Here is a 411716-nt window from a genome sequence, read left to right as displayed (position 1 = left end):
AGTGCGCCATCTTTCACATTGGTGATCGTGGTACCTGCTGCTCCGCCACCTAAAGTGACTTTGTCTTTTGTCACCGCGTTGTCGTACTTCACTGCCGCATTATCTGTTGCAGTTTGTGCATCAATAACGGATTTTAACTGCCCACCATTTACAGCATCTTTTGAATTGGCTGCAACTGTACCATCAGCCACATTTGTTAGCTTAATTGGTGTCGTCGTTGAACCATTTGCATCTTGTAATCTTGTCGCAACGTTTGCCGCCAAAACTTCTGTAGGCGAACCAATAATATTACCACCCGCATCGACAGCAGTTGAAAGATACCATTTTCCATCATTTGCTTTGGTTAGTTTATTCCCTGTAGTATCTGTATAAACTACAGGTGATGCAGATTTAGTCGTTTGTATTTGACCAATTAAAGTATTGGTTACAGCATAAATTTGACTACCATTAATTGCATCGGTCGAAATTGCCGAAATTGCACCTGGTGCTACGTTTTTAATTTGACGCTCATTACCAATATTACCAACAGAAACTTGGCGACCTGCATCAGATGCTGTTCCAGCAAAGCCACTTGTACCGACGAATCCAGTAAAACCAAGCCCATTTACAGTGGCACTTTGTACTTTTGTTGCAGAACCATCTGTTCTACTACCCGCACCTAAAGCAACTCCACCATCTTTAGAGGCAATTGATCCTACACCTAAAGCAACTGAAGCAATAGCAGAAGCATTAGCACGTGTACCAAAAGCTGTTGCTAAATCACCTTTTGCTGTCGCTTGTACCCCTAAAGCAACTGCGCCATTACCTGCTTCTGTATTAATATACTGATGTCCAATCCCTGTAGCAGCATCATAAGCAGCAATTAAATCATCGCCTGTTAAATTCTTATACGTCTGAGCTGCTGCTGTATTATTATTTGTCCCTGCGACTTTATTTAAATCATCACCACCAATTGCAATAGACGAATTACCCTTTGCATAAGTATTTGCACCAACAGCAACTGATTGATCACCTGGTGCACAAGCATATTGCCCAACAGCAACACTCTGATTAGCTACAGTACCCGATCCATTACTATTTGTTGGGTTACAATTTAAGAAAACACTTCCATTATCTAATGCGCCAGCTAAGGTAACGGTTGGACTAAAAGTCACAACACCAACGACTGCCACGATTGCTCCTACTCTACGTGATCTTATATTATTTTTGCTTTTGCCCTTCGTTAATTCAGAAACTGCAACCCACGCCCCAATAGAAGCATTCCAAACAATCTTATAAATTTTATTCATTCCAATACCTTTTAGTGATGTATTTCTCTTTAATAATAAAAGAGCGTGATTTGTAGTTTTATTATGTATAAAAAAATGTGCAAATTAAACATTCAATAAGTATAAATGTACTTTTTGCACATTTTTAAATGTAACAAAAAGTTTCGATCCGTCTAATATTCTTGTATCTCGCCCTAGAAGCCAAATTTTGAAAATAAAAAAAGACCTCATAAAGAGGTCTCCAAAAAATCAATTTTCTAAAAAATTATTCAGATGATATTGAATCACAAGGTGAAGGATCACTCATGCCTGGAAAAATAATTATAGGTGGATCCCCCATCACGCCATCACTCTTCCTTTTTTCAACAGGCATATCAAATGATAAAGAAGGACATTGATTGATTTCAATATTATCAACACCTGTATATTTCGTATTGTAATTTAAGGTCCAATTCGAAACTTTTTGAGGCAAACTGAATTCATAACGAAAAATTCTACATTCCCCAGCAGCATAAAGATGAACACTTTCTCTGTCTGAACAATTGAAATTTGCACCTTGACCAACCACCGCATTTCCATCTTGGTCCAACAATTTTATTGGCGCTGTACATGCAGGAATATGCTCTAAAATCGGCTTATCTGTTAAATTACGGACAATAATTTTTACAGCTGCGTTATTTGGTTTTATCGTAGAAGTTTCAGCAAAAATAATATCAGTACCTTCAGGAATGAGCTTACCTGTATTTATATTTTCAAACTGAATCGTACGGCTCACACCTGAACAATCAGGATCTGTTGGGAATTGTTGTAACTTAATTATTGAATTGTCCAAATAAAATTCCCAGCCATTTGGATCTTCAACACCATCCTGAAGACCTCCAGGTACCGTATTCGTTTGAGGTCCCCCCAAACCAGTACCAGCCCCCCCTAGACTAACCCCCCCAACTGTAAAATTTTCACCACATCCAGTTAGAAACAACATGCAAAAAACAAAAGCACGGTTATTACACATTGATCTCACCTAAACGGAGGAATTCTCATCACTAAGTAATAAAGAAATAAGATAAAATTAAGGAATGTTCATTTTATACATTTTACCAAATAATATTTTTATGGGAAATATCAAATCTTCATCACGCACTGTTTTTTTATTAACTAAAGCGTTCGATTAGGGACAAAAAATTAGGCAAAAACCAATAAACACAAAAATAAGCCTAATGCTCTAATATTTTTGACTCATACATCTTTTTATTGAAAATAGCTACATGTGAACAAATTATAAAAAATGCTTATTTTTTTTCCTTCATATCATGTTGAAAAACACCCAATCTAAAGTTAAACACAGCATCTTGACGACCTTCATCCTGCTTACAATATTCTAAGGCTTCAGCAAGAACTTGTTTTGACATCTCATTCCATAACTTCATACTTGTCTTTTTCAATTGTTCTACTGATAGAGAGGTTAGCTCATTCGCAAAAAGTGCTTGTTCTAAAAATTTATTATCTTTTTCAATAACATTATGAATTCCTGCAGCTAAGTGGCTAATAATATTTGCAGTAAATAATTGTTTAATTTCATCCATTTCTGGTGATGGAGTAAAACTATTGGTTTGTAATATGACTTTTTCGTCATCTTCTACGACTAAGCCAATGCGTTTTAGTTCCAGTAAAATAGAGCGTGGATGCTTTTCGGTTGATATTTGCTTTACCAAAAATTCGAAACTATTTTCCTCTCCTGAAACTGGCAAAACATTGCCTAAATCTAAATGTATCCACAAAGCGATCACACGAGCAGGCACACTGCTTGATAATATATCCACATATGAGGCTGGAATGATTCGGTGATCACCACCATTTTCTGTACGCAAAGAACTTACATCACGTCTATTTAGACCTGACAGCAAACTAATTGATGAGTCTGTTTTTTTCTGTTTTAAATATTCAAGCTCTTGAATCGCTTCATTATAAAATAAAGGGCGTAAAGCAGCTGAAAATTCAGCATAACCGATCCCAGACTTCACCATCCAATGCACAAGCTGATTCATAACTTGAAGCGTATACTCCAAAGTTGATTCAGCATCTTGAGACAGATGTGTAGATAGCGTCGACTGATCTAAATTTGAGCTATGAATTAAAAGATTTTTCATATTTACTCTATAACTAAAATGAATAAAGGCTCATGATTTATTGATCATAACAAAACCAATTAGCTCAAAAAAATGTTTTTATTACTTTTATTTGTTAAAAATTTATTAAAATTACAATAAATTATTGACTCTATTACATAAATCATTAATTAATTTTTTTAGATTAATACCAAAACTAATAAAATTAAATTGTTCTAACAAAAAGAAATTTTTTGATTTACATAACTCTCTATTGTTATCCATCAATATCCAATAAATGAGTAGCCTCATTCCTGTATAGATATAAAGAATTTCAAATCATGTAATTCTAATTTTAGCTCAACATATTTTTACGTGTTTAAAAGCACAGATAAAAAATAAGCCCTTGTAAAAACAAGGGCTTATTTCAATATTTGGCGGAAGCGGTGTCCGTCTAACAATAGTCCTAAGCAGTCCAAAGTTATATTATAAAAATATACAATTCAAATACTTAACCATTATACCATCCTAAACCATCTTGTCTAATCCTACCATTTCCAGTATTTTATGAGGGGTAGGTTGTGGGGTAAATCAGGACATGCCAAAGAAATCTAAAGAGCTATCTGCTCTCAGTGTAGCAAAAATTAAGGCGACTGGACGACATTCTGTTGGCGGTGTTGATGGCCTCTGCCTGAACGTCGAAGGTAATTCCCGTGTTTGGATTTTGCGTGCTGTTGTTGGCAAACGGTTAGATAAAGAAGGAAAACTAAAACCTCATCGCCGTGATATTGGCATTGGTCCCTACCCCGAAGTTTCTTTAGCCGAAGCTCGTGCCAAAGCAACCGAATTCAGATTACAAATACGAAGTGGCATTGATCCTATTGCACACAAACAAGAACAGCTTGAAAAGCTTCATGTTCAGCAACTACGGAACAAAACATTCATGGAATGTGCAAAAGTTGTTATTGCCAATAAAACCCGTGAACTCAAAAATCAAAAGCATATTGGGCAATGGTCATCGACACTGGAAACTTATATCTATCCAACGCTAGGTAATCTCACAATTGGCATCATTACTAAGGTAGATATTGCAGAGGTTCTTAAACCAATCTGGATTGAAAAAAATGAAACAGCCAAACGTATTCGTGGTCGTATAGAAACAATTTTCGATTATGCCAAGGCTATGGGATATTTTGAGGGTGACAATCCTGCTGAATGGAAAGGCAGTCTTGAACCAATTTTAGGCAACTTAAAACAGGAATCACGTCCTCATCCATCTTTGCCTTATGAACAGGTTGTTGAGTTTATTCAGCACCTAAGACAGAAAAAAGGAATTTCACCTAAAGCTCTGGAATTTGCAATTTTAACTGCCTGCCGTTCTGGTGAGATTTTTGGGGCAAAATGGCAGGAAATTGATTTTAAGAATAAGGTCTGGATTATTCCAAAAGAGCGAATGAAAGCGGAAAAGGAACATCGTGTCCCCCTGTCTCAAGAAGCCATCACTTTGCTTGAATCAATCCAAGATCATACTCAAACACAAGATTTCATCTTCCCTGCGCCTCGTAGTAGTGAGATGCTATCGGATATGTCTTTGACTACACTAATCAAACGACTGCATGAACAGAAACTGAAAGAAAATGGCTTAGGCTATATTGATCCGAAACAAAATCGAGTAATCACAACACATGGTTTCCGTTCAACTTTCCGTGATTGGTCAGCCGATAAAACTGATTACTCACGTGAGGTTTGTGAGCATGTACTTGCTCACAAATTACCAGATGAAGTTGAAGCTGCGTATTTACGCGGAGCTTATCTTGAAAAACGTAAGAGTTTGATGACAGATTGGGCTAAATTCTGTAGTGGACACTTTAACTAGACAGTATAAAAAGAATGCTTCTGCCATCTAAGGCTGAAGCATTCTTTAAAAAGGGAATTACACAAAATAATTTACCGACTCGTTGAGTACCCACTCTTTATTTACTTTGACAGATAAAAAACAATTACTCTCGGATGAATAATTGATCGGGATTTTTACGAAATATTAGGGATTAAAGAGTGTTATTAAATTGGAACTATTTAGAAGGGTAATCACACACGCCATCATTGAAATGCAGTTGTATAACTTGGATATCAGCTTGGCTACGCTTATAAGATTCTAACTATCAATTTTTCTAAATGCTTTAGAAAGCTGACTAAGCGTTCTAATCTGTTTTCCATAACGACGGCATGAACGACAGACTAACAAATGTAGTTGTAGATCGCTCCGCTCTCTCCATAGAAGTGACCGATCTTGTTTTTCAGAAAGCAATTGTGTTGCTTGCCGGCAAGTTAGCATGAACAATCTCCCTTAAGTAGCCATTTATTTTCCAAACATTCTCGTAATCGTGTTCGACTTCGATACATCAGTACATTCAAATGAGAAACCGTGAGTTCTAGTTTTTCACAAATTTCATCAGAACTTAATTCAATCATTTCTCGTAGCATAAAGACTTGTGCATATTTAGCAGGTAAGTGGTTTAAACAGGCATCAAAAATATTCCAGAAATCTTGCTGCTCCATCATTTCTTCGGGGCTTTGCCATGCTTGGGGTGCTTCATATTTATGCCAATGTCCAGAAGCATCAAATAACTCATCGATACTTAACTCACTTTCTGCATCCTTAAACAATTCACTCATACACACCAAACGAGATTTTTGCCGAATCAGATCGATAATCTTATTTTTTAAAATCGCAAATACCCACGTTTTAAAGGCTGCTTTCCCTGTAAATGAATCAAGATGTTGAAATGCACTCACCAAAGCTTCTTGAACCACATCTTCTGCTTGCTGAAATGAAGAAAGTTGTAACACCGCAAATTTCACCATCTGTTGTCTCAAATCCATCAAAAACACAGGATTTTGAAGCTGATGAAATATCTCATCATTATCATTTAATGGAGCTTGCGGCATTGCCATTCCTTATTATGGTAATTCAAGGTTGTTTAATAATCGCAACTGAGTTAATAACATTATTAACTCATCGAGTTGCACATGTGTTTCTTGTTCAGATAAATCAGGAATGACCGATTGTATTAAGTCATAAAGCTCTATTTCTGAGTACGGTTTAAAACTGAGTTGCTCAATTAACATGGCAAATAAAGGCGATAAAGTTTCCACACAGACCTTATCCTGATCATCCCTCCAAACCATAATAGCACTTGGTATTGGTTCAATTTGGGCAAATGTGGTCGCGGTTGTCCAACGATAAACGGGATACTGATAAACTAATACCCAAACTTTCTGTGTTAGCTGCCATGTTGTACTTTGTGTCAATCTAATCTCTTCGATTTCCACCGTATCTAAATACAACTCAAGCCATTCAAACTGCAATAGCTCTTCTAACCAAGGATATTCTTGTAAAATAGGATGCTGATGATCTGCTAAATATTCTCTAAATTGCAGAGAAATATCATTATATAAAGGTGACTGACATTTTGCTTTTTGGAAAAACGCTTGCAATAACGATTGCCACTGAGCTTCGGGTAAAATAGAACGAGCCACTGGATAAACCAAATTTATAAATGAGCAAACATTATTGAAGAGCAAATCTCGATAGATCTGCATTCGTTCAAGAGGAAATGTTGGTATTTGCTCTATATCTGGCTCACGAATCCAACGACAAAACTGCTGCTGAGTCATTTGGAACGTGCTTTTCTTGACCGTCATAACCTCGCTCCTGTTCCTGCTGTTGAATTTTTTTGATAGTGGCAAGTTCATATTCTAACTGTTGCCATGATGGAATATTAAAATCCCTTTCAAGTAAAGTCGGCTTTACTCCGCAAATTTGATACGTGTATTGCAATAATTCCCAAACAGGATCACAGATTTCTGCTCCGTGGGTATCTATCAATAAGTTTTCACTTATTTGTTCATGACCCGCGATATGTAAATAACGAATCCGTTCTTTGGGCATAGCTTGAATAAATGCATATCCATCACTCCCATGATTCATACTATTCACATAGACATTATTTACATCGAGAAGTAATTCACAGTCTGCCTGTTCAATCACCTGCCGTACAAATTCAGCTTCCGTCATTTCTGCGTTTGGCATCAGATAAGTTGAAACATTCTCAATCACCAATCGCTGCCCTAAAATATCTTGAACACGCAAAATACGCTCAGCCACGTATTTGACAGCCTCTTCGGTCATTGGAATCGGAAGCAAATCATATAAGTAACCACCATCATGGGTATAACTTAAATGTTCTGAATAAATGGGAACTTGATATTGCTGTAAGAATATTTTGACCTGTTTGATAAATTCAATATTGAGTGGATGAGGACCACCAATAGACAAGGAAAGTCCATGGCATAATAAAGGGGCTTTCTCAACACATTGTGCTAATAACTTCGCATGTCGACCACCAAAGCTCATCCAGTTTTCGGGAGCAATCTCAATAAAATCAGGATGAGTTTCTGCTCTTAAAAACGTATCGATAAAGTCACGCCTTAAGCCTAGACCAACTCCAGCCAGTGGAACCATGTTGCTCTTCCTTATTGAAATGATGTCGACAAGTTAAGCTTGATCGACATCATTCATTACGATATTGATTACTTGGCGCCACATTTCCCATCAGCGACTTTTTTGTCTGCTCCACATTTTGCATCAGTCGCTTTTTTGGCGGCTCCACATTTACCCTCTGCTGTTTTTTTCTCAGCACCGCATTTTGCTTCTGCAGACTTCTGTTGTTTCTTAGCCTTATTTGCACCACACTTGGCTTCACCACATTTGCCATCTGTTGCTTTAGTGGCATGCGCTTCAGTTGTTGTTGTCGTAGCTGCGGCAGACACCTGCGTCGCACTTACTAAAGATAGAGCCAATAATGCTGCAACTGATGTCATTGAGTTTAACTTATTCATTTTTCTATTCCTTTAAGATCACTTCGAGATTTGTACTGAGGTACATACTGTTAGACGGACTAAATCACGATTTATTACAGTTCAGAAAAAAAATTATGTAAGAAACTGGACATTCACCCGACTAATAACTATTCAATAGCAACTCGCGTGAAATTATCATGAAGAAGATCATTTATTCCTTCGCACAACATTATCAAAAAATGTGTACAGCAATAAAACATTTCGATGGAATTGCTGCACTTGCGCTCAGACTCTTTTTAGTCCCTATATTCTGGATGGCTGGCACAAATAAGCTGATGCATTTTCAAGATACTGTAGCGTGGTTTGGCAATAGTGATTGGGGATTAGGCTTACCATTCCCAACGCTCATGGCTGCATTAGCAACATCAACTGAACTCGTTGGCGCAGTTTTATTAGGATTGGGGCTAATGACACGTCTGATCAGTATTCCACTCATCATGACCATGCTCGTTGCGATTGTAACAGTACACCTCCCCAATGGTTGGCAAGCAATTGCTGATTCAAATGCGCCTTTTGCAAATGTACAAGTACTTGCTTCTGCTGAAAAATTAGAAAAAGCACGTGAAATTTTAGAAAATTATGGAAACTACGAATGGCTGACCTCAAGCGGGTCATTTGTGATTCTAAATAATGGAATTGAATTTGCAGTGACCTATTTGGTGATGCTGTTGGCTTTGATTGTTCTAGGTAGTGGACGTTATATTAGTCTGGATTATTGGATAAGCTATTATTTATCGAAAAAGCACTAAAAAGAATGAGTATGTCAATAATTTAAAAATGGATCTGTCATCATGATGATGTCGGATCCATCACAAAAAATTCACCATTGAATAAGTATAACTATTAAGAGTCTTATATTGATCTAAATTCATATAAGGAAATTATAAGACGAATAACCATTAATCAAAAAAATATACCCAAGATCAGTATGGTCAAGGAGATACAAAATGGACTCTCGCCTACTTTTAGCAATTATGCTAAGTAGCCTTAGTGTGACATCATTCGCTTCAAGCCATCGCGAAGCTCCCTCAATCACTAAAATGCCCAAGGTGGATGCTACAGATTTTTATATGTTTAAAAGTTATGAATCTAGCCGCAGTAATTTTGTAACGCTACTTGCTAACTATCAACCTCTACAAGATGCTTATGGCGGTCCCAATTACTTTTCTCTAGATCCCAAAGCACTTTATGAAATCCACATCGATAATAATGGTGATGCGCAAGAAGATATTACCTTCCAGTTTAAATTTAATCAGGAGTTAAAGGATTTACAAGTCCCGGTTGGCGGAAAAAATATTTCTGTTCCCTTATCCAACATCGGTAAAATAACAAACGATAGTAGTTCAGCACAGAATACAGCTGAAACATTTACAGTTACCATGATTAAAGGTGATCGACGTAAAGGTGAGAGAAGTGTTCTAGGTACGTTTAAAAAACCCTTCGATAATGTTGGCAACAAATCTATTCCCAACTATCAATCATATGCTGATAGTTTTGTCCAAAATGTGAGTTTTGGCAGTTGTGGCATTGGTAAAGTTTTTGTGGGCCAGCGCCAAGATCCTTTCGCAGTCAATCTCGGTGAAGTATTTGATCTAGTGAATATTAAAATCCCTGCTACTCAACTTGCACCATCTGGAGTAAATGCTGAAGATCAAGGCTTAAATACAATTGCAGACAAAAATGTCACTACAATTGCTTTGGAAGTTCCCCAATCCTGTTTAGTGTCTACAAATGAAAATGTCATTGGTGGCTGGACAACAGCTAGCTTACCCCAAGCCACCTTACTCAATCCTAATCCTGATAGCAATTTAAACAGCACCACGAAAGTAGGAGGTGCTTGGACTCAAGTTTCACGTTTAGGTATGCCACTCGTTAATGAAGTCGTGATTGGTTTAAAAGATAAAGATAAATTCAATGCGAGCAAACCCTTAAATGATGGGCAATTTGCAGACTACGTCACCAACCCTGCCCTACCAACTCTCATCGAAGTTTTATTTAAAGATGCCACAGGTGGAGCCGTTGTTGCACCAACAAACTTTCCACGCACTGATTTAGTTAATGCTTTTCTGTTAGGTATTCCAGGATTGAATCAACCCAAAAGTGTCAAAGCATCTGAAATGCTCCGCTTAAATACGGCAATTGCTCCTGCAGCTAAAGACAAACAAAACCGTTTAGGTGTGATCGGTGGAGATACTGCTGGCTTTCCGAATGGACGTCGTCCCGGTGATGATGTCGTTGATATCGAACTCCGCGTTGCAATGGGCTTACTGTGTACGATTGATGGCGTAAATACTGCGGTTGGCTGTAAAGCGAGTGATGCGAAAGCAGGAGGAATAGGCTTTACTGATGGAGCTCTACAATCACCTCAACAATTCGGTACTGCTTTCCCATACTTAAACACTCCAGTAGCAGGCTCTCCATCTAATACAGCTAGCAAATAATTAGGAGTAGTCACCATGAGAAAATTTATTTTGCTGTTCATGGTTGGTATTGGATTAAGTGGATGCGGTGGTAATGACAATAATTCAAAACCGAATAATAACAACCAATCTCAAAATGATCCGGTTCTTAAAGAAACGTTGTCATTAACCAATCAACCTCAAAGTAACTACGAACAGTCTGAACCTAAAAGTCTTACTGAGATTTCAGAATCTACTATAGATAACAAATCAGAACCAGTTGCAGTGAAATTTTAAGAAAAAAGCTCTTAGTTTAATCATTTACTCTAAGAGCTTTTTGGGAGTTTTAAATGTTAATCCGCCAGTTAACCGTTTCAATTGTAGTATCACTCTACTTAAACACAGCTTCAGCTCACCCAAAACATCATCATGAAGAATCTTCATCGAGTTCTGAACATCCAAATTATTCAGCAATGTTAAAAAACAATCATAATGATGAACTTAGAAATCAAATCGTTAATGTCTTACTTGAAAAAGCTTATTCAAAAGGCGATGGTGCGTTTTTAGAACAAGCTGAAGATTTAATGAAATCAAGCTTCAATTCATCAGACACCGAAAATAAATTGTTAGAAACTCGACTCGCTCAAGCAAATCATAATTTCAGTAAAGCAGAAACAATACTTAATGACGTTTTAAAAAAAGACCCTAAAAATTATGATGCAATTTTACAACTAGCAAATATATATAGATTACAAGGTCAATTTAATCAATCACTTAAACTATGTTATCAATTAGATCAACAAAGTGTGAAACTTTATCAAGTTGGTTGTGTTTTGCAAGTGGATGCAATGACAAAAAATATTTCTGAAATAAAACCTAGAACAAATGAACTTCTTCAAATGGCCCCAAGGCTAAATAAAAATGATCAGCAATGGCTAGGTAATATTATGCTGGAAATAGCGACCAGATTTAATGATCCAACTCTTGCGAGCCAATCTATTCCATTACTTAATGTAGATAATTTACCCAACGCTCTTGCTAAATCCAATTGGTATATTTCTCAACAAGAATATTCAAATGCAATCAAAATTCTCACACCATATCGTTATCATGATGGCGCGTTATATCGAATTATTTTAAGCAAACAGAAACTAAACGATCCTCTTGCAGAAAAAGACCTAAATGAACTAACCCAAAGAGTACAAAACCTACTCGACCATAAAGATCACATCCATCTCAGAGAACAAGCTCAATTCCTATGGGTTTCAAAAAAATATGATGAAGGTTTACACATAGCTGCCAAAAATTGGAATATGCAAAGAGAAAATGATGATTTTGAGGTCTATGCTGCCCTTGCACTTGATAGTAAGAATCGTGAAAGCACAGAAAAATTATTAAATTGGAGTAATGAGACTGGCTATCAAAACCCGACCTACATTCAAAAATTAAAACAAATGTTGAAGCAACTCTAAATCTAAATTTGATAAACAACTGAAAACATGAAATTAGCAGTGATTTCATGTTTGCGAAATCAAGAAAATTTATAAAATTAATGGAATAAAAATGAAAAAAAGAATTTTGTATTGCTTGTTGATAGGAAGTAGTCATTTCTATTTAGGTCAGCTTACTCATGCCGGAGGCGAACTTACAACAACACTTCCTACAATTAAAATAACAGCATCATCAAATTCTGATAGTGCATTTGGAGTCGCATTTACTTCATCTCAAGGAACAATATCAAAAGAACAAATTGAAACTCGACCTTTATCACGTCCAGCAGAAGTTCTAGAGACTATTCCTGGGGTCATTGTGACTCAACACAGTGGTAGTGGTAAGGCAAATCAATATTTTCTGAGAGGTTTTAACTTAGATCATGGAACTGACTTTGCAACATCATTTGATGAACAACCAATTAACATGGTGAGTCATGCTCACGGTCAAGGTTACACAGACTTAAATTTTCTAATCCCCGAACTGATTGAATCGATTCAATATCACAAAGGAGCAGTATCGATTGATGATGGTGATTTTGCATCAGCAGGTACAGCAAAAATTTCGAGTATCCATTCTCTAGATAATCCTTACGCACAAATAACGTTAGGTAATCACAATTTACTTAGATTTTTAGCCGTTGGAAACGTAGTTCTTCGTGACGGGGAATTAATCGGTGCAGTTGAAAACATCAACAGTGACGGACCTTGGGTTAATCCTGAAAATCTTTCAAAACAAAATCTATTCTTAAAATATTTCACTGGTGACCATGATAAAAATCAAGCAATCAGCTTCCAACATTATCAAGCACGATGGGATGCCACTGATCAAATTCCAGAGCGACTGATTGAAAGCGGTGAACTTAATCGCTTTGATAGCTTAAATAACAGTGATGGTGGTAAGTCTGCTCGGACTGCTATTTGGTATAATGCTAAAAATTATGAGAAAACGAAATACTCAACAATCTCCTCTTATGCTGTATATAACAAACTTAATCTATTTTCTGACTTTAGTTATTTTTTAAATGATCCAGTCCATGGAGACCAGTTTGAGCAAGCTGAAGAACGGACAACACTTGGATTTAAATTTCAAAAAGGTTTATTAAGTGAATGGTCAAGCAAAGAGCTTTTAAACTCGTTTGGATCATCTCTTAGGTATGATTATATTAATAACTTAGGTCTTTACCAGACACAAAATCGGCAGCGTTTCAACACTATAAGAAATGATGATGTAAAGCAATTGTCTATCGGTCTATGGGGACAAAATCAAACGACATGGCAACCTTGGCTAAAAACTATTTTAGGCGTTCGTGGTGATTTTTATTCTTTTGATGTAAATTCTGATAAAGAAGAAAATAGTGGTCATAAAACTGATCATATTTTCAGCCCTAAAATGAGCATAATTTTAGGTCCGTGGGAGAATATTGAGTATTACATTAATTATGCATATGGCTTTCATAGCAATGATGCAAGAGGAACTACAACTCACTTAAACATTGACCCTCGTGATAGTAACTATTTAAAACCAACTCTCCCCGTTTCTCCATTGGTAAGAACAATAAATTCAGAACTGGGATTAAGAGCAAAACTTGTACCTGAACTCACATCAACAATAGCTCTATGGCAACTTGATTCAGATTCAGAACTGGTATTCATCGGCGATGCTGGTACGACAGAAGCAAGTAGACCAAGTAAAAGACAAGGTATCGAAATTTCACAATTCTATCAACCAACAGATGCTTGGATTATCGATCTAGATCTGGCTTGGTCAAAAGCAAGATTTAAAAATGAAAATTCGGAAGGAAATCATATTCCTGGGGCAATAGAAAAGACCATAGCTGCTGGATTTACTTATAAACTGAATGACCAAATTAATTTTGGAGGACGTTTACGCTACTTTGGTTCTCGCCCTTTGATTGAGGATAACTCAGTTCGTTCCGATTCATCAACTTTAGTTAACTTACAAGGCAGCTATCAATTTAATAAAAACTTTCTAGCACAAGTTGAACTCTTTAATGTGTTCGATCAAAAAACGAATGATATCGAATACTACTATGCATCATGCGCTCGTCAAGATCTCAGTGAGCCTACATGCTCACCTAACTCTTCAGAACGTGAAGGAATTTATGATAGGCATATCCATCCTACTGAGGGAAGAAACCTCAGAATGACCTTCCGCTATTTATTCTGACCTGAGCGATAAATGCTGAGGAGAAAAATATGTTGTCTCAAAATAAACTCAATATTTCACAGAGCGCATTTCTCTTTAGCATTATCATGCATGTTTTTATTGTAATCCTACTTTTAAATTTTGCAGTTGAAAAAAACGATCATATAACTTCAAATATAAAGATTACGTTAATTTCGGCATCAAGTGTAAATCATAAAGATGCAATGTTTTTGTCTTCAAAAGATTCCCAAACAACAGCAACAATCGATCAACCTCAACCTCAACCTCAACCTCAACCTCAACCTCAACCTCAACCTCAACCTCAACCTCAACCTCAACCTCAACCAATCAGTGAAACAATATTTAATAGTACAGTACCAGCAAATACATCAACAGAAAATCAAGTACCAGATTTCTTTAGTATCGATGAGCATTTAAATTCATCAAAAATTGAACATACTTATGACCCGCTCTTGGATGCACAAAATAGAGCAAAAAAAGCTATAAAAGAAGCAAAAGACGTATCAAATCTTTATCAGTCAAATATCAAACCGATGGAAACTGACTTCTTAGAAAAGAACCAATTATCTTCTTTAAAATTAGAAACTGACTCATTCAGTTTTTACAAAGTTGAAGTTATTGACACACCAAAGGATTTTGAACGTTATTCTTCTTTAATTCATGTCTCTAAAGCCCCCCGATCAAGTGAAGAAGAAATTAAAATTAATCAACTTACTGAACAACTTACAAAACTACTTCATAACAATAACGTAGGTGTAATCAATCAAACTATTGAATTTACTATAGATCCAGCTAATCGAGTAATTCTTATTAATCTTTCTTCAGATGCATTAAAAATGCATCATAATCTCAAATCATTATTAGCAAACATATCTTTTGATGCAATTCTAATGGATAGCAATCTGAATGAAGAACCTTATTCTTTTGTTGTTAAAGTTTAATTTTCAACATAAAAAAAGAGAGTTAAAAAAACTCTCTTTTATCTTTGGGCTATTTTGGATTCAATCCAGATATGATCTCTACAGCTAGCCAACCCACTCGATTTGAAGATAGCTTAATTTGTTTAGGAAACGTAGAATCATAACTAACATTTTTAGGATCGAGCATATTGTAAGTTGTTGCACGACCTAATCTTTTGATTTGCATGACATCTTTGAGATTCAATATTTGATTCATCTGAAAAGTTTGACCTGTGAACGCATTCATGATGATTTCTCCTAATCATTGATGCGAGCGGGGATTCGCTCAGATGATAGGTATTTCCAGTAAAATTTCACTGGGCTTCAGCTAATTCAAAGCCTGTACACTCCCCTGCAACCCTTTCTGAAGATCTTGAACATGAGTGAGATCATGCGTTTGCTGATGCTCTGTTTTAGATTCATCGCTGTAAAACTCATCAACAATATCCAAACCCTCTTCACCTCCCACCTCAAATCGTGCATTGCCATAACCCTGCCGTGCCACATGATCCAATGCCTCCTGATAAAATCCTGCTGCTTTGCTTTGTTCATCGATCTGCTTGGCTGAACTAATCGCATCTTTCAGGTTTGTGCCATCACGTAAAGTTAAATCCACGTAGTAGATCGGGGTACGGTAACTTTGTGTTGTACTTTTACCTCGTAAAGTGAGCTGCAATGGCAAACAAGAAAGTAAGTCACCCGATGCTGCGTGATAGTAACGAAGTCGAGCTGCCAAAGTGCGGATGCTGTTAAAACCTGTAGTTCTAAAGATGAATGTGCCAAACTCATCTGATTCATCTAAATTGACGTAGAGTCTGCCATAGGGTTTGCATAAGCCGCCTTGAGCCAATGGACATAAATCAGGGGATGGACATGGATGTTGTTCAATGCCATTTTGTCCAAGTCGCTGACAGCTTTCCCCATTTCCTGAACAAATTAATCGTCCTGTTTGTCGATCAAATAGACTGTACTCTGCCCGAAGATTCAGTTCAGGGTCATTGAAGATCATACGGACTGGAATGCTTCTGAGTTTTTGGTTTTGATTCGGTGCTTTAGCACGTAACTGTTCATCCAGTGGATGTTTAACCCAACCATCCTTGTTCTGGATTTGGCTAGTAATGGTAAATTGATCGTCCTTTTCAGGCAGTCGTTTGCCATTCTTTTCGATGATCTTACCAATGCTGATACGACCTAAAACGGGTGGTGTAATTGCTAAACCTTTAATCATGGTGGTGTCCTCTATATAGATAAATAAATAAGTATTGAATGGGTTCAATAAAATTTAGGGCATAAAAAATCCCATACCTGTTGAGGTATGGGATCTGTTGATTTGGGTAGTGGATTTCGGTATCTCTCTTATCCACCATTCGGATAAATCTGAAAGCGCCGTGTGCCTACTTTGGTTTGCGGAAACTGTTGCAGGTATTCAGGATGTTGTTTCAGTAAGGATTTGCTGTCTAGGCTGATGGAATCCTGTGATTTCTTCCAAGTGACAGAACCGCCCGTAAACACTGCTCGTTCTGCCTCTTTCATCATCATTTGTAATTGATGTTTGAGTTCATCGAAATACTGTTGGTGTTGTTCAACCTTCTGTCGTTCTTCTAACAACTGGTTAAATAGATAGTTGGCTTGTTCATTTTGAGTGAGATCTTCCACCAGTAATGGCGTTTGTGCTGGGTAAAGTTGCTGCAAGGCTTTAGCTGCTGAATCAGAGGCATCGACACTTGGCGGAATGCCTGTTTCGACACATTGCCAGAAGTGGCGTTCGGCATTAATGATGTGCTGAATCACGGTTTCGTTACGTGTCACCTTATAGATTTTAGTTTCATGTCCACAAATCAAGGCACAGATATGCGCTGCCTGTTTACCTGTCACCGCCAGTTGATGTTGGACTTGGCAGAGCACATATAAAGGCACACCATCTCGCCATAATTTTGCACCATATTCACCTACGGTTTTACATTCCAAGATTTGAACTTCATCATTGCCCACCACGGCATAATCCAAATTCGCCAACATAAAATATTTATCTTCATCGGGATGCTGTAGCACTGCATTGACTCGACGCACCTTATTATTCGTGTGCATGCTGTAGTATTCCGCCACCAAGGGTTCTAACTGCTTGCCCCAGTACAAAGGTGCGTAGCCTGCACTTTCATCCTCGATGTTCTGTTGCATCCGACCTGTTTTGATCATCCATAGTTCTAGCATCGACATATAAGGATTCAGTCCACATGCCGTAGCAGCATCACTACTGCCAATGCCCTGTTTTCGGACTTCTAACCATTGCTGGTAATTCATCTGTTTAGTATTAGCAAGACGTTTCGCTACAGGAGCTTTGGTTTTGCGTGGTTGCGTATTCGGTCGGTCACGTTTGTTTCGAGTTCCGACTTCAACCTGTTGAGTGGATTGATTTAAATTGGGTGAATAAGGTTGTAACGGTGGATGATTTAAAGTGTTTTGAATTTGAGTATTCATATTCATTAGAAATATTCCTGTATCAGTAAAATCGTAAAAGCTGAATTTTGGGCATAAAAAAAGCCACATTTGGGGAAATGTGGCAAAAAAGTGAATCTTGATTTTGAGGATGTATTTATCCTAAATACGTCCTCTCTCGGTTGAACATCTAACTTTTGGCGATATTATTGAGCAACTCGGGTTCTAACATAAAAAAGTCTTTGCCAAAGTGCTCTAAAGCCAAATCGGATACATTGATCTGATATTCAATATCTCTATTTAAAAAGCTTTGTGACTTTTGGATGGAGCGTTCCCAACCAAAGGTCTTGCCACACTGGGTGAGCAAGTATTGATAGACTTTTGCATCATTGATCCTTAATACGAATGCATCATCGGCTAACTGTTGAATTGAGACATTTTTAGAATATTGCACGTCAATCATGATCTACTCCCTAGAATAAATGACCAAGTGAATAACAGTTATCATTATAGAAAATTGATCCGATTTCAATCACAAATCTATATTTTTCTATAACTATGAAGAGCTTAGTACATATTTATGGCATAAAAAAACCACATCAGGGGAGATGTGGCAAAAAGTGTCACTGTGCTTCTACAGTGTTACCGTATGCTTAGGCTAATGGAAGCGGCTTAATTGAAACTGAATTTAGGCCATCATACGAAGTGCCTGTTCCAAGCCTCGCTGTTTGATTGCTGCTCCTGCTCCAAACCATGCTGAATCGAGTCGATGGTCAGTACTCATAGCACGACGCTCATGATCTGTGAATTCCGTAATGGCACACAGTAATCCATACGCCGTATCCTTAGCAGAACTCAGTTCAGCCCCTCGCCCATGTCCGTTAAACATGGTCATGACTTTCGACATGGCACGTCCATTCGGCTCGGTTTTATTGTCCGCTTTGGATGGCGCAGCTTGATTTGGCATGGCTGCATTGCGGTAGAACTGAATAATGCCTTCATCCTGTTCTGCTGTACTGAGACTAGTATTGTTAAATACCGCATCAAAGTAAGCTGCCGCTTCCTGTTGCGTCACTTTACGCTGACTCAGTTGTTTCATTTCATACATGTGTTCATCCCATGCACGAACTGAGATCCCCAGCTGCTGTTTAACTTTCTCCGCATCGAACTTGGTACTATGTGGGACTTTAACCACACCTGCACTATTATTCTGTCCCTTAAGTGCAATCGCTAATGTGTTGTTACACACCACGCGGATACTGGTGAATTGGGCTGTGGTAGCAAGTGTGCCATCACAGGCGGTAGCCAATAAAATGTAGCCATTACTGACATCTTTGCCCTTGAGGGCTGAAGTCTGTCCTGTTCGTGCCAATGCCCAGAATTTCTTGCCACCTTTGAGTACACCTGCGGTTTCCAGTTCAAAGCCTGACTGTTCAGTTAGGTCTTTGTAGAAATGTAGAATTTCCATCGGCTGCACTTCCTGAAAGCGTTGGCTCACCACCGACAAGGGTGCATGTGTATCGGAACGATAAAGTACGCGCTGTTCTTCAAAGGGCATAATAATGTTTTGCCCCCGATGGTTCTGAGCCATGTAACTGACATCTGAAGATTCAATCCGCCAATCCATGCCTGCCTGCTGTGCCCAAACTTCTAATGGTTGATTCGGTGTGAGTTGATTACCGAGTCCATGCCAAGGGGTTTGTCCAACGAATGCCATTGTTTCAACTAAATGTGCCATAAGATCTGTCCTTTAATGCTGCTGTAATTAATGTCTTGTTCAGTATTTATGCGTGCTGATGTTAGAACGGGTTTGATCCGCCAATACCAGAATCACCCCACCCAAGGCTGCGCCTGCCACACCACCGAGCATCGGTGAAAAGCCCATCGACTTGGCTAAGCTCATACCCAAAACTGCTAAAGTGGTGGGAGCACTAGCAAGACTGAGTTGCAAGGGTTGTGGTTCTCGAAAGCGAGGGCTATACGATTCTTCTTCTGTATCCAAATACGACATAGTCGTTCTCCAATATTTGAAATGATTGTTTAAAACGTTGTTGCAGGCATCACTAGGGCGCTGCTTGGCGTTAGTTCATTTCAGTAATATGTATTTGAAATATTTTGGAATCGTATGCTTGTTCATTTTTTACTGAGTTGTACAAAACAGCAGGACAAATCGAATTGACCTATGAAATCGTTATGATTATGATGAGCTTGCTGACCTACATCGTCAGTCGGTTTTAGCAGACCGTTCAGCCAAAGCACACTAAAAAGTCTAACTTTTTGGTGGGCGACCCTGCGTCTCCCCCTCTGCGGCGGAACGGGAGGGGGACACCTTCGGGTGTGCTGATCCTTTGGCTATCAGTCTGCTAACCCCTTTTCGTTTCGCCACCATTATTTAGCAGTGATGTGGTGAAACTTCTTTCGTAGCCAAAGGAGTCAATCATGACTGTTTCTTTTTTAGCATTTAGCTGTATTCCAATTCCCTCTCGTTCATTTAAGTCGTACGGCATTTCTTTGCTTCGGCTGTGAAGATTTTTGCGCGTCTGATTTTAATTATTGGTGTAACGATCTGGCTCGGCCCTGCTTTTCTCGGTTTTGTGGCCTTGGTGATCTTGTTCTATATCTTGATGGCATTAGCAGGTTGGAATAAACCACCCCAAGAGTAGATTCAATCTTCGGATCATATTACACCGATCTTATTTTCAGACATCGATCATCCTCTTTTAATGACGAGAATCATCATGTCTCTTTTTTATCATCTGCCCTTTATCGGCATTGCACTGCTGGCTGCTATTTCTATGGCTGGTTGTGAAAGTAAATCTAAACGTGACTTTAATGCAGGCTGTCAGTCTGGTGGAACTGATCGTTCAACCTGCTCCTGTGTCTATGACAAGTTGGAAGCACATTATTCACCGCAAATAATGGAAAAACTTGGTCAACAAAATGTGAGTCAACTCGATCTTCCTCAAGATTTTACTGAGCAAATGCTTCGTGCTGCTCAAGCCTGTCAGTCACGTTAGGAGTACAGCATGCAAATCAAACATTATCTGATCGGGATTTATATCGTGATTGCCCTGCTGTTCTCAGCCTACTTAAAAAGTTGCAGTGCCACAGCAGATCGTAGTTATGCCTATAACTTGGGTAAAGCCATTGTCTGGCCGATCTCAATGTTCAATTAACCGTAATAAACCAATAACTGATTCAACAACAATAATTAGGATTCTTTTTATGAACAAACATATCAATCATTTTTTACAAGCTGGGTCACTCATTATCGGACTGCTCGGAGCAACACTGGGTCATGCGGATGTAGGAAGCATGACTAAAGTCTACAGCAACCCTCAATCAGCACCACAAGTGCAACGCTGTAAAGGTAATAGCAAATGCAATGCCTTTTACGCCTTAGCCAAAGATTGGCAATCTATCCCGAACAACTTCAAGCTTGATGGCATCAATGTCAAATCTTATGCCAAAGATGGCGATGGTTATGGTCTCTGGAAAGGCTTCACTCTAAATTCTGATCGCGCGATTGCTTTAGCAAATGTAGGTGATGCTGTGTTTTTCAAAGGCGGGAGTAGTTCCAAGGCAGATGAGCGTATCTATGCACAAGGTATGGCTGTTCTGCTCTATCTTGAGAATAAGTCAACTCGATAGACATCAGATTCATTAGGTTTAACTTCTGCTCTTCGATCCATTTTCTTGGTCAACGCAAAATATCAAAGTCCTAGGGATTAAAGAGCAGAAAATATTTTAGGAGCTTGTCATGCCGAACATGAAGCCCATACTACTTTCAGCTTTGTTGCTATCTTTGCTGAGTGGATGTAGCCCTTCGCACAAAGCTGAACAGAATAAAGCTGGTCAACAAGATCAAATAGACGTTGACCCAGAAACCAAACGTATTCTTGAGACTGATCTAAGTGAGTTAGAAGTGAGTGTGCCTCAAGCGGATTCTGGCGAACAAGAATCTGTTGAACCCACTCAAGATCCGATTGCTGAGAATCGACCTGTACAAGAAGAGTTTGACATCAAAGTCTATCGTGCTGAATCTCAAGGCACAATGAATGGTTATATCGATAAGATCGATGTCATCTCACTCAATGATGCACCTACAACCATCACAGGCATTCAAGTCAATCGAGGTAATTGTGGGGTAACCAGAATGTACGACTATAGCAACATGCGTTATGGCTCAGTTGCGCTCGCCTATCCACGCTGCAAGGCTGAGTATATTCGTGAAGTCAGTGTCACTACCGCCAATGGTACTTATGCTTATCGTATTCAATAAAGCAGTACATAGGATGTGTAATTCAGTTTTTTAATTACACATCTTTTTTGCTATACACAATGCGATGAACTAGAGCCAAGAAAAAATACATGGCACCTATATTTTGAGCCTATATACCCCATGTGAAAGTTATCTCAACTATTCAGAAACAATGAATTTTTTCATGTGGTTGATATAGTTCACCCTAAAGCTAGCACCGTTGATCAACACCTCATCACTCCGTTTAAAAACCATCTTAAAAGTATCGATTTTACCTTCTTTATTCGTGCCGACAGGCAACCCTCTTCTGCAAAATTCCCTTTCTAAATATTTAAAAAAATCCACATATAAGTCATGTGCAGAAGCATCGGATGATTTTATTTTTTTTGAGGTTTCGTCTTCTGCTGTCATCGAGTGATTGTCAAAATTCAATTTGAAATTATGAAACATCAAACTGGTCATTGCAGATTTTGTAGAATTCTTCTTTTTAGCAAAACTATAAACCAACTTTTGATTGCGAGGTAATGCGGAAAACATAGCCTCTAAAATTTTAGCAATTTGCTCTAGCTGTTCACAATCTTCATTTTCTCTCAATCGAATCCGTTGCTGACGTTCTTCATCATTCATTTCATGATCAATATTTTCACCGAAATAATGCCACTTAATTAAATGCTGCGTATGCTGAAAAATAAATTGTAGAATCGAATCAATCAAAGCAATCGGCTTATGGTTCAAGTCTAGGTAAGCTGTTTCATAAGTTTGACCTTTTACAACTGGTGAATATCTTGCTGAAAAATGTCTTTTTTCTTGAACTGAATTTTTGTAACTTTCGAGTTCAGTAATCGAAGGAATGAAATAAGGTGAGTAATAGGGCAAAAGCTCAATCAATCCTATAAACTCATTTAGAAAATTGAATTCTTTGGGTGGATTTTTTAAAGCTTGATCAAGCTGATGATATTTAAAAAAAATCTCATCAAAATTGTTTTCAAATATTAGCGAATAAATATTATAACTTCTTCTGAATGCACTACGCCGACCTAATTCTATCTCACCAAACTGGTTAACTAAAATCCGATGTATGTCTTTGAATTGGTGACCTATGAGCTCAGGTTTTATTTTGAGTTCTTCAAAAAATAACCCGTCATTTGGTAAAAAATTAAATTGATAATAATTCCAATAATACTGCCGAAATTTATTTATACATTCTTGTATTTTTTGCTCTTTTTCATATTCATTTATATACCCAGATTTTACCCAATCATTCGCTTTCTCTTCTATGTTACTCAAATAATACTTATTTGTTCTCTCGACGATGATCCGATCAACTTCTTGAAAAAATTCACAGTCGTCAGAGCACTCATGCTTAATTTTTTCTCGCACAAATGAGTACATGACAACAAGCCTCATTACGTAGTCAAAGAGTTTTTTTATCTTTTCACGGTTTGAACTCATAGGTGTAACAAAGTAACTAATGGTCTTTACACCTTAGTTCCAGTTAAATCTAATTTCAACGATTTTTTAGACTAACTGGAGTAAAAACTCATGCAATATCAACAACCCGCTACAAATATCCGCAGCATTAAAATGCTCAAACTAAAAGAGGTCATCGCCAAGTGTCAGCTTAGTCGCTCAACCATTTACGCAAAACTTGATGTCAAATCGAAACGGTTTGACCCCGAGTTTCCTGTTCCACGAAAGCTTGGTTCACAAAGTGTGGCTTGGCTTGAGGATGAGATAGACCATTGGGTACTTACACGTCCTGGTACTCGTGCACTGACATAACTTTCATCGCACCTTAACCCGCACTTTTACCGTAATTACCGAGGGACAGTTTCAAAAATTGTCCCTTTAAATCGCTGCATGCCTAAAACGTGACTTTAGGTTTTTTAATTTAATTAAATCTCTATTTAATCAATTAATTAAAGAACTTATAAGTACTAAGCAAGTAGTTAGACAGCACTGCTGTCTATAACCAACCTAAGTGATTCAATATGAAAATTGATGATACCTATCCCAGAAACTATACCGAGCTCACTGTTGAGCAGTCCGAGAATAGTTTTACCATCGTTTCCAATCCAGAAATTGATCAGTGCTTCAGCGCTATCCCTATCTGTATCCATATCATCAATAACGACATTCACCAGCTTTATCAACTCAATGAGCTGAAACGTATTAAACGTGTTTGTGATAAAAAATTAGATGATCTGTTAAAAAGAATGGCACCCTTCATGGAGGTACAACAACCCCCAAGGTTTGATTGTGAACATCGCCAAGTTTTCTCGAAAGCATTCAAAGACGCTGTTGAACCTTACTTACAAGGTTACGATGAGTATGCCTTCTGGCAAAGACAGCCTCCATATACGTACTTCAAGCTAGATAAAGATGGAAATGTTGTTTCTCAAAAAGAGTGGGCTGAATTAGTTAACGATTTGGTCTATGCACTATCTAAATACTTGAATGATCCCTCGTTCAAGCAGAAACAAGCAGAGCGCCAAAGAAAAGCCAAACATCAGTATGAACGCGCTAAACGTTTGGTAGATGCACTTCGAGCTAAATACAGCAAATTGCTCATTTTACGTGTTGATCTTTGCTGGAAGAATCAGAATCTTGATGAACTGAACCTAAAGAAACTTAAGACCACATTAAGTGCTTTTTTGAAGCGATTTCATCATAACCCCGCTTTACCCCAAATTGTTGGCTATATCTGGAAGTTAGAGTTTGGTCAGCAGAAAGGTTATCACTACCACTGTCTGTTTTTCCTTAATGGTAACAAGTATCAAAACGATGCTTATTACGCTGAACAGATTGGATCTTATTGGTGCGAATTCACTCAGGAGCAAGGTTTTTATTTCAACTGTAACCGTAACAAATTGAACTACCGCAACCTCGCTATTGGCATGGCTAAGCATACCGATCAAGCCATGTTCGATAACCTAGATCAGGTCTTGGTTTACATCTGCAAACAAGACCAATTCATTATCGATAAACATTTATCTGAAATTGAAGTCCTTCGAGCATTCCAGACCAGTGCCATTCCAAGATCTAACGACAAGCCTATAGGCCGTCCTAGACACGACTCTCTTTATGAGATCGAAATATCTAAACACATTGAATCAACTACAACATCTTAATTCTTATTGTATGGAGTACAACCTATGTCAGAGATGCTGAATCAATTTGCGAAATACGATGCCTTAGAGCTCATCGGTGGGCGCGAAAACTTACAGTACTATGAGATCATTGAAAACTTGATGACCACAGTGCGAAAAATGGTATTAGCTAAGTCAAAGCCCTTTAAACATGGTAAACACTGTCTTGAGGCTACTGTTGATTACTACAATTTTTATGGGAGCTTATGCTTCCTTTTAGACAATCAGCATACTTTTGGATTGCTGAATGGCTTAAACACCTCACAAAGTATTTCACCGCTTATGAAGTCACTTATCAGCAATATCATGGAAGTAAAACAACTTCATCGTTTAATGCCTCCCACTTGCCTTAGGTCGCTTGATCCTCAACTTTCTCACTCATTCGATAATTATTACACAGGAATTTGGAATAGCCTTCGTGGTTTAGCAAACAGCAATGAATTTAAATCACAGGAGAAGAAAAGAAAGACATTGATTACTAAACAATGCCAAGAAAATACTCGTCATCTTGGTCGACTATTAAGACAGTACAATTCAGTACTAGTCTCACGCATTAGTTTTAAAATTTACCATGAGATTAATGCCCAAGGCTGTGACGTAAGACTACTAGATCAAACAGCGAAACGATTACATCAAAATTTCATCAATCACATTCGTCAAATTAATTTGGACCATATCTTATGCATTCAAAGCCGAATTCAGCGAACGATGACAGGTCAATGTTACGTCAATATTCTTGTTTACGCTAAACCAAATGCAGAAGCTAACTTCAATATTGATTTAGGTCAATTTCGCGATATATACGAAAAAGATTCAATTCAACTTATCACCTTTGCCAATAACTTGCTTAATAAACGCTTTGAACTATTCGCTAAAAGTAACAATTTTAATGAAGTCAATTTCGAGGAATGGAAAGTATTTTTTAAATATATGCTCTATCCTTTGAATCATTACTACTATGAATCAAAGTATATAAAACCATTATTTACCACGACTTTGCTATAAGCTGAAGACAGTTACTAAATCAAGTTTTTAGCCAACCACAGGAATTTCAAACTTGGGAATGTCAAATTCCCAAGTAGCCCTCTAGAGTCCTATCCAATGTAATTAAATCCAAAGTTTGATGAGGGGTAGGTTGAGGGGTAAATACACAGACAAAAAATAAGCCCTTGTAAAAACAAGGGCTTATTTAGATATTTGGCGGAAGCGGTGAGATTCGAACTCACGGAGGACTCACACCCTCGTCGGTTTTCAAGACCGGTGCATTAAACCGCTCTGCCACGCTTCCAATGGCGGCTATCATATAAATAAAAATTCGAATTGGCAAACTATTTATTTAAAATAATGAATCAAACGCTCAAAATAAAATCAACCCACCAAAATTTTAAGTATTTTGAGATTTTTCATAACAAATTAAAAAGAAATGACCAGACTTGTTCATATACTTAATTCCTTGCCCTCTAAGTTATTAGCTAAAAAGTGCTGCAAAATCATCAGTGCATGTTTTGACCATAATCACTGCATGCTCTCTTGAACCATCGGGGTTTGGATAATAATTTTTGCGTAAATCAATTTGATGAAAATCTGTCTTTTCATACAACCGAATAGCTGCTGTATTACTTTCACGTACTTCTAAAAAAATCTGTATTGGATTATTTTTTAATTGTTGGATTGAATGATCCAATAATATATATCCTAGCCCCTTCCCCTGTTGCTTTGGATGAATTGCCATCAATAATAAATTGGCTTCATCCAAAACAGGCTGCAAAATACAGAAACCAACCACCTGATTGGCTTGCTCATACACAGTGCATTGATACGAGGCTAAAGATTCTTGAAACTGTTGCTTCGACCAAGGATGTGTTTGCACTAAACGCTCAATTGCAACAATGCTATCTAAATCGCTTTCTTGCATCAATCGAATCACGGTCTACTACTCTTATAAAATATTGCTGTAGATTATCAGTAATTCGATACAAAATTTGAATAAGAAAATGGGAAATTCTGATTACCCATTTGAATTAACTAAGATTGAAGCCCAATTCGGCACGCCATTTATTCAATAATGCAGTTGTATCATCATCATTTGGATGAAATTTAGGTCTTAAAAATGCCAACAAGGTTGGAATCTGACGTGTCATAAAACCTTTATAACCATACATAAAACTGAGCATGTATTTGGTATCACGCCATGTCAATTTACCATCGGTTTTTAACAGGGTTGCGGTGAAATAGGACTGCGTAATAAAGATTAAGCCCATTGCAATGACTAAAGCTAATGAACGCATAAAATAGGCTTTAAGCCCTTGCCCATACATGGCTTCATACACATCAAAAGCCACTGCTTTATGCTCATTTTCTTCAACGGCATGCCACATCCATAAGTGATACATCGTCTCATCCATGAACATGGATTGAATATTAGGATTACTCAGCAATTCTTCAGCAATGGTTGAAGTAAAGTGTTCTAAAGCACAAGTTCCCGTTAAACCAATCATTTCTTTGGTAAAACCAAACGGCTTTAATAATCTAGCACTTACAGCAACACCATATTGAATGACTTTACCCGTTTGTGCTTCCAATTTACGCACATCATAACCATAAGCTTGAGCAGCTGCATTGAATGCCAAATGCTCTTTAGAATGCATCGCTTCCTGACCAATAAAAGCACTAATTTCTTTCTGTAACCGAGGATCAGTAAGTTTCGGATCATTACGAACTGCACGGGTACTATTCACAAAGAATTGCTCACCTTCTGGAAACAAAGCTGAAAGTGCGGTCATAAAATGTGTTAAAGCAGCATCACCATTTGCCCAATAGCGCGGCACTTCACCAAATTCAAAATCCATTCGGCGTACAGGAAAACTAGCACCAGCTCGATTTGAGATATTGACTTTCGCATTCATAGCTTGTTCTCCTTTATGGTGAATATGCTTCACTCATCATGATTTATTCTTTAGTTATACGCTCTTTTAAATGCATTCAATAAGTGCAGATAAGGTCAGAAAAGCATCATCTTAGGACATGTCATCCTCCTGAAAACATAGGGGTAAATCAGAGGTTAAAATAAAAAAAGGGCAACTTTTGTGCCCTTCTATAAAACGATATGATTAGAGATCTAAAGCAAAATTACAAACCTAATTTTGCTTTCCAATCCTTCAATAACTGTACTGTATCTAGATCATTTGGATGAAAACCTGGCTTAAAGTACGCCAACATTTCGCCCACCATTCCAGCGATAATTCCTTTAGATGGGCTATACGCATATTGATAAATCATACCTAACTCGGTGAAGTTTAATTTTCCATCATCTTTCAAAAGCTTTAAAACAAATGAAGACTGCGTAAGAAAAATTGCAACCATCGACACAACAAGTGCGGTATTACGTAGTGCGTATGCTTTTACTCCACGCCCAAAAATTTCTTCATAAACATCATAGGCAACCGCTTTATGTTCATTTTCTTCTACCGCATGCCATAACCACATATATTCCATTGTCTTGTCTTGCATTAATTCCTGAATATGCGGATTACGCAATAATTCTGAAGCAATGGTTGCAGTAAAATGTTCCAGTGCTGTAGTTGCCGTCAAATCCACCATTTCTTGTGTCATACCGAATGGCTTAACCAATTTAGCAAATAGTTTACGACCTGTTTGAATCACGACACCTGTTCTTCGTTCAAGTGTTTCAACATCATGCCCATATTTCTGAGCTGAAGCATTAAAGTTAACATGCTCTTGGGTATGCATGGCTTCTTGACCAATAAAAGCACTGATTTCTTTTTGTAGTTTTTCATTGTCTTTAATCGCTGGGTGATAACGGACAGCGCGTACTGAATCAATAAAGAGTTTTTCACCATCTGGAAACAATGCAGATAAACCTGTCATAAAGTGAGTTAAACCTGCAGAACCACTGACCCAATATTCAGGAACTTCATTAAAATCAAAATTCATACGACGTACTGGGAAACTTGCACCTGCACGATTTGAAATATTTACTTTAGCATTCATGCTGCTGACTCCTTTTAAATGGAATATTTCCACTTAGTACTTTTGTTCATTTTCTTATGTTTTATATTACGGTTTTATTGCAATGAATTAAGTGCAGTTTAGGACAGCAAGGTATCAGTTTAGGACACTATTACAGATAGATTGTCGAACAATAAACATAAAAAAACACCCCAATGGGGTGCTTTTTTATTACTCTAAGCGATTATGCAGTTACTTTAGCAACAACACCAGCGCCTACAGTACGACCACCTTCACGAATCGCAAAACGTAGACCTGGGTCCATTGCGATCGGGTGGATTAATTCTACTGACATTTCTACGTTGTCACCAGGCATTACCATTTCTACGCCATCTTGTAATTTGATCGCGCCAGTTACGTCAGTTGTACGGAAGTAGAACTGTGGACGGTAACCGTTAAGGAATGGAGTATGACGACCACCTTCTTCTTTAGAAAGCACGTATACTTCTGCATCGAATTTAGTGTGCGGCTTGATTGTACCCGGTTTAGCAAGTACTTGACCACGTTGTACGTCTTCACGCTTAGTACCACGAAGAAGAACACCACAGTTCTCGCCCGCACGACCTTCGTCAAGAAGTTTACGGAACATTTCTACGCCAGTTACAGTCGTTACAACTGTGTCACGGATACCAACGATTTCAACTGTTTCGCCAACTTTAACGATACCAGATTCAACACGACCTGTTACAACAGTACCACGACCAGAAATAGAGAATACGTCTTCGATTGGCATTAAGAATGCTTTGTCGATTGCACGTTCTGGTTCTGGGATGTAAGAGTCAAGCGCTTCAACAAGTGCAAGAACTGATGCTTCACCGTAAGGACCATCATTACCGTTTAATGCTTGAAGAGCTGAACCACGGATGATTGGAGTGTCATCACCTGGGAAGTCATAAGTAGAAAGAAGTTCACGAACTTCCATTTCTACTAATTCAAGTAATTCTTCATCATCAACAAGGTCACACTTGTTAAGGAATACAAGAATAAATGGTACACCAACCTGACGTGAAAGAAGGATGTGTTCACGAGTTTGTGGCATTGGACCATCAGTCGCAGCACACACAAGGATCGCACCATCCATCTGAGCAGCACCAGTAATCATGTTTTTAACATAATCGGCGTGACCAGGACAGTCTACGTGAGCGTAGTGACGGATTGGAGAATCGTATTCTACGTGTGAAGTATTAATTGTAATACCACGTGCTTTTTCTTCAGGAGCTGAGTCGATTTGTGAGTAATCTTTCGCTTCACCGCCGTAAGTTTTTGCACAAATAGTTGCAATCGCAGCAGTTAAAGTTGTTTTACCATGGTCAACGTGACCAATTGTACCCACGTTTACGTGTGGTTTATTACGTTCAAACTTAGCCTTAGCCATTTGATTTTCCTTTTTAAACTACTCATGCAGGGTCACTGCATGAGCAACTGGTTATTAACTAGAAATTAGTTTGGGCTTATAGTAATCGAAAGATTACTCGTCGTCACCTTTTTTACCGCCAGATTGGAATTTAGAAATGATGCCTTCAGCCACGTTACGTGGAGTTTCAGCATATTTAGCAAATTCCATAGAGTAAGTCGCACGACCTTGAGACATAGAACGCATTTGAGTCGCGTAACCAAACATCTCAGCAAGTGGTACTTCAGCCTTAATTGCTTTAGTTCCACCAGGAAGATCGTCCATACCTTGAACCATACCACGACGACGGTTTAAGTCACCCATGATATCGCCCATGTAGTCTTCTGGAGTTTCTACTTCAACTTTCATGATTGGTTCAAGCAAGATAGGATCTGCTTTCATGAAACCATCACGGAATGCGTAAGAACCCGCCATTTTGAACGACAATTCGTCAGAGTCGACATCGTGGTAAGAACCGTCGAATAATGTCGCTTTGATACCCACAACAGGGTAACCAGCCAATACACCATTCTTCATACGTTCTTGAATACCTTTGTCAACCGCACCAAAGAATTCTTTAGGTACAGTACCGCCAACAACTTCTTCAGCGAATTGGTATTCTTTACCAGCTTCTTCAACATCCATAGGCTCTAAACGAACATATACATGACCGAATTTACCTTTACCACCTGTTTGACGAACAAACTTACCTTCTTGCTCAACAGACTTTTTGATCGTTTCACGGTAAGCAACCATTGGTTTACCAATGTTCGCTTCAACACCGAATTCACGTTTCATACGGTCAACGATGATGTCAAGGTGAAGCTCACCCATACCAGCAATAATTGTTTGACCAGATTCTTCGTCTGTACGAACACGGAACGATGGATCTTCTTTCGCCAAACGACCTAAAGCGATTGACATTTTTTCTTGGTCAGCTTTAGTTTTTGGTTCAACAGCCAATGAAATTACTGGCTCTGGGAATTCCATACGTTCAAGAGTAATGATGTTCTTCTCATCACATAATGTATCACCCGTCGTAACGTCTTTAAGACCTACACACGCTGCGATATCACCTGCACGGATTTCTTCAAGATCTTGACGCTCGTTCGCGTGCATTTGTACGATACGACCGATACGCTCACGCTTAGATTTAACTGGGTTATAAACCGGATCACCTTGTTTAAGAACACCAGAGTAAACACGTACGAATGTTAAGTTACCTACGAACTTATCGTTCATGATTTTGAACGCAAGTGCAGAGAACGGTGCTTCGTCAGATGCTTCACGAGACGCTTTAGTTTCATCTTTGTCGTCAAGAATACCTTCAATCGCTTTAACTTCTGTAGGCGATGGTAAGAATTCAATCACAGCATCCAACATACGTTGAACACCTTTGTTCTTAAATGCAGAACCACAAAGCATAACTTGAATTTCAGATGCTAATGTACGAGCACGTAAACCTGCGATGATTTCTTCTTTAGAAAGATCACCTTCTTCTAGGTACTTGTCCATTAACTCTTCAGAAGCTTCAGCAGCAGCTTCAACCATCTTCGTACGCCATTCTTCAGCAGTATCAACGAGGTCAGCCGGAATATCACCGTATTCGAACTTCATACCCTGAGATGCTTCATCCCAGATAATCGCTTTCATTTCGATAAGGTCAACAACACCTGCAAACGTATCTTCTGCACCGATTGGTACAACGATAGGAACAGGATTACCGCCTAAACGAGTTTTAACTTGTTCAACAGCACGGAAGAAGTTTGCACCTGTACGGTCCATCTTGTTCACGAATGCTAAACGAGGCACTTTATATTTGTTCGCTTGACGCCATACAGTTTCAGACTGAGGTTGTACACCACCAACTGCACAGTAAACCATGCACGCACCATCAAGAACACGCATAGAACGTTCAACTTCGATTGTGAAGTCTACGTGTCCCGGTGTATCAATTACGTTGATACGGTGTTGTTGGAATTGGTTACCCATACCAGACCAGAAACAAGTCGTAGCAGCTGAGGTAATTGTAATACCACGCTCTTGCTCTTGTTCCATCCAGTCCATTGTTGCTGCACCGTCATGTACTTCACCAATTTTGTGAGATACACCTGTGTAGAACAAGATACGTTCAGTTGTAGTTGTTTTACCTGCGTCAATGTGCGCAGAGATACCGATATTACGGTAATTACTAATTGGGGTTTGGCGAGCCATGATGTCTATGCATTCCTAAATGTTATATTTAAAACAGGACGCATCAATTAAATTGATGCGTACAAATATTCAAGCAGGCAACTTAAATACCCGCAAAGCCCCCACTTTGATAAAGAGCGATGTTGAATCGAGCCGCTGTACGCATGAATATTCTCCTGATTAGGGACTGTTTTATCCGCTTAGAAACGGTAGTGAGAGAAGGCTTTGTTGGCTTCAGCCATACGATGCACGTCTTCACGTTTTTTGATCGCAGAACCTTTACCTTCAGCTGCATCAAGCAACTCACCAGCAAGACGTAAAGCCATCGTTTTTTCAGAACGCTTAGCAGCAGCATCTACTAACCAACGCATAGCTAAAGCAGTACGACGGGATGGGCGCACTTCCATAGGTACTTGATAAGTAGCACCACCAACACGGCGTGCTTTTACTTCGACCATAGGACGAACTTTTTCAAGAGTAGTCTCGAAAAATTCAACTGGGTCAACTTTGTTTTTTTCTTGAACGCGGTCTAAAGCACCGTAAACGATACTTTCAGCAATAGATTTTTTACCATCTTGCATTACGTGGTTCATGAATTTAGCGATTGTTTGGCTGCTAAATTTTGGATCTGGAAGGATCTCACGAGCAGCGACTACGCGACGTCTTGGCATTTTAATACACCTAATAATATGACACTTCAGGATAATCCAGCAGTTTGTACAAGTGTCATGTACGCTACGCTGGCCTTACTATACGTCGCTTGAATTACAAATCTATGAAGAATTCAAACAAGCGAAACGCTAAAGGGTTGCTTGGGCTAGTTTCCTAGAATTACTTCTTAGGACGCTTAGCACCGTATTTAGAACGTGACTGGTTACGATCTTTAACACCAGCACAGTCTAAAGAACCACGAACGGTATGGTAACGTACACCTGGTAAGTCTTTAACACGACCACCACGGATAAGCACAACACTGTGCTCTTGTAAGTTATGACCTTCACCACCGATATAGCTTGATACTTCAAAACCAGAAGTTAAGCGAACACGGCAAACCTTACGCATTGCTGAGTTAGGTTTTTTAGGAGTAGTCGTATATACACGTGTACATACACCACGACGTTGTGGACAAGCCTTCAACGCAGGAACTTTTGATTTTTCAATCAAAGTTGTACGACCCTTACGGATCAACTGATTTGTTGTTGCCATTTGGCAATTCTCCCGTTATTAAACAACCTTAAAAAGAAAAACACCTCTTTTTAAGGGCACACAATTGTAAGCTAAGAAGTAAAAATGGTCAACATTGCAAGATAAAGCAAGTGCTGACCATTTCTACAGTTTTGTTACTTTTTCGATGCTTCAAACACGCCGATAAACAAATTAACTATGTTTTGTGGATGCTGGTTCCATATCTATTGTTTTGGGTTCAGCAGCTATCTCAGATTCATTTGCACGAATTAATTCATCTTGTTGAACTTTTAAAGCAGGTTGCTGTTCAGAGTGTTGATGTTCAACTACATGTTGTGATGCAAGTTGTTGAATCCCCTGTTCTACTTTCTCGTCCATCTGCAATTCTTTGATCGCATCTTCTTTGGCTTGCACTGAGACATTGGTAATCACATCATTTTTGCTTTCATCAACAAGAGTTGCTGGATTTGTACTTTCTGTTGAATTGAGCAATCTTGGGCTTGGTTTTCTTAATAATGTTTCAGCTTTATAATAAGCGTCTAAAGGTGAAAGGTTTTCATTTGGATATTCATTTAAGTAGAAACGTGCTGCACCAAAAACAGATTGTGACTTATGCCCAACATCTTCGAGCAGTCGCCAGCTATAAAACCCACCTAAAGCAGCACCTGCAACTGGTGTTAATTTACCAATCACCGAGGCTTGAGGAATATGATTTAACCATCCCCATTTAAATTGTCCATCTTCATCAACCAACCATTTTTTTATAAGCTCAATATCATTACTTGACCCAAGCAACTGCTGAAACTGTTGCAAGTCATGTGTGCCCAGCATTGACTTAAATGCTTTTAAAGCAAGTAATAAGGTTTGCTTTTCTGCCACAATGCCTAAATCAATTTCTTTGAAAATAAAAGCAACAACTTCTTGATCAGCTTCATTTTCCAAATCAAACCCATGCGAGCGCCCTGTTTGATAAATTGTTCTTAGTGCTAAAACAATTGAGGCAGGAATATCAACCGCAGCACCCCAAACCCCTGTTGCACCTGTGATCATACCCTGAGCTGCAGCAAGCAATTTATTTTGCTCAATCAATGCCTGGCTTAAACGCTGAGAACGTCCTGTATCTTGAGTCAATTCTGCAATATCTTTGACACCAGCTTCTTCAAGAATTTTTTCTGTCAGTGACATGTTAGAACTAAACTCATTTAACCACTGGAATAGATAGTCAGAAACTTTCTCCCCCATATCTGGTGAAATGAAAGATGCAACATTATTCACTTTAGTATAGTGGCGGCCTAAAAGTTGATGAGACAATTTGGGTAGTTGTTTACGTAACATCTCTTGTGGACTTTCATATTGTTCTATTTCAAAAGGACTTTTAAAGCGTGCTTTTCCTTCAATCGTATGAGATGAATCTCCAAGCTCTGCTGCTAAAGTTTTAGGAGCAGTTTGAAGTTTTTGTAATTCGGAACTGAGCTTTTTAGCCACTCCAAAGGCTTGGGTAAATAAACCTGAAGATTGCTTGTTTTTAGATTTTGTCATCAAGTACCTCTGTTCTATAATCTGTGCATCTCTAGGTAAATACTAGGTTGAATGCAAATTTATCTCAACTTTTATCTGTGCACTTTCATTACCTTTTGTCTCAATACCACCTAGATTTACGAATATTTACACAACTAGAAATAGACATAAAATTTGCCATAAGAAATGAAAAACCTTTCTGCTATCATGGAGTCATTCACTCATAAGCCAATTAAATCGTTATTTTCTCCTGATTTGTACTGATAGCGATCTGCACAAGGCTTTGTATTACCATAAAAGGGATCTGTAAATGAAACGTGTTGTAATCACTGGTATGGGCATTAACTCATGTATCGGTAACTCTCTAGAAGAGGTCACTCATTCTTTAAAAAATGGAATCTCAGGAACACGTTTTAACCCAACTTATGCCGAATTAAATTTTAAAAGTCATGTCAGTGCTGCTGCTGAACAAGATTTTGATGGTATTGACCGTAAAATTAAGCGCTTTATGGGTGTATGTGCCATGTATGCCTATAATGCAGCGATTGCAGCAGTAGAACATGCAGGTCTTAAACAAGAAGATTTAGCCAATAATCCTCGTTATGGGATTGCAGGTGGCAGTGGCGGTAACTCAACAGCTTCTGTTACAGAAATGGTCAAGCTCCTAGAAGAAAAAGGCGCACGTAAAATTGGCCCTTTCTTTGTGCCTCGTAATATGAGTAACACCATTACTGCTAACGTTGGTGTTGCTTTAAAACTTCAAGGCGTTGCCCACTCAATTACCAGTGCATGTGCAACATCTGCGGATGCGATTGGCTATGCTTATAATTTGATCCAACTCGGTAAACAAGACCTGATGCTTGCTGGTGGCGGTGAAGAAGATCATTGGTCACAAAGCTTATTGTTTGATGCGATGGGTGCACTTTGTGCAAAGTACAACGACACACCTGAAACAGCTTCTCGCCCTTACTCAGCAGATCGTGATGGTTTTGTCATCGCTGGTGGTGGAGGTTTCGTCATACTCGAATCACTTGAACATGCGCAAGCACGTGGTGCAAACATCTTGGCTGAAATAGTTGCCTATGCAGCGAACAGTGATGGTGCTGATATGGTTGCACCAAGTGGCGAAGGTGCAACACGTTGTATCCTATTAGCACTTGAGGAAGCAAAACAACACGGCGTTGAGCATATCGATTATGTTAATACTCACGGGACTTCAACACCTGCTGGTGATGTCACTGAATTGAAAGCAATGGAGCGTGCATTTGGCGAAGGTCAAGTACCTGCATTAAGCTCAACCAAATCAATGACAGGTCATAGCTTAGGTGCTGCGGGTGTTCAAGAAGCGATTTACTCGGTATTGATGATGCAGAATGATTTTATTGCGCCCAATATTAATGTCACTGAATTGGATGAAGGTGCACAAGGTTTTGATATTGTACTTGAAAAACGAGATGCAAAACTGAATACTGTAATGAGTAACAGTTTCGGCTTTGGCGGTGTAAACGCCTGCCTTATTTTCAAGAAGTGGGATGCGTAGAGGGTCCGTTGACATTTCACAGATGCTTGCGACAGAGGATATTTTTAGCTAATACAAGGCATGACTTATGAAACTTAGTCATTCTAAGTGAATAAGACATAACGCAGTAGCAGCAAAAAATATCCCTGTCCCGAAGGGTTATGACTAAAACTTCCCTAAACTTCGTTATGAAACTTGGCAATGGAGTCACCATTGCCTACGTTCCATGCCTTGTTTAAGTCGTTTTAGCCTATAACGCAAGCATAGCTGAAATATCAACACACCCTCGCCCCCACTGAGGATTATCAATGGATGCACCTTCTGATGCTTTTTTGTGGGTAAAAGCATTACATATTATTGCTGTGGTTTGCTGGTTCGCTGCATTGTTCTACTTACCACGCCTGTATGTCTACCATGCAATGAGTGAAGATGCTGTGAGTCATCAACGCTTTGAAGTGATGGAACGTAAGTTGTATCGCGGTATTATGTGGCCATCTATGATTGCAACCTTAATTACCGCTCACTTTCTTGTTGATTGGGGCGATGCAACCCGACATTATCATGATGCTTTATGGTTTTATCTTAAAGTTGGTTTGGTTGGTTTATTGGTGATTTATCATTTTGTTTGCGGCTATTATCGTAAAAAATTGATTGGTCATGCCCATTATAAGTCACACAAGTTCTGGCGTTTTTTTAATGAGATGCCAACCCTGATCTTATTTGCAGTGGTTATTTTAGTTGTTGTAAAACCTCAGTTCTAACTGAGGTTTTTTTATTTTCTGAATAATCACAAAAACCATATCAATTTTTCCTTAAAATTCTAATCCAAATTATTTTTTAATTAAAAATCAATAACAAATAAATCAACATATTAAAAATCATCGACCACCACACACTTGATGACGACCATTAGATTTTGCTTGATAAAGTGCCATATCTGCTGCATTAATTAAATCTGTTGCTTGGATTGATTTAAGCGGAATACAACTTGCTACACCTATGCTGACAGAAATATTTTCTAAAATTAAAGAACCCTTATGCGGGATTTTGGCACGGTCGACAACAGATAGCATTTGTTCAGCAATATGGATTGCTCCTTCTAATTCAGTATTTGGTAGCAAAACGATAAACTCTTCACCACCATAACGAGCAATCAAATCTGCTGATCGAATCACAATTGAGCCTAATGCTGAACTCACTTTTTTGATACATTCATCCCCTGCAATATGCCCATAAGTATCGTTATATATTTTAAAGTAGTCGATATCGATGAAAATAATGGATAGCATCATTTTATCACGCAAACCTCGATTCCACTCAAGCTCCAATATTTCATCAAAATAACGGCGATTTGCTAACCCAGATAAGCCATCAATCTGAGAAAGTAGCGAAAGTTCATTATTAATATCCTCTTGCGCCTCAACTTGATGTAAAAGTACAATTTTATGTAAAAATAATAATTTATCTTGTCTTTCTACCAACAATGCAATTGCACCACAGATTGCAACTGTCGTAAAAAAATATAAAAGAATATAGAGGTCATAAGAATTTAAATTTTTATGCGCTGCAAACCACGCAAAAAAACCAGCAGTTAAACAAGAAAAGGTCGCTACGCTTGTCGTCAGACGTAAAGCTAGCATATCAATGACAACAATCATAATGGTTGCACCCATATGATATTGCACGAGTTGAATATTCTTCAGCGCTAAAGCGATATAAAGTTTATCCAGTAAAACAATAACGATTAACAACCCTAACCAGATCTGAAAACTTGATGCCATCTTAGGAATATGTGCAAATACAACTCCAACAAAAAGGACAACAGCACAAGTAAAAAAATGATTATCCCAAATAACATGATCTTGCCCTAATAAACTCCCACGATAAAACACATGAGCAATGGTAATTTCACCAACTAACATACACACAAGCAGTGGCCAACCCAGTTTTGCTATGGTTATAAATTGTTTTTGCCGTTCTTTTAAAAAGTGTGCTCTCAACTCTTTTGGTAAAAAAATCATACAAGGTGATTTCGTCAAAAGCAGATGTGCATCTGCTAATGTTTGTGGCATAAACTGACTATTAGTTGAATTTTGATTATTTTGAACTAAAACACCCATGATAACACCCTAACTTTATTGGCCTTAACCCAATCAAACACCAACACTTAGAATCATAAAATGAGGCTATAAAAAGGTTCATATTTTGAATTTTTCTCTCACCAACACTCGATCATATTGAAGTTTTTTTAAGTATTCCCCTAGATCACTATGCAAGCATTGCTATTCTATTTTTCTCATACTACTAAGCACTTTTTATAAATAAGTGTTAATTATTAGGCATTTTACACTAGGTTTCAATCAACAATCTCGATTCAGATAAAGAATCCGAAGGATGGAAATCATTACTCAAAATAATGTTTTATAAGAATATCTTCACAGAATGATTACTATTATTTTGATTATAAAGAAAAAAATGTAATATTTATAAAAATAAAATAGCTCAAAAGTTGAGCGCTAGCATATTCAATAAAACAAGTACAGTTCAAAAACTTAAGATTCGCTTGTCACTATTTGCTATTGTAGCAATCAAGCAAATGGTGAAATAAAATTTAATCAGATGAAGTTCATTAAGGCGATTCAAAATATTCCTTCACTTGCCATATCATTTTTGATTGTTTTTTTTAATATGCGTGAGTTTAGCTACCGAGGGCTGACATCTAACGAAATAACACTTGCTCAATCTGTGTTTGGTCATCTCATCAATTATCATGCAATAAAAATTTTCAATATCCCCTACCTACCTTGGCAGCCAATCAATATTTTTATTGCACCAAATGGCCATCTATTCGTACATCAACAATATTTTTATTTAGATTATTCGAAAGGGTCTATAGACTTACAAGGTATTTTTATTCATGAACTCGTACTTACAAGTAGCGATTAAATTGACAACAACTTTAAGTACATAGAAAATGGACAACCTAATTATTATTCAATACTCCAGTTGACGATAAGATATTTTGTTGTAATTTAAGAATAATTTATAAATTTCTGATTGGCTTCACTCATGATTAAAAAAGCAAAAAAAATTACCTTTTCTACATTTGTTCAGACCAAGGTTACAACCGCTGATACAGAGAGAGCCACTAAAGTCCAATCAGCTAACGGAATAGAATATTTTATTTCTGCTATTGAACAGCTAGATTTTAAATATGATGAAGTACTTGGGGCAACACAGATAGTTTCACCAGTTACTTTCAATTTGTATCCAGTAGTGATGGATTCAGAGAATATTCCCTGGGCTGAAGCTAACATATTTTTGCTTTCGAAAATAAAAAACAGTCTAAAAGTTGTTATGTCTACTTACGCAAGTCTTGCAAGTGATTTAGTAGCATTTCGTCAATTCTTAGATGATTCCCGAATTAATTGGATGGATTTCCCAAAAAACAAGTTGAATCGACCAACTTATCGCTATAGATCCTATCTAAAAATGCTTATTGATGCAGATGACGTTGCAGTAACAACTGCTCGAAGACGAATGAGTTCCATTATTGCATTTTATAGATGGCTCCATGCGGAAGGTGTTTTGATGCCAGAGTTTCCTATGTGGAAAGAGTCAGATCGGCTTATTGAATTAAGAAATCAATATGGGATAAGTTATAGTAAACAAGTAAAATCTACAGATATTTCAATTAAAGCAATCAACAATAATAATCCTTATTCTGATACTCTTGTCGATGGTGGACAATTGAGACCATTGCCAATAAAAGAGCAAGAGTGGGTGTTAGAAGCACTACTCACTTTAGCTAATACTGAGATGACTCTTATTCATTTGTGTAGTTTATTAACAGGCGCAAGAATACAAACAATTCTTACGTTACAGCTTCATCATGTCTTGACCGAAATTGATAAGCCTAATTTATTTGAAGTCAGAATCCCGGCTGGTCCAGGAACAGGGATAGATACAAAGAATAATAAAAAAATAGTTTTGCATGTCCCCCTCTGGTTTTATCAAAAGTTACATACATATGCACTGAGCCTAAGAGCTCAAAAAAGGCGGCAAAAAGCTGTAAATGGTAACACTGAGAATCAATATTTGTTTCTCAGCTCTAAAGGTACTCCTTTTTATCAGTCTAAAGCAGATTTACAACGTTTTAATAAAGACTTCTCTTTACATCATGCTAAAAATGGACAGGCTGTTCGCCAATTTATTACTGAAAAAGTAGTTCCATTAATTCGTCAGCGATTTGACACTCCGAACTTTAACTATAAGTTTCATGATCTTAGGGCTTCTTATGGAATGAATTTGACAGATACTCAATTGGAATTAGTTTCTAAAGGTGAAAGATCACTCAATGAAGCAAGGGAGTTTGTCAAAATTAGAATGTGCCATGAATCTTCAACTACCACAGATTTATATCTTCAATACAGAAGCAATTTAAAACTGCTGAGAAGAATTGCTACTGAGTATGACCAACATTTGGTCCGTTTAATTCAGGCAGAATTGGAGATGAATAAACTATGAGTTTAGAGTTAAGACCTACTATTATCATTGATGTACCATTAGTAATAAACGAAATTTTATTAAATCCTGAGCAGATAATTATAAAATTCCCTCATGGTGAAACAGCTGATATTGGATCACTATGCTATTTGAAAACTGCTAAAGATAAAAGACTAGGAATCAAGGATATACATTTTGGAAGATTAGTCGAACTTGAGTCATTTATTGATTCTAGGCGAAATCAAATTAGAAAGTTGATCAAAATCATCTCTGATCAACTTAATTTCGGTAGTGAAAAATCAGTAACTGTCAAAAATTTAGTTGATACTTTTATATCTTTTATTCGGTGGTCCGATCAAAATAAATTCAATAATATTTTGGAAGATTATAAAAATTCAATGAAAATTTTTATATCATATTCAGAATTTCTTAACAACAGATATTCTAAAGGTGATATTTCTTTAAAACATTTTAATACCCAACAAGCCAGAGTCTTGAAGTTTTTATTTATTTTTTTTGAACAAGACAAGTTTAATTATGGCATTAAAGACTTAAAAACAGCAGATTTTAGTAATCAGTTAAAACCTCAGATCGTTAAAAACAATACAAGGTCAATTAATTACCAGTTTAGATCAACTAAAATTATTAGCATGCCATTAGAAGAGAATGTTGCCCTTTTAAAACCTGAAGAAATTATAATAGTATTTCCTAATGGAGCATCACTTGATATCGGTTTCTTATGTTATCTACAAGCTGATCCTTTAAAATATAAAAATAAAAAGATTACAAACTATCAAAAACGTGGACGAAGAGTTCAATTGAAATCATTGAGTGAAACTCGTACGAGTCAAGTCAAAAAACTCATTTACCTTATTTCCAATCAACTTAAACTTAATAATCTAAGTGTTGAAACTATAAATAATAATTTCAGTCGGTTCATAAGTTTTATGAGATGGGCCGATGAAAATAAATTTCATAATGTACTGGCTTGTTCTGCAAGTGCAAATAGCACTTTGACTTTTTATTCAGAATATTTAACTAGTAGATTTTTGCATAAAGAGATTTCATTGAAACATACCACCTTACAACTATCATCTGTTATGAATATTTTATCTACTTTTTTTGATGATGATAGTTTTAGTCTCAAAAAAAATAGGTTAAAAGTTTCAGATCTAAGAAAAAAACTTAGTACAAAATCAATAAAAATAATTGAAAAATCAATTTCATATAATACAAGATCCACTAAAATAATTGATCTTCCATTGAACATGAATGAAGCTTTATTAAATCCAGAAGAAGTTATAATAAGGTTTTCAAATGGGAGATCTGTTGACATAGGTGCTTTGTGCTATTTAATAGCTAAGCCTCAAAAGGATTATAAACAAGGTACTGCAAGATATCATAAAAGTGGGCGACTAGTTCAGCTACAATCGTTAAGTCAAACTCGTAAGGATCAAGTTAAAAGACTGATTACTATTGTTTCTGATCAACTTAGCTACAGTGGTCTTAGAGTAGAAACTATTATAGATTCAGTTAGTCGATTTATAGCCTTTATGAGATGGGCTGATGAAAGTCATTTACATGATGTCTTAGATAGTTCGGATAGAGCATATAATAATTTAAAAGTATATTCACAGTTTCTTCGGGATAAATTTCTTCGAAACGAAATTTCGTTAAAACATGCAGAAAGACAACTTACATTAGCAATAAAATTTTTATCTAATTTTTTTGGTGAAGATAACTTTGGTCATGGATTGTTTGTATTTAAATCAAAGTCCAATATAAGTACAGCAACACAACCACCATGTGAGCAGGCTCAAACAAGACTATTAGCATTGTGCACAGCTTTATTCGATGGAATAGGTTCGCTAGTACTAGATCAAAAAAGTTATCCTTATAAGTTATATCTTCCTGAGTTTCTTAACCTTCCAAATAATTCTCTTTGGCTTTTTCCTGCTGAAACGTGGTTTAAGCATCCAGAAGATGCCTTTATTAAACGCAAAATATGTTTTGGTTTTAATTATCTTACTGGACAACTTAATACTATAGATGAAATCAAAATATTGAGAGGCCACTCTTTACGAGGCGATAAAAAAATCATTATAGATGCACAAAATAATATTGATGTTGCAAACTCTAATTATAAAGATAGTCAACGAATGCACGTTGCAACAGTCGCACAAAATGCATTTATTGTGCTTTTTTTAGCTGAAACAGGAATGAATTGGGCCCAGTTAGTCGATTTAACGTGGTCAAAAAATTACCGAATTAACAATGAAAGACAACTTTTTAGAACAATAAAATGGAGATCTGGCGGAAAAGAATGTTACTTTGAATTGTCTTCAGGTTTTATGCCAATCTTTAAAAGATATCTGAAATTAAGAGATTTTTTATTGGAAAATCAAACTTGTGAGTGGCTGTTTTTTAAGTTGGGGAAACGAGGTTTAGGTAGCCCCTCTCAAATTAGGGGCACATTACACTCTTTTTATAGATCATTAAGAAAGATAGATCCTTATTTAAAAGAAATTCACGCTAGACAATGGCGAGCTGCTAAGAGTGATTGGCTTATCCGTAATACTGATATCTCAACCACTGCATTGGTTTTGCAGAATTCTGAAAAAACAGTTTTGGCTTCTTATATTGCTGGGTCTGAAACGAAGCATTGGGAAGAAATGTCAAATTTCTTAAATCAAGTATCTAATGTTGTGCAAGATAAAAGAGAGAAAAATAAGAATATAACGTTAAGTGCTGTTGGAGGATGTTCATCCTTGGGGGAGCCGAGGTCTATTAGCAAAAAGATATCTATAACATCTAATTGTGTTGAGCCTGAGGGTTGTCTATTTTGTGATAAATTCAAAATTCATGTAGATGAAATTGATATTAGAAAATTATTAAGTTGTAGATATTGTGTAAGAAAAATAGCTCATCTTGCTAGAGATCAAGAGACACATGAAAATTTACTTCAGCCCATTCTTAAACGAATTGATGTTTTTGTCACTGAGATAGAGAAGCGCAATAAAGGTCTGTTAGAAAAAATACGATATGAGGTAGATGAAGAAGGAGAGCTAGAGACTTATTGGAGAAGAAAGCTAGAGATGCTCATCGAATTAGGAGTTGTTATATGAATTTTTTTGCTGAAGCCCAAATAGAGTTGCCTGCTAATTCCTATGCACCCGAAGCTTTTAATCTCGAAAATACTTGCCTTCCATCAAGCAATTTTGTTGTTAGCCGATTAAAAGATGGAACGGTCATATCCACCTATGGAGATTTAGTATGGGATTTCTCAGTTTATCATCCTGACAAAAAACTAGATCCCCTGATTTTTAAATATTGGGAACATGGTGAAGTAACTTATCAACGAGAACAATTAGTAGGTGAAATGAAGCATGTTTTTTTCTTAATTATTTGGATGCGGAATAAAGCCCCTTTAAGTAATGGAACATTAAGAAATTATTTGACAGTGATGAAAGCACTAGCTCAATATGCTGAGAATGAGTCTCTAACAATAAAAGCAATAATAGGCAATCAAGATTTATTATTGAGCTTTATTCGGAACAATTCTTCTGGATGGTTGATTGAAACGCTATCCTCTTTATTACGATTATTGGTGTTAGTTGACACTGGAGAAAGTCGATTAAATATTAGTGTGGTTGGTAAAGAAGTATTTAAATTACTATATCGAAATAACCAACAATATAGAAATACTTTAAAGCAGCATCCCCCAATTCCAACAAGAATTTATTCCAAGATAATAAGTAACCTACTTGAATACCTTGATAATTGGGAAAAAGTTGCAGATGAGCATCTTGACTTGGTTTTAGAATGCTATCACTTTAGACTGATGCGTAAAAATACATCTAATATTAAAGCTAAAGCATCAAAGGCTCTTGTAGCCTTTGTAGAACACCAAACTAAAAAATTTACTTTAAAGCAGTTGAGTGCTGCTCTTACAGATGTTCAGAGAATTTCAAAACTAATTATCCAAGTGTTTACAGGAATGCGTGATGAAGAAGCTCAAACTTTGCCCTTTAATTGCGTAGAGAAAATAGTTTCGAATGCTCAGGCTCATTATGTAATTAGGGGTAGAACGACAAAGTTTAATCGTGGGAAGGTTCATAGAACAAAGTGGGTAACTAACTATGATGGAGCTAGAGCAGTACAAATAGCTCAAAAAGTTGCAACAGCAATCTATCTTACACAAGGGATAACTATTAAGGATGATATATTGGATTTGTCTAATAATCATCCGCTATACATTTCTAGTAGTTATTTGGGGTTTACTACCAAACCTATAGTAAGCAAACATAACCAATTTTCAACCGCGTATTTATTATTAAATGGTTCTAGAAAATTTAAAGGAATTGTCCCGAATATTGAAGAAGAAGATCTATATGAGTTAGAACAGCTGGATCCACATAGGGCTTGGCGTGCAGAGGAAAAATTCCAAATAGGATTTCAATGGAGTCTTACGACACATCAGCTTAGACGTTCATTGGCTTTATATGCTCACCGTTCAGGATTAGTTTCCCTACCCTCTCTTCGAAGGCAGTTACAACACATAACCAATGAAATGACAAGTTATTATGCAAAAGGTTCTTCATTCGCAAAGGATTTTATAAATGATGATAAAAAGCACTTTGGGCTTGAATGGCAAGATGGTCAATTTGAATCTTCATCCCTAAGTTATATTTTTAATGTTCTATTATCGAAGGATGTTCTATATGGTGGACATGCTCATTGGGTCGAACATCGGCTTAAAGATAAGGATGGTGTACTACTTGTTGATCGTAAAGAAACAATAAATAGATTCAAAAAAGGGGAATTAGCCTATAAAGAGACTATTGTAGGTGGATGTACAAAGGTCGGATCATGTAATCAAATCGCTTTAAATTGGCTTCAAATAAATTGTTTAACAGAGAATTGTCGTCATTTGGTTGTCAACTTACCTAAATTAGAGCGTGTAATCAAAGCCCAACAGAAAATGATTAGTTTTCTAGATATTACATCCTTGGAGTACCGGACTGAGATCTCACATTTAGAGATATTGAATACCACAAAAAATAAAATTTTAAATATGCAAGGTGAGGAATCATGACAGACTCATTTTTAGACTATTACGAAGCACTGGAGCGTTTGAAAAAAGATAGCCCTTTGCGGGTTCCAAAAGGAACTAAGATCACGAATGATGCAGTTTCACTTGAAGCTGGTAGAGGTAAAGGGAGTATAAAAAGGTCTCGCCCAATATTTGCTGATTTAATAGTTGCTATTCAAATTGCTTCTGAGCAACAGATATTAGTTGTAAATGTTCAGGAAAATAAAATAGAGAAATTGAAATCACAATTAGATCAGTGTAGTAAAGAATTAGAAGCAGCATTAGTTCGTGAGGTTTCACTTTTATATGAGTTATACGAGTTAAAAAAAGAAATCAATCTTCTAACTGGTGCAAAAGTCATCCCGATAAGAAGAGGGAAAGATGATGGCTAATCAGGTATTAATTATAGCTTAATATCAGGTTTACAAATTATATTGGGTATTAGACCTGAACAAATATCTCGAGCGATATCCCCTTGTTGCTCAATGTTATAGGCATCAAAAGACTTGTCATGATGAAAAACATATTTGTACGGGTTGTATAACTTAAAACTCAAATAATAAGCGATTTGTAATATTGCTCCCTTTAGAAGCACATTAGTACCATTCTGATATTGCATGATATGAGCCATTTCATGTATGAAAAGACCTTGTATGGACTTCGACTCTAATGCGTAATTTTCACTGTAATCTGATGAATTTATATAAATGTTGCCATTGGGAGCCATGAACATACCTTTTAGCTGCCAAGGAAGAAATGTCCTAGGGATTATTCTAGGTATGTTGTAATTTATTTTATCGCCAAACACGGATTGAGCAAGTAATTTTTCTTGCAGTGTTAACTTTCTAGCTTGATAAGAAGGTTTCACATTCTTGTCCTTATGTAGCTAATGAAAATAATCAATCTATATAATAAGAATACCATAAGATTCGTAACAGACACCTAAAAATTATTAAGCTATATTTTCTCAAAACTAGCCCACCTATGCATTTTCTATTATACCTGCTAGGTTAAATGGAGGCGAAATCCTTCTAAAAGCAAATAAAATTTCTCCAACAAAAAAATATTTTCTATCGATCTTATTTATTTTATTTAATCTTTCAATGGCATCTTATTTATTTAATATTTCATCCATTAATTTAATATTTGAGTTAATATTCCTAATATCATTTTTTAATTTCTCTCTATAATTAATAAAATATTTTTCCAATGTTTTATCATCTAAAATCAGTGACTCAATAAATTTAATATTATTTTCTTTATCATCAATTTCATTTAGGAATTTAGCTCTTTTTATAGAGAATATCGGTTCAAGTTTTTTCTTTTTATATCTATCTCTGAGTTCATTTAAGCGAGGAGTCTCATTATAGCTAAAAGCTCTTTTTGAGGATTTATTAACATCGACTTCAAGATACTCACATTTAAGTAGAATTTTTAGTCCAACATACATTAAACGTTTATCTTCATTAGTCCTGTAATTTTGATTGAATTTAATTTTCTCCCAAAAATGTTTTGCTTGCCAATTAACTATTTCACACTCTACAAAGATTTTCAAAAAATCATTATACAACGGTAAGTTAACTGACTTTAACATGATAAAACTCCCAAAAACATAGCTAGGATAGCTAACCCTGTATGCAAATTCCCCCTGAAATTGAATGAAGGGTAAACATATAGCATGTATGCATCCTAAAATAGATATATTAATTTGATTTATATACTTAAATCTCTTGAATGCAAATGATTGAATAACGTCTGTTTCTAATACAAACATGTATACCAATTTTCTTTGCTATCCCAAATTACTCGTCCTGACTCAAGTGGTGTTTGCTTGTACATCACATTAACTCCTGAAGCGATACTATTATTACTACTTAGCCAACCTTTGATGGTGATTTTAAGGTTGTTGTTGCTAATAGCTTCCAGACTTGCAATCACTTTCGCACCATCTACAGTTTGAAATTGAGGCTGCCCAAGTACTACTAAACCTGTATATTCAGAAACTGAGGTATCTTTACAGATTGTACGACCAATATCATTTACTTTAGGCGCATTAGCAGCAACCATTTGTTGATATTTCTGTTGTTGATTTCTAACCTCTTGATTACGTTGTTGTATCTGAGCATCAATCTCTCGTTGTTTTTTGAGATCAAGTCTATAGTAAACATTTGACGCATTTAAAAGATCTGTAGGAGTAGCTAATTCAGTTTTTAATGTAAGAAAAGTGAGCTGGTATATTTGATTGTATCTATTTGCAATAGGTTCAATTCGTACACCCCAAGGTTGTGAAGCTGAGCAAGTAAACCCTCCAATATATTTTAGTGCAATATCTGTATAACCCTGAATAGGTGTTGTTAACCTAGAAAATTTAGATTGATATGTTTGAACAAAATGCCCGTTTTGTGATTCACAAAATGTTTTTAAATAAGTGAATGGAATTTTATGGTCAAGTAACTCAGAGGAAACCATGTACTCTTTTCCTGAGCCACTTTTCCCATTCAATTGTTTTGCAGCAATGACGTCATTAGGACTTTTAAAATTTGAGACATCAGACATTTTTATATGATTAGCGGTTGCACAACCAATCATACTTGTTATGAGCGAAAGCCCAGTAATTAATTTAATTGTATTCATTTATCCTCTCTTTAAGTTTCACTTACTTTGAACAGTTTTCCAATACATATAAGTGCTAGAACTTCTTTTTGCAAAATTTGAGCATTGATAAAAAACGAAGGAAATGGTTATGAATCTCTAACGTATCTAATTGATCAAGGCTAAGGATTCCTTAGTTTTGAAATACTAAGAAATCCTTAGTAAAAAATCAACTCAAAACTAAGAAAATCTTAGCTTTATGATCTATTACTAAGCTAATGGTACGAAATACTTCAAATATTTTTTCTCTGCGCTTAAGAACTGCCCGAACAGAAAAAAAGCTTTCTCAAGAGAGATTAGGAATCTTGGCAGGCATAGATGAATCCTCTGCGAGTGCGAGGATGAATCAATATGAAACAGGAAAACATTTACCAGATTTTCTTATGGCAACAAAAATTGCTGATGTTTTAGAAGTACCTGTTTCGTATTTTTATACTGAAGATAGCTTGATGGCTGAAATTATATTAAAATTGCATTTGCTATCAGAGTTACAGAAATTAGAAGTTTTAAAGTTTATTGAGGAGTTTAATTAAATTTTTTGTCGACTTTAGAAATTTAATTCTGATCACTCTTTTCCCTAATATCAAAAATATCTTTCAGATATAAAGCCGTACTTGCTTTACCACCAAAGTATGATGCCCCTATGATCAGAGCGACATACACTATACAGAAAAGAATTTTATAAAATGAATAGCCACTAATTTTGTAGACATCGTTAAGTTAGATAATATAGCTAATTAACAAGGTGTTTTATGAGTGGAAAACGATATACCGACGAGTTCAAGATTGAAGCTGTTCGGCAAGTAACAGAGAAAGGTTACAGCATTGCCGAGGTTGCAGATCGCCTTGGGACGACAACTCACAGTCTCTACGCTTGGATTAAGAAATACGATCCTAAATCCAGTCAAGCTGCATCAGCCCAGATTGATCAAGCCAAAGAGCTTGCTCGACTAAAGAATGAACTACAACGAGTCACCGAAGAGCGGGATATCTTAAAAAAGGCCGCGGCGTACTTCGCAAGCCAGTCCAAATGAGGTACGCATTTATCAAGGACAACCAGCAGTTTTGGTCTGTTCGACGAATGTGTTCTGCATTGGAAGTTCATCGCAGCGGCTTTTATGCCTGGTTAAAACAACCTTTGAGTGCTACAGCTAAACGTAGTGAACAGTTATCAGGGCTGATTAAACAGTTCTGGTTGGAATCAGGCGGTGTTTATGGCTACCGCAAGATTTTCTGTGACCTGCGTGACGTTGGTGAGTCATGTGGTATTAATCGGGTTCATCGCTTGATGCAACGTGAGGGTTTGAAATCCCAGCGAGGCTATCGTAAACCAAGATATTCCAAGGGCTTTCAACCTATTGTCCAATCCAATACTTTGGATCGGCAGTTTAATCCAACTGAACCAAATCAAGCTTGGGTGACTGATTTTACCTACATCCGCACGCATGAGGGATGGTTGTTCTTGGCTGTCGTTATTGATCTATTTTCACGATTAGTTGTCGGTTGGTCGATGAAACCAATGATGACTACAGCGTTAGTTTTAGATGCCTTACTCATGGCAATTTGGCGCAGATCACCAACAAATAAAGTATTGGTACACTCAGACCAAGGTAGTCAATATACCAGTTATGAATGGCAGGACCTTCTAAAGCAACATGGTTTGGAAAGCAGTATGAGCCGTCGTGGCAACTGTCACGACAATGCAGTAGCTGAGAGCTTTTTCCAGCTACTGAAACGAGAAAGAGTTAAACGGAAGATATATTCAACACGTGCTGAAGCTAGATCAGATATATTTGAGTATATTGAGATGTTCTACAACGTGAAGCGTCGCCATGGTGCTAACAACCAACAGTCACCGAAGGACTTTGAGACGTTTCATGAAATGAAGCTGGCGTGTGTCTAGGATATTAGTGGCTATTCAAAATGAATATGTATCCTTATCTATTATTTTACTTGAAGTAAGTTCTTCTAGGAAAAATACTTCAAATATTACTAAACCTAGATACACTAATGCAGCACAAATAAGTATTATTATTGCTATTGACTTGATATTATTAATTGTTTTTTCTTTAAAGATATATTCTAAATATGCTTGATTATTTTCTATGCCTTGTTTTAGGAAGAAATAACCATGATTTAAATCTGAAAAAATCTTGCTGAAATTCCATAAATTATTAATTCTTTTATTGAACAAACTATAGTGATATCTATTAGTCCCTAAAAAATTATTAGTCGCATATTGGAATTGTATAGGTTGTAATGAATTTTTATTTTGGTTAAATTTCTTACATGCTTCTAAGTAATTATCCAACTCTATCTTATCTTCTTTAAAATTTTTCTTTTTTAGTTCAAGACGAAATCTTGGTGAAAAAAACCATTTAATAACTGTTCCAAAAAAGCCAAGTCCTAATAAAGCCCCTACTATTAATTTAACCCACTCCATATCTAACATCCTGTGCATGAAAAGATCTTTTATCTAAACAAAAAATTTAACAAGTATATAGGTAGAAAATTAAGAATTGCGTCACAAATTGACGTATACCATTAAAATCTATAGCTTTACTTTTTTAAATCAAACACAATAGACCTCAAAGAAATTTGAGATTCATCTAAGTGATTAAAAGAAAAATTCACCAGATATGGATTCTAGTTTGAAGTGGAGTTTTATAGACCAACTAGTATCCGTGGTAGATGACCTATTAATTGGTTATTTCACAGCTCGATGAAATTGTTATTAATAGTTTTAAATTAAAAATATTTTAAGATTTTTTAAACAGGTATATTTATGGGTAATGCAGATTTAGTTAGAGCAAGTAGAGATGGCGATCAGTTTCATTATTTATGGGCTGCAAGAAAAGCTCTTCTACTTCTAAATCCCCTATCTGGATTACATACCTTGACTATTGAAGGTCCTAGTAAAACTGAATTTAATGAGGAGGTAGAAGAAGGCGAAGAAATCGTAGATGTGGGGGAATACTATACTAGTAATCATTTTTCTGATGCCTCTAAAATCATATACACCCAACTTAAACATTCCACATTACATACACAAACCCCATTTGAGCCTAGTAAATTACGCAATACCATCGAAGGTTTTTCGAAAAGATATCGTAGCTTGATAGATAAAGAATCTAAGGATGAGGTGTTAAAAAAAGTAGAATTTCATTTCGTTTCAAATAGAGCGATCAATGATGATTTCTATAAATCTATTAATGAGCTAAAGGAAACGGGTAAAGTTACTAAACCGGCTGATCTGCAAAAATTAGAAAAATTTACTACGTTAAAAGGTAATGATTTAGAGGACTTTATTAGGCTTGTAAAATTCCCATCACAAGAGCCTAACTATATAGCTCAACGTGAGATTCTTGCTCAAGACGTTGCTCACTATCTACCAGGGGATGATGTTAATGCTCCAAATGAGTTAAAGGAATTAATAACTCGTAAAGCACTTAGCGAAAACCAAAATACACCAGAAATTACACGATATGAAGTACTCCGTGCACTTAAAACAAACCCAGATGATCTGTTTCCAGTAAAAAACTTAATAAAACAGTTAGAAAATATTGTTGATAGACCTATCGTAAGAACACTAATTAATATTATTAATGAATCACATAGTCAAAAATTTATTATTCAGGCTGAAGGTGGTGTAGGTAAATCAATATTAAGTACACAATTACACAACTATATACCTTCTGGATCATTGACGATTGTCTATGACTGCTTTGGTAATGGTGACTACAGACAATCATCATCAGCAAGACATACACATAAAATAGCGTTAGTTCAAATTGCAAACGAATTAGCTGGATTAGGCTTATGTCATCCACTAATACCAACAGCCAGTGCCGGTCCTAGCGAGTATATAAAGGCATTTTTGTTTAGATTAAAGCAAGTTTCTGAAAGGTTCTCTAATAAGAGTAAGCAGCTATTTATAGTTATTGATGCTGCTGATAACTCACAAATGGCAGCAGATGAATTTAATTATGGTCGTTCTTTCATAACTGATCTTTTACAAGAAAATTTACCTGATAATATTAAAATAATTGCTTTAGCGAGACCTTATAGAGTTGAACTTCTAATGCCTAAACAAGATATTGAACTTCTTGATTTAGAACGCTTTAGTGAAAATGAAACAAAACAACATCTATTAAACTACTATCCTGATGTTTCGACACAAGACGTATTAGAATTTCATCGACTTACCAGTGGTAATCCACGAGTCCAAAGTATTGCTTTAGAACAAAATTTAACTTTGCATGAGATTCTTTCATTTTTTGGTGGAACTCCCAAAAGCGTAGAAGATACTATTAAAGATTTGTTAGATAAGGCAATTTCCACTTTCAAAGAACAAAACTACTCCGAATCAGAAGAAATTGATTTACTGCTGACTTCAATTGCTATTTTACGTCCATTAATTCCACTGCAAATTTTATCTGATTTAACTAATATCAGGGCTGATCAAATAAGAAGTATTATTTCTGATATAGGTGGTCATCCAATTCGTCTTAGCGACAATAATATTCAATTTGTTGATGAGCCAACAGAGTCTTGGTTCCGTGAAATTTATAAGCCAAAAGATACTAGCTTGCTCAATGATTTTATTCAGAAGCTTAAACCTCTCGCTGTAAATTCTGTATATGCCGCTTCTGTACTACCCCAAATCTTGATGGATGCAGGTAATTTTGAGGAGTTAGTTGAGTTATCTTTAAATTCTGAAATGTTACCAACGAATTCCACACTAGAAAGAAGAAAGGTTGAATTACAGCGTCTGCAATTTGCAATAAAAGCCGGACTCAAACTTGGTAAATATACAGAGGTTGCTAGGTTGTCATTAAAAGCTGGTGGAGAAGTTGCCGCAGAAGCTAGGCAGTACCAATTACTTGAAGAGAATATAGACCTAGTTGGTACAACCTTTAGTGATCATCAAATTTTAGATTTAATCTCTGAAAAAGTATTTAAAGGTGGTTCATGGCATGGCTCGAAATATATTGCTGAGGCTAAACTTCTATCATATCGAGAGGAGTTCCATGGGGAATCACGTAGTAAACTGCGTATTGCTAATGAGTGGCTAAGAAGTTTGTTTAAGCTTCCAAAAAAAAATAGACGCCATGAAAAAATCGAATTCAAAGAAATTAGTGATATTTTTATAACTCTTTTAAATATTAAAAGTACTGATGATGCTTTGGATTGGCTTAGAAGACATTGGAAAAAATTTGTAAGTTATGAAGTCACTAAGCTAGCTGTTCAAGATTTAATTAAAATTAATAAAATGGATGTTATACAAGAAATTTTAGATAAATCAGGAAATAATATATTTTTAACTTTAGGTATTATAGAGATACTTAAATTAAATCACTGTATTATCTATTCTGAAAATTTTTCACGAATTTTAAAACTACTGAGTTACGACAAAGTAAAACTTGATATTGGGATAACTCCCATTCTTTGTTTTTTAGAAGTAGCTTTTAAGCAACAACTTTGTTCAGCTACTGAGGCGTATCAAATTTTATCAAAATATTTGCCTTCTCAAATACCATATGAGATTACAGATCGTTTTGGAAACTCGGATAGAGTCAACTACATGAAGGCTTACGCTTTACATAAAGCATGGAATAATAAGACATTAGAACTACTTGATTTAGTACCAGAGAGATTAAAAGATGAGTTTATAAAGGACACGTATAGCTCATCAGAAGAAATAACCACGCTAAAACGAGATGTTGCAGCAGTTCTGCCATGGTACAAATTATATGCTCGGTCAATCACAGAGAAGATTTGCATTAAGGAACTCGATCTACTAATTGAACAAGCGAAATCAGATTCCCAGAAAGCTCAAGGATATTCTTATCGGAAATATGGCAATCATCTAGAAAATGAAATTGCAAAAATATGGTTTGATATTTTAATTTTAAATAATCATCTTAGCCAAGAAACTTATCCAGAGATAGAAAGTCATTTCAAAGAAAAAATTTATCTTAATACACGTAATCATTTCACTCTTATTTTAGCTTTGCAAAAACAATTTGAATTAGAAGATTATTGTTATGAAAATATATACAAAAACTTAAAAGCTCTTGAGAATAGTGATGATCGTGCAGAAACATTGGTGAGTGATTATATGTCTATTGCCCAATCAATTTTCCCTTTAGATCAAATAGAAGCTACTACGATATTAAATAAAGCCATTGAAGTAAGTAGTAAACTAGGTGAAGAAAATCTACAACGATGGAATGCATTACTTTGCTATGGTGTAAAAGCTGGGCAGGAGCAAAATAATAGAAAACCACAGCTATGCTATCGTTTTAGTCAATGTGCTGAATTGACATATAAATATGTACATAGAGATAAACATTTTCCATGGGATTATATAGTTGATGCAATTTATGATTTAGATCCTAATTCCGCATTTGCTATTGCTAGTCGTTGGCGTGATCGTAGATTTGGAGACGAAGATAGAATATTGGGCAATCTGGTGGATAAGTTACTTAAAGAACAATTTTTATCACCATTGATACCATTCGCTTTCAAAGCGATGGGAGCTACATATGACTTAGATAATCTATTAAGCTCTATTAAATCATTAGCTTTAAGTGATGAACTAAAAAGAAAGGTTTTACAAAGTTTCTATCTCTATATTGTTGTACCTAATCCTTCCGAAAAAAATATTAGTCGCCTTAGAGATTTGGTCGAGGCATTTAATATAACAGATCAAACTGTCCAAGATTTTTTCCTCTCACTCAGTAATTCAGAGGTTTATGTTCAAGTAGAAGAAGCATCTCACTCTTCAACCTTCGATCAAGAAAAGTTTGATTGGGATGTATTTTTTGAAAATTATACTGACTCAAATCGAAGTGTTGATTTTGTTGCAGCATTTATTGGTTTTCAGGAATTGAAAAATAAGCATTGGATTAAAAAAGCCTTTTATGTACAGCTTTTTCAAAAAATAAGTCCGTCACAAGCAATATTATTGATCAATTGGTGGTTCGATAATCCTAGAAATAGAATTCGTGACTTAGATGATCTTTTAATAGCTATCCCACTTCGATTTAAACGGAGAATGTCATTTTTAGACGTTTTAGATTCGAGAATAAAACAATTCCTGAAAATACATCATGCTGATTTTTATATAGATACTTATGGAAGTAATCTGAAATTACATATTTTAAGTGTGTTAACAGGGAAACCTAAAACTGATTATATTCAATCTCTCTTAGAAGGTATGAGTGAAAGTTCTATTACTTTAGAAAGTGAAAGTTTATTTAGGATAGCTCATTTACTTACACCTATGATTACACCAAATCAATCCTGTGAGGTTTTAGAGTATGGTCTAGGCTTACTGGAAAGTGATTTGGGATCGGATATCGCAGATGGGCAATGGCATGAGGAATTAGCACCACCAGAGAATACAATAGAATCTATATCAGGTTATATTTGGTCTAGCCTAGCATCTCCTTTCAATACTGTTAAATGGCAAGCTGCGCATACTGTTAAGTTACTTTGTGATTTTGAGCAAAGAGAACTATTTTCTTATTTAATTAATTTTATTAGTGATGAAAATTATCGAAGTTTTTATGATCAAAAATTTGAATTTTATCAATACTCGGCTATTCAATGGTTACTTAATGCTTTATTGAAAGTATCATATAGCCCAAATAACTTTTTGGCTGAATATGTTGAAACATTTAAGCAGTTAGTAGATCCAAATCGACCGCATTTGATGATTCGACAACTTGCTTCAAAAATTCTTCTAAATCTATTTAGATTAAAGCTTATAACCCTAAATGAAGAAGAAATTAAAGCCTATCTGGAAATCGGTAAATCTAATTTTAATAAAGTAGAACAGGAAGCTATAGATCTTTCCAAATATTCAGATATGAATCAAGATGAAATTGATTCATTTGGTATTGATTTCGGTCCTTACTGGCTTGATCCATTAGGCTCAATGTTTGGGTTACACCCTACACACATATACTTTGAAACAACTCAAATATTAAAGAATGAAATTGGATTTACGGATAAGCGTAAAGCCAATGATGCACGTCATAAAATGGAAATTTATGACTGGCAACAAGTAAGACATAGCCATGGTTCAAGTCCTAAAGTTGAAGATTTAGATTTCTATCTGTCTTACCACGCAATGATGATTACAGCAGATAAGCTATTGCAAACAATACCATTACTTGAAAGTGAATATTCATGGAGAGATTTTGATGACTGGATTAGACGATATGATTTATCCTCTATAGAACCTTATTGGCTAAGTGATTTTAGAGATCCATGTCCTCGAATAACGACAGAATGGCCTAAAGAAGATAGAAAAAATTCTTTAAACTGGTCTTATAGTTGTTCTTCTGTTGATTATGATGATTCGATTTATCATAGCGATTTAGAACTTTGTTTATGGGGGGGATGGTCAGAAGTAAATAACTATAATCAAGCGAAAGACATTCGTATCCGTTCAAGTTTGGTGAGTCCAGACACTTCTAATGCTCTTTGGAGAAGTCTACAAAGTGTCGAGTCAAGCTACTCTTATCATTTACCTAATGCTAATAACGAACAGTTTGAAATTGATGAAGATAATTTCAAATTAAAAGGATGGATTATTGAACAGGAAATTGATTTATCAAATTTTGATGATGATTTATGGGGAGCTGCATTAAGATATGAGATTACCCAACCATCAAGAGAGACTATTTCTTTAATGAATCTATCATCTGATTCATTAAAGAAAAATTGGTTTTACAAAAATGAAAGGGTTATAAATCTTTCTATTTGGGGTGAATATAAAAATGAAGATTATGAGTATTCAAATGGTTATAAGCTAAAAGTGAATAAAATTTTCATTCTCGACATGCTTAATAAAATAAATATGGACATGATTATTTCTGTAGATATCAATCGCAGACACAAATACGGCAGTTATGAATATAAACAAAATTCAGAAGGGCTTGATGAGTATTTACCTAGTAGTAAACGAGTTTATTTAATGAAAAAAAATGGAGATATGTATGTCTACTGAAAATCTTATCGAACTAGGGAAAAGGCTAGTACAAGAATTTAAGCTAGAAAATAAAAACGATATACTATCTCAATGGCTACTGCACTATCTAGCAGAATTATTTGAACAATATAATTTATCGGCTTCTCCTGAAAAAAAGCGTATAGCGGCTTTAGAGATTAAAGATACTATTTTTAAGTTATGGGAATTTCGCTATCAGCAGTCCCATTCCCAGAGTGGTTTCAAAAATATAGAATCTTTAATTTCAACTTTACAGAAATTAAATTTAGATAATGATGATGTGTTCTACAAAGGACTAAGTAATTTTAGAAATGCAGAACAAACTACAGATCAGACTAGTCCTAAATATTGGTACAACTATGCTCTTAAACTTGATAAAGCATCAAGGCTATTGATAAGGAATTGCATACTTAAAGGTTATGAACTTAATGAAACTGATAATCAAGAAATTGCTGAACTTATCGGGAAAATTGAGGGATTTGATGCTTATGAAAATTTGTTCAATAAATTTTATAGTGATCAATCTAGCCAAGATCAAGAACATGAGATCATCAAAAATAATATTTCAAAAATAAACGCACTAATTAATGCCTTAGCAGATTTAAAAAACACTTATGAGGAAAAACTAACCTCTTAGTCTTAAAGTGGCCAAGTATTCATATTAAAGATTGTAAAAGTATGATTATTCATAGCAAATCGTTAAATCATATTTATGCAACTAAATCTGAGTGGAATCAACGTGTTAAATACTATTCAAAGATATATTACAAATAGAATCTTAGGCTTTAAACTTGACTATTCATCAAAAAATACCTAGTATACTTCTAGGGAGTAATTTTTATAAAACTACCCCAATTCCGAGGCTCGACATTCATGTTCGAGCTTTCGTGTTTTTAAGTCATGTGTTTCTAATTTTCTGTACATTTCTTTCTTTTATTTAAAAAAAATTTATTAATTAATTGTTTATTGGTTTAAGGATCTATGGCTATACAAGACGAATACTATCTCACTCACCAAGAGATCAATAGCTTGAGGGCTGATGCTAAGCAAGCATCGGAATTGTGTCGTGCCTTGCTTATAAGAGATCAGTATCTAAAAATTTATCATTACTGTGTTGAATGGTCAGAAGAAAAACAGATATTTATTGGGCAATGTTCTGAATTTCCAAAGGTTTTATACTTAGATAATGATATTAAAATAGCTATCTTTGGAATTAAGAAACGGATTGAAAATATCACTAAAGACATGATTATTAATGCTAAGCCTATCCCCATCCCTTTTGGTAATCCTTCCATAAATAATCTAAGTTGAAAGTAGAGATTGAGCAGTAATATTTTTTAGTAGCAAATTTTTAAGTGAAATTAGTGGACTACCGATAAATGTAATATGTGAAACAAAATTACTGATCTAAACAAATTGATTATCTTGCATTGAAAAATCAAAATTATTGAATCAAAAGCGAAAAGAAAACTTAGAACAAACAATTGTAAATCTAGCGGGTTTTAAAGACCCTAAAATGTTATTGTGTGGGTAATAGCAGGCCATCAATTATCTTATGCTGAGGCTTTAAGGGTAAAGTCTAAAATAATTTTGAAAGAGGATGATACATATCAAGTATAATTTAACGAAATGATATATTAGATTACAAAAAAATTTAGGATTTAGGTTTCCAAACTATAAACCTAAATCCTTATGATTTAATTGCAATAAAATCAATTAATATCCATTTTTTCTTGATGTTTTATCTTATTTTTTTGATCCTCAAGACGAGATATTGTCTGATTCATTATGCCTGTTTTTTGAAAATTGTTTTCACCACTCATTGTAAAAGATATTTCAGCTAATATTAATTTTATCGCATTTGTAATTTCCTTTGATTTACTATTTTCAAAAAATTTGTGTAAATAAAATATATAAATAGCTTGCAAATAAAATGATTTTTTATTAAAAAATGGAAGGGATTTTTTTGTGACTTCTATTGATTTTTTAATATCAATATCAATATAACATAGGATAGCTAATGCTCTATGCCCACTATTTTTTGATTCAAAATATTTCTCAAAAAAAACTTTCATTTTAGGTGATGATGATTTTTCAACAATCACATAGGAATAAACAAAAGTAATCACAAGTGTAAAAAACTGCTTAATATCTTGTTCTTCTTCTGGGTTTATATCATCAGGTTTTATTACATCAAAATCATTCTTTACTATTGATAGGAGGAAACTAAAGACTTGATCCCAGTATGTGAATAAGTCTTCCAAACTATCTTCTTTTAATTTTTTTGGAACTAATTCGCTATTTCGCAATATGGCTGCAAAGGTTTTTAAAGCTACTAATGCATTAAAATGCTCTGAATCATTAGGTGTTTTAATTTTTTCTCGACTAACTGAATGATCAATAGATGCTCTGTTAGGAGTATCTAAAATTATTTCTTCATTTTGGTGCTCATTATGAGAGTCAATTTTTAAGGAGATATCACCAAATATAGATTCTGATAGCAATATACCTGTTTCATTTTCTAAAGAGAGTTCATTCGCATTAAAATTTACCGTACTAAATATTTTTTTGATTGCATTATGAAATTCAACAAGTAATCTTTCTTTATCTCTATATATTCCAGAATAGTATTCAAACTCAATAGAATAGTCTTGTATTTGATTGTTATTAATAATATTAAGCCAAAAATCTTCATTATTATTAAAATGTTCAGCTAAAAAGAAAGATCGAAAGCAATCAAATTTAAATCCAATCAAATTTGAATCACCATATAATAACCCTTTTTCAATTAATTCTGTTCTTAAGTTTTCTTTAGAGTGAAGACCTAGATCAGCAAAATACTGTATCTTGAACTTATCAAAATCTGCTATTGAAATATTGGTTAATTTTCTACTATCTAGATAATATGAAAATTGTTTTAGAAAGTGGCTAATATTTGTTGAGTCAAAATCCTCTCTTTTCTTTTCCTCACCAAATTTATTTAATAAACCCTCAATTAGTACTTGAACAACAGAAGCTTCATTGAAGAGATGTGAGTTATTTTTATTTTTTTCAACAACCCATAATAACATAGATATTAGGAATGGCGTTGATGGAACATTTAGTTGATCTATAAGTTTATTGACAAGTTTTATATTATTTTGGCTTGCTTCTAAGTCATCAATAAACCAGTTTTGAATTAGCTTCTCTGTATGATATTTCTTGAAAGAGTGAATGTGTATTTGATTCTTAAAAAAATCTTTATTATAGGTAAACTCACTAAGTTGCATTTCTGGTTCAGTCGCAGAAGCAATATATTTCGAAGAGCTAAACTCTGTGATGAATGAATTTATCGTCCGTTCATCATTTTTATTTTTAAGACTCAGATTGTCGAAAGCAACCAACATGGAACCCGAGGTTAATAATTCTATTAATTCCCTCTTATTTAAAATACCATCTAAAAAATTTATTGCTGCTGTCAAAATACTTGAACGAGTTATATTCTTGTCATTAATTCTTGCCTTTTCTAAATCAATTACGATTCCTAACTGAGCCTGAGGATATATTTTTTGGAACTCATTTGTTATAATAAAGTTTAATAAAGTACTTTTTCCAGATTCTCTTTTCCCAAAAAAAATGATATTCCCATCACTTTTATATAATTCATCTAAAGTCGTGAGTTTAGATTTTTCAGAGTTTCCAGCTAATGCATAGTACTCTTTTTCACTTGTATGTGATAAAGGTGGTTCCACAAAAATTGTAGATAATTCCTGTGGGGCAACACCTGAATTTGTTGATAATAACTTTTGGTTAGTTGTTAGATTAATATGCCGAATTATTTCGCCACTAATCAAACTAATTTCCTTTTTTTTTTCAAAACTAAAGAGTGTAGTAGAGTCAGAGCTAAACCTTATAGACTTATCGAACGTATTTCTTTGATCATAATATTCTCTAGCAATAGTTCGGATACTGCCTTCTTGGATTTCTATTATTGAATATCCATTAAAGTATTGCCTATTTTCATAAATACATCCAGTATTACTTACAAATAAGCTTCCCAAATTTGAAGCAATAGTCGAAGCACTATTGTTGTGCATATGTCCGCAAAGTAGTAAATCAAAATTATTTGTCAAAGTATTTTGTATATAAGTTTTTTCATCAGGTGATATCCAATCTAGTGGGTGATGTAAAACGGCAATTTTAAGTTCACAATCACGTATTTCATCAGCTGCTCGCTCAACTTGATGCTGTGCGATATATAAATTGCCATAATCATTTCTACCCCCACCTTTAGTAAACCAAGCACTGTTTAAAGACGCAATTCCAACTTTTTTCTGGCAAATATCAACTTCCTTGGTGAAAAATATCTTGTTTTCTAAATTCTCTAAAGTAATTTCAGATGCAATTTCATTATAGTCTTTTAGGTGTCCTAGTATGTTCGAATCAGGTTCATTATGGAGGTCATTAAAAAAAGTATTGGCTTTAGTATATGAAGTGACATTGTTGTACATCACATCATATATAGATTTTCTTTTTTTTAGATTTATGTCGTGATTACCAGGACATGTGACTATAGGAATTTTTTTTCCAACTATTTCTTTAATTTTTGAAAAAAAAGCTAAAATATTATCTTTTTGGAAGTTCCCGCGAGCTGCTATATCTCCAGAACAAACAACTAGATCGAAAGTACCATTAGATTGTATGTCTTTTAAGAAACTTTCTAAGACTTTTTCTTGATCATAGTTAGTGTGAAGATGAAGATCCGAAAAATGAAGAATTCTTATCATGAGTTACCGTCTTATTTGAAGTATGATTGTTGTTATAAATTATAAGCATATAAAGTTTAGTTTGCAGTAGTTTTAAAAACAAGTTTGAATCATACTGAGATTGTCGGAGAGCTATTTTCTTGAGAGAATACTTTAATCACAAAATTCAACTCCCCCTGAAATCAAAGAACGAGTATTACGCTTACTTCAGTTGAAACGGTGAATGGACCAAATGGAGGTAGTTGAATATCTGGAATCTGATTGAGCAGGTTTAGCTCTGACGTTGAACTTGCAACTTTGAACTAGGTAGATTGGATTAACAAGACACGATTGCATAGTGCGATTGGGTATGTTTCGCCATTTCAGTTTGAAGCAATGTACTATACCAAAGTAGATGTGTTAGATTTGGCAGCCTAACTTAAATAACCTGTCTCCGATAAAATCGGTATGATTCACTAAGATATCTTTTTAACAAGTCAAAGTGTCCGAGTTATAGAAAAATCATTGTTCTTATACTCATAATACTTATTGTTCATTTGTGTAGAAATATACAAACCACAACTTGATAGTATATTTTTTAATCAAAAAGAACAGTGCCAAAAATGGACTGAAATATCTAATTTTGTACATCCAAATAATTTTAAAAATGGACACATTTTTTGAACTTAATGCTTGTAACCTCTTAATTTATAATGTCCATCAACAATAAACTTGTAGGTAAATTAGCCCACATTTTACAATTCCAACAAGGAACACATGTCATTCTAAAAGGGATGTTTTTACAAGTAGGCTATTATCTCAGTTTTAAAAAATATAACCCGTATAAATATACATTTATACAAGGCAAAGCTTTTAGGAATTACAATATTGAACAGCAAGGTGACATTGCACGAGATATTTTTCTAAAGAAGATTTCAAATATTATTCTGAGCCCATAAAAAAGCCCTGTGATATAAATAACAGGGCTTTTAAGTTAAAAAATCGCAATCTGTTTTATGCAACAGAACTTTTGCGTACCTCAGATTTGAGTTCATGAGCGTCCACACCAGCAGTAAAATCCATATCTTTGCGTATATCATCCATAATAATTGTACCAATACGCCCCACACCAATTGCTAATCCAAATGCAATCACAGGAAATAAAATCGTTGAAATCACCATCATTTTTACCTCTTTAATATAAAAAAGTTTTAATTGACTGACCAAGTTTCAAACTTATTTGTCTTGCTCTTGGAACATTACTGTACCAATACGCCCCACAACCACAGCTAAACCAAATGCAACTACAGGAAATAATAAAACTGACATAATCTCTACCCCACGAATAACAATAAGTGTTTGCTTGTAATTAAGATTGTTTGTCTTGCTCTTGGAACATCACCGTACCAATACGACCAACGACAACAGCCAAACCAAATGCAACTACAGGAAATAATAAAACTGACATATCTACTACCTCGTTTTGTATGTTTCTCACATACCTGATTTAAATTACAGTGTACAAATGTTCACATTGATTAGGATAATAGCAGTGTACATGCGTACACTCAAGTGGTAGAAAAACTTTCCCGACAAATGGTATAAAAAGCAATCAATGAATTTAAAATATTGAATTAAAACAAAATAAAATTATATGAAAATCATAAATCAATTAAATTTTGGTCTTTTTTTATTTTTTATACTTTCCAGCAACATGTCTTTATCGTAATAAGTACGTCATTTAATTATGAAAAAATAAGATGAAAAAAATTTATTCTGTTATGTTAAAAATTTTTTTAAATCAAGTACCGTAACAACACAAACAACTAGAAAAGCTAAAATTTATCAACAGATCTTCGTATTTTATACAGAAAAACTTGTTATTTTTACGCAGAAAAATGCACATTTAGTATATATTAGTAAACTTGTCATTTTTCTTTAAGATACAGAATGTTTAGCACCATGATATACAATCGTTTTTAAAACTATACTTATATAAATCAAAATCTTGTATATCAGCACTTGTTAAGACTTAGGATTAGGTTTGAATGAAAAATTTTAAAATTGCCCTTGCTCAATTTTCTCCGCATATTGGCAATGTTGACGCAAACACTCAAAAGATGGTTGAGCAAGCAAATTTAGCGAAACAACAACAGGCTGATCTGATCATCTTCCCTGAACTCTCCACGCTAGGTTATCCTGCTGAAGACTTATTACTTCGCCCAAATTTACAAAAACGTACTCAAAAAGCGTTTGCTCAATTAAGTGAAGTGAAAGATATCGTTATGGTGTTTGGTTTTGTTCACCAAACAGAAGATGGTCATCGCTACAACTCAGCAGCAGTAATTAAAGATGGTCAGGTTTTAGGTGTTTATAACAAACAAAACTTACCTAATTATGGCGTGTTTGATGAAAAACGTTATTTCCAAGATGGTCATCAACATTTAGTTTTTGAATATCTAGGTCATAAGTTTGGTGTGCTGATTTGTGAAGATGTCTGGTCACTCAATACCGTCAAACAACTGAGCCAACTGAATGTTGAAACTGTTCTCGTTCTAAATGCATCTCCGTATGAAGTGGGCAAACCTCAGCATCGCATTCAGACATTAGGTGAACTTGCAAAACAACTAAGTTTGAATATTGTTTATGTCAACCAAGTCGGCGGACAAGACGATCTTATTTTTGATGGTTCAAGTTTTGTAACCAACAAAAATGGTCAACTCGCATTACAAGCACCAAGTTTTCAAGAATCTGTTTATGTGACTGAATATGATGCAGAGCAAAAACAATTCAAAACTGCAGATGCAATTCCAGCTGTAGAGACTTTTGCCGAAATCTATCAAGCATTGGTCATGGCGACACGTGACTACGTGCAACGTTCAGGTTTTCCTGGTGTGATCTTGGGCTTATCAGGTGGTATTGATTCGGCATTAACACTTGCAATTGCTGTTGATGCAATTGGTGCAGAGAAAGTACAGGCAGTGATGATGCCTTATACCTATACCTCTCAAATGAGTGTAGAAGATGCCACAGAGCAAGCACGTCGCATGGGCGTAACTTTTGGTATTGCTGAAATTCATCCAATCGTAAATAGCTTCATGCAAACCCTATTCCCATTCTTTGGAAATACACCTGCTGACGCAACTGAAGAAAATTTACAGGCGCGTACCCGTGGTACTTTACTCATGGGCTTGTCTAATAAATTTGGGAATCTTGTACTTTCAACAGGTAACAAGTCTGAAATTTCAGTCGGTTATTGCACACTCTATGGTGATATGGTCGGTGGCTTCTCTGTATTAAAAGACGTCTATAAAACCATCGTCTTTGAATTGGCAAAATATCGTAATACGCTAAGTGAAATACCTGTGATTCCTGAGCGTGTGATTACTCGCCCACCTTCAGCTGAATTGCGTCCTGATCAAACAGATCAAGACTCTTTACCAGCATATGACATACTTGATGCAATTCTATACGCTTATATCGAAGAAGATCTTAGCCAAGCAGATATTATTGCAAAAGGCTATGAAGCTGAAGTGGTCGAAAAAGTAATTCGCTTAGTCGATCGCAATGAATACAAGCGTCGTCAGGGTGCGATTGGACCACGTATTAGCTCACGTGCATTCAGTCGTGAACGACGCTACCCTATCGTCAATGGATGGACAGCGAATGACTGAAAAAATTGTTTCTGAAAAGTCACAATTACTTGCTCAAGCACTTATGCTTGAGCAAGTGGCATTTTATAAAAATCAGCTTACAACACAACTTTCTGCTGAATTCTTTCAGCAATTTATTCAATTATTTCTACAACATGCGCCTGAGATCAAGCTAAAGGAAGTGATTGAACTCGAACAAATTCAAGCTGTTGTAAAACGTTATGCGTTTGAAATGCAACTTGGTGCGGGGTTACTTGAATTCATTGGTGAAATTGCACAACGGCTGCATGTTTTTTCTTTACAATCCTCAGCGCAATTAGAAGACGTTTTTTCAGATCATCAATTTGAAATGTGGTTATCCAAATTTCTCGAATTAGAAAATATTCGACATTATTTAAACCATTTTTTAAAAGAAAGCCCTTCTATTCAACAGTTGTGCCAATATATTGCAACGACAGCGCTGCAAAATAAACTACCCAAATTATTTTCACAATCTGATGAAGAACAAGCCTCTGATAGTAAATATCAGTGGCAGCAGAAACTAAAAACCTTTTCACATCGTCAGCAACAGCGTATTGAACAGAAAATTGAAGAAAGTATTGCTCGCTTCATTCAAGAGCAACTTGTTGATTTAAGCTTACTTTCAAATGATGATCTAGAAAGCCTAGCGCGTAATCTTTGGGAAGACAACAAAGCTAAACCTTTATCTGAATATACCAAGCAAGTGACACCACTCGATGTTGAAGAGTTCTTTGTGATGATTTATGAGTATTGGAAAGAACTGCGTCAGTCTTCCTTTATTCAAGATCTGATCTTATACGGCGTAAAGGTCTTTTATGACTTTTATGAAGATGAAAGCTTAGAAGATGTGTTTGCTGCGATTGGTATTGAAGAATCTGATCTTCAAAATGAAGCTGTACGTTTCTATCCTAAAGTTGTTGTCGCTTTAGATGAACATGGTGTATTAGAACCGATTATCACCATGATTGTAAAACCTTTCTATGAAAGCCAGCAAACGTTAGCCACCATCGAAAAGCACCTCTAATCATTACAATTTATTCTGAGATATATTGAGACAGAATCAATATATCTCCTTAGCTACTTTTCATTTCCTTTTTGAATTACGCCCCAAAAATTCCTCAGAAAAAAAATAGATTTTTCTCGTAAATACATGCAAACATTGAATCTATTTAGAATAAAAAAATTGAAGATTTCTATTATTTTCTAACCAGTTGAATGTTCTTATAAAGAAAAGAATAGATAAAAAAAACCACGCAGGAGCGTGGTTTATAAAATGGTGGCTATGACGAGACTTGAACTTGTGACCCCCGCATTATGAGTGCGGTGCTCTAACCAACTGAGCTACATAGCCGTAAACTGTGTGCGCATTATCTAGTGTTCTATACAATAGGTCAAGTCTATGATATTGAAAATACGCAACATATGAACAGTTTTTGTGCTTTCAATTTCTATTTGATCGTTTTTCAACACGTCTAGCATTCGATGATTAAAAAATTAATTTTAATATCCAAATAAAAAAAAGACCACGCAGGAGCGTGGTCTATAAAATGGTGGCTATGACGAGACTTGAACTTGTGACCCCCGCATTATGAGTGCGGTGCTCTAACCAACTGAGCTACATAGCCGAAAACTGTGGGCGCATTATCTTAACTTTCAATACACACGTCAAGCACAATTTTAAAAAATTTGAGAAGTGGGCCTATAAGCCGGGTTCTGTCGAGGACGATCATTCCTCTAGGCGTACAATCACTCATACGCTCAAGCGACCTACCCGAATCCAGCACGGGCCGTGCCTCAGGATTCCTATTTGGTCTTGCTTCTGGTGGGGTTTACCTTGCCGTGAACTGTTACCAGACACGCGGTGCGCTCTTACCGCACCCTTTCACCCTTACCTATACCTCATATTCCCTCGCCCTCTGAGAGGGTTAGGGAGAGGAACAGGCGGTCTACTCTCTGCTGCACTTGCCGTCGGTTTACACCGCCCAGGCGTTACCTGGCACCCTGCCCTATGAAGCCCGGACTTTCCTCCCCTGCTTCAGTCACGGAGACTTCCACAGCGGCGACCGTCCAGCCCACTTCGTGGCGCATCTTATCAAAGTTCGAAATTAATTGCTCGCATTTTTTTGCGCAGTCAATTTTTTATATTTCTCCATCAACTCATCATGTGATTCGACATGCTGAGGATCAAGCGGAATACAATCAACTGGGCAAAATAGCTGGCACTGAGGCTGATCATGATGTCCTATACACTCTGTGCAGAGCGCAGGATCAATCTCATAAATCAGCTCACCCATATAAATTGCTTCATTGGGGCATACAGGCTCACAGACATCACAATTAATGCATTCATCTGTAATATATAAGGACATCTACCAACCTTGTTGATGCTTACGTTCAAATGCCTCAACCACAATAGCAGGCACAAACTTATTCACATCACCTTTTAATCGAGCAATTTCTCTTACCAATGTCGATGAAATAAATGAATATTGCTCAGATGGAGTTAAAAATACTGATTCAAAATGAGGATCAAGTTGACGGTTCATATTCGCCAATTGAAATTCATATTCAAAATCTGAAATCGCTCTTAAACCACGCAGTACCGCAGTTGCACGCTGTTCACGGAAGAAATTGACCAATAAACCATCAAAACCAACAAATTCTACATTAGACAAATGGCTTAATGAAGCTTTTGCTAATTCTACACGCTCTTCTAAACTAAACACTGGATTTTTATGATGACCAATTGCAATTGCAACAACCACTTCATCAAACATTTTTGATGCTCTTGCAACCAAATCAACGTGTCCGTTGGTAATTGGATCGAAAGTCCCCGGATAAATCACACGTGTTTTAGACATGCGTTGTACTCTAGTTAATGAGATAAGGTACATATTTTAACAAATTTAGCTCTAAACGCGAAATTGCTAAACGATGGAAAAAGATTGCATTTTACGGCACAATAGATGTAATTGTGGAAGTTTGAATTATGGCGCAAGCAACAGTAGTAAAAAATAATAATGGTTAATGTTTTTTATAATCCCTTACAGTTCTTTTTAAAATCATAAGTAGTTGAAATAAAATAAATACTATTCTTATTAGTTCTTTTTAGTGTCTTTTAATTCCTTATAAAAACGGGTAATAATACGGGTAACATTTCGTTCCAAATACTCTCAATGGCTACTACAAAACTTTCTGATGTCAAAATTAAGAGTCTGAAACCAAAAGATAAATTATATAGGCTACTAGACTCTGATCGACTATATATAGAGATTAGACCGACTGGTACTAAGGTATGGCGATTCAAATTTGTTTTTCAGGGCAAAGAATCATCAATGAGCTTAGGGGAATACCCTTCTATTAGTCTAGCAGAGGCTCGTTCTTTAAAAGAACAAATGAGAGCAAAGCTAGCAAAAGGCATACACCCTGTTGAAGATCGAAAAAATATCAAAGCCAAAGCATTAGCCGAAACAACCAATACTTTCGATTCAATTGCTGCTGAATTTAAACTGAAACGAATGTATTCAAAGTCTGAAACATATCAAGAGAAGTTTGATATTGCTTTAGAAAAAGATATTTCACCTGTGATTGGGAAGAAGAATATAAACGAGGTAACAGCAGCAGATGTGCTTAAAATACTTGATAATACTCTAGATCGAGTATTAAAAGAATCAAATGGAAGATTTACTGGTGCTTCTGCCGCACTTGAGAACAGAAGATTTGTTGGTAGTGTTATTCGATATGCTATAGCAACGCTTCGTGCTGAGAATGATCCTACTTATGCAGTACGTGATGTAATTAAACGTCCTCGTGTCAATCATGCAAGAGCATTAACGAAAGAAGAGCGATATAAAGCCAGAACAAGTCTACCTAAATACAATGGCACGCAAACTGTGAAAAATGCAGGCTTTATTCTCTTATATACAATGCTGCGCGCTGTAGAAATTAGGAAGATGCAATGGTCATGGGTAGACTTTGAATCAAAATTAATAACATTTCCAATAGAAGTGATGAAGAAGGCTAGAATCCATGTACTACCAATTTCAGATCAAGCATATAAGATTTTACGACAGCAGCACGAAATATCAGGTGATAGCATTCTGGTATTCCCTGCTATTTTCAGCAAAAATAGTAGCGGTATGCTTTCACCATCAACGTTAAATAGCATGCTGGAATATATCGGTCTTAAAGATGTAACTACTCATGATTTTAGAGCCACAGCCTCAACCTTACTGTATGAAAAGGATTATGAGGAAGCATGGATAGAGAAACAATTAGCACATGCCGAATCCAATAAAACTAAAGCCTCTTATGATCATTCTAAACATCTAAAACAAAGACGGAAAATGATGCAAGACTGGGCTGACATAGTTGACAGTTGGAAAAATGAAGAGAATATAAATGCGTATTGAGTTAGTATATTGGCTGACTGGAGATTATAAGTAATTTATGCTAGCTCAAACCTTAACTAACAGTTACCAATATTTCCTTTCGGATATGTATCTGATTACATTTATCAAATGCATGCATAAACAAAATGGCTTAGGCTATATTACCCCTAAACAAAACTGGGTAATTATAATCCATAGTTTCCGTTCCACATTCCGCGATTGGCCAGCCGACAAAACGGACTACCCACGTGAAGTCTGTGAGCATGTATTAGCACATAAGCTACCTGATGAAGTTGAAGCTGCTTATTTACGTGGAGCGTATCTTGAAAAACGTAAGGAACTTATGGAAGATTGGGCTGGATTCTGTAATACACATTTAAACTAGATAGCATAAAACGAATGCTCCAGCCCTAGATGGTTGGAGCATTCGTTTAAAAGGGAATTACACAAAATAATTTACAGGCTCATCTTTACATATTAAGAGAGTCCATTTGGACTCTCTTTAATCTCTATTAATTACTTTTAGGCGACCAATCTACATATTCCTCATCGAACGGTGTCCAAAGATCAAAGTCTTTCATGAAATCCCATGGCTCAGGATATTCATCCAATGATTGTATAGGTAACCATTCTTTCGGTATCCATGGGGTATCTATATCAAGCTGATAACCATTTCTCCAAGCCAATTTTGCATAAATTACCGCAAATGTGGAAATAAAATGCTCTGTAAAGGTAAAAGCAAATTCATGATTACGAATCTTTGATATTTTAGGGCTAGTTAATTCTGTTAATACGCTTTCCATTTCTGTTTTATCTCCATTTGCCAATGCAAGATAAAAACGATGGTCTATTAAGTATTTACGATCCTTTTTTAGCTCGGTGCTTAAAATTAATTCGCAACGCTCCCGTAAAAGTTCCCATTCATTATTAAGAGCCAAGATCAATTGATAACCATGAAAGTCTGGTTTCCGTGGATTATCACGGTCTTTAATTGAGCCTTGTCGATCATAAGATACTTTATGCTGACTATACCAAGAAATGATTTCTTCGTTATCTGATAATAAAGCATATAAATGTTTATAGGCAGGAAACCATTCTATAACATCAAACTGAAACACCATACGATTCAGTTTAGCTGCAATAAAACACCACTGTTTAAAAGCCACTAAATCACTATCCCGAAACCAAGATACCATTGCGTTCGCTTCAGCATAGTTCCCTAACATTCTAGTGCAAAATACTACATTACCCTTTTGATTTGTAACATAATCCACGAACTCAATAGTATCTTCATTAAATGCTGCATGCTGAATTACATGTGCTAAAGCTTTTTGATAGGCTTCAGAATGATTTACTTTTACACTATTCATAATTTATCTCTCAATTATTTTTTCGTCGTTGGATCAATTCGTACTAGCATCAGCTTTTCTGTACTTTTATCAACGTAGGCTGCACCCTTTACTAATGTTCCATTTTTTTGCGCAACTATAATCGCTTTGTATGCTTCACTATTTTTGTCTAATTTAGCAAGAACAGCAGCATCCCATTCACCTGACATCTGCATGTTACCACCAGCAGCCTTAGGATCTAACTTAATCCCTTTTTGACCTAACTGTTTACTATCAACAACCATGGTCAAATTTATATTACCTTGGGCATCTTTAAACACAATCACATGATCATAACCATTGTTGCTTCCATATTTCCCACCCGATAATACTTTCCCACCCTGCTCTTTTACTACATTCTCGAATAAAACTTCTGTTTTTGCGCCTAATGGATCACCTTTTTGAGCAATCTGCTTTGCTTGATTACTTGTTGTAGAAGTGAGATCAAGCTCAATCGCATTCCGATCTAATTTTCGATTGCTAATCACACCATATTTGGTTTCTTTGACAATATTCTGATATACCAAGTCACAGCAATTTGCATTATGGACCCATATTCCTAGTTGACCTACATGATAGGTATGGTAATGATCAACCTCAATATTATAAACAGTATCAAGTTTCGCCAGTAATACCTGACTTATAACCTTGATATCTTTATTGTTCCGATCCAAGAGTATGTTGCCATGTCTTAAAATCGAAGCTTTTTGCCAACCGACATCTTTAACCCAGAAAGGATGCTCTTCAGTGGTAAGGAATGTTTCTCTAACACCGAAATCATTCTCAACAATAATTTCATAAATAGGCTGATTGTGTGTTACTTTCGTTGCAACAACAGGTTGATAATGGTAAGTAAAATCTTTATCGCTTTTTGACCAAACCAACTCTCCACCAACAAAACTTTCAATTGGTTTTAATCCTTGTTCTGTTTCAATTAATGTCCCTGCTACAAAGCAGGTCGTACCATTTGTACAACTTGCAACTGGTTTATTTACAAGTACTCGACCTTCTGTTACAGCTTCTTTAGCACTACTTCTAACAGCATTAGTTACAGATGCTAGCCCTAATAGACCATATACTAATTCCGATTGATTTAAACTGAGACCAGTAGTTGCACTTATCGCTTGAGCACCTAAGGTATTAGATGGTTTACCATATAAAGTCTGGTTTAAACCAGTTACAGTTAAGTCAGCAGAAGCAACAAAACCGCCTAAAGCTAAAACACATCCTGCTCCAGTAATACAGGTAGATCCAAGTGCTGTAGAACCAGTTACACCTGTCGCACCGCCAGCGACCATGAGAATACCAGTGGCACGATTTGTTATTTTATAGTCACGATCTAAAGGATTGTAGATTGATGTGAGTTTATCAGTACCTCTATCTAATAATGTATAATCAAATAGTTGCTTATCTATATTAACAAACCCACCTGTGCTAACACGAAAATTTTGCTTAACAAGTAAATCTCTTTCTACCTTAAAGGTGTCAGATAATCCCGCATCTTGAATTGCTTTTAAGAATGAGTATTCAGTGGTTCCCTCATAGCCTTCTGCACATTTCACCATTGCGCATGCAGCTATACTTAAACGAGCTTGTTGATTAGCATTCCCTTTTGCTAATAATTCAATTCTCTTCACTTCTGATTGTCTTAATTGACGATTATTAGCAATCGCGATTTCTGCTGTATTTGCAGCAGTATTAACATCATAACCAGTTAATCCAGCAATAGTTCCCGCAACTAATTTAGAAACACTTCTTACCTTTTGCTGATAATCCAAAATGTCTTGATCAGTTTTAAAGTTCTGATCACCAATTGAACGATCCATTTCCTCAGCAACAATTTCACCAACAGCAGCTCCAATAGCTCCAGCCTCACAATTAGCTTTGGCAACTATCGCTGAAACACAGCCTGCGGCTGCATGTGCTATTTTATGTAATAAATAATCAGAATTTTCTAAACCTTTAATTTGTACTGATAAAGCCCCTTGCAGAGAATTGGCTGTGTTCAACAACAAAGCTGTTGATAGCTTTTCACTTAAACTCCCTCCATTTATTGCAAAATCTACAAGGGTAGTTGCTCCAGCATTCATGACTCCTTGTGTTGTCCTTGCTGTTAAATCGGTAACAAAACTACCAGTTTTAGTAAGACCATTAATATCTTGCATTATTTTTGTATCTGCTAACTGACTCAAAACACCAGCTGTAGCTATTGATGTAGCTAAACTTTTAATATTTTCCTTACTTCCTAAATCCTTTAAGGTTTTAGAAACATTACCTTGGTTATTTACTAAACCAACTGAAGCTTGAGTTGCGATTGAAGTTACAGCAGCATTAATCATAGCTCCAGCAGCGGTAAAAGTTGTCGCACCACCTGCGGCGGTTGTTGCTAATGTAATTCCGCCAAAAGTAGTAACTGTTCCACCTCCTGCGAGAGTTGTCGTTGTCCCTAGTGCAGCAGCTCCAGCTCCAGCAGTGGCAATTGCTACAACAATTGCTAAAATTGCAGCACCAGCAGCCGTCAAACCTTGTGATTTATAGTCCCAATCTTTTTGCGCGAGAATAACCTTTTGCCAATCAACATCTTTCCTATTCACAAAATCTTTTAAATAGGCATTTCCTGGCTGATTTGCCAACTTCATAATCTCATCACGAAGTTCAACCTTATTTTGATTTTTTTCACCAACAGGTACTTGTACAATTAAACCACCAGCCGCTTGAAAAACAGGTGTAGTAGGCCCATTAAAACTTGGTAATTTTGCTGTTTCAGTGATTGATCCCTTATCTTGCATAGACTGCCAAACAACACTGTTACTTTTTTTATTCAGAGTTTCCTCTACAAGTTTCGATGCTGTTAGCAACGAAATTGTCTCACCCGCCTTGATCTCAGCACTTTCTAAATAATTAAATTCAGTGCCTTTTAAAATAATACTACCATCTGCTTGAGCACCGATATAACTTGCTTCTAAAACAGCAGGTAACTCTGATTTGATATTTCGGGTGCTGGTATATTTAGATTTATTAAGTTTAATGCCAGCCCACGAACTACTTTTACTAATATCAAGGGTATCTTTTGAAATATTATCAGCAGTTAAAAGGTTAATATCTCCGCCCGCTAAAATCGTAACCTTACCACCATTTGCAGTTAATTGACTAGAATACATATCTATACTTGTACGATGAGGCCCTGTTTGTTCACCTACTTTAGGCTCTTTACTTTTAATATTGATATTTTTTGCTTCAATATCAACAGAAACACCACCAACACGCTCAGCAGTTGTTATTGTTGTTATTGTCTTTTTCTTCCCATACCATTTGCGTTTGGTTTCTGTTTTCTTACTCTTGTCATAGCTGTTTTCAACAGCAACATCAAAGATAATATTTTTATAGGCTTCAACATCAACATTACCATTATTCGATGTAATACCAACACCTTGTAATATTAGATTATCAGTTGCTGTCTCACCTGTTGCCTTGATTTTTACGCCTTTATCACCATTTATTGATGTCGAATTTATTGGACTACGCCAGTTATAATTTTCATCGGTCGCTTGACCAATTTCATAAGAGTCTTGGGTTGCATCAATGATGATACTTCCTTTAATTTTTCCTTGCTTGACACTGTTTAGCTTATCACTTTTATATTCCCCCTGAATTTGATGTTCTTGGTTAGCTAATGTTCCAGCCGCTTCAATCAGAACGGAACCTTTTTTTGCATCTATAGTTGCACCACTAATACTGACACCTTGTTTAGAGACTAGATTAATATTACCTGTCGCACTAACAATATCTGAGCCTTTATGCTCATAACCATTTGATCTACTATTATAAAAATTGATTTCATTTCTTAAATTTTGAATATCTGTTTCAGAATAGATAGCCGCAAAATTATCATATAAGCCTGCTGGCCATGGTCTCCACATACCAAGACTGTCTGGTGTAGGTTCCCAAACTACACTATTGAAAGGAAAAAACTTCTTCTCCCCCTCCCAAACATACGACTTAGGCTCTAAAGCAGGATATTTAACAAGAAAATCTGTATAAGCTTTATCAAACTTAATCTTTTTATCTATTACTGCTTCATTACTTAAAGCAAAAGGATAAGCTTCATTATATAGATTGATTAATACTTCATAATCTTTAGAAATATCTGGGGTCTTCAGTTTCTCAATTTGATTTAAAATATTCTGATTTTTAGATTTTATTCTAACTACACTTTCACTATTAGCTACCTGATTTGTGAGTATATTTTTTACTCCATCCACAATCAGATCACCGCCCGTCGATACAATCGAAATATCTTTAGCTGCTGTTACGCTAGCGCCCTGTAACTCAACTGATTTACCTGCTAAATTTATTCCACCAGTTGCTGAGTTCAATTTAACAATTTGTTCTGATCCATTCCCTGCTGTTCCCCCATAACCTAACAATTTAACTGCACCAGCTTTAGCTGTAAAATCCATATCTCCGAATGCTGTAAATTTTTGTTTTTTTGGATCTAAAATGAGGTCATTTGTTGTTTGAAGAATACTAAGGTCACCATTTAAACTATTTAACTTAGTGTCATTTCTAAGTAGATCACTACCTGTTGCATTAAACTGTACATTCGATAGCCCCATTAAGAAACTACCTGCTTCTAACAGGATCGCACCACCCGTATAATTTGCATTATGCGTCACATGACTAGATCCACTAATCATTGAAAGGACGCCTTGGGCTGTTAAATTTGTCTGAGAGTTTGCAATATAATTGGTATAAGGTGAGTCTAACTCTGAACTGATATATATTAAATTTTTAGCATTTAATGCCATATGTTTATCAGCTACAGCATTCGTAGATTGTATGGTTAAATTTTTCTTTGCCGATAACTCTATATTGCCACTTGCTTTTAGATTAGTACCAACTAACTTTGTTTCACCTTCACTACTAACCGCAATATTGCCTGTAGTCGCAAGTAAGTTTGTTTGTTTTAGATTGACGTCTGATTTTTTGTTTTCTAATAAAATCTCTTGTGCGGTTAACTTGGTATTTACAATCCGTGATCGGCCTGTATCTCCTGTAATATAAATATCTTCATTGCCTTCTAAATTTACTCCATTCTTACCGAGAAGCTGAATTGTTCCTTGGTTTGCTGTTAATTCAACTGCTTTTAATGCCAGTTTACCTTCACCCAATGAGCCAATCGTAATGCCTTTCTCTGCTTTTAGAATAGCTTGTTTTGTTGTAACCTGATCTTTGTCAGCCGAAGGAGTCGGTGTCGTTTCTTGTAAGGAGGTTAGAGTAATATCTTTTTGTGCAAGGATGGAGAGCTTTCCTTGATTTGATACTACATTCAAACTATTCGCATTAATATTCCCAGCCAATGCAGAAACATTAATATCCCCTTGTGCTGTTAATCCTCTATTTAATATAAGATCACTAGTCTTAGCTGTGATATTGATATTCTTTTGAGATGTGAGTGCAGTATTTAAATTAATCTTATTCGCTTGTAAATTAATATCATCTTGATTTAAAATGGAATTTCCAATCAAATCCAGTTGATTTGCAGCATCTAACTGAACTTTACCTGCAATTTGAGGTAAAGCAATATTTGTATTGTCCCACTTTAAATTCTGTCCACTATAAGCATTAATATTCTTAACTCGACTTACAGAGTTCTCAACCGCAAGACCTAAATTCTTTAAGTTAATATCACCTGAACTCGATAAATTGAGATCTTTTGCAGCATTGATTGTTCCTGCTTGGATATCAATCAAACCTTGGGTGTTTGATGAGCCTGATTGTAAATTAATTGAACCCAATGATGCGTGTAATAGTGTATTGGTAAATGATAATTTTCCTTTACCAAGTACATTCAAGTCTTGAGCTGCAATAAGTCGAGCACTTGCGCTTGATGTCAAATCTTGCTGTGCTTGAATGGTTGCAGAGCCACGATTACTTTTCAGTTCTGAACTCGTGCCTAAATTGATATTTGCCGCGTCAACAAATAAATCACCACCTACGGAATCATTCATAATTCGGGTGTTAGCTGCCAAATTTAAATTACCTTTGGCGTTAATTAGCATTGGAGATGATGCAACACCACCATAGTTAATCAAAATATCTTTGGCATTGACGTTTAAGTTGTTTGCTGAATCGATATTCAGCATGCTATTACTGTTGATACTGCCTGATGAATTGATATCTCCCGCAGCACCAGTCTCAGATGTCGTTATACTCACCAAGCCTTGTGTTTTACTGGTTGAACTGATTAAACCGCTATGTTCAATCTTACCTGCACTAGTGATGACAAGATTATTTACAGCTTGTAATGTACCAGCGTTATTTACACCTAAGCCTTTTTCTGTACCAACCATGTAAATATTGTTTGCATACATCCCACCTAAGGCTTTTACATCGATTGCAACTGTTGGTGCAGTAGCAGTTGAGGTTTTATTTTCTACTTTATTTAAATCAGCACTAATCGTATTCGTCCCAGTGATGACCTGAATGTCATTTTTTGCAAAGAGTTGCGCATTCAGTTCTAGTGCTCTGGTGTACAGATCAATATAGTTAGCATTATTATTCGTTGCACCACCTAAACCAAGATTTGAACCTGCATTTGCTGAAACTGTAATTTTTCCTTGATCAACTACAAATTCTTTAATCGATCCATCTGCATTAAGCTGTGGTTTTCCTGTTGTAAGAATGGCTTTATTGGCATTGATAAAGCCACCACCTTTGATATTAATTCCTGCTGGGTTAGCAATAATCAGATCAGCTTGTTGCCCTGCAATTTCAAGATTGCCCTCGAACTTAGAAGCAATTGCTGAATTGACTTCATTCAAGATGATACGCGCTTCACCTGTTTGTAAATATGGGTTGGCTGCGACACTTCCCACAATGCTTGAAGCTGCACCTGTGCGACTATTGTTTAATACGGCACCTTGAGTAGGCACATCAAATTCTTTATAGATGTTGTGTGATACACCACTTGCATTGGGTGTTTGAATATTAATAACAGGCACATTCTGCTTTTGTGCATCTTGACCCACTCCAATAACAGGTCGATTTGCCGCATTCGCTCCTGTATCCGCCATCATCCCAGCATAAACTGTAGAGAGTGGCATCCATAAACTCATACTAGCGACTAAAGCTTTTACATGCCAAAGTTGATGGAAAGACTCTTCTGATGTAGGTGTTGCTACTGAGCTTGTAGATTGCCCCGAAGTTTTTGTTTGACTCTTGGCATTTTCTGCAACAGCCATAAACATTTGGCGAGCTTTGTTATAGATAATACGGTAACGGTTCTTGTTCATATCAGTTCTGCTATATTTTAAAATGGATATTTAATAAATCTGGAATATGGTTTAGTAGGCGTAACTCAGGCTAAAACCAGCTACCCAATCTTTTTTCAAACTTTTAGGTGCAATGAGTCCATGCCCTGTAAATGCATCCAAGTAGATGCCTTGGTAATAACTCCGTAGTCCAAAGACACTCCCCAGTAGATGTCTATTGTTTGGAATACTGTTGCGACCATTGACCCAACCTTGATCAATACCGAGATAAAATTGTGTGTTGGGAATTGGGGAGCCAAAGCTCATCTCTTGCTGTAAGTAGTGCCCGTTGTCACCCGATAGCATAATGTTTCCATCGAATCCTCTGACGCTATATCGTCCTCCAATATAAAAACGATCTTGAGGGACTAGAATTTTGGGTGCATATTGACCTTTCCAGCTCAAACGGTATTGCACTGGATGCTCTAAGATTTGCATTGGGTAATTTAATCGGAGGTTAGCACTCCAAAGTGGCGCACGTGCGTAACCTTCTGATGGAAGCAAATTTCCATAGATGTCACGAATCTGTTCTTCAGCCGCTGGTTGGGCATCAAAAGCTCCCGTACCATGTCGATAATCCAAATCAAAATCTAATGAGGCTACACCTAAATATTGTCGATGTTGTAATCCGAGATACCAGCCCGAGGTTTGTCGACGCTGTACAGTCACTTCAATGTTTTCAATAAAATTTTGGCTTCGTTTATGGTAAGCCTTCGCATAGAGACTTGTTTTGTAATGACTCCCACGACTTAAAAGCCGTGATAATGTCAAATTGGTTTGTTGGGTTTTTCCACTGTATAGAATTGGGGCATTGTAACCCGCGACATATTGATCGTATTCAGATTGATTGAAGCTAGCACTGAAATCATAGTTTCGAACAGGAACTTGATAACTAATAAAATAGTTTTGGTTTCTATCTTTATGCCAATCATCTAGTGAGTGACTAAAATTTAAGTTGAATGCATCATTAAGATAGAGTGGACTGTTTACACCAATACCAATATTACCGATATATTTCCCCGTATTTTCACTACCAGAATCATCAACCCCAATATTTAAACTCAGCTTTTTTAAAGGTTCTGCTTTGATTAATAAATCACTATAACCAGTGAGTTCTGAATGATTCTGATCACTTGCAGGAACAATTTGAATATCCAAAGTACGATTTGACGTACGCTTCAAATTCTCTAAACCTTGATCTAATTGTCTTAAATTGAGCACATCTTGTTCTTTGAATGGCAAAGCCGAATAAAGTTCTAATTTTGAAGGTTGTTCATTTTGTCTAATGATTTTATGTAGTCGACCTAGTTCAAGTTGTAGCTCTAAAATGCCTGTATTCAAGTCTTGTGGTTGCGCTGTAATTTGAGTCGTAATCATGCCTTTTTTAAGCAATTCATTTTGGGAATATCGAACTAAATTTTGTAGGCTTTGCGTACCTATACACTTACCAATAATTCCTTTTTTGTGATTATTCAATGGTTTTAATAAATAGGAGAAATCTTTAGGCTGATATTGATCGTCATGATTATTTTGAATTGAAAGTGTAACTTGTTTAATCGGGAAACAAGGTGCTTCTTCTACAACAATATCTTTGACTGTGTAACTGGTCGATTTATTTTGTTGAGGACTGAGTTGTGGTTCTTGCTCTAAAAGTTGCTTCTTTAGCTCATTTAAACGTTGATCTTGTCTAATCACTTCTGGAAGTGAAATATCTTCTAATGCATAGCTATAAACTGGAATGTAGCTCAGTACACATCCCAACAATATATTTTTATTCATCTGAGTTAATTAATAGAGATCAATCTAAATTGATACGAAATTTATACACAATCTCCATGATAATCAATAAACAAAATGAAAATCATTATCAAGTGCATATTTATTATACAGACTCGTATGCTCTATTTAATTTCGTCAAAAATTTAAACTCCTTTGAGCGAGTTATAAATAAAAAAAGGGGCTTAGCCATAATAGAAGGAGAACATAGTTCTCCTTCTTTAATTTAATTCAAAGCCTGCACTGACTGCTGTAACCCTTTCTGGATATCCTGAACATGGCTCAGGTCATGCATTTGCTGATGTTGCTCTGGTTTTGGTTCATCTGCATAAAACTCTTCAACAATATCCAACCCCTCTTCACCTCCCACTTCAAAACTGGCATTGCCATAACCCTGCCGTGCCACATGATCTAACGCCTCCTGATAAAACCCTGCTGCCTTGCTTTGTTCATCCATCTGTTTAGCTGAAGCAATGGCTTCACTTAAGTTCACTCCATCACGTAAGGTCAAGTCCACGTAATAGATTGGGGTACGATAACTTTGTGTAGTGCTTTTACCTCTTAAAGTCAGTTGCAATGGCAAGCATGAAAGCAAATCACCTGAAGCTGCATGGTAATAACTTAGCCGTGCTGCCAGTGTCCGAATACTGTTAAAGCCTGTGGTTCTAAAGATGAATGTGCCAAATTCATCCGATTCATCCAAATTCACATAGAGTCTGCCATAGGGTTTGCACAGCCCACCTTGTGCCAGTGGACATAAGTCAGGCGATAGACATGGATGTTGTTCAATGCCGTTTTGTCCCAATCGCTGACAAGTTTCTCCATTACCTGAGCAGATCAAGCGTCCAGTCTGACGATCAAATAGGCTGTACTCTGCCCGTAGATTTAGCTCAGGATCGTTAAAGATCATACGGACTGGAATGCTTCTCAATTTTTGGTTTTGATTCGGTGCTTTAGCACGTAGTTGTTCATCCAGTGGATGTTTGACCCAACCATCCTTATTTTGGATTTGGCTAGTAATAGTAAATTGGTCATCCTTTTCAGGCAGTCGTTTACCGTTCTTTTCTACGATCTTGCCGATACTGATACGACCTAACACAGGTGGGGTAATAGCTAAACCTTTAATCATAGGTATGTCCTCTCGTATTTTCTTACTGATTCACTGCTTTATGTGAAACGTTGGAAATATTGAATAAATAGATGTGATCGATCAGCAAAAGCCCGTCCATATTGTTCTTCCCTCGGGAAGAACAGGGGCGGCTTTTGTCGTTTTTGAATTTGGAGGAACTCTTAGGTCACTTTATCCACCATTCAGATAAATTTGAAATCTTCGTGTTCCTACTTTGGTTTGTGGAAACTGCTGTAGATATTCAGGATGCTGTTTAAGAAGAGATTTGCTGTCTAGGCTGATTGAGTCTTGTGATTTCTTCCAAGTGACAGAACCACCTGTAAATACCGCTCGCTCTGCATCTTTCATCAGCATTTGTAATTGATGTTTCAGTTCATCAAAATACTGTTGATGTTGTTCAACCTTATGCCGCTCCTCTAACAACTGGTTAAATAGATAGTTAGCTTGTTCATTTTGGCTGAGGTCTTCTACTGATAATGGAATTTGCTCAGGGTAGAGTTGCTGCAAGGCTTTGGCTGCTGAATCAGAAGCATCGACACTGGGTGGAATACCCGACTCAACACATTGCCAAAAGTGACGTTCGGCATTAATGATGTGCTGAATTACAGTTTCGTTGCGTGTGACCTTAAATATCTTGCTTTCATGTCCACAGATCAAGACACAAATATGTGCTGCTTGTTTGCCTGTCACGGCTAACTGATGTTGTACCTGACACAGCACATATAAAGGCACACCGTCTCGCCATAACTTTGCACCATATTCACCTACGGTTTTACACTCTAAAATCTGAACTTCGTCATTGCACACCACGGCATAATCCAAATTCGCCAACATAAAGTGTTTATCTACATCAGGATGTTGTAGCACAGCATTGACTCGACGCACCTTATTGTTGGTGTGCATGCTGTAATATTCAGCGACCAATGGTTCAAGTTGTTTGCCCCAGTACAAAGGTGCATAGCCTGGGCTTTCATCTTCGATGTTTTGTTGCATCCGTCCTGTTTTAATCATCCACAGTTCCAACATACTCATGTAAGGATTGAGCCCACAAGCGGTTGCTGCATCACTGCTGCCAATGCCCTGTTTTCTGACTTCTAACCATTGTTGGTAATTCAACTGTTTGGTGTTGGCTAGGCGTTTGGCTGTGGGCGATTTGGTTTTGCGTGGCTGTGTGTTCGGTCGCTCTCGCTTGGTTCTGGTTCCCACTTCAACCTGCTGATTGGGTTGATTGAGGTTAGGTAAATAATGTTGTAGCGGCGGATTGTTCAAAGTGTTTTGAATCTGGATATTCGAGTTCATGATTATTCCTGCATTAATATAAAAGTCGGGTAAAAATGGAATTGGCGGCATAAAAAAGCTGCATCCAAAGATGCAGCTCAATAAAATTAAATTAAGGTTATGTTCTGCTTAGGCTAAAGCATTTAAGCAGTGAGTCTAAGGGCTTGTTCTAACGCACGTTGCTTAATGGCTGCACCTGCACCAAACCAAGCTGAATCTAAACGATGATCTGTGCTCATAGCACGTCTTTCATGATCAACGAACTCGGTCATGGAGCAAAGCAATCCATAGGCAGTATCCTTAGCAGAACTGAGTTCAGCCCCTCGCCCATGTCCATTAAACATGGTCATCACTTTCGACATTGCCCGTCCGTTCGGTTCGGTTTTATTGTCTGCTTTAGATGAGGTGGTTTGATTTGGCATGGCTGCATTTCGATAAAACTGAATAATGCTTTCATCTTGTTCAGCCATACTGAGATTGGTATTGTTAAACACTGCATCAAAATAGGCTGCCGCTTCCTGTTGAGTCACTTTACGCTGACTGAGTTGTTTCATTTCATACATGTGTTCATCCCACGTACGAACTGAAATACCAAGTTGCTGTTTGACTTTCTCCGCATCAAACTTGGTACTGTGGGGTACTTTCACCACACCAACATTGCCTTGTTGTCCTTTCAAGGCAATCGCCAAAGTGTTGTTGCAGACGACTCGAATGCTGGTGAATTGTGCGGTAGTTGCCAGCGTTCCATCACAAGCGGTTGCCAACAAAATATAGCCATTGCTGACATCTTTTCCTTTTAAGGCTGAGCTTTGACCCGTTCTAGCCAATGCCCAGAATTTCTTGCCACCTTTGAGTACGCCTGCGGTTTCCAGTTCAAAGCCCGATTGTTCAGTCAGGTCTTTGTAGAAATGAAGAATTTCCATCGGCTGGACTTCCTGAAAGCGTTGGCTCACTACCGATAGCGGTGCATGGGTATCCGAGCGATACAAAACCCGTTGTTCTTCAAACGGTAAAATTATGCTTTGCCCACGTTCATTTTGTGCCATATAGCTGACATCGGAGGATTCAATCCGCCAATCCATACCAGCTTGTTGTGCCCATACTTCTAATGGTTGGTTTTGGGTCAGTTGATTACCTAAACCATGCCAAGGTGTTTGCCCAACAAATGCCATTGTTTCGACTAAATGTGCCATAAACTTTTCCTTTAATAGATCAATCTTGAATTGTTTCAATTTCAGATTTGGTGCATAAAAAAAGGCCTGCTGGGGGAGCAGACCAAAGTGAGAAGTCATTGAGATGCATGTGAATGCATTCATTCACTTAGATGGTATATATCTGAAATTTATTTAAATTCTTTTGACTCATCATTTGATTTTTCTGTATCAGTAAATTGACGTGATCTTATGCAGGGATTATCATTCACTTGCTGGCCTACATTGCCAGTCGGTTTTAGCAGACCGTTCAGCCAAAGCACACTAAAAGGTTTATCTTTTTGGTGGGCGACCCTGCGTGTCCCCTCTGCGGCGGAACGGGAGGGGGACACCTTCGGGTGTGCTGATCCTTTGGCTATCAGTCTGCTAACCCCTTTTCGTTTCGCCACCATTATTTAGCAGTGATGCGGTGAAACTTCTTTATAGCCAAAGGAGTCAACCATGACTAATCTCTATTCTTATCCTTGGGCATCAGCCCTATCCTTCGTTGATAAAACCCAAAACACTAAATTATTGAGCTATCACGTTTTTAATATTAAAGCGCTCAATTTATAACAACACTTTTGGTACACCACAATTTCAGCTTTCAGCCGCCCTATCTATTGATTCAGGTCAGATTTGTGCTGCCATAAAAAAGAGATTCACTGTCTATGTGAATAACAATAAAAGCTGCTTTGTGTTGTGAGCTGGAGCATGTTTGAACACTGACGGTAAATACTCATCAAGATCAATTTACCTGTAGGTCTAACATCTCTCCAATACATAAAATAAGGACACGAAGATGAAAGGCAAGATTTTAGATTTCACGATTCAAACCAATATGGGAGTTATTCTGGGTAACGACCAAAAACGTTATAACTTTGTAGGTAGTGAATGGAAAGAACAGCAAGCACCTGTTCGAGGCAATGAAGTTGACTTTGATGTAAATGCTGAAGGTCAAGCCACAGGTATCTACCTTGATTTCATGACTGTACCTGAAACTCCGCAACAAACTAAAACACCAATACCCTCTCCAACTTTTATTGATGGCAATCCAAATGATTCAACAAAAGCGACTGCCAACAACGTTGAAAGTATCCTTACAAGCTATCAACAAGCCATTTTGACCTGCTTTAAAAAGTTTGCAGATTTTAAGGGCCGTGCTAGACGCAGTGAGTTTTGGTATTTCGAGCTGTTTTGTGTATTGATGAGCCTAGCCTTTAGCTTTATCAGTGAAGATGCGGCAACCATTGCCATGATCGTCACATTCATACCAAATATTGCAGTCAGTGTCAGACGTTTACATGACATTGGGCGTTCAGGTTGGTGGATGTTAATCGCGCTTGTACCCATTGTAGGAATACTTTTATTGCTGTTCTGGGCTGCTCAAGAAGGCGAACCTACAACAAATGCCTATGGTGAATCACCTAAAGCCTAATCAATAACAATCATTCCACCGTAACTAAATAAGAATCTGTACATCCCTGCCTGCACAGCCCATGCATGTACATGTTTTAGGAATCATCATGAATAAAAAAATCATCATTACTTTACTGGCAGCCTGTTTCATGCAAGCTTGTACTAAAAATGAATCCACAGAAAAAGCATCATCAAATAGCACTCAAACAGAAGCTATTAACGCCAATAAATCTGACTCTCAAAAGTTTATTGATCAAGGCAAAAATGATATTGCAACCTATGGAAAAGAGACCTTGCAATACCTTCTTGATCAGAAATACCCTGATCGCTATACCGCCTTTTCAGTTGATAATGTTAAGTTCCTACGTCAGCAATCAGAAGATCTTTTTCTTTATACATGGAACATCCGTTTTTTAGACAATCAATCGGATGATGTCTATGGCTGTGATAGCCAACAACTTTCATGGAATAAAAAAACCTCAGATATTGAATCGATCTTAAATGAAACTTGCTTTAATATCATTGAGCGTGGCAATACCCCTGCAAGTCAAAATGAAACCACTACGACAATTCCTGCAACCTCTCCAGTTAAAATTGCGTTAGAACAAAATCCACATCACTCATTTATAACAATGATCAAAGTTCAATCACTCGTTGATGACGTATCCATTTCAAATGTCACAGTCAATCGTGGCAATTGCCCTTTATTGCAAAAAATAAATAATCCGATACGACTTGGTTTTGGACAAATGATGTCAGTAGATACAAGCAACTGTGGTAGAAATAAAATTATTGAAGTGGTTGTATCAACAAATCAGGGCGATTGGAAGTTTGGTTCATAAGTATTGGAATGATTTAAATTACTTCAATACATGAGTTTAAGAATTGTCAGCATGATGCATGGTTTAGGGAGGCAACGCCTCCCTATTTTATGTGTTCTGCCTTAGTAGAAAGCCTGCCCACAATGCTGGCATTGAAAGCAAGATTGCACATTTTGAGTTGAAGCAGAACCAAATACTGAACCTAACAAACCACCGACCACGGCCCCTGCTATCCCTCCAATGAGAGGCGACACAGGTAATGTTTTTGATAATGCTGCACCCATCGTTGCAAATGATGCTGATGATGCCAAGCTAGGGGTACCAGCCTGTGAATTACTGTTTTGTACAATACGGATCACATGCTCTGAATGGCAATACGGACAATTGATTTGCATAAGATACCTCTGGAATAAGAAAGGCTTAGTACGATGCTAAGCCAATAAAGAGAAGATGTTTCTCATCTAGATGGTACATATCTGTTTATGATTTCAATTAACGCTGTGACATACCAAAGGTACGCATCCTCCTAGAGGTCTTCACACGGAGATATTGTTCCTTTTCAGGCCGAGCCAAATAAGAGATTGTTGAACGCATCTTATCTGCTTGATAAGGGACCTTGCTATAAATCACTCCAATGCCAACGATCCCCTGCTCTTCATATTGCTTTAGGTATCTACGATCATGACAGTTAAAATAGCTTCCATCACCGCCTGTAATATCTTCCCAGAGCTCACCTATTGCCTTAGCTATACTCCATGCGCTTGTGCGCTTACGCTCATCAAAAACTAATGCCACATGGCAATGGTAGCCTTTCCTTTCCCCCTGCTCTAATGCCCAGACCAATAGCAATATGTCATCTCCATAAATGGAACGATTGATTCTTTTTCTTAGTTTTTCTAAATCATGATCAACCTGTTCAATATCAGGATTTATTGTATAAGCCAAATCCACCCGTACAACTAACAATGCAGAATAATCCCTCTGCAACTCACATAACCGATCCTCTAACTTTTTGGCATTTAACCTTTCGTTATAACGATGCTGTCGCATTTCATTGAAGTGGTCAGCTCTAGCTTGATTGAAATACCTTTGCCAGTCTCTAAATGAAGTTTGCTTTAAACGATTGTAAAGGGAACTTGATGTTTCATATTTCAGATCATAGTCATACAACAGACTACAAAATTGATCGATTAAGCATGAGTAGCTAAAGTCAGGGTTATAGACTTGGTGGAAGTTTAAGAGATGGTGTGTGAAGTTTTCATAGAATGATCGTGGTTGTCGTGTTGAATCCATACCTGATTGAACAAACCTTTCAATATCTATCAATAGTGATGCTTCATTAATTTGTTTTTGGTTAGGTTCTACTTTCATGCTCACTTACCTGTAGTTTAGGGCTACATGAAGTGGCTACTGTGTAATTAATTACCTAAAGGCTTTAACATTATGTTTAGGTAGTATGAATCTATATTCTAAGGTAGTAAGTATTTTTGAAGCACATAGATAACATAGTTGTTAAAATAATAGATTAGTATTATTAACCAAGTCATTACACCTAACCTATAACACCTATAAGTAATATGATTTCCTCTATATGATCGATAGTTTAATATATTCATTTATGATATACAGGCAGATTTACTTCAATCATGGGTATTTACTTAATATCAAGTTATCCGATGCTATATCACTTTGCTGATTATATTCAACTCCATTAAAATTGAATAGGAGAAGGAACAACAAAGTAAAGACAACTCCTTCCATCTCTTACAGAAATTCGGCATGGGATTACATGTACAAACTGATAGTATCGCCCTAGTACACGATACTCGAATCTTATAAAAAAATAATGGGAAATCAACTGAAATCTCCCTAAAAACGCCCCTAAAACTCCTTCTACATTTAGCTAAACTGCATGTAAAGCTTACTGTAAGCAGGAGATAATCATGCACCCAAGCTCAGCTCATAAAGAACTTAATCAGCTCGTTAAAGCATCTACAGATGAGGATACGATCTGGCTTCTACATTTAATGAATAAAGATAATGAGGAGCACCGTTACAACAGTAACTTTAGTGATACAGACGACCTGTTAAACCAATCCACTATTAATATATTAAACACATTAAAAAATACCGATGAGATTAGAAAAGTGATCCTAGACAATTATGTAAATGTTAATGAGAGAGAGGTTTTTAATTTTATAGATAGTATAAAACGGTTTAAGGAAACTCTTAATATACGAGGAAAAGACCTTTCAGACTATAAATCGAATAAGCGTTTATTGTATTTCACCCTTTACTCGATGTCATCGGATATAGACCTTTCATGGCGTACCGTATGTACGATCCAAAATGATTATTTCAGGTTTCTGTATATGCTATTCATCTCACCTTTATATTCAAGATCCAACCGACTTCTTGAAAGAATAGAGCAACGGTTCAGTAAAGTGCTAAGTAAAAAGCCATTACACTTTAAAAATTTCGATAGTGATAGTTTTTACCTATGGGCTAAAAACTATATGGATCAAGATAAGGAAAATGGCAGAGTGCATAATAGTAGCAGCTATAAACCGTTGGCCCCTCAAGAGTATAGTATTGTCATCAATGCTATCTTTGATAGCCTATTAGATAAAGATGCTAACATCTACAAAGCAATAAAAATTCAGTTATCAAATGCTTGGTACCAAAAAAAGCATAGAGAAAAAAACAAGGGGCGAAAGCACCATTATTACTATCTAACTGATAGAACTCTCCAATACTTAGAAATTCTGGCGAAGAAGCACGCCGTGACCAACGAAAAGATAATTGAAGATCTTGTTTATGAGCTCTACAACAAAGAATGTATGGACTCTAATGGCAATGATCTTTACTCGCTTACACGTTAAGTATCTCAGTATATAAACATTCATGGATGGAGCTTCCCATCCATGAATGTCTATGCAGCATCAGTAATCTATCTCTTGACTTCTTCAAGCAGCTCAAGCACTTTTGTAGGTATGTCTGCATGATAATAGAAATGACTAGTCAAGTCAGGAACAAGAAAGCCATGCTTTGGTTGTTCTACAACATCAACCATAGTAGATCGAATAAGATCATAGATCTTATAAACTTCTAGATAGTTCAAATATAAGCTTTTTGCTGTAACGCTGAAATCGAATTTCTCGAACAAGATTTTTTGGGCTCTATCACTACAACTGTTCTCATTATCGAACTCTGAATAAATTGCCCTATCAAGATCGATTTCCTGTTCATAGATCAAAAGTAAAGCACCCAACAAGCTAATCCAGTTGGCATTAGAGTTTGAGAAAATACAATTATGAAATAGATGTTCGGAAATCAAGGAAAGGTGACCTATTACTTGCCGCTTATCTGCCAAATCAATGTCAGCATGAATTACTGTACCATCCCTATTGTCACTCAAGCTGAATTCCAGATACTTATGGTAATAGACTTTCTTCTTCGAATTAATTTCACTTGAGGTAAAGCGGGATTTGTTCACAACCAAATCGCCAGCAACAGGTCGGTAGTATAGCTCTTTTCGGAATGACTCAAACTCAACCAATAACAATGCTCTTAAAAAAACATATTCATGTTGAGCCTCTACATAACGCCCCTTTGCTGTATCTTTAGCAGAGTTCAATATCCTTAAAGTGACCATTCTTCGATATACATGACAGGCAACATTATGCTCAACATTAAACCATAACATCTGAGCCACCAACTTATGGCAAACTGAGTGAGAAGCCTTATCTATCTGTGACAATTCGATAAGGGTATAAACTTCCTCAACAAAATCTCCTTCAAATCGACCACTTTTCTTTAGACGCTCTTTTAAATGCCACAAAGGTATCATCACACTCTGTTTATGCATCTGATCTTGGATTTCACCTTGCTGTCGTTCATTTAAGTTTAGTTCAGGTATTTGCCATTTATGGTTCTTATCGAAGCTTGAGACAATTTCTATACCACACAAGAGATAGTGTCTATAAATTACTGCCTTCTGACCTGTGAGTTGCTTCTCTTCAAGTACTTCATCTATCAATTCATCTAATTGAGTATAAATGTCCTTTTTTTCCTCAGTAAAGGATTGGAGCGCAACCATATCATAGAAGTATAAGAAGTCTATAATCTCAAGAGCCGTGTTCTGAACATCGTTAAGCCTGGGCATGATTAACCTAGTGTCAAAAAAGGGAGTTCCGATTTCGACTTTGTACCACGATTTCGAACTTTTACAATGACCCCATAAGCGATCTTGAGAAATATTCACATAGCAACGAGACATTTCAAAGACATGCTTTAAGTCATTGTACAAATACAGGAGCCTCTCAATGTACGAGCTAAAGACAATTGATTACCTATTTTTAAAGTATCGAACTCCTCACATCAAGTTGGAAGACATTACCAAAGAGTTTTATCCACATCTATGCAAGGAAAGGGTTTTAGAGAAGGCTCGCCAGCAGAAATTCCCATTTGCCTGTTTTCGCCTTGATGATAGCCAAAAAGCTCCTTTTTTTGTCCGCATCGAAGAGCTTGCAAATGCCTTTGATGAGATTTACCGTCAGAGCCACTCCATCTTCCAAAACACGATGCAAAAAACAATCAAAACTACATAAGTAGAGATAGTGACATGTTTACAACTTTCGAGAGCAAATTTACAAACTCCTTAGAAGAATTAACTTTTACTAGTAAAACAAATTCACCAATATTCGTAATTATCAGTATTAGTGAGGTAGCATAGGATGGGAGTTGCACATAACTTTAATATTGATCGTAGAGTTCGAGCAAAAGAGTTTATGACACTGCTTTCTATTGGCAGAACCAAATTTTATCGAATGATTAAAAAAGGTGAAATTCCACAGCCAATCAGAGTTAGCGAGAAAGAAGTCTTTTGGCACGAATCAAGTGTTAAAAAAGTTGTAGAAAAACATAAGTAAAATTCTGATATGATAGCCTGCTAAATGCAGGCTTTCTTTTTAAATTAAGAGCCTTTTAAAACGGGTAACAAAACGGGTAACTCGGAAAAACTATAGAATTTAATTATTCTTTTTCAAAAGGTTGAGATGAATAAGATTGTTGTAAAAAAACATAATGGTGGCACGATTGCTCAGAATAAAAGAGCGCGTCACGATTACTTTATCGAAGAAAAATTTGAAGCAGGCATGTCTCTACAGGGCTGGGAAGTGAAGTCTTTACGCGCTGGTCGTATGACTTTGTCCGAAAGTTATGTCATTTTTAAAAATGGTGAAGCCTTTTTATTTGGTTCACAAATTCAGCCTTTACTGTCTGCCTCAACACATGTGGTTCCTGAGTCAACGCGTACGCGTAAATTGCTGCTATCTCGTCGTGAGTTAGAAAAACTTTTGGGTGCAGTGAATCAAAAAGGTTATTCATGTGTGCCACTCGCATGTTATTGGAAGGGTCGTCTGGTTAAACTTGAAATTGCACTGGTCAAAGGTAAGCAGTTACATGACAAGCGTGCAACTGAAAAAGACCGTGATTGGCAACGTGATAAAGCACGTATGTTGTATAAATAATCAAAAACCTCCTATCGGAGGTTTTTTATTAAAAATCAAATGACAACATGTTTTAATCTTATCTCAGCCAAGTATTTCCCAAACTTTCGTGCAGTTTCCAAATCACCTTCAGGTGGTGTGATTTCAACACTGGCATTATCAGATTGCGTCATTAAACCCAAAAAACTAGACATACGGTTAATATCTAAAGGGCTTCTTCCAGTTGGCATAAATGGTAAACCTGCCCATAACATACCATGCTGCATCGCAAATAAATTAATCTGCTGTAATACTGCAAGCTTATCACCGCTGAGTCCACCACCATTGGTAAAACCAGCCGCCAATTTACCCTGCCATGTACGCGCCAACCAACGCTTAGAAGAATCTTCCATAAACTGTTTTAAAGCAGAGGTTAAGCTCCCCATATACGTTGGGCAACCCATCACGATCACATCAGCTTGATCCAATAGCTCCCATTGTGGCGCAGCCACAGAAAGCAGATGCACGTCAGCACCTGCTTGCTCCGCACCCTGAGCAATGTATTGCGCAACTTTGGCCGTATGCCCATAAGGACTATGATAAATCACACAAACTTTAACTTGGGGAGTAATTTGCTCAATAACAGACATGGATAATTTAAAAACCAATGAATTGAATCAAGTTTAACATTTTTAACGAATACAAGGCGAATCAATAGCGTAAAGGATATGATTTATTGCATAAATACAAATGTTGCCATCCGCCCCGTTTTTGCATCACGACGATAGGAGAAATAATCCTCTGCTTGCTGATAAGAGCATTGATCACCACCTAAAACGGTTTCTATACCTAAGCGATTTAAAATAAAACGGGCAATCGCATACAAATCAGCCTGATATTTACCTTCAACTTGACCTGCAATAAAGGCAACGGCTAATTCAGGATATTTATCACAGAAAGTAGCTCTGACTTCAGCACCGACTTCAAAGCAAGGTTGGCTGATCGCAGCCCCTAGCCATGCCCAAGTGGGCTGCGACCTCATTTCAGCAACAGTATTTTCGATAATACCATTAGCGAGACCACGCCAACCCGCATGTAGGTTAGCGACTTCTGTACTTTCTGCATTACCTAAAACCACAGGCAAACAATCTGCGGTCATCATCATTAAAGCATGACCTAGACGTTGTGTTACTAAACCATCACCTTCTAATGCAATAAATGGAATTTGTTCATTCACAGTGTGACAAATAGTGCTATGGGTTTGCGTCATCCATGTGATTTTATCCACACCAAATGCAGACAACTCATTCAACACTAACATCCGATGCTGCTGAACACGTTCCGCATCATCATTGACATGTAAAGCCAAATTGAAGCCAGACAGATTTTGATTCAGCGTTGCAATGGTTTGAGGATGTTCAATACGTGTTTGCCCAACATAAATACCTTTGGGCAAACCTTGTACAAATTCCATAAAATTCCTCTCCTTGTGAATATATTCCTCACCTTTTTTAAAGGGAGGAACTGAACAAATCACCCTTGATGAAAAGGGAACTTTACTTAATACGCTTCATTTTCACGGCGAAGCACGTCCACCAACTGAGTAAAATCTTCTGGCCATGGTGCTTCAAACATCATTTCTTCACCTGTGCGTGGATGTACCAAACCTAATTTTGCTGCATGTAAGGCTTGGCGTTTAAAACTGCGTAGCATATCAATTAATGCTTCAGATGCGCCTGCAGGAAAACGTACACGATTGACATATACAGGGTCACCAACCAAGCCATGCCCAAGATAGCTAAAGTGCACACGGATTTGATGGGTACGCCCTGTTTCAAGCTGCGCCTGAATACGGGTAAAGTCACGGAAACGCTCTTTGACATTGTAATGCGTCACTGCATCACGCCCACCTGGTAATATCGCCATTTTGACGCGGTCAACAGGATGACGTTTAATCGGTTCATCAATTGTGCCACCCGCAATGATATTGCCATACGCAACTAAATCATAAACACGATAAACGGTTTTCTTTGCCAATTGTTTACTAAGGGAGAACTGTGCTTCCAAAGTTTTTGCAACAACCAATAAACCACTGGTATCTTTATCAATACGATGAACCAAACCCGCACGAGAAAGCTCAGCCAGTTTCGGTGCATGATAAAGTAAGGCATTGACCAAAGTACCCGTTGGGTTGCCAGCGCCAGGATGTACGACCATCCCAACCTCTTTATTAATCACAATAATATCGTCGTCTTCATAAACAATATTGAGGGGAATATTTTCAGGCTGACTTGAGGTTTGGGCTTCTAGCTCAACATTCAGCGTAAGTAATTCAGTCCCTTCACAACGATATTTTGGTTTAACAATGTTACCATTTACCAACAGATGCCCGTCTTTCATCCACTGTTTGAGCTTTTCACGAGAAAACTCGCTCCAGACTAATGCCGCGACCTGATCAATACGCTGACCGAGATACTCTTCATCGATTTGAATTTGCAACGATAAACGTGTTGCAGTTGCATCAGAATTATGATTATCTGCATCGACAGAATCTTCGAGTAAGAAATCTGTCTCAGAAAGGTTTGAATTGGAAGATTGTGTTGAAGTCATTTTGATGATCGATACAAAAATGGTTTAATAGCACCATTGTAGCTTATTGTCCCAAAAACAGAGGAATTTTTATGTCGCTACCCCATTATAAAATTACCATATTGGCTTTATCTTTAGGCGTAGCGTCTGTATTTGTCGGTTGTAGCAGTAATCCAAGCAAAAAAGAAGTGGTTGATAAAGGACCACAATCAAGTGAACAAGTCTATTTTGAAAAAGCACAAAAATCGCTTGAACGTAATCAATACACTGATGCGGTCAAATCGCTTGAAGCTCTAGATACCTATTATCCAACTGGACAATACACGCAACAAGCACAACTCGAACTCCTCTATGCAAAATTCAAACAAAAAGATTATGAAGGCACAATTGCACTTGCAGATCGTTTCATTCGTTTAAATCCACAGCATCCAAATGTTGATTATGCTTACTATGTTCGTGGCGTAGCCAACATGGAAATGAATTACGATAGCTTAATTCGTTATACCTCATTACAACAATCACATCGTGATGTCAGCTACGTTAAGATTGCCTATCAAAACTTTGTGGATTTGATTCGCCGTTTCCCAAGCAGCCAATACTCAGTTGATGCTGCTCAGCGGATGAAGTTTATTGGTCAGGAACTTGCTGAAAGCGAAATGAATGCAGCTCGCTTCAACATTCAACGTAAAGCATGGTTAGCTGCTGCTGAACGTGCACAGTGGGTCATTGAACATTATCCTCAAACACCACAAACACCTGAAGCACTCGCAACTTTAGCTTATAGTTACCAAAAACTAGGTGATCAAGCAACTTCTCAACAATATATTGAGATTCTAAAGCTTAACTACCCACATTTAGTCAAATCAAATGGTGAAGTAAATTTACGTGCCGCACGTAAAGAAGGCAGTTGGGTCAACCGTGCAACCTTAGGTTTACTTGGCCGTGAATCTAAAACAGTACAAGCAAAAGATCATATCGCAGCTGAAGTTGAACAACCAAGTTTAACCAATCGTTTAAGTTTTGGCTTACTTGATAAACCTGAAGTCGAAGAAGTTGATTCTGCTCCTATTGAAGAGCAAACTGATAAACCAAGTTGGATGAACCGTTTGAGTTTCGGATTATTAGATAAATCAGAAACCCCAAATACATCTGAGGTTAAAACTACAAACTAATTTACAATCATTCAAATCATAAAACAGGCAAGTATACCCTTGCCTGTTTTTCATTTTATGCAACAATGATTTCTAACATTCATACTTCATCATGATGTTATATATCCCAGTCCAAAACGGTTAAATGCGCATGGCAATTCCACAACATACGATTGATCAAATCTTAGATCGAACAGACATTGTCGATTTAATCGGTCAACGTGTGAAGTTAAAAAAGACTGGGCGTACTTATTCAGGCTGTTGTCCATTCCATCAGGAAAAGTCACCCTCACTCCATGTCTATCGTGACAAACAGTACTACCATTGCTTTGGTTGTCAGGCAAATGGTAATGCTATTCGCTTCCTCATGGACATTGATAATCGTAACTTTGTCGATGTGATGAAAGACCTGTCTAATCAGACAGGCATCGAATTACCAAAAGACAATCACGATAATAAAAAACTCTCTTATAAACGCAGTCCGCAGCAAGTTGTAGCTCCCCAAACAATACAACAAAAACAAGAGCAACCTACCCCATCTATCCATGAAGCATTGGATGATCATTTTGTCGATATGGATCGCGTTATGGACGATCCCTTTGCCCAATTTGATCCATCATTTTACATGGACGAACAAGTACAAGAAGGCAATCTCTATGATTTACTAGAGAATGTTGCCCAATTTTATGAACGCCAATTACCCAATAGTCAAAAGGCGCAAAATTATTTCAAACAGCGTGGTTTATCGGCACAAACGATTCAATTTTGGCGCTTGGGTTACGCACCAGAAGATTGGCAACATCTAGAAAAAGCTTTTCCACAAGATATTGATGGTTTAAAACAACTTGGATTGATTCGCTCTAGTGATAGTGGTCGAGATTTTGATTTACTCCGTGAACGGGTGATTTTCCCGATTCGTGACTCTAAAGGTCGTGTGGTTGGTTTTGGCGGTCGTGCTTTAAATGATGAAATTAAACCCAAATACATCAATTCACCAGATTCAGAAGTATTCCATAAAAATCAACTGCTCTACGGTTTATATGAAGGTCGTAAACTCAAAGCCAATGATTGGCTAATGGTTGAAGGCTATATGGACGTGATTGCCTTACAGCAGTATGGCATCAGTGGCGCTGTGGCAACACTGGGAACGGCGAGTAATGCCGATCATTTAACCACGCTATTTAAACAAAATTCTCGTATTACCATTGCCTTTGATGGTGATGCCGCAGGACAAAAAGCAGCACGACGTACCTTAGAAATCGCACTGCCATTGCTCAATGATGGTCGAGAGCTAAAATTCTTTGTCTTGCCAAATGAACATGATCCTGACTCGCTGATTCGTCGTGAAGGCTTAGAAAATTTCCAAAGGTTATTGCAGCAAGCTCCGCTGTTATCTGACTTTGTGTTTGCACATCTAACAGGACAACACGACGTCAGCACCCCTGAAGGTAAAAGCTTAGTCATGGGTGAACTACGTGAATTGACGGAGTTATTACCGAAGCAAGGCTCATTTCGTTATTTGTTGAGTCAATCTTTCCGTGAAAAACTCGGTCTCGGTAAACGCTTTACCCCACAAATCAGCCACGATGCTTCTCTATCTTTTAATATTCAAACCAAAGATGAAGATTTTGCAATCGCAATTTTAATGCACCATCCATTTCTTTATATTCATTTTGAAGAGTTACTCGCAGTTATTGATCAAACAGAATTGTTGGCTAAAATTTTGACTGCACTCAATATTGTCTTTGACGATTTACCTGATGATCAGGAATTGGCAACGTATTATGTACTCGGTGCATGTAGTCATTATAGCCATGAAATTGCAGATATTATGCAACGTACCAACATCCAGTCACTAACACAAGCACCTGAAATTGCAGATAAATTAGCTAAAGATTTTTCATTAAATCTACAAGAAAAATATTTAAAATTAAAACTTAGATCACCTATTTCATTAATTGAGTCACGTAATTTACGCCAACAACTCAATGAATTAACCAAACAGATTAGCTTGAAGTTATTGTCTTAATTTAAGTACAGCTACTGTCTTGGCTTACGTTCATGTTCAAACACGTCCTGTAAGTGCTGCTGTAGCCATTCAAGATAATCTGGATTTTCGGCTTTAGCGGCTTCTCTGAGTAAAATAGAAGTAGGATGCATCAGCTTTTGCGTCAAACGATGCGCAAATTCGTGCAATACCTGTTCTGCATCATGACCATGTTGTAGTGACTCTAAGGCATGTGCTAACTCATTTTGACTCACTTCTTCGCTATGCTGGCGATAAGCTTGAATCGTACCACTTGCCTCTTTGACTTTTTGTTGAGTCATCAATTGAGTTGCCAATTGATTGACCATGATTTCGGCTTCAACCGCAGCTTGACGACGCTGTGCTAAGTTTTCATCAATTACGCTTTGTAAATCATCAACGCCATACAAATATACGTTATCTAAGGATTCAACTTTCGGATCAATATCTCGCGGAACAGCCAAATCAACCATCAGCATTTGTTGATAACGGCGCTTTTTCAGTGCAACCTTAACGTCTGAATATTCAATCACTTGATGCAAACTACCTGTACAACTTGAAACCACATCAGCTCTATGCAAATTTTGTGCAAGTTCTGTAAAAGGAATGATTTCAACATCAACCTGATGTGCAATTTCTTGTGCTAACAAATCTGCTCGTTCACGGCTACGATTACAAATGAGAATTTTAGCGACTCCCATTTCTGCCAAATGCTTGGCAACAAGGCTATTCATCTCACCTGCTGCAACCACCATGACCGTCAGTTTTTCAGGATGGCTAAAGACTTGTGATGCAAGTTGCGCCACTGCATATCCCATTGAAACAGCATGGCTACCAACTGAAGTTTCAGAACGAACACGTTTAGCAGCATAAAAAGCATATTCAAATACGCTATTCAGTTCAGGTGAAACCGTTTCGGCATCTTTTGACAGCGCTAAAGCACTTTTAACTTGCCCTAAAATTTGTGGCTCACCCAACATCAGCGAGTCTAAACCACTGGCAACACGCATCAAATGAGTAACAGCTTGGGCATTCTCGTAACGATAAACATGATGAATTAACTGTTTTACATCAATATTATTCACTTGGGCTAACCAAGTCAGAACACTATCCGCATCTTCTGTCATGGCATAAACTTCAGTGCGGTTGCAAGTTGAGACCACAACTAAATCATTCAGAGATGAATGCTTATTTTGTTCAAGCAATAGCGCAGCTAATCGCTCTGCATTAAAAGCGACTTGTTCACGAAGTTCAACAGAAGCTGTTTGATGGTTGACACCCAATGCAAAGAAAGACATATCAGATCATCATTTCGCTAAATTTATGTTATTGTGCAACATCGGTGTCATAAAAAGCATTACTTTGGATCAATAAAAATTGCGTCAGCTATATCGCCGTACCATTTTTAGCGGCAAGACGATTCGACGGTATTCTACCACAATCTTGTTGTTAGGTAGCATGAGCTCGTATGTCTCTGCACAAGCAATACACGACATGTATGCAGATAAGAGTTTTGACCATGCATTACAACAAAGTATGGTGGCTGAATTTTCGCTTGCTTACGATGATATTGCAACTGCTCTACATAATTATACTGTGCTTGCCATTCAAAGTAATTCAACCACAATTAAACAGCGCGCTTTAGATGTCGCTTTAGAATATAACGATTTCCAATCAGCTCTAGATATTGCAACGCACTGGGTAGAACAAGAACCCAAAGATGTGCCTGCTTTATTTTATTTATCACACATTGCGCTAAAGACTCACGAATATGAGTTAGCTGCAACGACCCTTGATAAAATTCTAAATATTGATCCTACTGCCGATCTTGAGCAAATCTTGGCAGGGATTGCACCTGAACAAGCCCAAGATCGTGAAGTTTTACTCAATGCATTGCGTACAAGCAAAGAACGAGACAACCCCTCTATTTTGGCTTTAATTGCTGGCTTAGAAGCACAAGATGGCCTATATGAGCAAGCGCTGAATAATATTAATAAAGCGTTACGTCAACGCTCGAAGTCCACTAGTTTTATTCTCATGAAAGCAAACCTACTAATGGCTTTACATGATGACACTGAAACACAAAAATGGTTTGCTCAAGCTAGTCGAAGAAATAAAACCAATATTGATATACGCTTAGCAGAAGCTCGCTACTACATTCAGATTAATCAACAACAACAAGCTCTCAATAAACTCGAAAGCATCATTAAAGATTATCCAAAAACTGAGGAAGCATTATTTATTGCGGGCTTGACCAGTATTGATTTAAAACAATATGAAAAAGCTGAACAATACTTGGTCGAATTGCGTTTATCTGCTAAATATCAGAATGAAGCCTATTATTACCTTGCCATTAATGCACAACGTAAACAGCATTATGAAACAGCAAAAGCGTACTATCGCCTTGTTGATGGTAGTCTATACATCGTTTCACGACGTAATATGATCACCATTTTTGAAAAACAAGGACAACTCAACGATGCCTTACGCTTTCTGACGCAAGAACGGGTGAATTATCCACAACATGCAAGTTTCTTATATCAAGCACAAGCAGATATCTTAAAGAAAACGGATAATAAAAAAGCGGCTTTAACCTTGCTTGATGAAGCCATCAAAAGCTTACCCGATGATCCTGAACTGATTTATGCAGAAGTGTTATTACTTGATCCCTATACCGATCGAGATAAATTAGACAAGACATTAAAACAACTTTTGATTATTGAACCGAATAGCCCAACTTATCTGAACGCCTACGCCTATACTTTAGCATTACAGAATCGCCGTCTTAAAGAAGCACGAAAATATGCAGAATTAGCGCTTGATTTTGCACCTGAACAGGCCTCTATTCTTGACACACTAGGCTATATTGCGTTCTTACAAAATGATTTTGATACAGCTGCCAAAGTCTTGGGACAAGCCTATTCAATTAGCCAAAATATCAATATTGGTATTCGTTATGCCAAAGCGCTATATATGCAAGGTGCGCTCACGCAATTTAGCGAAGTATTACAGCAATTGAAACAAAAACATGCAAATGCCCCACAATTACAACAACTTGATAGCTTAATCTTACCCATCACTGTAAAAAAGAGTTAAACCCATGCACTTGTTTGCAAAATTATGTGTCGCAGTATGTAGCAGTAGCGTTCTATTGTTGACAGGTTGCCAACATTTAAGCCAACCGAATAAAGTAATCGCCTCCCCACAAGTGCAAGATGAAAACAACTTTAGCTTACAAGGTAAAATTGGGGTGCGCACACCACAACAATCGGGTAGTGCTTTTTTTACATGGGTACAACAGCAAGATCAATTTGATATTGAACTCACTGGAATTTTAGGGGTAGGTAAAACTCAAATTGAAGGTAGACCTGGTGAAGTGACCTTAAATAGTGCAAAAACAGGACTCGTCACCGCAGCCACTCCAGAAGAATTATTAGAAAAAGCAACAGGTTGGCAAGCTCCGATTATGCACTTAGCCTATTGGGTACAAGCTAAACCAGCAACTCAAAATGCACAAATCAGTAAAGATGAACATAATCGCCTCAAACAACTGATTGAAGATGGTTGGACAGTGGATTTTAGTTATAACGATATACAAACACTCCCAAACAAACTTTTATTGAAGCAAGCTCTTGCCGATGATAAAGAAAACCGTATTACAATGGTGATCCAAAACCGATAGTTTAGATTCCTTTATGATTAGAGTGCCTTCCCCTGCCAAATTGAATTTATTTCTGCATATCACAGGTCGTCGTGACAATGGTTATCATGAATTACAAACTATTTTTCAACTGATTGATCTATACGACTGGATGACTTTTGATCCAATTGCAGAAGAAAATATTCAAATTGAAGGTTTAAGCGAAGTCAAACTTGAACAAAATCTAATCTATCGTGCAGCACAACTACTCCGACCTCATGCAAAAAAACCATGCGGGTTGAAGATTCAAATTGAGAAAAATATTCCAATGGGCGCAGGACTAGGTGGTGGTTCATCCAATGCAGCCACCACGCTAATTGTGCTGAATCAACTGTGGCAGTGCGGCTTAAATGAACAGCAACTCGCTGATTATGGTGTACAACTTGGTGCAGATGTACCCATCTTTGTTTTAGGTCGTAATGCATGGGCTGAAGGGATCGGTGAACATTTATCATTCATAGACTTAGCTCAAAAACAATTCATAGTTTTAAAACCTGATTGTTTTATCAGCACTCAACAGCTTTTTTCGCAAAAAACATTGACAAGAGATTCTAAGATCACTACATTTTGCGCCTATCAGTTAGAACCTTCTAATTTTGGAAATAACTTTGAACCTTTGGCTCGACAGTTATACCCTGAAGTAGAAGAAGCAATGCAATATTTAGATCAATTTGGTCTAGCAAAGCTTACAGGTACAGGTGCTTGTGTTTTTATTGAAGTGACCTGTGAAATGGATATAAAGAAAATTTTGCAAAATGCACCATGTAAATCTTACTTGGTCAATAGTTTAGCAGAGTCTCCTTTAAAACATTTTTCAGTTACATGTTAGGGGCGTCGCCAAGTGGTAAGGCACCGGGTTTTGATCTCGGCATCCGTTGGTTCGAATCCAGCCGCCCCTGCCATTTCTTTTAGACAGACTTGTTTTTCATCGGTATTTGTTCAAATATATTGACATTATCATGCAAAACGATTAAAGTTCTGCCGCATTAGGGGCGTCGCCAAGTGGTAAGGCACCGGGTTTTGATCTCGGCATCCGTTGGTTCGAATCCAGCCGCCCCTGCCATATAATAGATTGTTTCCAAATTACCCGTTGGAAAAATTAAAAATTTTTCCCTTGCGCTCGGTCGAAGCATTGCTTCGCTTAACCCTCGCTCAGGTGCTTCATGCCCAATCTTGTCGTTTTCAGTGGAAGTGCTCATCCACAGTTCGCCCAAAAAGTCGTAAGCCATTTACATATTCCACTCGGTGCTGCTTCTGTAAGCAAGTTTTCTGATGGTGAAATTTCAGTTGAAATTACTGAAAATGTTCGTGGTAAAGACGTTTTTATCGTTCAATCTACTTGTGCGCCAACCAATGATAACCTGATGGAAATCTTGGTGATGGCTGATGCATTGCGTCGTGCAAGTGCTGGTCGTATCACCGCAGTCATTCCGTATTTCGGTTATGCACGCCAAGATCGTCGTCCACGTTCTGCTCGTGTACCGATTACTGCAAAAGTTGTTGCAGATATGCTAACAACTGTTGGTATTGACCGCGTTGTGATGATCGATTTACACGCAGACCAAATTCAAGGTTTCTTCGATATTCCAGTTGACAACATCTATGGTACGCCTGCGTTATTGGCAGACCTACGTCAACAACAACATGACAACCTTATGGTGGTTTCACCTGACGTTGGTGGTGTTGTTCGTGCGCGTGCTGTTGCAAAACAATTAGGTGATATTGATTTAGCAATCATCGATAAACGTCGCCAAAAAGCAAATGAATCACAAGTGATGCATTTGATTGGTGATGTAAAAGATCGTGACTGTGTCATTGTTGATGACATGGTAGATACAGCAGGTACATTATGTAAAGCCGCTGATGCACTCAAACAATTTGGTGCTCGTCGTGTCATTGCTTATGCAACGCATCCTGTTTTATCGGGTAAAGCACTTGATAACCTTCGAAATTCTGTCATTGATGAACTTGTTGTCACCGACACGATTCCTCTTTCAGATGAAGCACTAAACTTAGGTAAAATTCGCCAAGTTTCTGTTGCAAGCATGGTTGCTGAAACAATTCGTCGTATCAATAACGAAGAATCTATTAGCGCAATGTTCGATAGTTATCTATAATAGCCCAGCTTTTTTCTTAACCCCTAGCTCGCTAGGGGTTTTCTATCACTAAACTGGTCGCAAGTTTAGTCTCTTAAATCTCAATGAGGATATGCCCATGGCAAACTTCGTATTAAATGCTCAAGCACGTGAAGCTGCTCTACAAGGGAAAGGTGCGAGCCGCCGCCTTCGTCACGCAGCACAAATTCCAGCAATCATCTATGGTGGTAGCGCTGAGCCTGTAACAATTACTTTAGAACTTCGTCAAATCGTTAAAGCTTTAGAAAATAATGCTTTCTTCGAAGAAGTAATCGAAATCCAAATCGGTGACAAAGTTGAAAACGTTAAAATCCAAGCGTTACAACGTCACCCAGCTAAAAACACACCTATGCACGCTGACTTCAAACGCGCATAAGTGTTAAAGGCATAAATTAGTGTCAGATATTTCGCTAATTGTTGGTTTGGGTAATCCTGGAAAGGAATATGCCCAAACCCGCCATAATGCAGGCTTTTGGTTTGTTGAACAGCTTGCTGATCGTTATGGCATTTCCTTAAAAGCTGATCCAAAATTTCATGGATACAGTGGTCGTGGTCAAATTGAAGGCCATGATGTACGTTTACTCTTACCTACCACTTTTATGAACCGTTCTGGTCAAAGTGTCGTACCATTTGCCAAATTCTATCAAGTTGCACCTGAAGCAATTTTAATTGCTCATGATGAACTGGATATGGACCCTGGCGTTATTCGTTTAAAAACGGGTGGCGGACACGGCGGACATAATGGTCTTCGTGACATCGTTCCGCATATTGGTGCTAATTTCCATCGCTTACGCATCGGAATTGGACACCCTGGTTCTAAAGAACGTGTTTCTGGTCATGTGCTTGGCAAAGCTCCTAGCAGTGAACAAGCTTTAATGGATGCAGCCATTGATCATGCCTTATCCAAAGTGAAAATGCTTGTTGACGGGCAAGTTTCACAGGCAATGAATCAAATTAATGCATACAAACCCGCTTAAATTTAAACTGAATTGTTGATCAATCACGCTTGCCATATTGCATTTTTAAGCGCAAAATGCGCATCAAACCGCCTATCGCCAGCGGGAAACGTGACAAGTCAACCAATAAGATATTCATCTTAGGTCTTACTCAGGAGACGCTAGCCATGCTATCTCGTTTATTAAAATGTAAAATTCACCGTGCAGTTGTCACTCATGCAGAACTTCATTACGAAGGTTCTTGTGCAATTGATGGTGTATTAATGGACTTAGCAGGGATTCGTGAATACGAAGAAATCCACGTATGGAACGTAACGAACGGCAAACGCTTCACAACTTATGCAATTCGTGGTGAAGAAGATTCTGGTATCATTTCAGTCAATGGTGGCGCAGCGCACCAAGCTGATGTGGGTGATTTAGTCATTATTGCAACTTTTGGTGATTTCACTGAAGTAGAAGCAGACCTTCATAAACCACGTTTAGTTTATGCAAATCCAGATAATACCGTGAATCACACAGCAAACTGTATTCCTGTACAAATCGCATAAGCAGTAAAAAATTCCTAAAAAGCCAGTCAATATGAACTGGCTTTTTTATGGCTGGGTCGATACCAAATGCTAAATGGAACTCATCAAAATAACTCAAAAACAATGACTTCCCCCACGACAAAACCGAAACTTCATTTGCTTAAATTCATATTTCAATAGAACGATCCATTTCATAAATAGTTCCCTTTCCTCTCAAAAATCTAGCTATAATCGAAACACATCGCTTCAGGGCGGGGTGAAATTCCCCACCGGTGGTAAGTTAGGCTTTGATCATCACCGACCTAATCAGCCCACGAGCCTGTATATATATTTATATACTCGCAGATTTGGTGAGATGCCAAAGCCGACGGTATAGTCCGGATGAAAGAAGACGAAATTACCAGAACAACTTTGGTTCGTTTTGGTGCGCGCTTATTTTTACATCAGTCCTGAAATGTTCAACCGTATCCTATTTACGAGAGCGTTTCATTATGTCGAGTTTAATTCAACCCGAACTTTTCTTTTCAGCCCTTTCTCCTGCTGAACAACGTATTCAACAAGCTTTAGAAGACATTCGCCAAGGCAAACCAGTATTGGTAATGGATGATTTTGACCGCGAAAATGAAGCCGACTTAATTATTGCTGCTGAAACACTCACTGTCGAAACCATGGCACGAATGATTCGTGATGGCTCTGGTATTGTGTGCTTATGCCTGACAGAAGAATTGGCAGATCATCTAGAACTCCCACCAATGGTGGTCGACAATTCTAGCCAATTTAAAACAGCATTCACGGTAACGATCGAAGCAGCTCAAGGCGTTACGACAGGTGTTTCTGCTAAAGATCGCGTAACAACAGTTTTAGCTGCCACTAAAGATGGTGCTACTGCAAGTGACCTCAGTCGCCCAGGTCATGTATTTCCATTACGCGCACGTGATGGCGGTGTATTAACTCGCCGTGGACATACCGAAGGAACCATTGATTTAGCTCGCTTGGCTGGCTTAAAACCATCAGGTGTATTATGTGAATTGACTAATCCTGATGGTTCTATGGCATCGGGTATTCAAGTTTTGGCTTATGCTCAAACACATGGTTTAACACTCATTAGTATTGAAGAATTAGTTCAATATCGCTTGAAGCATAATCTCTAATCAAAGAATAAAAAGCCTCGAATCATCGAGGCTTTCCATCACTTCAATGGTTATGAAACTTTTCGTTCCACATTAAGTTCATCAACCTTGCTCATCAATTGGCTGAATTGTGAGATTTGGGCAATCGGTTGTGCCTGAACTAATTCTTCTGCTGTTCCATAACCATAATTTACAGCAATGGTTTCAATACCATTGGCACGCGCACCAATCACATCATATTGGCGATCGCCCACCATGATACATTGCTGTGCATCCAACTGCTCTTTTTCCAGAATATAAGCAATTAAATCAGCTTTATTGGTACGCTCACCGGTTAATTCACTACCATACATTGCAGTAAAATATTGATCTAATTCAAAATGAGCCAAAATGCGTTTCGCATAAACAGTCGGTTTTGCTGTCGCTAAAAATAGTTGATAACCTTGTACTTGTAACTGTTGCAACGTTTCTACGACTGTTGCATAGACTTCATTTTCAAATAAGCCAGTCACTGAAAAACGCTCGCGATATGCCGCCAATGCCTGCTCAGCGAGAGCATCATCGTGAGTATTTAATAACTTCGCTAATGAGGCTTTCAACGGAGGTCCAATTGTCCAATCCAAATCAACCTCATCGGCTAAAGGATGACCCAATTTTTCTAAAGCATAACGAATTGAGCGATGAATACCCGCTTTGGGGTCAGTTAAAGTCCCATCTAAATCAATCAGAATATTTTTGATCGTCATTCGTTCAATCTCTTAAAGCCTTACATAACATAGTCGAGAGTTTCTCGAAACTCCCATATACTAGCCTAAATGAGAGAATAAAAGGAAATGGCTGTGCGTCCTACCGTACTATGTTTTTCAGGTTTAGATCCATCGGGCGGTGCTGGCTTACAAGCAGATATTGAAGCAATTGGGCAAAGTGGCGCACATGCAGCAATTGCTTGTACTGCTTTAACCATTCAAAACTCACAACAAGTCTTTGGTTTCGAAGCAACATCAAAAGAGTTACTACTTGCTCAAGCAAATGCGGTAGTGGGTGATTTACCGATTAAATGTGTGAAATCCGGCATGTTAGGCACGACAGATAATATCGCAGCCTTAGCTGAGTTTTTACGTCAGCATCCAGCTTATCTATATGTGCTTGATCCAGTTTTAGTGGCAAATAGCGGGGGTTCATTGGGTGACCAAGCCACTTTAGTCAAAGCATTTGTTGAATTAATTCCATTGGCAACCGTGATCACCCCCAATACCGTTGAATTAAGAGCCTTAACAGGTATTGATGATATTGAGCAAGCCACTCAAAAATTATTTGAAATGGGTGCAAAAGCGGTATTGGTCAAAGGTGGACATGAAGATACACCTGACCATATTCGCAATGTCCTTTATGCTGATGGCAAAATGATTGCGGAAAGCCGTTGCCCACGCTTAGAGGGGCAATATCATGGTTCTGGCTGTTCTTTGGCAAGTTTTACTGCGGGGCGCTTAGCTCAGGGGGATTCACTCAAAATTGCCGTTCAACATGCAGAAACATGGTTATTTGGTGTATTAAAACAGGCTGAGACACCTGTACCCAATGGGCAAAAGGTTCCAAAACGCTTTTAATACTTTAGTGGCAGATGAATAGAAATATGCAGATTTCTATTCATCTACTCAAGGTACACTAACGATAGTTCACACCATTATTCAAATCAAAAACTTCACCACTTAAACAATTGGGGGCAGCATCTGCTAACCAAAATGCCATATCTGCAATTTCTTGTGCTTGGCAAAACTGCTGATTTAAAGTGGCTTCTTTTAAACGTTTCTGTCTCTCAATCGGAATCTTTTGCATCATCTGAGTTTCAACAGGACCAGGTGCGATGCTAAAGGTTTGAATATGATACTGAGCATGACTTCGAGCTAAACTACGCATCCCATTTATCAACCCTGCTTTTGAAATTCCATACCAAATATCAGGATGTCCAATTTGCCCTGCAATTGATGCAATACTAATGATGCGCCCAGATTGCTGTGTTTTAAACACATTCTCAGCCACATCTATACTCAATTGCATGGTGTGAATCAAATTCACATTCATAATGTTATACAGCTCATCCCACGTATATGAACTTGCCGTGAGTGTATTCATATAACCGGCATTATTAATCAGAATATCAAATTGTCCGATCTGCTCCATAACACTTTTAAGTTGCTTATATTGCAACATATCTGCTTGCCAATGATGTAAATGAGCATGGGTATATTGTGGTACGTGGCGAGAAATATTATGCACTTCATAATGCTGATCTAAGAATTTCTGGGCAATTGCTTGCCCAATCCCTTGACTTGCTCCAGTGATAACCACTTTTTTCATCATCAACCTATTATTCATCTAATTCAATAAAATGCGGTAATTGTTCGAAACGTGCTAGCCAAGCTTGAACATTTGGATACTGATCTAATTCAATGTTTCCTTGATGCACTAAAGCGATGTAGGGATAACAGGCAATGTCTGCAATCGTAGCTGATTCACCAACCAACCAATGTCTTGTTTTTAAATGTTGATTCACCACTGCTAATGATGCATGTGACATCACAGTGGCATGCTCGATATCAATGTTCGGTTTCTTGATCAAATGAAATGCCCGAGCTGCCGATAAACTAGAAGCAATTCTTTGATTGGCAAAAAACAACCACTCTAAAATACGTGTCATTGTGATTGTTTCTTGTGGGAACCAAAGCTGATGAGCATCATAGGTTTTGGCTAGATAGCATAAAATTGCCTGTGAATCATGAATATATCTCCCCTGATCCTCTAAAACAGGAATCTGCCCTAAAGGATTGAGCTTTAGAAACTCTGCCGTTTTTTGTTCTTGATAAAGTAAATTTACGGAGATTTTTTCATAGTCCAAATTCAGAAATGAAAGTAATAATCTGATTTTGTAACAATTTCCTGAGATTACAGTATTATAAAGTTTCATTGTCATCTTCTTTTGTGGTTATAGTTTGACTGTACCGAACGATCGGTACAAAAACAAGTAATCTGAGTAATTTTTTATGGATAAACCAACATTGATTCGATCTTTGTTAAGTATTTTTAGAGAATACGGCTATGAAAGTGCATCTTTATCTAAAATCTCAGAACGCACAGGTTTAGGTAAAGCCAGTTTGTACCATCATTTTCCAAATGGAAAACAACAAATGGCACAAGAGGTTTTGCGCTATTTAGAACAATGGCGCGAAGACAATATTTTTATTCATCTACAAAGCCGTACCCTACCCATTGAACGTTTAGAAGCTTTAACAAATTCATTGAAGCAGGTGTATGAAAATGGTCATGTAGCATGTATTTTGGCAGTTTTGACTTTGAGTGAAGCTCACCAAATATTCTTACCTCAAATCCAACCTGTCTTTTTAAGATTAATTGAAAACATTGCACTCGTTTTACAAGATGCAGGAATGACAGAGGATCAAGCTTTAGAACAAGCACAAGATACCGTGATACGCATTCAAGGGGCTTTAATCTTATCTAGAGCATTACAAAGCCCAACACCTTTTTTACAATTGATGGATAAACTACCTAAACAATTATTAAGTAATATTTGAATTCTATAAAAAGGCGCATAGCGCGCCTTCTTGACTTGACGCAATTATCATCTTAAATACGTCTTGTAAATCTATGTATATTTTTAAGTTAATTCTTAATAGAGAACCACAAAAACGACTCCATGCTGCTTTCGATCAGCTCAAAGCATTATTGCAATTTATGCATCTTCTCCCACAATATTCGCCATATAATCAATTGCAGATCGAACTGTGATAATTTTCTCTGCCTCTTCATATGGAATTTGAATACCAAATTCTCCTTCCAAAGCCATAATAAGCTCAACTACAGCTAATGAATCAGCGCCTAAATCATCTGTAAAAGATGCATTAGGCAAAACCATGTCTTCATCTACACGAAGTTGCTCAATAATGATCTCTTTAATACGTTTTGCTATATTCATAAAATTCCCTTTTGTTGTTATGGTTTAATAAATTATTCTAAATAGCATAGATTTTATACGCCTAAATAAACTCTTTTCATACTCAGAGTCTATTTTTTCTTGTAAAAATATGTATAAACCCTCTCAAGCAAAAGTTGAACACATAAAAAAACCACCTTGCGGTGGCTTTTTATCTTACAAAATGATTAAGCAAGTTTTTTACTTACATAATCAATTGCAGATTGAACAGTCGTGATTTCATTTGAATCTTCATCAGGGATGGTGATATCAAAATCATTTTCAAAAGACATAACTAATTCAACTAGATCTAAAGAGTCAGCACCCAAATCATCCATGAAAGATGCTTCGTTTTTAATCTCTTCAGCACGAATACCTAATTGTTCAGCTACTGCATGTTTGATACGTTGTTCGATATCGCTCACAGGAATTCTCCTCATTGCTTGTGGCGTTTTAATTTGCCACTAGTTTAATTGAATATAAAATTTTTTAAAAGTTTATACATCGCCACTTAGGCCATGTATAAACCACCATTTACGTGTAAAACTGTACCAGTAATGTAACTAGCCTTATCACTAGCAAGGAAACTCACTGCATTCGCAATGTCTTGAGGTTCACCTAGACGATTTAAAGCTACTTGATCACTCATTTTTTTACGAACATCTTCGTTTAACTGATCAGTCATTTCAGTGGCAATGAAACCAGGTGCAACACTGTTCACTGTAATCTGACGACTACCCATCTCTTTGGCTAAACTACGACTGAATGCTTCAATCCCTGCTTTTGCTGCCGAGTAGTTGGCTTGTCCAGGGTTGGCAAAATGTGCAACCACTGAACTAATATTAATAATGCGACCAAAACGTGCTTTCGTCATGCCTTTAAGCACACGCTTAGACAAGCGATAAACAGCTTTCAGGTGAATGTTGAGAATGTCATCCCAATCATCTTCAGACATACGAAGTAGCAAATTATCTTTGGTAATGCCTGCATTGTTGACCAATACCAACACTGAACCATATTTTTGCTCAATGTCTGAGACAAGTGCATCAATCGCTGTGCCATCACGAACATCGAGTACAGCACCTGCTCCATGTTCAGCAAAACTTTCTGTGAGTTTTTGCGCGCCTGATTCAGAAGTCGCGGTACCAACTACAAAAAAACCGTCTTGAATGAGTTGCTGTGCAATTGCTGCGCCAATACCTCGGCTTGCTCCTGTCACTAACGCAACTTTTCGTTGTTGTGTCATGCAATTTTTCCTTCAGCCACTAACACTGCGTTTAGGGCATCTTCCATACGTGCTTTGCTATCAATGGCAAATGCTTTTTCTATGTTCGGTAATCGCTTGGCAAGATTGCTGAGTACTGTACCTGGTCCACATTCAACCACATACTGGATACCTTGATCTTGTAGATACTGCATGGTGCGTGTCCATTGAACTGACTGATATAACTGAGCCGTTAATGCCTGACGTAACTGTGCAACATCTGTCGCGATTTCCGCGTTGACATTTTGTATTACAGGAAGGCGTGGTAGCTCAATGGCAGTTTGTTCCAAAGCTTCAGCAAACTTTTCTGCGGCTGGTTTCATTAAAGTACAATGTGACGGTACAGAAACAGGCAATGCAATCGCTTTACCTGATTGTTCTTTTGCTTCAGCCATGACTTGCTGAACTAGAGCTGCACTGCCCGCAATAACAACCTGACCCTGTGCATTGTAATTTGCAGCGTCAACTGAACCTTGACCCGTAGCAGATGCACTCTTACAAAGCTCAATCACTTTCTCATCTGCCAAGCCAAGAATTGCAGCCATTGCACCTTCACCTTGAGGAACAGCGCTCTGCATCAATTTTCCACGTACATGTACCAATTTAACCGCATCGGCTAAAGTCATTGCTTCTGCTGCAACAAGCGCGCTGTATTCTCCTAAAGAGTGCCCAGCCAAGTATTTGGGAGCAATACCACCGAGTTCTAACCAAACACGCCATAATGCAATGCTCGCAGTCAGTAATACAGGTTGCGTATTCTCAGTTTGATCTAAACCTTCACCACTTTGGGCAATATGCCAAAGATCGAAGCCAAGCGCTGAAGATGCTTCTGCAAATGTATCTTGAACGACACTAAACTGCTCTGCAAGTTCAGCCAACATGCCTACTTTTTGTGAACCCTGACCAGGAAAAACAAATACTGTTTTTGTTGCTTGAGCAGCCTGCTCAAGTCGTTTAGTCGACATATAAAAATCCTTAAAATGGTCTATCGCCAATTTCATCAACACCCATGATTTTACATGAGAATGACAACAGACTCTTTTCCGATGCGGCAATTTACCATTTATTAATTCGTTTTTTAATTGCGAAAAACAACAAAAAAGGGAGCTTTCGCTCCCATTTTTTCTATACTTTAAGCTAACGCTTAATGCATATAACTCAATTATTCAGCATCAGCTGCTTTAGCGAATAATTGACGACCACGGTAAATACCATCTTTAGTCACGTGGTGACGACGATGAGTTTCACCCGTAGTTTGGTCTACAGATAATGCATTCTCGGTTAAAGCGTCATGTGAACGGCGCATGTCACGGCGAGAGCGACTTTTACGGTTTTGCTGAACGGCCATGATGGCTCCTTACAAAGATCGAAAAAATGGATCAGAACAAATTCAGTTGTCTTAACTCAACATTATAGCACAAATTGTGTTATGAGTTAAGTTTGCCTTTCAAACTTGCCAAAACATCAAACGGGTTATCCCGTTTTTCTTCGACAACGTCCTGAATGGCAGGTTGATGTTTATGCTCACAAACGTCATGTTTGGGAGACAAAGGCATCAACAATAACAATTCATCTTCTAGCAATGCGAGCAAATCAATGGAAGCAGGTGTATCGAAATCACCTTTTTTCGAAGATTCGCTTTCACCTAAAACGATGAAATCAGCATCCTCATCCAATCGCTCTATCAGTGACTCATCATCAATGAGTGCTAAATGAACATCTGATTCCAATTCAATTGCAACAGATCCCAAACAACGTTGGCATTCCATTGGAACTTTGGTTTCAATCTGTGCATCTAACCATACAATGCGATGATAGATATCCATTGATAGCTTACAGTCTATGTTGATCAATTGATCATCAATTGAACCAACAGCTTCTCGAGCAATACGAGCAAAGCGAGACAATGGCAGTGTTCCTGACCATGTAAAGCCCTGTTCAGCCCATTTAAATGGCTCGATTTGGCTTGGAAAAGTATTTGCTGACATAATTAAGGCGGCAATTCTACAAATTCATCGGTACTCTGTCAAAGATTAAGATACAATTTTGCACTTCTTTAGACAGAACTCGTGGTAACACAGCAATGCATCTGTTGCAGCCGCAACTTGAAGTAACAACTTCATTACTTGTTAGCCCCTATTCAACCCCAGTCCCTACGTTAGTGCCAAATCAAGTGCAACGTTCATCTTGGCAAAAGTTAACAACAGAACTAGAACAGGTTGATTGGCTTATTTTACACTTTAATCACTGGTTTTCCCACCATAATGTCACACTTGTTAGAGGTGATTTTGAACCAGAATATTTCCCAGCCACTTCTGAGCACCCTGCAAAGATCCAATTTGCCCATGGTTTTTTTAATAGTGCCTTGCATGAAATAAGCCATTGGAGTATTGCTGGTGCACAACGTCGTCTGCTTCCTGACCTTGGTTATTGGTATGCTCCAGATGGTCGCAGTACGGAACAACAGGCACTTTTTGAACAAGTTGAGATTAAACCTCAAGCGATTGAATGGTTATTTGCGACCGCCTTTGGTCGAAAATTCCGCGTATCTTTAGATAATTTGACAGGTGATGGCGGCAGTGGACAACGTTTTAAAGATGATGTTTTTACACAAGTACAACGTTATTTTTCTGGTGAAGCCAAGCTACCCCATGATGCAGCCCATTTCATTTATTACATCTGTCTTTGTACGAGGCAAGGAAAAAGTTTATGTAGTAATGAATTTAGCAGAAGTATTTTAGATTAAAATGAATATGTTGTGATAATACCTTATCTTCTCATCATTTCTTAACTCATGTCTAGGACATCAATTACGTGGATCAACAACAGCAAATTGAGGCATTATTAAAAAAAATTCAACAAGGATTTTATGATCAAGATAATGAAATTTTTAAAATCGTATCATCATCTAGGGAATTATTACCCTCTCTTTCCAACTTACATACAATTCGAGAAAGAAAAAGAGTGATCTTAAATGTTATTAGATTTTCAATCTTTATGAGATCACTCTGCATATTTGTTTGCCTATTCTTTATTCTGATTATTTTTAAATCGCTGATAACATTCGAAGTACAATTCAATAAAGATTTTATCTATCGATTTTGTTTCCTTAGTCTTTTTATTTATGCCTTGTATAAACTCATCTCATCAACTCGTTTTAATCTAAAAATTATAAATTCTGTCAAGTATTTAGATGAGTTTATGCCTCCTAACTCTATCACAACACAAAGGCAAAAAATTGAAAATGCTCAAGATTATAATTATCAACGATCTAGGACTAACTCTAAGTATTTAAAGCGAAGATTTGCGCAGCAACGTAGAAAAATCCAAATTATAGGCTGCATAATAGCATCTGTAAGTTTGCTAATGCTCATCTATTGTTTTCTCCTCCCCCCATCTTCACTTTTCAAAAGTGTAATGCTTCTTCCCTTCTTTCTTATGGTAGGAATTGGGACAATTTTAAGTCCAGGGATACATAATGATGAATTAAAATTTCTATATGGAACTGAAAAACCTTCATTCAAATTTTATCCAAAACCGTTAAAAGTATGTTTAATTATTTCTTTATTTCTATGTTTTTTAATGGATTTATGGAGACAAGGATTGTTCAGCATTTATTTATAAAATAACGACCTAAATAATATTTAGCATTCTTCATTAAATTACAAATTGCTGTTTTATATTAATATTTTTAAATATAATATAAGAGAAGATCATGAGCATCAGGGAGTTATCATAATGTTGCATTTACATATTCATCCTGAAAATCCACAGGCTCGTTTAATCACTCAAGCAGTTGAACGTATTCGTTCAGGTGACGTTGTGGTTTACCCAACGGATGCAGCGTATGCAATTGGCTGTCAAATCGGAAATAAAAGCGCGATGGAACGGATTGCGCAAATTCGTAATTTAGGGGCAAAGCATCAATATGCCATTATGTGTTGTGATTTATCTGACATTGCCACTTATGCCAAAGTCGATAACGCCATGTATCGCCTGTTAAAAGCCAATACCCCTGCTGTCACCACCTTTATTTTGCCTGCGACTAGTGAAGTGCCTAAGCGTTTAATGCACCCTAAGAAAAAAACCATTGGTCTACGTATTCCAAGTAATCCAGTTGCCCAAGCTTTGTTAAAAGAACTAGGCGAACCCTTATTAACCAGTACATTGATCTTGCCTAATCAAAAAGATCCGCTTGATGATCCTTATGATATTGAAAACCAGCTAGGTAAACGTATTGATGTGTTTATTGATAGTGGTTTTGGCACTTTATCAACCACGAGTATTGTAGATTTATCAGGAGAAAATCCTGTAGTTGTCCGTCGTGGTGTCGGTGATGTCAGTGCTTTTGAGTAAGCACTGATCTTTAATCGATAAAAAATTCTGAAAGACGTTGTTTCTGAAAACCTTGCGCATCAAAATTTTCAGGACTGAGCCATTGCTGATAGGTTTTCTCCAAGTCTGACCATTCTTCATCAATAATTGAAAACCATGCCGTATTTCGGTTTCGATTTTTCACAATCCTATCTTGACGAAATAAACCTTCATATTGAAAACCAAAGCGTAATGCTGCGGCTTTTGATGGGGCATTACAGTCATCACATTTCCACTCTACACGTCTAAAACCATTTGCAAAACATTGTTGTAATAGTAAAAAGATCACCTCAGTTGAAGCTTTAGATTTTTTCATTTTATGGGAAAAATAAACATTACCGATTTCTATCACAGCATGCCCAAGTCTTGGATTTAAGAGTGCAATCCAACCTTGCACCTCTCCATCAACTTCAATCAAAAAATGGGTCGAATCTTTAAAACCAAATAGATTTTGTAAATTATTTTTTAATGCAATTTGGCTTTGCGGTGCAGAATAAGGCAAATACGTCCAACATTCTTCACTAGGCTCAGTGACGACACAATCCCAAATTGAATTTGCTGCTTGCTCAGATAGACCCTCAGCAACATCAATTAAGTTGATATATTGCCCTTTCAGCGTCCCTGAAATGGGTTGAATTGATAAATTATGCTTGAGTGAAAAGCCAACATTTTGACCGAATTCATTCTGTTGTGTTTTTAAATAATTTTTCATAATGATTTATAATGTAGGAAAAATAAGCATTTAGATGATAATTTAAGCATAAAACTTTTATATCGCCTACATCAAATTGCATAATATGAAAAATACCCTGACAACTTTAAGGTTTTTGTAAGTGAGTAATTTATTAAAGTATCGATTTCGATTAGAATAGCGCTGCTCTTTGTGGTATGTGTCATCCCTTGAACACAAAAAAATCATCCTTTCATGCTTTTGAAAATTCGCGTGGCTTATAACGGTATATGAATCAAATTCTTCCTTCTCCATTGGAATTACTTCCCTCCATTCGTGTGCTTGACGAGTGGCAAGAAGTCATACCTGAAGATTTATATATACCACCTGCTGCATTTGAAATTTTACTGGAACAGTTTGAAGGTCCACTAGACTTTCTGATTTATCTGATTCAAAAAAATGGCTTTGATCTTTTACAGTTGGATATTTCACCGATTGCGACCCAATATTTATCCTACATGGATAGTATGAAATCACTCAATATTGAGTTAACAGCAGATTATATGGTGATGGCTGCATTACTTGCTGACTTAAAATCACGCTTACTTCTCCCCAAACCAAAAGTTGTAGATCAATTTGAAAAAGATCCAAAACAAGAATTGATTGATCGCCTCGAAACTTATTTACGCATTAAACAAGCAGCAGAAAGATTAGGGCAAATGCCAATCTTTGAAAGAGATACTTTTAGTACCAATGTCAGTATTGGGCATATTGCACCGATCTATGAAGGTTATGATGTTGATGCTTTACGTGATGCATTATTCTGCATTTTTAATCGCCCTGAGCCAATCACCCATGTTGTCGCTCAAGAACCTGTGCTGCTCGAAGAACGCATCGCTTTTATTCAAAGTCAGCTCGCGTCAGGTCAGGCGTTGAGTTTTATTCACTTGCTCAATCCACAACAAGGTCGCATGGGCATGGTGGTGACGTTTATGGCTGTGCTTGAGTTAACCCGTCAACAGAAAATTCAAATTATTCATTCTGGAATTGAAGCTCCATTGACAGTTAAAGGTATTGCTGCATGAGTCTAGATTCGTTTGATCCCAATGAAGGAATGTCACTCGAAGACATTCATCATGATGTTTTATTGCAAATTGAAGCAATTTTGTTCGCTAGTGACTCACCAGTTTCACTTGCAAGGCTAAAAGAAGCATTTCAAAACCAATATAATAAGCAGCAGTTACGTCAGTTCTTGCAACAACTTGCTGTGCTACAACATGGGCGCTCGATTGAGCTGATTGAAACGGCACAAGGCTTTCGTTTTCAAGTACGAGCCAAGTATCGGAATATTATTGCCCAAGTGTGGCCCGAACGCCCAACAAAATTATCACCCTCATTACTCGAAACAGTCGCAGTAATTGCATATCATCAGCCAGTAACACGTGCTGATATTGAGCAGATTCGTGGTGTATCGAATAATAGCCAAATTTTAAGAAATCTATTTGACTGGAACTGGATCAAAGAATCTGGTTTTAGAGATTTGCCTGGAAGACCTGCGTTGTTAGTAACAACGCCCCAATTTTTAAATGCATTTGGTCTAGCGTCGCTAGGTCAATTGCCTCCCCTACAGAACGCCAAGGAAGCATTCATGACACTTGACGCACATGCGCCGAAGTCTTGAGAAGGTGAACTGTTGATCATTATGTCTAAGGTTGTGCTGTCATGAGTGAAAAATTACAAAAGGTTTTAGCGAGAGTCGGGCTAGGCTCGCGTCGCTATATGGAAGAGGTTATTGCTGCTGGTCGTGTCAGCATCAATGGTCGTATTGCCCAAGTTGGTGAACGTATCGAACCAGGTGATGAACTCCGTATCGATGGTCGTAAAGTACAATTTCAAATCGAAGATGAAATTCGTCGTCGTGTTCTCATTTACTATAAACCAGAAGGTGAAATTTGCTCACGCAATGACCCTGAAAAACGCCCGACAGTGTTTGATCATTTACCGCAAATTGCCAATGATCGTTGGGTCATGGTTGGTCGTCTAGATATTAACAGTACAGGTTTATTGTTATTCACAAATGATGGTGAGCTTGCTAATCGCTTAATGCACCCTTCAAATGAAGTTGAGCGTGAATATGCAGTCCGTGTGATGGGTGAAGTGACCCCTCAAATTCGCAATACCATGTTGAAAGGCGTAGAACTTGAAGATGGTCCAGCGAAATTTGAATCATTCTCTGAAATCGGTGGTGATGGTATCAACCGCTGGTATCAAGTCGTGGTAAAAGAAGGTCGTAACCGTGAAGTACGTCGTATCTTTGAATCACAAAGTTTAAAAGTCAGCCGTTTATTACGTACTCGCTATGGCACGATCATTTTGCCACGTGAGCTACGTACGGGTCGTTGGATGGAATTGGATAAAACCGATATTGACAATTTAGCGAAATCTGTTGAATTGAAACCACGTCAAGGCACAGGCTTATTTGGTATGGCAAAACGTCGTACTGAAAAGATGGCTGAGAAACCTTTAGCTTCACGTCGTGGCGGGTATTTACGTCAACAACGTCGTGATGATGAACAAGATCAACCGCAACAACGTTCAAATAGCAATGCTAACAACAATAGTAATGGACGTAAAACGATTGGTTTTAATAAAGGCTTCAAAAAACCTTAATTATTTGCACAAAAATATAAAAAACGCTCAGATTTGAGCGTTTTTTATTGCGCTTAAAGACCTCATACGATGCCCTGTGGGATCGCATTGAGTAATTTTTTGGTATATTCATGCTGCGGATGTAAATACAATTCATCCGAATTGGCAATTTCAACCAACTCACCCTGATTCATCACCATCACCTGATCTGAAATGTATTTCACGACAGATAAATCATGCGAAATAAAGATATAACTCAGACCAAACTCATCCTGCAAATCTTGTAAAAGATTCAGTACCTGCGCCTGCACAGAAACATCCAATGCAGAAACTGACTCATCACAAATTAAAATCTCAGGCTTTAAGGTTAAGCAACGTGCAATCGCAATCCGTTGACGCTGCCCACCTGAAAACTCATGCGGATAACGGTCATAAGCTTGTGTTGGTAAACTGACGCGCTCCAATAATTCCAATGCCATTTTTTTGCGTTCAGCATCATTTTGACCAATACCATGAATCCGCATCGGTTCTAATAAAATTTGTCCGATGGTAAAACGTGGATTGAGTGAAGCATATGGATTTTGAAAAATGATCTGTATCTTTCGCTGATACTGTGAGAACTCTTTCTCGGTCATTGCAAGAATATCTTTCCCCCCAATCAGCGCCTGCCCGCCCGTCGCCTCATGTAAACGCATCAGCAATAAACCAATCGTAGTCTTACCTGAACCTGACTCACCAACAAGACCAAGGGTTTTGCCTTTTGCCAATTGGAAGGATACGCCTTTAACCGCCTGAAATTCCTCTCGTCCCCATAAACCTTTACGGCTATAAAATGACTTTTTCAGGTCTTTAACGTCTAAAATGATCTGTTCATTTCCAACTAAGCCACGTGTGCGCTGTTTTATATTCAGTTCAGATAAACTGCTCACTTCAACCCATTGCCCATTTTCCTGTTTCATAAAGTCACTGGTGATCGGCAAACGATAGGGACGTGTCGCTAGCTGAGGACGACAATGCAATAAAGCACGGGTATACACATCTTTCGGTTGTTGCAGCACTTGTTCAACGAAGCCACTTTCACGAATCTCACCATGACGCATGACAATCACTTCATCAGCAATTTCACCCACCAATGCTAAATCATGGGTAATGAACAGCATCGACATTTGATGACGTTGACGTAAAGATTCTAATAAATCAATGATCTGCTTTTGAATGGTGACATCTAAAGCCGTGGTCGGTTCATCCGCAATCAATAATTTCGGCTCACAGGCGATTGCCATCGCAATCATCACCCGTTGCTGCTGACCACCTGAAAGCTGACTTGGATAAGCATCAATCTTGGTTTCTGGTGCAGCAATACCGACTTCTTTTAGTAATTCAAGTACCCGTACTCTAGCCTGCTTAGGTCTCATGCCTAAATGAATACGCAGCACTTCGGCAATCTGATCACCCACCGTAAATACAGGATTCAGCGACGACATCGGTTCTTGGAAAATCATGGCAATTTCTTTACCACAAATCTTACGCATTTCTTTGGCTGACAAATTTAGTAAGTCTTTATCTTCAAAGCGAATTCGACTTTGTTCAGCGATTTGGCTTTGTCCTTTCGGCAATAAACCCATCACGGCCAATGAAGTCACAGATTTACCACTGCCCGACTCACCAACCAGTGCCACAGTTTTATTTTTGGGAATCGAAAATGAAATGCCTTTCACCGTTTCGATCCACTGTTTATTTTCATTTTTAAAACTGATCTGAAGATCTTCTACCTGTAATAGCGGTGTTTCATTTTGAGGTTGCATATTTTTCTCTCCGCTATTTCAACTTAGGATCTAAAGCATCACGCAATGCATCGGTAAACATGGAGAATGCGGTGACCAGAATAACCATTGCAATCGATGCCGCTGCCAGTTGCCACCATTTGCCCAAGATCAATTCGCTTTGCGCTTCATTCAACATACTGCCCCAAGACACCACACCGACAGGTACACCAAAACCGAGGAAGCTCAGAATCACTTCAGATTTAATGAATGACACCACCAAAATCGAAATTTGAACCAAGGCGATATGACTCACGTTTGGAAATATATGTACAAACATACGGCGTAAGTGACTGACACCAATCGCCTTCGCTGCAAGTACATATTCACGCGATTTGTGCTTCATATATTCAGCACGAACCAAACGAAATACCCCCGTCCAACCCGTTAAGCCTAAGATTAAAACAATCGACAGAATTCCTTTCTGTTGGAGTACTGCCGCAATAGCCAATACCAATAACAGATAAGGAATCGAAGTAAAAATGTTATAGAACCAGTTCAGTACATCATCAATCCAACCGCCAAAATAACCTGCAATTGCACCAAGAAAAGTACCAATCACCACTGCCAATAACGCAGACAATAAACCGACCAGAATTGAGGTTTCAGCACCTTTAATGGTTTTCAGCAAAACATCTTGTCCCCACTTATCTGCCCCAAAAGGCAACGTAGTTTTTAACGCTTGTTTTTGATCGAGTAAGTGTCCTCCAAGCTGCTGATCAATCTGTCGCATATCTTCAGCCAAAGGATCAATCATGCCATAGCTATCAATCGCAGAACTGCCTTGTTGCTCAGCCTGAATTTCTACATTGAGCTGTTGGATTACATCTTTCAATGGATCGACTGGATTTTCAGGCAAAGCGGCTGCGCTTTCAGTATTTGCCTTAATTTGATCAGACTCGGCATCCGCTCCTAAAAATGTCGGTGGCGCATAACTGACGGCAACTTCTTTATTCCAATTTGAGGCAATCACCCCTGTCATCGATAATGCGAGCAGGATGAAATAAAATAACACCACCAAAAAAGACACCACGGCGATTCGATCTGCCTTTAATCGATTCAAGGCTAAATGCCACAATCCTGTTGATGCAGGAGATTCACTTGAGGAGGATTTGCCTTTAAAAATTGTACTGAGCATTGTCATCCTCCTATTTCAACTGTACACGAGGATCGAGGAGCTTATAAATCAGATCAGCGATCAAGTTAAAAATCATCGTGAGCGCAGCGATATATACAGTAATGGCTTTAATCACGGGGAAATCACTACGCTCAACCGCAATAATAATTTCCCGTCCAATACCTGGAATACCAAAGAAACGTTCAATCAGGAAAGCACCTATCAACAATGCAGGCAGACTCGCCATGACTTCAGTGACGATTGGAATCGAGGCATTACGCAGTACATGTACACCCAGTACCCGTGATTCGCCCACACCTTTGGCGCGTGCTGTACGCACATAATCTTGGTTAATTTCATCCAAAATAAAGCTACGATACAAACGCAGTGTTGGGGCAATACTCACCACCAACATAATTAAGATGGGTAACAAAGAATACTGGAATAAGTTTTGACTAAAACGATCACTCCAACCCTGTACAGGAAACCAACTGAGTTGATAAGCCAAAACATATTGAAACACAATGATATAGACCAAGATACTAATCGACATGCCAATGGTACACAGCATCATCACCATACGATCTGTCAATGAGCCACGCACCGAAGCAATCGCTAAAGCCAAAACAATAGAAATGACCGTTTGCAAAATCGTCAGTGGAATCAATAAAGTCAGTGACGGTCCTAAACGCGTCAGAATAATCTGTGAGACAGGTTCACCTGTACTCCAGCTTGCACCATAGTCAAAGGTCAAAATTTGCTGAATAAAAATCCACAATTGCACATAATAGGGCTGATCAACCCCCAATTGTTTACGGATGTTTTCAATTTGCTCCGGGCTAGACATTTTCCCTGCCAAAATATATGCAGGATCGCCCCCCACCCAGTTAAACAAAAAGAAAATCAGCAAAATGACACCCAACATGGTCGGGATCATTTGCCACAGTCTACGCACGACATAAGCAAGCATGATGGCAAATCCTTATTTAACCCGTTGACCTGTAATTTCACTAAAGAAGGCTTTGTTATCGGGTTCTCTGCCTAAGAAATCTTTGACCAGTTGAGCTGCATTCTTTTGACTGCCTTGAGATAAGATCGTTTGGCGGTAACGCTGACCCACTTCAGGATTATTCAAGTTATCCCCAAAAGCAGACAACATATCCAGAGCCAAGACTTCAGACCACATATAACCATAGTAGCCCGCTTGATATCCCATCAGATGTCCAAACTGCCCAGGAAATTCAGTCGTTGGGACATAACCCAATGCGGTTGCGGATTCCATTTTTTTCCACACATCCATTGGCTGTACTTTCAGTGCATCTGCACCATGCAAAGCCATATCGTACTGTGCATAAAGCGTTTGACGAGCATAACGTAGACCACGCCCATAATTGTGTACTGATTTAAGACGCTGAATTAATGCATCATCAACACGTGGACAAGCCGGATCACAATAGTCAGCCACTTTAGACAAAGTTTCCTTACGGCGTGCCCATTCTTCATACATTTGTGAGGGTGCTTCAACAAAGTCACGCTCCACAGAAGTACCGGACTGACCTGAGTAACGGGTTCTCGATAAAATGCCATGTAATGCATGACCAAACTCATGTACAAAGGTTTCAAGTTCATCACCATTTAAACCTTTGCGATTAAAGTTGGTCACTAATACTGAAATTGGTTTACGTTTACTTAGCGTACTACCACCATATACGCCCCATACCGCAGCATGCCCATATTTACCTTCACGTGGGAACTTATCCATATATAAGCTACCCAGTATTTCACCAGTTTTTTGGTCTATGACATCGTAATATTCGACTTCTTCTTGCCATGCATCGACTTTAGCGGCTTTAAACTGAATACCATATAAATTTTCAGAAATCGCAAACAACCATTTTTGTGCAGCGAGTGTTGGGAAATAATCACGGAGTTTTTCTTGGTCAACCTGATATTTGTCTTTACGGAGTTTTTCACTCCAATACGCCATATTCCAACGGTTAATTTCAGCTTGATCTAAGCTTATTTTCAAACTTTTGGCTTTAAAAGCGCGCAGTTCTTCTACCTCTTTTTGTTCTAAAGGCGCAACCACGTTATGCACATCCGCCAAAAAATGATTTACCGTCTTCGGATTTTTCGCCATGCGTTTTTTTAAAGCCCAATCGGCATAGCTTGATTGACCAAATAGTTGTGCCTGTTCATAGCGCAAATCAATAATTTGTTTAAGTAAAGTTAGGTTTTTTTCTGTGCCGCGACGTGTAAATGCGGTTTGATAACGTTTTCGAGCATCATCACTGTCAGCCAACTCCATAAAAGGTTGATATTCAGGATAGTCGAAACCTAATAAATAATTGCCTTTGTCATTTTTCTTTAAGCCTGAAATATAACTTTCAGGTAGCCCCTTTAATTCGGCTGGCGTGAATTCTAATTTCTCAGGATTATCACGGACATTACGGGAGAACTCTTGCGAAAGTTTGGTGAGCTCATCCAATATATTTTTTAAACGTGCTCGTTTTTCAGGTGCAAGCTGCACCCCTGTATCTTCAAATTGATCAAGAATATCTTGACGATATTTACGATCAATTGGATCTGTTGTTTTAGTATTTTTAATCCGTTGATACAATTTGGGGTTCTGATAAATTTCAGTCTGCAACTGATTGATTTTTACTTCACAATCATCAGCAGTCTTACGAAATTTCGCATCGGGATCCACATTACTATATAAGCTAATTGGTCCTGCGAAGTCTTCAAAACTCGCCATCAATTGATCCCATTCAGCTAGAATAGGTGCCGCTATAGATTGCGGTTGAATAGATTGTTTTTCTAATTGAGAAATACGCTGTTGTAAATTTTGTAAATTCGCATCACACCATTCTGCACTATCATTCAGTTTGAAAAGAGGTAGAGTCGCAGTTGTATTCTCTGCCCATACACCTTGGCTCATCCCTGTCATTACCATAGATAACAGACCCAGCGTCGATTGTTTCAACATGCTCTTCGCCATTATTATTTCTCTCCAATTTAATTTCATTCATATATTGTTTAGGTTTCTCACGAACCTTCTTTCGACACTATGGTTTGTTTTGTTGAATATCGATATACATCCACTCTGCGGGCAGAATTGGGTGTTTTTTATAGCCAATCACTCGAGGTTGTGCCACGACAGTACGGTAACGAGTCGACATAAATTGTACAGGGGCATAAAACTCTAGCAATCGTGACATTTTACGATATAACAAATCACGTTCAGGGCCATCAGCAAGTTTCAATGACTGTTCATATAAACGATCATATTCTGGCAATTTAAAACAAGTATGGTTGGTGGCATGAATATTGTTGCCATAAAACAACTGTACAAAGTTATCTGCATCAGGATAGTCTGCAATCCAAGCAGAAGCCTTAAACATGGTTTTACATTGTTTTTCAGCCTTTAAACCTTCCGCAAAAGGCACAGGTTTAGAAACCATATTGACTTTAATATTGGCTAATTCTTTCTTTAGGAGTTCAGCCATCTGCATACTTCGTGCACTACTACTCGATGGCATAAATTCAATCACCAGTGGCTTGCCATTCGGCAACATCCGCCAACCATCTTTGCCCACGTTGTAGTTATAACGATCAAGTAATAAATTTGCTGCTTTTACTGAATATGGAATGCTGCTTTTATAATTGGGATCATGCCCCGCGACACCATAAGGAATCGGCGATTCTAATTTTTTGGCGTTCCCTTTGGCTAAAATGCTGATAAATTTCTCTTTGGAAATTGCCATCACCATTGCACGGCGCAAAGCAATTTTCTCTTTACTCACGCCACCCACCACAGGATTTTGTATATTCCAATACAAGTAATCAATTGAAGGGTCAGCAATACGTGAAAGTTGAATCCCTTTTTTTGCTAACTCTGGCTTTAACTGACCATCTTTTAAAGCTTGTGCAGGTAATTCACCATCTAACGTAAATATATCTAGCCCATCTTTTTGGAACGACAACCATCCTGACTGTGATTCTTCAATCACCTGAATATCGACCACACCAATCTGCGGCATTTTTTTGCCTTGCATTTGCTGTACGATTTTCTGATCTTCAGGATGGGTCGCTTTAAAATTCCATGTGTAACCGCGATAATCAGGATTTGCTTTCAAAATAATACGCGAACCTGGTGTCCATTGTGCAAGAACATAAGGACCTGTCCCCACAGGATGTCCCATCGCATAGCCTGCTTTATCACGATAGTGTTCAATCACTTCACGCGCGACTGCACCTGTTGGCTGATGTGCAAGTAACATTGGAAAATTATAATTTGGCTCTTTTAATCGAATCACCAAGGTATAACGATCAGGTGTTTGTAAACCGCTAATTGGCTGATCATAGTTAAATTTTCCAGTTTTAGCTGCCTGCTGAATCACGGCATCAAAACCCGTAATTCTATCTTCAAACAACCAACTGTTGGGTGAATGCAAATTTGGATCGAGCAAACGTTTAAAAGAATAGGCATAGTCTGCTGCAGTTAATTCTCTCGCTTTACCTTTAAATACAGGATCAGGGCTGAAATAAATCCCTTTTTTTATTCGAATGGTATAGGTCAAACCATCGGTACTTACTTCTGGCAAAGCCACCGCTGTATTTGGAATCAGTTTTGCGGGTGAAGCTAAATAGTCATAGGTATATAACGTTTCAAATACTGAATACAAAATATGCGCTGAATATAAATCTTGTACTGCGACAGGATCAAATCCAGTCTCAGCCACGGGAAAAGCATAACGTAACACTTTATTCGGATTAGCTGGACTTTTTGCTTGTGTATAGCATGCACTCGCACTTAATGTTGTGCCGAATAGCAGAGCTAGAGCATAACTTGGCATTGAATATTTGAAATTTTGCTTCATCCTGAACTCATTATTTATTTTGCTGTGAGGGTGCAATATCCAAATATTGCCAATTGGTATTCATAATTGGATGCGCTTTAAATCCCTGCACCTCTGGTTGAATTACCCAGTTTCTAATGCGTGTATCTTGCAAAATCCAAGGGTTATCCGCTTCAACTTGTCGACTCATTTTTTCATAGAATGGTGTACGTTGATCAGGCGCTAATTTCATCGCTTGTTGATATAAGCCATCATAAGCAGCCGATTTATAACATGATTGATTTCCACGACCAATATTTGCGCCGTACAATAACTGAGTAAAATTCTCACCCTCTGGATAGTCTGCATGCCATGCTCCACCCCACATCATATATTGACACTGAGTTGCTGCTTTTAAGTTATCGGCAAAATTACTCACTTTAAAATCGGCTCGTATTCCAATTGCATCTAAACTTTTCTTCCAAAGTTCAGAATACATCACTGAAGAAGAACCACTTTCTGTATTGATTTTTAAAGTTAAAGCCTTGCCATTTGGAAAATGGCGATAGCCATCCGTTCCTTTTTTATAGCCAAAATGATCAAGCAATTTATTGGCTAAAACAGGGTTATAACCAATACTGCTGCGATAATTCGGGTTATGCCCATTTACACCCGCGGGCACTAACATCTCAGCTCTAACAGCCTGCCCTTTTCTTAGAATGCGAATATATTCATTCAGATTAAAAGACATCACAATTGCACGTCTTAATGCGATCTTATCTAAGCTATTTCCGCCAACAATAGGATCACGCATATTGAACATGGTATAAGTGACTTCTGCCTCTTTGTTGGCATAAAGGCGAATTCCTTTTTGTTGCATCGCAGCATTCAATTGATTATTTTGATCTAAAGCTTTAGGAATTGCACTTGAAGTTAAAGTATCGAAATCCAATTGTTTCGATTGAAATGCCAACCAACGTGATTGTTCTTCTTCAATAATACTAATATTCACTTTGCCAATTTGTGGCATAGGCTTACCACTCATTTGCTTGACGAGTTGGTTATCCCAAGCTGTGCCTGTCGATTTAAAATTCCAAACAAAACCTCGATAATCAGGATTGGCAATCAGTTCAATCTTGCTACGTGGTACATATCGACTCAGCATATAAGGCCCTGTTCCAACAGGATGCATGCCTAACTGATCTTTATAATATTCAACTACTTCTCTAGCCGTCGCTCCAAATGTGCTATAGGCAAGAATATAAGGAAAATTATAATCAGGTTGGGTCAGCTTAAATTGAATTGTATATTTATCTAATGCTTTTATACCTTCAATCTTAGCATCATAGTCAAAACGACCTGTTTTATTGGCTTGCTCAACGAGAGCATTTGCCCCAACCAATTTGTTATCAATAAAAGAAAAAGAAGGCGCATGATTTTTAGGATCTAAAATGCGCTTAATCGAATAAACATAGTCTTCTGCAACCAACTCTCGACGCTTTCCTTTGAAGGCTGGATCATCGGTGAAGTAAATGCCCGACTTTATTTTAAAAGTATAAACTTGCCCATTTTTTTCAATAGTCGGTAAACTCTGAGCAGTTGCAGGAACTAATTTCACTGGATTTGCTAAATAATCATATTGAACTAAGCGTTCGAAAATCACATCAGCAACATTACCGCTATAGAAATTAAAGGTTTTGACCATATCAAAGCCATCATCAGGCGCAGGAAAAGCAACACGAAGCACTTTTTCTGCTTGAGCAGGCGTTTTTGCAAATCCAATCGGCATCGCAGCAACAATAGTTGATACCAATGCAACCTTAAAAAATATTGACTTCAACTCACTGCTCACATCATTGTTTTTTAATAAATACTCGACTTTTAGATTGTATTCAACTTTATAAATAAACTTACTTTAACTATTTAATAATTCAGTATTTTTATCAAACCATTATTTCTTCTAAAAAATTTAACAAGCAATCCAAACATACTCTTGTTTTATCTATTTTATTTCACCAATCACAACAGGAATAAGTTTACTGCTCACCTTATAACCTTGCGGTTTATTATTACAAGCATCTCCTGTCACCGTCGTTCGAATCACATAAGGTGAATAAGGCATCACATTTAAATAGCCTGAATGATCTCGCCCTGTACGGCAATCTTCTGCTCCTAACTTTTCATCATAGCGCCCACCATAAGAAGATTCTTCGACCTCTGTAATGAGTTTACTCGTCCATTGATTTAAATAAACCAAGCTTTTACTGGATTCAACCGTACCCTGTCCTGAGCCTGCACTTTCAATTTCGATTAGTTGAATCGGTTTGCCTTTATACACGGTAGAATGCACTTTAAAGCTATTTGATTGACCACCAAACTCTTTTAAGATTCGAGCCTGTTTTAATTTTGGACGGGTTAACACATAGCCAGCCCAAAAATTACGTCCTGCATTTTCAAAACTCACACCCGATAAATAGGCTTCTTCACCTGAGATCAGTTTTACGGCTTCGGTTGAATCAATCTGAATGGCTTGAGGTGGATTGGCATTTGAATCTTGTAAATTAGTGATCCAACTAATGATGGTTTTATCATTAGGTATGGCAGCATGAGTTGTCGAGATTAGACCTGACAGACAGAGGGGTATAAAAATAAAATTCTTTTTATTCATTGTTAGTCACCTTAAATTTATTAGTTAAATGGCTTCCAAAATCTATTAGCTATCGTGACGGCGGCATGGATGCCGCCCGTAGGGCTGCGGTATAAGGATATAGTCAGCCCTACAAAGGATTTTGCCTTGCGCTGTTACAGTCACAGCTCATCATCCCTGAAAAGTAAGACAATGTGGTATTCATTTGAGAAAACTTAGGAAGACACTGTGGTTCCCTCTATTGAATAAAATTCTAAATTTAATGAATTAAATTAGAATTTTTCCAACTCAATCCATTGAGCATCAGGAAAATGCTTTGCCAAATAATCTTTTAAATAATCTGCGGTATCTTTCGAAATAAGTGGATCTTTCGACTCATCTTTTAAGTTATACACCAAAGCATGCAAACTCAAACCACGCTGCTTTAAGGCTTCCAAACTCAATAAGGTATGATTAATACTGCCTAAACGCCCAGAAGTCACTAAAATCACAGGAAATTGATGCTGAACGATATAATCAATCGTCAACAACTCTGTAGTTAAAGGCACCATCAAACCACCCGCACCTTCTAACAACACCACCTCAAACCGTTGCGCCAATTCTTTGGTTGCAGCTTCAATTTTCGCGAAATCTAAATCTCGTCCATCCAAACGTGTGGCTAAATGCGGAGAGGCTGGATAGGTAAAAATTTCAGGCATGGTCAACTTTTCATGATCTTCCTGAAACCAGCCACTACCCATAATTTCACGGTGTTTTTGAATATCTTCAGATATATCTATATTGCCCGTTTGCACCAACTTCTGAGTGATAACACGCTGTCCTTGCTCAGTCCAAAGTTTAGCGAGATAGCCTGTGGCATAAGTTTTACCAATTTCAGTATCAATACCACTGACAAAATAAATTGCTGCACTCATGCTGTTCTCCGCGCAATCACATAAATCGGATGATAAGTCAGGCGAAAACCCTGCTCATCATAAAACTGTTGATAATCTGAATAAAATTGCTGCAAGGATTGTTTGGTCCAACGATGTGATGTAGCCGTTGCGGTCACGCCTGTTGCTTTTAAATGCTGCAATACAGATTTAGGATGATCAAAGTACACCTGTTTAGACGCTTGCTGTATCAACAAGATTTCAAAACCATTTTCTTGTAATTGTTGTTGTAATGCCTCTAAAGAATAATAATTTAAGCCTTGTCCTGTCAGTTGCTTGATCTCAATTAAATTTTTCACCCCAAATGTTGAAAAACCGAAATAAGTATTGGGCTTTAAAGCGTTGTGAATCCGCTGCAATAATGCAGGCAAATCAATCATCCACTGCAAAGCAGAACTGGAAATCACTGCATCTAAAGACTGGGGTAAAGTGAGCTGCTCAATATCTCCGATCAACCAATCAACTTTAGGTCTTCCCTTAACAAAGGGGTGAGAAGTATCACTTCGCAAGTGAGGGGATTTTAGATTTAGAAAATGCTGATCGACATCTGCATATAGATCATTTAAGTACAGTTGCTCGACCTGAAAATAGGACTCAAATAAATGCGTTAAATTGCCAGAACCGCAACCGATTTCAAGTACGGATGGCAAAAACTGTGGACAATATTGTTTAAGATATTCAAATAACTGCGCACTAATTTGCTTTTGCACTACAGCATGCTCAACGTAACTTTGCCCTGCTTTGGCAAAACGTTGCGCGACTAATGCTTTATCGACACTCACAAACATTCCACCAATTTTTCTAATTCTGCTTTTTGAACCATAGACGTTAATGAAATACGCAAGCGTGAACTATTCTGCGGAACTGTTGGTGGACGCACTGGCATGGCATAAAAACCTTGCTGCTGTACATAGCGTGCTTTTTCGATTGCAGCCTGACTTTCTCCAACAATAATTGGAATGATATGACTGCTGGATGGACTTGAGAAACCTTTTGCAATCACCGCCTGTTGTAAATACTGGCTGATTTCCGCCAAATGATGGCGTTGCTGTTGCATGTTTAGAACTTTATTAAAGATAAAGTCTGACCATGCCATCGAGATCGGAGGTAATGCAGTACTGAAGATCAATGGGCGCATTTTATTAATCAAATAATCACGAATAATCGGATCACAAATAATATAACCACCTATCGAAGCAATCGCTTTACCAAAGGTTCCAACTAAGAAATCAATCTGGTTTAATACGCCATATTGCTCAGCACAGCCAAGACCTTGCTCCCCCCTAACCCCAATTGCATGTGCTTCATCGACATACAGCATGGTTTTGGCAAAGCGTTGTTTTAACTGAGCCAATGCGGCCAAATCCGTTTCATCGCCATCCATACTAAAAATACTTTCAGTCACCACAATGACACGTTCAATTTGCTCATCTTGATGATACTTTTGCAACAGCTGTTCCAAATGTTGCAAATCGTTATGCCGATAACGCACATATTGAGCAGTCGACAGACGAATACCATCAATCATACTGGCATGTACCAATTTATCGGCAAGAATGATGGTTTTACTATCCGCTAATGCAGGTAAAATACCGATATTCATGTGATAGCCACTATTGAATAGCAAGGCAGCACGACCAAATGCTTTGCTTAGGCTATTTTCAAATTGTTCATATTCTGCAAAATTACCCGTCAATAATCGTGACGAAGATGAACTAAATAGCGCCCGTTCGATGTTCAACGTATCAAGAAATTCTTCTCTTAAACTTAAATCAGCAGCCAAACCTAAATAATCATTGGACGCTAGATTCAACATGGTTCGATCTTGAATCGTGATCCATCGTCCCTGCTGTTGATTTGACGTAAATTGGCGGAAATTACCTTGCTGTTTGAGTTGCTCAAGCTGCTCGGCATAATGATCAAGCAAGGACATTGCTATTTGCTCCTTGCATATTTTTCACGACTTCACTCATCTGTGCTAATAAATAATGGAGTTCATCATCTGTGATCACATACGGCGGCATCACGTAGATCAATTTTCCAAATGGTCGTACCCAAATACCCCGTTCAACAAACTGTTGCTGTAAGGTTTTCATATCAACATTAGTGATTAACTCCACCACTCCGATCGCACCTAGAACCCGCACGTCAGCAACATGCTCAAGCTGTGCTAAATCGGTTAATTGTTCAGTGAGAATCTTTTCAATCCGTTGAATATTGGCTTGCCAACCCTGTTCTAACAATAATTGGGTACTTCTCAAAGCAACCGCACAGGCCAATGGATTCGCCATAAAAGTTGGGCCATGCATAAATACACCTGCTTCGCCACGACTAATGGTTTCAGCGACATCCTTTGTAGTTAATGTTGCGGACAGCGTCATATAACCGCCTGTCAAACCTTTACCAATACACATGATATCAGGTTCAACTTGCGCATGTTCCCAAGCAAACATTTTACCCGTGCGCCCAAAACCTGTTGCGATCTCATCGAAAATTAACAATATATTATATTGCTCACACAAAGCTTTAGCTTGGCGCAAATATTCAGGATGGTAAAAACGCATTCCGCCTGCACCCTGTACAATCGGTTCGATGATCAGTGCAGCAATACGGTGATGATGCTGTTCAATTTGCTGCTTGAGTTCATGAATATCTTGCGGATTCCATTCTCCATCAAATCGACTTTGTGGCGCGGGTACAAAGATTCGATTCGGTAAACTTGTGCCAAAAATCTGATGCATCCCCGTGACTGGATCACAGACAGACATCGCATTCCATGTATCGCCATGATAGCCAGAACGCGTGGTAATAAAGTTGGTTTTCTCTGGTTGATTCAGTGCAGTCTCCTTCTTTGAAGACCAGTACTGAACTGCCATTTTTAAAGCGACTTCAACTGCAACTGAACCTGAGTCTGCATAGAAAATTTTATCTAAACTCGGCGGCATAATTTTTAATAAGAGCTTACCCAATTCAATCGCAGGTTCATGGGTCAAACCACCGAACATGATATGCGCCATGTTTTGTAATTGATCTGAAACTGCTTGATTCAGTTCAGGATGGTTATAGCCATGAATTGCACACCACCATGACGACATGCCATCAACCAAAGTTCGACCATCTTCTAATTCAATCGTTGCACCGTAAGCACGTTTCACTTTAAAGGTTGGCAGTGGATTTAACATCGAAGTATAGGGATGCCATATATGTTCTAAATCAAATGGGTCTGTCATCCTTTATTTACTCCTCATCCTAAGCCAATTAAATTCATGGCAGTGTCTACGATCATGGAGGCGGCATGGATGCCGCCTGTTAAGCTGTGGTATCAAGGATGTACCATCAGCTTAACAAATGCCTTTGCTTACTTTGGGCAAAACCAAAGTAAGTCTAGCTGAAAGCTTATCCTGAAATTAAATTAAAACTCAGCACGACTCCGCTCTAACAGATTTAAAATCCATATGCATAATCTTAAACTTGTCAAAATCTAAAATATATTGCGAGAACTTTCAATTCAAGCAAGATTAAACCGCCTATTGAATAAAATCTTCAATTATTTGCACAGTCTGCTCTACCATAAAACATGGAAAACCATGCGAAGCTCCATCGATCAAAATAACAGATAATTTTTTTGCGACTAAATTCTTAGTTTTTTGGGCAACTTGGTAAGGAACTAAAGCATCATGCTCAGCAAAGATATGTAACTGCCTACCTTGATAGTTTTTATATATCTCAACCAAATTTAACTGCTCTAACAATGCTAAGCCTTGCTTCAATAACGCAATCGGTTGTGGACGAATCAATTTCTGCATCGCTAAAAAATCTTTTTTCGCAGAACTCGCACCTTGGCATACCAATAAGCCAAAACGCTTCAAGGTACTAATCGCATCCTGCTCAAATGACTGTGTGAACTGAATAAAGGTTTCAACAGACATTGCTGTAGACCAATCAAGTTGAGCGACAAAACATGGGTTTGAAGCTAAAGTGATTAACATCTTCTGTTCAGCATATTGTTTTTCTATTTGATTGACCAATAAGGTTGCCAACTGACCACCAAGCGACCACCCTACAATTACATCAAATTTTGCCGCAAGTTCAACATGCTGTTGCAAGATTTCATCATTTAGGGCATTAAAAATATTAATCCGCTCAACGATATGCCCTTTTTGTGCCAAAGCTTCATGTAATGGTCGTAATAATTCTGCACCACCGCCCCATCCTGTGATGAGTAGAATCTTATAGATCACACGCTTGTCCAATTTTCAAACTTTAAGCCAGTATACTCTGATTAGCTCTCGTCATTATTTTCCAAATCTACCAAAAGCTTCGCTGGAATAACGCGTTCCCAGTTTTGTTTAAATTGCTTATGAACCTTATCTATATCAAAAGAGCTGTTCCGTGCAACTTGCTGAGCATATGCAATATCATTTGCACGCATATAGGCAAGTAGATAATGATTTCCATCTAGTTCCAGTTGAAACCAAGATTCAACTTTTACTCCTTCCGCCTGAAGTGTTTGAATCGCTTCTGCTTTACGTTGTTCAATTTCTTGCTGCCAAGCTTCGACATTCGCTAACGTATTTGTTTTTAATTTAATAAGAACCGCACCAACATCCATTCATTTTTCTCTTCTTTTTTAAATAATCATTCAATTGAAATATATAAAGCAGATCAAAATTCTGTAAAGAACTTTCTGACACATCCAATTCCTAAATTTGCTAAAGTATGTGTTATTACACTTTGAGATCACGCTGATGAATACGATAAAATCCAAAGTTCTTATTGTATGTAGTTCACTCTTATTATGGAGTGCGCCAAGTTTAAGTTCGGCTCAAAATTCTATATTTTCCAAACAAAATACAGCACAAAAAGAATGGGTTGGACAATCTTCACCAGATTTTAAACTTCAAGACCAAAATGGAAAATGGCACACCCTCAATCAATATAAAGGCAAATGGATTGTGCTTTATTTCTACCCTAAAGATGACACTGCTGGCTGTACACAAGAGGCTAATCAGTTTAAATCACTTTATCCTCAATTCTTAAAATCAAATGCAGTTGTACTCGGTGTCAGTCTAGATGATGTCAGCTCACATCAAAGATTTTCGCAAAAACTAGGTTTGCCGTTTCCCATTTTGGCAGATGAAAAAGGCGAACTTGCTGGAAAATTCGGCATCGTTAGAAATTTCGGGATTACCAAAATTGCCAAACGCGAGAGTTTTCTGATTAATCCACAAGGTGCAATCATGTATCACTATAGTAGTGTGAATACGCAGACGCATGCGGATCAAGTCTTGAAAGATTTAAAAATGGCTCAGAATAAATAAATATCAATCAATTCACATTTAATTTTAAGGGGAATAAAATTGCAGTTAGAACAAGACGAAAGTGTATTAATAAACACCATACCGTTTAGCTCTTTATCAGGCCTAATATATATCATCATTGGAATACCGATTTGCCTATTTTTATTTAAAAATTCTATTTTTTATGGTTCTTATTATTTCTGCCAATTTTTTTGACCAATCGCTTAATCATCACCAATAAACGTATTTCTATTAGAATGCTATTTAGAACACGTGCTATAAAAATTAATGAGTTACATCAAAAACCTTATTTAACAATAGATCCTTATATATTTAAAAAATATGAATGGCAGCGTAAGCTATTAGGTCAGAATTTTAAGAAGTTCTGGCATTACCGAACCAATATCTATTTTTCACAGGATGAAAATCGTCATAAATTAAGCCAACTGAGACTTTCTTTATTTTCAAAAAAACAAACAGATAAAATTCTGGCAATCCTCACTCAAACATGGAATTTAGATTCAAATATCAAACAGCCAAATTAGCTCTCAAAATTAAAGCTTCCAGTGTATTTTTAGAATGGGAATCATTCATATCTCGCTAGAAACAGAGTTGATGAATTAATTCTGTTTTAATTTATACCCTTCTATATCTAGTGACTTTTTTGTTTTTTATATGCCATGAAATAAGCTTTTCAAGAGATAAACCTATTCCAAAATATAGCAACATCAAGCCGCTTTTTTATGCGCATTTAAGAGACAATTAAGCTTTAAAATATTAAATAGCAGCATGATTTTTCCGCCCAAACTGCATGCACTATGATCTTCAAAACACGCTTTTTTTTACTCACAAGCTCTTTATTGTGCATTAGTTTTTTTATCCTGTTATTTCTGTTTCCAGTCGGCGGAACAATTGATCTTTATTTAATTCAACCTTGGGTCGGTACTTTTGGTGAGTTTGCATTAAAAGGCGATTGGTATCTTGCAAAACTTAACCACAGTTATGTCAAACAAATAATCACTGTAGTCTATCTCAGCTTTTTCATTCTATGGTGTGCATCCTTTAAAGTTGAGAAACTCAAAACTAAACGTTGGCTATATGGTTATATGTTTTGGGTCAGTATGCTCTGTACTTGCATTATTGGTTTTATGAAATCTCATGCTGCTCATGCTTGCCCTTGGGATATGACTCATCCAACAGCGACTGGATTTATTTGGGATTTCTCAGCAACAGCAGGACATTGTTTTCCAGGTGGGCATGCAAGTACAGGCTTTGCTTTAGTCACAGGCTATTTTGTTTATCGTCTTGATCAAACCAACAGAGCTTGGTTTTATTTATTCGCAGGTGTCTTACTTGGCTTTGCTATGGGTTGGGCACAAATGATGCGTGGTGCTCACTTTCTAAGTCATAATCTATGGACAGGCTGGATTTGTTTAGCCATAAATTTTGTAGTTTATATGATCACATATAAACATCACTTGCTGATTGCAGACCGTAATTCTGTAACGCAAATGAGTCCTAATATGATAAAGTGAGTTTCCACTTGCATTGACACATGCGCTATCACAACAATCACTTAGGTACAATTTGCTGCTAATGGATGACTTTCAAAAATTTTTAGAAACTTCTTTAACTAAGCAACAATCTTCTATACAAGCCTATGATTTGGGTTCGCATAAAGTATGGTTAAAGAAAGCATCTGAACGTCATGGTTTGTGGCTTTATACCCCACTCAAATGGTTAGCAAAAATATTTAATTTAGGTGCAATTACACCAGTTCCCAATCGAGGTGGTTCTGCTGCAATTCAATGTGAATATCATCGCATTCAAATGCTTAATTCTCTAGGTATTTCAACTTCAAATGTTTTAGCAATTTCAGAAAAAGGGATTTTGCTCGAAGATATCGGATCACAACACCAGACCCAAGTTAGCCAACTCGATCAGGCACTCGCCCAATGCCAAAATGATATTGCCTCAAAATCATTATTATTTAGCCAAGCGATTCAAGCAATTCAATATATTCATTCACAAAAAGGCTATTTAAGCGAAGCATTTGCTCGAAACATTCTAGTCGATCAAAATCACCAGTTTAGTTTTATTGATTTTGAAACTGATCCTTTAGAAGTACTGAGCTTACATGATTGCTTTGTTCGTGATTGGTTGCTATTTATTTTCTCTACAGCCTATCATTTTGAATTTGAACAATTGGCCGATGCTAGCCACATCCTTTATCGTGCATTACTTGCTGAACCACAAGTATATAGTGACATTTGTAAAGTTGGAAAACGCTTAAAGTGGGTTCTAAATTTCAATATCAGCAAAGTTGGCAATGATGGAAAACGTATCCAGAAATGCGTTTTATTCTTACGCTATTTGAAAGAGCAATCAGAAAAAAATACGTAATTTAAAAATAGTCATTCAATACAAATACAGTACGTGATGTCACGATTAAAGTTTTTTAGGTAAACGTACTAGGACTGATAAACCGCCTAAATCAAGACTTCGGGATAAGACTAGGCTTCCACCTAATCGTTGTGTTGCCTTATCGACAATTGAAAGTCCCAAGCCACTCCCCACCTCTAAATGGTGATGCACCCGATAAAAGCGTTTTAAAACTTTATCATACTGTTCGGGGTCGATACCTACTCCACTATCCTCAATTTGGATACAGGCAAAATCATCACTATCGCTATACACGGCAATATTAATGATACCTTGATCTGGCGTGTACTTAATCGCATTGTCAATTAAGTTGAAAATAATTGAATGCACAGTTGATTCAAGACTTTGCATTTCGATTAGATCATTACGCTCAAAGCCTAAATCAATTTCTTTCTGCATAGCCAGATTAACAAGCTGTTCAACACAATTCAGCGCGACATCATTGAGACAAAACTGCGTATTCGGTTCTATCAGACTTAATGCAACATCTTGCTTTGCCAATGCCAATAGTTGTGTCACCAAATGTTGAATACGGGCTAAACCCTTACTCAAATTTTGTAAAGCTTCATGCTCAGGAAATTGGCTAATCAGAATCTTGGTTTGCAAATTTAATGCAGTGACAGGTGTCCGTAACTCATGTGCTGCATCAGCAATAAACTGCTTTTGCTCAGTTTGTGCATGTTGTATTCGTTCGAATAAATGATTCATTTCTTCGATCGTTGGGATGAGTTCTTGGGGATAGCTATGACTATCAATAGGGCTTAAACCCTCTGAATCACGTCGTTTTAATTCTGTCTTGAAATCCTCTAAGGGCTTTAGACTCAGACGAATAATAAAAGCTAAAATCAGAATAGCAAAAGGCAATAGAATGACATAAGGAATAAACATACTCCCAGCTAATTCCCATGCAAATGACTGGCGTACTTCTTCTTGCTGACTCACTTGTATTTGATAATCTTTTAAAGGAATCACATAAACTCGCCATTTGCCTTGCGGCGTATCTTGGCTATAAAAACCTGCTTGCTTTACAGGTGGAATCAACAAATGTGTTTGATGCCATAAATGGCTTTGATCTTTATATGCCCATATATCAACTAACAAGTCTTCTTCATGGTAAGTTCGATGTAACTCTATACGACTTGCAACTGTGGTTAATGGCTGAGCTGTTGAACGTTCAGCCATGTATTGCATTTGCGTATCGAGTATTTCATCAACCTCATGTAAAGCAACTTTATAGGCAGTGAAAATTAATAAACATCCAAGCAAAAGACTAAAGATCGATGTTCCCCAAATCAGTCTTCTTTTTAATGAGTATTGCTTAGAAATTTTCATAAATTTTTATGATTGCCCTAGTCGATAACCTAAACCACGAATCGTCCGAATAAAGTCTTTACCTAGTTTGGCACGTAAGTGATGCACATAAACTTCAATGGTATTACTGGTAACCTCACTGTCAAAATCATAAAGCTTGTCTTCAAGATTCGCTTTAGAAAAGATTTTATTCGGATGTGTCACCAATGGGATTAAAATCGCCCATTCACGATTTGATAACTCGATTTGCTGACCTTTAAACGTCGCTAGATGCTGCTCAACATCTAAAGTGAGATCACCATTTTTCAACAATTGTGCCTGATTTTTCAGTTGAGCAGTTCCCGCCTGACCTCTACGCAATAATGCATGAATTCGAGCCAATAATTCATCAAACTCATAAGGTTTAATCAAGTAATCATCTGCGCCCTGATTCAAACCATCTACACGATTTTGCAATTGATCCCTTGCTGAGATGATCAGTACAGGAAGTGATGTCCGCTGACGGATTTGTCTCAAAACTTGCATACCATCCATCAATGGCAAACCTAAATCAAGTAAGACCAAATCAAAAGCCTGTTTGCCCAGTAAGGAAAGTCCGTCAACCCCATTATTGACCCACTCTATGTCAAACTGATGATAGCGTAATAGGGTCATTGTAGACTCTGCAATCATAAAATCATCTTCGATCATCAAGATTTTGGTCATGATTTCATCTCACTTTATAATTTCGAACATGTTGCTAACATGTCATTTTTAGGGTCAATTACTTTGGTTTTTACATTCAGTAAGCTCAACATCGTTGGAAATAGATTATCTTGGCTTAATTGATTTTTATTTTGCTTCGCTAAACATTTAATTTGTTCTGTTGCCTGTTTTTTCCATAGATCAGAAAACCACATCAACATCGGAACATGAGTTTGCTGAGTCGGTGCAATTGTATAAGGTGCGCCATGTAAATACATACCGCTCTCACCTGTCGACTCACCATGATCAGATAAATACCATAAACCTGTTTCATATTGCGTTGTATTTTTTAATGTTTCAATCAAAGAATCTAAAACATAATCCGTATACAACAAAGTATTGTCATAACTATTTAACAACGCATCACGCGTACAACCTTGAATGGCATTAGTATCACACGTCGGTTTAAAAACTTTAAATGCTTCTGGAACACGTTTGTAATACGCAGGGCCATGACTGCCCATTTGGTGTAAAACGATTAAGCGCGGACGAGTATCATCTTTAGGAATTGTTGTAAGGTATGCTTTTAAACTCTCAATCAAAATATCGTCAAAGCATTCTGCATCCTGACACCATTTTTGTTGCAGTGGTTCAGGAATTTTAAATTGTTCAACTCGATCGCATGCTCCCTTGCAACCCGAGTTATTATCAATCCATGTCACTTGATAGCCAGCACGTTTTGCAATATCTAACAAACCTTCACGATGGCTGGCAAGTTGTTCATCGTAATCTTCTCGCGGCATACCAGAGAACATACACGGTACTGAAATCGCTGTTGCTGTGCCGCACGAACTGACTTGAGAAAAATTGAGTAGATCCTGCTTCGACAGCTTTGGATTGGTATTTTTCGTATAACCATTTAAAGAAAAGTTTTCTGCACGTGCCGTCTCACCAACGACTAATACCATCAATTTCGGTAAAGCACTGCCATTCGCCTTTTGCATTACGGCATCTTCACCATAAGTGACAAGAGGTAATTTTTCTTTAGGCGCTTTCTTTTTATAATATGAAGCGAATGAAGCAATCATATTTTGCGGTGAAATCATCCCCTTTAAATCACGATTTTCACGGAAGATTGCCGCAAAATCGACATAGAAAACAAATAATAACCCACCAACTAATGCTAAAGAAACAATTGAAGCAACTACTTTTTTGATGACTAGACGAACGATTGGCTCAGGCTTTAATTTAAGCATTAAGATGGCAATGATTGGTAGCACCGTCATCCCCAGTGTCCACACAACCAAATGCCATGACCATGTATCACGCGCTTCAGCAATATCGGTTTGCATTAAATTTTGAACTTGATCTGACGTAATCAACACGCCTAAGGTATTGACGGCATATGAGGCAAATCCACCAATAAAAACTAAAGTAATCGCAATAGGCTTTGCTGTCCACTTCCAATTCAGAAACTGAAAAATAAAATAATATGCTGCAACCACGACAATCACTGATGCAGCAACAAATAGCCCCGCCTTTAAACCCGTATAAGGTGTAAGCGATTGGATTTTTTCATAAAAGGCAATATTAAGAAAAATACCTAACCATATTGCAAGCAATAGATTGAAAGCAAATAGAGAGATCGGTTTAGTCTTGAGTTTCTGTAGAAGCATGATCATCATAATCTGGAAATAAATTTCTTAGCTTCCCTAAGATAAAAATTTAAACTTAAAAATGACTTAAACAAAACCATTAAAAAGGCTTAATAATACAGATCATCTGAGATTGAGATAGACCAATAAAATTTGGAAAATGCGTTATCTTTGCTTTTTAATCGGCTGATTGTGTTAAAGACCATTGGCTTAGATCGTATAATTTTGTTAGTTTATTCAATTAGATATGAAATAAAAAACACCCTCTAAGCGAAACTCAGAGGGTGTTTTTAGATACAAAGATATTAGAATTTAAATTCTAATCCCAGCCCAGCTACAGGTTGTTTATCTTTTTTATCGGCTTGCTCAAGCGTTAAATACCCTGCATAACCATACGTTTTAACTTGTTTACTAAACGCATAATCTACGCCGCCAATCACTTGTTTGGCTTTAAAATCAGCAGTGTTATTTTTAAAACTGGTATCATTTTGGCTATATTGACCTTTTACAGTCCAGCTTTTCGCTTGTGGAATATTATATTCAGCACCAAGTAACCAACCTTGAGCATCATCAATATTTTCAGATCCAGCAGCATTTCCTGATGCTTTTTCGACTTCAGACGTTTGATAAAGTGCTTTTAATGCCAAACCTTCAACAGGGTTTAAACGACCAATTGCACGAACCGTATTTGCAGCAGCAAATAATGAACTTCCTGCGATAGCCTTATCAGTCGCATTGAGAATACCGTGTCCTAAGAAATTACTAGGGATCGCTTTATCATATCCAATACCGGCTACCAATAATGGGCTTTCAAAACTTGCAGATGCAGACCATGCATCACCTAATCCACGCCCATCAACCTTCGCAACACCTGCTTTACTATTATCAATACCTGTTGCTTCACCTGTTGCCAATAAAGCATTTACTTTAATTGCACCATCTAATACAGGTACTTTTACCGCTGGAGATTCATAAACAACGACATTGCTAATACGATTTTCACCCGTAAAAATACCATTCACATCAGCTCTATTTGCAACATAGTTGTTAAAGGTATCAACCGCACTCGATAATTGTTTAACTGGGGTATCATGTACACCAATTTTAATTGTACCTAATTGACTGTCTTTTAAACCAACAAAGCGGTTTCGTTGCGTCCAATCAGTGCTATCACCATCAGCACTCAATCCCCACTCCGCAGCATACACAGCGCTTAAACGATCAGTTAGTTTTTCATCGCCTTTAATCCCAATAAACGAACTATTTGAGCTGATTTCCCAAACATCTCGATTAGCAGTCTTTGCATTCTTTTCTGGTAAATAATCAACACTGGCATCAATCTCACCATAGATTGTTGGTGCTGCAAATGTTGAAGTTGCGAGTAAACCAAGCACTGCTGCTGTTACAATTTTGATTTTCATTGTTTACGTCCTAGCTAAATTTGTAACAAATCCTACACATTAACTTTATATGACAAAACGATTAAAATCTTATTTATTTATTCCATTTTCGACTAAAGTTTAATTTTTATACGCATTAAATACCTATTAAAAATTAGATTAAAAAACAAATTTATCAATAAATATCAAAATTTTAAAATACAAACAAATAACACTATTCAATAAAAATCACTTATTCATAAAACATGGCATTTCTAGGAGGAATCTGTACTTTAGTCGATAAGTAATCAAAATAATTGCCTCAATTTATTTCAAGAAATAAAAAAACACCCATAAATTTGTAATAAAAATCTGTTTTTATCTTGTATTATTTTTCCAATAGAAAATAGGCAATAAACATAAAATAGAAATCATAACAATGCAGAGCAAATAGTGATAGTAACCCACTAGATCTCCAATAATGCCACTTCCCAAATACAATAAACCACTTATTGTCGCCATAATAGAAACTTGAAAAGTAAAATCTGTACCTGCACATTGTTTACGGCTGTATTGCATAATCAAGGTTAACATTACAACCAACAGCATAGCTGAACATGCATCCTCAAATGCATTCACGCTATACAACCAAAATGGGGCGATCGAAGCATTAAATTCATAACCATAAGCAATGACAGCATAAGCCGCTAAACTAATAATTTTCAGAATAGAAAATATAATTAAGCAATTCACTCTTGAAAAATGTTTCAACAATAGCCCAGCAATCCCTGCGCCTATAAGTGCTGCAACTGCACCGAAGATGGTAATAAAAACACCAATCTGGCTAAAATTTAATCCCACATCTACCATCAGCGGTTTTAATAAAGGCCCTGCTAAACCATCAGCAACCTTAAAACTCAATAAAACCATTAACCACGTTTTTAACTCTTTGGAAGACGTAAAATAATTGAGATATTTTTTGATGGCTTGGCTAAATGAGAGAGGAGTCTTTTGATCTGCAATATTTTTCACTGCATGTATAGGTTCTCGATAGAACAAAACAGGTACAGTATTCAAAAAAACCAGCCCAGCTAAAACTAAAAAAGTTTTCTGCCAGTCCAACCAATCTAAACACCACAACACCGCCCCACCACCCACAATAAACCCTAGACGCGAGCCAATCACTTGAAAGGTATTGCCCCAATGCTGTTGATCATTTTTAAGTAAATTGACAGCTAAGGCATCTGTCGCAATATCTTGAGTTGCACCTGTCAAATTCATCAGAAAAAGTAAGGCAAAGAAAATAAATAAATAACTGGGTTGATCAAGTGCTTGAATAGGGAAAAAAGACAGAATGATGAGAATCAAAACACTGGATAATTGCGTTGGAATAATCCAACTACGATAGTGCCCTAAACGAGAAAGCGCAAAACGGTCAACATAAGTTGCCCAAAAGATTTTGATTGACCACGGCAACATCAGCAAACCAAAGCCACCGATATGTGCCAAAGAAACGCCTTGCGCTCTTAAAATCACAGGTAAAGCATGGGTCATAAAACCAACAGGTAATCCCTGTGCCCAATATAGAGAAAACAATAAAATGTAAATCTGTCGAAGATTAAGCATTTAGAGTTTTCCATAACAGCACAATAAGGGGGCTTAAGTATCCAATCCTTTCATTCATCTGGCAATAAAATCTTAGTTTTTGCCAATGCAGTGTATGTCATGAATGTTTAACATCAAGTGTAGTTGTCATCATAATTCTGAATTTATGTCACAATATTTTCCAGACCTCCCTCCCTTAGTTCCTCAACGTGGGACAGCATTTAGCCGAGCTTTGTGTCGAAAACTGTTTCTAACCCAAGGTTGGACAGTGGTAGGCGAAATTCCTAATTTAGCCAAAGCGGTTGCAATTATTTCTCCCCATACCTCAAATATTGACGGTTGGTATGGTTTTCTAGCGATTGGTGGTCTTGGTTTAAAAGTGACCGTTCTCGGCAAAGATACTTTATTTAAACCGCCGTTTAAGCCGCTTCTAGATTGGGCGGGTCTCATTCCTGTTCATCGAGATAGTGCGCATGGTCTGACAGAACAAGTTGTCACAACCATTCAAAAATATGACAAAATTTGGGTAGGTATGGCACCTGAAGGAACACGTAAAAAAGCTGAAAAAATAAAAAGTGGTTTCTATCATATTGCCCATGCAGCGGGAATTCCAATTGTGATGTTTGCCTTTGACTATGATCACAAGATCATTTACTGCTTAGGTGCATTCACGCCAACAGGTCATTATCAACATGATCTTGAACAAATCATGCAACGTTACGTCGGTCATTTCTCTCCCAAGAATCCACACTGGCTTGCGGAACCATTACAAAAACTTGTGAAAAAGAACTAGAAAATTAGGGGTAAATCTGCTCTGATGTGCCCATCTTTTTGTATATTTTATCTCCATTTCATATGAAAATTGCTCGACTGTCTTGCTTTGCACTTCTTAGCTTAGCTTTATTTGGTTGTGATCAAACCGCAAAGAAAACTCCCCCAACAACAGCGATTAAAGCACGTGAACCTGTCATTGCATTGGCTTTAGGTGGCGGTGGTGCAAAAGGCTTTGCCCATATCGGTGTGATTAAAGTGTTAGAGTCACATGGGATTAAAGCGAAAATTGTCACAGGTACTAGCGCAGGTAGTTTTGTGGGCAGTATTTATGCCAGTGGTCAAACGCCATATCAAATGCAAAATCTTGCATTAAAACTACAAGAATCAGACTTACGTGATTTAACACTGAATAGCCAAGGCATTATCTTGGGTCAAAAACTGCAAAACTATGTGAACACCCAAGTCGGCAATAAACCAATTGAGAAATTCCCAATTCGTTTTGCTGCCGTAGCGACACGTTTAGACAATGGTAAAAAAGCCGAATTTATTAAAGGAAATGCAGGTCAAGCGGTACGGGCTTCTTGTAGTATTCCAAACGTCTTTGTCCCTGCGGTGATTGGGAATACTAAATATGTAGATGGTGGTTTAGTCAGTCCAATTCCTGTCAAAACTGCCAAAGATATGGGTGCTGATATTGTGATTGCTGTTGATATTTCTGCACGCCCAACTGGTGACAAACCATTAAGCATGTGGGGATTATTAGACCAAACCATTAATATTATGGGACAACAAAGTATTAATGAAGAATTGAGCCAAGCAAATGTGGTGATCCAGCCCAAAGTAGGTCATTTAGGTGTGCTTGATCTTAAATCAAGTAATGAAGCTATTTTAGAAGGTGAAAAATCGGCTCAAGCAAAGATCACCGCAATTCAAAATGCGATTACAGCATTTAAGAAATCCCCTGCCGCATTTAAACCTGCTCCTCGTTCTAAATTCTAAAAATAATCTTGAAGGGCTGCTGGTATTTGATCGCTACTGGTCATCTGTGCAAGATTCTTGATAACCACCGCCAGCCCAAACTCTAAAAAAACAATCATTGTATATTCATCAAGATAATGATCTGCTAGAGTGCTAGAGGTGAATGTTTTTTCACCTCCATTCAGTTTAATGATGTGAGCAAATCTATGGAATTTGTAGTTGAGCCGTGGCACTGGTTTGTATTAGGAATTTTACTGATTCTTTCAGAATTGATTCTGACCGCTTTTGCTGCGTTATGGTTTGGTATAGCAGCAGTGATGGTCTGCATTTTACTATGGCTTTTCCCAATGATGGGCTTTACCACCCAAGTGATTACTTGGGGGATTTTATCTATTTTATGTACGATTCTTTGGTTCAAATTTATCAAACCACTCTCTATCGATAAAACCAAAGCAGGGCTTCCTCGTGAAGCAACCATCGGTCAAGTGGGTATGGTCATTCAAACTGGACTGAATCATGGGCAAATCATCGTTCGTTTTCCGATGCCTGTTTTAGGTTCTGATGAATGGAATTGCCGTTGTGCTGTTCCAGTACAAGTCGGTGATCGCGTTCGAGTAATTGATATTTTGGGTAATGATTTAGTCGTTCAACCGCATAGCAACTCATAAACATAAAGAGGGTTTCCAATGTCTGTCGGTACTATTGTTGTCTTAGCGCTTTTAGCTTTTATTGGCACAACTATTTTTAAAGGGGTTCGTATTGTTCCCCAAGGTTATAAATGGATTGTGCAACGTTTAGGTAAATACCATACCACCTTAGGTCCTGGTCTGAATTTTGTTATTCCTTATATTGATGAAGTGGCTTATAAAATCACGACCAAAGATATTGTTTTAGATATTCCATCACAAGAAGTGATTACCCGAGATAATGCCGTATTAGTGATGAATGCCGTTGCCTATATTAATTTAACCACACCTGAAAAAGCTGTATATGGGATTGAGAACTATATTTGGGCGATTCAAAATCTAGTTCAGACTTCACTACGTTCAATTGTCGGTGAAATGGATCTAGATGATGCATTATCTTCACGTGATCATATTAAAGCAAAATTAAAAGCTGCCATTTCTGATGATATTTCAGATTGGGGTATCACCCTTAAAACAGTTGAAATTCAAGATATTCAGCCCTCTCACACCATGCAAGCGGCAATGGAAGCACAAGCGGCGGCAGAACGTCAACGTCGCGCGACTGTGACGAAAGCTGATGGTGAAAAACAAGCTGCTATTTTAGAAGCAGATGGTCGTTTAGAAGCTTCTCGTCGTGATGCAGAAGCACAAGTGGTACTTGCTGAGTCTTCACAACGCGCTATTGAAATGGTAACAAGTGCTGTTGGTGACAAAGAAATCCCTGTTGCATACTTACTCGGTGAGCAATATGTGAAAGCGATGCAGGATCTATCTAAATCAAGCAATGCAAAAACTGTGGTACTCCCATCGGATGTACTTAATGCTATCCGTGGAATTATGGGGAAACACTAAATTGTTCGTTCTAAAAATAAAAGCAGCGATAATGCTGCTTTTATTTTAACGATTCAAAATCAATTTTCGATCTTTGACTGGTAGCTGTTTTACGATCAAATCATAAGAATCTTGAATGAGATCCTGAACTAAATCAGCTGTGATATCTGAATTACTGGCAATCGAAATCCAATGCTTCTTATTCATATGATAACCCGCTGAAATTGAAGCATAGAGTTCTTGATATTCTAGGCTTTTCTCAGGCTTACATTTTACAGTGATGATCAATTTTCCTGAGTAAGAACCAATCAACATAAACATCTTGTCAAAAATTTTAAACACTTCACAATCTGGACCAAAAGGTTGTGACTGGATCGAAAAAGCAAGTTTTTGCCCGTACTCCAGTGCCAATTGTTCTAGTTGATCTTCATTCATAAACCTTATCCTATTGTTATGAATACTTATAAAAATATTTCGTTGCTATAAATAAACTTTGAATTATTTTCTATTCATTATTTCTCAAATCTGAGCTGATTATAAAATACCTCAAACTCAGTTTTACCATCTTGTGCTGCAATACCCCAAGGTATTTCAGTCGTGATTATGCAACGCTTTCGCCCATCGGATTCAACCCATGTGCGAATAATTTCACAAGCAATCACCCCTTGTTGTGGATAATGACTCATTTCATATAAGCTTTGATCTGTAAATATAGGTATTTTATCAATAAATAACCATTCTCGATTTGAAGTATCTTTTAATACGCACTCAACCCAACCAGGAAAATTGGAATCTACAAATCGAAGGATTTGGACATTGAGCATGTACATTACATTCCACCTAAATCAAACTGTAAAAATTCGACAAATACCTCAATCTTGAAAATACTTATTAATTCCTAAGTCCCTAGATTATAGCGTGTAAGTTAGCTTTTTCGTGCTAACAAGAATTGTGAAATCTCAACTAATTCTTTGGCATCATCGCCAAAATATGCCAATGCTTCAAAGGCTTGATCATGTAAATTTTGGGCATAAGCTTGAGCCTGTTGCAAACCCATCAATGCAGGATAAGTTGATTTTTGTACCTGCTCGTCTTTACCTGCAGTTTTACCTAAAATTTCAGTGCTTGCCGTAATATCTAAAATATCATCTTGAACCTGAAAAGCTAAACCAATGCTTTGTCCAAATTGGCGTAGTTTAGGAATCGCCTGATCCGTCCCTGCAAAAATTGTCACAGCACCCATCATAATTGCCGCTTGAATCAATGCACCTGTTTTATTACGGTGAATATTTTCTAATTCAGTTTGATTAACCTGTTTGCCTTCAGCCTGTAAATCTAAAACCTGACCACTTACCATTCTCGAACTGGCTGTCGCTAAAATCTGTATTTGTTTCAAGACAACTGCTGCATCTGTGCCCTGTCCCTGCTCATCAAATAAACGACTTCCCAAAATCTCAAATGCCATTGATTGCAAAATATCGCCTGCCAATAATGCTGTATTCTCACCAAATGCAACATGACACGTTGGCTGACCACGGCGAAGCAAATCATTGTCCATACATGGCAAATCATCATGCGCCAACGAATAACAGTGAATTAACTCAACCGCAACAGCAGCACGACGTGCCGCCGCAAAATTGTGGTTCGACTGTAACGAAGCTGATGCATAACATAACGCTGGACGAACACGTTTCCCCCCCAACATCACCGCATGATGAACAGCTGACTTTAAAGGTTCTGGAATGGAAAATGCAGCCAATGCTGTCAATAAATCTTGTTGAATACGTTGTTGAGCTTGTTGTAGAACATCCGCATTAACTTGAGAAATAGATGACACGATTGCCTCGGGAAATGATCTGATAAAATAGGTTTAACTCTGGCATCATAACACTATTTAGTTATGACAGGTAATTCAGCCGTTTTTAATGATTTTGTAATTTATCAATTTTTATTGTTTAGCTTACTTATAATAACCGAACCAATAAATTGGCTCGGCTTTATTAAAAACTAATGCTTATCCCATCAGTAACAACTGTTATTGGTGTTTTAAATATTAGTAAAAATTTTAAATTAATTTATCAATTACTTAGTTCAGAGCTCAATATCTTGCGGTTTACTTTTCGAACTAGTAGGAGGTGTGAATTCAACGCCGGCCTTTTTAAAAAGTTGTGGTACTTCAACCAATGCCATTGATGAGTTCTTAGCGATTCCTGTCACATCACCTACTAAGTTTTTAGCCCCACCTACTGTAAATCCACTTGATGTTAAAGATTGTGGATTTGAAATAATCGCTGTAGAAATCTGTGAAGCCCCGCCAGCCAAATCTTTGGCCATTAATGTTGCAATACCAAAATTTTGTGCAGCAGCAAGTAAATATTTTTTCTTCTCTGCACTTAAGTTTTTAATCGTTTCAATTGTTTCTGCTTCATCTTTTTTACTTGCAGCCATCACTTCATCAGTTGGTTTTTCCAAAGAAGCTAGAATAGCCTCTTTTTCTTGTAAATTAGTTGTAGATTTAAGTGCTTTTAATTTAGCTTGAATTTCACCACTCATTTTACTTGTTGAAATCGTAGCAGCTAAAGCTGCTCGGCTTTCTTGAAAAAGTAAGTTAGTCGCACTAGCTTGTGTTAAAAAATCGGTAACATTAACATTGCTAGATGCTGATGTACCAATTACATTTTGGGTCATCTTAGACGCAAAATCTCCAAAACCAGCATGTGCATTTGAAATTGTACCGATTATCATTGTTGCAACTATAAGTTTGTTCATAAGGTTTCCTTATTGGGTTGAATCAGCTTTTTGAGCAGTTTGTTGAAGTAGCGGAGGTAAATCATTTAATAATTGTAAAAGATAAGTTTCTTTATAGTTTTGCATAGAAAAACCTTTCAAATTAATTTCTTGTTTAATCCCTTGAGTTCCAATTTTTTGTTGGTTCTCATTAAATAAGCGTACACCAGTAGTGACATCTAGAGTTGCACGACAGTTTTTATCATTTGCATCACATATCAGAGAATTAGGTTGTACATTCACTTTAAATACTGGTTGTATACAAGTTTTTGGTTCAAATAATTTAAGATTTAATTGTTTTTTAAATCCAGCATTTTCAGTCATATATTGAATATTATCTTTAAGTGAGCGCCCCTTTTCTAAGTCCACACCTGTGGCATAGAACGGGTATTTAGAATATTTAGCAAATCCATAATACGTCATCATTGTAAAAGGCTTAAATTGAATCTCACCACTTTGTTCTGTAGCTAAAAATGCGCACATTGAACGTGATAGATTAGAATCTATAGCATTTTCTTGAGTATCAACTTGAATTATATCTCCTGACTTAACAGAGATATTGTCACTCTTCCCAATAGGTGCATCGAGTTGTGCTGTGACTTCATTACCATCACGGGAAATGACAGTTGCCTCCCAAGTCGGGATCAACACTTGTTTACCAGAAATCGTTTGCGAGTTATAAATATTAATTTTTAACCCCAAATTCAATTGTTTACCATGATCTTGAATACTGATTATCTGATTATCTGATTTACTTACTTTCAAGTCAGTACGAGTAAATTTCAGATCTTTCTTAAAAGTTTCTGCCAATTTAATTAATGCATTTTTAAGTGCAACTTCTTTCTGATTTTCCAATGAAAATCCCATACCATCTGAAATGATATCCTTAATTTCATTACTTGCATGTGCAACATGAATGACTCGACCAGAACTATCAATCATTTCTGCCATGACATCGCTATAAACAAATTGCTGCTGAGTGAGTTGTCCCACTTTTTGTTCATAACCTATTGTGGGTGTAACATATAAACGAATAAAAAAATCAGGGAGTTCTCGACGGTTAATATCCTCAGCCTGCGCTAATTTCGTTTCCTCACTAATGGACTGAGCAAGAGCACTATAACGACGATTGACAGGAACTAAAGTAAATGGTGCATTATCTCCTGTCGCATCAGAAAAGATTTGCTCAACCAATTCTTTTGGTTCATCTCCAAAACGAATGATATCCATAACAAGCGCTTTAGGTTTTCGAATAGACTGTCTTACATTAGACGTCATTTTACTAAATTCTTTCGTATTTCCATACAGCATGATAGGAATTGCAACCGCATAGTCTCTATCAGCATGGACAATCCGAATAAGATCACCTTCACTCGAACTCAGTTCATCATTTTTGCCAATACCTTGATCAAATCCTTTATCTAAAATCAGATAAGATTTCCAGCGATCAATAATAGTTGTTCTAATTTCTGAAAGCTTTAATTTAGCTTTTGTACTTTCTACAAGTTGCTGTACTAAAATCAGCATATTATTCTGATACTGTGTAATAATTTTTTGATCAGTGGCAGTTTGACCAATTTCACTACTCATTACTTTAATGGGCTGAACATATGTTTTACTTTCACTAAATATTACTTCACCCGTTAAAATATTAGTCAACTTAAACGACACTGTTAAAGGCAAAAATATTTCAGTTGTCGATTGTTTCTGTACTAAATATTCACTCGCACGCACTACATCCAAAGATGCAACATAAGTACGATTTTTAGTATTTTGCTCAATTTGTGTAACGACTTGATCAGGAAAAGCCTGTTTTAGTGCTTTCTCAAAATTTGCTTGTAATTGTACTCTTAATTCAGGTGTGATTGCCTTTTCAAAATTACAAGATAGCGATGAATCAATAATTTCTGATAAAGGGGTCAAAAGACTTTTACACTGATGTTTAGAACCATTTAAACCAAATAATCCCTTAGATGGATAAATTTGTAAATTCGCATAACTATTTATACTTACAAAACTGAGCAATCCAAAACTTAATAATTTAGTCTTTATTTGCATTGTGAACCACCAATACATAAAGTAATCGTATTGCCTTGTTGTATTCTTTCAGCAGATGCTAATGTTTGATTAACTTGTCTAAGTGCTTTATTTAATTCGACAGTAAGTGGTTTATCACTTTTATACCCCATTGTGATTTCAACTAATTTCCCATCTTGACTACGAATATTAATATTTTCTACGCCAGGAATATGATCCAGAGCCTCATATAAATCATCCCCTAAACGTGTAGAAACATTATTTGTGATGCTTTTTACAAAAATAGTAATTTCTTTACCATACATGGAACGATTTTTAGCATAATTTAGAATTTGTGGAGCAACATTACTAACAGCTAACTCACCTAATTTAGCAGCTACATTAGTACGACAAGCATCAGCCGTTGCCCCTGATGCAGATTCAGTACGGGTTTCACCACCCATTAATGTCGCATCATCAACAGAATATACTTTAAATGTCACAGCACCATCACAAACATACTGTCCTGTTGTTGACGAACGACCACGATCGAAAATATTACTTGAGCCAGCCATAAACCAGTCTGCTTTTGCTTCTCTGGCTGCAGCAGCAAATTTAGCTAATTCAGCATCACTTAATAACTGCTGAATAGTCATGCTACGACCTTTCAAATATTTACTTCTAAATAAATCTGAATCCATTAAACGTAAATCATACTTAGTAGCATTTTGAGCAATACTATTTAAAGTTTGATTAACTTTTTCTGGAACAACACTAGGAGTTTGATATTCAACATACTTAACAAAGCTTTGAATATCATTTTGTCGTTCTTTTTGAGAATAACTTGCATCTTCTGATGCATTGTAATTAGCAGATGTAGAAGAACTTGCTTTATTATTATGACTGGCGCTACCGCCTGCTGCATAAGCTCCTGAACCATACCCGTTATCATAACCACCTACATATCCACTGCTTGATCGACCTTGTGATGATGCGCTGATTTTAGAAGATGCATTTGCTTTTTCCCGACTTGAATAAGCCGCTTTTTCATCATAACTATAACTTTGGTCATTAAAATATGATGTAAACTCTTTTACTGGTTTGGTATTATCTCGAGGAACACCAAAGTACTCATCCATAACAATCATAATAGGGCTTGTACGGCTATTTTTCTTTGACAAACCATAATCATTTAATATTGTACGAAATTCTTTATCATCAATTTCTAAACTAACACGAGTAACCAAATTATTCTCAACATCAGTTTGGCTACCCAAATTTGAGAAATAGACAGGATTCACTTGATTTATAATCTGTGGCAATAACAATTTTGCTTCTGATAATGATTGCATTCCATTTATTTTAATAATCAATGCAGATACTGCTTCAGCTTTTGCTAACTCAGATGCTGTATTTCGAGTAAGATTTTGATCTTTTTTAATAATAGGAGATTTACCTACACCAATTACACTAACAATTTCGGCATGAGCAATATTTGATATAACCATCCCAAAACCTAAAGCCCACAACCATTTTTTCATATAATACCTTTTACTTTTTCATGTAGAAAATCAAGATCACATAAAGTAATCTATAAATAAAAAAATATAAAGAAAAAATTAATATTAAATAATAATTTCTTATAGAAATTATCTTAAAAACCCAAACAGTCTAAATTTATTATTTTGACACTCCATATCATGGATAAATTCATCTTAAAAATAAAAATCTACAAGAAGAGTTATAAATAAAAATGAAATATGGATATTAAAACTATTTTATAGTTACATCATTCACTACCTGCCGCTAAAACCACAGGGTATTTATAGATATGTATCGCATAGTACTTAAAGACTTTCTAGGAATAAATGATTAGACAGAGAAAGTCTTTAAGCCGAAATATTTTAGAATTTCTAGAAGATTAACTATCTAGAATCATGAACTAAAGCTATCACCCGGTACACGAACCCAACCTTCCATCAAGACACGTGCGCTACGACTCATGATTGCTTTCTTCACAGCCCATTTATCATTGATGAATTCTGCTTGAGCACCGACACGTAAAGTGCCTGATGGATGACCAAAACGAACTGCTTCACGTTCGCCACCACCTGCCGCCAAATTCACTAAAGTACCTGGAATGGCTGCTGCCGTTCCAATCGCCACGGCTGCCGTACCCATCATGGCATGATGCAACTTGCCCATAGACAATGCACGTACCAATAAATCAACATCTGTTGCTTCAACAGTTTTGCCACTTGAAGAGGTGTAGCTTTTTGGTTTTGAAACAAATGCAATTTTAGGCGTATGCTGACGTGCTGCTGCTTCTGAAATATCTTTGATCAAGCCCATATGAACTGCACCATATGCGCGAATTTTTTCAAAACGTGCTAAAGCAGCGGCATCGCCATTGATATGATCTTGTAATTCTGTCCCCTGATAACCAATATCTTCAGCATTCAAGAAAATCGTTGGAATACCTGCGTTAATAAATGTCGCTTGGAATGTTCCAACATCTGGAACCACCAATTGATCAACAACATTTCCTGTAGGGAACATATCCCCGCCCTCTTCACCATCATCGGCAGGGTCTAAAAATTCAATTTGAACTTCTGCTGCGGGGAAAGTCACCCCATCCAATTCAAAATCACCTGTTTCCTGAACTTGACCATTGGTCACAGGGACATGTGCAATAATGGTTTTTTGAATGTTCTTTTGCCAAATACGTACCGTACAAATTCCATTTTCAGGAATGCGATCGGCATCAACTAAACCATTTGAAATAGCAAAAGAGCCTACAGCTGCTGTCAGATTGCCACAGTTACCACTCCAATCGACAAAAGCTTGATCAATCGAAACTTGTCCAAATAAATAGTCTACATCATGTTCTGGTTCTGAGCTTTTTGTCAAAATTACCGTTTTACTGGTACTTGAAGTTGCACCGCCCATACCATCAATCTGTTTACCATATGGATCAGGACTTCCAATCACACGTAACAGAAGTTGATCTCGTGCTTTGCCTGCAACTTGTGCAGCTTGTGGTAAATCATTCAGATTGAAAAAGACACCCTTACTCGTGCCACCACGCATATAGGTTGCAGGGACTTTAATTTGTGGTACTGAACTCATGTCAATTTCATCCTTTTATCATGTTCTTGGTCAAGTAGATTGTGAGCTTAAATTATCGTAGAGTCATCTGAAATGCCATACGACTATACGATTAAAGTAAAGCAGAATGGATAAAGCTCGTTCGCTATATTGAGTAAAATTAAATAACTTAACAATGGCACTAACATAAAGAAGTCTTGTTTAAAAAACAAAAACAGGATTTATCTGCATAAAAACCAAACACCTCACAGTTTACTATTCGTTCAAATATAAGATTTTAAATAACTTTTAAAAACTACTTTCCAGTCATAGCCAAGCTGTACTTTTACTAGGCTAAAACCTTGCAATCTATTAGAATATTCCACTTATTTTTCATCGAGCTCAGTCCTTTGAACAACGATTCCTCTCAACTTCAGCGTGGACTTAAAAACCGCCATATTCAGCTCATCGCGATGGGTGGAGCTATTGGTACGGGCTTATTTTTAGGTTCTGCACAAGTCATCCAGTCTGCTGGACCATCCATTATTTTAGGTTATGCGATTGGCGGTCTAATCGCGTTTCTCATCATGCGTCAACTCGGTGAAATGATCGTTGAAGAACCTGTTGCGGGTTCATTTAGTCATTTTGCTCACCGTTATTGGGGGAAGTTTCCAGGTTTTTTATCAGGCTGGAATTATTGGGTACTCTATATTTTAGTTGCAATGACTGAATTAACGGCTGTCGGTAAATATATCAATTATTGGTGGCCTCAAATTCCAGCTTGGCAATCAGTATTATTTTTCTTTGTGATTATTACAGCAATTAACTTAACCAATGTTAAATTTTATGGTGAATCAGAATTTTGGTTAGCCATCATTAAAGTCACCGCTGTTGTTGCCATGATTTTATTTGGTTTATTCTTGCTTTTCACTGCTGATGCAAACTCAACCGCATCATTTAGTAACCTTTGGACACATGGTGGATTTTTCCCAAATGGTTTCGATGGTTTGTTTTACATGCTTGCCTTTATTATGTTTGCTTTCGGTGGAATCGAACTGATTGGTATGGCTGCGGCAGAAGCCAATGATCCTAAGAAAACGATACCAAAAGCAATTAATCAAGTTGTAGTGCGTATTTTGGTTTTCTATATTGGCTCATTAGCAATTCTCCTCTCACTTGTGCCTTGGAACCAACTGGATTTAGGTGGTTTAGACAAAAGTCCATTTGTGATGATTTTTAGTCAAATGGGAATTGGTTGGGCTGCACACTTGCTTAACTTTATTATCTTAACAGCGGCTTTATCTGTATATAACAGCGGTATGTTTGCCAATAGCCGTATGCTTTTCGGTTTAGCACAACAAGGGAATGCGCCTAAAGTTTTCGCTAAAGTAAATAAACAAGGTGTACCAGTTCCTGCTGTTTTATTATCTGCTTTATTGATTTTTGGTTGCGTATTGTTGAACTATTTTGTTCCAGAAGATGCCTTAGGTCATTTGATGTATGTAGTTGTTGGTGCTCTAGTGCTTAACTGGGCGATGATCAGCTTAACTCATTTAAAATTCAAAGCGATGGTAAAGCAAAAGAATTTAAAAACGAGTTTCCCTGCGTTATGGTCACCAATCAGTAACTACTTAGTCTTAGTTTTTATTGCAGTCGTGCTGTACATCATGTGGCAACAAGGTTTCAAAGAGTCTGTGCTGATGATTCCAATCTGGATTGTATTAATGTTTGTGCTCTATAAAGTTTTAAATCTTAAAGCAAAAGATTAAGTATCTGATCAAATTCATCAAAAAGTGATTGCTTAGGCAATCACTTTTTTGTTTATAATCATAAAATTATGCGCTTATAGCTTAACTGGATAGAGCAGTTGCCTCCTAAGCGACCGACGTGGGTTCGAGTCCCGCTGAGCGCGCCATTTTATTGGGTAATTATAATTCTGCTAAGATTGGCAATTCTTTTCTTGCAATCTCATATGCTTCATTGCGCTCTACACCTAGCGCATAAAGTAATAACTCAGCTACCTCAGTTCCAGAATCTCGCCATGTTTTATGACCTTCTAAAACGAGAAAAATTGAGGTTAGAACTGAACCCGCGATTAAAGACATAATAGAAATAAGCTGATCTTCACGAAAACTATAGCGTTTGCTTTCTAAACCAGCAATAACATCAGGTAGAGGTGAATCACTACTTGACCACAATGCCATTAATGATTTTGAGCTAAAAGCAAATCGACAAATAAATCGCCCCCAATCAGGCTCTTCATGCGCTCGTCGAATATACATTCTTACACCTGAAGCAATGCGAATCGCAGCATCAGGTTCAGACTCCAAAGTTTTAATCACTCGTGCATTCATTTCTATTGCCAACTGTGAAGCAATATCTTCAAACAACGTCTCAGGATCAAGTTGATTATTATAAATCGTACCCCGAGCAACACCAGAAGCGGCTGCTAATTCACTAATACTAATATTGGTAGAACCTTTCTCTGCAAAAAGTTTTAGAGCAGTCTTATGAATTCTTTGCTGTGATGACGATAAACGCACAATTTAAACCTTTTGAACAAGAATAGTGAATTTGAACAACTATTCACATTATTATACAAAACCTATTATTCATCAAAGTCTTTAGTCAATTTCTTTCGTAACCAACTCCAATTGTGAACTTTATCGGACTCTCGATAGAGTTTCAGATCTAATATCTGTTTTTCAATCGACTGTGCAACCTGCTCACGTATATCCCAAATATCTTGCTCAGTACTAACCGCATTTAGAGTAGAGATTCTGTCACCAAAACTAAAATAAAAACGCTGTGGCTTAGGCACTGGAAGAAAACCAACACCTTTTGGTATTGGTGGTAAAATATCGCCACCTCTTAACTTATCGCTCAATTTTAACGTATTTAATAGTTTTTGAGCTGTCGTATTGTTCTGGATATCATTGGCATCGATAACAATATCAAAGCAGTCATCTGCACCTAGTGAAGCAAAAGGAATAATGTCATAACCATGCTCGATTGCAAGACGGGCAAAGCCTGAACGTTTCTTCCATATCAGTTGGTACTTCTCACCCTTACGGCGCATGACTTCACGCGCACCACCAGGAAAAACCAAGATAGACTGCCCACTTGACATTAAGTCTCGGCAATTTTCTGGTGAACCAAGTACCATTCCACCTTTGACCAAAATATCTTTCCAAATTGGAATATGAAAATGTATACGATCACCTAAAGAACGTAATTGCACGCCATGTTCAAGTCTAAGATGATCAAGAATTAATGGAACATCCAATAACCCATATAATGTATGGTTACCCACAAATAATGCTGGTTTAGACATATTGAGTTGATCCGAGTTAAAAAAAACTGGATCGAAATACCACCGTTCTAGATTAAGTCCCCATTTGCCATAGCCTAGTTCTGGGGGCACAAAGTTATCCATTTTATTCTCCTCATCAAATTAAGAAGACGTCCCTGTATTCTTAATACCTTAGGTTATTGTTTGACCCAATTTAGACTTTTTTCCCACAGCTCATTTGCTAGATTTATATTTTGAGCAGCATGAGAAGAAACTTTTACTTTGCACTCTTCATAGTAAAAACCTGTATCACCAGCGACATGTGGCTGAGTTGCACAATACAGCGTGGTTTGTGCCCCCTCTTCGGGGCTAATCATAAAACGGCGAATTAACTTGACCAATGGTTGTGGCAATCCCCGCCATACATTGGTTGAAACAACACCTGGGTGTATTGCATAAGTCGTGACCCCTGTACCATAGAGCCGACGACCCAGTTCTTTTGCAAAGAGAATATTTGCAAGTTTAGCAACGGCATATTCTTTTAGACCACCCAAACTCTTAGTCGGTTTCAATAACAAATTGAAATCAATGCTTTGAGCATGTCGATGTGCTTTACTCGAAACCACAACTATCCGTGCAGGTTTTGATTCAATTAATTTTTCAGTCAACAATTGGGTTAATAAGAAATGCCCTAGATGACACACACCAAATGTGAGTTCAAACCCTGATGGAGTCATGCCTTTCTGACCCGCCAAACCCGCATTCGCAATCAATAAATGTAATGGTAGATTTCTAGATAAAAATTGCGTAGCACAAAGACGTACAGAATCTAAATTAGCTAGATCTAACTCAATAAATTCCGCCTTTGCCCGTCCAAAACTGAGGCTTTGGATTTCCTGAAGTACAGCGTGTGCTTTCTTCTGAGAACGGCAGGCTAAAAATACATGATAACCTTGTAATGCTAATTCTCTTGCAGTGACTGCTCCAATCCCTGAGTTTGCACCCGTCACTAAAGCGACTTTGCCATTTAATGTAAATTGGGTCATGCTGTTATCCTGCCTGTTGCTGTTTCAATAGGTCTAAAGCGACATCAACAATCATATCTTCTTGACCACCTACCATTCGACGACGACCCAATTCCACTAAAATATCAACGGTATTTAAACCATAACGTTTAGAAGCAATTTCTGCGTGACGCAAAAAGCTTGAATAGACACCTGCATAACCAAGCGCAAGAGTTTCTCGATCTACGCGTACTGGGCGATCTTGTAATGGTCTCACCAATTCATCCGCAGCATTCATCAACGTAAATAAATCTGTTCCATGATGCCAACCTAAACGTTCAGCAGCGGCGATGAAAACTTCTAAAGGTGCATTACCAGCCCCAGCCCCCATACCTGCAAGACTGGCATCAATTCGATCACAACCTTCTTCAACAGCCACGATAGAGTTTGCAACACCCAAACTTAAATTATGGTGGGCATGTATCCCTGTCTGTGTTTCAGATTTAAGCACATCTTTCATGGCACGGAAGCGGTCACGAATATCATTCATTGACATCGCACCGCCCGAATCCACCACGTAGATGCATTGTGCACCGTAGGATTCCATCAGTTTACCCTGTTGAGCCAACGCTTCAGGCGTGGTCATATGGCTCATCATCAGGAAGCCTACGGTATCCATTCCTAATTCTCTCGCATATTCGATATGCTGCTTAGAAATATCAGCTTCTGTACAATGCGTTGCAACACGGACAATTCGGGCACCTGCATTATAAGCAGCCTTGAGATCATGAATCGTACCAATACCAGGTAACAGTAACGTCGCGATTTGTGCATGAGTCAAAACATCTGCCGCAGCTTCAATCCATTCCAAATCAGTATGTGCGCCAAAGCCATAGTTAAAGCTTGAACCTTGTAATCCATCTCCATGCGCAATTTCAATACTATCTACTTTTGCCAGATCCAAAGCTTTGGCAATCTCTTGTACATTTTGAATCGAGTATTGATGACGAACTGCATGGCTCCCATCTCGGAGGGTAACATCAGAAATATATAATTTTTTGACCATATCCATCACTTAGCCCTCAACCGATACACGTTGTAATTGTAATGATGCTGCAATCTTTTCACCTGTTGCCAAAGCCGCAGAGGTCATAATGTCAAGATTGCCTGCGTATGCTGGTAAATAATGTGCTGCACCCTCAACTTCTAAAAACACACTGGTTTTTAGCCCTGAAAATTTCCCTAATCCTGCAATATTGAGTGGGGCAGATTCAGGAATCACCTCAAACTGGACTTTTTGTTTTAAGCGATAGCCAGCAACATATTTTTGAACCTCAGCCACCATTTTCTCAATCGAGGCTTCAACCGCAGCCTGATCCGCAGCTTCAGACAGCACATAGACCGTATCACGCATCAATAATGGTGGCTCGGCTGGATTGAGTACAATCATTGCCTTACCTTTAACTGCACCACCTACTGTTTCCAATGCTTTTGAGGTGGTTTCGGTAAATTCATCAATATTTGCTCTCGTACCTGGTCCAGCCGATTTACTGGAAATAGAAGCGACAATTTCAGCGTAATGAACTTTTGCAACCCTCGATACTGCTGCAACAATCGGGATCGTTGCTTGCCCACCACAGGTCACCATATTGACATTATGCTGATCAATGTGTTGTTCCAGATTCACCACAGGAACACAATATGGACCAATTGCGGCTGGGGTTAAATCCACCATCCGAATATTCGGCTTATGTTGTCTTAATAAAGCATCATTTTTAATATGTGCCCCAGCAGAGGTCGCATCAAAAATAATATCAATGTCTTTAAATTCAGGTAAATCAATCAGTCCCTGTACGCCCAGATGCGTGGTCGCGACGTTCATACGTTTGGCACGGGCTAAACCATCAGACTCAGGATCAATCCCAACCATCGCAGCAATTTCAAGATGCTCACCATGACGTAACATTTTGATCATGAGATCGCTACCAATATTGCCGCTACCAATAATGGCTGCTTTTACTTTGTTTTTCGGTTGATTATTCATGTTATACCCTACATTAATTTACAACTGACAGAACCCAAACGACCAATATAGGCAGTCACTGCATCACCCGCTTTAACATTGACCATTGGACCTAATGCACCAGATAGAATGACTTCACCCGCTTTTAATCCAATTTCTTTTTCACACATTGTACGAGCCAACCACCAAGCAGCTTTTAACGGATGACCTAGACACGCTGCACCATTACCTTTTGAAGCAAGCTCTTTATTATGTTCAAGCTCCATCTTTACTTTTGCAAAATTTAAGCTGCCAATTTCTATTGGTTGACTTCCTAGAACAAACAAACCACAAGACGCATTATCAGCAACAGTATCTTCTAGTGTGATTTTCCAATTATGAATCGCGCTATCAACGATTTCTAAGGCAGGTAAAGCATAAGCCAATGCCGATATGAACTCTCCCCACGATGGCATTGGCCCAACAAGATCACGCCCCACAATAAAAGCAATTTCGGCTTCAATTTTCGGTTGCATAAGTTGGCTGACAGGAACTGTATCCCCATCTAGATATTCCATATCATCGAACAAAATTCCAAAATCAGGCTGATCCACACCAAGCTGTTGCTGCACCGCTTTCGAAGTCAAACCCACTTTCTTGCCAATAATTCTTGCGCCCTGATTCAACTTATATTCAGTGTTGATTTGTGCCACGGCATAAGCTTCGTCTAAACCTGAAATATGATGTGTCTGAGAAATTTGTTCTATGGTTTGACCTGATTCTCGAGCTTCTCGTAACGCCGAGGCAGCAGAATTTAAACGGACTTGATCATGAGAAGTCATACAGCCACCTCTTTGCTTATTTTTAGCGTTAAATCGCTAGGACAAATATCCAACTGATGCTTTAACTGTTGTATTACGGAATTAATTTCATTCTGATCAACCACAGCAAATGTAAATTTGTCTGGTCTTAATAATGCGATTGGTTGAGATGTCTTACATGCTTTTTTAAACCAACACACCATATCACCATCAATATCTTCCACCTCAGTTACGTCAGGGTTCAGATCACGAACGACATGCCCTTGAGGACGCGTCGAATAAGGATATAAAGTGATAAATTTACAACCGATGAGCTTTAATATCTGCTTAGATGTATTTGATAAAGATTGTGTTGGATCAACAGACAACCCAATCATTGAATAGTTTTCACCGAGTAGCGAATCTAACAGTACACGACGGCCATCCATGCCACGTACAACAGGTTGGGGTGATAAACTACCTTCTGGACTTAAACGATGTTTACGTGCTAAACCTAAATATTGTCCTTTGGTATAAATAGGCTTAGGTTTAAAGCCCCCTTCTTGTCCCCACTCTTTTAATTTTGGGGTAGAACGTATGCTTTTAATTACGCCATCACGAATTTTTCCAGCAACGGGATTGGTCATTGAAACAAGATCTTTCAGGAGTACAGACCCCTGAATCATTGCTTTAGCGTGGTCTAAACGTTCACTTTCATAACTATCTAATAATTTTTCTCCGGCCTGACCATTTAATACGGCACTCAGTTTCCAACCCAAATTACTCGCGTCGCGAATACCTGCACTTGCACCCTGTCCCATAAATTGAGGGGTCATATGGGCAGCATCACCTGCTAAAAGTACACGATTGTCCCGCCACTGATTTGCAACTAAAGCATTAAAGGTATAAACCAATTTACGCTTTATTTCGAAATCATCAGGATTAACAAATTTAGACAACAACATACGAACCGTTTCAGGCTGTTCCATATATTCTTTGGTCTGCCCTTTCTTCAACATAAATTCAAAGCGATGGAAGCCATCTGGTTGCACACAACTGACTACAGGTAAATCAGGATCGACCACAAAGTTAAAATAAGGTAGATGACGTAGACCTTTATTGCGATCTTTTTGTTTTAGATCAACCACTAACCATGGTTCTGGAAAGTTTTTCCCTGACATTTCAATGCCCAACTTGGCACGGACTGTACTACGACCACCATCTGCACCAACTAAATAGCGTGCAGATATTTGCTGAATATCAACCTCACCCTCTGCTTCAGCTTTAACATCACACTCATCACTAAAACGATAAACTTGAGTTGCCTGATGAAAAACCGTCACTGCATGATGATCTTGACTGAAATTAATCAGCTCTCGACCACGCCAAATCCTAACATTTGGATATTGAGCTAAAGCATTGGTTAAAGAGGTTTCTAAATAGGGTTGATAGTAAAAATTGATCACTGACCAACCAAATGGGCGTTTCAGCGGCTTATATTGCATCAGTACCGTACTATCAGGACGAACAAGCTGTACGGGGGTATCTAATAACATATCTTTTTGCAGTTCTTCAGCCATACCAATCGACTGAAAAATTCGCATACATTCATCATCGGTATACACTGCACGAGCATTGCCATAAAACACAGGTTCACGTTCTAACACCAAAACTTGATGTCCGTGCTTTCCTAGGATATGTGCCAATACCAATCCTGTTGGTCCTAGACCTGCAATCACCACATCAACATTTTGTGATGTCATTTTTTTAATTTTCTGACCTGTCATGTTTAGAACCTCTAAAGCTAGATGGGAGAATATTCAGGATGAATCACAGTTGAGATTCCCTGTTTTAAATTACTTAAATTGGTAGAGAACATATAAAGTTTGGTTGGATTCTCAGGCTTATGCCCCCAAGAACTGATTGCGAAATATTTGGTTGGTTTCCAAGTTCTTTCATCGACAACCAATGGTGCCCAGCCGAATTCAATTTCAAAGCCTGATGGACTAATCACATAAAAAGACAGTTCCTTATCATTCGGATGTTGCCCAATCTCATGCGCCATTTCATATCCGAGCTGTTTGCAACGCTGAAAGGCCTGTGATAAGTCATCCAAAGAAGCAGCTTGTACATTCATATGTTGAACTTTGGTGCGAATCGGATCTAAAGTGATTTCTCTAGTGGTTGCGATCGCAACAGAATGATGACGCTCATTCAAACGTAGAAAAGTCACATCGAGGGTCACACCACTCATCTCTTGCTCGACATAATCGCTGACTCTGGCATTAAATATTTCTTGCCAAAATCGCTGCATCTTCAAAGGTTTCCTTGAAGTAATCGCCACATGCCCCATACCGGCTTGTGCTGTAATAAAACCTGAACTCAACATTTGTAACGGCTGTTCAGTCAGATCAGCTTGAATAAAAAGCTCAATATTCTGTTTTTTAGGTCCTAATATTCGCCAAAATGCTTTCACACCTCTTTGCTCAGCCTCAGCCTGCGTACTTTTCTCAACAGCAATATCACGTTCAGCCAATCGACCCAGAATAATATCTAGTGTTTTTTGATCTTTAACCTGCCAGCCCAGTGCAATAAAATCTTCTGTGCTACCTTTTTGTACCATCAAGCGTTTGGCATGATCGTCCATGCGAAAGCTGAGTTCATTGATTAACTTTTCATCTGTATTAAAATGCAGTCCTAAACCCTGTTGCAGAAAAGTTTTCCATTCTTTTAATTTATTGGATTCAATCACCGCATAACCCATGCGTACTGAACCAAAAATATCCTGATCTACTGTGGTGCTATTCATATGCTCACCTTTTCAAGCGATAGCTTGTCTAGCAAAGAAATCTAGACTGAGTTGATTAAATTCATCCGCTCTTTCCCACTGCACCCAATGCCCTGTGTTAGCAAATAAATAAACATCACAATTCGGCATGATTTTCTGCAAAGTCAGTGCACCACTCGGACGGTTCACTAAATCATTCGCCCCCCAAACCACTAAGGTTGGAACTTTACATTTTTTCAGGCGAGAATCACGGGTGAAGTCCATACGAATCGCACCTTTTAATCCCGTAGGGCGACGTAGTGGAGGTGCAGCAATCACGTCTGGATCGATACTGGCTTGGAAACGTTCACGAATGACACTTTCTGGAACTTGACTACCATCGAACACGAGGTATTCACGGATAAAAGTTCTTAACTTATCCATACTTGGCCCTTTACCACCATAGTAATTTAATAAGCAATTCAAACCTTTAGTAGGTAAACCTTTCGTTGTATTAATTCCACCAGGCCCCATAAGAATCAAGCTTGCAACACGTTCTGGCTGTTCAAGTGCCATGCGTAATCCACAGGCTCCACCAAGAGAGTTACCAATGATATGTACCTGTTTAATCTTTAACTGATCAAGCAAGCCAAACATTGCATCCGCTAAATCCCCAAATGGATCATCACGATTTACGCCTTTTGATGACTGACCATAGCCCTGCATATCAGGAATAAGTACACGATATTTTTCCGCCAACGCACCAATATTTTTGGAGTAGTTCGATAACCCAGAAGCACCAGGACCACCACCATGCAACATCAGAATCGGAAAGCCCTCACCTTGTTCACATAAAAAAATCTGTCTATGACCAAATTTTATAAACCGTGAACTCAAGGCATTTTCTTTATGCTCTGTCATTTTTTGGACTCTAAATTTACTAAACATAATTAATTTGAACATATTTGTTCAAATTAATCAATATTTGTTCATGTTTTATAAAATAATAAATATCAAATAGATAAAGATTTATTGGTTTATATCTCAAAATTTTCTAAAAAATTTATCTGAAGAGCAACGCATTGAAAATCAGATTGCATTAAAGAAACACTATTAAAAAAATAGACAAATAATTTGCAAATTAAACACTTTTGTTTGATATTTTACACTTAATTTATATTAAATGGATTTTATCGTGATCAAAATACGCAAATCTCAACTCTTCTCGCTGTTTTTATTCAGTCAAGCCTCTGTTTGCTATGCATCTGGTGTTTACATTGACACTCAAACAGCCAATGGTGTCGGTTATGCTTTCGCAGGTGCATCTGTACTTGCTCAGGATGCAAGTGTTATTGCTTATAATCCTGCGGGAATGGGCGCATTAGATCAGGGCAATTACCTCTCTGGTTCAGCTTCGCTGGTTCTGGCACAAACTGAATTTAATGGCACCAATAGCGCATCAATTTCACCAATCGTTCCTACAGGAAGCATAAATGATCGTATCGATCGAAAATTAGTTGTTCCTAGTTTTCAATATGTTTATAAAAGCGAACAGCCTTATGCCATCGGTATCAGTGTTTCACCAATGTATGGTAATGAGGGCGAATGGAATGACCAATTTATCGGTCGTTATAAGGGCTTAAAAACTGAAGTCACAGGGATGAACTTTAATACTTCTTTTGCTTATGCATTGAGCCCACAATTGATGTTTGGTTTTGGCATCAACTATCTTGATTTTGATGCAACACTCACAAGAAAAGCAGCTCCGTTGGTCAATACAAGCACAACACCCCCGATTTATGTAGGTGATGCTCAAGGGGAATTACAAGGTGATGGAGATGGTTGGGCAGCGAATGTAGGGGTGTTTTGGCGACCGACCCAAGACATTGATCTTGGCTTAACGTATCGCTCTGAAACTGATTTGAAACTTGATGGTTCACTCACCATCACAACACCAAAAACAAAACTGACAACGCCAGCCACAGTCGACATTAGTATGCCTCAAAGTGCTAGCTTAGGAGCAGCATACCGCTTCAAGCCAAAATGGACTGCACTCGCTGAAGTGACTTGGTACGATTGGTCTGTTTTACCAGCCTTTAGTGCCGTTAATCCTGCAACAAATGTGGTTGTATATGAAGAACAATTACATTTTAGAGATGGTTTTCGGTCTAGCCTTGGCGCTTTATACCAAATAACACCAGCCACACAGCTTAGATTTGGTACAGCCTATGATAAATCGGTCGTACAATCATCATCAGAACGTACCGTACGCTTCCCCGATGCAGATAGAATTTGGCTCTCCGTCGGTGCAGGCTACCAATTGAATCAAAAACTGAGTATAGATTTTGGCTATGCTCATATTTTTGCAAATGAAGCCACAATCAAAAGTCCAACAATCGTTGCTGGCAATACGACGATGCAAACTTTAGAAGGTAATTTTGAAACACAAGCTGATATTTTTTCTCTTCAATTCAACTATAAATTCTAAGAAAATGACCCGCTTAATTTATCATTAAGCGGGTCATTTTCTTTTAAATCATAACTATTCTATTTTGACCCACGTTTGGCTTCGACCTAATGCAGACGTGCCTAAATACCCTCTTAAATTCAGCCTGTTGCCACTTGTATTCAGCCTCATTTTACCCTTATAAATATTGCCACTCATTGGGTCAATCACTTTTCCATCCGTATATTCATCTGTTTTATTGATATTTTTTTTAAAACCATACAAGATTTTCATACCAATCAGTGGAACATCTTTTAACTCATTTTTACAACGGAAACACTTATCGGTATAGGGTTCTTTTTGATTCGGTAAAGCATAAATCTCCTCAATTGTTCCTTCATAGCTACCATCTGTCAGCTTATAAATATTAATTTTAGCGCGTGCATAACCACTTCGATCATCCATCGCCTTCCATTTGCCCACAATTTCCTCTGCCCAAGTATTGGTTATACACATGCTTGAAATCGCAAGAATCAGAAAAAATTTCATTTTTAGTTTCATCGGCTTATTGCTCCTTAATAAGCTGTTGTCGAGGTTAGAACCAACAATCTTCTGTATTTATAATCACAAGAATAGTTATAAATTTACAAAAAATTAAACACAATTGTTCAATTTTAACCATAATTGACTTAATATAATCAGATTGAAATTTGTTGTCTAGTGAAACTGGCAACTTACAAAAAATGAAAGACCTCGTGATAAGAAGGAATCGTTATGGCAAACACCGTATTTCAGCAAGGACGTATAGATGTCCATCACCACATCGTTCCACCTGTATTTAGAGAAGCAATGCTCAATAAAGGAATCACTAAAGTCGCTGGAGCGCCGCTTCCTCTATGGTCGCCAGCTCAATCCATTGAAATCATGAATCAAATTGGAACTCAAACGGCTATTGTCTCTTTATCTGCACCAGGTGTTTACTTTGGAAATGCGCAAGAGGCTTGTGATTTAGCTCGTCAATGTAATGAATATACGGCGGATATGCGTGCGAAATATCCGAATAGATTTGGTTTTTTCGCAGTACTCCCAATGCCTTTAACTTCAGAATCATGTAAAGAAGCAATTTATGCTTTGGAAATATTAAAAGCAGATGGCATCGTATTATTAGGTAGTACAGATGGTATTTTTCTTGGTGACTCAAGATTTGAGGAACTGATGTATGAGTTAAATCAACGTCATGCAATTGTTTTTATACATCCTAATTTACATGAAACAAGTGAACATTTGGGATTAAATACACCTGGATTTATTTTAGAATTTTTACCAGATACGACACGTGCAGCAGTTAATTTGATCACGTCTGGAGTCATGGAACGTTATCCAAATATCCAGTTTATCTTAGCGCATGCTGGTGGCTTTTTACCCTATGTTGCATGGCGTGTATCGCTAGGTAACTTAATGTCTGAAATGAATCAGAATGCCCCTCAAGGAATCCTCACGTATATAAAACGTTTTTATTTTGATACCGCATTATCACCATCACCTTATGCCATGTCTGCATTAAAAGAACTTGTCGGCACAGATCGCATTTTGTTTGGTAGCGATTTTCCATTTGCACCTGCCCCCATTTCTCATATGCAAACGCGTTCCCTTGATGATCTGCCCATTTTTAATGATTTAGATCAATATAAAATCCAGCGTAGTAATGCACTCACCCTATTTCCTCAATACAAGCAACTCGATGAAATTACACAGCCCAGACCCATTTATCAACAAGAGAGCATAAGCAATAAACTTAAACGTTGGATGACACAGCCCATCATCGCGATTGCAGAAAAGAAACGTTCCAAATAAGCTCACTGGAGAAACTGTATGGCATTACATCTCGTTCATTTTATCGACCCTCAACAAAAAGAACGTTGGGGTATAGTCGAATCAAATCACATCACCGCTCTTCAAAATGACTTCCCTACGACAAAAGACATTATTGAATGTGGTTTAGTCAAGCTTGCTCAGTTAGCGCTAGAGAGTACTGAAAAATATTTGTTCAGCGACATTGCGCTACTTAGCCCAATCACTAATCCCTCGCAAATATTGTGTCAAGGTGCGAACTATCGCCAACATATGCTTGATTCAGGTATCAATCCTGATACCCAGTCATTCAATATGTTTTTTACTAAATCATTGGCATCTCTTCATGGACCAATAGGATGGATTGAAAAACCTAGCCATGTTGATTTATTAGACTATGAAATTGAGTTAACACTAGTACTGGGGAAAAGAACGCAAGGCTGTGTCACAGTCTCTACAGAAAATTTACACGAATATATTGCAGGTATCTGTATCGGTAATGATGTCTCAGCACGTGACATTCAAATTCCACAAATGCAATTTTATAAAGGCAAAAGCTACCGTACTTTCTGTCCACTTGGCCCTGTACTGTGTCTACTAAATAAAACGGAAATGCATTATTTAAATCATCTACAACTTACATTAAAAGTGAATGGTGAAGTTCGCCAACAAGATTCTACTGAGAACTTGGTTTTCAAGCCTGCTGAAACACTGACAGAATTCTCCCAAATTACCAATTTCGAAGTGGGTGATGTACTCATGACGGGGACTCCATCAGGATGTGCATTGGGATTACCCTCCGCTGCTCTCATTAAAATGACAGGTCTTCTACCTGAAAAACTCAAATGGCAATTGTTTAATAAAGGCCAATCCAAACGTTCCCAGTACTTAAAAATTGGCGACCAAGTCGAATCTCATATTTTTAGTCATGATGGCAAAATCAATTTAGGTCATCAGCGACATACCGTTTGTTAAGCAGAGAATCTTTTGTCATGAAGAAATATTTCTTTCTATTTTTACTCGCTTCTTACTCAATTCATTCATTTGCATCAGATCAGCTCAATGGCACTGTTTGGAAAACAATCGATGATGAGACCAATCAACCTAGAGCAATTGTGAAATTTAGCGAGGATCAAACAGGGGCTTTATCCGCTACCATCGAAAAAATACTCGTTCCCAGTGAAGCAAATGTATGCTTAAAGTGTCAAGGAGCCTATAAAAACAAGTCATTAGTTGGCGTAGTAATCGTCAAGCATTTAAAAAGTACCAGCCAAAATAAATATGAGAATGGTTCAATCCTAGACCCCAAAACAGCTAAAACATATAGCTTCAGTGCAACATTATCTCCTGATGGCAAAAAACTAAATGGTCGTGGTTATATCGGTATTTCTGCACTTGGAAGAAGCCAAACTTGGTATAGGCTCAAATAATCTCGATACAACTATACTACTGGGAAATATTTCATGATAAGTAATCGTTTAAAATATGACTTTTACTTATCACTTTACTTAAAATTTAAAAAGCAATTAACTATAAAAATAGATCTATCACCCTGATTAATCCACCAAACATTATATTAAAAAAATTATTGACTTAATCTTCAAATATCCCAACCCTTTTCAACAGACGTGATTTGACTATAAACACTTTGATGTTCTGCTTGTTTTACTGTGCACCATAATTCCATAAATTCTTTACCTAAATATTCTGCAAGTATCTTATTATTTTTAAATAATTTTAAAGCTTCAATTTGCTCAATTGGCAATAAATGATGTTTAGATTTAAAAGTAAGTTGATTGATTTGTTTAGGTACTTCTAATTGATGTGTCAAACCATAAAGTGTACCGATCAAAATCATAGCAATGCTCAGATAAGGATTACAATCTGCTCCTGCAACACGATATTCCAATCTTTGATTTCCTTGATCAGAGCAAGGGATGCGAATAGCGACATTACGATTATTGAGCCCCCAATTTGCTTCTAAAGGAACATGATGCCCCATTTTAAAACGTCTAAATGAGTTTAAATTAGGTGCCAAAATTGCCATCGAACTTGGCATGAGCGATAACAGACCACTAATGACGTTTAATAAGTCTACGGACAACTCAGCATGCTGAGAACTAAAAATATTGTTTTGATCTTGATCAAGCAGACTCATATGAAAGTGCATGCCACTGCCCGCTTTTAACAGATCTGGCTTGGCTAGGAAATTTGCTCTAAACCCATGTTTATTTGAAATTTGTTTTATAGTTCGTTTTAACAACATAATCTGATCACATAACTTTAAAAGATCACATGTATGTTGCAGATTGATCTCATATTGCCCCGAAGATGCCTCAGAAATAATTCCTGTAATCAAAATATTCTGTAATTTAGCAACAGTTTCGATATCATCTAAAATCTGTTGATGTGTATCTGAGAGATGAATATCAAAGCACTGTGTTGTCGTCTCTTCAGCCTTTTCTATCCCATTTAAAGGTTGTAAATAAAATTCTATTTCTGCGGCGATACAAGGGCGATAATTTCTTTCATGTAACTGCTTGAGTATTTTCTTTAAAAGATTACGAGGTTCAATCAAACAATCTTGATAATGAGCATCTTTCATCGTCAATAGTAATTGAGCATTGCTTTCAGGATCAATCGCACAGGGGTGTAATGAACCTAAAATAGGCTGACACAAATGATCTGGTTCACCAATAAATTTGCCTAATCCTGTTTCTTCTATCACATGTCCATTTAGGCTCATTGCATAAATAGAAAGTGGTAAATAACATGCTTTCGTCAATGGTTTTAAACATTTAACATCAATTCTTTTACCTCGTAGATGTCCATTCAAATCATATAAATAAATATCGACATGCTGTGTATTTGGATATTTTTTTAAATAGTTCTCTACTTCCTCTAAAAATAATGCCTCTTCTAATGAATTTCTTTCATACTTTTCTTTATTTGAGTTTTTAACAGTATTATTAATATTGAGTAGATGATCCAGTTCAACAAATACGGCATTCATGATTTAAACCAAGTTCATATTGATATAAATAGAATAGTTTATGAATGTGAATATGTAACGTTAATATGATATAAACTTATTGAGTAGCCGTATAAATTTAACGTAAAATTCAAGTCATTATTTAAAATTAAGTTAGGCATCATAAGCACGTACAGCACTAACTTTTCGTATTCTTAACCTAAATTCTTGCACGGCATAATTGACTGAAACAACCAAAATCAAACCGATAACAAAAGAACCAATAATATCAAATGGGAAATGAACACCCACATAAATTCTTGACAATCCAACCGTAATCGCCACCAGTCCTCCTGCAATGCCAATCTTTTTGAATCCAGCTAACCAATATGAAAATGCAATAATCGCAATAGTTAAAGTATGCTGACTTGGGAATGATGAACTAAGACCGTGTCCAATCAATTGATGACCTAAGCCAAGTTCAAAAGGACGAGGATGATGGTAGAAAATTTCAGCTAAATCACTCAAGACTAAAGATAGCAACACGATTAAAAGTGTTTTTGCGAATAAAAAATTATAGGTCTTCCATTTTAAAACCAATAAGAACAAGAGAAAACATATAAAAACCGTATTCAAATCATGTGCCGTGAATATGGCAATTCTGTCTAAAACAGGACTTTGTGTTGCAATCGAGTTGATACAATCAAACAAATACATGTTTAAGCTTTCGAAGATCATTGCATCTTTATCTTTATTAGATTAACTCGTCGCAATATATAAGCTGATCATGAAAGAATTATTAATGTAGTAGTCAAAATTCTTTTTTTGAAATCATATGCCGCGCTTTACACCAAACTAAGCAAACTTTTTACGATATTGATTAGGTGAATTCCCTGTCCAATGGCGATAAGCTTTCCTAAAGTTTGAAGTATCTGAAAAACCGAGCCTTTCCGCAATTTCATCCATGCTTAATGTCGTTGCAGCCAAATACTCATCAGCAAGACGTGTTCTCGTGCTATCCAAGATGTCTTGATAACTCACATTCAGATCAGCTAAACGACGATATAAAGTTCTTTTAGATACATGTAATTGATCTGCCATCTGTTGAGCAGTTGGAAAATTCCCAACGCTATCCAAGAAAATAAGACGAATCGTTTTGATCAGTTCAGATTCTTCATCATTTTCATTTCCCAACATCCGCTCACAAAAGGATTGACACATATCTGCGGTAATCGGATTTGCATTTGGACAAGGCGCATCTAACCATGCTAAATCGAAATGCCATTGCATCACCTCTGCATCAAATTCCACAACACAACCAAACACCTTTTGATATTCATCTGCATATTCAGGGGCAGGATAAGGCAGCAATAACCTTTTAGCCTGAAACGGCGCTTCAAGTACGCACTGAATTAAGGTTTGCATTGAACTAAACCAGAACTCGCAAATTAATGGCAATAAATGTCCTAAAGCGATAATTTCCTTAGCCTCAAAAATTGCAGCATCATTTTGTATATAAAATGATTTCTGTAATACTGGACTGGCTAATTTGATATGACGAATGCCAAGTTCAACGGCTTGTTGAAAATTACGGGAAGAGTAAAGTGCATAACCATACACCCCGAAATCTGATAATTTTTGTTTTTGCCCTGCCCGAAGCCCAATCAATGGATCTTTAGACAAGGATTGGATATTTTGAAATAACTTCAACTTTTGATATTGAGATATTGTTGTGGTCGCACTTGTCAGCGCATCATGCGCAATACCCGTACCGTCCAATATCTGAGCGATGGAATATCCTTGTTTCTGCATTTCATCAAACAGACTGGTTAAACCAAGTATAGGCGTGCCCTGACCGAATAGCGTATGATCATAACGAGCTTCAATATAAATATTTTGCTCAATATTCTGTTTAGGCATTTTCACTTTATCCATCGGGTCAGTAGATAATGGCACTAAATTACTTTTTGTTGTCTCAATTTAACATCGACTAAAAATTCAATCAATCATAAAGTCTATTTCTACTCATAAGCATGGAAGGAGCAACAATGACACTTTCTCATTCGCAGGAATTTAGCGATTCGGCAACCAAACATATGCACATGGTATTCGCCCAACAACGTGCTGCTTTTGATGCGAATCCTTATCCTGATCTCGATGCTCGACGTACAAAATTATTCAAACTCAAAAAACAAATTATTCGTTACCAAGATGTTATCGCTGCTGCCATCAATAGTGACTTTAGTTCTCGATCACACGATGAATCTAAATTATTGGATTTATTAGGCTCTGTGTTGGAAGCAGAACATGCCATTCGACATTTACGTAAATGGATGCGACCGAGTAAACGTAGTACTGAATTACTGTTTTTATCAAATCGCCTCGCTGTCCAATATCAACCGAAAGGCATCGTTGGCGTGATTGTTCCTTGGAACTTCCCTGTCTATTTAGCACTTGGGCCATTGGTTGCGGCAATCGCTGCGGGCAATCGAGTCATGATTAAACTGCCCGAGATTACGCCTGCAACCAATGCAGTGCTGAGACGCATGCTGGCTGAAGTTTTTACTGAAGATGAAGTTTGTATTTTCGGTGAAGAAATTCTTGATCCTGCACAATTCACATCACTCCCTTTTAACCATATTGTATTTACAGGTTCGCCTGCGATTGGTCGAGTGGTAATGCGTGCAGCAGCAGAAAACCTAACGCCTGTCACATTAGAATTAGGTGGTAAATCTCCTGCGCTTGTCAGTCGACATTATCCCTTAGCCGATGCAGCTAAACGTATATTGCATGGTAAGGCAACCAACTGTGGGCAAATCTGTGTTGCACCTGACTATGCGCTTGTGCCAAAAGAACAAGTGAATCAGTTTGCAGAAGAATGCAAAAAGAATTTTACGGCGATGTATGGCAGTAATATCAGCAATAATTCTAACTACACCTCTATCGTCAATGATCGCCATTTCAAACGTTTATTAGAAATCCTAGACGATGCCAAAGCCAAAGGCGCTCAAATTATTGCCTGTGCAGAATATGATCGTGACAAAGATGCACGTCGTATGCCTGTACATATTGTACTGAATTGCACACCCGATATGCGCATTCTAAAAGAAGAGCTGTTTGGCCCAGTATTGCCCGTAGTTGCTTACGATAGCCTTGATGACGCAATTGCCTATATCAAAGCAGGTGAACGACCTCTAGCACTCTATTGTTTCACTCATGATTCAACTGAACGTGACCACATCTTAAAACAAACTCATTCAGGTGGTGTTACGATTAATGATTGGGGTTGGCATGTGGTCAACCATGATGCACCATTTGGTGGTATTGGTAACTCTGGTATGGGAACTTATCACGGTGAGGAAGGCTTCCGTGAGCTATCACATGCGAAAACAGTTTTTGCTCGTCATCGCTTCTTCCCAACGCAATTATTCTATCCACCTTATGGCACTTGGGTGCAAAAACTTGCTTTGAGTTTCTTCTTGAAAAAAGGTGATCCAAACTTAAAATAAACGGTTTATTCGTCAAAAAGAGAGTCTTGCAAACTCTCTTTTTATTTTCAATTTAGGATTGTCCTTGGAAACGTAACCCCACGCCTGCAATGGTAAAAATATATTTTGGAGTGACCGCAGAATCTCCAATTTTGCTGCGGAGTTTTTTCACCAAGATTCGAAGATAATGGGTATCTTCTTCATGGCTAATGCCCCATAACTCGGTCATAATTTGTTTTTGCGTAACAATCTTACCTTGATGGCGAATCAATAGTGCTAATAGTTGAAATTCTTTTTTGGTGAGGACAATTTCTTCCTGAGCAAACGTCACCACATGCTCAGCCACATCCACAGATAATTGACCATCATCAAATACAATGTTCTGTTCAGACTGTTGTGGTTTATTGCGAAACATCACTCGAATACGAGCGCATAATTCCTGAATGCTAAACGGTTTGGTGACATAGTCGTTTGCACCTGCATCGAGCAATTTAATTTTTTGATTTTCATCAGGACGGGCAGATAACACAATCACAGGAATATCTGACCACTGTCTCATCTCGGTCAACACCTGCTGTCCTTCCATATCTGGCAAACCTAAATCTAAAATCAGTAAATCCGCACCTCGTGTTGCCAAAATTTCTAAGCCTTTCATGCCATTTTCAGCAACATGCACCTGATAACCTTGCGCACGTAAAGCAATGTCTAAAAATTTTCGAATTTGAGGTTCATCATCAATAATTAAAATTGATGCATTCGGATAGATTGTTTGCGGCATAAAAGATCATTTAACCCTGATGTAACGGTAATCGTATGCGAATTAAGGTGCCTTGACCATCTGTTCCAGCAAAAGCTTCGATACTGCCCATATGAGCGCCAATAATCGCTTTGACAATCGCCAACCCTAAACCTGTTCCTGTTTTACCGCGATCGCCACGCTGCATGGTATAGAACATATCAAAAATTTGTTCACGTTCATCTTCAGGAATACCAATCCCTTGATCGGTAATGTCAATTTGTAAGAAGTGTCCTTCTTGCTGAATTTTTACTTCAATCGGAATATTATCTGGTGAAAATTTGGCAGCATTTTCCAAGACATTAAAAATGGCTTGTTCAATTAAAGCAGGATGCACATACAATTGGGGAGGTTCTTCCACCAAAGCAACCTCAATTTTTACATCAGGCTGATAGCGTTTAAGCCGTTGAGTTGCCGAGCCAATCAGTTCATCCACACCGATCCAAGCACGACTCAAAGTCAAACCCTGATGACCTAAACGAGTCATATCCAACAGGTTTTGAATATAACGATCCAGTCTTTCACCCTCAATGTGAATGGTGTCTAATAATTCATGGCGATCACTTTCAGGCATCTGTTTACCATAATATTTGAGCGTATCTGCTGAACCAATCATCGCGGCTAAGGGTGAACGTAAATCATGCGATACCGAAGACAGCAAGGCGGAGCGGAGCTTTTCCGTTTCAGCCACTACTCTAGAATTTTCTAACTGTAACGAGAGTTGAACCCGAGCAACGGTTTGCGCAATATCTTCAATCATCAACTCAGTTAAACGTTGCAATTCAAAACTGATGGTTTGAGCATTTTGATGAAAGCGAATTGCAATCACGCCATATTCTTTCACTAAATTCAGCGGAATGAACCACCAATCAGAATTGGTCAATGTATTGGTAAAACGTCCACAGGATTTCGCATTCTTCTGCGTCCAATCTGCGGCAATTTGATCTTTTTCATTTAAGACGGATGGATCACCTAAAGACTGATTTTCAACTTTTAACCAAACCGTGGCATTTAATGAAGTTTCCAAATGTTGTTTGGCGACATTTAACACCTGTTCAATATCTACACAGGTCGATAGCTTGCGCTCTAATTCCTGTAACTGTAACGACACTGAATTTGCAGCACGTAGGCTAAGCACCTGAGCGCGTAATTGGTTGGCTAAACGCCCGACCAGTAAAGCTGAGACAATGAACGTGATAATGGTAATCACCCCACGTTCAGCACTAATCATAAAGGTAAAGCGAGGCTCAATAAAAAAGTAGTTATAGAGTAAAAAACAGACGAATACGCTGATAATCGTAATCAACATGCGTGCGCGTATCGCAACCAATAATACAGTCACAATAAAAATTAAGGCTAAATCACTATACCCAATAAAATGATCACTGATTGCAGCCACAATCAATCCTAGCAATACAATGATAATACTTTCAAACACTTCACGTTGATTAAACGCCAAGCCTTGTTCCAGCCAAGATGAATAAGCCACATCTTTCTGCAAACGCTTTTCATTATTTTTGGCTTTTAAAGGCTGAACAAAGGTGATTTCAAAAGGATGCTGTTTCTCTAACAGTTGATCGGCAATATGATCTGAAAATAGGCGCTGCCATAACGATTTTTGAGGGCTTTTGCCGAGTAAAATATTAGATGCACCATAATCATAAGCCGCTTGTAAAATGGTCGATGCAATATGATTGCTATACAGTAAATAGGTATCTGCACCAAGCTTACGCGCTAGGTTAAAAGCCTTCGTCACCGTAAAAATTTGCGTCGTTTCGGCTTTACTTTTTTGAATCGAAATGACGCTCCACGTTGCATTGCGTCTTTCCGCAATCCGATGGGCACGGCGCACCAAATCTTCTGAGAACTCAGAACCATCTATAGCCAACATGACATGATTTTGAATCGGGATGATCTGCCCTTGTGCAACAAATTTTTCTCGATAATCAATATCGACCTGCCCTGCAACAGTTTGAATTGCCAGATCACGTAAAGCTGTCAAATTCGCAGCTTTAAAAAAACCTTGTAATGCATGGGGTGCAACATCGGCGAAATAAATCTTGCCATGATTCATCCGTTCTAATAGTTCGGGAACAGGTAAATCAACCAATCGAATATCTTTCAAACGTTTCAGTAGAGCATCAGGGACGGTTTCAGTGACCCGAATCCCCGTAATTTGAAAAACTACATCATTCAGACTTTCCAAATGCTGAATATTTAAGGTGCTATAGACATCAATGCCTGCATCCAACAACTCATTGACATCTTGCCAACGATATTCATGCCGACTATTGGGTACATTACGATGGGCCAATTCATCAACAAGCACAATTTGAGGCTTTAATTTAAGAATTTGGTCGAGATCCATCTCATCCAACATTCGCCCCTGATATTCCACAGACTTTCTTGGAATAACATTCAGCCCTTGAATCAAAGCTTCGGTGTCAGATCGACCGTGGGTTTCCACCACGCCAACCACCACATGCTGCCCTTGTTGCATCAATTCATGCGCTCGGGTCAGCATGGCATAGGTTTTCCCCACCCCAGGTGCTGCACCCAAGAAAATGGTCAAACGTCCAGATTGTTCACGCTGACTATGTGCCAACCATGCATCTGCTTTGTTATTACGGTCGATCTGCATAATTACGCTCTATCAACGTGTGGTCGATGACAATTGATCTAAGGCTAAATTTAACTGCAACACATTCACTCGCGCTTGCCCATATACGCCGAACTGTGCAGGCTGAATTTGTTGTTGAACCAAATCACGAACGTGTTGCTCAGGTAAATGACGTTGCTGCGCCACTCGTTTCACTTGTAAAAAAGCACTTTCAGGTGAAATATCAGGATCAATCCCACTGCCCGATGCAGTTACCATCTCGTTCGGCACGTGTTGCTCAGTCATATGATTATTTTGGGCAAATTGTGCTGTTCGCTCTTTAATTTGTTTTTGTAAATCAAGATTAGAGATTGCTAAATTACTGCCTGCCATGCCATCGACATTGTAACTTACCGCACTTGGTCGTCCATGAAAATATTGTTCACTAACAAAGTTTTGTCCTACCAAGCTTGAACCAATAATTTTACCATCCAGTTCAATGACACTACCATTGGCTTGTTTGGGAAAGATCAACTGAGCAATGGAGACACTTGCTGTAGCGTACAACATGCCTGCAATCAAGAAACCAACTGCAATTAAACCCAGACTCGGACGTAGGACTGAATGTCCTTGACTAGATAATGCTAAGTCCTGTTGATTCAATTGCTCATGACTCAATAAAGTATTCATTTCCAACTCCTAAATCCACAATGACACAACAAGGTCAATCAGCTTGATCACAATAAACGGAAAGATCACACCACCTACACCGTAAATCAGCATATTACGGCGTAACAATTGCAGCGCACTGGCAGGTTTGAATTGAACGCCTTTGAGTGCCAATGGAATCAACATTGGAATAATCAAGGCATTAAAGATCAATGCAGAAATTACCGCACTGCTCGGGCTACTCAATTGCAAAATATTCAGTACCTCAAGTTGTGGAATCGCCACGGCGAATAACGCTGGTAAAATCACAAAGTACTTAGAGACATCATTTGCCAACGAAAAAGTGGTTAATGCGCCACGAGTAATCAATTGCTGCTTACCAATTTCCACTACATCTAGCAATTTGGTCGGATCGGAATCCAAGTCCACCATATTGCCTGCTTCTTTGGCTGCTTGGGTACCCGAATTCATGGCTAAACCAATATCTGCCTGCGCCAAGGCAGGTGCATCATTGGTACCATCACCCACCATTGCGACCAATTTTCCTGCTGCTTGCTCATTACGAATGCACGCCAATTTGTCCTCAGGTCTCGCTTCTGCAATATAGTCATCCACCCCTGCTTCGGCAGCAATCGCAGCCGCGGTTAATGGATTGTCTCCTGTGACCATAATGGTTTTGATGCCCATCTCACGTAACAGTGCAAAGCGTTCTTTAATGCCTTGTTTGATCACATCCGACAGTTCAATCACCCCTAAAATATTGTGATTTGAAGCCACCACAAGTGGTGTTGCACCTTTAGAAGCCACTTGCTCTACACGGGTTTTAAGCTCAATGTTGTCTTTGATTTCTTGATGGGTAAAATGAATAATGGCATCGACTGCACCTTTACGAATCGTTTGTCCCGTAGCCAAGTCCACACCCGATAAACGTGTTGAGGCACTAAACTGAATGAACTCGGCATCTTTCGGCTCTTGGATGCTTTCACCTAACTCTTTCCCAAGGCTGATGACCGACTTCCCTTCAGGTGTTGGGTCGGCAAAAGAAGTTAACATCGCGGCTTGACGCAATTCACTTGGCGTTACACCCGCCAATGGATAGAAAGCAGTGGCTTGACGGTCGCCATAGGTGATCGTGCCTGTTTTATCCAACAACAACACATCAATATCACCCGCAACTTCAACCGCTTTCCCTGATTTTGCTAAGACATTAGCTTTTAAAGCACGGTTCATCCCTGCGATACCGATTGCAGGCAACAAGCCGCCAATTGTGGTTGGAATTAAACAGACCAACAGTGCAATCAGCAAGACCATACTAATTTTGATCCCGACCATTGAGCCAATAACAGGTAGAGTCAGCACCACCACAATAAAGGTGATGGTCATAATATTGAGTAAAATACTCAATGCGATCTCATTCGGTGTCTTTTGACGGTTGGCACCTTCCACCAAGGCAATCATACGGTCTAAGAAGCTATGCCCTGCTTCATTACTGACTCGAATAATAATTTCATCAGACAAGACCTTAGTTCCGCCAATCACCCCTGAACGGTCGGTATTGGCTTCACGCAGTACAGGCGCAGATTCACCTGTAACAGCTGATTCATTAATGGTCGCAAAACCCTGAATAATTTCACCATCCGCAGGAACAATTTCACCTGCTTTGACGATGACTAAATCATCTTTTTTGAGTAGATTTGCAGAAATCACTGTCGGTACGGCATTTAAATCGAGAATACGATTTGCAGTTAAATTTTCACGCGCCTGACGTAATGATGCAGCTTGTCCACGACCTTTGGCTTCTGCGACCGCTTCGGCATAATTGGCGAATAAAACCGTGACCAATAAAATCAAGCTTAGGACTAAACCAAAACCTAAACTGGTACTTCCCATCAAAGTGGCAACAAGGGTTAAAACTGTTCCCACCCAGACACATGCCATCACTGGATTTTTAAACGCGTGTTGAGGCAACAATTTATGGAAAGTTTGCTGAATAATTTCTTTATTCAAAATATCCATGTGTTGTGTCGCATTTGAATGTTTCATTGTTGTTGCTCCACACTTAAACTTTTATCGACAGATAGTCAGCAATTGGCCCAATCACCAACACTGGCATGAATTGCAACAAGGTCAGAATCAACACAATCCCGATCAAGGTCAACGCAAAAGTTGGTGATTCAATATGCAAAGAACCTTTGCTTTCGGCTGCTTGCGGTTTGGTTGCTAAACTGACTGCAATTAACACTGGAATGATCAACACGCTATAACGACCTGCCAATAAAGCCACACTGGCACTCAGATTCCACCATAACGTGTTATCGCCTAAGCCTTCAAAACCCGAACCATTGTTGGCATAGGCGGAGACATACTCATAAAACACTTGGCTAATGCCATGGAACGCTGGATTTGAATTTCCTGTCATGGATGGGAATGCAATTGCAATCGCAGTCAAACCAAGAATCACCACAGGTTGTAAGAGAATCACCAGCGCTAATAACTTAATTTCAGTGACTTCAACTTTTCGACCAAACAATTCAGGGGTACGCCCTGTCATTAAACCTGCGATAAATACTGCTAAAAACAGATAAATAAAGAACTGTAATAGCCCACACCCTATGCCGCCCCAAATGGCATTGATCAACATATTGCACAGTTCAACCAATCCCGTCAGTGGTGAAGCCGAATCATGCATCATATTCACAGAGCCGTTATTCACTTGTGTAGTCAAACTCCCCCATAGTGCGGATGCCTCAGCACCGAAGCGAACTTCCTTACTTTCCATCAAAGCAGTATTTGGAGTGAGCGAAGATTTTTCAGCCCATATGGTCAATAGCGTTGAAGAAAGTGACATTAGCAACATGCTGCCAAAAATCATCCACATCAGTTTTTTACGCTGAATAAAACGTCCAACCATAAACACCGCAGAAAGTGGAATCAGTAAAATGGCAATCATCTCAATCACATTCGACAATGGGGTTGGATTTTCTAAAGGCACACTACTGTTTGGGCCATACCAACCGCCACCATTGCTCCCCAGTTGTTTAATCGCCACCATCGGTGCAACAGGGCCAAGTGGAATATGTTGAGTTTTGACTTCTGTGCTTTGCTCTAAAACTTGCGCTGTTGGCCCCGTAGATAAGGTTGCTGGCACACCTTGAAAAGTGAGCAGTAAAGAAAAAATAAATCCTAAAGGAATGAAAAATCGAAATAGTGGTCGAATGATATCCATCCAATAATTACCCAGATTAATACGATTCCATTTGTTTTGATCTAGGTCTTGTTGTTGAGCTGATTGTAAAAATAATGCTCTTAACATAGCGACTAATAAGGCAAGTCCCATAATTGGCGACAAATATTGCAATCCCACAATCACGGTCATTTGCGATAGATAAGACAGTTGAGACTGCCCCGAGTAATGCTGCTGGTTGGTATTGGTCAGGAATGAAATGGTGGTATGTAAAGCCAAGTCCCAATTCATATTCGGAATATGATCAGGATTCAATGGTAGCCATGCCTGTGTCATTAAAATAGTAACACTCGCCCCAAGCAGTAGAACATTACTCAGAACAAAAGCACCTAGATATTGCCGCCAGTTCATACCCACTTGCTTCACATTTAGAACAGCGTAGATTGGTTGTTCAATCCACTTAAAGAAGCTGTCACTCTTCATTGGTTTGGTTTGCATTACATCCGCAAGATAGTGTCCTAGCGGATAAGCCAACAGCAATGAAAGGATAAATACTGAAATAAATTCCCACATAGCATATGCCATTTAAAATAGGTCAGCTTTAGTATGGAAATTGAGAGCGTAAATTCTCTATATTGAAAAAAGTAAGAGGCGTAAATTTTGCGTAAACTTACTTAAAATGGATCTTAAATCGCTAAAAATTGAGTGATTTTTTAAATATGAAGAAAAAAAATGTATTTTTTACAAAAAATCTTTGACCTTATGAATTTTTTTTTTTGAAAAAATGCAAAAAAATAACACGCTAGTTTTTAGTTAATAATCTATATTTATCACTATATTACCAGTAAAAATGGAAATATACACCAACATAAATAGCATTATTTTTATCCTGTTTCATGTCATCAATCGTACTGGGTAGTTCATTTAGAATATTTACTCTTATTTTAATTATGGTATTTTTGTTACATGAAGTTATAGCAAATCATGTGTGGTAAATGATTTGGCTTAGCAATGATAGCTTCTCTACCTAAAAAATCTTGAAGTTCAAGGAAAGATTTAAAATGAAATTAAAACATCTTAGCACTGCCATGATTTTAGCGACGCTGCCTGCAACTGGAGTATTTGCAGCAGCATTAGATCGTTCAGGTCAGTCTATATCTGCCTTTTTACAACCAGGTAACTATTTTGAAGCTGGTCTTTCGGTTCTAGATGCAGATGTTTCAGGAACAACTAAAGCCAATTACCCGAATGCTGCGCTACCATTACTCTCCAATACTAGTGTTGGTGAAATGGCTGATTCTTATCAGTTTGCTCATGCAGCACTAAAATTACAACTTGCTGACCAACTTTCATTTGGTTTGATTTATGATCAACCATTTGGAGCAAAAGCAACCTATTCAACTGATACAGCAAAATTACCTGCTGCGCTTCCTGGTGCCGCTGCTGCACTTCAAGGACAAGGTGCATTTCATAATGGCACTCAAGGAACTTCTGTAGAAGTTGAAACTCAGAACCTTTCTATGATTCTTGGTTTTCAACCAAATAAAAATTTAAACTTTTATGCTGGTCCAGTCTACCAAACTGTAAAAGGTAATATTCAACTCCGTGGTACTGCTTACGGTGGTTCTGCAACTTTCGGTGGATATAACGCAGATATCAAAGAAACTGGAGATATCGGTTGGTTAGCTGGTGCTGCATATCAAATTCCAGAAATTGCATTAAAAGCATCTGTAACCTATCGTTCTGAAATTAAACACTCAACTGATGCAAAAGAAAGTTTTAGCTCTCTTGGATTATTTGCTGGCTTAAATGCAATTCCAGCCAAAGAAACAGATATTACAACACCTCAATCTGTTAACCTTGATTTACAAACAGGGATCATGGCGGATACTGTTGCATTCGCAAACGTACGCTGGGTGAACTGGAAAGACTTCGCTGTACGCCCTTATAAATTCGGTGTGGCATCAACACAAGCAGCTGTTGTAGCATCAAGCGGGAAAAAAGATGGCTTTGATCTTGTAGCTTATACTGATGATCAATGGTCAGTAACTACTGGTGTTGGACGTAAGCTTAATGAACATTGGGCTGGTAACGTCTCTGTAGGTTGGGATTCTGGTGCAGGCAACCCTGTAACTACACTTGGCCCAACAGAAGGTTATTGGAATGTGGGTCTAGGTCTGCAATATAGCCCTGCTGCGAATTACTTTATCGCTGGTGGTGTGAAATACTTCTGGTTAGGTGATGCTAAAGCACAATCTGGTGCTCAATTCAATACAGACAATTATGTTGCTGATTTTACAGGTAACAATGCGATCGCATACGGCATGAAAATTGGTTATAAATTCTAATCAATCTTCTTAAAAAAAGATCATCTTCGGATGGTCTTTTTTTACAATTATTTTTTTAAGAAAACCAATAATTATTTTACAATTAATCATTTAAATCAAATACTTAAGATAAATACAATTAAACTAACTAGTATATAAAATTACATGACTCAAGAAATTTCCATGACTTTACCAGTTCATTTATGGACATTTGTAAAATATTTAGGCTTTAAAAAATTGTGTTACTTTTCGCAACATTATTGTTACAAAGCGATATGAGAGAAATATCAATGAAGCTTAATGCGATTCAGCACGCTCTTTTACTTAGCTTACTCCCAAGCACTTCAGTTTTTGCAGCAGCATTAGACCGTTCTGGTCAATCTATTGCACCTTTTTTACAACCAGGCAATTATTTTGAAGCTGGTATCTCCGTTCTTGATCCTGATGTATCAGGTAAAACTAAAGCTAATTACCCTTTTGCAGGTTCGCCAATTTCCGATACCTCAGTAGGTGAAATGGCTGACTCATATCAAACAGTCCAAGCGGCTCTCAAACTCCAAGTTACAGATCAATTTTCATTTGGTCTAATTTATGACCAGCCTTTTGGTTCTAAAGCAACATATTCGCTAACATCTGAAAAGCTTCCAAACACGCTACCACAACCTGCAGCACCATTTGCAGGACAAGGTGCATTCCATAACGGAGTTGAAACAACAAGTGCTAAAGTTGATACACAGAATTTGTCACTAATTTTTGGTTTCCAGCCAAATAAGAATTTCAATCTATATGCTGGCCCTGTCTATCAAACAGTGACTGTCGATGTACAACTACGTGGCACAGCATATGGTGGTAGTGGAACATTTGGTGGCTATAACTTTATTACCAAAGAAAACGGCGAATTGGGTTGGTTAGCTGGTGCTGCTTATCAAATTCCAGAAATTGCCTTAAAAGCATCTGCAACGTATCGTTCAAAAATAAAACACTCTGCGGAAACGACTGAGCATTTTAATAATGCTGGATTATTTAAAGGTCTAAATGCTTTACCTGCTGAAAATACAGACATAACAACGCCACAATCGGTAAATCTAGATTTACAAACTGGGATTATGGCTAATACCGTTGCTTTCGCAAATTTACGGTGGGTCAATTGGAAAGATTTCTCAGTACGCCCACCTAAATTTGGTTTAGCATCACAACAGAAGCCCATTGTAGACTCAACTGGGAAAAAGGATGGTTTTAGCCTTGTTGCTTATACTGAGGATCAATACTCAATTAATGCTGGTGTAGGACGTAAAATCAATGATCACTGGGCAGGTAATGTATCAGTTGGTTGGGATTCAGGCGCAGGTAATCCAGTAACAACACTTGGTCCAACTGAAGGTTATTGGAATGTTGGTGTTGGTGTCCAATATAGCCCTGCTCCGAATTACTTCATTGCTGGTGGTGTAAAGTATTTCTGGTTAGGCGATGCTAAAGCTCAATCAGGTTCTCAATTTAATACGTCTAACTACGTAGCTGAGTTTGAAAATAATGATGCTATCGCTTATGGTTTAAAAATTGGTTATAAATTCTAATCAATCCCCCTAGCCCCTCTTTTACAGAGGGGAACACCCTCCTTTAAAAAAGGAGGGTTGGGGAGGATTCGTTATTCTGGAATATTACGCTGTGAAACAGAACGAATCGCCTGTTTTAGTGCCTCATAACCATGGAGTGGCTGGAACTGAGGGAATTCAGCAATCACATTTTCTGGCGCATCAAATAAGAAACCATGATCCGCTTCACCCAACATAGTCGTATCATTATAAGAATCACCTGCCGCAATTACACGGAAATTTAAACCATGTAATGCTTTTACCGCTTGACGTTTCTGATCAGGCTGACGCAATTTATAAGCAGTGATCATACCATTCTCATCTGTCTCAAGTTTGTGACAGAAAATCGTTGGCCAACCCAGTTGTTTCATTAACGGGTGCGCGAATTCATAAAACGTATCTGACAAAATAATGAGTTGGAAATGTGTACGCACCCATTCAACAAACTCTTTTGCACCTTCAAATGGCCCCATATCAGCAATCACAGCTTGAATATCATTTAAGCCCAAACCATGTTCTTTTAAAATGTTTAAACGTTGAGTCATCAAAACATCATAATCTGGAATATCACGCGTTGTTGCTTCTAATTCTTTAATGCCTGTTTTCTTGGCAAAGTTGATCCAGATTTCAGGTACAAGTACCCCTTCAAGGTCTAGGCATACGATTTCCATGAATGCATCCAATGTTGATTAAAAATTGCTGTATCATACCATTAAGATTTTCATTTTTGCGCTGTTGTTGAATAAAACGGTTTTATTCTGCAAGATAAAATTGATGACAAGTAAACTGCTTTGCTTAGAATGATTTACAATTGTGCCCAAGCCTTTCGCCAGGAACATCCATGACTGTTATTCCGACTATTGACCTTGTAGATGCGCTTGCTGCTGAATATGCAGATAAATCGCCACGAGAAATTTTAGAACTTGCTTTAAATCAAGAAGGTGAAATTGCCATTTCATTTTCAGGTGCAGAAGATGTTGTCTTAATTGATATTGCTTCTCGTATTGGAAAACCTTTCCGTGTATTTAGTTTAGATACGGGGCGTTTACATGCGGAGACTTATCAATTTATCGAAACTGTCCGTAAGCATTACAATATTAATATCGAAATTTGCTTCCCTGAATCTGCGACAGTTCAACAATTGGTCAATGAGAAAGGCTTTTTCAGCTTCTTTGAAGATGGTCATCAGGAATGCTGTGGTGTTCGTAAAGTACAACCTTTACGTAAAAAACTGGCAACCTTAGATGGCTGGATTACAGGTCAACGTAAAGACCAAAGCCCAGGAACACGCAATGAAATTCCTGTAGTTCAAGCGGATGTTGGCTTTTCTGGTGAAGGTAAGCAATTGATTAAATACAATCCCCTTGCTAACTGGAGCAGCGCGGATGTATGGAGCTATATTCGTATGATGGAGATTCCATACAACCCTTTACATGAGCGTGGCTTTATTTCAATTGGTTGTGAACCATGTACCCGTGCTGTGCTACCAAATCAACATGAACGTGAAGGTCGTTGGTGGTGGGAAGAAGCAACCCATAAAGAATGTGGCTTACATTCTGGCAATCTAAAAAAATAATACATAGCAGATTTGGTATATAAAAACCACTGATTCGTCAGTGGTTTTATTTTTTCTGACTCCCCTGTACAAAGTCATATTTTAACCAGACTAAACCGTATATACTTCGCACAACGGTTCAATAATTCTAATAAGAATTATAGGGTCTGCTGACATTTCACAGATGCTTGCGACAGAGGACTTTTTTTAGACGATACAAGGCATGACTTATGAGATTTAGCTGTTCTAAATGAATAAGGCATAACACAGTAGCGGCAAAAAATGTCCCTGTCCCGAAGGGTTATGGCTAAAACTACCCCAAACTTCGTTATGAAACTTGACAAGGGTATCGCCATTGCCTGCATTTCATGCCTCGTTTGTGTGGTTTTAGCCTATAACGCAAGGCATGGTTGAAACGTCATCAGACCCTACAAGTATCTTATAAAAAATGCAATGAGAGGCTATATCTGCTATGCGCCCATTACACCCTATTGATTTTATTTTTCTATCATTAGAGAAAAGACAGCAACCTATGCATGTAGGTGGCTTATTTTTATTCGAAATTCCAGAGAATGCATCGCCGACTTTCGTGCATGATCTTGTTCAGGATATTCGTCAGTCGAAAAGTATTCCTGTTGCACCATTCAACAATCAGCTCACAGGACTCTTCTGGGGAGAAGACCATGAGTTCGATATTGACCATCATTTCCGTCATATCGCATTACCAAACCCTGGTCGTATTCGTGAATTATTAGTTTATATTTCACAACAGCATAGTTCATTGATTGACCGTGCTAAACCACTATGGACATGCGACATTATTGAAGGCATTGAAGGCAATCGTTTTGCAATGTATTTCAAAATTCACCATGCGATGGTGGATGGTGTTGCAGGAATGCGATTGATCGAAAAATCACTCTCCAAAGACCCAAATGAAAAGCATGTCGTACCATTATGGTGTGTCGAAGGAAAGCGTACTAAACGCTTAAAAGCACCTAAAGCCCCTACTGTAAGTAAAATCAGAGGGGTTTTTGATACGATTAAATCACAGTGTGAAGTCGCACCTAAAGTGATGCAGGAACTTTCACAAACCTTATTTAAGGAAATCGGGAAAAATCCTGATTATGTCTCAACATTTCAAGCACCACCATCGATCTTAAACCAACGTGTTAGTTCTTCTCGCCGTTTTGCTGCACAATCTTTTGAGTTGGAACGTTTCCGCCTTATCGCTAAAACACTTGGTGTAACACTCAATGACATTGTATTAGCAGTTTGCTCTGGTGCATTACGTGAATATCTGATCAATCAAAATAGTTTGCCAAAAAAACCTTTGATTGCGATGGTTCCTGCTTCATTGCGTACTGATGATTCTGATTTCAGCAATCGTATTACCATGATTTTGGCAAACCTAGCCACTCATATTGCAGACCCAATTGAACGTTTAGAAATTATTCGCCGTAGCGTACAGAATTCAAAGCAGCGTTTTAGTCGCATGACTGCAAATGAAATCCTAAACTATAGTGCATTGGTATATGGACCAGCAGGCTTAAACATCGCTTCAGGAATGTTACCGAAACGTCAGGCATTTAATCTAGTGATTTCGAATGTACCAGGACCACGTGAACCATTATATTGGAATGGCGCAAAACTTGATGCGCTCTACCCTGCTTCAATCGTCATGGATGGTCAAGCACTGAATATCACCATGACCAGCTATTTAGATAAATTGGAAGTTGGTCTACTTGCTTGTCGTAATACAGTGCCAAAAATGCAGACTCTTCTCACTCATTTAGAAGATGAAATTCAACGCTTTGAACAAGTGATTCAAAATCGACCACAACAGAAAGTTGCAAATTAAGCATCACGCTGAAAAGAATTAAGGGGCTTTCAATAGCCCCTTATTTTTTAATTGTACGACAACGCTGTAATAGTTGATGGCAGGCTAAGCGGATCATTGCCGTTGTAATTTGAACCTCTTTACCTTGGCTATCAACCATATAACATGTATTTACAGGATTACTGTCTAAAACATGTTTCAAACCGTGATTCACTAATCTTTCACTAACATGCATGATTATATACCTCATATTATTTGCTAAGGCACCCAAAAGTACCTATGGCTCATTTTATGGTTCTAGTATTTAAAATTCATGATAGAAAGTAAAATTTCAGTTGTAACAAGGATTAAGCGAAATTTTGTTACAACTTTAGCTCAGAATGATATCGTATTGCTCTTGCGTATATAAATTTTCAACTTGGAATTTAATCACTCGATCCACGAAATGTTCTAAATCCGCGACAGCTGGGGCTTCTGCTGTTAATAAGCGATCAATCACCGCTGGATGAGCAACGACAGTAAAGCCACCCTTGGAATCAAATGCACGTGCATAACGCATGATCTCTCGAAATATCTCGTAACATACTGTCTCTGCTGTCTTCACATATCCACGTCCTTGACAGGTTGGACATGATTCACACAGTAAATGTTCCAAAGATTCGCGCGTACGTTTCCTCGTCATTTCAACCAAACCAAGTTCAGAAACTTGCGTAATTTTAGTCTTGGCATGATCACGCTCAAGCATCCGCTCAAACTGACGCATAACCTCTTGACGATGCTCAAGTTCCTGCATGTCAATAAAATCAATAATGATGATGCCGCCAAGGTTCCTCAGACGAAGTTGTCTCGCAATGACCTGTGTCGCTTCCATATTGGTTTTAAATACCGTGTCTTCTAAGCTACGACCACCGACATAAGAACCCGTATTGACATCAATCGTCGTCATAGCTTCAGTCTGATCAAGCATCAGATAGCCACCCGACTTGAGTGCTACACGCGTTTGCAAAGCTTTTTGAATATCTTCTTCAACATTGTACAAATCAAAAAGTGGCTTTTCGCCCGGATAATGAATCAGACGATTTTCAATTGTAGGAACAAACTCCTGCACAAACTCACTTAACTTGGCATGAATCTCACGAGAATCGACATAAATTTTTGCCGTTTCATCGCTTGCCAAGTCACGTACAATTCGTTGTGGTAAAGGCAATTCTTCAAAAATAAGTTCAGGTGTAGAAACTTCTTTTTGCTTACGTTGAATATATTCCCAAAGCTTACTCAAATAGCACATATCTTGTGCGATCGCCGATTCGTCCACACCTTCCGCTGCTGTACGAACAATCACACTACCAGGTAGGCTATGTTCAGACTGAATACGCTCAATCATACTGCGGAGACGATCACGTTCTTCTTCAGATTCAATACGTTGTGATACACCAATATGATTGCCATAAGGCATCAAAACGAGATAACGCGATGGGATTGAAAGATCTGTACTCAGTCGAGCGCCTTTGGTGCCCAACATATCTTTCATGACTTGAACCGTCAACATCTGTCCCGGATGCAAAAGCTCAAAAACATTCGGTGTGGGTTGTGAACGTGACCACACCATATCATTGATATGTAAAAAAGCTGTTCGAGACAAACCAATATCGACAAAAGCAGCTTGCATACCTGGTAATACGCGCACCACTTTACCTTTATAAATATTACCCACTAAACCACGTTTTACCGTGCGCTCAACAAATAACTCATTGACCGTACCATTTTCAATCAACGCCACCCGACATTCCATCGGTGTGACATTGATCAGCAATTCTTCTGCCATAATTTACTCAAAACTTTATAAAAATTCTTATATCCGAAAGTGTTTGCTTTAAACTTTAACGCTTTCTAATAACTGTGCTATTTCGTACAACGGTAAACCAACCACATTACTATAACTTCCCCGAATTTGAGGAATATATTGTGCTGCAATCCCTTGAATTGCATATGCCCCAGCCTTTCCGATTGGCTCACCTGTTGCCCAATATTTTTCCATTTCGGTATGACTTAACTGTTGCAACTCGACTTGAGTTTGTACAACTTGACTTAAAATTTGAGTAGCAGTTGCCACACATATTCCAGAAAAAACATCATGCCATTGTCCTGACAACTGCGTCCAAATTTCAAACGCATGTTGCTTTGATTCTGGCTTACCAATGATTTTCCCTGAAAAACTTAAACTGGTATCAGCAGCAATCACAGTCGCTTCGGGAAATAGATTTAAAACAACTTGGGCTTTTGCTGTTGCCAATCGTTCCACATATTGCACAACCGTTTCACCAAGCAATACGGTTTCATCAATATCTGGACTATATATTTCAAAGTCCAGACCTAACTGTTGTAGCAGTTCTTTACGACGAGGGGAACTCGAAGCTAAAATTATATGCGCCATTTATGTAAACAATAATAAACAATCGGCCATGCAAATATACTGGTAACCAGCGGTTGCCAATGGCGAGCAATCGAAAAATGTATTCCAGAAATCGTTTGGCTTATCCATAAAAAAGTAAGATGCGCAACTATCGCAATTACAGCAATGACCCATGAATTCGCAAAGGTCAAAATTCGACGCTCACGAATTAAATACCGCGTCCCAAAAGTAAGGAGTACGAAACTCAATGCATTTAAACCCAGTGGAGCATCCAACAATAAGTCCGTAAAAATTCCCATTGCAAAAGCAAACCATACCCCACACCAAATCGGTTGATAGAGAATCCAGAACAGCATGATCATCAACATAATCGATGGCCGCCAACCCGAAGCCTCATATGCAATTGGATAAACTAGAAATACCGACCCAACAATAATTGAAGTAATAATCATCCAAAGCGGATCTTTGCGTTTCTCAAAACTCAATCTAGCGATCGGCATAAGGTTGCTCCTGCGCTAAAGATTCTGAAAATAACACCACGACATGATGACCACTGGCAAGCTGCGCAGCAGGCATGACATCAATTTCAGCAAACTCGCCTGAAGTATGGCGACTGACTTTAGACACCGTCCCCACTAAATAACCCGCAGGGAAATGTTCACCTAAGCCTGAACTAAATACTTTATCACCTGCCTGAATATTGGCACTGGTGGGTACATATTCCATTTTCAGACGACCCAAATCCCCCGTTCCAGACACAATTGCACGCATCCCTGTACGCTCTAAACGCACGGATAATGAGTGTTCTTTATCGGATAACAACATGATACGGGAGCTATGTGGATAGACATTAATGAGCTGACCCATAATCCCTTTATCATCGAGAACAGTTTGCCCAACTTTTAAATGATCAACAGAACCACGATTAATAATAATAATGTGTCGCAATGGATCTGCATCCGTGCCGATGACTTCCGCAATCTGCATACGCCCATCAATAATCAATGGCGTATCCAACAGTCCTCTTAAACGGTTATTTTCCGCCGAGAGTTCTGAAAGTTTTTGTAAACGGACTTGTGCTTGAAGAAGTTCAGCCTGCATCGCGGTATTTTCACGGCGCAATTGAGCTTCAGATTTGGTTTGTTGGTTAAGCCATTCTCGCGACAGTACAGGATAACTTGCCAGCGCATAAATTGGATTATACGCTGCGTACAAGACATCTCTTGCGGGTTGAATCACATAAGGCATGCGCCAATCAAAAAACAGCACGACCAAACATGAAATAACCGCAATAATAAATGAGCGAAAAGATGGCGGTTGTCTTGAAAAAAGATTCGGTTGCACCGCCTAGTCCTTATGATTTAGCCAACAAAAAGCATGTCATGATTTGGATTATCAAAGAACTCTAATACTTTACCGCCACCACGAGTGACACAAGTTAGAGGATCATCAGCAACAATCACAGGTAGACCTGTTTCTTGCGCAAGCAGTTTATCAAGGTTACGTAATAATGCGCCGCCGCCTGTCAACACGATACCACGTTCTGCAATATCCGAAGAAAGTTCAGGCGGTGTTTGTTCTAATGCTGATTTCACTGCGCTGACAATGCTTTGTAATGGGTCAGCAATTGCTTGTAAAATTTCATCAGAAGTGACCGTAATCGCACGTGGCACACCTTCTGCCAAATTACGACCGCGTACTTCAATTTGAAGTGTTTTGCCATCAGTTACAGCCATACCCACTTCTTTTTTAATGGTTTCTGCTGTAGTTTCCCCAATCACGCAACCGTGTGCTTTACGAACATAATTGATAATTTGCTCATCAAATACATCACCACCGATACGTAGGGAATCGGCATAGACACAACCTTGTAATGAAATGATTGCAATCTCTGTCGTACCGCCGCCTACATCCACCACCATTGAACCACATGCTTGCTCAACAGGCATACCTGCGCCAATTGCAGCAGCCATAGGTTCTTCAATCAAACGTACATCACGTGCACCTGCATTAAATACAGCCTCACGAATCGCACGGCGTTCAACTAAAGTTGATTTACATGGGACACACACCACAACACGCGGCGCAGGACGAATCAGGCGTTTTTCATGCACCTTGTCCATAAACTGATACAGCATGGTCTCGGTCACTTCAAAATCGGCAATCACACCATCTTTCATCGGACGAATCGCTGAAATATTCGCTGGTGTACGACCTAACATTTGTTTAGCATCTAGACCAACAGCAGCAACAATTTTTTGCGAACCGCTATGACGAATCGCCACAACAGTCGGTTCATTTAATATAATGCCACGGCCTGGTGCATAAATAAGTGTATTTGCCGTACCTAAATCAATGGCTAAATCCGGCGAAAACAAGCCAATTAGTCGTTTTAGAATCACGGGGGCGTTCTCAATTAAACTTTGTATGGATGCAAGGTGGCAACTTTAACGAAATGTGATGCTTTGAACAAGTCAATCGCTTATTATAACGCACGATATTTTGCAATTTTTTGATACTGAATTAGGTAAAGTTATGTCTACATCATCAGATGCTCAGCAGACAACGGACTTAAATGCACAGACCGTTTCAGCGATTGCACACCTTGCTCGTTTGTCCCTAAATGACACGCAATCTACTGAATATGCTCAAAGTTTAAATAAAATTCTTGGCATGATGGAAAGCCTAAAAGGCATTAATACCGATGATGTTGAGCCTTTAAAAAGTCCATTTGACAATCCACAACCATTACGTGTTGATATTGTAAGTGAAAGCAACCATCGTGATGAATATCAAGCGGTCGCTCCTGCAATAGAAGCAGGCTTGTACCTTGTACCTCGCGTAATTGAATAATTTCTATTCGATTAGTCAATATTTTATATTTAGAATGTAAAGAAATTTTTCATATGACAGATTTACATCGCTTATCAATCCGTGAACTCTCTGAAGGGCTAAAACAAGCTCAATTTTCATCACGTGAATTGACCGAACATTATTTAAAACGTATTGCCCAAATTGACCCGAAAGTAAAAAGTTATGTAACAGTGACAGCAGAACAAGCACTTGTTGAAGCTGATGCTGCTGATGCTGCACTCAAAGCAGGTCATGCACATGCACTTGCGGGTATTCCACTTGCGCATAAAGACATTTTTTGTACCAAAGGGATTAAAACCACTGCGGGTTCAAAAATGTTGGATAACTTCATTTCACCTTACGATGCGACCGTCGTTGCCAAAGCCAAAGCTGCGGGTCTCGTGACTTTAGGTAAGGTGAATATGGATGAATTCGCAATGGGTTCAACTTCTGAAAGTTCATATTTTGGCGCGACAGGTAACCCTTGGGCATTAGATCATGTCCCAGGCGGTTCATCAGGTGGTTCTGCTGCGGCTGTTGCGGCTGATCTAGCTCCGATTGCAACAGGAACTGATACAGGCGGTTCAATCCGTCAACCTGCTTCATTCTGTGGCTTAACAGGCTTAAAACCGACCTATGGTCGTGTCTCTCGCTTCGGTATGATTGCCTACGCATCATCACTCGATCAGGGTGGCCCAATGGCACGTTCTGCCGAAGACTGTGCTTACTTGATGAATGTGATTGCAGGTCATGATGCCAAAGATTCAACTTCGGTGAATAAAGATGTTGACGATTACGTTGCTAACTTGAATGGCACAGTAGTCAAAGGCTTACGCATTGGTATTCCAAAGCAATACTTTAATGTGGCTGGTTTAGATGCAGACGTAAAAGCACGTGTTAAAGAATCATTGAAAAAACTTGAAGAGATGGGCGCAATCTTGGTTGAGATTGACCTCAACATGACTGAAGCCTATGTTCCGACGTACTACTTGATCGCACCTGCGGAAGCATCATCGAACTTGTCACGTTACGATGGCGTGCGTTATGGCTACCGTGCAGAAAACCCTGTGGACTTGATGGACTTGTACAAACGTTCACGTTCAGAAGGTTTTGGTGCCGAAGTACAACGTCGTATTCTGATCGGTACTTATGCCCTTTCTGCGGGTTACTACGATGCCTACTATGTGAAAGCACAAAAAGTACGTCGTTTAATCCAACAAGATTTCCTTAAAGCATTTGAAAATGTCGATGTGATTGCTGCACCATCTGCGCCAACCACTGCGTATAAGATCGGTGCGAATCTCAGCCCTACTGAAATGTATTTAGGCGACATCTATACCCTTGCAGTGAACTTAGCGGGTCTACCAGCCATCAATGCACCTGTGGGCTTTGATAAAGACAGCTTGCCTGTCGGCTTACAGTTGATTGGTAACTACTGGTCAGAGTCACAATTGCTTTCAATTGTGCATCAATATCAACAAAACACTGACTGGCATACCAAACGTGCGGCAATTGCTGAGGAGAATGCATAATGACTGAAGCTCAAAAGTTAAAGTTAATTGACGGTTGGGAAGTCGTTATCGGGATTGAAATCCATACTCAGCTTGCCACAAAGTCTAAAATCTTCTCAGGTTCATCAACTGAATTTGGTCAAGACCCAAATACTCAAGCCAGCCTTGTTGATTTAGCCATGCCGGGTGTCTTACCTGTACTCAATGCCGAAGTGGTTGATCTTGCGATTCGCTTTGGTTTGGGGATTGACGCTTATATCGACCAAGCCTCTGTGTTTGCACGTAAAAACTACTTCTACCCAGATTCTCCAAAAGGCTATCAGATCAGCCAGATGGACAATCCAATCGTCGGCTTGGGTCATATCGACATCCAACTTGAAGATGGCACTGTGAAGCGTATTGGCGTGACTCGTGCCCATCTTGAAGAAGATGCAGGTAAATCGATTCATGACCAATTCGAAGGCATGTCGGGCATCGACTTAAACCGTGCGGGTACACCATTGCTTGAAATCGTGTCTGAGCCAGATATGCGTTCAGTTGAAGAAGCGGTTGCCTACATCAAATCGATTCACACCCTTGTGCGTTGGTTAGGTATTTCTGACGGTAACATGGCAGAAGGTTCATTCCGTGCCGACTGTAACGTGTCGTTGCGTCGTCCGGGTCAACCTTTTGGTACACGTTGCGAGTTGAAAAACCTCAACTCATTCCGTTTCATTGAGCAAGCGATCAACGTTGAAATTCAACGTCAAATGGATATTTTGGAAGATGGTGGCAAGATCGACCAAGAAACGCGTTTGTTCGATCCAAACAAGATGGAAACGCGTTCAATGCGTTCTAAGGAAGAAGCGAACGACTATCGCTACTTCCCTGATCCAGACTTGTTACCTGTAATCATTGCGGATGAGCAGATCGAAGCGGCACGTGCTGCCCTGCCAGAACTGCCTAAAGCGCGCCGTGCGCGTTTTATTGCTGACTTTGCTGTGACTGAGTACGATGCACATGTGTTGACGCTATCACGCGAAATGGCAGACTTCTACGAAGCGGTTGTGGCTGCTGCGGGTGGTGCTGCGCAAGGTAAAGTGTCTGCAAACTGGGTGATGGGTGAATTCTCAGGTGCTTTAAACAAAGCAGGCTTAGAACTGGCGGACTCGCCTGTTTCTGCTGAGCAATTGGGCGGCATGATTGCGCGTATTGTCGACAATACCATTAACGGCAAAATCGCGAAGCAAGTGTTTGGCTTTATGTGGGAAGCAGAAGGAAAATCTGCGGATGACATTATTGCTGAGAAAGGCTTAAAGCAAGAAACCGATACAGGTGCAATTGAAGCGATTATCAAAGACGTGCTTGCAGCCAATGAAAAAATGGTTGAAGAGTACAAGTCTGGTAAGGAAAAAGCCTTTAACGGTCTGGTTGGTCAAGTCATGAAAGCTGCAAAAGGTAAAGCCAACCCAGCTCAAGTGAATGAATTAATGAAGAAATTGATTAGTTAAGCTAATCTAATTTTAAAAGAAAACCCGTTTTAGAGCGGGTTTTTTATATTTTTAATTTATTACGATCATCATCAATATAAGACATTGTAATATCAATCAGACAATCAATTAATTCTTCAAAAGTAAAACCCATATTTTGAGATGAAAAGAAATTCATGGTCAGTGCAACACTGGAATTAATTAAAACATAAAGCATCAATTTCAGATTTTTTATTCTGAGCACTTCAGGATGTTTCACCGCATATTCAATCGCTAGAGTATTGATCACCTTGACTGCTTTTACATAACTGGCTTCAGTACTGTATTTACTTGAAACGCTCAGCCAATAAAAATATTTATTCTCATCAGCTGCTAAAAACTCACCAATATGCAAAAAAAATATTAAATTTTCAACCAAAGAGTCGAAAGATACATTCTATTTGGTATTTGGTATTTGGTATTTGGTATTTGGTGGTGTAAATCGTTTGGGTATTTTTTCTCGCACATTTATCGAAATGCTTGATGTTAGAGATCAACATTTCGATCCATTGGATATGCAAACAGAACAACTCGAAGCTGAATATCGTGAAAAGCTATTTGAAGAAAATGGTATTTTAAAAAGTGCGCTTAAAAGCTAAGTTGTTTTGAAATGGAAAAAGCTTTTAATGGTTTTGTTGATCAGCATCTAAAACCTAAGCCAACCTTGTCCAAGCAAATGAGTTAATAAAAAGGTTGATTGTTTGATCTTATCTAATTTGTAAATAACCCGCTTTAAAGCGGCTTTTCTTTGATAAAATCATATAAAAATATCATTAAATTATTAATTAGTAAGAAATTTAATTATATACTACAACATCAGACTCATTCAAAATTATTTTATAACAGGGGAACATTTTGAATAATTTTTTTTTAACTACAGCTATTTTTAGTTTATTACTTTCTGGTTGCAGTATTTCTCCACCCTTAAAGCAACTTCCAACAACAGCCTTATCAACCAATAGTTCTTTTATTTCTAATGAGCTACCAAATAATATACAAAAAGGGGCTGGAACTAATATTGAAGGCACCTATTTTAGCGTAATGGGAGCTTCAGGAAGCTTAGCGGTGGGTTTACTTCTTGGACCAATAGGTGTTGCAGCTAATGTAGCTCACGTCAATTCTGTAAATAGAGAAAGAGCTACTCCCCTTAAAAATATGACATCACTTAATCTAGCTAAAATTCTCAACCAAGAGGTTTCAATACTTCAAATTGAGAAAAATAAACCCTCTACAGCATATAAAATTATCCCTGCAGCTAATTTATATTTTAAATCAGATAAAACATATTTAGTTAATTGTAATATTACAGTTGAACTTGAAAATAATGGTACTAAATCTTGGGCAGCTCGGTATTCCATTCCTGTAGAAGGGATTTTCGATTCATCTAATATCAATGATACAAATAAAGCAATAAATAGTTTAGCACCATGCTTACATAGTGCTTATGAAGTATTTAATGAACATATTCAGGGGAAATTAGGTAAGTTTGAGAAAAAAACTATTACTAATAATAAGATTGATAACACAGGAACTGTTGCTCAAACACTTCCTGTTGCTGTATCAAAACTTCCAGAAAAGATTTTGGTTAATGATACATGGGGAGTTGTTGAGCTTCGTCGCTCAGAAGTTATAAGCATTCAATAATCATCCATATAACTTCGCTCTAATGAAACTGATTAGAACGAAGTTATTCTATTACTTTTTTACATGAAGAAAATTAGAAAACTTTTTTAAACCAAACTCCCTAAGCGCTTTACTATTTAAATCTAAATAATAACTCCCCTCCAATAATAACTTTCGATGCACAGTTTACAAAGGAGTAGAATAAGGAGAAATCACTGTCCTCTTAACACACCCAATTTATTCCAAATATCAGGCGTTAAAAAAGTCATGACTAATTTATTTAAATCAATATAACGCAAGGTACCTTGCAACTGCTGTCTGACCGCTGGGTCTTTAACAATATCCTGCCCTGCACTCTGACCTAACTGCTGAAAAGCCTCTCCAACTGCCTTAACACCTTCAGCCTGAATCACGGCTTTAGTCTGTGTCGAACACTGCTCCACAATCACACGCTGTAAAACCTGTGCCAACTTCTGATCCAATTGAGTTTTCTGCTCAGGCGTGACACTACTAAAACCTTTCAAATCAGGATGTGCAGCCAAAGCGCTAAAAGTCCATTGCAAAACCGTGGTTTTATCCGCTGCGGTAGTCGCTTTCACTAAACAATCACTCAGTTGATCCACCGCTGAACCTGCCATTGCTACTTGGGTTGTGCCCAACACAGCCGCAGCCATGATCACAGAACGACTCAAATGAGAAAATTTACGGCGAGCAGAAGTATAAGCACGAGACATAAGCACAGTTCCAAAAAGCAATCTGTCTCTTTGTACCATGTGCTATGCAAATCATCTGTTATGACGCTGTAAATTGAGTAAGTCAGAGCCCTTAAAACTTTGGCAAAATGTAAAACTCGAACTTAACCCTGTCCTTGATAATCCCAATTTGCAGGAATATTCGGCTGCTTCGGTGCTTTATTTAAATCAATATTCAGGTTACGGCTGCCCTTAAATGATTTCTCCCCCGAATCCGATGCAGGCGATACATCCAAACTATAACGATAACGGAATTGCCAAAGCATCGGCTTAATTAGACGAATATCCAGACTCAGGCTATCTTCATCATGGCACTTGCCTTTAGAACTTTCATAATCTTGTTCTGAGAAACACGCTCGAATCATACGATTAAAACTAAACGGATAATTCTCAATAAAGCGATGTGCCTTGCCTGAATCTTTTAACTCGTAAAAACTAGCACGTTCAATTCCTGCACCACCACCAGAATACATTTCCGAAACGGTATCAATCACGGCAATGGCATAACGATTTTGATCCATAGGAAATAGCTTAGGAAAAACATATTGCCCCGATCTTGCCATTTCATCTGCAGGAGATAATTGAATATGCCACTGTTGCAACAATTTAAATCCAGTGGTCGAGATGCCAAACTGAGCAATATTTCCATCTGACAATAACCATAAACTTTGGTCAGTGGTTTTTAAACTACGCCATTGTGCACGCTGCTGACATAAGTCGTTCACCTGTTCACATAGCTGTGTCTGTTCCGTTTGGCTGAGTTGCCCTTTTTTAAATTCAAGTATCTGTAAGGGTGCAGCAAAAATGAATGTGCTGAAGCAGCTGAATGCAGCAACTAGAATGATTCTGTTCAAATTGATTTTATTATTCAACATCGTATTTCCTTTGGCTATTTTTTATATTCAAAGCATCATTTGATAATCGCTTCAATCCGATCCAGTTCCCAAACCCCACCCGCAGCAAGCCCTTTACACATGCCTGTCCACATATCTTTGGTGTGTACAAATTTCTGACCATCCCACACCCATTCATCACTCGACCAACAATCACCAATACCTCGCCCTTTCTGCGCACTGCTCATCAACCCTGAACCAAAGTCAGAGGCATGCTCGGTCACGAAAGTCGCTTTTCCTGTTAATGATTGATCGAGTACCCATGTACCATAACCTTCGTTATATGCAGCTCGCCAACACAAAGCCATCGCTAAAACTTTGTTGTTACTCAGTTTATAAAGCTCGATTGGCTGAGGATCTGCTCCATCACCATTATAGATGCCTTCACAGAAACCCTCTTCTTTTGGTGTTGGCTGTGCTGCCATCAAAAGTTGATATACGGATTGATACTGTTTCGTTTTGGGTTGTAAGGTCAGATAAGGCTTATTGGCTGTTTTAACCTGTTTCACAACAAGTTTAGGTTGAGCAGCCAAGACTTTGGATTCATCCATTTGCCCTTTTTTAATCAATGCACCCACTGTACCAATACGTTTTTGAAAATCATCCATCTTCAACAGAACAGCAGTCATTCCTGCATCAGAAATTCGCCATTCAAGATGAGCTTTTTTAAAGACAATTTCTGTCTTTTGTTTCGCTTGTTGCAATAAGCCATTCACCTGATTTGTAGAAAGTTTCCCTATGATTGGGAACTCAGTGCCATCAACAGAGACTTGCCCCAAATCTTTTCCATTGACATAAAAATGAATATTTTGGAGTTTAGCTGCTGGCAGTGATTCTTGCTCAAAATTTGCAAGTGCGAACTCTGCGCTCACCACCTGTTTTGCACCTGCTTGACGGGTCAATAATAAAGATACAGGTTCATTTTGCCCTTCTTCATTTTGATAACCCGCAGCGCGGCATGTCCCCGTATTGCTACAGTAAATTTCCCAATCTTGGTGTGAAAATGAAATGCCTTTGATTTCTTGTGCAAAACTGGTTGCACTCATCACAGACAAAAAGCAAATTGGAACTATATTTTTCATCGGTTTCATTTCTTTCAACAATCTATTTATTTTCAAGTCAGCAACAGTTTAAATGTTTTTTATGTCCACGAGTCATATGGACTTGTATAAAAGCGTATGCTCCTTTTTGATCAATCGTAAAACGGCTACATTTTAAAATGAAAAAATCAAACTTACTGATCGTGACGTTATTCTCTGTTTTCACATCAATCACTCATGCAGAAGTGACCCATTTCAAACCTACTTTGCCTAAATTTTCCAACACCGTGCAAGAGCGTAAAACTGAAAATCAAATTTATAGCTTAGGCGAAGCATCCTTTGCCCATGATGTTCGTGTTCCCTTTTACGGCGTAACAGTGCTGAACCCTGCCGATGATGGCTTATTAAAAGATTTTAAACAATGTTCAGCGAAAAGCTGCCATTTCGACTTTAAACTGGATGCCATACAAGCGAAGCATCTTAAATTATTGGCTATTCCTGAAATTGGTATCGTCTTAGTACCCAAAGACTGGAACGATATTCAAGCAAGTGCGGGCGCAAATGGTACAGGATCAGCTCTGCTGATGAGTCCAGATCAGAAACAAGCAATTCAACTATATGACTCATCTTTTTGTGTTGGTTGTGGTATGCCCTATGCAACTCTTTATTTTCCGACCCTGTTAAAACAAAGTATGGAATATGAATACGGCGGTTATAAAGACCCTCAAAAATTGCTGAATGTGGTATATCCATCCAAACAAGTTGCATTCTTTAGTTATCAAATTCCAAGTTTAAATAACAAAACGCATGGCATTGCTAAATATCAGGATGAAGACACGTTTAACTTTAGAGAAATCAAAGTCACTTTAGACAAATCACAACAACACATGGTTGGAACAATTCTAAATTTTTACAATGCGACCCACTAATAAAAAGATGAGCATAAAAAAACCTGCTATGAGCAGGCTTTCTTATTAATAGATCACTTAATCTTTATCAAGAATAGATTCAAATGCTTTTAAACGTTTTCGAATCGATAATAGTTCAATAATGGTTTTCCATGAACTGACGAGATACTGGAAAGATGTTCCAACTTGTATAAAGACACCACGAATCTGATTAATTAAACCGAGTGTTAATAATCCACCTGCAATTGCGGGGAATAGTACAACTAAACTATAAAGCACATCGAGCTGACCATACCATGAGGCAGTTAAATTAAAATAGGTATAGTGAAAATACAATCGAAAATAGTTCTTGCGTACACGTTCAAAAAGCTCTTTTAAAGTTGCAGGCTGGGCACGATCAGCATGATCCTCACCATACACTAGTTCTTTACGATATGCTGCTTCGACCTTTTGATTATTAAACTGTAGACCTGGTAATTTAACACCCACCACCATCAATAAAACTGTACCGAAGATTGCCCATGCAATAGCAGCCCACACTAGGGAATACTCTAGTTCACCAACCAATGGAATCACAGGCACATGCTTTGAAAGCTGAAATAATAAGGGTAGAAATGCAATCAGCGTCATCACAGATTTTACAAACTCTACCCCTAAATCCTCCACAATCGTGGCAAAACGCATGGTATCTTCCTGCACACGCTGTGCCGCACCTTCCACCAAACGTAACTGCTGCCAGTGTTGAGTGTAATATTCATTCATGGCAATACGCCAACGAAATACATAATGACTGGTGAAAAAAGAATTAATTACAGCAAGTGTGACATATATCATAGCAATATATAGAAACACCATTGATTCTCTATATAAATCAACGATATTTCCACCTTTATTGCTTAACATATTTTGGATCAGATCCCAGAAAGGAACATACCAAGCATTGATCGCAACACTCACTTGTACTGCAAACCAAATATTAAATAATATAAATGCCGATCCCAAGATTGACCAGTTTTGCCATTTATTATCAGAAAAAATCCGCCAGAAACCAGCAAATAATCCTGTAGCAACTATAAACCACAAATAGAACCAAAGTGATGAGGATGCCCAAAAACGACTGACCCCCACAGAAAGTTCAGCATCAGCATAGCCTTTAGGAAAGCCAATATATTCACCCCATCCATGACCACCTGTATACCAAAGCAGCATGTTCAGAGCTAACCACACAATCACCGAAATGAAAAATAAGCGTGGATTAGGGAAAAAAGATTTAAACATCGTATTTAACAATCCTTGTTGAGTTGCGATTGTACAAAAGCATTATCCTATGAGCTTAAACTTAAATTTGTCTGATAAGAAAGTTTAATGAATTGTTGTTATTTACCCGTTTTCTCATTTTTTTGATAGCTTTTTGTATCGCATTTACAATTTGTTTGAGCAAAGTCTGCGTGATAGACGAATTTAAACATTCAATCCATCTATCATCACTAAAGCATTTTTTCTATGGTGATGACGTTGAGCTATTCATTTTTAAAACTAAATCTTGTTGATTTGAATCAGTCTGTTTAGTTTTACTTTGAATCGCCCATTGGATATTTGCCAATTTTTCTTTTGCTGCATTAACACCCGCCTGCATGGTCATTTCACGCCCTTTGACATCAAAGATATGGGCTTTTTCACGTAGATCGGGCTGAATCACAATATCCGCATCTTTCAATTCCTCTTCAGCTAAACGTCCTTGCATAATATTAATATTTTGGTTAAATAAGCCCCAAACATTGGTGGTTTCTGTATGAATCGGTTGCGCCAAAATATCCACAGCGATCACAATATCCGCCCCTAAATCACGTGCGACTTCCACGGGTACTGGGCTGACCAACCCACCATCAACATATTCAATATTACGAATTTTAGTGGGTACAAACATACTTGGGATCGAAGCAGATGCACGTACTGCCTGCCCTGTATTGCCATGATTAAATACAGTTTTAGTCCCATCTTTTAGTTCTGTCGCGACCACATACATTGGAATTTTCATTTTCTGTAAAGGCATGTTGTGTACTTGTTCATTCACATAGTCCTCAACTTTTTTTCCATCCAAGAAGCCTTTTAAACTGACATTAAGCTCTCGAACATCATTAGCTTTAAGTTTAAGCGCAATCTCTCTCATCTCAGCCGCAGATTTACCGCTGGCATAAATCGCCCCCACGATGCTGCCCGCGCTTGTACCCACAATAAAATCTGGGCGAATGCCTTGTTGTTCTAAGACTTCGAGTACGCCAATATGTGCATATCCACGCGCACCGCCACTGCCTAAAACGAGAGCGACAACAGGTCTTTTTTGCTGTTGTTTAATCTCAGCAAAAGGCTGAACAACGGCTTGTACTTGAGCATCTTCAACGACGGGACTTAAATGTGAGGTGGTTTGACAACCTGCAAAAATCACCATTGAAAGTCCAAGCGTCAATAATTTAAGCTGTTTCATATGCCGTTTTGCCATATCTATCTTATGTCATACTTTAATTTTAACGCCATGAAACACGAAATGCTGTATCACTTTTTTAGCATTTATTCATAATATCTCCATAAAAAAAAGCCCCTTAAAAGGGGCTTAAATTGAGATAGATCAACAACTATGATTTAAATCACTTACCAAATATCAGAATCTACTTTTTTCTTCAATTCAGGATAATGATCAAGCTTAAATTCAGGTTCTTTAATCCCTTTTTTCAACTGTGAGGTGTAGTCTTTTAATAAGGTTCGTGCGATCGGGGTTAATAGTAAAATTGCCACCAAGTTAATGGTTGCCATAATCCCCATAAACAAATCTGCCATCGACCAAACTAAAGGAACACTGCCAATCGCACCGAAATAAACCATCACTAGAACTAAGATTCGGAAGACAAACATCACTTTCGGATTATTATTAATAAACTGCATGTTTCCTTCTGCATAAGCATAGTTACCTAAAACAGCCGAATAACAGAATAAGAATAATAAAATCGCGAGGAAGTCACCACCCCAACTCCCGACTTGACTTTCTAAAGCACGCTGAGTCAGTTCAACCCCAACAAATCCAGCATCGTGATATACACCCGAAACTAAGATAATAATCGCGGTACTGGTACATACAATAAAGGTATCTACAAACACACCTAACATTTGTACCAAACCTTGGTTCACTGGATGTTTTACATCAGATGCCGCTGCCGCATTCGGCGCAGAGCCCATACCCGCTTCATTTGAGAACAGACCACGTTTGATGCCTTGCATCATCGCCATAGAAATCATTGCACCAAAGAAGCCGCCTGCTGCTGCATTAAATTGGAAAGCTTCGGTGAAGATCAATTTGAAAATACCAGGCAATAACTCGTAATTACTAATCGCAATATATAAGGCAATGGCTAAATAGAGACCCGCTTTTAAAGGTACAAACATTTCAGCAAATTTTGCGATACGTTGAATACCACCAAAAATTGCCAAGGCAACCATCACAACCAGTGCAAGCCCCACCCATGAGATTTCTAAATCAATCCCACCTAAGTGTGCAACTAGATTTGCTTTGTCCCACCCCCATGCATGTGAAGAAGCATTGGCAATGGCATTGATTTGAACTGAGTTAAAGACAAAACCGTAGGTAAAGATCAGTGCGAGTGCAAAAACCATCCCAAAGGTTTTACTGCGTAAACCTTGGGTAATATAGTAAGCAGGTCCACCCCGAAACTGCTGACTATTACTATCTCTAACCTTAAATAGTTGAGCGAGTGAAGATTCAATAAAAGCTGAACTCATCCCCAAAATCGCAGTGAACCACATCCAAAACACTGCACCGGGTCCACCAATCGCAATCGCAATCGCAACACCTGCAATATTCCCCACTCCAACTCGACTGGCTAATCCCGTTACAAATGCCTGAAATGGAGTTAATCCGTGAGTATCTTTATCACCTTTGCGGCTGCCTTTCATGACTTTAATACTGTGAAAGAACATTCTGATCTGCACAGCTTTAGTCGCAATCGTATAGAAAACACCGACCACCAATAGGAAAATAACTAGAAAATCCCATAGAGGGTCATTAAAAAAACTGACCCAAGCCATTAGGGTGTCATTTAATTGTCCATTCATCATTTATTCGCTTTTCAATACGGCATGTACAATGAATACAGGCACGATAACAATAGATAAATCAAAAGCCCCACATGGGGCTTTTGATTCGATTTAGGCAAAAAATTTCAAAATAATTTGAATCACAACCACATTCACTAAATCAATAAAGAAAGCACCGACCAACGGCACGATCAAAAAGGCTTTATGTGAAGGGCCATACACATTGGTAATTGCTTGCATATTGGCAATTGCATTGGCAGTTCCCCCCATACCAAAACCACATAATCCTGCACCCAATACCGCAGAATCATAATTACTGCCCATGACTCTGAACGAAACATAGACGGCAAATAACCACATTGCTATGGTTTGAGCAATCAACAAGATCAACATAGGTAATGCCAGTGTGGTTAACTGCCACAGCTTTAACGATACCAATGCCATTGCTAAAAATAGTGCCAAAGCGGTATTACCAAACACATCAATTGCACGATCAAAAATAGGACGCTTAAAACCAAGCTCAATCACATTGCGCAGTAAAATACCGCCTGCCAATGCCCATACAAACGTAGGCAATTCAAATGCTGTACCCAAGGTCAAGTTCTTCATGATTTCAGCAAATGCCAAAGCAAAGGCAAACATACCGAGCGTGGTAATGGCATTATCAGCAGTGATTAAGCGAACTTTTTGTGGTGCTTCAAATATGTACTCGCTCTCTGTAAGTGGTTGAGCACTATTATCTGAGCGTTGCATGGTATTGAGCGGTGAAGCGAGTTGGTGTTTACGAATCAGATAGCGAGCTAAAGGGCCGCCCATGAGGCCACCAATGATCATACCAAAGGTTGCACTTGCGATCCCTAGAGGCAACGCACCTTCTACACCATACTTTGTTTCAAAAATAGGTCCCCATGCCCCCGATGTTCCTAAGCCACCAATCAGCGCAATCGATCCAGCCACAACGCCCATTAAGGGTTCTAAGCCAACCAGTTTAGCCACTGCCATACCGACGCCATTTTGGATAACCACGAAGCCTGAAATTGCGATCAGGAAGATCACGAGAGGCTTACCGCCTTCTTTTAATTTATGAAAGTTTGCACTCAAGCCAATGGATGCGAAGAACATTAACATAAAGGTATCTTGCATCAATTTATTGACTGAAATGGTATAGCCTGTCGTTGAATGAATAATATAAAAAATAATAGCGCCTACGAGGCCGCCAGCTACAGGTTCAGGAATATTGTATTTGGTTAAAAAAGGGATATTTTTATTTAATAATCGTCCTGTATACAGTACAAGTACCGCCAACATTAAACTAAATGTCGGGTGCAAAATATAATCCATAAATTTGTCCTAAATCAGATTAAACCATTAAGTGAATCTGCTCATCGCGCCCAATCAAAATTACTGTCCTACTTCTAAAATAGTAACTCTCAAAATGGGTTGAAATTCAATCAACTTTATAAAAAGCATACAGTTCCTTGTGAGAACTCATGCCTTATAAAGTTGTAAAGCTTTTATGGATGATTACATCTACACAATAGATGGATTAGAAATTGTAGCGAGCCATTGCACCTACACGGTTATCCTTACCTTTTTGACCACTAAAGGTTTTGCGTTCACCGTAGATATATTCCACCCCCAAAGTAACGGGTGGCACAGGTGAATACATCATATTCCACCAACCTTGTTGCAAGGTTTTGTTCTGCGTGGTATCGACAGATGCTTGTTGCGCAAATTGATTCGCATCATTTGCAAACATTGCGCCATACGCGAGTGTACTGCGTAATTTCGAGGTGATTTGATAGCTTGTGCCGAAGGTCAGCGCATCAAACTCATTTAGATTTAAGTCAAAATTATTGGGATTCACATTAAAAGCATTATTGGTATAGAGTAAAAATTTGCTATCGCCTTTAACATGCGAATAATCAATCATCGCCTGTAATGAATCCGTAAATTTATACTTTGTACCAACTGCAATGCCCCAACCTAAATCAGCACCATCAGCACTCAATTGTTTATTATTTTGATCATAATTTGCCTTGCTACGTGCCTCTGTCATTAACACACGAGCAGACATTGTTCCTTTGCCATCATCAAAATCATATTTTAACTTTGAGGTTAAAGCAGGCACTCGGTTGTCATCATTGCCTTTTTCTAAAGCGACCGAATAACTAAGTTCAGGATTGAATTTTCCACTATAACGCACCATAGGAGTACGATATGTCCCTACACCTAAAGGTGAATTAAAATCAATCATTTCTGGCTGTAAATCTGTTGCCAAAAATGTCGATGTTGTTTGACCAAATAGCCAATCATTAAAGCTTAAATAAGCATGGCGAATACGAATCGTGTCATTGCTACTACCACCACGAAAATCAACTTCTAATTTCCCGCCAACATCTGCACCTTGAACAGGTGCTTTAAAGTCAAGACCTAATCGTGTCACTGTCGCAGTGCTATAAAAACGATCACTATTTTTTTCATTTCCCTCAAGATCAACTTTATTGATTCGGTTGAAAATGCCATCGCCGCCTTTGGCTTGATACGATGCATCGCCGCGTAAAAAACCATATAACTGAACTTGTGCGCCCGAAGCAGAATTAAAACTTAAAGCAGATGGTTGAGAAGATGCTTCTGTATGCTTCGGCATGTTTTGGTTCTGCGCAACCACAGATGTTTGTGTAGCTTGTTGAGGCATCTCATTTTTTTGTTTTGACTGTGGAACATATTGTTCTAGTAAAGCCCTTAATTCTTTTACTTCATCTCGAAGTTGTTGAATTTGTTCTTGTTCGTTTGCAGCCTGCACATTGTTCATCATTAAGACAGCAATGGTAAACGCCAATCCCTGAACTATGAACGGCTTACGGATGAGAGATAAACTCATGAGAAGCTCCTGTATTCGTGTATATTTCAACATTTTCCATAAGCATAAAATTGGGTAAATAAATATGCTTATCATAGAAAACCTCTCTCACCTTATTGGTCAGAAAAGCCTAATCAATTTTAAAAAAGGGCGTATTATGCATAAATTTAAACTATTGTGTGTATTTTTTTATTCAAATTATCATAACGATTTCAGCGTGTATCAATAAATACCATTTCTATTTCATTGTGTTATAAATATATTTCTTTTTCACATAAATAAAACAAAAAATAAAGTCTTCGTGCAGTATCACCGATTTATTCATGTCTGACCAAATTTCACTCAAATCTTGATCTACGACTAAAAAGCCATCCTCAAATCCACTTTATTACTTTATAGTCTCACCACATGAGAAAAAGTAACAAGCTTAGGAACATGAAGATGAATATGGAACAAATCCGTTATGTGGATGATGCAATTACGTCACGCCATTCTGTACGCGCATTTTTAGATACACCTGTTGCAACACAAACTATCAAAGATATTTTAACCGTTGCTTCACGTGCGCCATCAGGAACAAATACCCAGCCATGGAAAGTATATGTCGTTACGGGTAAAAAACGTGCTGAAATGATTGACCGTGTTTGTACAGCACAAACTGAACTTTTCCAAAAACCAGAACTTGCGGAACAATACCAAGAAACTTTCGCCTACTATCCTGAAACATGGATTTCCCCTTTTATTGACCGTCGTCGTGAAAATGGTTGGGGACTCTATGGTTTGCTTGGAATCCAAAAAGGTGAAAAAGAAAAAATGGCGGCGCAACAATTACGCAATTACCAATTGTTCGATGCACCTGTTGCACTCTGTTTCACGGTAAATAAAGCCATGGGAATTGGTTCAAAAATGGATATTTCCATGATGATTCAAAATGTCATGGTTGCTGCCAAAGCACGTGGCTTAGATACATGCCCTCAAGCAGCGTGGAATCATTTTCATCCCATCGTTTTAGATGTATTAGATGCTCCAGAAGATGAAGAATTAGTATGTACCGTTGCCTTAGGTTATGCCGATCCAGATCATATCGTCAACAGCTTCATTACGCCTCGTGAACCCGTTGAAAACTTTACGGTATTTTTAGACGAATAAACGACTCTACAACAGTATCTCTATGCAGAGATACTGTGTTTTAGTTGTTTTCCAACCTTTAAAATGGCAAACAATCCTGCACTGGTAAACAGTACCATCATGATGCCCATATTCAGTGATGCTTTCCAAACTAAGAAGTTTAAAATCACTCCACCCAACAAGCCACAAGCAAACTGCATACTGCCCATGATTGCACTCGCAGTTCCAGCTCTCGCACCTTGTTGAGACATTGCCAAAGCCATCGCATTTGGACCCGTTAAACCAATTCCAGACACCACAAAGAATAAGCCTGACATTAACAACCATAACGGTGCATCTGCCATTAACCCAGTACCAAATACAGCGAGTGCCCCAAAACATTGAATGGAACCACCCAGACGTAAACGCTGAAAAATGCCCATACGGGTATTGAGATGTTTATTGATCGAAGACATCAGCATAATCCCAGCCGCATTGAATGCAAATGCATAAGAAAACTGTTGCTGAGACAATCCATACTGTCCCATAAAAACTGCCGAAGCAGAGCTGATATAACAAAATAATGCCGCACCTGTTAAACAACCTGCAAACATCGGCACTCTAAAAGTGTCATCTTTTAGGATTGCAGCATAAAGTGTCGTCACTTGATAGGTTGATAATTTTAAACGGCGCTCAACTGGCAAAGATTCTTTAAAAAAGAAATGTACACAGAACCAACAGATGATTCCAACCGTTGCTAAGGTCAGAAAAATCGCCTGCCAAGGAAAGAACGTTAAAACCCATGCACCAAACATGGGGGCAAGAACAGGTGCAAGCCCCATCACAATCATCATGCTAGAAAAAGCTTGAGCCGAGCCTTGCATGTCCAAACGATCACGAATAGCAGCCCTTGCAATCACAACACCGACACAACCACCTAAAGCCTGAAAAATCCGTGCGGCAATCAAAGCCCACTCATTTGTTGTCAACACACAAGCTAAACTTGCGATTACATAAAGACTCAGACCAAAATATAAAGGTGGCTTACGTCCAATACGGTCACTAACAGGTCCATAAATCAACTGCCCAATCGCTAACCCTAAGAAATAAGCAGGGAGTGTATTTGCTATCATTTGTGTACTTACCCCAAACTCATCTGCCATTTGCGGCAATGCGGGTAAATACATATCAATTGATAATGGGCCGAGGGCTGTTAACAAAGCGAGTAATAAAATCCATGCTGTTGAATACTGACGCTGATTTGATTGCTCTGCCTGCATAATACTCTACTATTCAAGTTTATTTATTTTCTAAGCTTAGCATCCTCAACATATTTGTGCATAATATTAGAGTCTGTTGATGCGCTAAAAAGTGTTAACAAACTTTATGACAAATTGATTGTCGGATACAAAAAGGACAAACTTTGAATCCTTGGCTAACGCGTTTAAAACAAACAACCTATAACACCACGTTTATGTATAACGTGCGTATGCTTATTGCATTCGCAGGGACCGCATTCGTTCCATATCTTTTAAATGCTCAATTGGCGACGATTCCACTGACCTTAGGTGTGGTTGCCGCAGCGATTAGTGATATTGATGACCGATTTTCTGTTCGCATCCTGAATTTGATCTATACCTATATCGGTTTTTTCATCACCGCAGCTTCGGTACAACTGTTATTTCCTTATCCAATTGTTTTTGCAATTGGACTCATTGTTTCATGTATCGGTTGGATCTTATTGGGTTCGCTAGGGCGACGTTACGCAACGATTGCCTATGGGTGCTTGGTCGTCTCAGTCTATACCATGTTGGGTGTACATCTATTTGAACAATGGTATCTGCAACCCACGTTTTTAGTGCTCGGTGCTGCATGGTACGGATTACTTTCAACCATTAGTTTCTTGCTCTTTCCTGTCCGCAAAGTGCAAGACCAACTTTCAGCTTCCTATTCAGCATTAGGCAGCTTCTTATATGCAAAATCAAACTTATTTGACGTCGATATGACACCCTCTAGCTATCAACAAAGTATGATTGATTTAGCGCTAGAAAATGGCAAATTAGTGGCGATCTTTAATGAAATGCGCATGTCACTTTTAACCCGTTTAAAAGGTGACCGAGGACAAAAAGATACTCGCCGAAGTTTACAATATTACTTTGTCGCCCAAGACATTCATGAACGTGCCGACTCAGCCCATATCGATTATCAAAAACTGGCAAAAGTCTTTCAACACAGCGATATCTTATTTCGCTTCCAACGAATCTTATCCATTCAAGGCAAAGCGTGTCAGGATTTAGCCCATTCTATTTTAAGCCGTAGTCCTTATGTACATAACAAACGCTTTAAGCACAGCTTTGAAAATTTACGCATTTCATTAGAAAAACTACGAGAAGATGGGCTTTATGATCAAGTGCGTATCAATGCTTTATTTGCACTTTACCAAAACCTAAAGTCAATTGATGCACAACTACAAAATTTAGAGACAGAACGAAATCTGAAATTAATCAATGCGCAACAAGCTGAAAACCAATTAAAAGATGATGACCTTAAAGGTTGGAATGACATCATTGTACGTGTTAAGCAACATTTAACCCCTGAATCAGTGTTATTTCGCCATGCAGTCAGACTCTCGATTGTCTTATTTATTGGTTATGTATTTATTCAAGTAACGCATATTGCCTATGGCTACTGGATATTACTGACCGCACTGTTTGTTTGCCAACCCAACTTTAACGCCACCAAACGCCGCTTATACTTACGAATTGTCGGAACCTTGATGGGCATTATTGTGGGTCTTGCGATTATTTATTTCATTCCCTCGATAGAAGGGCAATTGGTCATGTTGGTTATCAGCGGTGTCTTATTTTTAGAACTTCGCAGTAAACAATATGCTCAAGCCACCGCTTTTATTACAATTCTTGCCTTAATTAACTTTAATCTAGACGGTTCTGCTTTTGCAGCAGGCTTACCTCGTTTTATTGATACGCTGATTGGCTGTGCATTGGCATGGTTTGGGGTCAGTTTTATTTGGCCCGATTGGAAGTTTCGTCGACTTCCCCGTTCAATCCAACGTTCTTTCCAAGCACAATGTAAATACTTAGCAGAAGTGGTCGAGCAATACCATCAAGGACGTAATAATGCGCTGAACTATCGTGTGGTCAGACGTGCTGCGCACAATACTGATGCAGAAGTTGCTTCACTAATTTCTACGCTTGCCACAGAACCCAATATTGAATCTACGCAGAAAACCCTAGCATTTGAATTCCTCTGCTTAAGCCATACCTTTTTAAGTTATATCGCTGCACTAGGCGCACACCGTGAACAAATCCAAGATCAAGAGGTTTTAACACTGCTCGATCAAGCACTTGATGATATCCAAGGCGCACTACTCAGAGATGAAGTCCCTGATTTATCAGCACAAAATATGATGCAGACCATCCGTGAGCATTTAAATCGTAAAGAAGAAAATAATCAAAAATCCTTGATTATTTTGCAACAACTTTCGCTCATGCTGAGTATTTTAACCCGTTTAAGTATGCTCAAACAGAGTTTAAGCCATGAACCAAATGAAGATGGCACTGAGTTTGCATCTCTCTAATGTATCAGCCATTGGCATAATATCTTTGAGTGCCAATTGGTGTTAAACTTAACCCAGTTCTAAACTTATTTTTTAAACTATGACCGCCAAAACACTATACGCTTATACGCTACAACCTGTTCCTTACGAAGTTTCTGAAGTTGAACAACGTCAAGCTCAACTGATGATTTGGCGCAGTACCAATAAATTCAGTAAAAAAGCATGGATGATTATGATTGCACTTGTGGTGCTTTCATTGGTTTCAGCAGGACTCATTATTAAATATTATTCGACTTATTCAACAGTCCTATGTTGGATTGTGATGATCGGTGTGATCCTCTTTTATCTTGTGAAAAAATTTGGTCTTGAATGGTATGCTAAACGCCAAATCAGCCAAATGCCTGTTCAGGAAATCAAAGGCATTCGTTTAGGTGTGCAGCCACATGGTATTGCAATGCTACAAAAAGTTGGACTACAAGATGCCTCTATGACTGTAAGTTGGAAAGACATTTATGAATGGTATGATTTATCTGATTTCATTCTAGTCAACTTCAAAGTAAAACTACCTAAAGGGAAAGGTGAAGAACAACAAGGTGCATATATTTTACCAAAACGTATGGACTCCAAGAATTTCCCGTTCACAACCATACGCAAACATTTAAATGAAACTGTAGGCGCAGCTAAATCAATCTAATCAATTATTCGCACAAAAACCTCTCTTGATGAGAGGTTTTTTTTAACTGCATTAATTTAATGATAATAATAATCAATATTACCTACAACATACATATTATCACCCCATTGTTCAGTTATAATTTTTAAATGAATCTCCTTTTCTTCTTATTTTCTGACCATGTTTAAAAAAGTTTTCTTCCAAATCCATTGGTTTTTAGGGATCACAGCAGGTCTCATCCTCTCTTTAATGGGCCTGACGGGTGCAATCTATTCTTATGATCAACAAATTTTAAAATGGCTGAATCAAGACAGCTATGTTGTTGAAGTCGCTCAAACACCTAAACTCACCCCTGCCCAACTGTATCAACATTTCAATCGACAGCAGCCTGAGATTGAAATTAATAGCATTACGATTGCATCAGATCCGACAGCATCTTCAACCGTCAATATTAAAAAAGAAGGTGCTCGTCGTGGTTATAACATGATGGTTAATCCATACACAGCCGAAGTATTACCTGACATTAAGGGTCGTGATACGCTGCAATTTATTCAGCGTTTACATCGTAATTTGACTGCAGGTGAATTTGGGGCACAAATTACTGGCGCATCAACTTTGATGCTGATTTTCTTTGTCTTAAGTGGGATTTATCTGCGCTTTCCAAAGAAACACTCCTTTAAACAATGGTTTTTTATTAAACCTAAACTCAAAGGTCGCAATTTTATTTGGGACTTACATGCTGTCGTTGGAACATGGATGGTTGTGTTCTACTTATTATTCGCATGTACAGGCTTATACTGGTCTTATGATTGGTGGCGTGCAGGCATGTTCAAAGTCATGGGCGTAGAACAACCGCAACGGAATCAACAAAATAATGAACATGGCAAAAATAAACAACCCGAACTGCAAAAGCAGCAGCTCAACACCATCCTGACCCAAACATGGAACGGTGTAAATGCACAAATTGGGCGTGAATATTCAAGCCTTACTTTAAATATTCCAAAGCATGATGATGCCAAAGTTGAACTCTCTTTTGTCGATGCAACGCCACAACATGAACGTGCGCGTAACCAAGCGATCTATAACTATCAAGATAATAAATTCGAAAAATTTGAACTGTATGAACAGAAAAAACTCAATGAAAAAATCATGAGCAGTATGCTGCCTGTACATCGAGGTAGTTTTTTTGGTTCAACTTATCAATTTATTGCGATGTTGGCTTCATTGGCAATGCCTTTATTTTTTATAACAGGTTGGATGCTTTATCTTAAACGACGTAAGCAAAAAAAATTAACCCTTGCTGCACGTCAATCACTTAATCCACAGCAAATTGATCCAAATACCAAGGCTTGGTTGATTACTTATGCATCGCAAACAGGTGTAGCAGAACAACTCGCTTGGCGTACAGCAACGAGCTTACAAGAAGCACAACAACCAACGACCGTTAAACCAATTCAGCAACTGACTGAACAAGACCTACAACAAGCACAACAAGTTTTATTACTCGTCAGTACCTATGGAACAGGAGAAGCACCCGACTTAGCAACAAGTTTCAGTAAAAAACTGATGCAGCAGCACCTTGATCTAAGTCAAATACAATATGCAGTCTTAGCACTCGGATCTAAAGAATATCCTGATAGTTATTGCAGCTTCGGCTATGCAGTAGATAGATGGTTAAAACAATGCAATGCACAACCCTTATTCGATTTAATCGAAGTAGATAATGCCAACACCAATGATATTCAGCGTTGGAATCAAGCATTATCTAATGTGACCAAGCATGAACTTAATGCCATGAGTATCGACAAAGTGTTTGATCAATGGACATTAAGCCAACGCCATATTCTAAATCCAAACAGCTTAGGAGAAGCTGCTTATCACATTGAGTTAACAGCTCCTCATGATATCACTTGGCATGCAGGAGATATTGCCGAGATTCAATCGGGAAATAGTGTTAAAGAGATTCAAAACTTTTTGATTAAATATCAAATCCCACCTCAAACAATTGTTGAGTCATTGAATCAAAACATTGAACAGGCACTTTGGGATAAAAATTTAAGAATTGATCTCAATGCTTTTAGCAACCTAGAAGAATTACTTAAGCAATTACCCGTACTACCAACGCGTGAATATTCAATTGCAAGTATTCCAGCACAGCAATGCCTACGACTGGTAGTACGTCAAAAGCGTGATGAGAATGCTCAATTAGGTTTAGGTTCAGGTTGGTTAACTGAATTTTCACAACTCAAAGACCCTATTTCCTTACGGATTCGCACTAACGAATCTTTCCACTTAATCGATGACAACCGCCCGATTATCTGTATCGGTAATGGGACAGGCATTGCAGGACTTATGAGCCTGTTACAACAGCGTAATCGACAAAACTATACGGCAAACTGGCTTATCTTTGGCGAACGCCAACGTGAACATGATTTCTTTTATCAGGAGACCATCCAAGCTTGGCTAAATATGGGCACGCTACAACGTTTAGACCTCGCCTTTTCTCGTGATCAGGAACAACGCATCTATGTCCAAGATGTATTACGCAACAAGGCTGAAGAGCTGAGCAAATGGGTTGAGCAAGGTGCTGTCATTTATGTCTGTGGTAGTATCGAAGGTATGGCAACAGGTGTCGATCAAGCGCTGATAGAGATTCTTGGCGAAGAGCAAGTCGATATACTCAGACAGGCTGGGCGTTATCGTCGTGATGTTTATTAATCCAACTTAAGTGTTAGTATTAAAAAACGAGTGCATTGTCACTCGTTTTTTAATGAATGCTTAGAGGGTTTGCCTTTCTATTAATTTTGCATACACTGAGCACGATTCAAATTGACTACAATGAAGATTATGCAAATAAGTTCATGGATTCGTATTTTTTTAGCCCTTATTGGTTCAGTTCTATTTTTAGATGGGGCTATCCTAATCGCATTTAAAAAAATCCATATCGGCACAGTACTCCCTTTTCTCCTAGGATTATTTTTCTGCCTTTATGCTTATTTTTATTATCATATTGAACGCTTCTTTTTCTACCATTTCCGCCTACATTCAGTCTGGAGATTTGGCTGGCTATGCTTTTGGATTTGGTTAATTAGCTTAGGCTATTTCTTTCATTATCTTTCGAATCATCAAATTAAAAACCAAAACATTGCTCCAGTCAAAGCTATCATCGTTTTAGGTACTGGTGTTAAAAATGGGCAACCTTCTGCAACACTTGCCAAGCGTTTAGATCGTGCTGCACCGATTGCACTTGCCCAACCCACTGCAAAATTAGTCATGACTGGGGGTATTGATTTTGGTGAAACAAATAGCGAGGCCATCGTCATGTCACGTTATGTACAACAGCATCATCACATCCCTGCTTCACAGATCATTTTAGAAGATAAAAGTACCAGCACTGAACTGAATCTTAAAAATAGTCAAACCTTATTACAGGCACAGCAGATTAACATTCAGCAACCGATTGCAATCGTCACTAGTGACTTTCATACCTTGCGCGCTTCAGCAATCGCTCGAAAGCAAGGTTATCGCCATGCCATTATGTTAGGTGCAAGTACACCCTTAGAGACTCGATATAATGCGTGGTTAAGAGAATATTTTGCTTATGCAAGCGGTTGGTTACTTAATGAATATTGATTGGGGAATCCCCCAATCAACTTCTATTTTTTAGTTATGCAATCGAATCTCTCGTGGTAATGGCAATTGTAATTCAGCAAATACGTCTGGTCGCTGTAAATAAATTTGGTATAGGAAATTTTTTACATCCAACAAAAAAGTATCTGGTGATACAAGCAAGTTATTTCCTTCAGGTGTCAAATCCAAAGATAGAATCGTATTATTTTCTTTTAGGAAAGGAATCATGTTCTCAATAAATGCCATCAGTGACATTTCCTGAATATCATATTTCGCCCAATTATCTTTAATGAGTAGTTTTGCCAAACCTTTGTTTTGCCAGATTGATAGAGCATGCTGACCAGAAGGTGTCGAACACAAAGCCCAACCATCATGATACAAAGCAATCACTTGGCGCTGTATGATGATATTTTGAATAAATTGGCGATAAATATCTTTAGCAGAAGAATGAGGTGTTGTTGTTTGTGATTTCGACGCAGCCTTGCGTTGATATGGATTTTTCATATATTAGTTCAATATTAGAATCATTATTGGCGCTAATCATAAGATAATTTGATATGAGTTACAAGAATTTAATTATTTAAGAGATATATGGTGGGCGCTGACGGGATCGAACCGCCGACATTCTGCTTGTAAGGCAGACGCTCTACCAACTGAGCTAAGCGCCCTGAGCGAGACTAAACTCGTATCAGAGATCAAGTATAAGATACTTGTTAAAACAAACATTCCCAAAAAATGATATTAAGAGAATGGCGCAGCGGACGGGGCTCGAACCCGCGACCCTCGGCGTGACAGGCCGATATTCTAACCAACTGAACTACCGCTGCACTGTTATACTTCATTAAGAAGTATGATGTCACAAACTATGGTGGGCGCTGACGGGATCGAACCGCCGACATTCTGCTTGTAAGGCAGACGCTCTACCAACTGAGCTAAGCGCCCTGAGCGAGGTAACAAACTTAAAGCATTGCTTTAAAAATTTGTTTAGACAGATCAGATTAAATCTAATGTATCCAACTCTATCCTGTAATGCAAATTTAAAGTGGCGCAGCGGACGGGGCTCGAACCCGCGACCCTCGGCGTGACAGGCCGATATTCTAACCAACTGAACTACCGCTGCACAATAATTTTGCAATTATAGGGTAAAACGATATTAAAACTTAAGTGGCGCAGCGGACGGGGCTCGAACCCGCGACCCTCGGCGTGACAGGCCGATATTCTAACCAACTGAACTACCGCTGCACTTGAGTTTTAACGTAAAGGCTTGGTGGGCGCTGACGGGATCGAACCGCCGACATTCTGCTTGTAAGGCAGACGCTCTACCAACTGAGCTAAGCGCCCTTAACGTCTTCATCGTTTGTGAGGTGCATTATAGAGAATCTTTACAGCCTGTCAAACGCTTTTCCTATTCTTTTCAGAAAAAAGCGCACGAATGATTAAAAAATAAGTAATTCTTTGAAAAAAACCAGATTTCCGTATTTTATTTAAGCACTTATTGGCATTTTCATCATTCATTTTCCAATGCCTGTTCAGAAATATAAACCAATGCTTGTGCTGTAATAAGCTCAAAAAGCTCAATCACATCCTGATTTTTCATTCGAATACAGCCATGAGACATTGGAATGCCCATTGGTTCAGTGTCAGGTGTCCCATGAATATAGATATATCGCTTAAATGTATCGCAACCATCTCCTCGATTAAACCCATCTTCTAAACCGTCTAACCATAAAATTCGAGATAAAATCCAATCTCTTTGTGGAAATTGTTGTGCAAGTTGTTGGTTGTACACCTCTCCTGTCGGCTGACGTGCAATAAAGACCGCATTTTTTTCTACTTCTCCACCAATCTTCTGTGCAATTTGATGCCACCCTCTTGGCGTTTTACCGCTATTTTCTTGTTCCCCAATACCATTTTTACCAGAGGAGATCACATAAAATTTATTGTGTTTTGGCAAACGTAAGATCTGTTGTGCTAAGTCTATGACAATATCTGCCTGATCAAAGGTATAGGTCATTTTTATCTCGATGGACGATAGAACATATTTATTTCAACACAGACTACAGGCTTTTTCTTGTATTTTTCAGTTGTTTTAATTAGCGATAGGTTTTAAATCTAGTAACGAAATCATCATTTGTTCTTATTCTTAATCCGCTACTAACAGCATAACTGCTCGTCTTGCGCATGAGAAATATATTCCGCAAAAGCTTCGCTTTTCTTAACACCTTTACTCGAACATAGTTCTCATCTTGCACAGCTAAAAAGCTTCGCTTTTCTTAACGCCTTTACTCGAACATAGTTCTCGTCTTGCACAGCTAAAAAGCTTCGCTTTTCTTAACGCCTTTACTCGAACATAGTTCTCGTCTTGCACAGCTAAAAAGCTTCGCTTTTCTTAACGCTGCTCAGGTCGTAGCCACAACCATACGGCAACAATAAACATAGTGACATCGGTAAAAACTTTGACAAAGAACGGTGCATTGGTAAATAACATCAAAATACCGCTGATCAGCATCATGATGCTAGCGATCCATTTTGCCCGACGTGGTACAGTCCCATTTTCACGCCAATTGCGTAAGGTCACACCATATTTGGGATGATTTAATAGCCAAGCATCCATTTCAGGCCAGCCTTTAGACGCCGCCCATGCTGCAAGTATTAAAAATACTGTTGTTGGCATGCCTGGTAGTATTGCCCCAATGATTCCTAAAATAATAAAAATCACAACTAAGCTACGCCAGAACAATGTTTTCATTGAGTAATTAACCAACACATGTTTACAACCATGCTAGTATAAAGTGTTTTTATTGCTCTTTCTTAAACTTAACTGATTATTTCAATAATTGAGTAGCAGCATGTCTAGCCGAATGACCACAACCACTTTTTTTGAACCATGGTTGCAGTTTAAGAATCCAATTGTCCGTCACTTGGCTTTTTGTATCGCGAGTCCAAATATCCTAACGCAATGCCCAAATGAACTGAAAATTAACAATCATTTTGAGTTTCATAATGATCAAACTTGGCAAGGTCTTTATCAAAGCTATCAAACGCGCTTACAGCAACTTGATCAACAGCCACAACCTTTAATTGATTTCTTAGCACGTCTTAAAAGTACCCGTTTAGGTCTACGATTTGAAAATTTATTATGGTTTTGGTTACAAGATGGTGATTACCACCCCTACCAACTGTTAGGGCATAGTATCCAAAAAATTGCAGGTGCAATCACTTTAGGTGAACTGGATTTTGTGCTACTTAATCAAGAAACTCAAGAAATCGAACATTGGGAAGTTGCACTTAAATACTATCTTGGCGAAGGAAAATTAGATCTAGCACAATGGTTTGGGCTGAACAGACAAGATACTTTACATCGAAAATTAAAACATTTTACTGAGCGCCAATTCCAGTTTTCCGAAGCAAACCAACACCACATTCAACGTAAATTTGCGGTAATGAAAGGACAATTGTATTTACCCAATGATTTGAGTGAGTCTGTACTACCCAATTGGGTTAATCCATCTCGACGTTTGGGACAATGGGGAACGCATATCCCAACAACACCATACTATCGATTACAACGTCATGAATGGCTATGCCCAGATCAATATGCATCCTCGCTAACAGCGCAATGGTGGACAAATGGGCTGTATTACCATGAAACGCCAACTCCTGCTTTTTATATGTTCCGTCAACCCTCTTTATTGTTCCTTAATGCATCTTACTCATCTCAGTTTTTTATAAAGTAACATTTAATAACAGATCTACTATCAAACCATTATTTTTATTTTATGCATTTTTTCTTAGCCTCATAAGCACATCATAATTACATTGAAATGGAGAAAATGATGAAAAAAATCTTAGTTGCTTCGATGATGGCGGCTTTTGTTTTAACTGGTTGTAATACATTTAAAGGTTTCGGGCAGGATGTATCCAAAGCAGGTGATAAAGTCACTCAAACTGCTGAAAAGACTCAAAATAAGATGTGATTTGACGAAGCAACCTTTATAAAACCTTATCTAGACGTAGATAAGGTTTATTTTTACATACCTTTCTTTACCATATTCCCCTATTATATCGCTTCAGATTTCACCAGATTTAGCCACATCTCGCATGAACCATTCCGATACTCTAGAACTTAGTTTGCAACTCCTACGCCAGCCATCTGTTACTCCTGTCGATCATGATTGTCAAAATATTATGGCTGAACGTTTAGCAAAGATTGGCTTTAATATCGAAAACATGCGCTTTGAAGATGTCGATAATTTATGGGCTCGTCGTGGAACAACAGCACCTGTTTTTTGTTTTGCAGGTCATACTGATGTCGTGCCGACAGGTCATTTAGATGCTTGGAATTCTGATCCATTCTTACCAAGTATTCGTGATGGTAAGTTATATGGACGTGGTTCTGCGGATATGAAAACTGCGCTCGCAGCAATGGTCGTTGCTTCTGAACGTTTTGTGACAAATCACCCTAATCACAAAGGCTCTATTGCGTTCCTAATTACATCGGATGAAGAAGGTCCTTCAATTAATGGAACTGTGAAAGTTATTGAAACCTTAGAAGCTCGTAATGAGAAAATGGATTGGTGCTTAGTGGGCGAACCATCGAGCACCCATCAACTAGGCGATATTGTAAAAAATGGTCGTCGTGGTTCGCTAAATGCCGTTTTAACTGTACATGGTAAACAAGGTCATGTTGCCTATCCTCATTTAGCAGAAAATCCAATTCATTCAGCCTCAAAAGCTTTAACTGAACTATGTGACTCTGTTTGGGACAATGGTAATGAGTATTTTCCTGCCACCTCATTCCAAATCTCAAATATTCAGGCTGGAACAGGTGCAACAAATGTCATTCCGGGTACTTTAAAAGTAACATTTAACTTCCGTTACTCAACAGAAGTCACCGCTGATATTCTTAAACAACGCGTACTTGAGATATTAGATAAACATAATTTAACTTATGATATTCATTGGACTTTGTCAGGCTTACCATTTCTAACGCCTGTGGGTGAATTAGTAAATGCTGCGAAAACAGCAATCAAAAACGTAACAGGTGTCGAAACTGTACTTTCAACCAGTGGGGGTACTTCTGACGGTCGATTTATTGCACCAACAGGCGCTCAAGTCCTCGAACTAGGTGTATTGAATGCAACAATTCATCAAATTAACGAACATGTCAATGTTGCTGACCTTGAGCCTTTAGCAGAGATTTACGAGCAAATTCTAGTAGAGCTTCTTGCCGAATAAAGTAAAAATATCTAGCATTAAAAAAGGAACTCCGTAGAGTTCCTTTTTTGTTATAAACCGAGTTGCGTTTGTATATTCTGCAAATTCGGAACGTAATATTGCTTTTCACCAATCTTTACATATTTAAAGACATTGCTGTCATCAATATCCACTTCCTCATCTACGATTTCTGAAATACGTAAACGAATTGATTCAGGCATTTCATTACAAACCAAAGCAAATCGTTCAGAGACATCATCCCCTTCAACAACTAGGGCTACCCCATGTTTACTCGCTGGATCATTCACAGCATAAATTGGAAGCTTTAAATCATGCCATTCAATATGATCAACATTGGTCTGAGTATCCATTGCTGATAGCACAATATTCTGTGGTAACAGCATTGGAACTTTCTCATGACACTGAATAATATAAGCATCAATAAATCCAGTTGATACTGTAATTAAATGTTGTAACTCTTGTTGGTCAATTTTTCCCAATGCCGAGTTTGCGCTTTTTTTAACCATTTCTCACCCCGTTAGCGCACTGTTAGTAAACTTTCAATGTTTTCCAAGAGTGTTTCTTCTTGGAATGGTTTACCCATATATTGATTCACACCCAATGATAAGGCACGCTCACGATGTTTTTCGCCCGTACGTGATGTAATCATGATAATTGGTAAATCACGATGCAATTCATGATGTCGAACAAGGTTTGTAACCTCGAATCCATCCATACGTGGCATCTCAATATCAAGTAACATTAAATCTGGCTTAATGGTTTCAAGTTGCTCAATCGCATCGACACCATCTTTCGCTGTGACAACATCATAACCCTGACGTTCTAACAGACGTGATGTTACCTTACGCACTGTTACCGAGTCATCCACAATCATGATCAAGCGACGTTCATCATAACGTTGCTTCGTATAAGTTTCATCTGCATGTTTAGTACGTGGTGTAGACTGTGCATGTCTCGCAATATTTTGACCATCCAAGATCAGACAGACTTGACCATCACCCATAATTGTAGCACCGGCAATAACGCCAATACTTGAGAACTGTTGCCCAATTGGTTTCACTACAATTTGTCCACGAGAGCCAATTAATTGGTCTACGAGTAATGCAGTGGTTTGTCCCTGTGCGCCTTTAACCAACAATACAGGTAAAGAATGGACAACACCATGTAAACGAGGAATTGGCTGTCCAGCAACAAACTCAGATAAGTAACGTAAACGATAACGCTCTTGATCGATCTTGAAGTAATCTTCTTTACTTTCAAAATACTGTTCTAATGCTGCAGGTGAAATACGAACAATACGATCAATTTGTGCAAGTGGGAATGCAAATTGCTGATCGCCTGCTTTTACCATCAATGCATCACTTACGGCTACCGTAGTCGGTACTCGTATCGTAAAGGTTGTACCCTTACCTAAAACTGAACTAACGCTAACATGACCACCCAAAGCCTTAATATCACTTTGTACAACGTCTAGACCAACACCACGTCCAGAAATCTGTGTCACTTGTGCGGCTGTACTAAAACCAGGATGGAAGATAAATTGCAGAATTTCCTCATGATCAAGTTTCTGCTCTTTCGTCATCAAACCTGTTTGAATCGCTTTATCTTTAATACGATTTACATCAATACCTTTACCATCGTCATTAAACGTAACAACAATATCAGTACCTTGACGACCAATATCTAAAACAATATGCCCTGTTTCTGGTTTATTGGTTTGCAAACGATGTTCACGATCTTCAATACCGTGGTCAATTGCATTACGTAACATATGCTCAAATGGCGCAACCAATTTTTCCAAAATACTACGGTCTAATTCACCTTCGGTATTATTGACAATCAATTCAGTTGGTCGATTTAAAGTAGATGCTGTTTGACGAACGATACGTTGCAAACGTGGTAACAAACGTGAGAATGGTACCAAACGAGTACGCATCAAACTTTCTTGAATTTCAGCTTGAATACGTGACTGTTGTAATAACAAACCTTCGGTATCGCGAATTTTTTCGGAAAGCGTTGTTTTAAAGTCAACCAAATCCGAAGCAGATTCCGCTAGTGATTTTGACAATTGGTTTAGAGATGAGTATTGGTCCATTTCTAATGGGTCAAAATCTGCGTAACGTGAAGTTTCACTGCCATGGCGAGCAATGATTTGACTTTCTAATTCGCCTTCCATTCGACGCAACTGATCCGCCAAACGTTTAATCGCGAGTTCCATTTCCGTTAACGTACCACCCAATTGACCGAGGTCCATTTCAATACGTGAACGGTTGATCGCATTCTCACCTGATAAGTCAATCATCTTCTCGATGACATCAGCAGAGACACGGATCATTTCATTATTTTGTTCGATACGCTCTGTCGTTTCCCACTCACCCAACATTGATGGCGGTTCAGTACCATCGCCTTGAACAAACTCCATGGTGTATTCAGGCGTAAAGATATCTTTGGCTGAAAGTTTTTGAGGAAGTTGCGCTGCAACATCCACAAACTCCATATTCTCTAAGCTCTGTTTTAGTCCATCGAAGTTTGCATATTGGCGTTTGAAAATAGCATCGTTTAGCCATGCAATTGCTGTGTTAAGCAAATTGTCATAAACGTTTGAATTGAAATGGTGTACACCAAATTGTTCAAATGCATTCTCTAAATGATAAGCAACAATCGCAATTGCATCCAACTCAGCCATACGTGCACCACCTTTTAAACTGTGGGCATTACGCTGTAACTGTAAGAGCAAACTACGGTTAGTACGTTGATCAAACCATTGTCTTAATAAACCTTTAGCTTGATCAAGTAATTCTTCCGCTTCTTCTAAGAAAGTTTGCTCAACGAGAGAACGAACATCATCATCAAGTTGAACATCACGGGTAATCTGAGCGCCAGATACAACTTCTTTCTCTTCAAACGAAGCTAAACTCTCAACATGAGCGATATCATCAATTGCCTGATTTTCTTCAGTCAATTCAAACATAGCCGGTTTCGGTTGAGACGAACCAGTCGTAGATAGATCAGTTTGTTGAATAAGCTGAAGTACGTGTGTAGCAGGATAATCGACTTGTTTATCACGAATCGTTTGGATTCGATCTGCAATATCATCTTGTACAGCACGGATTAAGGCAATTAATTGTGCTGTTGGTTGAAGTTGCTGATTAATCAACTTCTCATAAATCGTTTCTAGCTCATGTGCTATGAGACCAATATGACACGCTTGAATCATATTTGAACCACCTTTTAAGGTGTGCAAATAGCGCATCAAATTCTTAAGTGCACTTACATTCTGCTGATCGGCTGTCCATGTATTCAGATCAGCATCGATCCCAACCAATAACTCATCAGCTTCTTCAAGGAAGATATCTAATAGATCAGGGTCGAAGTCTCGATTTGATTCACTCGATTGTAATTGTTGTTTATCTAAACCAAATTGTGCAGCTAAATCACTTATGTCAATAACATAAGAGGATTCTGTTTTTAGGCTGCTCACAGAAACTGTAGGGTCTAATATCTCAACATGAGTATCAATATTATCCAATTCATCTAGATCAGCGACAATAGGTTTAATATCCGATGCAATAGTTACCGCATTCAGATTCTCTAAAACATTCAATACATGAGTTGCAGGATAATCGACTTGTTTATCACGAATCGTTTGGATTCGATCTGCAATATCATCTTGTACAGCACGGATTAAGGCAATTAATTGTACTGTTGGTTGAAGTTGCTGATTAATCAACTTCTCATAAATCGTTTCTAGCTCATGCGCAATGAGACCAATATGACGCGCTTGAATCATATTTGAACCACCTTTTAAGGTGTGCAAATAGCGCATCAAATTCTTAAGTGCACTTACATTCTGCTGATCGGCTGTCCATGTATTCAGATCAGCATCGATACCAACCAATAACTCATCAGCTTCTTCAAGGAAAATATCTAATAGATCAGGGTCGAAGTCTCGATTTGATTCACTCGATTGTAATTGTTGCTTATCTAAACCAAATTGTGCAGCTAAATCGGTCAAATCAACTTGATTAGAACTATCTGATTGCGTTGATTCTATTGCTGGTGTTGCCGCTTGCTCCAAGAATTCAACATTTTGCTGTGTAAATGAACTTAGTTCATTTAATACAAGCTCATGAGCTTTCGTTAAAGTAACACGTTGCCCTGCTGCCAAAGTATCAAACAACTGGATGAATTGTTGATGTACCTGATAGTACAGCTCAAACGCGTAATCAAGATTAAGTAAATTTGGTTTGAATAATACGTCCTGGTAACTCGAACGTAATAGACTGGTGTATTGATACATACCAATCGTGGCATGATGATGTGTATGTTCCAACAAAATTTCAGCTTGTTGGCTTAGAATCTGAATATATTGAGGAAATTCAGTGCGTGCACGTTTCTCAAAGTCAAATTCAACATCTAAAAGATCATTGATATTCAGTTCTAATAATTGTGAAACTAAACCTTGTGGTCGTAATGCTTCACCATTCTTTTCTTCTAATTGGAAATCGTAACTATCCCATGCGACATTAAATGTATCATAGATTTCAGCAAATTTCTGCTGTGAACCTTGATGTTTTAAAGTGTGTAAATAATCACGCACAAACTGGGCATAATGTGTTAATAACGCAGTTTCATCAGAACTTGAATCGAGTTCTTCTTGTAATAAGGTTTTAAATAAATTTTCAACTTTTGAACTTGCTTCAAACACATGCTCAACATGTGCCATCGCAGAACTACCACGTAACGTATGTAATGCTCGAATTAAGGTATTATAATTATCATTGGTCGGTCGATCATTCAACAAGAATTGATCTATTGTCGCCAAATGATCTTCGGCTTCTTCTAAGAAAATCGCCAATGTTTCTTTAATGAGTGCATCATCTTCAAGATGATGATTGACGGCTGCTGAAGCTGTCTGCATCACATCAACACTAGGTTCAACTACACTATCAACAGATACAAATTCAAGACCCGTTTGCATACCATCATGCATATTTGCAAGTTGCAACAAATCAGCTAAAGCTGGCTCTGGGCTTAACTGTTGCTGTAATTGTTGCCCCAATAAAACCAATGGTTTTAAATCTATTTGATGTTTCTGAACCAGTTTAAAATCATGTAAAAGTTTAAAGCGATAGACATTAAAAACCGCTTGCACATAATGTTGAATATCTGACTTCAACACAATTGTTTCTGCAAGTACACGATTTAAAGTATCTTCAACCGTCCACGCCAATTCACCAGAAGATTTAGCACCAACCATTCGCCCAGAACCTTTTAAGGTATGGAAATAGCGACGAATATCTGTGAGCGCATCTTGTTGAGTCGGTTGTTGAATCCATTGAACGAGCAATGGTTCTAACTCAACAAAGATTTCATCTAATTCTTCGATAAAAATTTCAAGAATTTCTGCATCTTGCTCAAGATAACTATCTTCGGGAAGCGTCATCGTTTCAACTAACGTTTTTAATATTTCTTTCATAGCGGCTTCTTTCGTTTTTATCCACGAACTGTGGCTAAAAATTACGTGTATCTATCACACAAGATGTAGCTCCATTTTTGTCACCATCTTGTAGAGATATTCTACATCTCTTCAAAAAAGGGAAAGGACAGATACAACTCTGCCTCCCCTTTGCTGCTTATTCAGGTAGCTTAAAGTCAGTTACAGATTCACGTAATGATTCAGCCATATTTGCCAATTCAGAAACTGAACGTGCTGTATCAAACGTTGCTGTTGTCGTTTGCGAAGTAATTTCTTGTACGACATTCATCGTTGTTGCAATATGACTTGCTGATGCAGACTGTAATTTTGCTGCATCCGAAATGCTTGCAATCAATTTCGCCAAATCACCAGATACCGTTTGAATCTCATCCAGTGCAATACCCGCATCTTTTGCTAAGTTCGCACCACGTACAACCTCAGAAGTCGTTTGTTCCATTGAAATAACGGCTTCGTTTGTATCTGTTTGAATGGTTTTTACTAAGCTTTCGATCTGCTTGGTTGCTGATGCTGAACGTTCTGCTAGACGCTGTACTTCATCGGCTACAACTGCGAAACCACGACCAGCCTCACCCGCCATCGATGCTTGGATCGCTGCGTTTAATGCCAAGATGTTCGTTTGATCGGCAATATCGTTAATAAGCGAGACGATGTTACCAATTTCTTGAGAAGATTCACCCAAACGTTTAATACGTTTTGAAGTTTCCTGAATCTGCTCACGAATGTGATCCATACCTTGAATTGAACGGTTTACAACTTGTGCTCCATTCGATGCAATTTGTACAGATCGTTGTGCTACCTCAGCAGATTCAGATGCATTTGATGATACTTGGTCAATCGACAATGCCATTTCATTCATTGCTGCTGACGCACCAGCAATCTCCTGAGCCTGATGCTCAGATGCTTCTGCTAATTGGTTGGTAATATCTTGGGTATCTTGAGTATAACGAGCAACTTCTTGAGACGTTTCCGTGATTCGAGATACAAGGTCACGTAATTGGTCAATTGCGAAGTTAATCGAGTCGGCAATCGCACCAGTAAAGTCTTCCGATACTGTTGCGTATGAACGTAAATCACCGTCTGCTAAGTCTGCAATCTCATCAAGTAAACGCAAAATCGCATTTTGGTTACGGTCATATTCATCTTGTAGGCGAGTTACACGCTCTTTATCTGTGTTACTACGTAAAGCAAGTAACTGTAAAGCAGAGAAAATAAGTAAGCCTAATGCTGCGATTAACACAACACCCGCAATAACGTTACCCCAACCGCCTTCAGCCTTATTTGACAAATCATTCAATGATGTCAATAGCGCATCAGATTGAGAGAAAATTTGTGAAGATGCTTGACGTACACGAACAATTTGGTTTGCGTTTTGTAATACGGTTGCTGCTGCTGATTTCAGTACAGCGTCATAATCAGATTTAATACTATCCACAGATTCGCGTAAATCTGGTGATTCAATACGATCTACACCTAATTCAGTACTACCATTTAACTGTGCATTTAAATAAACACCAAAGGTATCAATATCCGCACCGAAGTCATTTGCAGAAACGTTAGAGTTATCTGTACCAACTAGAACCGAGTTAATCGAACGTAAAATACGTTCAGCAATAAACACTTGGTTTTTGGTGATGATTACCTGACTACTCGCCATGTTCTCACGAACCATTTGGTCAACCATCAAGTTATATTCGGCCTGAATCTCTGGAATCGTTTCACTGATCGAGATGTTGGTATCATATAATTGATTAATGACTTTTTGTTGTGAAGCAATTAAGTCAATGTTTTTAGAAACACTTGTCCAAAGTTCATTTGCTTTTTTATACTCATCTGAACCTTTACCATAAACACTTTCAACAGTTTCTAAGTTTTCTGCAAAACGCTTTTCAGATTCAACCAAACTTTTCATCGCTTCAGGCATACCAGAAGCTGTTGCTTCCGTCGCTTGACGAGAAATCATCTGAGATAACAAGCGCAACTCACCTAAACTACGAGTTAACTGGTTATAACGAGGAACACTCACGAACAAATAAATTAAGAGGATAACTGCAAGAGCTAAAGCACCAATCGCACGGTATAAAATAGGTTTTGACTTTTCAGTTTCACCAAACAATCGTGAAAACTGATCAAGTTGCGTTCGAACATTTTCTAAAAATGCTCCACCTTTCTTAAGACCAGCGCTATCAGCACCACTACCATTTTTCTTTTTAAGTTTAAAGCCCATATCAGCTTCTCCCCTGAATACGCGTTTATATTCCGTAGCGTATCAAATTAGTTTATAAATTTTATTGATGCATTCATGTATTGAGGATTTTTCAACAATCGACTCAGTAAAAACACATGCCATTGTTGATTATGTTGTTGGAAGTATCCTTGGCAATAATCTTTCAATTTATTGTCCAAGTCAGTACCTTGAGAAAAAAAACTCTTTTTATTAAAGTGCTGAATTCCAAGAACTTGGTCGACGACCAAGCCCACATAATGATCTTGATGACTAATGCAAATTACTTTTTGCGTTGGTGAAAACTGACTCCGTTGTCCCGAAATAAAGTGCGTTAAATCAGAAACTGAAAGCAATCGCCCACGAATATTTGCCAAACCACGTACCCATGCTTGAGTATTAGGCACAGGGGTATATTTCGGAGGATAGATTACCTCTGAAATTTCCCCTAATGGTGCAACAAAATATTGCCCTAACATCTCAAATGCGATACCAGACCAGCGGCTGACTTCATTCTGAGTTGAAGCATATTGTTTATTGCCTCGCTTGGATAAGCGAAGCAATTCGATAAATCCATTTGCTGCCATACCCTATCCCGTATTGAGTAATGAAAAGGCTCGTAAAAATTAACTTAGTAATTGCTTAATCACATCAATAAGCTGTTGCTCATCAATAGGCTTCGTTAAATAATCACAAGCTCCTTGACGTTTTCCCCAAACACGGTCTGTTGCCTGATCTTTAGTACTCACGATCACAACAGGAATATGCTGCGTGTCTTTACCTTTACTAATTTGGCGTGTTGCTTGGAAACCGTTCATCCCTGGCATAACGACATCCATTAGTACGAGATCAGGTAGTTCTGCTTGTGCCATTGTGACACCATCAGCACCATTAGTTGCTTCTAAAACTTCATAACCGTGCTTAGTCAAAATTTCTCTAAAGCGAAATGTTTCAGTAGGTGAATCATCTACGATAAGTATACGAGCCATTTTTTCCTCAATTTAAATTTTATGCGCTAACGTGGTTACGAATCGCATTTAATAGCTCATCTTTACTGAATGGCTTAGTTAAATACTCATCCGATCCCACAACACGCCCTTTAGCCTGATCAAACAAACCGTCTTTGCTTGACAACATAATCACTGGGATATTTTGGTAATTTAAAGAATTTTTAATCAGTGCACAGGTTTGATAACCATCTAAACGAGGCATCATGATATCCACAAATACGATATCAGGATTTGCTTCTGCAATTTTTGATAATGCTTCAAAACCATCAACAGCGGTGATCACCTCACAACCTTCTCGTTGCAATAAGGTTTCAGCTGTACGACGAATCGTTTTTGAGTCGTCAATCACCATTACCTTCAAATTTTGAAATTTATCTTCCATTTAATTGTCCTGCCCCATTCACTCAATACAAATTATGGTTGGTTTAATTTGTTTTATACAGATCAGTTGATATTTTTAACATATCTTTACTTGCATTATCAACGAGGTTTTTTGAACAAAACTGTCAGTTTTCAAAAACAATAGCAAATAGTTCACATTTTTCATCAAATTCCTAATTTTTTTGCATAGTAACTATTTTTAATTGTATAAATAACCACTAATATACAACAGATTATTATTTAAAAATAAGTGATTTAGTTAACTTTTTTCGGGGAATGTAATGACTGGTTCGTTAAAGTGCGATTTTCGCATTAGCCACTTTACAATGCTTGCTCGTAATTACATTTGCGCTTTATTTCTATTCATTTTTTCTAGTACAACTTTTGCTACAACTGAACAACCTAAAGCTGTTTGGTATCGTTACTATGATAAAAATGGGGTCTCTAATCTCAGCACCTCAGTAACACCTGACCATATTCGTTATGGTTATGAAGCACTTGATCGCAATATGCAAGTCATAAAACGGAATAAAGCATACAATGCGAAAGTAGATATACAGCAATCTTCTAGTCGTGAATCTGCTGCACGCCAACGTGAACAAGATATGAAATTGAAACGTGCGTATGGTAGTACAAAAATTGCCGCCACAAAAAGAGATCAGATTCTCGCCAGTTTAAAAAAACAGCTTAATTATCAACAAGATCAACTACAGCAATTACAACAAGACAAAATTGCATTCAAACGACAGGAAATGGAATATCATCGCAAAGGAGAGACACTCCCTCCTCAACTTAAGAATAATTTAGACAATAATGCCAAAAATATCGAAAGTGTAAAAAGAACTGTCGAAAGTTTACGCAATGCCTACCATAAAACTGAAGCAGATTATGCAGATATCATTAATCGTTTAAAAAATCTTGAATAAGCAACCCTATTCCAAAGCATACAATCTATTTGTGACTCTCAATTCACTTTCCAATAGGGTCTGAATTTTTATAGTTTTAATTCGATTGTGCCAGTTTAGATTACACGAATCTGAATGATTCATGTCATAATGCCAACAGCTCAATTGTGAGCATATATTTTTTGTTCATTTGTGCAACTTCTTTCAAATAACACTTACGTTTAGGACAGTTTCCATGCGCGCAAGCCGCTTTTTATTTGCAACGTTAAGAGAAACCCCAAATGATGCTGAAGTCATTTCACATCAGCTCATGTTACGTGCGGGGATGATTCGTAAACTAGCTTCTGGCTTATACTCTTGGTTGCCCACAGGAACACGTGTTTTAAAGAAAGTAGATGCGATTGTTCGTGAAGAAATGAACCGTTCAGGTGCATTAGAAGTTTTCATGCCAGTCACTCAACCTGCTGCACTTTGGGAAGAGTCTGGTCGTTTTGAGCAATACGGTCCTGAGTTGTTACGCTTCAAAGATCGCCATACAAATGACTTTGTACTCGGCCCTACTCATGAAGAAGTCATTACCGATCTAGCACGTAATGAATTAAAAAGTTATAAGCAACTTCCTTTGAACTTTTATCAAATTCAGACCAAATTCCGTGATGAAATTCGTCCACGTTTTGGCGTAATGCGCTCACGTGAATTTATCATGAAAGATGCGTATTCATTCCACGCCAATCAAGAATCACTCCAAGAAACCTATGATGTAATGTATGACACTTATAGCCGCATCTTTACGCGTCTTGGTCTAGATTTCCGCCCAGTGCAAGCAGATACAGGTTCTATCGGCGGTTCAGCATCACATGAGTTCCATGTACTTGCAGCAAGTGGTGAAGATGATATCGCCTTCTCAACTGAATCAGACTTTGCAGCAAACGTTGAAATGGCTGAAGCTGTTTTGACAGGCGAGCGCGCTGAAGCAACGCAAACACTCACTTTAGTCGATACACCGAATCAAAAAACGATTGCGGATGTTTGCCAGTTCTTAAATACTGATGCAAAACAATCTGTAAAAGCACTCTTGGTTCAAGGTCAAACAGATGAAAAAGGTCACACACCTGTTGTTGCCCTGTTCTTACGTGGTGATCATGAACTCAATGATATTAAAGCTGAAAAGCACCCATTGATTGCAGCACCTTTAGCCTTTGCAACTGAAGAACAATTACAACAGCACGGTTTAACTGCTGGTTTCTGTGGTCCTCAAGGGCTTGTTGAAAAAGGTTTAACCGTCATTGTAGATCGTGCTGCATCAGTCTTATCTGACTTTGTTGCTGGGGCAAATGAAGTCGACAAGCATGCAACAGGTGTGAATTGGGATCGTGATGCAACATTCACTGAAGTATTTGATCTTCGTAATGTGGTTGAAGGTGATCCTTCTCCAGATGGTAAAGGTACGATTCTAATCAAACGTGGTATTGAAGTAGGACATATCTTCCAATTAGGTACAAAATATTCAGAAGCTCTAGGCTGCAAAGTACTTGGTGAAGATGGCAAACCATTCACTGTTACCATGGGATGTTATGGCATTGGTGTAACACGTGTAGTCGCAGCTGCGATTGAGCAAAACTTTGATGAAAAAGGCATTATTTGGCCACAAGCAATTGCACCATTTGATGTTGCTATCGTGCCAATGAATGCGCACAAATCACCTCGTACCCTTGAAGCTGCCGAAGCACTATATGCTGAACTACAAGCACAAGGTTACGATGTATTGTTTGATGATCGTAACGAACGTCCAGGTGTAAAATTTTCCGACTTAGAATTGATGGGTATTCCTCATCGAATCGTGATTGGTGAGAAAGGTTTGGATGCTGGTACTTTTGAGTACAAAGGTCGTCGCGATGCTGAAGCAAGTAATCTAAATAAAGATGAATTAGTCGCAAAACTCGCACGCTAATCTAAACTTTAGATGTAAAAAAGCCGTTTGAATTAAAACGGCTTTTTTATTTAAATTTAAATAGTTATATCTTTAATCATTTCTGACGAACCATTATTTTTTACAGACTCAACCCCTTTATCACGAGATTGTTCACTTGAGTACAATTGACTGGTACCAATCACCTGATGATTAGCAGCTTTTAAATTAAAATAAGGTTTTTCATTTTTTGAAGTTAATCGTTCATAGCGTGCATCATCTGGACTATTCTTTTGAACTGATGCTATTCCATTTAATACTGCTGCTTTGGTTTTATACAATTCACTATTTAATATCGGCTCCCCATTTCCAGCCTTGAGAACAAAACGAAATTGACCATCATTCGCCTGACTTACTTCAAACCATCCAGCCATAAAAACCTCTATTATTGAAGTTGATTTTATTGATTGTATTCTCAATATAAATCAGCTCCAACAGTTTAAACAGATGGTTTTTTGTTCACTTTTAGTAAGCTATTGAGCGCATAAAAAAGGAGCATTTTCATGCCCCTCAAATCATTTGAACTAAATCTTTTTTACAAACTCAGATTTAAGTTTCATCGCACCAACACCATCGATCTTACAATCAATATTATGACCATCGCTTGCATCTGGAACTAAACGAATAGTTTTAACTTTTGTACCTACTTTCACAACTGACGAAGAACCTTTAATTTTTAAATCTTTAATTACAGTTACACTATCCCCATCAACCAAAATATTACCATTTGCATCTTTAATGATCGTTTGTACTTCTGAAACCTGACTCTCACCTTCTTTCCATTCATGTGAACATTCTGGGCAGATCAGTAGTTCGCCATCTTGATAAGTATATTCTGATTGGCATTGTGGGCAATTTGGAAAAGACATAAAAAAATCTCAAAGATTCTATTATGATGGATAGCTGCATTTTTTCAAAACTTTAGGTTCAGTCTTTTTCCAAGTCAATACGCTTGAATCCCAAGACATGGCTATTGTCCAATATTTTTATGACTTTAATCAGTACCACTATGCCCCGTATAATCGAGCATGTGACCATCACTACACTTCATTTATATTTCCAAGCTAGTCAATCAACCATTAACTTTCCATAGAAATATCAATAACCTGTTCTCTTTCATCAAAACTGACACAGATCACATAATTCGTTATCTCTTCTGGCAAAGTAAAATCCAACATCTCATAGCTTTCGAGGTCACTCCCCTCCCATCCATGATCTAGAATTAAAAATTCAAGTACCTGTAACAAGGTAGGTAAAGGGGTTCCAAAGTGCTTTTGCCAATAAGTTGATTCAATTTCTTCAAGGTGGTGCTGAATAAACAATTCCACACTATCTTCTGCTTGTTGATTTTCTAAAGCCTCACGCATTGCAGTACGTGCAAGTTGTTCACGGCGTTCAATCATTGCTTGTTCTGACATAACTCCTCCAACATCACCAAATAGTGAAAACTTGTTCTACTTTTGCTTATATTTTGTCTTGTGTTTTGATGTAACACTTTTATTGATCTGGAATTTCGGCTTGTACCAATAACCCCAATAAGCATAGTGACTCTTGCCAACCTAAATAGCATGCCTCAACCGGAATAATATCAGGTATCCCCTCTTGAGTAATGTGAATTTCTGTACCGACCCAAACAGATTTGAACTGAATTGTCACCTGAATCTCACCTTGCAGATTAGGATCGTCAAACTTATCCGTATATTGAAGCAATTCATTCGGGATTAATTCAATATATGTGCCACCAAATGAGTGAACACTGCTTGTTGAAAAGTTAGTGAATGACATCTTATAAGTACCACCTACTTGTGGTTCTAAATGATGAACTTTAGCTGTAAACCCATGTGGGGCAATCCATTTTACTAAAGCATCTGCATCTAAAAAAGCTTTAAAAACACGTGCAGGCGGTGCATTGAATATTCGATGTAATCGTACTGTACCTGTCATTATTATTCTCCAGTATGGTTATTTTTTATTCACCACCATATCATAACGATTAATACAACGATTGCTATACTTTTGATCACTCATTTACGTACGGATATCGAAAATCTAAAGCTGCTTTTTTGTAGAAAATGGCGCAAAATAGCCATCCATATTTTAGTGATTAGAACGCAGCTTTAGGATTGATCTATGAGTCAGCTTGCTTTTACTGCTTTTAGCTTAAATGGTGTAGATGCACAAAAATTTTTACAGGGTCAGGTCACTATTCATGTTGAACGTTTACCTGAAAATGAAAGTCGCTATACAGCTATTTGTGATTTAAAAGGGCGTATCCATTTTGGTCTATGGATTAAAAAGTTAAATCCTGAGAGTTTTGAGCTTGTTACCGTACAAGACCAAGCAGAAGAATTTTCCAAACACATTAAAAAGTTTGGTGCTTTCTCCAAAATGAAATTAGATGAAATTGGTTCAGTCTATCCAACTGCCGTTGGTATTCAAACTGAATTTTCTTCAACAGAGACAGACATCCATATTTGGCAAGTACAAGCCATTCAGTCAGGACAGGCTTGGATTACGCATACAACTGAACATCTATTCCAACCACAAGAATTACGCCTGCATCAACGTGATGGTGTACATTTTGATAAAGGTTGTTATTTGGGTCAGGAAATTGTGGCACGTCTTTGGTTTAAAGCAAAACCGAAACATTGGTTGCATTTAATTCAAGCTAAAGAGGCCACTCCTGCGCCTGCGATGCAACTAAATAAAGATGTTGAGGTAGTGAATAGTATTACATTTGAAGATGGTTATCTCGCACTTGTGATTGCTAAACCTGCTGCTTTAGAAGAACTCGGTGTTGCTGTTTTGGATTTACCAGAAGTATTAAATGGTGATGTAGCAAGACCAAGCTAAATACTTGTAAAAATCAGGCTTTGATTTTATATTAAAAACTCATGTGTTATCGCGGCTGCTGAACCCGATCAACTCATGAGTTTTTTAATATGGATGATTTATCACAACAACGTAATCGAGCATAGCGACGTAAACAAAAATTTCTATTTCGTGGTCGAGACTGTAGGCATAGTTCTCTCTGTTGAAAACCTCCTAAACAATAGAAATATCTGTATACACGACAAGATAAGCTTGCACGTGCCAGACAATTAAGAATTGAATATCCTCGAATTTCCAAAGCAAAATATTTACGTGAAGCTCATTTCAACTCTTGGATTTAACATACTGAACACTCTTTTCATTTGCAGTCGCAATCAATGGCGCAGTCCTACAGCCGAACGTATTTTCGCTCAAGGGTATGGTCTTCATACCCGCTCAGCTGGTACAAGTCGTCATGCTAAACATACAATTTCATTAAAAGACATTGCGTGGGCTGAGCAAATTTTTGTAATGGAAAATCGACACAAGCAACAAATCAAAGAAAAATTCTCCAAGCAACTCATGCATAAAAAAATATTTGTACTCGATATTCCTGATGATTATCAATATATGGATGACGAACTGATCGAGTTACTTCAATTGGCCATGCAACCCTATTTAAAAGTTTAATTCAAGTTCTTGTCGAAAATGCAAATGAGGGGTATTGTTCGACTATTCTCAACAATATTTCTCTCAAATGAAAATAATGATCAAAACTTGGCTATCTGCGTTAATGCTCGGTCTTTTAAATTTACAAACAGTTCATGCTGATGGCAAAACACTAGAACAAAATTTCAAACAAAATTATCCAGATATTCCCGTAACTTCCGTAAGCCAATCTCCTTTAGCAGGAATTTATGAAGTCTATGTGGGGGGCAAAATTATCTATACTGATGAAAATGCAAAATACCTTTTGTTTGGCAATTTACTTGATGTAAAAAATCAAAAAAATCTGACTGAAGACCGTATTGCTGAACTCAATAAAATTGATGTCAAACAACTCCCTCTCGATCAGGCAATCAAACACGTAAAAGGCAAAGGTGAACGTACGTTATACGTTTTTACCGACCCAGATTGTCCTTATTGTCAAAAACTTGAACAATACATGCCTTCTATCGACAACGTCACTGTCTACATTTTTTTATTCCCACTCAAAAAACTTCATCCACAAGCTGAAGTTGCAGCAAATAAAATTTGGTGTGCTAAAAACCAATATAATGCATGGGAAGATTATATGCTGCGCCGTAAATTAGCTCAAAACTCAGGAACATGTGAAACGCCTGTGCAGAAAAACCTCACACTAGGACAAAATTTACAGATTAGCGGAACGCCAACCATGTTCTTAGAAAATGGTATACGACTCTCTGGGCTACCACAAAATGCTCAGCAAATGGAGCAATTTCTAAAAGAAGCACATACGAAAAAATAATGGATAATAAATGGATGGTTTGTGATTTTCATCACTCAAACCATCCGTGAGATAATAGACTGATTTAAAATGCTTTATTTTGCATAAACGTTAAGTATCAACCTTGTATTTAAGCAAGATTTATACAAACTCGTTATTTACATTTTTCACCAAACTTTTATGATTATGCTGTTAAATACTGCGACACAATGGATTGAAGCAGGTCTACACCAAAGGAAAAATTCAGATGAAAAAATTGCTCATCGCCAGTCTAATTCTTGCTACAAGTCATTCAATATTTGCCGCAGATAATAAAACAACAGCAAAGCCAGATGCGTTTGCAAAAGCAACTCAACTCTACGAAGCAAAAAACTACCCTGCTGCTTTTCAAGAAATGCAACGCCTTGCTGAATCAGGTAATGCACAGGCAATTTATAACCTAGGTTATATGACTCAAGTTGGGCAAGGGACAGTAAAAGACGAGAAAAAAGCAATTCAATATTATCAAGACGCATCCAATAAAGGTTTTGCTAAAGCGAGTTATACTTTGGCTCAAGCTTATCATCTCGGTCATCTCGGTATAACTAAGAATACGCAAAAATATAAAGAGTATTTAGACAAAGCATCAAATCAAGGCTCTGAAGAAGCAATTGTTGAAACTGCAAAAATATTATTTGAACAGGGTAAGCCCGAATATGATCAAATCGCTGTTCAGAAATTACTTCCGTTACTTCGAAAAGATTATTATCCGGCGAAGCATTTAAAAACAATCTATGATCTTAGCCTTGGCATAAAAAATAAAAATCCAATTATGCAAGAACAAGCTATTGATAATATTAAAGAGTTAGCTAAAAAAGGTTATGCACCATCACTCATGGTTTTAGCAAATATGCTTGCTAATGGTGGTATCGTTGACCAAGATTTAGAGCAAGCAAAGAATATTTTTACTCGCCTAGCCGCAGCAAACTATCCAAACGCCAAAGAATCCTTAGCTAAAGTTGAAGAAGCAATTGCTGCCCAAAAAGCAGCTTTGGCAAAACCAACTAAAAAATAAAAGAAGAAGCAGCACTTTATCTTTTAAAGTGCTGCTTTCGTTTCTTTAAAATTGCTTGGTTAATTTAATCCCAGCACTCCAATTACGCCCATCCGCAGGTTCAAAGAACCGACTATTGCTATCATTTACAATCACAGAGCCTGCATAGTTCTTATCAAATAAATTATCAATACGCGCAAAACTGTTAAGGCCCCAATCTGCATATTTCCATGCATATCCAGTATAAGCTGAAGCCACCGTATAGCTTGCGGCAGTATCACTATTGATATCATCAACGTAGACCTTATCCATATACTGTGCATCAACACCAGCATAGAACCCTTGTTCAGGTTTCCACGCTAAGCCAAGAAAAGCTTGGTTCTTTGCAATACCAGGAATTGCATTGCCATTTTGAACAGCTTTTACTGTCCCAACAGCAGGAATAGCAGCATCAAATTTAGCATCTAGATAACCATAACTTGTATTCATCTCTAGGTCTTTCCAGAGTTTCTTATTCCAAGCAAATTCAATACCTTTACGTAAGGTCTTATCCGCATTTCGGAAAGTCGAACGTCCATTAGAAGTTCCAGCAGACACAATATCATCTTTGGTACTGCTCTGAAAAACAGCGAGAGTAAAATTACCTAACTGATTTTGGGATTTTAAACCAATTTCATAATTATCGCTTTGTGATGGCTTCAAGCCAAAGTTAAAACCTGTAATTTTCGAGTCAGCATTGTAAGCCATCTCTGTAAATGTTGGTGTTTCAAAGCCTTTGGCATAACTGGTATAAGCCAATAGCTCAGGTAAAATTTGCCAACTTAAAGCTGCTGATGGCAAGACTTTATTGTAGTCCGTTTTATCACTGTTATTACCATTGCTCAAATAGTGATCTTTAGATTTGTAGTGTACATTGCTATAACGAACGCCACTATCTAAACGCCACGTAGGTAAAAACTGCCATGAAGCTTGTAAATATGGATCAACATTCCACAGGGTATTGTTTTCATCGCGACGCAATGCCCCTTTTAGCCCATAAGATGGCTTCCCGTTGACTAAATTAAAGTTTTCATAACCTTTACGATCCTCATCCATCGTATCAACTGCAAGCCCTGCACTGAATGTCGTATTCGGCAACAGTTCTTTTCCTGTCCATCGGAAATCAACGCCATAATAATTACGTTCAAAATCGATCACCCCACCCGCATGATTTGGGTTGACCTGAGCTGATTGAGGGATAGATTGATATTGAGTCACCTGACGATTGCCAAAATAAGCCATTGCATACAACTCATGCTGATCATTTATCGGCTTAGACCAAGTCACACCCGTTTGAGTTTGTTCAATATCTTTACGAACGTTATATACATTATTCGCATCGTTCACTTGACGTGGATTTTGCTGCCACTGTGTTCTATTTAGCCCTTGTGGATCATCCGCATGAATCTTGACATAGTTAGTGACCCAATTAATTTTGCTGCCATCATCCAAATTCCACGTAAGTTTTGCATTATTTAATACTTTTTCCGCACTACTGTGGTCACGATAGCCATCGGTATCAAAATAAGATGAGCTGATGATATAGCTTGGTTCATTTTGATTTTTCGCACCACCTTGTAAAACCAAACCTGCACGATTTTTATTATGGCTACCGCCTGCATAACTCATTTCAATCGAGTCTTTGCCTTGCCCTTCTTTTGTCGTTGCTAATACAACTCCACCCGATGAGTTACCATATAAAGAAGAGAATGGACCTGTTAATACTTCAAGATGACTCAGACTGCTTAAATCAATATTCGAAGTTTGTCCCTGACCATCAGGCATAGTTGCAGGAATACCATCCGTATATAAACGAATACCTCGAACACCAAAAGTGGAACGCGCACCAAAACCACGCATAGACAGCTGTAAATCTTGAGCGTAATTTTCTCGATTACGCAATTGAACACTTGGAATGCCTTTAACTACTTCAGTTAAATTGACCTGTGCTGATTGATCATTTTTAGGCATATCTATCCTAAAAATTGATGCAGGTGTTTCCATAGATGTCGTATCAGTGCGAGTGGCTTCAACTTTTATCGTTGGCAGCTGTATTGCTTGTTCTACATTAGATTCAGCAGCCCAAACAAAGGAATTACTCAATCCCATACTGATTACAATACAACCGTACAAAAGGTTAATTTTGGGTGAAAACATGAAAATTCCTTATTTCACAAAATTTGAGGAGCTCGTTTTTCTTAACGTACATGTTTTCTTATTTTATAATCTGATTACATATTTAACCTTAGCTAAAAAAACCAAAATGATACTTAATCATAATTTGTAAATAAAATTAAACACCTTCATCATTGCAAGTTAGAAATTTACCCTCATTGTATTGTCGTTGAAACAACTTGAGCTCACGCGATGCCCGAACTTCCTGAAGTTGAAACCACGAAAACCAGTTTATTTCCTCTTTTACAACAACGCGTTCAAGCAGTGAAAGTACGGAATGCAAGCCTACGTTGGCCAATTCCCAATGATCTTGAAAAACTGGTCGGGCAACGTTTAACTGAACTTAAACGTCGCTCTAAATATATTTTGGCAGAATTTGAGCAAGACCACATGCTTTGGCATTTAGGTATGTCTGGTAGTTTTCGCCTATGCCAACCCGATGATGAACTCAAAAAACATGATCACCTCATCATCGACTTCGAAGATCAACAACTCCGTTATCATGATCCACGTCGCTTTGGATGTATTTTATGGCTAGATCAACAGAGTCAAAGCAAACTAATTGATACGCTCGGCCCTGAGCCACTCAGTGCAGATTTTAATGCGAGCTATCTCTTAGACAAATTGAATAAGAAAAATGTCGGCATCAAAATTGCTTTAATGGATAATCATGTCGTAGTTGGTGTGGGCAATATTTATGCAACTGAAAGCTTATTCAATATTGGTGTCCACCCTGCACAACCTGCTTCAACTTTATCTAAAATTCAAGTTGAAAAATTAGTTATTGAAGTGAAACGTATTTTAAAACAAGCCATTGAATTAGGCGGCTCGACTTTACGTGACTATAGCAATGCAATGGGTGAAAATGGTTATTTCCAACAAACACTTTTAGCATATGGTCGTGCTGGAGAAATGTGTGTCAACTGTGAAACCACATTAGAGAACTTGAAGTTAGGTCAACGTGCCAGTGTGTTCTGCCCACAATGCCAACCCTTAAAGTTAAATAAAGCTTAGACGAATTCAAATCTATTGAAGGAAAGCAACATCATGCAAACTGCAATTGTTCGACATATTTTAGTGAAAGATAAAGATTTAGCAGAACAGTTAAAAAAACGGATTCAGTCTGGTGCAGATTTTGCCAAAATTGCCAAACAGTATTCAACTTGTAACTCAGCCAAACGTGGTGGTGAGCTAGGTGAAGTAAAAAAAGGACAACTTGTCCCTGTCATTGACAAACTGGTTTTTACTGCGGCAGAACGTGTTTTACATGGCCCGATCAAAAGCCAATTCGGTTTTCATTTACTTGAAGTTAAATTCCGTATGAATAGCTTAAGATAAGATTTGAGCTTAAAGATGTTTAAGCTCATTCATCTCACCCCAATCATTTTGATTCCTGTGGCTTCATCACATAAGTCCATGCATCTGTTTTTTCACCAGACTCTAAAATAACTTCAACAGAAATACGTTTGTATTGAAATCCCTCAAAGTCATCTAACATTTGCCAGTTTTGTTCTAATTTTTCAGTGATAAATAAATAGCCATCAACCAAAGGATCTTGTTCATTTAGAACAATTGCAGGTAAACCTTGATCAGGCCCCCAATCTAAAATATGAATTGTGCCGTGTACCGATGCTTTTTGCCAATCTCCACCGATTCCACCCAAAATATGCGCATTTTCTCGATTTGGACAAAGTGTGCCATAGACAAATAGTTGGTTCATGATTGCTGTTCCATTCAAATATGCACAATATTTTAAAGTCAAATCATGCAATTTTCCATGTAAAAGCTTGCGTTCCAAATATGGAATTATCTATTTCCAATAAAAAAACGGTATTCAAAATACCGTTTTAGTTCAAAGTGATTTGACTTTATTTTTTCAAAGAATCACGAATTTCACGTAACAATTGAATATCTTCTGGTGTAGCCGCTGGTGCTGCTGGCGCAGCTTCCTCTTGTTTACGCATACGATTCATCACTTTAACCATAAGGAAAACAACCCATGCCAAGATAATAAAGTTAATAAGAATCGTTAAGAAGTTACCATAGGTCAAAACATTAATACCTGCTTTGGTGAGTTCAGCCAAAGACTGTAAATTATTTGGGTTATCCCCCAAAACAATAAATTTCTGCGTGAAATCAACGCCGCCACCTGTGATTAGTGTAATCAGTGGCATAATGATATCTTTCACTAATGAATCAATAATTTTACCAAAAGCGCCACCAATAATGACACCAATCGCTAAATCCATCATATTGCCTTTGATGGCGAATTCTTTAAATTCTTGAATAATACTCATCTATAACACTCCAGAGTTGAACTTGATCGCAGCCCGTTTTACATATTTTATTACACAGGTGCGGCTCTTTATTACAATGTTAGTAATTTAATATTTTTCTAAAAAAAAGAAAACTATTTCACACTTTAATAACATATTATATTTTAGCAAAAATATGAACTTAAGCATGATACAGCTATTCATGACATGCAATCTTAGACTTAAAATAAAAAAACCGCTAAATAAATTTAGCGGTCCTTTTATTTTTCATTAAAGAAAAATTATTTATCGCGATTACGTTTACGTTCGTTTTCAGTCAAATAACGTTTACGAATACGGATCGATTTTGGCGTTACTTCAACTAATTCATCATCTTCAATGAATTCAAGTGCTTGTTCAAGCGTGTATTCAATTGCAGGTGTTAAAGTTAGAGCTTCGTCAGTACCTGATGCACGTACGTTAGTTAACTGTTTTGCTTTAGTTGGGTTAACTGTCATGTCATCAGAACGAGAGTTAATACCAATAATCATACCTTCATAAACTTCTAACTGTGGTTTAGCAAATAGACGACCACGGTCTTGAAGTGTGAACAGTGCATAGCCCAAGCACACGCCTTGAACCATTGAAATCAACACACCGTTCTGACGTTTCGCAACAGTACCTTGTTTAGCAGGACCGTAATGCGAGAAGCTTGATGTCATGATCCCTGTACCAGAAGTCATGGTTAAGAATTCTGAACGGAATCCAATTAAACCACGTGATGGTACAGTCGCTTCAATACGCATACGACCTTTACCATCAACTTCCATATTGGTCATTTCACCTTTACGGAAGCCCATTTGCTCCATTACAGCACCTTGATGTTGATCTTCAACATCAAACGTTACGTTTTCGTATGGTTCTTGCTTCTCACCATCAATTTCTTTCATGATTACTTGTGGACGAGAAACACCCATCTCAAAGCCTTCACGACGCATTGTTTCAATCAATACTGAAAGATGAAGTTCACCACGACCAGAAACTTTGAAACGGTCAGGACTGTCAGTATCTTCTACACGTAATGCTACGTTATGAATCAACTCACGCTCTAAACGTTCACGAATATTACGTGAAGTTACGAATTTACCTTCTTTACCAGCAAACGGTGAGTTGTTTACTTGGAATGTCATCGAAACTGTAGGTTCATCTACAGACAATGGTGGTAAAGCTTCAACTGCTTTCGGATCACAAATTGTGTCAGAAATGTTAAGTGCATCAATACCTGTGATACATACGATATCGCCTGCAGATGCTTCTTCAACATCAATACGTTCTAAACCGTGGTAACCCATGATTTTTAAGATACGACCGTTACGTGTCTTACCTTCTTTATCAATCACTGTCACTTGTGTGTTTAATTTTACTGAACCACGTTGGATACGACCAACACCGATTACACCAACGAAACTGTTATAGTCAAGTGATGAAATCTGCATTTGGAATGGACCATCAACATCAACTGCTGGTGGTTCAACGATATCTACGATCGTTTGGAACAATGGTGTCATATCTTCAGCAAGCTCTTCTGGAGAAGGACCTGCAACACCACGTAAACCAGATGCATAAACAATTGGGAAATCCAATTGTTCATCAGTTGCACCAAGGTTATCAAATAAATCAAATACTTGATCAATAACCCAGTCACAACGTGCACTTGGCTTATCAACTTTGTTAATAATCACGATTGGCTTCAACCCACGCGCAAACGCTTTTTGCGTTACGAAACGAGTTTGTGGCATTGGACCTTCTTGTGAATCCACAAGAAGCAATACACAGTCAACCATTGACATTACACGTTCAACTTCACCACCGAAGTCGGCGTGTCCCGGGGTGTCTACAATGTTGATGCGGTATTCAGTGTTTGTACGTGCATCTAACCATTTGATTGCAGTGTTTTTTGCAAGAATGGTAATACCACGTTCACTTTCAAGCGCATTCGAGTCCATGACACGCTCAATCTCGCCTGCACGGTCACCCAAAGCACCAGATTGTTGAAGTAATTTATCGACAAGCGTGGTTTTACCGTGGTCGACGTGCGCAATAATTGCGATATTGCGGAGATTCTTAATATCAGACATAGAATTCGATACGCTTAAAATTTGAGGGCAGATTATACAGAAAAATCCTAAACTTTAGTAGTGACAGTTTATTGACATGGAACTTTTTTTCTGACGAACTGTCATAGAATCGTTGGTAAAGCAGGCTAACTCTATTAGAATATTCCACTATTGCTTATCGCTTTTCTTATACTCCCATGTCGAATTCTCAACATCAACAACAGCTTGATCTCGTCTACGGACTCAATGATCGTCCGAGACCGTTCATCGCATTTTTAGCGGCTTTACAACATCTTTTAGCGATTTTAGTCCCAATTGTCACTCCCGGCTTATTAATTTGCTTAGCACTTGGCGTATCTCGTGAAGATACCAATATGATCTTATCGATGTCTCTGATCATCTCAGGAATTGCAACCTTTTTACAGTGTAAAAAAGTTGGTCCTTTCGGTGCAGGACTGCTCATTGTTCAAGGTACAAGTTTTAATTTTATCGGTCCAATCATTGGTATTGGTAGTGCTATGGTTGCGACAGGTACACCTGTTGAGCAAGTGATGGCAGCCATTTTTGGTGTCGTCATTGCAGGTTCATTTATTGAAATGGGCGTGTCTCGAATTTTACCTTGGGTAAAACAACTTATTACACCACTTGTTACAGGAATTGTTGTTCTATTAATTGGTTTAACACTGATTAAAGAAGGTCTGATTAGCATGGGAGGCGGTTATATGGCCATGCAAGATCATACTTTTGCCAATACGGACAATCTCATCATGTCCTGTACAGTGTTAGCAGTCATTATTTTGTTGAATCGTGTTCAAATTATTTGGGTGAAAAGTTCAGCAATTTTAATCGCATTGGTGATTGGTTATATTCTTGCTGGCTTTATGGGTCATTTAAACTTTTCCGTATTGCATGATGCGCCTTTAATCCAAATTCCAACGCCGATGCATTTTGGACTAAGCTTCTCTTGGAGCTTGTTCATTCCAATGGCATTCATCTATCTCGTCACTTCACTCGAAGCGATTGGTGATGTCACTGCAACCAGTAAGATTTCAAATCAGCCTGTCGATGGTCCAGTGTGGATGCAACGAATTAAAGGTGGCGTACTGGTAAATGGTGCTAACTCTTTGCTAGCAGGTATTTTCAATACCTTCCCAAGTTCTGTATTTGCACAAAATAATGGTGTGATTCAACTGACAGGTGTTGCAAGCCGCTATGTCGGTATTTGGATTGCGGTCTTACTGATTATTTTAGGTCTATTCCCTGCTGTAGCTGCCGTGATTCAAGCTGTTCCTCAAGCGGTATTGGGTGGCGCGGTAATGGTGATGTTTGGTGCGGTGGCTGCATCTGGAATTAATATTCTTTCAAGTATCCATTTAGATCGTCGTGCTTTGCTAATTATTGCAATTTCACTTGCATTGGGTTTAGGTGTAGCGCAAGTACCACAAATTCTTGAGCATCTCCCTGAATTATTCAAAAACATTTTCAGCTCAGGGGTTGCAACAGGTGGTATTGCCGCTTTGATTTTAAATGTTGTTTTACCTGAAACGCAAAAATAGTCTTTTAACCATCGTAATTGCCCAGTTTCACCACTGGGCTTTGTTTTTGATGAGAGATCAACAAAATGGATCCACGTAGTGAAGTTGTTATACGACAACAAGATTATTTAAATGGGCAAGTTTTACTGATTAATGCGCCCAACGATCAACTTACCAAAAATTTACCTAACCAAGTGCAAGCCTCTGTCTGGACTTGGAATTATGCTGATCATCAAAGTTTTCAAAGTATTGGTATAAACTCACATTTTTCGGTTGAGTTTCCACAAGCAAGTTTTGATCAGGTTGTTATTTTCGTTCCCAAGTCAAAAGAACTTCTGAATTATATTTTGCACGTCGTCGTTAGTCATTTAACACTTGATCAAAATATTTTTCTTGTTGGTGAAAAAAAAGGCGGTGTTGAACGAGCAGCAAAACAACTGCAGCAATATGGAAAGCCCCTCAAATTAGATAGCGCACGTCACTGCCAATTTTGGCAAATGAAAATTAAAAAAACAGAAACACACAAACCACTTGACCATTGGTTAAAAAACTATATTGTGCAAGTCAATCAACAACAGTTAGAAATCTGCGCTTTACCTGGTGTATTTAGTCAAGATCATTTAGATGTCGGAACAGCTGTACTGCTCCCTTACCTGAGCCAAGTAAAATCAGGTAAGATTGCCGACTTTGGTTGTGGTGCTGGGATTATTAGTGCTTATTTAGCCAAATTAAATCCAAATCAGCACATTTTTGCACTTGATGTTGATGCATTTGCATTACGGTCAACTGAGTTCACTTTTCAAAAAAATGATCTGAATTTAGCGCAGTTACATCTACAACCTGTCACTGGTTTTGTTGATGCACCTAAAGATTTAGATGCCATCGTGAGTAATCCACCTTTTCATCAAGGCATTCATACCAATTACGATGCAAGTGAAGAACTTTGCCAATTGGCGAAAAAGCATCTAAAAAGTTCAGGTGAACTATGGATCGTGGCGAATCGTTTTCTAAATTATCCACCTCTGATTGAGCAAAGCTTTGGTCAATGTCTTGTGAAGGCAGATCAACAGGGATTCAAAGTGTTATATGCCTGTGCAAACAGGGTCGGCTGATACTTTATCTATGGTTGCGGCAGAGAATATTTTTCAGGCGGCATAAGGCATGGGTGATGAAATTTCAGCCTATAACGCAACTCAGATATAAAGTGTCAACAAACCCTTATACAGTTTAAGGAATTTTTATGAGCGATACATCTGCTCCTCAACACCTTCAGCGTCAGCTCGGAGCACGCCATCTAAATATGATCGCCATTGGTGGATCAATAGGTACAGGCTTATTCCTTGCTTCAGGTTCAACAATCGCAACAGCAGGCCCGGGTGGTGCGTTATTGGCCTATGCTCTCATCGGGATCATGATCTATTTCTTGATGACCAGTCTAGGCGAATTAGCAACACATAATCCAACCTCAGGTGCATTCTTCACCTATGGCAGTCGTTATGTCGAAGATGGTTTTGGTTTCGCCTTAGGCTGGAACTATTGGTATAACTGGGCAATCACCGTTGCTTTTGAATTGGTCGCAGTTCAGTTCATCATGAAATTCTGGTTCCCAGATATTCCTGGGTTCTACTGGAGTGCAATCTTCCTTGCCATTATTTTTGCAATTAACGCATTAACTGTGAAAGGCTTTGGTGAAAGTGAATTCTTATTTTCTTTGATTAAAGTGATTGCAATCATTGTGTTTATCATCATCGGTATCTGGATGATTGCTAAAATCATGATGACACCAAATGTCTCAACTTTCCAACACTGGCATTATAAAGATGCACCGTTTGTTGGTGGCTTACAAGCCCTCATTGGTGTTGCCATGATCGCTGGATTCTCGTTTCAAGGGACTGAGATGGTCGGTGTTGCGGCAGGTGAATCTAAAGATCCAAAGAAGACCATTCCTTTGGCGATTAAACAAATCTTCTGGCGTATTTTACTGTTCTATATCTTGTGTATTTTTATCATTGGTACATTAGTTAGCTATGATGATCCGCTGTTGTTAAAAGCAGCACAAAGTGAAGATATCGCACTCTCACCATTTACCTTGCTGTATGAAAAAGCAGGCTTTGCCTTTGCTGCAAGCTTGATGAATGCCGTTATTCTCAGTGCAATTTTATCTGCGGGTAACTCAGGGATGTACTCATCTACGCGTATGCTGTTTGATATGGCAAAAGAAGGTCGAGCGCCTAAATGGTTCTCAAAACTTGATACCCGTGGCGTACCCATGAATGCACTCTATGCAACCACTGCCGTTGCTGCACTGTGCTTCTTAACCACCTTTATTGGTGAGAAACAGGTGTTTAATTGGTTACTTAACATGTCAGGCATGTGTGGTTTCATCGTTTGGTTAGGAATTGCAATTTCACATTACCGTTTCCGTAAAGGCTATATTGCTCAAGGTTATAAATTAGAAGATTTGGCTTACCGTGCCAAGTTCTTCCCATTTGCACCGTGGTTTGCCTTTATTCTGTGTTCAATCATTATTCTAGGTCAAAACTATCAGGCTATTTTAGGTGGAAAAATTGATTGGTTAGGTTTACTTTCAACCTATATCAGTATCCCATTATTTTTAGCGATCTGGTTGGGCTACAAATGGAAGTACAAAACCAAATTGATTGCCTATCAGGATATGAATGTGAAAGAAGGTGAATAAAAAGCCAAAAATTCACTTGACCCTAAAGCAAATATCAGTAAAATCAGCAGCTCATATTTTCAGCTGCACTATTATATAGGAGGACGACATCATGCCAGCACTACAAGGAACAACACTGTAAGATTTGGCACGGTCGACTCACGGACAAGTGTACAAATCCAATTATCACTTGTCCGAATGCTCTACTTAACCTAGCATTCGCTAGGTTTTTTTATGCCTATTCAGACGAAAAAATAAAGAGGGGCTGTATTTCACAGGTGCTTGCAACAACAGCCCCTCCCTATCCGAGATAAGAAAATGGGCATACAAAAAATACTCAATGCCGACGCTCAATATGGCGTTCCAGTGAAAATTTTCACTAATGATATTGATCGTGAAAGTATTGAACAACTAAAAAAAATGGCACAACTGCAATTTGTTTATTCACATATCGCAGTGATGCCTGATGTACATGTCGGTAAAGGTGCGACCGTAGGCAGCGTCATTCCAACAAAACATGCAATTATTCCTGCTGCTGTCGGTGTTGACATTGGTTGTGGCATGAATGCAATTCGACTCAATCTCAAAGCATCACAGTTGCCAGATAATCTCGCACCTTTACGTCATGCAATTGAACGTAAAGTCCCTATAGGCTTTGAGTTACACAAACAAATTAAGGCGAAAGCCTCAAGCATTATTCCACTGGAAAAACGCTTGCAACCCATCACTAAAAAGCATTCTGGACTGGTTCGGATGCTGCGAAAATTTGATGCAACATGGCAAAAACAACTCGGTACCTTAGGGGGTGGCAATCACTTTATCGAGCTCTGCCTTGATGAAAATCAAGATGTCTGGGTCATGCTCCATTCAGGCAGCCGCGGCTTAGGTAACGTGATTGGGACTTATTTTATTGAACTGGCAAAGAAAGAAGCTCAACACCGTTTTGGGCATGTGCCAGATAAAGATTTGAGCTATTTTGCTGAGGGCTCAAATAGCTTTGATGACTATGTTGAAGCAGTTGAATGGGCACAAGAATACGCTTTTGAAAATCGGCGTGAAATGATGCGCTTGATTTTAGAGGCTATTCGCCCTCTGCTTCCCCCCTTCCAAATGACCAAAGAAGCAATTAATTGCCACCACAATTATGTCAGTCGAGAAAATCATTTTGGTGAAGACCTTCTGATCACACGTAAAGGTGCAATTCGAGCTAGTTTGGATGAACTTGGAATTATTCCTGGCTCAATGGGGGCACGCTCTTATATTGTGAAAGGTAAAGCTAATCCTGAGTCTTTCTGCTCATGTTCACATGGTGCAGGACGAAAAATGAGTCGTAGTAAAGCAAAGTTACTCTTTAGCCAAGATGACTTAATTCAACAAACTCAAGGTATCGAATGTCGAAAAGATGCTGCTGTAATTGATGAGATTCCAAGTGCATATAAAGACATTGACCAAGTGATGGCGAACCAATCAGATCTGATCGAAATCGTACATACACTCAAACAAATTTTATGTATTAAAGGTTAATCAAATGAAACTGAAAAAAATGCCAAAAATTAAAGTACGTAACCCTGTTGCTCTTTCCCCTTTATTACAAAAGGGAGGAGTTCACGAAAGTGAGAAACCCAAAGCTCAACATCGTAAAGCACGTAAAGAAGCCAAAGAATTTTTAAATAAAACTAACTGGTTATAATAAAAAAGCGACTCAATTGAGTCGCTTCTTTTGATCTTAGCTAAAATTATTTAGCTTGACCTGGTTGTACAAGAACAGTACGGCTACCAGTGATCGCAGCGAATACGCGACGGTTCATAGCACGACCTTCTTTAGTTTTGTTGTCAGCAATCGGTTGATCCCAAGCAAAACCTTGAGTCGTCAAACGAGATTCGTTAACGTTATATTCGTTAACAAGTGCTGATTTAACAGAGTTAGCACGAGCCAAAGATAAACGTTCGTTTAACTTACGTGGACCAGTGTTATCTGTGTGACCTTCAATACGAGCAGTCGCATTCGGGTATTCAGCCAATTTCTCAGCTACTTTAGCGATTTCAGACTTGTACTGTGGCTTGATGTCAGACTTATTCGTATCAAAGAATACGCGAAGTTCCATGTTAAGGTCTTCAGTCAACTCTTGTGGTTGAGGTGCAACTGGTGTTGGTTCAACTGGAGCAACTTCTACTACTGGAGCAGCAGCAGGTTTCAAGTGACCACCAAGAACGACATTTAAACCAGCAAGTGCTGTGTAGTTCCAGAAGTCTTCATCAATGTTATAAGTACCACGAGCTTCTGTACGAAGAGATAAAGCATCGTTTACGCGCCAGAAAGCACCTAAACCAACATTACCTAAAGTACCTTCTTCCGCTTCAACATCAGCGATTGAACCTTCACCCTTATATTTATAATGACCAGCACCTAACAATACATAAGGTTTGATTTTGCTGTCATAATTTTTAGTGATCAAATCAGAAGTAACATAGAAGTTACCATTGAGCTGAGTTTGTTTATATTCAGCACCAGTAATACCTTTTACATCACCTTTAACTTGGTTATATTCAGTTTCAAAACCTAACCATGGTGTTAATTCAACGCCAAGTGCTGCACCAACGAATAAATCGTCTTGAAGTTCAGGACCATCAGTTAAATGTTTGTCACCATTATTGTGTTTAGTGTCTTGGAATGTGTAACCAAGCATTAATGGAGTTACTGTTACACCCGCATTAGCAGCAGCTAAAGGAGCAGCAACAAGCATAGCAAGTGCAATACGACTCAATTTCATGGATATCCTCCAGAGATAACAATTGTTTGTTGTTCAAGCTTAGCCTATGTTATTGGCCCTGCGAACATAAAATGTCTACAGTATTATTTTTAAGCTATTCACTTCACTTTGAATCATACAAACACTTGATGAATTTTCCAAGTGCTTGATAACTTTAACCTCGTAAATTATTGACAAAATTTCTTACAATTTCCGTTGTAGTTCAGTAAATTTTCGATTCAACTCTAAAGTCAGAATAGCTTATTGTTCGCTTGCTTCGATTTTAGCAGCATTTGCTCAATGAAGTCATCGTTAGTTTTTCTAATACTAAACTTAATTTAATAAATACAGTAATTACTTAACACTTTGTTAATAAAAAAATTACAGAATCAGATTAAAGGTAAAAAATGTCTAAATCTTTAGGATTCACGATCAGTGAATTAGCCACTGTTATTACCATTTGTTCAATCATCGCTTGCCTAGCCTTACCTTATTTGAATGACTTAATGATTTCAAATGAAGTAAACCAACTCAAAAGAACACTCACAATTCACATACAAAAAGCCAAATCCGATGCACAAATTCACCATAAAAATGTGACTTTGTGCGCAAGTCAAGATTTGCTTAATTGTCACACAGATTGGAACAAAGGATTGATCGGATTTCTTGATTTAAATGCTAATCGTCAACGTGATACATCAGATACTCTATTATATGCAACAGCATTTAATTATAGATATGGGAGCTTAGATTGGCGCGGCACTCTAAATATAAACTCAATTACATTTCAAGGAGATACAGGTTTACCACGTGGCTCTAATGGAAGTTTCTTTTACTGCAATCATAATTCTAATCAACATACACAGCTTATGCTCAGCAATATGGGGCATATTCGCGCTAAAAATATCTTAACTTGTTAAAAACTCCTCAGTCTAGCTTAAACGACGTAAAATACTTTATTCCCATGCTTTTTTTAATATACTGCATAGGTTTTGAACATTCTCTGCAAATTATAAGTCTGGAGACACACAATGACTGACATCGTAATTGTCAATGGCGCTCGTACAGCAATGGGCGGCTTCCAAGGTGCATTATCAAGTGCAACTGCACCAGAATTAGGTGCAATCACAATTAAAGAAGCAATTGCTCGTTCTGGTCTACAGCCAACTGACGTAGAAGAAGTGATCATGGGTTGTGTTTTACCAGCAGGTTTAAAACAAGGTCCAGCTCGCCAAGCAATGCGTAAAGCAGGTCTACCAGATTCTACTGGTGCAGTGACAATTAACAAGCTGTGTGGTTCAGGCATGAAAGCTGTGATGCAAGCAGCAGATATGATCAAAGCCGGCAGTGCTGAGATCGTCGTTGCTGGTGGTATGGAATCAATGACCAATGCCCCATACGTTTTACCTAAAGCGCGTGCGGGTTATCGCATGGGTCATGGTGAAATCAAAGATCATATGTTCCTTGATGGTCTAGAAGACGCTGAAACAGGTCGTTTGATGGGTTCATTTGCACAAGATATGGCGAACAAACGTAGCTATACTCGTGAGCAAATGGATGATTTTGCGATTCGTTCTTTACAACGTGCGCAAAAAGCGATCACTGAAGGCTACTTTAAGGATGAAATCGTTGCTGTAACTGTTTCTAGCCGCAAAGGTGATGTGGTCGTTGATCAAGATGAACAACCTTTAAATGCAAAAATTGATAAGATTCCATCGCTGAAACCTGCTTTTGCAAAAGACGGTACAATTACTGCTGCAAATGCGAGTTCAATTTCTGATGGCGCATCTGCGCTTGTATTAACCTCAAGTGATGTTGCTGCTCAACGTGGTTTACAACCTCTAGCAAAAATCGTTGCAACTGCATCAAACTCTCAACATCCATCTGAATTTACGATTGCTCCAGTGGGTGCAATTGAAAAAGCTTTGAAAAAAGCAGGTTGGGATGCACAAGACGTTGATCTTTGGGAAATTAACGAAGCATTTGCAATGGTAACGATGTGCCCAATTGATGATTTCAAATTAGACGCAGAAAAAGTAAATATCAATGGCGGCGCTTGTGCTCTTGGTCATCCTGTAGGTTCTACAGGTTCTCGTATCATCCTAACATTGATTCACGCACTTAAACGCACTGGCGGTAAAAAAGGTGTTGCGGCGCTTTGTATCGGTGGTGGCGAAGCGACTGCTGTTGCGATTGAATTAATCTAAGCATTAATTCGATTAACTGAAAATCCTGCCAAGTGCAGGATTTTTTATTTTCATAATTACAAAAAACAATGCATCTATTATTAAAATCCCGATAAGTTATGCAATGTATAAAAAAACAACAGGAGTCCCCGAATGCAACTTAATCATTATCTAAATTTCAAAGGACAGACCGAACAAGCATTTATTTTCTACCAGTCTGTTTTTGGTGGTGAGTTCTCTATCATTAGCCGTTATGGTGATATGCCACCTACAGAAGGTGTAACATTATCTGAAGCAGATAAATGTTTGATTCTGCATGTTTCATTACCTATTAATGAGCACACCGTACTCATGGGCTCAGACGTTAATGATCAGTTCTGCGCTCCGAACAGTGTCTTTACTCAAGGCAACAATCATTATATTTCAATCAATATTGAACACGATGAAATGGAGGCACGACGTTTATTCAACCAGCTTTCTGTACGTGGTCATATTGAAATGCAATTAGAAAAAACCTTTTGGGGCGCACTCTATGGTGCTTTCACTGACCAATTTGGAATCAAGTGGATGGTGAATTGTCAGCTTGACTCAACTATTTAAAACACCTCAATGTTTTGATGCAATATGTCTCATATTGCATCGCTTTTATTATGAATTAACTAAAATACTTGTCTAACATCTTCTTAATATCCATCTCATTAAAAATTTCAGGATACTTTTGTGCAAATATTGGAAGATGTTGTTTCATCTCATCCTTTTGCACAACTGTCCATCTTGGCGGATAAATTCTATAGTGCAAAAACTGTAAACGATATTTTACTTGATCATCAAAATTCTGCTGCTCTTCTTCTGTCTGTACATATTTTTGCTGTGTTACAAACCAATAGACCTGATCCCATAAATCATAGTTTTGGGTTAAATTAAGTCTGTGCTCGAATGATATATCTGCTGTAGTTAATTGAAGATACTGCTCTAACTCATCCAATGTTGGCTGAGTTGTGCTATAGGCTTTTGCTTTAAAAAACTGATGTGATAATAACTTCTGCTGTGTTAACGTAAAATAATCTAAATACTGATAAAGTTGAATAAAGTTTTGTTTTAAAGCAAATAGAACTAAAGCATTCGCAATCGAAATGATTTCAATTTTTTCAATGATCTCAAAAAACTGCGCTTGCTCCCCTTTAAACAAAACCCATTGATATGCTCGAATTTTCGCCTGTTGAGAACTGAGCAACGTAATCGGGTGCTGATTAAAATAATTTTCAAAATCAAAATTTTGTTGTCTTAATGCAAAATAAGCATAATCCATCACAGATAAAAAACGACTATGCCATAACTCAATGATATCATCAGTATTTAGAATTTTTCGTTGATACAGAACATCGAATAAATGATATTGCACATCTCTAAATTGGCTATACTTCAATTCAAATAATAATTTTTGCGCTGATTCATTTTGAATAATATGATCTAACCAAAATTTACGCACAATTTGATCTTTCGCAACCTTAGATAATTCAAGTAATTGCTCTTGCTCAATCCATTGATGTTCTACAATATAAGTCAATAGTACACGAGGTAATTGACCTTGTTCAGAACTGACTGTGTGCTGCAAATAATCTTTATTTTTCGCTACGGTATTCAGTAATAAATTTTCAATTTCAGGGACAGTGCGTACACGTTGTTGTACTGCGGCAATTTGTAAAAAATGGTCTATACACAATTGAGTAAATTCAGGACGCTGACTCCAACGTTGAAAATGTTGTGCTGCCAACTCTCGATTTATTTCTATATAATCACTTAAACGAAATAATAAGGCAGGAAATAATTCTTGTTCGTAGCAATCTTTTAAATGTTCTAATGTCCGTTGTCGTGCATAGCCATCATAATCTCTCAGTAACCATATCAACTCATCCAAACTCTTTCTAATAAATGGAATATCTGCGATTTCTGGTTCAGGCTGAGGAATATTCGATATATATGTTTGCTCAAATGCTTGGCGTTCTGCCAATATTTCAGCTGTATTTATATATGGCTCAGATGAACAAAATATCTTTTTTAAAAATTTAAACATGTTCTTTCTAAATAAATGCTTTATTTTTTATAACAAATTTAAAAATAACTGTCATTCTATATTCCTTATTAAACATCAATATTCGAATATTGGGCAATAATCATTAGACCAATTGTAACAAATCCAATCCCAACCCACCCTGCTAAATCAATATGCTGTCCTAAAAAAACCTTAGCTAAAGCAGCTGTCGCAATAACACCTAGCCCAGACCAAAGCACATATAAAATCCCAGCTTGCATATACTTCAATGCAATCGCAGCACAAGTAAAAGAAACAAGATACAAAACCAAAGCGATTCCTTGGTCAAACTTGTTGACTAAACCATTACCTTTGGCAGAATAAAAAGTTGAGAGCACATCAGTTGCGATGGCGAAAAGCAGCCAAATCACCCCAGGATTTATTTTTGCAATAAAGGTCAGCATTGTTATTCTTCAATCTATAAATTTTAAATAATACGCAATAAAAAAGCTGAACCTGAGTTCAGCTTTTTTACTTAAACGAGTCTAAGCACCTGTTTGGTAACTCGCTTGTGGTACTGCTGTTGATGCTTGATAAGGATTGGTGAAATCTTGAAGTCCAGCAGCGGCTTCATGAATATCCTTACCTTCTTTAACCACAAAGCTATCAAAGCCAGAACGTTTTAAATAGTTTAAAACATCTTTAAAGATATCACCGACAGCACGTAACTCGCCTTGATAACCTTGACGACGTAATAATGCTGCAAATGAATAACCACGACCATCATTGAAACCAGCAAACTCAATGAAGATTGTATCCAACTCATTCAATGGAAATTGATGCGTTTCAGGTGAATCATTGACGGTAATGTATAACGCTTTTTTAGCTTGTACATTTGCCAACTGATCAAGTTGAGCCGTTGTTACAACCACATCACCTTGTGGAATCACGCCATCTTCAGCAATCACTTGATAAGTATTGTCAGCAATCGTGCCATCTTTGAACAGCACTTGTAGCGATGTATTAAGCATAAGCACGCTCCTTAAATGGTTGGATGCCAACACGGCGATACGTATCAATGAAACGCTCACCTTCAGTACGTAGATCAAGATAAGTATTGAGGATTTCTTCAATCACATCAGGTACTACATCAGCAGCAAAAGATGGTCCTAAAATATCACCGATAGACGCATCATGATTCGCGTTGCCACCTAAAGTGATTTGATAGAATTCTGCACCTTTTTTATCTACACCAAGAATACCAATGTTACCTACATGGTGATGACCACAAGCATTCATACAGCCTGAGATATTCAGATCAAGTTCACCAAGATTATAGATGGTATCTAAATCATCAAAACGACGGCTAATCGCTTCTGAAATTGGAATTGATTTCGCATTTGCCAATGAACAGAAATCACCGCCTGGGCAGCAAATAATATCGGTAATAAAACCGATATGCGCACGCGCCATATCGTTCTGTTCTAAGGTTTGCCACAATTCTAATAAATCTTTTTGTGGGACATCCACAAGTGAAATATTTTGTTCGTGTGTCGTACGGAACTCACCAAAAGTGTACTTATCCGCTAAATCCGCGATTAAGTTCATTTCTTCAGTGGTGACATCACCTGGAGCAATCCCTGCACGTTTCAAAGAAATCGTTGCAATACGATAGCCTTTGACTTTATGTGCATTGGTATTCACGTTGAACCATTGTTTGAATTTTGGATATTCAGCAAACAAGGTTGTGAAATCTTGATCTTCTAAATCTTGATAATCGAATGGGGTAAATTCCTCATCTAATTTTTTTAAGATTTCAGGTTGAATCTTTAATGCTTCACGGGTGTGTTCAAATTCAGCTTCAACTTTTTCGGCAAATACTTGTGGCGTTAATGCTTTCACCAAAATTTTGATACGTGCTTTGTATTTGTTATCACGACGACCATGTAAGTTATATACACGTAAGGTCGCTTCTAAATAAGCAATCAAATCTTCACGTGGTAAAAACTCACGAATTATGCTACCAATAATTGGAGTACGACCTAAGCCACCGCCCGCCATAATTTTATAGCCGATTTCGCCTGCTTCATTGCGAACGATATAAACACCAATATCATGGAATGCAGTTGCAGCACGATCTGTTTCTTCCAAAGCAGAAACTGCAATTTTGAACTTACGTGGTAAGAACGCAAATTCAGGGTGGAACGTACTCCACTGACGAATCAATTCACACGTTGGACGTGGGTCAGCAATTTCACCTGCAACCACGCCTGCAAACTGGTCAGTCGTCGTATTACGGATACAGTTACCAGAGGTTTGTACGGCATGCATTTGTACTGTTGCTAGTTCAGCAAGAATATCTGGCACATTTTCTAAAGCAGGCCAGTTCAACTGAATATTTTGACGAGTTGAAACGTGGGCATAACCACGATCGTATTCAGTCGCAATTTCAGCAATTTTTCTTAATTGTTTTGTATTCATCAAGCCATAAGGCACAGCAATACGGAGCATCGGTGCATAACGTTGCACGTATAAACCATTTTGCAAACGTAGTGGACGATATTCGTCTTCTGTTAATTTTCCTGCTAAATAGCGTTCTGTTTGATCGCGAAACTGAGCAACACGTTGGTTAATCAGTTGTTGATCGAAATCCGTATATAAATACATGGCGTATGGCTAGTCATTCATTATAAAGGCGACTAGCATAGCGAGCTTTTATTCATCAACAAAATGCTTTTTTTGCATATTTAATAACGATTTTATTGATAAGCTTAGATTAAGCAATAAAAAGAAAAACCCAGAAGAATCTGGGCTTTTAATCTCCATTCATTCTCAGCCACAATTCAAGTGGCAGAAGCTTAAAGAGAGTACTCTTCCCTTTCGTAAAGGGTGAGGCGTGTACTCCACAAGGGAGGGATTTAAGGCAATGCGTAAGCGACTAAATAATCACCCATTTTAGTCCCGAATGAACCATGCCCACCCGCCATAATCACCACGTATTGTTTACCATTGGCTTCATAAGTCATTGGTGTTGCTTGTCCACCCGCAGGTAAACGTGCTTCCCATAACTTATCGCCATTTGAAACATTGAATGCACGAAGATAATTATCTTGGGTTGCTGCAACGAACATCACATTACCCGCAGTTGAAATAGAACCACCTAAACCCGGCACACCAATTTTCACGGGTGGTAATTGGAACAATTGTGGCAAGCTGTCACGAATCGTACCAATACGTTTTTTCCAAACCACTTCATGGGTTTTTAAGTCCACACCAGTCACAAAGCCCCATGCAGGTTGTTTGCATGGCAAGCCAAATGGAGACAGGAATGGACTAATCTCGACTCCATATGGCGTGCCATACATAGGTTGCATCCCTTGTTCTGTGCCTGCACCTTTTGCAGTTTGAGGACGATTGGGATCAGCAGGCACTAAGCGACTCACAAATGGCAAGCCAATTGGATTCATCACTGCAACTTGACGATCTGCATTGACGGACATCCCCCCCCACTCAAATACACCAAGATTTCCAGGGAAAACTAAGGTTCCATTTTCAGAAGGTGGCGTATAAATACCATCATAGTTCAGACGTTTAAACTTCACACGGCACATCAACTGATCAAACATCGTGGCACCCCACATGTCTTTATCAGTTAATTTCTCTTTAGGCGCTAAATTAAAATCAGAGAATGGTTGCGTTTTTGAATAGAACTCACCTTTGGTTTGAGGTCCCCATTTCACGGTTTGCGGGACTGGTTTTTCAGTAATCGGTACGATTGGCTGACCATCACGGCGATCTAAAACAAAGGCATTCCCCGTTTTAGTTAGAACATAAATTGCAGGAACAGTTTGACCTGATTTAACTTGGATATCCGCCAAAGATGGCTGTGATGGTACGTCCATATCCCACAAATCATGATGTGTAGTTTGGAAATGCCAGACCAACTTACCTGTTGTCGCATTGATCGCCAGCATCGAGTTGGCATAACGCTCTTTTAACTCAGTTCGATCACCACCCCAAATATCTGGTGTACCCACACCTGTTGGGACATAAACGATGTCCAATTTTGCATCATAAGCAAGTGGTGCCCAAGCATTTGGTGAGTTATGAACAAATGTCGTTCCTTCACCTGGCATCGCATTTGGATCAGCCGCACCCGTATCAAACACCCACAATAATTTACCCGTGTTGACATCATAACCACGAATCACACCAGAGGGTTCTTTATTGGAGTAGTTATCCGTGACTGAACCCGCGATCACCACCGTTGTACCTGAAACCACACCCGGAGAAGTTGGGTTATAGCCCCCTGGATACGCATACGGCATAAATTCTTGTAAATTTACTTCACCATTTTGACCGAAGTCAGAACATGCCTTACCCGTATCAGCATTCACAGCAACTAAACGACCATCATTCACAGGAACAAAGACTTTACGTGGGCATTCAGTAGAAGTCGATTTTTTCGCCTGTAAACTAGTGGCAAATTCGGTGGTATTGGCAGCATCGTAGTACATCACCCCACGACAGGTTAAGTGTTGAAAAGTCTTATCCGTTTTAAGTTTAGGATCAAAACGCCATTTTTCTTTACCTGTTACAGGATCAATCGCAATCAAATGCTGATGTGGCGTACACATAAACATATTGTTGCCGATCTTGATTGGTGTGACTTGGTTGGTGGTTTCACCTGAATCATTGCCAGTTTTGAAATCACCTGTACGAAATGTCCAAGCAACTTTGAGATCTTTGACATTCTGATCATTGATCTGTGCGAGTGGAGAATAACGCTCTCCCCCTTGACTACGACCATAAGCAGGCCAATCTTCAGGCGCAATCCCATCAACGGCTTTCGCTTGTGCAGGTTGAGGCGTTTGGATCACACCATTGATCTCTTGTGGATCATTAAAGATCGAGTACACCATTACCACAATCGCAATCAGCAAAGTCGATGATAATGCCACTTTACTTGATGTCAGGTTATAGAGACCACGTGTAACCGCAGGAATGAGTAACCACAAGCCCAATATCCCAAGAATATCAAGACGTGGTGCAAGTGCCCAGAAGTCAGTTCCAACCTCCCAAACACCCCAAATGATGCTGCCTAACATCAATGCAGCATAGACCCATAAAGGACCTGAAGCACGTTTATAAAGTTGCACTGCCACAGTGAGTAACAGCGCGCCTGCAATCACATAATAAAAAGACCCACCGATTGCTGCGAGCCAGATACCACCAATCAGCAAGAACAATCCAATTGCGGTGAGGATCATCACCGTCAATGTTCTTAGCCCAGATTTTGAAGCAGATTGATTCATACGATCACCTTGCATCTTTTGTATTTATAGATCCATAAAGAAGATGATCAATCCCCTTTATAGTCGAGTTCAAATCAAAACGGAAAATTTGCAAATGCCACTTATATTCATAAACGTCATCTGCAAAGTTGCTTGAATATTGAAATTAGAAAATGGTTTGGAACTTAATTCCGCCAACCCATGTCTTATCACCATCTTTCAATGCACCTACATGGTGGACATATTGAATATTTGGTCGAATGGTTAGCCAATCGGTTGCATGAATGCCGTAATACAATTCAGTATTGTATTCTTCATCTAATCGAGGATTATTTTCATCGTTAGCGTGGATACGTGCCACACCCAAAGCAAGTTCATCTTGAGGACGTTGCTCAAGTAAACCCTTATAGATTAAACCGACATTTTGCATGTCTTTGATAGCGTTATTTTTTGAGTCATGCACCGTAACGTTTATAAAACCACTCAGTCCACGATCCGAGTCCGTATCTTGACGAATAAGTTGTTGCTTCGCTGTGAACCAACCACCTTGTTTATGTGAAGTTTTGGCAGAATTACTGATATCTACAGCATCTGCTGTACTGTAGTAGTAACCAAAGCGGTATTCACCAGAAAGAGAGTGCTGACCTAATTTCGGTGACCAAACTAGTTCTACTGGAATAATTGCCCCACGAGAACCGTCAGTACTTAAGTTAAAACCTTTAGCACGCTGCAAATTTTCAGGGTTATATTCATAAGCCCCAATTTGTGCATAAAGATCAGGTTGTAAATTGTATTTAACTCTTAACGCCCACTGGCTTACAGGCCAGTTGTACCATTGATCACCGACCCAGTTACCCACTTGTGAGCCACATAAAGCCAAGTTTTGGAAATCGCAGTCAAAGCTATTGAAATCTTCACCCTCACCAAAGCGTCCCACTTTAATATCTAAGGCTTGATCTAAAAATTGCTTTTTGATCCAGAGATCCGTTAAACGCCAAGTTTGACCACGTCCCCATACTTCTTGCACAGAACTTTGATGACCCTGTAAGCCATCTGCCGTTTGCGATAACGATTGACCATCACGATAAGTCACCGTGATTTGTGCTTCAGTATCTTGCCAACCTAGAATTTTATTGAGATCGAAGTGTGTGCCTAAAGCCAATTGCCCAGTAAATTCATTACCGTGACTAGAAGACTGTTTAGCATCTAAGACTCCTGCAAATTCGCCTGTGTAATCTGCAGAAAATTTATAACCCTGTTCTTGTAACGCAGTGCGTTGACCGTTCCAATCACCAAACAACCACTGACCCTTTGGATCAAATGCTGAAGTTGCTTGAGCATGTTGTACAACTAAACTTAATGATAGAACGGATAAACAAGAAACAATCTGAGCGTGAGAGATTGTCATGTTTGTGTAACCTTTCATATTCTTAACATAAAAGGTTACTCTGATTTTTTTGATAACAATTTATTTAAAATGTTAACAAACTGTACAACATCTTAACAATCAGTGATAAATCTCACATATTATCTACCACTTACCCTCACCTAAACCCTGACCAATAAAGGCATATTTAATTTGTGAACGTGAGAACTTAATTGGACATGCCAATTGGGCTTCGGTTTGTTCACTATTTTCAGATAATGGTACATCCACGACCCAACCACGTTGTTCAGCAATTGGAGAAACCAATGCTTCATCAAGACTCAAAACAGGTTCCACACAAATATCTAAGGTTTTAAAAAGTTGCTGCCATACTACAAAATCTTGGGTTTTAAACTTTTCTTGTAATGCTTGTTTCACCGCTTGGCGGTCTTCTGCATCAAATGATGTGCCTTTGGCGAGAAGTAATGGCAATTCTAAAGCCGCAGCCAAACCTGCCATAAATTGTGGCTCTAAACTACCGACTGAGAAATAACGCCCATCTTGAGTTTCATAATAATCGTAGAAACTTGCACCATTGAGCATGCCCTCTTCAGGGGCTTGTGGTGTTTGCCCTGCCAAACTTGCAGAAGCAGCCATACTATTTAAACTTGCCACACAATCTGTCATGGAAATATCAATATATTGTCCAAGACCACTACGTTGACGCTCAACAACCGCAGCTAAGATACCAATCACCGCATGCAATGAACCCCCTGCTACATCTGCAATTTGAATTCCAAGTGGTGGTGGGCCACTATCTTGACGACCACTATGACCTGAAACACCTGCAAGCGCCAAATAGTTAATGTCATGTCCTGCCCGATCTTTATAACTTCCCGTTTGACCATAACCTGTAATCGAGCAATAGATGAGACGCGGATTAATCTCTGCCAAAGTCTCATAGTCCAAACCTAAACGGCGCATGACATCAGGACGGAATTGCTCAAGCACAATATCAAACTCAGAAATTTTATTTTTGATCAGTTGAATATTGGCTGCATCTTTGAGATCGAGTGCGATAGATTGCTTATTGCGATTCAGATAACTATGTGCCGTGGCTTGTCCATTGGCATAGGGTGGCATAATTCTCACAAGATCTGGACGCGTTGGTGATTCAACATGGATCACTTCTGCACCCATGTCAGCAAGATACATACTTGCAAATGGCCCAGGTAATAAAGTAGAAAAATCGAGGACTTTCAATCCTTTTAAAGCAGATGGCATAATAATTTTTACTCAATTTGTTTAAATTTTCTTTTATACTAGGTACTGATAAACACAAAAACAATGTCATGTTCAGCCATTTACCTTGATAGTTTCGGCAATTTAACATGTACGTATTGAGCAGTTATTTTTCTTGTCAATTGCCCAATTTGATATTTTAGACGGTTATTTAGGTCAATTATCGTGAATAGTAAAGAAACTGAAGGATTCAATATGAGCCGTGATACGATCAGCATCCACTTCGTGAATGCGGCTTTAACAGGTGTGAAACGCCTAGGCATGGACGTTGAAACATTACTTTCACATGTCGGCATAGAAGCAGAACTGTTACGTCAGCCAAAAGCGCGTATCTCTCCCGAACAATATACCCGCTTTGTTAAAATGTTATGGATGGTCACTCAAGACGAACATGTGGGTTTTGATGTACAACCCCGTCGTTTAGGTACATTTGCCATCATGTGCCAATTGATCATCCACTCCAAGACGCTTGGGCAAGCACTCGAACTGTCCTCTCAATTCTATAAACTGTTTGGAGATGAATGGTCTGTAAGCTTAGAACGTGATAAGCACGAAGCCCGCTTAGTACCACACATTCCCAAAGCATTAGACCCTGATCATTTTATTACTGAAAGTATGCTGATGATTTGGCATGGACTTGCTTCATGGTTAATCGAACGTCGTTTACCCTTGGAACGTGTACATTTTGGTTATGAACGCCCAAGCCATGCAGATGAATACGATGCCCTGTTCTTTGCACCTGTCATGCAGTTCGATGCACCACGTACAGAAATTACATTTGCGGCTGATTATCTCGATTTACCGATACGCCAAGATGACAAAACCTTAGAAGAATTCTTAAAAGCTGCGCCTGCACAATTATTGGTGAAATTTAAGAATACCAACTCCCTAACTTCACGTATTCGTGATGTGTTGAAAAGCCAAATTGGCGAAGAAATGCCAACACTGAATGATGTTGCATCAATGTTGTATTTATCACCACAAACGTTGCGCCGTCGTTTAGCTGCGGAAGGAAAAAGCTATCAAGGTGTGAAGGATGCGTTACGTCGTGATGCTGCAATTCACTTATTACTCACCCCTAATCTCACCCTTGAAGATGTCGCTCAACAAGTCGGCTTTAGTGAAACCAGTACTTTTCACCGTGCCTTTAAAAAATGGACGGGAGTTACGCCTGGTTTATATCGCCAACTACATGGACAGCATTTGTAAATCAAATGTTCTACTAGATAGTCTGGAAACTCAGGCTATCTATTCTCTAAATAGCCACGGCTCAATTCCTTTGGGATAAACAGTAGATTGGCTAAATTCGATCTGCTCTCGACTCAGCCATTACGCAATGTATGTGAAGCCATTGGTTTCATGACCCTGTATCTCGGCTTCGTTATATAATGCGGAGTCCACAAATTCAGCATCATATACAAAAACTATTTCATGCCCTTGTTGACCATCAAAACTGAATAGATTTTCCAGTACGCAAATAAGTTTAGGCTGAGCAATCTGTTGCTGAATTTCTTCTAGAACTTCTCTTTCAATCGATTGTACAGAAGTTTCGCCAAACTCTATTCCACTGCCAATTGGTCTGAAAAAATATTCATCCTTATTAGGATCATAGCCTTTGGCAAGTAGTACCTTATCTCCATAACGAAATAAACAAAGGGCTTTTGCTCCTATACGTGTCATTGTACAACCTTAATTTGCTGTAAAAATTCTGCTGCTTGTTTCGGTGAAGTTAGACGAATAAATTAAATATGTTGATACTTTTGATCCTGCATCATCATTTGATATTTTGCTTTATTTCTAGGGTATTGCTGAATCAACCAAATAAAAATTGATTGTTTAGAAAACAATAGCTTTAAACTCTCCCGATTATTAGAGTTTTCCCATAATTTTCTTTGGCTTATAAGGTTGAATAAACTCCGTTTCATTAAATGAAAAAAATCTCTAGAAAACGAGTAATCCAACCAAACTATGGTATCTATTTTCACCAATTTTAACGACATAGTACGAGTATAATTACCATCCAATACCCAACCACCTGTAGTACGATCCATTTTGTTTTTTAATTTTTCAAAAAACACCTCATCCGTTGGTTCTTGCCAATCGTCTAGCCAAAACAAATCATCCATTTCGATGGGTGTTAATTCTAACTGTCGTGCCAATTTTCGAGCAAATGTCGATTTACCAGAACCAGTCGTACCAATAATATTGATAAACTTCATTTTTTATGAGTACACTAAAAATGGCAGGCGAGTTTAACGAACTTGCATCTGCCCGTGAAGCATCAGATGCAAGTTATTAAAATTATTATCTTTCTCGTGCAGCTTGAATAAGTTTCCCTGCATTTTCACCTGTCACTTGCCAAGTCAGACAACGCACACTGCCTCCCATTGGACAAACACTTTCCGCATTGATCGGAATCACTTTCTTCGAGGTATTTTGCTTAATAATACTCAATGCTTTTTGGTCATGTGGCATATTAAAAGTCGGTACATAAATATTGTTATGCGTGACCGTGGCATTCAGATTCACGCCACATGCCGATTCAAAACCATCCCACTGACCTTTTGGATTGGTTTTATATTCAACAGGTACTTCCACAATCTTTGCACTTGGAAATGAAGTTTTCAACTCATCCATCACCGTTGTTCTAAATGATGGTGTTTTTGAATAATCATTCACGAGCAACGTGTTTTTATCAACCCAACTCACCATCCCATCTGAATGTGCAAGTACCTCTTCATCGGGTTCTAGGATGGCAACTTCTTTCGCACCTAAAACCATTTTTAATTCTTGTTTCGCCTCATCATAGCTCAGCTCATTATCTTCCATAAAACGAGTGGTGGTGATCACTCGACCTGCATAATCATCAACCAGATTGCCGCCATCAATCATCAGATCTGTTTTCGCTCTTTGAATTTGATAACGGTCTGCAAAACGACTAAAACTTTTCTGCACTGCTTTACTTTGCTTTTCACTCATCGAAGCCCACGTATAAGTAAATTGTACAGGTTTGATTGGATTGACTGTGGTGAAGTCACGCATCCAAATATCTCGTACATCATCCACCAATAAAATGTCTTCAGGAACTTTACCCGTGAAATAAGGCTTAGTATCTTCATCGACCAAAATCACCACATTATCATTGCCGAGAATGGATTGAGCATAATTAATTTGAAAATTCACAATCCGTTGAAAAGCGGGTTTGTAGTAAGGATCATGGATAGAGGGTGCAGACAAAACTAAAAGCATTCTGTCCTTAGCCACTTGATTTGAATAGGTCTGATTCACTTTAGTTTTACGCTCTGTAAGGTTATTTTTTCCAAGATCACCGCCAGATGAATCACAACCAAATAAAGACAATGCCAACAAGGTAATAGCGTAACGGCTTTTTAGTTTTATCATTCTCTTTACCCCACTCGTTAAAAACAATAAACCTTCTAGATTTAGTCTAATCGAAAGCTCATCGTGATATCACCAAAAGAACAAAAATACACAGCAGTAATGATCAAAAGTAATTCACTTTGATTGGCGAAAAACATCAAAGCTGCCAATGTTTATCATCATTGCACTGCTACTTAAATTGAGTACACTCGAAGCACAATGATTTTTAATTTAAGGCAATACAAGGAACAGCTATGAGCGAGGCCTATATTATTGATGCCATTCGCACCCCACGCGGAAAAGGAAAAAAAGACGGCTCATTACATGAAGTAAAACCAATTACTTTACTGACAACATTATTGAATGAATTACAACAACGTCATCAACTCGATACGTCTAAAGTCGATGATATCGTTTTAGGCTGTGTTACACCAATTGGTGATCAAGGTGGCGATATTGCCAAAACTGCTGCGATTGCCGCAGGTTGGAATGATGACGTTGCAGGTGTACAAATCAACCGTTTCTGTGCTTCTGGTTTAGAAGCAGTGAACTTGGCAGCGCAAAAAGTTCGTTCAGGTTGGGAAGATATTGTGGTTGCTGGTGGTGTGGAGTCCATGTCACGTATTCCTATGGGTTCAGATGGTGGCCCATGGGCGCTTGATCCTGAAACCAATTTAAAATCATCTTTTGTGCCACAAGGTGTTGGTGCTGACTTAATTGCCACTTTAGATGGCTATAGTCGTGTAGATGTCGATGCTTTTGCAGTCGCTTCACAACAAAAAGCAGCAGCGGCACAAGCGAATGGCTATTTCGATAAATCGGTTGTACCTGTGAAAGATCATTCAGGTGTGATGATTTTAGAAAAAGATGAATTTATTCGCGGTTCGACCACCGTTGAAGGCTTGGCAAAACTGAATGCCAGCTTTGAAATGATGGGACAAATGGGCTTCGATGCCATTGCATTACAAAAATATCCTGAAGCTCAAAAAATTAACCATGTGCATCATGCAGGTAACTCGTCAGGTATTGTCGATGGTGCTGCGGTGGTATTACTTGCTTCTGAAAAAGCAGTCAAAGAACAAGGCTTGAAACCACGTGCAAAAGTACTTGCAACTGCATTGGTGGGTACTGACCCAACCATTATGTTGACTGGTCCTGCTCCTGCTGCACGCAAAGCTTTAGCCAAAGCAGGCTTGACGATTGACGACATTGACCTATTTGAAGTCAATGAAGCTTTTGCTGCTGTGGTCATGCGTTTTATCACTGAATTGAAAGTTCCTGCCGAGAAAGTCAATGTCAATGGTGGTGCGATCGCCATGGGACATCCTTTAGGCGCAACGGGCGCTATGATTCTAGGTACGTTATTGGATGAATTAGAACGTCAAGGCAAGAAGCGTGGTCTAGCAACATTATGTGTGGGTGGTGGTATGGGCATCGCTACCATTATCGAGTTGGTGTAAAGCACTCAACACCTCCCTGAAATATGAGACTCGGAAACGTCATTCGCAACCTGCATAGCATCTACAATGTATTGTTTCTGCGATAAATTGTATAAATGAAAGAATTGAACAGGTTTTGCGAATGACAATGGTTTTGCCTACTTTTGCCAAAACAAAAGTAGGTCGAACCGAAGGTTTATCCTGAAACTAGATGAGAGCTTAACAAGACTCTGCGGTGCTTATCTTTACTTCCGCAGATTGCTTACGATTAAGCTCATAAAATATTGGACGATGATGTATGAGCGCTATTAAATACGAAAAAAACGCTGACAATATTGTAATTCTTACCCTTGATTCATCAGGTCAATCTGCAAACACTATGAATGCAGAATTCCGTGACTCACTCGAAGATGTCAGCCAAAAGCTCAAAGCTGAAACTGAGCTCAAAGGCATTATTTTCCGCTCTGCGAAGAAAACCTTCTTCGCTGGTGGTGACTTGGATGAACTGATTCAAGTGCAACCTGAGCATGCGACTGAATTTTTCAAAATGATTGAAAAACTCAAAGGTGACTTACGCACGATCGAAACTTTAGGCGTACCTGTCGTTGCCGCTTTAAACGGTACAGCACTTGGTGGTGGTTGGGAAATCGCTTTAGGTTGCCATTATCGTATTGCGATTAATGATCCAAAAACCAAGTTTGGTTTACCTGAAGTAACTTTGGGCTTACTCCCAGGCGGTGGCGGCATCGTTCGTATGGTGCGTTTGCTAGGCTTACAAAATGCATTTCCTTTCCTCATGGAAGGTAAGCAATTTGGGGTTGATAAAGCAAAATCTCTCGGCTTAGTACATGATACCGCTGAAAACGAACAAGAGCTGTTAGATAAAGCAATTGCTTGGGTAAAAGCCAATCCGAAGTCGCAACAACCTTACGATGTGAAAGGTTACAAGATTCCAGGTGGCGACCCTAAAACCCCTGCGGTTGCACAAGTGCTTGCGATCGCTCCTGCCATGCTGCGTGACAAAACCAAAGGCTGTTACCCTGCGCCTGAAGCAATTATGGCTGCCGCAGTTGAAGGTGCGCAAGTCGATGTAGATACAGCACTACGTATTGAATCGCGTTACTTCACTCAACTGACTGTTGGTCAAGTTTCTAAAAACATGATCGGTACATTCTGGCATGGTCTCAATGCTATTAAATCAGGTGCTAGCCGCCCTGCTGATGTTGCAAAATGGCAAGCCACCAAAGTTGGAGTATTGGGTGCAGGCATGATGGGTGCAGGCATTGCCTACTCAACCGCAATCAAAGGCATTCCTGTAGTACTCAAAGATGTATCTGTAGAAAATGCAGAAAAAGGCAAAGCTTATTCGCAAAAACTTCTTGATAAACGTGTTTCACAAGGTCGTATGTCAGCGGAAAAACGCGATCAAGTGTTAGCACTGATTACTGCAACGGCGGATGCGGCAGATTTGCAAGGCTGTGACTTAATCATTGAAGCAGTATTTGAGAATCAAGAACTCAAAGCTAAAGTGACTCAAGAAGCTGAACAATATTTGGTTGAGGGTGGTATTTTTGCTTCAAATACTTCAACTTTACCAATCACAGGTTTGGCAACTGCAAGTAAAGATACCAAGAACTTTATTGGCCTACATTTCTTTAGCCCTGTAGACAAAATGCAATTAGTAGAAATCATCAAAGGTAAAGAGACTTCTGCTGAAACATTGGCTAAAGCCTATGACTTTGTTCAGCAAATTGCCAAGACTCCAATTGTTGTCAATGATAGCCGTGGCTTCTTTACTAGTCGCGTATTTGGCACATTCATTCAGGAAGGTATGCGTCTTCTTGCCGAAGGTGTTCATCCAGCGAAAATCGAAATGGCAGCACTCAAGGCAGGTATGCCTGTCGGCCCACTTGCGATTCAAGATGAAGTATCCTTAACCTTGACTGAGCATGTTGCAAGCGAAACGCGCAAAGCACTACAAGCTGAAGGTAAAGACCTGCCAAAAACGTCGGTTGATGAAGTGGTTCACACCATGATTCATGAGCTGAATCGTAAAGGTAAAGCGGCAGGTGCAGGTTTCTACGACTATCCAGAAAATGGCAAAAAACATTTATGGGATGGACTCAGCCGTTGGAGCAAAGACAATCAGATTCCTGAACAGGACATCATTGATCGCTTCTTGTTTGTGCAGGCACTCGATACCTTACGCTGCTATGAAGAAGGTGTTTTGGAGTCTGTCATTGATGCCAATGTTGGTTCAATTTTTGGTATTGGTTTTGCGCCGTGGACAGGTGGTGCGATTCAGTTCTTGAATCAAAATGGCGTTGCGAAATCGCTACAACGTGCAGAGGAATTAGCAGCTAAGTATGGTGAACGTTTTACAGCACCTGAGTTACTGAGAACACATGCCATATCAGGTGATGTATTTAAATAACAGCATACTGCAATATTAAACGGCAATTACTTCCTCCCTCTCATCATAGAGGGAGGAATATCAATTTTTATGCATTAGATTCAGAGAAATTCTTTAACCTAAAAACCAGACGCGCTGTGGCTCAGGTCTTTCGACCACTTTTTTAGGTTGTTCCGCTGCGGCAACAGGTGCTTTAATAATATTGAAAGACCGTGTTAAATGATTTACATGACTTTGCAACTCGGTATCATCAACCGTTTTTGCATAATCAATTAGGTGCTGAGCATACTCTTGATTTTCTACCATATAAAGAACATCAACCACACGCCCCGTCACTCGTCTTAAACGTACATAAAATTGTGTAACAGCTGCAAAAACATCCGTATCTGTTGAATCCAAAATCATTTTTTTCTCCATCATATTTTGTTTTTCATCAATCTTGTTATGACCTTCAAAGTAGACCATTATCCTGATACTGCTCAGCTTCTTATCTACCTTGAAAGAATCTGTCTTCATTGATTGAATACTCTTTCTATTTTAACAATCCAATAATGCAATCCATATTCGACAAAAGTCGACTTTTAGCAGAGTAATTAACATCTACACACTGAGTTGATAATATTTTTATGTTATAAGGCTATTTATTTTCTCTCTTTAGGAAAAATCCTATGTCTGAAAAACTCTGTCCAGAAACTTCGCCTTGGGGTTGGAAAGCATTAATTATTACGATTATCTTGAGCATTGTTTTCATGAGCATTTTCTATTTGGCCATGAACAATGAGCCAGACTATATGCCAATGAACAAAAATAAAGCAGTACCTCAAGCTGAAATGTCTCACGCGTCTACAGGCACAGAGACACCCCATTCTGAGCATCAACATCACAACTAAAATACTATTGTCGATCATGATGAATCCATGTTAAACAGGGGTTTATCATGATATTCGAGATTTTCAATGCTTCACCAAAATCGTCAGGCACTGGTCGTTGAAGGTGGTGGAATGCGCGGTGCATTTACCAGCGGTGTCTTAGATGCATTTTTACAGCAACAATTTAATCCTTTTGACCTCTGTGTCGGTGTCTCCTCTGGTTCGACCAATGTTGCGAATTATTTAGCGGCACAACAAGGTCGTACTTTGCAAATCTATTTAGATCACTCACTTCGCTCTGAATTTATTCAGTATGGTCGTTTCTTTAAAGGTGGCGATTTACTGGATTTAAAATGGATGTGGGATGTGGTTGAAAAAGAATATCCTCTGAATCAGGCGCATCTATTTGCCAATCATCCAGAATTTTATATGGTGCTTACCCATGCCGTTTCAGGCGATGCCACGTATATCAAAGCATCTAAAGACAATATTCTAGATGGATTAAGAGCATCTAGTTCGATTCCAGTTTTGACACGTCAAGCCGTTGATATCTTTGGAGAACCCTATTTTGATGGTGGTGTTGCAGATGCCCTACCCGTACATTGGGCAGCTCAACAACATGATGTTTCAAAACTTATGGTACTGCGAACACGTCCTCAAAATTATTATAAAGCCAGTAGCAAAGGAGATCAGTTACTCGCTAAATATGTGTTTCAACAAAAACGTGGTTTTGCAAAAAGCTTACTTTCAAGAACTCAACGTTATAATGATTCTGTACAATTTGCACGTTCAGCATCAGAACAAAAAATTCTTGAAGTTTGTCCACCAGATTTAAAAAATATGGCTGGTCGACTTTCTCAAAATAAAGCAAAAATCCGCTATAGCTATGATGTCGGGATCGAAACAGGCTTAAAAGCGATTGAAGATTGGAAAAATCTTTAAATAAAGTAACAACCAAGTCTTGAATGCCCCCAATTTAAGACTTGGCTTTCCCACCCACTTGATCAAAGCATTTACTTTCTGTAATTTTTTATCTTAGATAGAATTCGAAGCACCAACTTTTGCAAATCCACGCGTTTAATTTAGTCAAAAATATAAATGGATAAACGCCACTCAAATGAATCAGAAAGCCATATAATATTTAAGGTTTTGTTAATTTTATGCATGAATGCTGTAATGCTAAGCATTTTTATTTTTTGGAATTTATTATGAGCAATCAGCCATCCCCACAAAAAGATTCAAATGAAGAAACCGTATTAGGATGGAAATTTGTCATCATTGTCGGTGTACTAAGTACGATTTTTCTCAGCTTTTTCTATCTAGCAATGTCTCAAGAACCTGATTATATGCCGGGTGCACAACGTAAAGCCCAACAACAAAAAGAGCTTTCTCAAGCAGCATCTTCTGCAAGCTCTGAAGTGGCTACACAAGATCATCAACACCAATAGCATCAATTTGACGATGGCTCATCCATATAGTGAAGTATGAGAATTCAGGATTTAGCTTATCGGTCAATAGACATCGTCATTTCAATATGCGGAATACCACATTCATCATATTCATCACCTTGCACGATAAAATCAAGCTGTTGATAAAATGAAACTGCATGGATTTGTGAGGAAAGTTGCAGATGTGGTCGAGCCTGTTGTTGTGCATAGGCAATAATCTCTAGCATGATCATTCGTCCAATGCCTTGCCCCCGATAGGCTTTAACAACAGCCACTCGCCCTACACTGTGGTTCTGCAACAAACGCGCTGTGGCAATCGGATAATCTTGATCATAAATCACAAAATGTTGTGAAATGGCATCGTGATCATCCCATTCCTCTGCTTCAGGAATATGTTGTTCAACAATAAAAACCTGTGTTCGGATCAATTTAGCATCTTGCTGTAATTGATCCCAACATCCCTGTTTAAAGTGATACATCTTATTCTCAGACTCGATTAACACTTACAGCCCAAATTTTCGATCGGCATTTGATCTTGCAATAATAATTCTAGACTTTGTTTTTCAATACCATACATCGCTTTTAAAGCTTGGATTTGCTGCATGATCTGAGGATCTGGTTGCTGAAGTTCTTTACGTTTGGTCGCCAAAATCATTTTATTTTTACTGGTATGCTCCAAAGCTACAAACTCAAAGACTTTGGTTTCATAGCCATAAGCTTTCAGTAATAAAGCACGTAAGGTATCGGTCAACATTTCCGCCTGTTGTCCTGCATGGATACCAAATTGCAGCATCGGCTGTAATACTTCTGGGCTGTGCAATTGCGGACGAAGCTCTTTATGACAACATGGTGCACACATAATCATGGATGCATTGAGGCGAATACCCGTATGAATCGCAAAATCCGTGGCGATATCACACGCATGTAGTGCAATCATCACGTCCAATTTTTCAGGCTGATAGCTACGTACATCACCTTCAAAGAAATCGAGATGATTAAAGCCTACCTGATCAGCAACATTTTGGCAGAACTCAACCAAGTTTGAACGCAATTCAACCCCCGTAATCAACGGTGTTTTCTGTTGTGTTTGTAAATAATCATACAACGCAAAGGTTAAATAGCCTTTACCTGAACCAAAATCGACAATATTCAATTCTTGTTGTGATGCATCAATCTGCTCATACGCATGCGAAAAAATTTCAATAAATTTATTAATCTGTTTCCATTTCCGCGCCATACTTGGGACAATCTGCCCTTTTTCATCAGCGATACCCAAATGTTTTAAAAATGGACTGTGCTGCTGTACATAACGTTGCTTTTCACGATCATGTTGTTGCTGTTCAACTTTAAGTGTTGTGGCTTGCTTTTTTTGGCGATTCAACATGGCTTTCTTTTTATTCTTCTTGAGCTGAATATCTTGATCTAAGCTAAATAAATTGGCTTGCTTAGACAATTGCAAAAGCTCGGCAATTTTTTCCAAGCCCTCCGCAATGGTATAATTTTTGGTAATGTCTTGAGTCGTATGATGGTATAAACAAGAGAGTGTTGCCTGCCCTTGCAATTCAATCACCCGAAAAGTCATCTTTTCTAATTCTACCTGTTCACCTTTGTATTGACTGATGATCAGCCGATCAAAGTCTTTATTTTCAATAGATTGCTGAATATCCAAGAAAAACTGCTGTTCTTGTTCAAAAGAAAAGTTTGGCGCAAACATAATGAAAACCTAGCAAATAGAAACTAAATTCTAAAGCGTCTTACTTTAAAAGGGAAATTGCATTACGATACAGTTGTATTTTTATGCAAACTATAAATCTGATGACTGCAAATACTCTCATAAGCTATGACCCCAAAGAAGAACTCATCAATGCCTATAGTCATGGTATTGGGGCAGCATTAGCACTGGTTGCCTCTATTTTACTGATTATTAAAGGGCAAGATTTAGCACTAGGGCAATGGATCAGTTTATGGGTCTATGGATTTAGCTTAGTCTTATTACTCAGTAGTTCAATGCTGTATCACTTTGCTCAAGATGAACGCAAACGCTATTGGTATAAAAAATTAGATCATACTGCAATTTATTATCTGATTGCAGGGACGTATACCCCCTTTCTCAGTATCGCAATTCCAACCGCCAAAGCTCACTATTTACTGATCGCTTTATGGGTGATTGCACTGATTGGCACGCTGTTTAAGCTCGTTTTTATCCATCGCTTTCAAAAAGTTTCACTGGCAGCTTATCTCTTGATGGGATGGTTAGCGGTTTTAGTCATGGATGATATGCAACGTTATCTCTCTAAAGATGCAGTACAACTCTTGATTGCAGGCGGACTTGCCTACACTGTCGGCACATTGTTTTATGCGTTAAAAAAGGTAAGATATACCCACGCAATTTGGCATGTTTTTGTGCTATTAGGGGCAGGTTTACACTTTTTAGCGATCTATTGTTATGTATTATAAAGTAATACATAACATCAAGTTTGCTGAGTAAACTCCGCATTCAAAAGGAATTTTCAAGGCAGCAATTCTGTCTCTTGAATAAATAAAATTAAGGTTATGTATGTCGTCAAGTACTACGACTGTCACCACTGAGGTGGCAAGCAATTCAAAAGTACGGGTATTATTTGCCAGCCTTGTGGGCACTACGATTGAGTTTTTTGACTTTTATATCTATGCCACCGCCGCTGTACTGATTTTTCCACATCTCTTTTTCCCTGAAAGTAGCGATAGCGCTGCGGTACTCAAATCACTGGCAACTTTTGCCATCGCCTTTATTGCTCGTCCAATTGGTGCAGCAATTTTTGGGCATTTAGGTGATCGAATTGGGCGTAAAGCAACATTGGTTGCAGCCTTACTCACTATGGGAATTTCAACCGTGTGTATTGGGCTATTGCCAACCTATGCACAAATTGGACTTGCAGCACCACTACTGCTCGCCTTATGCCGTTTAGGGCAAGGTTTAGGTCTGGGTGGTGAATGGAGTGGTGCTGTTTTACTTGCCACTGAGAATGCACCAGAAGGTAAACGCGCTTGGTATGGCATGTTCCCTCAACTCGGTGCGCCAATTGGCTTCATTTTGGCAACAGGCTCATTTCTTTTATTGAATGCATTTATGTCCGAACAAGATTTTATGGCTTGGGGATGGCGTATTCCTTTTATTTCCAGTGCTGTATTGGTTCTTGTTGGTCTCTACATTCGTTTGAAACTGCATGAAACACCTGCCTTTCAAAAGGTGCTAAATAAGCAAAAAGAAGTCAATGTGCCATTTAAAGAAGTCATGACCAAGCATCTCCCGATGTTAATTCTCGGTACGATTGCGGCAATCTGTACTTTTGTGGTGTTTTATCTCACGACAGTATTCGCTCTAACATGGGGAACAACTCAATTAGGCTATACACGAGGTGAGTTTTTGCAACTACAACTGGTTGCGACCTTATGTTTTGCTGCATTTATTCCAGTTTCAGCCATTTTAGCTGAGAAATTTGGACGCAAAACCACATCAATTGCCGTATGTATCTTGTCAGCTTTGTTTGGGCTATGCTTCGCCCCTTTACTCGGTTCAGGTAGCCCGATATTGGTCTTCTTGTTCTTATGTATCGGACTCTCGATTATGGGGCTCACCTATGGGCCGATTGGAACCGTACTTTCAGAGATTTTCCCAATCTCAGTCCGTTATACGGGTTCAGCATTAACTTTTAATTTAGCGGGTATTTTTGGCGCATCCTTTGCCCCTTATATCGCGACTAAACTTGCAGAAAGTTATGGTCTAGGCGCTGTAGGCTTATATCTTAGCTTAGCGTCAATTTTATCTTTGATTGCATTTTTACTGATCCGTGAAACCAAAAATGATGATGTAAATAATCAAATTTAATGGTTCGATTCTTTCGGGTGATTCATTTTAATAATCACCCGAAAACCACTGATCTGGTAATCTTTCGACTTTGTACGTTGACTTGACAACAACATTCTGCAAAATATTTTTTGTGCTAAAATACCTCCCTCCTATTTTTAGATGACTGTATTTATGTACGCAGTGATTATCGTTGCCGTATTTCTAATCAGCTTCCTATACACCTATTATCGTGGAAAGGAACGATTAAAAGCATCTCGACAATTATTCGACCATTCTACATTCCTAGCACCAGTTAACATGTTTATGACTGGTTTTTCTAAATTGCCGAACCAAGCTTTTTTTGACGTCGCACAATTTCCTGAGCTAAAACCGCTTCAAGACAATTGGCAAGTCATTCGAGAAGAAGCCATTCAACTTCAAAATCAAATTAAAGCCTCTGAAAAAAATAATGATGCTGGTTTTAATACGTTTTTTAAACGTGGTTGGAAACGTTTTTACTTGAAATGGTATCAAGAAAGCCATCCTTCAGCACAGCAGCTTTGCCCAAAAACAGTGGCTTTACTCGAAAGTATTCCTTCTGTAAAAGCAGCGATGTTTACCGAGCTTCCATCGGGCAGCTACTTAGGTAAACACCGTGACCCTTATGCAGGTTCTGTTCGTTATCACTTAGGTTTAGTCACCCCTAATAGCGACGATTGCTTTATTGAAGTCGATCAAGAACGCTATAGTTGGCGAGATGGTGAAGCAACAGTTTTTGATGAAACCTATGTACATTGGGCACATAATCAAACTGATGAGACTCGTATCATCCTGTTCTGTGATATTGAACGCCCGATGAAATGGGGTTGGGCGCAGAAAATAAATCATTGGTTTGGACGCAATATCATGTCTGCCGCAAGCTCACCCAATGATGATCAAGACAATACAGGATTTATTAACCGTATCTTTAAATATGGTTATGCAGTTCACCATTATGGTCGTGGACTAAAAGAGCGTAATCGCCGCTTGTACTATGTTTCTAAATGGCTACTATTCGGTATTATTATTGGCTTAATTCTACTTCCAAGTTTCTTATAATCAAATTTTTACATAAAAAAAGAGATGCTAATCATCTCTTTTTTTTGACATTAAATATTTATTTGGGTGGCTGAGCACTTGCTGTTTGCACTGCCGCTTCACCAATCAAAGCAACTTTTGCTTTCTCTTGGCTTCTTGCCGACAATGCTGGGTTTGTTGCCACGATGCGATTAATATTGGCAGAATTTGCAGGTGCGATTGCCGCTGTTTGTAACACAATTGGACGATTACCTGTATCACCTAAAGTATAGCGAATACCTGTGCGTGGACTGATGACGGTCGTAACCTCATGTTTCACTTGAGCTTCAGCGGTTGTTGGCCCTTTTGCTGCAAGTACTTTATCCACCGTTGTGGTTTGAGGAATATTTTCTGCAACTGCGAAACCAGATACTGTCGCACTCGCTAAAATTAAAAGTTGTAATGGCTTTTTCATTGTCTTCCCGCTTTTAATGCGAATCCAATCAAGGACTATAATTTCATAATCAAACTACAAAGTTGACTTAGACTCAAGTTACTTCTCGTAAAAAAAGCAGAGCCAATGCTCTGCTCTTTACTCAAGTCTAAACCAAGTCGAGAATGATTAAATTTTACCATGACATTGCTTGTATTTAAGACCAGAACCACATGGGCATGGCGCATTACGGCTTTCAGGAACTGGGAAGAGTGTATTTCCAGATAAACTACCCGTCTCTTCAGAAACAGTCACTTCACCCGTTAAACCATCCACATCGTCATGCTCAAAAGAAAGACGCATAGATTCCGCTTGACGTTGTTGTTGAGCTTCTAACTCAGCCAGCTCTTCTGCTGTCGGTACATGCACGCGAGATAAATCAGTCACAACATCCGACTTGATCACACCCAACATATTCACAAATAAGTTGAAAGCTTCTTTCTTATACTCTTGCTCAGGGTTCTTCTGTGCATAACCACGTAAATGAATCCCTTGACGTAAGTAATCCATCGCTGCCAAATGATCTTTCCAATGACGATCAAGTGAATTCAACATAAAGTGACGTTCTAACATTGCAGCCGACTCATCACCCATTTGCTCACGACGTTGACGATAGCGAGCAATCACTTCATCAGAAATACGTGCAATCAAACCTTCTTCATCTAAACGACGGTCTTGATCAAGCCACTGTTGAACAGGAAGCTCAATCCCTAGATCAGTACGTAGTGCATTTTCTAGACCTTCAATATCCCATTGATCATGAATCGATTCAGGTGGGATAAAGTTAGCAATCACCCCTTTAATAACTTCATGATGCATTTCTTCGATATAGTCTTGTAAGGTACTTTCTGCCAAGACTTCATCACGTTGAGTATAAATAATCTTACGTTGTTCGTTATTGACATCATCGTACTTCAATAAGTTTTTACGAATATCAAAGTTACGTGCCTCAACTTTACGTTGTGCATTTTCAATCGAGCGGCTCACCATTTTATGTTCAATGGCTTCATTTTCTTGTAGGCCCATTGCACGCATCATGGCAACCACACGATCACCCGCAAAGATACGCATCAAATCATCTTCAAGCGACAAATAGAAACGTGATACACCTGGGTCACCTTGACGACCTGCACGACCACGCAACTGGTTATCAATACGGCGTGATTCATGACGTTCAGAACCGATGATATGTAAACCACCAGAACTTAAAACATCTTCGTGGTCTTTTTCCCACTGCGCCTGTAAACGAGTTTCATCTTCAGATGTTGGATTTTCAATTTTGGCAAGTTTCGCTTTCCAATTACCACCGAGCAAAATATCTGTACCACGACCTGCCATGTTGGTGGCAATCGTCACCGCATTCGGGCTACCTGCTTGCGCAATAATATCCGCCTCACGTTCATGTTGTTTTGCATTCAAAACTTCATGATGGATACCTGCTTGTAGCAATTTTGAAGATAAAATTTCACTGGCTTCAATCGTTGCCGTACCAATCAAAATAGGTGCAACACCTTTCTGACGAATATTGCTGATCTCTTCAATGATGGCATTGTATTTACCATTACGATTCAAATAAATTAAATCGTTATGATCTTGACGTACCATCGGACGATGGGTTGGAATTAACACCACATCTAAGCCATAAATTTCTTTCATTTCCGCAGCTTCAGTATCAGCAGTACCTGTCATACCTGAAAGCTTTTTATACAGACGGAAATAGTTTTGGAATGTTGTGGTTGCCAATGTCTGGTTTTCTGGTTGAATTTCCATGTTTTCTTTGGCTTCAACCGCTTGGTGCAGACCTTCTGACCAACGACGACCAGGCATCGTACGACCTGTACTTTCATCCACAATAATAACTTCTTGCTTTTGAGTCTGTGGATTGACGCCAATAATGTAATGTACGTTTTTCTGATACAAATAATGTGCGCGAATTGCAGCAGTCACATGGTGAACCAAATTCAAGTTGGTTGCTGAATAAAGGCTTTCACCTTCAGCCAATAACCCCATACGAATCAATTCTTGTTCAACCGTTTCATACCCAACTTCAGTCATTTCAACTGAACGTTGCTTTTCATCTACCCAAAAATGTCCGCCATCAGCCACTTTTTCTTCTTTCTGTGGGCTTAATGTTGGTGGGATACTATTGATTAACTGGTACAAATGAGATGAATCTTCACTTTGCCCAGAGATGATCAATGGGGTACGTGCTTCATCAATTAAAATTGAGTCAACTTCATCAATAATCGCGTAGCTTAAACCACGTTGTTTTTTCTCTTGTAGAGAAAACACCATATTGTCACGAAGATAATCGAAACCAAATTCGTTGTTAGTACCGTAAGTAATATCGGCGAAATAAGCTTCAGCTTTTTCGGCTGGCATTTGCATTGAATAAATCACACCAATGCTCAGACCTAAAAACTCAAATAATGGGCGATTCAGTTCAGCATCACGTTGTGCCAAGTAGTCATTCACCGTAATCACGTGAACGCCTTGACCACTCAATGCATTCAAATAACATGCTAAAGTACCCATGAGGGTTTTACCCTCACCTGTACGCATCTCAGCAATTTTACCTTCGTGTAAGGTAATACCGCCAATAAGCTGCACATCATAATGACGCATACCCATAACCCGTTTCGCTGCTTCACGGCAAACCGCAAAGGCTTCAGGCATCAATTTATCTAAACTTTCACCGTTATTAAAACGCTGTTTGAATTCTGGAGTTTTTGCAGAGAGGTCTGCATCGTTTAGAGCAGATATCGTCGGTTCAAGCGCATTAATTTGTTCAACAATTTTACGCATGCGTTTGAGCTCGCGCTCATTTTTTGTACCGAAGATACCTCCGATCAGACTTGCCAACATGAATAAACTCTCTAATCCTGTTTGTTTAAATAAGTAATTTTTTCTTAGCTGTTATTATGGAGTCAGAAATAAGAACTACAAGGGCTTTGCATCCAAACAGGTAAAAAAACTGCGAGGCGACTCTGACATCACACAACTAAGCAGCGTTAATGTAGCAAATTTGCATTTAACTTACACGGCTTTGCATGTGAATTTATGATCAATTTTTTAGCTTCACTTCATTCTATTATCTTAAATTCTCATAACAAAATGAAAAAACAATAATTTTATTTATAACGTGATTCCTGCATATTGAACATACACAGAGAACATCAAAAATATATTGAGGATGAATCATGACACTTCGTTTAGGCGACATTGCCCCCAATTTTCAACAAGACTCAAGTGAAGGCCCTATTGATTTTTATGAATTTTTAGGCAGTGGTTGGGGGATTTTATTTTCACACCCAGCAGATTTCACCCCAGTCTGTACCACAGAACTTGGCTTTACAGCAAAGCTTAAAGATGAATTTGCAAAGCGTGGTATAAAGGCGATTGCGCTTTCCGTTGATGATGTTGAATCCCATAAAAGCTGGATTCAAGATATTAATGAAACACAAAATACTACAGTTAATTTTCCAATTATTGCCGATAAAGACCGTAAAGTTTCTGAGTTGTATGGCTTCATTCATCCCAATGCCAGTGAAACCTTAACGGTACGTTCGTTGGTGATTATTGATCCGAATAGAAAAGTTCGCTTAATTATTACTTACCCTGCATCAACAGGTCGTAACTTTAATGAAGTACTGCGTGTTGTTGATTCATTACAATTGACCGATAAACATAAAGTGGCAACACCTGCCAATTGGCAACATGGAGAAGATGTGGTGATTGTGCCTTCATTAAAAGATGAAGATGAAATCAAACAACGCTTTCCTCAAGGCTATACCGCAGTGAAACCTTATTTACGCCTAACACCACAACCTGAGTGAGGATCAAACGAGCAACGCTCGTTACGAACGCAAGTCGAAACAGCTATGCTGTGAGTTAAAAGATTGAAGCCGACTAAAGGCTTCAAACGCAGCGCAAGACAAACGAAGTGCGTAGTACACAAAACGAGCAACGCTCGTTACGAACGCAAGTCGAACAGTAAAAACTATTAAATCTGAATAACAAACTCTATTGCCTATCGATCCGATAGGCTTTTTAAATCGCAAAATAAAAACTTGTTGGTATTTTTTAATCGATACGTTATAAAAATAATTCTCTTCAAAATAGAATAACAATCACGATGATCTATAACATCCATCATCTCCATTGCGGAAGCTTCTGCCCTGTTTGTGCGCCCCTATTTGGTCAAAAAGGTTGGAAAGCACATCTCGTTTGCCATTGCTTACTTATTGAAACAGATCGAGGTCTCGTTTTAATTGATACAGGTTTAGGCACACAGGATTATTTACATACCGAACAACGCTTAGGTTCATTACTCACCCAACTTGGTTCAATTGTACCCAACCTCAAATTAAGTGCCATCGAACAAATTCGAAAATTAGGTTTACGCCCTGAAGATGTACAACATATCTTTGTCACGCATCTTGATTTTGATCATGCTGGGGGAATTTCAGATTTTCCCAATGCAACGGTACATGTTTTGGCTTCTGAGTTTAATGCAACGCAATCGCTCTCTGCTAAAGGAAAGCTCCGCTATAAAACAGAACAATTTAAACAGCATCGCCATTGGAATTTTGCTGAACATACAGATGGTGAGGCGTGGTTTAATCTACAAAAAGTCCAAGGTCTTCCTTTTTTCCAAGATGAAATTCTGATGGTTCCACTACTCGGTCATACACTGGGACACAGTGGCATTGCGATTAAAAAGCAAGATGGTTGGATTTTCTTCTGTGGTGATGCTTATTTTTCTCATTTGGAACTCAATCCAAAGAATAAACTCAGAGCATTGGATCTGACTGAACGTTTATTGGCAGAAGATAATCAACAAAGGCTACATAACCTGAAACGGTTACAATATCTCGCTCAACATGAGCCAAGTATTGAGTTAATTTGTGCGCATGATCCTGTCGAATTTAACCGTTATCAGTAATATGAAAAAAACACTTATTGCCGTTGTACTCGTTTCAACACTTAATGTTAGCGGGTGTATGAAACATCCGAGCTTAGATGATGAACAGCGTCCCCAAAACTGGGGAACGCTGATTTCCAATACGCATAATTTTTATCAAATTAGTCCTGATATTTTTCGCAGTGAACAACCCAGTACTGATTTAATTCCAAGTTTAGAAAAGCATCAAATTGAGACGATCATCAATTTGAGAGCTAGAAATGAAGATGCCAAAGTTTTAAAAGATCAACCTTTTAATCTAGTACATATTCCAATTTATACATGGGCAATCAATCGTGAAGACTTATTACAAGCGATGCGCGCCATTCAAACTGCTAAACAGAACAACCAAAAAGTCTTAGTGCATTGCTATCATGGTTCAGATCGTACGGGTGCAACCATTGCCATGTATCGAATTGTGTTTGAGCATTGGTCGATTGAGGATGCAGTTAAGGAAATGAAACAAGGTGGTTATGGCTTTCACGTAATTTGGAAAAATATTGATCAGCTCTTCACCCCTGACAATGTACAATGGATTCAACAGCAACTATCGAATCCACCTAAATAGAGCGTGTTAGATTAGCTTTAGATAAAAGCTAATTTTTAAGATCAGTAAATTTTGAAATTGCACGATTTATTTAATTTCTTGGGCTTTGTCCATTGATTATTGAGCTTAGAAAAAGCCTCTTTTATAAATCATATGATGATCTAAGAAATACGATCAAAGTTACTGATTTGCAAAAATAGAGTTGCTGAGTAATACTTTCAAAACCTCAGAATCACCCCCATCACTATCTGTGACCAATAAAAATACTTCACCATCGGACGTCGATTCTAGCCAAGTAATCCCTTCTACTTTAATGGGAAGGGTTTGCCCTTTCGTATCTTGAATCAAATGCGTATATAAAGTTTTACCGTCAGGCGAGAACACCAAAATAAAACTACCGAGCACCACACCATCATCATAGGTATTTAATGTTTGCTCAACTGCGGCAGTGGCAATAATTAGATTTTTCTCCACTAAAAAACAAGCATCAGAAATACCACTTGCTGAACCCTCAAGCGTTGGTAATGTTAGATTGAATGAGCTTATGAGAACATTCTCTAATGATTTTCCTTCTTGAATTTTAGCGAGATCAAAGACTAAAACACCATAAAAACGATTAATATTGCCACGTTGAAAAATGTATAAATTGTTTTGATTTGAACAGACTGCTTCTATATTGAGATCAGCGCCACCCGTTAATTCAAAAGCATGTTCTAAGAAATGGTAATCAGCGGTATCGAGCAGAATTCTAATTTGATGATTGGCTGGATTATACAATAATGCCTTTTTTCGATTTTCTGTAGAACCCGACCCCATCACTAATAGCTGGGGTTGTCCATCAAAGATGATCGAGCTTAACGCTTCAAAATCTGGCTTAGCATCTTTGCTAAATACACTTAGTGATATTTGCTTAGATGATTCAAATAATGGAATTTTTTCAAAAACAGTCACACGACTGATACTATTTTTCTGATTGGTTTTGAGTAAATAACCCACATCATCACCAACCAAATAAAGATCATTTCCCACACAAGCCACACCAAAAAGTGCGCTAATGCTAGAATCTTTTGAAAAAATAAAGTGTTCTAATATCTTAAAATCGCGACTCATCATGCAATCACTGCCCTTAGAAATAGAACACTTACAACAAGATCAAAGCCTGACGTTTTCCTGCTTTGATCTAGCGAATAATTACCTTTTATCGCTGATCAAGCGGAACCCAATCAATCACCCACGCTGATTTCATATTTAAACTCTCATCAGACGTAATTTTCTTACGTGCTGCATCTGCAACTTCTCGGTCTTTCGATGGACCGACCATGATACGAACCCCCTTAGATGTAGGGCTGGTGGTGACTTTATAACCCTTGGCACGTAACTTGGAGACAACCGCATCGGCATTGGCTTGGTTGGCTGCTAAAGCCACTTGTACCATCCATTTTTTATCGCCATTTTCCATAAGCTCACGAGCCTTTTCAGCCTCGGCTTTTTTCTCAGCTTCTGCTTTACGCTTTTTCTCATCAGCCGCTTTTTTATCAGCTTCTACTTTATGCTTTTTCTCATCAGCCGCTTTTTTGTCAGCTTCTGCTTTACGTTTCTCTTCAGTCGCTTTCTTATCTGCTTCTGCTTTACGCTTCTCATCAGCCGCTTTTTTGTCAGCTTCTGCTTTACGTTTTTCTTCCTCAGCCTTTTTTTCAGTTTCAGCCTTACGTTTCTCTTCGGCTAACTTTTTTTCAGCGTCTGCCTTACGTTTATCCTCAACTAACTTTTTTTCAGTATCCGTTTTCTGCTGATCTACTTTTTGTTGTTCAGCTTTTTTCTTTTCTTCAGCAAGTCGTTGTGCTTTGGCTTTATCATCTTCGCCAAGCTCTGGCGGAATGTTATCAGAGCTTTCCTGTTCCGCTGTACGGCGTGCATTAATTGCAGCATATTCTTCCGCAGCCTTGCGTGCCGCAGCTGCTTCTGCTTCTTGCTGCATTTTTAGAAAATCAGCTGCACGTGCTTCTTGTTCAGCAACGGCTTTCTCACGCGAGCGACGTTGCTCTTCTAGTAAACGTTTTTCTGTTTCTACATCCACAGCTAATGGCTGTAATGATACCATTTCACCATTTTGGTTCGACTGAGCTGTTTGGGATTGAGCTTCTGTTTTAGGAATTGGATGTGTAATCGTAGCTTGCGTTTTATCGTGCGCTATTTCGTCATTACCTTTAAGAAGCAATGCGGTCAATAAAACACCACCCCCTAGTAGAACAACACCACCCATCCAGCGTTGTTTATTATTCATTGACATTGTTCTAAATACTCCCAGACCGCTTCTAAAGTATGAAACGAACCACAGACTAAAATTAGCTGATTGTTATTACTTTGTTTCAGCACATTTTCAAAAGCTTGCTGGATATTGCTGTACTCATATACCTGTTGACCTTGTAATGCATCATGCAGCTGCGGCAATGCTGCTGCTCTAGGTACATTTAAAGGAGCAATAAACCAATCTTTTACAGTTGTTTTAAGTAAATCAGTGACAGACGAAATATCCTTATCTGCCAGCATTGAAAATACTGCAACAACATCTGTGTACTGTTTATTGTATTTTAAGAATTTTCGCAACTGATTCAATAGAAATTCGATGCCATGTGGATTATGTCCAGCATCAAAAATAACGGTTTTGTCTTGAATTTGCCGTATTTCAAAACGACCTTGCAAACGTGCTTGCTGGATACCTGTTGCAATCGCTGCCTGAGAGACCTCAATACCACTCACCAGTACCGCAGCAACAGCAGTCGAAATATTATCTAATGCAAGCTGACCGATTGGCAGTTTTAGCGTTGTGCCAGAGGATGCAAATGACCATGTTTGACCATCGTCATTGAGTTGATAAAAATAATCTCGATTTAATGCATATAAATGCGATTGGGTTTCAGTGACTTTGTCTTGAATAGCTTGTGGCAATTGCTGTTGACCCGCAAATATCACGGGGATATTTGGACGAATAATCCCTGCTTTTTCGAAAGCAATTTTTTCTACTGTATCACCTAACCAATCGACATGATCTAAACCAATATTGGTAATCACAGCAATATCAGGATCAATCACATTCACCACATCAAGGCGACCACCAAGACCGACCTCAAGTACCCAAACATCACATTGTTGTAACTTAAAAATGACAAAAGCAGCCAAAGTAGTTGCTTCAAAGAAAGAGAGTGATAAATCACATTCTCGGCGGGCTTGATCCACCAACACAAAGGCATCAACTAAGCTTTGATCATCAACTTCCAATCCTGCAAGTTTTACGCGTTCATTAAAACGATAAATATGCGGTGACTGGTACAAACCGACTTTATAGCCTTGCGCATTCAAAATCGCAGCCAAAGTCGTTGTGGTTGAGCCTTTACCATTGGTTCCTGCGACGGTAAATACCTTCGCTTGCGGTTGCATTACCCCCAACTTTTCAGCGACGGGAATAACGCGCTCTAAACCTAAATCAATGCCTGTAACATGAACATGGCCCCAATAATCGAGCCATGTTGTTAATGTATCTGTAGAATGTGGAGCGTCGGGTTTCAAGGTAAGTTCATCAGTTTAGCCACGAGTCTGTATACAGTATCACGTAATGCATGACGATGAACAATTTGATCGACCACACCATGATCAAGCAAATACTCTGCACGCTGGAATGGTTCTTCCAATTTTTCACGCACGGTTTGTTCAATGACACGTTTACCTGCAAAACCAATCATGGCTTTCGGTTCAGCGATATGCACATCACCTAACATCGCTAATGATGCTGTTACGCCACCATATACAGGATGAGTCAGTACCACAAGGTATGGGACACGTGCTTCTTTCATTTTTTGGATCGCAGCAGAAGTACGCGCCATTTGCATTAAAGACAACATGCCTTCTTGCATTCTCGCACCGCCTGAAGCAGCAAAACAAATTAACGGTTGGTGTAATTGAATTGCTCGTTCAGCCGCTTGGATAAAACGATCACCCACCACAGTTCCCATTGAGCCGCCCATAAAATCGAACTCAAATGCACAAGCTACCAAGTCCAAACCCTTAAGCGAACCTTGCATCACAACCAATGCTTCGGTTTCGCCTGTTTTATCTTGTGCTTCACGAATGCGATCTGGATAAGGTTTGCTATCCACAAACTTTAATGGATCTTTTGCACTAAATTCTTGACCTAATTCAGTATTCACCTGATCGAAGAACCAATTCAAACGATCACGTGCACGCATACGTAAATGCTCATCACACTGTGGGCATACATAGGCATTAAATGACATTGCCGTACGTGTCACTAATGCATGGCACTCAGGACATTCAATGGTCGGTTCAGTAAATGTTGCTTTGAATGTTTGCTGTTCATTCCGTACCTGAATACCAGGTACTTGACGCTCAGTCCAAGGCGTTGATGGGTTCAGAACCTTCCCTGCTGTTAACTCTTGACTCATACTAACTCATCGAGCGCGGCTCGAAGCTCCTTCACTTTATTCACCGTCTGTTGCACAGCTTCATCGGCTGGCAATGTCGCAAAAGATTTAACGAAAGCACTTCCTACGATTACGGCATCAGCAACTTGACCCATGGCTTTTGCAGACGTGGCATCACTAATCCCAAAACCAACCCCAACTGGGACATTGGTCATGCTCTTAATTTTAGCAATACGCGCTGCTGCTTCAGAGGTATCTAATGTTGCTGCACCTGTCACACCTTTTAATGACACATAGTAAACAAAGCCACTGGCTTGATTCACTACATGCTGAATACGTTGATCAGTTGACGTTGGTGCGAGTAAGAAAATCGGATCCATCTCATTTTGTTTTAAGATTTCACCGAACTGCTTCGACTCTTCTGGCGGTAAGTCCACCAAAAGGACACCATCAACACCACAGTCTTTCGCATAAGCCACAAACTTTTCATAACCAATCACTTCAACAGGGTTTAGATACCCCATTAAAACAACGGGTGTTGTTTGATCTTTTTCACGAAATTCTTTCACCATATTCAAAGCATCAAATGTGCTTGTTCCGCCTGCTAAAGCACGTTCAGCAGCTAAGGCAATCACTGGACCATCCGCCATTGGATCTGAGAATGGTAAACCCAACTCGACAACATCAACGCCTGCTTCAACCATCTGGTGAAGTAATGGAACCGTGACTTGTGGATGCGGATCTCCTGCCATAACATAAGAAACAAGCGCTTTACGGTGCTGAGATTTAAGCTGTTCAAAACGAGTGGCAAGACGTGACATAGGATTATGCTTTCCTTGATTTATATAAATTGAGGAGTTGTTTGTAGTCATACAAGAACACTGCATTGTAACGCTATTTTTTGTTCATTGAACAGAGTTTGACGTGATTGCAACAGTGAATGTTGCTACTTACAACAGCCCTGATACATTTATCTATATTTTCAGCTTTTTCTCAATGATCAAAGCTTCCTAATTTTTGCCTCATCGCCGTGCATTTTAGAAATAAGTCTCGCTCCCTTATACTACTCATCATTTTTAAGTTTGCTTTTTATTTTTATGTCTGACCACACTCAGGAAAAAGCCCAAAGCAATGCCTTTGCTTTGCTGCCGTTATTGGTATTTTTGATCATCTTTCTCGGGAGTGGTCTCTATCATTCAATGATCGGGACAGAATTTGCTTTCTATCAAATCAAAGCGCCTATTGCTGCGATTCCAGCTATTATTCTGGCACTACTGCTCTATAGACAAAAACTAAATACGGCGATTGAAACGTTTTTAGAAGGCGCTAGCCATCCTAATCTGATTTTGATGTTTATGGTCTTTATGCTCGCAGGCGCATTCGCGAGTGTATCCAGTGCGATTGGTAGCGTGGATGCGACTGTTCAGTTAGGGCTTTCACTCATTTCAACAGAATTTGTATTGCCCATGCTGTTTATCATTGCGGCATTTATTGCCACAGCGATGGGAACATCCATGGGCACCATCGCTGCCTGCGCACCCATTGCCTTTGGCTTTACTCAGGCCACCGATATTGCACCAATTTATGCGATTGGGGCTGTAGTCAGCGGTGCAATGTTTGGTGATAATTTATCCATGATTTCAGATACCACCATTGCAGCCACACGTAGCCAAAATGTGGAACTTCGAGATAAATTTAGGGTCAATGTCTGGATCGCCCTACCCGCAGCAATCATGACCTTGATGATTTATATTTCACTAAGCCATCAAGCAGAAGCAATTCAAGCAAAGCCTTATGACCCCTTGCTCATTTTGCCCTATCTTGCTGTGTTTTTTCTTGCTTTTACACGATTACACGTACTTGCGGTGTTAATGATTGGTGTGATGCTATCGGGTGTGATTGGGCTAATTGAGCAACCTGAATTTGACTTATTAAAACTCAATAACTCAATTTATGATGGCTTTGTCAGCATGTTTGAAGTGGCATTACTTTCCATGTTGCTAGGCGGCTTATCTACACTGATGCAAAAAGAAGGCGGTTTAACGTGGCTGATTCAACGTATTTATCGTATGACTCGCTTATTTAAATTTGGTAAACAATGTGCAGGTGAATTAGGCATTAGTTTTCTAGTCATATTTTCAAATTTATTCGTTGCCAATAATACCGTTGCCATTATTTTATCAGGTGATATGGCACGTGAAGTGGCGAGAGAATATGGTGTTGATCCTAAACGAAGTGCAGCTTTGCTCGATATTTTTTCTTGCGTCATTCAAGGGATTATTCCCTACGGCGCACAGCTCTTACTCGCATGTTCAATTGCCAAACTCTCTCCAGTCGAATTGATTGGCACGATCTACTACTGCTGGATTCTTGCGATTTGTGCAGTCCTTGCAATTGTGTTTAATTACCCACGTTTAAAAACACGCTAAAAGCAATCCATAAATCTCTTTAGTTTGGTTTAAATCTAAAGAGATTTTAAAAACTGCTTGGGTGTAACCCCTGTCCAGCGTTTGAAGGCTCGACCAAATGCACTTTGATCTGCATAATTTAAACGCTCAGCAATTTCAGAGAATGATTTCCCTTGCTGTAAATAAAGCTTACTTTGCTCTAAACGATACTGATCTAAAATATCTTGAAAATTAAGCTGATAGGTTTTGAGTTGACGCTGCAAGGTTCTTTCTGAGCAATGCAAACGCTTTGCCACATAGCTGAGTAGCAACTCTTCCTGTTGTAATAAACCTTGCTCAATATAGCTCTGTATTTTTTGGCGAAATTGCTGTTGCTGAATATCAAAAGAAGCAAGGCTATCCAATGATTGCTGTGCCTGATTAGATAACACATGATTCAACTGCTGATCTGCTGCAATACTTTTTGCTTTTAAAATTTGATTGGAAAAGCGAATGGCATATTGCCCAGCTTGAATTTGAATCGGACAGCCATAAAATTTTTCAAAGTGATATAAAGCCGTATGTGGCATGTATCCAAATTGAATCATCTGTGGGGGAACAAGAGCATCTTGTACAATCGATTGAGAAATTTTAAAGATCAGTGCTAAATTCAGCTCATACATTTCCCGATAATCACGATAAGATGCCCCCCAAACAATTTGAATATACTCAGCAAACTGCTGAACATTCAGTTGTTCTAAATTGGTCTGTTTAAAAACGAGAGAATAGTAACGTTGTAAAAGCTGTAAAGCCTGTTGTAGATCTAAACTGGTTGAAGCTAAATACCCCATTAAACCCAAATCTTGCAAATTGGCATGTTCAGCTAACACCAATGTAATCGGTCGAGGGAAATAAGGTTGCGCCGATTGCAAAAGCAATGCATAACGTTCGACATCAAAATCCTGCTCATCTGGATTTTCTAAACAGGCATGAAAAGCTTGCCAAAGCTCAGGCGCAACAACTTTAGACAAATCAATTTGTTCTTGTTGTAAAACACGATTAAACAATCGCAAATATCCAATGATAATTTTAACTGACATATCCCGATCTCATCCTGATCTGTCGTTATTTGTATAAAACTTGGCTGTAACTGTCAAAACATTTCATCGAACTTTTTTCATACTGAGTTTAAGAAAAGACAAGGAATGGTAAAAATGAATGCACACGTTTCCTATCAAGTTGAACCCGTTGTAAGAACAAAATTAGATTTTCATTTAGATCAGGCACCACGTTTTTGGTTTGGTGGTGATCCGTTCCGTACTCGTATGTTTGATGCGTTGAGCCTAACTTTCCCTGATGGCGAACGCTATTTTATTGAATGTGTGCGTTTATTCCGCGACAAAATTAATGATCCTGATTTGCAAGAACGTGTGGCTGATTTTATCCGCCAAGAAGCACAACATGGCATGGCACATGACAAAATGAATCAGATCATGAAAGAACAAGGTATGCCTGTGGATCAATTCACCACTCGGTTGAAAAAGATTTTTAGATTTGAATTAAAAAACCGTTCAGCTCAATACAACATTGCCATGACCGCAGCCGCAGAGCATTTAACTGCATTAATGGCAGATACCTTTTACAGTAAAAAGGAAACTTTAGCGGAAGCCGATCCTTTTGTTCGTGCGTTATTTGCTTGGCATGCGATTGAAGAAATGGAACATCGTGATGTTGCTTTTGATGTCATGCGTGAAGTGGGTGAAGTACCTGAAACAACTCGACGTTTTGCACTGCTCTTTACCACAGTGATGATGTTTGGCTTTACCTTATATCGTACTGATGTGATGTTAAAAACTGATGGTTTTAATTTAAGACAACGCTTTGATATGGCACGAAAAGGTTTACCGTGGTTCTTTGGTCGTAACGGTATTTTGACTGCAAAAAGAGCTCAATATAATGACTGGTTTAAAAAGGATTTTCATCCAAATCAACACCCTGTTATTCGTCAATATGATGTTTGGATTGATACTTTGGCGAAAACCAATGACCCAATTGCAGCTGGTGAAGCTTTTTGGCAAGCGGGGCTTTAATTCACTATATAGAAAATCTCATTTAGCGTTCCACCGTACAACGGTGGAACGAGGCAACAGCAATCAATTTTAGCTTTAGCAACATCAATACCAAGATAAAACATAATCTTACCTACCTGATCTACCCAACTATTGTTTTAGCATAATCACCGTCTTTTCTTGTGAATACAGCATCAGAGTGCTTAGTTACCGTCCAGAGTTGTGCAAGTGATTAGGGCAAATTACAGGTTTTATCTCAAACCCAAACTTTATGTTTTGCTAGTACACGAAACTCTGTAATTTGCAATATAGTGATAGCTAATCACTATGAGGGGTAAGATACAAGCTAGTACAACTAAAATTATAGATTATCACTTGGATTTCCATACATTGTTTTCTGCCACTCATAAGTCACACCAAGCCGTTCTCTAGCAGAATTAATAATAACCCCAGCTTCCCATTCAAACGTATTTTTACCATCTACTGAGAACTTTTGCAAAAGCATTGCTTCTAATGGATCACTATCTAATATTAGCTGTGCAATCCATCCACCAGAACCATTAAAGTCATATCTAGAAATTATATAATCATAAAAATCTATATCTTGAATCCACATACGATTAGGAATATATCTCTTAAATGAATCTAATTTCTTATCATCTAATGATAATATAAAATCCTCCACCACATCTGCGAGTGTCGATCTATTACGCATTAACATATATTATCCAACCTATTGTTTATTTGGAATAAACATATAATTTATTCCTTTCGTATTTTTCAGAATTTGATCATAAATCAATTAACCATTATATATAACCATTTCATTTTTAGTTAATTCCTCGTTCCACCGCTGTGCGGTGGAATGCCAAACAGGTTGATTTTTACACCTAGAAATCAGTAAAAGATTTAACTTATTGATTCCAATTTATACACACATCAGTCAAACCCAATAAACTAGCATAACTTCTTGCGCTGCTATAACGCCAATGAGTCACTTCATCGATAAATCCTCTTTTTACAGGATTTTGATGAATATAATCGACTTTTTGGCACATCATTACTTCATCTAAAATCATTTAAGGATGGACACCCTCTTGCCATAACTGGATTTTACGATCTTCACTCTTATAGCTTTTCTTATAATACTTAAGTTGATCTAATATTGTCTTTTTGCATTGCGCTCAGTTAAATAAGCGATAATCTTTTTCGCAGTAAATGCCTTAAATAGTGCAATATCTTTGGAAATATTTTCACTTTGTGCAATAAGATGAATATGGTTTTCCAACATCACCCACGCATATATTTTTACATTTTCTTGTTGTAAAAATCTTAAACTCTCAATAACGATATTTGCGATATGTGGACTAGAAAAAATAGATAACCAATGCAAAATTGTGCAAGTCATAAAATAGGGATGCTGGTTATCTTTAAATTTATAACGACTGCGTGCCATTAGATTGAATTGTTATTTTTAAGGGTCGGATAAGTTTAATATAGCAACCAAATACTTTTATAAATCATAAACTAACCAGTTTGGCGTTCCACCGTACAACGGTGGAACGAGACAAATGTTTCAACTCTCTGGAAATTCAATTTCCAATTTATTACCTAATAACCTATCTTTACCATGAGTACATATCTCTAACTCAAACTCCGATACAAGCTTAATCACTACGTTGAGCTGTTCAGAACTAAAGCATTGTGGTACTCCACCCTCTACTGAATACTCTGGAATATTTTCGTTTGAAATATAAATTTTACTATTACCTGCAAGTGAGGATCTCAACCAAATTAATTTATCATTGATAGACATATCTGCTAAACTTTGATCAATGGGGTGACATTCTCCTGAATCAACCAAGTTTATTAACCTTTGCAATTCTAAAAGAGGCTTTCCTCTCAGTTCCCATATAGCATTACAAAGTGTCATGCTGATAGCTTCATTTTGAAGTCCGTTATCATCAAGGCAATAAACTATTGGATATAGAGATTTATTTGTTAACAAAATTAACTCTGCAATTATTTTCTTCACGGTGTGTACTCAGGATAACCACGCCACAAGTTTACACTTGTATAATTTGGTTCAAAAAATTTAAATGATACTCCACCAGATACACCCTGATAGGTTTTACCTGAAATCACACTTCTGTTCAACCATGCTCTACTCATTTTACCTTTAGCTTGGGCTAAAGACCATTTAAGAGGGGTCATTGAAGAATAGCCTTCAAATACTTTTATAAATCATAAACAAATCAGTTTGGCGTTCCACTGTACAACGGTGGAATGAGGCAAAATTAAGCACGAACACTTCTTTGCCAGTCAATAAATGCTCTCTCGTCTGGTAATTTTTTTAACCCTTGGTAATACTGAACACGATCCGCCATACCTAAAGCCTCAATATGACAGAAAAAATCATCATCTTGCACAGGTATAGCATACTCGTAACAGAAAGTCGGGCTAGTAAAGCTAGCAAAATAATCATTCACCAGTTGAATAGCCTCATCACTGGAGTACCTATAAGACGCTTGCAGATGCTTGACTACACGCTCAAATAGGTACATCACGTCATCATCCGCAGAAACTTTTAACTCAACCATATAGAGCTACCTTATTTAGACATATATCTATTGAACAGGTTTACTGCCGCATCAGTATGGATCAGCTCTCTCACCCCAATGCCAGATAGTTCCATCCCTACCTACTCGTTGCCTCATTCCACCGCTGTGCGGTGGGATCTTGCGCAATAATATTCCTCATGGTTGATATTTTTCAACATCACCATTTCGCATAGTGCTGTTCTAATAATCCATATTCATTATCTAATAACACCAATTCAACATTTTCATGTTCAATCGTGCCGCTGACTTTCGCTTGCCATTGATTAAACTGACTACCAATCAAACGCAGGTTAATATTTTCAAAACGACACCACCCAGTTTCAACCAATAAATTCAATCGCTCATCCAAAGAACGAATTGACCAACAGTTTTCATTTTGTTGTTCAAATAAAATATCGGTTAGTGGATATAAACGACCATCAACCCACAACGCATTTTCATTACCAAAGCTTTCATTGACACCTGATGCGAGATTCAAACCAATACGGCGATCATTTGCATCTCGAAATTGACAAGATAACCAAAACCAAGCGGTTTCAGGTCGTAAAAAACCACAGGTATCATCGAGTGCAGCAAGGCTGTGAGAATTAAATTCAATCTGCTGTTGATCTGGGCTAATGAAAAAACCTTCTACAGCCAAAGTGGTTTGTTTTTGTGTATATGTCCAACCATTGATCCCTGTTGGGCTACATAAACTGAGTGCATCCGTACCTGCACAGAAAATACGTGCTTTCAGTTGTACTTCGCCATGTTTGGTCACTTGGATATAACGCACACCATTGGCGTGTTGCATATCAAATTGATAAGCCGATTTTTTAAAATAGCTTTGACTGAATAAAGGTTGTTCATCGAGTTGAGTTTTCAATGCTAATGGCTGAATCGCATTCCATTCGATTACTTTTTCAGAAAGGTGATCATAGACATAGAAAAATCCATGCCCTGCCCATGATAGATCGACAATCGCAATACCAATACTGTAATGCTCATGTTGTAAACCACAAAATTTAAATTTTTTATACTTAAGTTGCTTACGCCAACCTTTTAGCACCTGACCATAAGGTGTTTTATAAATATAGTCATCTAGATTAATTTTTGAGGGTATCTGATCAAAACGCCCATAACGAGGCTGACCATTCTCTTGTATTAATTTCACAATATTCCCCAAAATAAATTAACGTGCATGGACTGTTCTGACCTGATTTTTACCATTGTGCTTAGCTTCATATAGTGCTTTATCTGCTTGTTCAAATAAACTCATATAATCAAAACCGCTATGAACTGTACTACTTACCCCAAAGCAAGCTTGAACATAAATAAATTCCGTTTCATTAACTTCAATTGCACTTTGCTCTAATGCTTTACGACAGACCTCTGCTACCGCAACTGCATTTTCAATTAAAGTAAATGGCAATAAAATAACGAACTCTTCACCACCATAACGTCCAATCACATCACTGGCTCGCAAATTTCTTCTTAATATATCGGCAACATGTTTTAAAACCAAATCACCTTGATGATGTCCATATTGATCATTAATTTTTTTAAAATTATCAATATCGACCATAATTAATGATGTTTCACGGTGAGTAATTTGTGCCTGCTGCATCTGTAAATCAATAATTTGATTAACCCCACGGCGGTTAAGCAGACTCGTTAATTCATCAGTGCAACTCAGTTTTTCTATTTTTGAGTTATATCTACGCCAACGCTCTACACTAATATCAAATAAAGTTATGGTAAATGCTGCATATAAAGTCGTATAAAACATTGAATAAACAATCTGGGTATTCTGAACATCTTTATGCAACAATATATATGGCTTATAAGCCATCGCATAATCTAGACAACCAAATACAGTGAGCCCAGATAAAAGAAAATATGCAACAATATAAGAAACCAAACCAAAATAAACAACAAAACGAGGGAACAACAATAATGCCGTAAAGGCAATTCCCATAAAAATAATCCCATTAAGAATGTTCAGCAAACCAATTCCTATTGGCAAACCTAACAGTGAAAATGGGTAATAGACAGATAGAAATAATACATAATAAATATGAAATTTTGGCTTATTTTTAATAAAAAAACCAAATAAGATTAAAAATGCATTTAAAACAAATATACTGGGATACAACCACTGAAGTTTAATCAACAACTCAGTATTTGCTAAAGGGTGATACATATATTTTATTTGCATAAAATATATAACAATCGCAGTAAAACTGGCATAAATGAGTATAGATTGGGATTTTTTGACTAAATCCCAATCCAAAATGACAAGAAAGGCTTTACTGATATATCTGGGTAAGGAGTATTTCATCCCCTACAATCCTGTATGATTATTATCGTGTTATACGTCCATGTATAGCTAGTCAGCGCATAAAAATCAATGCTGTTTTAGCACACTATTCATCCAATAATATCACATAAATATTCAGTTTTATAAGTCGACCATCGGAATACCATCAATTTTAGCAACGGTCATCAAGTCTTTATCGCCACGACCTGAAACCGTTGCAATAATGATTTGATCTTTCGACATGGTTGGTGCAAGTTTGGTGACATAAGCCATCGCATGTGAACTTTCAAGCGCAGGAATAATCCCTTCAATCTGTGTTAAATCACGGAAGCCTTGTAGTGCTTCATCATCTCGGATTGGCACATATTCAACACGATGCATATCTTTTAAGAAGCTATGCTCTGGACCAACACCAGGATAGTCCAAACCAGCTGAAATACTATGGGTTTCAATGATTTGACCTTGCTCATCCGACATCAGGTAAGTACGGTTACCATGTAATACACCAACATGCCCTGCATTTAATGGCGCAGAGTGCTTACCTGTTTCAATACCATAGCCCGCGGCTTCAACACCGTACATTTTCACATCTTGGTCATTCAAGAATGGATAGAACAAGCCCATTGCATTAGAACCACCACCAACACAAGCGACCAAAGCATCAGGTAAACGCCCTGCTTGCGCTTGGATTTGTTGACGTGCTTCACGACCAATGATTGATTGGAAATCACGAACGAGTTGTGGATATGGATGTGGACCAGCAACAGTACCAATCACATAATAAGTCGTATCAACATTAGTCACCCAATCACGCATTGCTTCATTCATGGCATCTTTTAATGTTTTTGAACCGCTTTGCACAGAAACTACCGTCGCCCCAAGCAAACGCATACGATATACATTCATGGCTTGACGTTTTACGTCTTCAGCACCCATGTACACCACACATTCCATACCTAAACGTGCAGCAATCGTCGCGGTCGCAACACCATGTTGACCCGCACCAGTTTCTGCAATAATACGTTTTTTGCCCGACAGTTTTGCCAATAAAGCCTGACCAATCGTGTTGTTGACCTTATGTGAACCCGTATGGTTCAAGTCTTCACGTTTCAGGTAAATTTGCGCACCGCCGAGGTGCTGAGACCATCGTTCAGCATGATAAAGTGGACTCGGACGACCAACATAGAACGCAAGATCACGGTCAAACTCTGCTAAAAACTGGGCATCATTTTTCATACGACCATAAAGACTTTCTAAGTCTTCAAGTGCAGCCATAAGCGTTTCTGACACAAAACGCCCACCATGAATACCAAAATGCCCCTGAGCATCTGGAAACTGGGTGTAGTCAATCGCCTGATTTTGTTGACTAAGGTTTTGCTGATCCACGTTGGACTCCTTGCATAAATTTTTCAATGAGTTGTTGGTCTTTTATACCTTTTGCGGACTCGACGCCTCCGCTGACATCCACAGCAAAAGCTGCTGTGGTATCAATAGCGTCACTCACATTTTCAGGGGTTAAGCCCCCTGCCAAGATTAGTGGAATATCGAGTTTTGGAAATTTATTCCAGTCGAAACAGTGACCTGTTCCACCTTTTAAATCAGGATGCCACGCATCAAGTAGAATTGCACTTGCACCTACCGCTTGATAGCGTTGAATTTCGGTCAAAATATCTAAATCGGGTTTAACCTGAATGGCTTTGTACCAACGGCGCTTACATTGCTGTGCAATCTGTTGGCATTGTTCAGGTGTTTCATCGCCATGTAGTTGTAATACATCCAAAGGAACTGAATCAAGCACTGTTTGTATTTCTTCTGCGCTTGCATTTACAAATAAGCCAATCAACTGAACATAAGGCGGTACTGACTTTGCTAATACTTGAGCTTGCTCAATACTGACATGACGTGGACTTGGAGGAAAGAAGACCAATCCAATTGCATCTGCTCCAGCTTGTACAACAGCATTAATATCTTGAGCGCGAGTGATTCCACAAATTTTGGCACGAGTTCGCAGTTGAGCTTGGCGCATTTGATGTCCAATTTGAAATGAGTATTTGCTACGCTCATATTGTAAAGCAATTTGACAGAATTTGGGCAAAGTTCATTTCCAAATGCAATTGTTTAAAAAACGTGAACACTTTATACTTTGCTCAATCTCACAACAAGTCTAAAGCAAATTCTTTTGCTTATAGGGAAGTTGGTGCAAATCCAACACTGCCCTCGCAACGGTAACACCGAATTATTAATCTCAGCTAAACGCCAAATCACTGCATCTGAATGATGTGGGAAGATGATTAATAGCATCACGATTGTGATGATATAGTGAAGTCCGGAGACCTGCTTGTTGTTTATTTCCACGTTAACATTCACGATGGGTGAATGTATGGAGCGACATCATGTCTACTATTTTTCAACCGACACGCTTAGTTGGTGCTATCGCTATTGCGATGGGGTTTTCTTCAACTACTTTTGCTCAAGATCAATCAACGGATAAAACAGCAACACTTGATACGATTGTTGTAACAGCATCTCGTACTGAAGAAAAGTTAAAGAATGTTCCTGCACGCCTTACAGTAATTGATCAAAAGACGATTGAGCAAAATCCTATATTAAATATCTCTGATGTCATTCAACGTGATCCATCGGTATATATAAAACAAAGCGGTGGCTTAGGACAAATTTCTGAGATTTCACTTCGCGGTGCCAAATCAGTTCACACTTTAGTTCTTAAAGATGGTGCTCGTTTAAATAGTCAAAATGAACTTGCCCCACTCTATCCTGCATTTTTAGATACAACTGATGTTCAACAAGTTGAAATCTTAAAAGGACCTGCATCTGTACAATATGGTAGTGATGCGATTGGTGGTGTTGTCCAATTAATTTCAAAAAGACCTGAAAAAACAGGTGCCGATTTAACTGGCATTTATGGGGAAAATAATACTTATAAAACGATCGCCAATGCCAATTTAGTGACTGATCAAGGTTTTTATGCACAAGTCGGTGGTCAACGCTTAGAAAGCGATGGCACACGCATTCTAGAAAGCCAAGCTAAAAGTGAAAAAGCCAGTTATGACCAAAAGGGCTATCACGCCAAAGTCGGTTTTTATCAAGAAAATACAATAGATGCTTCTGCTTCAATTAGTGAAAATAAAGGAACCAATATTTTCACTAATAACTATATTACCAATACAGCACAACGCCAATTTGAGAATCGTGTCATTAATGCAAAGCTTGCCTACAATATTTTGCCTGATTTAATCGTAAATGCACGTTATTCAAATGCGCAAGATAAGCAAAATGTACCTTCTTATGGCTCACGCTACGACACTGAAAATAATGAAGGTGATTTAAGCCTAAAATGGAAATTCACCCAAAATCAAAATATCTTAGTTGGTGCAACATATACGGATGCAAATTATCAAACCAACACAATTTTAAAAGGTGATCAGAGTGTTGATAGTACAGGCTATTACCTCCAACACCAATTTAAAAATGAACAATTTGATACGCAAGTGGGTGTACGTTTAGAAGACAATGAGCGCTTTGGTGATCATACCGTTGGTCAAGCTGCTGTTCGCTATCATTTCTTACCGAATGCAAGTGTGTATGCGAATATTGGAAGTGCATTCCGTGCACCAACACTCAATGAAATGTACTCACAATGGGGAGGAAATATTGATTTAAAACCAGAGGAAAGTACTTCTTATGAAATTGGTGCTGACTATCAATTGAATCAAAAGTTACTTGCAAATATTTCACTTTATCAAAATGAAGTTAAGAATTTAATTTCATCTCAATGTATTGCAACCTGTGATGGTGATTGGGTAACAACTTTTCCTGTTTATCAAAACTTAAACGTTGATAAAGCCACATTTAAAGGTGGTGAATTAGGTTTAAAATGGCAACAAGATGATTACTTCATTTCAACCCAATATGCCTATGTAAAAACTGAAAATAAAGAAACTGGGTTAGAAATAGCTTACAGACCAAAAAATACTGTTACCCTAACAACTGGTTTAGAGAACTCTATCTACGGTATCAATATTTCAGCGATTGCTCGTTCAAAATCAAATGCATCAAATACTGCAAATCCTATTCAAGTACCAGGCTATGCGACGATGGATTTCAACGCCTTTTGGAATATTAATCCAAATGTAAAAGTCTTTACCAACATTCAAAACCTTTGGGATAATCAGTACCACCAAGTATCTCGATCTGCAACAGATTGGTATATCAACGGTGGTCGCCAAGCTTCTATGGGTGTGACTTTACGTTATTAATCGTGCAATCTAGACAATAAAAATATTTTCTTAACTCCAATTTCGGGGTAATGTTCTGACCGACATTATCCCCTTTTTTATTTGTAGGACAGTTTCATGGGACATCGTTTAAGTAAAATCTATACACGCACAGGTGATTCAGGCACAACAGGGCTTGGGGATGGCTCACGTGTTGCTAAAGATGACTTACGAATTAATGCGCTAGGTGATGTAGATGAACTCAATGCCACGATTGGCGTATTAAGAGCACAAATCAGCGCATCTCAAATTGAAAATAAAGCTGATTGGGATAAAAGTTTAAGCTTGATCCAACATTGGCTGTTCGATTTAGGCGGTGAAGTTTGTATTCCGAACTACCATTTACTCCAACCAATTTGTATCGAATTTCTTGAAAAAGAAATTGATCACATGAATGAATCGCTACCAATGCTCAAAGAGTTTATCTTACCTTCAGGTAGCTTAGCATGTAGTTATGCACATCAAGCTCGTGCCGTATGCCGCCGTGCAGAACGCGCTTTAATGTCAGTACACAACCGTGATCAAAACATTCAAGCTACTGCATTACAACTTTTAAACCGTTTATCTGACTGGTTATTTGTTGCTTCGCGTGCTTTGCAGTGTGCAGAAGGCGGTAGTGAAGTACTTTGGCAAAAAAACATTAATGATAGTATTGATCAAGCATAATTATTTTAAGGCAAATCAAAATGCGAATCATTGGTCATCGTGGCGCACGTGGCGAAGCTCCTGAAAATACGTTAGGTGGCTTTCGTTATCTGCATGATTTAGGTATACGTGCTGTCGAGTTTGATGTACGTCAACTCAAAGATGACCAATTGGTGGTGATTCATGATGATGATTTTGTTCGTACTACGGGCAAATTACAGCATGTTGAAAGCTGTAATTTACCCGAGGCTCAGCAATTCGATCATCGTCATCAATGGCATGCTTGGGCATTTGAAGAATACACACCTAGCCTGCCCCACGTGATGGCTTGTTTAACGGACTTTGAACATATTGAAGTTGAAATTAAAGCAGTTGCAGATGAAGCTGCTGCTGAGCGTTTAATTCTGCAATTACATCAAGATTTAGTTGGCTTTGAACAGGCTGCTACGATTACCAGTTTTGATGTAAAAATTTTAGCGGCATTGCAACAACACCAAAGTCATTTTAAACGCGGTCTGTTGGTTGAAATTCCAATCGGGGAATATGCAATCGAACTCGCACATCAATACGGATGCTGCCAAATTGGCTGGAAAGATCAACTTGCAACCGATCAAATCATTCAGCTCACTCAGCAAGCTCAGCTTGACGTCAGTGTTTGGACAGTTAATGAGGTTGAACGTGCCAAACACCTACAACAATTAGGCATTCAAGGCTTGATCACCGATGTACCAAGCACCATGTTACAAAATCTGACTTTATAAAACAGCGGAATTTATTCCGCCAACTGATTTTATTTTTTAGATTGCGCCTGAATTAAACGCTGCCCTTTTGCATCTAATAAATATAAATTCGTCCCTTCAATCTGAAAACGTTCAATCCGCTGCATCGCATCCATAAGGTCTGCTTCTTGTGCTAATGCTTTATCACAACTAAAGTGCTGCGCTCTCACATCAAAACCCATTTTGTTTTGGGTAAAATCATATTGATACGTCCCATAAATAATATTGCAGCCTGTATGACCTGAAACAGTTTTAGCAATAGAATTCAGCGAAAAACTTGGATATTGGTTGAAAAATAAAGCACGTTTATTTTGAATCATGGTAATTTGCCAATTTACATCTTGAACGCCATCATTACTCTTGCGAACTTGCATGGGTGGCAATTGATTTACACGCTTTGGCTGTAAGCTATTTTTATTGACTTGAGTTGGTTGGCTTTGACATGCAATAAGCACGGAAGCGGCAGATAATATTAAAGTTTTGTAAAAAGACTTGCTCAAAGAATAAATTGTATTTTTCACACTTATTTGTTCAGACATTGATTTATTTCGCCTTTTAATTCATTGATTAATTCAACAAATGAATTCTGTTACTGTTCTTTCAATACAACTGTAGAATAATACTAGTGCTAACTAATCTGAGCATGCTAATATCAGGCATAAAATAGCAATATATCGTCATGATTGGTTTTGCTATCTCGTTTGGTTTTATATCTTGTGTAAACAAGGTTTTTAGGAGCGCTGACGGATATGACTTCCGCCCCACTCAAGAAAGCACCCATTAATTGGATTGCAATTTTTGCATTGGTATTTTTACCAGTTGTTGCACTCATTTCGATTCCAATTTATACCTATTATCATGACTTTAGTATGGGCGCATGGATTAGCATGTTTGTCTTACTAGGTGTAAGCAGTTTAGGTATCACTGCTGGCTATCATCGTTTATGGGCACACCGTGCTTATGAAGCAACCCTACCTTTAAAAATCATTCTTATGATTATGGGTACTTTTGCAGTTCAAAATAGTATCTTATTTTGGGCTTCAGGTCACCGTACCCATCATCGTCATGTTGATGATATCGATCAAGACCCTTATTCGATTAATAATGGATTCTGGTATGCACATATGGGTTGGATGTTACGTAACTACCCTGCGGCCGAACCAAATTATAAAAATGCACCTGATTTGTTAAATGACAAATTAGTCATGTTCCAAAATAAATATTATGTTCCTTTAGTTATTGCTGTTCATGCAGGTATTTTGTTGCCTGTCGGTTGGTTGGTTGGTGATATCTGGGGTGTATTACTTTTAGGTGGTTTAGTTCGTTTGTTCCTTAGCCATCATGTCACCTTCTTCATTAACTCACTCTGTCATATGTGGGGTAAACGCCCTTACACTGACGAAAATACTGCACGTGATAACTTCATCTTAGCCATCCTCACTTGGGGTGAGGGCTATCATAACTATCACCATATTTTCCAATACGATTATCGTAACGGCGTAAAATGGTGGCAATATGACCCTACAAAATGGTTAATTTGGACAAGTTCTAAGTTAGGTTTAGCCAAAAATCTACGTCGTATTCCAAGCTTTAATATCCAAAAAGCAGAGCTTGCGATGAAGTTTAAATATGCTGAACAAGACCTCGCAATTTATGGTCACGATGTAAATACTGATATCGCTCAGATGAAACAACGTATTGCTCAAGAATATGAAGCATTTACCAATACATTAAATGATTGGGCTAAATTGAAAGAGCAAGAACTACAAGCGAAAAAAGCGGCAATGGCTGAAAAAATCCATCAAATGGATCATAAGCTTAAAGTTGATTTCCAACTCCTTGAACATCGCCTTGCACACCATCGTGAATGTTTAGAAACATTAGTGCGTAATATCAAAAAAGCACCAGTTTCGGAATAAAAATTATTCAACAAAATGGTCTCTTTAGAGGCCATTTTTTATGCCTATTTAAAGACTCAGCTCATAACCACAATTCACTATTTTAGACCTATCTTTGTTATAGTCATCATTCAGTTCCTTGCCATGATATTGACCTATGCATTTCAATCCTCGCTATCCATCTCTTAATTCAAAGCTCTATCATCAGCAACAACCAAGTCCTTTACGTGGTGCAAAAGCAGGTCATTTCAACGAGGTCTTGGCAGATGAATTGGAATGGAGTGAAGAAGATAAAGCCAATTGGGTCGAGATTTGTAGTGGGCAAAAAACTTTTGCTGAATTTACGCCCTTGGCAATGGTGTATGCAGGTCATCAATTTGGTCAATGGGCAGGTCAATTAGGCGATGGACGTGGTTTATTGATTGGACAAATTCTAAATCAACATGGGCAAACCATTGATCTACACCTCAAGGGTGCTGGCTCTACCCCCTACTCTCGTATGGGCGATGGTCGTGCCGTACTTCGTTCAGTTATTCGAGAATATTTAGCTGGACATGCACTTAATGCACTTGGTGTAGCATCTAGTCATGCGGTTGGTTTCACCACATCGACACAAGGTATACAACGTGAAACCTTAGAACTTGGTGCAATGTTGTTACGCACTTCAGAATGTCACATTCGCCTCGGTCATTTTGAGTGGATCAATCAATATGCACCTGAACTTTTAACTGAATTTACGCAAAAGTGTATCGAATGGCATTATCCAGAATGTTTAGAAGCTGACAATCCAAACCTTGCGTTTGCTAAAGCTGTCATTGAACGTACAGCAATCATGATCGCCAAATGGCAATTGGTCGGTTTTGCGCATGGTGTGATGAATACCGATAATTTAAATATTACAGGCTCAACATTAGATTTTGGTCCTTATGGTTTTATGGAACGTTTCCGTCCAAATTGGATCAATAACCATTCGGACTATCAAGGTCGCTATACCTATCAAAACCAACCCAGTATTGGACACTGGAATTTGTGGACATGGTTGAACAATCTTATTCCTTTAACTAAGCCTGAGCATAAAGAACAATTCAAACAAGATTTAGCGACTTGCTTAGAACAATTTGAACCAATCTTTCTACACCACTACGGTCAAGGACTTTGTGAAAAGATGGGACTCCCCCATTTTCATAAAGACAGTTTAGATTGTAGTTTTGCATTCTTACGAATTTTACAAACGGAACAACTCGACTATACGCAAAGTTTTATTCGCCTACAAAACAAGGCATATAAAGCACTCCGTGATGACTGCTTAGACCTACGTCAGTTTGATGCTTTTCTACATCAATATCAGGACATTCGTAACAATCAGGATACGGATGAATTAGATCGAATTATGCAAGGTGCCAATCCACATTATATTTTACGCAATCACATGGCACAAAAAGCGATTGAACAAGCTGAACGTGGTGATTTCAGTGAAGTTGAGCGTTTATTTAAGCTACTCCATCAGCCTTATCAAAAACAGCCTGAGTTGGAAACTGAACAAGATACCGCACCTTTACCAAGTGATGTGCCTGAAATTTCAGTAAGTTGTTCATCGTAGAAGATCAATGATGAAACTCAAGTTTGTTGTTGGATTTATAATAGTGATTCTTTTCAGTGGACTGACTTTTTATCAGTATGGGAAGTTTCTGCCTACATTCACACCAACACACAAACCTCTTTCAGCACAAGATATACAACGACTCAATCAAACCAAACCTGTGACTTCAATTGAAGTGTTTAAAAGCCAACGACTTCTACAATTGAAACATCAAGATGAAGTGATTCGAAGCTATCCGATTCGTTTGGGCTTTAACCCAATCGGGCATAAACAATTTGAAGGTGATGGCAAAACACCTGAAGGAACGTACTCAATCGACTGGCGCAATCCTCAAAGTTCATATTATAAATCGCTACATATTTCCTACCCGAATCAAAACGATCTGGCTTTCGCCAAACAGCAGCATCAATCTACAGGTGGAGACGTTATGATTCATGGAACAGTGCCTACACGGGCAGCTTCATTGCCTTCAAGCGCAACTTATATGCCTCGTAAAGATTGGACTTTGGGCTGTATTGCTGTCACTAATTCAGATATGGATGAAATATGGGCACTCGTCTCCAATCATACAAAGATCAATATTCACCCGTAATTTTTGAAAACTATCCACATTTTCTGTGGATAATGTTGTGGTTATCCACAGGATAAAATGAGATTGATAAAAAATGTCCCAACAACAAAGCTATAGTGAATACTTTTACCTCACCATTACCCAAGACAGTGAACAAGATGTTCAACAGATTATTGAACAATATCATTTTGATCGAATGTGTGGCTATGAAGCTTGGAATAAAGGTCAAATCAGTGATGATGGTACACATCAATTTCAACAGATGTGTATTCGCTTTGATGTCGATGACTGTCAAGATGATGCACAGCAATTATTTCATTGGTTTACTCGTCTTAAACATAACACTTCTATCTTACAAATATCACCCGATTTCAACTGTACTCTGCATTTGGTCACGCATGATGTAAATACGCAAGGCGCTGGTTTTCATCTTAATATTGATCTATTACGGGAGCTGAGCGAATTAAATGCTAGATTTCATTTACATGGTTATTTGGATCAAGATGATGGACACAATTATCCATATGCAAAACCAATAGTAACAATAGAAGAATCAAGACCATGTAGTGAATATGCTTATTTCTGTATTTGGTCTAAATTACCAGCAAAGGAGTTACAACAACTGTTTCCTGAATTAACTTTTGAAGTATATTTTGATCAGGGTCGTAATATTATTCGACCAAATGCAGTGATTAGACCGAGGATCAATCATCGTAATTCATCAATAAATCTTTCTTCACGTTTAAATCGAGAAACAGTAAAACTGAATGAGCATATCAGTGATGTACTGGAACAGTTACAACCTTATCAAAGTACCTTACAGCAGCTATTTTTTAATCCCCAATATTCACTCGGTATCAGTGCAACTGGGCATGTTGAAAATCCACATCACCGACTCGTCAGTGCAGCCAATATTCAACAATTGTTTGCACTAGGTTTGAGTTTAGATGTGGATTATTATTTTGCTTAGATTAGAACTCTATTATTCATCAGGATATTCAAAACGATAACCAACGCCATAAACGGCTTGAATCCATTCATGGCGATTACCTGTTTCGGCAGCATCTGTGATCTTACGGCGTAGGTTTTTGATATGGCTGTCAATCACACGATCGGCCACATCAAAACTATCAGGGTTAATATGATCTAACAGTTGCGCACGTGAATAAACTTGACCGAGATGCTCCAAAAATAATTCCAATAAACGAAATTCAGTTGGCGTTAAAGTTAATGCTTTTTGTTGATACCAAATCCGTTGCTGCGCTTTGTCTATACGAAATAAATCATTTTGATCAGGTTCTGCCTTACGCTCCAAACGGCGTAAAACAGCTTGAACACGAGCAACCAACTCTTTAGGACTAAATGGTTTACAAATATAGTCATCTGCACCCATATTTAAACCTAAGACACGATCAATTTCTTCAGTACGTGCAGTGACCATAATAATCGGTAGATCAGATTGCTCGCGCACTTTACGGCAAATAGTTAAACCATCCATACGTGGAACCATCAAGTCTAAAATCATGAGACTGGGTTTACGTTGCTGGAACTGAGTATAAGCATCTTGACCATCATGAAACATACTGACTTCAAAACCAGCTGCTTCTAAATAATCACGAACTAACTGCGCCAGTTCAACTTCATCTTCAACCAACATAATATGTTTCATGGTTTTCATCCTATCCATCATCCTCTAGAAAAGAGGTTCTAAAAGTTATTTGATTGGTTTTGGGAAAGTCAGTACACAACGCAATCCACCCAAAGGTGAATGATCAAAAGTCAGTGAACCACCTAATGCTTGTGCCAATTTACATGACAATGCCAAGCCTAAACCTGTACCGCCTGTACTTCGTGTACGTGAATCATCTACACGATAGAAACGCTCACCCAGATGCGCCAACTGCTCATCACTCACGCCAAATGGACTATCATCGACATACATTATCCATTGTTGCTCATTTTGTTGAGTATGAATCTGTATTTTTCCACCTTGCTCGGTATAGCGAACACAATTGCCCAATAAGTTAACGATAATCTGTTTAAAGCGATCTAAATCTAAAGATAAAACTGTGCCCTCACCGAACAAGTTCACCTCCAACTGATTTTGATCAAACGTAGATTTAAAGTTCTCTACTTCCTGCAATACTACATCCCACGGATTGACCTCAGCAAAATAACATTTGAGTTGTTGTGCATCTGCTTGCGCCAAATCAGCCAAATCCTGTGTTAGTTTCTTCAAACTGCTAATTTGACGCATCATTGCACTCAAATGCTCAGGTGTCGCCTTACGAATCCCATCTTGCATTGCTTCAATTTGTGCTTGTAAAACAGCTAAAGGCGTTTTCAACTCATGTGAGGTATCTGCGACCCATTGACGGCGTGATTCTTCATGTTGATGTAAAATATCAGCTAAATTATTAATTTGATTTGATAAATCACCCAACTCATCATTCCGTCGAATCTTCACTTGATGCTGATAATTACCACGTGTAAGTTCTGAGGTTGCATTCAATAGCCATTGAATTGGCTTTTTAAAATAAGTCGCCATCAATAAGGCTGCAACCAAACTTGATAATACAGTAAGTGCATAAACTAAAAGTAAATAACGCTTTTGATTACTAAAAAAATTGATACTTGAGGCATCATCCTGATCTAAAACAGGCTTTAATCCTAAATAACCAACGACCTCTTGCCCTACAATTATTGGTCGATAAGAAATTTGATCTGTGGCAGGCTCACCAACAATAAACTGGTGTTTTTCATCGTATAAAGAAAGTCGTGAGCTCAAACCTAAACGGTCAGGAATCGGAACAAATCGTTTTTTACCAGGATCACCTTCAGGCGGTAACGGAGGTCTCCCTTTGTCATCCTTTATACTTCGGTCATCCTTTTTTAATCGAAATTGGGCTGGGCTAAGTGGAAAACGTAGCCCTTCAAATGGCTGATATTCAGAAGGTAAGTTTTGCTTAAGAATATTGAGTTCTTCATTATTGAATAACTGACGATTTTTTATTTCCGTATTATTTTGTGCCAAGGTTGGAGAAAGCGTTAATAACGTATGGTCATTGAAATAACGCTGTTGTAATGCAATATCATACTGTCGACGTAACCACCACTGCGACAAACGATCATAATCATCTGGTGCAGCCGTTCCTTCAATTTGTAAAATTTGCGCCTGAATAGCGTTGCCCCAATCATGATAAACTGTATAAACATTGCCTAAATTATCAATCAGACGATCTAATTTTTGCATTTCGACATCAGCGACATAACGAGCAAAGTTCTTTTGCATCGTCCAATGCAACACGCCCAAGCTAATGGTGGCAATAACTAAGGTCGTGAGTAATACCGTTAAAAATAAACGTAAGGCTAAGGGCACGCGACGAACATTCAAAAGCGCAATCTCAATAGTGTTCTATTTATGAATTGTAACCAACATGGTCGAAAAAAACTCTTCATTGTTTCTTCATCTTTATTATTTAATCTTTAACCATGAAATCACAACAGATGACACGGGATAAAACAATGAACAAGACAAAAATCGCATTGATGACCACACTCCTCAGTTCTGTTTTAGGTTTAGCTGCCTGTCAGTCAACGATACCTCCAGAACAAGGAATGAAGCGTGACCACCGTCACTCGAATATGCAACGTGAACAACTAACACCTGAACAACGTGCGGAGTGGCAAGCGAAACGCGAACAACGCTCAGAAAAACGTGAACAAATGCGTGAAGAGCATCAAGCACAAAGAGCTGAAATTGAAAAAGCTTGTCAAGGAAAGCGCACTGGTGAACGCGTGAGTATTCAGTTGAATAATCGTGTAATAGAAGGCAGTTGTGAAATTCGTTTTACACCTGACCAATCACAGTTCAAACGCCAAACCAATGCCACAACTTAATTCCTTATTCTACCCACAGGCGCTTTTAAGCGCCTTTTTTATGAATGCTGACAAATATTACGACTCAGTGAAATGATCAACAGACCTCAAAGCCTCATCTGTCCTACACAGCTGCTTACGATTTTTTGCATATTATTACAAGCAGATTCAAGGGAAACTACCTACAATCAATACGCTTTAACATAGTTTTATGATTATCTTTGACTTTACAGTCACTAAGAAATGCCCTGTTAAAGCTTGTACCGAACTATAACTTGTTGCACGATTAGCAACACAAAATGCTACCCTCTTTGGGTATATTTATCATTGACTAAGATTATAACTCTGGTTTAACCAGTATTGAGGAAAATGCTATGCCACAATACAAAGCACCCTTACGTGATATGCAGTTCGTATTGCACGAATTATTAAATGCTGAAGCACATTACGCAACACTTCCTGCATTTCAAGGCACCGTAAGCCGCGAATTGGTTGATCAATATTTAGAAGCAGCGGCTGATTTCTGTGAAAATGAGCTTTCTCCTTTAAACCAAGTGGGCGACCGCGAAGGTTGTACATGGAATGACGGTGTTGTTACGACACCTACAGGCTTTAAAGAAGCATATCAAAAATATATCGAACTTGGTTTCCCATCTCTTTCTGCTGATGAAGAGTTCGGTGGTCAAGCTTTACCAAACTCTTTAGGGATTGCAATCTCTGAAATGGTAGGTACAGCGAACTGGTCTTGGGGTATGTACCCTGGTCTTTCTCACGGTGCTGTTCGTACGATTGAACATCACGGTTCTGATGAGCAAAAATCGATTTACATGCCAAACCTTGTTTCAGGTGTTTGGACAGGTACAATGTGCTTAACTGAATCTCATGCAGGTTCAGACTTAGGTATTATCCGTACTAAAGCAGAACCAAATGCTGACGGTAGCTATGCAATCTCTGGCGAGAAAATTTTTATCTCTGCTGGTGAACACGACATGGCTGAAAACATCATTCATATCGTACTTGCTCGTTTACCTGGCGCGCCTAAAGGCACTAAAGGTATTTCACTGTTCATCGTACCAAAATTCCACGTAAATGCTGACGGTTCTGTTGGCGAGCGTAATGCGGTTCGTTGTGGATCAATCGAACACAAAATGGGTATCCATGGTAACGCAACTTGTGTCATCAACTTTGACCAAGCAAAAGGTTACTTGATTGGACCTGAGAACCGTGGTTTGAACTGCATGTTCACATTCATGAACACTGCACGTATTGGTACTGCTGTTCAAGGTTTATCTGCATCTGAAGGTTCTTTCCAAGGTGCGTTAGCATATGCAAAAGACCGTTTAGCAATGCGTTCACTTTCAGGTCCTAAAGCACCTGAAAAAGAAGCAGATCCAATTATTGTTCACCCTGCTGTTCGTAACATGCTTTTAACTCAAAAAGCATTTGCTGAAGGTGGTCGTGCGCTTGTTTACTTACTTGCTCAATATGCAGATGTCGTTGAAAAAGGCGAAACTGAAGAAGAGCGTAAGTTTGCTGACAACATCTTATCTGTGTTAACACCTATTGCTAAAGCATTCTTAACTGAAACTGGTTCAGAATCTGCGAAGCACGGTGTTCAAGTGTTTGGTGGTCACGGTTTCATTTCTGAACACGGTATGGAGCAAATCGTACGTGATACACGTATTGCTTGCTTATACGAAGGTACAACTGAAATCCAAGCACTTGACTTGTTAGGTCGTAAAGTATTGCAAACTCAAGGTGCAATGTTGAAAGACTTCACCAAGATCATCCATAAATTTGTTGAAGCAAACAAAGACAATGCTGCAATGCAAGAGTTCCTTGCACCATTGGCTGCTGCGAACAAAGAATGGGGCGATATCACGATGCAAATCGGTATGCGTGCAATGCAAAACCCTGATGAAGTTGGTGCAGCTGCGGTTGACTACTTATACTTCTCTGGTTATGTAACACTTGCATTCCTATGGGCGCGTATGGCACTTGTTGCTCAAGAGAAATTGGCTGAAGGTACAACTGAAGTTGACTTCTACAATGCAAAAGTAACGACTGCTCGCTTCTACTTCAAGAAGATCTTGCCACGTATTCGTTCACACGTAGATGTACTTTCAACTGGTGTTGCACCATTGTTTGAACTTGATGCGGAACACTTCGCGTTCTAATCATAGATTAGAATGAGATGCAACGTTCATCACAGAAAAAGGACTGGTCAGTTTTGACCGTCCTTTTTTTGTTTAATCAATGCTAAATTTACACTATTCAATTTATTTGTTCGTTTTATTTAATCACTTTGCACATGACCTGTGCGTAAAAAGGAACGATTATGCCAATTTACAATGCACCTTTAGCAGACATGAAATTCATCTTAAATGATGTATTTAAAGCAGAACAATTTTGGCAGTCTAATGAGAATCTTGCTCATGTAGATGCTGCAACTGCTGAAGCAATTTTAGAAGAAATGGCTAAATTTGCTCAAAACGTAACTCACCCACTTAACCGTACTGGTGATGAAGAAGGTGCACGTTGGGTTAACGGTGAAGTTTTCACACCTGCAGGTTTCAAAGAAGCATTCCGTCAATACGCTGAAGGTGGTTGGATTGGCTTAGGTGCTGATGAGGAATGGGGCGGTCAAGCAATGCCAAAAATGCTGACTGTTCTTTCTGATGAAATGTTGTTCGCAACCAATCCATCATTCATGCTCTACCCGCTTCTTTCTGTCGGTGCTGGTATGGCGTTAAACAGCTATGCTTCACAAGAGCAAAAAGAAACGTATTTACCAAAAATCTATTCTGGTGAATGGTCAGGCACAATGTGCTTAACAGAACCACATGCAGGTACAGATTTAGGTATTATCAAAACTAAAGCTGAACCAAATGAAGATGGTACATATAACATTACGGGTACTAAGATCTTCATCACAGGTGGTGATCATGACCTCGCTGAAAACATCATTCACTTAGTTCTTGCAAAAACGCCTGATGCACCAGCTGGTTCACGTGGTATTTCTTTATTCATCGTACCGAAATACATTGTAAATGCAGATGGTTCTTTAGGTGAGCGTAACCCTGTTGGCCCTGGTTCGATTGAACATAAAATGGGGATCAAAGCATCTGCAACTTGTGTCATGAATTTTGATGCTGCAAAAGGTTACCTCGTTGGTAAAGAAAACGAAGGTCTTGCAGCAATGTTCGTGATGATGAACTATGAACGTTTATCAATGGGTATCCAAGGTCTTGGTGCTTCTGAATTTGCTTACCAAAATGCAGCACAATATGCGACTGATCGTTTACAAGGTCGTAGTGCTTCTGGTGTTCAATCGCCAAGCAAACCAGCGGATAGCATCTTAGTTCATGGTGATGTACGTCGTATGTTGTTAAATGCACGTGCGAACAATGAAGCATCTCGTGCATTTGCAGTGTATGTTGGTCAGCAACTCGATATCACTAAATTCTCTACTGATGCAGAAGCAGTGAAGAAAGCCAATGACCGCGTTGCACTGTTAACACCGATTGCAAAAGCTTACCTCACAGATACCGCATTCCAAGCAACTTTAGATGCACAAATGGTATTTGGTGGTCACGGTTATATTCGTGAATGGGGTATGGAACAGTGCATCCGTGATCTTCGTATTTCTCAAATTTACGAAGGAACAAACGGCGTTCAATCTCAAGACTTAATTGGTCGTAAAACCATTAAGTGTGGTGGTGCTTTCATCGCTGAATATATCACTGAGATCCGTGATTTTGCCAATGCATTAGACACTGACTTAAACTTCATTAAAGATGCAACTTTAGATGCTGCAACTGAAATCGAAGCAATCACTCAGTTCATCATTGAACAAGCGGCTGAAAATGTAGAATTCCCGAACTCGACTGCAGTAGATTATTTAAGCGCAGTTGGCTTACTTAGCTTCAGCTATATGTTCGCGAAAATTGCTGCTGCTGCAAAAGACAAGTCTGGTGATTTCTACCAAAACAAACTTGCTTTGGCACAGTACTTTGTTGACCGCATTTTGCCAGAACTTGATTCTCGCCTTGCGAAGATCAGATCAGGTTCTGACTTGATCATGAACTTCAGCGAAGACTATTTTACAAACCAAGCTTAATTCTAGTTCGGTTTTAAAAACTGCCTAAATCATTTGGTTTAGGCAGTTTTTTTATGGCTATAATAAAATCAGCATAAAACTTGCATAACATTTTAATGATCATGTTGAGAATATAAGTCGGTATGTCAAACTCCAAAGATAAACTTGAGAACCTACAACGCCTGTTTGACCGTTTAGGTCATTATGCCGTAGAAGCCTTTCATTATTTAGCCCTGTTTATTATCGGCTGTATGGTCGCTTGGTCAGCAGTGCATACTGTCATTGAAATTTTGACGGTTAAACAATACGCTACCATTGATGACATCCTATTGTTATTCATCTATTTAGAATTGGGGGCAATGGTTGGTATCTACTTTAAAACCAATCACATGCCTGTACGCTTCCTCATCTATGTGGCAATTACTGCACTAACTCGTTTACTGATTGCTGATATTCAACACAATCATAAAGCCTCTATGGATTTGGTCATCATTACAGGCTCTATTCTGATCTTAGCTTTGGCAATTTGGGTGGTACGTTTTGCTTCATGGAACTACCCATCGGTCATACGAGGTAAAGACCATGAACAACAACTCCCTGCAAATAAAACACCAAGACCACAAGATGACGAACTTGCATAAATAAAAAAGCAGGCGAAATGCCTAATGCCGCTCAGCATTATTACAGATTGATCAGCCCCCTAACCCCTCTTTGAAAAAGAGGGGGAATGCCATTGAGTTTCGAAATACGCCATCCTTTGATAAAGATGAGAAATTTCGCTTCGTAAGGGAAAGATTAAAAATGCTTAACTGACTGGCATTACGGCGAGATACCTGTTTTTTTATTAATTAATTTAAGCCACTCTAAACACGCGATATTTCGAGTCGACTAAAACATATTTACCTTGTATTTGCATCCAGTTATAGCCGCGAGGTGGTTCATACAAACGGTGAGCCCGATAGTTAGAAACCACATAGCGATTACTACGGAATTCTGACGGTAAACGCTCACCACGTTTAAGGCTGATACGTTGACCATAATGATGACCACGGTCGCCATTCGACCAATGTGGTTGTTCCCGATGATCGTAACGGTGGTCATAGCGGTGATCGTAGCGATCTTTATGATCATGGTTCCAACGATTTGAATCTGCCATTGCTGAAGCAGATACACCAAGTATCATCGTTGATACAAATAACACGACTGTCTTCTTCATTGTTTGATCCTCTGTTTTTCGATCTAAAATTAGATTAAGAAAAACTCAAGGAGAAAGCATGAATAAAACCCACGACATTGCAAAGCTTTGTAATGAAAGCCAAGAAATTATGGAGATTTCTATTTTGAATAAAATTCAAAAAAACATTTAAAATCAGCGAATAATTTCAATCCTAAAATTATCATCTGTCACTAAAAGATAACGACCATCAACGATCACCCAATGCCGACCTCTTGGTGGTTCATACAATGAATATGAATCCCAATCTCGAATCACATAACGTTCACTTCGAAATTCACTAGGTAACTCATTTCCAACCACAAAAGACTCACGGCGATAGCTATGCTCATATTGTGTTTCTGGATAATACTCAATACGAACACCTGGTCGATGGCTCGGATAAGGGTAATAATTATTTTGATTCGGTTGATAATAATAGCCTTTCGGCGGTGCTGTCGGCGTGTAGCGCTGATTTGAAAATGCAAAAGGATCTTGTGCAGGTGGCTGATAAGTAGGTGTTTGAGGATATGAACGTCGTTCGACACCACTATACCCTCCCCATGCATTATCGGCATAACTCATGATAGGGAGATAGCCCAAAAGACCTGCCAAGCCATAAATATACAATTTAGATTGCTTCATCCTTATCGCCCTAGATCATCAGAGTATTTTTATATTTTAGAATAAAAACTAAGCATGACTGTTGTAATAATATTTTTTCAGATCAATTGTTCTTTTCCCTCGACCGATTACATCGGCATATACATCCAAAGAGATATGTTAAAATAGCTTTTTTGGTTTTGAGACAACATCTGTGGCTGAAATGAATTTTGATCGTCTTTATCAATTCTTCTGTAAAGTGCCAAGTGTGCAAGAGGCTCGTATCGTTGCACATGGTACAGATGGTCAACATGCGTGGTGGTTTAAATTTAATATTGATGTTGCTCATCCACTTGCATGGCAAACCGTTCAAGAACTTGGTCATGTGCTCAACTATTTGTCCACCAATGAACGCTTACCTACCCAATTTTTCCCAGTTTCACCACCACCCTATATGAATGGCGAAGCAAAAGACTTTTTAGCTTGGGTGATTCAATGCAACCATCCAGAGTTTAATCCTGATGTGGTCTGCGATTGGTTGGAAGCACGACTTCCAACACCTGTTGAAGATGAAAGTCAGTGGAAAATCAAAACAGATTTAAGTGAACTGGATCAGATGGCTGATAAAGATTTAGATCAGTTGATTTCACCCAATCCCTAATTTTTTTATTGATAATATGTTTTCAATCAGCTTAATACGGAGCAAACATCCCAATTAAGCTTTTTGAAATCAATTTAGTAATGATTACAGGTCGTAATCTAAATACTCTTGTGGCGACTCTGAATAAGGTAAAATCAGATAGTTATTTTTTAAAATTAGGGCTTTCATTGCCTTTTGATGAGATGAATCTAAAGGATAAATCACAGCGAGATCCTGAATTAAATCTTCAATCTTTTCTGCTTTGAAGTCTGATGTTTTAATCCATCCCAATAAAGATGCACCTAGCCCTATAAACTCAAAACCATAGTGCTGCATCTGCTGAATGATCGCAAAGTTTTCAAATGAATCAAAATCACACGAAAAATAGCCATTCGGCATCATTGCCAACTTCAGAGACTCTGTCTCTACTTCAGCAACTTTAACCGTAATTTCGGTATTGGTAGAAATCAATAGATTTTCATTGAAATAAACCAGTGCCTCTAAATCATTCTCATCATAATGCTGCATTTTTCCAGCTAGGCTTTTAAAGTTTCGCTGATGGTCTAGATGACTCAGTTGTTGAACATGATGCTGAAACTGCTTTGGGACACAAACATTCTGATAGGTCTGATTCCACAATGGATCATTGGGATCAATATCATTAAGATCATCACTAAAATCAATATACAGCCGATGATCTTTTACAGCATGCATAGAAGTATATTCTGCCTGTGCGCTATCATCCAAAACTAGAAATACTTTCTTAGACTTAACTTCTTGTTTTAGTGCTAAATAACACTCTAAGAGTTCTGCCCAACTTTGAATTTCAACAATATCTGCATAATGATTGAATTGATGTACATCTAAATCAATCTGCTCATCCTGTCTGATATTCAGTTTAATTTTCGCCATTGCGTAGAACCCTATTTATACTGAATTAAAAAGTAGATAAACCCGACCATTCCATAAAACGATAGAGCCAGTATTTCACTTTTGACTCATCTGCATATTTTGCATAATCAACCGTGATTTGGCGTCCATGTGCGTTTGTCCAAGCAGCATCAAAATACTGTCCTGCATCTTTAAAAACTGGTGCTTGCGCTGAACCTAACACACGCATATCAGTTTCAAGATTATAGTTTTTCAGATTCCGTGCCGTTAAGTTGGCTGAACCTAAAATGATCTCAGCTTGCTGTGTATTGTATTTAAATAGCATCTTACTATGGCACTGTTCACCACGCGTATCACACCAACGAATCGGAATGCCGATGGCATTGAGTTCTGATGCCACCTGACGGTTTGGAATACCATTCTTTTGACGACCAAAAGCATCTTTGTTCGGATCAATCATGATGCGAATATTCACCCCACGCTGTTTTGCTTGTTTTAATGCCTCAATAATATTTCGCTCAGACAGATAGAACATTGCCATGTCCAAATGTTCTTCACGTTTTGCAGATTGGATCATGTTCAACACAGCGTCATAAATCGCTTTTTCAGTTAGTACCTGAACTTGTGGCAAGCTTTTATCTTCAGCCAATCCCCCCATAATCACAAATGGGCTAGAGCCTTGTGACATATTGGCAACAGTTTGCTCTGTTTGCAGGACATCAATTGCTGTTGGGCCATCGACGACTAGTGCTACATTGCTATGATGTGAACTCCCATCATGTGGATTGGCTGAAGTGACCAAACTTTTCCAACCTTGAGCAGTATCTACCACTAAGGTTTTGCGATGATTGGCTTTAAAATTGAACAATTCCAAATAACTACGCAAGGTCACCTTATCATTTCCAAAAGGATTACTTAACCAACCACCTTCAGGATTATTGCCTAAATTTTGACAGCAGATATACCAAAAACCCGACCACAATGGATTTGAAGCACGCAAAGGTTTTAAATCAGTTTCAATAACATCTACACCTGCTTGGCGAAGTTGGCGATAGTGCTGAGGCGTTATACCACCATAAACCGAATTAATTGGATCGGTAATCACCACAATTTGAACTGTCGGATAAAGCTTCCGTTTCAAAATCAGTGCATCTGTTAATTGCTGCGTCAATGGAAATTGCTTAACCTTAGATGCACCCACTTCCTGATTAAATAAGAACATGTCCAACACGATCGTGGTCTGTGCTTCGTCAATCAATTGAAAAATTTCTTTGAAAATGTGTTGATCAACTTGCTGTTGACCTTGTGCATCAAGATAGGTCTGATCTGCCAAAAATTTCACATTGGCATGGCGCAGTTGCCCCGTAAAATCTAGCCCTTTAGGGAGTGGTTTTACAGTATGGTAAATTGCCGAAGCAATATACCCAATCGCAAAAATACTCAATATGACTGCCATGTAACGTCGACCTGACCAGTTTAATTTTTGATGAATTCTTTGGAAGATACGCATATAAACAGAAAAAGCTCTAGCCTAATGGTTTAAGGCTAGAGCTTATACTTTGATTTTTCAATAAGATTTAAGTGACAAATTAGAAACTAAAGTTCACACCAACGGTAAAATTACGTCCAACTTGTGGAATCGTCGATAAGAACGATGCATGTTGATAAACTTGATCATCCAACACGTTATTGGCATTGAGGAATACACGATAATCACCAACATTACTGTAATTACCTGAATACGCCACACCCAAATTTAACATGTTATAACTTTGTGTATCTGTTTCATAAGCTGCAATCTTGTCTTGTTGAAAAACATGATAGTACTCAGCTGAACCACTAAAACCATCACCAAAGTCAGCATTCACTTTCGTACCTAAACGTCCCGCAGGTACACGTGGTGCATTGTCATTGTCGATCTTGCCGCGTACATAGTCACCAAATGCACTAAGTTTATAAATCGAAGAGACTTGATAGCCCACTTCTGCTTCAGCACCGTAGAATTTGGCTTTATCCTGGGCATACTGAACCAAACGGAAATCTTGATAACGATCTAAAGTTTGTGCATAGATGTAGTCGTCAAACCAGTTATGGTAAACATGCACATGATAATCCAACTTATCATCATCATAATGGAAGCCAAGCTCGACATTATTTGACTGTTCTTTTTTCAACTGATCATTACCTAGCTCATAGGTATTGGTCGCAAAATGTCCACCATTGGCATATAACTCTTGTGCTAAAGGTAAACGCTCTTGATGTGACGTAACCAAAGAAAGTTTGTAGTTCGGTGCAAACTCCCAATTGGCTGCACCTGAAACAGAAAAGGCTGAACCATCGAAATCTTTTTTCGTTGCATCATCAATATCAATTTTTTGTTGTTCTGCACGAGCAGCTAATTCGACATGTACATCATTAAATTGCGCATGTTCTAATGCAAACACGCTCCATTTTTTAGTGGTGTTTGGTGCTAAAAATGCTTCTTCACCTGTGAGTTTTAATTTTTGTTGTCCGTATTGTGTGCCAATCACCCCTTCCCATGCACCCAGTGGGTTATGTACCAACTCTAAGCGTCCATCGTAACCTTTATTTTTAAAACGAGTTGCGATGGTCTCTTCTTCGATCTCATCATGTTGATAATCAGTATAACTGGCTTGCGCACGTAAAGTTTTAAAACCTGCAAATGGATTATCTAACTCAGTACGAACATCATAGCGTTCCGATTTTAAATCAATCCAAGGACCTGCATCATGTGCATGTTCTTCGTGATCATGATCATGCCCATCATCTGGATCGTGATCACCACAATGTAAACTCAGACCATGTAAATGACAGCTTTCATATTCATGGCTGTGTCCAGGCAAACCATATTGATCTTGACGATTGCTATATGAAATACCCGTAAAACCACGATCGTAAATCCACGATAAACCAACATTTACAGTTTGCCCTTTGGCAAAAGTATTATCGACTCGTCGTTCTTTTTCACCTTCATGGAAATAATCAGGTGCAATATAATCATTGGCTTCACGTTTGAGCCCTTCAACACGTAACGCAACTTGATCACCTAAACCGACTGTGATGCCTGCACTCGCAAGCTTTTCATCACTGCCTGTGTTGTAACGTAAACCAACATTACCCTCATAACCATTTTCTGGCATCTGTGTCGGAATTTTGCTGTCTGTGACATTAACCAAACCGCCAACCGTTCCAGCACCATACAGCAAAGTGGATGGCCCTTGAATAATTTCAACTTTCTTCGCCAATAATGGATCAACAGTCACGGCATGATCAGGAGATAATGTTGAGACATCAATATTTTCAGAGGCATTTTGTAAAACTTTGACTCGGGCACCATCTTGTCCACGAATGACAGGTCGACTTGAGCCAGCGCCAAACTGATTGGTATGTACACCAACCTCACCGCTCAAAGCATCTCCTAAAGTTGCACTTCTTTCTGCTAAATCCTTTTGTTCAATCACATGATCTGCCACGGCAAAATCCGCAGCATTACGCTCTAATGGATGAGCTTTAATTTCAATCGTGGCAAGTTGTTGAACCTTTGCTTGTTCTTCTGCAAAGGTAGCGCTGCTCGCTACTGCTAGAATAGATAAAGTCAAAATATTTTTAGGAAATGACATGCCACGTCTCAAATTAGCTTAAACATAATTTGTTATATTATAACATTTCAATCATTTTGCAATAAAAAACATCTCAACAAAAAACATTTGCTACACTGCTTATCCATTCTGTTAATGATCTGAATACTTCAAGGATATGCCTTTTACGCTTTCCCATGCGGTACTTGCACCGCCCTTATCTAAATTGAGCAAAGGTCATTTACCAATCGCAGCCTTAGCCATTGGCTGTATGACACCTGATTTGTATCGTCTGTTCACACAAGCAAATATTGTGTTGACACACCAATGGTCAGGTCTGTTATTTCCCAATCTTCCGATTGGATTATTCTTCTGTTTATTGTGGTATTTCATCTATAGACCTGTGAGTTATCGTTTCTTAGGGCTTAAAGATCCATTACAAATCAACTCTTTTGATGATGTTGTGGCTTTTAGTCTCATGAATTGTTTTGCAATTATGTTGGGGACAGCTACACATCTCATTTGGGATGGCTTAACTCACCTCGACTTTCGCACCTTTGCTTTTAGAGATTTTCTCGCTCAAGAGATTACTCTATTCGGCTTTCATTACCCCTTACATTTTATTTTACAGATCAGCTCATCTATTCTCGCTTTACCTTTTATCTTCCTAATGTGCAAAAGCTATTACACCAAACATAAACAAACTCAACCTGTACCAATTAATATTAAATGGTTTATCTCTATTAGCTTAGTAATTTCAATAGTTTCTGGATTGTTGTCGATTTGGGACTATAGTCGCCATATTTCATCTGAACTTTGGTATACAGAACGATATTTTTTCATTGGTAAATCAATCAATGAATTTACTCAAACAGGGCTTTGTATCTTTACAGCCGCATGCCTACTGTTACTGGTATTCGATCGAAAAGGTCGCATGCAATAATTTTCTCTAAAAGTGTTGCTTTAAGATTCTGTTAAAACATTAAGACTTGAGACAATACGCTCAACAAGGCATAATCTCCCCTTCATTGGTGGTGCGCTGTTTACGCATTCACCGTCTACAGCCAATATAGTTTGGATATATAATTCAATATGATGCGCACTCATTACTGTGGCTCTTTAACTGAAGCCCAAATCGATCAAACAGTGACTCTATGCGGTTGGGTTCACCGTCGCCGTGACCATGGCGGTGTAATTTTCCTCGATATGCGTGACCGTGATGGTTTAGTACAAGTCGTTATCGACCCAGATACACCAGAAGCATTTGCAACTGCGGATAAATCACGTTCTGAGTTTGTATTAAAAATTACAGGTCGTGTTCGTCGTCGCTATGAAGGCACAGAAAATGCCAACATCGTCAGTGGTCAAATCGAAGTTTTAGGTAAAGAAATCGAAGTTCTTGCCGCTTCAGAAACACCACCATTCCCACTGAATGATGAAAATACCAATATTTCTGAAGAAATTCGTTTGAAATATCGTTTCTTGGACATTCGTCGTCAAGAAATGCTAGATCGTTTACGTTTCCGTTCTAAGTTAACCAACCTCATTCGTAACTATTTCGAAGACAATGGTTTCTTAGATGTAGAAACACCGATTTTGACACGTGCAACTCCAGAAGGTGCGCGTGACTATTTAGTTCCAAGCCGTGTTTCGAATGGTAGCTTCTATGCGCTGCCACAATCACCACAATTGTTCAAACAATTGCTTATGGTGGGTGGTATTGACCGTTACTATCAAATTGCTAAATGTTTCCGTGACGAAGATTTACGTGCGGATCGTCAACCTGAATTTACCCAAATCGACGTTGAAACATCGTTCATGAGTGACGATGACATCATGGATTTAATGGAAGTTTTAACAGTGAAGATGTTCGATGAACTTCTTGGTGTTAAATTTGATAAATTCGAACGTATGACCTATGCAGATGCAATGCGTGATTATGCATCTGATAAACCAGATATGCGTATTCCATTGAAACTAATCGACGTTGCAGATTTGATGCAAGAGGTTGAATTCAAAGTATTCGCTGGCCCTGCTAAAGACCCTAAAGGTCGTATCGTTGCTTTACGTGTACCAGGCGCAGGCGCATTACCACGTAGTGCAATTGATGAATACACCAAATTCGTAGGCATCTACGGTGCAAAAGGTTTGGCTTATATTAAAGTCAATGAACTTGAAAAAGGCATCGAAGGTCTTCAATCACCAATCGTTAAATTCATCGAACCAATCGTACTTGATCTACTCAAACGTGTTGGTGCTGAAAATGGCGACATCGTGTTCTTTGGTGCAGATAAAGCCAAGATCGTAAATGATGCAATGGGCGCACTTCGTGTCAAGATCGGTCATGACTTGAATCTTGCAACGTGTGAGTGGGCGCCACTGTGGGTCGTTGACTTCCCAATGTTTGAAGAAACAGATGATGGCAAATGGACATCTGTTCATCACCCATTCACACTACCAAAATCAACTGTTGAAGAAGTGAAGAATAACCCTGGTGCTGCGTTATCTGTTGCTTACGACATGGTATTGAATGGTACAGAAGTTGGCGGTGGTTCATTACGTATCTATAATTTAGAAATGCAAAAAGCCATTTTTGAAGCACTTGGTATTGGTGAAGAAGAAGCTGAAGAAAAATTCAGTTTCCTACTCAATGCATTACGTTATGGTGCGCCTCCACACGGTGGTTTAGCATTCGGTTTAGATCGTCTTGTCATGTTAATGACAGGTGCATCTTCAATTCGTGATGTGATTGCATTCCCGAAAACCAAAACTGCTGAATGTCCATTGACACAAGCACCTGCACCAGTTGAAGCAAATCAATTACGTGACTTAGGCATTCGTTTACGCGAGAAAGCAAAAGCTGAAGAAAAGTAATTTTTTCAACTTATTGCTGAATAAGACCCTGCTCAATGCAGGGTTTTTTATATTACATGGTTTTACTTTGCGATCATGTTGTGTAATGGCATAATAGGCTGCTTTTTTATTGAGAGGTCAGTCTTATGGCAATGCGTCCTGATGTACGTCGACACACGATTGTAATTATTGTGTTTTCACTTGCTCAATGGTTTCTCATGCGTTACATCTTGGCAAATGAGCTCTTTAATATTACCACCAACCAGCGCATTTTATATTTCTGCGTAAGTAGTCTCGCTGGCGCATTACTCATTTTTGTAGCACTAATTTATATGGTGCTCAAAGGCAATGCCAATCAAAAAGATTAATCTAAATGTCATTTTACGTTAGCTTACTTCGTATTTTACCTTTAGCATTTTTGCGCAATATTGCAAAAGTGGCAGCATATTTTATTAATCAAAACCCTAATAAAAGTATGCTTTGGAAAACCAGAGTCAATATTGGTTTGGCTTATCCTGAACTCAGTCAAGAACAAAAAGAACGGCTTGCTCGAGAAAGTGTGACTAAGCAATGCTTGAGCTATATTGAATCTGGAAAATGCTGGGCAATGCCACCTGAATGGAGCATTCAGCAGATTCACACCGTACATCACTTAGAAATCTTAACGGATGCATTGAACGATCCCAAAGGTGCGCTGATCATTACCCCTCACCTTGGTACATGGGAAATGATGAATGCATGGGTCAATCAGTATGGTACGCCAACCATTATGTATAAACCGATGAAAGACAGTGGATTTAATGCTTTTGCGTTACATGCTCGCCAAAGACTGAATGCAACCTTAGTGCCAACGGATGCTAATGGTGTCAAAGCTTTGTTTAAGAACCTAAAACAAGGTGGATTTAGCGTTATTTTACCTGATCATGTTCCGCATCCGTCAGGTGGAGTGATTGTTCCTTTTTTTGGAATTCCGTGTTTAACCAGCACCCTTGCCAGTAAAATGGCACAAAAAACCCAATGTCGTCTTGTCGGTTTAAGTTGTTTCCGCCGTGAAGATGGTGAAGGTTTTGATGTGTATTGTGATGATCTCAATGATCCTCAACTCTATGATCGTGATATCGAAATCGCAACAACAGCGCTTAACAAAGCCGTTGAGAACATGATCAACCGTTTCCCGACTGAATATATGTGGGGATATAAGCGGTTTAGACGGATTCAATCAGGTGTAGAAGATACTTTTTATAAACATGATCAATAGTTAGTGACCTATTGTGAAAATATTGTCATGCTTAACTCAGTATAATTGAAAAATTAGTTATTTGGCAGTTTACAAAAACTGCCAAATACTATTGTTTTCAAACCGTTGCTAGTTGATCTTGTTTGGAAGTGAAAAGTTCTGAGTTCAAAATCTCTTTTGAACATTCTTCCCAAGAGGTTGGACGATATTGATCACGAATTTGTTTTTCTTTTTCGGCGACATACTCTGGATGGTTAATTAAAAACAAAAACTTTTCAGCCCATTGGTCTAATTGATGCGGATCAGCATAATCAATATATTCTTTACCAACTTCAGTTAAAGAACCCGCATTCGACGATAAACAAAACTTACCAAAAGATAAGCTCTCAGCAACAGGTAATCCATATCCCTCAATAAATGATGGATATAGGGTAAACCAGCAATGTTTGTATAACTGTATGAGGTCCGAATCAGAAACATTATCTAAAATACGAATCTTGTCCTTAATTCGGCTATCATTATCTAAGTTATTTAATAATGCTTCGACCTTCCACCCTCTACGTCCAACAAAATAAACAGGTGGTAGATTCTGAACACCTTGCTCCAATAACTTTAAATACATTTGATAAATCAAATTATGGTTTTTTCTGATCTCAATCGTAGAAACAAATAACAAATAGGGTTGATTCATAATGCTTTTTAACAAATCACTTTTATTATCTGTGATTTGTTTCATATATAAATCACACCCGAGTGTAACAACGGTCATTGGAGGTTGATTAACTCCCATTTTAGTATGATATTCTGATAATTCAGTTTTTGTGAACTCAGAATTACAATAAAAATGATCTACCACCTTAATCGTTTGATTCATATACCTTGAGAACAAACTTGTATTTTGACTTAGGAAAAACTCTGGGTAATTAATAGGTATTAAGTCATGACACAATAACTTTAATTCAATATTGATTTTTTTCTTTATAATTTCAAAGGCTCTCATCTCACTTGAACCTAAATTTTGCCCTACAGAAATAATCAAATCACCATCACGAAAGCAATGACTAACAATCCCACAAAATACTCTAAGTGCATTTAAGCGCTTAAAAATACTTCTTTTTAATTTTGGCTTAAATTTTAATCGACTATTTTTAACAACACAGTCATTTTTAAGATTATGTAATACACCTGATAATTGCTGACTTTCAATTTCAATAAAACTCAGACAGTCATCAAATGTACAAAATTTGATAGCATAGCCTTGCTGAGATAACTTATAAGCATACAAGCATAATTCATACTCTGTTCGAGCGATACCACTAAACTTATCGACTTTTAAAATATTTGAAATATTTATCCAAATCATTTTACACCTATAACCCAATATCTATATAACTTTATATTTATCAAAAACTAATGACTTACTCTTTCCACTTACCCATCGCTTTTAATCCATTTTTAATCAAGCGAACCCCAAGTATATAAATAGAAAAAAGAAAATTCAAAGCAAAACCTTGATCAACGACATGGCTTTTATAGTTCGCATAATGCTTAGCCAAAACTTTCGTATGTGACTTATTTTTTAGCGCATTATATACAAAGCCCATATCAATATCATAACGTTCAAATCGAATAGGATATTTATTTTGAACACTATGAATTGCTTTTGTATAGGCAATTGGTCCTGTAACGAATAAGACCCCACGTTTACCATAGCTATGGAACTTATAATCCCAAGCTCTATAGTTGAGAATATTACTGACAATAGTATCCACAACATGTTTCATGACTGGAGAATTCTTTTCCGCAATGATAAACCATTGTTGATATTCTCCATTTTTTATTTTTAGATCTTCAGTTAAGTACAAAAACAACCCCGTACTTTCATCTTTTTTACCAAGATCATTTTGCCACTGCGTAACAATAAATTGATCATCTGGTCGAATAACATCATTTAAAGGGTAGATACATGTACTTTTAATATCAACATAGACCCCACCCTCTTTATATAATACTAAATATCTGAATAAATCAGCTTTAGCTGCACCATAAACTGGATTGATTTTTAGATATGCTGTAAGAATCGTTTCATCAAAATTTTTTTGAATATAATCTAAGATATCTTCATCTGTATAGAATCGATACTCCCAATCTGGGTTCAAACTCTTGAACCCCTCTACGATTTCAAAAATCTCTGGAGGTAGCTCTTTGCTTCTATAAGTCTGATGAATTATTTTAGGTATCGCCATTTCTTACTTTCTTCCATACAAATCATCAAAACGAACGATATCATCTTCTCCAAGATAACTTCCTGATTGTACTTCAATCAATTCTAAAGGCAATTTGCCAGGATTTTCTAAAGCATGAATCTCACCTAAGGGAATATAAACGGATTCATTTTCGGTTAATAGAAAACTTTCTGTTCCTTTATGAATTTTTGCAGTTCCGCTAACAACAATCCAATGTTCAGAACGATGATAATGCATCTGTATCGATAACTTTTGCCCAGGCTTTACGGTAATACGTTTAACTTGATATCTCGTAGATTGGTCAATACTGTCATATTTCCCCCAAGGGCGATAAATTTCCCTATGGCAGAAATACTCATTACGATTATCTCGTTTTAATTGTTCTACTATTTTTTTAATATCCTGAACTTTATCTTTGTCCGCAACTAATACAGCATCTTTTGTCTCAACAACAACAAGTCCCTGTACGCCAAGCAACGAAACTAAACGGCTTTCACTATAACAATAATTATTCTGACTCTGATGCAGAATCACATCACCATCCGTTACATTACCGTCTTCATCTTTTTGTCTTATATCCCACAAAGCAGACCATGAACCAACATCACTCCATCCCGCATCAAGCGGAATAACAACCGCATGCTCGGTCTTTTCCATGACCGCATAATCAATAGATTCTGAGCGGCATTTTTCAAACTCAGCTTGATCAATTCGAATGAAATCAAAATCTAATCGCGTATCTTGCATAGATAAATAGCATGCTTGAAAAATATCAGGAGCATATTTTTTAAGCTCTTCCAAATATTGATCCGCTTGAAACATAAACATGCCACTATTCCAAAGGAATTTTTGGCTTTCTAAATATTCTTGGGCAGTTGCTTGATCTGGTTTTTCTACAAACTTGGCAATATTAAAACCATGCTCTATAGATGATCCTTTTTCAATATAACCATAACCTGTTTCAGCATGTGTTGGAACGATACCAAAGGTCACTAATTTACGCTGATTGGCTAAATGAATAGCATCAACTACACTACGCTCAAATATACTTTGTTCGGTAATAACATGGTCAGCAGCTAAAATAAGCATAAGCTTATTTTCTTCTTTTTGTTCTAATAGGAATGCTGCCAAAGCAATTGCAGGTGCAGTATTTTGCCCAACAGGCTCTAGTATAATGGTTGCATTAACACCAATTTCGCGCATTTGTTCTGCTGCTAAGAAACGATGTTCTTCATTACAAATAAGAATAGGATCTTCACAATCCAAATTTTTTAATCGTAATACAGTAGATTGTAGTAATGTATAACCATCCAAACCAAGTTTTAAAAATTGTTTTGGAAATTGTGTTCTCGATAATGGCCATAATCGAGTTCCACTACCACCAGCCATTATAATCGGTTTAATTTGCTTCACTGTGCTATATCTTTAAATATCAAACATTACGAATTGATTTCATCAAAACTAAATATAAAAATCCATGAAAATAGATGAGATGTTTACAACCCCACCTTAAAGATCTTTACACCCTCTATTCTTCTGCCATAACATCAGATACTTATCTAAAGTATAACCCAATGATGCCACTGCAAGAAATAAACCATACGCTCCACCAAGTATATCCCCACGAATAATATATTCACGAATAAACGAAAATATAGATCGGAGAACAACCATCAATAGATTAACTTGTTTTCCATTATTATATTTTTCAGTCGCCCAATCATGGCTATAACGAATATTTTTTAATAGAAAATGATGTAAATCATCATTGGTCAAGTGCATCAAATAACCATCTAATCTTTTGACAGGCACACCTTTTGAATCTAAAGATTCATGTACCTCTAAACTAGAATACTGGAAATGTTCACGTGCATATAATCTAGCAAGTTTATCTGCATACCAAAAGCGTTTCTGTACTTCGATGCCACAGAATTGATTTACTCGAGCTACACTAAAAACCTTATCTGTTTGTACAGGTTGATTCAGCACATTGGCAATCGCTTGTCTTAAAGGCTGATCTAATCGCTCATCAGCATCTAGAACAAGAACATAATCTCCAGTCGCATAAGTCTGAGCCAATTGTCTTTGCTTACCAAAACCCTGCCAATCCAAATTAACATGCCATTTCGCATTATATCTTTCAGCTATTTCTTTTGTAGAATCAGTACTGCCTGAATCTAAAATAATAATTTCATCAACAATATCAGATACCGTATCCAAACATGCTGCCAAATGTTTCGATTCATTTTTAAGTATCATAACTAAAGACAAAGTCGACTTTTTATTCGCTTTATCAATAGGTTTTAATAGTTGCTGTTTGTTATTCAGATCTAAAAAATTCTTTTCCGCTTGGTTGTTTTCTAAATCATATAAAATGGCATATTTATTAAACGTGTATTGTGTAAATAATAATGAGTAGACAAAACCGTATCGACCTTTTAAAAACCGACCATCAATCAGGTATTGTTTAATAAACGCCCACTTTGCATGCAATATAACAGAAAATATTGAAACATTTTTGCCACGTTGATGTCGATCAACTGCCCATGCTTTTGCATACTGTAAGCGTTTATCTAGCCAAAACTGAGGTGTATCTGCGGTATGATGTAACATTGTTCCTTTCAAGGTTTGTGTTACTGCACCATTCAGTTCAACTGACTCATGTACTAAATTATCATTATATTGAAACGTCTTTGGGTATAAGCGCCAATGTGCTTTTAATGCCCAATATGAATTATCAATTTCATGACCAAAAATACAATCGATTCGTTTAATACCATAAACTGTATTGGCAGGTGTATGTGCAATCACCTCAAGAATGCTTTGCTTCAACTGAGGAGTGATTTCTTCATCTGCATCTAGTGCTAAAATCCAGTCACCTGTTGCATAGCTCTGTGCCAATTGTCTCTGCTTGCCAAAACCTTGCCAATTTGTATTTACAAACCATTGACCACCAGCAGACTCAACCAACTGCTGCCCCTGATCAGTACTACCAGAGTCAAGAACAATAAGCTCATCAATCCAGCCTTTTAAAGCTGGTAATGATATTGCTAAATTTTTTGCCTCATTTTTTACCATCATCACGACGCTTAAGCGGAATGGTCGAGGTTGTTGATTTAATACAGACGACATAGGATTACTGCCAAGCCTCTTTAATCCAATCTGAAGGCAATACATAACGATACCATTTACCACCGCCACCATTTACAGCATCAGGTGGATTAATTTCCCCATGGAAAATAATAATTTTTGCACCTTTCGGTTTTACAGGCGGCTTAAAATATGCCAATGGAATCTTCTGTAAACAATGGTATTTATAGCTTTTACACCAATCTTCATTCCAATAACTTAAAGTACCATGCGCATCGACAAACCATGACAAATAGGCTTGCTCATTACGGAATTTTTGACGAATCTCATCAAAATGCTCACGGAAATACGGTAAAATTTCAGGAAAACTACCTAATTTAAACCGATAAACAGAACTATTGCCCGTGATACGCCAAGGTCGCTTCCAATCATGAATAATTAAAAACTCGCCTTTCTCTTGAAAAAAGCAGTCAATATTATCCACAATCACAACATCAAGGTCTAAGAATAAAGCATTACCTTTTAAACCATATAAATCTGGTTCAAAAGTGGAAAGTTTGTTCCAACCACGTTCTGGGCTACCCGCAGGCAAATCTAAAGGTGGTATCGGAAAGCACTGAACATTTGGATCAATGCCCTCGCTACGATCCGTCAAACAAACCATTTTAAAGGGTAAAGTCAGATGGCGTTTGACCATGTTATACAGACGATTAACATATTCTGGACCATACTTCGTTCCCCATTTCATGCACAAAATAATATTGTCTTCATGAGTTGCTGAATCTTGTTGAATGTCTGCCATCTGATAACCTTAATGCCTTAGATATTATTTTTCGCGTTGCGATTTTCGTACCAAGTGTTTTAAAACAATATGCACTGAATATTGGGGTATCTTAGCATAGGCGTTATCAAAAAAATTATTATTAATTCACCAAACTAGGAGGATTGTTTATAGTTTTGTTTAACAATTATAGCTTTAATTTATCCCAAATAAATCTCGTGTATATATTTTTTCCATTACATCACTGAACATCGGCACCATACGATTGACAATAATCAAATCAGAGATTGCTTTAAATTTTTGTAGACTCGATACCAAAGGATGACCAAGGTACGCTTTCGTACTCAAAGTTGGTTCATAGATCACAATTTGGATTCCCACATCCGCTAAACCACTCAACACATCATGTACAGCTGACTCTCTAAAATTATCTGAGTCTGCTTTCATAGTCAGTCGATAAATACCAACACAAGTAATATTCCGACTCAGAATATCTTCAATAATCGCTTGCTTACGAGTCTGGTTAGAACGAATAATTGCCGAAATCAACTCTTGTGGTGTTTCATGATAGTTGGCTAAAAGCTGCTTGGTATCTTTCGGCAAACAATATCCTCCATAACCGAAGGATGGATTGTTATAGTGATCACCAATACGTTGATCTAATCCCACCCCTTTAATTATATCTAAAGCACTCAGTTTATTTTTTAGACAATAGGTATCCAACTCATTAAAAAAAGCAACGCGCATCGCTAAATAAGTATTTGAAAACAGCTTAATTGCTTCTGCTTCTGTTGAGTCAACACATAACAGTACCGCGTCTTTTTTAATGGTCGCTTTCAAATAAAGCTTGGCAATTTTCTCAGCTCTCTTTGACTTTTCCCCCACAATAATCCGTGACGGATATAAATTATCTTGTAAAGCCTGCCCCTCTCTTAGAAATTCAGGAGAAAAAATAAGATTCTTTAACGCAAGTTTTTTAGAAAGTTCCTTGGTATAGCCGACTGGAACTGTAGATTTGATCAGCATCAACGCTTTAGGATTTACTTTTTGAATATCATGAATAACAGTTTCAATACTCGATGTATCGAAGTAATTTGTTTCAGGGTTGTAGTTGGTAGGTGTTGCGATAATGACCAATTTAGCATGTTGATACGCCTGCTCTTGATCACAAGTCGCTTCAAGATTAGATTCAGATAAATAGCTTTGAATACAGGTATCGCTAATCGGTGATACGCGCTGATTAATGTTCTTTACGCGTGTTTTATCAATATCGAAGACCATCACATCATGTTGTTTTGAAAATAATAAAGCATTGGATAAGCCGACATAACCTGCACCTACGACAGTAATTTTCATTGCTTCTCTATTTTTTTAATTGCACTTAAAGTTCACCGTAATCAAGTTCAATGAAAGATTGATGATGATTTAGTTGCAATCTATTGACAGCTCAGCAATAAAAAAGCGAAGCCTGAGCTTCGCTTAATTGATCTTGTTTGTCTTATTTTACGTAAGTCAACCAATGTGCATATTTATCGTTACGACCTTGTACTGCATCAAAGAAGGTTTTTTGAATAACAGTGGTAATCGGGCCACGTGAACCACAACCGATTTCACGGTCATCATATTCACGAATTGGCGTCACTTCCGCAGCCGTACCAGTAAAGAATGCTTCATCTGCAATGTAGAATTCATCACGCGTGATACGACGCTCAATCACTTCATAACCAAGATCTTTGGCAATTGTAATTACGGTTTGACGAGTAATCCCTTCTAATGCACCGCCTGCTAAATCAGGTGTATGCAAAACGCCATCTTTGATTAAGAATACGTTTTCGCCTGCACCTTGACAAACAAAGCCTTGAGGATCAAGCAACATTGCTTCGTCATAACCTGAACGCGCAACTTCTTGGTGTGCCAAAATCGATACGGTATAGTTACCACATGCTTTTGCTTTACACATCGTCACGTTTGGATGATGGTGAGTAAATGATGAAGTTTTAACACGAATACCATGTGCCATCGCTTCTTCGCCAAGATATGCGCCCCATGACCAAGCCGCTACAGCAGCATGGATGGTATTATCTGTTGCAGCAATTCCTAGTTTCTCAGAGCCAATCCAAATGAGAGGACGTAAATAAGCTGAAACCAATTTATTTTCACGCACGACATCAATTTGTGCCTGCTCTAAAGTCGCTTGATCAAATGGAACATTCATTTGATAAATTTTTGCTGAATTTAATAAGCGTTTAGTGTGGTCTTGCAAACGGAAGATTGCTGTACCATTTGGGGTTTCATAAGCACGGACGCCTTCAAAAACACCCATACTGTAATGTAATGTGTGTGTTAAGACGTGAATTTTTGCATCACGCCAATCAACTAATTTTCCATCTTGCCAAATAAAACCATCACGATCAGCCAAATTCATGGCACATACTCCAAATTTTTACACAATCATTCACTTTCCAATGCTATTGCAGTTGGATCAATTAACCTTTGCCATAACTTGCAAACGATCTCTCGGGTATCGTGCCAATCCGCAGCATTGACTTGCATAGATTGATTTGCAAGCGCTAAACGGTGGCTCTCAGCTCGTTCACGGAGATAAGCATGGATGAGTGCTGTGGCATCTTCACTGGATAAGCAGCCTGCTCGAGCAGCATCTTCAAGAATTCTTACGTTATCAGAATAATGGGCAAGATCTGGATTCGTCTCGCCCCATGCAAGCACTGCATACTGTGCCATAAATTCGATGTCAACGATACCACCTGCATCCTGTTTTAAATGAAAAATGCCATGTTTTTTTTGCTCAGAAGACGATCCCAAATGGTCTTTCATTTTTTGACGCATTTTTAATACTTCTTCACGTACAACATTTTCATCTCGCTTTTGAGTCAAAATTTGACAACGAATCTGCTCAAACTGCTGACATAGGTTTGCATCACCTGCAATCGAACGGGCGCGTACTAAAGCTTGATGCTCCCAAAGCCAAGCACTCTTTTGTTGATATTGCGCATAGGCTTTTAAACTAGTGACTAACATTCCCGCTTCACCCGATGGACGTAATCGGGTGTCAATTTCATAAACACGCCCATCCAAAGTTTGTGTAGTCATCAAAGACATAAACTTTTGTGCCACACGAATTGCAAACTCAGCCCCACTAATATCCTTACGACCATCAGTTTCACTATGTTCTTCAAAAGCATGGATAAAAACCAGATCTAGGTCTGAACCATAACCCAATTCAATTCCACCAAGCTTACCATATCCAATCACGGCAAAGCCTTTGTTGTCTAAACTACAACGCTGACCATTATTCCCCAAAGGATAGCCATGTCGCTCAGCAACCGCTTCATAAGCTAAATTAAGGGTCGCTTGGACGCTAACTTCAGCAATATCAGTCAGTGCATCGGACACTTTCATTAATGGACTTTCTGCCAAGACATCGCTTGCAGCAACAGTTAAAACATTGCTCTTTTTAAATAGACGTAAGACCCGCATTTGATCTTCAACTTGATCAATCTCGATACGCAATAATTGTTGACGTAGTGAATCTTCTAGATCTTTACGCTGCGGCAAACCAAAATCCATAGAAAGGAATTCATCTAATAGAACTGGGTATTGCGCCAGCTCTTCACAAATCCACGGGCTGACCGTCGCCATTTTGACCAATCGTTGCAAAGCACCACGACTTTCCATAAGCATGACCAAATATACGGTACGGCGAAGTACAGATTCAACCAAAGGCATCAAACGCAACAAAGCAACTTGTGGTTGATCAGACTGCAAGGTTGCTTCAATCAAATGTGGCCAGAATTTCTTTAAGCGCTCTAAAGCACTGGCTGGTATTTTACGTAAAGCTTGCCCATGCCAAAAATTTTGGATCAGATTCTTAGCATGCCCATCTAGAATTGCATTTAATCGCTGCTCAAGCTCAACAAAATCATCAATCGGTGCTGAGAATTCTTTTTCTTGAATGAGTTGCTTGAATTGAACTTTAACTTTTTCACGCTTTTGATTAAGTCGCTCTAAGAACGATGACCAATCGCTAAAGCCCAACGTATCCAACATACGTTGTCTTAATTCAGCTTCGATTGGGAGAGACTGCGTTTGCTGATCGTTGAGTGCTTGTATCGCATGCTCGACACGTCTTAAAAATAAGTAAGCATCTTCAAGATCAATCACAGCCTGTTGATCAAGTAATTCAGCATTTCCTAAATGATGCAGACTCACCAAACATTGACGATCTTGTAATTCACGTTTTGAACCACCGTAAATCAACTGAAAAACTTGAACAATAAACTCAATTTCACGGATACCACCTGCACCAAGTTTAATATCATCTTCAATATTACGGCGCATGACTTCGCGCTCAATCATCGCTTTCATTTCACGCATCGCAGCAAAGGCAGAATAATCCACATAACGGCGGAATACGAAAGGACGTGACATATCCAATAAATCTGCGCCTGCTTGATCACCTGTAATCACACGAGCTTTGATCCAAGCATAACGTTCCCATTCACGACCATGCTGACTTAGATATTTTTCTAAACCACTATGGCTAATCGCTAAGGCTGAACCATCTCCCCACGGACGTAGACGCATATCCACACGAAATACAAAACCATCCGCAGTAATATGGTCAAGGAGATAAATTAGCTTCTGCCCCCATAGAATGCAGAACTGCTGTACATCTATACATTTACGACCATTGGTTTCACCTTGCTCATCAAAGGCAAAAATTAGATCAATGTCACTGGAAAGATTGAGTTCCTGCGCCCCCAGTTTTCCCATACCAATCACGATCAAATCTTGAAGCTGACCTGAATAACCCATCGGTTCGCCATATTTGGCTAACAGCGGTGGTAATGCAAAAGCCTTTGCAGCACAAATACTCGCATCGGCAAAGTCAGAAAGTTCACGTGTTAATGTCACCACATTGGTGAGTTGATTGGCATCTTGCCAAATCCAACGAAACATCAACTTGGCACGCAAAGCACGTAATGCTTTCATCCAAGCCTGTTCATCTGTTAGATTGGCAAGCACATCCTGAACTTTTTGATGAATATTTTCTGTAGAAAGAGATTGAAGAAATTGATCTTCACCATAATCTTGTTCTAATTGTATTTGATATAAATTTAAGACTTGTTCAGCATATTGACTTGCAATTAAGGTTTTTTGTAGCTGTTCCGCATTCATAAAAAGGCTCGACTGATGTCATCTAGATTAGTTATATCAGTTACAAGCTTATCTTTAAAATTTCTTTAGACTAATTTCGCTTTACTTTTATGCTGTTCGGTACATAAATCAGCATGCTCACGCTCGATCGGCAGAAGTACGGTAAAAACAGTCCCCTCACCCTCATGTGAGGTCACATTAATTTCACCAAGATTCATTTCCACAAACCGCTTACATAAGCTCAACCCTAAACCAGCACCCTTTTCTCCAGCAGTGCCTTTAAAGCTCATTTTAACGCGAGGTTGGAACAAATCTTTGATTTGCTCTTGGGTCATGCCCAGACCCGTATCTTTAACATAAACCTCAATATAAGTCCCTTTGTTTTGTGCTTGGATATATACTTTCCCAGAGCCATCAACATCAGTAAATTTCAGCGCATTCGAGACTAAATTTTGAATGACCGAAGTCATCATATTGATATCGGCATAAACTTTTAAGTTTTCATCCACTTCATTAATCAGTTGGATATTTTTCTTGATTGCCAATGTTTTTAGAATATCGGTCACGATATTGGTAATTTGTCGTAACTTAAAATTAATCGGATGATAGACAAAACGCCCACCCTCTGCCATTGCCCAATTTAGTAGACTTTCCAATAGGTTATAGGTCGACTGTGAGGTGTCGTAAAGATAGTCTGCAATATTTTGAATACTAGACTCATCTAACGTATCACGTTCTTTTGCCAATATCTCAGAGAAACCTAATAAGCCATGAAATGGCGCACGTAAGTCATGCGAAATAATCGAAAAGAATTTGGTTTTACTAAAGTTAAGTGCTTCCTCTTGCTCATATAATTCTTTTAATTCGTCATGATTAAGCTTCAACTCGAGTTGTTGCATAAAATTGCTACAGTGGGCTTGGAGCAATTGTGTTTGTAGCTCAGTAAAACCTTGTGCGACTTCATCAAATAAAACGATATAGCCAAGTGATGTTTGGTCAGGATGCCGCAGATGTACTGCAATTGCAGTTTGTATTTTGCGGTTGAAAGGGCTTAAAAAAGCCAACAAGGTTTGATATTGTGGGTGTTCACGATCAATTAAGTCACCATTTACAAATAGCGTATTCAAGCTTTTAGCAATCCTTGAAACATCGACAGCTTGTAATTTTTCAGGGCAAGAATGCCAAATATAAGGTTCTTGGTGAAATGCAAGCAAAGCTGTACTTGCTTGCATCAATTTACGGTTAAACTGTAAAAATTGTCCAAGTAAATTCTGATCAGAATTTAGACCTAAAGAAAGTGAAATTTTACAAGCGCTTAGCTTATCGGCTTGCTGTAATTCTAATAATTGAATCGCCATGCCCGCCTCTCGAATATTATCGTTATACGGTTGTTTACGTTTTATTAAGAAAAAAGCTCAAAACCATCACTTAGTATTAACAAACTTTAACATAAAAGGCAATTCTTGATTCAATTAATTCGCAACAGAACGTGAAATTTCATTAAATTTAAACTTAAATTAAATTTCAAGAGAAGGGTTAATTTCTAGAGACATGCTGTACTTTTAAGTCATCATAAATCTCAATCAATGCATCCACGCTCAGAAATAGCAATCCAGAAATAATAGCTACGAAAATTCCAATAACTAGCGAGACTAGAGTCCCAATTAAAAGTACCCAATCATCAACTTGAAATGTTGCCAAGCCCAATTGATTCATTAAAAAAACCAATAAATTATTTAACTCAACAATTATCATGGATACAAGATAGCATCCAACAAGAAGAAATCTTTTCTTTTGATAACTCTTTTTTGAAGATTTTGCTGTCAAAATTATTTTTCTGTCATCCAAAGTTATATTCACCATATAACGAGCAGCTATCAACTTATTAATCATGATGAAAAATCTTTGAGGATACTCTTTAATCACGTAATCTACTTCTAGATGACTTACCTTTTCAGAACATACCAATGCCTGAGCGGCACAATCCTTTTCTATCTTTTGTTTATCTTGTTCATAATAATTATCAATATACTCAGTTACAGCAGTCAGCCTCTCTACGTAAAATTTTCTTCTATGAATCAATCTTTTAGTTTTATCCAACCAAACAAAGAATGGAACGATTGCAAGAAATACTGGTAATGCTTTTATTATTAAATCTAACATTCCCCCTCCTTTAATCAATTTAGCTAAAAATTTTTATTAAGGAATATATTTAATTTATAGATTATGAATATTAAAAAACCCCAAGCCTTTAATACTAGCTTGGGGTCTTTGAATCTTGGTCCCGAGGGTCGGACTCGAACCGACACGTCATCTCTGACAGCGGATTTTGAGTCCGCCGCGTCTACCAATTTCACCACCTCGGGAAGAGTGCGATGCTTTGTGTTGCGTATAATAACCTGTTTGATTTTATTGTCAAACCCTAACTCTAGCTTATTGCTCACTTTTAAATCATTCAGATATTTTTATATCAATAAACACACGAACTCAGCGAGAAAATGCAAAAAAGACTATACTACGCCCAATTTTTGCGATGTTTTAGATGTATGCAACTCTCCGACTTTTCGTTTGATCTCCCTGATGAACTTATTGCTCGCTACCCATTAGACAGCCGTAGCGCATCTCGCCTGCTCCATATCGATGCTCAAGGTCAGTATCATGACCATGCTTTCACAGATATTCTCGATTTACTCGAAGATGGCGATTTGCTAGTGCTCAATGATACCAAAGTCATGAAAGCACGGCTTAAAGGTAAACGAGCTACAGGCGGTGCAATCGAAGTTCTAGTTGAGCGGATGTTGGATACCCACACTGCTCACTGCCATATCAAATCGAGTAACTCACCCAAAGCAGGCGCAGAACTATATATTGGCGCAGATGCCATTCCTGTAACGGTACAAGGTCGCCATGAAAACCTATTTGTGGTGGAGTTTTCACAACCAATTTTATCGGTATTGGATCAATATGGTCAGTTGCCGATTCCACCTTATTTCAATCGTGAAGCCGAAGAGATTGATACTGAGCGTTATCAAACTGTATTTCATGATCCTGAAAAAATCGCCAGTGTTGCTGCCCCGACTGCAAGCTTGCATTTCGACCAAGACTTATTAGAAAAGTTAGCAGCTAAAGGCGTGCAAAAAACGTTTGTGACTTTGCATGTGGGTGCAGGAACTTTTATGCCTGTTCGTACCACGGACATTAGTAACCACATTATGCACAGTGAATGGTGTGACGTACCACAAGCCACGATTGATCTCATCTTAGCGACCAAGGCACGTGGTAATAAAGTGATTGCGGTGGGAACAACTGCGACCCGCGCCTTAGAGAGTGCTGCACAAGCCAATCAAGGACAAATTGCAGCTTGGACAGGTGATACACAAATTTTTATCTACCCTGGTTATCAATTCTGTATTGTCGATCGCTTGATTACCAATTTCCATTTACCCGAATCAACCCTGCTGATGCTGGTTTCTGCATTATCGAATCGAGATCATATCTTAGCGGCTTATCAACATGCAGTTGAACAACGCTATCGTTTCTTTAGCTATGGTGATGCTATGCTAGTGGATCAATTAAACGCCTAATTTAAATAAAACGATGCCGATTGATACTGTAGAACAAGCCTTACATATAAGACGAAAAAAAAATGCGCAGGTTTTTCGCAATATTGCTCGGCTTTGGGAAGTAGGGCAAAAATCTCATAGCGATCAAGATTTGCTAGATGCCCTACACCCGTGGCGTGATGATCATAGCCTACGTTTTTTTAATGTACTGCCCTATCTTTTAGCTATTGTGAGTGTGTGTACCTTAGTCTTTGGCTATTTTCTTCACCCACATGTTCAGTATATCTTCAGCCTTTTCGCTGCCTTTCTAACTGGATTTTTAGCTTATCTGCTCTATGAACCCGAAGAGCCATTAACACAGGTCATCACGTATCTCGAACAGCGCATGACGGTATTGCGTTATGGTTTACAGTTTCAACAGCTACCTGCTTATTTACCGATTCAGGCACAACCATTATTGGTGATCAGTAAATTAAAACAATTCTTTCCATTGTTTAATCGTGGAACGGAGTCTAACGAAATCACCCAATATGCATCAACCACTTGGCATGATGGCACGACAGAGCATCAAGTTTTATTGTTTCAATATCACTATGTCAGTGAACTCCCCATTTTTAAGGAAGAAAATAGCAACCAGAAAATTGCCAAAGAAATCCATAAAGATTTATGGGGAGCTTTTATTTTTCAAATACCCATATCAGGAATCGCGGTTAGCAACAAACGTTCACGCTTTTTTGAGCCTTATACCAGTTCATGGCAAAGTAGCGATATTTTAATTAACCAAGAATTAAATATTTTCGGGTTGGATCAACATCAGTTGGCGAAAGAAATTAGTCCAAGCCTTACATTGAAGCTCAATGACTTTTTTCAACATTTTACAGGTGATTTAATTTATCATCATCAAGAGCAAATTTTGTGTTACGTCGGCGAACAAAATCTTTTCCAAACCGCCAGTAAACGCAGCGACATTGATGATATTTCTGCATTACGTGGACATTTACGCACTATGACCATGCCGCAATATCATAAATTTCAACAATTGATGCTCAATCTAATTCAATAGATTTCTCTTTTTAGCAAAGTGAGTATTTTAAGGGAAATAACAATAAGGAGAATGACAATGACAGGTTTACTGATCTTCTTGGGAATTTTTGTTGTAATCGTGGTATGGGCTATTTATACACGTAACAATATTGTTCGTTATTTTAATGCGACCAAACGTGCTTGGTCAGAAGTGGCTAACTTTGAGCGTCAGAAAGTAAAAACCTTAGAAGCATTGGAAGCGACATTAGATCAATACACACAATTTGAAAAATCAACTTTGGAAAAAGTCACCGAATTACGTCAACAAATTTTGAACCTCAATGTCAATGATACCGATATTTCTCAGTTGCAACAGATTGAGAAAATGAGTAAAGAGCTAATTCGTAGCCTCAATGTAGTGGTGGAAAATTATCCTGAGCTAAAAGCTGATGCGCTGTATAGCAAAATGATGGATGACATTCAGGAACAAAACGAAAATGTCGGTGCAGCAATCACGATATTTAACCGTAATGTAGAGCTGTTTAATAACCAAATCGAAGTATTCCCAAATAACCTGATCAATACCCTAACCTTATCTAAAAAAGCCATTCGTCCATTCAAGGACAATCTTGCAACTGAAAATTTTGATTATAAGCCGAATTTTTAATGCCTTAGCGCTGATCACTGTAGTCCATTTTTATAAGCGGAAAATCATTCAGTTTTATACTCTAGATTGACTATCTTACCTCTGAATTTACGATAAGAAATATTGCCTTTTATTCCCCTCTTTTTACAGAGGGGTTAGGGGAGATTATTATTTTTTAGCCACGGCTACATTTAGTAGTAGAACTACACGCCATAATCAAGGAAAATAGCCGCTTTTGATCAGCGAACTGTTTTTTCGCCTTGCGCTGCGCTCAAAGCAGTGCTTCGATCTTGCTCAGGATGTGTCATGAAATTTGAAAAATTAGGTCAGTCGGGACGTGCCCGTCGTGGTCGACTTACGTTAGAGCATGGTGTGGTTGAAACACCTGTGTTTATGCCCGTGGGTACTTACGGTACGGTTAAGGGTATGTTACCTCGTGACATTGAAGAAATTCAGGCACAAATTATCTTAGGTAACACCTTCCATTTATATTTACGTCCAGGCTTGGAAGTGATTAAAGAGCATGGCGGTTTACACGAGTTTATCCAATGGGATAAACCGATTTTAACCGATTCAGGCGGTTTCCAAGTATTTAGCTTGGGTGCAATGCGTAAAATCAAAGAAGAAGGTGTTACCTTCCGCTCTCCTATTGATGGCTCAAAAGTGTTTTTGTCTCCAGAAATTTCAATGGAGATTCAACATGTACTCAATTCAGATATCGTGATGATCTTTGATGAATGTACCCCTTACCCTGCAACACATGAAGAAGCGCAAAAATCTTTGCAACTGTCTTTACGTTGGGCAAAACGTTGTAAAACACATCACCATGATGAGCTCAAGAATAAAAATGCCTTATTCGGCATTATTCAGGGCGGTATGTACGAAGATTTGCGTGATGAATCACTTAAGGGTTTATTAGAAGTTGGTTTTGATGGCTATGCAATTGGTGGCTTATCGGTGGGTGAACCCAAAGATGAAATGATCAAAGTACTTGATTATTTACCGAACAAAATACCTCAAGACAAACCACGTTATTTAATGGGTGTTGGTAAACCAGAAGACATCGTTGAAGCGGTTCGTCGTGGTGTCGATATGTTTGACTGTGTCATGCCAACCCGTAATGCGCGTAACGGTCATTATTTTGTCACGGATGGTCTGGTAAGAATCCGTAATAGTAAATATCGCCATGATAAAGGACCTTTAGACCCTCATTGTGATTGCTACACTTGTAAAAACTTTACGCGTGCCTATTTATATCATTTAGAGAAGTGCGGTGAGATGTTGGCATCAATGCTCGGCACTATCCATAACTTGCGTTACTACCAACGCCTCACGCAAGGGATGCGTGATGCATTGGATAATGGCACATTTGATGAATATGTTCAGGACTTTTATGCACGTCGTGGCTTAGACGTTCCAGCGTGCCCTGAAGACTAATGTGAATGAATTGCATCAAGATTTGCGCCTGATCGCAAGACAAGGTACATTGCAAAACGAATTGGGATTTATTATTAATTTTTGACTTTTTAATTTTAGGAAATCGAAATGAGCTTTTTAATTTCTACTGCTCACGCTGCTCCAGCGGCTGCACAAGGCCCAAGCCTGATGACAAACTTATTGATGATTGCGGTATTCATCGCAATTTTCTACTTTTTGATCTGGAGACCTCAAGCGAAACGTGCTAAAGAACACCGTTCTTTAATCGAAAGCTTAGGTGTGGGCAGTGAAATCGTATTTGCTGGCGGTTTAATGGGAAAAATTACCAAACTTGATGGTGATTTTGCAGTTGTTGAACTCAGCCGTGGTGTCGATGTAAAAATTCAGCGTGCCAGTGTCATTTCAGTATTACCTGAAGGCACACTAAATAACCTTTAATCATAAGATAGTCGTGCCTCAGCACGACTTTTTCATTTAAGAAGAAAGCGAATGCGTTACCCTGCATGGAAATATTTACTGATCCTCGTTGTTCTTGTGATCAGTACGTTATATGCACTACCAAGTTTGTATCCAGATGAACCTGCTGTCCAAATTTCAGGCGCGAAAGCAGGCACAAAAATAGATCAAACCATGGTGCAAAAAGCGGAGCAGATTTTAAAAGCTGCCAACATCAGCAGTCACGACAATAGCTTCACCAATAATGCGGCATTATTACGTTTAAACTCTTCAGAAGCACAGTTAAAAGCCAAAGAAGTGTTACGCCGTGATCTAGGTGATGACTATGTGGTTGCACTCAACCTTGCACCAACAACACCAGAATGGTTGCGAAAGATTGGGGCTAAACCGATGAAACTAGGTTTGGACTTACGTGGCGGTGTACATTTCTTGCTTGAAGTCGACATGGATAAAGCTATCAGTCAACGGATGGAAACATCTGCAACTGATTTGCGTCGTCAATTTCGTGACAACAAAATTAAGTTTAATAATCTTGCTTTAAGCAATAATACAATTACCATCCTGTTTGCTGACAATGCAGACCGTGATGCAGCGGCGGATTTTTTACGTCGTAACGGGAATGAGTTTACTCAACAGGCAGTTGCAACATCTTCTGGTGCAACCTTAAAACTGAATTATACCGATGCTCGTCGTCAAGAAATTCAGTCTTATGCAGTCAACCAGAACTTAACCACTTTACGTAATCGTATTAACGAACTTGGTGTAGCAGAAGCACTGGTACAAACACAAGGTAACAACCGCATCGTGGTTGAATTACCAGGTGTACAAGATACGGCTGAAGCAAAACGTGTCTTGGGTCGTACAGCAAACCTAGAATTCCGTTTAGTTGCTGATAGTAATGATCAATATATTGACCCATATACAGGAAAATATAATGATCAACCACTTCCACCAGGAACTGAAGTTTTTGCTTATCAATCTTTGGAGAGCGGTCGTCAATTGCTGTTACAACGTAACCGTATCTTGACAGGTGAACGTGTTCAAAATGCAAGCTCTGGCTTTAGCCAAGACTCTGGTGGTGCAGAAGTAAATATTACTTTGGACACTGCTGGCGGTAAGCTCATGGCTGATGCAACACGCAATGCTGTGGGTAAACGCATGGCGGTCTTGTTTATCGAAAATAAACAAAAGATCTCTTATGTTGCTGATCCAAATACAGGTGTGCAGACTGAAGTTCGTACGCCATATACTGAATCTGTAGTGATTAATGCTGCAACTATTCAAGCCGTATTAGGCTCTCAGTTCCGTATTACAGGTTTAGATTCACCTCAAGAAGCCGCTGAGCTTGCGTTGATGCTTCGTGCAGGTGCTTTAGCTGCGCCGATGTACTTTGTTGAAGAACGTGTGGTTGGACCAAGTCTTGGTCAAGAGAATATTGATGCAGGTGTTCTATCAACTCAAATTGGCTTCTTATTGGTTGCAATTTGGATGATCGTATTCTTCCGTCTGTTCGGTTTGATTGCAAACTTTGCTTTAGTCTTTAACCTTGCAATGATTTTAACCATCATGTCATGGCTTGGCGCGTCTCTCACCTTACCTGGTATTGCAGGTATCGTAATTGGTATTGGTATGGCAGTCGATGCCAACGTACTGATCTGTGAGCGTATCCGAGAGGAAATGCTCTGGGGTGCATCACCGAAACAAGCCATTATCGCGGGTTATGATCGGGCCTATAACACCATTTTTGACTCGAACTTAACTACCTTTATCGTGGCATTTATTTTGTTCGCAATTGGTACAGGTCCAATCAAAGGCTTCGCTGTAACATTAATGATCGGTATCGTTTGCTCAATGTTTACTGCGATTACCGTGACCCGCGCCATCGTACAGCTCATTTATGGCAAACGCCGTAATTTGACCAAGTTGAGTATTTAAGGAGATTCACATGACTGATCTGACTCAACAAGACTCAAAGCAATACGGTCGCCCAGATGATCTAAAAATCATTCCATTTATGAAGATTGCTAAGCCTGCTGCAATCTTCTCAATCTTGATTACCCTTGCGAGTGTTTTCTTTATTGTGACCAAAGGCTTAAACCTTGGTTTGGACTTTACAGGTGGTGTATCTGCCGAGTTGAACTATAAACAAGCAGTTCAACCAGCCCAAGTCGCTCAAGCACTTGACCGTGCAGGCTTTAAAGATGCAGTCGTACAAACATTGGGAAGTAACAAAGACCTGATTGTGCGTATGCCCGTTCAAGAAGATCTAAAAGTTGATGATCTGAGTGATACCATCACCAAAGCAGTTCAATTACCGAATAATGCAGCAGAAGTTCATAAAGTAGATGCAGTTGGTGGGCAAGTCGGTAATGAGCTTTATATCCGCTCTGCTGGTGCACTGGCACTTGCTTTGATCTTAATGCTGATTTACGTGACCATTCGTTTCGAGTTCAAACTTGCAATGGGTGCGGTAATTTCATTATTCCACGATATCGTGATCATCATCGGAACATTTGCATTATTCCAGTGGCAGTTTGATTTAACCGTACTTGCAGCGATACTCGCGGTGATGGGTTTCTCACTCAACGATAACATCGTTGTATCGGATCGTATCCGTGAGAACTTTCGTAAAATTCGCGGTGCAACACCTCGTGAAATTGTCGATATTGCATTAACAGAAACTTTACGTCGTACCATTCATACCTCAATGACCTTATTGCTTGTCGTACTTGCAATGATGTTCTTAGGTGGTGATGGTTTGCATTGGTTCTCTATTGCTATGTGTGTGGGTGTCTTTATCGGTACTTATTCATCTATCTATATTGGTACTGCATTTGCTTTATGGCGTGGTCTAAACCGTCAAGATTTTATTGTCCAAGTTAAACCTGAATTTGATGAAGAAGAGATTCCTTAATCTCGCCCTGCTTTAGATTCAAACAAAATGCCAGCATATTGCTGGCATTTTTTATTGCGATTGGAGCAAAGCAGCATGCATCATTTATGCACGCTTATTGATGCTGAACAATTTGAATCTGTGGAAACTGAAATCCTCGACAAGATTGTTCTGATCGCCATGCCACAGTGAGCACAATTTTCTGATTTAAAATAAAGTTTTGGTAAGCAAACGTCCCAATCAAGGGATGGGAACACATTCCACCATAGTTCGTTGCATGAACTTGAGTATTTAAACTATTTAAGTCTAAGCGGATTCCTAGACCTGAAGCTTTTAAAATTGCTTCCTTCGTTGTCCATACACGTAGCCAGTATTCAGTATCTTGATCTTGTTGCTGCCAAGTTTGATATTCTTCTGCGTGAAAAGCATGTTGCGCTAAGGGATCAAAACGGACTTTACGATCCAATTCCTCAACATCCACACCAACCTCTTTCATACCTTCACTCATCGCCAAAGCATAGTATTGCTGACTATGTGAATGGTTAAATGCCAAGGTATGAGAGCTTAAAAATGGCTTGCCATATTCATGTTTTGAAAACTGTAAATCCGTAGTTAAACACTTTAATTGATCTGCCAAAAGTTGATTGCGATAGGCTTTGATCTGTTGTTTTTTATAATCGTTGAACGATCTAAAATCTGAAAACTCTGTTCTATCTCGTTTAAGAAGTGAAGCCAATGCTTGAATATGTACTTCAATTTTACGTGTCATCATCGGCTTCACTCAGTAAGCCACTGTTAAGAAAACAGAGGCTTTTAAAAAATTTTAGAATTTAACAAGATCGCCTTTCAGGGCAACACCTGCAACCGCTACACCTTTATGACATTCATAAGTTGTCGTACTTTTGGTTTCATTCTTTTTGTAGTAGCTCACAATATTCGTCACCGCATTTGCACTACGTGCTTTTGCTGCTTTGTCTAATTGAAGAAGTGCCGAGCGAAGTACCCAGTCACATGATGTTTCAGCAGATTTACCAAAACCATTGGTTTTTTGGTTGGTGACAATATCTTGCTCTACAATTTTACCGCCTGACTTATTTCCTTTCAGGTAAAATTTGACCGTACCATCTAAAGTTCCATCTGCCACAGCACGATCGACTGCTGCTTTAAAATCAAAATTATGTGTTACATCGGCAGCTTGAACAGATGCTGTAAAACCTGTTGCAAGTGCTGCAACCAAGAATAATTGTTTAATTGACATTATTGTGCTCCTTGTTATGTTAAGCGTTTAAAAATAAGTGAGGTATTAATCCCGCCAAAGGCGAAATTATTGCTCATCATAATATTGATATTACTGACTCTAATTTGCTGAGTAATATAATCTAAATCACCACATTGTGGGTCAATTTCATCCAAATTTAAGGTCGGCACCAGTTGCCCACGATTCATCATTTCGATGCCTAACCACGCTTCGATTGCACCGCAAGCACCCAGCGTATGCCCGAAATAGCTTTTTAATGAACTGATTGGTTTACGACCTAATATTCTTGCGGTTGCTTGGCTTTCTGCAATATCACCTTGATCTGTCGAAGTCCCATGCGCATTCACATAGTCAATTTGACTCGCATCCAAATGTGCATCTTTCAGCGCCATTTGCATACAGCGCCCCATCATTTCAGTATCAGGCTTAGTGACATGCTGACCATCGGTATTGCTCGCATAACCCACAATTTCAGCATAGATTTTTGCACCACGTTGTATAGCATGTTCATATTCTTCAAGAATTAAACATCCCGCTCCCTCACCAATCACTAAACCATCTCGGTTGGCATCAAAAGGACGTGGTGATTTTTCAGGCTGATCATTCATCCGACTGGTGGCTAATAAGACATCAAAAACAGCTGCTCCCACCGCACTGAGTTCTTCTGCACCACCAGCAATCATAATAGTTTGCTTACCATATTTAATTGCTTCGTAGGCTTGTCCAATCGCCATCGAACCTGAGGTACACGCACTCGATGTTGGTAAAGTTAAACCCTTCAATCCAAAATAAACCGTCATATTGACTGCACTGGTATGCGACATCATACGGATATAAGTGGTGGCATTGATTTTGCTCATATCCTGATCAATCAGCATATTGCCAAATTCACGGATTGCATCAACACTACCAGCCGACGAACCAAAGGCAACACCAACATCGCCACTCTTCAAAAGAGAAGAATCTAATAAATGTGCATCTTGTAAAGCATTTTCAGCACTAATCACTGACATCAAAGCGACACGTCCCATACCACGCATTACTTTTCGATTAAAATGTTTAGCCACATGAAAAGACTGTACTTGCCCAGCCAATTTTGTTCTTAAATCAACATATTGCTCCCATTCAGGCATATAGCGAATTCCGCTTTTACCTGCATGGAATTGAGCAAAAATATCATCAGTTGTTTCACCCAATGAGGTAATCCCAGCCATACCTGTGACAACGACACGTTTCATTAGATTAAACCTCCATTGACTGAAATCACTTGGCGAGTGATATAAGCAGCGTCATCAGAACACAGAAATTTCACCACACTTGCCACTTCATCGACTTGTCCCATGCGCTGCATTGGAATCATTTTCAACGCATGTGCTTTGACTTCTTCTGTCACCATTTCCGTTTCAATTAAACCAGGGGCAACACAATTCACGGTGATCTTACGCTTTGCTAATTCCAAAGCCAACGCTTTGGTTGCACCAATCAAGCCCGCTTTGGCAGCACTATAATTCACCTGTCCGCGATTGCCCATAATGCCAGAAACAGAAGAAAGCGTGACAATACGTCCGCCCTTACGTAAATGAATCATTGGCATGATTAATGGTTTGAGTACGTTATAGAAACCATCTAATGAGGTCGAAATCACTTCATCCCAATCGTTGTCCGTTAATGCAGGAAATGCGCCATCGTGGGTAAGTCCTGCATTTAACACGACCCCATAAAATGCCCCATGTTGTTCAACGTCTAGTTCTAATAGACTTTTAACAGATTCCCGTGCATTTACATCAAATAATACATAGTGACTTTTGCGTCCAAGTTTTTGAATTTGTTCAACCACTTGTTGCGCCTCAACTTCACGAGAACGCGCATGAATCGTGATATCAAATCCTGCTTGAGCCAATTGCAATGCAATCGCTTTACCAATCCCACGACTTGAACCCGTCACTAATATTCTTCTACTCATTGTTGTTCCCTAAATACCTTTTCAAAAATCATCAATTTTATGATCTGAATATCACAAAAGCTGGATACTCGGAAACGTCATTCACAACCTGCGTGGTATCAACACAAAAGTGTTTCTGCGATACAACTCAATAAATGCAAGAATTGAACAGGTTTTGTGAATGACAATGGTTTTGCCTACTTTTGCCGAAACAAAAGTAGGTCGAGCCGAAGGCTTATCCTGAAATTTGATGAGAACTCGACATAATTCCACCTAACTTTCATTTAAACTCATAACTTTAATGCAGATTGATCTGTCGGCTCATACACACTTAACAAAGCAGTAATAACATGATCTTCATAATGAATTTCACAAGAAAACTGCCCTAAACCTTCATGTAAATACTGTTGCTCAACTCGAATTTTAAGGGTCTGACCCAGTGCAAAATAGGCAACAGGTAAATGTAATTTTCGCGTACCTAACAAAAAACCAACTTTGGGTGACTGCTGCTTTTGCTGTCCTAACCAACCTGAATATGCACTTACCGTTTGCGCCATAATTTCAATGCTTGTCCAAGTCGGTAAACCGTCTGCTTCACAAAACATCAAATCGGTGGTAATGCTCAGTTCAGCAATCGCATAGCCTTCATTTGCTTCCACAATATGATCAATAAATACCATCGGCTGTTCGTGTGGAATATACTGAAGCGCATCTAGTTTCATTTATTGCTCCACGCCAAATAGCAAACTGATATTACTTCCGCCAAAGGCAAATGAATTACTCATTGCATATTGAATCGGTTTTGAAAGCTGTGCATCGCGTACATAGTTTTGATCTGCTAATTCAGGATCAATATCGGTGTGTTGATGCATAGGCAACCATGTTTGATCTTTTAAGACTTGCGTACAAATCAAAGCTTCAATTGCACCCGCTGCGCCTAAACAATGTCCTGTCTTATGCTTAGTACTGCTGAGTGCAACGGCATGCTCTTGAAATACCTGTCGAATGGCTTTGATTTCCATCGCATCATTTTGTGGGGTTGCCGTACCATGCAAATTTACATATCCAATCTGCTGCGGTGCAATCTCAGCACTTGCTAAAGCACGTTGCATTGCGATTGCAGCACCCTCACCTTCTGGATGCGGTGCTGAAATATGCCATGCATCCATTGATTCACCAGCACCATACAACATCACGGGCGCAGCTTCTTTGGTTAATAAAAACAAAGCGGCAGCTTCACCAATATTAATACCATCACGATTGATACCGCAGGGCTGGCAAATATCAGCAGACAAACTTTCGAGGCTATTAAAACCATTTAAGGTCAGTTGACACAAGGTATCAACACCACCAACTAAAACAGCGTCAGCCAAACCTGACTGAATTAAACGTTGCCCCGCAGCAAATGCCTTAGCACTGGAAGAACATGCAGTCGAAATCGTATAAGCAGCCCCTTGCCATTCGAGATACTTTTGCAAGGCTTTTGCAAGGCACCCCATTTCTTGTGGCTGATGCGAAATTGCAAGCGAAGTATCCCCCTCAAAATATTGCTTCAGCAGTGCCTCACTATCTGAAATACCTGAAGTTGATGTTCCAACCACGATACTTAAACGCTTTGGATCAATCTTCGCCACATAATCTCGAAGCTCAGTTTCAATCGTCGCCAAAGCAGTTAATGCAAACCGTAAGTTCCGAGAATCGAATGCACCCAAGCATTCGGACACTTGATCAATCAGTGGATGAGCATAACGCCCAACCCATACCGAACGATCGACCACCAAGCCGTTTTCTAAACTCAAGATGTTATTGGTTTGAGTTAAACTGTGCTGAATATGCTGAGCAGTTTGCCCCAATGCAGATAACCCTATACTCAGGGGAATTCCAACCGCTTGAAATTGTGGCTGTTTGGATAAAGGCTGACTCATGGCTGTACTACTGGCTCAGGCTGATCTGGGTTTAAAGTATTTTCAATTGAACTTAAAGTCATGCGATAAGGGACTTGTAGATTATCTAACTCAATCGAACTCGGCTGTTTTTTGACAAGCAATACCGCTTGCTGCCCAATAAAAACCGTTTGCTGATTCGCAGTATGATCAACACGAACCGCCTCTTGTCCCAATTGAGCAAAATTTGGATAAGTCGCAAACAAAATATCACGGGCGACAAACTCAAACGGTAACAATCGCATCGCTTCAATTCGTTGTTGTACCTTAACCCGCTGCCCATCAAATATAAGTTGGAATAAAGGCTGACCCGTCAAACCCAATCCCACCAACTCTAACTGCGGACCTTTTTGCTGCTGATACAGTAGAAAGCTAAAACTTTTGTCTTTCCACTGTACCTCAACTTGATCTTGACGTTGATATTGTTGTGCTTGCCAATGGCTGCTTTTCAGACCTTGCGCATGGGGCATCAACTGACACCCACCCAATAGCAAGATACTCATACACAATAAGCTGCCCCAAATTCGTTGCATACTAAACCTCTAAGGCTTGCTCTTGTGCCAAGCCCTCTCGACAGTACTCAGCCAAGGTATTTAAACGGCGTTTTGCATTTTTATGAATTGGATTCTGCTCATCCCATGCATAGCCTGCCAATAGAGAGGAAATCATACGGCGAATACTTTCATTTTGATTACTGGAAAAGACCACGTCTTGAAATTCACCTTCATACCAAGACTCAACATAAGCACGGAAAACTTGAATACCTTTACGCAACGGGACTTCATATTCCTGCATCCAATCGACTTGCTCACCTTGAAGCACTCGATCGAGTAACGGTACAGCAAGGCTTGATGATTTCAACGCAATCGTGACACCCGACGAAAATACAGGATCCAAAAACTCACCAGCATTGCCCAATAATGCATAGTTACGACCTGCTAAATGCTTCACATTGGCAGAATAACCCACCAAAGTTCGTACAGGTGTATCAAATTTCGCTTGTTCTAATACCTGAGATAAAGCAGGATCATCCGCTAGAATGCGTTTCAATAATGGTTCAGGTTCATTTTGTTCGATATCCTCTGATTGATAGTGATCAAAGAAATCTTGTTCTGCCACCACACCAAATGATGCGCGACCATCCGCAAAAGGAATCAACCAATACCAAGCTCGATGATCTTTTTCATGAATGGTAATTAAGATTTTCTCCCGATCAAAATCAGCTCGATCACCAATCCCATCTTCAATATGGGTGAAAATTGCTCGACGCACAGGGAAATTTGAAGGACTTTCCAAGTCTAAAAACTTCGGCAGAATTCGCCCAAAACCACTCGCATCCAGTAAAAACTTCGCTTGAATTTGATACTGTTGTTGTGTCTCATCGAAGACCGTTAAAATCGGCTGCTCGGATGCTACATCGACGGCAATCACCTCATGCCCAAATCGTACATCAGCACCATACTGCTGAGCTTGTTGCGCTAGTAAGTGGTCAAAATCTGCACGACGGACTTGCCATGTTGTCCCAGGGCCATCGGTAAATTTTTCAGTAAAATTATAATGGCTGCGTTTTTGCCCGCATAAAAATGCCGCACCATTTTTAAATTGGAATCCACGTGATTCCACATGCTCACGAACCGTATCGAGTAAGCCTGCTTCTTCTAAAAACACCATACACTGTGGCAATAATGACTCACCAATCGAAAAACGAGGAAAATATTGTTTTTCGATGATCGTGACCGCATAACCTTTTTGACGAAGTAATGCTGCAGCAGAGCTACCAGAAGGCCCAGCCCCAATAATCACAACATCTGTTTTTTGTATAGTATTCATATAAACCCCTAAAATTTAAATTTTTTAATGTGTTTCTAAATTCACAATATGTTTTTGATCAGCAGGTGTGAGTAAAGTTGCATAAATAAATGAGAAAATTACACCAAGTAAAACAGTTAAGCCAAAACATTGAATCGCATACGTATGACTCAGTGATAATAAGCCAAAGCCCAATAAAGTCGACATCATACACAAAAATAACGCCATGCCAACGACTTGAGGATGATCATGCCCATGTCGATAAAAAATGGCATAGTCTACGCCAATCCCAATAATCAGAAATGTCCCCATAATACTAAATAGGTTAATTTCCACACCTAACCATGCCTGTACTGCAAAGGTACTCAATAAAGCGAGAGTCACTGGCAGCACTAAGGGCAAAATTGAACGGATGCCATAGATGATCCCTAAACCAATCGCCAAACTCAACAAGGCATAGATCAACAAATGCTGTGCTTGTTGACGATGCTGTGCGAAAGCTTGGGAGAGTGTATGAACAGGCTGTTGAAAATGAACGTGAGCTGATTCTAATTGCTGTAACGCCCCGACCTGCTTGACACCATTGACGATCACCAAACGCTGTGTCGGATTCACTTGTAAAAATGCTAAAGGATGTTGTTGAAAAACTTGTGTGGTCAGCAATGGCTGCTGAGTGAGTTGCTGCTGCCACGCTTGAACATCTGCAAATTTCAACCCCATAGTCTCTGCATAATTTTTTAAGACCGATTCAGGAATTTTCGCGAATAACTGTACATTTTGCTGTTGCTGCGCCAAGGGTGGAATCCATTGCCCTAAAGCCTGAAAACGATCAATCTTACCCTGAGCCTGAAGCTGTTGCAGTTGATGAATCAATTGAGCTTCCTGCTGTTCTAACTCAGCACTCGAACTTGCTTGTACCACAAAATAATCACTACTTTGTTGCTGTCCGAACAAAGTACGAATGTATTGATCTTGCTGTTTTAGTTTGGCATCCATACTTTGCAAATTACGAATATCATCATTGGATTGCAAAGAAAATAAGCTGATCGTTCCAATCACGATAATGGTCACAATCAAACTATAGCGGGTTGTGTGATGTTGCTGAAACCATTGTCGTGCCTGTCCAACCCAAGCTAAGCGTTGAATTGCAGCTTGTGCATTTAACGGTGGTAATCGTGGTAATAACAAAACACTGGTGATCCATGCTGCGACTAAACCGACAATCGAAAAAACCGCAATCTGTCTAAAGGCAGGAAATGGCGTAAAACTGAGGAAAACATAAGCCACCACCGTTGTCATCAAACCCATGAATAAGCTAGGTAACAGCGGAGTTAGGATTTTGAAACCATCTAGCTTTCGATGCTGTGATTGCATCGCCATAAAATAGAAAGAGAAATCAACACAGACCCCAATCAAACTTGCCCCAAAGACCAAGGTCATCAGATGAATTTCACCAAAAATCCAATGTGTCACTGCAAATGCCAACAAAGTACCTGTTGAAACTGCAATGAACTCCGTGAGCAATGGGCGGAATGAGCGAAAACCAAACCAAACCAATAAAATCAAACCCAAAGTTGAACCGAGTCCAATGGTTGAGATTTCCTGTTTGGCAGATTGTGTTCCAAAGTTCGAGAATAAAATCGTTCCCGTCCAATGCGATTGTACTTTGAGCTTATTGAGCTGTGGTTGTAACTGTTCAATCCAAGCAGAAACTTGCTCTTGATAATCAATATTATATGGACTTCGCGTTAATTCTAAGACCAATAAACGTGAGATTTTCTGATCGTCATGAATGGTGGCAAAACCCTGCTCCAGCTCAATTTTGCTTGAGACTTGATTGGCAATACTCAACATATAGCGAGGAAACAACAACAATGGATCTTGTCGTAATGATTCAGCCGTAATTGGCATCCCCACACTCATCAGTTGCATCAAACTTTGTTCAGTTAAGGCTTGGTAATCTTGTTGCTGTAAATACTGTTGATCTTGCGGACTCAATAACCCGACTTTATGTTGATATAACTGTTTCGAAAATTGTTCTAAATCAAGTTGTGGCTTCAAGGGCTGCCACAATTTACTCTGTTGTAGTTGCTTTTGAAGTAACAACGTTGCTTGCGCTAAAGCCTGTTGATCAGTGCTTTCTAAAACCAAAAATACTTTTTGATTAAGCTGATCACTCATGTATTGCTGTGTTTTGGCAAGTTCTGGATTTTGTTGTGTTTCGGGCAGCAAAGCAAAGATATTGGTTTGGATATGAATCTCTTTTTTCAACCATGCAACGGCAAGTGCCAGACCAACAATGGTTAAGATGATTAACCAAAGGGCAGTAAATTTATTTTGCCAATTGGAAAAGCGCATATTCAGCAGCCGTAAGTTGGTTCGGTTGAGTATTTTGATTACGGAATAAAATCGTAGTACTGTTATTGGCTTGTTCTTGAATCACAATTTTATCGACATATTGCTGCCCTTGTGCATCAATCCGCACAAACAGTTTTTTAAATAAGTTCGACTTCGGTGTTAAGGCAATCTTCCAACCTGTTGCACGATAATCCGCAGACACCACATTAAAATTCTTGGCTAAGGCTTTTTCATCGCCCGACATGAGTTGCAAAAATAAAGTCGCAACAGAACTATACGGGGATTGATCTATCTGAATCTGGCTATAGGTTCTTTGCGTTTTTTGCACCAATTTCTTTTGCGTCACGATCAGATCCGCTTGCACAGGTCGCTTAATTTGCCAAAGCACCCCATTGGATTTTGCAAAGCTCAATGTGCCATTCGAAACAAAGGTTTTATTTAAACTGGCTAACTTCTTTTGTTGTTCAAAGTCCGCACGAACCACATCATTTTTCGACAATTGTTGAAAAATCGTCGTCACCGCCGTGTTATCGGCATAACTGAATGCGCTAAATAGAGAAAGCACGATAAAGAGGGAAATTCCAAGTTTAGCCCTCCCTATTCCTCCCTTAAAAATGGAGGCAATTCCACAAACCAAAGAATATATCAAATTCGTGGAAGTCTCCCCCTGATAGGGGGGAGATTTAGAGGGGGGAACGATAACAACTTGGCGACGACCCCCCAAAACAAAGAGATTAAAAATCATATAACCTCTCCTTTAAATTCATCCCATGCATTTAAACAATCCAACAAAATTTGTGGGGACTGATAACACATTTCTCGTGTTTGCATATTCACAGCCACTTGTGTGGTATAACCCTTGGTTAAACGTCGCCCAGTTTCTGCATCGAGAATTAAATACTCAATTTTTAGGCGGTTTTCCCATTCTTTTAAAATAGCTCGTACTTTAATCTTTTGCTCAAACTCAATGCCTTGTACATAACGCACATGGCTTTCAATCACAGGCCACGCATAGCCCGATGCTCTCATTTGATTGTAGTTATAATTAAATTGCTCCAATAACTTACAACGTGCAATTTCAAAATACTTTAGATAATGTCCATGCCAAACCACATTCATGGTATCGACATCATGAAACGGGATTTCAATGATTACATCTGCCTGCATGTTTCGCTCCTCGACCTATTGTTGGAATTGATTCAACAATTCAAAGTTGTCGAAACGATTAATGATGTGTTGTAGTTCAGTTTGTAAAGGGCGATCTTCTTCAAGTAATGCAAAACTTTGTAAAGTCCACACAACAAATGCCTGTAAAGTTGGACTTAATTGTGACTCCACCGCTTTTAAATGAACCGCCTGCACACTGGCACAACATAGAGCAGCAAGCACTTGTTGGGTCAAGGTAATCACACGGGTCGCATCACGTGCGGCAATTGTTCCCATACTGACTTTATCTTGGTTATGACATTCAGTCGAACGAGAGAAAATTGATGCGGCTAAGGTGTTTTTTAAGGCTTCCGCAGTCCAAGCCGAAACACCAATTTGTACCGCTTTAAAACCATGATTGAGCGGTAGACGCTCGGCTGTTGAACCTGTCAAATTGCGGGGCAAACCATGATTCATTTTATGATCAACCAATTGTGCAATTTGTCGATCCATCAAATCTGCGATATTGGCAATCATAATTTTTAGGCTATCCATTGCTTGAGCAATATGACCGCCATAGAAATGCCCACCATGTAAAACTCGTAAATTAATCGGGTCAATCAAAGGATTGTCATTACTCGAATTAAGTTCATTTTCAATAAATTGACGCAACCAAGTTTTAGAATCCTCAAATATCCCAATGATATGCGGCGCACAACGTAAGGAATAACGGTCTTGTAAACGTGGACTTTGATGCGCTGTTTGTACTTCACTGTTCAGCCATTCACGTAACTGTTTGGCGATTTGTTGTTGTCCTTGATGCGGCTTTTGCGCAAATAAAACCTCATCAAAATGGCTTGGATTACCTTCTAAAGCCAATACATTCAAAGCGGTAATAAGGGTGCTTGCTAAAGAAATTTGTTCAGCTTTTTTATAATTTAAACAGGCTATTGCAGTCATGACTGCCGTACCATTCATCAGTGCCAAGCCTTCTTTCGGACGCAAAGTTAAAGGCTGTAAACCTTTCTCAGCATAAACCTGAGTAATCGGTACAATCTTGCCGTGTGCGTATACATCACGCTCACCCACCAATGCCCCTGCAATATAAGACAACGGCGTCAAATCACCGCTTGCACCGACAGAACCCTCAGATGGAATCACAGGAATGATGTTTTCATTCAGCATCCAAACGAGACGTTCAAGCAAACTCAACGACACACCAGAATAACCACGTGCCAATGAGCAAAGACGAGTCACCACCACCGCACGAGCTGTCAGCAGATCAAGGTTTTCACCTAAACCACAACCGTGAAAACGAGAGAGCTGCAACGGTAACTCATTCACTTGATGCATTGGAATTTCAACCAAACACGAATCACCGTAGCCTGTGGTCACACCATAGATCACGCCTTCATCAAGCAATAACTGATCTAAAAAGTCAGCGCCACGTTGAATCAACTCACGCCATTCAGTTGTCTCAGGCAATGCCACGTTAAACTCTTGGCGAGCGACGGCCACCACGTCTTCAATACTAAGTGGCTGCTCTCCCACAATCAGAATGGGTTTGATCATTGATCCAATTTGACTTGCATTCACGTTATTTTGTCCAAAACTGATAAAAATTAAACCACTGATACGGCGCACGGCAACAATGTTGCTCTAATAGGACGACATAGCGTTGGGTAATCTGTTGCATACTGCTTAAACGGGTTTTCCGAGGCAGATCGATTTGATCTGCAATAGGGTGAATATGAACTTGAAATTTTTGCTGCACACGATAACAAAAGACGGCTAATACAGGCACTTTAAGTAAATTTGCCAAAATCCATGCTCCTTGAGGTAAAGTTGCCGACTCACCCAAGAACTGAACCGTTTGTACACGATCCGACTGCACAGGAATCCGATCTGCTGCTACAATCACCCACTCGCCTTGCTGCATTTTTTCTTCTAACAGAATGGCAGTTTCAATCCCCAATTCATCCACCGAAATTAAATTCACATCGGCTTTATCATTAATTTTTTTGAGGAATTGATTAAATTGCGATGCGTGTTTTTGATACACCAACACATTAATTTTTTGTGGATGTTCAGATTTTAAAGCACGTAATAACTCGATATTGCCAAAATGCGAAACCACAATAATCGCACCCTTTTGATAGTGCTGTTGGAAATGTTCATGTCCAAATAATTCTAGCTTTTGCTCAGGAATATGCCCCAACCATCCCTCAATTTTATCGAGGATGCACTCACCAAACTGCATGAAATGAGTATAACTATTGCCCCATGTCGGCATCGCTGAGAATGGCGATTGTATACCTGCAAAATGGTGTAAACGTTGTAAATATTGCAGTGATGCCTGACGTGCCGTCACAGCAAATAGCCAATACCACATGATAATAAAATACAACACCACACGACAAAGCCACCGCCCACCGCAACGGTAGAACCCAAGCATCAACATTAATGGCAGAAGTCCGCCACGCTCTTTAATGTCATGCCAAGTGTCGTGAGCGCTTTGCTGAGGACTGCTCATCAATCAGCCTTAAACTTATGCCAAATCAGTTTAGGAAAACGAATCAACATACCTGCAAATAAGGTCGCATGTGCTTTGCTCAAGCCAACATTATCACGCCATACATCAAAATGTGATACGCCATGCTCAGGATAGATCACAGGCGTCGGAATATTAATAAATGGTGTATTTTCCCATTTTAAACGAACGAGAATTTCACTATCAAAGCCCATTCTTGGCTGAAATTTGGCTTTATCTAAGATCGGAATAGTCTTATCCAAAGGATAGATCCGAAAGCCACACATACTGTCTTTAATATCTAAAGATAAACTATTTAGCCAAACCCAAAAGTGAGTTACATAACGCCCATATAAACGTTTTTTCGGTACAGAAGCATCAAAAACTGGCTGACCAATCACCATTGCTCGCGGTTGCTGCTGGGAGTACTGGAAAAATTTAGCCACATCATCCCAGTGATGTTGCCCATCTGCATCAAGTTGCAAAGCATGGCTCATCCCCATTTGCGCAGCATAGCGTAAACCTGTGATCACTGCCTGTCCTTTGCCTTGATTGAGTTCATGCTCAACTAAATGTACCGATTTATTCTGCTGCGCTAATTGGCGTAAAATTGCAGTACATTCGGCATGACTACCATCATTCACCAAAATAATCGGATACTGGAATTGTTCCAGATGTTGCACCAAATCTGCCAAATAATGCGGATGGTTATAAACAGGAATAACAATACTATATTTCAACATGACTGAATGCCTATACACCTTCAACCGCAAATAATAAACGACCAGAAGCCAACACCTGTTGATCTGCGGTCATCTCAAAACTAATTTTATGCTGTTTACGACTTAATTTTAACTGCACGACCGTATACAGACGAATGAGGTTTTGAAACTTCAATTGCTCAAAGCCCTGACACCACGCCAAATCCGCCCATATATTTTTGGCGAATTGTTGAATAAAACTGATTTGCCCAACCCCAGGATAAATCGGTTGCGTTGGAAAATGCCCTTTAAAACACTCAAGCTCAGGCGGGAATTCTAAACGGAAATATTCACTGTCGTGTTCTTGCCATTGTGACAAAATAACGGGGGCTAACATCACTGCAAATAATGCCTTTAAATAGTTTTTATCTCGTTTTGACTGCGCATTCTGTGGAATTTGACTGAGAAAACGCCATTGTCTTGGAATTGCAATCGCTTCAAGTTGAAACTGAAGTTGTTGTTTAAGTTGCTTCACAAAAGCAGCCTTGCCCATGCTGATCAATTGCTGTTGCGCTTGTGTTGTAAGCACCGCAATACAACCTAAAATTTGGCGATTTTGGTGATCCAAAAGTAAAGTATGACTTTGCTCAACTTCAGCGAGAAGATTTATATTCTGTTCAATCGCATCCAAACTTAAACGTTTTTCTTCCAGTTTTACAATACGATCCAAACGTCCTAACAGCTTAAACTGCTTATGGGTTATATCCACCCACTGCGCTGCATCTCCCGTGATTATCCAGCCTAACTCACCTGCATGATTACTCTGTACCATCAATTCAGTTGTTTCAGAAATCTGAATCTGAACATTGTTGAATGCTGTCCAAGCTGCATCGTCTTCACGACGATGAGCGATACCACCGGTCTCAGAACTCCCTAAAACCTCAGTAATCGGCACATTCACATGAATACGAATACCTGAATCCAGTTTACCACCTGAGCTAAACACCACTTCACATTGTTGTAGCGGTAATTCTTGTGTCCAACGTTTTAATAAAGCAGGACTAGATACGAGGTAGTTGCCTAAGCTAGACTGAGCTAAACGCTGCTGAACCTGAATCACATCTTCAGGAAATGCCAACTGAGGGTTGTAGAAGCAATGATGTGTTGCCAATGGCAATAACAACTTGAATAATAATCCATAAATATGCTGATGACTGACCGTAGCGATCGCAACATGATGATCATCAAATTTGAAGCTCGCTGCCAGCCCAGTCACTTCATTCAATAACTGCTTTAAAGTACGTTCGATCTTTTTCGGTTCACCTGTTGAACCTGAAGTGAAAAAGATGATTTCTGCATGATTGAGGAACTCATCATGACGCAGCCAACCTAATCTTGAATCTGTGGCTAAATCAAGAGAGGTCGTTAAAGACTGTCTCCCTAGAAAATGGATGTCTTGTTGTGCAAATTTCTGCTCCAAATCACGAACACGATTTGGCGGTAAAATGATTCTTTTCTTTGCGAGTAAAGCTGCAAACAACAGTACGATGAATTCGTAACTGTCCTGTTCCCACAATGCCCAAGTATCTTGTTGTAAATTTTCAATTTCAACCGATTGCTCAACCACATCTTGCCAAAACTGGGCATAAGAAATCGTGTACTGCTCAGAAGTGATACAGAATGTTTGAGCTAAATTACAATCGTTATAAAAATAGATAGGCGCAATCATTACACGAAACCATTTAAGAATTTGTCTGATTTAAACGTTGATGTCGTTTCCGCAAAATAAACTCACCGAGAAACAAAAGTCCCATCAAAACATAAGAAACACAGCCATTATAAATGACCCAAAACTGTGTCGGAGCAAATACCGTCGCCAAAGCAATAGTGGCATTAAGACTAAAAAACACGCACCAAACCATCGTGACTTTGCGCGTCCATTGCACACCCGATTCAGTTAAATCAGGCTCTACTAAACGGGCAAAACGCTCAATCATCGAAGGTGGTTTATATAAGGTCAAAGCAAAGATCAATAATGCACCTAAGCTCATTCCTACTGGATAGAGTTTTAACCAAGCATGTTCTTTTAAAATTAAGCTTAAACCACCACAAAGAATAGCTAAACCCGTCAAGGGTAACATCGGGTCTTTTTTAGCACTCATGAGCCGAACAATACCCAAGACCACTAACAGCCCACTGACCCAAACAAATTGCCCGTGGGATAAACTCCACCCAACAATAAAGGGATACAACACAAAAAATGTGATCAGTATCCCTCTGAAGATATGTTTCATTCAGCTGTCATATTTTGAATAACAGTGACCACATCTTGTACCGTTCTCACCGCTTTAAAATCATCAGGCTGAACTTGTTTACCTGTCAGTTCTTTAATTTTTACGACGAGATCTACAGCATCAATACTATCGACATCAAGGTCTTCATATAAATTTGAATCAAGTTGAATGTCATCAGGCTCAATTTCAAATAAATCCTGCATCCAATCTCTTAATTTTGCCAGCACTTGTTCTTGAGTTAACATCAACTTACTCCCTACACCGCTTGCTGTGCTTCAACTAAAGCGACTAAGCTTTGAATTGATTTAAAATATTGTTTGGTTTCATCTGATTCTGCATTCAAATGAATGTTATAACGCTTTTTCAAAGCGAGCCCCAATTCTAAAGCATCAATTGAATCCAAACCTAAACCATCGCCAAACAATGGTGCTTCGGTTTCAATATCACTGATGCTAATGTCCTCAAGTGCGAGAACATCAATAATCATTTGCTTTAATTCATCAGCAAGATTGCTCATTTTCCAGATAACTCATCATTAAAAATTTGATAGAAACTTTGATTCAATTGACGAACCTGCTTAGGGCTAATCTCAGAATCACCTAATACATCTTGGACATCAATCGTATCAAGCACTTTAATTTCAATATGAAATGGCTGCGCAGGTACATGGTACCATTTTTCATTTTTGGTTAAAGTCGATGGCGTGCAGGTAATCAATACAGGGCGCACAGGGACGTTGGCTCGAATCGCAATATTTGCAGCACCACGTTGAAACTCATTTAAATACTCACCTTTTTCAGTGCGAGTACCTTCAGGAAAAATCAACAATGATGCCGCATCTGATTCTTTCAAACGTGTCACACAATCTTCAATGAATTGCTGTGAACCTGCATTCAAAATATACCCTGCACTACGTACAGGGCCACGCGTAAAAGGATTAGACCATAACGACTGCTTCACGACACAGTTTGCTTGCTGCATTAATCCAATCAAAACCACAACATCAACCAAAGTAGGATGATTGGCAATCACCAATTCTTGGCGACTATTTTGCAGCTTTTCCAATCCTTCAACGTGATAAGTCATGATTCCAAGCTTGACCATCATTTCGGTAAAACCTTTAAAACCATAGCGAATCACTTGTTGTGCCCGCTGTTGACGAATTTCAGGATTACGACTGCTTAAATTAACTAAAGGTGCAACCACCGTAGCAATACCAACACCACCCGCACCGAAACTTGCGAAACTAAAACCCGTGGCAGCAACACGCCAAAAATAATTACTTTTTTGTTTAATTTGATTGCGTTTTAACATTTCTTCCATCTCGGTGTAACTTGATTGAGCTGCGTAGATTGCCAAAACGCATAAAAGTCCAAACTTTCCATTGAGTCAGAACCCGATAACGTGACAATCTCTAAATTCGGTTGCTCTAAACTCACAATCGTTGAAAGCGCGTATGCAGGGAAATCATGCGCATCGGCATAAAGTTTGGGTAAGGCTTGATCATAGGCAATAACCAATACACGTTTCCCATGAGGTTGTGACTTTAAAAGCGCATAAGCCTCAATCAAAGCCTCAGTCCATTCACAACTTAAACTTGTCGAAGGTGTATGATCCTGACATAAGATAGAGTACAAGCCTGCAATCGCATTATGCACAGAGGTTGAAAACTGTGTTGGCGAAGGAACTTGAGCCTTGAGTACGTCTTGTAAAATACTCAGTGTTTTTTCTTCATCACCAAACTTAGACACCCACACAATATAATCAACAGGCTGCCCATCTAAACTCACCAAAGCACTATGCAATGCCATTTTTGCTAGCGAAGATAAACGGCGGCGTTGCATTGCAGGAATCGCTTCGAGCGCAGCATAATTCTGCTGAGTATATATAAGCTGAGGCTGCGTTAGATGTAACTTTAACATGCAATGCAAGTTCCAAATCTGGTGTAAAAATATACAAATAATGATCTTTTTGCGCAGGCATTATAGCATTAGCACAACATTTAACAAAAAATAATTCCCATTAAATATCATAATCTTAAAGAGAAAATTCACGAAATAAATATCCTAATCATCACAAATATTAAGATAATCTAAATAAATTATAATAATTATTAAACTAAACAACTTAAAATTGAGCAAAAAAAAGCCCAACGCAACGTTTGGGCTTTTTGGCATCAAAATTAACTTAACGTTTAAACTTTTTCTCAGCCTTTTTAAATTTCTGAATATAACGACGTTTACGTGCGGCAACACGTTCATCAATCTGTGATTTACGACCTTCAAATGGATTTTCAGAGGTTTTAAAATCAATACGTACAGGTGTACCTTCAAGCTTATACACTTTACGGAACACATTTTCCAAATAACGACGGTAATCAGCAGGCGTTTTATCCACTTTGTTACCATGAATCACGATCGTAGGTGGATTTTGTCCGCCCATATGCGCATAACGCATTTTAATACGTTTACCACTAATCATTGGTGGTTGATGCGCATCGGTCGCATCATTCAAAATTTGCGTTAATTTTGCGGGTGAAACTTTTAAATGTGATGAATCATAGGCACGATGGATGGTTGGGTATAATTCACCAACACCTGTACCATGTAATGCCGAGATTAAATGCACTTTCGCCCAAGGAATAAAGTCAAAACGGCGATCAACATCCAACTTACATTGTTTACGGTCATATTCGGTCATGTTGTCCCATTTATTAATGGCGATCACCATGGCACGACCAGCTTCTAAAGCATAACCAATTAAATGTAAATCTTGTTCAACTACCCCTTCACGCGCATCAAGCACTACGACAATTACGTGAGCATCTTTGATCGCTTGTAATGTTTTCACGATTGAGAATTTCTCAATCATTTCATCGACTTTACCTTTACGGCGTACACCTGCCGTATCGATCAACGTATATTGACGACCATCGCGTTCATAAGGGATATAAATCGAGTCACGCGTAGTACCGGGTTGGTCAAATGCCACCACACGCTCTTCGCCAAGCAAGCGGTTGACCAAAGTCGACTTACCTACGTTTGGACGACCGATAATTGCTAAACGTAAACCTGTATTCTTATTATGCTCTTCTGGGTTTTCATCTTCAGGCACTTCAGCCAGAACATCTTCAAGCATTTGCTGCACGCCACGACCATGACTTGCTGCTACTTGTAAAGGTTCACCCATACCAAGCTTGTAAAATTCAACTAAAGCAGCCTCAGCATGGACACCATCCACTTTATTGGCAACCAAGTAAACTTTTTTACCAAGTGTACGCAGTTCACGTGCAATCTGTTCATCCGAAGCCAATAAACCAGCACGAGCATCAACAACAAAAACAATAATATCTGCTTCATGGATCGCAGTTTTTGACTGCTCTGCCATGTAGGTGTCAATGCCACCTTCATTTTCGCCAATACCGCCTGTATCAACAACGATAAAAGATTTATTTTGAAAAACCGCATCACCATATTTGCGGTCACGTGTTAAACCAGCGAAGTCAGCAACCAAAGCATCACGACTTTTGGTGATTTGGTTAAATAGCGTTGATTTTCCGACGTTTGGACGACCAATGAGCGCAATAACGGGTTTCATAAATTAACCTTAATTCAGACGAGCCATCGTTGATGACATCGTATCAGAAACAGTATGGAAGATTTTTGTGATGAATGAATCACAATAAAAATTCGGGGTTTTGTTTAAACAAATACCCCGATCATTCTTTTATTAGCAATAGCTAATTAAGCATTTTAGCACAAGCTAAGGCAAAATTAACGATTCTGCCAAATGCTTAATGTACCTTTTCGCGTTGCAACATAAAGCTGATTGTCAATCACACGCAACGAACGAACTTCGCCACTGGTTTTCGCACGACCAATCAACTTGCCTGAGCTTGGATCAATCAAATGGATCACACCATCCAAGTCACCAACAACAAGGTTTTGCCCAAGTGTTACTGGATTACTCAGCTGACGATTGAGTAATTCTTCATTTTGCCAAAGCAACTCACCTGTGGCTAAGTTATAAGCATTCAGTTTACCATCAGTGGTCGAAACGAATACTTTATCATCTACAACTTCAGGGCGGTTGGTACTACTTGCTTCTTCACTCCACACCACACGCTGTGTTGCGAGATCAGTCACCGTGACCTGACCTTGGAAACTTGTTGTTACTAGATATTGCCCCGAAACAACTGGATCACCAACAATATCAATCAGACGCTGAATATCTGAGCGACCGTCACTAATTGCAACGCGACGTTGGAAACGTGGCACGCCACTAATTACATCCAAGGCATAAACATAAGCATTCGCAGAGGCAACAATGACCGTACGATCATCTAAACGAACAGGTGCAGGTTGACCACGTAAACTAAACTGAACATTTGGGAGTTTATATGCCCAAACTTGTTGTCCTGTTACAGCATCATGCGCAAATACAGTCCCATCATTCGCAATTGTAATCACACGTCCAGCTTGGATCAAAGATGGAGATAAAATGGCACCTGATAATTTTGCAGTCCATTTTTGAGCCCCTGTTGCCTGATCTAGAGCAAATAACTCACCTTTACGATTACCAATCACCACAATCCCTTCGCTTGCCTCTACACCAGCAGTAAGTTCTTGTTTGGTAATTTTACTTTTCCACAGACGCTCTTTGCCTTTATAAGCAGAAACCTGACCATCAGGGTCAATCGCAAAAATTACACCATTGTCGGTATCCAACTGCAAGCGTAAAGCTTCTGCTGCATCAGTCGACGAAACACTTTGTGAAAATACAAGGTTTAAACTTTGTGCTTGGGTAATTTTTGGCAATGGATTCGGTTTCGCTTCTTTTACTTTATTGGTTGAACATCCAACCAATAAAGCTGACGCAATTGCAATCGCCAAAGGTAGTTTTAGTTTATTCTGCATTAAGACTCATCCACTTTGGTATCCAAGATCGGGCGTTCAATTTCAGGATCATCCACTAAAATACCAACGCTTTCGAGTTTAATTTGTAAAAGCTGACGCTCTTGTTTACGTTCGATCAAGCTATCCCATGCACTTTGATACGCTTTTCGAGCTGATGCTGTATCTTTTTTCGCAACAAAAATATCACCACGTAGCTCTTCTGCCGTTGCCTTAAATGCAGGTTCTGTAACATTTGATAGGGTTTTCAGCGCCTCATCATATTTCTTTTGTGCTAATTGTGAATCTGCTAAGCGTATTTTTACAATTTGTAGTAAACCAACATCTTTTACTTTTGAGTTTTCAACTTTCTTTAACGCCTTTTCAGCAGCAGCATAGTCTTGTTTATCATAAGCAAGCTTCGCCAAAATAAATTGTGTTTGAATCGCTTGAACCGAATTTGCATCGTCTTTCACAATCTTATCAGCTGCTTCAGAGACTGTTGCCAAAGCATTCGGTTGACCAGATGCAGCTTTGGCTTCATCCATTAACTTCTGTACTTTCGCAGTTTGACTCTGTGCCTCAGCTAGATTTTTCTTTTGCCAATATTCCCATCCGAAAAAGGCAATCAAGGCGATCAGAATCCCGCTAACCATGGCAGAACCATATTTTTTGCCAAAAGACTTTAACTGGTCGAGTTGTTCTTCATCACTTAAACTCATGTGATTGTCCTTTCCCTAAATATTGTGCAATTTATTGTTTAAATTTTTCGATAAAAAATGACGTCAGCTCAGTTAAAGTCACCTGTGCTTGTTCAGCGGTTGCAAGCTCTTTGACCAAAAGCTGCTGTGATTCCCACTCACGCTCGCCCAAAATCACGGCATAAATCGCACCAGATTGATCAGCCTTTTTCATCTGGCTTTTCATACTACCTTGAGATCCAGTCTTCAAACGAATCTTACTATTTGCAGCTTCTAACTGATCGCGAATTTGCTCTGCCAAAACTAAGGCCTTAGCTTGATATGCAGGTTCAGCCAATAAGAAGACTTCACAATCACGAACGTCTTTAGTTTGTTCGACTTGCTCAAGCAAAAGCAATAGTCGCTCCATACCCATTGCAAAGCCAACAGCAGGAACAGATTGATCAGCTTTACCTTTCAACTGTCCAACTAGACCATCGTAGCGACCACCCGCACAAACCGTTCCTTGTGAACCCAACATCGTTGTTGTCCACTCAAAAACAGTCTTGTTATAATAATCCAAACCACGGACTAGCTTTTGGTTAATCACAAACTCAACGCCCGCATCAGTGAGATACTGTTGTAACAGTTGGAAGTGGTTGATTGAATCTTCTTTTAAGAAATCATGCAACTTCGGTGCATTTTCTAAGATCTGTTGCGTTGATTCAATTTTAGAATCCAAAATACGCAATGGATTAGTGGTTAAACGACGTTGTGAATCTTCATCCAGTGCATCTTTATGTTGATTTAAAAATTCAACCAAAGCAGCACGATATTCAGCACGCTCGTCCGTTTCACCCAAAGTATTGAGTTCTAAACGCACATTTGCTGCAACACCCATACGTTTCCATAAACGTGCTGTCATTAAAATGATTTCAGCATCAATATCAGGCGTTGCAACGCCAAAAGTTTCAACACCAAATTGGTGAAACTGGCGATAACGACCCTTTTGTGGTTTTTCGTAGCGGAACATTGGACCCACATACCACACTCGCGGCGTTGCACCACGGAGTAAATTATGTTCCAACATTGCGCGCACACACCCTGCCGTACCTTCTGGACGTAAGGTCAATGATTCTGGTGGCGTACCCTTATCGAAAAAGGTATACATTTCCTTTTCAACGATATCGGTCGCATCACCAATAGCACGTTTAAATAAGTTAGTTTGCTCAACAATCGGTAAACGAATTTGTTGATAGCCATAAACATCCATCAAAGATGCCAGTTGTTGTTCCAGACTTCTCCAAGCAGCAGTTTGTGTTGGAAGGGTGTCATTAAAACCTTTGATCGCGACGATTGAACTCATGATGAACTACGAATAATTTCTTTAGATTTAGCTTCTTCAAGCTCTTGAACACGTTGACGAACCATTGTTTCAATTTCATCAACCAACTGATTTGTATCAATTAAATGGCTTTTTTCACCATTTCTATAGACCAGTGAACGCGGAGAAGCCCCCACGATCCCGATATCCGCTTCCTTCGCTTCACCAGGACCATTCACTTTACATCCGATGACAGATAAATCCATCGGCGTACGAATATCTTCTAAACGCTCTTCCAAAGCCTGCATCACTTGAATCACATTAAATTCTTGACGTGAACAGCTTGGACAAGCAATAAAGTTAATACCATTGGAACGTAAGCCCAACGATTTTAAAATATCAAAACCGATTTTAATTTCATCTTCAGGTTCAGCAGCAAGAGAAATACGCATGGTATCTCCAATGCCTTCCATCAATAACCCACCTAACGCAATCGCCGATTTTACCGTACCCGTACGATAAATCCCGGCTTCAGTTACACCCAAATGCAATGGATTATCAATCTGTTGAGATAACAAACGATAGGCGTCCATGGTTAAAAACACGTTTGATGCTTTGACGCTGACTTTGAACTCATGAAAATCTAAACGATCTAGAATATCAATATGACGCATTGCAGATTCAAGCAAAGCTTGCCCTGTTGGCTCACCATATTTGACTTGTAAATCTTTTTCCAATGATCCTGCATTGACCCCAATACGAATCGAAATACCATGATGTTTGGCTGCGGCAACCACTTCACGCACTTTTTGATCTGAACCAATATTGCCAGGGTTGATCCGCAAACAATCTGCGCCATAATCAGCTACAGCAAGTGCAATACGATGATCAAAATGAATATCTGCAACCAAAGGCACAGAAACACGTTTGCGAATTGCACCAAATGCCTCTGCTGCTTCCATTGACGGCACAGAAACACGCATGATATCTGCGCCCGCATCTGCACAACGCTGGATTTGCGCCACTGTTGCATCAACATCACAGGTTTCAGTATTGGTCATACTTTGAACACTGATCGGGGCATCACCACCGACATACACCGAACCCACTCGAATTTTACGGGTTGGACGACGTTTAATTGGATTCACAATCATCGTATAGCTCTACTCTTTGGCATTAACGAGACAAACGGAATTCTGCTTTTCCATTGACAGTATATGGAGCCAAAGATATCTGCTCCTGATTTAAAGTCAAGGATACGGCTGTTGCATCATCTAAACGAATTTGAAATGGTGACTCACCACTCAAAGTTAACGTAGATGCTTGACGACCTGTTGCCAATACTTTACCTGTTGCATCCACAATATGCACCGAGGTTGGTCGACTAAAATTCAAAATTAATTGATCACCAGAAGTTGCTACTGTGCTATTTCCCATAGGGATAATTTCAACATCAGAACTTTTCACCTTTGGAACTTCAGCTTCATCTTTATGACCAGATGTCCAGTTTTGTAGAGCCATTACTGCAAACCAGCCCAAAAGCAACACAACTGCTAAAATAGCTATTCGCTTTAGCCACTTACGGTTACGTACACTTTTTGAACCAGACAGTTTACCCATGATCTTGATAGGAGAATTATTCAAGGCATGGTTTGCTTTTAATCCAGTATCATTGGCATAAATTTCATCAAAACGCTGGATAATGGCACTCGCATCCGCATTTAAATACTTCGCATAAGCACGATAATAGCCTTTGATAAAAGTTGCTTCTGGTAATGACTTATAATCATCTTGCTCTAATGCCGTTAATGTTTTAACAGGCATATTCAACACGCTTGCAATTTCTTCAAGTTCTTTCTTTTGTGCAATACGAATTTGACGCAAATACTCACCAGGTCGTTGAATATTTCCTAAAGTTGACGATGGCGAGGTTGAGCCAGTTGGCTGATGTGAATTTGGATTTATTTCCATACGGCCTCAGTACTGTACTGTAATTGCAAATAACGTTGATATTCTGGACTATCAGGAAATAATGCTCGTAATTGATTCACCAACACTTGCATTCCTAATTGATCCGCATTCGCTCGAGCAATGCGTATACCAATCCAAAGTGCACGTGCACCTTGGTTTTTTTGCCCCACGTTACGAACATATTGTTCGTATAGTTGCGATGCATCTCTGTTATTTTGTTGCAAATAGAAAATTTCTGCTAACTCTAACATTGAAATTGTTGCATTACGATTTGCTTGTAGCGCCTGTTTGAATGATTTTTCAGCATTCGTAACATCGCCCAATTTCAAATAGATCCGCCCAAGGTTTTCCAACGATTGAAATCGCTGCTCATAACCTAAAGTTGCACCTGCATGGGTAAACTGCTCGATCGCTTCATTATAACGTTGCATTTGATACAAATATGTACCGTAATTATTACGAGCTTGCGCATTATCAGGTTCAGATGAGATGGCACGTTTGAAATAAGCTTCTGCTTTTTCCATATTTGATTTACTGCCTTCTTGCTGCAGCAAAATCCCCATCATCATATTGGCATTTGCATCACGTGAATCAATTTTTAGAGCTTGATCAAGAGAGCGCTTGGCTGAATCCAATTCACGGGTACGAATATATTCGGCAGCCAATTGAGTGCGAACTTGCACTGCCTTTTCAGGGTCTTTCTTTAATCCTGTAGCAGATTGGCAAGCAGTTAACCCTAGTATTGTAAACACAACAGTTGGCACTATAATCGTTTTTAGTTGAGTTGTATTCAACGCTTTATCCCCAAGTTTTATCCTTGTGTGCGCAAAATTTCTTGTTGTTGCGCCACTTTCTTCTTCCACTGTTCCGCACGACGCGTACGGTCAGCAACCTGTCCCACCAATTGACCACACGCCGCATCAATATCATCACCACGTGTCTGACGAATCGTACACACAAATCCTGCATCCGACAAAGTTTTTTGGAATGCAATAATTCGATTACGACTTGAACGCCCATAAGGTGCATGTGGAAATGGGTTAAATGGAATCAGATTGATTTTACTTGGTAAGTTTTTCAATAATTTTAATAACTGTTGTGCATGTTCAGGGTGATCATTCACACCATCTAACATTACATATTCAATTGTGACATGTCGGCGTGCGCTTTCATTACCATCTTTGGTCAAATAACGCTGGCAAGCGGCGATCAATTGTTGTAATGGATACTTTTTATTAATTGGAACAAGTTCATTACGAAGTTCATCATTTGGTGCATGCAGTGAAATTGCCAATGCGACATCAATATCTTGTGCTAATTGGTCAATTTTAGGAACAACACCAGAAGTCGATAAAGTTACACGGCGCTTGGACATACCATATGCAAAATCATCTAACATTAACTGCATTGAACTTAGTACTGCATCGTAATTGAGTAAAGGTTCACCCATGCCCATCATCACAACATTGGTCACGGTACGCTCACGTTCTGCAACAGGCACATCTTCCATATAGGAATAATTTGCCATCCACAATTGACCAATAATTTCTGCAGGCGTCAGGTCACGTTGGAAACCTTGCTTTCCAGTCGAACAAAATGAACAATCTAGTGCACAACCCACTTGCGAAGAAATACATAAGGTTTTACGTACACCTGTTTTATCTTCCGCTGGAATCAGTACTGTCTCGACTAAAGAGCCTTCGCCCTCGCCGACACGGAATACCCACTTACGCGTACCATCTTTAGAATAATTACGGTGTACCACTTCAGGCGCTTTAATTTCACAAATCTTTTCTAATTTTTCACGCAATTTGCCTGAAATATTACTCATTTCAGCAAAATCAGTTACGAAAAACTGGTGTACCCACTTCATGACTTGACTCGCACGAAACTTTTTTTCGCCCAAGTCTTCAAAGAATTTTTCTAGTTCAGCTCGTGACATGCCAAGTAAATTTACTTTCTTATTGGCAGCTTGAACGACAGACGTAGTTAAAGACTGTTGTTTTTCATCTAAATTTTCTGATGAAACGACCACTACAGAACTCATGTATATTTACCTAAACGATATCAGCGCTAGAAAATGCTGTGTAATTTTCACACAACTCAATCTATAAAAAATAAAAAACCAGATAAGTAGTATACCACTTATCTGGCTTGAATACTTTGGATTAACGAGTGCGTGGGCAGATCTCGTTATCAGCAAAGAAGTAAGCGATTTCACGCTCTGCAGAAGCAACTGAGTCAGAACCGTGAGCAGCATTCTCGTCGATGCTTACAGCGAAGTCAGCGCGAATTGTACCTGGAGCCGCTTCTTTAGGGTTTGTAGCGCCTAAGATTTCACGGTGAGCAAGAACTGCGTTTTCGCCTTCAAGAACTGAAACAACAACTGGACCAGAAGTCATGAATGCAACTAGATCACCAAAGAAACCGCGCTCTTTGTGTTCAGCATAAAAACCTTCAGCATCAGCTTGAGAAAGGTGTTTCATTTTAGTTGCAACAATTTTTAAACCCGCTTTTTCAAAACGAGCAAAAATGTCACCGATGTTGTTTTTAGAAACTGCATCTGGTTTTACGATAGATAAAGTACGTTCAATCGCCATGATTGACTCCTATTTATGGGTAAACTAAAAAATTTGCCGCATTATACCGATGTCATCGCTAATAATCAGCTTGAATCTGTAAAAGTTCAGCGATTTCTGATAATTTTTTAACGAACTTCATCCAACCAAGCCATTTGAATGGCTTCAAGCAAACCTTCCGTCGACTTATTTGGGTCATCTTTAAAATCTGGCAAAGCACAAACCCATGCATGCAAATCAGTGAAACGTATCCATTGTGGATCGACATCTGGGTGTGCTTCAGTAAGTTCGATTGCGATATCAATCGTATCTGTCCAACGTAAGCCCATACAACAACCTAAATAAATGAGTGTGATTGAGCGTACTTTAACAAATCACAAGATTTAAGAAATAGTGTTCTATGACTAAATTTTCGTTAAAACACTTATAGGATGATATTCAAACTCGGCGCTAATAAGATAATTCCGCTTGCAACCGATGCCCCAATCATCGCACCAACGATGACATCACTTGGATAGTGCAAACCTAAAACCATACGTGATAACCCAATCAAGATGGTGAATGGCAACATTAACGTAAGTAAAAATGGTTGGATATAACCTAAAGTAATGGTGACCATTACCGCATGTAAAGTATGACCTGATGGAAAACTAAAGTGGTCTAGCGGTCGCTCGCCCAAGATAATCACTTGATGAACCTGATAAGGTCTTGGACGTGTAGTTTGGTGTTTTAAAAATTTATAGATCACCGTACCAACAGAACCAGCAACCAGCAAATATAAAATTTGCAGACCGTATGCCAAACCTTGCTTTATCCATACTGATAACAACATGGCATACCAAAATGGCCCATCACCTAAACGACTAATCGTTTTAAAAAACAAGGCGACACGTTGCGACTGTGAGAGATGATTGAGGTATACACACCCTTTTAAATCAAGATCGAGTATTTTTATTTTTGCATTCTGGAAATTCATACTGTTCTCCTTTCTGAGGATACGTCAGGTAAAAGTCATGGGAGACTCCTTCACCACCTGATAAAGCGCTTGTTCTAATTGTTGTACAGGAAACTGCCAACTGGTTTCTTGCACACTTTCACTCGCCAGTTGCCCCATTTGCCTCAATTGTGGCAATTCAGGAAGATCGCAAATGGATTGAATTAATGCATCAGTCTGTCCGAGTGGCGTCAACCACCCTGTCACGCCTTGCTTAACATGCTGATGCGCGCACACATAATCATAGGCAATCACGGGTAAACCACTCGCTATTGCCTCTAAAACCACATTACCAAAAGTGTCTGCTTGGCTCGCAAAGGTAAATACATCTGCGCTTGCATAAGCCATTGCAAGTTCACGACCGCTAAGGCTTCCTGTAAAAATCACATCATGAGATGTTGTTAATTTACTCAACCGAACGCGATCAGGCCCATCCCCGACAATCACAAACTTAATATTTGTACCTTGTTGTGCTTGTAATGCATGAAAGCCTTTGATTAATACATCCACTTCCTTTTCTGGTGATAAACGTCCGACATACAACATCACACGCGTATTTGTATCGACACCCCACTGTTGTCTTAGTTGTTGTGAACGATACTTTGGCGAAAACTTAACTGTATCCACCCCACGCCCAACCACGACCAAAGGACAAGTCACTCCAAAACTACGCAAAGCTTGTTCAGTATATTGACTAGGCACACAGGTCACATCGGTACTGTTATGAAACCATGTTAAATAGCGTTGAATTGGTTTTACTAAAAATGCCAAATCAAAGAATCGACTAAAATCCTGAAATGGGGAATGAAAACCACTTGATACTGCTATTTTTCTGCTCTTGGCTGCCTGTAAAGCAGTCAGTCCTAAAGGCCCTTCTGTGACGATATGCACCACATCTGGAGCAAACTTTTCAAAAGCTTTTGAAACCTTGATATATTGCGGCCAACCAAATTGAAGACTTGGATACTTAGGAATGGGCTGAGACAGCACCAAGCATTCTTGCTCTGGATGAAACTCCGTACACTCTTCTTTCTGTACAGGTCGTACCAATAGGATTTTATGCCCAAGCCTTTGCAAGCCCTGACACAACTGCATCATTGACAGAGCCACGCCATTAATTTCAGGTGGCCATGTTTCAGTGACGATTGCAACTCTTAAACGAGGACGAACTAAATCACGAAGTTCAGCCAATTCATTTTGTTTATTTTTAAGTTGTTTCCTTTTAAAATAAAACTTAAAACTCTCTGGAAACGGTTCTTGCTTTAATAGAGATGTCGCGTATGTACTTTGCATATCGCCATCCATTTGTGTCGTTATTTTCATGTGTTTAGCTTATAAGTATTTTTTGACACTTTAATGATCAGCACATGACAGTTTCATGAATCAAATGATATGACTTATTGCTTTCAGCAAAAATAAAAAGATTTTAAAATCATGCAAATATTAAAAGCTCAATCACGTTCTGAATTAGCAGACCGCCTTCGCCCCACTATTAAATATAAAAGCAAAGCTATTGTTGCTTATTTTGTATTTTTTATCACTTTTTGTCTTTTGTTGATAGCCTTTCTTTATCTCTTAGGCTGGATAAAAGGTCAACCCTATCAACCACATTGGGGCTATTTTGCTTTGATCTGCATTTATGCAATTACATTTCCAATGGGATATAAATTCAGCGATTATCGCATTCCCTTTTTTTCATTTGAAAAATATTTTATTGACCCAGCATTAGTTCAGGATTTAAACAAACGAGAATATATAAAAGCAACAGCAACAATTACAGATATTAAAATTCCATCAAAACAGTTTTTTAAACCTACATTGCATACTTTAACCCTACAACTGAATGAAACAGAGGAAATCATCACCGATATGTCTGTTCATTTAAATCTATTATTTAGAAATATTTATTTTACCAATTCAAATTACACTCAATTTTATGCTGATCCAGCATGGATTGGCACAAAAGTAGAAGTTTGTTTTTTACCCAAATCTAAGCGCATCATTCAATTGATTTTGGATACTGATCAACATGATTTTCAAGATTTGACCACTGAATCTGTTAATAAACTCACATTACATAAAGTTCCCTCTCGTTTCACCCAAGAGTTATTTGCGGTTCAAAGTATTGAAGCTATACGCTCAACAGACAACACATGGCAATATGAATTAATCATCACAACAACATTTCACAATCAATATCATATCCCTGCTAACAGTCAGGGCTTTGCTAAGCTAGAACAGATACTCTCAAATCGAATTGATTTTTTTAAATACTGTCAGTTTAAGCAAAGCCCATCAATCAGGTCAGAAGTTCTTTATCGACCTAAAATAATTAAACCACCACAGTTTCTACCCAAAATTATATCAACGCCCCATAAAGTTTTTCTTTAAACCAAAGGATTATCAACCGCAAATAACTGTTGATCTTCTAAACAATAGGCCACCAATTGTTGCCCCCAAACACATCCACCATCGACATTTTGAATTTTTTGGCTAATGGTTTTACCCTGCAACGCCGCCCAATGTCCAAAAATCAGTTGATGGGTTTGGGCTGCTTGGCTTTCAAACTCAAACCATGGCTTAAACCCTGTTGGCATCGGTGCGTCTAATGCATCTTTAAATTCAAACTCTAGCCGCCCATCAACATCCGTTAAACGCATACGAGTTAGATAGTTGGTGATACAACGTAAACGAGCTGAGCCTGTTAAATCATCCGACCACAAATCAGGTTGAGCACCATACATTTCAACCAAAAATGCATCTAAAACAGATAAATCCTCATGCCCTACCGCGTGTTGAACTTCCTGAGCAAGCGCAATGGTTTTTTCTGCATTCCAAATACATGGAACACCCGCATGGGTAATCAAAGTTTGTTCATTTGGGGTTAAGCTCAATGGCTGTTTACGTAACCAATCAATCAACTCATCGCCATCAATTGCATCAATGATATCTTGAGTATGATCTTTGGACTTGGCTTTTTTAAATCCACGTGCACAGGCGATCAAAGTCAAATCATGGTTACCGAGAACAGTTGCCGCAGCTCCACGATCTGCTAACTTTTTAACAAAGCGCAACACCCCTACTGAATTTTCACCACGTGCAACCAAATCACCCGCAAACCATAAAAAGTCTTGGTCTGGGTCAAAACGTATTTCTTTCAATAACGCTTTCAATGCCTCGAAACAGCCTTGCACATCACCAATGACGTAGTTATAGCGTTTAGACATTATTAAGATACCATCTGATCAGATAGGGCAACAAAATCAGCCAAACTCAAGGTTTCTGGTCGTGCCATCGGATCAACCCCTGCTTTTTCAAAACCATCTTCAGCCAACATTCCCTTTAAGCTATTGCGTAAAGTTTTACGACGCTGGGTAAAAACATGTCCAACCAAGCGAGCTAATGCCTTTTCATCTTTTGCCACAATCGGTTTGATTGCATACGGCTCTAAACGGAAGACGGCAGAGGTCACTTTAGGGGGCGGGTTAAATGAACCTGGCGGTACTTCAAACAAAAATGTTGGCTTGCAGTAATACTGAATCATGACCGATAAACGACCATATTCTTTCGTATTTGGTGTTGCCGTAATGCGATCCACCACCTCTTTCTGCAACATGAAATGCATGTCTTTCACTTTGTCGCCAAATTCCAAGAGATGAAACAACAAAGGCGTTGAAATGTTATAAGGCAGATTACCGACGACACGGAGTGGATGACCATCTTTAAATAGCGCAGTGAAATCGTATTTTAATGCATCAGCTTCGATAATGGTTAGACGTTCAGGATGTGGCACACGACCTGGTAAACCTGCAGCCAAATCACGGTCAAGTTCAACCACAGTCAGAGCGTCACACTCGCCAATTAATGGAGAGGTTAATGCAGCCAAACCAGGACCAATTTCAACGATATTCTCGCCTGTACGTGGATTCACTGAGCGTACAATTTTGGCAATCACACGTTGATCATGTAAAAAGTTTTGACCAAAACGTTTTCGAGCCTGATGCCCTTCATCTTTAGGGTTTAGGGCATTAATTTGATACATACATTTATACTCAAATATTTGAAACTTAATCCCCCCTCTTTTTATAAAGAGGTGAGAAGCGATTATAGCTTCGTAAAGGAAGTTCTTGCTAAATCAAGTGCTAAATCCACTGCAACATGCAAACTCGATGCTTTTGCTTGTCCAGTGCCTGCAAGAGAAAGTGCTGTACCGTGATCGACAGAGGTTCGAATAAATGGCAAGCCCAAAGTAATATTTACTGCTTCACCAAAACCCTGTGATTTTAGCACAGGTAAGCCTTGATCATGATACATCGCTAAAACTGCATCGGCATCTTTTAGGTTTTCGGGAGTAAATAAGGTGTCAGCAGGCAAACTCAAACTCATGTGAACCCCCTGCGCCCGATACGTTTCTAAGACGGGATTAATCACATCAATTTCTTCACGCCCTAGATAACCATCCTCACCTGCATGTGGATTTAAACCACAGACTAAGATATGTGGCTCAGCAATTTTAAATTTGGTTTTTAAATCATGAATCAGAATATCAATTACTTGATGTAAGCGTTCTTTGGTAATAGCATCAGGCACATCACGCAAAGCCAAATGTGTTGTAGCTAAGGCAACACGAAGCGTTTTGGTTGCCAACATCATCACGACACGATCGACATCTGCAAACTCTTGGTAATATTCAGTATGTCCGCTGAATACGATTCCCGCATCATTAATGATCGACTTCTGTACTGGAGCTGTTGCAACACCAACACTCCGCCCTGACATCGCATAATCTGCGGAACGACGTAATTGTTCGAGTACATAAGCTGCATTTGCAGAATCTAATTGCCCTAATACAACTTTTCCAGCTAAAGGAACATCTTCAACAAATAATTGTCCTTGCAAACTAGATTCAGCTTGTCCTTGATAAGGGATCAGTTCAACATTTAGCCCCAACTGATGCGCACGTTGCCGTAACATTTCTATATCAGCAAGAATAACAATTGGTCGCTCATCTACACGATCAGCTAAACTTAGACAGATATCTGGTCCAATTCCAGCGGGCTCACCTGATGTGATATATAAAGGACGCATAAAAACCGCCACAAAGTTTCTTGATTTTCACATAGTGTAGCGAAAATCTAAAAACAGCTATAGCCCTAGATACCACAATAGCAATGAATTAAGGATTTGATGAGCCTTTAGACAAATTTTGAGGAACTAAATTTGAAGGTACAAATTCAACCTGACGCGTCCAAGGGTTAATCTTAGGCTGCACCTTTTTCTCTGGTTGAACAGCAACCACATCCTCTTTCTTCTCAATAGCAGCAACCGTACTACTTGGCTTTTCAATGAAAGGGTTCGCAACGACTTCTTTCTTTTCAACAGGATGGGGCTGTTGCGCTACTTGTTGTGGCTCTTTCTTTTCTGTTGCAGGTGTTACAGGAGCCACGGTATTTGGTGGACGTGCATAAGGCGTTGCCATCGCACCTTGTTTTACAACTGTTTGTGTCGTTTGCGGATGCACTTGAGGGTTCGGTTGAACCGAAGAACTTGGAGATTGTGCCAAAGGATTCGTCTGATCATCAGGAATTTCAATCGCTTTCATTTCAGCAGTCACCATCATCGCTGGATCAACATGCTCGCCACGACTTTCCAAGACTTCAACTTTACGACTTGCTCCCTCTTTAGGTTGAAATTCCGAATAATTGGTCACACTCCCCTGATCGACCCATTTATACAAACGTCGTGCGTTTGTTTGTGTAGAGCTAATACCTATTAATATGGCAACTACAACAATTTTTGTAGAAAACGATAAATCCATCAAATTCCCCAAAAGAAGAGGTAAATACTTCTATTTATTTCAAATAATTAATGCAAAAATGATAGGTCAAATACAAACACCTCTCAAGTCAAATAATGTAGTTCAAAATTAACGGCGATATAGTTACAAAATCAGTCACATTGCAGCAAATAATGGCGTCTGGCGTGATTTTTCCTTGTGTGCTTTTATAAACTCATGTAGAATTCGGTCTCCTTTTGTTTGGACAGATTCCACCGTCCAAACCAACTATAATAGGTAGTGGTTTAAATGAAAACTCTCAGCGCTAAGCCAGCTGAAGTTCAACACGACTGGTATGTTGTTGATGCTTCTGGCAAAACTTTAGGTCGCCTTGCGACTGAAATCGCTCGTCGTTTACGCGGTAAGCACAAAACTTCTTATACTCCTCACGTTGACACTGGTGACTACATCGTTGTGATCAATGCTGAACATGTTCAAGTGACTGGTAAAAAAGCGCTTGATAAGAAATACTATCGCCATACTGGTTTCCCTGGTGGTATCCGTGAGACTAACTTCGAGAAGTTAATTGCTCATAAACCTGAAGCAGTTTTAGAAAAAGCTGTTAAAGGTATGTTGCCAAAAGGTCCTCTTGGTTATGCAATGATCAAAAAAATGAAAGTGTACGCTGGTACTGAGCATCCTCATACTGCTCAACAGCCACAAGTTTTGGACATCTAAGGGATACAGCACATGGCTACTAATTATGGTACAGGTCGCCGTAAGACCGCAACTGCACGTGTTTTCTTATCAGCTGGTACAGGTAAACTCGTAATTAACAACCGTACGCTTGAGCAATATTTCGGTCGTGAAACTGCTCGTATGGTTGTGCGTCAGCCTTTAGAGCTTTTAGAAGTAACTGAAAAATTTGACCTTTACATCACTGTTAAAGGTGGTGGTATCGGTGGTCAAGCTGGCGCAATCCGTCACGGTATTACTCGTGCATTGATCGCTGCTGACGAAACTTTAAAACCTGCTCTTCGTCAAGCTGGTTTCGTTACTCGTGATGCTCGTGAAGTTGAACGTAAGAAACTTGGTTTACGTAAAGCGCGTAAACGTCCTCAATTCTCTAAACGTTAATCGTTTTACGAATTGGACAAAAACCTCGGATTTATCCGAGGTTTTTTTATTAACCTAATCATCATATTAAGTTTCTACATAAATCTCATAAACACACTTTAATTGATCATGTTGCCCTGTTTGCTCATCTATACTTTTTAATTCCTCAATATAGTATGAGATGTGAATTTCCTTTCCGACTCGATAATATTTTTTTTGCGACTTAACATTTAAATGCATCCATTCCATAAAAATCTCATTCGACTCATCGACTTTGATATCAATGACATTTGGTTTACGGCATCCATCCGTATTATTGGTTGCATAAACTCTTACAATACGCCCCATAATTGTTTGTCGTGGAATTACACCTTTCTTGAGATTAGATATCCACGCGTCGGAACCAAATAAACCAAAAGTGCCTTTTAAGCCAACGTCAGGAAATTCAGGATCCAATGTTAATTCTTGGGCACCTTTCACATGTTCAGGATCCTGCTCAATACAGGGAATAGCTGAATACAGTTGTTTCATTGTTTTTGGCATGTTTTTAATTGGCATAAAATTTATCTGAGTATAATTTTTTATCACTCAAAATTATAGATCAAAGAGATATCATTAAAGTCCCCGTGATTTTACTGCTCAGTTTTAGTATTCTACCCGATTGACTCAGCTCAATTTTGGAAAATGAACATCGAAAATACGCCTATTCAAGGCATTACGCTTTATAGTCATGCAGATGATTTCCGCTCACATTGGATTCGCTTTTTACTCGCTGAAAAGCAGATTAAATATCAGCTCATTATCACTGATCATGAAGATGAAGATTTGGCTGATCTCAATCCCTACAATCAACTTCCTATGTTGATTGAACAAAATCTAAAACTTTTTTCACCAAATATCATTAGTGAATATTTGGATGATCGTTATCGCCAAAACAAGCTTTATGCTGATGCGCCAATAGCAAGGGCTGAACAACGTCAGTATATTTGGCGCTTTGAACAGGACTGGTTCAAACTTGCGGATCAAATGCTGAGACATCACGATACGCTTGATCCACAACAAAAACAGAAAGCTCAAAAAGAGCTGAGAAATACACTGATTTCTCTTACTCCTCTATTTCAGCATTTTCCCTTTTTTATGTCAGAGAGTTTTTCTATTTTAGACTGTATGCTTGCACCTATTTTCCTAAGGTTACAGAGTATGGGAATCGAACTTCCATCGCAGCATTGTCGAGCTATTTTCTTGTATTGTCATCGTATTTTCAGTCGTCCATCTTTTATTAAATCAATGACAGCTCAAGAAAAAAACAGCTACAATGAATTAATTCCTAAGATGAAATAAGCTTGTAAATTATGTCAGAGCAAATCAATGTTACGCCTACACGCCCCTATCTTGCACGTGCCATTTACGAATGGATTTGTGATAACCAACTGACACCTTATTTATTAGTTGATGCGACTCAGCCACACACTGACGTTCCTCAACAATTTGTGAAAGATGGTCAAATTGTTTTGAATCTTGCACCACATGCAATCCATCAATTTCATATGAGCAATGATGCAATTACTTTTTCAGCACGTTTTGGCGGTGTCGCAAGAGAACTCTACGTTCCTATTCATGCTGTTTTAGGAATCTACGCAAGAGAAAATGGACAAGGCTTGTTCTTTGAACCTAGTGAATATGCAGATATTCAAGCGGCTGTTGAGATACCAGTGGAAGATAAAAAACAAGAGACTGAATCAAGTAAGAAAAAACCGTCTCTAAGAATTCTAGATTAAACACGAGGAAATGCACAATGGCATTTGACTTAGTTCAATATTTTTCAGAACAAATTAAAATTCAGAAACCACAACTCTTCAATCAATATTCTGCCAAAGAAAAACTATTGTTTATTGATGAAGTAAACTCGCTTGCACTTGGGCAACTCATCAGTCTTTGGAAACAAGACAAGAATAAATTGTACCAAGAAATTAAAGTCTCTGATCCACTTTACATCCAAGGGATTGCTCGTCATCTAACGACCTCAGCACATAACCAATCCACTTTAAGCCCATCAGAACTCGAGTCAACGATTTCAGAAATACTTTCTTTACAGTTTACAGAACTCAACCAGTTAGACCAAACAGGTAGTTTCGGTCAAATGGGATTAACTGAGCTCCTCTTAGGGCAAATTGAACATTTATCAGGTCAAGCTGAAGATTGGGTTTGGTCTACTAACCAACTCACCGAACTTATAGGTTCTAAACCAGTCACGCAGCAAGAAACCTCTCTAGAAGCAACTATGCAGGAGTTCAATCAAATGGTACATCAAGCACAACATACTGAAGAAATCATCATTCAAGAGCCAACTACGCCAGTATGGTCTTTTATTATCGCCCCTGTTGTTGCATTAACTATTCTATTATTTTTATATTGCACATACCTGCAACTCATCGCTGTCTAACAATATCAACAATATGATAAGAAGAGTATAAATTACTTTTCTTATCATAAACTTATATTGAATTTAGATTAAATTAACAGGTTATTTATGTTTTTTAATATATAACTTTACATTTATTTACAATGAAAAATTAAAAGAAAAACCAAATATTAGCGTGACAAAAATCACATTAATAAAAAAAAACACCATTCAATTATTATTTAAATTTATTGTTTTGACAAAAACTGTCAGTTATTACAATTCCAATTATCTTCATTACATCTGAGTATTATTGATTTAATAAAAGAGTTTCCTATAATGATATTAACTACTTTTGAAAAATATTCTAAAACAAAAGTAGGGAATATAAATTCATAAACAAAGATGTATAAGTAGAGATAATATCATGGCTAAAATTTCATTAGAAAGCTTAACAAATATTGATGGTTTCGTTGCAGCAGCATTAGTAGATACAGAAAGCGGCCTAGCGCTTGCTACACAAGGTGGGGGAACAATTGACTTAGAATTAGCAGCGGCTGGTAACACTGAGGTTGTTCGAGCAAAACGCCGTGTTGCTAACTCCCTAAAACTCAATGATGATATTGAAGACATTTTAATCACTTTAGGTAAGGCATATCACTTAATTCGCCCATTAGAAAGTAATGGTAACCTCTTCCTTTACCTTGTATTAGATCGCAGTAAGTCGAACTTAGCGATGGCACGACACGAATTGAAAACATTCGAAAAAGAATTAGACTTTGCTTAATTAAAAATCTTAAGATTTTTAATATATTAGACTTCTTATATATATTTTAGTTATAAAAATTAAAATACTGTAAGAGGTCTATTATTGTTCTTTAGTAAAGGGATAATTTCGTGCAGTCCAATATTTGATAAACATTAAAGTGATACTATGAATGGACATTGCATTAATATCGCAATTTCAGGTATAAGTTTAAAAGTTTCAGATGAGTTAAAAATAGAACTTAGAAAAACAATACCTAATGAGTTTGGCATAAACTGGATTAATATTTCAGACCCAAATCTTGATTTATTATTAATAAATGAAAATTTTTTTGATACCGAAGGTATCCAACGTATTATTCAACAAAAACAATTACCATGTTTGAAAGTTTCTAAGGGGCAAGGTTCTTGTAGAATTGAGGAAAACAATACACTCTATTTACCATTTCAACAGACTGATGCTTTAAAAAATTGGATTCATCTTCGACTTATTAGTTACATTTCTCATCAACAGCCAGAAGATGAAGTTATATCTAACCACAATGCCGTAAACGAAAAATTTTTAGAGGATATGTTAAATCCAGAAAATGCTCGGTTACATCTGTTTGATGATCACGGTACTTTAGCGATTATTGATACACGTAGCCAAGTTGCATGGCTGGAACCAACTCGGATACAGACTCAAACGAATCATAGTTTTAACTACGAGTTCGCCACAACTTTTGATTTTACAAAAGTTTCTCGCAAGATTGAATATGATTTACAAGATTGGTTATGGAATTTATTTTGGCATTCATTAGAGTTCCAACAACTTGCTCCTAATGAAAATGAATATTTTAAAATTGAGTATTGGCCTCAACCGACTCAAAGTACAGATCGAAAAATTACACTTTTACTTTCAGCATGTTTTATACAAGGAGCTCAACTCGCACAAGTCGCAACTCAATTAAGAATTCCAATACAGACAGTTCAACAATTTGTTTCTGCATGTATGATTTCTAATAATGGGGGCATTATTCCAGCAACAGAAAGCAATTATTTAAAGTTAGATGCTTCTGAACAACCTGTTGAACAAGACAATTTTTTGAATAAATTTTTCGGCAAAATTAGACGCCGTTTTGGTCTTTAAGGAATTATATGATTCTACAACAATATAAAATTGTATTTGCTGGAAGTATGGGTGCAGGGAAAACTGAAGCGATACGATCACTTTCGGAAGTTCCTGTACTTGCAACTGAAGCATTTAATACAGATAGTCAAGCACATAATAAAATGCAAACGACAGTAGGTATTGATTATGGCGAGATTACACTTGATGACGGCGTTAAAATTGGGCTTTACGGCACACCTGGTCAAGCCCGTTTTGACTTTATATGGCCTGTGATTTGCCAAGGTGCTCTTGGTGTTATTCTTTTAGTAGATCACAATAGTAAAGTCCCTCTCGATGAGCTTGATGGATATTTAGATACATTTAAAGACTATACAAAAAATATATCAATTGGTATTACTCATATTGATGAAAACAAAGGTCAGTCCACCTCAATCTATAGAGATTGGCTCATTCAAAATGAATATCAGTACCCTTTGTTTTTTATTGATGCACGAAAACAAGAACACATTTTACTTATGGTTGAGTCTTTAATTGCAGCCTTAGAAGTAAATCTAAAAGCAACCAATTAAATTAATGAATAACTTTAATAAAGAGAAAAATTATGTTCAGTATCCCCAGTCAACAGCGCACAGCACCAAAAGAACTGATTCACTTGGCGAAGATTCAAGCCAATGACATATTAACCAATATCCGAGGTATTGATTATATTATGCTCTGCTCTACTGATGGGTTCGAGCTGGCATCAATGTATAAAAAGAACCCTTACAACAGCACTAAATTAGCAGCTGTAAGTAGTTCTATTTTGGCGATGGTCAGTGCATTTCTAAATGAAATCCAATTGACAGGATGTCAGAGTATTACGCTTGATGCTGAAAATGGTAAAGCAATTCTGACATCAATTCCTGCACCACATCATCCGATGGTGATGGTGACATTAAGCAATAAAGATGTTCTTTTAGGGCAGCTACTTTACAGCTTAAAACAGGCAAGTGCGGCAATTGTTGATGCAGATCAAGCTTAATTTTCCTCCTATAAAAATCTGAAAGTGAATTATCCTTTCAGATTTTTTCATTTTCAAAATAGAACATTCTGTCTAGAAAAATGATTATGTCATAGTTTACTCAGACGCACACTTCAATGATTCACGTATGATAAAAACGCACCATAACAACCTAATCTAGCACCAAACTATTTCACCAAACAAAATCCGAGCACCAAATAAATCCATTTATTTACAGGATAATTTTGCCTTATATCACATAAAATACAAATAAAGTTAAATACAAAACAATAAGTTCAGACAGATGGTATACATTTTACATGCTTTAGCAATATATTTTCATTATCATTTATTTCGAACAAATAACAATCATTAAATTTTCGAAAGTGAATATTTATAATTATTGATTGTCCTTTGTTCATAAATAATTATGCACTATGGAGAGATGTAGTATGGGGCTGACGAGCTTAAAACTTAGCGCAGGAGTAGCGCTATTGGTAGGAGGTTTTGCGACGCAAAACGCTTTAGCTGATTCTTATGTATTTGTAACCAATACCACACCACAAACGGTATCCTTACAAATTAATCAAACAGGGACACATATTCTACAACAAGGAAATGAATGGGCACAGGAAGCAACACAAATTGCCCCATACGAAACTAAACGTGTACTGCGTATCAACCGTTATACAGGTCTAAAATCTGGAAAAACCTATAATTTTGATACTGTAGTAAGTACTGGTAACTCTCAGATTACGTTAAAGCAAACCATGACAGGAACTTGGTCTGGCAGTACAATTAAACATGGGATTCAAACGGCGACCACCACATCTCCTTGGTATTCAGATCGTGATGTACATCGTATCAATACCAACTATGCGGGTTTATCTGCACAAGCCGCTGTGAAAGCTGAATACACTGGTGGGTATGATGATTTTCATTACACCATTCACCAAAATACAGTTCAAGAACCTGTTTCAAGCAACGCCAACGAACTAAAAGTCCTCACTTATAATATTTATGCGTTGCCAATGGTTGCAAGTAAGATTAGTGAGCGTGTAGCTGAATTGCCGAATCATTTGAATGGTTACGATGTGATTATGATGCAAGAAGCGTTTGCATCATCTCGTACAGGTATGTTGAATCAACTCGCTCAACAATATCCATATCAAACCCATATCCCTGTTGGTTCAGGTTATAACTTATTTGATAGTGGTCTCGTGATCGTTAGCCGCTACCCAATCGTCAAAACTGCACAATTAATCTATCCAGACTGTACAGGAACGGATTGTTTTGCTGATAAAGGCGTGTTGTATGCTGAAATCATTAAAAATGGTAAAGCCTATCATGTGACTTCAACACATACAGCCTCTTTTGATACCGATGAAGCACGTGCCCTTCGTCAAGTGCAGTTCCAACAAATTCGCCAGTTAGTGAATCAACAAAATATTCCAAGTTTTGATGCTGTATTGATGGGCGGTGATTTTAATGTCAATAAGCTGTTATGGCCTCAAGATTATCAAAATATGCTCACTAACCTAAATGCAACAGCAGCGCCAAGCACAGGTTATACCGCATCAACATTTGACCCTCGTGTCAATAAATTGGCAGGTGCAGCTGGTTCAGGTGGCACAGCCGTTGAATATTTGGACTATGTAGTGGCTTCAAATACACATCGCCAACCAACCCAAGCTCGTAATGATGTCCGCATCTTACGTACAACGGCTGACCCACTGTACATGACATGGGATCTCTCTGATCATTTCCCAGTCATGGGACAATTTAATTACAGTCCATAACAACGGAACGCTGTATGAACAAAAGACTATTGCTGACAATTATTATTGTTCTAGTGGTCTTGGTCGGGATTGTAGTCTGGAAGAGCACTGCCTCTTCCGCTGCAATTCAGCAAACCAAAGCTACATCCTCTCAAGATTCATCAACCAATGTTGCTGATGAAGCCATGCACAATAAAACCAAAGATGAGGTATTCCAGACATCGCTATTGAAGCAGCTCAAGGCACTACAACAGCAACCTGGCAACATCACGCAATTTTTGAATGATTTTAAAGCCAATTGTCCTGTATCGGACTGTAATGCAGCTTTAGCAAAAGCCTTAGCGAATTACCCTGATCAGAAGTTTGCGCATTTGGTTGAAAATTTATTAAAGCGTATGCCGCAATATGAGCAACAAATGCAGAGTACTGTATTGTCTACATCTTTATCACCTAAAGAACGTTTTGATGCGCTCTGGAAACTCAGAGAACAAACTTTAGGACAAGCAGAAGCAATGCTCGGTTTTGGACAAGAACGTAACTATGCAGACTATCGTTTTGCTTATAATGATTTAGCTCAGAATCAAAATCTGAGTGCGGAACAACGTTTAAAAGCTTTTGAGGCATTACAACGCCAATATCCTGATACAACGAAACAGGAAAGTAAAATGGGGCTTTATGAACAAGCGATACAATTACTCAATCAAAGTTCAAATAATCCTGCTGAAATTGCAGGTTTGAAACAAAAATTGCAGCAGCAGTATTTAACCGAGCAAGAACGACAAGATATTCAACTTCGTGATCAACGTGAAGTTCAACAGCAGCAGCAGGTCAATCAATATCAGCAAGCCGTGCAACAGCTCCAACAAGAAATGCAGCCCTTAAAATCGCAGCTTTCTGATGCAGAATGGCAAAAACAATATGAAACCCGTTTGCAAGATTTACGTCTCAAAATGTTCTCTTAATCATCATTTTTAAAACCATCTGTATCATGAACACAGATGGTTGAATATAGGTTTAACCAAATATTGTGGTATTTATAAAAAGGAAAACTAAGATTATTGATGGAAATCAAAGGAATGAACTATCCAAAATTTCAACATGACTTAAATATTGCACTTGAATCAGAAATCTTAGGAGAATTAATTTTTCTGAATGCTGCTCAACATGCTCGTTCCATTGAACAACAGCAAAAATGGAAAACATTAGCGCGACTGGAAGCTCAAACACTTCAACGGTTAGAAAATTTCTTAGCGCAACAGGATTACACTGCTTCAATTCGACCACATATTAAGTTGCAAGCCAAAGCATCAGGTATTGTGATGGCAAAGCTTCCTTGGAAAGTTGCTATGCATTTACTCAAACAAGGTACAAAACCTTTTATGGAAACGTTTGAGCGAATGCATCAACATGCTGACGCAACGACTCAAGAATTTTTTCAATATTTATTGGCACATGAACATGCATTAGCTGAATTTGCAACCCAAGAATTAGAGGGAAATTCGACAAGTTCACTTGTAGCTGTTGAAAAATTATTAAAAAGCTAGGCGTAGAACCTAGCTTTTTAATTTATACGCTTTATGTAATCGCAACATTTAATAGTAATTGTCGTTTTTTCACTTGTTGCCCAACTTGACCAATCAGTTCATCCACTACACCGTCAACATCTGACTTGATTTGTTGCTGAATTTTCATGGCCTCCAAGATCAATAAGGTCTGTCCCTTAACAACTGTGTCTCCTGCATTGACCAATAGATTCACAATCGCCCCATCCATCGGCGCACGGATTTTACCATCCCCTACCACTTCCGCAGCTTCAGGTGCGGCATAGGTGATATTTTCAATCACTAAATTACCATTCGCTGTATCTAAATAGAGTTGATTTTGATCAAGTACATAACTCAACTTTCGACGCACGCCATCAACGTTATAGATGATCTGAGTATCAGTTATTTCTACAACCTGAATCGTACAGTGTTGATCACATAATCGCACGGTGACTTGCTGTTGATCCATCTCGACTTGTAGTGACAGTTGTTGGTCTGCACATTTCAATTTTAATGGTAGTGGCGTTGCAATACCTGTTTGCCATGCCGTTTTTGAAGCCTTGTGTTGCGCAAATAGTGTTGCTGCAATCGCTAAACTTTCAAGCATTGGAACTTGTTGATGTAGGCTAACATCATCCTGAAAATGCTGTTGGATAAATGCGGTATTGGTATCCCCTGCCACGATAATTGGATGACGTAATAAATTAACCAAAAACTGTTTATTGCTATTTACACCAAGTAGCACACAATCATCTACTGCACGCGCTAATAAGCGAATAGCATCTTCACGGGTCTTACCATAGGCAATCACTTTAGCGACCATTGGATCATAAAACGGACTAATTTCGCCCGCCTCTAACATGCCATGATCAATACGTACATTTGGCAACGCAGCAGGTTGCCAACGCAACACTTTGCCTGTTTGTGGTAAGAAATCCTGACGTGGATCTTCTGCGTATAACCGCACTTCGATCGCATGTCCATTTAAAGTCAGTTCATGCTGCTGCAAGGGTATAGTTTCACCATTGGCGACACGGAGTTGCCACTCTACCAAATCTAGTCCCGTAATCATTTCTGTCACAGGATGCTCAACTTGCAAACGAGTATTCATTTCAAGGAAATAAAACTCACCTGATTGATCCAGTAAAAATTCAACCGTACCTGCGCCGAGATAGTCACAGGATTTTGCCGCTGCCACCGCAGCTTCTCCCATTTTCTGACGTAACTCGGGTGTCATCACTGGACAAGGTGCTTCTTCCACCACTTTTTGATGACGGCGTTGAATCGAACAATCTCGTTCAAACAGGTATACATAGTTACCATGCGTATCACCAAACACTTGGATTTCCACATGACGAGGTGCGATCACCGCTTTTTCAATAATTAATTCACCTGAACCAAACGCATTTTCAGCCTCTGAGCGTGCTGTTTTTAAAGCTTCCAACAAATCAACAGACTGGTGAACCAAACGCATGCCACGTCCACCACCACCAGCAGATGCTTTGACCATCAATGGAAAACCAATTTTTTCCGCTTGCTCAGCCAAGTATTCAATATCTTGTTGATCACCCTCATAACCAGGTACACACGGCACACCTGCCTCAATCATGGCAATTTTGGATAATCGCTTGCTACCCATCAAATGAATCGCAGCAGCGTTTGGCCCAATAAAGGTAATGCCATTGTCGCTACAGGCTTGGGCAAAATCGGTATTTTCAGACAAGAAGCCATAACCAGGATGAACTGCATCTGCGCCTGTCTTTTTGCAGGCTTCAATAATATTAGCGATCGACAGATAGGATTCAGACACTTTAGATGCACCGATGTAAACAGCCTCATCGGCAACTTGAATATGGCGTGCATTGGCATCTGCATCTGAATATACCGCAACAGTTTGGTAACCCATTGCTTTTGCCGTTTGCATCACACGAACTGCGATTTCACCACGATTTGCGACTAAAACTTTTGAAAATTTCATTATTGCTCAGTCCAATTTGGTAAACGTTTTTGAATAAATGCCATCGTACCTTCTTGCCCCTCTACCCCACCAACCGCTTGAGCAAACTGCTGTGCAGCATCGTCAAGTAAAGAATCTAAAGGCTCATTTAAAGTTCGATGTAGCAATGCTTTGGTATTTCGAGATGCCAACGGCGCAGCACGTTTGATCTGTTGAATAGTATCCCTAAGCAATTGCTCAAGCTCAGCGTCATCACGTACAACTTCATGTATCACACCTAACTTCTGCGCAGTCTCACCATTAAAGCGTGAACCTAACAGCGCCAAACGACGGGCTTGAGTCAGTCCAATCCGTTTCACCACGAACGGTGCAATTTGAGCAGGCAATACCCCAAGACCTGTTTCAGGTAAGCCAAACTGAGCATTGTCACGACTAATCGCTATATCAGAGACACAAGCTAAGCCAAAACCACCACCGAGCACTGCACCTTCTAAAATTGCAACAACCGTTTGCGGAGCTTGATCAACTTGTTCAATCATGGCACCAAAGCGGCGGTTAAAATCAACATAGGGTTGCAAGCTGCCAGCATTCGCTGCTTCAACACGCAATGCTGCCATGTCCTTAATATCACCACCTGCACAGAAATGCCCACCTTTACCACGCAAAATCACCGCACGAATCGAAACATCATCAGCAATGTGAGCAAAGACCTGTTGAATGGCATTAACCATGTTGAGACTCATGGCATTACGGCTTTCAGGTCGATTCAGCCACAACGTTAAAATACTGCCTTGTTGTTCAAGTTGGATACTTTCATCCACTTGTAAATCAGTAAGAGAAGTTGAAAGTGTCATTTTTCTTCTCCTATCTTATTTCTGTTTCTTCGGCAAAATATCCATCAATTTACAGATGATCCCAAGCATGATTTCGTCTGCACCACCGCCAATCGAACCTAGACGTCCATCACGATACAACTGTGATGCTGGGTTTTCCCACATAAAGCCATTTCCGCCCCAATATTGTAGGCAGCTATCTGCAACTTCTCGAGTTAATCGCCCTGCTTTGAGCTTTGCCATCGAAGCCATCATCGTGACATTTTCTCCTACGATATGTTGTTCACAGGCTTGATAAGTGAGTGCTTTTAGCGCTTCAACTTCGGTCATCAATTCAGCAAAACGGAAATGCACATATTGATTATTAATCAGTGGCTGACCAAAAGTGGTTCGTTCTTTGGTGTAATCAATCGTTTGTTGAATCACATTTTCCAAACCACCCACAGCATTGGCACATGCCCACATACGCTCCTCTTGGAACTGCATCATCTGCATCATGAAGCCCATCCCCTCAGCACCCACAAGATTGCGCTGTGGTACACGAACATTATCGAAATAAACTTGAGCAGTTGTGGTTGAACGCATTCCTAATTTATTGAGTGGTTCTGAGAAACTAATGCCTGCAGTCTTCGCAGGAACAATGATCATCGATTTATTGACATGCGGTTTGTCATCAGAGGTATTAGCAAGTAAGCAGAAGAAGTCCGCTTGCAGTGAATTAGTAATCCACATTTTGCTGCCATTAATCACATAATCATCACCATCTTTTTTTGCGGTGGTTTTAACCGCTGCAACATCTGAACCTGCATGTACTTCTGAAACTGCAATTGATGCCACATATTCACCGTTAATCGCAGGTGTTAAAAATTCATCACGCAATTCCTTACTACCAAAACGGGCAAGTGCAGGTGTTGCCATATCGGTTTGTACACCAATCGCCAAAGGCACACCACCACAGGCTGCACGACCTAATTCTTCTGCCACCACAAGGTTATACGAATAATCTAAACCCAAGCCGCCATTTTCTTCGGGCTTACAAATACCAAGCAAACCTAAATCTGCCATTTTCTTAAAGACTTCATGGATCGGAAAACGTCCCGCTGCTTCCCATTCTGGAATAAACGGATTAAGTTCGTTTTCTACAAACTGACGTGCGGTACGACGTAATGCTTCATGCTCTGCAGTAAATTTCATTGTTTTTTCCTTTTAAAATATATTTCTATAACAGTTCGATACCCAAATAACGAACACATAGTGCAAATAATCCAAAACAGATGATCGTTAAGAAAATACTGGCTAAAATAGCAAACCAAAATCCAAAGCGATGCAGTAAAAATGGAAAAGCGAGAAACATAGGTAGGGTCGGTACAACATACCAAAATGTGTAATACGCATGATTGGCAATTTTTTCAATGGGTTGTTTTTCAACATACAACCAAATCAACACTAAAAAAGTCACTAAAGGTAATGAGGCAATAAATGCACCAAACTTATCACTACGTTTTGCAATTTCTGAAATGCCCACAACCAAAGCCGCAGTTACAGCATATTTAAAAATAATAAATAGCATACCCATTCCTATTTCATCACTTTAAAAACGAGACACACCAAAACGAGTTGGATTTAACTCACGTTGCTGTGCTTCATAAATAGTTTGTAACAAGAAGATCAATACTTTACGTGTATCTCTAGGATCGATAATGCCATCGTCATGCAACATCGCTGTGTTGAATAAAGCGGTCGATTGTTGTTCCAATTTCATCGAAGTACTTTGTTCTAGAAAATCCAACATCTGTGGATTCGGTTCCATACCTGAAGCTTTCTGTTTACCCTCAGCCACGATACGCAACACTTTTCCTGCCTGAGCTGAACCCATCACCGCCACATGTGAATTTGGCCATGCAAAAATAAAGTTAGGCGATAAACTACGTCCGCACATGGCATAGTTACCTGCTCCATAAGAACCAGCAACAATGATCGAGATTTTAGGTACAGTCGCGTTGGCAACCGCTTGGATCAGCTTAGAACCATGTTTAATAATGCCGTTTTGTTCAGCATCCGTTCCGACCATAAAACCCGTGGTGTTATGCAAGAATAAAAGTGGTCGTTGGGTTTGTTCACAAAGATGAATAAACTGTGCGGCTTTAACCGCTCCTTGTGGTGTGATTGGTCCATTATTGGTGATAATTCCAATATGTACCCCACCCATTTTTGCCCAACCGCAAACAGTAAGCGCATCATATTCTTGTTTAAATTCTAAAAAGTCTGAATCATCAATAATCCGCGCCACGATTTCTTTCATATCCAAAGGTTGCTTCGGATCTTGCGGAATAATGCCTAACAATTCCTCGGCTGAGTAACGAGGTTCTTTATAATCCTGATCGAGACTTTTGGTTTGTTCTTTCCAGTTCAAATGCTCAAAAATTTCACGAGCAATACGAATGCCATCAGCATCATTTTCAGCTAAATATTCAGCTACACCAGAAACCTGAGTATGCATTTCAGCACCACCGAGTTCCTCAGCCGTGGCTACTTCGCCAGTAGCAGCTAACAATAATGGGGGACCAGCCAATAACATTTCTGTTTGCTTACGCACGGCAATCACATAGTCAGATAAACCTGGTTGATATGCCCCACCTGCGGTGGCATTACCATGTACCACCGATATCTGCGGAATCCCTGCCGCAGACATTCGTGCCTGATTGGCAAAAGTCATACCGCCATAAGTAAACACTTCGGCTGCATAATTTAAATTTGCGCCGCCACTTTCGGTCAATGTCACAATCGGTAATTTTTGCTCAAGCGCAATCTTTTGTAAGCGTAAGGTTTTCTGTACACCCATCGGTGACATGGTGCCGCCTTTGATTGCACTATTACTCGCTGTGACCAAAGCACGAACGCCACTGACAAAACCAATTCCCGCGATAATGCCTCCACCCGCTTCAGAGCCATCTTTATCATCATGCATGTTGTAGCCAACTAGACCGCATAACTCCACAAAAGGTGAATCAGTATCGAGAAGTAAACGTACCCGTTCGTGTGGAAGAATTTTGCCTTTCTTATCAAATTTGGGTTTTGCTGCATAAGACTTATCAATGCCTTTCTGCTGTACGGCACGCACTTCTGCAATTTGGCTTAATAAAGCATCTCTATTTTGTTGATATTGTTCACTACCGACTGCAATTTCAGATTGAAGAATAGTCATAATTTAATCCTTGTTTGCATCTTGCGCTTGTGCAGATTGTTGCTCTGCTTTTTCAATCTGATCTTTGAGTACATCTGGAATAAATGCACGATGGAAGCCATTAAAAGACTGGCTATTCGTTGCATCTGCTAACGGATACATCCGTGTTCCTTGTGAAGCTGCACCATCAACTCTTAAGGTCACACCTGAAACAAATGCAGCAGCATCAGAGAGTAAATAACAAATCGCTGAAGATATCTCAGATTCTGTACCCATTCGTTTTAAAGGCACATTACCTGCCAAACTTGGAATAATGAATTTGGCAAAGTCACCACTGTAGTTATCCATACCAGAAGAAATAATCCAACCCGGTGCAACACAATTAACCCGAACGCCTGAACGTCCCCATTCGACTGAAGCGGTTTTGGTCAGGTTATCCACACCTGAACGTGCCGCACCAGAATGTCCCATTCCCGGCATACCGCCCCACATATCGGCAGCCATATTGACAATACTACCGCCGTGTTTTGCCATCCATCGGTTATAGGCTTCACGCATCAGGTAAAAAGTTGAATGCAAGTTATTACGTACTACAGCATCAAAGCCATTGGCAGAAATACTTTCAAGCGCAGATGGAAATTGTCCACCTGCGTTATTGACAAGACCATCTAGCTTGCCAAATTTTTCAATGACTTCAGCAATCATGTTTTTGACTTGTTCTTCATCACGATTATCACAGACGATAAAATGGATTTTGCCACCATCTTCTAAAATTTCTTGGCTAACTTTTTCTAGCTTTTCAATTTTTCGCCCTGTAATCACCACTTGTGCACCCAAAGATGCTAGTTCATGTGCGGTACAACGACCAATACCAGAACCTCCGCCTGTCACGATAATCACTTTGTCAGTAAATGCATCTGCCCTGAAAATTGATTGATAACTCATTTGATTTACATCCTTTACTTATTTTTCTAACAATTTTGCTGGCACTTTAACTGGCATATCTAATAGCTGTTGTGCAAATGCCTTACCTTGTGGATCAATCCGCAGACTGGCAATCCCACCACCACCCAATGCATTTTCAAGCATAAAATTCAGTGCATGCATGGCTGGCAGTTCATAACGAATGACTTTTGATTTTTCAGCATCTAAAACATGCTGCATATAATCAGCAACATTTTCCTCAGTGAGTGCCGCTCGAATCCACGGCAAATATTCCGCTTTACGTGCAATCACCCCGATATTGCTGTGATTGCCCTTATCGCCACTACGTGCATGAGCGACCTCAACCAAAGGCACTTCAATTTCATCACCTTGATAAATTGCGACTTCACCAATTGGGTGTGGAACATAACTTTGTGTCGCTAAGCCTGTTGGAATCTCAACAGCATGACGTTGCCCTGCAAAATCGACCTCAACCTTGATTTGATCTTTATCAATTAGGAAAGAGAAAAGTTTAACCACCGCCGAAGCTTTAGGACGACCACCAACAATCCCCGCCAATGCAGGTGCCATACCTGTGGAGGCTTGTGCAATTTCTGAAGCAAAGAACATACAAGCTTCTTTAAACATATGTTTCACGGCAATTTTGACGACCACCTCACGACTATCGTGCACTCTGGCATGCGAACCATAGGTGCTTTCGATACCCAGAATTTCAATTGATTTTTCACTAAATGGTGGAACAGAGCGTAAAGCCAGTACACGTTCACATTTATTTAGAATTGAATTGGCAATGGTTTGAGCTTTTTCAGGTGCTTCACGACCCGCGATTAAAAAGCTAACTAAAACACGATAACCATCCGCATAGGTAGCGCTGACTTTATATTGTTGGGTTGGCGCACGACCTGTTGCACCTGTAACTTTTACTCGATCTTCACCGACTTGCTCTAAATGAACTTGGCTAAAATCGGCTGTCACATCAGGAAGTAAATAAGCTTGCGGATTGCCAATTTCATAAACGATTTGTTCTGCGACTGTTGCAGTCGATACCAAACCACCTGTACCTTGTGGTTTAGTCACAACAAAAGAGGAATCTGCACTGACTTCCACAATTGGAAAGCCCATGTTGTCAAAGCCGTGTACCAAGCGCCAATCAGTAAAATTACCACCTGTACATTGAGCTCCACATTCAATCACATGCCCTGCCAATGAGCCTTGAGCCAACTTATCATAATCATCTAATGACCATTTATATTCATGCAGTAATGGTGCAAGTACCACAGCCGAATCAACCACTCGACCTGTAATCACAATATCTGCACCTAAATCTAAGGCATCACGGATCGCAACTGCCCCTAAATAAGCATTACTGCTGGCTACATGATGTGGTAAAGCTTCGCCATTAAACATTTCCTGAACATTTTGCTTGAGTAACTCAGCATGTTTGGGTAATACATCATCCCCAAGTACCACAGCAACTTTTAAATCTAATCCTTTTTCATCAATTATTTTTTGTAAGGCATCACGACACGCTAAAGGATTAACACCCCCTGCATTACTAATGACTTTGATTTTTTTCTCAGCAATTTTATTAATCAGTGGTGACATGACACGGCTAACAAAATCCAAAGCATAACCATGGCTTGGATCAGTCATCATTGCCTTAGCCATGATCGACATGGTAATTTCTGACAAATAATCAAAGACTAGATAATCAATATCACTCAAATGTACCAACTGAAATGCAGCTGTGTTGGTATCACCCCAGAAACCTGATGCGCACCCAATTTTGATTACCTTCTGATCATCCTGCTTGACGCTTATCATGAGTTTTCTCATTGTTATTTCTAAGTTGCTCCAACATTACCAAGCAAGTGCTTGGTTTGTAAAGTGCATAATGATATGCTGTATTAGCAAAAATAGACAAATTCAAGCAAATGCTTGTTATAAAAAGATAAGACAATTCATTAAATGAATTTTGTTACAATGCTGACTAGATTTAATAGGATAGACGGACTGGCATGATCGCAACTTCAATTGAGCAAATACCTAGAATTGTATGTTTTGACGATAGTCCACGTGGGCGTTTATTGCTTGGTGCAGCTTATCTATTTTATAAACAAGGTTATGACAAAACCACGGTTCGCCAACTGGGTGAATTTATTGGTATCCAGTCAGGTAGCTTGTTCCATCATTTCAAAAGTAAAGATGACATTTTAGCGACTGTCATGGAACAAACCATTATTTATAACTTTGCCCGTTTAAAAGAAGCAGCTGGACGCTCAAACGAACCAGAACAACAATTACGTGATTTAATCAAAGCTGAGCTGATTTCCATTACAGGTGATACAGGTGCAGCAATGGCAGTACTTGTGCATGAATGGTTTGCTCTATCAAAAGAAAAACAAGACTATCTTCTGAAGATGCGTAATGAATATGAACAAGTTTGGCTCAATGTGATTGAGAAATTACGTGATCAGGGCAAAGTCAAACATGATGCCTTTATTTGGCGTCGTTTGGTCGGTGGCTCTATTTCTTGGTCGGTCACATGGTATAGACCTGACGGTAAGGTCAAGATAGATGAACTGACCGAAATGGTGTGGGAAATGGCGATCAAATGAGTTATCGAATGCATCCAAAATAACTTGAAAATGTATTTGCCTTGACAAGTAAACAACGCTATGAACATTTTATTTCAAAAATATGTGATTGGGAGGAGCTTTGGATACTAGCAGATCACAATCAAAATTTTCTTATCATTACACCACAAGAAAATCTAGAATACTTACCTGTATGGCCTCATGCTGACTATGCATCCGCTTTTCATGAAATTTACCCATCCCTTAAACCATCTAGAATAGAGTTAGATAGCTTTCTTGAAACATGGCTTCCAAATTTAAATAAGGATGGTTTAAAAGTAGGTGTTTTACCCAATCTAGGAATAGATGTTTGGATTATAGATCCACTCGATTTAAAAGAAGAATTAGAGAATGAACTACAGCAATATGAATGAACAAAACTTAGAAATATGAAAATACAACATGTTTATTTACGTAACAGTATATAAGAATGGCGATATTTCAAACAAGTTCACATTTGAAGTCATCACTATAAGTACGATGTCTTCTTTTTACATAATCAGTATCGACGATGGCTCGTTATTGATTCATAAAGAAATACGTTTAAATAGCATATACTCATAGAATGAGTTATTCAGACCATTTTAGAAAGAAAGTATTGGCTAAGCTTGATAAAGGATATTCTACTCGAGCTGTTGTTGCTCAATTTGAAATTGATAAAAATACGATTGTCCAATGGAAGAAATGTATAGCGATCAAAAGAGCTCACCCACTAAACCCTGTAAAATCGATAATGATGTTTTACGTGTTGATGTTGAAACATATCCTGATGTCTTTCAATATGAACGGGCTACACATTATAATTGGCAGTTAAAAAATCAGACCAATCCAATTGGAGCAATTTATCAACAGGAATTATTTGCAGTCAAGTTATTTGATTGCAAAATAAATTCTGATGTCTTTTATTTTTTAGTTTGAGCAACTACTGATCCCTGAATTACCAAAAAACAGTATTGTGGTTATGGATAATGCAACATTTCATAAGAGAGTTGATACTTAGACATTATTAGAACAACAAGGACCTCAGATACTTTAGTTTCCTGCATACAGCCCTGATTTAAATCCTATAGAAAAGATGTGGTCATTAGTTAAATGCAAGCATAAAAAGTAGTTAGTTGATCAATTATTTCGTTTCTTTTGAGTAGATGTATGATGAGTAACTAAGCGGCTTTACTATATACCCACGTCGCATAAAAAACCGAACTAATGACTTAGTTCGGTTTAATGTCATATTTATCAACTTATTTTAGAATAGAATACCTAATCTAAAATGATTACTTATAATCAAGACAAGTCGTAATATCTGTACCGAATGGACTAATTTGATCTGGTCTCCATTTACCATCTGTATCATCTACATCAGCCGCTGCAACAGGAGGAACTAAAGATAAAGCCATCGTATTATCTTTTGTAGAAACTGTAGTTGAGGCATTTAGATTAACGCGCAACCAATTTGAATAGTTTTTACCATAACGTACTTTAAAGTCAAACTTACCTTGAGAATCAGTAATAAAGGTTGCTTTTGTTCCAAGTGGTGAATTATTCATACCTAAAATAGCAATATTGCTTGCATACTCATTTGATGGGCATTCAACAAAAGTGGTAATTCGTTTTGGAAGATTATTCTCATAAATAGTATAATCACGAGACCAACGCCAAATACCCAACCATGACCACATACCATCACTTGTTTGTGCGTATGTATAATCGCGCACCCAATTAAACTGCCCTTTCATAAAACTAACAAGTTCTAATGAAATACTAATTTCTTGATTCGGAATGGGGTTTCCAGCTGTATCTACAACAGATGCTGAAAAATCTTTATTATAGAATGTACTAGCATTTGGATCTGTACTAACCAAATGATTTTGTGAAATTGTAATATATGCCGATTGAGTTGCAACAGTCAATTTTAAAGTTGGAGAATAAACTGGTTTTTGAACCTTAGCATCGCCAGCTGAAGCAACAATCTCGACACCACCACCTAGTGTTTGCCCAGCACCAGCTGTATAAATCACTGTTGCACGACCAGCACTATCTGTAATAGCTGTCGGTTGAGAAATTTGCCCTGTTGAAGAAGTATCTTTAACGACTTTAAAAGATACTTCCGTATCAGGTATTGGAGAACCATTCTTATCTTTGACTAAAGCACTTATCTTTGTATTTGCTCCAGGCGCCAATACACTCGCTTCAGATTGTATTGAAATCATCTCAGGTAGCCCAGGACTCACACGTTGGGCAACATAAATGTTATTAGTACCAAATGTTGCAGATATCGTTGCTATAGATGCTACAGCACCTGTAAAAGTTGTTGTCGCATCGCCAATCCACACCCCATTTTCTTGTCTGATATTTGTAATTCCAGCAGTTTGAGGACTTACTGTACCATTAGATGTTGCAAATTTAACACTTTTCCCAGTTAACTCTGCCTGAGTAGAAGCTGTGACTTTAAAAGTAAGGGGCTTAGCTATACCAATACCAACAGGATTCGTATCTGATGTGAGCTGTAAAACATTATTAGTAACATTTGCAGTTAAAACGACCGAATCCGTCGTTAAAATATTATTAATAGTTTGGTTCGCACCTTCTACTGTCAATTTACCAAGTAAACTCAATTTACGTTCAGGTGAATTAAGTACAGTAGTATATGGAACTTTAAAAACAGCACGACCACTTTGATCTGTTGCTATTACATCTGCAATCGTTTTTCCAGTCGCATCAACCAAACTAGCCTTAGCTCCACTCAATGGGCTACCAACCGCATCAAGTGCAATTAATGTAACATTAGCAGTACTTCCTTCTTCCAATAAACTCATATCAGAAGAAATACTAACCGCTGTACCATTAACAGGAACAACCAACTCCTGCTTTGCTTGCCCTGAAGTCACTACAACCGTAATCGTTCTATTCATACGCTGATTAAGTGTAGTATTAACTAGAGAAAGTGTTGTCTTTGTTAGCCCGTTTTCATCACTTGTAAGACTACTTGGTGTACTCAAACTCGCACCAGCATTTACAGCATCTTTGATTTCAACTTTAACATTTGCTTTAGGAATCACACCACCAGTTTTATCTAAAGTACGAATAGTTAAAGTTAGGCTATCTTCACCACCAGCATTAAGGCTACTTTTACTTTGACCTACAGATAACAGATCAGCAGACACTTGAGTTGAAGTATTAGTGTTGTCTGTGGAAGATCCACTATTCGTATTAAAATAGCCTCCATCTCCACCACCACAACTTGCAAGCATTACTGACATAGCAATTGCTGACAACTTTAAAGTAAGTTGTTTTTTATTCATCATCATTCCTTTATATCCCCAATCTAACCTAAAAACAGGATAAGATTTTTAATTATAAAAATATGCCTAATGAAATCACAATCTAGCTTTTATGTAAATATACTTTATCTTCAAGTAAAAAATATAAAAGAGAACTCAATCAAACTATTCTAGTGAAACGAGAGTTCAACAAAATTTTTTAATCTTTTTTTATGAAATGCTGGATTTTCAATCTAAATAATATGCTAAGTTACTTTGGATCGCCACTTCTTCTAATTTTTCCTTCGCTCAATAAAAAACACCCCCTCAGCATTAGCGGAGGGGGTGATTTAATTTAAAAGCTGGCGATGACTTACTCTCACATGGCAAACGCCACACTACCATCAGCGCTAAGAGGTTTCACTTCTGAGTTCGGGAAGGGATCAGGTGGTTCACTCTTGCTATTGTCGCCAGCAAACTGTTGTGGTGTTTTCGGGTCTTAATCACGTGTCTTGCGGAACTTTAATCGTTCCTCACGTATGCCTTACTTACGATCCAAAGAGTTATTAACGGATTAGATTATTGAGTCGATATTGTAACTAGTATTTCAACTAAATCAAGTTCAATCAGTTATTTTCACTTCTGACTGTTTGGATTTGAATCGAATTGATGCTTTACATACAACTGCTTGGGTGTTGTATAGTCAAGCCTCACGAGCAATTAGTATTGGTCAGCTTCACACGTCACCGTGCTTCCACACCCAACCTATCAACGTCCTAGTCT

374 protein-coding genes, 13 tRNA genes, 2 rRNA genes, 1 other RNA gene, 12 pseudogenes and 2 riboswitches are annotated in these 411716 nt (G+C 38.5%); of the genes and pseudogenes, 162 read left to right on the top strand and 240 right to left on the bottom strand.

Annotation, left to right across the window (positions count from 1 at the left end; translation table 11 throughout):
• The 3 genes from MMP60_RS04575 to MMP60_RS04565 all read right to left on the bottom strand — a co-directional run.
• The coding region (locus MMP60_RS04575; RefSeq protein WP_277603670.1) for an ESPR-type extended signal peptide-containing protein at positions 1-1289 on the bottom strand (1289 nt) is incomplete at its 3' end.
• A gap of 244 nt (positions 1290-1533) precedes the next feature.
• Positions 1534-2280, bottom strand: coding sequence for a hypothetical protein (locus MMP60_RS04570; RefSeq protein WP_241335164.1), 747 nt, complete (start codon positions 2278-2280; stop codon positions 1534-1536).
• 277 nt (positions 2281-2557) lie between these two features.
• Positions 2558-3415 carry a DUF6502 family protein gene (locus tag MMP60_RS04565; RefSeq protein WP_241335163.1) on the bottom strand — a complete coding sequence of 286 codons (858 nt, stop codon included), beginning with the start codon at positions 3413-3415 and terminating at the stop codon, positions 2558-2560.
• A gap of 556 nt (positions 3416-3971) precedes the next feature.
• Between MMP60_RS04565 and MMP60_RS04560 the strand changes: the two genes are divergently transcribed.
• Positions 3972-5249, top strand: a complete 1278-nt coding sequence (locus tag MMP60_RS04560) for a site-specific integrase (protein ID WP_241335162.1) — start codon at positions 3972-3974, stop codon at positions 5247-5249.
• 279 nt (positions 5250-5528) lie between these two features.
• Here MMP60_RS04560 and MMP60_RS04555 read toward each other — a convergent pair whose 3' ends face one another.
• The 5 genes from MMP60_RS04555 to MMP60_RS04535 all read right to left on the bottom strand — a co-directional run bounded on the left by MMP60_RS04555 (position 5529) and on the right by MMP60_RS04535 (position 8275).
• Positions 5529-5708: a zf-HC2 domain-containing protein gene (locus MMP60_RS04555; RefSeq protein WP_241335161.1), complete on the bottom strand. Its 180-nt coding sequence runs from the start codon at positions 5706-5708 to the stop codon at positions 5529-5531.
• Positions 5702-6322 (bottom strand): RNA polymerase factor sigma-70, encoded by a 621-nt coding sequence (locus MMP60_RS04550; RefSeq protein ID WP_241335160.1) that lies wholly within the window; start codon positions 6320-6322, stop codon positions 5702-5704. The genes MMP60_RS04555 and MMP60_RS04550 overlap by 7 nt, the downstream gene beginning before the upstream one ends.
• 12 nt (positions 6323-6334) lie before the next feature.
• Entirely contained in the window at positions 6335-7078 is a 744-nt protein-coding gene (locus MMP60_RS04545; protein ID WP_241335159.1) for a putative DNA-binding domain-containing protein, read from the bottom strand.
• Positions 7017-7898: a DUF692 domain-containing protein gene (locus MMP60_RS04540; protein ID WP_241335158.1), complete on the bottom strand. Its 882-nt coding sequence runs from the start codon at positions 7896-7898 to the stop codon at positions 7017-7019. The genes MMP60_RS04545 and MMP60_RS04540 overlap by 62 nt, the downstream gene beginning before the upstream one ends.
• Positions 7899-7966: 68 nt before the next feature.
• On the bottom strand, positions 7967-8275 hold the full coding sequence (locus MMP60_RS04535) for a hypothetical protein (protein WP_241335157.1): 309 nt from the start codon (positions 8273-8275) through the stop codon (positions 7967-7969).
• Between the two features lie 158 nt (positions 8276-8433).
• Here MMP60_RS04535 and MMP60_RS04530 point away from each other — a divergent pair, with 158 nt between their 5' ends.
• The 6 genes from MMP60_RS04530 (at position 8434) to MMP60_RS04505 (ending at position 15317) form a co-directional block, all read left to right on the top strand.
• A complete protein-coding gene (locus MMP60_RS04530; RefSeq protein ID WP_241335156.1) occupies positions 8434-9045 on the top strand; it encodes a DoxX family protein in 612 nt (203 codons plus the stop codon).
• 198 nt (positions 9046-9243) lie between these two features.
• Positions 9244-10737, top strand: a complete 1494-nt coding sequence (locus MMP60_RS04525) for a DUF4331 domain-containing protein (RefSeq protein WP_241335155.1) — start codon at positions 9244-9246, stop codon at positions 10735-10737.
• 15 nt (positions 10738-10752) lie between these two features.
• Positions 10753-10992, top strand: a complete 240-nt coding sequence (locus MMP60_RS04520) for a hypothetical protein (protein WP_241335154.1) — start codon at positions 10753-10755, stop codon at positions 10990-10992.
• Positions 10993-11045: 53 nt separating this feature from the next.
• Positions 11046-12167 (top strand): tetratricopeptide repeat protein, encoded by a 1122-nt coding sequence (locus MMP60_RS04515; RefSeq protein WP_241335153.1) that lies wholly within the window; start codon positions 11046-11048, stop codon positions 12165-12167.
• A 91-nt stretch (positions 12168-12258) separates the two neighbouring features.
• Entirely contained in the window at positions 12259-14376 is a 2118-nt protein-coding gene (locus tag MMP60_RS04510; RefSeq protein WP_241335152.1) for a TonB-dependent receptor, read from the top strand.
• Positions 14377-14405: 29 nt separating this feature from the next.
• Positions 14406-15317, top strand: coding sequence for a hypothetical protein (locus MMP60_RS04505; protein WP_241335151.1), 912 nt, complete (start codon positions 14406-14408; stop codon positions 15315-15317).
• Between the two features lie 38 nt (positions 15318-15355).
• Here MMP60_RS04505 and MMP60_RS04500 read toward each other — a convergent pair.
• The 6 genes and pseudogenes from MMP60_RS04500 to MMP60_RS04475 all read right to left on the bottom strand — a co-directional run bounded on the left by MMP60_RS04500 (position 15356) and on the right by MMP60_RS04475 (position 19782).
• Positions 15356-15582 (bottom strand): annotated as a pseudogene (locus tag MMP60_RS04500) (AlpA family phage regulatory protein).
• 81 nt (positions 15583-15663) lie between these two features.
• Positions 15664-16563: a hydrolase or metal-binding protein gene (locus MMP60_RS04495; protein ID WP_241335150.1), complete on the bottom strand. Its 900-nt coding sequence runs from the start codon at positions 16561-16563 to the stop codon at positions 15664-15666.
• 128 nt (positions 16564-16691) lie between these two features.
• Positions 16692-17819 carry a lambda-exonuclease family protein gene (locus MMP60_RS04490; RefSeq protein ID WP_241335149.1) on the bottom strand — a complete coding sequence of 376 codons (1128 nt, stop codon included), beginning with the start codon at positions 17817-17819 and terminating at the stop codon, positions 16692-16694.
• Positions 17820-17961: 142 nt separating this feature from the next.
• Entirely contained in the window at positions 17962-18234 is a 273-nt protein-coding gene (locus MMP60_RS04485; RefSeq protein WP_241335148.1) for a hypothetical protein, read from the bottom strand.
• 225 nt (positions 18235-18459) lie between these two features.
• The gene (locus MMP60_RS04480) at positions 18460-19509 is read right to left on the bottom strand and encodes a DUF932 domain-containing protein (RefSeq protein ID WP_241335147.1); all 1050 of its coding nucleotides are present in this window, start codon (positions 19507-19509) and stop codon (positions 18460-18462) included.
• A gap of 39 nt (positions 19510-19548) precedes the next feature.
• Positions 19549-19782 carry a hypothetical protein gene (locus tag MMP60_RS04475; protein WP_241335146.1) on the bottom strand — a complete coding sequence of 78 codons (234 nt, stop codon included), beginning with the start codon at positions 19780-19782 and terminating at the stop codon, positions 19549-19551.
• Between the two features lie 511 nt (positions 19783-20293).
• On the opposite strand from MMP60_RS04475, the gene MMP60_RS04470 reads away from it, so the two are divergent.
• The 5 genes from MMP60_RS04470 to MMP60_RS04450 all read left to right on the top strand — a co-directional run bounded on the left by MMP60_RS04470 (position 20294) and on the right by MMP60_RS04450 (position 22053).
• Positions 20294-20434 carry a hypothetical protein gene (locus tag MMP60_RS04470; RefSeq protein ID WP_241335145.1) on the top strand — a complete coding sequence of 47 codons (141 nt, stop codon included), beginning with the start codon at positions 20294-20296 and terminating at the stop codon, positions 20432-20434.
• A gap of 75 nt (positions 20435-20509) precedes the next feature.
• Positions 20510-20788 carry a hypothetical protein gene (locus tag MMP60_RS04465; protein ID WP_241335144.1) on the top strand — a complete coding sequence of 93 codons (279 nt, stop codon included), beginning with the start codon at positions 20510-20512 and terminating at the stop codon, positions 20786-20788.
• 9 nt (positions 20789-20797) lie between these two features.
• On the top strand, positions 20798-20947 hold the full coding sequence (locus MMP60_RS04460; RefSeq protein WP_241335143.1) for a hypothetical protein: 150 nt from the start codon (positions 20798-20800) through the stop codon (positions 20945-20947).
• Positions 20948-20996: 49 nt separating this feature from the next.
• Positions 20997-21422 (top strand): hypothetical protein, encoded by a 426-nt coding sequence (locus tag MMP60_RS04455; RefSeq protein ID WP_241335142.1) that lies wholly within the window; start codon positions 20997-20999, stop codon positions 21420-21422.
• 109 nt (positions 21423-21531) lie between these two features.
• Positions 21532-22053: a hypothetical protein gene (locus MMP60_RS04450; RefSeq protein WP_241335141.1), complete on the top strand. Its 522-nt coding sequence runs from the start codon at positions 21532-21534 to the stop codon at positions 22051-22053.
• A gap of 138 nt (positions 22054-22191) precedes the next feature.
• Here the strand turns inward: MMP60_RS04450 and MMP60_RS04445 are convergent, their stop codons facing one another.
• A complete protein-coding gene (locus MMP60_RS04445) occupies positions 22192-23484 on the bottom strand; it encodes a hypothetical protein (RefSeq protein WP_241335140.1) in 1293 nt (430 codons plus the stop codon).
• Between the two features lie 90 nt (positions 23485-23574).
• Here MMP60_RS04445 and MMP60_RS04440 point away from each other — a divergent pair, with 90 nt between their 5' ends.
• From MMP60_RS04440 to MMP60_RS04430, 3 genes are all read left to right on the top strand, one after another.
• Complete coding sequence (locus MMP60_RS04440) at positions 23575-23814, top strand: AlpA family phage regulatory protein (protein WP_241335139.1); 240 nt, start codon at positions 23575-23577, stop codon at positions 23812-23814.
• A 209-nt stretch (positions 23815-24023) separates the two neighbouring features.
• Complete coding sequence (locus tag MMP60_RS04435; protein WP_241335138.1) at positions 24024-25163, top strand: inovirus-type Gp2 protein; 1140 nt, start codon at positions 24024-24026, stop codon at positions 25161-25163.
• Positions 25164-25187: 24 nt separating this feature from the next.
• Entirely contained in the window at positions 25188-26186 is a 999-nt protein-coding gene (locus MMP60_RS04430) for a hypothetical protein (RefSeq protein WP_241335137.1), read from the top strand.
• A gap of 193 nt (positions 26187-26379) precedes the next feature.
• On the opposite strand, the gene MMP60_RS04425 is transcribed toward MMP60_RS04430, so the two are convergent.
• The 9 genes from MMP60_RS04425 to MMP60_RS04385 all read right to left on the bottom strand — a co-directional run bounded on the left by MMP60_RS04425 (position 26380) and on the right by MMP60_RS04385 (position 35520).
• Positions 26380-26469 (bottom strand) — tRNA-Ser (locus tag MMP60_RS04425).
• A 180-nt stretch (positions 26470-26649) separates the two neighbouring features.
• Positions 26650-27108 carry a ribosomal protein S18-alanine N-acetyltransferase gene (gene rimI / locus MMP60_RS04420; RefSeq protein ID WP_241335136.1) on the bottom strand — a complete coding sequence of 153 codons (459 nt, stop codon included), beginning with the start codon at positions 27106-27108 and terminating at the stop codon, positions 26650-26652.
• A gap of 94 nt (positions 27109-27202) precedes the next feature.
• A complete protein-coding gene (locus tag MMP60_RS04415) occupies positions 27203-28087 on the bottom strand; it encodes a metal-dependent hydrolase (RefSeq protein WP_241335135.1) in 885 nt (294 codons plus the stop codon).
• Positions 28088-28310: 223 nt separating this feature from the next.
• Positions 28311-29192, bottom strand: coding sequence for a metal-dependent hydrolase (locus MMP60_RS04410; RefSeq protein ID WP_241335134.1), 882 nt, complete (start codon positions 29190-29192; stop codon positions 28311-28313).
• Positions 29193-29394: 202 nt separating this feature from the next.
• On the bottom strand, positions 29395-30585 hold the full coding sequence (gene tuf / locus MMP60_RS04405; RefSeq protein WP_241335133.1) for an elongation factor Tu: 1191 nt from the start codon (positions 30583-30585) through the stop codon (positions 29395-29397).
• A gap of 93 nt (positions 30586-30678) precedes the next feature.
• The gene (fusA, locus tag MMP60_RS04400) at positions 30679-32817 is read right to left on the bottom strand and encodes an elongation factor G (protein WP_241335132.1); all 2139 of its coding nucleotides are present in this window, start codon (positions 32815-32817) and stop codon (positions 30679-30681) included.
• A gap of 179 nt (positions 32818-32996) precedes the next feature.
• Positions 32997-33467, bottom strand: a complete 471-nt coding sequence (gene rpsG / locus MMP60_RS04395; RefSeq protein WP_005190966.1) for a 30S ribosomal protein S7 — start codon at positions 33465-33467, stop codon at positions 32997-32999.
• Positions 33468-33627: 160 nt separating this feature from the next.
• Positions 33628-34002, bottom strand: a complete 375-nt coding sequence (gene rpsL / locus MMP60_RS04390) for a 30S ribosomal protein S12 (protein WP_004638184.1) — start codon at positions 34000-34002, stop codon at positions 33628-33630.
• A gap of 171 nt (positions 34003-34173) precedes the next feature.
• Positions 34174-35520 carry an EcsC family protein gene (locus tag MMP60_RS04385; RefSeq protein ID WP_241335131.1) on the bottom strand — a complete coding sequence of 449 codons (1347 nt, stop codon included), beginning with the start codon at positions 35518-35520 and terminating at the stop codon, positions 34174-34176.
• A 289-nt stretch (positions 35521-35809) separates the two neighbouring features.
• On the opposite strand from MMP60_RS04385, the gene MMP60_RS04380 reads away from it, so the two are divergent.
• Positions 35810-37039 carry a beta-ketoacyl synthase N-terminal-like domain-containing protein gene (locus MMP60_RS04380; RefSeq protein WP_241335130.1) on the top strand — a complete coding sequence of 410 codons (1230 nt, stop codon included), beginning with the start codon at positions 35810-35812 and terminating at the stop codon, positions 37037-37039.
• 287 nt (positions 37040-37326) lie between these two features.
• Complete coding sequence (locus MMP60_RS04375; RefSeq protein WP_018680013.1) at positions 37327-37779, top strand: CopD family protein; 453 nt, start codon at positions 37327-37329, stop codon at positions 37777-37779.
• Positions 37780-37896: 117 nt separating this feature from the next.
• Here the strand turns inward: MMP60_RS04375 and MMP60_RS04370 are convergent, their stop codons facing one another.
• On the bottom strand, positions 37897-39138 hold the full coding sequence (locus MMP60_RS04370) for a diguanylate cyclase (RefSeq protein ID WP_241335129.1): 1242 nt from the start codon (positions 39136-39138) through the stop codon (positions 37897-37899).
• A 499-nt stretch (positions 39139-39637) separates the two neighbouring features.
• Here MMP60_RS04370 and MMP60_RS04365 point away from each other — a divergent pair.
• The 5 genes and pseudogenes from MMP60_RS04365 to MMP60_RS04345 all read left to right on the top strand — a co-directional run.
• Positions 39638-39943: pseudogene (locus tag MMP60_RS04365) on the top strand (hypothetical protein); the annotation flags it as partial.
• Between the two features lie 144 nt (positions 39944-40087).
• Positions 40088-41545: an integrase gene (locus MMP60_RS04360; protein ID WP_241335128.1), complete on the top strand. Its 1458-nt coding sequence runs from the start codon at positions 40088-40090 to the stop codon at positions 41543-41545.
• Positions 41542-44649, top strand: coding sequence for a hypothetical protein (locus tag MMP60_RS04355; RefSeq protein ID WP_241335127.1), 3108 nt, complete (start codon positions 41542-41544; stop codon positions 44647-44649). Before MMP60_RS04360 ends, MMP60_RS04355 begins: the two co-directional genes overlap by 4 nt.
• Positions 44646-46619 carry an integrase gene (locus MMP60_RS04350; RefSeq protein WP_241335126.1) on the top strand — a complete coding sequence of 658 codons (1974 nt, stop codon included), beginning with the start codon at positions 44646-44648 and terminating at the stop codon, positions 46617-46619. Before MMP60_RS04355 ends, MMP60_RS04350 begins: the two co-directional genes overlap by 4 nt.
• Positions 46616-47008: a hypothetical protein gene (locus MMP60_RS04345; protein WP_241335125.1), complete on the top strand. Its 393-nt coding sequence runs from the start codon at positions 46616-46618 to the stop codon at positions 47006-47008. Before MMP60_RS04350 ends, MMP60_RS04345 begins: the two co-directional genes overlap by 4 nt.
• A gap of 11 nt (positions 47009-47019) precedes the next feature.
• On the opposite strand, the pseudogene MMP60_RS04340 reads toward MMP60_RS04345, so the two are convergent.
• The 3 genes and pseudogenes from MMP60_RS04340 to MMP60_RS04330 form a co-directional block, all read right to left on the bottom strand.
• A pseudogene (locus MMP60_RS04340) lies at positions 47020-47490 on the bottom strand (hypothetical protein); the annotation flags it as partial.
• 237 nt (positions 47491-47727) lie between these two features.
• Entirely contained in the window at positions 47728-48210 is a 483-nt protein-coding gene (locus MMP60_RS04335) for a hypothetical protein (protein ID WP_241335123.1), read from the bottom strand.
• Positions 48211-48377: 167 nt separating this feature from the next.
• Entirely contained in the window at positions 48378-49250 is an 873-nt protein-coding gene (locus MMP60_RS04330) for a hypothetical protein (protein WP_241335122.1), read from the bottom strand.
• Between the two features lie 236 nt (positions 49251-49486).
• Here MMP60_RS04330 and MMP60_RS04325 point away from each other — a divergent pair, with 236 nt between their 5' ends.
• Both MMP60_RS04325 and MMP60_RS04320 read left to right on the top strand, forming a co-directional pair.
• Entirely contained in the window at positions 49487-49801 is a 315-nt protein-coding gene (locus tag MMP60_RS04325; RefSeq protein WP_241335121.1) for a helix-turn-helix transcriptional regulator, read from the top strand.
• A gap of 219 nt (positions 49802-50020) precedes the next feature.
• Positions 50021-51171 (top strand): IS3 family transposase gene (locus MMP60_RS04320; protein WP_241335120.1). Its coding sequence is split into 2 segments (ribosomal slippage): positions 50021-50270 and positions 50270-51171, totalling 1152 coding nucleotides; the frame shifts between segments, so codons are not numbered across the junction.
• Between the two features lie 15 nt (positions 51172-51186).
• Here MMP60_RS04320 and MMP60_RS04315 read toward each other — a convergent pair.
• On the bottom strand, positions 51187-51711 hold the full coding sequence (locus MMP60_RS04315; RefSeq protein ID WP_241335119.1) for a hypothetical protein: 525 nt from the start codon (positions 51709-51711) through the stop codon (positions 51187-51189).
• A 342-nt stretch (positions 51712-52053) separates the two neighbouring features.
• On the opposite strand from MMP60_RS04315, the gene MMP60_RS04310 reads away from it, so the two are divergent.
• The 3 genes from MMP60_RS04310 (at position 52054) to MMP60_RS04300 (ending at position 59601) form a co-directional block, all read left to right on the top strand.
• The gene (locus tag MMP60_RS04310; protein WP_241335118.1) at positions 52054-58290 is read left to right on the top strand and encodes a hypothetical protein; all 6237 of its coding nucleotides are present in this window, start codon (positions 52054-52056) and stop codon (positions 58288-58290) included.
• Positions 58280-58927, top strand: a complete 648-nt coding sequence (locus MMP60_RS04305; protein WP_241335117.1) for a hypothetical protein — start codon at positions 58280-58282, stop codon at positions 58925-58927. Before MMP60_RS04310 ends, MMP60_RS04305 begins: the two co-directional genes overlap by 11 nt.
• A 344-nt stretch (positions 58928-59271) precedes the next feature.
• On the top strand, positions 59272-59601 hold the full coding sequence (locus tag MMP60_RS04300; protein WP_241335116.1) for a hypothetical protein: 330 nt from the start codon (positions 59272-59274) through the stop codon (positions 59599-59601).
• 401 nt (positions 59602-60002) lie between these two features.
• Here the strand turns inward: MMP60_RS04300 and MMP60_RS04295 are convergent, their stop codons facing one another.
• Entirely contained in the window at positions 60003-63056 is a 3054-nt protein-coding gene (locus MMP60_RS04295) for a metallophosphoesterase (RefSeq protein WP_241335115.1), read from the bottom strand.
• A 192-nt stretch (positions 63057-63248) separates the two neighbouring features.
• On the opposite strand from MMP60_RS04295, the pseudogene MMP60_RS04290 reads away from it, so the two are divergent.
• Both MMP60_RS04290 and MMP60_RS04285 read left to right on the top strand, forming a co-directional pair.
• Positions 63249-63452 (top strand): annotated as a pseudogene (locus tag MMP60_RS04290) (IS3 family transposase); the annotation flags it as partial.
• 296 nt (positions 63453-63748) lie between these two features.
• Positions 63749-63973: pseudogene (locus tag MMP60_RS04285) on the top strand (hypothetical protein); the annotation flags it as partial.
• Between the two features lie 55 nt (positions 63974-64028).
• Here the strand turns inward: MMP60_RS04285 and MMP60_RS04280 are convergent.
• On the bottom strand, positions 64029-64199 hold the full coding sequence (locus tag MMP60_RS04280; RefSeq protein WP_241335178.1) for a hypothetical protein: 171 nt from the start codon (positions 64197-64199) through the stop codon (positions 64029-64031).
• Between the two features lie 863 nt (positions 64200-65062).
• Here MMP60_RS04280 and MMP60_RS04275 point away from each other — a divergent pair.
• Positions 65063-66688 carry an NAD+ synthase gene (locus MMP60_RS04275; protein WP_241335114.1) on the top strand — a complete coding sequence of 542 codons (1626 nt, stop codon included), beginning with the start codon at positions 65063-65065 and terminating at the stop codon, positions 66686-66688.
• Entirely contained in the window at positions 66681-67712 is a 1032-nt protein-coding gene (locus tag MMP60_RS04270; protein ID WP_241335113.1) for a hypothetical protein, read from the top strand. Before MMP60_RS04275 ends, MMP60_RS04270 begins: the two co-directional genes overlap by 8 nt.
• A gap of 250 nt (positions 67713-67962) precedes the next feature.
• Here the strand turns inward: MMP60_RS04270 and MMP60_RS04265 are convergent.
• The 5 genes from MMP60_RS04265 to coaD all read right to left on the bottom strand — a co-directional run bounded on the left by MMP60_RS04265 (position 67963) and on the right by coaD (position 69549).
• A tRNA-Met gene (locus MMP60_RS04265) sits at positions 67963-68039 on the bottom strand.
• A 197-nt stretch (positions 68040-68236) separates the two neighbouring features.
• A tRNA-Met gene (locus MMP60_RS04260) sits at positions 68237-68313 on the bottom strand.
• 61 nt (positions 68314-68374) lie between these two features.
• Positions 68375-68767: RNase P RNA component class A (gene rnpB / locus MMP60_RS04255), an RNA gene on the bottom strand.
• Between the two features lie 26 nt (positions 68768-68793).
• Positions 68794-69057 (bottom strand): YfhL family 4Fe-4S dicluster ferredoxin, encoded by a 264-nt coding sequence (locus MMP60_RS04250; protein WP_241335112.1) that lies wholly within the window; start codon positions 69055-69057, stop codon positions 68794-68796.
• Positions 69058-69549 (bottom strand): pantetheine-phosphate adenylyltransferase, encoded by a 492-nt coding sequence (coaD, locus tag MMP60_RS04245; RefSeq protein WP_018680022.1) that lies wholly within the window; start codon positions 69547-69549, stop codon positions 69058-69060. It abuts the gene before it with no gap.
• A gap of 315 nt (positions 69550-69864) precedes the next feature.
• Between coaD and MMP60_RS04240 the strand changes: the two genes are divergently transcribed.
• A complete protein-coding gene (locus tag MMP60_RS04240; protein ID WP_241335111.1) occupies positions 69865-71100 on the top strand; it encodes an integrase arm-type DNA-binding domain-containing protein in 1236 nt (411 codons plus the stop codon).
• 76 nt (positions 71101-71176) lie between these two features.
• Positions 71177-71464 (top strand): annotated as a pseudogene (locus tag MMP60_RS04235) (integrase); the annotation flags it as partial.
• A gap of 127 nt (positions 71465-71591) precedes the next feature.
• On the opposite strand, the gene MMP60_RS04230 reads toward MMP60_RS04235, so the two are convergent.
• From MMP60_RS04230 to MMP60_RS04205, 6 genes are all read right to left on the bottom strand, one after another.
• Positions 71592-72449, bottom strand: coding sequence for an Imm49 family immunity protein (locus MMP60_RS04230; protein WP_241335110.1), 858 nt, complete (start codon positions 72447-72449; stop codon positions 71592-71594).
• Positions 72450-72463: 14 nt separating this feature from the next.
• Positions 72464-79762 (bottom strand): DUF637 domain-containing protein, encoded by a 7299-nt coding sequence (locus tag MMP60_RS04225; RefSeq protein ID WP_241335109.1) that lies wholly within the window; start codon positions 79760-79762, stop codon positions 72464-72466.
• A 51-nt stretch (positions 79763-79813) separates the two neighbouring features.
• Positions 79814-81559, bottom strand: coding sequence for a ShlB/FhaC/HecB family hemolysin secretion/activation protein (locus MMP60_RS04220; RefSeq protein WP_241335108.1), 1746 nt, complete (start codon positions 81557-81559; stop codon positions 79814-79816).
• Positions 81560-81782: 223 nt separating this feature from the next.
• Entirely contained in the window at positions 81783-82685 is a 903-nt protein-coding gene (locus MMP60_RS04215; RefSeq protein WP_241335107.1) for a hydrolase or metal-binding protein, read from the bottom strand.
• 171 nt (positions 82686-82856) lie between these two features.
• Positions 82857-83984 carry a lambda-exonuclease family protein gene (locus MMP60_RS04210; protein WP_241335106.1) on the bottom strand — a complete coding sequence of 376 codons (1128 nt, stop codon included), beginning with the start codon at positions 83982-83984 and terminating at the stop codon, positions 82857-82859.
• Between the two features lie 122 nt (positions 83985-84106).
• Positions 84107-85156, bottom strand: coding sequence for a DUF932 domain-containing protein (locus MMP60_RS04205; protein ID WP_225761761.1), 1050 nt, complete (start codon positions 85154-85156; stop codon positions 84107-84109).
• Between the two features lie 799 nt (positions 85157-85955).
• Here MMP60_RS04205 and MMP60_RS04200 point away from each other — a divergent pair.
• Positions 85956-86591 carry a DUF805 domain-containing protein gene (locus tag MMP60_RS04200; protein ID WP_241335105.1) on the top strand — a complete coding sequence of 212 codons (636 nt, stop codon included), beginning with the start codon at positions 85956-85958 and terminating at the stop codon, positions 86589-86591.
• Between the two features lie 88 nt (positions 86592-86679).
• Positions 86680-87414: a hypothetical protein gene (locus MMP60_RS04195; protein WP_241335104.1), complete on the top strand. Its 735-nt coding sequence runs from the start codon at positions 86680-86682 to the stop codon at positions 87412-87414.
• A 101-nt stretch (positions 87415-87515) separates the two neighbouring features.
• On the opposite strand, the gene MMP60_RS04190 is transcribed toward MMP60_RS04195, so the two are convergent.
• Both MMP60_RS04190 and MMP60_RS04185 read right to left on the bottom strand, forming a co-directional pair.
• Complete coding sequence (locus MMP60_RS04190) at positions 87516-87788, bottom strand: hypothetical protein (protein ID WP_241335103.1); 273 nt, start codon at positions 87786-87788, stop codon at positions 87516-87518.
• 97 nt (positions 87789-87885) lie between these two features.
• Positions 87886-88764, bottom strand: a complete 879-nt coding sequence (locus tag MMP60_RS04185) for an inovirus-type Gp2 protein (protein ID WP_241335102.1) — start codon at positions 88762-88764, stop codon at positions 87886-87888.
• Positions 88765-89336: 572 nt separating this feature from the next.
• Here MMP60_RS04185 and MMP60_RS04180 point away from each other — a divergent pair.
• The gene (locus MMP60_RS04180; protein WP_241335101.1) at positions 89337-90275 is read left to right on the top strand and encodes a hypothetical protein; all 939 of its coding nucleotides are present in this window, start codon (positions 89337-89339) and stop codon (positions 90273-90275) included.
• A gap of 68 nt (positions 90276-90343) precedes the next feature.
• Here MMP60_RS04180 and MMP60_RS04175 read toward each other — a convergent pair whose 3' ends face one another.
• Complete coding sequence (locus MMP60_RS04175) at positions 90344-91558, bottom strand: hypothetical protein (RefSeq protein ID WP_241335100.1); 1215 nt, start codon at positions 91556-91558, stop codon at positions 90344-90346.
• A 160-nt stretch (positions 91559-91718) separates the two neighbouring features.
• Between MMP60_RS04175 and MMP60_RS04170 the strand changes: the two genes are divergently transcribed.
• The 3 genes from MMP60_RS04170 (at position 91719) to smpB (ending at position 92924) form a co-directional block, all read left to right on the top strand.
• Positions 91719-92003 (top strand): pyocin activator PrtN family protein, encoded by a 285-nt coding sequence (locus MMP60_RS04170; protein ID WP_241335099.1) that lies wholly within the window; start codon positions 91719-91721, stop codon positions 92001-92003.
• 126 nt (positions 92004-92129) lie between these two features.
• Positions 92130-92324, top strand: a complete 195-nt coding sequence (locus MMP60_RS04165; RefSeq protein WP_005217922.1) for an AlpA family phage regulatory protein — start codon at positions 92130-92132, stop codon at positions 92322-92324.
• Positions 92325-92450: 126 nt separating this feature from the next.
• Positions 92451-92924, top strand: a complete 474-nt coding sequence (gene smpB, locus MMP60_RS04160) for an SsrA-binding protein SmpB (protein ID WP_241335098.1) — start codon at positions 92451-92453, stop codon at positions 92922-92924.
• 35 nt (positions 92925-92959) lie between these two features.
• Here the strand turns inward: smpB and MMP60_RS04155 are convergent, their stop codons facing one another.
• The 3 genes from MMP60_RS04155 to rluD form a co-directional block, all read right to left on the bottom strand.
• A complete protein-coding gene (locus MMP60_RS04155; protein WP_241335097.1) occupies positions 92960-93532 on the bottom strand; it encodes a flavodoxin family protein in 573 nt (190 codons plus the stop codon).
• A gap of 83 nt (positions 93533-93615) precedes the next feature.
• Positions 93616-94356 (bottom strand): peptidoglycan editing factor PgeF, encoded by a 741-nt coding sequence (gene pgeF / locus MMP60_RS04150; RefSeq protein ID WP_241335096.1) that lies wholly within the window; start codon positions 94354-94356, stop codon positions 93616-93618.
• Positions 94357-94442: 86 nt separating this feature from the next.
• Positions 94443-95492 (bottom strand): 23S rRNA pseudouridine(1911/1915/1917) synthase RluD, encoded by a 1050-nt coding sequence (gene rluD / locus MMP60_RS04145; RefSeq protein ID WP_241335095.1) that lies wholly within the window; start codon positions 95490-95492, stop codon positions 94443-94445.
• A gap of 71 nt (positions 95493-95563) precedes the next feature.
• On the opposite strand from rluD, the gene MMP60_RS04140 reads away from it, so the two are divergent.
• Both MMP60_RS04140 and MMP60_RS04135 read left to right on the top strand, forming a co-directional pair.
• Complete coding sequence (locus tag MMP60_RS04140) at positions 95564-96643, top strand: outer membrane protein assembly factor BamD (RefSeq protein ID WP_241335094.1); 1080 nt, start codon at positions 95564-95566, stop codon at positions 96641-96643.
• Positions 96644-96773: 130 nt separating this feature from the next.
• Positions 96774-98651: a CHC2 zinc finger domain-containing protein gene (locus MMP60_RS04135; protein WP_241335093.1), complete on the top strand. Its 1878-nt coding sequence runs from the start codon at positions 96774-96776 to the stop codon at positions 98649-98651.
• An 11-nt stretch (positions 98652-98662) separates the two neighbouring features.
• Here the strand turns inward: MMP60_RS04135 and hemA are convergent, their stop codons facing one another.
• A complete protein-coding gene (gene hemA, locus MMP60_RS04130) occupies positions 98663-99946 on the bottom strand; it encodes a glutamyl-tRNA reductase (protein ID WP_018677858.1) in 1284 nt (427 codons plus the stop codon).
• A 79-nt stretch (positions 99947-100025) separates the two neighbouring features.
• Here hemA and MMP60_RS04125 point away from each other — a divergent pair, with 79 nt between their 5' ends.
• The 10 genes from MMP60_RS04125 to ribB all read left to right on the top strand — a co-directional run bounded on the left by MMP60_RS04125 (position 100026) and on the right by ribB (position 107117).
• Positions 100026-101744, top strand: a complete 1719-nt coding sequence (locus tag MMP60_RS04125; protein ID WP_241335092.1) for a tetratricopeptide repeat protein — start codon at positions 100026-100028, stop codon at positions 101742-101744.
• A gap of 4 nt (positions 101745-101748) precedes the next feature.
• Positions 101749-102330 (top strand): lipoprotein insertase outer membrane protein LolB, encoded by a 582-nt coding sequence (gene lolB / locus MMP60_RS04120; RefSeq protein WP_241335091.1) that lies wholly within the window; start codon positions 101749-101751, stop codon positions 102328-102330.
• 13 nt (positions 102331-102343) lie between these two features.
• Complete coding sequence (gene ispE / locus MMP60_RS04115) at positions 102344-103177, top strand: 4-(cytidine 5'-diphospho)-2-C-methyl-D-erythritol kinase (protein WP_241335090.1); 834 nt, start codon at positions 102344-102346, stop codon at positions 103175-103177.
• A tRNA-Gln gene (locus MMP60_RS04110) sits at positions 103176-103250 on the top strand. Before ispE ends, MMP60_RS04110 begins: the two co-directional genes overlap by 2 nt.
• 86 nt (positions 103251-103336) lie before the next feature.
• A tRNA-Gln gene (locus tag MMP60_RS04105) sits at positions 103337-103411 on the top strand.
• Between the two features lie 100 nt (positions 103412-103511).
• Entirely contained in the window at positions 103512-104465 is a 954-nt protein-coding gene (locus MMP60_RS04100) for a ribose-phosphate pyrophosphokinase (RefSeq protein ID WP_005056564.1), read from the top strand.
• Between the two features lie 97 nt (positions 104466-104562).
• Positions 104563-104859: a 50S ribosomal protein L25 gene (gene rplY, locus MMP60_RS04095; protein ID WP_018677862.1), complete on the top strand. Its 297-nt coding sequence runs from the start codon at positions 104563-104565 to the stop codon at positions 104857-104859.
• Positions 104860-104878: 19 nt separating this feature from the next.
• On the top strand, positions 104879-105460 hold the full coding sequence (gene pth, locus MMP60_RS04090; protein ID WP_241335089.1) for an aminoacyl-tRNA hydrolase: 582 nt from the start codon (positions 104879-104881) through the stop codon (positions 105458-105460).
• 146 nt (positions 105461-105606) lie between these two features.
• On the top strand, positions 105607-105987 hold the full coding sequence (gene panD, locus MMP60_RS04085; RefSeq protein WP_241335088.1) for an aspartate 1-decarboxylase: 381 nt from the start codon (positions 105607-105609) through the stop codon (positions 105985-105987).
• 218 nt (positions 105988-106205) lie between these two features.
• A riboswitch (FMN riboswitch) is annotated at positions 106206-106363 on the top strand.
• A gap of 94 nt (positions 106364-106457) precedes the next feature.
• Complete coding sequence (ribB, locus tag MMP60_RS04080) at positions 106458-107117, top strand: 3,4-dihydroxy-2-butanone-4-phosphate synthase (RefSeq protein ID WP_241335087.1); 660 nt, start codon at positions 106458-106460, stop codon at positions 107115-107117.
• Between the two features lie 50 nt (positions 107118-107167).
• On the opposite strand, the gene MMP60_RS04075 is transcribed toward ribB, so the two are convergent.
• Positions 107168-107842 (bottom strand): HAD-IA family hydrolase, encoded by a 675-nt coding sequence (locus MMP60_RS04075; protein WP_241335086.1) that lies wholly within the window; start codon positions 107840-107842, stop codon positions 107168-107170.
• 93 nt (positions 107843-107935) lie between these two features.
• On the opposite strand from MMP60_RS04075, the gene MMP60_RS04070 reads away from it, so the two are divergent.
• Positions 107936-108703, top strand: a complete 768-nt coding sequence (locus MMP60_RS04070; protein ID WP_241335085.1) for a hydroxymethylpyrimidine/phosphomethylpyrimidine kinase — start codon at positions 107936-107938, stop codon at positions 108701-108703.
• A gap of 58 nt (positions 108704-108761) precedes the next feature.
• On the opposite strand, the gene MMP60_RS04065 is transcribed toward MMP60_RS04070, so the two are convergent.
• Positions 108762-109454, bottom strand: coding sequence for an SDR family oxidoreductase (locus MMP60_RS04065; RefSeq protein WP_241335084.1), 693 nt, complete (start codon positions 109452-109454; stop codon positions 108762-108764).
• A 10-nt stretch (positions 109455-109464) separates the two neighbouring features.
• Positions 109465-110061 (bottom strand): glutathione S-transferase family protein, encoded by a 597-nt coding sequence (locus MMP60_RS04060; RefSeq protein ID WP_241335083.1) that lies wholly within the window; start codon positions 110059-110061, stop codon positions 109465-109467.
• A 76-nt stretch (positions 110062-110137) separates the two neighbouring features.
• Between MMP60_RS04060 and MMP60_RS04055 the strand changes: the two genes are divergently transcribed.
• Positions 110138-110686 carry a TetR/AcrR family transcriptional regulator gene (locus tag MMP60_RS04055; protein ID WP_241335082.1) on the top strand — a complete coding sequence of 183 codons (549 nt, stop codon included), beginning with the start codon at positions 110138-110140 and terminating at the stop codon, positions 110684-110686.
• A gap of 158 nt (positions 110687-110844) precedes the next feature.
• Here MMP60_RS04055 and MMP60_RS04050 read toward each other — a convergent pair whose 3' ends face one another.
• The 6 genes from MMP60_RS04050 to MMP60_RS04025 all read right to left on the bottom strand — a co-directional run bounded on the left by MMP60_RS04050 (position 110845) and on the right by MMP60_RS04025 (position 114336).
• Positions 110845-111087: an acyl carrier protein gene (locus MMP60_RS04050; RefSeq protein WP_136695439.1), complete on the bottom strand. Its 243-nt coding sequence runs from the start codon at positions 111085-111087 to the stop codon at positions 110845-110847.
• A gap of 185 nt (positions 111088-111272) precedes the next feature.
• Entirely contained in the window at positions 111273-111509 is a 237-nt protein-coding gene (gene acpP / locus MMP60_RS04045) for an acyl carrier protein (RefSeq protein ID WP_136695438.1), read from the bottom strand.
• Between the two features lie 86 nt (positions 111510-111595).
• The gene (fabG, locus tag MMP60_RS04040) at positions 111596-112330 is read right to left on the bottom strand and encodes a 3-oxoacyl-ACP reductase FabG (protein WP_241335081.1); all 735 of its coding nucleotides are present in this window, start codon (positions 112328-112330) and stop codon (positions 111596-111598) included.
• Positions 112327-113313, bottom strand: a complete 987-nt coding sequence (gene fabD, locus MMP60_RS04035; protein ID WP_241335080.1) for an ACP S-malonyltransferase — start codon at positions 113311-113313, stop codon at positions 112327-112329. The genes fabG and fabD overlap by 4 nt, the downstream gene beginning before the upstream one ends.
• Before the next feature lie 197 nt (positions 113314-113510).
• On the bottom strand, positions 113511-113696 hold the full coding sequence (gene rpmF, locus MMP60_RS04030; RefSeq protein WP_004638135.1) for a 50S ribosomal protein L32: 186 nt from the start codon (positions 113694-113696) through the stop codon (positions 113511-113513).
• Between the two features lie 79 nt (positions 113697-113775).
• Entirely contained in the window at positions 113776-114336 is a 561-nt protein-coding gene (locus tag MMP60_RS04025) for a YceD family protein (protein WP_241335079.1), read from the bottom strand.
• A 95-nt stretch (positions 114337-114431) separates the two neighbouring features.
• On the opposite strand from MMP60_RS04025, the gene MMP60_RS04020 reads away from it, so the two are divergent.
• From MMP60_RS04020 to MMP60_RS04010, 3 genes are all read left to right on the top strand, one after another.
• Entirely contained in the window at positions 114432-115094 is a 663-nt protein-coding gene (locus MMP60_RS04020; protein ID WP_241335078.1) for an elongation factor P hydroxylase, read from the top strand.
• Positions 115095-115162: 68 nt separating this feature from the next.
• Positions 115163-115972: a hypothetical protein gene (locus tag MMP60_RS04015; RefSeq protein WP_241335077.1), complete on the top strand. Its 810-nt coding sequence runs from the start codon at positions 115163-115165 to the stop codon at positions 115970-115972.
• Positions 115973-116086: 114 nt separating this feature from the next.
• Positions 116087-116704: an L-threonylcarbamoyladenylate synthase gene (locus MMP60_RS04010; protein WP_241335076.1), complete on the top strand. Its 618-nt coding sequence runs from the start codon at positions 116087-116089 to the stop codon at positions 116702-116704.
• Between the two features lie 10 nt (positions 116705-116714).
• Here the strand turns inward: MMP60_RS04010 and MMP60_RS04005 are convergent, their stop codons facing one another.
• The gene (locus MMP60_RS04005; RefSeq protein WP_241335075.1) at positions 116715-117434 is read right to left on the bottom strand and encodes a GNAT family protein; all 720 of its coding nucleotides are present in this window, start codon (positions 117432-117434) and stop codon (positions 116715-116717) included.
• A gap of 248 nt (positions 117435-117682) precedes the next feature.
• Between MMP60_RS04005 and MMP60_RS04000 the strand changes: the two genes are divergently transcribed.
• Genes MMP60_RS04000 through rluB form a run of 3 tightly spaced genes read left to right on the top strand, consistent with a single transcriptional unit; the run spans position 117683 to position 120062 of the window.
• Positions 117683-118477 (top strand): segregation/condensation protein A, encoded by a 795-nt coding sequence (locus MMP60_RS04000; RefSeq protein WP_241335074.1) that lies wholly within the window; start codon positions 117683-117685, stop codon positions 118475-118477.
• Positions 118474-119073 carry an SMC-Scp complex subunit ScpB gene (gene scpB / locus MMP60_RS03995; RefSeq protein WP_018677874.1) on the top strand — a complete coding sequence of 200 codons (600 nt, stop codon included), beginning with the start codon at positions 118474-118476 and terminating at the stop codon, positions 119071-119073. Before MMP60_RS04000 ends, scpB begins: the two co-directional genes overlap by 4 nt.
• Before the next feature lie 41 nt (positions 119074-119114).
• Complete coding sequence (rluB, locus tag MMP60_RS03990; protein ID WP_241335073.1) at positions 119115-120062, top strand: 23S rRNA pseudouridine(2605) synthase RluB; 948 nt, start codon at positions 119115-119117, stop codon at positions 120060-120062.
• Positions 120063-120124: 62 nt separating this feature from the next.
• Here rluB and MMP60_RS03985 read toward each other — a convergent pair whose 3' ends face one another.
• The 13 genes from MMP60_RS03985 to MMP60_RS03925 all read right to left on the bottom strand — a co-directional run bounded on the left by MMP60_RS03985 (position 120125) and on the right by MMP60_RS03925 (position 136013).
• Positions 120125-121846: an ABC transporter ATP-binding protein gene (locus MMP60_RS03985; protein ID WP_241335072.1), complete on the bottom strand. Its 1722-nt coding sequence runs from the start codon at positions 121844-121846 to the stop codon at positions 120125-120127.
• A 13-nt stretch (positions 121847-121859) separates the two neighbouring features.
• Entirely contained in the window at positions 121860-123002 is a 1143-nt protein-coding gene (locus MMP60_RS03980; protein WP_241335071.1) for an ABC transporter permease, read from the bottom strand.
• 10 nt (positions 123003-123012) lie between these two features.
• Positions 123013-123951 (bottom strand): ABC transporter permease, encoded by a 939-nt coding sequence (locus tag MMP60_RS03975; protein WP_241335070.1) that lies wholly within the window; start codon positions 123949-123951, stop codon positions 123013-123015.
• A gap of 12 nt (positions 123952-123963) precedes the next feature.
• Positions 123964-125982, bottom strand: a complete 2019-nt coding sequence (locus MMP60_RS03970) for a M3 family metallopeptidase (RefSeq protein WP_241335069.1) — start codon at positions 125980-125982, stop codon at positions 123964-123966.
• Positions 125983-126049: 67 nt separating this feature from the next.
• Positions 126050-127864: an ABC transporter substrate-binding protein gene (locus tag MMP60_RS03965; RefSeq protein ID WP_241335068.1), complete on the bottom strand. Its 1815-nt coding sequence runs from the start codon at positions 127862-127864 to the stop codon at positions 126050-126052.
• A gap of 10 nt (positions 127865-127874) precedes the next feature.
• Positions 127875-129662, bottom strand: a complete 1788-nt coding sequence (locus tag MMP60_RS03960) for an ABC transporter substrate-binding protein (protein ID WP_241335067.1) — start codon at positions 129660-129662, stop codon at positions 127875-127877.
• Between the two features lie 162 nt (positions 129663-129824).
• Entirely contained in the window at positions 129825-130490 is a 666-nt protein-coding gene (locus MMP60_RS03955) for a hypothetical protein (RefSeq protein ID WP_241335066.1), read from the bottom strand.
• Between the two features lie 251 nt (positions 130491-130741).
• Complete coding sequence (bioD, locus tag MMP60_RS03950) at positions 130742-131383, bottom strand: dethiobiotin synthase (protein ID WP_241335065.1); 642 nt, start codon at positions 131381-131383, stop codon at positions 130742-130744.
• Positions 131380-132183 (bottom strand): malonyl-ACP O-methyltransferase BioC, encoded by an 804-nt coding sequence (gene bioC, locus MMP60_RS03945; RefSeq protein ID WP_241335064.1) that lies wholly within the window; start codon positions 132181-132183, stop codon positions 131380-131382. The genes bioD and bioC overlap by 4 nt, the downstream gene beginning before the upstream one ends.
• Positions 132180-133334: an 8-amino-7-oxononanoate synthase gene (locus MMP60_RS03940; protein ID WP_241335063.1), complete on the bottom strand. Its 1155-nt coding sequence runs from the start codon at positions 133332-133334 to the stop codon at positions 132180-132182. Before MMP60_RS03940 ends, bioC begins: the two co-directional genes overlap by 4 nt.
• Positions 133321-134631 carry an adenosylmethionine--8-amino-7-oxononanoate transaminase gene (bioA, locus tag MMP60_RS03935; protein ID WP_241335062.1) on the bottom strand — a complete coding sequence of 437 codons (1311 nt, stop codon included), beginning with the start codon at positions 134629-134631 and terminating at the stop codon, positions 133321-133323. Before bioA ends, MMP60_RS03940 begins: the two co-directional genes overlap by 14 nt.
• 297 nt (positions 134632-134928) lie before the next feature.
• The gene (locus tag MMP60_RS03930; RefSeq protein ID WP_241335061.1) at positions 134929-135642 is read right to left on the bottom strand and encodes a hydrolase; all 714 of its coding nucleotides are present in this window, start codon (positions 135640-135642) and stop codon (positions 134929-134931) included.
• Between the two features lie 41 nt (positions 135643-135683).
• Positions 135684-136013 carry a DUF6176 family protein gene (locus MMP60_RS03925; RefSeq protein ID WP_018677888.1) on the bottom strand — a complete coding sequence of 110 codons (330 nt, stop codon included), beginning with the start codon at positions 136011-136013 and terminating at the stop codon, positions 135684-135686.
• Positions 136014-136146: 133 nt separating this feature from the next.
• On the opposite strand from MMP60_RS03925, the gene MMP60_RS03920 reads away from it, so the two are divergent.
• The 4 genes from MMP60_RS03920 (at position 136147) to MMP60_RS03905 (ending at position 139104) form a co-directional block, all read left to right on the top strand.
• On the top strand, positions 136147-136722 hold the full coding sequence (locus MMP60_RS03920) for a peroxiredoxin (protein ID WP_241335177.1): 576 nt from the start codon (positions 136147-136149) through the stop codon (positions 136720-136722).
• Between the two features lie 191 nt (positions 136723-136913).
• Positions 136914-137246: a hypothetical protein gene (locus MMP60_RS03915; protein ID WP_241335060.1), complete on the top strand. Its 333-nt coding sequence runs from the start codon at positions 136914-136916 to the stop codon at positions 137244-137246.
• 273 nt (positions 137247-137519) lie between these two features.
• Positions 137520-138236 carry a phosphatase PAP2 family protein gene (locus MMP60_RS03910; protein ID WP_241335059.1) on the top strand — a complete coding sequence of 239 codons (717 nt, stop codon included), beginning with the start codon at positions 137520-137522 and terminating at the stop codon, positions 138234-138236.
• Between the two features lie 61 nt (positions 138237-138297).
• A complete protein-coding gene (locus MMP60_RS03905) occupies positions 138298-139104 on the top strand; it encodes a serine/threonine protein kinase (RefSeq protein ID WP_241335058.1) in 807 nt (268 codons plus the stop codon).
• A gap of 45 nt (positions 139105-139149) precedes the next feature.
• Here MMP60_RS03905 and MMP60_RS03900 read toward each other — a convergent pair whose 3' ends face one another.
• The 5 genes from MMP60_RS03900 to MMP60_RS03880 all read right to left on the bottom strand — a co-directional run bounded on the left by MMP60_RS03900 (position 139150) and on the right by MMP60_RS03880 (position 145798).
• Complete coding sequence (locus tag MMP60_RS03900; RefSeq protein ID WP_241335057.1) at positions 139150-140475, bottom strand: ATP-binding protein; 1326 nt, start codon at positions 140473-140475, stop codon at positions 139150-139152.
• A gap of 6 nt (positions 140476-140481) precedes the next feature.
• On the bottom strand, positions 140482-141159 hold the full coding sequence (locus tag MMP60_RS03895) for a response regulator transcription factor (protein ID WP_241335056.1): 678 nt from the start codon (positions 141157-141159) through the stop codon (positions 140482-140484).
• 14 nt (positions 141160-141173) lie between these two features.
• On the bottom strand, positions 141174-142820 hold the full coding sequence (locus tag MMP60_RS03890; protein WP_241335055.1) for a phosphoethanolamine--lipid A transferase: 1647 nt from the start codon (positions 142818-142820) through the stop codon (positions 141174-141176).
• 278 nt (positions 142821-143098) lie between these two features.
• Positions 143099-144214 (bottom strand): porin, encoded by a 1116-nt coding sequence (locus MMP60_RS03885; RefSeq protein WP_241335054.1) that lies wholly within the window; start codon positions 144212-144214, stop codon positions 143099-143101.
• Positions 144215-144550: 336 nt separating this feature from the next.
• Complete coding sequence (locus MMP60_RS03880) at positions 144551-145798, bottom strand: MFS transporter (protein ID WP_241335053.1); 1248 nt, start codon at positions 145796-145798, stop codon at positions 144551-144553.
• A 145-nt stretch (positions 145799-145943) separates the two neighbouring features.
• Here MMP60_RS03880 and MMP60_RS03875 point away from each other — a divergent pair, with 145 nt between their 5' ends.
• The 4 genes from MMP60_RS03875 to MMP60_RS03860 all read left to right on the top strand — a co-directional run bounded on the left by MMP60_RS03875 (position 145944) and on the right by MMP60_RS03860 (position 149067).
• Complete coding sequence (locus MMP60_RS03875) at positions 145944-146570, top strand: 1-acyl-sn-glycerol-3-phosphate acyltransferase (protein ID WP_241335052.1); 627 nt, start codon at positions 145944-145946, stop codon at positions 146568-146570.
• A gap of 62 nt (positions 146571-146632) precedes the next feature.
• On the top strand, positions 146633-147550 hold the full coding sequence (locus MMP60_RS03870) for a patatin-like phospholipase family protein (RefSeq protein WP_241335176.1): 918 nt from the start codon (positions 146633-146635) through the stop codon (positions 147548-147550).
• 185 nt (positions 147551-147735) lie between these two features.
• A complete protein-coding gene (locus tag MMP60_RS03865; protein ID WP_241335051.1) occupies positions 147736-148197 on the top strand; it encodes an NfeD family protein in 462 nt (153 codons plus the stop codon).
• 18 nt (positions 148198-148215) lie between these two features.
• Complete coding sequence (locus MMP60_RS03860; protein WP_241335050.1) at positions 148216-149067, top strand: SPFH domain-containing protein; 852 nt, start codon at positions 148216-148218, stop codon at positions 149065-149067.
• Between the two features lie 45 nt (positions 149068-149112).
• Here the strand turns inward: MMP60_RS03860 and MMP60_RS03855 are convergent, their stop codons facing one another.
• The 7 genes from MMP60_RS03855 to prpF form a co-directional block, all read right to left on the bottom strand.
• Positions 149113-149481, bottom strand: coding sequence for an MmcQ/YjbR family DNA-binding protein (locus MMP60_RS03855; RefSeq protein ID WP_241335049.1), 369 nt, complete (start codon positions 149479-149481; stop codon positions 149113-149115).
• A 77-nt stretch (positions 149482-149558) separates the two neighbouring features.
• Positions 149559-149876 (bottom strand): hypothetical protein, encoded by a 318-nt coding sequence (locus MMP60_RS03850; RefSeq protein WP_241335048.1) that lies wholly within the window; start codon positions 149874-149876, stop codon positions 149559-149561.
• A gap of 95 nt (positions 149877-149971) precedes the next feature.
• Positions 149972-150883, bottom strand: a complete 912-nt coding sequence (locus MMP60_RS03845) for a polyprenyl synthetase family protein (protein WP_241335047.1) — start codon at positions 150881-150883, stop codon at positions 149972-149974.
• 254 nt (positions 150884-151137) lie between these two features.
• Positions 151138-151815: a hypothetical protein gene (locus tag MMP60_RS03840; RefSeq protein WP_241335046.1), complete on the bottom strand. Its 678-nt coding sequence runs from the start codon at positions 151813-151815 to the stop codon at positions 151138-151140.
• 9 nt (positions 151816-151824) lie between these two features.
• Positions 151825-153891, bottom strand: coding sequence for a hypothetical protein (locus tag MMP60_RS03835; RefSeq protein WP_241335045.1), 2067 nt, complete (start codon positions 153889-153891; stop codon positions 151825-151827).
• The gene (locus MMP60_RS03830) at positions 153882-155390 is read right to left on the bottom strand and encodes a hypothetical protein (protein ID WP_241335044.1); all 1509 of its coding nucleotides are present in this window, start codon (positions 155388-155390) and stop codon (positions 153882-153884) included. Before MMP60_RS03830 ends, MMP60_RS03835 begins: the two co-directional genes overlap by 10 nt.
• A 394-nt stretch (positions 155391-155784) precedes the next feature.
• Positions 155785-156978 (bottom strand): 2-methylaconitate cis-trans isomerase PrpF, encoded by a 1194-nt coding sequence (gene prpF, locus MMP60_RS03825; protein WP_241335043.1) that lies wholly within the window; start codon positions 156976-156978, stop codon positions 155785-155787.
• Positions 156979-157346: 368 nt separating this feature from the next.
• Between prpF and MMP60_RS03820 the strand changes: the two genes are divergently transcribed.
• Together MMP60_RS03820 and MMP60_RS03815 are read left to right on the top strand one after the other, a co-directional pair.
• Positions 157347-158705 (top strand): amino acid permease, encoded by a 1359-nt coding sequence (locus MMP60_RS03820; protein WP_241335042.1) that lies wholly within the window; start codon positions 157347-157349, stop codon positions 158703-158705.
• A 70-nt stretch (positions 158706-158775) separates the two neighbouring features.
• A tRNA-Arg gene (locus MMP60_RS03815) sits at positions 158776-158851 on the top strand.
• A gap of 13 nt (positions 158852-158864) precedes the next feature.
• Here MMP60_RS03815 and MMP60_RS03810 read toward each other — a convergent pair.
• From MMP60_RS03810 to MMP60_RS03770, 9 genes are all read right to left on the bottom strand, one after another.
• Positions 158865-159479 carry a TetR/AcrR family transcriptional regulator gene (locus MMP60_RS03810; RefSeq protein WP_241335041.1) on the bottom strand — a complete coding sequence of 205 codons (615 nt, stop codon included), beginning with the start codon at positions 159477-159479 and terminating at the stop codon, positions 158865-158867.
• Positions 159480-159544: 65 nt separating this feature from the next.
• Positions 159545-160372, bottom strand: coding sequence for a lysophospholipid acyltransferase family protein (locus MMP60_RS03805; RefSeq protein ID WP_241335040.1), 828 nt, complete (start codon positions 160370-160372; stop codon positions 159545-159547).
• 53 nt (positions 160373-160425) lie between these two features.
• Positions 160426-161274, bottom strand: coding sequence for an SDR family oxidoreductase (locus tag MMP60_RS03800; protein WP_241335039.1), 849 nt, complete (start codon positions 161272-161274; stop codon positions 160426-160428).
• A gap of 4 nt (positions 161275-161278) precedes the next feature.
• The gene (gene dmpG / locus MMP60_RS03795; RefSeq protein ID WP_241335038.1) at positions 161279-162304 is read right to left on the bottom strand and encodes a 4-hydroxy-2-oxovalerate aldolase; all 1026 of its coding nucleotides are present in this window, start codon (positions 162302-162304) and stop codon (positions 161279-161281) included.
• Between the two features lie 3 nt (positions 162305-162307).
• The gene (locus MMP60_RS03790; protein WP_241335037.1) at positions 162308-163276 is read right to left on the bottom strand and encodes an acetaldehyde dehydrogenase (acetylating); all 969 of its coding nucleotides are present in this window, start codon (positions 163274-163276) and stop codon (positions 162308-162310) included.
• A gap of 8 nt (positions 163277-163284) precedes the next feature.
• Positions 163285-164076: a fumarylacetoacetate hydrolase family protein gene (locus MMP60_RS03785; protein ID WP_241335036.1), complete on the bottom strand. Its 792-nt coding sequence runs from the start codon at positions 164074-164076 to the stop codon at positions 163285-163287.
• Entirely contained in the window at positions 164073-165821 is a 1749-nt protein-coding gene (locus MMP60_RS03780; protein ID WP_241335035.1) for a bifunctional 3-(3-hydroxy-phenyl)propionate/3-hydroxycinnamic acid hydroxylase, read from the bottom strand. The genes MMP60_RS03785 and MMP60_RS03780 overlap by 4 nt, the downstream gene beginning before the upstream one ends.
• A gap of 17 nt (positions 165822-165838) precedes the next feature.
• A complete protein-coding gene (locus MMP60_RS03775) occupies positions 165839-166843 on the bottom strand; it encodes a VOC family protein (protein ID WP_241335034.1) in 1005 nt (334 codons plus the stop codon).
• Positions 166844-166855: 12 nt separating this feature from the next.
• A complete protein-coding gene (locus MMP60_RS03770) occupies positions 166856-167722 on the bottom strand; it encodes an alpha/beta fold hydrolase (protein ID WP_241335033.1) in 867 nt (288 codons plus the stop codon).
• A 274-nt stretch (positions 167723-167996) separates the two neighbouring features.
• Between MMP60_RS03770 and MMP60_RS03765 the strand changes: the two genes are divergently transcribed.
• Entirely contained in the window at positions 167997-169289 is a 1293-nt protein-coding gene (locus MMP60_RS03765) for an outer membrane protein transport protein (RefSeq protein ID WP_241335032.1), read from the top strand.
• Between the two features lie 54 nt (positions 169290-169343).
• Here MMP60_RS03765 and MMP60_RS03760 read toward each other — a convergent pair whose 3' ends face one another.
• Positions 169344-169808 carry a DUF2147 domain-containing protein gene (locus tag MMP60_RS03760; protein ID WP_241335031.1) on the bottom strand — a complete coding sequence of 155 codons (465 nt, stop codon included), beginning with the start codon at positions 169806-169808 and terminating at the stop codon, positions 169344-169346.
• Between the two features lie 213 nt (positions 169809-170021).
• On the opposite strand from MMP60_RS03760, the gene MMP60_RS03755 reads away from it, so the two are divergent.
• From MMP60_RS03755 to MMP60_RS03745, 3 genes are read left to right on the top strand one after another with little or no spacing between them, the layout of a single operon-like run.
• Positions 170022-171101, top strand: a complete 1080-nt coding sequence (locus tag MMP60_RS03755; protein WP_241335030.1) for an amidohydrolase family protein — start codon at positions 170022-170024, stop codon at positions 171099-171101.
• 18 nt (positions 171102-171119) lie between these two features.
• Positions 171120-172073, top strand: a complete 954-nt coding sequence (locus tag MMP60_RS03750) for a fumarylacetoacetate hydrolase family protein (protein ID WP_241335029.1) — start codon at positions 171120-171122, stop codon at positions 172071-172073.
• A gap of 17 nt (positions 172074-172090) precedes the next feature.
• Positions 172091-172528 (top strand): DUF2147 domain-containing protein, encoded by a 438-nt coding sequence (locus MMP60_RS03745; protein WP_241335028.1) that lies wholly within the window; start codon positions 172091-172093, stop codon positions 172526-172528.
• Positions 172529-172698: 170 nt separating this feature from the next.
• Here MMP60_RS03745 and MMP60_RS03740 read toward each other — a convergent pair whose 3' ends face one another.
• From MMP60_RS03740 to MMP60_RS03730, 3 genes are all read right to left on the bottom strand, one after another.
• Entirely contained in the window at positions 172699-174111 is a 1413-nt protein-coding gene (locus tag MMP60_RS03740; RefSeq protein WP_241335027.1) for a glutamine synthetase family protein, read from the bottom strand.
• Between the two features lie 132 nt (positions 174112-174243).
• Positions 174244-174807 (bottom strand): phosphatase PAP2 family protein, encoded by a 564-nt coding sequence (locus MMP60_RS03735; protein WP_241335026.1) that lies wholly within the window; start codon positions 174805-174807, stop codon positions 174244-174246.
• Between the two features lie 117 nt (positions 174808-174924).
• On the bottom strand, positions 174925-175989 hold the full coding sequence (locus MMP60_RS03730; protein ID WP_241335025.1) for an AraC family transcriptional regulator: 1065 nt from the start codon (positions 175987-175989) through the stop codon (positions 174925-174927).
• A gap of 128 nt (positions 175990-176117) precedes the next feature.
• Here MMP60_RS03730 and MMP60_RS03725 point away from each other — a divergent pair, with 128 nt between their 5' ends.
• Entirely contained in the window at positions 176118-177578 is a 1461-nt protein-coding gene (locus MMP60_RS03725) for a coniferyl aldehyde dehydrogenase (RefSeq protein ID WP_241335024.1), read from the top strand.
• Between the two features lie 52 nt (positions 177579-177630).
• On the opposite strand, the gene MMP60_RS03720 is transcribed toward MMP60_RS03725, so the two are convergent.
• The 5 genes from MMP60_RS03720 to kdpA are packed head-to-tail and all read right to left on the bottom strand — an operon-like array spanning position 177631 to position 185378.
• On the bottom strand, positions 177631-178335 hold the full coding sequence (locus MMP60_RS03720) for a response regulator transcription factor (protein ID WP_241335023.1): 705 nt from the start codon (positions 178333-178335) through the stop codon (positions 177631-177633).
• A gap of 10 nt (positions 178336-178345) precedes the next feature.
• The gene (locus tag MMP60_RS03715; RefSeq protein WP_241335022.1) at positions 178346-180994 is read right to left on the bottom strand and encodes a sensor histidine kinase KdpD; all 2649 of its coding nucleotides are present in this window, start codon (positions 180992-180994) and stop codon (positions 178346-178348) included.
• A gap of 12 nt (positions 180995-181006) precedes the next feature.
• Positions 181007-181642 (bottom strand): potassium-transporting ATPase subunit KdpC, encoded by a 636-nt coding sequence (gene kdpC, locus MMP60_RS03710; RefSeq protein WP_241335021.1) that lies wholly within the window; start codon positions 181640-181642, stop codon positions 181007-181009.
• Positions 181643-181651: 9 nt separating this feature from the next.
• Positions 181652-183664, bottom strand: a complete 2013-nt coding sequence (kdpB, locus tag MMP60_RS03705; RefSeq protein WP_241335020.1) for a potassium-transporting ATPase subunit KdpB — start codon at positions 183662-183664, stop codon at positions 181652-181654.
• 16 nt (positions 183665-183680) lie between these two features.
• On the bottom strand, positions 183681-185378 hold the full coding sequence (gene kdpA / locus MMP60_RS03700; RefSeq protein WP_241335019.1) for a potassium-transporting ATPase subunit KdpA: 1698 nt from the start codon (positions 185376-185378) through the stop codon (positions 183681-183683).
• A gap of 488 nt (positions 185379-185866) precedes the next feature.
• Between kdpA and MMP60_RS03695 the strand changes: the two genes are divergently transcribed.
• Together MMP60_RS03695 and MMP60_RS03690 are read left to right on the top strand one after the other, a co-directional pair.
• Positions 185867-187153: a transporter gene (locus MMP60_RS03695; protein ID WP_241335018.1), complete on the top strand. Its 1287-nt coding sequence runs from the start codon at positions 185867-185869 to the stop codon at positions 187151-187153.
• Between the two features lie 269 nt (positions 187154-187422).
• The gene (locus MMP60_RS03690) at positions 187423-188706 is read left to right on the top strand and encodes a transporter (RefSeq protein WP_241335017.1); all 1284 of its coding nucleotides are present in this window, start codon (positions 187423-187425) and stop codon (positions 188704-188706) included.
• Between the two features lie 71 nt (positions 188707-188777).
• Here MMP60_RS03690 and thrH read toward each other — a convergent pair whose 3' ends face one another.
• The gene (thrH, locus tag MMP60_RS03685; RefSeq protein ID WP_018679728.1) at positions 188778-189395 is read right to left on the bottom strand and encodes a bifunctional phosphoserine phosphatase/homoserine phosphotransferase ThrH; all 618 of its coding nucleotides are present in this window, start codon (positions 189393-189395) and stop codon (positions 188778-188780) included.
• A gap of 170 nt (positions 189396-189565) precedes the next feature.
• Here thrH and MMP60_RS03680 point away from each other — a divergent pair, with 170 nt between their 5' ends.
• Both MMP60_RS03680 and MMP60_RS03675 read left to right on the top strand, forming a co-directional pair.
• Positions 189566-190300, top strand: a complete 735-nt coding sequence (locus MMP60_RS03680) for a phosphoadenylyl-sulfate reductase (protein ID WP_241335016.1) — start codon at positions 189566-189568, stop codon at positions 190298-190300.
• Between the two features lie 451 nt (positions 190301-190751).
• Positions 190752-192137: a wax ester/triacylglycerol synthase family O-acyltransferase gene (locus MMP60_RS03675; protein WP_241335015.1), complete on the top strand. Its 1386-nt coding sequence runs from the start codon at positions 190752-190754 to the stop codon at positions 192135-192137.
• 40 nt (positions 192138-192177) lie between these two features.
• On the opposite strand, the gene MMP60_RS03670 is transcribed toward MMP60_RS03675, so the two are convergent.
• From MMP60_RS03670 to MMP60_RS03645, 6 genes are all read right to left on the bottom strand, one after another.
• On the bottom strand, positions 192178-192351 hold the full coding sequence (locus tag MMP60_RS03670) for a PA1571 family protein (protein ID WP_018679731.1): 174 nt from the start codon (positions 192349-192351) through the stop codon (positions 192178-192180).
• Between the two features lie 135 nt (positions 192352-192486).
• A complete protein-coding gene (gene rng / locus MMP60_RS03665) occupies positions 192487-193941 on the bottom strand; it encodes a ribonuclease G (protein ID WP_241335014.1) in 1455 nt (484 codons plus the stop codon).
• 48 nt (positions 193942-193989) lie between these two features.
• Positions 193990-194550, bottom strand: a complete 561-nt coding sequence (locus MMP60_RS03660; RefSeq protein ID WP_241335013.1) for a Maf-like protein — start codon at positions 194548-194550, stop codon at positions 193990-193992.
• Complete coding sequence (gene mreD / locus MMP60_RS03655; RefSeq protein WP_241335012.1) at positions 194538-195029, bottom strand: rod shape-determining protein MreD; 492 nt, start codon at positions 195027-195029, stop codon at positions 194538-194540. The genes MMP60_RS03660 and mreD overlap by 13 nt, the downstream gene beginning before the upstream one ends.
• Entirely contained in the window at positions 195016-195873 is an 858-nt protein-coding gene (gene mreC / locus MMP60_RS03650; protein ID WP_241335011.1) for a rod shape-determining protein MreC, read from the bottom strand. The genes mreD and mreC overlap by 14 nt, the downstream gene beginning before the upstream one ends.
• A gap of 17 nt (positions 195874-195890) precedes the next feature.
• A complete protein-coding gene (locus MMP60_RS03645; protein WP_347005393.1) occupies positions 195891-196931 on the bottom strand; it encodes a rod shape-determining protein in 1041 nt (346 codons plus the stop codon).
• A 133-nt stretch (positions 196932-197064) separates the two neighbouring features.
• Between MMP60_RS03645 and gatC the strand changes: the two genes are divergently transcribed.
• The 3 genes from gatC to gatB are packed head-to-tail and all read left to right on the top strand — an operon-like array spanning position 197065 to position 200383.
• Complete coding sequence (gatC, locus tag MMP60_RS03640; RefSeq protein WP_241335010.1) at positions 197065-197382, top strand: Asp-tRNA(Asn)/Glu-tRNA(Gln) amidotransferase subunit GatC; 318 nt, start codon at positions 197065-197067, stop codon at positions 197380-197382.
• A 53-nt stretch (positions 197383-197435) separates the two neighbouring features.
• Positions 197436-198914: an Asp-tRNA(Asn)/Glu-tRNA(Gln) amidotransferase subunit GatA gene (gene gatA, locus MMP60_RS03635; RefSeq protein ID WP_241335009.1), complete on the top strand. Its 1479-nt coding sequence runs from the start codon at positions 197436-197438 to the stop codon at positions 198912-198914.
• Positions 198914-200383 (top strand): Asp-tRNA(Asn)/Glu-tRNA(Gln) amidotransferase subunit GatB, encoded by a 1470-nt coding sequence (gene gatB, locus MMP60_RS03630; protein ID WP_241335008.1) that lies wholly within the window; start codon positions 198914-198916, stop codon positions 200381-200383. The genes gatA and gatB overlap by 1 nt, the downstream gene beginning before the upstream one ends.
• Before the next feature lie 43 nt (positions 200384-200426).
• On the opposite strand, the pseudogene MMP60_RS03625 reads toward gatB, so the two are convergent.
• Positions 200427-200759 (bottom strand): annotated as a pseudogene (locus MMP60_RS03625) (TetR/AcrR family transcriptional regulator); the annotation flags it as partial.
• Here MMP60_RS03625 and MMP60_RS03620 point away from each other — a divergent pair.
• Positions 200755-201000 (top strand): annotated as a pseudogene (locus MMP60_RS03620) (metal-dependent hydrolase); the annotation flags it as partial. The pseudogenes MMP60_RS03625 and MMP60_RS03620 overlap by 5 nt on opposite strands.
• Before the next feature lie 256 nt (positions 201001-201256).
• On the top strand, positions 201257-202045 hold the full coding sequence (locus MMP60_RS03615) for a hypothetical protein (protein ID WP_241335007.1): 789 nt from the start codon (positions 201257-201259) through the stop codon (positions 202043-202045).
• A 191-nt stretch (positions 202046-202236) separates the two neighbouring features.
• Here the strand turns inward: MMP60_RS03615 and MMP60_RS03610 are convergent, their stop codons facing one another.
• The 3 genes from MMP60_RS03610 to MMP60_RS03600 all read right to left on the bottom strand — a co-directional run bounded on the left by MMP60_RS03610 (position 202237) and on the right by MMP60_RS03600 (position 204760).
• The gene (locus MMP60_RS03610; RefSeq protein WP_241335006.1) at positions 202237-202758 is read right to left on the bottom strand and encodes a hypothetical protein; all 522 of its coding nucleotides are present in this window, start codon (positions 202756-202758) and stop codon (positions 202237-202239) included.
• A 122-nt stretch (positions 202759-202880) separates the two neighbouring features.
• Positions 202881-203651, bottom strand: coding sequence for a hypothetical protein (locus MMP60_RS03605; RefSeq protein WP_241335005.1), 771 nt, complete (start codon positions 203649-203651; stop codon positions 202881-202883).
• Between the two features lie 35 nt (positions 203652-203686).
• On the bottom strand, positions 203687-204760 hold the full coding sequence (locus MMP60_RS03600; protein ID WP_241335004.1) for a DUF1176 domain-containing protein: 1074 nt from the start codon (positions 204758-204760) through the stop codon (positions 203687-203689).
• A gap of 128 nt (positions 204761-204888) precedes the next feature.
• Here MMP60_RS03600 and MMP60_RS03595 point away from each other — a divergent pair, with 128 nt between their 5' ends.
• A complete protein-coding gene (locus tag MMP60_RS03595) occupies positions 204889-205638 on the top strand; it encodes a DUF4850 domain-containing protein (RefSeq protein ID WP_241335003.1) in 750 nt (249 codons plus the stop codon).
• 57 nt (positions 205639-205695) lie between these two features.
• On the opposite strand, the gene sbmA is transcribed toward MMP60_RS03595, so the two are convergent.
• From sbmA to MMP60_RS03570, 5 genes are all read right to left on the bottom strand, one after another.
• The gene (gene sbmA, locus MMP60_RS03590; protein ID WP_241335002.1) at positions 205696-206895 is read right to left on the bottom strand and encodes a peptide antibiotic transporter SbmA; all 1200 of its coding nucleotides are present in this window, start codon (positions 206893-206895) and stop codon (positions 205696-205698) included.
• 223 nt (positions 206896-207118) lie between these two features.
• Complete coding sequence (locus MMP60_RS03585) at positions 207119-208102, bottom strand: patatin-like phospholipase family protein (protein WP_241335174.1); 984 nt, start codon at positions 208100-208102, stop codon at positions 207119-207121.
• A gap of 164 nt (positions 208103-208266) precedes the next feature.
• Positions 208267-209742, bottom strand: coding sequence for a sodium:alanine symporter family protein (locus tag MMP60_RS03580; protein WP_241335173.1), 1476 nt, complete (start codon positions 209740-209742; stop codon positions 208267-208269).
• 93 nt (positions 209743-209835) lie between these two features.
• A complete protein-coding gene (gene gltS, locus MMP60_RS03575) occupies positions 209836-211065 on the bottom strand; it encodes a sodium/glutamate symporter (protein ID WP_241335001.1) in 1230 nt (409 codons plus the stop codon).
• A gap of 205 nt (positions 211066-211270) precedes the next feature.
• Entirely contained in the window at positions 211271-212608 is a 1338-nt protein-coding gene (locus MMP60_RS03570; protein WP_241335000.1) for a DcaP family trimeric outer membrane transporter, read from the bottom strand.
• Between the two features lie 420 nt (positions 212609-213028).
• Here MMP60_RS03570 and MMP60_RS03565 point away from each other — a divergent pair, with 420 nt between their 5' ends.
• Complete coding sequence (locus MMP60_RS03565; protein ID WP_241334999.1) at positions 213029-213736, top strand: nitroreductase; 708 nt, start codon at positions 213029-213031, stop codon at positions 213734-213736.
• A gap of 20 nt (positions 213737-213756) precedes the next feature.
• On the opposite strand, the gene MMP60_RS03560 is transcribed toward MMP60_RS03565, so the two are convergent.
• On the bottom strand, positions 213757-214974 hold the full coding sequence (locus tag MMP60_RS03560) for a multidrug effflux MFS transporter (RefSeq protein ID WP_241334998.1): 1218 nt from the start codon (positions 214972-214974) through the stop codon (positions 213757-213759).
• 143 nt (positions 214975-215117) lie between these two features.
• Between MMP60_RS03560 and yccS the strand changes: the two genes are divergently transcribed.
• The 4 genes from yccS (at position 215118) to MMP60_RS03540 (ending at position 221577) form a co-directional block, all read left to right on the top strand.
• Positions 215118-217292 carry a YccS family putative transporter gene (gene yccS, locus MMP60_RS03555; RefSeq protein ID WP_241334997.1) on the top strand — a complete coding sequence of 725 codons (2175 nt, stop codon included), beginning with the start codon at positions 215118-215120 and terminating at the stop codon, positions 217290-217292.
• A gap of 79 nt (positions 217293-217371) precedes the next feature.
• Positions 217372-217965 carry a hypothetical protein gene (locus MMP60_RS03550; protein ID WP_241334996.1) on the top strand — a complete coding sequence of 198 codons (594 nt, stop codon included), beginning with the start codon at positions 217372-217374 and terminating at the stop codon, positions 217963-217965.
• A 159-nt stretch (positions 217966-218124) separates the two neighbouring features.
• The gene (locus MMP60_RS03545) at positions 218125-220662 is read left to right on the top strand and encodes a sulfite reductase flavoprotein subunit alpha (protein WP_241334995.1); all 2538 of its coding nucleotides are present in this window, start codon (positions 218125-218127) and stop codon (positions 220660-220662) included.
• Between the two features lie 129 nt (positions 220663-220791).
• Positions 220792-221577 carry a YdcF family protein gene (locus MMP60_RS03540; protein WP_241334994.1) on the top strand — a complete coding sequence of 262 codons (786 nt, stop codon included), beginning with the start codon at positions 220792-220794 and terminating at the stop codon, positions 221575-221577.
• A gap of 30 nt (positions 221578-221607) precedes the next feature.
• On the opposite strand, the gene MMP60_RS03535 is transcribed toward MMP60_RS03540, so the two are convergent.
• The 9 genes from MMP60_RS03535 to MMP60_RS03495 all read right to left on the bottom strand — a co-directional run bounded on the left by MMP60_RS03535 (position 221608) and on the right by MMP60_RS03495 (position 224323).
• Positions 221608-222078, bottom strand: a complete 471-nt coding sequence (locus tag MMP60_RS03535) for a DUF2750 domain-containing protein (protein ID WP_241334993.1) — start codon at positions 222076-222078, stop codon at positions 221608-221610.
• 88 nt (positions 222079-222166) lie between these two features.
• Positions 222167-222242, bottom strand: a tRNA-Val gene (locus MMP60_RS03530).
• An 82-nt stretch (positions 222243-222324) separates the two neighbouring features.
• Positions 222325-222401, bottom strand: a tRNA-Asp gene (locus MMP60_RS03525).
• Positions 222402-222440: 39 nt separating this feature from the next.
• A tRNA-Val gene (locus MMP60_RS03520) sits at positions 222441-222516 on the bottom strand.
• A 101-nt stretch (positions 222517-222617) separates the two neighbouring features.
• A tRNA-Asp gene (locus MMP60_RS03515) sits at positions 222618-222694 on the bottom strand.
• Positions 222695-222739: 45 nt separating this feature from the next.
• Positions 222740-222816 (bottom strand) — tRNA-Asp (locus MMP60_RS03510).
• Between the two features lie 23 nt (positions 222817-222839).
• A tRNA-Val gene (locus tag MMP60_RS03505) sits at positions 222840-222915 on the bottom strand.
• 166 nt (positions 222916-223081) lie between these two features.
• Entirely contained in the window at positions 223082-223588 is a 507-nt protein-coding gene (gene elsL, locus MMP60_RS03500) for a cell wall-recycling L,D-carboxypeptidase ElsL (protein WP_241334992.1), read from the bottom strand.
• A gap of 375 nt (positions 223589-223963) precedes the next feature.
• Positions 223964-224323: a YbaN family protein gene (locus MMP60_RS03495; protein ID WP_241334991.1), complete on the bottom strand. Its 360-nt coding sequence runs from the start codon at positions 224321-224323 to the stop codon at positions 223964-223966.
• Between the two features lie 100 nt (positions 224324-224423).
• Here MMP60_RS03495 and MMP60_RS03490 point away from each other — a divergent pair, with 100 nt between their 5' ends.
• The 3 genes from MMP60_RS03490 (at position 224424) to dapE (ending at position 226812) form a co-directional block, all read left to right on the top strand.
• On the top strand, positions 224424-225311 hold the full coding sequence (locus MMP60_RS03490; protein WP_241334990.1) for a DUF1853 family protein: 888 nt from the start codon (positions 224424-224426) through the stop codon (positions 225309-225311).
• Between the two features lie 96 nt (positions 225312-225407).
• A complete protein-coding gene (locus MMP60_RS03485) occupies positions 225408-225551 on the top strand; it encodes an entericidin A/B family lipoprotein (RefSeq protein ID WP_241334989.1) in 144 nt (47 codons plus the stop codon).
• Between the two features lie 124 nt (positions 225552-225675).
• Positions 225676-226812: a succinyl-diaminopimelate desuccinylase gene (dapE, locus tag MMP60_RS03480; RefSeq protein WP_241334988.1), complete on the top strand. Its 1137-nt coding sequence runs from the start codon at positions 225676-225678 to the stop codon at positions 226810-226812.
• Positions 226813-226862: 50 nt separating this feature from the next.
• Here dapE and MMP60_RS03475 read toward each other — a convergent pair whose 3' ends face one another.
• From MMP60_RS03475 to pilG, 6 genes are all read right to left on the bottom strand, one after another.
• Positions 226863-227318, bottom strand: a complete 456-nt coding sequence (locus tag MMP60_RS03475; protein ID WP_241334987.1) for a hypothetical protein — start codon at positions 227316-227318, stop codon at positions 226863-226865.
• Between the two features lie 11 nt (positions 227319-227329).
• Positions 227330-232291 carry an Hpt domain-containing protein gene (locus MMP60_RS03470; RefSeq protein ID WP_241334986.1) on the bottom strand — a complete coding sequence of 1654 codons (4962 nt, stop codon included), beginning with the start codon at positions 232289-232291 and terminating at the stop codon, positions 227330-227332.
• Positions 232292-232448: 157 nt separating this feature from the next.
• Positions 232449-234536, bottom strand: coding sequence for a methyl-accepting chemotaxis protein (locus tag MMP60_RS03465; protein WP_241334985.1), 2088 nt, complete (start codon positions 234534-234536; stop codon positions 232449-232451).
• A 47-nt stretch (positions 234537-234583) separates the two neighbouring features.
• Complete coding sequence (locus MMP60_RS03460; protein ID WP_241334984.1) at positions 234584-235120, bottom strand: chemotaxis protein CheW; 537 nt, start codon at positions 235118-235120, stop codon at positions 234584-234586.
• 39 nt (positions 235121-235159) lie between these two features.
• A complete protein-coding gene (locus tag MMP60_RS03455; protein WP_004664659.1) occupies positions 235160-235522 on the bottom strand; it encodes a response regulator in 363 nt (120 codons plus the stop codon).
• Between the two features lie 19 nt (positions 235523-235541).
• The gene (gene pilG, locus MMP60_RS03450; RefSeq protein ID WP_004652356.1) at positions 235542-235925 is read right to left on the bottom strand and encodes a twitching motility response regulator PilG; all 384 of its coding nucleotides are present in this window, start codon (positions 235923-235925) and stop codon (positions 235542-235544) included.
• 280 nt (positions 235926-236205) lie between these two features.
• Between pilG and MMP60_RS03445 the strand changes: the two genes are divergently transcribed.
• Positions 236206-236850: a hypothetical protein gene (locus MMP60_RS03445; protein WP_241334983.1), complete on the top strand. Its 645-nt coding sequence runs from the start codon at positions 236206-236208 to the stop codon at positions 236848-236850.
• A gap of 214 nt (positions 236851-237064) precedes the next feature.
• The gene (locus MMP60_RS03440) at positions 237065-238780 is read left to right on the top strand and encodes a proline--tRNA ligase (protein WP_241334982.1); all 1716 of its coding nucleotides are present in this window, start codon (positions 237065-237067) and stop codon (positions 238778-238780) included.
• A gap of 56 nt (positions 238781-238836) precedes the next feature.
• On the opposite strand, the gene MMP60_RS03435 is transcribed toward MMP60_RS03440, so the two are convergent.
• The 4 genes from MMP60_RS03435 to MMP60_RS03420 all read right to left on the bottom strand — a co-directional run bounded on the left by MMP60_RS03435 (position 238837) and on the right by MMP60_RS03420 (position 240742).
• Entirely contained in the window at positions 238837-239172 is a 336-nt protein-coding gene (locus MMP60_RS03435) for a YegP family protein (protein ID WP_241334981.1), read from the bottom strand.
• A 150-nt stretch (positions 239173-239322) separates the two neighbouring features.
• The gene (locus MMP60_RS03430) at positions 239323-239667 is read right to left on the bottom strand and encodes a zinc ribbon domain-containing protein YjdM (protein WP_241334980.1); all 345 of its coding nucleotides are present in this window, start codon (positions 239665-239667) and stop codon (positions 239323-239325) included.
• A gap of 210 nt (positions 239668-239877) precedes the next feature.
• The gene (locus MMP60_RS03425) at positions 239878-240216 is read right to left on the bottom strand and encodes a DUF2004 domain-containing protein (RefSeq protein WP_241334979.1); all 339 of its coding nucleotides are present in this window, start codon (positions 240214-240216) and stop codon (positions 239878-239880) included.
• A gap of 79 nt (positions 240217-240295) precedes the next feature.
• Complete coding sequence (locus MMP60_RS03420; RefSeq protein ID WP_241334978.1) at positions 240296-240742, bottom strand: SRPBCC family protein; 447 nt, start codon at positions 240740-240742, stop codon at positions 240296-240298.
• A 186-nt stretch (positions 240743-240928) separates the two neighbouring features.
• Here MMP60_RS03420 and MMP60_RS03415 point away from each other — a divergent pair, with 186 nt between their 5' ends.
• The 5 genes and pseudogenes from MMP60_RS03415 (at position 240929) to MMP60_RS03400 (ending at position 244131) form a co-directional block, all read left to right on the top strand.
• Positions 240929-241651 carry a folate-binding Fe/S cluster repair protein gene (locus MMP60_RS03415; protein WP_241334977.1) on the top strand — a complete coding sequence of 241 codons (723 nt, stop codon included), beginning with the start codon at positions 240929-240931 and terminating at the stop codon, positions 241649-241651.
• A gap of 89 nt (positions 241652-241740) precedes the next feature.
• A pseudogene (locus MMP60_RS15945) lies at positions 241741-241971 on the top strand (hypothetical protein).
• Entirely contained in the window at positions 241943-242299 is a 357-nt protein-coding gene (locus MMP60_RS03410) for a protein tyrosine phosphatase (protein ID WP_241334976.1), read from the top strand. The pseudogene MMP60_RS15945 and the gene MMP60_RS03410 overlap by 29 nt, the downstream one beginning before the upstream one ends.
• Positions 242300-242366: 67 nt before the next feature.
• Positions 242367-243098 (top strand): DsbC family protein, encoded by a 732-nt coding sequence (locus MMP60_RS03405; RefSeq protein WP_241335172.1) that lies wholly within the window; start codon positions 242367-242369, stop codon positions 243096-243098.
• A gap of 226 nt (positions 243099-243324) precedes the next feature.
• A complete protein-coding gene (locus MMP60_RS03400; RefSeq protein WP_241334975.1) occupies positions 243325-244131 on the top strand; it encodes a sel1 repeat family protein in 807 nt (268 codons plus the stop codon).
• A 45-nt stretch (positions 244132-244176) separates the two neighbouring features.
• Here MMP60_RS03400 and MMP60_RS03395 read toward each other — a convergent pair whose 3' ends face one another.
• Positions 244177-246306: a TonB-dependent receptor gene (locus MMP60_RS03395; protein WP_241334974.1), complete on the bottom strand. Its 2130-nt coding sequence runs from the start codon at positions 246304-246306 to the stop codon at positions 244177-244179.
• A 210-nt stretch (positions 246307-246516) separates the two neighbouring features.
• On the opposite strand from MMP60_RS03395, the gene mutM reads away from it, so the two are divergent.
• Both mutM and MMP60_RS03385 read left to right on the top strand, forming a co-directional pair.
• A complete protein-coding gene (gene mutM / locus MMP60_RS03390; protein WP_241334973.1) occupies positions 246517-247338 on the top strand; it encodes a bifunctional DNA-formamidopyrimidine glycosylase/DNA-(apurinic or apyrimidinic site) lyase in 822 nt (273 codons plus the stop codon).
• 33 nt (positions 247339-247371) lie between these two features.
• Positions 247372-247662, top strand: coding sequence for a peptidylprolyl isomerase (locus MMP60_RS03385; RefSeq protein WP_241334972.1), 291 nt, complete (start codon positions 247372-247374; stop codon positions 247660-247662).
• A gap of 43 nt (positions 247663-247705) precedes the next feature.
• Here MMP60_RS03385 and MMP60_RS03380 read toward each other — a convergent pair whose 3' ends face one another.
• From MMP60_RS03380 to typA, 3 genes are all read right to left on the bottom strand, one after another.
• Positions 247706-248044 (bottom strand): gamma-glutamylcyclotransferase family protein, encoded by a 339-nt coding sequence (locus tag MMP60_RS03380; RefSeq protein WP_023274722.1) that lies wholly within the window; start codon positions 248042-248044, stop codon positions 247706-247708.
• A gap of 148 nt (positions 248045-248192) precedes the next feature.
• The gene (mscL, locus tag MMP60_RS03375; RefSeq protein ID WP_241334971.1) at positions 248193-248621 is read right to left on the bottom strand and encodes a large conductance mechanosensitive channel protein MscL; all 429 of its coding nucleotides are present in this window, start codon (positions 248619-248621) and stop codon (positions 248193-248195) included.
• A gap of 260 nt (positions 248622-248881) precedes the next feature.
• Positions 248882-250717 carry a translational GTPase TypA gene (typA, locus tag MMP60_RS03370; RefSeq protein ID WP_241334970.1) on the bottom strand — a complete coding sequence of 612 codons (1836 nt, stop codon included), beginning with the start codon at positions 250715-250717 and terminating at the stop codon, positions 248882-248884.
• A gap of 176 nt (positions 250718-250893) precedes the next feature.
• On the opposite strand from typA, the gene MMP60_RS03365 reads away from it, so the two are divergent.
• The 5 genes from MMP60_RS03365 (at position 250894) to MMP60_RS03345 (ending at position 256598) form a co-directional block, all read left to right on the top strand.
• Entirely contained in the window at positions 250894-252252 is a 1359-nt protein-coding gene (locus MMP60_RS03365) for a uracil-xanthine permease family protein (protein ID WP_241334969.1), read from the top strand.
• Between the two features lie 65 nt (positions 252253-252317).
• Entirely contained in the window at positions 252318-253343 is a 1026-nt protein-coding gene (locus MMP60_RS03360; RefSeq protein WP_241334968.1) for a class I SAM-dependent methyltransferase, read from the top strand.
• A 128-nt stretch (positions 253344-253471) separates the two neighbouring features.
• Entirely contained in the window at positions 253472-254929 is a 1458-nt protein-coding gene (locus MMP60_RS03355; RefSeq protein WP_241334967.1) for an amino acid permease, read from the top strand.
• A 297-nt stretch (positions 254930-255226) separates the two neighbouring features.
• Positions 255227-256432 carry an RtcB family protein gene (locus MMP60_RS03350; RefSeq protein WP_241334966.1) on the top strand — a complete coding sequence of 402 codons (1206 nt, stop codon included), beginning with the start codon at positions 255227-255229 and terminating at the stop codon, positions 256430-256432.
• Positions 256433-256436: 4 nt separating this feature from the next.
• Positions 256437-256598 carry a hypothetical protein gene (locus tag MMP60_RS03345; protein ID WP_241334965.1) on the top strand — a complete coding sequence of 54 codons (162 nt, stop codon included), beginning with the start codon at positions 256437-256439 and terminating at the stop codon, positions 256596-256598.
• Positions 256599-256644: 46 nt separating this feature from the next.
• On the opposite strand, the gene omp38 is transcribed toward MMP60_RS03345, so the two are convergent.
• Positions 256645-257679 (bottom strand): outer membrane protein Omp38, encoded by a 1035-nt coding sequence (gene omp38, locus MMP60_RS03340; RefSeq protein WP_241334964.1) that lies wholly within the window; start codon positions 257677-257679, stop codon positions 256645-256647.
• 386 nt (positions 257680-258065) lie between these two features.
• Here omp38 and MMP60_RS03335 point away from each other — a divergent pair, with 386 nt between their 5' ends.
• The 3 genes from MMP60_RS03335 to MMP60_RS03325 all read left to right on the top strand — a co-directional run bounded on the left by MMP60_RS03335 (position 258066) and on the right by MMP60_RS03325 (position 260444).
• Positions 258066-258578, top strand: a complete 513-nt coding sequence (locus tag MMP60_RS03335) for a GspH/FimT family pseudopilin (protein WP_241334963.1) — start codon at positions 258066-258068, stop codon at positions 258576-258578.
• Between the two features lie 111 nt (positions 258579-258689).
• Positions 258690-259865, top strand: coding sequence for a thiolase family protein (locus MMP60_RS03330; RefSeq protein ID WP_241334962.1), 1176 nt, complete (start codon positions 258690-258692; stop codon positions 259863-259865).
• Positions 259866-259997: 132 nt separating this feature from the next.
• Positions 259998-260444 (top strand): VOC family protein, encoded by a 447-nt coding sequence (locus MMP60_RS03325; protein WP_241334961.1) that lies wholly within the window; start codon positions 259998-260000, stop codon positions 260442-260444.
• A 55-nt stretch (positions 260445-260499) separates the two neighbouring features.
• Here the strand turns inward: MMP60_RS03325 and MMP60_RS03320 are convergent, their stop codons facing one another.
• From MMP60_RS03320 to MMP60_RS03290, 7 genes are all read right to left on the bottom strand, one after another.
• Positions 260500-261918: a hypothetical protein gene (locus MMP60_RS03320; RefSeq protein WP_241334960.1), complete on the bottom strand. Its 1419-nt coding sequence runs from the start codon at positions 261916-261918 to the stop codon at positions 260500-260502.
• A 68-nt stretch (positions 261919-261986) separates the two neighbouring features.
• Positions 261987-262340, bottom strand: coding sequence for an SMR family transporter (locus tag MMP60_RS03315; RefSeq protein WP_241334959.1), 354 nt, complete (start codon positions 262338-262340; stop codon positions 261987-261989).
• A gap of 81 nt (positions 262341-262421) precedes the next feature.
• The gene (locus MMP60_RS03310; protein ID WP_241334958.1) at positions 262422-262907 is read right to left on the bottom strand and encodes a DUF934 domain-containing protein; all 486 of its coding nucleotides are present in this window, start codon (positions 262905-262907) and stop codon (positions 262422-262424) included.
• Positions 262900-264543 (bottom strand): nitrite/sulfite reductase, encoded by a 1644-nt coding sequence (locus MMP60_RS03305; RefSeq protein ID WP_241334957.1) that lies wholly within the window; start codon positions 264541-264543, stop codon positions 262900-262902. Before MMP60_RS03305 ends, MMP60_RS03310 begins: the two co-directional genes overlap by 8 nt.
• A 251-nt stretch (positions 264544-264794) precedes the next feature.
• Positions 264795-267191 carry a glucose/quinate/shikimate family membrane-bound PQQ-dependent dehydrogenase gene (locus MMP60_RS03300; RefSeq protein WP_241334956.1) on the bottom strand — a complete coding sequence of 799 codons (2397 nt, stop codon included), beginning with the start codon at positions 267189-267191 and terminating at the stop codon, positions 264795-264797.
• 145 nt (positions 267192-267336) lie between these two features.
• Positions 267337-268557, bottom strand: coding sequence for a carbohydrate porin (locus MMP60_RS03295; RefSeq protein ID WP_241335171.1), 1221 nt, complete (start codon positions 268555-268557; stop codon positions 267337-267339).
• Positions 268558-268701: 144 nt separating this feature from the next.
• Positions 268702-269820 carry a CaiB/BaiF CoA-transferase family protein gene (locus MMP60_RS03290; RefSeq protein WP_241334955.1) on the bottom strand — a complete coding sequence of 373 codons (1119 nt, stop codon included), beginning with the start codon at positions 269818-269820 and terminating at the stop codon, positions 268702-268704.
• Between the two features lie 213 nt (positions 269821-270033).
• On the opposite strand from MMP60_RS03290, the gene MMP60_RS03285 reads away from it, so the two are divergent.
• Positions 270034-271047: an AraC family transcriptional regulator gene (locus MMP60_RS03285; protein WP_018677818.1), complete on the top strand. Its 1014-nt coding sequence runs from the start codon at positions 270034-270036 to the stop codon at positions 271045-271047.
• A gap of 39 nt (positions 271048-271086) precedes the next feature.
• Here the strand turns inward: MMP60_RS03285 and MMP60_RS03280 are convergent.
• The 3 genes and pseudogenes from MMP60_RS03280 to MMP60_RS03270 form a co-directional block, all read right to left on the bottom strand.
• A pseudogene (locus MMP60_RS03280) lies at positions 271087-271518 on the bottom strand (NUDIX domain-containing protein).
• Between the two features lie 65 nt (positions 271519-271583).
• Positions 271584-272057, bottom strand: a pseudogene (locus tag MMP60_RS03275) (adenylate kinase); the annotation flags it as partial.
• Between the two features lie 85 nt (positions 272058-272142).
• Complete coding sequence (locus MMP60_RS03270; protein ID WP_241334954.1) at positions 272143-273240, bottom strand: agmatine deiminase family protein; 1098 nt, start codon at positions 273238-273240, stop codon at positions 272143-272145.
• Positions 273241-273473: 233 nt separating this feature from the next.
• Between MMP60_RS03270 and MMP60_RS03265 the strand changes: the two genes are divergently transcribed.
• Together MMP60_RS03265 and MMP60_RS03260 are read left to right on the top strand one after the other, a co-directional pair.
• On the top strand, positions 273474-274679 hold the full coding sequence (locus tag MMP60_RS03265) for an acetyl-CoA C-acetyltransferase (protein WP_241334953.1): 1206 nt from the start codon (positions 273474-273476) through the stop codon (positions 274677-274679).
• 277 nt (positions 274680-274956) lie between these two features.
• Entirely contained in the window at positions 274957-277092 is a 2136-nt protein-coding gene (locus tag MMP60_RS03260; protein WP_241334952.1) for a 3-hydroxyacyl-CoA dehydrogenase NAD-binding domain-containing protein, read from the top strand.
• Positions 277093-277185: 93 nt separating this feature from the next.
• Here the strand turns inward: MMP60_RS03260 and MMP60_RS03255 are convergent, their stop codons facing one another.
• Positions 277186-277476: a hypothetical protein gene (locus tag MMP60_RS03255; RefSeq protein WP_241334951.1), complete on the bottom strand. Its 291-nt coding sequence runs from the start codon at positions 277474-277476 to the stop codon at positions 277186-277188.
• Between the two features lie 263 nt (positions 277477-277739).
• On the opposite strand from MMP60_RS03255, the gene MMP60_RS03250 reads away from it, so the two are divergent.
• The 3 genes from MMP60_RS03250 to MMP60_RS03240 all read left to right on the top strand — a co-directional run bounded on the left by MMP60_RS03250 (position 277740) and on the right by MMP60_RS03240 (position 279388).
• Positions 277740-277961, top strand: a complete 222-nt coding sequence (locus MMP60_RS03250; protein ID WP_241334950.1) for a hypothetical protein — start codon at positions 277740-277742, stop codon at positions 277959-277961.
• 66 nt (positions 277962-278027) lie between these two features.
• Positions 278028-278882 carry a patatin family protein gene (locus tag MMP60_RS03245; protein WP_241334949.1) on the top strand — a complete coding sequence of 285 codons (855 nt, stop codon included), beginning with the start codon at positions 278028-278030 and terminating at the stop codon, positions 278880-278882.
• Between the two features lie 266 nt (positions 278883-279148).
• The gene (locus MMP60_RS03240; protein WP_241334948.1) at positions 279149-279388 is read left to right on the top strand and encodes a hypothetical protein; all 240 of its coding nucleotides are present in this window, start codon (positions 279149-279151) and stop codon (positions 279386-279388) included.
• A 56-nt stretch (positions 279389-279444) separates the two neighbouring features.
• On the opposite strand, the gene MMP60_RS03235 is transcribed toward MMP60_RS03240, so the two are convergent.
• Together MMP60_RS03235 and MMP60_RS03230 are read right to left on the bottom strand one after the other, a co-directional pair.
• On the bottom strand, positions 279445-279867 hold the full coding sequence (locus MMP60_RS03235; protein WP_241334947.1) for a GNAT family N-acetyltransferase: 423 nt from the start codon (positions 279865-279867) through the stop codon (positions 279445-279447).
• 17 nt (positions 279868-279884) lie between these two features.
• Positions 279885-281102, bottom strand: coding sequence for an SAM-dependent methyltransferase (locus tag MMP60_RS03230; protein WP_241334946.1), 1218 nt, complete (start codon positions 281100-281102; stop codon positions 279885-279887).
• Between the two features lie 101 nt (positions 281103-281203).
• Here MMP60_RS03230 and MMP60_RS03225 point away from each other — a divergent pair, with 101 nt between their 5' ends.
• The 3 genes from MMP60_RS03225 (at position 281204) to lpxO (ending at position 284315) form a co-directional block, all read left to right on the top strand.
• Positions 281204-281845 (top strand): hemolysin III family protein, encoded by a 642-nt coding sequence (locus MMP60_RS03225; RefSeq protein WP_241335170.1) that lies wholly within the window; start codon positions 281204-281206, stop codon positions 281843-281845.
• 100 nt (positions 281846-281945) lie between these two features.
• Positions 281946-283256: an MFS transporter gene (locus MMP60_RS03220; protein WP_241334945.1), complete on the top strand. Its 1311-nt coding sequence runs from the start codon at positions 281946-281948 to the stop codon at positions 283254-283256.
• 153 nt (positions 283257-283409) lie between these two features.
• Positions 283410-284315: a lipid A hydroxylase LpxO gene (gene lpxO / locus MMP60_RS03215; RefSeq protein ID WP_241334944.1), complete on the top strand. Its 906-nt coding sequence runs from the start codon at positions 283410-283412 to the stop codon at positions 284313-284315.
• Positions 284316-284373: 58 nt separating this feature from the next.
• Here the strand turns inward: lpxO and MMP60_RS03210 are convergent, their stop codons facing one another.
• Together MMP60_RS03210 and secA are read right to left on the bottom strand one after the other, a co-directional pair.
• Positions 284374-284748 carry a hypothetical protein gene (locus MMP60_RS03210; protein WP_241334943.1) on the bottom strand — a complete coding sequence of 125 codons (375 nt, stop codon included), beginning with the start codon at positions 284746-284748 and terminating at the stop codon, positions 284374-284376.
• A 147-nt stretch (positions 284749-284895) separates the two neighbouring features.
• Positions 284896-287631: a preprotein translocase subunit SecA gene (gene secA / locus MMP60_RS03205; RefSeq protein ID WP_241334942.1), complete on the bottom strand. Its 2736-nt coding sequence runs from the start codon at positions 287629-287631 to the stop codon at positions 284896-284898.
• Between the two features lie 335 nt (positions 287632-287966).
• Between secA and MMP60_RS03200 the strand changes: the two genes are divergently transcribed.
• The 3 genes from MMP60_RS03200 (at position 287967) to MMP60_RS03190 (ending at position 290297) form a co-directional block, all read left to right on the top strand.
• Complete coding sequence (locus tag MMP60_RS03200) at positions 287967-288602, top strand: peroxiredoxin (protein ID WP_241334941.1); 636 nt, start codon at positions 287967-287969, stop codon at positions 288600-288602.
• A gap of 299 nt (positions 288603-288901) precedes the next feature.
• Positions 288902-289711, top strand: coding sequence for an MBL fold metallo-hydrolase (locus MMP60_RS03195; protein WP_241334940.1), 810 nt, complete (start codon positions 288902-288904; stop codon positions 289709-289711).
• Between the two features lies 1 nt (position 289712).
• Complete coding sequence (locus MMP60_RS03190; protein ID WP_241334939.1) at positions 289713-290297, top strand: dual specificity protein phosphatase family protein; 585 nt, start codon at positions 289713-289715, stop codon at positions 290295-290297.
• Between the two features lie 159 nt (positions 290298-290456).
• Here MMP60_RS03190 and MMP60_RS03185 read toward each other — a convergent pair whose 3' ends face one another.
• From MMP60_RS03185 to trpA, 5 genes are all read right to left on the bottom strand, one after another.
• Complete coding sequence (locus tag MMP60_RS03185; protein ID WP_241335169.1) at positions 290457-291386, bottom strand: hypothetical protein; 930 nt, start codon at positions 291384-291386, stop codon at positions 290457-290459.
• A gap of 88 nt (positions 291387-291474) precedes the next feature.
• A complete protein-coding gene (locus tag MMP60_RS03180; protein ID WP_241334938.1) occupies positions 291475-292566 on the bottom strand; it encodes an SPOR domain-containing protein in 1092 nt (363 codons plus the stop codon).
• A complete protein-coding gene (folC, locus tag MMP60_RS03175; RefSeq protein ID WP_241334937.1) occupies positions 292557-293843 on the bottom strand; it encodes a bifunctional tetrahydrofolate synthase/dihydrofolate synthase in 1287 nt (428 codons plus the stop codon). Before folC ends, MMP60_RS03180 begins: the two co-directional genes overlap by 10 nt.
• Positions 293840-294736, bottom strand: a complete 897-nt coding sequence (gene accD, locus MMP60_RS03170; protein ID WP_241334936.1) for an acetyl-CoA carboxylase, carboxyltransferase subunit beta — start codon at positions 294734-294736, stop codon at positions 293840-293842. The genes folC and accD overlap by 4 nt, the downstream gene beginning before the upstream one ends.
• Positions 294733-295536 (bottom strand): tryptophan synthase subunit alpha, encoded by an 804-nt coding sequence (trpA, locus tag MMP60_RS03165; RefSeq protein ID WP_241334935.1) that lies wholly within the window; start codon positions 295534-295536, stop codon positions 294733-294735. Before trpA ends, accD begins: the two co-directional genes overlap by 4 nt.
• Positions 295537-295812: 276 nt before the next feature.
• Here trpA and MMP60_RS03160 point away from each other — a divergent pair, with 276 nt between their 5' ends.
• Entirely contained in the window at positions 295813-297144 is a 1332-nt protein-coding gene (locus tag MMP60_RS03160) for a Na+/H+ antiporter NhaC family protein (protein ID WP_241334934.1), read from the top strand.
• Positions 297145-297179: 35 nt separating this feature from the next.
• Here MMP60_RS03160 and MMP60_RS03155 read toward each other — a convergent pair whose 3' ends face one another.
• Entirely contained in the window at positions 297180-298202 is a 1023-nt protein-coding gene (locus MMP60_RS03155) for an AraC family transcriptional regulator (protein ID WP_241334933.1), read from the bottom strand.
• Between the two features lie 114 nt (positions 298203-298316).
• Between MMP60_RS03155 and MMP60_RS03150 the strand changes: the two genes are divergently transcribed.
• Complete coding sequence (locus MMP60_RS03150; RefSeq protein ID WP_241334932.1) at positions 298317-299192, top strand: metal-dependent hydrolase; 876 nt, start codon at positions 298317-298319, stop codon at positions 299190-299192.
• Between the two features lie 340 nt (positions 299193-299532).
• Here MMP60_RS03150 and MMP60_RS03145 read toward each other — a convergent pair whose 3' ends face one another.
• From MMP60_RS03145 to MMP60_RS03100, 10 genes are all read right to left on the bottom strand, one after another.
• Positions 299533-299892: a hypothetical protein gene (locus tag MMP60_RS03145; protein ID WP_241334931.1), complete on the bottom strand. Its 360-nt coding sequence runs from the start codon at positions 299890-299892 to the stop codon at positions 299533-299535.
• A gap of 193 nt (positions 299893-300085) precedes the next feature.
• Entirely contained in the window at positions 300086-300250 is a 165-nt protein-coding gene (locus tag MMP60_RS03140) for a hypothetical protein (RefSeq protein WP_241334930.1), read from the bottom strand.
• Between the two features lie 80 nt (positions 300251-300330).
• On the bottom strand, positions 300331-300627 hold the full coding sequence (locus MMP60_RS03135) for a hypothetical protein (RefSeq protein ID WP_241334929.1): 297 nt from the start codon (positions 300625-300627) through the stop codon (positions 300331-300333).
• Between the two features lie 120 nt (positions 300628-300747).
• Positions 300748-301206 carry a hypothetical protein gene (locus tag MMP60_RS03130; protein ID WP_241334928.1) on the bottom strand — a complete coding sequence of 153 codons (459 nt, stop codon included), beginning with the start codon at positions 301204-301206 and terminating at the stop codon, positions 300748-300750.
• Entirely contained in the window at positions 301203-301385 is a 183-nt protein-coding gene (locus MMP60_RS03125) for a hypothetical protein (RefSeq protein ID WP_241334927.1), read from the bottom strand. The genes MMP60_RS03130 and MMP60_RS03125 overlap by 4 nt, the downstream gene beginning before the upstream one ends.
• Positions 301386-301468: 83 nt before the next feature.
• Positions 301469-301771 (bottom strand): hypothetical protein, encoded by a 303-nt coding sequence (locus tag MMP60_RS03120; protein ID WP_241334926.1) that lies wholly within the window; start codon positions 301769-301771, stop codon positions 301469-301471.
• A gap of 178 nt (positions 301772-301949) precedes the next feature.
• Positions 301950-302945 (bottom strand): DUF2804 domain-containing protein, encoded by a 996-nt coding sequence (locus MMP60_RS03115; protein WP_018677790.1) that lies wholly within the window; start codon positions 302943-302945, stop codon positions 301950-301952.
• Between the two features lie 18 nt (positions 302946-302963).
• Positions 302964-303749 (bottom strand): GGDEF domain-containing protein, encoded by a 786-nt coding sequence (locus MMP60_RS03110; protein WP_241334925.1) that lies wholly within the window; start codon positions 303747-303749, stop codon positions 302964-302966.
• Between the two features lie 483 nt (positions 303750-304232).
• A complete protein-coding gene (trpB, locus tag MMP60_RS03105; RefSeq protein WP_241334924.1) occupies positions 304233-305477 on the bottom strand; it encodes a tryptophan synthase subunit beta in 1245 nt (414 codons plus the stop codon).
• The gene (locus tag MMP60_RS03100) at positions 305458-306117 is read right to left on the bottom strand and encodes a phosphoribosylanthranilate isomerase (RefSeq protein ID WP_241334923.1); all 660 of its coding nucleotides are present in this window, start codon (positions 306115-306117) and stop codon (positions 305458-305460) included. Before MMP60_RS03100 ends, trpB begins: the two co-directional genes overlap by 20 nt.
• Before the next feature lie 117 nt (positions 306118-306234).
• Positions 306235-306448, top strand: a riboswitch (cobalamin riboswitch).
• A gap of 36 nt (positions 306449-306484) precedes the next feature.
• Between MMP60_RS03100 and MMP60_RS03095 the strand changes: the two genes are divergently transcribed.
• The 3 genes from MMP60_RS03095 (at position 306485) to MMP60_RS03085 (ending at position 309792) form a co-directional block, all read left to right on the top strand.
• Positions 306485-308368 carry a TonB-dependent receptor gene (locus MMP60_RS03095; protein WP_241334922.1) on the top strand — a complete coding sequence of 628 codons (1884 nt, stop codon included), beginning with the start codon at positions 306485-306487 and terminating at the stop codon, positions 308366-308368.
• A gap of 96 nt (positions 308369-308464) precedes the next feature.
• Positions 308465-309052, top strand: a complete 588-nt coding sequence (locus MMP60_RS03090; RefSeq protein WP_241334921.1) for a cob(I)yrinic acid a,c-diamide adenosyltransferase — start codon at positions 308465-308467, stop codon at positions 309050-309052.
• A 20-nt stretch (positions 309053-309072) separates the two neighbouring features.
• Positions 309073-309792 (top strand): glycerophosphodiester phosphodiesterase, encoded by a 720-nt coding sequence (locus MMP60_RS03085; RefSeq protein WP_241334920.1) that lies wholly within the window; start codon positions 309073-309075, stop codon positions 309790-309792.
• A 29-nt stretch (positions 309793-309821) separates the two neighbouring features.
• On the opposite strand, the gene MMP60_RS03080 is transcribed toward MMP60_RS03085, so the two are convergent.
• On the bottom strand, positions 309822-310349 hold the full coding sequence (locus tag MMP60_RS03080) for an META domain-containing protein (protein ID WP_241334919.1): 528 nt from the start codon (positions 310347-310349) through the stop codon (positions 309822-309824).
• A gap of 210 nt (positions 310350-310559) precedes the next feature.
• On the opposite strand from MMP60_RS03080, the gene MMP60_RS03075 reads away from it, so the two are divergent.
• The 4 genes from MMP60_RS03075 (at position 310560) to MMP60_RS03060 (ending at position 314849) form a co-directional block, all read left to right on the top strand.
• Positions 310560-311729: an acyl-CoA desaturase gene (locus MMP60_RS03075; RefSeq protein WP_241334918.1), complete on the top strand. Its 1170-nt coding sequence runs from the start codon at positions 310560-310562 to the stop codon at positions 311727-311729.
• A 136-nt stretch (positions 311730-311865) separates the two neighbouring features.
• The gene (locus MMP60_RS03070) at positions 311866-313308 is read left to right on the top strand and encodes a protein adenylyltransferase SelO family protein (protein WP_241334917.1); all 1443 of its coding nucleotides are present in this window, start codon (positions 311866-311868) and stop codon (positions 313306-313308) included.
• Positions 313309-313318: 10 nt separating this feature from the next.
• Complete coding sequence (locus MMP60_RS03065) at positions 313319-313900, top strand: L,D-transpeptidase family protein (protein WP_241335168.1); 582 nt, start codon at positions 313319-313321, stop codon at positions 313898-313900.
• Positions 313901-313973: 73 nt separating this feature from the next.
• Positions 313974-314849: a DUF4279 domain-containing protein gene (locus tag MMP60_RS03060; protein ID WP_241334916.1), complete on the top strand. Its 876-nt coding sequence runs from the start codon at positions 313974-313976 to the stop codon at positions 314847-314849.
• A gap of 12 nt (positions 314850-314861) precedes the next feature.
• Here the strand turns inward: MMP60_RS03060 and MMP60_RS03055 are convergent, their stop codons facing one another.
• Entirely contained in the window at positions 314862-315548 is a 687-nt protein-coding gene (locus MMP60_RS03055) for a response regulator (protein WP_241334915.1), read from the bottom strand.
• 45 nt (positions 315549-315593) lie between these two features.
• Positions 315594-317273, bottom strand: a complete 1680-nt coding sequence (gene baeS, locus MMP60_RS03050) for a sensor histidine kinase efflux regulator BaeS (protein WP_241334914.1) — start codon at positions 317271-317273, stop codon at positions 315594-315596.
• Positions 317274-317404: 131 nt separating this feature from the next.
• On the opposite strand from baeS, the gene MMP60_RS03045 reads away from it, so the two are divergent.
• From MMP60_RS03045 to MMP60_RS03030, 4 genes are all read left to right on the top strand, one after another.
• Entirely contained in the window at positions 317405-317779 is a 375-nt protein-coding gene (locus MMP60_RS03045) for a heavy-metal resistance (RefSeq protein ID WP_241334913.1), read from the top strand.
• Between the two features lie 353 nt (positions 317780-318132).
• A complete protein-coding gene (locus MMP60_RS03040) occupies positions 318133-319935 on the top strand; it encodes an acyl-CoA dehydrogenase C-terminal domain-containing protein (RefSeq protein WP_241334912.1) in 1803 nt (600 codons plus the stop codon).
• Between the two features lie 161 nt (positions 319936-320096).
• Positions 320097-321878, top strand: coding sequence for an acyl-CoA dehydrogenase C-terminal domain-containing protein (locus MMP60_RS03035; RefSeq protein ID WP_241334911.1), 1782 nt, complete (start codon positions 320097-320099; stop codon positions 321876-321878).
• 122 nt (positions 321879-322000) lie between these two features.
• Positions 322001-322498 (top strand): phosphate-starvation-inducible PsiE family protein, encoded by a 498-nt coding sequence (locus MMP60_RS03030; RefSeq protein WP_018677772.1) that lies wholly within the window; start codon positions 322001-322003, stop codon positions 322496-322498.
• A gap of 212 nt (positions 322499-322710) precedes the next feature.
• Here MMP60_RS03030 and MMP60_RS03025 read toward each other — a convergent pair whose 3' ends face one another.
• Both MMP60_RS03025 and MMP60_RS03020 read right to left on the bottom strand, forming a co-directional pair.
• Complete coding sequence (locus tag MMP60_RS03025) at positions 322711-323073, bottom strand: RcnB family protein (RefSeq protein ID WP_241334910.1); 363 nt, start codon at positions 323071-323073, stop codon at positions 322711-322713.
• Positions 323074-323226: 153 nt separating this feature from the next.
• On the bottom strand, positions 323227-323715 hold the full coding sequence (locus MMP60_RS03020) for an RcnB family protein (RefSeq protein WP_241334909.1): 489 nt from the start codon (positions 323713-323715) through the stop codon (positions 323227-323229).
• A 172-nt stretch (positions 323716-323887) separates the two neighbouring features.
• On the opposite strand from MMP60_RS03020, the gene MMP60_RS03015 reads away from it, so the two are divergent.
• The gene (locus MMP60_RS03015) at positions 323888-324334 is read left to right on the top strand and encodes a hypothetical protein (protein ID WP_241334908.1); all 447 of its coding nucleotides are present in this window, start codon (positions 323888-323890) and stop codon (positions 324332-324334) included.
• A gap of 84 nt (positions 324335-324418) precedes the next feature.
• Here MMP60_RS03015 and MMP60_RS03010 read toward each other — a convergent pair whose 3' ends face one another.
• The 3 genes from MMP60_RS03010 to znuD form a co-directional block, all read right to left on the bottom strand.
• Complete coding sequence (locus MMP60_RS03010) at positions 324419-325225, bottom strand: hypothetical protein (RefSeq protein ID WP_241334907.1); 807 nt, start codon at positions 325223-325225, stop codon at positions 324419-324421.
• Positions 325226-325250: 25 nt separating this feature from the next.
• Positions 325251-326714: a phospholipase D family protein gene (locus MMP60_RS03005; RefSeq protein ID WP_241334906.1), complete on the bottom strand. Its 1464-nt coding sequence runs from the start codon at positions 326712-326714 to the stop codon at positions 325251-325253.
• A gap of 79 nt (positions 326715-326793) precedes the next feature.
• Positions 326794-328845: a zinc piracy TonB-dependent receptor ZnuD gene (gene znuD, locus MMP60_RS03000; protein ID WP_241334905.1), complete on the bottom strand. Its 2052-nt coding sequence runs from the start codon at positions 328843-328845 to the stop codon at positions 326794-326796.
• Between the two features lie 136 nt (positions 328846-328981).
• Here znuD and MMP60_RS02995 point away from each other — a divergent pair, with 136 nt between their 5' ends.
• From MMP60_RS02995 to MMP60_RS02980, 4 genes are all read left to right on the top strand, one after another.
• Entirely contained in the window at positions 328982-329746 is a 765-nt protein-coding gene (locus tag MMP60_RS02995) for a DUF4184 family protein (protein WP_241334904.1), read from the top strand.
• A gap of 149 nt (positions 329747-329895) precedes the next feature.
• The gene (gene aspS, locus MMP60_RS02990) at positions 329896-331677 is read left to right on the top strand and encodes an aspartate--tRNA ligase (RefSeq protein ID WP_241334903.1); all 1782 of its coding nucleotides are present in this window, start codon (positions 329896-329898) and stop codon (positions 331675-331677) included.
• Positions 331678-331802: 125 nt separating this feature from the next.
• Positions 331803-332024 carry a hypothetical protein gene (locus MMP60_RS02985; protein ID WP_178905058.1) on the top strand — a complete coding sequence of 74 codons (222 nt, stop codon included), beginning with the start codon at positions 331803-331805 and terminating at the stop codon, positions 332022-332024.
• Positions 332025-332029: 5 nt separating this feature from the next.
• Positions 332030-332914, top strand: coding sequence for a lysophospholipid acyltransferase family protein (locus MMP60_RS02980; RefSeq protein WP_241334902.1), 885 nt, complete (start codon positions 332030-332032; stop codon positions 332912-332914).
• Between the two features lie 97 nt (positions 332915-333011).
• Here MMP60_RS02980 and MMP60_RS02975 read toward each other — a convergent pair whose 3' ends face one another.
• From MMP60_RS02975 to MMP60_RS02925, 11 genes are all read right to left on the bottom strand, one after another.
• Positions 333012-334256 (bottom strand): glycosyltransferase family 1 protein, encoded by a 1245-nt coding sequence (locus MMP60_RS02975; RefSeq protein ID WP_241334901.1) that lies wholly within the window; start codon positions 334254-334256, stop codon positions 333012-333014.
• A gap of 55 nt (positions 334257-334311) precedes the next feature.
• The gene (locus tag MMP60_RS02970) at positions 334312-335139 is read right to left on the bottom strand and encodes a glycosyltransferase (RefSeq protein ID WP_241334900.1); all 828 of its coding nucleotides are present in this window, start codon (positions 335137-335139) and stop codon (positions 334312-334314) included.
• Positions 335140-335142: 3 nt separating this feature from the next.
• The gene (locus MMP60_RS02965) at positions 335143-336552 is read right to left on the bottom strand and encodes a mannose-1-phosphate guanylyltransferase/mannose-6-phosphate isomerase (protein ID WP_347005392.1); all 1410 of its coding nucleotides are present in this window, start codon (positions 336550-336552) and stop codon (positions 335143-335145) included.
• Positions 336553-336648: 96 nt separating this feature from the next.
• Positions 336649-338271, bottom strand: a complete 1623-nt coding sequence (locus MMP60_RS02960; protein WP_241334899.1) for a glycosyltransferase family 2 protein — start codon at positions 338269-338271, stop codon at positions 336649-336651.
• A 4-nt stretch (positions 338272-338275) separates the two neighbouring features.
• A complete protein-coding gene (locus tag MMP60_RS02955; protein WP_241334898.1) occupies positions 338276-339031 on the bottom strand; it encodes a glycosyltransferase in 756 nt (251 codons plus the stop codon).
• A 174-nt stretch (positions 339032-339205) separates the two neighbouring features.
• Entirely contained in the window at positions 339206-340366 is a 1161-nt protein-coding gene (locus tag MMP60_RS02950) for a nucleotide sugar dehydrogenase (RefSeq protein WP_241334897.1), read from the bottom strand.
• Between the two features lie 142 nt (positions 340367-340508).
• Positions 340509-341435, bottom strand: a complete 927-nt coding sequence (locus MMP60_RS02945; RefSeq protein WP_018677746.1) for a branched-chain amino acid transaminase — start codon at positions 341433-341435, stop codon at positions 340509-340511.
• Positions 341436-341461: 26 nt separating this feature from the next.
• Entirely contained in the window at positions 341462-344209 is a 2748-nt protein-coding gene (glnE, locus tag MMP60_RS02940) for a bifunctional [glutamate--ammonia ligase]-adenylyl-L-tyrosine phosphorylase/[glutamate--ammonia-ligase] adenylyltransferase (RefSeq protein ID WP_241334896.1), read from the bottom strand.
• Between the two features lie 65 nt (positions 344210-344274).
• Positions 344275-345546, bottom strand: a complete 1272-nt coding sequence (locus MMP60_RS02935; RefSeq protein WP_241334895.1) for a HAMP domain-containing sensor histidine kinase — start codon at positions 345544-345546, stop codon at positions 344275-344277.
• A gap of 178 nt (positions 345547-345724) precedes the next feature.
• Complete coding sequence (locus MMP60_RS02930) at positions 345725-346351, bottom strand: hypothetical protein (RefSeq protein ID WP_241334894.1); 627 nt, start codon at positions 346349-346351, stop codon at positions 345725-345727.
• A gap of 116 nt (positions 346352-346467) precedes the next feature.
• Positions 346468-346554 (bottom strand) — tRNA-Leu (locus MMP60_RS02925).
• Between the two features lie 180 nt (positions 346555-346734).
• Here MMP60_RS02925 and queA point away from each other — a divergent pair.
• The 7 genes from queA (at position 346735) to secF (ending at position 354227) form a co-directional block, all read left to right on the top strand.
• The gene (gene queA, locus MMP60_RS02920) at positions 346735-347772 is read left to right on the top strand and encodes a tRNA preQ1(34) S-adenosylmethionine ribosyltransferase-isomerase QueA (protein ID WP_241334893.1); all 1038 of its coding nucleotides are present in this window, start codon (positions 346735-346737) and stop codon (positions 347770-347772) included.
• A gap of 13 nt (positions 347773-347785) precedes the next feature.
• Positions 347786-348814, top strand: coding sequence for a hypothetical protein (locus MMP60_RS02915; RefSeq protein WP_241334892.1), 1029 nt, complete (start codon positions 347786-347788; stop codon positions 348812-348814).
• A gap of 57 nt (positions 348815-348871) precedes the next feature.
• Positions 348872-349441 carry a LemA family protein gene (locus MMP60_RS02910; protein WP_004664869.1) on the top strand — a complete coding sequence of 190 codons (570 nt, stop codon included), beginning with the start codon at positions 348872-348874 and terminating at the stop codon, positions 349439-349441.
• A 285-nt stretch (positions 349442-349726) separates the two neighbouring features.
• Positions 349727-350857, top strand: coding sequence for a tRNA guanosine(34) transglycosylase Tgt (tgt, locus tag MMP60_RS02905; RefSeq protein ID WP_241334891.1), 1131 nt, complete (start codon positions 349727-349729; stop codon positions 350855-350857).
• A gap of 108 nt (positions 350858-350965) precedes the next feature.
• The gene (gene yajC / locus MMP60_RS02900; protein WP_018677725.1) at positions 350966-351295 is read left to right on the top strand and encodes a preprotein translocase subunit YajC; all 330 of its coding nucleotides are present in this window, start codon (positions 350966-350968) and stop codon (positions 351293-351295) included.
• Positions 351296-351346: 51 nt separating this feature from the next.
• Positions 351347-353248 carry a protein translocase subunit SecD gene (secD, locus tag MMP60_RS02895; RefSeq protein WP_241334890.1) on the top strand — a complete coding sequence of 634 codons (1902 nt, stop codon included), beginning with the start codon at positions 351347-351349 and terminating at the stop codon, positions 353246-353248.
• A gap of 10 nt (positions 353249-353258) precedes the next feature.
• Complete coding sequence (gene secF / locus MMP60_RS02890; RefSeq protein WP_018677723.1) at positions 353259-354227, top strand: protein translocase subunit SecF; 969 nt, start codon at positions 353259-353261, stop codon at positions 354225-354227.
• A 94-nt stretch (positions 354228-354321) separates the two neighbouring features.
• Here the strand turns inward: secF and MMP60_RS02885 are convergent, their stop codons facing one another.
• The 32 genes from MMP60_RS02885 to MMP60_RS02730 all read right to left on the bottom strand — a co-directional run bounded on the left by MMP60_RS02885 (position 354322) and on the right by MMP60_RS02730 (position 383950).
• Positions 354322-354978: a 4'-phosphopantetheinyl transferase superfamily protein gene (locus tag MMP60_RS02885; RefSeq protein ID WP_241334889.1), complete on the bottom strand. Its 657-nt coding sequence runs from the start codon at positions 354976-354978 to the stop codon at positions 354322-354324.
• A gap of 51 nt (positions 354979-355029) precedes the next feature.
• A complete protein-coding gene (locus MMP60_RS02880; RefSeq protein ID WP_241334888.1) occupies positions 355030-355464 on the bottom strand; it encodes an excinuclease in 435 nt (144 codons plus the stop codon).
• 14 nt (positions 355465-355478) lie between these two features.
• Positions 355479-356702, bottom strand: coding sequence for a beta-ketoacyl-ACP synthase (locus MMP60_RS02875; protein ID WP_241334887.1), 1224 nt, complete (start codon positions 356700-356702; stop codon positions 355479-355481).
• Positions 356702-357427, bottom strand: a complete 726-nt coding sequence (locus tag MMP60_RS02870) for a 3-ketoacyl-ACP reductase FabG2 (RefSeq protein ID WP_241334886.1) — start codon at positions 357425-357427, stop codon at positions 356702-356704. The genes MMP60_RS02875 and MMP60_RS02870 overlap by 1 nt, the downstream gene beginning before the upstream one ends.
• A 269-nt stretch (positions 357428-357696) precedes the next feature.
• Entirely contained in the window at positions 357697-358128 is a 432-nt protein-coding gene (locus tag MMP60_RS02865; RefSeq protein WP_241334885.1) for a 3-hydroxylacyl-ACP dehydratase, read from the bottom strand.
• On the bottom strand, positions 358129-359331 hold the full coding sequence (locus tag MMP60_RS02860) for a beta-ketoacyl-[acyl-carrier-protein] synthase family protein (RefSeq protein ID WP_241334884.1): 1203 nt from the start codon (positions 359329-359331) through the stop codon (positions 358129-358131).
• A complete protein-coding gene (locus MMP60_RS02855) occupies positions 359328-359882 on the bottom strand; it encodes a DUF3261 domain-containing protein (RefSeq protein ID WP_241334883.1) in 555 nt (184 codons plus the stop codon). Before MMP60_RS02855 ends, MMP60_RS02860 begins: the two co-directional genes overlap by 4 nt.
• 1 nt (position 359883) lies before the next feature.
• Entirely contained in the window at positions 359884-361179 is a 1296-nt protein-coding gene (locus tag MMP60_RS02850) for an NAD(P)/FAD-dependent oxidoreductase (RefSeq protein ID WP_241334882.1), read from the bottom strand.
• Positions 361180-361203: 24 nt separating this feature from the next.
• Positions 361204-363516 carry a hypothetical protein gene (locus MMP60_RS02845; RefSeq protein WP_241334881.1) on the bottom strand — a complete coding sequence of 771 codons (2313 nt, stop codon included), beginning with the start codon at positions 363514-363516 and terminating at the stop codon, positions 361204-361206.
• Positions 363491-364096, bottom strand: coding sequence for an outer membrane lipoprotein carrier protein LolA (locus MMP60_RS02840; RefSeq protein ID WP_241335166.1), 606 nt, complete (start codon positions 364094-364096; stop codon positions 363491-363493). Before MMP60_RS02840 ends, MMP60_RS02845 begins: the two co-directional genes overlap by 26 nt.
• A 161-nt stretch (positions 364097-364257) precedes the next feature.
• Positions 364258-364683 carry an acyl-CoA thioesterase gene (locus tag MMP60_RS02835; RefSeq protein ID WP_046740172.1) on the bottom strand — a complete coding sequence of 142 codons (426 nt, stop codon included), beginning with the start codon at positions 364681-364683 and terminating at the stop codon, positions 364258-364260.
• A gap of 15 nt (positions 364684-364698) precedes the next feature.
• Positions 364699-366234: an aromatic amino acid ammonia-lyase gene (locus MMP60_RS02830; protein WP_241335165.1), complete on the bottom strand. Its 1536-nt coding sequence runs from the start codon at positions 366232-366234 to the stop codon at positions 364699-364701.
• A 25-nt stretch (positions 366235-366259) separates the two neighbouring features.
• A complete protein-coding gene (locus tag MMP60_RS02825) occupies positions 366260-367195 on the bottom strand; it encodes an acyltransferase (RefSeq protein ID WP_241334880.1) in 936 nt (311 codons plus the stop codon).
• A complete protein-coding gene (locus MMP60_RS02820; protein WP_241334879.1) occupies positions 367195-367935 on the bottom strand; it encodes a glycosyltransferase family 2 protein in 741 nt (246 codons plus the stop codon). The genes MMP60_RS02825 and MMP60_RS02820 overlap by 1 nt, the downstream gene beginning before the upstream one ends.
• Positions 367936-367945: 10 nt before the next feature.
• Positions 367946-369622, bottom strand: a complete 1677-nt coding sequence (locus MMP60_RS02815; RefSeq protein ID WP_241334878.1) for an AMP-binding protein — start codon at positions 369620-369622, stop codon at positions 367946-367948.
• A 13-nt stretch (positions 369623-369635) separates the two neighbouring features.
• Entirely contained in the window at positions 369636-370187 is a 552-nt protein-coding gene (locus MMP60_RS02810) for a Clp protease (protein ID WP_241334877.1), read from the bottom strand.
• Complete coding sequence (locus MMP60_RS02805; protein WP_241334876.1) at positions 370184-370432, bottom strand: acyl carrier protein; 249 nt, start codon at positions 370430-370432, stop codon at positions 370184-370186. The genes MMP60_RS02810 and MMP60_RS02805 overlap by 4 nt, the downstream gene beginning before the upstream one ends.
• Positions 370433-370443: 11 nt before the next feature.
• A complete protein-coding gene (locus tag MMP60_RS02800; protein WP_046740166.1) occupies positions 370444-370704 on the bottom strand; it encodes a phosphopantetheine-binding protein in 261 nt (86 codons plus the stop codon).
• The gene (locus MMP60_RS02795; RefSeq protein WP_241334875.1) at positions 370701-371510 is read right to left on the bottom strand and encodes a 1-acyl-sn-glycerol-3-phosphate acyltransferase; all 810 of its coding nucleotides are present in this window, start codon (positions 371508-371510) and stop codon (positions 370701-370703) included. The genes MMP60_RS02800 and MMP60_RS02795 overlap by 4 nt, the downstream gene beginning before the upstream one ends.
• The gene (locus tag MMP60_RS02790; protein ID WP_241334874.1) at positions 371495-372109 is read right to left on the bottom strand and encodes a beta-ketoacyl synthase chain length factor; all 615 of its coding nucleotides are present in this window, start codon (positions 372107-372109) and stop codon (positions 371495-371497) included. The genes MMP60_RS02795 and MMP60_RS02790 overlap by 16 nt, the downstream gene beginning before the upstream one ends.
• 265 nt (positions 372110-372374) lie before the next feature.
• Positions 372375-373784 (bottom strand): ribosome biogenesis GTPase Der, encoded by a 1410-nt coding sequence (gene der, locus MMP60_RS02785; protein ID WP_241334873.1) that lies wholly within the window; start codon positions 373782-373784, stop codon positions 372375-372377.
• 176 nt (positions 373785-373960) lie between these two features.
• A complete protein-coding gene (bamB, locus tag MMP60_RS02780) occupies positions 373961-375103 on the bottom strand; it encodes an outer membrane protein assembly factor BamB (protein WP_241334872.1) in 1143 nt (380 codons plus the stop codon).
• The gene (locus MMP60_RS02775) at positions 375103-375801 is read right to left on the bottom strand and encodes a tetratricopeptide repeat protein (protein ID WP_241334871.1); all 699 of its coding nucleotides are present in this window, start codon (positions 375799-375801) and stop codon (positions 375103-375105) included. The genes bamB and MMP60_RS02775 overlap by 1 nt, the downstream gene beginning before the upstream one ends.
• A 31-nt stretch (positions 375802-375832) precedes the next feature.
• The gene (gene hisS / locus MMP60_RS02770) at positions 375833-377125 is read right to left on the bottom strand and encodes a histidine--tRNA ligase (RefSeq protein ID WP_241334870.1); all 1293 of its coding nucleotides are present in this window, start codon (positions 377123-377125) and stop codon (positions 375833-375835) included.
• The gene (ispG, locus tag MMP60_RS02765) at positions 377122-378237 is read right to left on the bottom strand and encodes a flavodoxin-dependent (E)-4-hydroxy-3-methylbut-2-enyl-diphosphate synthase (RefSeq protein WP_004664888.1); all 1116 of its coding nucleotides are present in this window, start codon (positions 378235-378237) and stop codon (positions 377122-377124) included. Before ispG ends, hisS begins: the two co-directional genes overlap by 4 nt.
• 22 nt (positions 378238-378259) lie before the next feature.
• A complete protein-coding gene (locus MMP60_RS02760) occupies positions 378260-379054 on the bottom strand; it encodes a RodZ domain-containing protein (protein WP_241334869.1) in 795 nt (264 codons plus the stop codon).
• Positions 379045-379848, bottom strand: coding sequence for a type IV pilus biogenesis/stability protein PilW (gene pilW, locus MMP60_RS02755; RefSeq protein ID WP_241334868.1), 804 nt, complete (start codon positions 379846-379848; stop codon positions 379045-379047). The genes MMP60_RS02760 and pilW overlap by 10 nt, the downstream gene beginning before the upstream one ends.
• Before the next feature lie 17 nt (positions 379849-379865).
• The gene (rlmN, locus tag MMP60_RS02750) at positions 379866-381101 is read right to left on the bottom strand and encodes a 23S rRNA (adenine(2503)-C(2))-methyltransferase RlmN (RefSeq protein WP_241334867.1); all 1236 of its coding nucleotides are present in this window, start codon (positions 381099-381101) and stop codon (positions 379866-379868) included.
• A 121-nt stretch (positions 381102-381222) separates the two neighbouring features.
• Positions 381223-381654: a nucleoside-diphosphate kinase gene (gene ndk, locus MMP60_RS02745; RefSeq protein ID WP_018677712.1), complete on the bottom strand. Its 432-nt coding sequence runs from the start codon at positions 381652-381654 to the stop codon at positions 381223-381225.
• A gap of 107 nt (positions 381655-381761) precedes the next feature.
• Positions 381762-381962, bottom strand: a complete 201-nt coding sequence (gene iscX / locus MMP60_RS02740) for a Fe-S cluster assembly protein IscX (protein ID WP_241334866.1) — start codon at positions 381960-381962, stop codon at positions 381762-381764.
• Between the two features lie 95 nt (positions 381963-382057).
• Positions 382058-382609 carry a phosphatase PAP2 family protein gene (locus MMP60_RS02735; RefSeq protein ID WP_241334865.1) on the bottom strand — a complete coding sequence of 184 codons (552 nt, stop codon included), beginning with the start codon at positions 382607-382609 and terminating at the stop codon, positions 382058-382060.
• A 24-nt stretch (positions 382610-382633) separates the two neighbouring features.
• Complete coding sequence (locus MMP60_RS02730; RefSeq protein ID WP_241334864.1) at positions 382634-383950, bottom strand: glycosyltransferase family 1 protein; 1317 nt, start codon at positions 383948-383950, stop codon at positions 382634-382636.
• Positions 383951-384061: 111 nt separating this feature from the next.
• On the opposite strand from MMP60_RS02730, the gene MMP60_RS02725 reads away from it, so the two are divergent.
• Positions 384062-385018 (top strand): hypothetical protein, encoded by a 957-nt coding sequence (locus tag MMP60_RS02725; protein ID WP_241334863.1) that lies wholly within the window; start codon positions 384062-384064, stop codon positions 385016-385018.
• Here the strand turns inward: MMP60_RS02725 and MMP60_RS02720 are convergent.
• The 4 genes from MMP60_RS02720 to MMP60_RS02705 all read right to left on the bottom strand — a co-directional run bounded on the left by MMP60_RS02720 (position 385015) and on the right by MMP60_RS02705 (position 388445).
• Entirely contained in the window at positions 385015-385854 is an 840-nt protein-coding gene (locus MMP60_RS02720; RefSeq protein ID WP_241334862.1) for a symmetrical bis(5'-nucleosyl)-tetraphosphatase, read from the bottom strand. The two genes, MMP60_RS02725 and MMP60_RS02720, sit on opposite strands and share 4 nt — an antisense overlap.
• 2 nt (positions 385855-385856) lie before the next feature.
• On the bottom strand, positions 385857-386669 hold the full coding sequence (gene rsmA / locus MMP60_RS02715) for a 16S rRNA (adenine(1518)-N(6)/adenine(1519)-N(6))-dimethyltransferase RsmA (RefSeq protein WP_241334861.1): 813 nt from the start codon (positions 386667-386669) through the stop codon (positions 385857-385859).
• Between the two features lie 62 nt (positions 386670-386731).
• Positions 386732-387715 carry a 4-hydroxythreonine-4-phosphate dehydrogenase PdxA gene (gene pdxA, locus MMP60_RS02710; protein WP_241334860.1) on the bottom strand — a complete coding sequence of 328 codons (984 nt, stop codon included), beginning with the start codon at positions 387713-387715 and terminating at the stop codon, positions 386732-386734.
• An 88-nt stretch (positions 387716-387803) separates the two neighbouring features.
• Positions 387804-388445, bottom strand: coding sequence for a hypothetical protein (locus MMP60_RS02705; protein ID WP_241334859.1), 642 nt, complete (start codon positions 388443-388445; stop codon positions 387804-387806).
• Between the two features lie 267 nt (positions 388446-388712).
• Between MMP60_RS02705 and rplM the strand changes: the two genes are divergently transcribed.
• Entirely contained in the window at positions 388713-389141 is a 429-nt protein-coding gene (gene rplM / locus MMP60_RS02700) for a 50S ribosomal protein L13 (RefSeq protein WP_004802631.1), read from the top strand.
• 12 nt (positions 389142-389153) lie between these two features.
• The gene (gene rpsI / locus MMP60_RS02695; RefSeq protein WP_004640839.1) at positions 389154-389540 is read left to right on the top strand and encodes a 30S ribosomal protein S9; all 387 of its coding nucleotides are present in this window, start codon (positions 389154-389156) and stop codon (positions 389538-389540) included.
• Between the two features lie 66 nt (positions 389541-389606).
• On the opposite strand, the gene MMP60_RS02690 is transcribed toward rpsI, so the two are convergent.
• Positions 389607-390077, bottom strand: coding sequence for a hypothetical protein (locus tag MMP60_RS02690; protein ID WP_241334858.1), 471 nt, complete (start codon positions 390075-390077; stop codon positions 389607-389609).
• 126 nt (positions 390078-390203) lie between these two features.
• Here MMP60_RS02690 and MMP60_RS02685 point away from each other — a divergent pair, with 126 nt between their 5' ends.
• From MMP60_RS02685 to MMP60_RS02640, 10 genes are all read left to right on the top strand, one after another.
• On the top strand, positions 390204-390860 hold the full coding sequence (locus tag MMP60_RS02685; protein WP_241334857.1) for a glutathione S-transferase N-terminal domain-containing protein: 657 nt from the start codon (positions 390204-390206) through the stop codon (positions 390858-390860).
• 11 nt (positions 390861-390871) lie between these two features.
• Positions 390872-391297, top strand: coding sequence for a ClpXP protease specificity-enhancing factor (locus MMP60_RS02680; protein WP_241334856.1), 426 nt, complete (start codon positions 390872-390874; stop codon positions 391295-391297).
• Positions 391298-391314: 17 nt separating this feature from the next.
• Positions 391315-391962, top strand: coding sequence for a hypothetical protein (locus MMP60_RS02675; protein WP_241334855.1), 648 nt, complete (start codon positions 391315-391317; stop codon positions 391960-391962).
• Positions 391963-392347: 385 nt separating this feature from the next.
• The gene (locus MMP60_RS02670; protein WP_241334854.1) at positions 392348-392707 is read left to right on the top strand and encodes a roadblock/LC7 domain-containing protein; all 360 of its coding nucleotides are present in this window, start codon (positions 392348-392350) and stop codon (positions 392705-392707) included.
• A 147-nt stretch (positions 392708-392854) separates the two neighbouring features.
• Positions 392855-393814, top strand: coding sequence for a hypothetical protein (locus MMP60_RS02665; protein ID WP_241334853.1), 960 nt, complete (start codon positions 392855-392857; stop codon positions 393812-393814).
• A gap of 8 nt (positions 393815-393822) precedes the next feature.
• The gene (locus MMP60_RS02660) at positions 393823-394365 is read left to right on the top strand and encodes an ATP/GTP-binding protein (RefSeq protein ID WP_241334852.1); all 543 of its coding nucleotides are present in this window, start codon (positions 393823-393825) and stop codon (positions 394363-394365) included.
• A gap of 32 nt (positions 394366-394397) precedes the next feature.
• Positions 394398-394817 (top strand): roadblock/LC7 domain-containing protein, encoded by a 420-nt coding sequence (locus MMP60_RS02655; protein WP_241334851.1) that lies wholly within the window; start codon positions 394398-394400, stop codon positions 394815-394817.
• 431 nt (positions 394818-395248) lie between these two features.
• Positions 395249-396595 carry a sphingomyelin phosphodiesterase gene (locus MMP60_RS02650; RefSeq protein ID WP_241334850.1) on the top strand — a complete coding sequence of 449 codons (1347 nt, stop codon included), beginning with the start codon at positions 395249-395251 and terminating at the stop codon, positions 396593-396595.
• 14 nt (positions 396596-396609) lie between these two features.
• A complete protein-coding gene (locus MMP60_RS02645; protein WP_241334849.1) occupies positions 396610-397536 on the top strand; it encodes a lipase chaperone in 927 nt (308 codons plus the stop codon).
• 114 nt (positions 397537-397650) lie between these two features.
• Positions 397651-398118 carry a hypothetical protein gene (locus MMP60_RS02640; protein ID WP_241334848.1) on the top strand — a complete coding sequence of 156 codons (468 nt, stop codon included), beginning with the start codon at positions 397651-397653 and terminating at the stop codon, positions 398116-398118.
• A gap of 31 nt (positions 398119-398149) precedes the next feature.
• On the opposite strand, the gene MMP60_RS02635 is transcribed toward MMP60_RS02640, so the two are convergent.
• Genes MMP60_RS02635 through MMP60_RS02605 form a run of 7 tightly spaced genes read right to left on the bottom strand, consistent with a single transcriptional unit; the run spans position 398150 to position 406861 of the window.
• Positions 398150-400096, bottom strand: coding sequence for an acetyl/propionyl/methylcrotonyl-CoA carboxylase subunit alpha (locus MMP60_RS02635; RefSeq protein WP_241334847.1), 1947 nt, complete (start codon positions 400094-400096; stop codon positions 398150-398152).
• Positions 400096-400929, bottom strand: a complete 834-nt coding sequence (locus MMP60_RS02630) for an enoyl-CoA hydratase-related protein (protein ID WP_241334846.1) — start codon at positions 400927-400929, stop codon at positions 400096-400098. The genes MMP60_RS02635 and MMP60_RS02630 overlap by 1 nt, the downstream gene beginning before the upstream one ends.
• 15 nt (positions 400930-400944) lie before the next feature.
• Entirely contained in the window at positions 400945-402102 is a 1158-nt protein-coding gene (locus MMP60_RS02625) for an acyl-CoA dehydrogenase family protein (protein WP_241334845.1), read from the bottom strand.
• Between the two features lie 25 nt (positions 402103-402127).
• The gene (locus tag MMP60_RS02620) at positions 402128-402478 is read right to left on the bottom strand and encodes a DUF3147 family protein (RefSeq protein ID WP_241334844.1); all 351 of its coding nucleotides are present in this window, start codon (positions 402476-402478) and stop codon (positions 402128-402130) included.
• Between the two features lie 21 nt (positions 402479-402499).
• Positions 402500-404113: a carboxyl transferase domain-containing protein gene (locus MMP60_RS02615; RefSeq protein WP_241334843.1), complete on the bottom strand. Its 1614-nt coding sequence runs from the start codon at positions 404111-404113 to the stop codon at positions 402500-402502.
• 3 nt (positions 404114-404116) lie between these two features.
• The gene (locus MMP60_RS02610) at positions 404117-405037 is read right to left on the bottom strand and encodes an SDR family oxidoreductase (RefSeq protein ID WP_241334842.1); all 921 of its coding nucleotides are present in this window, start codon (positions 405035-405037) and stop codon (positions 404117-404119) included.
• Between the two features lie 18 nt (positions 405038-405055).
• The gene (locus MMP60_RS02605; protein ID WP_241334841.1) at positions 405056-406861 is read right to left on the bottom strand and encodes an acyclic terpene utilization AtuA family protein; all 1806 of its coding nucleotides are present in this window, start codon (positions 406859-406861) and stop codon (positions 405056-405058) included.
• Between the two features lie 194 nt (positions 406862-407055).
• Here MMP60_RS02605 and MMP60_RS02600 point away from each other — a divergent pair, with 194 nt between their 5' ends.
• The 3 genes and pseudogenes from MMP60_RS02600 to MMP60_RS02590 all read left to right on the top strand — a co-directional run.
• Positions 407056-407655, top strand: coding sequence for a TetR/AcrR family transcriptional regulator (locus tag MMP60_RS02600; RefSeq protein WP_241334840.1), 600 nt, complete (start codon positions 407056-407058; stop codon positions 407653-407655).
• 41 nt (positions 407656-407696) lie between these two features.
• Entirely contained in the window at positions 407697-408047 is a 351-nt protein-coding gene (locus MMP60_RS02595; protein WP_241334839.1) for a DUF2750 domain-containing protein, read from the top strand.
• 191 nt (positions 408048-408238) lie between these two features.
• Positions 408239-408465, top strand: a pseudogene (locus MMP60_RS02590) (IS630 transposase-related protein); the annotation flags it as partial.
• Between the two features lie 482 nt (positions 408466-408947).
• Here MMP60_RS02590 and MMP60_RS02585 read toward each other — a convergent pair.
• The 3 genes from MMP60_RS02585 to MMP60_RS02575 form a co-directional block, all read right to left on the bottom strand.
• On the bottom strand, positions 408948-410933 hold the full coding sequence (locus MMP60_RS02585) for an Ig-like domain-containing protein (protein ID WP_241334838.1): 1986 nt from the start codon (positions 410931-410933) through the stop codon (positions 408948-408950).
• A gap of 360 nt (positions 410934-411293) precedes the next feature.
• Positions 411294-411408: ribosomal RNA gene (gene rrf, locus MMP60_RS02580) — 5S ribosomal RNA — on the bottom strand.
• A gap of 224 nt (positions 411409-411632) precedes the next feature.
• A 23S ribosomal RNA gene (locus MMP60_RS02575) occupies positions 411633-411716 on the bottom strand; the annotation flags it as partial.

The organism is Acinetobacter sp. ANC 4805 (genome assembly GCF_022549495.1).
Classification (GTDB): domain Bacteria; phylum Pseudomonadota; class Gammaproteobacteria; order Pseudomonadales; family Moraxellaceae; genus Acinetobacter.
This window is presented reverse-complemented; position numbering and strand designations above follow the sequence as displayed.

Coding starts and splice junctions, on each gene's coding strand:
- MMP60_RS02680 (WP_241334856.1), top strand. CDS start 390,872: ATGTCAGAGCAAATCAATGTTACGCCTACACGCCCCTATCTTGCACGT.
- MMP60_RS03775 (WP_241335034.1), bottom strand. CDS start 166,843: ATGAATAGCACCACAGTAGATCAGGATATTTTTGGTTCAGTACGCATG.
- MMP60_RS03145 (WP_241334931.1), bottom strand. CDS start 299,892: ATGTTAATGCGTAATAGATCGACACTCGCAGATGTGGTGGAGGATTTT.
- MMP60_RS03195 (WP_241334940.1), top strand. CDS start 288,902: ATGATCTATAACATCCATCATCTCCATTGCGGAAGCTTCTGCCCTGTT.
- MMP60_RS04570 (WP_241335164.1), bottom strand. CDS start 2,280: ATGTGTAATAACCGTGCTTTTGTTTTTTGCATGTTGTTTCTAACTGGA.
- MMP60_RS03470 (WP_241334986.1), bottom strand. CDS start 232,291: ATGAAAGAAATATTAAAAACGTTAGTTGAAACGATGACGCTTCCCGAA.
- tuf (WP_241335133.1), bottom strand. CDS start 30,585: ATGGCTAAGGCTAAGTTTGAACGTAATAAACCACACGTAAACGTGGGT.
- ispE (WP_241335090.1), top strand. CDS start 102,344: ATGATTAGAGTGCCTTCCCCTGCCAAATTGAATTTATTTCTGCATATC.
- MMP60_RS04515 (WP_241335153.1), top strand. CDS start 11,046: ATGTTAATCCGCCAGTTAACCGTTTCAATTGTAGTATCACTCTACTTA.
- hemA (WP_018677858.1), bottom strand. CDS start 99,946: ATGTCTTTCTTTGCATTGGGTGTCAACCATCAAACAGCTTCTGTTGAA.
- queA (WP_241334893.1), top strand. CDS start 346,735: ATGCAACTCTCCGACTTTTCGTTTGATCTCCCTGATGAACTTATTGCT.
- MMP60_RS02850 (WP_241334882.1), bottom strand. CDS start 361,179: ATGAATACTATACAAAAAACAGATGTTGTGATTATTGGGGCTGGGCCT.
- MMP60_RS02675 (WP_241334855.1), top strand. CDS start 391,315: ATGGCATTTGACTTAGTTCAATATTTTTCAGAACAAATTAAAATTCAG.
- MMP60_RS04050 (WP_136695439.1), bottom strand. CDS start 111,087: ATGAATATAGCAAAACGTATTAAAGAGATCATTATTGAGCAACTTCGT.
- MMP60_RS04205 (WP_225761761.1), bottom strand. CDS start 85,156: ATGGCACATTTAGTCGAAACAATGGCATTTGTTGGGCAAACACCTTGG.
- MMP60_RS02960 (WP_241334899.1), bottom strand. CDS start 338,271: ATGTCGTCTGTATTAAATCAACAACCTCGACCATTCCGCTTAAGCGTC.
- MMP60_RS03425 (WP_241334979.1), bottom strand. CDS start 240,216: ATGTCAGAACAAGCAATGATTGAACGCCGTGAACAACTTGCACGTACT.
- MMP60_RS03125 (WP_241334927.1), bottom strand. CDS start 301,385: ATGACCCCTCTTAAATGGTCTTTAGCCCAAGCTAAAGGTAAAATGAGT.
- typA (WP_241334970.1), bottom strand. CDS start 250,717: ATGTCTGATATTAAGAATCTCCGCAATATCGCAATTATTGCGCACGTC.
- MMP60_RS04535 (WP_241335157.1), bottom strand. CDS start 8,275: ATGAATAAGTTAAACTCAATGACATCAGTTGCAGCATTATTGGCTCTA.
- MMP60_RS03225 (WP_241335170.1), top strand. CDS start 281,204: ATGACTGCAAATACTCTCATAAGCTATGACCCCAAAGAAGAACTCATC.
- MMP60_RS03230 (WP_241334946.1), bottom strand. CDS start 281,102: ATGTTTGCGCCAAACTTTTCTTTTGAACAAGAACAGCAGTTTTTCTTG.
- MMP60_RS03135 (WP_241334929.1), bottom strand. CDS start 300,627: ATGGCACGCAGTCGTTATAAATTTAAAGATAACCAGCATCCCTATTTT.
- bioA (WP_241335062.1), bottom strand. CDS start 134,631: ATGACAGACCCATTTGATTTAGAACATATATGGCATCCCTATACTTCG.
- MMP60_RS03090 (WP_241334921.1), top strand. CDS start 308,465: ATGGGACATCGTTTAAGTAAAATCTATACACGCACAGGTGATTCAGGC.
- ndk (WP_018677712.1), bottom strand. CDS start 381,654: ATGGCGATTGAACGTACTTTATCTATCGTAAAACCAGATGCAGTTTCT.
- MMP60_RS04430 (WP_241335137.1), top strand. CDS start 25,188: ATGTCAGAGATGCTGAATCAATTTGCGAAATACGATGCCTTAGAGCTC.
- MMP60_RS03455 (WP_004664659.1), bottom strand. CDS start 235,522: ATGGCTCGTATACTTATCGTAGATGATTCACCTACTGAAACATTTCGC.
- MMP60_RS03180 (WP_241334938.1), bottom strand. CDS start 292,566: ATGTCAATGAATAATAAACAACGCTGGATGGGTGGTGTTGTTCTACTA.
- MMP60_RS03380 (WP_023274722.1), bottom strand. CDS start 248,044: ATGAACCAACTATTTGTCTATGGCACACTTTGTCCAAATCGAGAAAAT.
- MMP60_RS02630 (WP_241334846.1), bottom strand. CDS start 400,929: ATGACACTTTCAACTTCTCTTACTGATTTACAAGTGGATGAAAGTATC.
- MMP60_RS04375 (WP_018680013.1), top strand. CDS start 37,327: ATGGATGCACCTTCTGATGCTTTTTTGTGGGTAAAAGCATTACATATT.
- MMP60_RS02915 (WP_241334892.1), top strand. CDS start 347,786: ATGCCGATTGATACTGTAGAACAAGCCTTACATATAAGACGAAAAAAA.
- MMP60_RS02625 (WP_241334845.1), bottom strand. CDS start 402,102: ATGAAATTTACTGCAGAGCATGAAGCATTACGTCGTACCGCACGTCAG.
- MMP60_RS03940 (WP_241335063.1), bottom strand. CDS start 133,334: ATGTCCTTGCTTGATCATTATGCCGAGCAGCTTGAGCAACTCAAACAG.
- MMP60_RS03580 (WP_241335173.1), bottom strand. CDS start 209,742: ATGAATGGACAATTAAATGACACCCTAATGGCTTGGGTCAGTTTTTTT.
- MMP60_RS04495 (WP_241335150.1), bottom strand. CDS start 16,563: ATGATTAAAGGTTTAGCAATTACACCACCCGTTTTAGGTCGTATCAGC.
- coaD (WP_018680022.1), bottom strand. CDS start 69,549: ATGTCTAAAACACGTGTGATTTATCCGGGGACTTTCGATCCAATTACC.
- MMP60_RS04075 (WP_241335086.1), bottom strand. CDS start 107,842: ATGACGATCAAAAATATTCTGATTGATTTAGATGGGACTTTAACTGAC.
- MMP60_RS03335 (WP_241334963.1), top strand. CDS start 258,066: ATGTCTAAATCTTTAGGATTCACGATCAGTGAATTAGCCACTGTTATT.
- MMP60_RS04220 (WP_241335108.1), bottom strand. CDS start 81,559: ATGAATAAAAATATATTGTTGGGATGTGTACTGAGCTACATTCCAGTT.
- MMP60_RS03365 (WP_241334969.1), top strand. CDS start 250,894: ATGTCGAATTCTCAACATCAACAACAGCTTGATCTCGTCTACGGACTC.
- MMP60_RS03405 (WP_241335172.1), top strand. CDS start 242,367: ATGAAAATAATGATCAAAACTTGGCTATCTGCGTTAATGCTCGGTCTT.
- MMP60_RS03585 (WP_241335174.1), bottom strand. CDS start 208,102: ATGAAACAGCTTAAATTATTGACGCTTGGACTTTCAATGGTGATTTTT.
- MMP60_RS03865 (WP_241335051.1), top strand. CDS start 147,736: ATGGAATTTGTAGTTGAGCCGTGGCACTGGTTTGTATTAGGAATTTTA.
- accD (WP_241334936.1), bottom strand. CDS start 294,736: ATGAGTCAAGAGTTAACAGCAGGGAAGGTTCTGAACCCATCAACGCCT.
- MMP60_RS03570 (WP_241335000.1), bottom strand. CDS start 212,608: ATGAGTTTATCTCTCATCCGTAAGCCGTTCATAGTTCAGGGATTGGCG.
- MMP60_RS03060 (WP_241334916.1), top strand. CDS start 313,974: ATGTCCCAACAACAAAGCTATAGTGAATACTTTTACCTCACCATTACC.
- MMP60_RS02860 (WP_241334884.1), bottom strand. CDS start 359,331: ATGAGTCAGCCTTTATCCAAACAGCCACAATTTCAAGCGGTTGGAATT.
- pdxA (WP_241334860.1), bottom strand. CDS start 387,715: ATGCGTCCTTTATATATCACATCAGGTGAGCCCGCTGGAATTGGACCA.
- MMP60_RS03200 (WP_241334941.1), top strand. CDS start 287,967: ATGACACTTCGTTTAGGCGACATTGCCCCCAATTTTCAACAAGACTCA.
- MMP60_RS03805 (WP_241335040.1), bottom strand. CDS start 160,372: ATGGATAACTTTGTGCCCCCAGAACTAGGCTATGGCAAATGGGGACTT.
- MMP60_RS04300 (WP_241335116.1), top strand. CDS start 59,272: ATGGCTATACAAGACGAATACTATCTCACTCACCAAGAGATCAATAGC.
- MMP60_RS04555 (WP_241335161.1), bottom strand. CDS start 5,708: ATGCTAACTTGCCGGCAAGCAACACAATTGCTTTCTGAAAAACAAGAT.
- MMP60_RS02665 (WP_241334853.1), top strand. CDS start 392,855: ATGAATGGACATTGCATTAATATCGCAATTTCAGGTATAAGTTTAAAA.
- MMP60_RS03545 (WP_241334995.1), top strand. CDS start 218,125: ATGTTTAAAAAAGTTTTCTTCCAAATCCATTGGTTTTTAGGGATCACA.
- MMP60_RS04525 (WP_241335155.1), top strand. CDS start 9,244: ATGGACTCTCGCCTACTTTTAGCAATTATGCTAAGTAGCCTTAGTGTG.
- hisS (WP_241334870.1), bottom strand. CDS start 377,125: ATGAGTTCAATCGTCGCGATCAAAGGTTTTAATGACACCCTTCCAACA.
- rpsI (WP_004640839.1), top strand. CDS start 389,154: ATGGCTACTAATTATGGTACAGGTCGCCGTAAGACCGCAACTGCACGT.
- ribB (WP_241335087.1), top strand. CDS start 106,458: ATGTCGAGTTTAATTCAACCCGAACTTTTCTTTTCAGCCCTTTCTCCT.
- MMP60_RS02885 (WP_241334889.1), bottom strand. CDS start 354,978: ATGATGACACGTAAAATTGAAGTACATATTCAAGCATTGGCTTCACTT.
- MMP60_RS03600 (WP_241335004.1), bottom strand. CDS start 204,760: ATGAAACCGATGAAAAATATAGTTCCAATTTGCTTTTTGTCTGTGATG.
- MMP60_RS02760 (WP_241334869.1), bottom strand. CDS start 379,054: ATGGAAATAAATCCAAATTCACATCAGCCAACTGGCTCAACCTCGCCA.
- MMP60_RS03415 (WP_241334977.1), top strand. CDS start 240,929: ATGAGTCAGCTTGCTTTTACTGCTTTTAGCTTAAATGGTGTAGATGCA.
- MMP60_RS03065 (WP_241335168.1), top strand. CDS start 313,319: ATGAAACTCAAGTTTGTTGTTGGATTTATAATAGTGATTCTTTTCAGT.
- MMP60_RS04210 (WP_241335106.1), bottom strand. CDS start 83,984: ATGAACTCGAATATCCAGATTCAAAACACTTTGAACAATCCGCCGCTA.
- MMP60_RS02730 (WP_241334864.1), bottom strand. CDS start 383,950: ATGAAAATAACGACACAAATGGATGGCGATATGCAAAGTACATACGCG.
- MMP60_RS03670 (WP_018679731.1), bottom strand. CDS start 192,351: ATGCATGTTAGTGAAAGATTAGTGAATCACGGTTTGAAACATGTTTTA.
- MMP60_RS04445 (WP_241335140.1), bottom strand. CDS start 23,484: ATGAGTTCAAACCGTGAAAAGATAAAAAAACTCTTTGACTACGTAATG.
- MMP60_RS04560 (WP_241335162.1), top strand. CDS start 3,972: ATGCCAAAGAAATCTAAAGAGCTATCTGCTCTCAGTGTAGCAAAAATT.
- MMP60_RS03250 (WP_241334950.1), top strand. CDS start 277,740: ATGTCTGAAAAACTCTGTCCAGAAACTTCGCCTTGGGGTTGGAAAGCA.
- MMP60_RS03240 (WP_241334948.1), top strand. CDS start 279,149: ATGAGCAATCAGCCATCCCCACAAAAAGATTCAAATGAAGAAACCGTA.
- MMP60_RS04550 (WP_241335160.1), bottom strand. CDS start 6,322: ATGCCGCAAGCTCCATTAAATGATAATGATGAGATATTTCATCAGCTT.
- MMP60_RS02815 (WP_241334878.1), bottom strand. CDS start 369,622: ATGATTGCGCCTATCTATTTTTATAACGATTGTAATTTAGCTCAAACA.
- MMP60_RS02865 (WP_241334885.1), bottom strand. CDS start 358,128: ATGAAACTAGATGCGCTTCAGTATATTCCACACGAACAGCCGATGGTA.
- MMP60_RS04140 (WP_241335094.1), top strand. CDS start 95,564: ATGTCGCTACCCCATTATAAAATTACCATATTGGCTTTATCTTTAGGC.
- secD (WP_241334890.1), top strand. CDS start 351,347: ATGCGTTACCCTGCATGGAAATATTTACTGATCCTCGTTGTTCTTGTG.
- MMP60_RS02620 (WP_241334844.1), bottom strand. CDS start 402,478: ATGCTATTTATTATTTTTAAATATGCTGTAACTGCGGCTTTGGTTGTG.
- MMP60_RS04505 (WP_241335151.1), top strand. CDS start 14,406: ATGTTGTCTCAAAATAAACTCAATATTTCACAGAGCGCATTTCTCTTT.
- MMP60_RS04240 (WP_241335111.1), top strand. CDS start 69,865: ATGGCTACTACAAAACTTTCTGATGTCAAAATTAAGAGTCTGAAACCA.
- MMP60_RS03140 (WP_241334930.1), bottom strand. CDS start 300,250: ATGATTTTAGATGAAGTAATGATGTGCCAAAAAGTCGATTATATTCAT.
- MMP60_RS03400 (WP_241334975.1), top strand. CDS start 243,325: ATGAAAAAATTGCTCATCGCCAGTCTAATTCTTGCTACAAGTCATTCA.
- mscL (WP_241334971.1), bottom strand. CDS start 248,621: ATGAGTATTATTCAAGAATTTAAAGAATTCGCCATCAAAGGCAATATG.
- MMP60_RS04225 (WP_241335109.1), bottom strand. CDS start 79,762: ATGAACAAGAACCGTTACCGTATTATCTATAACAAAGCTCGCCAAATG.
- MMP60_RS02955 (WP_241334898.1), bottom strand. CDS start 339,031: ATGGCAGACATTCAACAAGATTCAGCAACTCATGAAGACAATATTATT.
- rluD (WP_241335095.1), bottom strand. CDS start 95,492: ATGACTTCAACACAATCTTCCAATTCAAACCTTTCTGAGACAGATTTC.
- MMP60_RS03110 (WP_241334925.1), bottom strand. CDS start 303,749: ATGGGAATTGCCTTTACGGCATTATTGTTGTTCCCTCGTTTTGTTGTT.
- gatA (WP_241335009.1), top strand. CDS start 197,436: ATGACAGATTTACATCGCTTATCAATCCGTGAACTCTCTGAAGGGCTA.
- MMP60_RS02735 (WP_241334865.1), bottom strand. CDS start 382,609: ATGAATTTCCAGAATGCAAAAATAAAAATACTCGATCTTGATTTAAAA.
- rpmF (WP_004638135.1), bottom strand. CDS start 113,696: ATGGCCGTTCAGCAAAACCGTAAAAGTCGCTCTCGCCGTGACATGCGC.
- MMP60_RS04520 (WP_241335154.1), top strand. CDS start 10,753: ATGAGAAAATTTATTTTGCTGTTCATGGTTGGTATTGGATTAAGTGGA.
- MMP60_RS02975 (WP_241334901.1), bottom strand. CDS start 334,256: ATGATTTGGATAAATATTTCAAATATTTTAAAAGTCGATAAGTTTAGT.
- MMP60_RS03360 (WP_241334968.1), top strand. CDS start 252,318: ATGGATCCACGTAGTGAAGTTGTTATACGACAACAAGATTATTTAAAT.
- MMP60_RS03025 (WP_241334910.1), bottom strand. CDS start 323,073: ATGAAGAAGACAGTCGTGTTATTTGTATCAACGATGATACTTGGTGTA.
- MMP60_RS02830 (WP_241335165.1), bottom strand. CDS start 366,234: ATGATCAAACCCATTCTGATTGTGGGAGAGCAGCCACTTAGTATTGAA.
- rluB (WP_241335073.1), top strand. CDS start 119,115: ATGAGTGAAAAATTACAAAAGGTTTTAGCGAGAGTCGGGCTAGGCTCG.
- MMP60_RS04440 (WP_241335139.1), top strand. CDS start 23,575: ATGCAATATCAACAACCCGCTACAAATATCCGCAGCATTAAAATGCTC.
- MMP60_RS03440 (WP_241334982.1), top strand. CDS start 237,065: ATGCGCGCAAGCCGCTTTTTATTTGCAACGTTAAGAGAAACCCCAAAT.
- yajC (WP_018677725.1), top strand. CDS start 350,966: ATGAGCTTTTTAATTTCTACTGCTCACGCTGCTCCAGCGGCTGCACAA.
- MMP60_RS04055 (WP_241335082.1), top strand. CDS start 110,138: ATGGATAAACCAACATTGATTCGATCTTTGTTAAGTATTTTTAGAGAA.
- scpB (WP_018677874.1), top strand. CDS start 118,474: ATGAGTCTAGATTCGTTTGATCCCAATGAAGGAATGTCACTCGAAGAC.
- MMP60_RS03080 (WP_241334919.1), bottom strand. CDS start 310,349: ATGTCTGAACAAATAAGTGTGAAAAATACAATTTATTCTTTGAGCAAG.
- MMP60_RS02945 (WP_018677746.1), bottom strand. CDS start 341,435: ATGAATTTGGCTGATCGTGATGGTTTTATTTGGCAAGATGGAAAATTA.
- rng (WP_241335014.1), bottom strand. CDS start 193,941: ATGGCAGAAGAATTGCTGATCAATGTCACACCGATGGAATGTCGGGTG.
- MMP60_RS03745 (WP_241335028.1), top strand. CDS start 172,091: ATGAAGAAATATTTCTTTCTATTTTTACTCGCTTCTTACTCAATTCAT.
- rpsG (WP_005190966.1), bottom strand. CDS start 33,467: ATGCCAAGACGTCGCGTAGTCGCTGCTCGTGAGATCCTTCCAGATCCA.
- MMP60_RS03350 (WP_241334966.1), top strand. CDS start 255,227: ATGGGCATACAAAAAATACTCAATGCCGACGCTCAATATGGCGTTCCA.
- MMP60_RS03860 (WP_241335050.1), top strand. CDS start 148,216: ATGTCTGTCGGTACTATTGTTGTCTTAGCGCTTTTAGCTTTTATTGGC.
- MMP60_RS04385 (WP_241335131.1), bottom strand. CDS start 35,520: ATGACAAAATCTAAAAACAAGCAATCTTCAGGTTTATTTACCCAAGCC.
- MMP60_RS04295 (WP_241335115.1), bottom strand. CDS start 63,056: ATGATAAGAATTCTTCATTTTTCGGATCTTCATCTTCACACTAACTAT.
- MMP60_RS03220 (WP_241334945.1), top strand. CDS start 281,946: ATGTCGTCAAGTACTACGACTGTCACCACTGAGGTGGCAAGCAATTCA.
- MMP60_RS03245 (WP_241334949.1), top strand. CDS start 278,028: ATGCTTCACCAAAATCGTCAGGCACTGGTCGTTGAAGGTGGTGGAATG.
- MMP60_RS03905 (WP_241335058.1), top strand. CDS start 138,298: ATGGATGACTTTCAAAAATTTTTAGAAACTTCTTTAACTAAGCAACAA.
- sbmA (WP_241335002.1), bottom strand. CDS start 206,895: ATGTTTAAATCTTTTTTCCCTAATCCACGCTTATTTTTCATTTCGGTG.
- MMP60_RS03695 (WP_241335018.1), top strand. CDS start 185,867: ATGAAATTAAAACATCTTAGCACTGCCATGATTTTAGCGACGCTGCCT.
- MMP60_RS03475 (WP_241334987.1), bottom strand. CDS start 227,318: ATGGTTAAAAAAAGCGCAAACTCGGCATTGGGAAAAATTGACCAACAA.
- MMP60_RS04275 (WP_241335114.1), top strand. CDS start 65,063: ATGAAAAATTTTAAAATTGCCCTTGCTCAATTTTCTCCGCATATTGGC.
- MMP60_RS03550 (WP_241334996.1), top strand. CDS start 217,372: ATGACCGCCAAAACACTATACGCTTATACGCTACAACCTGTTCCTTAC.
- MMP60_RS04060 (WP_241335083.1), bottom strand. CDS start 110,061: ATGAAACTTTATAATACTGTAATCTCAGGAAATTGTTACAAAATCAGA.
- MMP60_RS02585 (WP_241334838.1), bottom strand. CDS start 410,933: ATGTCAGTAATGCTTGCAAGTTGTGGTGGTGGAGATGGAGGCTATTTT.
- MMP60_RS04350 (WP_241335126.1), top strand. CDS start 44,646: ATGAATTTTTTTGCTGAAGCCCAAATAGAGTTGCCTGCTAATTCCTAT.
- MMP60_RS03595 (WP_241335003.1), top strand. CDS start 204,889: ATGAAAAAATCAAACTTACTGATCGTGACGTTATTCTCTGTTTTCACA.
- MMP60_RS03880 (WP_241335053.1), bottom strand. CDS start 145,798: ATGCTTAATCTTCGACAGATTTACATTTTATTGTTTTCTCTATATTGG.
- MMP60_RS03835 (WP_241335045.1), bottom strand. CDS start 153,891: ATGCAAATAAAGACTAAATTATTAAGTTTTGGATTGCTCAGTTTTGTA.
- lpxO (WP_241334944.1), top strand. CDS start 283,410: ATGTACGCAGTGATTATCGTTGCCGTATTTCTAATCAGCTTCCTATAC.
- MMP60_RS02810 (WP_241334877.1), bottom strand. CDS start 370,187: ATGAAACATATCTTCAGAGGGATACTGATCACATTTTTTGTGTTGTAT.
- mutM (WP_241334973.1), top strand. CDS start 246,517: ATGCCCGAACTTCCTGAAGTTGAAACCACGAAAACCAGTTTATTTCCT.
- MMP60_RS04165 (WP_005217922.1), top strand. CDS start 92,130: ATGGGAGTTGCACATAACTTTAATATTGATCGTAGAGTTCGAGCAAAA.
- MMP60_RS03460 (WP_241334984.1), bottom strand. CDS start 235,120: ATGGCAGCAAATGGATTTATCGAATTGCTTCGCTTATCCAAGCGAGGC.
- MMP60_RS02660 (WP_241334852.1), top strand. CDS start 393,823: ATGATTCTACAACAATATAAAATTGTATTTGCTGGAAGTATGGGTGCA.
- MMP60_RS03150 (WP_241334932.1), top strand. CDS start 298,317: ATGAATGCACACGTTTCCTATCAAGTTGAACCCGTTGTAAGAACAAAA.
- MMP60_RS04345 (WP_241335125.1), top strand. CDS start 46,616: ATGACAGACTCATTTTTAGACTATTACGAAGCACTGGAGCGTTTGAAA.
- fabG (WP_241335081.1), bottom strand. CDS start 112,330: ATGACACAACAACGAAAAGTTGCGTTAGTGACAGGAGCAAGCCGAGGT.
- MMP60_RS03660 (WP_241335013.1), bottom strand. CDS start 194,550: ATGGCGCATATAATTTTAGCTTCGAGTTCCCCTCGTCGTAAAGAACTG.
- MMP60_RS04380 (WP_241335130.1), top strand. CDS start 35,810: ATGAAACGTGTTGTAATCACTGGTATGGGCATTAACTCATGTATCGGT.
- MMP60_RS02655 (WP_241334851.1), top strand. CDS start 394,398: ATGTTCAGTATCCCCAGTCAACAGCGCACAGCACCAAAAGAACTGATT.
- MMP60_RS03715 (WP_241335022.1), bottom strand. CDS start 180,994: ATGCAGATCGACCGTAATAACAAAGCAGATGCATGGTTGGCACATAGT.
- MMP60_RS03445 (WP_241334983.1), top strand. CDS start 236,206: ATGACTGGTTCGTTAAAGTGCGATTTTCGCATTAGCCACTTTACAATG.
- MMP60_RS02995 (WP_241334904.1), top strand. CDS start 328,982: ATGCCTTTTACGCTTTCCCATGCGGTACTTGCACCGCCCTTATCTAAA.
- MMP60_RS02935 (WP_241334895.1), bottom strand. CDS start 345,546: ATGGCGATTCAATTATTAGAATTACAGCAAGCCGATAAGCTAAGCGCT.
- MMP60_RS03975 (WP_241335070.1), bottom strand. CDS start 123,951: ATGCTTGCTTATGTCGTGCGTAGACTGTGGCAAATGATCCCGACCATG.
- MMP60_RS02790 (WP_241334874.1), bottom strand. CDS start 372,109: ATGTTAAAGTTACATCTAACGCAGCCTCAGCTTATATATACTCAGCAG.
- MMP60_RS02870 (WP_241334886.1), bottom strand. CDS start 357,427: ATGAGTAGAAGAATATTAGTGACGGGTTCAAGTCGTGGGATTGGTAAA.
- trpA (WP_241334935.1), bottom strand. CDS start 295,536: ATGTCACGTCTTGCCACTCGTTTTGAACAGCTTAAATCTCAGCACCGT.
- MMP60_RS03345 (WP_241334965.1), top strand. CDS start 256,437: ATGAAACTGAAAAAAATGCCAAAAATTAAAGTACGTAACCCTGTTGCT.
- MMP60_RS04185 (WP_241335102.1), bottom strand. CDS start 88,764: ATGAAAGTAGAACCTAACCAAAAACAAATTAATGAAGCATCACTATTG.
- MMP60_RS03320 (WP_241334960.1), bottom strand. CDS start 261,918: ATGTTTAAATTTTTAAAAAAGATATTTTGTTCATCTGAGCCATATATA.
- MMP60_RS02610 (WP_241334842.1), bottom strand. CDS start 405,037: ATGAGTTATCAATCAATTTTCAGGGCAGATGCATTTACTGACAAAGTG.
- MMP60_RS03035 (WP_241334911.1), top strand. CDS start 320,097: ATGCCAATTTACAATGCACCTTTAGCAGACATGAAATTCATCTTAAAT.
- MMP60_RS03540 (WP_241334994.1), top strand. CDS start 220,792: ATGCAAATAAGTTCATGGATTCGTATTTTTTTAGCCCTTATTGGTTCA.
- MMP60_RS03160 (WP_241334934.1), top strand. CDS start 295,813: ATGTCTGACCACACTCAGGAAAAAGCCCAAAGCAATGCCTTTGCTTTG.
- MMP60_RS03985 (WP_241335072.1), bottom strand. CDS start 121,846: ATGCAACCTCAAAATGAAACACCGCTATTACAGGTAGAAGATCTTCAG.
- MMP60_RS02690 (WP_241334858.1), bottom strand. CDS start 390,077: ATGCCAATTAAAAACATGCCAAAAACAATGAAACAACTGTATTCAGCT.
- znuD (WP_241334905.1), bottom strand. CDS start 328,845: ATGTCATTTCCTAAAAATATTTTGACTTTATCTATTCTAGCAGTAGCG.
- MMP60_RS02880 (WP_241334888.1), bottom strand. CDS start 355,464: ATGTCAATTAAACAATTATTCTTGGTTGCAGCACTTGCAACAGGTTTT.
- MMP60_RS04410 (WP_241335134.1), bottom strand. CDS start 29,192: ATGAATGCTAAAGTAAATATTTCAAATCGTGCAGGTGCAAGTTTCCCA.
- panD (WP_241335088.1), top strand. CDS start 105,607: ATGCTATCTCGTTTATTAAAATGTAAAATTCACCGTGCAGTTGTCACT.
- MMP60_RS04450 (WP_241335141.1), top strand. CDS start 21,532: ATGCCGAACATGAAGCCCATACTACTTTCAGCTTTGTTGCTATCTTTG.
- MMP60_RS03385 (WP_241334972.1), top strand. CDS start 247,372: ATGCAAACTGCAATTGTTCGACATATTTTAGTGAAAGATAAAGATTTA.
- MMP60_RS03465 (WP_241334985.1), bottom strand. CDS start 234,536: ATGGGCTTTAAACTTAAAAAGAAAAATGGTAGTGGTGCTGATAGCGCT.
- MMP60_RS03070 (WP_241334917.1), top strand. CDS start 311,866: ATGCATTTCAATCCTCGCTATCCATCTCTTAATTCAAAGCTCTATCAT.
- MMP60_RS04335 (WP_241335123.1), bottom strand. CDS start 48,210: ATGTTAAAGTCAGTTAACTTACCGTTGTATAATGATTTTTTGAAAATC.
- MMP60_RS04280 (WP_241335178.1), bottom strand. CDS start 64,199: ATGATGGTGATTTCAACGATTTTATTTCCTGTGATTGCATTTGGATTA.
- MMP60_RS04490 (WP_241335149.1), bottom strand. CDS start 17,819: ATGAATATGAATACTCAAATTCAAAACACTTTAAATCATCCACCGTTA.
- rpsL (WP_004638184.1), bottom strand. CDS start 34,002: ATGGCAACAACAAATCAGTTGATCCGTAAGGGTCGTACAACTTTGATT.
- MMP60_RS03605 (WP_241335005.1), bottom strand. CDS start 203,651: ATGTTGAATAATAAAATCAATTTGAACAGAATCATTCTAGTTGCTGCA.
- MMP60_RS02600 (WP_241334840.1), top strand. CDS start 407,056: ATGATCGCAACTTCAATTGAGCAAATACCTAGAATTGTATGTTTTGAC.
- MMP60_RS02615 (WP_241334843.1), bottom strand. CDS start 404,113: ATGACTATTCTTCAATCTGAAATTGCAGTCGGTAGTGAACAATATCAA.
- MMP60_RS03300 (WP_241334956.1), bottom strand. CDS start 267,191: ATGAATCAATCTGCTTCAAAATCTGGGCTAAGAACATTGACGGTGATG.
- MMP60_RS03790 (WP_241335037.1), bottom strand. CDS start 163,276: ATGAATAATCAACCGAAAAACAAAGTAAAAGCAGCCATTATTGGTAGC.
- MMP60_RS03840 (WP_241335046.1), bottom strand. CDS start 151,815: ATGAACAAACTTATAGTTGCAACAATGATAATCGGTACAATTTCAAAT.
- MMP60_RS03970 (WP_241335069.1), bottom strand. CDS start 125,982: ATGGCGAAGAGCATGTTGAAACAATCGACGCTGGGTCTGTTATCTATG.
- MMP60_RS03420 (WP_241334978.1), bottom strand. CDS start 240,742: ATGACAGGTACAGTACGATTACATCGAATATTCAATGCACCGCCTGCA.
- der (WP_241334873.1), bottom strand. CDS start 373,784: ATGAAACCCGTTATTGCGCTCATTGGTCGTCCAAACGTCGGAAAATCA.
- MMP60_RS04025 (WP_241335079.1), bottom strand. CDS start 114,336: ATGTCAGCAAATACTTTTCCAAGCCAAATCGAGCCATTTAAATGGGCT.
- MMP60_RS04020 (WP_241335078.1), top strand. CDS start 114,432: ATGCATCTGTTGCAGCCGCAACTTGAAGTAACAACTTCATTACTTGTT.
- glnE (WP_241334896.1), bottom strand. CDS start 344,209: ATGAATGCGGAACAGCTACAAAAAACCTTAATTGCAAGTCAATATGCT.
- MMP60_RS04155 (WP_241335097.1), bottom strand. CDS start 93,532: ATGTCTGTTATTGAGCAAATTACTCCCCAAGTTAAAGTTTGTGTGATT.
- MMP60_RS03255 (WP_241334951.1), bottom strand. CDS start 277,476: ATGATTTTGGATTCAACAGATACGGATGTTTTTGCAGCTGTTACACAA.
- rlmN (WP_241334867.1), bottom strand. CDS start 381,101: ATGAGTTCTGTAGTGGTCGTTTCATCAGAAAATTTAGATGAAAAACAA.
- MMP60_RS03755 (WP_241335030.1), top strand. CDS start 170,022: ATGGCAAACACCGTATTTCAGCAAGGACGTATAGATGTCCATCACCAC.
- MMP60_RS02775 (WP_241334871.1), bottom strand. CDS start 375,801: ATGAGTTTAAGTGATGAAGAACAACTCGACCAGTTAAAGTCTTTTGGC.
- MMP60_RS04170 (WP_241335099.1), top strand. CDS start 91,719: ATGTACGAGCTAAAGACAATTGATTACCTATTTTTAAAGTATCGAACT.
- bioD (WP_241335065.1), bottom strand. CDS start 131,383: ATGAGTGCAGCAATTTATTTTGTCAGTGGTATTGATACTGAAATTGGT.
- MMP60_RS03075 (WP_241334918.1), top strand. CDS start 310,560: ATGACTTCCGCCCCACTCAAGAAAGCACCCATTAATTGGATTGCAATT.
- MMP60_RS04135 (WP_241335093.1), top strand. CDS start 96,774: ATGGCAATTCCACAACATACGATTGATCAAATCTTAGATCGAACAGAC.
- MMP60_RS04355 (WP_241335127.1), top strand. CDS start 41,542: ATGAGTTTAGAGTTAAGACCTACTATTATCATTGATGTACCATTAGTA.
- MMP60_RS03830 (WP_241335044.1), bottom strand. CDS start 155,390: ATGAAAAAATGGTTGTGGGCTTTAGGTTTTGGGATGGTTATATCAAAT.
- MMP60_RS04415 (WP_241335135.1), bottom strand. CDS start 28,087: ATGAATGCGAAAGTCAATATCTCAAATCGAGCTGGTGCTAGTTTTCCT.
- MMP60_RS03315 (WP_241334959.1), bottom strand. CDS start 262,340: ATGCTGACCTTTATTGCAAAAATAAATCCTGGGGTGATTTGGCTGCTT.
- MMP60_RS04305 (WP_241335117.1), top strand. CDS start 58,280: ATGTCTACTGAAAATCTTATCGAACTAGGGAAAAGGCTAGTACAAGAA.
- MMP60_RS03725 (WP_241335024.1), top strand. CDS start 176,118: ATGACACTTTCTCATTCGCAGGAATTTAGCGATTCGGCAACCAAACAT.
- MMP60_RS03100 (WP_241334923.1), bottom strand. CDS start 306,117: ATGCGCCAAGCTCAACTGCGAACTCGTGCCAAAATTTGTGGAATCACT.
- pgeF (WP_241335096.1), bottom strand. CDS start 94,356: ATGGAATTTGTACAAGGTTTGCCCAAAGGTATTTATGTTGGGCAAACA.
- bamB (WP_241334872.1), bottom strand. CDS start 375,103: ATGCAGAATAAACTAAAACTACCTTTGGCGATTGCAATTGCGTCAGCT.
- MMP60_RS03430 (WP_241334980.1), bottom strand. CDS start 239,667: ATGTCTTTTCCAAATTGCCCACAATGCCAATCAGAATATACTTATCAA.
- MMP60_RS03490 (WP_241334990.1), top strand. CDS start 224,424: ATGTCTAGCCGAATGACCACAACCACTTTTTTTGAACCATGGTTGCAG.
- MMP60_RS03030 (WP_018677772.1), top strand. CDS start 322,001: ATGTCAAACTCCAAAGATAAACTTGAGAACCTACAACGCCTGTTTGAC.
- MMP60_RS04195 (WP_241335104.1), top strand. CDS start 86,680: ATGAATAAAAAAATCATCATTACTTTACTGGCAGCCTGTTTCATGCAA.
- MMP60_RS03235 (WP_241334947.1), bottom strand. CDS start 279,867: ATGTATCACTTTAAACAGGGATGTTGGGATCAATTACAGCAAGATGCT.
- MMP60_RS03040 (WP_241334912.1), top strand. CDS start 318,133: ATGCCACAATACAAAGCACCCTTACGTGATATGCAGTTCGTATTGCAC.
- MMP60_RS02820 (WP_241334879.1), bottom strand. CDS start 367,935: ATGTTGAAATATAGTATTGTTATTCCTGTTTATAACCATCCGCATTAT.
- MMP60_RS04315 (WP_241335119.1), bottom strand. CDS start 51,711: ATGGAGTGGGTTAAATTAATAGTAGGGGCTTTATTAGGACTTGGCTTT.
- MMP60_RS03735 (WP_241335026.1), bottom strand. CDS start 174,807: ATGATCTTCGAAAGCTTAAACATGTATTTGTTTGATTGTATCAACTCG.
- MMP60_RS03495 (WP_241334991.1), bottom strand. CDS start 224,323: ATGAAAACATTGTTCTGGCGTAGCTTAGTTGTGATTTTTATTATTTTA.
- secA (WP_241334942.1), bottom strand. CDS start 287,631: ATGTTGGCAAGTCTGATCGGAGGTATCTTCGGTACAAAAAATGAGCGC.
- MMP60_RS02930 (WP_241334894.1), bottom strand. CDS start 346,351: ATGTTAGATTTAATAATAAAAGCATTACCAGTATTTCTTGCAATCGTT.
- MMP60_RS03325 (WP_241334961.1), top strand. CDS start 259,998: ATGCAACTTAATCATTATCTAAATTTCAAAGGACAGACCGAACAAGCA.
- MMP60_RS04065 (WP_241335084.1), bottom strand. CDS start 109,454: ATGAAAAAAGTGGTTATCACTGGAGCAAGTCAAGGGATTGGGCAAGCA.
- MMP60_RS02910 (WP_004664869.1), top strand. CDS start 348,872: ATGACAGGTTTACTGATCTTCTTGGGAATTTTTGTTGTAATCGTGGTA.
- rplM (WP_004802631.1), top strand. CDS start 388,713: ATGAAAACTCTCAGCGCTAAGCCAGCTGAAGTTCAACACGACTGGTAT.
- MMP60_RS02825 (WP_241334880.1), bottom strand. CDS start 367,195: ATGAGCAGTCCTCAGCAAAGCGCTCACGACACTTGGCATGACATTAAA.
- MMP60_RS04230 (WP_241335110.1), bottom strand. CDS start 72,449: ATGAATAGTGTAAAAGTAAATCATTCTGAAGCCTATCAAAAAGCTTTA.
- MMP60_RS03330 (WP_241334962.1), top strand. CDS start 258,690: ATGACTGACATCGTAATTGTCAATGGCGCTCGTACAGCAATGGGCGGC.
- MMP60_RS03770 (WP_241335033.1), bottom strand. CDS start 167,722: ATGACAGAGCATAAAGAAAATGCCTTGAGTTCACGGTTTATAAAATTT.
- MMP60_RS03800 (WP_241335039.1), bottom strand. CDS start 161,274: ATGACCCAATTTACATTAAATGGCAAAGTCGCTTTAGTGACGGGTGCA.
- MMP60_RS04180 (WP_241335101.1), top strand. CDS start 89,337: ATGCACCCAAGCTCAGCTCATAAAGAACTTAATCAGCTCGTTAAAGCA.
- MMP60_RS04510 (WP_241335152.1), top strand. CDS start 12,259: ATGAAAAAAAGAATTTTGTATTGCTTGTTGATAGGAAGTAGTCATTTC.
- MMP60_RS03155 (WP_241334933.1), bottom strand. CDS start 298,202: ATGTCAGTTAAAATTATCATTGGATATTTGCGATTGTTTAATCGTGTT.
- MMP60_RS03850 (WP_241335048.1), bottom strand. CDS start 149,876: ATGTACATGCTCAATGTCCAAATCCTTCGATTTGTAGATTCCAATTTT.
- kdpC (WP_241335021.1), bottom strand. CDS start 181,642: ATGAATACTTTATTGAGTCATGAGCAATTGAATCAACAGGACTTAGCA.
- MMP60_RS04455 (WP_241335142.1), top strand. CDS start 20,997: ATGAACAAACATATCAATCATTTTTTACAAGCTGGGTCACTCATTATC.
- elsL (WP_241334992.1), bottom strand. CDS start 223,588: ATGACCTATACCTTTGATCAGGCAGATATTGTCATAGACTTAGCACAA.
- omp38 (WP_241334964.1), bottom strand. CDS start 257,679: ATGAAATTGAGTCGTATTGCACTTGCTATGCTTGTTGCTGCTCCTTTA.
- MMP60_RS03120 (WP_241334926.1), bottom strand. CDS start 301,771: ATGGTTGAGTTAAAAGTTTCTGCGGATGATGACGTGATGTACCTATTT.
- MMP60_RS03560 (WP_241334998.1), bottom strand. CDS start 214,974: ATGCAGGCAGAGCAATCAAATCAGCGTCAGTATTCAACAGCATGGATT.
- MMP60_RS04270 (WP_241335113.1), top strand. CDS start 66,681: ATGACTGAAAAAATTGTTTCTGAAAAGTCACAATTACTTGCTCAAGCA.
- MMP60_RS03965 (WP_241335068.1), bottom strand. CDS start 127,864: ATGAAGCAAAATTTCAAATATTCAATGCCAAGTTATGCTCTAGCTCTG.
- iscX (WP_241334866.1), bottom strand. CDS start 381,962: ATGGGCTTACGTTGGACAGATACGATTGATATCGCAATCGAACTTACT.
- MMP60_RS03270 (WP_241334954.1), bottom strand. CDS start 273,240: ATGATAAAACTAAAAAGCCGTTACGCTATTACCTTGTTGGCATTGTCT.
- MMP60_RS04485 (WP_241335148.1), bottom strand. CDS start 18,234: ATGATTGACGTGCAATATTCTAAAAATGTCTCAATTCAACAGTTAGCC.
- MMP60_RS03210 (WP_241334943.1), bottom strand. CDS start 284,748: ATGAAAAAGCCATTACAACTTTTAATTTTAGCGAGTGCGACAGTATCT.
- MMP60_RS02835 (WP_046740172.1), bottom strand. CDS start 364,683: ATGCAGGCAGATGTAATCATTGAAATCCCGTTTCATGATGTCGATACC.
- MMP60_RS04175 (WP_241335100.1), bottom strand. CDS start 91,558: ATGCCCAGGCTTAACGATGTTCAGAACACGGCTCTTGAGATTATAGAC.
- prpF (WP_241335043.1), bottom strand. CDS start 156,978: ATGAGTTCAGTACCACAAATTAAAGTCCCTGCAACCTATATGCGTGGT.
- MMP60_RS02720 (WP_241334862.1), bottom strand. CDS start 385,854: ATGTCTAAACGCTATAACTACGTCATTGGTGATGTGCAAGGCTGTTTC.
- MMP60_RS03305 (WP_241334957.1), bottom strand. CDS start 264,543: ATGTATTTATATACGGATTTCGATCAACAACTGATTAACCAACGTGTT.
- MMP60_RS03890 (WP_241335055.1), bottom strand. CDS start 142,820: ATGATCATGCTTCTACAGAAACTCAAGACTAAACCGATCTCTCTATTT.
- MMP60_RS03095 (WP_241334922.1), top strand. CDS start 306,485: ATGTCTACTATTTTTCAACCGACACGCTTAGTTGGTGCTATCGCTATT.
- thrH (WP_018679728.1), bottom strand. CDS start 189,395: ATGGAAATCGTATGCCTAGACCTTGAAGGGGTACTTGTACCTGAAATC.
- MMP60_RS04530 (WP_241335156.1), top strand. CDS start 8,434: ATGAAGAAGATCATTTATTCCTTCGCACAACATTATCAAAAAATGTGT.
- MMP60_RS02685 (WP_241334857.1), top strand. CDS start 390,204: ATGAACATCGAAAATACGCCTATTCAAGGCATTACGCTTTATAGTCAT.
- MMP60_RS02650 (WP_241334850.1), top strand. CDS start 395,249: ATGGGGCTGACGAGCTTAAAACTTAGCGCAGGAGTAGCGCTATTGGTA.
- MMP60_RS03855 (WP_241335049.1), bottom strand. CDS start 149,481: ATGAATGAAGATCAACTAGAACAATTGGCACTGGAGTACGGGCAAAAA.
- MMP60_RS03005 (WP_241334906.1), bottom strand. CDS start 326,714: ATGCGTATCTTCCAAAGAATTCATCAAAAATTAAACTGGTCAGGTCGA.
- MMP60_RS04460 (WP_241335143.1), top strand. CDS start 20,798: ATGCAAATCAAACATTATCTGATCGGGATTTATATCGTGATTGCCCTG.
- MMP60_RS02985 (WP_178905058.1), top strand. CDS start 331,803: ATGGCAATGCGTCCTGATGTACGTCGACACACGATTGTAATTATTGTG.
- MMP60_RS03760 (WP_241335031.1), bottom strand. CDS start 169,808: ATGAAACTAAAAATGAAATTTTTTCTGATTCTTGCGATTTCAAGCATG.
- MMP60_RS03980 (WP_241335071.1), bottom strand. CDS start 123,002: ATGCTCAGTACAATTTTTAAAGGCAAATCCTCCTCAAGTGAATCTCCT.
- MMP60_RS03895 (WP_241335056.1), bottom strand. CDS start 141,159: ATGACCAAAATCTTGATGATCGAAGATGATTTTATGATTGCAGAGTCT.
- MMP60_RS02795 (WP_241334875.1), bottom strand. CDS start 371,510: ATGGAAGAAATGTTAAAACGCAATCAAATTAAACAAAAAAGTAATTAT.
- MMP60_RS03720 (WP_241335023.1), bottom strand. CDS start 178,335: ATGCCGCAAACAATCTATCCGAATGCATCAATTTTAATTATTGATGAT.
- mreD (WP_241335012.1), bottom strand. CDS start 195,029: ATGCCGATCGCTAGATTGAGTTTTGAGAAACGCAAAGATCCGCTTTGG.
- MMP60_RS03395 (WP_241334974.1), bottom strand. CDS start 246,306: ATGTTTTCACCCAAAATTAACCTTTTGTACGGTTGTATTGTAATCAGT.
- MMP60_RS02845 (WP_241334881.1), bottom strand. CDS start 363,516: ATGCGCTTTTCCAATTGGCAAAATAAATTTACTGCCCTTTGGTTAATC.
- kdpB (WP_241335020.1), bottom strand. CDS start 183,664: ATGAAACATTCAAATGCGACACAACACATGGATATTTTGAATAAAGAA.
- lolB (WP_241335091.1), top strand. CDS start 101,749: ATGCACTTGTTTGCAAAATTATGTGTCGCAGTATGTAGCAGTAGCGTT.
- gatC (WP_241335010.1), top strand. CDS start 197,065: ATGTCTACATCATCAGATGCTCAGCAGACAACGGACTTAAATGCACAG.
- fabD (WP_241335080.1), bottom strand. CDS start 113,313: ATGTCGACTAAACGACTTGAGCAGGCTGCTCAAGCAACAAAAACAGTA.
- MMP60_RS03730 (WP_241335025.1), bottom strand. CDS start 175,989: ATGCCTAAACAGAATATTGAGCAAAATATTTATATTGAAGCTCGTTAT.
- MMP60_RS03055 (WP_241334915.1), bottom strand. CDS start 315,548: ATGAAACATATTATGTTGGTTGAAGATGAAGTTGAACTGGCGCAGTTA.
- MMP60_RS04190 (WP_241335103.1), bottom strand. CDS start 87,788: ATGCAAATCAATTGTCCGTATTGCCATTCAGAGCATGTGATCCGTATT.
- aspS (WP_241334903.1), top strand. CDS start 329,896: ATGATGCGCACTCATTACTGTGGCTCTTTAACTGAAGCCCAAATCGAT.
- MMP60_RS04000 (WP_241335074.1), top strand. CDS start 117,683: ATGAATCAAATTCTTCCTTCTCCATTGGAATTACTTCCCTCCATTCGT.
- MMP60_RS02980 (WP_241334902.1), top strand. CDS start 332,030: ATGTCATTTTACGTTAGCTTACTTCGTATTTTACCTTTAGCATTTTTG.
- MMP60_RS02635 (WP_241334847.1), bottom strand. CDS start 400,096: ATGAAATTTTCAAAAGTTTTAGTCGCAAATCGTGGTGAAATCGCAGTT.
- MMP60_RS03900 (WP_241335057.1), bottom strand. CDS start 140,475: ATGAAAATTTCTAAGCAATACTCATTAAAAAGAAGACTGATTTGGGGA.
- MMP60_RS03610 (WP_241335006.1), bottom strand. CDS start 202,758: ATGTCTCGTGCTTATACTTCTGCTCGCCGTAAATTTTCTCATTTGAGT.
- MMP60_RS04330 (WP_241335122.1), bottom strand. CDS start 49,250: ATGAATACAATTAAATTAATTACTGGGCTTTCGCTCATAACAAGTATG.
- MMP60_RS02725 (WP_241334863.1), top strand. CDS start 384,062: ATGCAAATATTAAAAGCTCAATCACGTTCTGAATTAGCAGACCGCCTT.
- MMP60_RS02950 (WP_241334897.1), bottom strand. CDS start 340,366: ATGAAAATTACTGTCGTAGGTGCAGGTTATGTCGGCTTATCCAATGCT.
- fusA (WP_241335132.1), bottom strand. CDS start 32,817: ATGGCTCGCCAAACCCCAATTAGTAATTACCGTAATATCGGTATCTCT.
- MMP60_RS03265 (WP_241334953.1), top strand. CDS start 273,474: ATGAGCGAGGCCTATATTATTGATGCCATTCGCACCCCACGCGGAAAA.
- MMP60_RS04360 (WP_241335128.1), top strand. CDS start 40,088: ATGATTAAAAAAGCAAAAAAAATTACCTTTTCTACATTTGTTCAGACC.
- MMP60_RS04200 (WP_241335105.1), top strand. CDS start 85,956: ATGAAAGGCAAGATTTTAGATTTCACGATTCAAACCAATATGGGAGTT.
- MMP60_RS03435 (WP_241334981.1), bottom strand. CDS start 239,172: ATGGCTGGATGGTTTGAAGTAAGTCAGGCGAATGATGGTCAATTTCGT.
- MMP60_RS02705 (WP_241334859.1), bottom strand. CDS start 388,445: ATGGATTTATCGTTTTCTACAAAAATTGTTGTAGTTGCCATATTAATA.
- MMP60_RS03955 (WP_241335066.1), bottom strand. CDS start 130,490: ATGAATAAAAAGAATTTTATTTTTATACCCCTCTGTCTGTCAGGTCTA.
- MMP60_RS03875 (WP_241335052.1), top strand. CDS start 145,944: ATGTCACAATATTTTCCAGACCTCCCTCCCTTAGTTCCTCAACGTGGG.
- MMP60_RS03285 (WP_018677818.1), top strand. CDS start 270,034: ATGAGCCGTGATACGATCAGCATCCACTTCGTGAATGCGGCTTTAACA.
- MMP60_RS02605 (WP_241334841.1), bottom strand. CDS start 406,861: ATGATAAGCGTCAAGCAGGATGATCAGAAGGTAATCAAAATTGGGTGC.
- MMP60_RS03675 (WP_241335015.1), top strand. CDS start 190,752: ATGCGCCCATTACACCCTATTGATTTTATTTTTCTATCATTAGAGAAA.
- MMP60_RS03290 (WP_241334955.1), bottom strand. CDS start 269,820: ATGCCATCTGCTTTAAAAGGATTGAAAGTCCTCGATTTTTCTACTTTA.
- MMP60_RS04005 (WP_241335075.1), bottom strand. CDS start 117,434: ATGAAAAATTATTTAAAAACACAACAGAATGAATTCGGTCAAAATGTT.
- MMP60_RS03750 (WP_241335029.1), top strand. CDS start 171,120: ATGGCATTACATCTCGTTCATTTTATCGACCCTCAACAAAAAGAACGT.
- MMP60_RS04010 (WP_241335076.1), top strand. CDS start 116,087: ATGTTGCATTTACATATTCATCCTGAAAATCCACAGGCTCGTTTAATC.
- MMP60_RS03020 (WP_241334909.1), bottom strand. CDS start 323,715: ATGAAGCAATCTAAATTGTATATTTATGGCTTGGCAGGTCTTTTGGGC.
- MMP60_RS04215 (WP_241335107.1), bottom strand. CDS start 82,685: ATGATTAAAGGTTTAGCTATTACCCCACCTGTGTTAGGTCGTATCAGT.
- MMP60_RS02855 (WP_241334883.1), bottom strand. CDS start 359,882: ATGCAACGAATTTGGGGCAGCTTATTGTGTATGAGTATCTTGCTATTG.
- gltS (WP_241335001.1), bottom strand. CDS start 211,065: ATGGATTATATTTTGCACCCGACATTTAGTTTAATGTTGGCGGTACTT.
- rsmA (WP_241334861.1), bottom strand. CDS start 386,669: ATGTATCAAATTAATGCCCTAAACCCTAAAGATGAAGGGCATCAGGCT.
- MMP60_RS03680 (WP_241335016.1), top strand. CDS start 189,566: ATGACTGTTATTCCGACTATTGACCTTGTAGATGCGCTTGCTGCTGAA.
- MMP60_RS02640 (WP_241334848.1), top strand. CDS start 397,651: ATGAACTATCCAAAATTTCAACATGACTTAAATATTGCACTTGAATCA.
- MMP60_RS04480 (WP_241335147.1), bottom strand. CDS start 19,509: ATGGCACATTTAGTTGAAACAATGGCATTCGTTGGACAAACCCCTTGG.
- secF (WP_018677723.1), top strand. CDS start 353,259: ATGACTGATCTGACTCAACAAGACTCAAAGCAATACGGTCGCCCAGAT.
- MMP60_RS03910 (WP_241335059.1), top strand. CDS start 137,520: ATGATCTTCAAAACACGCTTTTTTTTACTCACAAGCTCTTTATTGTGC.
- MMP60_RS03045 (WP_241334913.1), top strand. CDS start 317,405: ATGAACAAGACAAAAATCGCATTGATGACCACACTCCTCAGTTCTGTT.
- MMP60_RS03925 (WP_018677888.1), bottom strand. CDS start 136,013: ATGGATGTTGGTGCGGTTCTTATTAAATTAAAAACAAATACGTTAGCG.
- MMP60_RS03885 (WP_241335054.1), bottom strand. CDS start 144,214: ATGAAAATCAAAATTGTAACAGCAGCAGTGCTTGGTTTACTCGCAACT.
- MMP60_RS04325 (WP_241335121.1), top strand. CDS start 49,487: ATGGTACGAAATACTTCAAATATTTTTTCTCTGCGCTTAAGAACTGCC.
- MMP60_RS03780 (WP_241335035.1), bottom strand. CDS start 165,821: ATGACAGGTCAGAAAATTAAAAAAATGACATCACAAAATGTTGATGTG.
- MMP60_RS02875 (WP_241334887.1), bottom strand. CDS start 356,702: ATGAAACGTGTCGTTGTCACAGGTATGGCTGGGATTACCTCATTGGGT.
- MMP60_RS03085 (WP_241334920.1), top strand. CDS start 309,073: ATGCGAATCATTGGTCATCGTGGCGCACGTGGCGAAGCTCCTGAAAAT.
- MMP60_RS04475 (WP_241335146.1), bottom strand. CDS start 19,782: ATGTCGTATTTGGATACAGAAGAAGAATCGTATAGCCCTCGCTTTCGA.
- MMP60_RS04465 (WP_241335144.1), top strand. CDS start 20,510: ATGTCTCTTTTTTATCATCTGCCCTTTATCGGCATTGCACTGCTGGCT.
- MMP60_RS02970 (WP_241334900.1), bottom strand. CDS start 335,139: ATGGCGATACCTAAAATAATTCATCAGACTTATAGAAGCAAAGAGCTA.
- MMP60_RS03010 (WP_241334907.1), bottom strand. CDS start 325,225: ATGGCGAAAATTAAACTGAATATCAGACAGGATGAGCAGATTGATTTA.
- MMP60_RS04100 (WP_005056564.1), top strand. CDS start 103,512: ATGCCCAATCTTGTCGTTTTCAGTGGAAGTGCTCATCCACAGTTCGCC.
- MMP60_RS02645 (WP_241334849.1), top strand. CDS start 396,610: ATGAACAAAAGACTATTGCTGACAATTATTATTGTTCTAGTGGTCTTG.
- smpB (WP_241335098.1), top strand. CDS start 92,451: ATGAATAAGATTGTTGTAAAAAAACATAATGGTGGCACGATTGCTCAG.
- MMP60_RS03185 (WP_241335169.1), bottom strand. CDS start 291,386: ATGAGTCGCGATTTTAAGATATTAGAACACTTTATTTTTTCAAAAGAT.
- MMP60_RS04540 (WP_241335158.1), bottom strand. CDS start 7,898: ATGGTTCCACTGGCTGGAGTTGGTCTAGGCTTAAGGCGTGACTTTATC.
- MMP60_RS03190 (WP_241334939.1), top strand. CDS start 289,713: ATGAAAAAAACACTTATTGCCGTTGTACTCGTTTCAACACTTAATGTT.
- MMP60_RS03740 (WP_241335027.1), bottom strand. CDS start 174,111: ATGAATGCCGTATTTGTTGAACTGGATCATCTACTCAATATTAATAAT.
- MMP60_RS02805 (WP_241334876.1), bottom strand. CDS start 370,432: ATGTTAACTCAAGAACAAGTGCTGGCAAAATTAAGAGATTGGATGCAG.
- MMP60_RS04250 (WP_241335112.1), bottom strand. CDS start 69,057: ATGTCCTTATATATTACAGATGAATGCATTAATTGTGATGTCTGTGAG.
- MMP60_RS03260 (WP_241334952.1), top strand. CDS start 274,957: ATGAGCGCTATTAAATACGAAAAAAACGCTGACAATATTGTAATTCTT.
- MMP60_RS02670 (WP_241334854.1), top strand. CDS start 392,348: ATGGCTAAAATTTCATTAGAAAGCTTAACAAATATTGATGGTTTCGTT.
- ispG (WP_004664888.1), bottom strand. CDS start 378,237: ATGATTGTGAATCCAATTAAACGTCGTCCAACCCGTAAAATTCGAGTG.
- MMP60_RS04565 (WP_241335163.1), bottom strand. CDS start 3,415: ATGAAAAATCTTTTAATTCATAGCTCAAATTTAGATCAGTCGACGCTA.
- MMP60_RS04545 (WP_241335159.1), bottom strand. CDS start 7,078: ATGACGGTCAAGAAAAGCACGTTCCAAATGACTCAGCAGCAGTTTTGT.
- MMP60_RS04310 (WP_241335118.1), top strand. CDS start 52,054: ATGGGTAATGCAGATTTAGTTAGAGCAAGTAGAGATGGCGATCAGTTT.
- MMP60_RS03355 (WP_241334967.1), top strand. CDS start 253,472: ATGAGCGATACATCTGCTCCTCAACACCTTCAGCGTCAGCTCGGAGCA.
- pilG (WP_004652356.1), bottom strand. CDS start 235,925: ATGGAAGATAAATTTCAAAATTTGAAGGTAATGGTGATTGACGACTCA.
- dmpG (WP_241335038.1), bottom strand. CDS start 162,304: ATGGATATGGTCAAAAAATTATATATTTCTGATGTTACCCTCCGAGAT.
- MMP60_RS03690 (WP_241335017.1), top strand. CDS start 187,423: ATGAAGCTTAATGCGATTCAGCACGCTCTTTTACTTAGCTTACTCCCA.
- MMP60_RS03535 (WP_241334993.1), bottom strand. CDS start 222,078: ATGAAAAATCCATATCAACGCAAGGCTGCGTCGAAATCACAAACAACA.
- MMP60_RS04435 (WP_241335138.1), top strand. CDS start 24,024: ATGAAAATTGATGATACCTATCCCAGAAACTATACCGAGCTCACTGTT.
- kdpA (WP_241335019.1), bottom strand. CDS start 185,378: ATGTGGGAATTTATTTCAGTATTTATCCTTTCATTGCTGTTGGCTTAT.
- MMP60_RS03870 (WP_241335176.1), top strand. CDS start 146,633: ATGAAAATTGCTCGACTGTCTTGCTTTGCACTTCTTAGCTTAGCTTTA.
- dapE (WP_241334988.1), top strand. CDS start 225,676: ATGAACCATTCCGATACTCTAGAACTTAGTTTGCAACTCCTACGCCAG.
- tgt (WP_241334891.1), top strand. CDS start 349,727: ATGAAATTTGAAAAATTAGGTCAGTCGGGACGTGCCCGTCGTGGTCGA.
- MMP60_RS03785 (WP_241335036.1), bottom strand. CDS start 164,076: ATGACTTCTCATGATCAAGTCCGTTTAAATTCTGCTGCCTCGGCGTTA.
- MMP60_RS03310 (WP_241334958.1), bottom strand. CDS start 262,907: ATGCTTAATACATCGCTACAAGTGCTGTTCAAAGATGGCACGATTGCT.
- MMP60_RS03485 (WP_241334989.1), top strand. CDS start 225,408: ATGATGAAAAAAATCTTAGTTGCTTCGATGATGGCGGCTTTTGTTTTA.
- MMP60_RS03565 (WP_241334999.1), top strand. CDS start 213,029: ATGAATATGGAACAAATCCGTTATGTGGATGATGCAATTACGTCACGC.
- rplY (WP_018677862.1), top strand. CDS start 104,563: ATGGCAAACTTCGTATTAAATGCTCAAGCACGTGAAGCTGCTCTACAA.
- gatB (WP_241335008.1), top strand. CDS start 198,914: ATGACTGAAGCTCAAAAGTTAAAGTTAATTGACGGTTGGGAAGTCGTT.
- MMP60_RS04370 (WP_241335129.1), bottom strand. CDS start 39,138: ATGGGTGTTTTAGTTCAAAATAATCAAAATTCAACTAATAGTCAGTTT.
- MMP60_RS02800 (WP_046740166.1), bottom strand. CDS start 370,704: ATGAGCAATCTTGCTGATGAATTAAAGCAAATGATTATTGATGTTCTC.